The following is a 455,928-nucleotide window of genomic DNA, read 5'->3' as shown; positions in this document are numbered from 1 at the left end:
GCGAGCGCACCGGCGCCGGCATGATGGAATGCAAGAAGGCGCTTACCGAAGCCAACGGCGACATCAACGCTGCTGCTGAAGCCATGCGCAAGTCCGGCGCTGCCAAGGCCGACAAGAAGGCTGACCGCGTGGCCGCCGAAGGCCGTCTGGGCCTGGCCCAGGACGGCGGCAAGGCCGTGCTGGTCGAAGTCAACTCGGAAACCGACTTCGTCGCCAACGATGACAACTTCAAGTCCTTCGTCAACGCCGTCGCCGCCGCTGCCCTGGCATCGGGCGCCACCGACGTCGAAGCCGTGAAGGCTGCCAAGCTGGCCGACGGCCGCACCGTTGAAGAAGCCCGCGCCACCGCCGTGCAGACCCTGGGTGAGAACATCCAGATCCGTCGCATGGTGAAGGTGGATGGCAACAACACCATCGGCGCCTACGTCCACACCAACGGCAAGGTCGGCGTTCTGGTCGACCTGGTCGGCGGCGACGTCGAGCTGGCCCGTGGCCTGGCCATGCACGTGGCCGCGCTGAAGCCGCCGCACAACAAGGCTGCGGACGTCCCGGCCGAGTTCGTCGAGAAGGAAAAGGAAATCGAGCTGGCCAAGATGTCCGAGAAGGACAAGGCCAAGCCGGCCGACATCCTGGAAAAGATCATCAGCGGCAAGATCAACAAGATCGTCAGCGACGTGACCCTGTACGGCCAGACCTACGTGCTGGGCGACACCACCGTCGAGCAGGTGGTCAAGGCCGCTGGCGCCGACGTGGCAGGCTTCAAGCTGCTGATCGTCGGCGAAGGCATCGAGAAGGTGGTGGAAGACTACGCCGCCGAAGTTGCCAAGGCGATGCAGGTCTGATTCCAGCCTTCCGGCTATGAAGCGACCAGAAGGAGCCGCGGGAAACCGCGGCTCTTTTTTTATGCCGGTGAACCTGTGCGTGCCCACCGTTGGTGCGCACAGCCTCCGTTGGTGCGCACAACCGGCACCTTTGCGTTGCGCGCGAATCAAGCCGATACTCGGCGCAGGGAATCCACAGTCACATAGCAGGAACGAAAATCGCGGACTGTGATGCATTCCTAGGTATTCTTGTCCTAATGGAATTGAACGACCCGACATGCCTCCCGAGCTGACAGCTGCCCTGGCGCTCTGCCGCAACCTGCCTTCGCCACCCGGTATTGCCCTGCGCATCATCGAACTGGCCCAGGACCCGGAAGCGGACATCGCCACCGCCGCCGACATCATCGCCATCGACATGGCGCTGAGCGCTCGCATGCTGCGCATCGCCAATTCGCCGCTGTATGCCAGCCGCCGCCGCATCGAGAACCTCGGCCAGGCGCTGACCATGCTGGGCCTGAACGCCACGATCAGCCTCGCCCTGGGCTTCACCGTCACCCAGGGCCTGACCGGCGGCACCGGCGCCGACCATGACCTGCGCCAGCGCGCGTGGAAGCGCAGCATCCTCAGCGCCTTGGCCGCCAGCCAGCTGGGCCAGGCGCGCGGCCTGCGCCGGCTGGAGGAACTGATGCTGGCCGGCCTGTTGCAGGACCTGGGCGTGCTGTGCCTGGCCCAGGCCGAATCGGAGCGCTACCTGCCGCTGCTGCGCGAGGCACGCGACAACATCGACCTGGTCGCCCGCGAGCGCGACGAACTCGGCTGCAGCCATGCCGAGGTCGGCGCCTGGGTGGCCGAGCAATGGGGCCTGCCCCGCTACCTGGTCGAGAGCATCAGCCACAGCGAGGACGAGGACGCCGCCGAATCGCCGTTCCAGGCCTGCGTGCAGCTGTCCGGCGCGGTGGCCGACATCTGGCTGGATAGCGACGCCGATACCGCGCGTGAGCGCGCCCTGCAGCAGGTGCACGACCGCCTGGAACTGGACAGCGCGCGCTTCGACCAGGTCCTGGCCCGCATCAGCGAGGCCCTGCCCGATATCGCCAGCCTGTTCGATGCCGGCCTCAATTCACCGTCCCGGGTGCGCGAACTGATCGATCACGCGCAGGAGCTGGCCACGCTGCGCAACCTGCGCGAACTTCAGGATGCCGACCAGGCACGCCGCCGCGCCGACGAGTTCGAGGCGCGCGCCAAGCGCCTCGCCGACCAGGCACATCGTGACGCGCTGACCGGCGTGCTCAACCGCCGCCAGCTGGAAGCGGTGCTGGAGCAGGAATTCCTGCGCGCCGGCCGCCAGGGCTGGCCGTTGTCGGTGGCCTTCATCGACCTGGACGACTTCAAGAAGATCAACGACGCCCACGGCCACCTGACCGGCGACGAGGTGCTGCGCGCCTTCGCCGGCAAGCTGCAGGGCCAGCTGCGCAACAGCGACACCGTCGCCCGCTTCGGCGGCGAGGAATTCGTCGCGCTGCTGCCCAATACCAGCGAAAGCGTGGCCCTGGACGTGATCCGCCGGGTGCTGGCCAACATCGTCGCCACGCCGATGGCCGAGCTGGAGGGCGGGCCGCTGTTCGTCACCTTCTCCGCCGGCGTGGCCACCCAGGGTGGCTACGAGCGCTTCGCCGACGTGCAGGACCTGCTGCGCGCGGCCGACGATGTGCTGTACCGCTCCAAGAACCTGGGCCGCAACCGGGTGATCGCCCGCTCACCGGGCGCCCTCGGCCACGACGAGCTGTCGGCCACCGCCGGCGCCGAGCTGGGCTGAACGGGAAGCCCCGCTTGACCGGGGCGAATCACCGGATTCTGCGCCGCAGTGCACAAAACACTTTGGCACGACGCCGCATGCGCGTAGAATCGCCCGCGATTTCCACGCACCCGAGGTCCCCATGTCCAAGCTCGCCTATCGCCGCATCCTTCTGAAACTGTCCGGGGAGGCGCTGATGGGAGATGAGGACTACGGCATCGACCCGAAGATCATCAATCGCCTGGCCCGTGAGGTCATCGAAGCCCAGCAGGCCGGTGCCGAAGTGGCGCTGGTGATCGGCGGCGGCAACATCTTCCGCGGCGCCGGCCTGGCCGCTGGCGGCATGGACCGGGTCACCGGCGACCAGATGGGCATGCTGGCCACGGTCATCAACGCCCTGGCCATGCAGGACGCCCTCGAGAAGCTGGGCGCCAAGGCCCGCGTGATGAGCGCGATCAAGATCAACGACGTGTGCGAGGACTACATCCGCCGCCGCGCCATCCGCCACCTGGAAAAGGGCCGCCTGGTGATCTTTGCCGCCGGCGTCGGCAGCCCGTTCTTCACCACCGATTCCGGCGCCGCCCTGCGCGCGATCGAGATCGGCGCCGACCTGCTGCTGAAGGCCACCAAGGTCGATGGCGTGTACGACAAGGACCCGAACAAGCACAGCGATGCGGTCCGCTTCGACAGCCTGAGCTACGACGAAGTGATCCGCCGTGGCCTGGAAGTGATGGACACCGCGGCCTTCGCACTGGCCCGCGACAGCGACCTGCCGATGCGCGTGTTCGACATGGGCCAGCCGGGCGAGCTGCTGAAGATCCTCAACGGCGCGAACATCGGCACCCTGGTCCAGGGCCGCGACCCGGCCTGAGCCTGAGCGCAAAGCGATGACCGGGCCGATTCAGGCCCGGCAACGTCCCGTATTCGCCTATAATCGCCCGATTCCAGATACATCCAGGACCGGGCGATGCTCAACGACATCAAGAACAACGCGCAGACGCGCATGGCCAAGAGCATCGACGCTCTGAAGCACACCCTCACCTCCATCCGGACCGGGCGTGCCACGCCGGCCCTGCTGGACCGCGTGACGGTCAGTGCCTATGGCAACGCCAGCACCCCGCTGAACCAGGTTGCCTCGATCTCCAACGCCGACGCGCACTCGCTGCTGGTCACGCCGTTCGACAAGAGCATGATCAAGGAGATCGAAAAGGGTCTCTACAACGCCGAGTTCACTCCGAACACCCTGGGCACCGCGATCCGCATCAACATGCCGCCGCCGACCGAAGAACGCCGCAAGGAGCTGGCCAAGCAGGTGCAGAAGGAAGGTGAAGGCGCCAAGATCGCGATCCGCAACATCCGTCAGGACGCGAACAAGGAAATCGCCAAGCTGGTCAAGGACAAGGCGATCAGCGAAGACGAGAAGAAGCGCGGCGAAGACGACATCCAGAAGCTGACCGACGCCAACATCAAGGACGTCGACAAGGTCGTCGCCGACAAGGAAAAAGAACTGCTGTCGGTCTGAAGTCGATGCCTTCAGCCCCGCCTCCGTTGCCGGCCGCCCTGCCCCGCCACATTGCCATCATCATGGATGGCAATGGGCGCTGGGCACAGCAGCGCCGTCGCCCCCGCGTGATCGGCCACCGTGCCGGCGCCCGCGCGGTCAACCGCACCATCGAGCGCTGCCTTGAACTGGGCATTCCGGCGCTGACCCTGTTCGCCTTCTCCAGCGAGAACTGGGGCCGGCCGCAGGAGGAAGTGGATGCGTTGATGAAGCTGTTCCTCGGCGCGCTCGACCGCGAAGTGGACGAGCTGCACCGGCGTGGCGTGCGCGTACGCTTCATCGGCGAACGCGAGCGCTTCGGTGCCGGGCTGGTCAGCCGCATGCAGCTGGCCGAGCAGCGCACCGCCGACAACACCACCCTGACCCTGTCGATCGCCGCCAGCTATGGTGGCCGCCAGGACATCGCCCGCGCTGCGCGCGCCCTGGCCGTCGAAGTGGCGGCCGGTCGCCTGTTGCCCGAGCAGATCGACGAATCGCTGCTGGGCAGCCAGGTCGCCCTGGCCGACCTGCCGCCGCCGGACCTGTTCATCCGCACCGGCGGCGACACCCGCATCAGCAATTTCCTGCTGTGGCAGCTGGCCTACACCGAGCTGTGGTTCACCGAGGCCCTGTGGCCGGACTTCGATGCCGGGCAGCTGCAGCAGGCGCTGGACGCCTATGCCGGCCGCGAGCGTCGTTTCGGCCTGACCAGCGCCCAGATCGCCGCACTGGCCACCGAGACTTCCAGCCCATGACCAAGACCCGAGTCCTTGCCGCGCTGATCATGGCGCCGGTTGCCATTGCGGCGATCCTGCTGCTGCCCACGCAATGGCTGGCCGCCGCCGCCGCCGCGGTGCTGCTGATCGGCCTGTGGGAGTGGCTGAAGCTGGCCGGTATCGAAGACACCCTGGCGCGCACCGTGCTGCTGGTGCTGAACCTGCTGCTGATGGTGCTGCTGGTCTGGGCCGATGGCAGCACGCTGGTGCTGTTCCAGATAACCACCCTGGCCGGCGTTGCCTGGTGGCTGGCCGCGCTGGTCTGGCTGCGCTTCTTCAATTTCGGCGCACAGCCGTCGGCGCCCTCGCGCATCCTGAAGATGCTGGCCGGCACCCTGGCCATCGTGCCGGCCTGGGCCGCGCTGGTGCTGATCCATGCCGGTGGCGATCCGCCGGGCAAGCAGGGCCACCTGTGGCTGCTGGCTGCATTGGCGCTGGTGTGGGCGGCCGACTCGGGCGCCTATTTCGCCGGCCGCCATTTCGGCAAGCACAAGCTGGCCCCGCGGATCAGCCCCAACAAGACCTGGGAAGGCCTGTTCGGCGGCCTGCTGGCCGGTGTCGCCGTGGCCGTCGGCCTGGGCTGGCTGGCGGGCATCGATACCGCACACCTGCCGGGCCTGCTGATCACCTCGGTGGTGGCCGTGTTCGCCTCGGTGCTGGGTGACCTGTTCGAGAGCCTGATCAAGCGCCACGCCGGCGCCAAGGATTCGGGCCACCTGATCCCGGGCCATGGCGGCGTGCTCGACCGTGTCGACGGCGTCCTGGCCGCCGTACCGGTGTTCGCGCTGGGCAAGGAAATCTTCGGGTTCTGACCATGAATGCTGCTGCAGACCTGCGCCGGGTCGCCGTATTCGGCGCCACCGGCTCGATCGGTGCCTCCACGCTGGACGTGATCGCCCGCCACCCGCAGCGCTACCAGGCCACCGTGCTCGCCGCCGGCCGCCAGGTGCAGGCGCTGCTGGCGCTGTGCCGCCAGCACAAGCCGGCGCACGCGGTGATCGCCGACGAATCGCTGTTCGCCGAACTGCGCGACGGCCTGCGCGACGCCGGACTGGCCACCGAGGCCCATGCCGGCCAGGCCGCGCTGGACCAGCTGGCCGCCAGCGACGCCTGCGATACCGTGGTCGCGGCCATCGTCGGCGCTGCCGGCCTGTCCTCGACCCTCGCCGCGGCCGCCGCCGGCAAGCGCATCCTGCTGGCCAACAAGGAATCGCTGGTGCTGGCCGGCGAGCTGCTGACCCGCACCGCCGAACGTGCCGGCGCCGAAATCATCCCGATCGACAGCGAACACAGCGCGATCTTCCAGTGCCTGCGCTCGCGCGACGCCAGCGTCGACGGCGCCGGCGTGCGCCGGATCCTGCTGACCGCCTCCGGCGGCCCGTTCCGTGGCCGCAGCCGCGCCGAACTGGCCCAGGTCACCCCGGCGCAGGCCGTTGCCCACCCGAAGTGGTCGATGGGACCGAAGATCTCGGTCGATTCGGCGACGTTGATGAACAAGGGCCTGGAAGTCATCGAGGCCCACCACCTGTTCGGCGTGCCCGGTGAACGCATCGAGGTGCTGGTGCACCCGCAGAGCCTGGTCCATTCGCTGGTCGAGTTCGTCGACGGCTCGACCCTGGCGCAGATGGGCTTGCCGGACATGCGCACCACCCTCGCCGTCGGCCTGGGCTGGCCGCAGCGCATCGACTCGGGCGTGGCCGGGCTGGACCTGCTGGCCCAGGGCCGGCTGGATTTCGAGGCCCCGGACACCGACGCCTTCCCCTGCCTGGCCCTGGCCTGGCAGGCGATGCAGGACGGCGGCACCGCACCGGCGGTGCTGAACGCCGCCAACGAAGAGGCGGTTTCAGCGTTTCTTCAGGGCCGGATCGGTTTCCTGACGATCCCGGAGCTGGTTGCTAACGCTCTTTCAACACTGCCGACGCAAGCAGCCGATACACTGGAGGTCCTGTTGTCCGCCGACCAGCGGGCACGCCAGCTCACCCTGAACGCCATCGACGCCGCCTGAACGACCGCCTCGCCCAGCATGACGCCGCCGCCCCTGCCCGCCACTGTGAGCCTGCATGACTGACTTCATCGGATCGGTCTGGTGGATGATTGTCAGCCTCGGGCTGCTGGTCACGTTCCACGAGTTCGGGCATTACTGGGTCGGACGCCTGTGCGGGGTCAAGATCCTGCGCTTCTCGGTCGGCTTCGGCCGGCCGCTGTGGTCGCGCCGCGACAGGCACGGTACCGAATTCGCCATCGCCGCCATCCCGCTGGGTGGCTACGTGAAGTTCCTCGACGAACGCGAGGTCGAAGTCCACCCGCACGAGCGCGGCCAGGCCTTCAACCACAAGACCGTCTGGCAGCGCATCGCCATCGTCGCCGCCGGCCCGATCGCCAACCTGCTGCTGTGCATCCTGCTGTTGTGGGCGATGTTCGTGATCGGCAAGCAGGACTACTCGCCCACCATCGGCCGCGTCAGCGGCATCGCCGCCAGTGCCGGCCTGGCCAGCGGCGACCGCGTGCTGCGCGTGGACGAGCGCCAGGTGGTCACTCTCGGCGAGGCCAGCATGGCGCTGACCGCCGCCGCGATGGACCGCCGTGACGTGAAGCTGGAAGTGCTGGATGCGGCCGACCAGGTGCGCATGCGCACCCTGCCGCTGTCGCAGCTGCCGGCCGGTTTCGATGAACGGCGGGTGCCGATCCTGGCCGGCCTGTACTGGCAGTCGTGGCTGCAGCCGGCGCGGGTCGATTCGCTCACCGCAGACTCCGTGGTGGCCGGGCAACTGCAGCCAGGCGACCTGATCGTGGCCATCGATGGCCAGCGCATCGACAGCGTCGACCAGGTGATCGGCGAGATCCAGGCCCTGGGCCGCGCCGGCGGACCGGGGATGATCGAGGTCCTGCGTGGCGGCGAGCGCCTGGCGCTGGAAGTCACCCCGCGCCAGGGCAAGGACGGCAAGGGCAACCCGGTCTGGCAGATCGGCGTCGGCTTCCCCACCACCTACAGCCCCGCCTACGACACCCTGCTGCGCTACGGGCCGCTGGACGCGGTGACCGTCGCGGTGCGCGAAACCGGCCGCCTGGCGGCCGACTCGCTGGGCATGATGGGCCGCATCGTCACCGGCAAGGCCTCGCTGCAGAACGTTTCCGGGCCGGTCACCATCGCCCGCGTGGCCAATGTCTCGGCCAAGCGCGGCCTCGACTGGTTCCTGCAGTTCCTTGCCCTGCTGTCCCTCAGCCTGTGCATCATCAACCTGCTGCCGATCCCGATCTTGGACGGCGGCCACCTGCTGTATTACCTTATCGAGTTGGTCAAGGGCAGCCCGCTGAGCGAGCGTGCCATCGCCGCCGGCCAATACATCGGCCTGGCGTTGCTGGCCGGGCTGATGGGGTTGGCGTTCTACAACGACATCCTCGGCCTGGTCCCGCGATGAACTTTTCCACGTTGTTGCCGTCTACAGCGTCGGCATCCCGCACCAATGAAATCGACCTTCCTACCGGACGTGACATGACGCGACTCCCCAATCGCCGCCTGCTGGCCCTCGCCCTCGCCGCCGTCACCGGCGCTCCCGCCCTGGCCCAGGCAGCCGAGCCCTTCACTGTCAGCGACATCCGCGTCGATGGCCTGCAGCGCATCAGCTCGGGCACGGTGTTCACCTACCTGCCGGTGGAACGTGGCGAGACGGTCACCGACAACAAGGTCGGCGAGACGATCCGCGCCCTGTACAAGACCGGCTTCTTCGAAGACGTGCAGCTGGACCGCCAGGGCACGATCCTGGTGGTGACCGTCAAGGAACGCCCGGCGATCAACAAGCTGACCGTGACCGGCAACAAGGACATCAAGTCCGACCAGCTGCTCAAGGGCCTGTCCGACATCGGCCTGACCGAGGGCGGCACCTTCGATCGCCTGAGCCTGGACCGCGTGACCCAGGAACTGCGCCGCCAGTACAACGACCGCGGCAAGTACAACGTCGACATCACCCCGACGGTGAGCCCGCTGGACCGCAACCGCGTGGACATCGCCATCGCCATCAAGGAAGGCAAGGCGGCCAAGATCCGCCACGTCAACCTGGTCGGCACCGAGAAGTACGAGAGCAAGGACATCCTGGAGACCTGGGAGTCCAAGGAGCACAACTGGGCCTCGTGGTACCGCCGTGACGACCAGTACTCCAAGGAAAAGCTGTCCGGCGACCTGGAAAAGCTCAACTCCTGGTACCTGGACCGCGGCTACGTCGATTTCAGCATCGATTCCACCCAGGTCTCGATCAGCCCCGACAAGCGCGACATGTTCCTGACCGCGGGCGTGACCGAGGGTGCGCAGTACAAGATCTCCGAGATCAAGGTCAGCGGCGACACCATCCTCCCGCAGGAGGACGTCGAGCGCATGGTGATCCAGAAGTCCGGCGACACGTTCTCGCGCGCCCTGCTGGAATTCAGCTCGGACACCATCACCAATTCGCTGTCCAACATCGGCTACGCGTTCGCCAAGGTGAACCCGATTCCGACCACCAACCGCGCCGAGCAGACCGTCGCCATCAACATGCAGGTCGTGCCCGGCCCGCGCGTGTCGGTGCGCCGCATCCTGTTCCGCGGCAATACCCGTACCTCCGACGAAGTGATGCGTCGCGAGCTGCGCCAGTTCGAGAACAGCTGGTACTCGCAGGCCGCGATCGACCGCTCCAAGATCCGCCTGCAGCGCCTGGGCTACTTCGAATCGGTGGAAGTGGAGACCCCGGCCGTCAGCGGCAGCAACGACCAGGTCGACGTCGTCTACAACGTCAAGGAAACCACCTCGGGCAGCTTCGTGTTCGGCCTGGGCTATTCGCAGTCCTACGGCATGACCACCTCGGTGCAGCTGTCGCAGAACAACTTCCTCGGCGGCGGCAACCGCGTGTCGGTCGAAGCCTCGCGCAGCAGCTACCTGCAGCGCTACGGCTTCAGCTACACCAACCCGTACTTCACCGATGACGGCGTGTCGCTGGGCTACAACCTGTCCTGGCGCGAGTTGGACTACTCCGACTTCAACACCGCGCAGTACAACAGCACCAATGGTTCGGCGCAGGTGGTGTTCGGCGTGCCGCTGACCGAGACCGATACCGTCTCGCTGATGTTCGGCATCGACAGCAACCAGATCACCACCTACCAGGGCTCGACCCCGCAGTCGATCATCGACTACATCAACGCAGTCGGTAAGCGCACGTTCCACGCCTGGCGCACCGAGCTGGGCTGGGCACGCGACTCGCGCAACGACTACTTCATGCCGACCCGCGGTACCTACCAGCGCATCGGCCTGGAAACCACGCTGCCGGGTTCGACCATCGAGTACTACAAGCTGAACTACCAGATCAGCAAGTACTGGCCGATCATGCCGTCGCTGGTGATCAACACCCGTGCGGAAATCGGCTACGGCGATGCCTACGGCAACGACTACACCCGTACGCTGACCAATCCGGATGGCACCACCCGCACCGTTACCGCCAGCGGCCTGCCGTTCTTCGAGAACTTCTACGCCGGTGGTACCAACTCGGTGCGCGGCTTCGAGGACAACACCCTCGGCCCGCGCGAAGTCACCACCGGTTACCCGGAAGGCCAGCCGCTGGGTGGTTCGCTGAAGACCGTCGGTTCGGTCGAAGCCTACTTCCCGCGCCTGTTCGACAGCCCGTCGGCACGCGTGTCGGCCTTCGTCGACTTCGGCAACGTCTACAACGGCACCAAGAACTTCAAGGCCAACGAGCTGCGCGTGTCCACCGGTGTGGCCCTGCTGTGGCGCGCCCCGGTTGGCCCGATCTCGATCAGCTACGCCTTCCCGCTGAAGAAGGAAGACGATGACAAGATCGAACGCCTGCAGTTCACGTTCGGTGGGCAGTTCTGACGAACCGCCCTGCGGTTCATCAGAACTGCACGCGCATCCCTCCTATCCCCCGCGCCGCTGGCGCGCCCCCCTTAACAGAAGGGGGGCTCTCCACCAGACGGGGTGCGAAGCGCCGGGCATTGCCCGGCGTTTTCATTTGGTCCGTATGCCGGAAGCGCCCGCTCTGCTTTTGATCTTTTCTGTTTTTCCGTGGCTGGCACTCGCGCCACGCCGCCGGAGGTCGGACGGGGCGGGGCTGCGGGGGTGTGAGCCGCATGGATGCGGCGACCAAGGCTACATGGACGTACTTGCGCCGTCCCCCGCAGCCCCGCCCCGTCCGACCCAGCCCATGGGACTGGCTCTGCCGGCCGCGAGGGGCCCTGCCGTTGGCTGCATGACCGCCCCGCATGACCGCAATGGCGTCACACGTTAAACTCCCGCCGTGAATACTCCCACCTACACCGCCCAGCAACTCGCCGAGCAGTTCGGCCTGCAGGTCCATGGCGACCCCGCCACCGCCATCCATGGCGTGGCTACCCTCGCCCATGCCGGCCCTGGCCAGCTGACCTTCCTCGCCAACCCGCGTTACCGCGTCCAGCTGGCCGACAGCCACGCCTCGCTGGTGGTCCTGCGCGCCGACGACGTCGAGGCCGCCCCGGGCGCCGCGCTCGTGGCCAAGGACCCATACACCGCCTTCGCCAAGATCGCCGCGCTGTTCGACATCGCGCCGACCCGCCCGCCGGGCATCCACCCCAGTGCGGTGATCGATCCCGACGCCCAGGTGGCCGCCAGCGCCCATATCGGTCCGTTCGTCTCCATCGGCGCACGCAGCGTGGTCGGCGAGAACTGCATCATCGGCACCGGCAGCGTCATCGGCGAAGACTGCAGCCTGGACAATGGCTGCGAACTGATCGCCCGCGTGACCCTGGTTACCCGGGTCAAGCTCGGCAAGCGCGTGCGCGTGCACCCCGGTGCTGTGCTCGGCGCCGATGGCTTCGGCCTTGCGATGGACGCCGGCAAGTGGATCAAGGTGCCGCAGCTCGGCGGCGTCCGCATCGGCGACGATTGCGAGATCGGCGCCAATACCTGCGTCGACCGCGGCGCGCTGGAAGACACCGTGCTGGACGAGGACGTGCGCCTGGATAATCTGGTACAGATCGCGCACAACGTGCAGATCGGCGCGCACTCGGCCATTGCCGGCTGCACCGGTATCGCCGGCAGCGCCAAGATCGGCCGCTACTGCCTGCTCGGCGGCCACGTTGGCGTGGTCGGCCACCTCGAAATCTGCGACAAGGTCGTGATCACCGGCAAGTCGGTGGTCCGCAATTCCATCCATGAGCCGGGCGAGTATTCGTCCGGCACCCCGTTGACCGACAACCGCACGTGGCGCAAGAACGCCGCGCGCTTCAAGCAGCTGGACGCATTGGCTCGCCGTGTCCTGGCTGCTGGCAAGGAGAAAGAATGAACGATTCGCTGCAGCTTCCGATCGACGTCTGCCAGATCCAGGAACTGCTTCCGCACCGCTACCCGTTCCTGCTGGTGGACCGGGTGCTTGAACTCGACGTCGAGGCCAAGCGCATCCTGGCGCAGAAGAACGTCAGCATCAACGAGCCGTTCTTCCAGGGCCACTTCCCGGGCCGCCCGATCATGCCCGGCGTGCTGATCATCGAAGCGCTGGCGCAGGCCGGCGGCGTCATGACCCAGCTCACGCTCGGCCGCGATGCGCAGTCCAAGCTGTTCTACATGGTCAAGGTGGAAAACGCCCGCTTCAACAAGCAGGTTGTGCCCGGCGACGTGCTGATGCTGGATGTGCAGATGAAGCGCCTGATCCGCAACATGGGCTGGTACTACGGCGAAGCCAAGGTCAACGGCGAAGTCGTCGCGTCGGCCGAGGTCATGTGCGCCGGCGCCAAGGGCTGATCCACTGGAGGCAGCAATGACTGACAACGCACCGCGGATCCACCCCACCGCCGTCATCGATCCGGCCGCGCGCCTGGCCGACGATGTGCAGGTGGGCGCCTTCACCCTGATCGGCCCCGACGTTGAAATCGGCGCCGGCACGGTGGTGGGCCCCCATTGCAGCATCCACGGCCCGACCCGGATTGGCCGCGACAACCGCTTCGTCGGCCATGCCGCGATCGGTGGCGAGCCGCAGGACAAGAAGTTCGCCGGTGAGCGCACCGAACTGGTGATCGGCGACCGCAACGTGTTCCGCGAGTTCGTCACGCTCAACCGTGGCACCGGCGGCGGCGGCGGCATCACCACCATCGGCAACGACAACTGGATGCTGGCCTACACGCACGTGGCGCACGACTGCCATGTCGGCAACTTCTGCGTGTTCTCCAACAACACCACCCTGGCCGGCCACGTGACCGTGGGCGACTACGTGATCATCAGCGGCTTCGCCGGTGCCCACCAGTTCTGCCGCATCGGTGCGCATGCCTTCCTCGGCATGGGCGCGCTGACCAATGGCGATGTACCGCCGTTCACTATGGTCGGTACCGATTCGCTGGGCCGCCCGCGCGGCATCAACAGCGAAGGCCTGAAGCGCCGCGGCTTCGACGCCGACCGCATCTCGGCCATCAAGCGTGCCTACCGCACGCTGTACGTGGCAGGCCTGCCGCTGGCCGAAGCCAAGGTGCAGCTGACCGAACAGGCGCGTGACAGCGATGACGTGAAGGCCATGCTGGACTTCATCGAGCACGCCGAGAGGCCCTTGCTGCGATGAGCAGCACGACCGGCCAGGCGCCGGCCGGCGCCGCGGTGATTCCGCTGGCCTCGATGGCCGGCAGCGTGCCTGCACAGCGGGTGCTCAGCGAGCGCCCGTTGCGGATCGCACTGGTTGCCGGTGAAGCGTCCGGCGACCTGCTCGGTGCGGGCCTGGTGCGTGAGCTGAAGGCGCGCTTCCCGAATGCCGAGTTCGCCGGCATTGGCGGCGATGCCATGCGCAGCGCCGGCTGCCAGACCTGGCACGATGCCAGCGAGCTGGCGGTGATGGGCCTGACCGAAGTGCTGCGCCACCTGCCGCGGCTGCTGAAGCTGCGCTCGGCGTTCCGCCAGCGCGCCCTGGAATGGCAGCCGGACGTGTTCATCGGTATCGACGCACCCGACTTCAACCTGGGCATCGAGCGCTGGCTGAAGCAGCGCGGCGTGCGCACCGTGCATTACGTCAGTCCCTCGGTCTGGGCCTGGCGCGAGAAGCGCGCCGAGAAGATCGGCAGCAGCGCGGACCTGGTGCTGTGCCTGTTCCCGATGGAACCGCCGATCTATGCCAAGCACGGCATCGACGCGCGCTTCGTCGGCCACCCGATGGCCGATGACATTCCGCTGCAGGGTAACCGCGAGGAAGCACGCGCCGCGCTCGGCCTTCCGACCTCGGCCAAGGTGCTGGCGGTGTTGCCGGGCAGCCGCCTGGGCGAGATCTCGCGCCTGGGCGAACCCTTCTTCGAAGCCGCCTGGCAGGTTTCCGAACGCATTCCGGGCCTGCATGTGGTGGTGCCGGCCGCCAACCCGGCCTGCCGGCAGCTGATCGAAGAACAGCTGTCGCGCTCGGCGTTGCCGGTGGCCTATTCGCACGTGCTGGATGGCCAGGCGCGCAACGCGATGATCGCCGCCGACGTGGTGGTGCTGGCCTCCGGCACCGCGACCCTGGAAGCGATGCTGGTGAAGCGGCCGATGGTGGTCGGTTACCGCGTCAATGAACTGACCTACCGGCTGGTCAAGGCGCTGGGCCTGATCAAGGTCGACCGCTTCGCCCTGCCCAACATCCTGGCCGGCCAGGACCTGGCGCCGGAGCTGATGCAGCACGACTGCACGCCGGACAGGCTGACCGCGGCCATCCAGCAGTGGTTCGACCACCCGCAACGGGTGATCGACCTGCAGGACACGTACGTGCGCCTGCACGAGCGCCTGCGCCGCAACGCTTCGGCGCGTGCCGCCGATGCCGTCGGCGAGCTGCTGATGCGCGACCAGGCGCAGGCATGAGCCGCCGTCACGCCGCAGCGGCCAGCCTGGCCCTGTTCGACGGCGCGACGGTGGTCGAGCCGGAGCGCCTGGTCGCCGGTGTCGACGAGGCCGGGCGTGGCCCGCTGGCCGGGCCAGTGGCGGTGGCGGCGGTGGTATTCGATCCGTCACGGCCACGCATCAACGGCCTGGACGATTCCAAGCAGTTGACCGCGGCCCGCCGCGAGCAGCTGCATGACCGCATCGTCGAGCGCGCCCTGGCCTGGCATGTGGTGCTGGTGGACGTGGACACCATCGACCGCCTGAACATCTACCAGGCCACCCTGCAGGGCATGCGTGACGTTGTTGCAGCGGTCGCCCATGTGGCCGGCTTCGCCCGCATCGATGGCAACGTGGTGCCCAAGGGCCTGGTGCTGCCGGCGCAGGCGCTGGTCGGCGGCGATGGCATCGACCGCGCGATCATGGCCGCCTCGATCCTGGCCAAGGTCTCGCGCGACCGTTACATGCTGGACGTGCATACCCGCCACCCGCAGTACGGCTTCGAGCAGCACAAGGGCTATGGCACCCCGGCCCACCTGGCCGCCCTGCGCGAGCACGGCCCCTGCGCGGAGCACCGGCGCAGCTTCTCCCCGGTGCGTGAATGCCTGGAAGCGGCGCAGGCGGCCACCACCGCGATCGCCTGAACGGCTGCCGCAACCCCGCTTGGGAACAGTCCCCCTGAGTCAGGGGGACGCGCCCCTGGCGGGAGGGTGTGGAAGCGCGGTGAGACGGGGCCCGCGATTCGCCTGCGAACCACGGGCGGCGAGAGCGCGAATGCGATATCGCGTGCCGTCAAGAGCTTGTCGCCTCCCCCTGCCCTCGCTACCCTGACCGGGCACTCCAGCGCATTCCGACCCCGGCGACGATCTTCCGTCAGCACCCGGGGCCCGCGCGCTCCAACCTGGTCCGGCATGTCCAACTCCCGCTTCGTACATCTCCACGTCCACACCGAGTTCTCGCTGGCGGACTCGACCATCCGCGTGCCGGCCAAGCCCGACCAGGCGGACCCGAAGAAGGCCAAGCAGGCCAACCTGCTGTCGCGCTCGGTCGAACTCGGCCTGCCCGCGCTGGCGGTGACCGACCTCAACAACCTGTTCGCCCTGGTCAAGTTCTACAAGGCGGCCGAAGGCGTGGGCATCAAGCCGATCGCCGGCGCCGACGTGCTGATCGCCGAGGAAGGCCAGGACCCGTGGCGGATGACCCTGCTGTGCCGCGATCGCGAGGGCTACCTGAGCCTGTCGCGCCTGCTGACCCGCGCCTGGATGGAAGGCCATCGCCCGGAAGGTGGCGTGGCCGTGCACCCGGACTGGCTGAAGGCCGGCAACGCCAACCTGTTCGCGCTGGCCGGCCGGCAGAGCCTGGCCGGGCGCCTGGCGCTGGACGGCAAGCATGAACTGGCCGAGCAGCAGCTGGCCGACTGGCAGCGCGTGTTCGGCGATGGCCTGCACCTGGAGCTGACCCGCACCGGCCGCGAGGGCGAGGAAACCTTCAACCAGTTCGCGCTGATGGCCGCCGGCCAGCGCGGCCTGCCGGTGGTGGCCAGCAACGACGTGCGCTTCCTGTCGCCGTCGGACTTCAGCGCGCACGAGGCGCGCGTGTGCATTTCCACCGGCCGCGTGCTGGACGACCCCAAGCGCCCGCGCGAATACAGCGACCAGCAGTACCTGAAGTCGGCCGAGGAGATGTGCGCGCTGTTCGCCGACATCCCCGATGCGATCGACAACACGCTGGCGCTGGCCGAGCGCTGCAACATCGAGATGCGGCTGGGCACCTACTTCCTGCCCAACTACCCGGTGCCGGACGACGAGACCCTGGACACCTGGATCCAGAAGATGTCGCGCGACGGCCTGGAAGAGCGCCTGGAGAAGAATCCGCTGGCGCCGGGCAAGACCCGCGAAGAGTATTTCGAGCGCCTGGAATTCGAGCTCAACACCATCATCAAGATGGGTTTCCCGGGCTACTTCCTGATCGTGGCCGACTTCATCCAGTGGGGCAAGAACCAGGGCATTCCGATCGGCCCCGGCCGTGGTTCGGGTGCCGGTTCGCTGGTGGCGTGGGCGCTGAAGATCACCGATCTGGATCCGCTGCCTTACAACCTGCTGTTCGAGCGATTCCTCAATCCCGAACGCGTGTCGATGCCCGACTTCGACATCGACTTCTGCATGGACCGCCGCGACGAGGTGATCGACTACGTCGCACGCAAGTACGGGCGCGAGCGCGTCAGCCAGATCATTACCTACGGCACCATGGCCGCCAAGGCGGTGGTGCGCGACTCCGGCCGCGTGCTCGGTTTCCCGTACGGCCTGGTCGACGGCGTTTCCAAGCTGATCCCGAACATCCTCGGCATCCACCTGAAGGATGCGCTGGGCAAGGGCAAGGAAGGCCCGAGCTCTGAGATGGCGTCGGCCGAACTGATCCAGCGCTACGAGACCGAGGACGATGTCCGCGACCTGATCGATCTGGCGCTGCAGCTGGAAGACCTGACCCGCAACGCCGGCAAGCATGCCGGTGGCGTGGTGATCGGTCCCGAGCCGCTGAGCGAGTTCTGCCCGCTGTACGCCGAACACGACGAGAACGGCCTCGGCAAGAACCCGGTCACCCAGTTCGACAAGAACGACGTGGAAGAAGTGGGCCTGGTGAAGTTCGACTTCCTTGGCCTGCGCACGCTGACCATCATCGACTGGGCGGTGAAGGCGATCAACAAGCGCCATGAGCGCGCCGGCATCCCGCCGGTGGACATCGCCGCGATCCCGCTGGACGACACGCCCACCTACAAGGACATCTTCGCCAACGGCAATACCGGCGCGGTGTTCCAGTTCGAATCCTCGGGCATGCGCCGCCTGCTGAAGGATGCGCGCCCCGACCGTTTCGAAGACCTGATCGCGCTGGTGTCGCTGTATCGACCCGGCCCGATGGACCTGATTCCCTCCTTCAACGCGCGTAAGCACGGCCAGGAAGAAATCATCTATCCCGATCCGCGCACCGAAGCGATCCTGAAGGACACCTACGGCATCATGGTGTACCAGGAGCAGGTGATGCAGATGGCGCAGATCGTCGGCGGCTACTCGCTGGGCGGCGCCGACCTGCTGCGCCGCGCGATGGGCAAGAAGGTGCCGGCGGAAATGGCCAAGCACCGCGAGATCTTCCGCGAAGGCGCGGCCAAGGACGGCGTGGACGAGGCCAAGGCCGATGCGATCTTCGACCTGATGGAGAAGTTCGCCGGTTACGGCTTCAACAAGTCCCACGCCGCTGCCTATGCGCTGGTCAGCTACCAGACCGCCTGGCTGAAGCGCCACTACCCGGCCGAGTTCATGGCCGCCACGCTGTCTTCCGACCTCGACAACACCGACAAGGTGGTCGGCTTCCTCGACGAGGTGCGCAACCTCGGCCTGACCGTGCTGCCGCCGAAGGTGAACCAGTCCGCCTTCATGTTCGAGGCGGTGACGCCTGACACCATCCAGTACGGCCTGGGCGCGATCAAGGGCGTCGGCCAGGGTGCCTGCGAAGCGGTGGTCGACGAACGCCTGAAGGGCGGCGAGTACAAGGACCTGCTCGACTTCTGCACCCGCGTCGGTTCGGCCAAGCTCAACCGGCGCACGCTGGAAGCGATGATCAACTGCGGCGCACTGGATGAGCTCGGCCACAACCGCGCCTCGCTGATGCTGCAGCTGCCTGAGGTGATCAAGGCCACCGACCAGATGGCGCGCGAACGTGCGTCGGGCCAGAACTCGCTGTTCGGCGGCCCCGACCCGAGCGCGACCACGATCCAGCTGGACCTGCCCGAAGCCGAGGAATGGCCGCTGTTGCAGCGCCTCAATGGCGAGCGCGACACGCTGGGCTTCTACCTCAGCGGCCACCCGTTCGACCCCTGGCGCGACGACGTGCGCGACCTGGTCGGCAACGACCTGGGCGCGGTGGAGAAGATCTGGAGCGCCAACAGCGGTGGCGGTGGTGGCGGCGAAAAGCGCTGGCGCCCGGAAGTGCAGACCGTGCTGGCCGGCCAGGTGGTCGGCGTGCGCCGCAAGGGTGAGAGCCAGATCTTCATCCAGCTCGAGGACGGCCGTGGCCGCGTCGAGTGCAGCGCGTTCTCCGACGCGATGGCCGAATTCGGCCACCTGATGACCAAGGACCGCATCCTGGTGGTCAAGGGTGGCCTGCGCGAGGACGAATTCAACGGCGGCTTCGCGCTGCGCATCCGCCAGTGCTGGGACTTCGACGAAGTCTGCGCCAACTACGCCACGCGGCTGTCGCTGCGCCTGGACCTGCGCCAGCAGCGCCCGGTCTGGGAGCGCATCGACGCCCTGCTCGACCGCCATCGCCCCGGGCGAACGCCGCTGCGCCTGGACCTGCTGCTGAAGGGGCCGCACGGTGGCGTCGCCGGCATGCTCGATGTGTCCGGGCAGAGCGCGGTGCGCATCGATTCCAAGCTGATGGAGGCGCTGCGCGCCGACCCGGCCGTGCGCACGTTGAAGGTGCGCTACAGCCCGCCCTGGGCCAGCTGAGGCTGGCTCCCTGGTTTTCCTGTCCCCCCTGTTTCCCCGTTCCAAGTATCAAGGACGATTGCCGATGAAGACCCTGCTGTTCCCGTTCGCTGCCGCACTGGCCCTGGCCGCCTGCTCCCCGTCGAAGATCGAGTTCCAGATCGACAACCCGACCGACACGCCGCTGGCGTTGAGCATCGACGGCCAGGACCTGCCGGTGGCCGCGCAGGGTTCGCGCCCGGTCTCGCTGGCCATCGGCGAGCACCGCCTGCACACCGACAAGCTCGGCGACGTGCGCTTCATCGTCTACGTCGACGGTCGTGGCGGGCTGATCAACCCGACCCTCAGCGAGTACGTGATCGCCCGCGAGATCTATGTCACCGACGAAAGCAAGGTGAAGAACTTCGGCGTCGGCAATTCCGGTATCCAGCTGGGCGGCGTCGACTTCGAAGGCCCGTTCGAGAAGAGCCACGCACTGTTCATCGACAAGACCTGGACCTACGGCGTGCGCGAACCGTTCCCGAAGGAAAAGGTGGTCGCCCACGTTGATTCCAGCGGCGGCCAGATCGTGGCCAAGGTGTTCACCGCGCCGGATTTCATCGCCTACGTGGAAGAAGGCATGGGCGAGCCCGGCGCCTTCAAGCGCAAGCAGCCGGCCGGCTACGTGGCCCCGGTGTTCAGCCTGGAACCAGCCCCGGCCAGCCTGCCGGCGCTGGTGCCGGCCTTCGAGGCGCATGCCGCGCCGCTGCGCGAGGTCTATGCGCGCTGGCTGAAGGCCACCACCGCCGATGAACAGAAGGCCCTGCGCAAGCAGGACTTCGCCGCGCAGATGGCCTTCACCTCGGCCACCGCCAGCCTGGGCGGCAACCTGGGCCGGGAGGCCAACGAGGCCTACAACGACTTCGTCTCCCAGCGCAGCCAGCTGATGGGCCGCAGCGCCCTGGTGGTGCCCTGAGCTGACTGGCGCCCCCTGCGCGGCTGCGCTACCGTCGCCTTCCAGACGAAGGCGTACGGGTGGTTTGCACGCATTCGGCTAGAATTCCCCCCTTCTTTACACGACGGCTTCCGATGAATCCGAACTACCTCGACTTCGAGCAACCCATCGCCGACCTGGAAGCCAAGATCCAGGAACTGCGCAACGCCAGTGCCGGGCCGGCGGTCAATGTCGAGGCGGAAGTGCATGCGCTGCAGGACAAGCTGCGCGTGCGCACCGCGCAGATCTTCCGCAACCTGACCTCGTGGCAGGTGCTGCAGCTCGCCCGCCACCCGTCGCGTCCGTATACCGCCGACTACATCCGCATCATCTGCGATGAGTTCCAGGAACTGGCCGGTGACCGTGCCTTCGCCGACGACAAGGCCATCATGGGCGGCCTGGCGCGCATCAACGGCCGCGCGGTGATGGTGATCGGCCACCAGAAGGGCCGTGACACCAAGGAAAAGATCAAGCGCAACTTCGGCATGCCCAAGCCGGAGGGCTACCGCAAGGCGCTGCGCCTGATGAAGATGGCCGAACGCTTCGGCCTGCCGGTACTGACCCTGATCGACACCGCCGGCGCCTGGCCGGGCATCGACGCCGAATCGCGCGGCCAGTCCGAAGCGATCGCGCGCAACCTGATCGAGATGGCCGAACTGAAGGTGCCGATCATCTGCACCGTGATCGGTGAAGGCGGCTCCGGCGGCGCGCTGGCGCTGGGCGTGGGCGACCGCACCGTGATGCTGGAGTATTCGGTGTACTCGACCATCACCCCGGAAGGCTGCGCCTCGATCCTGTGGAAGGATGCCGGCAAGGCCAAGGATGCCGCCGAACAGCTGGGCCTGACCGCGCCGCGCCTGAAGAGCCTGGGCCTGGTCGACAAGGTCGTGCGCGAGCCAACCGGTGGCGCCCACCGCAACCCGACGCAGATGGCCAAGCGCCTGAAGGCCGTGCTGCTGAACGAACTGGACGCGCTGGAAAAGCTGTCCACCGGGCAGCTGCTGGAGCAGCGCTACACCCGCCTGCGCAGCTACGGCACGTACGAAGCGGCCTAAGCCCGGTAGTGCCGGCCGCTGGCCGGCAACACGCAGGTGATTGCAGAAACGAAAGAGCCGGGCAGATGCCCGGCTCTTTCGTTTGCGCCCTGGCGGCATCCACGCATGGCGTGGATCTACCGGGTACAGATGACCCCACTCAGAACGGCTTGGCCAGCACCAGCCACACGATCGGAATGAACGCCAGCAGCGGGATCTCGTTGATCCAGCGCAGCGCGCGCGACGACGGCAGCGCCCTGCCCTTGGCCACGCCCTTCAGCAGCCGCCCGATCCAGATGAAATACGCCAGCAACACCACGACCAGCCCCAGCTTGGCATGCAGCCAACCGGCACCGCCCGGGGCGACCATGGTCGGGAAGTCCGGAATGACCTTGTAGCCCAGCCACAGCACCAGCCCGAGCAGGAATGCCAGCCCGAACATCGAGTGGCCGAAGCGGTACAGGCGCAGGCCCATCAGCTGCAGGCGCTCGGTCACTGCCGGCTGGCCTGCGGTCTCGGCCAGGTTGACCAGGATGCGCGGCAGGTAGAACACCGTGGCCATCCACGCCACCACGAACACGATGTGGAAGGTCTTGACCCAGTAGTAGCTCTGCATGCGCTCGCTCCGGCGGCTGGCGTAGGTTGGCCGTCATTCTCGCATGCCATGGCAAGGGGGCCGCAGGCACGCACGCCGCGACACATCGACGCATGGCGCGCCGCAACACCGTACGATAGGCGCCGTTTTCCCCGATCGCGCACCGCCCCATGGACAAGACCTACGACGCCGCCTACTTCCAACGCTGGTACCGCCGTGCCGACATCGGCGGCAGCGCCCGCCTGGCGCGCAAGGTCGCGTTGGCCGTGGCCAGTGCCGAGTACTACCTGGAGCGACCGATCCGCAGCGTGCTGGATATCGGCTGCGGCGAAGGCGCCTGGCGTGCGCCGCTGCTGAAGCTGCGTCCGAAGGTCGAATACCTCGGCTTCGACAGCAGCGAGTACGCTGTGCGCCGCTACGGCAGGACCCGCAACCTGCACCTGGCCAGCTTCGGCGATTTCGCCTGGCTGCGGCCATGCGCCCCGGTCGACCTGCTGGTCTGCTCGGACGTGATGCACTACGTGCCCGACCGCGAGCTGCGTGCCGGCCTGGCCGGCGTGGCGGAGCTGACCGGCGGCGTGGCCTTCCTGGAGACCTTCGCCGCCGAGGACGCGTTCGAAGGCGACCACGACGGTTTCCAGGCCCGTCCGGCGCGCTGGTACCGGCGGACGCTGGCCCGGCACGGCCTGCAGCCGGTAGGGTCGCACTGCTGGCTCGGCCCCGCCCTGGCAGGCGATGCGGCCGCGCTGGAACGGATGTGAATCCGGATTCATTATTTTCAGCCGACTTAACCTGCGGGACACCCGGATGGGATATGCTGCGCGGCAACATATGACCATACATATTCGGTCGTCATGCTCTATCAACTGCACGAACTGACCCGCAACCTGCTCGCCCCCTGGGTGCACCAGGCCCAGGCCAACGCCAAATTCTTCGCAAACCAGGACCACTGGTGGTCGCAGATGCCCGGTGCTGATCGCCTGGCGGCGGTCAATGAACTCTTCCATCGCATCGGCAAGGATTACGAGAAGCCCGAGTGGGGCATCAACGAAATCGACGTCGATGGCGAGCGCGTGCCGATCGTCGTGCACGAGGAAGTGAGCAAGCCGTTCTGCAAGCTGCTGCGCTTCAAGCGCCACAGCAATGAAGCCGACCAACTGCACACCATGCTCAACCAGCCGTTCGTGCTGGTGGTGGCGCCGCTGTCCGGCCACCATGCCACGCTGCTGCGCGATACCGTGCGCACCCTGCTGCGCGACCACCGCGTGTACGTCACCGACTGGGTCGATGCGCGCATGGTGCCGGCCGGCGAAGGCGAGTTCGGCCTGGACGACTACATCGCCTACATCCAGGAGTTCATCCGCCACCTTGGCGTGGAGCGCCTGCACGTGGTCAGCGTGTGCCAGCCGACCGTGCCGGTACTGGCTGCGGTTTCGCTGATGGCCAGCCGTGGCGAAGCGACGCCGCGCACACTGGTGATGATGGGCGGCCCGATCGATGCACGCTGCAGCCCGACCGCAGTGAACAACCTGGCCACGCAGAACCCGCTGTCCTGGTTCGAGAACAACGTCATCCACACCGTGCCGGCCAGCTATCCCGGCGCCGGCCGCCGCGTGTACCCGGGCTTCCTGCAGCACGCCGGGTTCCTGTCGATGAACCCGAGCCGCCACTTCAGCTCGCACTGGGATTTCTACACCGACCTGGTCAAGGGCGACCTGGAAGACGCCGACGCGCACCGTCGTTTCTACGACGAGTACAACGCGGTGCTGGACATGCCGGCCAAGTATTACCTCGATACCATCCGCGTGGTGTTCCAGGACTTCCTGCTGCCGCGTGGCGAGTGGGTGGTCAACGGCGAGAAGGTCGATCCGTCGGCGATCCGCGATACCGCGCTGCTGAGCATCGAAGGCGAGCTGGACGACATCGCCGGCCTCGGCCAGACCGAAGCCGCGCAGGCGCTGTGCACCGGTATCGCGGCTGACCGCCGCGAGCATTTCATCGTCGAAGGTGCTGGCCATTACGGCATCTTCAGCGGCCGCCGCTGGCGCGAGGTGGTGTACCCGAAGGTGCGCGACTTCTTCGCCGCACATGCCGAAGCCCCGGCGGCGAAGGCCACGAAGAAGAAGAGCAACGTGACCCCGCTGCGGCGCAAGGCGGGGTAACACACCCACGGTGGGTACCGACCTTGGTCGGTACGCCCTGGTAGATGCCAACCTTGGTTGGCGCTCTACCATGAATCCCGGTATCTGATGGACCGTGCCAACCAAGGTTGGCACCTACCGAAGCGTGGATTCCCGCTTACAACCGCACCAGCAGGTTCTTGGCGATCAGCCCGTGCAGTTTGCCGATGCCGCGTGCCAGGTGCATCGTCAGCAGCAGCAGCAACGCGCCCACGGCGGCAACCACGATCGCTACCAGCGGCGAGGCCGCCATCGGCAGCACGTTCACGCCGTCGACGTAGACGCCCGGAATGTCGCCGCTGAAGATCGCCGCGACCGGCGCCCAGATCAGGCCCAGCGACAGTGACAGCAGCGTCACCGCGATGGTGAAGTAGACCACGCCCAGCGGCAGCATCAGCACGAAGTACAGCAGGGTCAGCCAGGTGCGGCCGTCGGTGAACATGTCCCCGATGCGCTGCAGCCACGTGCGGCTGCGGTCGGTGTAACGCGGGCGGCGCGGCATGCGCTCGCCCAGCAGCGCTTCCACCAGCCGCCCTTCCAGCAACGCCAGCCCGCGCACCGAGCCGAAGAACAGCACGGTCAGCGGGATGCCGATGATCAGGACCAGCAGGCCCAGCGACAATGACAGGCCGGTCACCACCCAGGTGAAGAAGAAGATGCCGGTGGCCAGCGACAGCAGCATGTAGAACAGCGCGCCGTAGGTGTGCGGATCGGTCACCACGCCGAAGAAGCGCGCCAGCAGCGAGCGCGGCACCGGCGCCGGCGGCGGTGCGGCCGGCTCGACACCACTGGCTTCGGCCGCCGCACGCAGCACCGGCGCGGTATCCGCACGCGGTGTACGCAGCGCGCGGTTCACGGTCACTTCGGTCTCGCGGTAGATCTCGGCCACTTCATCCGGTGCGCCATAGCTGCCGGCGACGTCGGCGATCACCTCGGCCTCGCTGCGGCCAGGCTGCGCGGCCAGCTCCGAACGCAGGTACTCCTCGGCGTCGTACAGCGCGTCCTGCACCATCGCCGGATCGGCGCCTTCCAGCGCCGCGCGCAGCTGCGCCAGGTACTGCGGAATGGTGGTCGGCAGGGCACGGCCTGCCAGGCTCGGATCGTTCATTGCGGTACCCCCTCCAACACGGAATCGACGGAATCGCGGGTGGCCTGCCAGGCCTGGCGCCACTGCGCCAGCACGTCGCGGCCACGTTCGTTGATGCGGTAGTAGCGCCGCGGCGGCCCGCTGCTGGACGGCTCCACATGGCTTTCCAGCAGGCCGGCGCCCTCCAGGTTGCGCAGTACCGGGTACAGCGCGCTCTGCTTGCCGCTCAGCACGCCCTCGCCCACCCGCTCCAGCTCCTTGGCAATGAGGTAGCCGTACAGCGGCTCGCCAGCCCGGGCCAGCACCGCCAGCAGGGCCAGCGACACCGTCCCGGCGCTGAGCTCCTTCTGGAACTTCTTCAGCTGGACATCGTCCTCGGACATAGCCGGCCCTCCACTACGTTGAAGTCCACAGTAGTGCGAAGTTCGGTATAGCGAATGTGTCGTTAGTCATCGTGCCGGTTGGCGAGACCAGGCTGCTCGCGCAGAATCGAAGCCTCGTTCATGTTCCGGGGTTCCCATGCCGCACCGTCGTCGCCTTGCCCTGACCGCCCTCGCCCTGTCCTGCCTGCTGCCCGCCATGGCCAGTGCGGCCACGCCCTACCGCAGCCCGCAGCAGATCCTCGACGCGTCGGCGGCCAGCGACTGGCGCACCCCGGACCCGGCCAACCTGCTGTACATGGACCTGCCGGCCGGGCGGGTGATCATCGAACTGGCACCGCAGTTCGCCCCGCGCCATGTCGCCAACATCCAGACCTTCGCCCACGAACACTTCTGGGACGGCACCAGCATCTACCGTTCGCAGGACAACTTCGTGGTGCAGTTCGGTGATGCCGACGCCGATGACGCGGCCAAGGCCAAGCCGTTCGGTAGTGCCGCGCGCAAGCTGCCGGCTGAATTCGAACGCGCCAGCGCCGGCCTGAAGGTCAGCGTGCTGCCGGATCGCGACGGCTGGGCCGCGCAGACCGGTTTCGTCGACGGCTTCCCGGTCGGCCAGGACCCGCAGGCCGGCAAGGCCTGGCTGGCGCATTGCTACGGCATGCTCGGCGCCGGCCGCAGCAACGAGGAAGACAGCAGCATCGGTGCCGAACTGTACGTGGTGACCGGGCAGTCGCCGCGCCAGCTGGACCGCAACATCACCCTGGTCGGCCGCGTGCTGAAAGGCATGGAACTGCTCAGTGCAACCCCGCGCGGCCCGGCGCCGATGGGCTTCTACACCGACCCGAAGCTGCGCACGCCGATCGTGTCGATCCGCCGTGCCAGCGACGTGCCGGCAGCCGAGCGCACGCCGATCCAGGTGCTGCGCACCGACTCCAAGACCTTCGCCGATACGGTGGAGGCACGCCGCAATCGCGTGGATGATTTCTACAAGCGCCCGGCGGGGCATATCGATCTCTGCAATGTTCCGGTGCCGGTGCGGTAACGCCGTCGCGGGTTCTGCGCGTGGCGCGTGCTGAAGGTGCTTCATCGTTCATGGGCGTTACTTTTCTTTGTACGCGCGCCGCGCTGCAGGAGCAGCGCGGAACGGCGCAGCCGGCCCGGAGGGTGGCGCACAGGGACGTGCGCCATCAAGAAAAGTAACCAAAAGAAACGTTCCGCCGGCCGCGAGCCGGTGCTACGCACCGGTGCCCTGCGCTCCTCGGCCCGTCGAGGGACGGCGCGGGAACTCGCTGCGCTCAGACACCCGCGCCTCTTCGCCCTCGCCGGACCTGCGGTGCTCGGCTCGCTCAAGGCGGACTGGAAGATCAAGATCAACCGCAAAAGCATCCACGCATGGCGTGGATCTACTGGGTGCAGCTGTGGTCTTCGATCCGGGTCCGCCTTGAGTGAGCCGAGCATCGCAGGGGAATCAGGGACGAAGAGGTGCCGATGTCCTGTAGAGCCGACTGTTAGTCGGCTGACTTCTGCGCACCGTCCCCTGATTCACCGAGAAGCGCAGGGGACCGACGTGCGAAGCACGGCGGCTCGCGACCTGGCGGCGCGTTTCTTTGGTTACTTTCTTTGCACGAGCAAAGAAAGTGACACCTCTCCGCAGGCGCGAAAAAGACCTGCCGGGCAGCGCCCGGCACTACCAGTGCTTCGGCACCCTCAGCCCTTCTGACTCACCGCCACGCTACCCAGAATCAACGCACCCGCAATCAACATCTGCAGCGTCACCGGCTCGCCCAGGAACAACCACGCGAAGGCCGCACCAAACAGCGGGATCAGGTACGTCACCGTGGATGCACGCGACGGTCCGATACGCCCGATCAGGCGGTAGAACATCAGGAACGCCAGGCCGGTACAGGCCACGCCCAGGGCAATCGCTGCGCCCCAGGCCTTGGCCGGAATCGCCACCTGCGGCCAGTGACTCACCGCCATCGGCAGCATCCACAGCGAAGCGCAGGACAGCGTTGCTGCCGCAGCCGCAGCCGACGGCAACCCGGTCATGTGCCGCTTCACCAGGTTCACGCCCAGGCCGTACAGCAGCGAGGCCGCCGCACCGGCCAGCACCGCGGTGCCGATGCTCAGGCCCGAGACCTTGGCCGTGGCCAATACCACTACACCGGCAAAGCCGACCAGCAGCGCGCCCGCACGGCGCATGCCGATCTTCTCGCCGAAGAACAGGAAGGCGATCAGCGCGGCGAACAGCACGGTCATCGCATTGCAGATCGCACCGATCGCGGCCGGTGCCTGTTCGGCGGCATAGGCGAACAGCACGAACGGCAGTGCCGAGTTGATCAGGCCGATCGGTGCCAGCCACAGCCAGCGCCGCGGCGGGAACTGTGCGCGGGCACGCCACAGGAACGGCAGCAGCACCAGCGCGCCCAGCACCAGTCGCACCTCGACCAGGGCGAACGGGCCGAACGACGGCACCGCTACCCGCATGAACAGGAACGAGCAGCCCCAGATGGCGCCCAGCAGGGTCAATTCCAGCGGTGTGCGCCAGTCGCGCTCGGCCGCCTGTGGGACCGCATTCATGCCCTGCCTCCGTCCATCGTCTGTTCCTCGCCAAGGCAGACAGGATCGGGCGCAGACGCCTGCCGCACAAGCGCGTAGTATCGCTGCCAGCCACAAATATGGTTTGAGGCTGGACATGCAGCTACGCCCTTCCCTGCTCCCCGCACTGGCCGTGTTCGCGGTTGCAGCGCGCCACCAGAACTTCGCCCAGGCCGCCCAGGAGCTGCACCTGACCGCCAGCGCGGTCAGCCATCACGTGCGCCGCCTGGAGGAGGTGCTGGAGACCCGGCTGTTCCTGCGCCATGCCCGCGGCGTGCGCCTGACCGCCGAGGGCCGGCAGCTGGCCGACGCCGCCAGCGCCGCCTTCACCGATGTCGCGGCGGTCGCCCACCATCTGCACCCGGATGAGGACAGCGTGCCGTTGCGGATCACCACGCTGCGCTCGCTGTCGTACTGCTGGCTGCTGCCGCGGTTGCCGCGTTTCACCCAGGCCCATCCACACATCCGCATCGAGCTGCATACCGGCAGCGGCCTGGACCGCTACGACGACAACGGTCCGGAGGTCGGCATCCGCTACGGCCTGGGCCAATGGCCGGGCCTGCGTGCGCAGCACCTGATGGATGACTACCTGTTCCCGGTGGCCTCACCGGCGCTGGCCGGGGTCGAAACGCTGGTCGATCCGGCGCGCATCGCTGACCTGCCGCTGCTGACCGACCTTTCGCCACAGGGCTGGCGTGACTGGTTCCGTCATGCCGGCGTGCGCCCGCCCTCGCCGCTGCCGCCGATGCATACCTTCGCCGACAGTACCGATGCGATGCGTGCCGCCGTATACGGCATGGGCGCGGTGCTGGCACGCACCCACATCGCACAGCCCTACCTGCAACGCTACGAGGTGGTGCGCCTGCCCGGCCCGGCGCTGAAAGCGCGCTACGCGTATCACGTGGTACATGCCGAAGGACAACCGCCGAGCCACGCCGCGCGCCTGTTCATCGACTGGTTGCTGGAGCAGGCGCAGGACGAACGCACGCCGATTCCCGCGTTGCCGGAAAGCCTGCTCGGGCGCCCGGCCACGCACGGCTGACTGCGCCCTCACCCGTTCTTTGCTTCACGCTGGCTAGGCTGCAGGCAACCCCACACCGTATTGACGCCATGGCCATGCTGCGACTGCGCATCACCGGAACCGAAGACGACGCCCGCGCGATCAGCGACCTGCTGCTCGGCCTGGATGGCATCGAACATGTCGAGGAAACCGACGACCTGATGCCGCACATGGATGACGACGATTCCAGTTCGGCCGGGCTGTCCGATGACATCGGCCCGGGCATCCACGAACTGGAAGTGGAAGTCGGCAATGAAAGCACCGCGCAGAAGGTGCGCGATGCGGTGCAGGAGCTGGCACTGGAGCTGGATGTGTTCGTCGAGTACGAGACCGACGAGGGTTGATGCCGGCGGGTTGCCGGCATCAACCTTCACCTCAGAGGCTGGGCGGCAGCCTGCGGCGGCGGCGACGCCACCACGCCCGCACACCCCAGGCCGCGATCAGGGCCAGCACCGCCACCGGCAGCAGCGCGGCCGCGGCGCGGATCAGGAACGCAATACTGGTGCTGAGGATGCTGCCCGATTCGCTCAGCGCCTCACCGATCTCGCTGCGGCTGCGCTGGCCCGAGGTGGTGTCGAAGTGGATCGTCACCAGCTGGGTATCGATGCGCCGGCGCTGCTGGGCGGCATCCTTGTTGGCCTGCTCGACGCCCGCTTCGATCTCCGACAGGCGCGTGGTGATCGCCATCAGGTCTTCGATCTTCAGGTCCTTGCGGTCCTGGTAGGACAGCAGCCGCGCATGTTCCTTCTCCAGCCGCGCCTTGGTCAGTGCCGTATCGGCCACGGCCTGCGCGAGATCTTCGGCGCGCGTGTTGCGCGACTGCAGTTTTCCACCTTCACCGGCCATCGCGATCAACGGCTCGGCACCCTTCGGTGCAATCCGCACCTTGACCTCGCCGCTGGGCTGCTCGCCGCTGCGCTGGTCAACCTGCAGCACCGCACAGTCGCCGAACTTCGCACTCTGGCAGGCCTGTGCGATCTGCTGGATGCGCGGTGCGATCTGCGCCGCCTCCAGCTGCACCTGCACGTCATGTTCGTAGGCGAGGAACGCGCCTTCCGGCGACGCGACAGCGGCATCGGCCGCAGTGGCACCGGCCTCTGCCGCGCGCTCGCCGTTCCTGGCACAGGCCGCCAATGCCAGCAGCAGTACCGGCATCGCTATCACGCGTGTCCACGCACGCACCGGCCTCACAGAGCGGCCCCGTTGTAGGAGGTCACCGAAAGACCGGCCAGGTCGACCTGCGGCACGCAGCGCACGTTCACCGCCACCATCGGCGTACCGGTGCGCGGGTCGACCGCTTCGCTGTACGGCGCGACGCCGCACTCGCGGCAGTGGTGATGATCGATGTGCGCCTTGTTGAAATGATAGGTGGCCACGTCCGCCGGATCGGTGGTCAGCTGGAACGCCTCACGCGGCGCGAACCACAGCAGGCTGCCGCGGCGGCGGCACATCGAGCAGTTGCAGTCGATGACGTCGCTGATCGGCGTCCCGGCCTGTACGGTGAATGCGATCCTGCCGCAATGGCAGCTTCCCTGGTATTCCATGTCCTGCGCTCCGCTGGAGAGTCCCTGTCTGCGCCCATGGTAATCCTATGGCACGGGGACAAAGCAGCCCCGGGGGCCTATGCTCGGGGTTTGACCCTGTACAGGAACGCCGATGCGCCCGCATCTTCTTGCCCTCGCCCTGGTCGCCGCCCTGGCCGGTTGCCAGCCGGCCGACGCCCCGACCAACGGTTCCACCCCGGCCGCCAGCCAGCAGGCCGGTGACGCGGCGGTCGATGCCGCCTTCGCCGACCTGTCCAAGCGCGCCCAGGACACCTGGATGCAGCTCTCGCCGGTCAGCGCCACCCAGATCGGTGACCACCGCTACGACAGCGAGCTGGACGACCTGAGTGCCGCCGGCCAGCAGAAGACCGTGGCCGCCTACAAGGCATTGCTGGGCGAGCTGGACAAGATCGAGGTGGCCAAGCTGGGCCGCGAGAACCAGGTGGACGCAGCGATCCTGCGCAACCAGCTGCAGTCGGAAATCTGGAACGCCGAAGTACTGCAGTCCGGCAAGTGGGACCCGCAGCTGTACAACGGCATCGCCGGCAGCGCGATCTACGGCCTGATGGCCCGCGAGTTCGCGCCGCTGCCGGAGCGCCTGAAGTCGGCCACCGCGCGCATGGAAAAGCTGCCGGCGATCTTCGCCCAGGCCCGCGAGAACCTGGATCCGGCCCGCGTGCCGAAGATCCATGCCGAGACGGTGGCCAAGCAGAACAAGGGCATCCTCAGCATCGTCGATACCTTCATCACCCCGCACATCGGTGAACTGCCGCAGGCCGACCAGCAGCGCCTGCAGGCCGCCATCGACGGCCTGAAGAAGGCCGTGGACGAACAGCAGACCTGGCTGGACAAGACCCTGGTGCCGAATGCCAAGGGCGACTTCCGCATCGGTGCGGAAAAGTACGACCAGAAGCTGAAGTTCGCGCTGAGCTCCTCGCTGTCGCGCCAGGAGATCGGTGAGCGTGCACGCGCCGAACTCAAGCGCGTACGCGAAGACATGTACGGCATCGCGCAGACCGTGCTGAAGGACAAGCCGGGTGCGCCGGAAATGCCGGCCCAGCCGACCGACGAGCAGCAGCAGAAGGCAATCGAGGCCGCACTGGAACTGGCCTACGCCGACAAACCGGCGCGCGACAAGGTGGTCGACGACGCCAAGGCCGCGCTGGAGCAGTCCACCGCGTTCGTGCGCGAGCACGACCTGGTGACCCTGCCCGATGCGCCGGTGGACATCATCCTGATGCCGGAATTCCAGCGTGGCGTGGCCGTGGCCTACTGCGATTCGCCGGGCCCGCTGGACAAGAACCTGAAGACCTTCTACGCCGTGTCGCCGATTCCGGACGACTGGAACGAGAAGCAGGTCGACTCGTTCCTGCGCGAATACAACTCGCGCATGATCCACCTGCTGAGCATCCACGAAGGCACCCCGGGCCACTACCTGGAAGGCTGGCATTCGGCCAAGTTCCCCTCCACCCTGCGTGCGGTGCTGCGTTCGGGCCTGTTCGCCGAAGGCTGGGCGGTCTACACCGAGCGCATGATGCAGGAGCAGGGTTACCTCAACAACGACCCGCTGTTCCACCTGGTGCAGCTGAAGTTCTACCTGCGCACGATCTCCAACGCGATCCTCGACCAGGGCGTGCACGTGGACAACTGGGATCGCGAGAAGGCGATGCACCTGATGACCCACGACGCGTTCCAGCAGGAAAGCGAAGCCGCCGGCAAGTGGGTGCGCGCGCAGCTGACGTCGGCGCAGCTGCCGACCTACTTCGTCGGTGCGCAGGAACACTTCGACACCCGCAAGGCGGTGCAGGAGAAGCTGGGCGACAAGTTCAACCTGAAGGCCTACCACGACCAGGTGCTGTCCTACGGCGCCCCGCCGGTGCGTTTCGCACGCCAGCTGATGCTGGACCAGCCGATCGAGTGATCGCGCAGGCGTGAGTTGAACGAGAGCGGCCCGGGCAAACCCGGGCCGTTCTGTTTGTGCAGGATCGCCACGCCATCCCCGCATCACATGCCGGCAACATGGCCAGGCGCATCGTTCGCCGGGTTCTCCCTTCCGCCGGTTTCCATGTCGCTCCCCTTGCTTCGCCTCGCCCTGCTGCCCGCGCTGCTGGCCAGTGCGGGTGCCTACGCCGCCTGCCCCTCGCCACCGGCCGGACACCCCGACATCCGCGCCCTGGGCTACTACACCGACAAGGCCGGCTCGGTGATCGACCCGGTACTGCACCAGCAGAACAAGGACGCCACTGCGCCTCTGGATCGCTATGCCGCCGACGTGGCGCGCATGAGCGACGACTACCTGCGCACCGGTGACCCGGCAGCGGCACAGTGCACGCTGGGCTGGCTGGGTGCATGGGCCGACGATGGCGCCATGCTCGGGCAGATGATCCGGGTCAACAACGATCAGTCGTTCTACATGCGGCAGTGGATGCTCGATGCGGTAGCGATGGCCTACCTGAAGGTGCATGACCAGGCTGATACCCGGCAGCGCGCGCGCATCGACCCCTGGCTGCAGAAGCTGGCACGGGCCAACCTGGCGTATTGGGACAACCCGAAACGGCGCCGCAACAACCACTACTACTGGGGCGGTCTGGGCGTGCTGGCCACCGGCCTGGCCACGAGTGACGAGGCCTTGTGGCAGGCAGGCCACTCCGCCTTCCAGAAGGGCATCGATGACATCCAGGACGATGGCAGCCTGCCGCTGGAGATGGCGCGCGGGCAACGTGCCCTGCACTACCACGATTACGCATTGGCGCCGCTGGTGATGATGGCTGAGCTGGCGCGGCTGCGCGGCCAGGACTGGTACGCCAGCAGGGATCACGCCATCGACCGCCTTGCCCGCCGCGTCATCGAAGGCAGCAAGGACCCTGCATGGTTCAACCAACACACCGGCGTTGCACAGCTGACCCTGCAGGCCAGCGGCTGGGTCGAGTTCTACCGGTTGCGATCACCGGATGGCGGCCTGTTCGACGCCGCGCATGCACGCGGCCCGTTCCACTCGCCACGGCTGGGCGGCGACCTTACGCTGATGGCCACGCATGGCATCGTGCGCGCGCCACTGCGTTAGCGGCGTACCTCAGCGCGCTGCCGGATGCAGCAGGCGTTGGAACTCGGCGACGGTGCAGCCCTGCGCCGCGCACCCCGGCACACGAAGCGCGACGCGGCCCGGCGGCTGCGCGTTGGTCAGCGGCAGCGCATCGCGCAGCTGCGCGGTGGTCGGGTAGACGTAGGCCAGGCGGATCCGTTCCTCGCCGCGGTGGCGGTCACGCCAGCGCTCGAACTGCAGCAGGCCGCCGATCGGCGTCTTCTCGTGCTGGCCCGGCAGGCTGTAGTCGCTGATTCCCAACGCCGCCAGCACCGAACCGATATTGGAATCGTGACCGACCAGCAGGCTCACTTTCGGCGATGCGGGATCTTCCAGCAACGCATCCACGCGTGCCAGCAACGGTCCGGCCACATCCCGCGCCACCTCCGGCGTTCCGAACAGGATGTCCTGGTAGCGGTTGCGGATCTGCGCCAACGCCTGCCATTGGCCTTCCGTGTTCAAGCGGCCCCAACCTTCGCGCGAAGTACTGCTTCCCTGGTAGTGCTCCATCAACAGCGCATCGACCAGCCCACTGGCCAGGGCCAGCGAACCGGACGCGCGTGGCTCCTTGCCCGGTTCCGCATTGAAGGTCGTGTCGGCCAGCATCAGATGGCAGTCGCTGCGCCCCTTGCACGCCGCCGACTGCGGATAGCGGCTGATCGCCTCCACCACGGACAGCGCCGGAGCCAGATCGGATGCGGCCAGCGCCTGCTGCATCGCCGACACCGCACGTGCGCGGAACGCCGCGTCATCGCGGTGGATCACCGGATTGAACAGCGGGTCCATCGTGCCCAGCGGCATGCGCTGCTCGACCGCAACATGACAGCCCGGGAAGGCACCGGCAACAAAGAACTGCGCGGTGGCCTGGGTGCGCTGCAGGCTGTTGGCATGGGCGTGGAAGTCACCCGGCTGCGGGCAATCCGACGGCGGCAGCAGCTGTGCCTGGCGCAGCCACTGGCCGATGTAGCGGCCCATGTAGACCTCCAGCACGCCGCCCTTGGTGGTCAGCTCGCCTGAGGCGACGTCCCAGCCTGGCCAGCGCTCTGGCGTGGCATTGGCCAGCGCGCCCGATGCCACCACCGGCGCGCGCAGGTTGTGGCGGCTGAGCAGGACCACCTGCTCGAGCTGGTCGCCTTGCATGGGGACCGGCGCCGCAGTTGCGGCCGTGGTCGCCAGGCTGAGTGCCAACAGCAGCGCAATCATTGATCGGCGGCCACGAAACCACCGGTCTGCCGCGCCCACAACCGCGCGTACAGGCCACCGGCCGTAATCAGCTCGGCGTGGGTGCCGGTCTCGACGATGCGGCCCTGGTCCATCACCACCAGCCGGTCCATGCGCGCGATGGTCGACAACCGGTGTGCGATCGCGATTACCGTCTTGCCGCCCATCAGCTCGTCCAGGCTGTCCTGGATCGCCGCTTCCACTTCCGAATCCAGCGCCGAGGTCGCCTCATCCAGCACCAGGATCGGTGCGTCCTTCAGCAGCACGCGGGCAATGGCGATGCGCTGGCGCTGGCCGCCGGACAGCTTCACGCCGCGCTCGCCGACATGCGCGTCGTAGCCACGACGCCCCTGCCCGTCCACCAGCGTATCGATGAAGGCTTCGGCACGTGCCTTGGCCACGGCTGCGCGCAACTGCTCATCGGTCGCGTCGGGACGGCCGTACAGCAGGTTGTCGCGGATCGAGCGATGCAGCAGCGAGGTGTCCTGGGTGACCACGCCGATCTGCTGGCGCAGGCTTTCCTGGGTGACGTACGCAATGTCCTGGCCGTCGATCAGGATGCGGCCGCTCTCCAGGTCGTACAGGCGCAGCAGCACGTTGACCAGGGTCGACTTGCCGGCACCGGAAGGACCCACCAGGCCGATCTTCTCGCCGGGCTTCACCACCAGGTCGAGGCCGGCGATCACGCCGCCCTTCTTGCCATAGTGGAAGTGGATGTCCTGGAAATGCACGCCACCACGGGTTACCTGCAATGGCACCGCATCCTCGCGGTCCTGCACGGTCAGCGGCTGGGCGATCGTGGTGATGCCGTCCTGCACCGTGCCGATGTCCTCGAAGATGCCGTTGATGGTCCACATGATCCAGCCGGACATGTTGTGGATGCGGATCACCAGGCCGGTGGCCAGGGTGATCGCGCCGACGGTGATGTGCCCGCCGTTCCACAGCCACAGCGCCAGCCCGCAGGTACCGGCGATCAGGAAGCCGTTGACGATGGCGATGGTCAGGTCCATGCCGGTGGTGACCCGGGTCTGCGCGCGGTGCTTGACCGCCAGTTCCTGGATCGATTCGGCGACGTAGGCCTGCTCGCGTCCGCCATGGGCGAACAGCTTCAGCGTGGGAATGTTGGTGTAGCCATCGACGATGCGGCCCATCGCCTTGGAACGTGCCTCGGACGCGATCCAGGCCCGTTCCTTCGCGCGCGGCACGAAGTAGACCATGATCACCGCATAGGCCAGCAGCCACAGGATCAGCGGCACCATCAGCCGCCAGTCGGCCTGCGCGAACAGGTACAGCGCGGTGCCGGTGTAGACCACGATGTACCAGAGCGAATCGACCATCTGCACGGCCGATTCGCGCAGCGAGGTGCCGGTCTGCATCACCCGGTTGGCGACGCTGCCAGCGAAGTCGTTCTGGAAGAAGCTCAGGCTCTGCCGCACCACGTAGTTGTGCATCAGCCAGCGCGAGCGGTTGCTCAGGCCGGGCACGATGGCCTGGTTGACCAGCAGGTTGTGCAGGCCGACCAGGATCGGCCGCGCGATGACCGTGATGAACAGCATCCAGCCCAGTTCATTGGCATGGCGCTTGAAGAAATCAGCCCCTGGCTGCTCGGCGACCATGTCGACGATGCGGCCCAGGTAATCGAACATCGCCACTTCCACCAGCGCCAGCAGCAGGCCAGCGATCAGGGTCGCCAGCAGCACCGGCCACACCGGGCGCAGGTAGTGCAGGTAGAACGGCAGCACCTTGCGCGGTGGCATGCGCCCATCCACGGGCGGGAACACCGGGATCAGGGATTCAAACCAACGGAACATCGCACTCCCTCGCCTCTTGCAAGCGGCGAAGTATCCCACGCCGGATGTGTACGCCAGCCGATGATCGCCACCGCTCCGGTCGTGCCGGCCGCTGGCCGGCACTCCCCTTATTCCTTGACCGGGATGAACAGCAGGTCCTGGAAATCGAAGCTGAAATCGGTCAGGTCGGAGATCGACTGCATGCGCACCTCGCTCACCTTGCCGTCCGGGTCCAGGCTGAAGTTCACGAACGCATCGGCGTTGAGCGAACGGTCATCCCAGCGCACGATGAAGGTGTCGTGCTGCCAGTGCTCCAGGCGGCCGCTCAGCTGCGCGGTCTTCATGAAGCGCAGGCGCAGGCCCCTGCCCTCGGCGCTGATCTGCATGTCGCCATACCAGCGGTCGCGGAACGTGCCGGTGTAGCCGGCCAGCGGCAGCGACGGCGTGCTGCCCTTGTCGCGCGCGCCCTGGTGCTTGGCCCAGGCCTCGTCGGCCTTGTCCTGGCCCTTGGCCACGGCCTTGGCATAGGCGTCCACCCAGTCGTGCTTCTCGCCGCCCAGATAGGCATCAAGCACGCTCAGGGTGATCGCGTTGAACGCCGCACCCACTTCCTGGTTGGTCAGCACCACCACGCCCAGCTTCTCGCCCGGCACCAGGGTCAGCCGCGAAACCATGCCCGGCCAGCCCCCGGTGTGCCAGACCAGTTTCTGCCCGCGGTAATCGCTCAGGCTCCAGCCTTCGCCGTAGCCGGCAAAGTTGGCCCGCGCCGGCGCCAGCTCCGGCACGCTCGGCGCCGGGATCGACTGCGGGGTGATCATCCGCCACATCTGCTGCTGGCTCTTCTCGCTGAACAGCGCAGTGCCATCGGCCAGCTTTCCTTCGGCCAGCTGCACCTGCATCCAGCGTGCCATGTCGTGCGCACTGGAATAGATGCCACCAGCGCCGGCATTGTTCGACCAGGTCAACGGCGCGACGGTGCGCAGGTCCTTGAAATCGTACTTGGCGTGGCCGACCGCCGCCTTGTCGCCCGGCTTCAGGTGGTCGGCGTTGTAGCGCGTGCCGGCCATGCCCACCTTGTCGAAGATGCGGGTCTGCAGGAACTGCTGGTAGCTCATGCCGGAGACGTGCTCGATCACCTGCTGGGCGACCGCGTACAGGATGTTGTCGTAGGCGTAGCTCTCGCGGAAGCCGCCTTTCAACGGCACTTTGCCCAGCCGCTGTACCACTTCGGCGTTGGTGTAGGAGGTGGTCGGCCAGAACAGCAGGTCACCGGCGCCCAGGCTCAGGCCGCTGCGATGCGACAGCAGGTCACGAATGGTCATCTGCCCGGTCACGAACGGATCGGACATGCGGAACGACGGCAGGTGGTCGATCACCTTGTCGTCCATCTTCAGCTTGCCGTCCTCGGCCAGCAGGTTCAGCGAGGTAGCGGTGAACGCCTTGGTATTGGAGGCGATCGCGAACAGCGTGTCGGCCTGCACCGGCTCCGGCTTGCCCTGCTCGCGCACGCCCCAGCCGCGCTCCAGCACCACCTGGCCGTCCTTGACCACGGCCACGGCGATGCCGGGCACGTCGAACTGCGCGCGCACGCGCTCGACGGTCGCATCCAGGTCCTGCAGCGGCGGCGGGGTCGCCGCGCTCGCCATGGTCGTGCACGCCAGCAGCACGGCACCTCCGATCCAGGGTTTCATCCAGCACGATCTCCGAACAGGGGTAGCGGCCGTGTGCAGGCCGTCACCGGGGTTTCGCGGGATGGTAACGGTCCGCGGCGCACCCTGCCCTGTGCCATAGGAGGGGTGTCATGGGCGAGAACGGCCAACCCAGCAGCGGCTCCACCATCATTCCGTGCCTGCGCTACCGCGACGCGCAGGCCGCCATCGACTGGCTGCAGCGCGCCTTCGGCTTCCATGCCCAGGCCGTCTACGCCGATGGCGATACGGTCTTCCATGCGCAGCTCACCTTCGGCCACGGCATGATCATGCTCGGTTCGGTCAACAAGGAAAGCGAGTGGAACCAGCATGCCGTGATGCCTGACGAGGTCGGCGGACGCCAGACCCAGAGCGCCTGCGTGATCGTCAGCGATGCCGATGCGCACTATGCCCGGGCCAAGGCTGCCGGCGCGCGCATCGTCATCGACATCGCCGACCAGGACTACGGCGGCCGTGGCTACGCCTGCGCCGACCCGGAGGGCTACCTGTGGTGGTTCGGCAGCTACGATCCGTGGCGCGCGGACCACGGCCAATGACCCCAGCTGCCGGCCAGGCGGCCATCCGCTGCGGCATCGGCGGCTGGGTGTTTCCCGAATGGCGCGGCGGTGTGTTCTATCCAGCAGGCCTGCCGCAGCGCGAGGAACTGGCCCATGCCAGCCGCGCCCTGCGCTGCATCGAGATCAACGGCACGTTCTACCGCACGCCCACTGCGGCCCAGTGCGCGCAATGGGCTGCACAGACACCCGGCGGTTTCCGCTTCTCGATGAAGGCGCCGCGCTACCTGGTGCAGCGCCGCGACCTGTCCAGCACCGTGGAGGCCGCCGCACCGTTCCTCGAGGCGGCATTGGCGCTCGGTAACCGGCTCGGCCCGTTGCTGTGGCAGTTCGATCCGCGCCATCCGGCCGACGCCGATGCATTGGACGCGCTGATGGCGCAGCTGCCGCAGCAGCTGCAGGGCGTACCGCTGCAACACGCGCTGGAGGTGCGCAACGCCGGGGCACATGGCCCGGCGCTGGTCGCTGCCGCGCGCCGACACGGCGTGGCGCTGGTGATCGAGGACAGCGACGAGGCGCCCCTGCACGGTGATGTCAGTGCCAGCTTCGTCTACGCGCGGATCAAGCGCAGCCAGGCCTGCTTGAACGAAGGCCTGCCAGCGCCGCTGCAGCAGCGCTGGGCCGAACGTGCCCTGCGCTGGTCACGCGGCGAGCCGGTGGATGACCTGCCCTGCCTGGCCGGGCCGGCTCCGGAAACCCCGCGCGAGGTCTACCTGCTGTGCATCGGCGCAGGCAAGGCGCGCAACCCGGCGGCGGCGATGGCCCTGCAGCGGCAGGTGGACGCCCCCAGCAATTCCTCACGCGGATAGCGCTGCGGTCATCGCCTTGCCTCACAATAGGCGGATGAGCACACCCGACACCCGCAAAGCGCTGTGGCAGATCCATTTCTGTGTCCTGCTGTGGGGCGTCACTGCCATCCTCGGCAAGCTGATCACCCTGCCCGCGCTGCCGCTGGTGTGGTGGCGCATGCTGCTGGTGACGGCGATGCTGGCCCTGCTGCCGCGGGTCTGGCGCGGACTGCGTACGCTGCCGCTGCGGCTGGTGGCCGGTTATGCCGGCATCGGCGCCCTGGTCGCCCTGCACTGGCTGACGTTCTACGGTGCGGTGAAGCTGGCCAATGCCTCGGTGGCCGCCACCTGCATCGCGCTGGCGCCGGTGTTCACCTCGATCATCGAACCCTGGGTGGCCAAGCGGCCATTCCAGCTGCGTGAACTCGCCTTCGGCCTGGCCGTTCTGCCGGGCGTGGCACTGGTGGTCGGTGGCGTGCCCGATGGCATGCGCCTGGGCGTGTTGATCGGCGCGATCTCGGCATTGCTGGTAGCGGTGTTCGGCTCACTCAACAAGCGCATGGTCAGCCACGCCGATCCGCTCACGGTCACCGCGCTGGAGCTGGGCGCGGGCACCCTCACCCTGACCCTGCTGGCGCCGCTGATGCCCTACCTGCTGCCTGCGCTGGCCAGCCCGCTGTGGGTAGTTCCGGACCTGCACGACGGCATCCTGCTGCTGGTGCTGGCCGGGTTCTGCACGCTGCTGCCGTTCGCCCTGGCCCTGGTCGCACTGCGCCACCTGAGCGCCTACACGGTGCAGCTGGTGACCAACCTGGAGCCGGTCTATGCGGTGCTGCTGGCGGTGGTGCTGCTGCGCGAGCAGCACGAAGTCACCCCGTGGTTCTACCTGGGCGTGGCGATCATCGTCGGCGCCGTATTCCTGCATCCGCTGCTGAACCGCCGCAAGCCGGTGCAGCACCCGGAGATCCTCGGTACGGCCGAGGCGCGCAACATCGCCGATTGAGCGCGTCCACGCCGGACGTGGGTGGCCGTATCAACGCTGCGGCCAGTGCCATGCCGGGGCATCCAGCAGGCCCTGCCCGCTCAGCAACGTGCGGCCCTGCTCCTTGTGCAGGTGCAGCGAATGGCACCCGGGCGCCTGCTCCAGTGCTGCGATCAGGCGGCTGGCGTGTGACACCACCCAGACCTGGCTGCGCGCACTGGCCGCGATGATCAGCCGTGCCAGCGCCGGCAACAGGTCCGGGTGCAGGCTGGTCTCCGGCTCGTTGAGCACCAGCAGCGGCGGCGGACGCGGCGTGTGCAGCGCTGCGGCAAGCAGCAGGAAGCGCAACGTGCCGTCGGACAGTTCGGCCATCGACAAGGGCCGCAGCAGCCCGGGCTGGTGGAAACGCAGCGCCAACCGGCCATCCAGTTCCTCGAAGCCGACCGAGGCGCCCGGGAACGCATCGTCGACGCTGCGTGCCAACGCAACCGGGTCACCGATCTCGAGGATGGTGACCCAGGCCGCGGCCAGATCACGGCCGTCGTGATGCAGCACCGGCGTGCGCGTGGCCATCGCCGGCTGCCGCGCCGGCGCATCGGCATCGCTGCAGAAATGATCGTAGAAGCGCCAACGGCGGATGTACTCGCGCAGGGCGATGGTTTCCGGCATGCGCTGCGGATCGCCGACCTGGGTGAACAGGCTGTCGAACAGCGACAACCGGTCATCCACAAGATCCCAGCCGCGCGCATGGCGTTGCCGCACCATCGCCCCACGGCGGTCGACCAGCAGGTTGGCGCTGCGCAGGAACGGGCCCGCCCAGATCGCTTCGGCCTTGATCTGCGGGTCCAATGCGAAGGCCGATCGACTGGGCGGCGGGTAGCCCAGATCGATGGCGTAGCCGAATTCGTCAGTGGTGAAGCCCAGCTTCAATCCCACCGATTCCTGGCGTGGGCCGCCCTGCAGGGGGATCTCGCCGGCAGCAACCCGACGGTCCATTTTTTCCGGGCCCGCCCACAGCGCCGAACCCAGCCCGCCTTCGCGGGCCAGCACCGCCGCGACGCCGCCCTGCGCGGTCTCCGCCAGGAGGCGCAGCGCGCGGTACAGGCTGGACTTGCCACTGCCGTTGTCACCGGTCACCACATTCAACTGCTGCAGCGGCAGTACCAGCCCGTGCAGCGAGCGATAGTGGGCGATGGCCAGGGTCTGCAGCATGGTTGGCATCCGGGGAAACAGAGAGGTCATGCTGCCCGGTTCTGATCGCAGGAACTGCGACGCAATGTGAATCGGAAACAGCATCCACGCATGGCGTGGATCTACCTGGGGGTGCTTCAGCCCGCCCGTTCCACCCGGTTGCGGCCATTGCCCTTGGCCCGGTACAGCGCCTTGTCGGCACGTGCCAGCGTGTCATCCACGCTTTCACCAGGCTGGTGCTGGGCCACACCAATACTGATCGTGACCGGGAATCCCAGCGGCAGGTCAGCCACCGCCAGGCGCAGGAACTCGCACTGCAGTTCGGCGGTGCGCAGGTCGGTAGCCGGCATCACCGCCACGAATTCCTCGCCACCATAGCGCGCGGCCATGCCGCGACCGGCGAAATGGGAACGCAGCAGCACGCCCAGTTCGGCCAGCACGCGGTCGCCGGTGGCGTGGCCCTGGAAATCGTTGATGTGCTTGAAATGGTCGATGTCCAGCAGTGCGACGCAGGCCACACCGGGCTGGTCTCCGTTCACCGCCACCGCCTCTTCCAGCGCTGCCGCCATCGCACGGCGGTTCGGCAGGCCGGTCAACGCATCGGTGCGGCTCTGCTCGGCCAGGTCGGCATTCTGCGCCAGCAGCACGTCCTGGTACTCCGACAGCAGGCGCTCGTAGTCATCACGCTCCAGCATGTGCTTCTGGATGTCGAGCGCGAAACGGCGCAGTTCCATCACCAGCATCACCTGCCGCGACAGCGCCGCCAGCGCTTCGGCCTTGTCGCTGGCCAGGTGCTGTGGCTGCGCATCGAATACGCACAGCGTGCCCAGCGGCAGGCCATCTGAACTGATCAGTGGCGCGCCCGCATAGAAGCGGATGTGCGGGTCGCCCACCACCACCGGGTTGTCGTGGAAGCGGATGTCCTGCAGCGCATCCTCGACCACCATGATCTGCTGCGGTTGCAGGATCGCGTGGCCGCACATCGATTCGCTGCGCAGGTTTTCCGCCGCATCGATGCCCTGGATCGACTTGAACCATTGCCGCTCGACATCGATCAGGGTCACCGCCGCCATCGAGGTGCCGCAGACCGCCTTGGCGATCACCACCAGGTCGTCGAAGGATTTCTCACGCTCCGAATCGAGGATCCGGTAGCGGTACAGCGCCTCAAGCCGAAGGGCTTCATTGGCAGGCTTGTCGGGCTTGATCATGCAGCGTCACGTTCCGGCAGGTCACCGCGAAGTCTAGCTGATGCCGGCGCGCAATCTGCACAACGGGTAGTGCCGGCCGCTGGCCGGCATCCCGGGTCCGTCGCACGCCCATTGCAGCCGGCCAGCGGCCGGCCCTTACCAGTCCAGCTGCTTCGGCAGCAGGCCCTGCAGCTCCTGCTCGGTCAGGTTGCGCCACTGGCCCGGCTTCAACGCACCGATCTTGATGTTGTCGATGCGCACGCGGCGCAGCTGGGTCACCCGATAGCCGAACTCGGCCGCCATCAGGCGGATCTGCCGGTTCAGGCCCTGCTGCAGGGTGATGCGGAAACCGAACTTGGCGATGCGCGAGGTCTTGCACGGCAGCGTCATCTGGTCGTGGATGCGGACGCCACGGGCCATGCCACGCAGGAACTCGTCGGTGACCGGCTTGTTCACCGCCACCAGGTACTCCTTCTGGTGGCCGTTCTCGGCACGCAGGATCTGGTTGACGATGTCGCCGTTGCTGGTCATCAGGATCAGGCCTTCGGACTCCTTGTCCAGGCGCCCGATCGGGAAGATGCGCTGTTCATGGCCGACGAAGTCGACGATGTTGCCCTTGACCGAGGTCTCGGTCGTGCAGGTGACGCCGACCGGCTTGTTCAGCGCGATGTAGACGTGGCGGCGGGCACCGGGCTTGCGGGCCACGCGCGCGCGCAGCGGCTGGCCGTCGACCAGCACCTGGTCTTCCTCGCCCACCACCGCGCCAGTGCCGGCCGGGTGGCCGTTGACGGTGACCCGGCGGGCGGCGATCAGGCGATCGGCCTCGCGGCGGGAGCAGAAGCCGGTGTCGGCGATATGTTTGTTGAGTCGGGTGGTCATCGCCCTATTATCCGGCATCGCCGCCCGCAGCGCTTCATGCCAGGCCGGGTGGATCGAGCTCTTCGCCGTCGAATACCCGGTTGCGGCCGGCACGCTTGGCCACGTACATGGCGTGGTCGGCCCGGCGCAACAGCGCAGCCAGGTCGTCCTCGCCCGGCCGCCACTGCGCCAGGCCGATGCTGGCGGTCACCTCCAGGCCGGGCACCTGCAGCACCCGGCCCGCTTCGGTGATGTGCTGGCGCAGGCGATCCAGGCGTGCCGACGCCGCCTCGCGCGGCATGCCCGGCATCAGCAGCAGGAATTCCTCGCCGCCCATCCGCACCACCTGGTCCTGGCTGCGCACCGCAGCACGCAATGCACGAGCCACCGCCACCAGCACCTGGTCGCCCACGGCGTGGCCATGGCGGTCATTGATGTCCTTGAACAGGTCGATGTCGAGGAAGCCGATCACCAGCGGGCCGCGCTCGCGATCGACCCGTTCCAGATGCCGGGCCAGCTGCTGCAGACCGGCACGGCGGTTGGGCAGCCCGGTCAGGCCATCGGTTTCGGCCAGCTGGCGCAGTTCATCGCGCTGCTGGCGCAGGCGTCCCAGCCGCTGGTTCAGCGCATAGGCGGCCATCATCAACAGCCAGGTCACCGAAAGCTGCAGTGCTTCCACGCGGTATTCCAGCAACCACGCAGCGCGGCAGGCATCGGCCAGGATCAGCACCAGCATCGGTGCCAGCGCTGCCAGCCCCGCCTGCGCCCAGCGGTCACCGCGCAGCCGTGCCCATACCCCGACCATCAAGGCCAGGCCACAACCCAGCAGGTAGGACACCTGCAGGCCCTGCGCCACCCAGGCCAGGCTGTTCCACTGCAGCCAGGGCACCCATGCGGCCAGCGCCAGCAGTCCCCACAGCGCCAGCAGCTGCACCGGGCGCGATCGCGGCAGCAGGCGGTCGCCGCCGTTCAGACGCCACAGCGCCGGCAGCACCAATGCCTGCGACGCCGCGGTCAACGACAGCAGCCACCAGGCGCCGCGCTCGCCCACCGGCAGCCACGGCTCCGGGTAGCCGCTGAGGCCACCGAGGATGGCCTGCCACAGCACCAGCACGGTGGTACCGGCGATGTAGACCAGGAAGCTGCGGTCGCGGGTGGTGAGGAAGGCCATCAGGGCCGACAACGCCAGCGCGATCGCCACGGCGATGCAGGCCGCGCGCACCAGCAGGCGGGCGGTATCGTTCTGCTGCACGGGACTGGGCGCCCCCAGCCGCAGGGTCGGTACCCAGCGCGCCTTCAGCGGCGTCTGCCATGACACCAGGAACGGTTCATGGCTGCCCGCCGCCGGCACCGCGACCAGGCCGATGCCTGCGCGGAACCGGGAATCACGGGTACGGGCATCGTGCATGTTGCCGCAGATTTCGCGATCACCGTGCTGCACGCGGACTTCGCCGGCAAACACATTGAACACGTCCAAGGCCTGCGGCTGGCCCGACCAGCCGCCCGCTGGCGCGGACACCTGCACCTGTTGCCGTGGCCCCGCCAGCATCTCCGGCGTGCAAGCGCGATGCGGGGTGGGTTCATCGGTGGCTGCACCGACCAGCAGGTAATCACGCCCGGCTTCGGCTACAGCAGCCGACAGCGGCCACGGCGTTGCCAACCACACCAGCAGCATGACCAGCACCACCCCTGTTCCGTACTGCCACTGCCTGCCGCCCACGCCACGCCCTGTTCCTGCTTACGCCCGCGCCCACTGCGCGTCGCCCCTGGCGGGCATTATCGCAGCCGCAGCGGCGGCGCACGTGTAGACCAAAGTCGCCGACGGGCGTTCAGCCTGCGGCGGGAGGCCCCTTCACCGCCACCAGGCGCACCGGCCTCAGGTCACTCAGGGTCATCCGCTCCAGCGGCTGCGGCCGCTCGACCGCATAGCCCTGCAGGCCCTGCACCCCGAGCCGGGTCAGCGCGGCGGCGACCTCGGCAGTCTCCACCCATTCGGCCACCACCTCCATCTGCAGCTCGCGCCCCAGTTCACTGATCGCGCGCACGGTGGCGTGGCTGACCGGATCGGTATCCATGTCACGCACGAAGGCCCCGTCGATCTTCAGGATGTCGGCCGGCAGCTGGCGCAGGTAGCCGAACGAGGACAGCCCGGAGCCGAAATCGTCCAACGCCATCCGGCAGCCACGCGCCTTCACCGCATCGATGAAGGCGCGTGCCTGGCTGAGGTTGCTGATCGCAGCGGTCTCGGTGATTTCGAAGCACAGCTTGGAGGCCACTGCGCGGTTGCGCTCCAGCAGGTCGCAGACGAAGGCGAGGAAACCCGGCTCGGCGATCGACTGCGCCGAGACGTTGACGTTGCACAGGCCCAGCTGCCGGACGTGTGCCGGGCACACCTGCAGATGCCGGAACAGCAGGCCGAGCACGTGCCGGTCCAGCGCCACGGCCATGCCATAGCGCTCCACCGCCGGCATGAACTGGCCCGGCAGGTGCAGGCTGCCATCGCTGCCACGCATGCGCACCAGCACCTCATAGTGCAGGTACGTGGGATCGCCGACGCGGGCGATGCGCTGCGCATACAGCACCATGCGGTTCTCGGCCATGGCCAGGCTGACGCCCTGCAGGCGTTCGGCCTCCAGGCGCCGTTCCTCCAGCGCCATGCGGTTCTCGTTGAAGCAGTGCACGCGGTTGCGGCCGGCCTGCTTGGCCGCATAGCACGCGCTGTCGGCGGCGCTCATCAGCCAGTTCACATCCGGTGCCTCGGCGCTGACCTCGACCACGCCGATGCTGCAGCTCAGCTGCGGGCTGCCCTCGCTGACCGGGAACGTCGCCTGACCCAGGTTGCGGATCACCCGCTGCAGCACGCGCTTGGCCTCGTCCTGCCCGGCATGGGCAAGGAACACCGCGAACTCGTCCGCGCCCAGCCGGCCCACCCAGTCGCCATCGCGCACCGCCGCCACCAGGTAGTCGGCGAAGCTGCGCAGCATCTGGTCGCCGGCGGCGTGGCCGAAGCTGTCGTTGACCAGCTTGAAATGGTCCAGGTTGATGTAGCACAGCGCGTGCGTGCCGCCCTCGCTGCGCACCTGCAGCAGCGCGCGCTCCAGCAGCCGCTCGATCTCGCGGCGGTTGATCAGGCCGGTCAGCGGATCATGGCTGGCGTGGTGCTCGATCTCGCGCGCCAGTGCATGGTTCTGGCTGACGTCTTCGATGATCGCGAACACCGACAGGCCACCGCCGGTGCTGCGCACGCCGGTGCCGCTCCAGCGGCCCCAGACCAGGCTGCCATCGCGACGGCGGAAGCGCAGTTCGCTCGGCCGCAGCTGGCGGTCCCAATCGATGCGCCCCACCCCATCGATGACCAGTTCGCCGTCCATCAGCAGGTCACCCAGTGACAGCTGCAGCAGCATGTCACGGCGGTGATCGAGGATATCGGCCATCGCCTGGTTGGCCTCGACCACCTTGCCTTCGGTATCGAGCTTGAGCATGCCGACGTTGGCCTGGTAGAACGCAGCGCGGAAACGGCTCTCGTGTTCGGTCAGGTCCTTGCCGACGCGACGCGCCAGCGCAACCGCCATCAGGCTGATCGCCAGCACCGACAGGCCCGCAACCATCAACGTTGCCAGCCTCACCAGCGTCGCCATCCGCAGCAGCGCCTGCGAGAACGCCTGGCTCTGCACCTGCATCCGCCGATCAAGGTCACCCAGATGCTGCAGGTAGCGGTCACGCGCGGCGATCGGCACCGGGCCACTGTCATGCCCCAGCTGCAACTCATCGATCAGGCGCTGCACCGCCATCAGGTCGCCATCGGTCTTCCGCCACAGCGCGGTTGCTTCGCGGAAGGCACCGATATCGCGTGCATAGCGGAACGAGAACACCAGGCGCGGGATATCGGCGCGCGCGTTGCCGCCCTGCAGGAAACCCTGCCTGGCCTTGGCTTCATCCGGCTCGGCCTGTTCCAGCGCCAACCGCGCCTGCAGATCGCCCAACGGCACCTGCAGGGCCTGGCGTGCGTCGTCCAGGTCCTGCGCATCCCCCCGCGCCAGATAGCGGCTGAGTGCGGCGGTCGCATCCTGCTGACCACGCGACCAGTAACCCTGGCCGGCGATCCAGGCGGTGGAGGCCGCCTGCAGTTCCTGGATCAAGGCGGACAGTGCGACCAATCCAATCGCCATGCCCGTCAACAACGCAAATCGCAGTCCCAGGCCGCGGGTCATCGGTACCCGTCGGCTCTGTTGGTCCGTGCCACTCCTACCCATCCCGGATCCCCCCGAATGTGCTGCGGTGACAACCTCCCTTGGAACCGGCTCAGCCTAGGGCCGGCAATGTGTTGACCATGCGAAAAGGGGACGGAGGGGATTAAGTCGTTTTCGGCATAAGCGCGTGGCCTGCCATATACGACTTAATCCCCTCCGTCCCCTTTTCCGGCCCTGGAACGGACAACGCCAGCCCGAAGGCTGGCGTTGTCATGGCTACGTTGCGGCTCAGTAGCTGCGCGGGCCGCGCGGCTTGAAGCCGTCACGACGCGGCGGGCGGCTGTCGCGGTCACCGCCGCGGTCGCCACCGTGGCCACCCGGACCGCCCGGGCCACCGCGACGCGGGCCACCCGGGCCGCCCGGACCACGCTTGTCGAAGCGCGGCTTGAACGGACGCGGGGCCGGGTTGGTGTCTTCACCCGGAGCCAGCGCACGCATCTGCAGCTGCTGGCCCGACACCCAGACCTTCTGCAGGTGCGACAGCACGTCCGGCGGCATCTGTGCCGGCAGGTCCAGCAGCGAGAAGTCATCGTGGATGTCGATGCGGCCGATGAAGCGGCTTTCCAGGCCGGCTTCGTTGGCGATGGCGCCGACGATGTTGGCCGGCTTCACGCCGTGCTGGTGGCCGACCGAAATGCGGTAGGTCTCCATGCCCTGCTCCGGCGCACCACGCGGCGGAACCTCGCGGCGCGGACGCTGCTCGAAACCACCTTCGGCGTCGTCGCGACGCGGACCACGCTCGAAGCGCGGACCACGCTCGTTGCGGTCGAAGCGATCGCCACGTTCCGGGCGGTCACCACGGTCGAAGCGTTCGCGCGGTGCACGCTCTTCACGCGGCGCACGCACCGGGGGCTGCAGCAGGAACGGGGTGTCACCCTGCAGCATCTTGGCCAGCGCGGCAGCCACTTCGATGGCCGGCACGTTCTGCTCGTTCTCGAAACGCTCCAGCAGCTGGCGGTAGAAGTCCAGGCCACCCGCGCCGAGGGTTTCGCTGATGCGCGAGGTGAACTTGTTGATGCGGGTGTCGTTGACCGCTTCCACGCTCGGCAGCTGCATCTCTTCGATCGGCTGGCGGGTGGCGCGCTCGATCTGGCGCAGCATGCCCTTCTCGCGCGGGGTGGCGAACAGGATCGCCTCGCCGCTGCGGCCGGCACGGCCGGTACGGCCGATGCGGTGCACGTAGCTTTCGGTGTCGTACGGGATGTCGTAGTTCAGCACGTGGCTGATGCGCTCCACGTCCAGGCCGCGGGCAGCCACGTCGGTGGCGACCAGGATGTCCAGCTTGCCTTCCTTCAGCATGGCGATGGTGCGCTCACGCTGGGCCTGCTGCATGTCACCGTTGATGGCGGCAGCGGCCAGGCCACGGGCCTGCAGCTTGCTGGCCAGTTCTTCGGTGCCGGCCTTGGTGCGCGCGAAGATGATCATCGCGTCGAACGGCTCGACTTCCAGGATGCGGGTCAGTGCGTCCAGCTTGTGCATGCCGCTCACCCACCAGTAGCGCTGGCGGATGTTGGCCGAGGTGGTGGTCTTGGCCGCGATGGTCACTTCCACCGGGTCCTGCAGGTAGGTCTGCGCGATGCGGCGGATCTGCGGCGGCATGGTGGCCGAGAACAGGGCCACCTGGCGCTGCTCCGGCAGCTTCTTCAGCACGGCTTCGACGTCGTCGATGAAGCCCATGCGCAGCATTTCATCGGCTTCGTCCAGCACCAGGGTCTTCAGCTCGGACAGGTCCAGGGTGCTGCGGTCCAGGTGGTCGATCACGCGGCCGGGGGTACCGACAACGATATGCACGCCACGACGCAGCGCCGACAGCTGCTGGCCGTACGGCTGGCCGCCGTACACCGGCAGCACGCGGAAACCCGGGATCTTCGACGAATAGGACTGGAACGCCTCGGCAACCTGGATGGCCAGTTCGCGGGTCGGCGCCAGGATCAGGGCCTGGGGCTTGATCTGCTGCAGGTCGATGTTGGACAGTACCGGCAGTGCAAAGGCAGCGGTCTTGCCGGTACCGGTCTGGGCCTGGCCCAGCACGTCGCGGCCTTCCAGCATCGCCGGGATGGTGGCGGCCTGGATCGGCGACGGGGTTTCGTAGCCGATGGCGGTGACCGCCTGCATCACGGGCTCGGACAGGCCGAGCTGCGCAAACTGCAGCGGCGCTTGGGAATCTTGGGACATGGGGAACTCCGAAGGCACTGCCGTCTTCCTGGCAGTGCGATAAAAAAGGGATGGTCCGCGCTTTGGGCGCCCTTCTTATCGCGTGCCCTGGCGCTGCTCGGTCGGAGGAGATTTCACTCGCTCAGAGCGGAATGATACCGCATTGATCCTGAACAACGCATACAGCTTTCCATGCGCGTGCCGTCCTGCCCCGTGCTGGCGCACAATACGCGCCCTCTTTCCGGCCCGGCCGCTGGCCTGCGCCCTCTTCCCAGGAACCCCGCCCCATGCAGATTCTCGAATTCGACCTCGACGGTGACTACGTCGAACTCAAGCAGCTGCTCAAGCTGGCCGACGTGGTCACCAGTGGCGGCGAGGCCAAGATGGTCATCAGCGAGGGCCAGGTACGGGTCGACGGCGAAGTCGAACTGCGCAAGGCCTGCAAGATCCGCGCAGGCCAGGTGGTCGAATTCGCCGACAGCCAGATCCGGGTGCTGGCTGCCGGCTGATCTGAAGCTGTTCAGGCCACGCGCTGGGTGAGGTGCGAGGCGATCAGCTGCCTGAACGGTGCCACGCCCTGCGCCAGGCGCAGGCCGGCCGCACGCAGCAGGCGTGCCGGGCGGCGGTCGTCGGTGTACAGGCTGGCGATCGCATTGGTGGCTTCGTACAACGGACGCGATGCCAGCCGATGACCGCGCTGGTAGCTGGCCAGCATGCCGGCGGCGGCAATGTCGGCGCCACGGCGCTGTTGCGCGACGATGGCCTGCGCCAGCCGCTGTGCGCTGGCCAGGCCCAGGTTGAAGCCATGCGCGGTGACCGGATGCATGCCCACCGCGGCATCACCGATCAGCGCCGAACGCTCGCCGACGAAGCGATGCGCGTACACCCCCACCAGCGGATACGCCTGCGGCGTGGCCACCGGCTGCATCCGGCCCAGGCGGTGTTCGAAGCAGGCACTGATGGCCTCACCGAACGCCACCTCGTCCATCGCCAGCAGCTCTTCGATCTGCCGCGGTGGCAGCGTGATCACCGCCGACGCCTGGCCCTCGTTGAGCGGCAGCAACGCCATGGTGCGGCCGTAGCCGAACCACTCCCACGCGGTGTGGTGATGGTCGCGCTCGACCTGCATGCGGCACACCAGCATCGACTTGCCGAAATCGCGCATCTGCGCACCGATGCCAAGCATGCGGCGAGTGGCGGAGAAGCGGCTGTCGGCGGCGACCAGCAAGCGCGCGTGCAGTTGGCTGCCGTCATCGAGTTTGACCACGTGGCCCTGCGCATCGGCCTGCACGCCCAGCACCTTGCGCCCGTCGAACAGTTCCAGGCCGTCCTGGCCCTGCACGGCATCCCAAGCAGCGCGGCGGATCAGATGATTGGGCACCAGCCAGCCCAGCGGCTGGCCATCGACCTGGCTGCTGGCGAAGGTCAGCGCGAATGGCGATCCGCCGTTCATCACCTTGGCATCGCGCAGTTCAGCTATTTCGGCGTGCGGCAGGCGCTGCCACAACCCCAGCTGTTCCATGCTCTGTCGTGAGGCATGGGTCAACGCGATCTCGCGCCCATCGAAGGCGGCCTCTGCCAGGGCCTGGCGCGGCTGCACTTCAACCAGCCCGACCTGCAGGCCGCTGCCGGCCAGCGCGCGCGCGAAGCACAGACCTGCCGGTCCGGCGCCGACCACCACCACGTCCATCCTGCGCATGCGCGCCTCCCGCCAATGATCCAGTCCGGGCAGCATAGCGCCACGCACCTGACCGGCCTTGATCTGGATCAGGCCCGGCTCACAGCAGTGCGAACACCAGCGCCAGGATCGACAGCAGCGACACCGCCCAGACCAGGCTGCGCACGTAGGGCACGCCTGTGGCATACAGCGGCAGATAGGCCACGCGCGCCCAGAAGTAGGCCTGCGCGGCCAGCGCCGTGGTGTCGTTGCCGCGCCCGGCCAGCACCACCGCGATCGCAGCCGCAGCGAAGAACGGGAAGGTTTCCAGGAAGTTGGCCTGCGCACGCTGCAGGCGACCGGCCAGCGGGCTGACCGGCTTTGCGTCGCCATCCCGTGCCGAGGCATTCCACTTCATCCCGCGCTCGCGGGTGACCACGGTGGAGGTGGCGAAGATGTAGACGAAGCCCAGCAGCACCGACCAGGCCAGCATCGTCAGTTCAGTTGCCATCGTTCATCTCCTCAGGGTGCCGACGCACGCAGGCTGTAACCGGCCAGGCGCCACACCTGGTCTTCGTCGAAACGGAACGACACCAGCTCACGTACCGGCTGCGCGCTGTTGGCGAAACGGGTCGGGAAGCTGACGTTGATGTACAGCCCCTCCGGCACTGCGGCACCGGCGCTGTACTTGACCCGGGTGATGGTCGGCTGGCCACGCCCGGCCAGCGCCCCCAGGCGCGTGCGTTCGGTGGTCAGCTGACTGACGAAGGCGGCCTTCGGTACTGCACGGCGCGCGACGGCGGAGGCGCCATCCCACAATTCGCCGGCGCGGTTGGCATCGACCAGCTGCGCTGCCTTCACCGCGGCGGCGCCCATTTCCGCGTCCTGTTTCTGCACCTGCGCCTGCTGTGCAGCGGTCAACGCAGGGGAACCGGCGGTAGCGGGCTTCGCGGCCGCTGGCGAGGCAGGGGCCGGGCGTGCCGGAGCCGGTGCAGGCGTGGCAGGCGCAGGCGTCTGCGCCAACACGGTCAGGGGCAGCAGGGACAGCAGCAGGAGCACGCGCTTCATGGACACCGCCGGTTCTCGGGAAAGAACCGCAGTCTACGCCAGCGCGGTGAGCCATTCGTCAGCGCGCGTGGGCGCTGCCTTCCACCACTGCGGCGTCGGCCTGCGCGGCCTGCGCGGCCGGCGTGCCGGTTGCGGCCGGGGCCTGTTCGGCCACCGGCGGCGGCTCGGACGGTGCCGGTGGCAGCGTCGCCACATCGATTTCAGACAGCGGGCTCTCTTCCGGGCATACCGCATCCGGGAAGCCGAAGCGCTGCTTCAGGGCCTGGCCACAGCTGTTGATCGATTCCATGTCGGCGCCTTCGCGCTTGCACTGCTGGTCGAAGGCGATCAGGAACGCGTCCTTGCGCTGCACGAAGTCATCGCCGCAGGCGCGCATCTGCTTGATCCGTTCCAGATCGTCCTGCACCGCGTTGGTGCCATCCAGTCCGTACTGGCGCAGCTCATCCGGCGTCAGCAGGCGCAGGCTGCGGTTGGGCACGGTCATCATCAGATCGGCCACGCCCACCGCCACGCCATTGCGCTGCAGATAATCCTTCACGTTGTCGTAGACCTCGTGCAGTTCGCGGTTGAGTTCCGCGCGCGAGGTGGCCTTGGAGCTGATGCGCATCATGCGGTGGATGCCGACCTTGCCCGACAGCAGGCGGTTGTCACCGGCGGCCAGTACGAACACGCAGGCGCTGTGGCAGATCGAGCCTTCGCGCACCCAGATGGTCCAGCCCGATTCACCGATGCTGTCACCGGCGACGATCGCCGACTCCACCTGGCCGCCGCTGGAATCCAGATCGAGGATGCGCTTGTGGATCTTCTGCTCGTCAGCAACCACCGCCAGCCGCCACATCATTTCGGCGAAGCCCGGATTGATCTTGCCGGCGTAACGCACGCGCATCAGGCCACGCTCGGCACACGGCGCCAGGGCCTGGGTGATCTGCTCGCGCTGCAGGCCTTCCAGTTCGACACCGTCGCCGGCATCACCGGCATATTCCGTGCTGCAGCTGACCCAGGCACGACCATTTTCCAACTGCGCCTGCGGCCACGGCCGATCCGCCTGGCTGCGCGGCGGTGCCGGCGGCGGTGGCGCGTCGGCGGCATTGATCGAGACCATGTTCTCGCCATCGCTGGCCGGTGCCCTCGCCGCCTTGTCGGCAGCGGTCACATTGCCCGGATTCTCCAGCTGACTGCAGCCCGCCAGGGCCAGGCACAACAGGGGCAACCAGCGGAATTTGGCGGACATCGGGCAACCGGGATTGATGGGAGCAAGAGCGACAGTCTACCCGTCCAGGCCGCGCATTCAGCGCGTGGCACTGAACCCCTTCTGACCCTTGGGAAAGCGTGTCGACCAAGGTCGACACCTACCAGAGCGGGATGCCCTTCCGGCAGACCGCGGGAAACTGTCGAAGGCGGGGTGGGTCCGGTTGCAGGGGCGTGAGCGCCATGGATGGCGCGACCGAGCTTACATGGACGTACTTGCAGCGTCCCCTGCAACCGGACCCACACCGCCTCCCGCCAGGAAACCAGCTTCTGCTTCTGCCGTTGCTGTTGCCGTTGCCGTTGCCGGCCAGCGGCCGACACTACCGCGGGTGCCGGGTGCAGCCCGGCCTGACCCCCTTCAGCATCCATGTCCGAATATGGCGAGTATTGCCACCCGCACCCGCCTAGACTGGCGCCATGGACACCGCCCTCGCCCTCGACACCGCCGCCTGCGACCGCGCCCGCCTGGCCCGCGACGCACGCTTCGACGGCGTGTTCTTCACCGCCGTGCGCAGCACCGGCATCTATTGCCGCCCGGTCTGCCCGGCACCGCCCCCGAAGCCGCGCAACATCACCTACTACCCGACCGCCGCTGCCGCTGCCGCCGCCGGCTATCGCCCGTGCCTGCGCTGCCGCCCGGAGCTGGCACCACAGGCCCAGCAGGCACTGGCCGGGCAGACCGTGCAGCGCGCCCTCGCCCTGATCCATGGCGGCTTCCTGCAGGAGCAGCCGGTGGCCGATCTTGCAACGAAGCTCGGCCTCAGCGCGCGCCAGCTGCAGCGCCTGTTCGTCGAACACCTGGGCGCGACGCCCGGGCAGATCCATGCCACCCATCGCCTGCTGCTGGCCAAGCAGCTGCTGACCGAAACCACGCTGGCGGTGACCGACGTCGCGCTGGCCGCCGGCTACAACAGCCTGCGCCGTTTCAATACCGCGTTCCTGCAGGGTTGCGGCATGGCGCCCACCGCACTGCGCCGCCAGCATCAACCGCTGGCCGCCGACGATGGCGGCCTGGTGCTGCGCCTGGGCTACCGTCCACCGCTGGACTTCCCGCGCATGCTGGCGTTCCTGCGCAAGCGCAGCCTGCCCGGCATCGAACTGATCGGCGAGGACAGCTACCAGCGCGTGCTGGGCACGCCGGAGCGCCCCACCCTGCTGCGCGTCACTGCAGACCCGAAGCGCCCGGAGCTGCGCCTGCAGCTGGGTGCGGTGGATCCGCGCCTGATCCCGGACATCGTGCGCCGCGTGCGCCGTGTCTTCGACCTTGATGCCGATCTGCAGCAGGTGCATGCCGCGCTCGGCGAGGAGCCGCTGCTGGCGCGTGGCATCACCGAGCGCCCCGGGCTGCGCGTGCCCGGCGGCTGGGATGGCTTCGAGGTCGGCGTGCGTGCGGTGCTCGGCCAGCAGGTCACGGTTGCCGCAGCCACCACCTTCGCGCGGCGGCTGGTCGATGCCTATGGCGCGCACCTGCCGGGCATGCCGTCCGACTTCGATCGCCAGTTCCCGGCACCCGAGGTATTGGCCGAGGCGCCACTGGAATCGATCGGCCTGCCGCGCAGCCGCGCCGCCACCGTGCGCGCATTGGCCACTGCCTGCGCCAATGGCCAGCTCGACTTCGGGCCCGGCCAGGCGCTGGAAGAATTTGTTGCCCGCTGCGTGGCACTGCCCGGCATCGGCCCATGGACCGCGCAGTACATCGCCCTGCGTGGCCTCGGCCAACCCGATGCCTTCCCGGCCGGCGATCTTGTACTGCAGCAGGTGCTCGGCCACGCGCAGGGCCAGCGCCTGAGCGAGCGCGCGACCGAAGCGCGCTCGCAGCCGTGGCGCCCGTGGCGCGCCTATGCCGTGCTGCACCTGTGGCACCTGTCCGGCACTTTCGTTGGAGAACCGACATGACCCTGTTGTTCGATCGTTTCGACAGTCCGATCGGCGTGTTGACCATCGCCGGCGACGAGCGTGGCCTTTCGCATGTGCTGTTCCCGGAGAACCGCCACCCCGCACGCGGGCGCGATGACTGGCACTACGCACCGGATGCATTGCCGGAAGCGCGCGAGCAGCTGCTGCAGTTCCTGCACGGCGAGCGCAACAGCTTTGACCTTGTGCTGGCGCCGCGTGGTACGCCGTTCCAGCTGCGCGTGTGGCAGGCGCTGGCGCTGATTCCGTTCGGCCAGACCTGGAGCTACCTGCAGCTGGCGCAGCATCTGGGACAACCCAGCGCGACCCGCGCGGTGGGCGCGGCCAATGGTCGAAATCCGTTGCCGATCATCCTGCCCTGCCACCGCGTGATCGGCAGCAACGGCGCGCTGACCGGCTTCGGTGGCGGCCTGGAAACCAAGGCCGCGCTGCTGCGACTGGAACAGCGCCAGGCCCCGCTGTTCGCCTGAGAGGGCTGGCCGGGCTGCGCCCGGCACCCGCAGAGGCAACGGCAAGGTCAAGAGCCAATACGGCTCCGATTTTCTACGCGTTGGGCGGGGCGGTATGGGTGGGCAGGACACGCCGTAAACCCCCCTCCGGGGTCCGGCCCAGCCGCTGGCGGCTGTGCGTTCGGGCGCTTGCGAAGCAGTGCTTCGCAAGCAAAGCGCCCTCACCCTTGGGGGCTTGGCCGCGGCATCCATGCCGCGGACACCCCCGCAACCGGACCCACCCCGCCTTCGACAGGTTCCTGCGATCTGCCGGGACGGCGTACTGCGCGGCCGCTGGTAGGTGTCGACCTTGGTCGACACGTTGGATCCACGCCATGCGTGGATGGAGACATCTGGAATCTGTCTGGTGGAAAGCCCCCTTGTTGTTCAAGGGGGCGCGCCGACGGCGCGGGGATAAGGAAAAATGCGCGGACACGGCGCGCGATAGCGCGGCGTGTCTTTGGTACGTCATTGCACCGGCTTATCATGAGCAGATGACTTCCGTACGCCTGACCTGTTCGCTGGCGCTGCTGCTGCCATTGGCTGCCTGCACCACTGCGCCCGCCCCTACCGCCTCCGTTCCCACATCCGTCGCTGCGGCTACGCCGCCGAAGCTGCTGCTGATCTCCATCGACGGCCTGCGCGCCGATGCGCTGGACCGCGGGCTGACCCCGAACCTGCAGCGGATGATCGACGGCGGCGTGCGCGCCCGCTGGATGACGCCGTCCTATCCTTCCCTGACCTTCCCCAACCACTACACGATCGTCACCGGCCTGCGTCCGGATCACCACGGCATCGTCAACAACAGCATGGACGACGCAGCCCTCGGCCGCTTCGAACTGGGCAACCGTGAAGCGGTGACCGACAGCCGCTGGTGGGGGGGTGAACCAATCTGGGTCGGCGCGGAAAATGCCGGCGTGCGCACCGCCACCACGTCGTGGCCGGGCAGTGAATCGGAAATCCGGGGTGTGCGCCCCAGCCAGTGGCGCGTCTACGACGGCAAGGAACCGCTGGAGCAGCGCGCGGGCATCGTGCTCGACTGGCTGGCACAGACCGATGCCGATGCTCCCCGCCTGACCACGCTGTACATGGAGCACGTGGACAAGGCCGGCCACAACTACGGCCCCGGGTCGAAGCAGTACGCCGACGCGATCGTACGCGCCGATCTGATCGTCGGCCAGGTGCTCGACGGCCTGCAGCAACGCGGCCTGGCCGCCACCACCAATGTGATCGTGGTATCCGACCACGGCATGGCATCGGTGCCGGAAAGCCAGGTGATTTCCACCGAATCGATGGTCGATCCGGCCATCGCACGCAATGTCAGCCAGGGCCAGTCGGTGGGCTTCGCGCCAGTGGCCGGTCGTGAGGCGGAGGCCGAACGGGCCCTGCTCGGCCGCCACGCGCACTACGAGTGCTGGAAGAAGGAGAACCTGCCGGCACGCTGGCACTACGGCACCCACCCGCGCATTCCGGCCATCATCTGCAACATGGATGAAGGCTGGGACGCGCTGCACCAGCAGAAGCTCGCCAAGCGCGTCCACCAGGACCGGGGCTCGCACGGTTACGACAATGCCCTGCCGTCGATGCGTGCGGTGTTCGTGGCCAGTGGCCCATCGTTCCGCCAGGGCCTGGTGATCGACGGCTTCGACAATGTCGACGTCTATCCGCTGCTGGCCCACCTGCTGCAGATTCCGGCCGCGCCGAACGACGGCAATGCGGAGACGCTGAAGAAGACGCTGCGCTGACGCTCCTGTAGAGCCGAGCCCATGCTCGGCTGCATTGCGCCAGCCGAGCATGGGCTCGGCTCTACAAGAACGTGCATAAAAAAACGCGGCGCCAGGCGCCGCGTTTTCCTTGGACCGGTCGGTCGGCCGGATCAGGCCTTGGCGACGGCCTTCTTCGCCACAGCCTTCTTCGCCGGAGCCTTGGCCACGGTCTTCTTGGCAACCGGGGCGGCGGCGCCTACGGCGACCTTGCTCGCGGTGTGCGAACGGGCGTTGCCGTAGCTGGCGTTGTAGCGCTTGCCCTTGGCGGTCTTGCGGTCACCCTTACCCATGTCTTCAACTCCTCAAGTGTGAAATCTGGTTACCCCGTACTGACACGGGTTCGGCGGGGCCGCCTTGCTGGGCGCCCCCGCGCACGATCGGAAATCCTATCACGGCGGGGCTAGTGCGCGCAGCTCGCGTCGTGCACGTGGCCGTGGTTGAGGCGCAGGTTGACCAGGTGGGCAACGCCCACCAGCAGGCCGCCGATGGTCATCACCACCGCATGTGGCACCGCGTTGTGGTGCAGCGGGTCGTACAGCACGCCGGCCCACAGCGCGACCAGGCCGGGGATCAGGAAGCCGAGCGCGCGCAGCGCACCGTGGCGGCGATAGCCCCAGACCAGGCTGAACAGCCCGAGCAGGGTCACGAACACCACCAGCGCCTGTTCCACGCCATCGCTCAGCCAGAACGACAGGCCCAGCGACGGCGCCGCCGCCAGCAGCACGGGGATCACCGCGCAATGCACTGCGCACAGCATCGAACCAGTGGCACCGAAACGGTCGAGCAGGTGGCGCAGGCGTGAGGACAGGGACATGACTTCCAGCAGGGTCGGCGAATCGTTATGGAATAATATAACATCCCTCTCCGACCCGCACGGTTTCCCTCCCCCTGTCCCATCGACGGGATTCGTGCGCCCCGCGATTGATACATTGTAACAAAGGACCTGCCCATGCCCGCCCACACTCCTCGGCTCAAGCCGCATTCCCTGGCCCTGGCCCTCGCTGCCCTGCTGCCGTCCGTCGCCTTTGCAGCCGGCCAGGACACCTCCCATCGTGACCGCCACCTGACCGAGCTGTCGTCGGTGCAGGTCACCGCGTCGCCGCTGCAGGGCGATGCCGAATCCCTGGCGCGCCCGGTGGACGTGCTGGCCGGTGAGCGCCTGGACGAGCAGAAGGCCGGCACCCTGGGCGATACCGTGGCCAAGCTGCCCGGCGTGCAGAGCACCTTCTTCGGCCCTGGCGTCGGCCGCCCGATCATCCGCGGCCAGGAAGGCCCGCGCGTGGCCGTGCTGTCCAACGGCATGGGCAACATGGATGCCTCCACGGTCAGCGCCGACCATGCCACCAGCATCGAGCCGTTCCTGGCCGACCAGATCGAAGTGCTGAAGGGTCCGGCCACGCTGCTGTTCGGCAGCGGCGCCATCGGTGGTGCGGTCAATGTGGTCGATGGCCGCATCGCGCGCGAACTGCCGGAGCGCCCGCTCAGCGGCCGCGCCGAGCTGCGTGGCAATTCGGTGAACAACGAACGCAGCGGCATGTTCCGCCTCGACGGTGTCAGCGGCAATGTCGTGCTGCACGTGGATGGCCTGGTGCGCAATGGCGACGACTACCGCATTCCCGGCTACGCGGTGATCGACAGCCTTGAAGACCACCATGACCACGATCACGACCATGATGCGGCCGAGGGCGAAGAGCCGCGCCGGGGCCGCCTCGACAACAGTTCGATCCGCACCCGCGCCGGTGGCGTCGGCGCAACCTGGCTGGGCGACGGCGGCTACTTCGGTGTGTCGGCCAGCACCTACCGCACCAACTACGGCATTCCCAATGGCGCGCACGTGCATGCCGATGGTGATGATCATGGCCATGACCACGGCCACGACCATGGCGATGAAGAGGAAGGCGGCGACGAGCATGATGTGCGCATCGACATGGTGCAGAACCGCTTCGAGACCAAGGCCGGCATCTACAACCCCGTCTCGTTCCTGAAGAACATCAACGCACGCGTGGCCTACACCGACTACGAGCACGTGGAGCTGGAGGCCGGCACGCCGTCCACCCGCTTCACCAACCGTGGCATCGAGGCGCGCCTGGAAGCCGTGCAGCAGCAGATCGGCGGCTGGGACGGTGCCTTCGGCCTGCAGTTCGGCAACAGTGATTTCGGCGCCAAGGGCGAAGAGGCGTTCGTGCCGGATACCGGCACGAAGAACATCGGCCTGTTCGTGCTGCAGGAGAAGCAGTTCGGCCCGTTCAAGCTGGAACTGGGCGGCCGCCACGACCAGGTCAAGCTGGACCCGACCGGTGACTACCGACGCCGCACCTTCGGCGCCACCAACCTCTCTGCCGCCGGCATCTGGAAGCTCAACGACGCCGTTGACCTGCGCATCGGCGTAGACAGCTCCGAGCGTGCACCGACCAACGAAGAGCTGTATGCCGCCGGCGCGCACATCGCCACCCGCTCTCTGGAAATCGGCGACGCCAACCTGAAGACCGAGCGCGGCCAGCGCATCGAGCTGGGCATCCATACCCACAGTGATCGCCTGGACTTCTCCGCGTCGGTCTACCAGACCAAATTCAAGGACTTCATCTACCTGGCCGACACCGGCGTCACCGAGGGCCTGCCGGTCCGAGCCTGGACCCAGCAGGACGCGGTGTTCCGCGGCGCCGAGGCCGAAGCACTGGTGCACCTGTTCGAAGGCGGCGCCGGTGACTGGGACCTGCGCCTGTTCGGCGACTACGTGAAGGCCAAGCTGGATGGCAGCGGCAGCCGCAACCTGGACATCGCCGTGCCGCACGGCGACCACAACCACAACTACTCGGTGGAACTGGCCAATACCGGCTACCTGCCGCGCATCGCTCCGGCCCGCGTCGGCGCCGACCTGCGCTGGTCGAAGGACGGCTGGCGCGCCTCGGTCGGTGCGGTGCGTTACAGCCGCCAGAAGGACGTCGCCCAGAACGAGGAACCGAGCAACGGCTACACCCTGGTCGATGCGCACCTGGCCTACCGCTGGGATCGCAACGCCAGCAACAGCTACGAGGTGTTCCTGGATGGCAGCAACCTGACCAACCGCGAAGTGCGCCCGCATACCTCGCTGCTGCGCGACTACTCGCCGCTGCCGGGTCGTGGCGTCGCTTTCGGCATCCGCGCGTTCTTCTGACTCTCCTCCATCCACGCATGGCGTGGATCTACTGCACCACGCCGGGGGTCGGATCCCATTCCGCAGGAATGGGCTCTGACCCCAGCCCGAGACCATGCATGTCGTGGATCTCCTTGCCACTCCTTCCACATGTACACAGCGGGGGCCTTCGGGCCCCCGTTTTCATTTCGCCCCCGCCATCACACATCCGTCACAAAGATGTGCGTACGACAACAACCGGACAATCCCGTCACTCAAAGTCTCGCCAAACGGACACTTTTGTCCGAAAATAATTCCATGACCGCTCAACGTGCCGATGCTGCTGCCCGCCGTGCCCTCATCCTCGACGCCGCCGATCATGTGTTCGGCCAACATGGCGTCACCGCCCCGCTGGACCTGGTGGTCGAACGCGCCCAGGTGGGCCGCGCCACCCTGTACCGCAACTTCCCCGACCGCACCGCGCTGATCCAGGCGCTGCTGCAGCGTACGGTCGACCGAATCCGGCGCCAGGTCGAACAGCTCGGCGACCGCGACGACGCCCTGTTCGAGGTGTTCGAGGGCATGGCCCAGCGCATCATCGATTCGCCGGCACTGGCCGATTACTGGCGCGCGGTCGACTCCGACGTCCCGTCCATGCGCACCGCGCGCGAGACCGTGCGCGACCTGCTGGAAGCGCCGATCGCCCGCGCCAAGGCCGCCGGCCTGTGCCGTGCCGACCTGGAGAAGACGGATATTTCACTGATCTCGGGCATGCTGGGCGCGGCCCTGCGCGGCAAGACCCGCGACGAGCGCGCCCACCTGGCCGGGCGCGCCCTGCAGCTGCTGCGCGGGGGTCTCCAGGGAGCAACCAGCGAGGCCCGCTGATGGTCCAGCCGTATCTGAAGCCGGTTCCGGATTGGGAGGAGCATGAGAAGCCGACCATGCCCGGTTCGGCATCGATGCCCTGGCATCCACCCTATCGACGCGTGGCTTACGCCCTGGTGTCGCTGCTGGTGGCGATCACCGGCGGCCTCGGCAATGCGCTGGTCACCGCCAACCTGCCGTTCCTGCAGGGCCAGCTGGCACTCACTCCGACCCAGGGCAGCTGGCTGGTGGCCGCCTATGCGATGGTGAATGTCACCGCCAACCTGCTGGCCTTCAAGTTCCGCCAGCAGTACGGCATCCGCCTGTTCGCCGAGATCGGCCTGGGCCTGTACGCGGCGCTGGCGGTGCTGCACCTGTTCGTCGGCAGCTTCGAGACCACGATGCTGACCCGTGCTGCCAGCGGCTTCGCTGGCGCGGCCTGTTCGACGCTGGGCACGCTGTACATGCTGCAGGCGCTGCCACGGCGGTTCACCGGCAACCTGCTGGTGATCGGTGTCGGCCTCTCGCAGCTGGCGGTGCCGATTGCCTGGATCGTATCGCCGGGCCTGGTCGATACCGGCCAGTGGCACCAGCTGTACTCGTTCGAAGCCGGCCTGGCCCTGTGCGCGTTCGCGGCGGTGGTGCTGCTGAAGCTGCCGCCGGGCATCCAGGTGAAGGCCTTCGAGCCATTGGACTTCCTCACCTTCGCCCTGCTTGCGCCGGCGGTCGCGCTGCTGGTGATCGTACTGGCGCAGGGCTATACGCGCTGGTGGCTCAATACACCGTGGCTGGGCTGGGCGCTGATCGCCTCCATCGCGCTGACCACCGTCGCACTGATCATCGAACACTACCGGCGCAATCCGCTGCTGCAGATCCGCTGGCTGTCGACACTGCCGGTGCTGCATTTCATCGTCGGCGCCTTCCTGATCCGCTTCCTCACCACCGAACAGTCCTACGGCGTGGTCAACCTGATGCGCACGCTGGGCATGGGGCCGGACCAGATGCGGCCGCTGTTCGTGGTGATCCTGGCCGGGGTGATCGTCGGCATCGCCGGCGCCTCGCTGACCTTCGGCCCGAAACGGCTGATCGCGCAGCTGTTGATGGCGATCCTGCTGCTGGGTGCCGCCGCGTTCTTCGACCAGCACCGCACCAGCCTGGACCGGCCTCACGACTTCTACGCCAGCCAGTTCCTGGCCTCGGTCGGTGCCGGCATGTTCATGGGCCCGCTGATCATGCTCGGCATCTCAGCCGCGTTGAAACAAGGTGTGGACCACATGATCACCTTCCTGGTGACGCTGTCGATCACGCAGACCCTGGGCGGCCTGGCCGGTTCGGCGGTGCTGGGCACCTTCCAGCTGCATCGCGAGCAGTTGTACTCCAGCGCGCTGACCAGCCAGCTCGACCCCGCCGACCCGGTGGTGGCGCAGCGCCTGCGCCTCCAGCAGCAGCTGTACAGCGCACAGATCACCGACCCGGTGCTGCGCAGCGCGCAGGGCAGCGCGCAGCTGGCGCAGACCGCGCGCCGCGAAGCCAACGTGCGCGGCTTCAATGATGTGTTCACGCTGAGCGGCTGGCTGGCGATCGGCTTCCTGTGCTGGTTGCTGCTGCTGACGCTGCGCACCGCCGTGCTCAAGCAGTGGCGCAAGCGCCACCCCGCCCTTTCCACCACGGCCACGCCGGCCGCGCCCCGTTGAGTCCCCCCATGCCTCCCGTCCCGCCCCGCCCCGACGACACCGACAACGTGACCCCACCACCGCCGACCGACGCGGCGCCCGCACCCACCCCGGCAGAACCCGCGGTCGCGCCGAAATACCTCAAGCCCAGCGCGCGCAGCGTGGTGGTGATGGTGGTGGTGGCCTTGCTGGGCATCGCGCTGATCCTGCGCGCCTGGCACCTGTGGCCGTTCACCAGCAGCGTGATGGTGACCGACAACGCCTATGTGCGCGGCCAGATCACGGTGATGGCGCCGCAGGTGAACGGCTACGTGACCGAGGTGCTGGTGAAGGACTTCCAGCATGTGAAGCAGGGCGAGCCGCTGCTGCGCATCGATGACCGTATCTATGCGCAGCGTGTCGCCCAGGCGCAGGCGACGCTGGACAGTGCGCACGCAGCATTGGCCAACTCGGACCAGTCGCAGGCGCAGAATCGTGCGCAGATCGCCTCCGCGCAGGCCACGCTGTCGGCCGGCCAGGCCGAACTGCAGCGCTCGCGCAACGAGACCAAGCGTTACGAGGAGCTGGCCGCGCAGCAGCTGGTGTCGGTCAATGACCGCGACAAGTTCCGCACCACCCAGGCCTCGGCGCAGGCCAGCGTGCAGCAGTCGCAGGCGCAGATCCGCATCGCCGAGGAAACGCTGGTGTCGACCCAGGTGGCGCGCAAGAGCCTGGAAGCCCAGGTGGAGAGCGCACAGGCACAGCTGGAACTGGCGCGCATCGACCTGGCCAACACGGTGATCCACGCGCCACGCGACGGCCAGATCAGCGAAGCCAGCGTGCGCGTGGGCCAGTACGTCGCCGCCGGTTCGCAGTTGCTGTTCCTGGTGCCTGACACGCTGTGGGTGGTGGCCAACTACAAGGAAGGCCAGACCTGGGGGATGGCCGTCGGCCAGCCGGCCACGTTCTCGGTGGACGCATTCCATGGCCAGGTGCTGCGCGGCCGCGTGCAGGAAATCGCACCCGCCACGGGATCGGAGTTCAGCGTGCTACGCCCGGACAATGCCAGCGGCAACTTCACCAAGGTGGTGCAACGGCTGCCGGTGCGGATATCGATCAATGAGGGCCAGACGCTGGCCGCGCAGCTGCGGCCCGGCATGTCGGTGATCGTGCGGGTGGATACCGCGAGCAAGCCGATGGACTAGCCTTGTCATGAAACGGGGTCAGATCCCTTTGCCAATGGCAAAGGGATCTGACCCCGCTCCTATGCCGGCCAGCGGCCGGCACTACCGTTGCGTTACCCGGCGCAGCGCGCGCAGAGGCCGTGCACTTCCAGGGTCTGCGCCTGCGGCTGGAAGCCCAGCTCCTTGGCGCGCTTTTCCAGCTGGGTGACGATCTCGCGGTCTTCCAGTTCCACCGCGCTGTGGCAGCTGTTGCAGATCAGGAACGGCACCGAGTGCGCGGCACTGCTGGGGTGATGGCAGGCCACGAAGGCATTCACCGACTCCAGCTTGTGCACGAAGCCATTGGCCATCAGGAAGTCCAGCGCGCGGTACACGGTGGGCGGGGCATCAGCGCCCACGCCCTTGCCGTTGCGCACCCATTCCAGCAGCTCGTAGGCCTTGACCGGCTTGCCGGCCTCGGCGATCAGCTTCAGCACATTGGCGCGGATGGGGGTCAGGCGCAGCCCGCGTTCGCGCGAGACACGCTCGACCACCGCCACGAAATCCGACGCGTCGTGGACGTGGTGGTGCGGGGCGGTACAGGCAGTGGCGGTCTTGGCGGGCATGCGTGTTCTCCGGTTCGGGCCTGGCAAGGATGCCTCAGGCCGTTGCTACCTTGGTGATGGCCACATCAATGCGTTTCAAGGCCTGCTCTCGGCCGGCCAGGTATACGGTATGGGAAATGTCAGGACTGACCTGGGTGCCGGTGATGGCCACGCGCAGCGGCTGGGCGACCTTGCCCATGCCGATCTCCAGCGCGGCGGCCGCATCGTGCAGGGCGACGCCCACCGATTCGGCGGTCCATTCCGGCAGCGCTGCCAGCAGTTCGCGGGCCTTGCCCAGCGCCACCTCGGCGCCGGCCTTGAAGTGCTTGGCCACCGCCGCTTCGTCGTACTCGGTCAGCGGCTGATACCAGACCACCGCCTTCTCGGCCATTTCCTTCAGGGTCTGCACGCGTTCACGCAGGGCGACCACCACGTCCTCCGGGGCGGGGCCGGCGGCCACGTCCAGGCCCAGCTTCTGCAGCTGGTAGACCAGGTGCGGCACGATGGCGGCCACGTCCTCGGTCTTCAGGAAGTGCTGGTTGACCCAGCCCAGCTTGGCCATGTCCAGGCGCGAGGCCTTGGAGTTGCAGTCCTTCACGTCGAACAGGTCGATCAGCTCCTGGCGGCTGAACAGCTCCTGGTCACCGTGCGACCAGCCCAGGCGGGCCAGGTAGCTCAGCAACGCGTCCGGCAGGTAGCCGGCGTCCTTGTACTGCATCACGTCGGCCGCGCCGGTGCGCTTGGACAGCTTGGCGCCCTGCTCGTCGAGGATCATCGGCATGTGGCCGAACTTCGGCACCGGCGCGCCGATGCCTTCGTACAGGTTGATCTGGCGCGGGGTGTTGTTGATGTGGTCGTCGCCGCGGATGACCTCGGTGATGCCCATGTCCCAGTCGTCCACCACCACCGCGAAGTTGTAGGTGGGGTAGCCGTCCGGGCGGAAGATGACCATGTCATCCAGCTCGCTGTTGGCGATCTCGATGCGGCCCTTGATCAGGTCGTCGAACACCACCGTACCTTCCAGCGGGTTCTTGAAGCGGATGACGCGGTTCGGGTCGTCCTTGTACGGCAGGCCCAGTTCGCGTGCAGCGCCGTTGTAACGCGGCTTTTCCTGCCTGGCCATGGCGGCCTCGCGCATCGCGTCCAGCTCTTCGCGGGTTTCGTAGGCGTAGTAGGCCTTGCCGTCGGCGATCAGCTGCTCGGCCACTTCCTGGTAACGGGCGACGCGGTCGGTCTGGTAGATCGGGCCTTCGTCGTAGTCCAGGCCCAGCCACTCCATCGCCTCCAGGATGGCGTCGATCGCGCCCTGGGTGCTGCGTTCACGGTCGGTGTCCTCGATGCGCAGCACGAACTCGCCGCCACGGTGGCGGGCCTCCAGCCAGCAGTACAGCGCAGTGCGGGCACCACCGATGTGCAGGTAGCCGGTGGGACTGGGGGCGAAGCGGGTGCGGCAGGTCATGGACGGCTCGAGGAACGGGAATCCCCCGATTTTACCAGCCCACCGCCCCCTGCGGAAAAAGGGGACGGAGGGGATTAAGTCGCGATTGCCCAGCCGCTGGGCCTGCAACCGGGAAACGGAGGGGAGATACGACTTAATCCCCTCCGTCCCCTTTTACGGTTCTACCTTGCGCGGGAAGGACTGCTCGCGCATCGCGGCGTTGTAGGCGAAGGAGGCGACGATGGCCGCGGCCTGCTTCAGGTCTTCCGGTTCGGCGTGGTCCCAGGTGTCCAGGTGGCTGTGGTGGACATTGGTGAAGTAGTCCAGCCGGTCCTGGATGAACTGGAAGCCCGGCAGGCCGATGCGGTCGAAGCTGATGTGGTCGGTGCTGCCGGTGTTGCGGGTGGCCACGGTGGTGGCGCCGACGTCATGGAACGGCGCCAGCCAGGCCTCGAAGATCGGCATCGCCGCCAGGTTTTCCTGCGCGTAGATGCCCCGGAAGCGGCCCGAGCCGTTGTCCATGTTGAAGTAGACCTGGAACTTGCCGTAGTCGCGGGTCTTCTGCAGCGCGCCGGTCGGTTCGCGCAGCGAGGCCGGCAGCGCCTTCTGCGCCGGGTCGGTGGGCTCCGGGAACCGGCCGAAATGCTTGGCCACATAGGCCTGCGAGCCGACCAGGCCCTGCTCCTCACCACTCCACAGCGCCACGCGGATGGTGCGCTTGGGCCTGGCGCCGGTGGCCTTGAGGATGCGCATGGCCTCCATCATCACCGCCACGCCGGCGGCGTTGTCGGCCGCGCCGGTGCCGCTGTGCCAGGAATCCAGGTGCGCACCGATCATCACCACTTCATCGGGCTTGCTGCTGCCGCGGATCTCGGCCAGCGTGTTGTAGCCCGGCTGGTCGGCTTCATCGGTGAAGCGCGCGGCCACATCCACGCGCAGGCGCACGCTCTGCTTGGCCTTCAGCGCGCGCACCAGCGGGTTGAAGTGCTCGCTGATCATCGCCAGCTCGGGAATGCCGACCGGCTCGCCGGCCTTGCGCGAACCGCCACCGGCAACGCGGATGATGCCGTTGTCCCAGCTGCTGATGCTGATCGACGCCAGCGCGCCCTCTTCGACGAAGAACGCATTGACCCTGGTCGCCAGCTGCTGGCGTTCCTGGTACTCCTTGACCCGCTTGGCGCGCTCGGCGGTGGCGTCCTGGCCCTTCGGCAGGGTGAACTCCTGCAGGCCTTCCAGCGAGGTCGCGTCATGCCGATGGGAATCCGGCTCGGTGCCGCGCTTGTACTCGCGCGCTTCGCCCAGCAGCAGGATCTTGCCGCGCAGCTTGCCGCGGTACTTCTCGATGTCCTCGGGCTTCTTGATCTCGACCTGCACCAGCTCGCCTTCAACCGGGCCCCGGGTGCCAGGCGTCCACGCCTTCGGCAGCGCGTGCAGCGGCTGGATGCGGTCACCCAGCATTTCCACGCTGGCCGAGGTGAACTCCCAGCCACGGCCGAAGTCATCGAAGGCTTCGTCGTGGACGTTGTCCAGCTTCCATTCGTTGAACTTGCCACGGGTCCACGCGTTGGCGCGGCCCATCGCCGGCGAGTTGGTCAGCCGTGGGCCGATGCGTTCGGTGAGATAGCTGAAGGTGTCCATCACCTGCGAACGATGGAAGGCCTCCTGGCGGATGCGGCTGACCATGTCCAGGTCCACCGTTTCGCGCTGCTGCGCCGCTGCATTGCCACCCATCGCCAGCGCTACGGCCAGCACGCCCCACTTCAACACATCACACCCCTGCCTTCCGGCCTGCTCGTCAACCCATCGAGTCTAGCCAGCAGGGGCGCGCCGATACCGTCCCATCGGTCATGGGCGGCGCGGAGGCGTGCGAACCAAGGTTCGCACCCACAGGAGAGTGGTTGGTTCGCACCCACAGGAGAGTGGTTGGTTCGCACCTGCCACGCCACCTCACCCACGCCATCCCAGCCACAACTGCGCCCGCTCCGGCAGCAGCAGCAACCAGTGCCTCCGGTCGATGCTGCTGCAGCCGTATACCGCCGCATGCGCGGGCCAGTCATCGGGCAGGCCACCGATGCCGATTTCGGTCAGTGCGTCCGCCCCGGCCTTCCATGGCCGGTAGCGCGGCACCTTCCCCGCCAGCGCACCGCGTCCCTGCCGCGCGCCCTGCAACCAGGCCAGGCCCTTGCCCTGCAATCCCTCGCAGGTCACCGCGGCCAGCTGGAAGCGGACCAGGCCGGGGGCGATCCGTGCCCCCGGCAGGGCCGCCAGCACGCCATGTGCCTGCAGCAGTGCATCCACTTCCAGCAGGGCCGGAATGCCCTGCCGTGCCCGTTGCCGCAATCCCTGGCGCCAGCTCATGGCGTGCTCCTTACTTCAGGTCCGCGCCAAGCGCGTACCAGTCGACCCGGCGGGTCACCCACATCGCCAGCGCCAGGATCACGAACAGCAGCAGCGAACCCATCAGCAGCGCGTTGTTCTCCGACACCAGCAGGCCATACAGCGCGCCGTACAGCACCGTCAGCAGCGCAGCGAAGCCGAGGCCGCGCTTCCAGTGGCCCAGCACGTTGGCCAGGTACACCGCCTGCAGGCCGATGCAGGCCACGGCCGAGACCAGGTAGGCCTTCCAGAACGCGATGTGCTCGGACAGGCTGATCAGCAGCAGGAAGAAGATCGCCAGCGCCAGGCCGACCATCAGGTACTGCAGCGGATGGATGCGCAGCGACTTGATCAGTTCGAACAGGATGAAGCCGACGAAGGTCAGCACCACGAACAGCACGCCGTACTTCGAGGCACGGTCGGCCTGGGTGTAGGTATCGACCGGATCGACCAGCGACACCGTCACCGCCTGCGAATCGATCGGCCCCTCGCTGCGCAGCTGGCGCTGTGCGTCGGAGGCCAGCGAGGACACCGCCCAGCGGGCATCGAAGCCCTGTGCATCGACGCGGCGCTCGTTGGGCAGGAAGGCGCCGCTGAACGACGGGTGCGGCCAGCTCGAACGCAGCGCGATGCGGGTGTCATCGCCCACTGGCACCACCGACAGCATGCGGCTGCCGTCCAGGCGCAGCTCCAGTTCGATGGTGCTGGCCGCCAGGGAGAGGCCCTGATCCGTGGCAAGACCGCTCACCGGCGCATGCAGGCCACGGCCGATTTCGCTGGCCGCACCAACGCCAGGCAGCAACCGCAGCTGCTTGCCGTCCACGCGCAGGTTCGGCGTGCCCACCAGACCGCGCACATCGGAAACCCCCAGCGCCACATAGGGCTGGCCATAGGTACGGCCGGCCTTCACCGGATAGTCGTCTTCGGCGAAGGTCGCCTTCAACTGGCCATTCCAGCTGTACACCGGCACCTTGAACAGGCCCACCTCGCGCTGGCTCGGCAGCATCTCGCCGCCCACCTCCAGCGACGCCGGCATCTGCAGCCAGTGGCCCTCGGTGACCTGCTCCTCGATCTTCTTGCTGCCCTGGGCGTCAACCACCTCGACCTGCTTGCGTTCCACCCACGGCACCACCCGCACCGGGCCCACCAGCTGCTGCGTGCCGGCACGGCTGTCGGCCACCCGGGCAAAGGCCTCGTCGCGGTACTGGCTGCGCTCGGTGATGACCCCGCGGATCATCATCAACGGCACCAGCAGCAACAGGATCAGCCCGCCGACAATGGCGAACCTCAGCAGCATCTTCAGGGATTTCATGGTCCATCCTCGTTGGAGAGGGCTGCAGGATGGACCGCTGCGGTGAGCAGGGTTTGTGGCGAATTTGAAGCGAGTGTGAAGTCAGCGGCGCGGACGCTGGCCCGGCAGTGCCAACGGCAGCCACAGGCTGGCCACGGTGCCGCCGCCGTCGCGCGCGTCGAGGCTGGCGCGACCATCATGCAGGCGCGCGACCTCCTGCACGAACGGCAGGCCCAGGCCGGAACTGCGCCGGCCGCTGCCGGGGCGGGCCAGCGAATAGAAGCGTTCAAACACCCGTTCGCGCGCGTAGTCGGGAATGCCAGCACCGCGATCCGCTACCTGCAGGCGCACGCCCTGCCCGTCCACCTCGGCCTGCAGCGCGATGTCCGCGCCGGGTGGTGAGAAGGCAATCGCGTTGTCGATCAGGTTGTGCAGCGCCTGCCGCAGCAGATAGGCATCCCCCTGCACGCGCAGGTCGGGCACGCTGCCGATGCAGACCTGCACGCCGGCCGCCTGCGCACGCACCTGCGCCGCCGCTGCCGCATCGGCCAGCAAGGTTGGCAGCGCGATCGGATCGCGGGTCTGCAGCCAGCCGTGCTGTTCCACTTCCGCCAGCGCCAGCAGCTTGTCGATGGTCTCGGTCAGCCGCTCCTGTTGATCAACGATGCTACGCGCGAAATGCACGCGGTCGGCCTCGGGCAGCGGCTCCTGCAGCAGCTCGGCGGCACCGCGGATCGCCGCCAGCGGGCTCTTCATTTCGTGCGTCAGTGACTGTACGTACTGTTCCACGTAAGCCTTGCCTTCCAGCTTGCGGCGCATGGTTTCCAGCGCCTGGCCGAGGTCACCGATCTCATCGCGGCGGCGCCGTGGCGGTGGCACCGGTTCGCCGGCGCTGACCGCGCGTGCATAGCGGCTGAGCTGGCCGAGGCCGGTGGTGAGCCACATCGTCACCAGCACGCCGACCAGCGCCGACAGCCCGATCAACCAGGCACCGCGCTCGATGATGGCGCGCTGGCTGGCGGCGATGAACGGATCGATGCTGCGGTTGGGCTGGGCCAGGCTGAGCACGCCGATCAGGGTGCGGCCGTCGGCCGGGTCGTACACCGGCGCCGCCACATGCATCACCGTATCGCCTTCTTCGCCTGGCACTTCCGGGCTGGAGCGGGCGCCGTACTCGCCACGCAGGGTGCGGTAGACATCGTTCCAGCGTGAATTGTCACGCCCGAGGTCGCGGCCCAGCGAGTCGTAGATGACGATGCCCTTGGCATCGGTGATGGTCACCCGGTAATCCAGCGAGCGCTTGGGAAAACGCCAGACCATCGCCTTCAGGTCGCGCTGCCGTGCCTTGGCCAGGTTGCGGGTGAAGCTGCCGCTGCGGATGGTGCCGTCCTTGACGTCGGCGGCGGCCATCTCGGCCAGCACGTTGGCCGCATCGACCAGGGTCGATTCCATCGCCTGGCGCACACCCGGCTTCACTTCGTTGACGAACACGCGCATCACGAAGAACGCGGCGATGCCGGTGATCAGGAAGAAGCCGAGGAACAGCTTCAGTACCAGGCGCATCGGCTAGACCTCCAGCGCGTAGCCAAGGCCACGGTGGGTACGGATCGGGTCGTCGCTGGCACCGGCCGCACGCAGCTTGGCGCGCAGCGTCTTTACATGGGTGTCGACGGTGCGGTCGGCGCTGTCGGCACTGCTGTCCCAGCCCCGGTCCATCAGCTGCGCGCGGCTGAGGATGGCCCCCGGGCGCTGCAGCAGCGCTTCCAGCAACGCGTATTCGTAGCGGGTCAGGTCCAGCGCATGGCCGCGGAAGCGGATGCGCCGGCCTTCGCGATCGATGGCGAACGCCCCGTGTTCCTGCCAGCCGGCGTCCGCGCGGGGCGCTGCGACGGCCGGTGCCGCACGACGCAGGCGCGCACGCACCCGCGCCACCAGCTCGCGCGGCGAGAACGGTTTGGTCATGTAATCGTCGGCGCCCAGTTCCAGGCCGAGCACGCGGTCCACTTCATCGTTGCGGGCGGTCAGGAAGATCACCGGCAGCTGCGCCGCCGGCCCGGGCTGCGCGCGCAGCCGCCGGCAGACCTCGAAACCGCCCAGGTCCGGCAGGCCCACGTCCAGCACCACCACGTCGATATCGCCGGCCTGCAGCCGTTGCAGGGCCTCGCCGCCCAGCAGGCAGTGGCTGGCGGCATAGCCTTCGCTGCGCAGCGCATAGAGCACGGTTTCGGCGATGGCGGCTTCGTCCTCGACCACCAGGACATGGGCAACGGGAGCTGTCATGGCGCGCAGCATAGCCGCTGCGGCCGCCGCCCCGTACACTGCCGCCCATGAACTATCGCCACGCCTTCCATGCCGGCAACCACGCCGATGTGCTCAAGCACATCGTGCAGCTGGCCCTGATCGACAGCTTCAAGCGCAAGGACAGCCCGTTCTTCGTGCTCGACACCCACGGCGGCGCTGGCCGCTACCTGCTGGCCAGCGAAGAGAGCCGCAAGACCCTGGAGGCCGAATCCGGGATCATGCGGCTGATGGCCCAGCCCAAGCTGCCGGAGGTGGTCGAGCGCTACCTGAAGGCCGTGCAGGCCGACAACCCGGTCGGCGCGCTGACCAACTACCCAGGCTCGCCGCTGCTGAGCGCGCAGGCGATGCGCGCGCAGGACCGCATGGCGGTCTGTGAGCTGCAGGAAGCCGAAACGGCCACGCTGAAGGCCCTGTTCGCCCATGACAGCCGCGTCGATGTGCGCCCGGGCGATGGCTACGCGCTGCTGCGTTCGCTGCTGCCGCCGAAGTTCAACGGCAGCAAGATCGGCCGTGGCCTGGTGCTGATCGACCCGCCCTACGAGGCCCAGGACGCCGAATACCAGGCCGTCCTGGCCGCGCTGGCCGAGACCCTGGCGCGCTGGCCGCAGGCTACCTGCGCGGTGTGGTTCCCGATCAAGCAGCGCCGCACCATCCTGCACTTCCTGCGCAAGGCCACCGCCCTGCCGGTCAAGTCGGCGATGACGATCGAGTTCCTGGTGCGCCCGGACGACTCACCGCTGCGCCTCAACGGCAGCGGCATGCTGCTGCTCAACCCGCCCTGGCAGTTCGACCGGGTGGTCGGCCCGGCCCTGCCGGCGCTGCGCCAGCACCTGGGCGAACCCGGGGCCAGCACCCGCCTGGATTGGCTCAAAGCCCCCGAATAACGGCCTTCACGAGGCTGTACCGCCGTGAGCCTTTCGTTCACGGAATGCAGCCCCGGTGATGCCACAATCGATGGACCACCAAGGAATCACCCGGTATGGCCACTCGCAACCGCATGCCGCCCTGGCATGAGATCTTCAAGGCTCCCAGCGGCCACGAGCTGCTGATCCGCCCCATCCGCCCGGAAGATGGCGCACCGCTGCAAGCGGCGTTCAGCCTGTTCGGGCCGGAAGAAATCCGTGATCGTTTCCTGCAGGCGGTGACCGAGCTGTCGCCGGAAACCACCCAGCGCCTGACCCACCCGAATCCCAAGACCGAGATCACCCTGGTCGCAGCCGAATCCCTGCCCGCTGGTGAAGCGGTGGTCGGCGCGGTCGCCCGGGCCTCGATCATCCCCGGCACCCGTGAAGCCGAGTACGCGATCCTGATCAGCCGCTTCCTCATTGGCCAGGGCCTGGGCCGGCAGCTGATGCGGAAGCTGGTGAAGTGGGGCCGCGGCAAGTACCTGGACCGCCTGTACGGCGACGTTGCCGCCGAGAACGAGCCGATGAAGCAGCTGGCCGCCTCGCTGGGTTTCAAGCCGGTGCCGCACCCGACCGGTGCCGAAGGCTTGGTGCGGATGGTGCTGGAGCTGGACAACTGACGGTAGCGCCGGGCATGCCCCGGCGACGCATTCCGGTAGTGCCGGCCGCTGGCCGGCATTGCGCTACCCCAACGGCGCATGAGGCTGCCGGCCGGCAGCCGGCACTACACACCGAGCCGGGCTGGGGCTTCTGCTAAAATCCGGGGTCCATGTCGCGTACCTCATACCCCGCCCCGCCGCTGCCGCGCGCCGGCCAGCTCCGCGCCTGGTGGCGCGCCCCCGCATCGCCGACCGCCCTGGCCTGGTACCTGGCCCAGGCCGCGCGTGCGCATGACGCGCCCCTGCTGGTGATCGCCCGTGACAACCACGGTGCCAACCAGCTCGAAGCCGACCTGCACACCCTGCTCGGCGGCGACCCGGCCCTGCCGGTGGTCGCCTTCCCGGACTGGGAAACCCTGCCCTACGACCGCTTCAGCCCGCATCCGGACATCATTTCGCAGCGACTGTCCGCCCTGCACCGCCTGCCCACGCTGAAGCGCGGCCTGGTGATCGTGCCGGTGCAGACCCTGCTGCAGCAGCTGGCCCCGCGCAGCTACGTGATCGGCGGCAGCTTCGACCTGAAGGTCGGCCAGCGCCTGGACCTGGAAGCCGAGAAGCGCCGCCTGGAAAGTGCCGGCTACCGCAACGTGCCGCAGGTGATGGACCCGGGTGACTTCGCTGTGCGCGGCGGCCTGCTCGACGTGTACCCGATGGGTGCCGACGAGCCGCTGCGGGTGGAGCTGCTGGACGAGGACATCGATTCGATCCGTGCCTTCGATCCGGAAAGCCAGCGTTCGCTGGACAAGGTCGAGGCGGTGCACATGCTGCCGGGCCGCGAAGTGCCGATGGATGAAGCCAGCATCGCCCGCGTGCTGGCCACGCTGCGCGAGCGTTTCGATGTCGATACCCGGCGCAGTTCGTTGTACCAGGACCTGAAGTCCGGACTGGCGCCGGCCGGCGTCGAGTACTACCTGCCGCTGTTCTTCGAACGCACCGCGACCCTGTTCGACTACCTGCCCGACGGCAGCCTGCCGGTGGTCTGCGCCGGTGCCGGCGAAGCCGCCGAGGCATTCTGGGCGCAGACCGGTGAGCGCTACGAACAACGCCGCCACGATGTGGAACGGCCGCTGCTGCCGCCGTCCGCGCTGTACCTGTCGCCGGAGCTGCTGCGCGAGCGCCTGAACGATGCCCCGCGCATCGAGGTGTGGTCGGCTGACCATGCGCGCATCGCCGACGCGCACGCGCTGGGCGACCAGCCGCTGCCGCCGCTGCCGGTGGCCGCGCGCGAGGCGCCCGCTGGCGACGCGCTGAAATCCTTCCTCGGCCATTATCCGGGCCGGGTGCTGATCGCCGCCGATTCGCCCGGCCGCCGCGAGGCGCTGCTGGAAGTGCTGCAGGCCGCCGAGTTGAAGCCGCCGGTGGCGGCCGATCTGCCCAGCTTCCTCGCCGACGACGTGCGCTTCGCGATCGCGGTGGCGCCGCTGGAGGATGGCTTCGCACTGGACGATCCGCGCATCGCGGTGCTGACCGAGCGCCAGCTGTTCCCCGAGCGCGCCGGCAGCACCCGCCGCACGCGCCGTGCCGGCCGCGAACCGGAAGCGATCATCCGTGACCTCGGCGAGCTGACCGAAGGCGCGCCGATCGTGCACGAAGACCATGGCGTCGGCCGCTATCGTGGCCTGATCGCAATGGACGTCGGCGGCATGCCCGGCGAGTTCCTCGAAATCGAATATGCCAAGGGTGACCGGCTGTATGTGCCGGTCGCCCAGCTGCACCTGATCAGCCGCTACTCCGGTGCGTCGGCGGAAACCGCGCCGCTGCATTCGCTGGGTGGCGAACAGTGGAGCAAGGCCAAGCGCAAGGCCGCCGAGAAGGTGCGCGACGTCGCCGCCGAGCTGCTGGAGATCCAGGCCCGCCGCCAGGCGCGTGCCGGCCTGGCACTGCAGGTGGACCGCGCGATGTACGAGCCGTTCGCCGCCGGTTTCCCGTTCGAGGAAACGCCGGACCAGCTGGCCGCGATCGACGCCACCCTGCGCGACCTGGCCAGCAGCCAGCCGATGGACCGCGTGGTCTGCGGCGACGTCGGCTTCGGCAAGACCGAGGTGGCAGTGCGTGCGGCATTCGCGGCCGCCAGTGCCGGCAAGCAGGTGGCCGTGCTGGTGCCGACCACGCTGCTGGCCGAACAGCATTACCGCAACTTCCGCGACCGTTTCGCCGATTACCCGCTGAAGGTCGAGGTGCTGTCGCGCTTCAAGACCACCAAGGAAATCAAGGCCGAGCTGGAAAAGGTCGCCGCCGGCACCATCGACGTCATCGTCGGTACCCATCGCCTGCTGCAGCCGGACGTGAAGTTCAAGGACCTGGGCATGGTCATCGTCGACGAGGAGCAGCGTTTCGGCGTGCGCCAGAAGGAAGCGCTGAAGGCGCTGCGCGCCAACGTGCACCTGCTGACCCTGACCGCCACGCCGATTCCGCGCACGCTGAACATGGCCATGGCCGGCCTGCGCGACCTGTCGATCATCGCCACGCCGCCGCCGAACCGGCTGGCGGTGCAGACCTTCATCACCCAGTGGGACAACGCGCTGCTGCGCGAAGCCTTCCAGCGCGAGCTGGCGCGTGGTGGCCAGCTGTACTTCCTGCACAACGACGTGGAAAGCATCGGCCGCATGCAGCGCGAGCTGTCCGAGCTGGTACCGGAGGCGCGGATCGGCATCGCCCACGGGCAGATGCCCGAGCGCGAGCTGGAAAAGGTGATGCTGGATTTCCAGAAGCAGCGCTTCAACGTGCTGCTGTCGACCACGATCATCGAGTCGGGCATCGACATCCCCAACGCCAACACCATCATCATCAACCGCGCCGACCGCTTCGGCCTGGCCCAGCTGCACCAGCTGCGTGGCCGCGTCGGTCGTTCGCACCACCGCGCCTACGCCTACCTGGTGGCGCCCGACCGCCGTTCGATCACCCCGGATGCGGAGAAGCGCCTGGAAGCGATCGCGTCGATGGACGAGCTCGGCGCCGGCTTCACCCTGGCCACGCACGATCTGGAGATCCGCGGTGCCGGTGAACTGCTCGGCGAGGACCAGAGCGGGCAGATGGCCGAGGTCGGCTTCAGCCTGTACACCGAGCTGCTGGAGCGCGCGGTGCGCAGCATCAAGCAGGGCAAGCTGCCCGACCTGGATGCCGGCGAGGAAGTGCGCGGTGCCGAGGTCGAACTGCATGTGCCGGCGCTGATTCCGGAAGACTACCTGCCGGACGTGCACACCCGCCTGACCCTGTACAAGCGCATATCCAGTGCGCGCGACAGCGATGCGCTGCGCGAACTGCAGGTGGAGATGATCGACCGCTTCGGCCTGCTGCCGGATGCGGCCAAGCACCTGTTCGCCATCGCCGAGCTGAAGCTGAAAGCCAATACGCTGGGCATCCGCAAGCTCGACCTGGGCGAGAACGGTGGCCGCATCGTGTTCGAATCCAAGCCGAACATCGACCCGATGGCGGTGATCCAGCTGATCCAGAAACAACCGAACCTGTACGCCATGGAAGGGCCTGACAAGCTGCGCATCAAGCACCCGCTGCCGTTGCCGGAAGACCGCTTCAACGCGGCCCGCGCCCTTCTGACCACCCTCGCCCCGGGTTGATCGCCCCCGAATACCCCGCACCGGCCCCCACCCGGTGCGGGCGGATGACCATGTTTCCTGACGCCGTACCCGCCCCCGACCTGCTGCACGCGCAGGCCTGCCTGATCGATGCCCTTTCGATGTCGCTGCAGATGCGCGACGCCTACACCCGCCACCACTGCGACCGCGTCGGCCTGTTCGCGCAGTGCCTGGCCGCGCACTGCGATCTCGATGACGAGGCCTGTGCGCAGATCGGCCTGGCCGCGCGCTTCCACGACATCGGCAAGATCGGCATTCCCGACGATGTGCTGCTGGCACCGCGCCGGCATACCGATGAGGAGCGCGCGATCATGCGCGAGCATCCGGTGCGCGGCGAACACATCTTCCTGGCGACCGGCCGCAGCGACGCCGCGCCCGTGGCGCGACTGATCCGCGCCCACCACGAAGCCTTCGATGGCAGCGGCTATCCCGATGGGCTGCGCGGCGAATCCATCCCGCTGGGCGCGCGCATCGTCACCATCGCCGATGCCTACGATGCGATGACCAGCGTGCGCCCGTACCGCGACGCGATGGAGCACGAAGCCGCATTGCGGATCATCGAAGCGCAGTCCGGCGGGCTGGTGGACCCCTACGTGCTGCAGCGCTTCCACCGCATGCTGGCGCGGGAGCCGGAGCTGGCCTGAGATCCACCGGGCACTGCCCGGCGCCACCAACCGCTCAAACAAAAGGCCCGGCAATTGCCGGGCCTTCTGCATCACGCATCACGCATGATCGATTACCAGATCACCACGCGCTTGTCGTCGGCACGCACCATCGCGTCGCCGGCCTTGCACTGGAATGCAGCGGCATAGGACGGCATGTTCGACGGCGCACCGTTGGCACGGAAGTTGGCCGGGGCGTGCGGGTCGGTGTTCAGGCGGACGCGCAGCTCACCATCGGTGAAGTTGCGGCGCCACACGGTGGCCCAGTTCATGAAGAAGCGCTGGTCCTGGCTGTGGCCGTCCACTTCGACGTTCGCCTTCGGGTCTTCCTTCAGCGCCATCTGCAGCGCGTCGTAGGCCACGGTCAGGCCACCCAGGTCGCCGATGTTCTCGCCCAGGGTCAGCTTGCCCTTCACGAACACGCCCGGCACCGATTCATAGCCGTCGAACTGCGCGACCAGCTGGTCGGTACGCTCGGTGAAGGCCTTGCGGTCGGCATCGGTCCACCAGTTGTCGAAGTTGCCGTTGGCGGCGAACTGGCTGCCCGAGTCATCGTAGCCGTGCATCATCTCGTGGCCGATGACCGCACCGATGCCGCCGTAGTTCAGCGCCGGATCGGCCTTGGCGTCGAAGAACGGTGCCTGCAGGATCGCCGCCGGGAACACGATCTCGTTCTTGGTGGCGTTGTAGTACGCGTTGACGGTCTGCGGGGTCATGCCCCACTCGGTCTTGTCCACCGGCTTGCCGATCTTGTCCAGCATGTAGCGGTAGTTGAACGCACGTGCCGCCTGCATGTTGCCCAGGTAGCTGTCGCCGTTGGTCTGCAGGCCCGCCCAGTCACGCCACTTGTCCGGGTAACCGATCTTCGGGGTGAAGCTGGCCCACTTCTCCAGCGCCTTCTTCTTGGTTTCTTCGCCCATCCACGGCAGCTGCTCCAGGCGCGCCTTCAGCGCCTGCGACAGGTTTTCCACCAGGTGCTGCATGGCCACCTTGGATTCGGCCGGGAACACGGCATCGACATACAGCTGGCCCAGGGCTTCGCCCATGCCACCGTTGACCGACTCCAGCACGCGCTTCCAGCGCGGCTGCATTTCCTTCTGGCCACGCAGGGTGGTGCCATAGAAATCGAAGTTGGCCTTCTCGAACTGGCTGCTCAGGTACGGCGAGGCGTCGTCGATGGTGTGGAAGCGCAGGTAGGCCTGCCAGGTGCTGGCCGGCACGTCGGCCAGCATCTTGTCCATTTCACCGAAGAAGCCCGGCTGGGCCAGCGAGAACTTCTGCGCGGCCGGCACCTTCAGGGTGTCGAACAGCGCGGTCCAGCTGAAGTTCGGGGTCAGCTTGTCGGCGTCGGCCGCGCTGAGCGGGTTGTAGCGCTTGGCCGGGTCACGCATTTCAATGCGCGACATCGAGGCCTTGGCCAGGCGGGTTTCAAAGGCCATCACAGCCTTGGCCTGCTCGGCCGCCTGCGCCGCGTCCACGCCGGACAGGGTCAGCACCTGTGCGATGTAGGCCACGTAGGCGTCGCGGATCTTGGCCTGCGCATCGTCGAAGTAATAGCCCTTCTCCGGCAGGCCGAGGCCGCCCTGGCCGACATAGGCGATGACGTTGGCCGAATCCTTGTAGTCGGCATTGGCGAACAGCGAGAACAGCACGCCCTTGCCCTCGGCCTGGCTGTCGCGCAGGTACTGGGTGATGGCAGCGGTATCGTTCAGCGCCGTGATCTTGTCCAGCTGCGGCTGCAGCGGCGCCAGGCCGGCGGCTTCGATCTTGGCTTCATCGTTGCCGGTCTTCCAGATGTCACCGATCTTGGCTTCCACCGAGCCGGCCTTGGCCTGACTGGCGGCGGCCTGCTGCACCAGCGTGTGCTGCACTTCCAGCGAGCGCTCGCGCAGGATCTCGAAGCTGCCCCAGGTGGTCTGGTCGCCCGGCACCGGGTTGGCCTTCAGCCACTTGCTGTTGACGAAGCCATTGAGGTCGGTACAGGCCGAAATGGCCGGATCCAGATCGGCGCTGTTGAGCGAGATCAGCGGCGTCTTGATCTGCGACAGGTCGAAGGCCGGCTTGGCGTCGGCGCTGGCCGCCGGCGCGGTTTCATTCTTGCCACAGGCCGCCAGCGAGGCAGCGATGGCGATGGTCAGGCCCAGCGGGACCAGGTTGCGGACGTTCATGAGGCTCTCCTGCGGGTAATTTCACAGGGTAGCCGGGGGAACGGGGCTGGGGACCGGCCAAAGGTCACATGGCACCGCTTCTGTAGAGTCGAGCCGTGCTCGACTGCTGTTGGCCTCTCGCCGCAGGGGTCATGAACCCGGAACGGAGAGCAGTCGAGCATGGCTCGACTCTACAAAAGCGAAGGCCGGCTTGCGCCGGCCTTTTGTTTTATTTCGCCTTGCCCTGGTTGGCTACGGCTTCAGCGGCCTTGCGCGCCGCTTCCGGGTCGCCCAGGTAGCGGAACGACTGCACCGTCAGGTCGTCGTTCAGTTCGAACAGCAGCGGGATGCCGGTCGGGATGTTCAGCTCGAGGATTTCCTCGCGCGACACGTTGTTGAGGTACTTGTACAGCGCGCGCAGCGAGTTGCCGTGAGCGGTGACCAGCACGGTCTTGCCGTCCTTCAGCTGCGGCGCGATGGCGTCGTGCCAGTACGGCAGCACGCGGTCCAGCGTGGTCGCCAGCGATTCGGTGCCCGGCAGCGCGTTGCGGTCCAGGCCGGCGTAACGGCGGTCATGGATCGGGTGGCCCGGATCTTCCAGGTCCATGGCCGGCGGCGGGATGTCGTACGAACGGCGCCACACCTTGACCTGGTCCTCGCCGTGCTTGGCAGCGGTCTCGGCCTTGTCCAGGCCCTGCAGGCCGCCGTAGTGGCGCTCGTTGAGGCGCCAGGACTTGTTCACCGGCAGCCAGTCCTGTTCCAGCTCGGCCAGTGCACCCTGCAGGGTGTGGATGGCGCGCTTGAGCACGGAAGTGTGGGCGACGTCGAACTGCAGGCCTTCCTCGCGCATCAGGCGACCCGCGGCGGCCGCTTCCCGGCGCCCCTGCTCGGTCAGGTCGACATCGACCCAGCCGGTGAAGCGGTTGTCCAGGTTCCACTGGCTCTGGCCATGGCGCAACAGTACGAGTTTACGGGTCACTGCAGGGTCTCCAACGCGAGGAAAGACAGGCCGCCATTGTAGCCCCGGGCGCCGCTCACCGGGCCGTGGCACCGCGCATGCGATGCTTTGACCAATGAATACGGTGATCGACCCCGGGCGCTGGGAAGGCAGCGTCGCCGCGGCACGCGCGCAGCAGCTGCAGCTGGCAGGCCGCGTGGAGCGCAAGGACCGGCTGCCACGCACGGTGCGCTGGCTGGCCGGGCTGGATGTCGGCTTTGAAGAGGGCGGCGCCATCACCCGCGCCGCGGCGGTGTTGTTGGATGCGGAGACGCTGCAGCCCGTGGCGCAGGAGATCGCGCGCATCCCCACGGTGATGCCCTATATCCCCGGCCTGCTCAGCTTCCGCGAGCTGCCGGCACTGCTGGCCGCGCTGGCGCTGCTGCCGCGCACGCCGGACCTGGTGTTCGTCGATGGCCATGGCATCAGCCACCCGCGCCGGCTGGGCGTGGCCGCTCACCTCGGCGTGGTTACCGACCTGCCGAGCATCGGTGTCGCCAAGTCGAAACTGGTGGGCCGGTTCGTCGAACCAGGCGCCGAGGCCGGTGCACATACGCCACTGCTGGATGGCGATGAGCAACTGGGTTGGGTGCTGCGCAGCAAGGTGCGCTGCAAGCCGCTGTTCGTGGCCGGCGGCCATCGGGTCAGTGCCGATACCGCGCTGGACTGGGTACAGCGCACCCTGCGCGGCTACCGGCTGCCGGAGCCGACGCGGCTGGCGGACCGGCTGGCCTCGCGGCGCGACGAATGACCGCACCGGGCACCGCCCGGCGCGGTCGTCATCCTCGATCAACGATGCACGTGGCCGCGATGGCCCTGCGCGTCCTCGCCGTGGTCATGCCCTTCATGGCCCTCGTGCTCGCCGCCCTTGGCCGGCGCCGGCTCACCACAGGCTTCGCCGCAGTGGTCCGCTTCGATCTGCAGTGTCACGTGCTCGATACCGAAGTCATCATGCAGGCGCCCGCCCAGCTCACGGCGCAGCGCATCGGCATCGGTGCCGTCGCGCATCACGATGTGCGCGGTCAGCGCCGGGGTGCTGGAGGCCAGCGCCCACACGTGCAGGTCATGCACGTCCAGCACGGCGGCATGGCTGGACAGGCTGTCGCGCACCTTGGCCACGTCCATGCCCTTGGGCACGCCTTCCAGCAGCACGTTGATCGCCTCACGCATCAGCACATAGGTGCGCGGCAGTACCCACAAACCAATCAGTACCGCCAGGATCGGGTCGATCGGCTTCCAGCCGGTCCACTTGATCAGCAACGCGCCGGCGATCACCGCCACCGAACCGAGCATGTCCGCCCACACTTCCAGGTAGGCGCCCTTTACGTTGAGGCTCTCGCCACTGCCGGCCTGCAGCAGGCGCATCGAGATCAGGTTGATGACCAGGCCCGCGGCGGCGATCACCAGCATGCCGGAGGAGGCAATCTCCTGCGGCTCGCGGAAACGACCAACCGCCTCCCACAGGATGTAGGCGGCAACCACGAACAGCATGGCGCCGTTGATCATCGCGCCCAGCGCTTCCAGGCGTGCGTAGCCGTAGGTGCGGCGCGCGTCCGGCGGGCGTCGGCTCAGCCGCACCGCGACCAGCGCGATCATCAGCGCCAGCGCATCGGTGGCCATGTGCGCGGCGTCTGACAGCAGCGCCAGGCTGTTGGTCCAGAACGCGCCCACCACCTCGACAACGAGGAAGGTGGAGGTCAGGCCGAGCGCCCACCACAGGGGTTTCTCGTGGCGGATCTCGGATGGCAGGTGATCGTGGTCGTGGCCCATGGCAACAGCTCCTTTGCGATGCGGTGCAGGCTACGCCGTGCTGGCGGGGGAGACTATTACGGTGTTTATAACATTGCAGGCCACGCGGTCCCTCACCGGGCATGGCCCGGCGCTACCGGAGCGTGGCCGGTAGCGCCAGGCCATGCCTGACGAACGCAGCGGACCGACGTCCGCGTGCGGTCAGAACCCGAAGCGCAGGCTGGCCCAGTAGGCGCGGCCCGGCTCGTTGTAGGTCGCCGCGCCGGCATCGCTGCTGTTGGCCTCGCGGAACAGGCGCTTGTCGGCCAGGTTGTTCACGCCGAAGCCGAAGCTGACCGTCTCGGTCACCTTGTAGCGCGCGCTCACGCCCCAGATGTTGTAGGCGCCGCGGTCCTGCAGTGCGATCGACGCATCGCAGCTGCCGGTGCAGCGCGGATCGTTGTTGATGTTGGTGGTGGCCGGCTTCTGCTTGCCGTAGAAGGTGCCGGTCAGCAGCACCGACAGCTTGTCGGTGGCCTGCCAGTCCAGCATCGTGTTGATCGTGTACTTCGGGATCACCGACAGCGGCTGGCCGGTGCTCTTGTTCTCGTTCTCCACCATGTACGTGAAGTTGTTGCTCCACTTCAGGCGGCTGCCCTGCTCGCCCAGCAGCGGAATCACCAGGTTGCCTTCAAGCCCCTGCACGATCGCCTTCGGCGCGTTCTCCCAGCGGAAGATGCGGCCGCGGCCATCGGCGGTCAGGCCGATCTGGTCGTAGCCGGCCTGGATCTTGTCCTTGTAGTCGTTGTGGAAGTAGGTCAGCGACGCCTGCCAGCCGCTCTGCGGCGCCCACTCGATGCCCAGTTCCTTGTTGATGCTGGTTTCGGCCTTCAGGTCCGCATTGCCGCGCATGTAGCAGCCGGCGCCCAGGCTCGGCAGCGCATTGGGGCAGCCATTGCCACGGGTGTAGTAGAGATAGTCCGGATTCGACTGGTACAGGTTCGGCGCCTTGAACGCGCGCGCGATGCCGCCCTTCACCACCCAGTCGCTGTTGATGCGGAACTGCGCATTGAGGCTGGGGCTGGTGTTGTTGCCGAACTGGCTGTGATGGTCGAAACGCAGGCCCGGGGTAACGATCCAGCGCTCACCCAGATAGATGTTGTCTTCCACGAATACAGCGGTGGTCTGTGCATCGGCCTTGCCGCGCGCACGGTCGGCCGACAGCCCCGGGAAGCCGCCGCCGCTGCTGCTGGACTGGCTCATCGAATACGGGTCGGTCAGGCGGCTGTCCAGGTATTCAAAGCCCAGCGTCCAGATGTTCTCGGCGCCACCGAGCGTGGTCGGGAAGCTCACTTCGCCATCCAGCTGGTAGTTGCGCAGGCGCGAGGTCGACCAGTCGGTGCCGTTGAAGCTGCCTTCCGGGCCACCGGCCAGGCCTTCATTGATGCGCGAGTTGTTCACCGCTTCCACTGCGGCCGTCACCCGCGATGTCACATCGCCCCAGCGTCCGCGATGGGTGATCGCGCCGGTATTGCGGTACATGCGGTTGGTTTCCGCCTTGCCCTCGGCCAGGGCGGCCAGGTCGATGCCGGTCGAGGTGCCGGTGGTGCTGACGGCGCGGTCACCGGCGTAGATGTTGCCCTGGCGGCTGGTGCCGGCTTCGAACTCCACCACCTGGTCGGCGGTGATGTCCCAGCGCAGCAACGCGTTGACGTCGCGGTTCTTGACGCCCTCGCGGCCAGCCGGCGGCACCGCGTTCGGGTTGGTCGCGTACTGGCGGTTGAGGTCCAGCGAGTCCGCGTCGGTCTTGTTGAGGTTGCCGTACAGGCGGAACGACAGGGTGTCGGTCATCGGCCCACTGAGCTGCAGGCCGACGCGCTCGCTGCCGCCTTCGGCGCTGTGTTCGGGCACCAGTCCGTACAGATCGACCGCGCCGGTCAGGTCGCCGGTCGGGCGCTTGGTGATGATGTTGACCACGCCGCCGGATGCACCGGAGCCATAGCGCGCCGCCGCCGGGCCGCGCAGCACCTCGATGCGTTCGATCATTTCCGCCGGCACCCAGTTGGTATCGCCGCGCGTATTGCGCTCACCGCTGCGGCCCATGCGCACGGCGTCACGCGCACCGATGCGCTTGCCATCGACCAGGATCAGCGTGTTCTCCGGGCCCATGCCGCGCAGGTCGATCTGGCGGTTGTTGCCGTACTGGCCCGAGGCGCTGTTGCCGGTGAGGTTGACGCCCGGCATGGTGCGCAGCAGTTCGGCGATGTCGTTGGCCGGTGGGCGCTTGGCAATGTCCTCGGCGGTGATGGTCGAAGTGCCCAACGCCTGGCGGGCGATCTGCGAGGCGGTGACATGCACCGTGTCGATATCGGTGGCGTCGGTTTCAGCCTGGGCGGTCAGGGCGCTACCCGCCAGCAGGGCGGCAACAGCGAGCGCCAGCGGGCGCGGCGAAAGGACAACGGCAGGAGACATGATCTGGACCTTCTGGCAGGGCAACGGGGCCTCTGGCAAAGGGCTTGAGGCAACGACGAGGGGGAGGCGGAACAGTCCTGCAGTCGCCTGCGGTCCGATCCGTGCGCGCATTCTCCCATCAATGCGAGTGATTCTCAAATGCGTTCACTCATTGCCGCAGCGACGCCGATGTGCTTTGCGCACCGTGCAACCCTGCACCGCGCGTAAACTGGCCGGCTAACCCGCCATCAACCGTATGCCGCCGCGGCCGATACCCGTGGTTTGCCGTACGCAGTCAGAGATCGACGTGGAACCACCCCAACTGGACGATGCCAGCCAGCCGCTGGCCGAGGCCTGGCAGCACTGCCTGCAACAGGCCGGCCCTGCCGCCACCGCGCTGCTGCACGCCGCCGCCGCCGATGCCCCGCCGACGCTGGCCCAACGCTTCTACGAAGTACTGCTGCAGGACGGGCGTGCACGCCGCTTCCTGTCCCACGAGCAGGTCAAGCAGCGCCTGCAACCGGCCATGCAGCGCTGGCTCGTGCAGCTGCTGACCACCGATGCCGACGGCGTTGCCGCCACCGTTGCCTCGCAGCGGGTGATCGGCGACGTGCATGCCCGGGTCGGCATTCCGGTCGACCTGGTGACCCGTGGCGCACGCGTGCTCAAGCACGAGCTGTTCGTGCGCCTGCGCGATGATGCGCCCGACTGCGCCACCGCGTTCGCCGCCATCGACTGCCTCAGCGCGATCATGGACATCGCCATGGAAGGCATGACCCTGGCCTACACCCACGCCCGCGAGCGCTCCACCCGTGCCGATGCTGCGTACCGGCTGTTCTCGCTGGTGCAGAACGTCGGCACCGAACGCGAGCGCCAGCGCGCGCTGCTGCTGGACTGGGAGAACGCCCTGCTCTACGCGTTGGCCGGTCATGTGCAGGCCAGCGACAGCGCCAGCCTGGCGACATCGGAGTTCGGCCTATGGTTCACCCACAAGGGCATTCCCAGCTTCGGCGAGAGCAGCGAGACCCAGCAGGTCGGCCAGCTGATGGCCCGCATCGACAGCAACCTGCAGCGGGCAAGCCACGATGCTCCAGCACAGCGACTGGCGGTGCTGCCGGCCATCCGCGAGGACCTGGCCGCCATCCGCACGCTGATGACGCTGCTGTTCGAGCGCATCGGTGAACTGGATGCCGGCAGCGATGCACTGACCAACCTGCTCAACCGCCGTTTCCTGCCAACCGTTCTGCGCCGGGAGATCGAACTGGCCACGCGCAACCGCACACCGTTCTCGCTGCTGCTGCTCGACCTGGATCACTTCAAGGCGATCAACGACGGCCACGGCCACGATGCCGGCGACCGCGCGTTGCAGCACGTCGCCGGCCTGCTCGGCCAGCTCACGCGCGGCAGCGACTACCTGTTCCGCTATGGCGGCGAGGAGTTCGTGGTGGTGCTGGTCGCCGCCAGCGAGTCGCAGGCCTCGGTGATCGCCGAGAGCCTGCGCCGGCAGATCGCACACTCGCCGGTGGCGCTGGCCAATGGCCAGGTACTGTCACTGACCGCCAGCATCGGCGTGGCCGGCCATGACGGCCACCCGGACTACGAGCGGCTGATGGCACGTGCCGACGCGGCGATGTACGAGGCCAAGCGCAGTGGCCGCAACCGCGTGGTGGTGGCCAGTGCGGACCTGCAGGAAGCTCCGGGACGGCGCGCACTGCAACGCTGATGGCGCGCCGCCTCTACCGACAGCCGGCACTACCGATACGGGCGCCAGCCGCTGCTTTCACCGCCACCACCCGCCATGTGGCCCACCACAGCAGTGCCAGCAACGCGATGCCTGCACCCAGCAGGCACACGGCAGGCCAGCCATGCCGGGCCTGCATCCAGGGCCCGGCAGCCGCACCGGCACCACTGCCCACCGCATAGAACAGCATGTAGAGCGCCACCAGGCGCCCATGCTGTTCTGCCGGTGCACGCAGCAGCAGCGCCTGGTTCGATACGTGCAGTGCCTGCCCACCGAGGTCGAGCACGATCACGCCCAGCAGCAGCAACGAAAGCGACTGCGGCAGGCCCAGCAGCGGCCACCACGCGGCCAGCATCAGCAGCAACGCGCCAAGACTGACCCGATCGGCGAAACCGCGGTCCATCCAGTGCCCGACCCGCGCCGCCATCAATGCGCCCACTACGCCGGCCAGGCCGAGCGCACCGATGGCCGCGGTAGACCACTGCAACGGAGGCGCCGACAAGGGCATCGGCGCCGCCGCCCAGAATACGTTGAGGCCCGCAAACAGCAGCAACGCCAGCGGCCCACGCTCGCGCAGCGTGCGGTCCCGGCGCAGCATGCCCAGCATCGAACCCAGCAGTGCGGACCAGCGCGGCGGTACCGCCGGTACCGGCACCGCCGGCAGGCGCCGCCACAGCAGCACGGCCAAGGCCGCCATCACCGCTGCCGACAACAGATAGACCGCCCGCCAGCCGATGGTGGCCGCGACCGCGCCCGATACCACGCGCGCCAGCAACAGGCCGATGAACACACCGCCCTGCACCACGCCCACCACGCGGCCGCGCTGCGCCGGCGGCGCCAGCGTGGCGGTATAGGCGATCAGCCCCTGGGTCAGCGCGGTACCCAGCAGGCCGGCCAGCAGCATGCCCGACAACAGCCACGCCGTAGTCCGGGCAGCCGCCAGCCACAGCAGGCCCAGCACCAGCGCCATCAACTGCAGCCGCAGCAGACGTCGCCGGTCACCGCGATCGGCCAACGGCAGCAGGCCAAGCAATGCCAGCACGCTGCCGGCCTGGGTTGCTGCCAGCACTGCGCCCGCCACGGCACGGTCCAGTGCGAAGGCCTGCGCCAGCCGATCCAGCAGCGGTTGCGCGTAATAGACGTTGGCAACGCTGGCGCCGGCCGCGACCGCGAGCAGGATCAGCAATGGGCGGGAAATGAATGGAGCACTCATGATGTAGTTGCAATTTGAAACTTGATGCAGGCTATCGCCATTGGTTTTAAACTGCAACCACATCCGGAGGCCCCAGCATGCACGCCAACAGTCCCTGCCCCGTCGCCCGCAGCGCCGACCTGCTCGGCGACCGCTGGGCGTTGCTGGTCATCCGCGATGCCTTCGATGGCATCACCCGCTTTGGCGACTTCCAGCGCAGCCTCGGCGCGGCGCGCAACATCCTCAGTGATCGCCTGCGCAGGCTGGTCGAGGCCGGCATCCTGCAACTGCAACCGGCCTCCGATGGCTCGGCCTACCAGGAATACGTGCTCACCCACGCCGGCCAGGAACTGTTCCCGCTGCTGGTCGCGCTGCGCCAGTGGGGAGAACGCCATCGCTTCGGCGCCGGTGAAGCCCATTCGCAGTTGATCGAATCCAGCACGCGGCGCCCGCTGCCCTACATGCAGCCGCACGGGCGCGACGGCCAGCCCCTGCCGGCCGCCGCGACCCGCGTGCGCAAGCTCAAGGACGACGGGCGCGGCGCCTGATCCGCCCATTCGCGCACACCACGATCCGGCCGCGCCGGTTAGCATCGGTTGTTTCCGCCGCCGGACGCCGCCGATGCCGCGCTATCGCCCTTCCCTGATGACCGCCCTGCTGCTGCCGCTGCTGGCCTGCAGCACCGGAGCCACGCAGGCCCGCGAGGTTGCCGCGCCCGCCGACCACGTGCCGGCCGATGGCCCCTATGTATTCCGCGAGGGCACGCAGCTGCAGGCCAAGTGGATCTGCGACGACAAGGTCGAGTCGCGCACGCTGGCCACGCAGCCCGCAGGCACCGACATCGCCCCACGCTGCGGCTACGGGCACACCGTGCATGTGGCCGCGCCGAATGCACCTTCGATCTCCGTACTGCCGGCCGCGCCACGCATCGTTGCGCTGTCCGACATCCATGGCCAGTACGGGCTGCTGGTGCGCCTGCTGCGCGCCCACCGGGTCATCGACGCGCAGGACCGCTGGGCACTGGGCAAGGACACCCTGGTCATCGCCGGCGATGTGTTCGACCGCGGCCCGCAGGTGACCGAGGCGTTCTGGCTGCTGTACGGCCTGCAGCAGCAGGCGGCCGCCGCCGGTGGCGCAGTGCACTTCGTGCTCGGCAACCACGAAACCATGGTGCTGTACGACGACCTGCGCTACGTCAACCCGAAATACCTGCGCAGCGCCCAGCTGCTCGGCCGCAGCTATCCGCAGCTGTACGGCACCGATTCGGTGATTGGGCAGTGGCTGCGCACCCGCCCGGTACTGCTGAAGATCGGCGACACCCTGTTCCTGCACGGCGGCATCTCGCCCGAAGCGGTGCAGCTGGCGCTTGACCCGGCGCGCACCAACGCGGCCTACCAGGCGTCACTGGGCCTGCCCAAGGCCGAAGTGAAGGCCGACCCGGCCACCGCACCGCTGTATGACGGCAAGACCAGCCCGATCTGGTACCGCGGCTATTTCGATGGCCGCCTCGACACGGCCGGTGTACAGACCGTGCTCGATCGCCTGCAGCTCAAGCGCATCGTGGTCGGCCACACCTCGATGCCGCACGTCAGCAGCTTCCATGGCGACCGCGTGATCGCCATCGACAGCAGCATCAAGAACGGCGAGAACGGCGAACTGCTGTTCATCGAGGATGGCAGGCTCAGCCGCGGCCTGCTGGACGGCTCACGGGTGCCGCTGGCGCTGGGTGAGCCCGGCCTGCAGGACTGAATGGCGGGACAGCGCGACGGCCCCGGGCGGTGACGTCGCGCTCCACCTTCACCCGGTTTGCGGCTACCCTCGGCAACCGAGAGGCCCGCCCCGTCCATCCGCTGGGCCCGATCGATACAGGAGCCCCCCGCGCATGCGCGTTCTGATTGCTGAAGACGACCCGGACATCGCCTCCGGCCTGTGCGCCTCGCTGCGCCGGCAGGGGCACGTGGTCGACCACGTCGACAACGGCGCGCACGCCGACGCGGCGCTGGGTTCGACCCAGTACGCGCTGCTGGTGCTGGACCTGGGCCTGCCGCAGCTGGATGGCCGCGATGTGCTGCAGCGCCTGCGCCAGCGCGGCGATGGCCTGGCGGTGCTGGTGGTGACCGCCCGCGACGGCCTGGCCGAACGCGTGCGCGTGCTCGACCTCGGTGCCGACGACTACCTGGTCAAGCCGTTCGCGCTGGACGAATTCGAAGCGCGCGTGCGCGCGCAGCTGCGCCGGGTCACCAGCAATGGCAACCCGGACCTGCGCATCGGCCGCCTGCGCCTGGACCTGGCCGGGCACCGCGTGTGGATCGACGATCAGTCGCTGGAACTGACCGCGCGCGAGTTCGGCCTGCTGTCGGCGCTGGCAGTCCGCGCCGAGCGCATCGTGTCGCGCGCGCAGCTGGTGGAGGCGCTGTGCGACTGGGGCCAGGACCTGACCGACAACGGCCTGGACATCGCCCTGCACCGCCTGCGCCGCAAGCTGCAACCCGGCGGCATGGGCATCCGCACCGTGCGCGGGCTGGGCTACATGCTGGAAGACGCGCAGGACGACAGCGCCCCGTGATCAGTGGCCCCCCCAGCCTGCGCCGGCGCCTGCTCGCCTTCCTGGCGTTGCCGATGCTGGGCCTGCTGACCTTCAATACGATCCTGGCCTACTACGTTGCGCTGGACTATTCCAACCGCATCCACGACCGCAACCTGATCGACGACACGCACTCGTTCGCGCAGATGCTGAGCACCATGCCGGTGACCAGCGACCTGTCTCCGCAGGCGCGCTTCCTGATCGAGTACGACCCCGACGGCCATCGCTATTTCAACGTCGACAGCAGCCGCAAGGGCACCCTCAGCGGCAATGCGGACTTCAGCCCGTATGCCCCTTCGCAGGACTGCACCGGCGTGCATCCGGCGCTGTACGACGGCAACCTCAATGGCCAGCAGGTGCGCATGGCCACCGTCTGCACGCAGGCGATGAACGACCCGCAGGACCAGCTGGCGGTGACCGTGGCCGAAAGCATGGCCGACCGCCGCCAGCGTGCACGCGAGATCCTGATGATCATCATCCCGCTGATGACCATGCTGGCGCTGGGCACCGCCGCGCTGGTCTGGTTCGGCGTGACCTACGGCCTGCGCATCCTGACCCCGCTGAGGACCCGCCTGGCGCAGCGCCGCGGCGAACTGGCGCCAATCTCCGATGCCGACGTGCCGGAGGAGATCCAGCCACTGATCAGCACCATCGACGATCTGTTTGCGCGACAGGCGGAAATGATCACGCTGCAGAACCGCTTCATCGCCGATGCTGCGCACCAGCTGCGCTCGCCGCTGGCCGGCATGGCCCTGCACGTGGACCAGGCGCTGGCGCATGGCGACCCGGACACGGTGCGCGAGGCGCTGCAGCACATCCGCCGGCTCAACCAGCGCACTGCGCGGGTCAGCACCCAGCTGCTGGCGCTGAGCCGGGCGCAGACCGTGCCCGATACCGTTGAAGCGCTGGACCTGTGCGAACTGGTGCCGCAATGGGTCGGCATGCGCGTGCCCGAGGCGATCCGCGATGGCATCGATCTGGGCTACCGCGGCAGCCCCCATCCGCTGCGCGTGATCGGCAACGGTGCCCAGCTGCAGGAAGCACTGGACAACCTGATCGACAACGCGCTGCGCTACGCCGGCCGCGATGCGACCGTCACGGTCGGCGTGCATGCGCTGGACGACAATGACGTCGAACTGTACGTGGAGGACAACGGGCCCGGCGTACCCGAGGACGTGATGCCGCGGCTGGGCGAGCGTTTCTTCCGCGCGCCCGGCACCACCGCCAGCGGCACCGGCCTGGGCCTGGCCATCGCCCACGAAGCGGTGGAGCACTTCGGCGGCCGCCTGACCTTCCTCAACCGTGCCGGTGGGGGCCTGAAGGTCGCCATCACGCTGCCCCTGCTGAAGGCCCCCTGACCCGGACCGGGGCGCTGAAAGGCTGGCGAAAATCGCGCTTGCGATCCTGACCATCCCCACTGCCGTCCCGGAGCCGCCAGGTGACCGAATCGCACGACTTCTTCCTCCCCGGTGGCCCGCAGGGCGTGCTGCTGGTCCACGGCCTGACCGGCACCCCGGCGGAAATGCGCATGCTGGGCAAGGGCCTGAACAACGCCGGTTTCACCGTGCACGGCGTGCAGCTGCCCGGCCATTGCGGCACCGTGGATGACCTGCTGGCGACCACCTGGGAACAGTGGTACCAGGGCGTGGAAGATGCGGCGGCGAGCCTGCGTGGCAAGGTCGACCAGCTGTTCGTCGGTGGTCTGTCGATGGGCGCGGTACTGTCGCTGGCGCTGGCTGCACGCCGCCCCGAGTGGGTGTCCGGCGTCGGCGTGTATGGCGCCACCTTCCGCTACGACGGCTGGAACATTCCCGCCGTGGCCCGCCTGTCGTTCCTGCTGCCGTGGTTCAAGCGCTTCAACATCGGCCGCGACCGCATGTTCATGGAAGAACCGCCCTACGGCCTGCGTGACGAGCGCCTGCGCGCGCAGGTCAGCGCCGCCATGCTGTCCGGCGACAGCGCCGCTGCCGGCCTGCCGGGCAACCCCTGGCACGCGCTGGCCGAGATGCGTGCCCTGAGCACCTGGACCCGTCGCCACCTGCATCAGGTCACCGCGCCATGCCTGGTGATGCACGCCCGCGAAGACGATGTGGCCAGCATGGGCAATGCCGAACTGGTGATGTCGCGGGTCAGCGGCCCGAAGGAACTGGTGGTGCTGGAAGACAGCTACCACATGATCACCATCGACCGCGAACGCCGCGACGTGATCCGCCGCAGCGCGCGCTTCTTCACCGAAATCGGTGAACGCAGCGGCGTCCTCAAGGCGGTGGCCTGAGATGGGGGCACTCGCCACGCTGCTGTGGCTGGCCAATGTCGTGCTCGATACCGGTGGCCAGCTCGCCTTCAAGGCCGCCGCCAGCGACCCGCAGGACGGCGAAGGACTGCAACGCTGGAAACACATGCTCAGCCGCCCCTGGCTGTGGATCGGCATCGCCTGCTACGTGCTTGAATTCGTGGCCTGGATCGCGTTCCTGTCACTGGTGCCGCTGTCCAAGGGCGTGCTGCTGGGCTCGATCAACATCGTTGCGCTGATGATCGCCGGCCGCTTCCTGTTCCGCGAGAAACTCACGCCGCTGCGGGTGACCGGCATGCTGCTGGTCACTGCGGGCGTGGCGGTGGTGGGGGCCGGCTCATGAGGCGCCTGTATGTGATCGGTTTTCCGCTGCTGATGGCCTTCGACACGCTGGCCCAGCTGTGCTTCAAGTACGCCGGTGACGCCGCGCTGCCGGTCGAAGCCAATACGGCCTGGCTGCTGCGCGTGCTGTCGCAACCGTGGGTATACGGCGCCATCCTCGGCTACGTCGGCGCGTTCTTCACCTGGATGAGCCTGCTGCGCCATGCCCCGATCGGCCCTGCCTTCGCGGCCTCGCACCTGGAAGTGATCAGTGTGCTGCTGCTGTCGGCGTGGCTGTTGAACGAACCGCTGACCCTGCACCACCTGGTGGGCGCGGTGCTGATCGTGGCCGGCATCGTCTGCCTCGGCCGCGCCGAAGCGGATGACCCGCACAGCCCCGCCGAAAGCACCTCGTGAGCGGGCTGCGATGAGCCTGTTCGCGCGCGAACTGCCTCCGACCGCCGGCCTGCCGATGCAGGCCAGCGACTTCCTTCCCGGTGGCGGCGACCTGCGTGACATCCTGGCCAAACAGCTCGGCACACCGCCGCTGCAGCTGACCTGTTCCGGCACCCACGCGCTGCTGATCGCGCTGCGCACCCTGCGCAAGCGCGCGCCCAAGCGCGATACCGTGATCCTCCCGGCCTACACCTGCCCGCTGGTGCCGATCGCGGTACACAGCCTCGGCCTGCGCGTGCAGCTGTGTGATACCCGCCGCGGCCACTTCGACTTTGATCCGGCACAGCTCTCGCGCCTGGCCGACGCACGCACGTTGGCGATCCTGCCCACGCACCTGGGCGGGCGCATCGCCGATGTTGAACTGGCCGCCGACATCGCACGTGGCGCCGGCGCCTGGGTCATCGAGGATGCCGCTCAGGCGCTGGGCGCCCGGGTCGGCAACAGCAGCGTCGGCCTGCGTGGCGATATCGGATTCTTCAGCCTGGCCGCCGGCAAGGGGCTGAGCCTGCACGAAGGCGGCCTGCTGGTCAGCCGCGATGACGAACTGCGTGCCGCCCTGGCCGAACATGCGGCCGAGCAGGTGCGTTTCAGCCTGCGCTGGGAGCTGCTTCGCAGCGTGCAGCTGCTGGGCCTTGCCGCCTGCTACCGCCCCTCGCTGCTGTCGCTGGTGTACGGCAATCCACTGCGCAGCGCACTGCAACGCGGCGATCTGGAAGAAGCGGTCGGTGACGTTTTCCCGCTGGACATCCCGCAGCACCGGGTCAGCCACTGGCGGCAGAACATCGGCGCCCATGCTGCACGGCGGCTGCCGGCGTTCCTGCAGGCCGGGCGCCTGCGCGCATTGCAGCTGCGCGTGCAGCTGGCACAGCTGCCGGCGGTGGAGGTAGTCGACGGCCTGGCCGGTACCGGCGGCACCTGGCCGATGCTGATGCTGCTGCTGCCCAGCCAGCGCGCGCGCGATGCCGCACTGGACGACCTGTGGCCGCGTGGCCTCGGTGCCAGCCGCATGTTCATCCATGCCCTGCCCGACTACACCTACCTGCGTGGCATCGTGCCGCAGGACGACATGCCGAACGCGCGCGACTTCGCCGCACGCATGCTGACCCTCGGCAACAGCGCCTGGCAGACCCGTGAAGAGACCACGCAGATCCTGCAGGCGCTGGCCGCTGCGCAGCCCTGAAACGGCGGTTTTCAGGGCATTACGCCCATTCAGGAAACTCGATTCCTGAACACTTTCCCCACCCCGCAGTGCAGCCTTTCAACAGGAAAGGAACGAGAAAGGCTACCTGCCTACATTGAGCCTGCCCCGGCACCGTGCCGGATGCCTTTCTCATCGACGGACCTGCCCATGCACTGGAGCATCCTGTGTGACTTCGACGGCACCATCAGCCTCGAAGATGTCATCGACTCGCTGCTGGAGAAGTACGGCCAGCCGGGCTGGCAGGAACTGGAAGACCAGTGGAAGTCGGGAAAGATCGGCTCGCGTGAATGCATGCAGGGCCAGGTGCGGCTGCTGAAGCTGGACCCGGCCACGCTCGACGCACACCTGGACCAGGTAAAGATCGATCCGGGCTTCGCCGCCTTCGTCACCCGCGCCGAGCAGCTGGGCCTGCCGCTGCGCATCGTCAGCGACGGCCTGGACTATGCGATCCACCGCATCCTCGCCAACCATGGCCTGCCGCCGCTGCCGGTGGTGGCCAACCACCTGCGCTGGTGCGAAGACCACTGGGAACTGGAGTCGCCCTACCAGGCCGAAGGGTGCCGTAGCGGTACCTGCAAGTGCACCTGCGCCGCGCAGGCGCGTGCCAACGAAGCACCGCGCGTGCTGATGATCGGCGACGGCAGTTCGGACTTCTGCGTGTCCGAGGATGCCGACTTCGTATTCGCCAAGCGCCGCCTGATCACCCATTGCACCAATGCCGGCATCGAGCATGCCGCCATCGATACCTTCCACGATGCAATCGCACTGTTGCCGCGCTTGCTCGATGGCAGCCTGCTGCAGCCACGTCGCCTCGACGCCAGCCCGCAGCCCGCCGCACTGCCCCTGCTGCTGGCCACCGCCTGAGTACTCCCTTCCAGGCACGCTCCCCCGTTACCCCTTTCGAACGTCCTTCACGGAACCGAACTGCATGAACATTTTTGACAAGAACGCCGATTCGGCTGCCTCCGACGCGCAGCTGCTGGCCGACGAAGCCCGCTACAGCTCCTTCGGCGACACCGTCCACTACGTCGACCCGCCGAAGATCTTCCAGCGCGGCGAAGGCAGCTACATGTTCGACGGTGCGGGCGTGCCCTACCTCGACCTGCAGATGTGGTACTCGGCCTGCAACTTCGGCTACAGCAACAAGCGCCTGAACGACGCGCTGAAGGACCAGATCGACACGCTGCCGCAGGTCGCCAGCCAGTACCTGCACCCGACCCGCGTGCAGCTGGCCAAGACCATTGCCGTGGACATGCACGAGAAGTTCGGCCTCGACGGCCGCGTGCACTTCAACGTCGGCGGCGCGCAGGCCATTGAAGACTCGCTGAAGATCGTGCGCAACGCGCGCGGCGGCAAGAGCCTGATGTTCGCCTTCGAAGGCGGCTACCACGGCCGTACCCTGGGTGCGTCGTCGATCACCTCCAGCTACCGCTACCGCCGCCGCTACGGCCACTTCGGCGAGCGCGCGATGTTCATCCCGTTCCCGTACCCCTTCCGTCGCCCGAAGGGCATGACCCCGGACGAGTACTCCGACCACTGCGTGTGGCAGTTCGAGCGCCTGTTCGAAAGCGAGTACAACGGCGTGTGGGATCCCAAGGTCGGCCAGGCCGAGTACGCCGCGTTCTACGTCGAGCCGATCCAGGGCACCGGCGGCTACGTCATCCCGCCGCGCAACTTCTTCACCGGCCTCAAGCGCGTGCTGGACAAGTACGGCATCCTGATGGTGGTCGATGAAATCCAGATGGGCTTCTGGCGCACCGGCAAGCTGTGGTCGATCGAGCACTTCGGCGTGACCCCGGACGTGCTGGTGTTCGGCAAGGCGCTGACCAACGGCCTGAACCCGCTTTCGGGCCTGTGGGCGCGCGAAGAACTGATCAACCCGACCGTGTTCCCGCCGGGTTCCACCCACTCCACCTTCAACTCCAACCCGCTGGGCACCCGCCTGGGCCTGGAAGTGCTGAAGCTGGGCAAGGAAATGGATTACGAGCGCACCGTGCCGGAAAAGGGCGCGTACTTCCTCGACGGCCTGCGTGGCCTGCAGAAGCGCCACCCGGAAATCGGCGACGTCGACGGCCTGGGCCTGGCCCTGCGTGCGGAAATCTGCCAGACCGACGGCTACACCCCGAACAAGGAACTGCTGGACCGCATGGTCGACATCGGCCTGGCCGGTGACCTGCTGCACGACGGCAAGCGCATGGGCCTCGTGCTCGACGTGGGTGGCTGGTACAAGAACGTGATCACCTTCGCGCCGTCGCTGGACATCAGCTACGAAGAAATCGACCTGGCGATCACCCTGCTCGACCAGGCGCTGACCAAGGCCAAGGGCTGAGGTCGATGCGCTGCCGGTTCCCGTGCCGATGGAGATGACATCACGCGCGTCCAGCACTGCGCTGGAACCGGCCGCGCTGCTGGAGGGCTTCCTGGCCCACCCGCCGCTCGGATTCGAGGCGGGCCGCCTTCCCAGCGGCCTGCCGACCTTCCGTGCGCCGCTGGACCTGACCACCACGATGGATGACGACCTGCGCGGCAAGCTGCTTGGCCTGCCGCTGTCGCGCCTGTGGCGGCCATGGATCACCTGGGAGACCCGCTTCGTCGGTGCCACCAGCACCGAATACACCCCGCTGCCCGCGCACGTCGCACCGGAGGCATTGGCCGAGGATGTGACGCGTCACGCGATCGGCGATACCCGGCTGCTGGTGGTCAAGGACCTGGCGATTGATTCGCCGCTGCTGGACGACGCCGCCAACGCACACAGCGGTGCCTTCCTGCAGGCGCTGCTGGCACGCGGCTTCGTAGAGCTGGAAGGCATGCCGCTGGCCTGGGTGGCCATCGATTTCGATTCGATCGATGGCTATCTCGGACGCCTGTCGTCCTCGCGCCGCAAGAACATCCGGCGCAAGCTGCGCTCGCGTGACGAGCTGCAGATCGAGTGCATCACCACCGGTGATCCGGCCCTGGCCGACCCGCAGCTGCAGGCCGAACTGTATGCGCTGTACCTGGGCGTGTACGCGCAGAGCGCGGTGCATTTCGACCAGCTCGACCTGCCCTATTTCCAGTACCTGCTGGCCGACAGCCTGGGCCAGGGACGCATGTTCCTGTACCGCCACCAGGGCCAGCTGATCGGCTGGAACCTGTGCTACGTGCATGCCGGCAAGCTGGTCGACAAGTACATCGGCCTGGCCTACCCGCAGTCGCGCGAGCACAACCTGTACGCGGTCAGCTGGATGCACAACCTCGAGTACGCGCTGCAGCACGGCCTGAGCCACTACGTGGCCGGCTGGACCGACTCGCGGATCAAGGCCGAGCTCGGCGCCCGCTTCACCTCCACCCGGCACGCGATCCACGCACGCTCCCCGCTGCTGCGCGCTGCCCTGCGCAGGCTGGCCCCGTACCTGCAGGGCGAACCTGATGGAGGCGGTTGAACGATGCCGTTGCGTTCCCCGTTGATCCTGGACCTGGATGGTGGCGTGCTGCCGCTGCCCCAGGCGCAGACCCTGGCCTTGCCGCAGTGGCACGATCCGCTGCGCTTCGCCTGCAGCAATGCCACCCTCGACCGTTTCGCCGCTGAAGTGCTGGCACCGCTGCCGGCCCAGCTCGGCACGGTGATGCTCGGCAGCGGTGATTTCCATCATCTCAGCCTGCCACTGCTGCGTCGCATGCGCGCGCAGGAGCCGTTCCAGCTGGTGGTGCTGGACAACCATCCGGACAACATGCGTTTCCCGTTGGGCATGCACTGCGGTTCATGGGTGAACGCGGCCAGCAAGCTGCCGCAGATCTCGCACATCCATGTGCTGGGCATCACCTCCAGTGACATCGGCCTCGGCCACGCCTGGGAGAACCACTGGCGCCCGCTGATCGGCGGTCGCCTGACCTACTGGTGCATGGACGTGGACGTGGGCTGGGGGCATCGCCTCGGCATGGGCCACGCCTTCCGCCGTTTCGAGCATCCCGAAGCGCTGGTGGCCGCGTTCGCTGCAGAGCAGGCGAAGTCGCCACAGCCAACCTACCTGTCGATCGACAAGGATGTGTTCGCCGAGGACGTCGCCCGCAGCAACTGGGACCAGGGCCGCTTCCAGCTGGAACACGCGCTGGTGGTGATCGAAGCGCTGCGCGCCGGCGGCCTGGTCGGCAGTGACATCACCGGCGAAGTGTCGCTGGCCAACTACCAGAGCCGCTTCAAGCGCTGGCTGTCCTCGCTGGATGGCCAGCCCGACATCAGCGCCGACGATCTGCCGGTGTGGCAGGCACGGCACCAGCAGGTGAACCGCGAACTGCTGGCCGCGATGGCCTCGGTGCCGACGGCCTGCTGACCGCTTCCGTTAATGCCGGCTGCTGGCCAGCGTGGCTTCGGTAGTGCCGGCCGCTGGCCGGCAATGCCAACCAAGGTTGGCAACGACCAGACCCAGGCAGCGTCGGTCGTGCCGGCCGCTGGCCGGCACCCTCATTGTTCCCGGGCTCACCAGGATGCCGGCCAGCGGCCGGCACTACACTGGACGCCTGCCCCAGGAGCCCTCGCCATGCCCCAGACCGTCATCCCGCAACTGCGCATGCGCCATGCCGATACCACCCTGCCGTTCTACGTGCAGGGGCTGGGCTTCGTGGTCGACTGGGAACACCGCTTCGAACCCGGCTTCCCGCTGTTCGCCCAGCTCACCCGCGACGGCCAGACGATCTTCCTCACCGAACACAGCGGCGACTGCGAAGTCGGCGGCGCGGTGTACTTCATCGTCGAGGACGTCGACGCCCTGCACCGCGCCTTCAGTGCCGCAGGCGTCCCCATCGAACAGCCGCCGCATGACACCGAATGGGGCAGCCGCGAGATGCTGCTGCGTGACCCCGACGGCAACCGCCTGCGCTTCGCCACCGACGCCAGCTGAACCGGGCGGCCTTGAGCTGGATATACGAAACATATACGCTTCGTATATCCACTCCTTCAGGACCGCCCATGGGCATCGTCAACATCGATGACACCCTGCACGACCAGCTGCGTCGTGCCTGCACCGTCTCCAGCCGCTCGATCAATGCCCAGGCCAACTTCTGGATCCGGGTCGGCATGCTGTGCGAGATGAACCCCACGCTGAGCTTCCAGGACATCGTTGCCAGCGAACTTCGGGCGGCCGGCGTGCAGCCGCCGCTGCTGGCACCGGGGCAGGTCTGAGCAGATGGCGATCATCAAGCGCCCTGACGAGATCGCGCTGATGGCCGAATCGGGCCGCCTGCTGGCGCAGGTGTTCGCCGCGCTCGACCGGCTGCCGCTGCAGGGCCGCAGCACCATGGAGATCAACGATTTCGTCGAACGCATGATCGTCGATGAACTGCAGGCGCGGCCGGCCAGCAAGGGCCAGTACGGCTTCCCGTATGTGCTCAACACCTCGATCGACAACGTGATCTGCCACGGCGTGCCCAGCACCACCGACGTGCTGCGCAACGGACAGATCGTCAACCTCGACATCACCCTGGAGAAGAACGGCTACATCACCGACTCCAGCACCACCTACCTGGTGGGCGAGGTCGACTACGCCGCGCGCAGGCTGGTGCAGACCACCTACCAGGCGATGTGGAAAGGCATCGCCGCGGTGCGCCCCGGCGCGCGCCTGGGCGACATCGGCCACGCCATCGCCCGTCATGCACGCAGCCACGGCTACAGCGTGGTGAAGGAATACTGCGGCCATGGCATCGGCCAGGAGATGCACGAGGATCCGCAGATCCTCCACTACGGCCATCCCAACACCGGCATGGTGCTGGAAGAAGGCATGGTGTTCACCATCGAGCCGATGCTCAACCAGGGCAAGCCGGCCATCCGCCAGCAGCCGGACGAATGGCCGGTGTACACCCGCGACGGCAAGCTGTCTGCCCAGTTCGAGCACACCGTGGCGGTTACCCGCAGCGGCGTGCGCGTATTGACCCTGCGCCCCGGCGAAACGCCATTGTGCGCGGTGGAAGCGGCCTAGAGCGGACGCAACAGCAGCAGCGTGGCCAGGCAGAACATGAAGATCGCGACGCCCGCATCCAGCACCCGCCAGGCGCCCGGCCTGCGGAACACCGGCTGCAACAGGCGCGCGCCATAGCCCAGCGTGCAGAACCAGGCCACGCTGGCGGCGCAGGCACCGGCGGCGAACGCCCAGCGCAGGTCACCGGGGTAGCGCGTGGACAGGCTGCCCAGCAACACCACGGTATCCAGATAGACGTGCGGGTTGAGCAGGGTGAAGGCCAGGCAGGTCAGCAGCACCTGCCGTCCGCTGCCGCCCTGCGCCTCGGCGGCGGCCAGCGCACTGCCACCGCGCCATGCGCGCAGCCCCGCCTGCAGGCCATACCAGAGCAGGAAGGCCGCGCCACCGAAGCGCAGCACCTGCAGCAGCAGCGGCCACTGCAGCACCAGCGCGCCCATGCCGCCGACGCCGGCGAGGATCAGCATGATGTCCGCGCCGGCACAGGCCAGCACCACCCTGCCCACATGGCGCTGCTGCAGGCCCTGGCGCAGCACGAACGCGTTCTGCGCACCGATGGCGATGATCAGGCCGGCGCCTGCGAACAGGCCGGCGGCGGTAGCGGCGATCCACATCAGGACAGGCCAGGCAGCGAGGGGACGCGCAGGGTGCGGCCGCCGCCACTGTTTAGACAAACTGATTTTTCTTTATCCTGTGCAGGAAAACTGAAGAGACACCGGCATGGATCTGGTACATCCGCAACTGGCCGCCTTTGCTGCGGTGCTGGAAGAAGGCAGCTTCGAGGCCGCGGCACGCCGCCTGTCGATCAGCCCGTCGGCCCTGTCGCAACGGATCAAGGCGCTGGAGGACAGGCTCGGCCAGGTACTGGTGGTACGTCAGGCACCGTGCCGCCCCACCGCCGCAGGCGAAGCGCTGCTGCGCCGGGTCCGGCCGATGCAGGCGCTGGAGGCCGAGGCATTGGCCGAGCTGCTGCCCGAGCGTGGCAGCGACGCTGCGCGCACGCCGATCCCGCTGGCGGTCAACGACGACTCGCTCGATACCTGGTTCGTGCCGGCCATCGCCGACCTGCACCAGCGCCATGGCTACCTGTTCGACCTGCGCATGGACGACCAGGACCATACCCTGCAGCTGCTGCGCGATGGCAGCGTGCTCGGCGCAGTCACTGCCGAAAGCCAGCCGGTGAAGGGTTGCAACGTGCACCCGCTCGGCGCGATGCGCTACCACGCCATCGCCTCGCCCGGCTTCGCCCGCCAGTACTTCAGCGATGGCATGCAGGCCGCGGCCCTGGCGCGCGCGCCGATGCTGGTGTTCAACCGCAAGGATGAACTGCAGTGGCGCTTCGTGCGGCGCCTGACCCGCGCGCGACTGCAGCCGCCGCTACACTACCTGCCCTCCTCCACCGGTTTCGTCGAAGCCGCCGCGTGCGGACTCGGCTGGGGCATGGCCCCGGAAACCCTGGTCGCGCCCGCCGTGCGCGCCGGCCGCGTGGTGGTACTGGAACCCCGCCGCTGGCTCGATGTGCCGCTGTACTGGCAGCATGCCGCCGTGCGCTCAAGCACGCTGCAGCACATCACGCAGGCGCTGCGCACTGCGGCCAGCGGCACCCTTCGTTGAGGACAAACCGATGATCGCAGACCCGGGCTTCACGCCGCGCGCACTACCGTTTGCGCACTTCTTCACCATTGGGACGGCATGGGCGTGATCGGCCGACGTACAAGGATGCACCGCGCGAAGGCCGCGCTGGCGTTGACGCTGGCAACCTGCCTGCCACTGGCTGCGCCGGCGCAGACCCTCACCGATGCACCGGCTTTGGACTGGGAACAGGCACGGCAGCGCCTGGAACAGGTCTCCGATGCGCTGGCCGCCGCCGACGCCGCCGTGCGCAACAAGCAGGACCTGCAGGAAGCGACGCGTCTGCTGCGCCTGCCGGAAATCACCGGCGAAGTGCGCCGCCTGCAGTTCCAGAAGACCCTCACCCTGCCGCTGGGTTCGCTGGCACCGGTGGCCGAGGCCTATGGCATCGACTCGCCGCTGTCGTTCACCGAACGCGACTGGCGTACCCGCCCGGTGGTGACCGCCGTGCTGCCGCTGTACACCGGCGGTGTGATTCCGGCCGCGCAACGTGCGGCCAGCGCCGCACACGAACAGGCCAGTGCCGAGCGCGAAGCACAGCGTCAATCGCTGACCGTGCAGCTGGCCCAGGCCTATTTCGGCCAGCGCCTGGCCGAGCAGGCGGTGGACGTACGCCGCGACGTACGCGATGGCCTGAACCGCCACCTGTCCGACGCAGAGAAGCTGGAACGCGAGGGCTTCGCCACCCGCGCGCAGCGCCTGCAGGCCACCGTGGCCCGCGACAAGGCCGAGCGCGAATACCAGAAGACGGTGAACGACCTGGCCACGCTGAAGGCCGCACTGGCCACGCTGCTGCGCAGTGGTGGCGAGGTGCAGCCGGTGTCGCCGCTGTTCGTGCAGCGCGTGCCGCTGGAACCGGTGACCAGCTTCGAGCGCACCGCACAGGCCCGCCAGCCGCAGATCGCACGCCTGCGGGCGATGGTGGCGCAGGCCGAACAGGGCGTGCGCGTGCAGCAGGCCAAGCTGAAGCCGCAGATCTTCGCCTTCGGCCAGTACGACTTCCGCCGCCGCGACGAGATGCTGACCGATCCGGACTGGGCGTTCGGCATCGGCCTGAAGTACACCTTCCTGTCGCCGAATTCGCGGCCGGCGCAGATCAGCGCCGCGCGTGCGCAGCAGGACCAGGCCGAAGCAGGCCTGCGCGAGGCCGAGAACCAGGTCGCACTGGGCGTGCGCAAGGCCTGGAACGAACTGGAAACCGCGCGCCAGCAATACGTGCTGCTCGACAGCAGCATCGCCCAGGCACAGGAAAACCTGCGCCTGCAGGAGCTGGCGTTCCGCGAAGGCCAGGCGACTTCGCTGGATGTGATCGACGCGCGGCTCGGCCTGGGCGGCGCCCGCGTCGAGCGCGCACAGGCCGCCTACCAATACGATATTGCGCTGGCACAGTTGCTGGAGGTCAGTGGACAGATGGACCGTTTCGAAGAGTTCCGGCGGCGTGCGGACGAGGTGATCGACCATGAGTGATGTGCTGCACGACGATGCGACGACGCCCCCGGGCAAGCGCCGGTTGGGACCGATCCTGATAGTGGTGCTGCTGGTCGTGGTGGTGCTCGGCCTGTGGCTGGCCTGGCGCAGCCCGGGCGACCAGATCCAGGGCATGGCCGATGCGGACACGATCAACGTGGCCGCCAAGATCACCGCGCGCGTGGCCGAGCTGAAGGTGCGCGAGGGTGACCGCGTGCAACCCGGGCAGGTGCTGTTCCTGCTCGACAGCCCCGAAGTGGCCGCCAAGGAACAGCAGGCGCACGGCGCATTGGCCGCCGCACAGGCGGTGGCCGACAAGGCCGACGAAGGCGCGCGCAGCGAGGACATCCGCGCTGCCGAAGCGAACTGGAAGCGGGCCGAAGCCGGCGCGACGCTGGCTGAAGCCACCTACCAGCGCGTGCAGAACCTGTTCAACGAAGGGGTGATGACCCGGCAGAAGCGCGATGAAGCACATGCCCAGGCCACCAGTTCGCGCGAACTGGCGCGTGCCGCCCGCGCGCAGTACGACATGGCCCTGGCCGGCGCACGCGAGCAGGACAAGCGTGCCGCGCAGGGCCAGGTGCAGCAGGCACAGGGCGCGGTGGCCGAGGTCAATGCCGCACGTGTCGAAGTGGAAGGGCGCGCGCCGGTCGCCGGCGAGATCAACAAGCGCATGGCCGACCCGGGTGAACTGGTGCCGGCCGGCTACCCGGTGTTCACCCTGGTCGACATCGACCGCATGTGGGTGGCGATGAACCTGCGCGAATCGCAGATGCAGGGCCTGAAGGTCGGCAGCAAGCTGCAGGGCAGCGTGCCGGCACTCGGCCTGGACGGCGAATTCGAGGTCTACTTCATCAACCCGGCCGGCGACTATGCAACCTGGCGTACCACCCGCCAGTCGTCCGGCTACGACGTCCGCAGCTTCGAGGTGCGGGTGCGCCCGGTACGCCGCATCGAGGGCTTCCGCCCCGGCATGAGCGTGCTGTTCGCATGGCCCCAGCACTGAGCCCTGGCCGCGGCAGCTTCGCCGCCAGCTGGCGGCGCGAACTGCGGTCGCTGCGCGGCAACCGCGCCGATCTGCTGCTGGTCACCCTGCTGCCGCTGCTGATGCTGGTGGTGATGGCGTGGATGTTCACACCGTCGGTGATGCGCGACATCCCGATCGCGGTGGTCGACCTCGACCACAGCAGTGACAGCCGCCTGCTGCTGCGCATGCTCGATGCCAGCCCCGGCGTGCGCATCGCCAGCCAGCCGGTGGACCTGGAAGACGCACGCTCGCAACTGCGCAGCCTGGACGTGTTCGCCATCGTGCTGGTGCCGCGCGATGTCACCCGGCAGGCGTTGCGTGGACGCCAGGGCACGGTGTTCGCCTACTACAACGCCACCTACATGACCACCGGCCAGTCCGCGGCGCGCGATATCGGCGACGCGGTCTCGGCCTGGAACGCACGCCTGCTGCGCGAGCGCATCGGACTGCAGGTCGGTCCGGGCAAGCTGCGTGCCGCGCCGATCGCGGTGCAGTCGGGCATCCTTTACAACCCGGCGCGCAGCTACGAATTGTTCCTGCTGCCACTGATCTTCCCGGCAGTGCTGTCGCTGGTACTGGCGCTTGCCGTGGCCGGCAGCCTCGGCCGCGAGATCCGCGACGGTACCCTGCCCGCCTGGCTCGGCCGCACGCCATGGTCGGCGATTGCCGGCAAGATCGCGCCGTACATCCTGCTGTTCTCGGTGTATGGCGCGCTCGGCATCGGCTACCTGGCCTGGCTGCGCGGCGATGGTGTGGCCGGCAGCGTGCTCCTGCTGCTGCTCGCACAGCCGCTGTTCTACCTTGCCACGGCCGCCTACGCGTTGTTCTTCGTCGGCGTCACCCGCGACATGGGCACCGCGCTGTCCGCGGTCGGCCTCAGCATCGGCACCGCACTGGCGTTCTCCAGCGCCACCTTCCCGGTGCTGGATGGCCCTCTGTTCACCCGCATCTGGCATCAGCTGCTGCCGCTCAGCGCCTACATCAAGCTGCAGACCCAGCAGCAGTTCATCGGTTCTCCGCTGCAGGTTTCGGTATGGCCGTTGGCCACGCTGCTGCTGATGGCGGTGGTGGCCGGTGGCATCGGTGGCCTGCGCCTGATCGCCTTTGCGCGCACCCCTGCCGCCGCACATCCCGCAGGGGCCGACGCATGAGCGCACTGTGGCGCAGCCTGCGGCAGACCCTGATGGCGGTGCTGTGCGACCGCTATGCGATCGTGGTGATGGTCGGCGCGGTGATCCTGTACTCGTTCTTCTACCCGGCCGCATACCGCCACCAGGTGGCCGGCAACCTGCCGGTGCTGGTGGTGGATGAAGACCACAGCGCGACCAGCCGCGAGCTGCTGCGCAAGCTCGATGCACTCCGTGTTGCGCGCGTGGTCGGGCAACCGGCAGACATCGACAGTGCCCGCCAGCAGCTGGAAGCCGGCCACGCCGAAGGCATCGTGCTGATCCCGGCCAACCTGGAACGCGACATCCTGCGCGGCCACCCAGCCAAGCTGGTGCTGCTCGGCAACGGCGCCTACCTGGGGCGTGCCAGCTGGGTGCTGGGCAGCGTGGCCGATGCACTGGGCGCGTTCGGGCGTGAGGCGGTAGTCGGCCAGGCCGCCTTCATGGGCGCACCGCAGGCGCCACCGGTCACCCTGGTGCAGCGCCCGCTGTACAACACGCAGGAAGGCTATGGCAGCGCCATCGTGCCCGGCGTGGCCGAGCTGATCGTGCACCAGACGCTGCTGATGGGCATCGGCGTCCTGCTCGGCGGCCGCCGCCTCGCGCTCGGCCGGCGCCTGCGCTTCGACCTGCCGACCCTGGTCGGCATGGCGATGGGCTTCGGCCTGATCGGCCTGTTCGGCCTGTTCTACTACGCCGGTTTCACCGCCTGGGTGCAGGACTATCCGCGCGGCGGCAACCCGCTGGGCCAGCTGCTGGGCGGCACCTTGTTCATCGCCGCCACCGTGGCCTTCGGCCTGTTCGTCGGCAGCTTCTTCCGCACCCGCGAACGCGCCTTCCAGTACATCATCGCCACCTCGATCCCGCTGTTCTTCCTGGCCAACCTGTCGTGGCCGGCGGTGATGACGCCACCACCGCTGGTCTGGCTGGCGCAGCTGTTGCCTACCACCTCGGGCATCAACCTGATGGTGCGCCTGAACCAGATGGACGCCAGCCTGGCCGAAGTCAGCCACGAACTGATCACCCTCACCGCCCTGCTGCTGCTCTACGGCAGCCTCGCCACCCGGCGCCTCCTCGCAAAAAAGGGGACGGAGGGGATTAAGTCGTAAGCGGCCGGTTGGGAGGATTGCGACTTAATCCCCTCCGTCCCCTTTTCCTGCAACGAAGAACGCCGGCACGTGGCCGGCGTTCGAGTACTGCGATGTGGAAGGGGAAAACCGGGGCTGCCGGCGATCGATCAGCGATAGACGCGTTCGCAGCGGCGCTCGACCACGCGGTCGCCGTTCTTCTGCTGGCTGTTGCCCTGGATCTGGCGACCGGCCGCACCACCGGCAACAGCACCTGCCACGGTAGCGAGCTTCTTGCCATTGCCGCCGCCCACCTGGTTGCCCAGCAGGCCGCCGATCACCGCGCCGGTGGCAGTACCGGCAATGCGGTTGGGATCGCGCGAGTTGCGCTGCACTTCCACGTTCTTGCAGACCACGCGGCTGCCATCGTTGAATCGGCGTCCTTCATCGCGCGGCCCGTAGGTCTGTGCACCGGCTACCGACGAAGCCGCCAGCAGGGTGCCCAGCACAAGCAGTCGGGTCGAGGTCTTCATGGCCATCTCCTGAGTTCCGGTATGGCGCAAGTGTCCTCCCTCGGTTGGCAACCGGAAGTGAAATGCGCGTGTCCGCCACCTCATCGGCCATCGCGCGTTCAGGAAGAAAATCCGCGCCCATCACGATCAGCCATCGTGATGGGCGCCGTCTCCCTGCCGGCGTGCTGCCTTGCTAGAACTCTTCCCAGCCACCGGCGTTGGCCGCCAGTGTCGGTTCGATGCGGGGTGAAAGCGCAGCGGGCCGGCGCACCGGGGTGACCGTCGCAGCCACCGCTGCCAACGCAGGGCGGACCACCGCCGCGGCCGTCGCCGCACCCGTACGGAACACCGAAACCGCCTCGGCCAGCAGGTTGGCCTGCTCTTCCATCGAGCGTGCCGCCGCACTGGCCTCTTCCACCAGCGCTGCATTCTGCTGCGTAGTCTCGTCCATCTGCACCACCGCCTGGTTCACCTGTTCGATGCCCGAACTCTGCTCCTGCGAGGCAGCAGAGATATCGGCCATGATGTCGGTGACGCGCTGCACCGACGCCACGATCTCGCCCATCGTGGTGCCGGCCTGGCGGACCAGCGCCGATCCATCGGCGACCTTGCCGACCGAATCCTCGATCAGGCCCTTGATCTCCTTGGCCGCACCGGCCGAGCGCTGTGCCAGCGTGCGCACCTCACTGGCCACCACCGCAAAGCCCCTGCCCTGCTCGCCGGCACGCGCGGCTTCCACCGCCGCGTTCAAGGCCAGGATGTTGGTCTGGAAGGCAATGCCGTCGATGACGCTGATGATCTCGGCGATCTTCTTCGACGAGGCTTCGATGGCCAACATCGTGGTGACCACCTGTCCGACCACCTCGCCGCCCTGCGAGGCGACACCGTGCGCGCCGATGGCAAGCTGGTTGGCCTGGCGGGCATGCTCGGCGTTCTGCTTCACGGTAGAGGTCAGCTCCTCCATCGACGCAGCCGTTTCTTCCAGGTTCGCCGCCTGCTGCTCGGTACGCCGCGACAGATCGGTGTTGCCCGAGGCAATCTCGCCTGCCGCCAGGTTGATGCTGGACGCGCTGGACTGGATGCGGCCGACAATCTGCTTGAGCTGATCGACGGTGGCATTGCAGTCATCACGCATGCGGGCGAACACGCCATGGAAGTCGCCCTGCATGCGCACGGTCAGGTCTCCGCGCGAGATCGCCTGCAGCAGGGTCGAGACCTGCACCAGGTTCTCGTCGGTGGTCTGCATCAGGCGATTGAGCCCGGCCACCATGTCGCGGAAATCATAGGCGAAGCGATCTTCATCGCCGCGCAGGCTGAAATCGCCCGCCGCCGCTGCCGTCGCCAGCCGGCGGATCTCGCCGTTGATCGCCGACAGACTGGTCTTGGTCTCGTCCATGGCCTGGGTGATCGCCGCCTTCTCGCCCGGCAGCGGATCCATGTCCACCGACAGGTCGCCACGGGCGTAGTGCTTCATCACCTCGATCAACCGGTTCTGCACCTGCACGTGCGAGCCGACCAGCGCATTGGTCTCATGCACCATGCGCCCGTAGTCGCCGGGGAAGGCACTCTCGTCCATGCGGTAGCTGAGGCTGCCCGCATCGTGCTGGCGCGCCAGCTCACCCTGCGCCGCCATCACCGACTGCAGCTGCGCCTGCATGCGCTGCATCGACCGGAGCAACTGGGTCACCTCATCATTGCCGGAGGCGTCGATGCTGCTGTCCAGCCGCCCGTTGGCGATGCCATCGGCCAGCTTCACCGCCCCTTCCAGCGGACGAGTCAGGCTGCGGGTGATGGCCCATGCGGCCAGTGAACCCAGTATCAGGCTCAGCACGCCGAACACGATCGACAACGTGCCGGTCCAGGATTCGGTTGACCGGTATTCCTCGCGGCTGCGCGCGGTCAGCGCTTCCTGATGCCGCAGCAATGTCGAGATGGCCTCGTTCCATGCGGTTGCCAGCCCATGCTCGGCGAGCAGCTCCTTGGCCGCGCCGTCGAAATCACCCGCCTTCATGCGCTCGTGCAGATGCTGGGTGGAGGCATCGGTTGCCTTGCGTGCCGCGTCGATCTTCGCAACCAGGGCATCGCCGGTGGCATCACGTGGAATCCTGATGTATTTGGCCCAGATACCGTCGTAGGTCCGCGACAGCTCCTGCGCCTTCTGATAATCCTTGTCGAAATCCTCGCCGCGCTTGATCACCATCAGCCGGCGGTGCATCAACACTGCGTTGTTGGTATCCAGCATGTCGTTCAACAGCCGCATCTTCACCATGTTGACGTCCACCACTTTCTCGAACTGGGCGGATTTCAGGTGATTCCCGTACAGCACCAGGCCGACGATGGCCACGATGAACAGCAGCAGCAATCCAAACCCGGCACCCAGCCGGGATCCCACTCGGAGGTTGCGTAAGGCGAGCATCTCAATTCCCTTGATCATGGCCGTACGATCGATGGCGGCGCAGGCAGGGGAAACTTTATGGGCCGATATTATTATATCGATCCAAAACTCTGGAACTGTGCAGACAGGTGTGAAATCAGACAACCCACGAATGCGTTATATCCATAAGGTATATCGCCACCGGTAGCCAGAATGGGATCAGGCCGGGGCCTGCCGCCCCGCTATCCGGCATTACGGTGCAGCAGGCCCCGGGAAGACCAGATCCTTCCCGAGCATTGCCGCATAGACGCTCTCGAACTGGAACGAGAGCACAAACCGGTACCCGCACGTCGCGGCGTAGCGCTTTGTGAAGCGGCAGATTTCCTTCCAGGCGCTTTCAAACCCGCTCGCGCGGAAATGAAACGAGCCGAGCAGGCCCACCTGCCACTCGACTTCAAGCCCTTCCGCTACGAGCGCCTCCGGCGTGTCGACGATGCCGAACCCGAAGCTGGTGTTGGACGCTGGAAGATACCCATGCAGACCGTCAGTACCGTCGGAGTACTCGGCCTGGATCGAATCCAGGGCATGCAGAATGGCATCCAGGTCGGCACCGGCTTCGACTTCCAGAAACAGCGAAATGTTCATTATCGAACCATCATTCTGAAGCCAACAGCTTCATGACTCGGCATGGCCGCATTCGTCTTCGGCTTCATTTCTGTCCTGAAGAATTCCTGATTCATACGGACTGCCCCTGCCCAGCTCACCCATGGGAGCTCGCAATAATCCGGCTACCGCTTCAGATCAGTGTAGGTAGCACCCATATCCTTTATGCCCTCCTCGCTGTTCCCCATGGACGCTCTCACCGCGTCCAACCAGTCCTCCCACGCACCTGGATCCGTAGGGCTTCGATCCTCCTTAAGACTCCAGCCAAGTGAACCCAGCAGCCCCCCGATCTCATCGCTGGGGCCGCGGGAATAGTCGATCTGGAGGAAGTAGAACATCGCCATGTAGGCTTCCTCGATCGTCAAGAGCTGTTCTTTCACCAATAATCTCCCTGCATGCCCCATTTCCAGAGCGACTCTCGCCGGATGTCAGCGATCACAATCCAATGAGGGTATGCCGGTTGAAGAACCGCATCTTCCCCTCGATCGTGAAGTCCGTGCGCCTGATTTCACCCAGCATCATCTCGCGCTGGGCGTCGTTCAACGTACACGGCTCCAGGACATTGGCCTCCAGCACTTGACCTGGTGGCGCCAAACGCAACTCGACAATGCAGGCATTGCCCTCGGTTGGAACGCCCGCTGGCCACGCCGTCATTGCGATTGCACGCATTTGCTCCTGGTACGCCACCCGCTCTGCTTCCTCTATCTGCGGGTCCGGCAGATCCGGCGGGTTCGCCGCCACGTACACAGCAGACTGCGTGGGCGTTGGCTCTGATAGCGAACGGACGATCAGATTGATCAGGGTGTTCTGTGAGGCCGTTACCGCCAAGGCGATCACCAGAGCTGTGTAGCTGACACCGCCAGCCTTCTGCAGTTCAAGGTGCCGCCGATGTGCCCCGCGATGCTCGGCATCAACCTTGCGGACAATCCTTCGACAGTGCGCCAGGTACAGCGGATTCGCCAGGATTCCAGCAAGCACGCGAAACACCACGAAAGAAAGCAAAGACAACCACGGCAGCCCCATCAGTACGAAGGCGGTCATCATCAACGGCGAAAGGATGAACCAGATCGCTCCCCACGCATGCATGCGCCGGAAGAAGAACCAGAGTGACGAGAACAGAAATGCCGGCCAGTTCCATCGCCTTGGCGCCCTTCCGCTTGCTTCGTACAGCCTCCAGTAGTGGAGATAGGTGGAGAACCTGTCTCCTACCACGATCGCCAGTGCGTCCTTTTCGCTCAGCCCATCGGAGGCTGTATCTGTGCGCTGTACTGCTTCACCGTCGGCGCTACCGAAGGTGGGTTCAATCCTTGCTCTCATTATCTTTTATCCAAACTCGCCACGAAATCACTCAAGACCGATTCCCACGTAGCATCCCGGCCATTGAGGTGCCGCTGCCTGCATTCAAGCGCGGCTCTTCACGAACTCAATGCAACGACCAGAAACACCCTCAAGCCACAACGCAGATTGCAGTCACGATCTGCTCCGGCTCATCCTCGAGCGGCACACCCCAACCGGAAATTTCGAGGACCCCGTAATCACCTCCGCTATAGAACCACTCCTCCGCTTCATCGAAATGCAACTCGGTGAACCCAAGAAAATCAGAAACAAGACTTCCCAAGCCAATTGAACCTACTGCAAGCCCACGATAGGACTTACGTGCAACGACATCCCAGGGCATTCCCAATGCATAAGCCTTGAGCGCCCGCACAACCCCGCCCCCGATCGTAATAGAGAGCGCAGCCATATCACCAGCGCGATCACCGCCTGGCAGGGAGAACAGGAACCCGCCATTTCCATGCTCGTCAGGACCATACCTTTCCAGACGAAGATCAGGCCCGCTCTCAAACCTGTACAGCCGAGAATCCGCGTCGATCAGATATGCAGCGATAGCCGCGTCCAGATCACCGAATGACGCATGCAGAGGTATGGCCGCCATGGATACACCTGGAACAATCGGCGCACCCCACTCAATGGCATTCACATCGATCCTCATTCACGTCCAACAAAACTCACCATTATCAAGAACCCATACAATTCCTGCAGGAGCTGCAACCAGGAACCAAAGGCACAGATCAGATTCCAACTCTTCCCTGGTCGACGGCCAAGCCCTCCGAAGAAGCTCGACCTGCTCTAGATTTGAACCATCTAAAAGCCGACCGTCAGACGCCAATTTTGCCTTTCCGGATTCCAAAATATCAAAAACAATGTCGAGAAAAATATCCCTCTGCGCAGCGAAATCGACAGAAGATCCCGCCAGAGCACCATTTAGCGCCTGCCACATTGACACCATGGAATACCCAAAAGAGTGCTCCACGACATAATTAGTGTACTCCTCGGTCACTTGAACTTCATCTCCACTGCACCGCCATTATTAATCGATGGATGAACAACATCCACCGTCCATTTTGCACCAGTTTTTCCCGCAGAGGATGAAAACGCCCGCAGGCGAACTATCAAGCCATTTGGCCTCTGAATTACATAAAGCTCACCCTTACCCTGAATTATGCGAGGCCTGGGCATTTCCTCCACACCAGCCAACTGCATTACATAACCTTTAACTGCATTCTCACTAACCCCATCAAAGACCGGCGCCCCCTGACTAATCACCGGATCAGCTTTATAAACCCTTCCTTCAATTGTCACATCAAAATCGCGAGGATGCATTGATCTCGAATTATACATAGAACCCAATCTCGACACTTCTCCATCGGATCGAACCTGCATGATGACGGGATCAATCTTTGACGCGACTGTACCGATCCCATCAATATGATCTGGAAGTAGATGCGATGGCAACGACCCATCCGGCTCAAACTTTACCCTGCGTGCTTCTCGAGCTCTCTCCAGCGCACCTGCCGCAGAAGCTTCCAACGCGTTGACCTTTGCCCCCTTTGCAAGGAAGGCTTCAGGCCCCACAAGAGAAGTCCCGATATCGAAAGTTAGACGCCCACCAATGTCGGCCGCTTGGTCTACGTCTCCAAAATTCCATGAGTTTCGCCCCCCCGTCAGATAATGCGCGAGGCCCGCCGTCTTTTCCATGTACTCATTGATGCCGCGACTGATCTCCTCATAACGCTTCTGTATGACGGCTTGCGAACCTGACCTCTTCACTTCTTGATAATCAGAATAGTTTGCAAGCAACAGTGAAATCTGATTGGCACTTAAAGCGCCAGCTACCAATTCCTTTCCACCGGCCCACAGACCTTGCACAAAAGCAGCACCCGCAACCGCTCTATTCGTCGACGACAGCCAGTCGGCTTCCGCGCCATATCCCGCGCCACGCAGAAGATCGACGGTGTTCGAACCACACTCACCGACCAGCGAACAATAGATCTTCCTCTGCAAATCTTCAGTTGAAGAGTGAATTGCCAATGCATCCAAGCTAACTCCACTGCCTGCCTTCTTGCTCGCAGCGACGAGCTTTTCGGAATTTTCCGCCATCCATGCGTCATACTCCCCCTTATATATAGGTGAGTTATGCGATTCCAATGCAATTTTCGCAAGTGAACGCTGCTCAGCACATGCGGCAGATCCTGGCACTTGGCACGCCATCAACAACTTGTAATCGCGCTCCGCAGAGAGCCGCTCGAAGTTTTCCTTGATATCGCAGTCTTTACCTGCATCAGAGCAGATAACAGTCGCCTGAAGGTACTCCATCCGCTCGTCGTGATTCAGATAGTTATTCTCAACGGAATTTTTCGCGATACCCATGCCCAATGTCGCGCCATAGATTCCTGGACCGGAAAGTCCTCCCGCCATTGCGCCGACCGCTTGTCCGAGCACCCTTACCTGCTCCGCCTGCTCGGGCGACAACTGCCCCCTATTCTGTTTGGCGTAGTAGTCGCCCAGGAACTTCGCCGCAAGCTCACCACCACCAGCCGCCAACGCCCCACTCCCCGCCTTGCCACCATTGGCCTCTGCCAACAGCGCGCCCAGCAGCGCGTGCGACAGCATCTGCATGGCCTCGCTAGGCGCAGCACTCTGCTTGTTCGGGTCAAACGTCTTGCCGATCAGTTCAGCCGCATACGGCGCCAGCGCGTTGGAACCCAGCTGACCCAGCCCCTGCCCTTCAACACCACCGACCAACGCGCTGGTCACTGCGCCGAGTGCGCGACCATAGACGCCATCAGGGGCCCACTTCTGCTGGGTCACCAGCGCTTCCGGGTAGGATGCATCGAACGCGACCAGACGGTTGAATCGCTCGTCCGGAGAAAGCGCATCGAATGCCCGTTTCTCTTCGGGACTCATCCCTTCCCGATACTTGTCCGTGATCTTCTTCGCATCCGCACTGCCAATATCCCAGGCAATCTGCTGGCTGGTGGCCATCACCGTCCCCGCCGCAGCCGCCATCGCCTGCTGGTCCGCCCGCAGCTTGCTCGCATCCGGCAGTGCATCCAGCGCACGATGCGCTCCACTGGCATCGGTGTTGATGCCCAGCTCAGCCGCCGACGTCTGTTTGCCACCGATGGCCACCTTGCCCTCGGTCAAGGTGGCCAGGGTGGAGCTGCTGTCGCTGCCCTTTTCCATCATCGGCAGGCCCGGACCACCTCGGGGTGCGGCAGTTCCCGGCTTGGGCGTCCAGCCATCCATCTCCCCGCCCGCACCACCACTGATGCTGCCGGAGCTGGCCGTGTAGTCCATGTGGTTCTGCAGGTCAGTGAACGTCAGCGAGTCCGCAGTCAGTTCACTGTTGCCCGCATCGGTGCTGGCAATCGCACCACCCACCAGGTTCACGTGGCCGGCGTCGACGTGGTACCCGCCATTACCGGCAAACAGGCCGCTCTGCTGGCCAACACCTTGATAGCTGCCGCTGGCCTTGCCTGCACTGGCGTAACCGTCGGCATTCCACGCGGTACCGAATGACACCTGCACGCGGCCACCCACCTGGCTGTTCTTCGACATGCTCTCGGCGATGTCCTGCAGCGATTCGATGGTCAGCGTCCCGCCGGTCTTGACGTCGATGCGATCAGCGGTCGCTGTGGCGCCACGCAGCGTGGTATCGCCCTCTGCCTTCATCGAGATGTTCTTGCCGGTCAGCGTGGTGTTCTGCCAGGTGCTGCTCTCGGCATTGGCCTTGCTGCTGCCAACACTCGCTTCGGCGTACACATACACGCCGGTCTGCGCGCCTACAGAGACGCCTACGCCCACCTCGGCGCCGGCATTGCTGCTCTTGCTGCGGTCGGCCACATGCGCCTTGCCAGCTTCCAGCAGGATATCTCCGGCCGAATCCAGGCTGAGGGTGTTGCCCGCGCTGAGGTTGCCCTGCACCACATGGATGTCGCCCTGGGTGCTGGTGAGGTTGACGTTGCCGCCGCCCTGGATGGTGGAACCACGCGACACCATGCTGCTGCCATCGGCACTGCTGTTGGCGGTCTTGAAGCCGATGCCTGCTTCAGCACGGAACAGTTCGCCACTACCGCCACGGCCGGACAGTGCCGAGATCGCACTGGCTGCCTGGTACGCGTTGGCGCCCGCCGCCATGCCCTGCATCTTCTGCAGGCGATCATCGGACTGACGCGCCGCGTCCACGTTGTTGATCAGGTCGATCAACGGCGACTTCACCCGCGCGAATACGCCGATCTTCAGGTCCTTGTCGCTCTGCGAGTAGTGACCACTTTCGTCGGCGGTCAGCAGCTCGATCTCGGCAGCGGTGATGTTCACGTCCTTGGCGGCCACTACATTGCTGGCCGTCTGCGTGTACTTGCCACCGGCGGTCAGGTTCACGCTGCCACCCAGACTGCCGATGCTGCTGGCCACCTGTGACACCTGCGCGCTGTCGTCCTGGTGCTGCTCGCGGTGCCAGCCGGAGAACTTCTCTGTATCCGATATCTGTACCGTGCCGATCGCCTTGCTGTCCGACGTATTGGCGTTACTGACCGTATCCTGCCCGCTGCGGACCAGCAGATCACCGGCCGCACGGATGCTGACGTCCTTCTCGGCGGCGATGTTGGCTGCGGTCAGGCTGATGTTGCCCTCGGTGGTGGCCATGCGCACGCCGCCGCCGACCGACAGCTGCGTGCCGGTGATGGTGTCACTGCTGCCGCTGCCCTGGCTCTGCGAGTTGTTGGTACCGAACGGCAGGCCGCTGGTGTTGTTGGCAAAGCCCCAGCCCTTGCCGCGGCTGCTGCTGTCGCTGCGCTCGGTGTTGTGGGCCACCTCGAACACGATGTCCTTGGTGGCCAGCAGCACGGCGTTGCCCTCTGCCGACATCTGCGTGCCCTGGCTGAGGATCGAGCCGCCGTTGGCAATCAACGTGAGATCGCCGCCTGCAGCCAACTGGCTGACGCGGGCATCACTGGTCGAATGGCTCTGTTCGCTGTTGGTGCGCTGGCTGCCGGCAGTCACCACGGTCGAAGTGGTGGCCGCGCGCAGGCCGGAGGCTGCGCCTTCAGCGGTGCGGGTGATCCGCCCCATTGCCGAGCCACTGTCGGCCATGCCGTCGGTGGTCGAATCGCGGGCGCTGCGGTAGGCCTTGGTCGGGTCGTAGGTCACGCCCACCGAGAAGCCGCTGGACTTGCTGGCCTGGCTGGATTGGCTGTCCGTGGTGTCCTGTCGCGCCAGCAGCGCAATGTCCTTGCCCACCAGTGTCAGGTTCTCGCCTGCAGCGACGTCCGAGGCCTCGATCGTCAGTGTGTTGCCAGCATTGATCAGCACATTGCCGTCGCGCGAGGCGATCGCCGATCCCACCTGGGTGGTGGACTGCTCGGCACGAGTGCTGCTGTTCTTCGCGCTGCTGTAGCCAACCGATGCCACGCCGTTGCCGAAGCCTCCGGTAACGCCGGATTTCTTTTTGCTCTCGCTGGACTCACTGCTGTGATGGTCCTCGGCGGCAGTGATCAGCACATTGTTGCCAGCACCCAGGATCACGTTGCCGGTGGCATCGACCACCGCACCTACCGCAGTCAGATCGCGGCCAGCCGTGATGTTGATGCGCTCGCCCTGGATCGCCGTGCCGATGGCATAGCTGTCGCTGGCGTCGACGCTGCGCGTGGTAGTGGTACTGGAGAGCGTCTTCTTTTTCTTGTCGTAGCTGTCGAGGCTGTAGTCGTGCGTCTCGTTGGCTGAGAGCAGGTTGACGTCGCGGCCCGCAGCCACGCTTACCGTGCCGTCATTGCTGTCGACCAAGGCGGCTGCCAGGTTCACGTCCCGGCCGGCGTTCAACAGCAGGTTGTCGCCCGCCTGCAACGTACTGCCGCGCACCGTTTCATCACTCTGGCTGACCTGCAGCGAACTGCGCTTGCCCGCATTGGCAAAATCGCGGCTCTCGCTGTCCACCAGCGCCTGGCTGTTGATGTCCCCACCGGCCTGCAATGCCAGGCCGGCCCCCGCCTTGATCTGCGCGGCGGCCAGGGTGATGTCCTTGCCAGCGGCCAGCACCACATCGCCAGCGCCCTGCACCGACGAGGCTGCGTGCGTCGTCCTGCTGCTGCGTTGGTGGTTGCGTTCATCGAAGGTGGCGTCGCGGCGTTCCTCCAGCGCAATCGCGCCAACATCCAGAGTGCCGCCTGCGGCCACCTGGGTCAGGCCGTCAGTGCCAGCGTTGCGGATCTGTGCGGCCTGCAGGCTGATGTCACCGCCGGCCACCACCGACAGCATGCCGTCGCCACTGGGGTTGGTTACATACAGGCCGGCGACCCGATCGATGCGGTTGGTTTCGTACTGGTAGGTGCCACCGCCCCGCTGTGTCTCCACCGTGGAGGCCACCGTGACATTGCCCGCCGCCTTGACCGACAGCGCATCGGTGGCCGTCACGGCGGCACCCACAACACGGATGTCCTTGTCCGACGACAGCCCGACGTACTGGCCGGAAATACTGCCGCCCAGATGCTCGATGTTGCCTGCATCGATGGTCACCAGCTTGCGGCCGGCGATGTTGCCGGTGTTGACCAGGCCATTGCCCAGATTGATATCGACATTGGCACCGGCCAGCAATGCACCGTTGCCGTCGAGGTCGCCCGGGCGCAGGCGCAGGTAGACCTGCGGCACCAGCGCGGTGGTGGTGCTGCCATCGGCCAGGGTGACGGTCTGCTCGACCAGCCAGACGATGTCACTGGTCAGCTGTGCCATCTGTGCTTCGGTCAGCGCCACGCCGGGGCGCAGGCCCCATTCGCTGGCCACCGTGGCACCGGCCTCCAGCAGCGCGCGGTACTGCGCCTCGTCGCTGGCGTAACCGTCGAGGAAGCGGCGACCGGTCAGCTGGCCGATCTGTTCGCGCACCAGTTTCTGCTCGTAGTAGCCATCGCCCAGGCGTTTGTGCACGGTATCGGGCGAGTAGCCCATCTGGCCCAGCAGGTGGTCCGAGCTCAGCCAGGTCTTGTGGTCGGTGAAGCGCGGATCGGTCTCGACCAGGTAGTGGCCACCGTTGGGATTGACGTTGAACAGGCTGGCGCTCGGCGCGCGCGTGTCCGGTGCACCCATCGCGATGCGGTCCGGTGATCCACCACTGGCCGCGACCACGCGCGGCCCAGAGGTGCCGCTGTTGCCGGCCACGCCGCCGACGTTGCCGCCGTGCTGGGTGCCGGCGGCATCGGCCGCCTGCGCCAGCGCGCGGTCGGCACCGGTGCCGGTGGACTGACCCGGCCCCTGCGCACCGCCATGGCCCGGCCCATCCGGCAGCGCCTTGGGCCCCTGCACGTTGAGGTTGGCCATGGCCGAACCGTTCTGCACGTTCGGCGCGTTTCGCCCCTGGTTGAGGTTGCTCAGGTCACCGACGTCGATGACCAGCGTGCCTCCACTGGTGATGCTGCCACCGATCCTGCCGATCTCCTCGGAGATCGTGTCATTGCTCCAGGTGACCCGTTCGTTGCTGTAGGTGTGGCCCACATTGTTGAATTCATGGGTGCGGAACAGCGTCTGCGCCAGGTTCTCCACCTTCGCCGTCGCGGTCAGTCCCACGATGCTCAGGTTGCCCCCTGCGGCGATGCTGCCGTAGTGGTTCTTCAGGCTGTCGGTGCCGATGCGCATCGCGCCGCCGGAACGGATCACCGCGTCGGCGCCTACCCCGGCGCCGAGCACATCTTCGGTCACTGTCCGGGTGGCGATGCGGTACTGCTCATTGCTGCTGACGTTGTTGCCACCCGAGCCGCGCGGATTGGTCAGCGTATGGTCCGGATCGTTGTAGTCCTTGTAGGTCCACAACTGCACGCAGTTGGTGGTGCAGGTTCCGTAGTTGCTGGAATAGGTCAGCTTGTCGTCGACATAGCGGAACGCTGGCGCATCGGGATGCAGGGTGCTCAGCTCGGCGAACGGGTCATCCGCGCCGACGCGCACCTGGTCCGGATTGACCTGGTTGTCCTGGCGGCCGACGTAGTACATCACCACCGTGCCATCCTGCACGTTCAGGCGCGCGCGCTCGCCCAGGCCGGCATACAGGCCACCGCGCCCGAAGAAGTAGGCACTGGTCTTCGAGCTCAGGCGCACCACCGCGCGATGCACGGTGAAGCCATCAGGTGTGATGTGCGGCGTGTCTTCGAGGATGTCGGCCGGGTCGAGGTAGTACACCTCGTGCGCGGAGTAGTGGCTGGTACTGCGGATGTCCTCGGTGCCGTTCTTGCCGTTGCGCCACCACGCCGGGCGATCCAGCCGCACCGGATCCATCACGGTCCTGGTCTGCGAAACGACCACGTTCTCGCGGATGTTGTTGACCACCTGCGCATCGATGGACAGGTTGCCGGTCACATCGATGACCGAGCTGATGTTGTCGATCCGCCCGGCAATGCCGCTGGCGATCCGGTCAGCGCCGAGCGTGCCGCCGATGGCAGCATCACCACCGCTGTAGATCAGGCCCTTGCCGGTGTTCTGCAGCTCGCGCACGCCCAGGTCCAGGCGCTCGCGTGCGGCCACGGTGCCGACGCGGGTGGCACCACCGGCCTCTTCGGCGCGGTTCTTCAGCACGCCGGTGGAGATCGCCACGCGATCACCGTAGATGCGCCCGGTGCCGAGATTGTCGATTTCGCCGGCCTCCAGGTGGGTCAGCGCGCCATCGATCAGGCCCCGGTTGGTCAGCTGGCCACGGGCATTGAGGTGGGTCGTGCCTTGGCTGGAGATCTCACCCGAAGCCGCATTGGTGATGTTCTGGGCGTTGAGGTCGAGGTTGCCACCGCGCACCACACCCTGGTTGTCGAGGTCGCCGGACAGGTTCAGCGACAGCGTGCCGTTGGCGATCCATTCGCCACGTTGGCGCATGCCCTGCTGCAGGGTAAGGCCGAGGTCACGCTGCGCATGCACCTGGCCGTCTTCGCTGAGCGCACGTGCCACCAGGGTCTGGCTGCCATCGGCGCGCAGCAGGCCACCGCTGTTGGCGACGTTGTCCGCCTGGCTGTCCAGGTTGCCGCCGGTGCTGATCACGCCGCCGGTGTTCTGCAGCTGGCCGTTGATCTGCAGCCGCGCACCGCCATCGGTGACGATCTGGCCCTGGCTGTTGTCCAGCCACTGGGCGCCGAACTGCAGCTGGCCCGCCTGCAGGCCACGCGTGCCGTCGCCGCCACGGGTGTTGCGGTTGTCCACGCTGGCGGCAGTGAGGGTCAACCGCTGTCCGGCCGCGATCGCGCCGGCGGCGTTGTCCAGGTGCCCGCCCAGGGTCAGGTCGAGGTTGCGCCCGGCCTGCACGCGACCACTGGCATTGGCCAGGCTCGCCGCCTGCAGGGACAGATCCGCGGAGCTGGCAAGTGTTCCACCGCCACTGTTGTCGACGCGGGCCAGCAGCAAGCGCGCATCGCCTTGTGCATTGACTGCGCCGCCACGGTTGTCCAGCACGCCACCATCCAGCTGCAGCTTCCCGGCCGCCAGCAATCCACCGCTGCCGGCGGTGGCGCGGTTGTCGATGTCCTGCCCGGCCGAGTTGATGGTCAGGTCGGCCGCCGCCTGCACGCGACCGCCCTGGTTGTCCATCGCGCCACTGCGAACGATCAGGTCGCCCTTCTGCGTGCCCAGCGTGCCGGCGCGGTTGTCCAGCCGCTGGCCGCGGGTATCGATGTCCAGCTGGCCGCCCAGCAGCGTGCCGCGCTGGTTGTCCAGGCCATTGGCCTGCAACTGCAGCCGTTCGCCGGCCTGCATCGCACCGTCGCTGTTGTCCACGCCTGCCGCCGTGGTCGCGCTCAGGTCCTTGCCAGCGACCAGGGTGCCGTGGCGGTTGTCGAGACTGCCGGCGTCCAGGGTCATCGTGCCGGCGCTGGACAGCAGCCCCTGCTCGCCATTGTCGAGACGACCGTCAACGCCCAGCACCAGCGCGCTGCCGCCCGCATGCACGGTGCCACCCTGGTTGCCGAGGCTGGCCGCGGTGACGGTGCCGGCACCACCGAGCAGGATGCGGCCCTTCTGGTTGTCCAGCGCCTGGCCGATCGCCAGCGTGGAGTGACCGGTGCCTGCGCCCTGCAGCGTACCCTGCGCATTGATCAGCTGCTGCGCGGTGATATCCAGCGCGCCATTGCTGGCGAGCGAACCACCGCGATTGTCCAGCACACCCTGTACGTGCAGGCGCAGCGCGTCTTCACCGGTTGCGGTGAGCGTGCCACCGGCAGTGGTCAGGGTGCCGGCAGTGATTTCGACACGGCGCGCCGAGGTGGTTGCCCCGGTCAGATCGAGATTGGCGCCATCCAGCGCGAAGCTGCCATTGCTGAGCACGCTGCCGCCCTTGCCCAGCAGGGTCTGCGCCGAGACCTGCAGCTGGCCGCTGCCGGCGTGCTGGAACCTGCCCGCACTGTTGTCGAGCGTCTGCGCCAGCAGGGTCAGGTCGCCATTGCTGGCCAGCGTGCCGCCGGCATTGCCAAGGGTCGTGACCTTGATGCGACTGGCGCCTTCACCGCTGGCGATGATGCGGCCACCGGCGTTGTCGAGCGTGGCGGCCTCAAGGTCGAAGCGATCGGCACCCAGCGTCGCGTCACGGTGATCCACGTCGTCGGCGCGCAGGGTCAGCGTGGCCGAGGAGACCAGCGTGCCCTTGCTGCCGTCCAGGCGGCCGGTGGTGATGTCCAGGCCCTGGTTGCCAGCCTGGCGGATGCTGCCGCCACTGTTGTCCAGCCGTGCGGAAGTGACCGCCAGGCGGTTGGCGTTGCTGGCGATCGTGCCTTCGTGATTGTCCAGCGCTCCGGCGATCTGCAGCGTGCTGTCAGCCGTACCGGCGCCGCTGAGCGTGCCCTTGCGGTTGATCAGTTCGCCGGCCTCTACCTCCAGCGCGCCATTGCCGGCAATCGTGCCGCCACTGTTGTCCACGCGCTGCGCCACGCGCAGCCGCAGCGCGCCGCTGCCGGTCGCGCTGAGGTTGCCGTCGGCGTTGTCCAGGCGCTGCGCGTCGATGGCGATGTGCTCGGCCTGGGTAATGCTGCCGGCCCCCAGCAGCAGATCGCCGCCCTCAAGCGCCAGCGTCGACTGGCTGAGGATGCGGCCGCCCGCGCCCTGCAGGCTGTCGGCGCGGATCTGCAACGTGCCACCGCCGGCGTGTTCGATCACACCGCTGCGGTTGTCCAGTCGTGCCGCCTGCAGCCGCAGATCACCGGTACCGGCCAGGCGGCCGCCGTTGCTGTTGTCCAGACGTTCGCGGGCCTGCACCTGCAGCGCGCCGCTGCCTGCCGCCAGCACCTTGCCGCCCTGGTTGACCAGGCTGCCAACCTGCAGCTGCACCTGGCCATTGCCGGAAATGCCGCCGCCGCTGTTGTCCAGGGTGTTGCGCACCGTCAGCGCCACGCCCTGCGTGCCGGCCGACTGCAGCGTGCCCTGCTGGTTGTCAACGCGACCGGCGTCGATGCGCAGCCCGCCGTTGCCGACGATCTGGCCGCCCTGGTTGTCGAGCGCATCGCGCACGTCCAGTGCCAACACCTGCGTTCCCTGCGCAACGATCTGTCCCTGGCGGTTGCGCAGCACATCGGCCTGGATCTGCACGCGCTGCGCCGACGTGGTACCGCCACTCACGTCCAGCTCGCCGCCGGACAGCACCAGCGCGCCGTTGCTGAGCAGGCGCCCTTCGCCGCCATGCAGAGTATCGGCCTGCACCCGCAGGCTGCCGGTGCCAGCCTGCTGCACCAGCCCCTTGCGGTTGTCCAGCGTGATCGCGGTGAGGTCCAGATCACCATTGCTGGCCAGCGTGCCGCCGGCACTGTTGTCCAGCACCGTGGCCTTCACCGAACTGGCACCGGTGCCGAGCGACAGCAGGCTGCCACCCCGGTTGTCCAGCGTCCCGGCCACGATGTCGAACCCGGCCGCACTGAGCGAGCCGTTGCGCAGATCGGCGTTGCCGGCCGTCCATTGCAGGCGGCCCAGGGTACTCAGCCGGCCACCGGCGCCGGCCCAGTCGCCCGTATCCAGCTGCAGGCCCCCCTCACCGGCATGTTCGATGCGGCCACCGGCATTGCCGACCTGGCCTGCGCGCAACGCCAGCTGCGTGGCATTGGTAGCCAGCAGGCCACCGTCGTTGTTGAACAGGCCATGCACCGTCCACGACGATGCCGCCTTGCCGGCGTGCCGCAGTTCACCGCCGCGGTTGTCGAGCGACTGCGCATCCAGCAGCAGGCCACCAGCCACGCTCAGCGCGCCCTTCTGGTTGGACAACAGGCCCACCTGCAGCGCGGCATCGCCATGCACCTGCAGCGTGCCGCCATCGTTGCGCAGCTCGCCCCCGGCCTGCAGCGCGCTCACTCCCAGGCGACCGCCGCGGTTGTCGAGACCGTTGCGTGCAGCCAGTGACACCGCGCCGCCGTTGCTGATGCTGCCGCCGTCGTTGTCCATCATGCCGGTGATGGCGATCAGGCCCTCGGCCAGCGGCAGCGCCGGCGACGTCGGCGTGCCGGTCGAGCCGCCATTGCCGCCGCCGCTTCCCGGTGTCCCCGGCGTGCCGGTTCCGGGCGTTCCGCCACCGCTGCCCGGCGACGCACCGCCGCCAGGGCTGCCCTCATTGCCACCTGACGCCACGGCATCCAGTGCGCCCAGCAGGCCGTTGCTGCGGTTGCTGGCCGTGTCGGCCTTGAGCACCAGGGCCTGCACGCCGGTCTGTTCAATCGCGCCGCCCTGGTTGCGCAACCCCTGCGCCTGCAGCTGCAGGCGCTGCGCATTGAGCGTGCCGTTGCTGTTGTCCAGCGTGCCGCCGGACGTGATGGCCACCTCACGCGAAGCCGCGATGGTGCCGGCATTGGCAAGGTCGCCACTGGCCTGCACGCGCACGTTCTGCCGCGACTGCAGCGCACCGGTGTTTTCCAGGCGGCCATCCACCGTCACCACCAGCTCGCCGGCCTGCGCACCGATGCTGCCGGCATTGCGCACGCCCACGCCATGCTCGTTGCCGACCAGCCAGATCTTGTTGGCGAACATGCCGCCCAGTGCGCCGACGTCCAGTGCGAACATCGGTGCCTCGCCGCTGGCCGCGCTCGCGCTGGCCTGGCTGTGGTCGGCACTGACCACGTTGCTGCCCAGCGTTGCCTGCAGCTGGTTGGCCCAGATGCCGGCATTGACCTTCAACGAACGGGTGATCAGGTCGGTGTAGTCGGCACGGCGGCTGTCCAGGCCATCGCCATCGATCTGGATCGCGCCGCCGGTGACACGGTAGCCCTCAAGTGCGCCTGCACCGCTGAACATCGGGGTGCCGGTGGTCAGGGTCACCCGGCTGGCATTGAGGAAGCCGCCACCGTTGACCTGGATGCCGGCCGGGTTGGCAATGATCACTTCGGCGCGCTGCCCGGCCACTTCCACATAGCCGTTGAGCCGGCTGGCCGGACCATTCACTTCATTGAGGATGACCCGTGCACTGCCAGTGGCCAGCCACGGGTTGCCCTGCACCCAGCCGCCCAGCTGCGTCTGCACCTGGCCGCGGGCGTTGTTGAGGATGACCCCTTCGCGGCCCACGTCGAACTGCGAATAGCGGTTGCGCGACACACCCGCCGCCGACGGCGTGGTGATGTTCACCATCGGCACGCCGTTGGGTGCGGTCACCACCGTCGGCCGTTCACGGCCTGGCGCGTTCGGATCGGAACTGATGCGCGCATCGGACTGCGCCAGCGCGGGGGCTGCCAGACTGACCCAGCCCAGTGAGCACATCAGCGCGAAGCCGAGCGGCGACAGTGCCGCGCTCTGCCGGCCCGGCACATGGCCGACCAGGCCACCGCCGCCCTTCACCAGCTCCGAAGCGACCTGCCAGACGCGCAGCGCGCGGTTGAAAACCAGACGATAGATAGTGTTCATGTCACGTGTCCTTGTGGCAGATCAGTAGCGCCAGGCCAGGCTGAAGCCGAACGTGGTGTAGTCGGTGGGGAAATGGGCGGGCTTGTGCAGCGCTGAGCCCACGAAGCCATCCCAGGAAAGCTGCTGCCAGCCGCCGCGCAGGCCCAGCGCCATGCCGGCCAGGTCGCGGCCGGACTGCCACTGCGCGGATGGGCCGCCGATACGGCCGTAGTCGGCGGCCGCGTAGAACTCCTGGCCACCGCCGATGCCCAGCGAAAGATCGTTGCGCAGCGACCAGCCACGTTCGCCGCTGAGCGAGCTTTCACCGTCGAAACCGCGCACGGTATAGCGGCCACCGATGGCGAACCGGTCCTGTGGCGAGAGCGGCGTTCGGTTCCACTGCGCCCGCCATGCGGCGGTGTAGCGCAGGCGCTGCCTGCCCAGCTGGAACGGCACGCTGAACTGCGCGTCGGCGGTGATCAGCTTCATCCGCGAGGTGCCTTCCAGCGGCAGCGTCGGGTCCCACTGCTGCGCCCTCTCTTCCGGCGAGCGCAGGGCGCGGAAGGCGCCCGTGCCACGCCGGTAGGCCACGCTGGCATCAAACGTGGCAGTGCCGATGAACTGCTTGTGGGTCAGGCCCAGTTCCCAGCCAGCGGTGCGGCGGCGCTGCACTTCAATCTCGGTATCGTCGATGTAGTTCTTCGACTCGCGCTGCCAGCCGCGTGCGTAGGCGCTGAACTTGATCTTGGCATTGCGCAGCAACAGCCGGTCCACCCGCGCTTCGGCGTTGCGGCTGCGGCCGCTGTAGTCATAGCGTTCAAAGGCGCCGACCACGCTCTGGCTGTAGTCGTAGGCGCTGGCGGTGGCACCGAGCAGCCAGTAGCCGTAGGGCACGTCGTAGTGCGCGGTCCAGCTGTCGGTGTCCCTGCCTCGGCCATTGAACACGCCACGGCCGGCACTGATGTAGAACAGCTCGTTCAGCCCCAGCGGATTATCCAGCGACAGCGTCGCGTTGGCCTGCAGCTTGCCGGTGCCGCGGCTGCCGGCATCGTCCAGGGTGACGCTGGCGCGTACCGGTGAACGCTGCGTCCAGTCGATCTGCAGGTCGCTCTGGCCCGGCGCCGCGCCCTCGCCGTCGGCCGGCGCGATCTTGATGTCGGCGCTGACGGTGGGCACGCGCTGCAGGTTCTCCAGCCCCTGCTCGATGTCACGCAGGTTGAGCAGGCCGCCGCTGCGGATCGGCAATGCATTGGCGATGGCCGGATGCCGGCCCTGCGGATCGGAGAACACGGCCTCGCGGAACCGGCCCGGCACCACCGACAAGGTCAGCGTGCCCTGGTTGAGGTCCTGCGGTGCCGACAGCACCCGCGTGGTGACATAGCCACGGGCGATGATCGCGTTCTGCACGCGTTTCATCACAACGTTGATGCCTTCGGTCCCCAGGCAACGGCCGGTGGCCGGATCATCCACCAGGTCGGCCGCGGCCAGTGCCCAGCCGAAGCGCTGGCTGTCGTCGCCTTCCAGCGCGATGCGGTCAATGCGCACGCAGGGCTGCTCCCGCGCCGGCAGGTGCTCGCCGTCCTTCGGCGCATCCCGCTCCAGGCGGACGTCGGGCCGTTGTTCCTGCTGCTCGCGCAGCACGCGTTCGCGTTCCTGTTGCCGCAGCAGTTCCTGCGCGGCTGGATCACCGGCCTGCTGGGCGGCAACACTGAAGGTCATGCCAAGCAACACCACCCACCCACCACCACGGCACACCTGTCGTGCCTGCTTCTTCCCTGACCGCACAGTCTTTTCCTGATGTTGACGCAGGCCGTCGGGCGCTCTGTCCGGAAAAGGACAAGGCATCGACGTGCCGGCTTGATTCGGGTCTGCCGTCGCACACGCGAGAGCACGCCGCCGCGCGAAGCGCAGAAAAGCGCAAAGGGTATCGGCCGCCACAGGAACTTCTATAGGGAAGATTGCAAATTCAGTCGGCTGCGGGGAACCACACCGCAAATGGTCCGGACGTATGCGCGCGCGCCATGTCGCGACCCCGGTCGTTCAGCACGCCGGCTTTCGCCTGCGGACGCTACAGTCGGAACATGACGACTTTCCTGCAGATCGAAGGCGCCACCATCGGCGACATCGCCGGCCTCTATGCCGAGATCAACCGCGTGTTCATGGCCGGCGAAGACTGGCAGCTGGCGCCCAGCCTGGATGCGCTGGATGACCTGCTGTACGGCGGGTACGGCGCCCTGGCCGGACGGTCCACCCGCACCATCATCTGGCGCGATGTCGAACTCAGCCGCGCAGCATTGGGCGTGGCTGCCACACGCAGCTGGCTGCGGGCCAAACTGGCCCACCCCGGCACATTCGACACCGCGGCCATCGAGCAGCAGCTGGCGGCACTGGAGTGCGGCAAGGGGCAGACCTACTTCGAGATCGTGATGGAGATCTTCGCAGCCCATCCGGACATCACACTGGTGCAGGCCTGAAGCAAGCGGCAGCCCAGGCCTGCGAATGCGGCAGCCCCTGCCCCCACCAGTTACCATGGGCATCCCTGTACCCGCTCCGCCGCGCTGCCCTCCGGCGCGAACGGATGCCCCGGATTCACGAGCCCCATGTCCAAAGAAAAGTCCGCCGAACACACCCCGCTGATGAAGCAGTTCTTCGCAGCCAAGTCCGACTACCCGGACCTGCTGCTGTTCTTCCGCATGGGCGACTTCTACGAGCTGTTCTACGACGATGCGCGCAAGGCCGCGCGCCTGCTCGACATCACCCTGACCCAGCGCGGCAGCTCCGGCGGCGCGCCGATCCCGATGGCCGGCGTGCCGGTGCACGCCTATGAAGGCTACCTGGCACGGCTGGTGGCGCTGGGCGAATCGGTGGCGATCTGCGAGCAGATCGGCGACCCGGCGCTGGCCAAGGGCCTGGTCGAACGCAAGGTGGTGCGCATCGTCACCCCCGGCACCGTCACCGACGAAGCGCTGCTGGACGAGCGCCGCGATACCCTGCTGATGGCCCTGTCGCGCACGAAGCAGGGCTACGGCCTGGCCTGGGCCGACCTGGCCGGTGGCCGCTTCCTCGTCAACGAAGTCGAGACCGACGACGCGCTGGAAGCCGAACTGGCCCGACTGGAGCCGGCCGAGCTGCTGGTGCCCGACGAGGAGAACTGGCCCGACTTCCTGCGCCAGCGCACCGGCGTGCGCCGCCGTGCGCCGTGGCTGTTCGACGCCGACAGCGGCCGCCGCCAGCTGCTGAACTTCTTCAAGCTGCATGACCTGAGCGGCTTCGGCATCGATGACAAGCCGCGTGCAACCGCTGCCGCGGGTGCCCTGCTCGGCTATGTCGAGGAAACCCAGAAGCAGCGCCTGCCGCACCTGACCTCGATCGCGATGGAAACCGCCGGCGAGGCGATCGCGATGAACGCCGCCACCCGCCGCCACCTGGAACTGGATACGCGCGTCGACGGCGACACCCGCAATACCCTGCTGGGCGTGCTCGACAGCACGGTGACGCCGATGGGCGGGCGCCTGCTGCGCCGCTGGCTGCACCGCCCGCTGCGCCTGCGCGAGGTGCTGGTACAACGCCACCATGCGGTGGAAACCCTGATCGACCGTGGCAGCGACGCCGACATCCGCGAGCAGTTCCGCCGCCTCGGTGACCTGGAACGCATTCTCACCCGTGTCGCGCTGCGTTCGGCGCGACCACGCGATTTCTCCACTCTGCGCGATGGCCTGGGCCTGCTCCCAGCCGTGCGCGAGGTGCTGGCGCCGCTGGATTCACCGCGCCTGCAGGCGCTGCATGCCGCGCTGGGCGAACATGACGAATGCGCACAGCTGCTGGCCAGCGCCATCGCCGAGATGCCGCCGCTGAAGCTGAGCGATGGCGGCGTGCTGGCCGACGGCTTCGATGAAGAGCTGGACGAACTGCGCCGCCTGTCCACCCATGCCGACCAGTTCCTGGTCGATCTGGAACTGCGCGAGCGCGAGAGCAGCGGCATTCCCACCCTGAAGGTGGGCTACAACCGCGTGCATGGTTACTACATCGAAATCAGCAAGGGCCAGTCCGACCGCGCGCCGGTGCACTACACCCGCCGCCAGACGCTGACCAATGCCGAGCGCTACATCACCGAAGAACTGAAGGCGTTCGAGGACAAGGTGCTGTCCGCGCGCGACCGTTCGCTGTCGCGCGAGAAGTACCTGTACGAGCAGCTGCTGGATACCCTTGGCGCGCAGCTGGAACCGCTGAAGCAGTGCGCCGCCGCACTGAGCGAACTGGATGTGCTGGCAGCCTTCGCCGAACGCGCGCAGGCGCTGGACTGGGCGCGCCCGGAGCTGCAGGCCGAGCCGTGCCTGAAGATCGAGCGTGGCCGCCATCCGGTGGTCGAGGCGGTGCGCGAGCAGCCGTTCGAACCGAACGATCTGGACCTGCATCCGGACCGGCGCATGCTGGTCATCACCGGCCCGAACATGGGCGGTAAATCGACCTACATGCGGCAGAACGCGCTGATCGTGCTGCTGGCCCACATCGGCAGCTTCGTGCCGGCCAGCCGTGCGCTGATCGGCCCGATCGACCGCATCCTGACCCGCATCGGCGCCGGTGACGACCTCGCCCGCGGGCAGTCGACCTTCATGGTCGAGATGGCCGAGACCAGCTACATCCTGCATCACGCCACCGCGCATTCGCTGGTGCTGATGGACGAGATCGGCCGCGGCACGTCCACCTACGATGGCCTGGCGCTGGCCGACGCGGTGGCCCGCCACCTGGCCTACCAGAACCGCTGCTACACGCTGTTCGCCACCCACTACTTCGAGCTGACCGCGCTGGCCGATGAGCAGCACGAGGGTGGCCGCAGCGGCATCGCCAACGTGCACCTGGATGCCGTCGAGCACGGTGAAGCGCTGGTGTTCATGCACGCAGTGAAGGACGGCCCGGCCAACCGCAGCTTCGGCCTGCAGGTGGCCGCACTGGCCGGCCTGCCGCGCGCCACCGTGGCGCAGGCGCGTCGTCGCCTGGCCGAGCTGGAACAGCGCGGTGGTGAGAGCCATGCCGCCGAACTGGCACCGCAGGCACTGGATGCGCCGCAGCAGTTCGGCCTGTTCAGTGCACCGGCCAGCAAGGCGCAGGAAGCACTGGCAGCAATCGACCCGGACGAACTGACGCCGAAGCAGGCGCTGGAAGCCCTGTACCGGTTGAAGGCGCTGCTGTAACCGCAGCGCGCGCCCAAGGCCTCCCGCCCCACCTTGCGGGAGGCCCATCGAAAGGCCCTGCAAATCCGATTCTGCGTTTCAATTGACAGAATCTATCAACCTGAACGAATCATTCGATTATTCATTTCATCCGGCCATAGCTAAAGTCGAGTGAAGATGTTTACCCACGTCTTCACCGCCACCAGGAGCCAGCCGATGAGCCAGTCCGACAACAACAACGCCAAGTGCCCGTATCACAGCGCACCGTCGCCCGAGGAAGGCGCCCAGCAGCAGCGCGAGCTGAGCACCACGCCGAAGCAGAAGCACGGCGATGATCCGGTCACGCCGATGACCACGGCCTTCGGCGCACCGGTGGTGGACAACCAGAACAGCAAGACCGCCGGCCCGCGTGGCCCGCTGCTGATGGAAGACGTGTGGCTGCTGGAAAAGCTGGCCAACCTCAACCGCGAGATCATTCCCGAGCGCCGCATGCACGCCAAGGGCTCGGGCGCGTTCGGTACCTTCACCGTCACCCACGACATCAGCAAGTACACCCGCGCCAAGCTGTTCGAGAAGGTCGGCAAGCAGACCGAGATGTTCGCCCGCTTCACCACGGTGGCCGGCGAGCGTGGCGCCGCCGACGCCGAGCGCGACATCCGCGGCTTCGCGCTGAAGTTCTACACCGAAGAAGGCAACTGGGACCTGGTCGGCAACAACACCCCGGTGTTCTTCCTGCGCGACCCGCGCAAGTTCGCCGACCTCAACAAGGCCGTGAAGCGCGACCCGCACACCAACCTGCGCAGCGCGCGCAACAACTGGGACTTCTGGACGCTGCTGCCCGAAGCCCTGCTGCAGGTGACCGTGGTGATGAGCGACCGCGGCATTCCGCGCAGCTTCCGCCACATGCACGGTTTCGGCTCGCACACCTACAGCTTCACCAACGCCGACAGCGAACGCTTCTGGGTGAAGTTCCACTTCGTCAGCCAGCAGGGCATCGAATCGCTGACCGACGCACAGGCGCAGATCCTGGTCGGCCATGACCGCGAAAGCCACGGCCGCGACCTGTTCGCCGCGATCGAAAAGGGCGACTTCCCGAAGTGGAAGCTGTTCATCCAGGTCATGCCGGAGCTGGACGCGGAAACCTACCGCGTGCATCCGTTCGACCTGACCAAGGTGTGGCCGAAGAGCGACTACCCGCTGATCGAAGTGGGCCAGTTCGAACTGAACCGCAACCCGGTCAACTGGTACCAGGACGTGGAGCAGTCGGCATTCGCGCCGAGCAACCTGGTGCCGGGCATCGGCCCGTCGCCGGACAAGATGCTGCAGGCGCGCCTGTTCGCCTATTCCGATGCGCAGCGCTACCGCCTGGGCGTGAACCACCACCAGATTCCGGTGAACGCAGCGCGCTGCCCGGTGCACAGCAACCACCGCGACGGTGCGATGCGCGTGGACGGCAACTACGGCGGCCTGCCGCACTACGAGCCGAACAGCTACGGCCAGTGGCAGGAACAACCGCAGTACCGCGAACCGCCGATGAAGATCCGGGGCGACGCCGACTTCTGGAACTTCCGTGAGGACGACGCCGACTACTTCAGCCAGCCCGGTGCGCTGTTCCGCAGCTACAACCAGGCACAGAAGGACCGCCTGTTCGCCAACACCGCCCGTGCCCTGGGCGATGCGCCGGACTTCATCAAGCAGCGCCACATCGACAACTGCAGCAAGGCCGATCCGGCCTACGGTGCCGGTGTGGCCGCGGCGCTGAAGGCGCTGGCCAGCCAGCCGTCGGATCCGTTCAAGCCGGCCCAGCCGGAAGCGGACTTCCCCACCGCCACCCCGGGCGCCGAAGACATCGAGCTCTGACCGCCCTCCCCCGTGAACGGCACGCCGCCTCCCCGTGAGGCGGCGTCGCCGTTTTAACGGTCCGCGTCGTACCTTCTGCACGCCCAACCCCAATCAAGGATTCCGCAGATGAGCCTGACCGACGAACTTCTCGCCAAATTGCAGGGCGCCCCGCTGCAGCAGGTGTCGCAGCAGCTCGGCATCAGCGATACCCAGGCTTCCGGCGCGATCAGTGCCGCGCTGCCGGTGCTGATGGGCGCGCTGGGCAACAACGCCTCGCAGCCGCAGGGCGCGCAGGCGCTGCTCGGCGCTTTGCAGAACAACCACAGTGGCCTGGACCTGGGCAGCGTGCTCGGCTCGGTGCTGGGTGGTGGTGGCGGCGGTGCCGCCAGCGACGGCGCCGGCATCCTCGGCCACATCTTCGGCGGCAGCCAGCAGAAGGTGGAAACCGGCCTGGCCCAGGCCACCCAGCTGGACAGCGGCCGCACCAGCCAGCTGCTGCAGATCCTCGCGCCGATCGTGATGGCCTTCCTGGCCCAGCGCCTCGGCGGCAGCCAGGCCGATGCCGGCTCGCTCAGCCAGGCGCTCGGCCAGGAAAAGCAGCAGGTGCAGCAGCAGGGCGGCATCGCCGGCGGCCTGCTCGGCAGCGTGCTGGACCAGGACGGCGACGGCCAGTTCGGCATGAGCGACCTGCTCAAGCTCGGTGGCAACCTGCTCGGCGGCAAGCGCTGAGGCTTGCGGGCGCCGGACCCGGTCCGGCGCCCTGTTGCCTACAGCGCGTCGATATCGCCCAGCGCGCGGATCAACCGCCGTGCGCGCTTGTCCGGCTTGTGCTCCGGCGGCTGGAACCCATCGCGTGCAGCGATGCGCAGCGCGCGCTGCTCGGCACGACGGGCCTTGGAGGCCTCGCTCTCGGCATACAGCTGCTGCGCCGTCGGCGCCGGCCCGCGCTGATCGCTCAGCCCCAGCACCTGGATCTCGAAATGCTCCTCGCCACGATCCACCTGCAGCTGCTCGCCGACGCGCACCGCGCGTGAGGATTTCGGGCGCTGCCCAGCCACGCTGACCTTGCCGGTCTCGATGGCCTGTTTGGCCAGGCTGCGGGTCTTGAAGAAGCGGGCCGCCCACAGCCAGATGTCCAGGCGGACACTGGGCGACAGCGGGGAAAGCTCGGGCATTGGTGCGTGCTACTCCGGTGGCTTGTTCAGGGGACGCGGGTTGTCGGGGTCAGTGCGGCAACCGCTGCCCCCGATCAGTGTGGGTACGCCGGCAGACAGATCCTGGCGCTGGCTGCCAACCAGGCATTCGGGCCGGTCGGTCGGCCGCACCTGGGTATCGCCCAGCCGGTCACCTGTCGAACATGCGGCCAGTACGGCGCCGATCAAGGCCAGCGCCAGGCTCCGCTTCACCTGCAGTCGTTGATGCATTGCCACATCCCGCAAACCGGCTTGGTGCTAGTGTGCGCCTCCCGGGATTCGATCACCACTCCATGGCCAAAGCGCCGCTTGACCTGACCTCCGGCCCGATCGGCCGCAATCTCCTGCTGTTTTCCCTGCCGATCCTGGCGGGCAACATCGCGCAATCGCTGAACGGTTCGGTGAATGCGGTCTGGGTCGGGCGCTTCCTCGGCGAGGCGGCACTGACCGCCACCGCGAACGCCAACAACATCATGTTCTTCCTGATCGGCTCGGTGTTCGGCTTCGGCATGGCCTCGACCATCCTGATCGGACAGGCCATCGGTGCGCGCGACATCGCGCAGGCGCGGCGCGTGGTCGGCACCAGCGCCACCTTCTTCATCGGCCTGTCGGTGATCATCGCCATCGCCGGCTGGTTCATGGCCCATCCGCTGCTGGCGGCGATGGGCACGCCGGCCGCGTCGCTGCCATTGGCCGAGGCCTACCTGCAGATCATCTTCCTGGCGATGCCGACGCTGTACGCGTTCGCCTTCCTTACCGCCGCACTGCGCGGTGCCGGTGACTCGCGCACGCCGTTCCGTTTCCTGATGGTGTCGGTGGCGCTGGACATCGTGCTGAACCCGGTCCTGATCTTCGGCATGGGGCCATTCCCCGCGCTGGGTATCGCCGGCTCGGCCTGGGCCACGCTGGTCGCGCAGACGCTGTCGCTGGCCGGCCTGCTGCTGTACATGCGGCACAAGCGCCACACCCTGTGGCTGGGCCGCGCCGACATGCGCCTGTTCAAGCTCGACATGACCATCCTCAAGGCACTGGTGGTCAAGGGTGTGCCGATGGGCCTGCAGATGGTGCTGATCTCGCTGTCGGTGATCCTGCTGATGACCATGGTCAACCAGTACGGCACCGACACCGGCGCCGGTTACGGTGCCGCCCTGCAGCTGTGGAACTACCTGCAGATGCCGGCGATGGCGATCGGTGCGGCGTGCTCGTCGATGGCCGCGCAGAACGTCGGTGCGCAGCGCTGGGACCGCGTGCGCGGCACCGCGCGCCAGGGCGTGCTGTTCAACTTCCTGCTGACCGGCGCGCTGATCCTGCCGCTGGTGGTGTTCGATCGCCAGCTGCTGGCGCTGTTCCTGCCACCGGCCAGCCAGGCGCTGGACATCGCCCGCCACCTCAACCACGTGGTGATCGGTTCGTTCCTGTTCTTCGGCGTCAGCTTCGTGATCTCCGGCGTGGTGCGCTCCACCGGCGCAGTGATTCCGCCACTGCTGATCCTGGCCGGCTCGCTGTGGGGCGTGCGCGTGCCGTTCGCCGAACTGCTGCAGCCGTACTGGGGCGCCGATGCGATCTGGTGGAGCTTCCCGGTCAGCTCGCTGGTGTCGATGCTGCTGTCACTGGCGTATTACCGCTGGGGTGGCTGGCGCAAGGCGAAGATGATGGGCAAGCCCTCGCACGCCGAAGAACTGGCCACGCCGTCGGAGATTCCCGCCTGCCCGCCCTCGCCGGTGGCCGACCCGGATGCCGCGCCGCTGCGGTAGTGCCGGCCGCTGGCCGGCAACCTCATGGGCCTGTGGTAGTGCCGGCCGCTGGCCGGCAACTTCACACCTCTCCGGAAGCATCGCAAAACAGCCGGCCAGCGGCCGGCTCTACCGCTTCTTCTTCGCAGCGTTGAACGTCGCCGCCGCGCGCAGCAGCGCCTTCAACGCCGCGGAATCGGGCATCGCGCCTTCATGGATGTCGATCGCACGCCGCGTGTTGCCCTCGAGGCTGGCGTTGAACAGGCCCTTCGGGTCCGCCAGCGCGGCACCGTTGGCGAAGGTCAGCTTCACCGCCTGCTTGTAGGTCTCGCCGGTGCACAGGATGCCGTTGTGCTCCCACACCGGTGTACCGCGCCACTTCCAGGCTTCCTGCACGTCGGGCAGCGCCTCATGGATCAACGCACGCACACGTGCCAGGGTTTCACCACGCCAATCCCCCAGCTCGGCGATGCGCGCGTCGATCAGTTCGGCCGCCGGTGTTCCGGCATCGGCAGGGTTCGGTGCATGTGTGGCCATCATCGGCTCTCGTTGGCAAGGGGATCGGAACGGTGCGCTTACATGCGCTCGCCGGGTAATGCCGCGGCTTGGCGCACCCAGTCGAGGAACTGTGCTTCATCCAGCACTCCATCCTGTGCAATGTGCAGGTAGCGCGTATCGGCGCTCCGGGAAGGCTCGGGCGGCGCCGGCGTCAGTGCAGCGCCACGGAAGAACGCCACCTTGATGTAGCGGGTGAAGCAATGGAAGCTGAGAAACCAGCCTGCGCCCGGCGCCACCGCATACATCGGCGAATTCCACTTCACGGCCTTGTGCACGCCAGGCACCGCCTGCACGATCAGCGCATCCAGCTGTACTCCGATCGGCCGCTTCCAGTCCGGCATCGCCGCGATATAGGCCTGCACCGGGGCATCGCCCTCGCCCTTGGCAATCTGCGGATTGCCGCCGGACAGCAGCGTGGGCGCGGCGGAAGGTGCGGTTCGCTTGGCAGGCATCGCACGGCACGTCCATCAGGATGAAACCGCAGCCTAGCGCGGCTCGCACCTGCCGGTCACGGCGCGGTGCGCCATCGGCTCAGTCCGCCTGCCGCGCCCGGAACTGCCGCCAGTCCGGCAGCTTGCGGTGGCGGCGCAGCGAGCGCATCAGCGCCGCCATCACCACACCGAACAGGGCACCGGCCAACAGTCCGGCCGCCAGCAGCAGGGCCAGCGGGCGCTCGCTGCCCTGCCACAGCATCAGCCACATCAGCGCGGTCCAGAACAGCCCGAACAGCAGGCCCTGTACCAGCGCATTGGTGCCGAAGCCGGCCAGGATCGGCGGTGGCAGCGCGATGCCCATGCGCCACAGCACACGATGCAGCAGCGGCGCCGACTGCACGCGCGCCAGCCCCTTGCCGTCCAGGAAGCGCAGCGCCGACTGGATGACAGCGGGATAGTGCCGGTTGATGTCGTTCATCACCCGATCGTGGCCGATGCGGTGCCGGAAACGCAAACGGCCACCCGAAGGTGGCCGTCGCGGCAACAACCGAAGTTGTTTATCAGGCCTTTTCGGCCAGACGGGCAGCCTTGGCGGCAGCAGCGGCAGCCAGGTCTTCCTTGATGCGGGCAGCCTTGCCTTCCAGGCCACGCAGGTAGTACAGCTTGCCGGCGCGGACCTTACCACGACGCTTCACTTCGACCGAGTCGATGATGGCGCTGTGGGTCTGGAAAACGCGCTCGACGCCGTAGCCGTGCGAGATCTTGCGGACGGTGAACGAGGAGTTCAGGCCGGCGTTCTTGGTGGCGATGACAACGCCTTCGTAGGCCTGCACGCGCTCGCGGCTGCCTTCCTTCACCTTCACGTTGACGACAACGGTGTCGCCCTGGCTGAACTTCGGCAGTTCACGGGTGATCTGGGCGGATTCGAATTCCGCGACGATGGACTTGTTCAGCTTGCTCATGGGTTACACCGATTCTTGTTCGGGTGGGCGTGTCGTATCGACAACGTAGGCTCATGCAGTCACCGGACTGTGCTGCACGTTTGTTTTGGGTACTGCGCGCGCCGGCCGGGGCCGACGGGAATTGGCCATGATAGCCGATATCGCCAGCCCTGCGCTAGGGGCTGGCCTTGTGTTTCTGGGCCTGACGGCCCTGCTCCAGCAGCTTGCGGTCGGCCTTGCCCAGCGCCTGTTCATCCAGCAGGTCCGGGCGCCGCTGGGCGGTACGGACCAGCGACTGCTGGCGGCGCCAGGCCGCGATGGCCGCGTGGTTGCCTGAGCGCAGCACATCCGGCACGTCACCCAGCGGGTGCTGGGCCGGCTGGCTGTAGTGCGGGCAGTCCAGCAGGCCGAGGTCGCCCTCGAAGCTGTCCTGCGCCGCCGATTCCGCGTCGTTCAGGGCACCGTCCTGCAGGCGGGCCACGGCGTCGATGATCACCGCCGCGCCCAGCTCGCCACCGGACAGTACGTAGTCGCCGAGGGAGATTTCCTCGTCGACATTGGCCTCCAGGAAACGCTCGTCGATGCCCTCGTAGCGGCCGCAGAGCAGGACCATGCGCGGCAGTGCCGCCAGTTCCCGCACCTTGGCCTGGGTCAACGGCGCACCCTGCGGGCTGAGATGGATCACCCGCGCCGGGGTCGGATCGGCATCACGGATCGCCTGCAGGCAGGCCTGCAGCGGCTCGATCAGCATCACCATGCCGGGGCCACCGCCGAACGGACGGTCGTCCACCCGGCGGTAGTTGCCTTCGGCGTAATCACGGGGGTTCCAGCCATGCAGGCTGAACAACCCCTTCTCCTGCGCGCGCCCGACCACGCCCAGTCCAGCGGACTGGGCGAGGAACTCGGGGAACAGGGTGATGACGTCGAAACGCATGCTCACACTCAGAACTCGGGATCCCAGTCGACCACGACCAGGTTGGCCTCGAAGTCGACCGACTTGACGAAGTCCGGCTGCACGAACGGAATCATCCGCTCGCGGTCACCACGGACCACCACCACGTCGTTGGCGCCGGTGCTGAACAGGTGCGAGACCTGGCCCAGGGCAACGCCCTCGGTGGTCTTCACATCCAGGCCTTCCAGGTCCACCCAGTAGTACTCGTCGGGCTTCGGCGGCGGCAACGCACTGCGGGCCACGTAGATCTCGGTGCCGTGCATCGCTTCAACGGTATCGCGGTCCTCGACGCCGGGGAAACGGGCGACCAGGTGCTTGCCGCTGTCGCGGCCGCGTACACCTTCAATCGTGGTTTCCACGCCGGACGGGCTGCGCACGATCCACGGCTGGTAACGGAAAATGGCGAAACGTGGCTCGGTCCAGGACTCGAGCTTGATCTCGCCGCGCACACCAAAAGCGCCGACAACCCTGCCCAGCAGGATGCGGCGCTCGATATCTTTCATCTGCTTCAACCAAGAGGGCCACGCCGAAGCGTGGCCCGTCAGGATCAGGCCGCAGCGGCCTGGGACTTGGTCGCTTCCTTGATCAGGTTGCGGACCTTGTCGGTCGGCTGGGCGCCGTTCTTGACCCAATGGTCAACGCGGGCCAGGTCCAGCTCGATGCGCTTCTCGGCGCCCTGGGCGACCGGGTTGTAGAAGCCAACGCGCTCGATGTTGCGGCCGTCGCGCGCGCTGCGCACGTCGGTGACGATGATGTGGTAGAACGGACGCTTCTTGGCGCCGCCGCGGGTCAGTCGAATCTTGACCATGGTGTTTTTCCTATTGCCCAGTCGCCAGGATGGCGAGGTAAGCGGGCGATTATAGCGGCAGAGCCCGGCCGAGCCAACCCCGGGCGCTCGCCCGGGGTCAGATCCCTTTTGCGGCGCAAAAGGGATCTGACCCCAGTCCCTGCCAAGCCACTCCCGCAAGCACCACCCTGCCCTGTTCAGCCAGCGCCTGCGAGCCCGGCAGGACATGCCCGTCAATGGCCTCCAGCGCCCACAGGCCGCTGGCGTTGCAGGCAAAAGCGGCCTTCACACTGTCCAGTTCAGCCAGTGCCAGCGGCCGCGTCTGCTGCGCGCCGGGCCAATGCTGCTTCAGCAGCGCCTCGGCGGTACCGCGCAGGGCCGGTGCCTGCGGCCAGAGCAGCCGCTCACCATCGTGAACGGCCAGGTTCCAGGTGCTGCCTTCACTCACCTCGCCATCGGCGGTCACGAACAGCACATCGTCGAATCCTTCCGCCATCGCCGCGCGACGCTCGGCAAACAGGCCGAAGGTGCCGACGTGCTTGATCTGCGGCAGCTCGCGCTGCCACACCACGCTGCGCACCCGCTTCGGTGCGACCAACACCACCGGCGCGGACGCCGCCACCAGCACGTCCACCGGCACGGCCGCCAGCGGATTACGGAAGTCGAAGCGACGCGAGAACACCGTCACCCGCAGCGAGGCATCGGCCAGCCCGGTCTGCTGCAGCGCCTGCGCCATCCAACCCCGCACCTGCGCCGTATCCAGTTCGCTGCCGAACAGTTCGCGCGTGGCCTGCGACAGCCGCGCCAGATGCAGAACCAGCCCCTGCACCGCACCACCCCGCACCTGCAGCGAGGTGAAGTGGCCATAGTTGACCAGTGCAGGCAGCAGATCCTCCACCTGCGCCAGCCGGCCGTTGCAGGTCAGCGTCATCGCAGCAGCGCCTGCGCCTGCTGCCACATGCCACGCAACACGTCAGCGGCCGGCTGTGCCGGTGCCATCCACGCCGACTGCCCGGCCCAGGCCTGCATCGCCGCCAGCCGGTTTTCCTGCACGGCCTGCTTGCGCATCGGTGCGGTCAGCCCGCGCTGCACCGGATACGGACGCGGCGCCGGTGCGCCTTCTGCAGCGGCAGCGCGCACATAGGGGGTCGCCAGGCCACGGCCGAGGCGGCCACTGAAGGCGCGGGTCGGCCAGGTATCTTCCGGTTCGCTGGCCGCCAATCCATCGGCCCACGCCGAAGCGATCGCCGCTTCGGGCGTGCGCAGGAAGGCGGTGCCGATCTGCACGGCGCTGGCACCCAAGGTGAGTGCGGCAGCGATGCCACGACCATCGGCGATGCCGCCGGCGGCGATCACCGGAATCCGCAGGTGATCGGCCAGGCGCGGCAACAGCGCGAACAGGCCGACCAGCTGGCGTTCGGCCATTGCCGGATCAAAGGAACCGCGATGACCACCGGCTTCCACGCCCTGCGCAACCACTGCGTCGGCACCGGCATCCTGTGCCGCGCGCGCTTCGGACAAGGTGGTCGCACAGGCGATCCAGGCAATGCCGGCGTCCTTCAACTGCTGCACGTGGCGCGGCAGCAGCACGCCCATGATGGTCGAGGCCACCGCCGGGCGCGCCGCCAGCAGCGCGGCGAACTGTTCTTCGAAGTCGGCGGGCGTGGCGTCGGCAGCGCTGGCCGGCACGTCCGGGCCCCACTGTGCGAGGAAGGCGCGGCTGGCGGCCTCGGCAGCAACATCACGGGTCGGCGCGGGGTCCGGCACCCACAGGTTCACCTGCGCCGGGCCGGTGGAGGTCGCACGGAAGTCGTCCATCCAGCGACCGATATCGGCCGATGACGACAGCACTGCGCCCATCGCCCCCATGCTGCCGGCATTGGCCAGCGCGGCGGACAACGGTACGGGGCAGGCGCCGGCCATCGGTGCCAGCAGGATCGGAACGGAAACGCCGAAGCGTCGGCAGAACGCCTCGACGCGGGAAGATACAGCGGAACTCTGCATGACGGCCCATCGTTTCGGACAGGCCCCCATGGTGCGCGCAGTGTGGGGGTGGCGTCGAGCTTGCTCGACTCTACCTCGACCCGGGCACCGGCAGAAAAGCAGTCGAGCATGGCTCGACTCTACAGAAAAAGCCGGTGTTCAACGCATCAACGGAACGGCATGCCGCGGCCGCCCATGGCGCCCATCATGCCCTTCATGCTGCGCAACATGCCCTTCATGCCGCCGCCGGCCATCTTGCTCATCATCTTTTCCATCTGCATGTACTGCTTCATCAGCTTGTTGACGTCGGCCGGAGTCACGCCCGAGCCCTTGGCGATGCGCGCGCGGCGCGAGCCATTGAGCAGGTTCGGGTTGCGCCGTTCCTTCTTGGTCATCGAGCCGATGATGGCGATCATGCGCGGCACTTCCTTGCCCTGGCTGACCTGCTGCTTCAGATGGTCGGGGATGTTGCCCAGGCCCGGCAGCTTGTCCATCAGGCCGCCGATGCCGCCCATGTTCTGCATCTGCTCCAGCTGGTCGCGCATGTCGTTCAGGTCGAACTTCTTGCCCTTGGCGACCTTCTCGGCCAGCTTGGCCGCCTTGTCCTTGTCGACCTGCTGCTCGACCTGCTCGACCAGCGACAGCACGTCGCCCATGTCGAGGATGCGGCTGGCGATGCGGTCCGGGTGGAACACGTCCAGGCCTTCCGGCTTTTCGCTGACGCCGACGAACTTGATCGGCTTGCCGGTGATGTAGCGCACGCTCAGCGCGGCACCGCCACGGGCGTCACCGTCGGTCTTGGTCAGCACCACGCCGGTCAGCGGCAGCGCATCACCGAAGGCCTTGGCGGTGTTGGCCGCGTCCTGGCCGGTCATGGCATCGACCACGAACAGGGTTTCGGCCGGGTTCACTGCAGCGTGCAGGGCCTTGATCTCGGCCATCATCGCTTCGTCGATGGCCAGGCGGCCGGCGGTATCGACCAGCAGCACATCGACGAACGACTTGCGCGCATCGTCGATGGCGGCGCGGACGATGGCTTCCGGCTTCTGGTCGGCGCTGGACGGGAAGAACAGCACGCCGACCTGCTCGGCCAGGGTCTTCAGCTGCTCGATCGCGGCCGGGCGGTAGACGTCGGCCGAGACCACCATCACCTTCTTCTTGCGCTTTTCCTTCAGGTGCTTGGCCAGCTTGCCCACCGTGGTGGTCTTGCCGGCGCCCTGCAGGCCCGCCATCAGGATGATGGCCGGGGCCGGAACATTGAGGTTCAGGTCGCTGGCTTCGGCGCCCATCACCGCGGTCAGCTCGTCGCGGACGACCTTGATCAGGGCCTGGCCCGGGGTCAGCGACTTCAGCACTTCCTGGCCGACCGCGCGCACCTTGATGCGCTCGATCAGGGCCTGCACCACCGGCAGCGCGACGTCGGCTTCGAGCAGCGCGATGCGCACTTCGCGGGTCGCCTCGCGGATGTTCTCCTCGGTCAGGCGGCCGCGGCCACGCAGGCGCTCGATGGTGCCGGAAAGGCGCTGGGTCAGGGACTCGAACATGCGGCGCAACCTGTCTGAAAGCGGGGGACAATAAGGCAGACAGTATAACGGGTCCGGCTGTCCGCCCGGACTGCGACCACCGGGCCGTCGCCAGCATCCCGGGGGTATGCGAAACTGCAACGATGACAATCGTTCTCATCGCCGTCCTGCTCTACCTGGCTGCCAGTGCCCTGCTGGTGCGCGCGCTCGGCCGCGATGAAACCACCGGCTCCCCCACCTGGCTGTGGCCCGCCCTGCCGGCGATGCTGCTGCATGGCGGCTACCACGTGATGGTGGCGATGCGCACCAACGGCGGGCCGGACATGCACTTCTTCGCCGCGCTGTCGCTGGTCGGCCTCGGCATGGCCTGGCTGACCTCGCTGGTCGGTGCGCGTGGGCGGATGTCGGCGCTGGGCGTGGTGGTGTTCCCGCTGGCCGCGGTCCTGCTGCTGGCCTACCACGGCTACGGCCACGAACCGAGCAAGGTGCTGGGCTGGCGCCTGGCCAGCCACGCGTGGCTGGCGCTGCTGGCCTACGCCACGCTGAGCATCGCCGCGCTGCTGGCGATCATGCTCTGGCTGCAGGAACGCGCCCTGCGCCGCCGCGAGTTCCGGCCGTGGCTGCGCGCGCTGCCGCCGCTGGCCGACCTGGAATCGCTGCTGTTCCGGGTGATCACCGTCGGCTTCGCGCTGCTGACCCTGACCCTGGTCACCGGCGTGCTGTTCGTCGACGACCTGCTGGCGCAGAAGCTGGTGCACAAGACCGTGCTGAGCGTGCTGTCGTGGATCGTGTTCGGCGTGCTGCTGATCGGCCGCCGGCGCTACGGCTGGCGCGGCATGAAGGCGGTGCACTGGACGCTGGCGGCGATGCTGTTGCTGCTGCTGGCGTTCTTCGGCAGCCAGTTCGTGATCGAACTGGTGTTCGGGCATACGCGATAAAGGCGTGCCGACCAACGGTCGGCCCCACCCCGGTACTGCCAACCAACGGTCGCTCCCAATCTGGTAGTGCCGGCCGCTGGCCGGCAACAGGACGACGCCATGCGTGGATGCCGCAGCCGGCACCCCACCATCAAGGGACAGGCTGGGCCAGGATCCGGCGCAGTGAGCGGCCATTGTTGGAGATCAGGTCGTCGGCCTGCCAGCAGCCCTTGCCCTGGCGGACCATCGGCACGCGCGACACGAACGCCTGCTTCTCCACTGCGTAGTGGATCTCGACCATGCCGGTATCAGCCGTGGCCCCCTTCCACTGATAGGTCACCGGGCCCTCGATGTCAGCGTCCTGCGCGTCCAGCCACGGATCCCAGTCGATGTTGCAGATGCCCTGTTCGCGCGCCTGGCAGGCGCGCTCGCCACGCAGGGCTTTGCCAAAGCCGTCGCTGACCAGCGCCTGCGGTGCGTCCAGCACAAAGCCGTTGTCACCCGACGTCGCCTCGAAGAATGCGCGGGCCACGGCGGCGGGTTCCTGGCAGGCCGGCACCGCCTGCACGTTGGCGGCCAGCAGCAGCCCGGTGATCACGAACATCCCTGTCTTTCGCATGTCTTTCTCCTTGAGGACGTGCCGGCCGCTGGCCGGCAACACAGGATATCCCGGCGCTGCCGGCCAGCGGCCGGCACTACCCGATACCGGGCTTACAACCCGTAACGCTCGATCACATCCAGATGCGGCTGACGATCCTGGTCGCAGGCTTCGGCCAGGCGCAGCCAACAGTGCGGATGCGGCCACTTCACGGTTTCCTGCTGCAGGAAGCGGTGCAGCGCCAGCGGTGCATGGTCCTGCGGCTGGGCGACCGTGAACAGCAGGCCCGGCAGCGTGCCCTCCTCCTCGTCCGGATCGGTCACGGTGTAGTCCGGGCGGCTGTGCGACCACACCTGCCAGCCCTGCGCCTCGGCCGCTGCGACGAAGGTGTTCCAGGCCTCTTCGCCCGGGTGCGCGCCGTCGATCAGCCAGCTGCGGGCGAAGCCGCCGCGCTCCAGCACATGCACCTGCGCATAGGTCGGGATGAAGTGCTCGCGCGCTTCTTCCTCCTCTGGCGCCGGGTGCACCAGCGCGGCATCGAACACCACCCAGTCGCCCACCTGCTGCGCGCGGTTGGCCGGTGCGTTCTCGACGATGCGTGCGGTGACCGGGCCGCTGCGACGGGCGTAGTACTCCATCGGCTCGCCGTTCTCTTCGCTGCGGATGATCACCCAGCCCCACGGCTCTTCGACCACACCGTCCTGGCTGGACAGCTCCATGCCGATCGCTGCGGCCGAGCGGCGCACCGCGTCCCAGTCACGCGCCGCGCTGGCTGCACTCATGTGGTCCCAATGCGCGGCGCTCGGCTCTTCCAGCAGCTCCACCAGCTGCGCATAGCAGGCCTGCGCCTCGCTGAAACGGCCGGTTTCCATGTACATCCGCGCCAGCGTGCCGCGCGCACCGTGCGAACCGGGCGATGCCGCCAGCAGCGCCTGCGCGGCCTGCTCCAGCGCCGGCCAGTCGGACACCCGGCGTGCGCGCTGCACGTCGCACCAGTGCGCGAACACCGGCACGCTGCCGCGATAGCGGTCGGCCAGCTGGCGCAGGCCATCATCGTCACCCTGCTCGGTCAGCCAGCGCATCAACGTATAAGCGGCCGGGCCATCATCCTGCGCGTGCGCGCGCACGAAGCGCCACAGCAATGCGCGCGCTTCGGTCTGTGCACCACAGGCGCCCAGCGCAGAGGCGGCCATCTCGGCCAAGGCCTCGTCATCGGGCAGCTGTGCCTGTGCCTGCAGCAGCCACTGCGCCTCACGCTCCGGATCGCGTGCCTGGTTCTGCTCGCCCTGCGCGTCCAGCCACGCCAGCAACTCGCCCGCCGGTGCCGGCAGCGGTGCCATCTCCGGCAAGGCATCGATGCGTGCCGCCAGGCCGGCCACCAGCGCAGCCGCACCCCGGTCCTGGCGCAGCTGCGCCAGATGGGTACGCGCCAGCTCCAGCTGGCGCAGCGCCACCCAGCGCGCTCCCCGCTGCAGCGCCAGCTCCAGGCTCAGCGCCGCGACTTCGATCAGCAGGCGATGCGAACCGACCCGGGCGAAGTGCTCGATGATCGTGTTGAAGCGCGTGCCCAGGTCCCACGTATTGCGTGCAGGGTCGCGCTGGCACAGCGCTGCGGCGGTGTTCGCCCACAGCCGCCAGTAGTTCGGGGTCAGCTCGCGCCACGGCACCAGCTGCTGCAGCGCCTCTTCGTCGCGGCCCAGCTGGGCCAGCGCCCACGCCTTGGACAGGCGGCGCGGCACCGTGCAGTTGGCCGGCTCGTACTCACCGGAAGCCGCCACTTCAGCCTCGCGCTTTTCGATCAGCACCAGTGCCTCTTCGGCCCGGCCGACGGCGAGCAGGATCTTGATCTGCATCTCCGGGAAGCTGTCGAACACTTCCTTGCCGCAGGCCTCGATCGCATCGGACTGCACCTGCAGGTAATCCAGCGCCTCCTGGCCACGGCCGTCGTCGAGCAGCGCATCGGCTTTCTCGCAGCTCAGGCACTGGAAGCAGGCCCAGCTGGGATCGATGCGGCCGAGGGTCTCGTCACACACCTCGATGCGCTCGGGCACCCAGCCTGGGCCATCGATGTTGCCGTAGCAGGCGGCCAGGTCCTGGGTCACGCAGATCGACTGCGGGCATTCCAGGGTGTCTTCGCGGTGTGCGCGCTCGAACAGCGAAACGGCTTCGCCAAGTGCGCTCTCGCCTTCAACTCTGTTGCCGACGCGGTTGCGCAGCGCCCAGTGGCCGACGTAGACGTCGACCCAGGGGTTGTCCAGCGCCTTGCCCAGCGCACGCGCTTCGGGCAGCAGTGCATCGACGCGGTCGATCTGCAGCTCGCTGACCTCGTCGGCAAGGCGGTTCAGCAGGTGCGCGTTCTGCGCCTGGCCGGCCTGGCGCAGGTCTCCCTGCAGTTTTTCGACCCAGTTCCAGATGTCCATGGGGTAAGTGCTCCTGTCTAGCGAAGGCTGGATGAGAGGGTGCGGTGCTCAGCGCAGCATCTGCTGCAGGGCACCGGCGATATCGGTAAAGGCGCCGTTGAGATCCGGGCCTGGCGTGGCGGTCGCTGCCCGGGCCAGGGGACGGCCCTGCGCAGCGACGATGATCTTCAGCGAGCGCAGCAGGCGTGCCGCCGCCTCGGCCTGCGGGTGGCCCTCGCGCTGGGCGCGCAGCAGCGCCTGCACCGCCGGGTTGTCGAGGTTGAGGTACAGCCGCGAGGGTGCGCGCGATTCGATGCGTGCGGTGAACTGCCGCGCCAGGCGCAGCGCCGCCATCGAAACGCGCTTGTCGTTCTCGTCGTCCTCCAGGCGCTGCTTCAGCTCGGCCTCGCGGTCGGGCACCACCACCACCGGCAATGCCTCCGGGCTGAAGCGCGCCGGCAGCAGCTGCTCGCCATCGCCCAGCTGCTCGCGCAGCCATGCCAGCTGCACCTCGTCGAGGCTGTCATCGCTGCGGAACAGCGCCCGGTTGCCCTGCTCGGTCCCCAGTTCAACCAGGCGCAGGCCCTTGGCCTGGGCCCAACGCCGCAGGAACGGCACCACCGCATAGCGATGGCCATGCGCGACCGGCACGCCCATCGCACGGAACAGCATTTCCTCGAAGCCGCCGCCGTTGTCGAGGATCACGTGCACGGCACCGCGTGCGGGCAGCGCACTGGCCGGCAGGTCACCCTGCGAAGTCGGCACGCGCACATGTTCCAGCAGCAGGTCGAACAGGCGGTCATCGCACAGCGCCGCGCCCAGCAGCGCCTCGTTGTGGCGGCTCAATACGCGTCGCCACGCTTCCGGCTGCTGCCGCGCAACGTCGGCCAGGCCGTCGATCAATGCCTCCAGCAAGGCATGCTGCACGGCGCGGTACTGGTCATCGCGCTGCAGGTCTTCGCGGCTGGCGGTGGGGGTCAGCCGCGAGGATTCGATCACCCCACCGATGAAACCGGCCCACGGCGGCAGCAGATCGCGGGCGTCGTCGTCCAGCAGCATGCCGCGCACGAACACCGACAGGTTGCGGTTGTCGCTGGTGCCGTAGGTAGCACCGTCCTGCACCCACAGCAGGCCGGTGGCATCACTGCTGCCATCGGCGCGCAACGGCACGGTGACGATCGGCTCGAAGTCGTGCTCGAAGCGCGCGGCGAACTGCAGCGCCTGGCGACGCGCCTGCACCGGATGCACGGCGACCTCCCCCTGGCCGCGCCACGGCGGCGGCTCGGAATTGAGCGCCTCGCCCGCAGCACCGATGAAGATCGGCTCGGACAACAGCGCGCAGTAACGGCCCAGCACCTCATGCAGGCGCGCCTCGTTGGCCAGCGGCAGGAAGTCCGGATGCAGCTCCAGCTCCACCTCGGTGCCGACCGCGCGTGCCGGCACTTCGCTGACGGTGTACTGCTCGGCGTTGCTGGACACGTACAGATGGCCCAGCTCCGGCGTCTGGTACGAGGTCGTGCGCACGCTGACCCGGCGCGCCAGCACGAAGGCCGACAGGAAGCCGAGGCCGAACATGCCGATCAGGCCATCATCGTCCTCGCCGCCCTGGCGCAGGCCACGGGTGTAGCCGACACCGACGGTGGCCAGGTAGTCGTGGATCTCCTGGCGGGTCAGGCCGGCACCGGTATCGATGATGCGCAGCACGCCGGCCCCGGCATCGACCTGCACCGAAATGCGCGAAGGCACCTCGACGCCGGGCTGCTCGATGCGGCGGCGGATGATCGAGTCGTGCGCGTTCTGCACCAGCTCACGCAGCGCCACCACCGGGGTGGAATACAGGTGCTTGCCCAGCACCGTCATCAGTCCATTGAGATCGACCCCGGCACGACGGATCTCGGCGTTGGGGGCAATGAGCGCGGTGTCCTGCATGTAATCGTTTACTCCTGGGCACGGAAAGACGCCAGAGGGCGTCTTCGTCGAGCGGGAAAAACTAGCATAGGGAAGCTGACCGTTGCCGTGTCTGACGTCTGTAGCGCCGAGCCCATGCTCGGCTGCTCTTCGTTCTTTGTAGAGTCGAGCCATGCTCGACTGCTGTTCGACCGCCAGTCGAGCATGGCTCGACGCTACAGGGCAAAGCCCCGCGCATCGGGGGGTCACGCCGCGTCGATGGCCTCGGACAGCCGCTCCACCGCGATCACTTCCATGCCTTTCACTGAGCCGCCCTTGGGCGCATTGGCCTTGGGCACGATCGCGCGCTTGAAGCCATGCGTAGCGGCCTCGCGCAGGCGGTCTTCGCCATTGGGCACCGGGCGGATCTCGCCGGACAGGCCTACCTCGCCGAAGGCGATGGTCTTCTCCGCCAGCGGCCGATCCTGCAGCGAGGACAGCACCGCCAGCAGCACCGGCAGGTCGGCGGCGGTCTCCTGCACGCGGATGCCGCCGACGACATTGACGAACACGTCCTGGTCGCCGACCAGCACGCCGCCGTGGCGATGCAACACCGCCAGCAGCATCGCCAGGCGGTTCTGCTCCAGGCCGACCGCGACACGACGTGGATTCGACAGCGGCGACGCATCGACCAGTGCCTGCACTTCCACCAGCAGCGGCCGGGTGCCCTCGCGGGTGACCATCACGCAGCTGCCCGGTTGATGGGTGCTGCCGCCGGACAGGAAGATCGCCGATGGGTTGGAGACCTCCTTCAGGCCCTTGTCGCCCATCGCGAACACGCCCAGTTCGTTGACCGCGCCGAAGCGGTTCTTGAACGCGCGCAGCAGGCGGAAGCGGCTGCCGCTCTCGCCCTCGAAGTACAGCACCGCGTCGACCATGTGCTCGAGCACGCGCGGGCCCGCGATGCCGCCCTCCTTGGTCACGTGGCCGACCAGGAACACGGCGGTACCGGTCTCCTTGGCGAACCGCACCAGCCGCGCCGCGCTCTCGCGCACCTGGCTGACCGAGCCCGGCGCAGCGGTCAGGCTCTCGGTCCACAGGGTCTGCACGGAGTCGGCCACGATCAGCCGCGGGCCGGCCTTGGATGCATGCTGCAGGATCGATTCGACCCCGGTCTCGGCCAGTGCATTGACCCCGTCCAGCGGCAGCTCCAGCCGGTGCGCGCGGCCGGCGACCTGCGCCAGCGACTCTTCGCCGGTGACGTACAGCACCGGCAGCTCGGCTGCCATCTTCGCCACCGCCTGCAGCAGCAGCGTCGACTTGCCGATGCCCGGATCGCCACCGACCAGCACCACTGCGCCCTCGACCAGGCCACCGCCCAGTACCCGGTCGAACTCGCCGATGCCGGTGGAGACCCGGCGATGCTCGGTCTGCTCCACGTCCTTCAGGGCGGTGATCTTCGGCGGGTCGATCTTGCCGGCCCAGCCGGCCCGGCGCGAGGCCGGCGCCTTGGCCGCCGCCGCGCTTTCCAGCACGATTTCCGACAGCGAGTTCCAGGCGTTGCACTCGGTGCATTGGCCCTGCCACTTGCTGAATTCGGCGCCGCATTCATTGCAGACGTAGGCGGTGCGGGCTTTTGCCATCGGATGATTTCCAGCAACGGGAACAGGCGTGGCAGGATAGCCGAGCCGGGTCGCAGGTGCTGCGACCGCTCAAGTCCTGCCCACCCGCGCCGATAGGGGTCGCGGGCGTGCGCCTTGCGGGCGCCCCTCCCTCCCCCACTGGATTCAACATGACTGGCAGTTACAGTCAGAGCCTGGTCATCATCTCCCTGCTGGTGGCCATTCTTGCTTCGTACACGGCGCTGGACATGGCCGGGCGCCTGGCCACGGCCGAGGGCCGCGTGGCCCGCTGGTGGCTGGCCGGGGGGGCGGCGGCCATGGGCCTGGGCATCTGGTCGATGCACTTCATCGGCATGCTCGCCTTCGACCTGCCGATCCCGGTCGGCTACGACCTCGGCATCACCCTGTACTCGCTGGCGGTCTCGATCGGCGCCTCGGCCTATGCGCTGTGGCTGGTGTCGCGGCCCAGCCTGCCCTGGCGCCGGCTGCTGGCCGGTGCCGTGCTGATGGGCCTGGGCATCGCCACCATGCATTACCTGGGCATGGCGGCGATGCGCATGCAGCCGGGCATCGACTACCACCCGGGCTGGTTTGCCGCCTCCATCGCGGTGGCCATCGGTGCCGCCGGTGCCGCCCTGTGGATCGCCTTCCGCCTGCGCGCCGAGCACCGCCACACCCTGCTCCTGCGCGCGCTCGCGTCGCTGGTGATGGGCCTGGCCATCGTCGGCATGCATTACACCGGCATGGCCGCCGCGCGCTTCCCCGAAGGCAGCATCTGTGGCGCCGTCGGCAGTGGTGGCATCGACACGCGCTGGCTGGCGGTACTGGTGATCGTCACCACCGTGGCCACGCTGGGCATCGCCCTGGTGGCCTCGCTGTTCGACCGGCAGATGCGCGTGCGCACCGGGCTGCTGGCCGATTCACTGGCGCACGCCAACAACAAGCTGATCCAGGCCGCACTGCACGACCCGTTGACCCAGCTGCCCAACCGCATGCTGCTGCAGGATCGCATCGAGCAGGCGATCGAGAAGGCGCGGCGCCGCAACCATGCGGTGGCGGTGATGTTCTGCGACCTGGATGGTTTCAAGGCGGTCAATGATGCCTATGGCCACCAGCTCGGCGACCGCCTGCTGGTGGCGGTGGCGCAGCGCATCGGCGGCCTGCTGCGGCCGCAGGATACGTTCGCCCGCCTCGGCGGCGACGAGTTCGTGATCGTGCTGGCCATTGATATTCCGGACGATGCAGTGGTGGTGGCCGAGCGCATCATCGCCGCTGCCGGCGAACCGTTCACGCTGGATGCGGCCGAACTGCAGGTCAGTGCCAGCCTGGGCATCGCCCTGTACCCGGACGATGCCAGCAACGAGCGCGAGCTGATGGCGCACGCCGATGCGGCGATGTACCACACCAAGGAAACCGGGCGGAACGGCTATACCTTCTTCACCCCCTCGATGCAGCTCAGCGCCAACCGCCAGCTGCGCCTGCTGCAGGACCTGCGCAAGGCCATCGCCCGCAACGAACTGATCCTGCACTACCAGCCCAAGTTCCCTGCCGCCGGCGCACCGGCCACCGGCGCCGAAGCGCTGCTGCGCTGGCAGCATCCGGAGCTGGGCCTGCTGGCGCCGGATGTGTTCATTCCCATCGCCGAGCGCAGCGGCCTGATCCTGCCGATCGGTGACTGGGTACTGGACCAAGCCTGCGCGCAGCTGCGGGCATGGCACCAGGCCGGGCATACGGAATGGTCGATGGCGGTGAACCTGTCGCCGTTGCAGTTCGCCTCGCCGGCGCTGCTGGACAGTGTGCGCGAGGTGCTGCAGCGGCACCGGATCGAACCCGCGCGGCTGACCCTGGAGATCACCGAGACCACGGCAATGAAGGACGTCGATGCCAGCCTGGCGATCCTCAACGACCTGACCGCGATGGGCGTGCACATCGCCATCGATGATTTTGGCACCGGCTATTCCAGCCTGCTGTACCTCAAGCGCATGCCGGCCACCGAGCTGAAGATCGACCGTGCGTTCGTGCACGACCTGGAGCGCAATGACGAGGACGCCGCCATCGTCTCGTCGATCATCGCGCTGGGCCGCACCCTGCAGCTGCAGGTGGTGGCCGAAGGCGTGGAGACCCAGGCGCAGCGCGAATACCTGAGCGAGCTGGGCTGCGATCAGTTGCAGGGTTATCACCTGGGGCGGCCGATGGACGCCGAAGAGTTCCTGCGCCGGGTGGGGTGAGGCCCCGGCCCCGGGGTCAGAGCCCTGGCCTGCGGCCAGGGATCCGACCCCATCCAGCCGCCAACAAAAAGGCCGCCCGAGGGCGGCCTTTCTGCGTGGCAACGTCGCGAGGACGTCAGTGCATCATGTGCACGTTCATGTTGTGCATGACCCACAGGGTGCCGATCACGATGATGCCGATCACCACAACGGTAAAGGCCGCAGCGTTGACGTTCCAGCGGCTTTCCGAAGAGCGGTCCAGGTGCAGGAAGAACACCAGGTGGACCAGCATCTGCAGCACCGCGGTGACCGCGATCACCACACCGTTGACGGTGCGCGAGAAGTCGCCCGACATCACCATCCAGAACGGGATGACGGTCAGCACCACCGCCAGCACGAAGCCGATCAGGTAGGACTTGACGCTGCCGTGGCTCTCGCCGCCGGCGGCGTGGTCGTGTGCATGGTTGTCATGTGCCATTACAGCGCTCCATTGAGGTAGACGACGGAGAACACGCCGATCCAGATCAGGTCCAGGAAGTGCCAGAACAGGCTCAGGCACGCCATGCGGGTCTTGTTGGTCGGGGTCAGGCCGTACTTCTTCAGCTGCACGAACATCACCAGCAGCCACAGCAGGCCGGCGCTGACGTGCAGGCCGTGGGTGCCGACCAGGGCGAAGAACGCCGACAGGAAGGCACTGCGGTCCGGACCGTAGCCCTGATGGATCAGGTGCTGGAATTCATAGACTTCCATGCACATGAAGCCGAAGCCCAGCAGCCAGGTGACCGCCAGCCACAGGAACATCTGGCCGACCTGCTTGCGGTGCATGGCGATCATGCCCAGGCCGAAGGTCAGCGACGAGGTCAGCAGCAGCGCGGTTTCCCACGCCACGAACGGCAGCTCGAACAGGTCCTTCGCGGTAGGACCACCATCGGTACCGCCGGACAGCACCACGTAGGTGGCGAACAGCGAGGCGAAGATGAGGCAGTCGCTCATCAGGTACACCCAGAAACCGAAGACGGTGTTGCCTCCGGTGTCGTGGTGCTCGTGGTCGTCATGGCCATGGGCCGCCGCGTGCGCGGCGTGCCCGTGGCTCAGGGTCGAGGTATTGGTGCTCATGCCTTCAGCTCCGACTTCACCAGGCCCTGGGCTTCCAGGTGCTTGCGGTGTTCGTTCTCGATGCGTTCCACCTCGGCGGCCGGGACCCAGTAGTCCACGTCCTGGTCGAAGGTGCGGTAGATGAACGTGGCGATCATGCCGACGAAGCCGACGATGGCCAGCCACCAGATGTGCCAGATCATCGCGAAGCCGAACACCAGGCTGAAGGCACCGATGACAACGCCCGTGCCAGTGTTGCGCGGCATGTGGATGTCGGTGTACTTGGCCGGCTTCGGCCAGGCTTCACCACGCTGCTTGCGCTCCCAGAAATCGTCCAGTTCGGTGACTTCCGGCAGGGTGCCGAAGTTGTAGAAGGCCGGCGGCGAAGAGGTTTCCCACTCCAGCGTACGCGCATCCCACGGGTCGCCGGTCAGGTCGACGGTCTTCTTGCGGTCGCGGATCGACACGGCCACCTGGATGATCTGGCACAGGATGCCGGCGCCGACGATGAAGGCACCTGCAGCTGCGATCAGCAGCAGCGGCTCATAGGCCGGGTTGACCGTGCTCTGCAGGCGACGGGTCATGCCCATGAAGCCCAGCACGTACATCGGCATGAAGGTCACGTAGAAGCCGATGAACCAGCACCAGAACGCGCACTTGCCCCAGAACTCATTGAGGCGGAAGCCGAACATCTTCGGCCACCAGTAGGTGATGCCGGCGAACATGCCGAACACCACGCCGCCGATGATGACGTTGTGGAAGTGGGCGATCAGGAACAGGCTGTTGTGCAGCACGAAGTCGATGGCCGGGATCGCCAGCATCACGCCGGTCATGCCGCCGATGACGAAGGTGACCATGAAGCCGATGGTCCACAGCACCGGGGTGGTGAAGTGCACGCGGCCGCGGAACATGGTGAACAGCCAGTTGAAGATCTTCACGCCGGTCGGGATCGAGATGATCATCGTCGTGATGCCGAAGAAGGCATTGACGTTGGCACCCGAGCCCATGGTGAAGAAGTGGTGCAGCCACACGATGAACGACAGCACGCCGATGCAGGCGGTGGCGTAGACCATGCCCTTGTAGCCGAACAGCGCCTTGCGCGAGAAGGTCGCGATGACTTCGGAGAACACACCGAATGCCGGCAGGACCAGGATGTACACCTCCGGGTGACCCCAGATCCAGATCAGGTTGATGTACAGCATGGCGTTGCCGCCACCGTCATTGGTGAAGAAGTGCGTACCCAGGTAACGGTCCAGGGTCAGCAGCACCAGGGTGATGGTCAGCACCGGGAAGGCAGCGACGATCAGCACGTTGGTCACCAGGGCGGTCCAGGTGAACACCGGCATCTGCATCAGCTTCATGCTGGGGGTACGCATCTTCAGGATGGTAATGAAGAAGTTGATACCGCTCAGCGTGGTACCCAGGCCTGCGACCTGTAGACCCCAGATGTAGTAGTCCATGCCGACGCTTGGACTGTATTCGATGCCCGACAGTGGCGGGAATGCCAGCCAGCCGGTGGCAGCGAACTCACCGATCCACAGCGACAGCATGATCAGCACCGCGCCGGACACGAACAGCCAGAAGCTGAGCGAGTTGACGAACGGGAACGCGACGTCGCGCGCACCGATCTGCAGCGGCACGGCCAGGTTCATCAGGCCGGTGATCAGCGGCATCGCCACGAAGAAGATCATGATCACGCCGTGGGCGGTGAAGATCTGGTCGTAGTGGTGCGGCGGCAGGTAACCCTCGGAGCCACCGACGGCGATGGCCTGCTGGGTACGCATCATGATGGCGTCGGAGAAACCGCGCAGCAGCATGACGAAGGCGACGATGAGGTACATCACGCCGATCTTCTTGTGATCCACCGAGGTGAACCACTCCTTCCACAGATAGCCCCACAGCTTGAACTTGGTGATCAGGGCCATGACGCCCAGGCCACCAAGAACCGCGCCGATCAACGTCGTCAGGACGATCGGATCGTGGGGGATCGACTCAATTGAGAGTTTACCCAACATGTTCATTCTCCCGAGCCCGCGTGGCCGGCGTGACCGGCGGCGGCGTGCTCGTCAGCAGTGTGTCCGGCGTGTTCGGCCGGAGCGGCAGCAGCGTCGGCGTGGCCTTCGTGGCCCTCGTGACCTGCATGGGCGTCGTGGCCTTCAGCAGCAGCACCGTCGGCCGGGGCCTTGTGCTCGTGCTTCATGCCGTAATGCTTGTTGTCACCCATGTGCTTGGCGATGACCCAGTCGAACAGGCCTTCTTCGGTCTTGCCGAAGTAGGTGACCGGGTACCACTCGGCGTTGCGTGCTTCACCCAGCGCCTTGAACGAGGCCTTGTCCAGGGTCTGCTCGCCGGCGCGGACCTGGTCCAGCCACTGGCGGTATTCGGCATCGGTGACCGAGTAGGCGGTGAAGTGCATCTTGGCGAAGCCCGCGCCGCTGTAGTGCGAGGACATGCCCGGGAATTCACCGGTCTCGTTGGCGATCAGGTGGAGCTTGGTCTCCATCGCAGCCATCGAGTAGATCATGCTGCCCAGGTGCGGGATGAAGAAGGCATTCATCACCGAATCGGACGTGATCTTGAAGTTCAGCGGCGTGTTGACCGGGAACTTGATTTCGTTGACGACCGCCACCTTCTCTTCCGGATAGATGAACAGCCACTTCCAGTCCAGCGAGATCGCCTCGATGGTGACCGGCTTGACGTCCGAATCCAGCGGACGATACGGGTCCAGTGCGTGCGACGAGCGCCAGGTCAGGACCGCCAGCACCAGCACGATCATGCAGGGAATGGACCACACCACCACCTCGATCGCCGTCGAGTGGGACCACTTCGGCTCGTAGCGGGCCTTGGTGTTGGAGGCGCGATACTTCCACGCGAAGGTCAGGGTCATGATGATGACCGGGATGACGACCAGCAGCATGAGCACGGTGGCCGTGATCAGCAGGGTCTTCTCATCCTGGCCGATCTGGCCCTTCGGACTGAGGATGGCCACCGCATCGCAACCGGTGAGCATCACCAGCAACGACAGCAGCAGGCCCGGGCGCAACCAGCGCCCAAGGGTTTTCAACGGAATCATCGGTCGATCCAATTGCGAGGGAATGCCGTTCCCCGTCCTGCCTGTTCCGGCCAAAGCCGGTCCCACCGGTCCGGAAGACAGGCAGGGAGGTGGGGTCGAGTCAGCCTTTCAATTTTAGGCCGTCACCCACCATTTAAGAAAGGCATTGACAATGATCGAGCGCAGGAAAGGCCCGATTCTGACTGCGACACGTTGTCGCACCGCGCAGGCGCGGCGGGCAGGACGCCCGGGGGCGGCATCCTAGCATCAGCTGCTGGCCGGCGGTCCGCCCTCGTTCGGCAAAGTCATCTGAACCTGTTCAGGCGTGCTGGCGGGTGCCTGGCATGGGATGCTCGGCGCAGGAGGAAGGCCCGTGGACAAGATCGACTTCAGGAAGCGCGATCGGGCGCTCTATCAACCGCCCGCCGGCAGGTTCGTACGGATCGATGTGCCGCCCCTGCCCTACGTGATGGTCGACGGCCACGGTGATCCGAATACCGCCCCCGCCTACCTGCAGGCCGTGCAGTGGCTGTACTCGGTGAGCTATGCACTGAAGTTCGCGCTGAAGGCCATGGGCCAGGACTACGTGGTGCCACCGCTGGAAGCACTGTGGAGCGCCGAGGATCCGGCCAGCTTCGTCGCGCGGCGGAAGGATGAGTGGGCCTGGACCGTAATGATCCGCACACCTGAGAGCATCGGCCCTGCGCAGTGGCAGGCCGCGATCGGCAAGGCGCGCACCAAGCTGGGAGAGGCTCCGCCCAGCCTTCGCCATGAAATCCTCGCCGAGGGCCCCAGCCTGCAGACCTTGCACGTGGGCGCCTACGACGACGAAGGCCCCACCCTGGCGCATCTGCATGACGAGCTGATGCCCGCACTGGGATACACCTTTGCCGGCCCCCATCATGAGATCTACCTGAGCGACCCGCGCAGGACCGACGCGACGCGGTTGAAAACCGTACTGCGGCAGCCGGTGCGGCCAATTGAGCCTGATGAGGACTCCTGCACATGACACAAGGAACGCCATGCGCCTGATCAACCGACTGCTGCATTGGACCACCCTGCCCGCCGGGCGCCGCCTGATGGCCGTGCTGGGTGCTGCGCTGGTGATCGTGCTGGCCTGCAATCCGGCGCTGTCGCCGTTGCTGCCGGTGGTGGACGCGCTCGGGCTGGACGTGCTGGTGCTGTTGCTGGGCGCGCAGATGGTGGCGGTACTGCCTTGGGTGCGCGAGCGGGCCGCGCGCGGGACCAGAGTGCTTGCACGCCTGCTGATCGGCGCATCGGCGGGAGCAGCAGGTGGCTATCTCCGGCAGCTCGCGTGGTCGCTGGCACGGGGTGCAGTGATCGTTGGACGTGAATGAAGCTGTGTTTGCATCGGTGACGTTGCCGACCGACCTCTCCCTTCGGGCAGAAACAGAAAGCCCCGGCAACGGCCAGGGCTTCCTGTTGATGTAACTGCTCGTCTTGCGTGGAGTGCGTCTAGAACGCGGTCGGACCGATTTGAATCACACCATCATGGGTCAATGCGAGACGGATCTTGGTTCTGCCACCCGCAGTGACCACGTGGGAAATTTCGCGCCTGTGCGCCGATTCATCCCCCCACGAACAGAGCCCTTTACCCGCGAAACTTGCGCTGACAATGCGATTCCCGGCAGGCACAGACAGCGAGACAGACTCGCCCCGCTGCAGATGGGCTGCCAGGGTGCCGTCGACATACAGTGCAAGTGGGCACGCCCCACCAACCGCGCCGACGTCGCGCGTGACGATTACCTGCCCGGAAGCACTGCCCCCCATCCCATTGAAGGCGAAAATCCGCTCGGCAGGCACCGGCTGCGCCTGTTCGGAGCTGATCTGACGGGTCGCACAGCCGGCGAGAACGACGCACGCCATCAGACTCACCACGATCTTCTTCATGACATCCCCTGTTGATTGAAACTGACTTGCCCAGTCCAGCCCAGCGCCGCAAGCAATCCACGACGGCAATGGTAATGACCCCGACCGAGCCGGTACATGCCTGCAGTTCCATCGGACGCTTCCGCCAGGGCCGGGCCGCGCCAGCACAACCCAAACAAAAAGCCCCGACCAAGGCCGGGGCTTTTCATTCCAACTGGTGCCGGAAACAGGAGTCGAACCTGCGACCTACGCATTACGAATGCGCCGCTCTACCAACTGAGCTATTCCGGCGGAGCCCGCGATTTTACGGGCTGGGCGCCCCGGCGGTCAATCCACCCGGCTCAGCCCGCCTCCACCCGGTTCGCACACACCCGCCCCTCGGCGAAATCCTGCAGGTTCCCCAGCGTGATCGCCGAGATCTCCTGCAGCGCCTCCACGGTGAAGAAGCCCTGGTGGCCGGTCACCAGCACGTTGGGGAAGGTCATCAGGCGCTGGAAGGCCTCGTCGTCGATGATCTCGCCCGAGAGGTCCTGGAAGAACAACGCGCTTTCCTGCTCGTAGACATCGATGGCCAGGTGGCCCAGCCGCCGTGATTTCAGCGCGCGGATCACCGCATGGGTATCCACCAGCGCGCCGCGCGAGGTGTTGACCAGCATCGCGCCGGTCTTCATCCGCGCCAGCGAGGCGTCGTTGATCAGGTGCTGGGTATCGGGCGTCAGCGGGCAATGCAGCGACACGATGTCGGCGCGCGCCAGCAGTTCGTCCAGTCCAACCATGTCGCCCACGCCGGCGAAGGCCGGCGACGGGTACGGGTCGTGCCCCAGCACGGTGCAGCCCATGCCGTTGAAGATGCGCGCGGTGGCCAGGCCGATCTTGCCGGTGCCGACGATGCCGACCGTGCGCCCGTGCAAGGTGCGTCCGAGCAGGCCATCGAGCATGAAGTTACCCTCGCGCACGCGGTTGTAGGCGCGATGGGTCTGCCGGTTGAGGGTCATCACCAGCGCCAGCGCGTGCTCGGCCACGGCTTCGGGGGAATAGGCCGGCACCCGCGCGACGAACAGGTCCAGCGCTTTCGCGGCTGCCAGGTCCACATTGTTGAAGCCGGCGCAGCGCAGCAGTACGGCGCGCACGCCCAGCGCATGCAGCGCGTGCAGTACCGGCGCATCGAGACGGTCGTTGACGAACACGCAGACGGCGGCGCAGTCCTGCGCAAGCACGGCGGTATGCACGTCCAGCGCGGCATCGAAGTACACGAACGCGAAGCCCTGCCCGGCCGCATCGCGCTGGTTGGCCTCGTCCAGGAAGCGACGATCGTAGGGGCGTGCACTGAAAACGGCGATCTGCATGGACGAGCCTGGCTGGAGTTCCCTGCCGACCATACCGCAGCACCTGCCCTGATGGGATGGCCCCGGCGATACGGATATCGCCGGGGCCGAGTACCACTTAGAACCGATAACCCAGGCCCAGCATCACGCCATTCTGGATCTGACCGTCGCGGCGCTCACCCACGTAGTCGGCCATGATCGACAGGCGCTCGCTGGCGCGACTGGTCACGCCCACGTTCCAGGCCAGCACCTGCTCGCCCACAGCCTGGCTGCTGGCACCAAACACCAGGTCCGGGGCCGCAGCGAAACCCGTGCTGTAGCGCGCCTGCGAATCGCCCAGCTCCTTCTGCCAGACCACACGGGCACGCGGGGTGATGCGCTCGCCGTTGTTGCCCTCGAAGGTCTTGAACAACTGCAGGCCGGCACCAACGCGGATGCTCTCCAGGCTGCCGCCACGCCCCACCAGCGCACCGGCGCCCTGCCCTTCGTTGAAGCGGGTCGCCGACGTCCGTGCGTAGTCCACCACCGGCAGCAGCGGCTGGATCACCAGCCCCTTGCCAGTGGTGAAGGAGAACGCATGTTCGACCCGCGCCGAGATCGCATCGTTGCTGTACCGGGCACGCAGCGGCTGCTGCAGGCCCTCGATGGCGGAGAGGTTGCGGCGGGTGTCATGGCGCAGATCGGTGTAGCGCACGGCCGCCGACAGGTAACCACGCGAATAGGTCGCATCCAGGTACCCGCCCACGTCCAGCGCGCGCACGTCACCACTGAAGCCGGAGCCGTCGCTGGCCTTGGTCGACATGTCGGCCGCGGCCACGCTGACACCCAGGGTGACGCGGTCATCGGCCAGGCGGGTGTCGGCACCGACCACGATGCCACCGATGTTGTGGCTCATGCCGGCCACGCCACCGTCGGCGTCGATGCGGCCATGGCTGGCGAAACCGCGCGCCCACAAGCCATGGCTGCGTCCCGTCGCACCGCCACCGCCAGTCCCCTCGCCGGCCGGTTCGACCAGATGCATGGCCAGCTGGTTGAACAGGCTGCCATGGCGCATGCCCGGCTGTGCCGAGACCGACTGCGCCGCCTGCGAAGCCAGTCCATCGGCATCGCCACCACTGCGCATCGCCGCCTGGTGCTGCTGCACCACGTTGCCGATGCTGCCCAGCAGTGCGTTGTCGGCCAGGCGCAGGCTGGCATGGGCATCACCGCGCAGGGCGCCGGCCTGCTGTGCGATCACATCGCGGTCGGTGAACTGCAGCGCGCCGAGCAGCGACTTCAGGCCGCTGTCCTGGCGGTCCGAAGCGGCTGCCAGCGCGCGCCCCAGCCCGTCGCCGGAGGTGCCGTTGGCAAACAGCCCCAGCTGGTCGAAGCCCGGGTTGGCGGTCAGCCACAGGCCGTCGGCCGTCTGGTTGACGTTGAAGCTGAGCAGCGAATTGTGGCGCGGGCGGAACACTTCACCGCCGGTGATGCTGGCGCTGTAGCCGGTATCCCCCAGCCGCACGACATCCTGGAAGCCGCCCTGGTAGATCGGCCCTTCCACCAGGTCGCGGCGGTAGGCACCGGCATAGAAGCCCTGGGCCACGTTCAACGCCAGGTGTGCACCCTGCGCGATCACCAGCGCACCCTCCTCGGCGCCGTCATCGTAGAAAGTGCCGACGCGCAGGCGGCCACTGCCGGTGCCACCGGCCTCGGTAACGTCGAACAGCAGCTGGCCGCCGGGCATGATGTTGACGTAGCCGTGGGTCACCAGATCACCGCCGCGCGGCATCAGTGTGCCGAACACGCGCAGGCGGTTGAAGCCGTCCTCGCGCCAGGAGGGGCCGCTGCCATCCAGCAGCGCATCGGTATCGATGCCCACCGATGCGATATCGCCGTGACCGACCACGACGCTGCCCGGCATCACCCGCAGCTCGGGGGTGCGCAGCGCACCGCCCTCCAGTGCGATGGTGCCGTTGTCGACCAGCATGAAATCGGCGCCGGTGGTTTCGGCGGTGCGCCAGGTGGCGCCATTGCTGACACGGATCACGCCGGCGGAGTTGGCCAGGGTCGAGACATCCAGATCGGCCAGCCGCAGCTGGCCGCGCAGTTCATCCTGCAGGTCGGGGTCGGCAAGCAGCTGCTGCAACGACTGCGCGCCGATGCCGTTCGCCCCGCGCGTGGAGAAGTTGTACAGGCTCACCGCGTAGTTGATGTAGGTGCTGGCCCAGTCGGTGTTCCAGCGCGCGAAATCGTCGTCGACGAAGGCCTGCAGCTGGCGCGCGGTGCGCAGGTAGCCCGGGTTGATGTCGCCGCTGACGTTGCTGGTGACGGCCAGGGTGTCGCCCGGATCGCGGTAGCCTGCAGTATTGATGATGTTGTTGCTGCGGATGTCCTGGCCCGGGAATGACTCCAGCTTGCTGCCGCTGCCATCCGGATCGAAGGTAACCGACGTACCCGTGGTGCGCGCCGGGTCGCGGAACACCAGCAGGCCGTTGGGCGCCACCACTTCGTACATGGCCTTGTGCAACAGGCCGGCATCCATGCCGCCGCCATAGTTGCCGGTGTAGATCTGGGTCATGCGCGGCGACGGTGCGTAGGTGATCCTGCCACCACTGCTGGCAGCATGGATCTGCACCGAATCGACCACCGGCAGGTCGCCGCCGAGATAACGGTTGACGCCGCCGGACTGCATGATCGAGCAGGACGAAATGCAGTGGCCGGACACGATGGTGTCCAGGCCCTGGGTGCGGATCATCGCCTGCAGCCACTCGCCGGCGATCAGCGCGCCACCGTTGGACGTGCGCAGCACGACTTCGCGGATCGGGCGGCCTTCGGCCTGCGCCTTGGCCAGCAGTGCCGGCAGCGCCACCACATCGGCAACGGTTACGCCGCCGCTGAGGAAGACGCGATCGTCCTGCACGTGATAATTCATTGCCATGACGTCATCAACCGCCGCCATGGCGGTGATGCCCAACAGCCCTGCCAGGGCCAGGCTCAACTTCGAATGCTTCATGTGTTCTCTCTCTCCACCCGCAACGCACGGGTCGAAAGTTCAACGTCCGGACGGTGTGCTCTCCCCCAGTGCACCGGCCGTCGAAACATGAACGCATTCACAATGGAATCATGGGTCACGCACACTCTTCCCCATCCGGTCATCGTCGCGTAAAACTCGAAGACGTACCCGCCACCGACGTCCGAGGCCAGCCCTGTCCGCCCCCTCTCCTCTGATCCATCGCGCGCCGGACCTGTCCGCGCCGGCGGACGCGTTCATTGCGTTCGTGCGGGAGGAACGCGCGCCGTTGTGTGCGTTCCTGCGCACGCGCGGTGTTGGGCCGGAGGATGCCGAGGACATCGCGCAGGACTGCATGGAGCGGCTGATCCGCTACCGCGCGCACAGTGCCGACGAGCTGCGGCTGCTGCTGTATCGTATCGCCCGCAACCGCCTGGCAGACCGCGGCCGTTCGTCGCAGTCGCGGCCGCATCTGTCCCTGGCCGAGCACGATGGCGGCAACGAGCCTTCCAGCACGTCGCCCGATCCATTGCGCCAGGCCGAGTCCGGGCAGATGCTGTCCCTGCTGCGGCAGGCCCTGTTCAAGCTGCCCGAGCGCGCGCGCGAGGTGTACCTGCTCAACCGGATCACCGGCATGAGCTATACGCAGATCGCGCGGCACTGTGGAATTACTGCCAAGACCGTGGAAAAACATATCGCCCGCGCCCTGCAGGGCCTGCGCCAGGAACTCGGATCGGATCCGCTGCACAACGACAGGGACAACGGATGAGTCACGCCAGGCCCAGGGAAGACACCCAGCTGTTCGAACGTGCCAGCACCTGGGTGGCGCGGCTGGAAGCTGCGGACTGTACGCCGGCCGAGCGCGAGACGTTCGAGGACTGGCTGGCCGAAGACCCGGCGCATGTCACCGCCTGGATCCAGGCCGAGACGCTGTTCCAGCAGGGTGAGGAACTGGCCGCCGACCCGTGGCTGCGCACTGCCGCGGCACGCGTGGCGCGGCCGGTGCGGCGCCGCTGGCTGCCGGCGCTGGGCGCTGCCGCAGGCGTCTGCCTGGCCATCGGGATCGGCTGGATGGTGGCGGTCGACGGCAACCCCGCGCCGCTGCGTTATGCCAACGATTCCTACCAGCCGCGGCAACAGACGCTGGCCGATGGCAGCGTAGCGACGCTGGATGCCGGCACCACCCTGCACGCCCGTTTCGGTTGGCGCCACCGCAACCTGGTACTGGAACGTGGACGCGTGCAGCTGCAGGTTGCGCCGTCGGGCAAGGCGCTGCAGCTGCGCGCCGGCGACAGCACCATCCGCGACATCGGCACCACCTTCCAGGTGGAACGCCTGCACGACGGCTTGGTCGAAGTCGCGCTGCTGGAAGGCGCGGTCGAGGTCAGCAATGGCGGAACCCAGCACACCCTGGCGCCCGGCCAGCAACTGCAGGTGCTGCCGTCGGGCCGCATCCAGCCCGGCCCGGCGCTGTCGTCCAATACCGCCGCTGAAGGCTGGCTGCAGGGACAGCTGGTGTTCGATGCCACGCCGCTGTCGATCGTGGTCGAACGCATGAACCGCTACGGCCGCACGCCGCTGGTAATCGCCGATCCGGAGATCGCCAACCTGGCGGTGAGTGGCACCTTCCGTGCCGGCGACGCGCAGGAACTGCTGTCGGCACTGGAACTGGGTTGGTCGGTGGCTGGCCAGACGCGACCGGATGGCGCGCTGGAACTGCGCCGCACGTACTGAGGAGGCCTGCGGTGATGGCAGTACCGGGCGCGCTGCAGGGGGGGCTGCTCCGCACCCTGTTCTGCCTCGCGCTGAGCATCCCCGCGCTGCCGTCTGCCGGTGCGGCCGAGCAGGCGGGCACCCTGGAGGTCGATGTTGGTTCGGGCCCGCTGGCACCGGCCCTGCAGCAATGGGCGCGACAGAGCGGCATTGCCCTGCTGTTCGATGCGCGTGAGCTGGATGGCCTGCGCACGGCCGGCACCCATGGCCACCGCGATGCGGCCGCGGCCCTGAAGGAACTGGTCGCCGGCATGCCGGTGAACATCCTGCGTACGCCTGCTGGCGGATTCGTCGTCCGCCGCACCCACCCCGCGCCGCCATCGCCGCCGTCGGTCACGGCACGCGCCACGCCCGCAGCACCTCCGCCACATAAGGCCGCCGACGCTCCTCCGCAGGTGGAACTGGCGCCGATCCATGTCACCGGCAGCCGGCTGCCACGCACCTCCGTGCAGACCACGCTGCCGGTCACCATCATCGACCGCGATGACATCCTGCGCAGCGGCTACGGCAGCCTGTTCGACCTGCTGCGGCACTTGCCGGGCATGAACGGCCACCCGGCGATGAGCACCTCGCGCAGCGGCGATTCGCAGTACCTGCCGGTGGGTGCGGCCACCACCACCAGCCTGGACGGCATGGGCCCGCGCGCGACCTTGTTCCTGGTCAATGGCCGGCGCCTGCCACGCTATCCCATGGTGTCGCTGGAACAGGGCGGGCTCACCGATCTTGGGGGCATCCCGCTCAGCTTCGTCGAACGCATCGAACTGGTGCGTGGCGGCGCCTCGGCCATCTATGGTGCCGACGCGATGTCCGGCGTGGTCAACATCATCCTGCGTGACCAGGCCGACGGCCCCGAAGCCATGCTGCAGACCGGCCTGAGCGGGCGCGGTGACGCCGGCCAGTATCGCGTGCAGGCGGCCACCGGTGGCGTGCGCGACGGAGGGGACCGCTGGTTCGCCGGCATCGACCTGCACCGCATCGACCATGTGGCCGGTGATCGCCGCCAATGGCATGCGGAAACCTCGCAGTACCTGATCGGCGCGTTCCGCGATGGACGCTACTGGCCGGCAAAACGCTGCGAAGGGCCCTTGAAACGGCGCGATGGTGCCTGCTGGTTCGACAGCGCACGACCGCGTTCGCTGCAACCGGCCTCGGACACCGCCTCGGCCTACCTGCGCTACCGGCATGAACGCGGTGAAGGTCGCTATGCCTACGCCGAGGCGCGGGCCAGCCACAACCGGCAGCGCTTCGACCTTGGCCCGACCGCCGTTGCCATCGGCCTGTATGGGTTCACCTTCAACAGCGTGCTGCGCGAAGCCGGCAACGTCCGTCCGCATGTACGTGCCACCGACGCCGACGTCACCTTCGGCATCGGCCGTGACCAGGGCCGGCGCAGCTGGGATGCCGGCATCAGTGCACAACGCAGCGATGTCACCCTGTCCACGTCGGGCACCGTGCGCGCCGAACCACTGCTGCGTGCGGCGGAGACGCTGGACTTCCTGCCCGGCTTCACGTCGCTGCCGGCAGGCGCGGCCGAGCAGTTGTTCCCGTCGATCCGCAACCGTGGCCGCACTGAACAATGGCAGGGCTGGTGGGGCATGCAGCGCGAGTTGATGCCGCTGGCCGGCGGCCACGCACAGCTGGCCGCCGGCATCGACCTGCGCCAGGAACGCTGGACCTCGCATCCCGACGCACTGCTGAGCCAGGGTGACCTGGCGCTGGGCCTGCCGCAGGAGCAGCGCCACCTGGCGCGCCGCAGTGGCGGCGCCTACGCCGAACTTGGCCTGCCCCTGGCGCACACGCTGCGCATGGACCTGGCAGCACGCTGGGACCGCGATGGCGACTACCAGGCCTTCTCACCCCGTGTGGGCCTGCGCTGGAGCCCTACGCCGCAGTGGTCATTCCTGCTTGCCAGCGGGCGCGGCTACCGTGCGCCCAGCCTGTTCGAGCAGCGGCGACCACCGGGCTACTTCGGCGCGATCGAACTGCCTGCCTCCAGCGCATTGCCCGACTGCGCGCAGAGCACCGGCAACGGACGCTGCAGCGTCACCGTGGACGTGGTGGAGAACGATGCGTTGAAGGCCGAGCGGTCACTCAGTCATTCCCTGGCCGCGACCTGGACGCCGACCGACACGTTCTCGCTGTCACTCACCCACAACATCGTCGAACTGCGCAACGAGATCCTGGCCCTGCAACCGACCGACGCGGTGTGGAACCGCGGCACCTGGGAGCTGGACGAGGACGGCCACCTGAGCAGCCTGCGCCTGTCCTTCGACAACATCGGCCGCACCACCTCGCGCAACTGGGTACTGCGCGGGGAGTACCACATCGACACCGGCAACACCGGCCAGTGGCTGTTCTCGCTCGATGCGCTGAAGCAGCAGGAACTGCGCCGCGAACGTGGCCATGATGCAACGGTGGACCTGCGCGGCCATGTCACGCCGACGATGGCTGCCGTGCTCAACGTGCAGTGGCAGAACAGCAACTGGGACATCGCCCTGCGCGGCAACCAGGTGGGGCGCACGCGTGCCTGGCTGCCCGGTGCGGACTGCCCGGAGGAGCAGCGCGGGCAGAACCATTGCATGAACCCCCGGCAGCTGCGCTGGAACCTGCATCTCGCGCGACGCCTGGGGCCGCGCGTGGTCGCCGCGCTGGACGTGCACAACGTACTCGACACGCAACCGGTGAACTATCTGGTCGGCAATGGCGGGCAGATGCCGGGGCTGGACGACCCACTCGGCCGCTACTTCCTGCTGACCCTGCAGATCCGCTGAGCGTAGTACCCTACGCGCCCTGTTCCATCGGTCCCCCACCACCCCATGAAGGCCTATCTCTGGTTCTGGGGCGCGTTCCTGCTGTTCTTCGCGTTGCCCTTCCCGTGCATTCTCTACTTCGGCACGTCGTGGCCGGTGCAGCTGGCCGACCGCAGCGCACCCTGGCTGGCACTGCTGTTGCTCGCCCTGTCGCTGGCCCTGTGGCTGGCGTTGCTGCTCGCCTTCCTGCACTACCTGCTGCTGGGCCCACCGCGCGCCCTGCATCGGGTGCGCTCGATCCTGGCCGACGGTGAGCTGCGTGATGCCCTGATCGAACAGGCCGGGCAGACCGGCGCGCATGTGCGTGGCTTCGCACAGTGGAAGCTGCTGCTGCGCTTCCAGAACCTGTCCGGCACACCGATCAGCGAACAGATGCTGGTGCTCGACAGCAAGCCACAACTGCAACGCTTCATTGCCGGCAAGCGCATCGAGGCACGCGTGAGCCGTGCGCCCGGCGAGTTCCCCAACGTGGTGCTGGAGGGCGCCGAGCCCGAACTGGATGTCGGCAGCCTCTGGCGTCGTGGCATCGGCGCGGCCATCGGCATCGTCGCGGTTGCCAGTGCCTACGTGTTCGCCTACCGCCTGCAGAGCGAAGGCCTGGGCTGGACCTTCCTGTCGTTCGGCCATCCGCTGCTAGTGTGTCCGCTGGTGTTGTGCGGCTATGCGCTGGGCCTGCGCCTGCTGGGTCGCCTGCTGCAGGCGGATGCCCGCGGTGACGCGCTGAAGTATCGCGGCATCGGCGTGGAGGCGAAGGTGCTGAAGCTGCGCCAGACCGGCACCTACCTCAACGAACAGCCACAAGTGGAGTTCCAGCTGGAATACACCGACCGCGAAGGCGGCGTACAGCAGGTGAGCGTGCGCCGCTTCATCCCGCTGATCGAGCTGGCCAACCTTCCCCGCGAGCAGGTCACGCTGCTGTACGACCCGGAAGATCGCGGCAACGTGCGCCTGGAGGGTATATGAAGCAGCCACCCTCGACCCGGCTGGTGTTCTCCGTGGTACTGCTGGTGCTGGCCGGCGTTGCCATCGCAGGGGGGGCGCTGCAGACGCTGGGCGAAACGCTGGGCCATTCGGTGCAGGCCGATCGGTTGCCGCCATTCGTTCCGTCGCAGGCGCCGCGCGAACAGCCTGCATCGCTTGCGCCCGGCGTTACCGTGCCTGCCGGACCGCAGCCTGCGCCGATTCCCGCGCGCAGCAATCGCCTGTTCGATGCCGACCATCTGCTGGCGGCTCGCCAGGCGCTCGAAGAACTGCCGGCACTGGCCGGGCATCGATTGACGGTGTTCCACAGCATCCACTTCTACGATGACGGCCGCATCAACCTGGACCTGGTCGATCCGCAGCACCCCTCGCGCGTGGACAGCTACCACTTCGAGCGCGGCCAGTGGCGCAAGGGCGCCCCGGTCGATCCGCAACGCTTCGCCCCCACCATCACCCTGCGCCGCAGCAGCACAGCGCTGGCCAACATCGATTTCGAGGCGGTGCCACGCGTCGCCCAGGCGCTGCAGGCACAGCGCAACGCGTTGATGGGCACACCGGGTGAAGTCGGCCACGTCTATGTGATCGTGCGCAAGGGTGGCACTCTGGTCTGGCTGCCGGACGAAGTCGCCGGTGACCGCCAGTCCGCACGCCTCTCGTTCGACGCACAGGGTGCCCTGCGCAGCACGAGCCACCGATAGTCAACACAAAAAGGGGACGGAGGGGATTAAGTCGTTTGTGCCTTGGTGCCGTCTGCGACTTAATCCCCTCCGTCCCCTTTTGCTATTTCACCGAGCGGGCGATGGCGTACTGCGCGCCGTAGTAGGTGGACAACACCAGCAGGCTGGCCAGCGGCAGGCCGCCAGCGAAGCGGTCCCAGGCCAGCAGTGAATCGCTGGCGACGAACAGCAGCGCACCGGCGGCAGCCCAGCGCGCGCTGCTGGCTTCCACGGCTGCGGGCTGAGGCCGGCGGTACTGGCGTGCCAGTGCCAGTACCGCCATCGAGGCCAGCACCACCACGTACGCCAGCACAGGAATACGCATCGTTGCGGGCAGGTGCGGCCACAGGCCAAGTACATTGAGTACTGCGAATGCGCCGAGCAGGACGCTGGCGGCGAGCAGGCCGCGCCCGGCACGCAGGCCATCGCGGAAGGCGACGATGTAGCAGAGGTGCGCCAGCAGGAACGCCACCAGCCCCGGTACGAACGCATCCATCGGCAGCATCAGCGCGATGTCACCCACGCACGACAGCAGCATGCCGGCCAGCACCGCGCGACGGTAGAACGGCTGCGCGGGATCACGCACCCGCCAGGCGATGGCGGCGATCAGCAGCGTGGTGGCCGGTTTGGCCAGCCAATGCAGCCAGCGCCCGTCGCCGTGCAGGAACGCGCCGATGATGGCCAGGATCGCCATCAGCAGGATCAGGCCATCGCGGACGCGCGTCTTCATCGTGCCTTCCACAGATCCGCAAGGCGATCAGGTTTGCCGGCGATGCGCTCCAGCACCGGATACTGCAGGCCACCGTGATAGTCGACGTTCATCGTTTCGATGCGGTCGAACTGCTTCACCAGCAGCACGATCGGCGCCTTGTCCTTCGCCGCCGTGGCTACTGCATCCTTCAAGCGCTGGCTGCTGTACTCGCGGCCGCTGACCGCGATCACCTTCATGCCCGGCGCCAGGCCGGCATTGAACGCCGGGCTGTCCCAGATCACGTCGCCAACCACGCCGCTGTCGAGCACGGTCGCGCCCAGCGAGTACGCCAGCAGCGCCGCCTTCGCGCGCTTTTCCTGCGCCTTGTAGGCGTCGTTCGGAGTATCGCGGTAGGCCAGCTTCCAGCCCGCCAGTTCCAGGCCTCCGGTCAACGAACCATGGCCGTCCAGGCGACCGCGCAGGAACGTCGCCCAGTCGTACGGCGCGATGCCGTTCAAGGTCGCGACCACGTCGTCGAAGGTGTAGGGATTGACGTCCCAGTCGCCGTTGCCGACCCCGAAGAAGGCGCGCGCGAAATCATCCAGGCTGCGCCGGTTGCTGCTCAGTTCGCGCAGCTTGCCCTCCACTTCCAGCCACAGCATCTGGCCGCCGGAGTAGTAGTCCTCGCTCATCTGGTAGTTGCGATAAGGCAGCGTGCGGCGCTGCGCGATGGTCGGGTCGTTGGTGGTGTCCTGCAGCGGCCGCCAGGCCAGGCCGGGGCGACCACGATCATAGGTCGCGGCCACGTTGGCCAGCATGTCGCGCGCCTGCGCGGTCGACCACAGGCCCGAACGCGCCGCCAGCACCTGTCCCCAGAACTGGGTCTGGCCTTCGTATACCCATAGCAGGCTGTCGCCCATCGGCGTGTTGAAGTTGGCGGTGGCGAGATCCGCGCCGCGACGGTACTTGCCGTTCCAGGAATGGGTGTACTCATGCGGCAGCAGATCGCGCATCCACGCATTGCTGTCCCACTCGGTGAAGTACCCCGGGTCGGCGCTGTTCTCGCTGGAACGATGATGCTCCAGGCCGATGCCGCCGAGGCGGTCGGTCAACGCCAGCAGGAATTCATAGTGGTTGTAGTGACGCGCACCGTAGAGCTTGTCGGCCTGCTGCACCAGCGCGCGGTGCATGGTGATCTGCGCCTCGCTCGGCTTCAGCGACTTGGCCTCGTCGGCGAACACATTGAGGTGTACCGGCACCTTCGCGCCCGGATCGAGATCGATGCGCTGGTAATGCTCGCCGGCAAACAACGGCGAATCGACCAGGTGGTCATACGAGATCGGCTTGAACACCACGGTATCGCCATCGCGGCGCGCGGTTTCAAGCGCAGTGGCGAACGACCAGCCCTTGGGCAGGGTCACGCTGGCCTGCGCCTGCAGGTTGCGTGCATCCACCCCGGCCGGGTACAGCGAGTTGGCGTTCCACTGCAGGTTGAGCATCTCCGGGGTCATCACCACCCGGCCCTGGCTGCCGCCCTGCGAGGACAGGAAGTCGAAGTGGGCGACGATCTCGCTCACGCCCTCGGGCACGTTCACCTTGAACGCATAGACGTTGTACTGGTCGCGCTGCCAGGCCAGCGGCTTGCCGTTGGCGGTCACGCGCAGGCCAGCCAATTTATCGATCGGACCGGTGGGCGAATGGTTGCCGGGAATCCACTGCGGGTACAGCAGGGTCAACGGGCCGGGTTTGGCCGGTACGGTGGCCGTCACCTTGAAGATGCGCCGGGCCAGATCGCGCGCGTCCACATCGATGCGCAGCAGGCCGGGAGCCGCCGCGTTCGCCGGTGGCGAGGTCTGCGCCAGTGCAGGCGTGGCCGCCAGCGCAAACAGCAATGACATCGCCAGGGCTCGGGTCTTCATCGGGCAGGTTCCAACAACGATAGAGGTACCGATGCTAGGCCTGTCGCGCGTGTGGCCCCATGGCCGAAGGTCATGGCCGAGAGAACTGTCTACGCACATCCATCAGGGAGCCTGCTTGCCAGACCGATCATCGGCCTGGCAAGCCACCCGGAAGGAAAGTCTAGTTTGATGCGCCTTCTTTGTAAGCCGCCTCAATGGCCCCCTTCAATCTCGTCGGATCTTCGATCCTCACACCGGTCAAGCATTTGGAGCCGGTCGCATCGAAAAACACCGTCGATGCGGAGCCGCCCTGGAAGTGTGCATAACCAAACACCGGCGCGGGAGAATCGGCCAACGGCGCCCATACGATCTTTCCGAGGAGCAGTCTGGCCTTGGCAACATCCCGCTCGATGCATCCGCCCGACGCCTTCACGACGATCGTTACCTGGCCGGATCGCTGTTCAAGTTGGGTCACAAGCTCGATACCACCGAAACTGCGGGCGGTGCCGGAAGCCGAAGCGGAGTCCGCGCGGAAGCCATTCTTAATACCCACTGCATCGGCGGCGGCCTGCGGCCCAGCATTTCGCGCCACCTCCAGCCTCTCGATGTAGTCCAGTGCTGCCAGTTGGGACTCTCTTGAGACGGCACTCCACATTTGAGAAGGAGGTGTCGCCGCAATCGCTGCGAGGGGAATGACCGCGGACAAGATGAGTAGTGCTTTCAGGGGCACTCTCACGAAATCACCAAGGATAGTTGGCATCGTAGTAGTCCTCATGCTGCTTGGTATAGGTTTTCCCCGATGCGACATGGTTGTTGTCACAGAATGCCTTGCCAATATCCACAAGCGAAGCACCACTTGACCACATGCCCCATAGCGTAGCGGAATTCTCGGAAATCAGCGGAATCTCAACGGTTCCTTCTGAAAATCCTCGAATCTGATCACTCACGACCGCGTTATTGACAACGGCCTTGGCCTCCCACACACAATTCCTTTCAACGTACTGGGCCTTGGTGATCGGAGCATCAATATTGGGAACACCGGCCACATGATGACCAATCTCATGACTGAGATAGCCTACCGTCTTGTAGAGCCCGGGCAGATCAAAGCTATCACAGGAGTACGGCGGGACCAGTATTTTCGCAGTAAGCGGGTCATAGCTGGGGGGGAGGCCATACGCCCTGACGCCCGCATGAGCCTGGATCTGCGAGGTAAGTGTTGTGGATGCAGCTGAGATGAAGTCTACGCACTGGCCCAAGCCAGTTACAGGATAGGTTTGCGCCTTCGCGTAGGCGGGATAGAGAAGTGAGAAGATCAAAATCAGGTATTTCCATACCATTTTCTAGCCCCGTTCCTCGGATCACAGCGATCCGACTCAAATCCTGGCGCTAATGATCCTTTCGCTCTATAGGAAAACTCCTAGAGACTCCGTTATCCACTCCCGATCACACCTGAAACGAGAAAGCCTTGGAACTTTCCGGCGCAAGAGGGCAACGGCTACGGACTTGAGACCAGGCGCCACATGCTTGCAGAACGACCGCTCTCGGGTGAGACAACCGATGCGGCCACGCATCACAGTGGGGTACATTCACATCACCATGCTCGTCCTGTTCAGCCAACAGTGAGCGGCGCAAGGATACGTGTCTTCATCAGGAAGGCTCCAGCGACGGCACCGCTGCCAGGCTTGGAGCGCGTGCGCCCCCGCGGCCGAAGGTCATGAGTGGAGAGCCGATCCACGCATGGCGTGGATCTACTTGGTGAGATGCGCTCGCGCTGCAGGAATACACCAGACCGGGGGCAGTAAATCCACGCCATGCGTGGATGAGGCCTTCCCCGGTCAGTCGACCAGGCGCAGGCGCAGTTCCTTCGGCAGCGCGAACACCATCGATTCCGGTTCGCCGTCCAGCTCGCCCACGCCGGTGGCGCCCAGCTCGGCCAGGCGTGCCAGCACGCCATCGACCAGCACCTGCGGTGCCGAGGCGCCGGCGGTGACGCCGATGTGCTGCTTGCCCACCACCCATGCCGGGTCGATCTCGTGCGCGCCGTCGATCAGGTACGACTCAACGCCCTCACGACGGGCCAGCTCGCTCAAGCGGTTGGAGTTGGAGCTGTTCGGCGAGCCGACCACCAGCACCAGGTCGCAGCGCTTGGCCAGGTCGCGCACGGCGTCCTGGCGGTTCTGCGTGGCGTAGCAGATGTCGTCGTTCTTCGGGCCCTGCATCGCCGGGAAACGCTCGCGCAGTGCATCGATGATGCCGCGCGTGTCGTCCACCGACAGCGTGGTCTGGGTGGTGTAGGCGAAGTTTTCCGGCTGGTTGATCACCAGCGTGGCGACCTGCTCCACATCTTCGACCAGGTAGATCTGGCCGGTACCGGCTTCGCGGTTCCACTGGCCCATGGTGCCTTCCACTTCCGGGTGACCGGCATGGCCGATCAGCACCACGTCACGGCCGGCACGGCAGTGGCGGGCGACTTCGAAGTGGACCTTGGTCACCAGCGGACAGGTGGCGTCGAACACCTTCAGGCCACGGCGCTCGGCTTCCTGGCGCACCGCCTGGGACACGCCATGCGCGCTGAAGATCACCGTGTTGTTGTCCGGTACCTCGTCGAGTTCCTCGACGAAGATCGCGCCGCGCTGCTTCAGGTCGTCGACCACGAAGCGGTTGTGCACCACTTCATGGCGGACGTAGATGGGCGCGCCCAGCGTTTCGATCGCGCGCTTGACGATCTCGATCGCACGATCGACACCGGCACAGAAACCACGCGGGTTGGCGAGCAGCACATCCATCAGTTCAATCTCCCGGCAGCGGCCGGCTTACGGTTTCGGGTTGGCATTATCCGCCTTTTTGGCGGAATTGCCGTCGAACAGGCCAAACAGGGCGATGCCGATGGCACCCACCACGATGGCCGAGTCGGCGATGTTGAACGAGGGCCAGGTGTAGCTGCCCACGTACCACTGGATGAAATCGACCACGTGGCCGTGCACCTGGCGGTCGATCACGTTGCCGATGGCACCGCCGATGATCAGCGCATACGGCACCGCGGCCTTCCAGTTGCCGCGGGCGGTGCCGCGCAGCCACCAGGCCATCAGGCCGCTGATGGCGATCGCCAGTGCGGTGAAGAAGTACTTCTGCCAGCCACCGGCGTCGCTCAGGAAACTGAACGCCGCACCGGTGTTGTAGGTGCGGTACCAGTTCCAGAAGCCGTCGATGACCACTACCGGCTGGAACTCCGGCAGGCTCGACAGCACCCAGGCCTTGGACCACTGGTCCAGGCCGATGATGGCGGCCGACAGCAGCAGCCAGACCAGGGCGTTCGGATGCGGACGTGCGGCGCTCATCAGAACCAGCTCCGCAGTTCGCCGGCGCCGGTGACGTTGCTCACGCAGCGGCCGCACAGTTCCGGATGGTCGGCGTTGCTGCCGACATCGGCGCGGTGGTGCCAGCAGCGCACGCACTTGGCCTTGGTGGTCGGCTGGGCGCTGACGAACACCTCGTCGGTGGTCGCCGGGCGCACCTGCACGTCGCCGCTGATGAACAGGAAACGCAGTTCATCGGCCAGCGGCTGCCAGCGCGCGGCCTGCTCTTCGCTGGCGGCGATGGTGATTTCCGCTTCCAGCGCGGCACCGATGGCGCCGTTGGCACGCATCGGCTCGAGCACCTTGGCGACCTGCTCGCGAACGGCCAGCAGCTGGTCGAAGTCAGCGGCGTTGAGCTGGGCATCGGCCGGCAGCGGCGCAAGGCCGTCATACCAGGTGGTGAACAGCACGTGGCCGGCATGCTCGCCCGGCAGGTAGCCCCACAGCTCGTCGGCGGTGAAGGTCAGGATCGGCGCGACCCAGCGGGTGAACGCTTCGGCGATGTGGTACATCGCGCTCTGTGCCGAACGGCGACCATGCGAATCGGTCGGCATCGTGTACAGGCGATCCTTGGTCACGTCCAGGTACAGCGAGCCCAGGTCCACGCTGCAGAAGTTCAGCAGCAGCTGCACGATCTCGGCCATGTTGTAGCCGTCGTAGGCCGCCTTGATCTTCTCCTGCAGCTCCCACGCGCGATGCACGATCCAGCGGTCCAGCGCGACCATCTGCTCGAGCGGCTGCAGGTGCTGGGCCGGATCGAAACCGTCCAGGTTGCCGAGCAGGAAGCGTGCGGTGTTGCGCAGGCGACGGTAGGCGTCGGCATTGCGCTTGAGGATCTCCTGCGACAGCGACATCTCGTTGCTGTAGTCGGCCGAGGCGATCCACAGGCGCAGGATGTCCGCGCCCAGCTTGTTCATGATGTCCTGCGGCTCGATGCCGTTGCCCAGCGACTTGGACATCTTGCGGCCGTGCTCGTCCACGGTGAAGCCGTGGGTCAGGCACTGCTTGTATGGCGCGCGCTTGTCGATCGCCACGCCGGTCAGCAGCGAGGACTGGAACCAGCCGCGGTGCTGGTCCGAACCTTCCAGGTACAGGTCGGCCGGCTTGCCGAAGCCACGCGCGGCGAGCACGCCTTCATGGGTCACGCCCGAATCGAACCAGACGTCGAGGATGTCGGTGACCTTCTCGTAGTCGGCCGCTTCGGCGCCCAGCAGTTCGGCGGCATCCAGCGAGTACCACACGTCGATGCCCTCGGCTTCGACGCGGTCGGCCACCTGCTGCATCAGCTCCACCGAGCGCGGATGGATCTCGCCGGTCTGGCGGTGGGTGAACAGTGCGATCGGCACGCCCCAGGTGCGCTGGCGCGAGATGGTCCAGTCCGGGCGACCGTCGACCATGCTCTGGATGCGCGCCTTGCCCCAGGTCGGGAACCAGCCGACGGTGTCGATGGCGGCCAGCGCATCGTTGCGCAGGTTGGCCTTGTCCATCGAGATGAACCACTGCGGGGTGGCGCGGAACACCACCGGCGTCTTGTGGCGCCAGCAGTGCGGGTAGCTGTGGCGGATCGGGTGGAAGGCCAGCAGCGAACCGTTGTCGCGCAGCACGCCGACGATGGCGTCCTGCGCCTTCCACAGGTGCTGGCCGGCCAGCACCACGTCACCGGCCGGCGGGGTCGATTCCAGGTACACGCCACGGCCGTCGATCGGAGTCACCTGACCGGCGTTGTACCTGTCCAGCAGGCCGTACTTCTGGCTGACCACGAAGTCTTCCTGGCCGTGGCCGGGGGCGGTGTGCACCGCACCGGTACCGTCCTCGTCGGACACATGGTCGCCGTTGAGCACCAGGATCTCGCGCTCCGGGTAGAACGGATGCGCCAGCAGCTGGTTTTCCAGCGCCGCGCCAGTGGTTTCACCGTGCAGCACCACCTCGTCCACGCCATAGCGCTGCAGCGCGCGCTCGGCCAGGGCCGCGGCCAGCACCAGCCAACGGCGCTTGCCGTTGTGGGCCGGGCCTTCGGCCAGCACGTAGTTGATCTCCGCACCCAGCGACACCGCCAGCGAGGCCGGCAGCGTCCACGGGGTGGTGGTCCAGATCGGCACGGCCACTTCAACGTCGGCCGGCACGCTCACGCCGAACGCCTGGCCGATGGCCTGCGCATCGCGCGCAGCGTAGGCCACATCGATCGCCGGCGATTCCTTTTCCTGGTACTCGATCTCGGCCTCGGCCAGCGCCGAGCCACAGTCGAAGCACCAGTACACCGGCTTGGCGCCACGCACCAGATGGCCGTTGGCCACGACCTTGGCCAGCGCGCGGATCTCGTTGGCTTCGAAGTCGAAGCTCAGGGTCTTGTACGGGTTGTCCCAGTCACCGGTCACGCCCAGGCGCTTGAAGTCCACGCGCTGGATGTTGATCTGCTCTTCGGCGAACTCGCGGCACTTCTGGCGGAACTCGACGGCGTCGAGCTTCACGCCCACCTTGCCCCACTTCTTTTCCACCGCGATCTCGATCGGCAGGCCATGGCAATCCCAGCCCGGCACGTAGGGCGCATCGAAGCCGGCCAGGTAGCGCGACTTGACGATGATGTCCTTCAGGATCTTGTTGACCGCATGGCCCAGGTGGATGCGGCCGTTGGCGTACGGCGGGCCGTCATGCAGCACGAACAGCGGGCGGCCGGCGGCGTTGTCGCGCAGCTGCTGGTAGAGCCCCTGCTCTTCCCACCGCGCCAGAATGCCCGGCTCGCGCTTGGGCAGATCGCCGCGCATCGGGAATTCGGTGGCTGGCAGGTTCAGGGTGGTCTTGTAGTCCTGGCTCACGCAGTGGCTCGCAATCTATGTTCGGAAAGGATGGCGCGCGCCTGTTCGGCGTCGCGGTGCATCTGGTCGGTCAGCGCCGCCAGATCATTGAATTTCTCTTCGTCGCGCAGCTTGGCGACGAACTCCACGTCGATGTGGCGCCCGTACAGGTCGCCCTGGAAATCGAACAGGTGGGCTTCCAGCAGCGGCTCCACGCCCTCCACGGTCGGCCGGGTGCCGAAACTGGACACCGAAGGCCACGGCTGGTCGAACACGCCGTGCACCCAGGTTGCATAGATGCCCGACAGCGCCGGGGTCTTCGGGAAGCGCAGGTTGGCGGTGGGGAAGCCCAGCGTACGGCCGAGCTGGCGCCCGCGCACCACCCGCCCGCTGATCGCGTAGGGACGGCCGAGCAGGTCGCCGGCACGGGTGAAATCACCGTCCTGCAACAGCTGGCGGATACGGGTGCTGGAAATGCGCTCGCCATGCAGGTCGACCGCTTCGATCTCGCCCGCGGTGAAGCCGAGTTCGGCGCCCATCTTCTGCAGCAGGGCCAGATCGCCGCGGCGGCGGTTGCCGAAGCAGAACTCCGGCCCGATCCACACTTCGCGGGCGCCCAGCCGGTGCACCAGCAACTGGCGCACGAAGGTCTCGGCCGGCATCGCCGCCATCGCCGCGTCGAAACGCAGCAGGCCGATCGCATCGACGCCCAGCTCGCGCAGGATCTCGACCTTGCTGCGCGCCAGGGTCAGCCGCGGCGGCGGCGTGCCCTGGGCAAAGAATTCACGCGGCAGCGGCTCGAATGCCACGGCCACTGCGGCCACGCCCAAGGCGCGCGCGCGGGCAACCGCGTGGCGGACCAGCGCACGATGGCCCAGGTGGAGGCCGTCGAATGCACCGATACAGACCACGCTTCCGTTGGGGAACAGCTCCCCGCCCTCGACGCTTCTGAACAGCCTGCTCATCAACTCTCGTTCCGGCCCGACCGGGGCCGCCGCTTCAATGGTGTAACCCTGAAGTATAGCCGCCACGGGCCGCGATCAATGCCCGCGCAGGTCGCGCGGGCGGAAGCCCATCGCCAGCATGGCCACCGCATAGGTCGCGCCACCGCCGCCGACCAGCAGCGCCAGGGCACCGATCCGCTCCCACACGCTCATCGCCGAGAAGCCCGGCAGCCAGTGCAGCAGGGCCAGCAGCACGCCAACCATGGCCGCGCAGGCCAGCAGCAGGCGCACCAGATAGCCGCCCCAGCCCGGCCGGCGCTGGTAGACATCGGTCTTGCCCAGCCAGTACCAGAGCAGGCCCAGGTTCAGGTAACTGGACAGCGCACTGGCGATGCCCAGTGCCAGGTGCAGGCCCGGCTGCTTGCCGATGGCCGCCATCACGCCCTGAGCCTTCAGCTCCTCCGGCACCATCACCTGGTACAGCACCGCCAGCAGGATGAAGTTGAACACCATGTTCGCCACCAGCGCGGCCACACCGGCGCGCACCGGGGTCTTGGTGTCCTGGCGGGCGTAGAACGCCGGCAGTACCACCTTCAGCAGGGCGAACGCCGGCAGGCCGAAGCTCAGGCCGTACACCGACAGCGCGGTCATGCGGGTATCGAAAGCACTGAACTGGCCATGCTGGAAGATGGTCGCGATCAGCGGTTCGGCCAGCAGCAGCAGGCCCAGCATGGCCGGCACCGAGATCAGCAGGGTCATGCGCAGGCCCCAGTCCAGCGAACGCGAGAAGCCCTCGCGGTCGGTGCTGACGTGATGACGCGCCAGCGCCGGCAGGATCACCGTGCCCAGCGCCACGCCGAACACGCCCAGCGGCAGCTCCAGGAAGCGATCGGCCAGCGACAGCCACGACTGCGAGCCGTCGGTCAGCTTGGCCGCGATCACCGTATCCAGCAGCAGGTTGATCTGCGCCACCGACGAACCGAACAGGGTCGGCACCATCAGCGTCATCACCTTGCGCACGCCCGGATGGCTCCAGCCCCAGCGCGGCAGGGTCAGCAGGTTGATGCCCTTCAGCGACGGCAGCTGGAACAGCAGCTGCAGGAGGCCGGCGGCGAGTACCGCCCAGCCCAGCGCCAGGATCTGCTTTTCCGGGGTGCCGCCCAGCCGCGGCGCCAGCCACAGCGCACCAGCGATCATGCACAGGTTGAGGATGACCGGGGTCAGCGCCGGCATCGCGAAGCGCTGGAAGCTGTTCAGCGCGCCGCCGGCCAGTGCGGTCAGCGAGACGAACAGCAGGAACGGGAAGGTCAGGCGGAACAGGTCGACCAGCAGGCCCTGCTTGACCGGATCGGTATCAACACCGCTTGAGAAGACCGAGGCCAGCTGCGGCGCGAAGATCAGCGCCAGCGCGGTGACCAGCATCAGCACCCCACCCAGGGTGCCGGCGGTGCGGGCCATCAGTTCGCGCAGTTCGGCGTGGCTGCGGGTTTCCTTCACTTCCGTGAACACCGGCACGAAAGCGGTGGCAAAAGACCCTTCGGCGAACAACCGGCGCAGGAAATTGGGTACCCTGAAGGCGACCCAGAAAGCATCAGTGATGGCGTTGGTGCCGAACGTGGTGGTCACCACGAAGTCCCGGACAAGTCCGAGAACGCGCGAGACCATGGTCATGCTGCTGAACGACAGCAGGCCCCGCAACAACTTGGGTGAACTCACTCAGCGTCCCTCTTGACAATCGACTTGACGTGCATTTCTTACGCCATCATACTAGCTAGCTTGCTGTTCCCATAACACCGATTTTTTCAGGAAACCACCACCGTGGCCAATATCAAGTCCGCCAAGAAGCGCGCCAAGCAGACCGTCGTGCGCAACGCGCGCAACGTGGCTCAGCGCTCGATGCTGCGCACCGCTGTCAAGAAAGTGATCAAGGCGCTGGACGCCAACGATGCCGCCGGCGCCGAAGCCGCCTTCGCCGTTGCCCAGCCGATCCTGGATCGCTTCAGCGCGCGTGGCCTGATCCACAAGAACAAGGCTGCTCGCCACAAGAGCCGCCTGAACGACCGCATCAAGGCCCTCAAGGCCGCCTGATCCGGCGTTGCCGCCCTGCCCTTCGGGGTTGGGCTGCAGACAAAAGCCCGGCCCCGGCCGGGTTTTTTGTTGCCTGCGATCCTGGCGATCCACAGGGACCGCGCGATGCGGTAGTGCCGGCCGCTGGCCGGCAACTCCAGCGAACTGCCGGCCAGCGGCCGGCACTACCGGGCAATGAAAAACCCGGCCAAGGCCGGGTTTTTCGCCTGGAACCACAACGACTTTACTGCGCGTTGCGGGCTTCCAGCTCATCTTCCTTCTGGCGATCGAAGAAGGCCATGATCCGGCTCATGATCGGGAAGGTACCTTCGCGACCCAGCGCGGAGACCAGGAACCACGGCTCCTTCCAGCCCAGCTCGGCGACGATCTGCTCGGCTGCGGCCTGCGCCTCGTCCTCGAACATCAGGTCGGCCTTGTTCAGCACCAGCCAGCGCGGCTTGTTCAGCAGCTCCGGATCGTGCTTTTCCAGCTCGCGCTCGATCGCACGCACCTGCTCGACCGGCGAAATGCCTTCCACGCCACCTTCCATCGGCGAGATGTCCACCAGGTGCAGCAGCAGGCGGGTGCGCTGCAGGTGGCGCAGGAACTGCGCACCAAGGCCGGCGCCGTCCGCCGCGCCTTCGATCAGGCCCGGAATGTCGGCGATCACGAAGCTGCGGTAGTTCTCCACCTTCACCACACCCAGGTTCGGGTACAGCGTGGTGAACGGGTAATCGGCCACCTTCGGCGTTGCCGCCGAAACGGCACGGATCAGGGTGCTCTTGCCGGCATTGGGGAAGCCCAGCAGGCCGACATCGGCCAGCAGCTTCAGCTCCAGCTTCAGCGTGCGCTCTTCGCCCGGCTCGCCCGGCAGCGCCTGGCGCGGCGAGCGGTTGGTCGAGCTCTTGAAGTGCATGTTGCCCAGGCCGCCACGGCCCCCCTTGGCCACCAGCAGACGGTCGTTGTGCTGGGTCAGGTCGCCGATGACTTCATCGGTGGCGACGTTGATGACCACGGTGCCGACCGGCACGGTGATGGTCAGGTCTTCACCGCCCTTGCCATAGGCCTGGCGGCCCATGCCGTTCTCGCCGCGCTGCGCCTTGAAGATGCGGTCATGGCGGAAGTCGACCAGGGTGTTCAGGTTTTCGTCGGCGCGGATGTACACGCTGCCGCCCGCACCGCCGTCGCCGCCGTCCGGGCCGCCGAGCGGAATGAACTTCTCGCGACGGAAGCCAATGCAGCCGTTGCCGCCGTTGCCGGCGAACACTTCGATTTCTGCTTCGTCTACCAGTTTCATTGTTTCGATGCCTGCGATGGGCGTGGCCTGCCGGCCGCCGCCTTGAATGTTATGCCTGCCGATGGCCGGCAGCCCGGCCTGGCCGGTCTTGCGTCCACTCTAACGAAAAGCCCCGCCGAAGCGGGGCTCTTCATGCAGCACTCCCATGCCGGGGCACGGGTGCCGGCGATGCCTGGATCAGGCGTCGGCCGAGACGATGCTGACGGTGCGACGCTTCTTGGCGCCCTTGACCGAGAACTCCACCTTGCCGTCCACGAGGGCGAACAGGGTGTGGTCACGGCCCAGGCCAACGCCCGAACCCGGGTGGAACTGGGTGCCGCGCTGACGCACGATGATGTTGCCGGCTTCGATGGCCTGGCCGCCGAAGATCTTGACGCCCAGGTACTTCGGGTTGGAGTCGCGACCGTTGCGCGAGGAGCCTACGCCCTTTTTATGTGCCATGACTGCTTCTCCTGATGCTTAGCCGGCGATGCCGGTGATCTCGATTTCGGTGTAGTACTGACGGTGACCCTGACGCTTCATGTGGTGCTTGCGGCGACGGAACTTGATGATCCGGACCTTGTCAGCACGACCCTGGGACAGGACCTTGGCGGTGACGGCAGCGCCCTTCAGCGCATCGCCCAGCTTCACGCCGTCGCTGTCACCCAGCATCAGGATGTTGTCAAACTTGATCTCGCTGCCGACTTCGACTTCGAGCTTTTCAATGCGGAGCTTTTCGCCCTGCGCCACGCGGTATTGCTTACCGCCGGTGACCAGTACTGCGTACATGACCAGGCCTTCCTCTGTAGTTATTGTGGTCTGAGCTGCCGCCATCGAGGGCGGACAGGAGCGGGATTGTACGCAGATCAACCGGCGCGGGTCAAGTCAACCCCTGAACGCTGCGGGAGACGGCACCGGAACGGGATCAGATCCCTTTCCACCCCGTGAAAAGGGATCTGACCCCTGCCTGACGGCCCGTCTCACAAGGTGAGACACCGGGCTGGCATTGTCGCCCATTGCCCCCATCTGGTCACCTCGGTAGGCTGACCGATTGCCGTTCCCTGCTGGCCCGGCACCCAGCCAACGCCCCCACAACCGGATCCCCCATGGCGATGGATTTCATCCGCATCCGCGGCGCGCGGACGCACAACCTGAAGAACCTCGACCTCGACCTGCCCCGCGACAAGCTGATCGTGATCACCGGCCTGTCCGGCTCGGGCAAGTCCTCGCTGGCGTTCGACACCATCTATGCAGAAGGCCAGCGCCGCTATGTCGAGTCGCTGTCGGCCTATGCGCGCCAGTTCCTGAGCGTGATGGAAAAGCCGGACCTGGACCACATCGAGGGCCTGTCCCCGGCGATCTCGATCGAGCAGAAGTCGACCTCGCACAACCCGCGTTCGACCGTCGGCACGATCACCGAGATCTACGACTACCTGCGCCTGCTGTACGCCCGCGTCGGCACCCCGCGCTGCCCGGACCACGGCTATCCGCTGGAAGCGCAGACGGTCAGCCAGATGGTCGACCAGGTGCTGACCCTGGACCCGGAACAGCGCTACATGCTGCTGGCCCCGGTCATCCGCGACCGCAAGGGCGAGCATGCCCAGGTGTTCGACCAGCTGCGCGCGCAGGGTTTCGTGCGCGTGCGCGTGGATGGCGAGCTGCATGAAATCGATGCGGTGCCGCCGCTGGCACTGCGCCAGAAGCACACCATCGAAGCGGTGATCGACCGATTCCGCCCGCGCGAAGACATCAAGCAGCGCCTGGCCGAGAGTTTCGAGACCGCGCTGAAACTCGGCGACGGCATGGCCTCGGTGCAGAGCCTGGACAAGGCCGAGACCGCGCCGACCCTGTTCTCCTCCAAGTACTCCTGCCCGGTCTGCGATTACTCGCTGCCGGAGCTGGAACCGCGCCTGTTCTCGTTCAACGCGCCGATGGGCGCCTGCCCCGGCTGCGATGGCCTGGGCATGGCCGAATTCTTCGATCCGTCGCGCGTGGTGGTGCACCCCGAGCTGTCGCTGGCCGCCGGTGCGGTGCGCGGCTGGGATCGCCGCAATGCCTACTACTTCCAGCTGATCGCATCGCTGGCCAAGCACTACAAGTTCGATGTCGACGCGACGTGGAACTCGCTGCCGCAGAACGTGCAGCAGGCCGTGCTGTACGGCAGTGGCGATGAAGCGATCACCTTCACCTACTTCACCGAAGCCGGTGGCCGCACCCAGCGCAAGCACCGCTTCGAAGGCATCATTCCCAACCTCGAGCGCCGCTACAAGGAAACCGAATCGCCGGCGGTGCGCGAAGAGCTGTCCAAGTACATCAGCGAACAGCCGTGCCCGGAATGCCATGGCGCGCGCCTGAACAAGGCGGCACGCAACGTGTTCGTGGCTGACCGCCCGCTGCCGGACCTGGTGGTGCTGCCGATCGACGAAGCGCTGAAGTTCTTCAGCGAACTGAGCCTGCCGGGCTGGCGTGGCGAGATCGCCTCGAAGATCGTCAAGGAGATCGGCGAACGCCTCGGCTTCCTGGTCGATGTGGGCCTGGATTACCTGACCCTGGAGCGCAAGGCAGACACCCTGTCCGGTGGCGAGGCACAGCGCATCCGCCTGGCCAGCCAGATCGGCGCCGGCCTGGTCGGCGTGATGTACGTGCTCGACGAGCCGTCGATCGGCCTGCACCAGCGCGACAACGAGCGCCTGCTCGGCACCCTCACCCGCCTGCGCGACCTCGGCAACACGGTGATCGTGGTCGAGCATGACGAGGACGCGATCCGCCTGGCCGACTACGTGCTGGACATCGGCCCGGGCGCGGGCGTGCATGGCGGCGAGATCGTCGGCCAGGGCACCCTGCAGGACATCCTGGAGGCACCGCGTTCGCTGACCGGCCAGTACCTGTCGGGCAAGCGTGCGATCGAGATCCCCGCGCGCCGGCACAAGCCGAACCCGAAGATGACCCTGCACCTGCGCGGGGCCAGCGGCAACAACCTCAAGGGCGTGGACCTGGCGATTCCGTCGGGCCTGCTGACCTGCGTGACCGGCGTGTCCGGCTCCGGCAAGTCGACCCTGATCAACGACACCCTGTTCTCGCTGGCCGCCAACGAGATCAACGGTTCCTCGCACCCGATCGCCCCGTACAAGGAGATCGATGGCCTGGACCTGTTCGACAAGGTGGTGGACATCGACCAGTCGCCGATCGGCCGCACCCCGCGGTCGAACCCGGCCACCTACACCGGCCTGTTCACTCCCCTGCGCGAACTGTTCGCGCAGGTGCCCGAAGCGCGTGCACGCGGCTACTCGCCGGGCCGTTTCAGCTTCAACGTGCGCGGTGGCCGCTGCGAAGCCTGCCAGGGCGACGGCCTGATCAAGGTCGAGATGCACTTCCTGCCGGACGTGTACGTGCCGTGCGATGTCTGCCATGGCAAGCGCTACAACCGCGAAACGCTGGAGATCCTGTACAAGGGCTTCAACATCAACGACGTGCTGGAAATGACCGTCGAGGATGCACTGAAGCTGTTCGAGCCGGTGCCGTCGATCGCACGCAAGCTGGAAACGCTGGTCGACGTCGGCCTGAGCTACATCAAGCTGGGCCAGAGCGCGACCACGCTGTCCGGTGGTGAAGCACAGCGCGTGAAGCTGTCCAAGGAACTGTCGCGCCGCGATACCGGCCGTACCCTGTACATCCTCGACGAGCCGACCACCGGCCTGCACTTCCACGACATCGAAGCGCTGCTGGGCGTGCTGCACAAGCTGCGCGACGAAGGCAACACGGTGGTGGTGATCGAGCACAACCTGGACGTGATCAAGACCGCCGACTGGATCGTCGACCTGGGTCCGGAAGGCGGCCACCGCGGTGGCACCATCCTGGTCACCGGCACGCCGGAAGACGTGGCGGCCTGCCCGCAGTCGTACACCGGCCAGTTCCTGGCCCGCATGCTGCCGTCCACCAGCGCCCGCCCCGAGCAGCCGGCCGCCGTGGCCAACAAGCCCGATGCGCGCCCGCCGCGCAAGGTGAAGCCTGAAAAGCCGGCCAAGGTGGCGAAGAAGGCCGTGGCCGCCAAGAGCACCGGCAAGGCCAGCAAGAGCACGTCGAAGAAGAAGGACGCCTGATGAGCAGCGAACACAAGATCCTGGCCCGCATCCCGATCAGCGTGCGCTGGCGTGACATGGACAGCATGGGCCACGTCAACAACGCCAAGTACATTTCCTACCTGGAAGAAGCGCGCGTGCGCTGGATGCTGGGCGTGGACGGCGTGTCGATGACCGACCGCATCGCACCGGTGGTGGCCGCGACCAACGTCAACTACCGGCTGCCGATCGTGTGGCCCAACGACATCCTGGTCGAACTGTTCGTCGAGCGCCTGGGCAACAGCAGCGTGACCATCGGCCACCGCATCGTCGACCAGCAGGACGAGTCGAAGCTGTACTCGGACGGCAACGTGGTGGTGGTGTGGATGGATACGCAGACCGGCAAGAGCGCGCCGCTGCCGGAGGCGATCCGCAGCGCGTCGACCTGACGCGCCTGTGGTAGTGCCGGCCGCTGGCCGGCAACCTCCAGATGTATCGCGGATGCCGGCCAGCGGCCGGCACTACCGATCCAATTCAAAGGACTGACATGATCCACCAGACTGAACTGAGCGACCTGCTGCCCGGCATGGTCCCCTTCCCCACCGACGTCTTCCCCGCCGACCAGGCCTGGCTCGGCCAGCACCTGCTGCCGCTGCTGAAGATCGACCTGGGTGTGCTGCGCCCGGAACTGGCCGGCCAGGTGGCGACGATGCTGTGCCCGATCGAGCCCTACGACGGCTGCATCGGCGAGAGCACCGAAGAACACCACAACGATTTCACCGGCACCAACTGGATCGCCTTCGAACTGACCGCCGGCAACGAGATGCGCTTCCTCGGCAACGAGGGCTATTTCATCGGCGACGCGGTGCAGGACAAGGACGCGCAGGAGCACATCGCGCAGATGCGCGAGAGCTACGCCAAGGCACGCGACTACCACGCCACGCATGGCCGCCTCGCCTGCTACTCGCGCTACGGCAAGGGTGAAGCCAGCGAGCGCGATTACCTGGATACGCTGGGCGGACAGATTTCCTGCGGCAACTGGATCGAGACGGCTGACATCCCGAACGCCTTCACCCTGGAATTCACCGACGCCGCCAACGACCGGCATGCACCGGACGATGCGGAGCTGGCAATCATCCGCCGCGATGGCAACGCGTTCTTCGCGGTGGCCGAAGTGGCCGGCTACAACTGGTGCGCCACCGGCGCCGATGCGATCGTGATGCTGTACGAGCCGGAAAGCCGCACGGTGCTGTTCTCGTACGACTGGACGTAAGCCCCCGTGGTCGTGCCGGCCGCTGGCCGGCATACCCGGTGTCGCCGGCCAGCGGCCGGCACTACCATCCCGCTACGGCGCAGCCTTGCGCACGGTCAGCGTCGCACTCACTTCGCCACCGCCTTCCAGCTGCAGCCGCAGTGGCAGCGCCTGCCCGTCCTTCAATGCGCTCTTGCCCTGCATCAGCATCAGGTGCAGGCCGCCGGGTTTGAGCTCGGCACGCGCGCCCGGTGCCAGCGGCAGGCGCTCGATCGCGCGCATCCGGCTGACCCCGTCAGTGATGGTGGTCTCGTGCAGCGACACATCATCGAAGCTGCTGCTGGCCGCGCCGGTGATCGCCACTGCCTTGCTGCAGCCGTTGTGGATCACGCCGTAGCCGGCGGTCATCGGCATCGCCGGATTCGGTGGCAGCCGCGCCCAGCCCTGCTCCACCGTGACGCAGGCCGGTTCCGCCGCCGAGGCCGATGCTGCGGCCGCACACAGAACCCACAGTACGCCAACGAATGGTTTGGTTATCATCGCCCAGGTTCCTTCTTCGCAACGAGACCGCAGCATGACGACGCTCATCGAGGTGATCAACCATGGCCCCATCCGCGAACTGCGCCTGGCGCGGCCGCCGGTCAACGCACTGGACACCGAACTGTGCCGGCAGTTGATCCATGCCATCGAGCTGGCCATGGCCGAAGACGCGCACGGCATCGTGCTGTCGGGCAGCGAGCGCATCTTCACCGGCGGCATGGACGTGCCGCACCTGCTCTCGCATGGCGATGACAAGCACAAGCTGCTGGACACCTGGAACGCCTTCTTTGGCGCCGTGCGCACGCTGGCCGAGAGCCGCATCCCGGTGGTCGCGGCGATCACCGGCCACGCCCCGGCCGGCGGCTGCGTGCTGGCGCTGTGCTGCGATTACCGGGTGATGGCGCGCAGCGCCGATCCGTCGCGGCCGTATGCCATCGGCCTGAACGAGGTGCAGGTGGGCCTGATCGCGCCGGAGGGCATCCAGCGCCTGCTGCGCCGTGCGGTGGGCGTGCACCGCGCCGGCGTCCTGCTGACCACCGGTTCGCTGGTACCGGCCGAACAGGCGGTGCAGATCGGCCTGGTGGATGAGCTGGCCGATGGCGATCTGGTGGTGGCGCGTGCCGTGGCCTGGCTGCAGAACCTGCTGAAGCAGCCACGGCAGCCGATGCTGCTGACCCGCGCGATTGCCCGTGCGGACCTGCACGTGGCGCTGCAGCCGGACCTGATCCAGCTCGACCGTTTCGTCGAGGCCTGGTTCGCCCCGGATGCGCAGAACGCCCTGCAGGCGCTGGTGGCCCGCCTCGGCAAGTAACCGGTAGTGCCGGCCGCTGGCCGGCATCCGCAGGCGCCCCAGGAGGATCATGAGGTTGCCGGCCAGCGGCCGGCACTACCGATGATGGGCCGGGCTGCACCGGTATAATCAGGCCCACTTTCACTGCAGTGGCCGCCCCCTTGAACGACACGCCCGAACCCGTCGTCTCCGAGCTGATCGACCTGCTCACGCTGGAGCGGCTGGAGGACAACCTGTTCCGCGGGCAGAGCCGCGACATCGGCACCAAGTACGTGTTCGGCGGGCAGGTGCTGGGCCAGGCGCTGGCTGCGGCACAGGCCACGGTCGACAACGGCCGCCACGTGCACTCGCTGCACGCCTACTTCCTGCGCGCCGGCAACATCGACCACCCGATCGTCTACGACGTGGACCGCACCCGTGACGGCGGCAGCTTCTCGGTGCGCCGGGTCACCGCGATCCAGCACGGCAAGGTGATCTTCTTCTGCGCGGCCTCGTTCCAGCAGGCCGAGACCGGCGCCGAGCACCAGCACAAGATGCCCGAAGTGCCGCAGCCGGAAGACATCGAACCGAACCGGCCGCTGCCGGCCGAAGTCCTGGAACGCCTGCCGATCAAGGTGCAGCGCTGGCTGTCGCGCGGCGGCCCGTTCGAATTCCGCCACGTCTACCCGCGTGATGAACTCAACCCGCCCAAGCGCCCGCCGTACCACCAGGTGTGGCTGCGCCTGAGCGAGCCGGTCGGCGATGCCCCGGAGCTGCACCAGGCGCTGCTGGCCTATGCCTCCGACTTCCACCTGCTGGGCACTGCCACGTTCCCGCACGGCATCAGCTACTACCACCCGCACGTGCAGATGGCCTCGCTCGACCACGCCATCTGGTTCCACCGCCCGTTCCGCGCCGACGACTGGCTGCTGTACTCGCTGGACAGCCCCAGCGCGCAGGATTCGCGCGGCCTGGCCCGCGGCCAGTTCTTCACCCGCAACGGCGTGCTGGTGGCCAGCACCGCGCAGGAAGGCCTGATCCGCGTGGTTCCCGACCAGGCAGCGGCCGCCGCCGTACCGGCGAAGGATTGATCCCATGCGCCAGATCTTCAGCAGCCAGCGCGTGGAAACCGTCGAAGGCGTGGCCGCGCTCCTGCGCGGGCATGGCATCGACGTCAAGGTGACCAATGGGCGCTCGTACAAGACCCGCCGCCGCGGCCAGTTCAGCTATACCGACCTCGGCAATGCCAATGCTTACCCGGCGGTGTGGATCGTGCGCGCCGACGACCAGCCGCGCGCGCGCGAAATCCTGCGTGAGGCGCGCCTGCTCGACACCACCCGCCGCGACCATCCGACCGCCGAATTCGCCTTCCGCGACGCACCGGAACAGGGCAGCGGTGGTCGCAGCTGGGCCTGGCGCATCCGCATCGCCCTGCTGGTGGTGATCGCCGGCGTGGCACTGGTGATCGGCCTGCGCCATCGCGGCGCCCCGGCGCCGGTCACACCGGCCCCTGCCCCGCAGGCCCAGCCGCAGCAGACGCAACCGGCTCCGCAGGCGGCACCGGAAGAGGAAGAAGTCCGGGTCCGCATCCAGCCCTCGAAATGACGCCCGGGTAGTGCCGGCCGCTGGCCGGCAGCCGCAAAAAGGGGACGGAGGGGATTAAGTCGTTTGTGCCACAAACGACTTAATCCCCTCCGTCCCCTTTTTTCTGGTCACACTTCGCGCGCGGCTCCGTCATGGGACACAATCCCAGCAGGAGAGCCGCCGCCATGACGACGTTCGCCGCATCGATCGACCAGACCCTGGAACGCGAACTGCCCGCCGCCGCCAGCGGTTGCCAGCATGCCTACGGCCGCATCGTGCTGGCCTGCCAGAACACGGTCACCGCCATCGCCCTGGCCATCACCCGCGACCGCCAGGCCAGCGAGGACATCGCCCAGGAGGCCTTCATGAAGGGCTGGCAGCAGCTGCACCAGCTGCGCAGCTCGACCAGCTTCCTGCCCTGGCTGCGGCAGATCACCCGCAACCTGGCCCGCGACTGGCTGCGTGCACAACGTGGCCGGCCGCTGACCGGCGAAGCGGCCGAGGTGGCGATGGGCATGGCGGCCGACCCGGCCCCGGGCGCGGCCGACCGCCTGCAACGGGTGGAAGAAGAGATCGCCGCCGAGGACATCATTTCCGCGTTGCCGGCCGACAGCCGCGAAGTCCTGCTGCTGTACTACCGCGAAGGCCAGCGTTCGCAGCAGGTGGCCGACCTGCTGGGGCTCAGTGACGCAGCCGTGCGCAAGCGCCTGTCGCGTGCCCGCGCCCTGGTGCGCGACGGCCTGCTGCAGCGCTTCGGCGAGTTCGCGCGCAGCAGCGCCCCGAGCGCGGCATTCGCCACTGCCGTGGTGTCGATGGTGCTGGTGGCCGCGCCCGGCACGGCCAGTGCTGCGGTGCTGCTCGGCACCGGTGTCGGCATCGGCGGCAGCAAGCTTGGCCTCGGCGGTGCCAGCGTTGCGGGCGGCACTGCGATGGGCTCGCTGACTGCCACGCTGGGCCAGCTGCACGTGCTGCCGGCCGAAAGCTGGGGGGCGGTGATCGGCGGCGTGGTCGGTGGTGCGATCGGCAGCTATCTGGGCGGGCGCTTCCTGATGTCGTACACCGAAACGGCGTCCGAGCGCGCCGATGTGCGCCGGTTCCTCTATCTCAACATCATCACCGGCATGTTCTGGTGCCTGGCGATCCTGCTGGCTGTGATGCTGCAGGCGCCGGTCTGGGCGCAGCTGGCGGTGCTGGCGGTCGGGCTGGTCGTGGTCAACTACCAGTGCCTGGTGCCGCTGCAGCGGGTAATGGCGCCGATGATCGCGCGTGATTCGGCGCGGCGCGGCCGCAGCGGGACCAACTGGAAATACGAGTCCATGTATGGCCGCACCGGCATCATCGCCATGAACCTGATGGTCATCGCGCTGGTGGTGTACTCACTGATGCGCAGCGGCCGCCTGTAACGGACAACGCCGGCAGTGCGCCGGCGTTGTCGTCATTCACTGCGTTGAACCTCAGCGCTGCGGCTTCGGCGCGGCGCCATCGCGCGGACCGCCGTGGCGCGGGCCACCGTGCATCGGGCCCTTGGCCGCATCGAACTCGGCCTTGCTCAGCTGGCCATCCTTGTTGGTGTCGGCGGCAGCGAACCAGGCGTCACGGCGCTGCTTCATGCGCAGCTCGCGGTCGGCCTTGTCCAGGTAGCCGTCCTTGTTGAGATCGAGCTGGTCGAAGCGCGCGGCCAGGCGCGGGTCGGCCTTGGCTTCCTCGCGGCTGATGCGGCCATCCTTGTTGACGTCGAGCTTGGCCCAGCGCTCACCACCGTGGCCACGGCGGCCATGCTGCCAGCGCGGCAGCTCATCGCGCGAGAGCTTGCCGTCCTTGTTCTTGTCCAGCTCGTCGAACTTCGCGGCCAGGCGCGGGTTGGCAGCGGCCTCGCTGCGGTCGATCACGCCGTCGCCGTTGGTGTCCAGCTTGGCCGGGCGCTGCGCCGGCGTGGTCGGGGTGTCGGCCGCCAGCGCGATACCGGAAGCGGAGGTGCCGAGCAGCAGGGCCAGCAGCAGGGGGGTACGGATCATGAGGTCACTCCTGGGGATGGGAACAGCGTCGGGGTGATCACTTCACCCTCGGGGAACAACAACGCCCGGGCGCGACATCGGTTGACGCCGCCGCCAGTTCCATTCATCCGGCGGACAGTCGCCGCCACTGCGACAGGCTGGGGCTATGCTGTGCCCATGGCGATACACGGCGACAGAGACGACGAACTGCGACTTTTCCAGACCGGCGAGCACCCCTGCGGGTACTGGTCGGACCGGGTGGCGCGCGACCTGGTGCTGGACCCGCACGATCGCCGCCTTGGCGGCCTGTACCCGCTGGCGCTGAGCTGGGGCTTCCGCCGCAGCGGCGACCTGGTCTACCGGCCGCATTGCGCGCACTGCCAGGCCTGCGTGGCGGTGCGCATCCCGGTGGCGCGCTTCGCCCCGGATCGCAGCCAACGCCGTTGTGCCGCCCGCAATGACGACCTGGAGGTGCGGATCACCGCCGCCACCGCCCGCGACGACCTGTTCGCGCTGTACCACCGCTACCTCACCCACCGCCACGCCAATGGCGGCATGGACGACCACGGCCCGCACGAGTTCGAGCAGTTCCTGATCGGCAGCTGGTCGCATACCCGTTTCATGGAGATGCGCCTGCCCGGCCGCGACGGCCAGCCCAGCCAGCTGCTGGGGGTGGCGGTGACCGACGTGACCGAGCACGGCCTGTCGGCGGTCTACACCTTCTTCGACCCGGACCACGCCGCGCGCGGGCTGGGCACCTTCGCGATCCTGCAGCAGATCGAGTGGGCCCGCCGCGAGGGCCTGCCGCACGTCTATCTGGGCTATTGGATCCGCGGCCACCAGAAGATGGACTACAAGCGCCGCTTCCATCCGCTGGAGGCCTACGATGGCCGCCGCTGGCACGATTTCGACAAGGATCTGGACGGGCGCTGACGAACCGCTGACACCGGGCCGGGTGCACAATACGGCCCATGAACGCCAAACCCCTGATCCTCGCCCTGGCCCTGCTCTGCGGCGCCACCGCCCCCGCCTTCGCCACGTCCTCCGCGATGACCGAAAAGCCGTCCGGCGCACTGCGCCTGGCCACCTACAACACCTCGCTGTACTCCGATGACGCCGGTGGCCTGATCAAGGAACTGGAAGGCGACAGCGAGCATGCACGCAAGATCGCCGCGGTGCTGCAGCAGGTGCGCCCGGACCTGGTGCTGCTGAACGAATTCGACTTCGACGATGCGCATCGCGCCGCCGACCTGTTCCAGAAGCGCTACCTGGAAGTGGCCCAGCCCGGTGGCGGCAAGCCGCTGCACTTCGCCTACCGCTACCTGGCCCCGGTCAACACCGGCGTGCCCAGCGGCCTGGATCTGGACAACAACGGCGTGGTCGGCGGCGAAGGCCGCAGCCGCGGCAACGATGCGTGGGGCTACGGCCTGCACCCAGGCCAGTACGGCATGCTGGTGCTGTCGCGCTACCCGATCGATGAAGCCAAGGTGCGCAGCTTCCAGCTGCTGAAGTGGAGCGCGATGCCGGGTGCGATCCGTCCGGTCGATCCGCGCACCGGCAAGAGCTTCTACAACGACCACGTGTGGTCGCAGCTGCGGCTGTCGTCGAAGTCGCATTGGGACGTGCCGGTGAAGACCCCGGCCGGCGTGGTGCACGCGCTGGTCTCGCACCCGACCCCGCCGGTGTTCGACGGCCCGGAAAAGCGCAACGCCGCACGCAACCACGACGAACTGCGCCTGTGGCAGGAGTACCTGTCCAAGGGTGACAAGCCGTGGCTGTGCGACGACAAGGGCCAGTGCGGCGGCCTGGCGCAGGACGCGCGCTTCGTGATCCTGGGCGACCTCAACAACGACCCGGTCGACGGCGATGGCCGCCATGAGGCGATCGTCGAACTGATCGAGAACGCCCGCGTGCTGCGCTACCCCACCCCGCGCAGCGTCGGTGGCGAGCAGACCAGCCTGGCCTATGCGGCCAAGGGCATCGAGCGCAAGGGTGCACCGTTCCACGCCACCGGTGATTTCGGCCCGAAGTCCGGCACCATGCGCCTGGACTACGTGCTGCCCTCGACCGGTTTCGAGTACGTCGGCAGCGGCATCTTCTGGCCGGCCAATGAAAGCCCGGAAGCGAAGATCGCCGACGGCAGCGACCACCACCTGGTGTGGGTGGACGTGAAGCCGTAACGCCACACAAAAAGGGGACGGAGGGGATTAAGTCGTTTGTGCCACAAACGACTTAATCCCCTCCGTCCCCTTTTTATGTTGTACCGACCAACGGTCGGTACCCACCGGAATGCGGTAGGCGACGACCGTTGGTCGTCGCTGCTTTTTCAGGGGCGCAGTTCGACGCCGATCGCTTCGGCGGCATCACGCGCGATGGCGCGCGCTTCGTCGATGGTTTCCGCGCGCGCCAGGGTCACGCCCACGCGGCGATGGCCGTGCACGCTCGGCTTGCCGAACAGGCGCACGGCGGTGTCCGGCACCTGCAGGGCGGCGGCGACGTTGTTGAAATACGGCACGCCCTCGCCATGCGCCAGCAGCGCGCACGAGGCCGACGGGCCGCTCTGGCGGATCACCGGGATCGGCAGGCCGAGGATGGCGCGCGCGTGCAGCGCGAACTCGCTCAATTCCTGCGAAACAAGCGTCACCAGGCCGGTGTCGTGCGGGCGCGGCGACACTTCGCTGAACCACACCTCGTCGCCCTTCACGAACAGCTCGACGCCGAACAGGCCCCAGCCACCGAGGTCATCGGTGATCGCACGCGAGATCTCTTCGGCACGCGCCAGCGCCTTGCTCGACATCGGCTGCGGCTGCCAGCTTTCGCGGTAATCGCCGTCCTTCTGCAGATGGCCGATCGGCGCACAGAACGAGGTGCCACCGGCATGGCGCACGGTCAGCAGGGTGATCTCGTAGTCGAAGTCGATGAAGCCTTCGACGATGCAGCGACCGGCACCGGCGCGGCCACCGGTCTGCGCGTAGTCCCATGCCGGGGCGATGTCCGCCTCGCTGCGCAGGGTGCTCTGGCCCTTGCCCGAGGACGACATCACCGGCTTGACCACGCACGGCAGGCCGATGGCGGCCACGGCGGCGCGGTACTCGGCTTCGGTATCGACGAAGCGGTACGGCGAGGTCGGCAGGCCCAGGGTCTCGGCGGCCAGGCGGCGGATGCCTTCGCGGTCCATGGTCAGGCGGGCGGCACGCGCGGTCGGGATCACCCGCAGGCCCTGCTCCTGCTCCAGCTGGACCAGGGTTTCAGTGTGGATGGCCTCGATCTCCGGCACCACCAGGTGCGGCTGCTCCTGGGCGATCAGGGCACGCAGGGCCATCGCATCGAGCATGTCGATCACGTGCGAGCGGTGCGCAACCTGCATGGCCGGGGCGTCGGCATAGCGGTCGGCGGCGATCACTTCCACGCCCAGCCGCTGCAGCTCGATGGCCACCTCCTTGCCGAGTTCGCCCGAGCCCAGCAGCAGCACGCGGGTGGCGGAGGGGGACAACGGAGTTCCAAGCTTGGCCATGGCGGTTCCAGCAGCGATGTGAAGGCGGGTGGGCATTCTAGCTGGCCGGGCACCCCGGCCATGGCATCCGACGAACGGTAGTCGACAGGTGATATCACTTTGATATCTTCCCTTCGAACCCTCAAGGACGTACCGCCATGAAAGAGAAGTCGCTGTCTTCCCTCAACGGCCTCGGCACGCTGGCCGGCGCCCTGCTCGTCGCCCTCGCCGGCGCCGCCCTGTTCGTAATGGGCGTGGCAGCCAAGGCCAGCACCGGCTCGCCCAACCTGCTGCTGATGCTGCTGGGCGCCCTGCTGGTGGCGCTGGGCGTGTTCATCCTGGCCGGCCTGTACACCATCCAGCCCAACCAGGCGGCGGTGCTGAGCCTGTTCGGCAAGTACGTGGGTACCGTGAAGGACAACGGCCTGCGCTGGAACAACCCCTTCTTTGCCAAGCGCCGGGTCAGCCAGCGCGTGCGCAACTTCGAGAGCGGCAAGCTGAAGGTCAACGAGCTGGACGGCAGCCCGATCGAGATCGCCGCGGTGATCGTCTGGCAGGTGGTCGATGCCTCCGAGGCGGTCTACAACGTGGACGACTACGAGAGCTTCGTGCACATCCAGTCCGAATCGGCGCTGCGTGCGATGGCCACCAGCTACCCCTACGACCAGCACGAGGATGGCCAACTGGCCCTGCGCAGCCACGCCAGCGAGATCTCCCAGCACCTGAAGAACGAACTGGCCGAGCGCCTGGCCGATGCCGGCGTGCAGGTGATCGACGCGCGCATCAGCCACCTCGCCTACGCCGCCGAAATCGCCCAGGCGATGCTGCAGCGTCAGCAGGCCAACGCGGTGATCGCCGCACGCACGCGCATCGTGGCCGGTGCGGTCGGCATGGTCGAGATGGCCCTGGCCGAACTGCAGAAGAACGGCGTGGTGCAGCTGGACGAGGAACGCAAGGCGCACATGGTCAGCAACCTGTTGACCGTGCTGTGCTCGGACCGCGGCACCCAGCCGATCGTCAACGCCGGTTCGCTGTACTGAACCACCCTCGCAACGGGGCGCCCCACCGCCCCGCCAGGAGCTTGCATGAGTGAGAAGAAAGCCTACCCGCTGCGCATCAACGCCGACGTCCTGGCCGCCGCGCAGCGCTGGGCTGACGACGAGTTGCGCAGCCTCAATGCGCAGATCGAATACGTGCTGCGCGACGCCCTGCGCAGGGCAGGACGCCTGCCGAAACCCACCCCACCGCCGGAGGACAAGGAATGAGCAAGCGCTGGAGCTACCAGACCATCGAGGTCAAGACGTCCATGATGGGCCTGCTCAAGGCCGAGGACATCCAGAGCGAACTGACCCGCCAGGGCCAACTGGGCTGGGAGCTGGTCAACATCATCATCCCGGCGCCGATGCGCCCGGCGATGCTGGTGTTCAAGAAGGAGGCCTGAGCCATGGGCGCCAGCGACCCGAAACAGTACGAGGTAGCCGAGAGTTCGCCATTGCGCGTGCTGTGGATCGTGCTGCCGCTGCTCGCCGCCTTCGTGGCCTGCCTGTATGCGCAGTTGTACAAGGCACCGGCGACGGCGCCCTGGATCGAAGTAACGCTGTCGCCGCCCTGGTTCCGGATGGGCGGCAGCGCCGCCTGGAGCCTGCTGGTGATTGCAGCGCTCGGCATCGGGCTGGGCGCGGCCTTCTTCCGCCGCCGGGTGGAACTGGCCGGCGGCGTGCTGGACGTGCGCTCGACGATGTACCGCCGGCGCGTGCCGGTCGCACAACTGCGGCTGGACCAGGCCGAGGTGGTCGATCTCAGCCGCGACCGCCGCTATGGCATCCGCTTCAAGACCAACGGCTATTCGATGCCGGGTTTCTACTCCGGCCACTTCCGCCTGCAGGGCGGCGGCAAGGGTTTCGCGCTGGTCACCGACCGTGCACGTGTTCTCGCGCTTCCGGTAAGCGATGGCAGCACGCTGCTGCTCAGCCTGGACCGGCCGCAGGTGCTGCTGGACGCACTGCGCAAGGTGGCCGCGCCGGCGCTGCGGCAGTAAGCTGCGCCGATGCAACGACGCCCGCCCCTGCTGATCAATACCGAGGCCATCGAACTGTGGCCTGCCGACCTGCTGCGCGCGCGCAGCAACCTGGACGCGCGCCTGCTGTCACAGGCGCGTTGGGTGCTGCGGCGCAAGCGCGATGGACGCTACCTGGCGGCCGTACTACCGCACGGCGTGCATTCGATGGTGCCGCGCCTGCCGCGCGAGCCCGGGGTCGAGGACGCACTGGCACTGCTCGACGCCACGGCGGCGCGCCCATTCGGTGCTGCGCTGGAAGAACACTGGCTTCCGCTGGCCGGGCTGCAGCAGCGCCTGCAGCAGCTTGGCCTGGATGTGCAGCGTTATGCCGACGACAGCGGCCTGCCGCTGGAACCGGAACCGTGCCTGCTGCACTTCGCCGGCCGCGACCGCTTCGCCCGCCCGCTCTGGCTGCGCCGCGGCGCCGCGCAGGGCTGGCGACGGATGCGCCTGCACGCCGCGCGGGATGGCATCGCACTGGATGCAATCTCCGGCTTCCGCAGCCATGCCTACCAGCTGGGCATCTTCGAACGGAAACGGGCGCGCGGGCTGAGCGTGGCCGAGATCCTGAAGGTCAATGCCGCGCCAGGTTTCAGTGAACACCACAGCGGCCATGCGCTGGACATCGGCACACCGGGCGATGCCCCGGCCGAAGAATCGTTCGAAGCCACCGACGCCTTCGCGTGGCTGCAGACCCATGCCAGCACGCACGGCTTCCAGCTGAGCTACCCGCGCGACAACCCGCACGGCATCGTCTACGAACCGTGGCACTGGTGCTGGAGACCGGCCAACGGCTGAGCCCCTCGTGACGGCTGCACGGCGAAATTCATGGAGCTGTCCGGGCGGGTAGGCTGGGCAGGGGACGCCGTGAATCCGTCCCTGGAGGCTTAGCCGCGCCATCCATGGCGCGGATACCCCTGCCCAGCCCACCCGCCCGGCCTCTGACAGTTTCCGCGTGCGTCCGCCACCGAATAGAACAAGAGAGCAAAGACAAAAGCGGGTCGCTTCGCTCGAAGCCTCTACAACGGATCAGCGTGCAGCTGTTGGGTCCGCCTTCAAGCGAGCCGAGCACCGCAGGCCCGGCGAGGGCGAAGAGGTGCTTGCGATTCTGTAGAGCCGAGCCATGCTCGGCTGCTCTCCGCACCGTCCCTCGACGGACCGAGGAGCACAGGGTACCGGTGCGCAGCATCGGCTCGCGGCCGGCGGCGCGTTTCTTTTGGTTACTTTTCTTTTCGCGCGAAAAGAAAAGTAACGCCCCTGAACGCTGCAGATCGCATCAGCATGGATTGAAGCGACAATGTCGACTCAGTTATCGCCTCAGCGCATTGATCGCCAGCAACACCCAGCCGGCCATCATGCTGGTGCCACCGATCGGCGCCATCCGCGTCGGCCACTGCCACAGCGCCCCGCCCACCAGGCTGCCGGAAAACAGCAGCACGCCCAGCAGCAGCACGTACAGCGCCAGGTGCGCGATCGCCCCGTGCGCGCGCGGACCAAGCGCCACCAGTACCGCACCATGCGCGAACGCATACAGCGCCGCCATGTTCAGATGCTGCTGCGCCAGCGGATCGGCCACGCCATGCGATGCATAGGCAGACAGGCCGATCGAGGCAGCGGCCAGCAGCGCACCCAGGCAGGCCAACAGGGACGGCTTACGCGCACGACGTTCGAGATTGAACATGAGGGCTCCTTGCGCAGCGCCCCTTGCCGGGCGCCAGATCAAAAAAAACGCGCCGCAATGAGCGGCGCGTTTTCGTGTCCAACACTACATGGGTCAGCCGAGGCTTACTTGACGGCCCAGTAGATGTCGTAGGTCGCTTCCGGGGTGAACGACTTGTCGATGCCGTCCTTCCAGGTTTCGTACGGGCGGTCGATGACTTCGTTGCCCGAGGTCACGGCCCAGGCGCGCAGGCCGTTGCGGGCCACGTCCAGACCCGCCATGTGGCCGGTGTAGGCCGCATGCGCCGAACGGTGCGGAGCAACGTGCACGTACTTGACCGGAGCGCCGCCGTCGATCTTGACGGTCAGCTCGTCGGCAGCAGCACCTTCAGCACCCTTCTTCTTCACCGGCTGGGCGATGTCGAAGGCGTACTTCTCCTGGCCGAAGTCGGTGGTGATGATGCGGAACGGACCGGCGGCTTCAAGGCCATTGGCCTCCATCACGCGCTTGATCCACTCCTGGTTGTCCTTGATGGACTTGGTGATGGTGTCCTGGCCGCGGTCCACGTTGCCGGCGTTGACGACCAGCAGGTTCTCGGCCGGCACTTCAACGATGGCCAGATCGGTCAGCGGGGCTTCCGGCGTGCGGTAGTCGACGTTCGGGACGCTGGCGAGCATGTTGGCCATGCGCGACAGGCCCATCTTGATGTCGTCGCCGATCTGGCGGCTGACATACAGGCCTGCGTAACGGCCGAACAGGTCGAAGCCGTACTTCACCGAGTAGTCCTGGGTGATCTTGACGTTGCGACCGCCCTTGCCGGTCGGCTCCAGGCTGAAGGTGGTGACCTTGTCGTGACCCTTGGTGGCGTCTTCGATGGCGATCACAACACGCTTGTTCTCTTCGGCTTCGGTGATCTTCCAGGAGCCGGTGCCCAGGTCCTTGGAGGTGAAGTCGAGGGTGGCACCGGTACCGGAGGCCGGGCCGGACAGCTTCAGTTCAACGGCGGGATCGCGCAGTACCAGCGGGTTCCAGTCCTTGAAGCGGCGCAGGCTGCTGACCGTGTCGTACACGATCGTCATCTTGCGGTTGGTCTCGATGCTTTCGGTGATGTGACGCTCGCCCGGCAGACATACGCCAATGATGACGAACAGGCCAGCCACGATCCCCAAGGCGATCAGGAACTCGATAATACGGGTCATTCAGAGAGTCTCCGGGGCCGATCCCACGGCCGGGTTGATTGAAGCGAAGCGCCAATCCTAGCAGGCTTCGCGGGCATTGTTTATCGGGATTGGCGCACCGGTTTCCCTGCCGGCTGCGTATTTGTATGGACAAAGAATTCGAAGGGTAACGCATACCGCTACCCGGCAAGTAGGGGGCAACCTTGGCGGAAACCCCCGACCACCATCCAAGTCGTTGTACTTGAACGATTTTCCTCAGACCAGCTGGAGTTCGAACGCCTTCAGTACGGCGCGCGTACGGTCGCGCACGCCCAGCTTGGAAAGGATGTTGGACACATGGTTCTTGATGGTGCCTTCGGCCACGCCCAGCGAATTGGCGATCTCCTTGTTGGAGAAGCCACTGGCCATCAGCCGCAGGATCTCGGTCTCGCGGTCGGTCAGCGGGTCCGGGCGGTCCAGGCTGACGAACTCGTTGCGCATGTGCTCCAGGCCGGACAGCAGGCGCTGGGTCACCGCCGGCTGCACCAGCGAACCGCCGTCGGCCACGGTGCGGATGGCACCGACCAGCTGCGCCAGGGTGACATCCTTGAGCAGGTAGCCCTTGGCACCGGCCTTGAGCCCGGCCAGCACCAGCTGGTCATCGTCGAAAGTGGTGAGGATGATGGTCGGCGGCAGCTGTTCCTGGCGCGACAGCACCTGCAGTGCCTCCAGACCGGACATCACCGGCATGCGCATGTCCATCAGCACCACGTCGGGGCGCACCTGCGGTATCAGCTCGACCGCCTGCCGGCCGTCGCCGGCCTCGGCCACCACCTCGATGCCGTCGTCGAGCGCCAGCAGGGAGCGGATTCCCTGCCGCACCAGGGTTTGGTCGTCGACCAGGCAGACGCGAATCATCAACGCACTCCTTCAGGAACCTTGGTAAGGGCCGCCACCAGCACCGTTGCCGGCACCGTCGCCCGCAGCCGGAAGCCTTCACCGGGACGGGTTTCGATCTGCAGCTGGCCACCACATTGTTGCAGGCGCTCGCGCATGCCGCGCAAGCCATTACCCACATTGACCATATCCGCGCCGACGCCGTCGTCGCGGGCCTCCACCACCACCCGGTCGGGGGCTTCACGGTACACCTTGATCCACAGGTGGCGGGCGCCGGCGTGGCGCACCGCGTTGGTGATGATCTCCTGGGTACAGCGCAGCAGCACGTGGGCCCGCTGCGGGTCCTCCACGTTCAGCGGATCCTCGATCTCCAGCTGGATGTCCAGCGAGGGCACGTTCTCGGTCAGCGGGCGCAGCGCCGCGGCCAGATCGATGGCACCGGTCTCGCGCAGCTGGCTGACCACCTCGCGTACGTTGCCCAGCAGCAGCTTGGCCAACGCGTGCGAGCGCTTCACGTGATCCAGCGCCTGGCCCTCGGCCAGGTGGCCAGCGACCTCCAGGTTCAGGGTCAGCGCGGTCAGCTGGTGGCCCAGCAGGTCATGCAGCTCGCGCGAAATGCGGGTGCGTTCGTTGACCCGCGCGCTCTCGGCCAGCAGGGCACGGGTGGCCCGCAGTTCCGAATTGAGCCGGCGCTGCTCGTCGCGGGCCTCGGTCTGCTGCCGCGCGACCAGGCTGGTCACGAAGATGAACATGGAAAAGCCGCCGTACAGCAGCGACTGCATCACCGCTTCGAACAGCGGGAAGCGCAGCAGCATGTAGTAGACCGGCGCCACCGCCAGCTGGCTGACCAGCAGCCACAGCACCCCCAGCCGTACCGACAGCATCCACGGGATGACCCCGGCCGCCACCATCATCAGGATGCTGCCCAGGCCCGAGCCGCTGAGGAAGCTGACCCCCAGCGCCGACACCGTCAGCAACAGCAGCAGGCCGCGGTCCAGCCAGCTGGTGTGGCTGTCGCTGCGCAGGATGCGGGTCAACCAGTAGTAGGCCGTGCCGAAGGACAGATAGGCGACGAACAGCAGGATGGCCCAGCCGCCCATGTCACCGCGACTGTGCAGGTTCTCGAACTGCGAGTACGCCAGGGGCAGGCCGACCATGACCCAGGTGAACAGGCCGGCCAGGCGGAGGACGCGGGTATGGCTGAGGACTCCCAACATGCCAGCACTCTACGGGCCGCGCCTGCGCACCGCACCCCACGGAAGTCATGCCTGCCCGGTCGCCTGTTCATGCCGCAGCCCACCCCGGGCATGCAATAATCGTGCGCAGGGTCCCTTGATGGACCAACCGCGTTACCCCACGGAGTCACAATGTCGATTGTCATCCGCGACGTGCGCGAGCACGAGCTCGATTCCGTCCTGGCTTTGAACAACAACGCTGGCCTGGCCATCCTTCCCCTGGATGCGGCCCGCCTGCGCCTGTTCTATGAAACCGCTGAGTATTTCCGCGTCGCCGAGCGCGACGGCAACCTGGCCGGCTTCCTGATCGGCTTCGGCAGCGACAGCCAGCACGACAGCAGCAATTTCGCCTGGTTCAAGCAGCAGCTGGACACCCCGTTCTTCTATATCGACCGCATCGTGGTCGCCAGCCGCCGTCGTGGCGGTGGCGTCGGCCGTGCGTTCTATGCAGACGCGCAGAGCTTCGCCGAGCTGCGCTACCCGCAGATGACCTGCGAAGTCTTCCTCGACCATGGCGCCGATGCCGCCCTGCTCTTCCACGGCAGCTTCGGCTTCCGCGAACTGGGCCAGAACACCATGCCGCAGGTCGATGTGCGCGCCAGCATGCTGGCCAAGGAACTGTGCAGCTACCCGTGGGTCCAGGAGACCTACGGCGACAAGCTGCCGGATGTGGCATGGACACGCGCCCGGCAGCTGCCGGCGCAGGCACAGCGGCCGACGGGGACCTGAGCGTGGCGGTGAATTTCGATTACGAACAGGCCGGTGAACTGAAGATCGGCCAGGTGGGCATCGCCAACCTGCGCATCCGTACCCTTGATGTCGAGCGCCTCGTGCAGGAAATGCGCGAGCGCGTGACCCGCGCACCGAAGCTGTTCGGCCGCGCCGCGGTGATCCTCGACTTCGGCGGCCTGAGCCAGGTGCCGGATGTGGCCACCGCACAGGCGCTGGTCGACGGCCTGCGCAGCGCCGGCGTACTGCCGGTGGCACTGGCCTACGGCACCAGCGCGATCGACCTGCTCTCGCAGCAGCTTGGCCTGCCGCTGCTGGCCAAGTTCCGCGCGCAGTACGAACGTGCCGAGGCCGAGCCGGCCCCGCCGCCGCCCGCACCGGAGCCGCGCCGCGCGGCCCGTGCCGAACCGAAGCCGGCCCCGGCAACGCCGGTGGCCAAGGTGGCCGACGCCGCCGCACCGCAGCCGGGCCGCATGCAGCTGGGCAACGTGCGTTCGGGCCAGCAGCTGTACGCGGAAAACTGCGACCTGACCGTGATGGCCACCGTCGGCGCCGGCGCCGAAGTCATCGCCGATGGCAGCATCCATATCTACGGCACCCTGCGCGGCCGCGCGCTGGCGGGGGCCCAGGGCAACACCGCGGCACGCATCTTCTGCCGTGATTTCCATGCGGAACTGGTGGCCATTGCCGGCCACTACAAGGTACTGGACGATGTTCCGGACAACCTGCGCGGCAAGGCCGTCCAGGTGTGGCTGGAACAGGACCAGATCAAGATCGCTGCGCTGGACTGACGCAGCACCAAACTCATGCAGAACCAGGAGAAGTCCTTTGGCTGAAATCATCGTAGTCACCTCCGGCAAGGGCGGCGTCGGCAAGACCACTTCCAGCGCGAGCCTGGCCTGCGGCCTGGCGCGGCGCGGCAAGAAGGTGGCGGTGATCGACTTCGACGTCGGCCTGCGCAACCTCGACCTGATCATGGGCTGCGAACGCCGCGTGGTGTACGACTTCGTCAACGTCGTGCACGGCGAAGCGACCCTCAAGCAGGCCCTGATCAAGGACAAGCGTTTCGACAACCTGTACGTGCTGGCTGCCTCGCAGACCCGCGACAAGGACGCGCTGACCCAGGAAGGCGTGGGCAAGGTCCTGAAGGACCTGGCCGCCGACGGCTTCGACTACATCATCTGCGACTCCCCGGCCGGCATCGAGAAGGGCGCCTTCCTGGCGATGTACTTCGCCGACCGCGCGGTGGTGGTGGTGAACCCGGAAGTGTCGTCGGTGCGCGACTCCGACCGCATCATCGGCCTGCTCGACTCGAAGACCCACAAGGCCGAGTCCGGCCAGGACGTGCCGGCCTTCCTGCTGCTGACCCGCTACACCCCGCTGCGCGTGGAAAGTGGCGAGATGCTGAGCATCGCCGACGTCGAGGAAGTGCTCGGCCTGAAGGCGATCGGCGTGATTCCGGAATCGGGCGACGTGCTCAACGCCTCCAACAAGGGCGAGCCGGTCATCCTGGATGTCGAATCCGCTGCCGGCCAGGCCTATGAAGACGCCGTCGCGCGCATCCTCGGCGAAGAACGCCCGATGCGCTTCACCAACGTCGAGAAGAAGGGCTTCTTCAGCAAGCTGTTCGGAGGGTAAGCATGGGCCTGTTTGATTTCCTCAAAGCGAAGAAGACCACCGCCGAAACCGCCAAGAACCGCCTGCAGATCATCATCGCGCAGGAACGCAGCCACCGCGGTGGCCCGGACTACCTGCCGCTGCTGCAGCGCGAGCTGCTGGAAGTGATCAAGAAGTACGTGAACATCGACGTCGATGCGGTGAAGGTCGACCTGGTGAAGGATGGCCAGCACGACGTGCTGGACATCTCCGTGGCGCTGCCTGAAGGCCCGGACAAACCCTGATCCCCTGCCCCGCCCGTGCCTGCATGGGCGGGGCTGCCTGACCCGCATGACCGATACGACAACCGCCGTGGACATCACCTGCGTGGGCGACATCGCCTTTGCCGATGCGCAGTGCCTGCTCGCCGCGCACGGCCTTCGGCTGCACCACGTGGCGGCCGGCGAACCGATTCCCGGCAGCTACTGGGGCGAGCCCGAGGCGGGCATCATCGCCAGCAACGTGTACGTGCGCGATGACACACCGGTGCACTCGATGCTGCACGAAGCCTGCCACCTGATCGTGCTGCCGCCGGAGCGGCGTGCGCAGGTGCATACCGATGCCACCGACTCGGTGGCCGAGGAAGACGCGACCTGCTACCTGCAGATCGTGCTGGCCGGGCAGCTGCCCGGTGTCGGCAGCCAGCGGCTGATGGCCGACATGGATGCCTGGGGATATACGTATCGACTGGGGTCTACGAAGGCGTGGTTCGAGCAGGACGCCGAAGACGCGAAGGCGTGGCTGGTCGAGCGCGGGTTGCCGGTAGCGTAAAGCCGCAGGCGCGGTTGGCCACGGGCGCGTGGCGACGCGCCGGACCTTGCGGCGCCCCTCTTTTCACTCGGCGCGGTTCGAGCAGGACGCCGAAGACGCGAAGGCGTGGCTGGTCGAGCGCGGGTTGCCGGTGGCGTAACGCATCGGTAGTGCCGGCCGCTGGCCGGCAACCTCCTGAACCTGGGAAGCATCGCCTGGTTGCCGGCCAGCGGCCGGCACTACCCATCAGCCCTGCCCGGCCAGTGCGCGCAGGGTGATGCCGACGATGTAGGCCAGGTAGGTGCCGGTCGCATAGCCCATCGTGCCCAGCAGCACGCCCACCGGCGCCAGCGCCGGATGGAACGCGGCCGCCACCACCGGCGCCGAGGCCGGTCCACCGATGTTCGACTGCGAACCGATGGCGAAGTAGAAGAACGGCACCTTCAGCAGCTTGCCCAGGCACCACAGCAGCACGATGTGCACGGCAATCCAGATCAGGCCGAGCAGGAACAGCCACGGGCGGTCCAGCAGCGCCAGCAGATCCATCTGCATGCCGATGCAGGCGATCAGGAAGTACAGCAGCAGCGAGCCCAGCCGCGACGCGCCCGCACCTTCCAGATTACGTGCGCGGGTGAAGCTCAGGCTCAGGCCCAGCGTGGTCGACAGCACCACCACCCACACGAACGGCGCGTCCAGGCTGAACTGCGGAGCCCAGCTGACGTTCGCCTTGAACCAGGCCGCCAGCGGTGCGCCGATCGCGTGCGACAGGCCGACGCCACCGAAGGCCACGGCGACGATCAGCATCAGGTCGGTGAGGCTGGGAATGCGCTCATGTTCGGCCTGGAAGCGCGCGATGCGCTCCTTCAGTTCATCGATGGCCGACGTGTCAGCACCGCTGCGCGTATCGATCTTCGCTGCGCGCCCGGCCAGGAAGATCAGTGCGGCCATCCACACGTAACCGACACCGACATCGACCACCGCGAACTGGCCGAAGGTGGTCGCGTTGACGTCGAACACTTCGCGCATCGCCAGCATGTTGGCGCCGCCACCGATCCAGCTGCCGGCCAGCGCGGCCATGCCGGCCCAGGTATCACCGGCCACGGTGTCGGGATGGATCGCGCGCATCACCAGGAACGCCACCACCGCGCCGAGCATGATGCTGGCGGACGCACCCAGGTACATCAGCACCAGCTTCGGGCCGAGCCGCAGGATGCCCTTGATGTCCACCGCCAGGGTCAGCAGGATCAGCGCCGCCGGCAACAGGATGTCGCGTGCGATCGGGTTGTAGAGCCTGGTGTTCTGGCCGTCGATCAGGCCGACGGTGTTGTAGATGCCGGGAATCAGGTAGCACAGCAGCAGTGCCGGCACGAAGGTATAGAAGCGCTTCCACAGCCCCTGCTCGCGCGAGGCGGTCCAGAACACGGCGCCAAGGGTGGCGGCGATCAAACCGAAGACGACGATGTCGTTCTGGATCAGGGCGGTTGAGGGCATGCAGGCGCTCTGGGTAGAGCCGGCCGCTGGCCGGCTGCTGTTGGCTGGAGGTGTGCCGACCAACGGTCGGCACCCACCGGCGGGAACATCGGCACCCACCGGTAAAGCAGATGGTGAAACAAAAGCGCCGCCCCGAAGGGCGGCGCTGCAGTCATCAGTTGCCGATGTGCTGCTTCAGCCAGGCGTTGACGGTGTCATGCCACAGGATGCTGTTGTTCGGCTTCAGCACCCAGTGGTTTTCATCCGGGAAGTACAGGAACTTCGATTCGATGCCCTGGCGCTGGGCGGCGGTGAACGCGGCCAGGCCCTGCTCGACCGGAATGCGGAAATCCTGCTGGCCGTGGATCACCAGGATCGGTTTCTTCCAGTCCGCCACGTGGTTGACCGGGTTGAACTTCTCGTAGTTCGCGGCCTTCTGGTACGGGGTACCGCCCTGCTCCCACTCGGTGAACCACAGCTCTTCGGTGGCGTAGCCCATCATGCGCTGGTCGAACACGCCGTCATGGTTGACCAGGCACTTGAACGGGCTGTTCCAGTTGCCGGCAATCCAGTTGACCATGAAGCCGCCGTAGCTGGCACCCAGCGCACAGGCCTTGTCACCGTTGAGGAAGGAATACTTCTTCAGCGCCGCGTCCCAGCCCTTCTGCAGGTCTTCCAGCGGACGGTCGCCCCAGTGCTGGCTGATCGCATCGGTGAAGGCCTGGCCATAGCCGGTGGAACCGTGGAAGTCGATCATCACCACGGCGTAGCCCTGGCCTGCATAGGTCTGCGGGTTCCAGCGGTAGCTCCAGCCATTGCCGAAGCTGCCCTGCGGGCCGCCGTGGATCAGGAACGCGACCGGGTACGACTTGCCTTCCTGGTAGTTGTGCGGCTTGACCACATAGCCGTGCACGGTGTCGTTGTTCCAGCCCTTGAACTCGAACTGTTCGTAGTCGCCGAAGCTGACATCCTTGAGCACCTCGCCGGCAGCCGGGGTCAGCGCGCGCAGTTCGCCGATGGCTTCGCCCGCGGCCGGCAGCAGGCCGACCAGCACCTGGTCGTTGCTCTTCAGGCTGTTGCGGGTGATCGCCACGCTGTTGCCGGCCACGTCGACCGAGGTCACGCTGCCGTCGCCGATCAGCTTGGTGGCCTTGCCGCTGGCCACGTCGATCTGGAACAGCGGATGCTCGCCGAGGTCATCAGCGGTGGTGTAGATGCTGGCGCCATCCGCGGACAGGGTGATGCCGCCGGCCGAACGATCCCACTGCGGGGCGATCTCGCGGGTCTTGCCGCTGGCCAGGTCCATCGCCATCAGGCCGAAGCGGTCTGCCTCGAAGCCCGGGCGCTTCATCGCACGGTAGAACAGGGTCTTGCCGTCGGCGCTGAACACCGGGCCGGCATCCCAGGCCGGGTTGGCAGCGGTCAGGTTGACCGGCGCCTGCTTGCCGGCGGCGTCGAAGCGGTAGAGGTCGAAGTTGGTCGACCACGGCTCCTGCTTGCCGGCAACGCGGATGCTGGCCACCACGCTGGCGCCATCCGGCGACCACGCGAAATCATCATTGCCGCCGAACGGCTTGGACGGCGCATCACCATCGATAGTCGCGCTCAGCGCCGAGGCACCCTTGACCGCGCCGGCCTTGGCCGCCGGCAGCGGCGCCACGAACAGGGTGTTGCGGCGGCCGTCGTTCCAGGTATCCCAGTGGCGCACGAACAGCGAATCGAAGACCTTGCCGCTGGCCTTGGCGCCGGCCACGTCCTTGAGCTTCTTCTCGGTGCAGGCCAGGTCCGAGGCGCAGGCCTGGAACACGCCGGCGCTGAACAGCACGCGGTCGTCCTGCGGCGACACGTGGTAGCTGTCCACGTCCACCGGGAAATCGGTCAGCTGGCGCGGGGTGCCGCCGCTGATCGGCTGCGCGTACAGCTGCTGGCTGCCGTTCTTGGCACTGAGGAAATACACGGTCTGGCCATCGGCCGACAGCGACGCGGAATTGACGCTCCAGCCAGCCGGGGTGATCTGCTTCGGCGGGGCCGCGTCACGCGTGCGCAGGTTGCGCGCGAACAGCGCGGTGGAGGCCTTCAGGTTGGCGTCCACGCTGCGCTTGGCGAACACCACGGTGCCACCATCGGCGGTCAGTACCGGCGCGGAGACGCGGTCCATGGCCACCATGTCGCGGACTTCCAGGCCACGGGCAGCGGCGACGCTGGGCAGGGCGGCCAGCAGGCTCAGTGGCAGCAGGGCATGACGCAGTTTCATCGGGGTCTCCGCAGGACGGCAAAAAACCGATGGTAGGCCCGGGTGGCCGGGACTGCCAAGGCCATCGGTCATGGCCGGGGACGGGTCGATGCCTTCGCCAGAAAAGGCAAACCGCGCCGTAGCGCGGTTTGCGGTAGTGCTGGCCGCTGGCCGGCAATCTGTCTGGTTGCCGGCCAGCGGCCGGCACTACCGGGTCAGAGCCCTTCCCTGCGGGAAGGGATCCGACCCCGTGCATCACGCCACGGCGCGCTTGCCGGTGCGGTAGATCAGCCAGCCGACCAGGAACAGCACGGCCAGGCCGATCCACTGTGCGCCCGGCAGGTGGAACGGCACGGCCAGCACGTCGGCGCGGCTGCTGACCACGATCGGAATCGCGATGGCGATGCCCATCAGTGCCTCGCCGGTGATCAGGCCGGCAGCAAACAGCACGCCCGGCTTGTGCACGCGGTCGCGGCCTTCTTCGTCGTCGGCACGCACCTTGTGGAAGCGCTCGACCAGGTAGGCGATCAGGCCGCCGAGGAAGATCGGCACCATCAGTTCCAGCGGCAGGTAGATGCCGATGGCGGCGGCCAGCACCGGCACGCGGAATCGGGCGTTGCGCGACTTCAGCCAGCTGTCGAAGGCGATGATGGCGGCGCCGACCACGGCACCGATGCCGATGAAGGTCCACGGCAGTTCGCCACCGAACAGGCCCTTGGCCACCGAGGCCATCAGGTTGGCCTGCGGTGCAGCCAGCGCGTTCGGGTGCAGCTCGGACTTCACGCCAATGCCGTAGGCGGTGGCCAGCAGGTTCAGCACCGGCGCCATGATCAGCGCGCAGGAGAACGCACCGATGCCCAGCATCAGCTGCTGCTTCCACGGGGTGGCACCGACGATGTAGCCGGCCTTGAGGTCCTGCAGGTTGTCACCGCCGACCGCTGCGGCGCAGCACACCACCGCACCGATCATGATCGCGGCCACCGCACCCAGCGGCGCACCGCCGGCACCGACCGGCTTGAGGCCGTCGGCACCCAGCAGCACGACCAGCACGGCCGAGGCGAACAGGATCGTGGAGATGGTGATGCCCGAGACCGGGTTGTTGGACGAACCGATCAGGCCGGCCAGGTAGGCCGAAACCGAAACGAACAGGAAGCCGGCGACGATCATGATGAGGGTCATCGGGATCGACACGTGCCACTGGCCCACGATGGCCTGGTACAGGGCCAGCAGCGGCAGCACGAACACCACCAGGGCGACCAGCATCCACTTCATCGGCAGGTCGCGCTCGGTGTGCGCCAGTACCGGGCCGCCGCTCTTGCGGGCGGCGGCAAAGCCACTCTTGACGCCGTTGAGCAGCGACTTGCGCAGCGAGATCAGGGTCCAGATGCCACCGATCAGCATGGCGCCGACACCCAGGTAGCGCATCTTCGCGCCCCAGATGGCGAACGCGGCTTCGGTGGAGGAAGCTGCGGCAACCGACGCGGCCAAAGCCGGGTCGGTGTTCATGAAGAACGCCTGGTAGATCGGAATGGCGATGTGCCAGGTCAGGATCGAGCCGGACACCACCACGATGCCGACGTTGAGGCCGACGATGTAGCCCACGCCGAGCAGCGCCGGCGACAGGTTGGTGCCGATGAAGGCGGTGACCTTGGAGCTGCCGACGTAGGCCGAGGTGGCCCAGGCATCGGGAATCAGGCGCATGCCGCTTTCCGCGGCCAGCTTCACGAAGGCGCCGATCACCGCCGACAGGCCGAGGATCTTCAGGCCCGGGCCAGGATTCTCACCTGCCTTGAGCACTTCGGCCGCAGCCTTGCCTTCCGGGAACGGAAGCGGGTCTTCGACGATCATCGAACGGCGCAGCGGCACCGAGAACAGCACGCCCAGCAGGCCGCCGAGACCGGCGATGCCCAGCACCCACCAGTACTTGAAGTCCGGCCAGTAGCCCATGATCACCAGCGCGGGGATGGTGAAGATCACACCGGCGGCGATCGATGAACCGGCCGAGGCGCCGGTCTGCACGATGTTGTTCTCGAGGATGGAGCCACCGCCTAGCAGGCGCAGCACGCCCATGGAAATCACCGCGGCGGGAATGGCGGTGGCGATGGTCAGGCCTGCGAACAGGCCGAGGTAGGCGTTTGCGGCCGACAGCACCACCGCCAGCACGATGGCCAGGGCCACTGCGCGGAAGGTGAGCTGCTTGGGCGCAGCGTCGTGGTTCATGGAAGCCCCTGCTGGCAAAAAATCCCTGCCACGCTAGCTGTCGGGGCAGATCAAGTCCAGCGTGCCAAAGGATGGGGGCACGTGCTGCAGTGCGATGGCGCCGCACGTGCGACCGCAGCAGGCTGATACGGCAAAGCCGGGTTGGGTATCGCGCAAATGATATGTTATATCCTTCTATCGACCCGTCGCAGTTGCAGTGCATGCCCCCTTCCCCCTCCCCCCGCCTGGCCTCCATCGACCAGCTGCGCGGCACCGTCATGCTGCTGATGCTGCTGGACCACGTGCGTGAGACCTTCTTCCTGCAGTACCAGGTGAGCGATCCGATGGATGCGTCCACGGTCTCTCCGGCGCTGTTCGCTTGCCGCCTGCTGGCGCATCTCTGCGCCCCGGTGTTCGTGCTGCTCACGGGCCTGTCGGCGTGGCTGTACGGCCAGCGCCAGGCAGACCCGCGCCGGGCCACCGCCGCCTTCCTGCTCAAGCGCGGCTTGTTCCTGGTGGTGCTGGAACTGACCCTGGTGAACTTCGCCTGGACCTTCCAGTTCCCGCCGGACACGATCTATCTGCAGGTGATCTGGGCTATCGGTCTCAGCATGATCGCGCTGGCCGGCCTGCTGTGGCTGCCGCGCCCGACCTTGCTGGTACTGGCAGTTGCGCTGGTGGCCGGCCACAACCTGCTCGATACCGTGCGGGTCGAGGGCAATGGCGCGCTGGCGGTACTGTGGAAGGTGCTGCACCAGCGCGACTGGATCGAAGCCGGGGCACTGCGATTGCGCACCTCCTACCCGGTGCTGCCGTGGATCGGGGTGATCGCACTGGGTTATCTGATGGGGCCGTGGTTCGCCCGCGAGCGCGCGCCGGAGCAGCGGCAGCGCTGGCTGTTGTGGGGAGGCGCCGGCGCGCTGGCCCTGTTCGCGCTGCTGCGGTTCGCCAACCAGTATGGGGATGCTCCCTGGACGTACCAGACCACTACGCTGCGCACGTGGTTGAGCATCTTCAACGTCACCAAGTATCCGCCGTCATTGCAGTTCCTGCTGTTGACCCTGGGCGTGGGACTGTTGCTGCTGCGCCTGTACGAGTGGCCGCCAGTGGCGCGTGCGCTGCGGCCGTTGGCCGACATTGGTGCAGCACCGATGTTCTTCTACCTGCTGCATCTGTATGTGCTGAAGGGGCTGTATCTGGGCGCGCTGGCGGTCTGGGGGCCGACCCACGGCGAGCTGTATGCGCTGGATTCGGTCAGCGGCCTGCTGCTGGTGGCCTGTGCACTGGCGGTGATGATGTACCCGCCGACGCGGGCGTTCGCGCGGTTCAAGGCGCGACGGCGTGACCTGGCGTGGTTGCGGTACCTGTAACCGACAACACCGGGACGGCCATCCACGCATGGCGTGGATCTACTACAAGTGCCTCTGGCATAGATCAGCGTTGCGTGGCATCCCGCAAAGCCTGTTCGCCGGTCATGGCCCGGCGCTCCCGGGCTGCCCGCCCCGGGCCAGGGGCCTATAATCGCGCCCTTTCCGCTGTCCCCGCCGTCGATGACCGTTGCCGCTACCGCTTCCGACGACTTCCTGGGCCACCCCAAGGGCGTCTATGTCTGCTTCTTCACCGAAATGTGGGAGCGCTTCTCCTTCTACGGCATGAAGGCGCTGCTGCTGCTGTACCTGACCAAGTACCACCTGTTCGGCGACAAGGCCGGGCTGGACCTGCTCGGCGCCTACGGCGGGCTGGTGTACTGCATCCCGGTGTTCGGCGGCATGCTGGCCGACCGCTGGCTGGGCATGCGCCGGGCGGTGCTGTTCGGCGGCATCCTGCTGGTGCTCGGGCACCTTGGCATGGCCTTCGAAGGTCACGCGGCGTACCGGGTGAACGGCGAAGTGGTGCGCGACACCTCGGCGCTGGCGGTGACCTACCTGTCGCTGGCCCTGATCATCATGGGTGTGGGCTTCCTGAAACCGAACATCTCCACCATCGTCGGCAAGCTGTACGCCAAGGACGATCCACGCCGTGATTCGGGCTTCTCGCTGTTCTACGCCGGCATCAATCTGGGCGCGCTGTTCTCGTCGCTGGTGTGTGGCTTCCTCGGCGAGGCGTATGGCTGGAAATACGGTTTCGGCGCGGCCGGCATCGGCATGCTGGCCGGCCTGGCAGTGTTCCTGTGGGGCCAGAAGTACCTGCAGGGCCACGCCGAGCCGCCGCAACCGGCGGCGCTGAAGCAGAAGGTGCTGGGCCTGCCGCGCGAATGGCTCATCTATCTGTGCGCGGTGCTCGGCGTGCTGCCGGTGGCGTGGCTGATGTGGGCTGCCGGCAATGGTGCGTTCGCGCTGGGCGGTGAAATCAGCCTGGCGCTGATGCTGATGCTGGTGGTGCTGGGCGGCGTGCTGGTCTGGTTCGCCTGGTTCACCGGCAGCAAGTGCACGCCGGTGCAGCGCCAGCAGATGATCGCGCTGATGGTGCTGATCTTCATGGCGCTGGTGTTCTTCACGATGTACGAGCAGTCGTATGGCTCGTGGGTGACCTTCACCGACCGCCTGCTGACCAAGGACATCGTGCCTGCGCTGGTGATCACCGGCGGTACGCCGCTGCCGTGGTCGATCATCTCGCTGCTGCTGGCACCGCTGGGCTTCGTGGTCAGCGCGCGCCTGTCCGAACGGCGCCCGGGTTCGGCCGCACCGCGCACGTTCTTCGCCGCCATCGTCGTGCTGATGCTGGTGCTGCTGGTGCGCGACTGCCTGGTGATTCCGCAGACTGCCGGCTCGCTGACCTACCTCGGCGGCCTGTTCCTGGTGCTGCTGGCGCCGGCCTTCGCCGCGCTCTGGACCTGGATGGACCGCCGCGGCTGGGAGCCGGGCAAGCCGGTGAAGTCGGCCTGGGGCCTGGTGATCGGTGCGCTGTCGTTCGTGCCGCTGGCGCTGGCGGCGCAGCAGGTCGGCGCCACCGGTGAGATGGCCAGCGTGTGGTGGCTGGTGCTGGCCTACTTCCTGCTGGCCAGCGGCGAGATGTGCCTGTCGCCGGTCGGCCTGTCGGCAGTGACCCAGCTGGCCGTGCCGCGGGTGATGAGCCTGATGATGGGCACCTGGTTCCTGGCCACCGCGTTCTCGGAAACGCTGGCCGCGCTGTTCGGCAAGCTGGCCGCGATCGAGGTGCCGGAAGGTGAATCGCTGGACATGGTGGCCGCGGCCGGCGCCTATGCGCACCTGTTCTGGCTGCTGATGTGGATCGGCCTGGGCTGCGCGCTGGCTGCGTTCATCGCCGCGCCGCTGCTGAAGCGGATGATGCACGGGGTCAAGTAAACCCCGCGCGTGCGGAAAACCAGGGCGGCGGAAGGATCATCCGCCGCCCTGTCAGTTCAGGGCGCCTTGTCCTTGCCGGCCGCAGGTGCGGCCGTGGCGGTCTTGCCCCCCAGGCTGCGCGCCAGGAACGCCAGCAGCTTGTCGTAGTACTCGCTGCGATGGGCCTCGGTGTAGAAACCGTGGCCTTCGGTCTTGTAGTACAGGCTCTCCACCGGCGTGCCGGCACGCTTGAGCGCCGCTTCCATGCGCTCGGTGTGCTGGATCGGCGCGCGCTTGTCTTCGCCACCGGCCGCGAGGAACACCGGCACCTTGATCCGCTCGGCCAGGTTCACCGGCGACACCGCGCCCAGCTTGGCCGGATCCCCCAGCCATTCGCGCAGGTAGGTCACGCCTGAACCGCGGTCCTGGATGTCGCCACGGGTGTACATCATCGGCAGGTCGTAGACGCCGACATAACCGGCCGCGCACTGGTACAACCCGGGCTCGCGGGCGGCCCCCATCATCGCCGAGTAGGCTCCGTAGCTAGCGCCATAGATGCAGATGCGACGGCCGTCGGCGATGCCTTCGCTGATCGCCCAGCGGGTGGCATCGGTGACGTCGTCCTGCATCGCCGCGCCCCACTGCTGCGCACCGGCCTGGGTGTGGGCCCGGCCGTAGTTGCCCGAACCGCGGAAGTTGACCTGCAGTACGGCATAACCGGCGGCGGCCAGCATCTGCGTTTCGCGGTCGTACTGGCCGGAATCGAAGATGTCGAACGGGCCACCATGCGGCATTACCACCATCGGCAGGTTACGCCCGTCGCTGCCGGCCGGCAGGGTCAGGAAGCCATGCAGCGGCAGCCCGTCGCGGGCCTTCAGTGCAATCGGCTTCACGCTGGCGCTGCGGTCCACGTCGATCCAGTCGCTGCGGCTGATCAGGTGGTCAGCCTTGCGCGCCACCGTGTCGTACACGTAGAAATCGCCGGGATTGGTGCCTGACCAGGTTTCCACCAGCACGACACGGCCATCGCGGGTGCTGGAGGTGATGTAGACCGCTCCGCCAAAGGCGGCCTCCAGACTGCGATACAGGCGAGCCTCCGGCGACTTCTCGTCGAAGAAACGGGTACGCGGCTTATCGCCCAGATACAGCGCGCCCACCGGCACATGGGTGCCAGGCCGATGGATGATGCGGTACGGATTGACCACCTCGTCACGCAGCAGGGTGGCGCGTTCGCCGGTCTGCGGATTCCAGCTGACGATCGCATCCGGCCCCTGGGTCTGCTCGACATTGAGATAGGCCAGGTTGTCATCGGCCGAGAAGCCGAGGGCGGTTTCGATGCGCTTGCTGACCGCCTCGTCGTTGATCAGCTTCCAGCTGTCACCGCTGCGGTCGCGGAAGTACAGCTTGTTGACGTTGTCGCTGCCCGAGCCGTGCACGAAGCGGACCTCGCCCGCGTCGTCGGTGGTGAACTCGCCGCGTCGTACCGGTGAGGACGCCACCCGCGAGCGACGGCCACTGGTCACATCCATGCGATCGACGCGGGTGAACGGATCCTCGGCCAGCGGCCACACAGTGACCAGCACGTTGCGCTCGTCGCCTGGCAGGTCGTCGGCCAGGAAGGCAGCGACCGCCTCGACCTTCTTCGGCTGGATGCGGGTTCCCGGGCCGTTGCTCTCCACGCGGTAGCCCACCAGCAGTTCGCCGCGATTGCCGTTGGCATCGATGGCATAGAGTTCGCCGGTGGGATTGGGCTGGTCGAGCGAGCCCCACTTCTGGGCCAGGCCGATCAACAGGCGCTCGTTGCTGACCCAGTCGAACTCCTGCGCGTGGTTGCGGCTGGGTGGCCGGAAGCTGCCGACCATCTGCTTGTCCTTCAACCGCAGCACGGCGATCGCGGTGGTGTCCTCCATCGGCACCGTTGCCGCCACGTACTCGCCCCCCGGCGAAATCTTGATATCGGTGAAGGTCTCGCGACGCAGGTACTGCGTCAGGTCCACCGCCCCCACGCTGCCTGCGGCAACGCCCCCGATGACGGCCAGTGCGGCCGCCAGAATCGTCTTGTGCATCCTTCCCCTGCTCCTGTGGACACCTTGTCCTGGTGGCCGATTCTAGGCAGGGCCGTACGTTTCCCGCCAGAGCCGGAAAAGACGACGGCACCGTTGCCGGTGCCGTCGTTGCCACTACCTTGGAGAGAGAGTCAGGACGTGGGTTCGGGGGGCGTGCGCCGGGTCAGTGGACCCCGCGCACCGCCAACATGAGGGCCAGGATGCTGAGGATCACGGCGATGGTGCCGTCGAGCACGCGCCAGGTGCTGGGCTTGGTGAACAGCGGCGCCAGCAGGCGCGCGCCGAGGCCCTGCGCGGTCAGCCACAGGCAGCTGGCAGTGACCACGCCAGCGGCGAAGGCCATGCGGGCGTTGCCGAAGTTCTCGGCGATGGAGCCGATCACCATCATGTCCAGCCAGAAGTGCGGATTGATCAGCGAGAAGCCGACCGCGGCCATCAGCACCGCGCGGCGGCTGCCGTCGTCGCTGTCAGCCTCGCCCATGCCACCGCCACCGGCGATCGCACGGCGTGCCGACTTCATCGCATACCAGGCCAGGAACGCGACACCGGTCCACAGCACGGCGGTGGTCAGCCACGGCAGCGCCGAGGTGAGCGTGCGCAGGCCGGCCACGCTGGCAAAGATGAAGATGGCATCGATGGCCGCGCAGGTGGCGACCACCGGCACGATGTGCTTGCGCAGGATGCCCTGGCGCAGAATGAAGGCGCTCTGGGCCCCGACCACGGCGAACAGGCCGATGCCGGTGGCTGCACCAGAGAACCAGGCACCGAGGCCGGTGCTGGCGGAGATGACCGAGAACATGGGATTCACTGCCTTGTATTGCTGGGGGGGACGGTGCCTCGCGAAGGCGGACAGCACCGGAACGAGCGCCATTGTCGCGCCGCAACATGAAAAAGACGAGCTAAACTTCCTAAACCAACATTAGCGGAACTTAATTCGATGCGTATCGACCATGCCCAGCTGCGCGCCCTGGCCGCAGTGATCCGCGAAGGCAGCTTCGACCGCGCCGCACACTCGCTGAATGTCACGCCCTCGGCCATCTCGCAGCGGGTCAAGGCGCTGGAGGACCGGATCGGGCGCCTGCTGGTCAAGCGCGGCACCCCGGCCACCGCCACCGCCGAGGGCCAGCTGCTGGTGCAGCTGGCCGAGCAGACCGCCCTGCTCGAACACGATGCGCTGCACCGGATGGGCCTGGCCGACGAAGACCTGCCCCAGGCCAGCATCCCGGTGGCGGTGAACCACGACAGCCTGGAAACCTGGTTCCCGCAGGCCGCCGCGCAGTTCGCGCAGGGCACAGGCACCACGCTGGACCTGCGCGTGGAAGACCAGGACCACACCGTCGAACTGCTGCGCCAGGGCACGGTGCTGGGTGCGGTGACCACGCTGGACGAGCCGGTGCAGGGCTGCCAGATCCACGCGCTGGGCAGCATCCGTTACGCGGCGACCTGTACCCCCGAGTTCCGCGAGCGCCACTTCGCCAAGGGCGTGACCGCACAGGCGCTGGCGCAGGCACCGGTGCTGGTGTTCAACCGCAAGGACGAAATGCAGTCGCGCTTCGCCCGGCGCATGGCCGGCGACGACCTGCCGAGCACCGCACCGACCTGGTGGATTCCCTCCACCCGCGCCTTCGTGCAGGCCAACCTGGGCGGCATGGGCTGGACCATGAATCCCCTGCCGCTGGTCAAGCGGCACCTGGACGCGGGCCGCCTGGTCTACGTACGCCAGCGCGCGTGGGAAGACGTGCCGCTGTACTGGCAGCACTGGAAGGGCGACGTGCAGACCATGGCCCTGCTGACCCGCGCGGTGCTGGATGCTTCCTCGGCACTGATCCGGCGCAAGCGCTGACCCATGGCGCAAAAAGGGGACGGAGGGGATTAAGTCGTATTTGCCTTGGATGTCGTATTGGCCTTAAACGGCTTAATCCCCTCCGTCCCCTTTTTCGGGGCTCCATCGGATCTCCATCGAGCCTACACACCGGGTCCATGCGCGATGCGGATACTGGCGGGCCGACCATTACAAGGATGTCCGGCATGCCCGTGTACCTGCGCGACGCCCGCCCCGACGATGCCGCCGCCTGCATCGACCTGCGCGGGCGCACCCGCGAGAATGCCTTCAATGCGGCGCAGCTGGCGGAACTGGGCATCACCGTGGACAGCTGGGCGGCCGGCATCGCCCACGGCGATTCGATCGGCCGCATCGCCTGGGAGGGCGAGCGCATGGTCGGCTACTGCTTCGCCGACCACGACAGCGGCGAGGTGCTGGTGCTGGCCCTACTGCCGGAGTACGAGGGCCGCGGCATCGGCCGCCAGCTGCTGCAGGAAGTGGTCAGCCTGACCCGCGATGCCGGCCACCGGCGCCTGTTCCTGGCCTGCTCGGCCGACCCGCGTTCGCGCTCGCATGGCTTCTACCGCCGCCTGGGCTGGCGTCCGACAGGCGAGATCGATGAGGCCGGTGACGAGATCCTCGAGCTGGTCTGAGCCGGGCGTGGTCCCGGCGCTTCGCGTGACGGTGCCGCGAAACGTCGGATGCTGCGTTGCATCAAAAACGGACCGGATCCGGTTAGAATCGCGGATGGATGCTGCAAGGCGTTGTTTCTTCACGCCCTTTCCCTGCCCCATGCGCATCCTGAACTCCTCCCCTCCGCCAACGATCCCGCCCCCATGAAGAAATTTGGCAAGGCCCTGCTCGCCCTGCTCGTGCTGCTGTTGCTGGCCGCCGCGCTGTTCCTGTACTGGCCGCTGACCCAGCGTTCGGTGCCCGCCGCCAGCAACGACAAGCCCGTCGATGTTGTGCTGGTCGGCGCCGGCATCATGAGCATCACCCTGGCCACCTACCTGCAGGAACTGCAGCCGGACTGGAACATCCAGGTCTACGAACGCCTCGACGGCGTCGCCGGCGAAAGCTCCGACGGCTGGAACAACGCCGGCACCGGCCATTCGGCGTTCGCCGAACTGAACTACACCCCGGAACTGCCCGACGGCAGCATCGAAACCAAGCGCGCGGTCGGCATCGCCGAATCGTTCGAGGTTTCGCGCCAGTTCTGGTCGCACCAGGTGAAGGAAGGCCGGCTGAGCCAGCCCAGCGACTTCATCAACCCGACCCCGCACATGAGCTTCGTCTGGGGCGATGACAACATCGCCTACCTGCACAAGCGCCAGCAGGCCCTGGTGAAGAACCCGCTGTTCTACGGCATGCAGTACTCCGAGGATCCGGCACAGATCAAGCAGTGGGCGCCGCTGCTGATGGAAGGCCGTGACCCGAAGCAGAAGGTCGCCGCGACCTGGATGCCGCTCGGTACCGACGTCAACTTCGGTGTGATCACCCGCCAGCTGACCACCGGCCTGCAGCGCAGCCCGAACTTCAGCCTGCACCTCAACCATGAGGTGAGCGCGCTGCGGCAGAACGCCGACAAGAGCTGGAACGTGACGGTGAAGGACCTGAAGGCCGGCACCGAGACCACCACCCACACCCGCTTCGTGTTCATCGGTGCCGGTGGCGCCGCGCTGAAACTGCTGCAGATGTCGGGCATCCCGGAATCGAAGGACTACGCCGGCTTCCCGGTCGGTGGCCAGTTCCTCGCCTTCCAGGGCCAGGACGTGACCTCGCGCCATGGCGTGAAGGCCTACGGCATGGCCGAGACCGGCTCGCCGCCGATGTCGGTGCCGCACCTGGATGCGCGCAAGCTGGACGGCAAGCCGGTGGTCCTGTTCGGGCCGTTCGCGCTGTACAGCACCAAGTTCCTCAAGCACGGCTCGTGGTGGGACCTGTACTCCTCGGTCACCCACAACAACGTCGGCCCGATGCTGGAAGTGGGCAAGGACAACCTGGACCTGGTGCAGTACCTGATGGGCCAGGCACGCTTGAACGATGCCGACCGCCAAGCCGAACTGGTCAAGTACTTCCCCAATGCCAAGCCGGGCGACTGGAAGCTGGTCACCGCCGGCCAGCGCGTGCAGATCATCAAGCGTGATCCGCTGAAGGGCCCGGTGCTGCAGTTCGGTACCGAGATCGTGACCGACAAGGACCACACCATCGCCGCCCTGCTCGGCGCGTCGCCGGGTGCGTCGACCTCGCCGCCGATCATGCTGGACCTGATGGCCAAGGCCTTCCCGGACCAGATGAAGGCCGGCTGGGAAACCCGCCTGCGCGAGATCGTGCCGTCGTACGGGCGCAAGCTCAACGACAGCGCCGCGCTGGTGAACGAGATCCGCACGCTGACCAGCCAGACCCTGCACCTGCCGTACCTGGAGGTGCCGGTGGACGCCAATACGGCGGCTCCTGCCCCGGCGGTAGTGCCTGCAGCAGTTCCGGCGCCGACCAAGGAAAAGCGCAATGCCAACGAGGAACTGCAGGCGCTGTAAGCCCGCGCGTTCCTTTCGATGCAGACGGACGGCCACCTTCGGGTGGCCGTTTGTTTTTTTGCGAGGTGGGTCGGATCCCTACCCGCACTGGAAGGCTCTGACCTGCGCCTGGGCGCCGATGATGGGGTCAGAGCCCATTGCCTGCGGCAACGGGATCCGACCCCGGCCCGCCACTGCTCTGCGCCGGGAAGCCCCTGCACAATGACGCGAATTGTAATGTTGTTAAGAATTATTTACATTTGCATCCTGCGCAGTGACCGCGCCTCTCCCCAGATGGACCTGACCGTGCCCGAAGCCGCCGCCCCGGGTGCTGGACGACTGTTGCCGCCCTCCCCGCCTCCACGTTTCGAGCCCACCATGTCCCTGACCTTCCGTACCCGCCTGCCCCGCCGCGCGCTGCTGCCGGCCGCCCTGCTTTCGTCGCTGGCCCTGCTGGCCACGCCCAGCGCGTTCGCTGCCGCCGATGGCGCGGCCGACGCCAAGACCCTGGACCGGGTGAGCGTGCGTGCCGAGCAGTCGGCACCGCCGGCCAGTACCACGCGCCTGCCGATCACCCTGCAGGAAACCCCGCAGTCGGCCACCGCGATCAGCCTGCAGCGCCTGCAGGACGAATCACTGTTCAGCATCAACGATGTGATGCGCAACGTCACCGGCGTCAGCGTGTCCTTCTATGACACGCAGCGCCCGCTGTACTACGCGCGTGGCTTTGCCATCACCGACTTCCAGGTCGATGGCATTCCCACCTACAGCGGCTCCACCAACCAGGAGTACGACACCGCCTTCTACGACCGCATCGAAGTGATCCGCGGTGCCAACGGCCTGCTCAGCGGCGCCGGCGTGCCGTCGGCCACGGTCAACCTGCTGCGCAAGCGCCCGGGCAAGGAATTCGACGCGTCGTTCGCGGTCAGCGCCGGCAGCTGGGACTACCGCCGCATGGAGGCCGATGTAACCGCGCCACTGACCGATGACGGCCGCTTCCGCAGCCGCGTGGTCGCCGCCTACACCGACCGCGGGCTGTACTACGACCGCTACAAGGAAAACAAGATGGCCGGCATGGCGGTGCTGGAAGGCGATGTCACCGACAGCACCACGGTCACCGTCGGTTACCAGACCCAGGACAACAACCCGACCGGTTCGACCTGGGGCACCGTGGCGTTCTTCGACAACCAGGGCAACTTCGCCCATCTGGCGCGCTCGACCAACCTGTCGCCGAAGTGGAGCTACTGGAAGCGCGAGAGCAGCACCGCGTTCGCCAACCTGGAACAGCGTTTCGGCGACAACTGGCTGCTGAAGATCAACACCGCCTACACCCGCGGCAACGTGCAGAACGTGCGCCTGTACGGCACCGGCAACCCGGACCCGGTGACCGGCTCGGGCATCTACCTGCGTGCCGCTGCCGGTGATTCGAAGGACACCCGCCGCAATGTCGATGCCTACCTGACCGGCAGCTTCCCGCTGTTCGGCCGCGACCACGACCTCACCGTCGGCGCGCAGTGGTCGGACCTGGAAGGCACCACCAACACCCTGGCACTGAACTTCCCGGGCGACTGGGCAACCTGCGGGCGTGAGCGCTGCTACTACATCCCCAACGTGTTCAACTGGAACGGCGACATCTCCGAGGTGACCTACACCCGTACCGGTGCACGCCGCGTGGCCAAGACCACGCAGAGCGGCGTCTACCTGGCCACCCGCCTGCGCCTGGCCGATCCGCTGTCGCTGATTGCCGGTGCACGCCTGAGCCGCTGGGAAACGCTCAGCCGCTCGTACAACGCCGCCGGCGTCTACACCGGCACCAGCGGTGCCTACAAGGTGAGCGATGAAGTCACCCCGTACGTGGGCCTGGTCTACGAGATCACGCCGAACGTGTCGGCCTATGCCAGCTACACCGAGATCTTCAATCCGCAGAACTACAAGGACCGCAACGAGAACCTGCTGGCGCCGGTACAGGGCTCGAACCTGGAAGCGGGCGTCAAGACGCAGTGGTTCAATGGCCGCCTGACGGCCAATGCGGCGGTGTTCGAAGCCAAGCAGGACAACTACGCGGTGCGCGACATGAGCGTGCCGGAAGGCACGCTGAGTGATGGCAGCTCGGCCTACATCGGCATCAACGGCACCAAGGCGCGCGGCTGGGAGATGGACGTCAACGGCGAGATCCTGCCGGGCTGGACGGTCAATGCCGGCTACACCCACGTCAAGGTGACCCGCGCCGCCACCGACCTGCTGTACGCCAATCCGCCCGAGGACCTGCTGCAGCTCAACACCCAGCTGCAGCTGCGCGGCGCACTCAAGCGCCTGAGCATCGGCGGTGGCGTGCAGTGGCAGAGCAAGGTGCAGGGCTACAACATCGCCTACCCGCTGGGAGGCACGGTGACGGTGAACCAGCCGGCCTACTCACTGGTGCAGTTCAACGCCAACTACCGCATCAGCGACAACTGGACCGCGACCCTGAGCGTGCGCAACGCGCTGGACAAGACCTACTGGGCCAACCTGGACTACAACAACTTCGGCGAGCCGCGCTTCGTGTCGGCCAGCCTGCGCTGGAAGTTCTGAGCGACCCGCGACCCGGTGGGTGCCTGGTGGGTGCCGACCGTTGGTCGGCACGCCCTCCGCCACGACCCACGGTCGTGGCCTATCTGAATGGGCCCGCCTCCGCGCGGGCCCTTTCATTTGCTGCAGCGCGGGTTGCACGGCCATCATAATTATGCCGTAATTATTTCAACGCCAATCGGAAGCCGGTCGATGAACCCGAGCTGGGATACGTTGGAACGCAGCCGCCAGGCCCGCCTGCAGCGGGCCGCGCCATGGGCCCGGGGCCGCGAGGTGGCTGCCAGCGACGTCGGCGAACTGCTGCATGCGCTGCTGGAACCCGGCGACAAGGTCTGCCTGGAGGGCAACAACCAGAAGCAGGCCGATTTCCTCGCCCAGGCCCTGGCCGCCCTCGACCCGGCGCGGGTGCATGACCTGCACATGGTGCAGTCGGTACTGTCGCTGCCCTCGCACCTGGACGTGTTCGAGCGCGGCATCGCCTCGAAACTGGACTTCTCGTTCTCCGGCCCGCAATCGGTGCGTCTGGCCAACCTGGTGGCCGAGGGCCGCATCCAGATCGGTGCCATCCACACCTACCTGGAGCTGTTCGGCCGCTACTTCATCGACCTGACCCCGCGCGTGGCCCTGGTCGCAGCACAGGCCGCAGATCGGCACGGCAACCTGTACACCGGGCCGAATACCGAAGACACCCCGGTGATCGTCGAGGCCACGGCGTTTGGTGGCGGCATCGTCATCGCCCAGGTCAACGAGATCGTCGACACCCTCCCCCGCGTCGATATTCCTGCGGACTGGATCAACTTCGTGGTGCAGGCGCCGAAGCCGAACCACATCGAACCGCTGTTCACCCGCGACCCGGCGCAGATCTCCGAGATCCAGGTGCTGATGGCGATGATGGCGATCAAGGGCATCTACGCCGAGTACGGCGTGAACCGCCTCAATCATGGCATCGGCTTCGACACGGCCGCCATCGAACTGCTGCTGCCAACCTACGCCGAATCGCTCGGGCTGAAGGGAAAGATCTGCCAGCACTGGGCGCTCAATCCACACCCGGCACTGATTCCGGCGATCGAATCGGGCTTCGTCAAGTCGGTGCATTCGTTCGGTTCCGAACTGGGCATGGAGAAGTACATCGCCGCGCGCAGCGATGTGTTCTTCACCGGTGCCGATGGCTCGATGCGCTCCAACCGCGCGTTCTCGCAGACCGCCGGCCTGTATGCATGTGACATGTTCATCGGCTCCACCCTGCAGATCGACCTGCAGGGCAACAGTTCCACTGCCACCCGCGACCGCATCGCCGGCTTCGGCGGCGCACCGAACATGGGCTCGGATGCACGCGGCCGCCGCCACGCCAGCGACGCCTGGATCAAGGCCGGCCAGCAGGCCGCGCGCCCCGGTGAGATACCGCGTGGCCGCAAGCTGGTGGTGCAGATGGTGGAAACCTTCCGCGAGCACATGGCACCGGCCTTCGTCGAACGCCTGGACGCCTGGGAACTGGCCGAACGCGCGGACATGCCGCTGCCGCCGGTGATGATCTACGGCGATGACGTCAGCCATGTGCTGACCGAGGAAGGCATCGCCAACCTGCTGCTGTGCCGTAGCCCGGAAGAACGCGAACAGGCGATCCGCGGCGTGTCCGGCTATACCGCCGTGGGCCTGGGACGCGACCGCGCGATGGTGGAGAACCTGCGCGACCGCGGCGTCATCCGCCGCCCGGATGACCTGGGCATATCCGTGCGCGATGCCAGCCGTGACCTGCTGGCGGCACGTTCGGTGAAGGATCTGGTGCGCTGGTCCGGCGGCCTGTACGACCCGCCCAAGCGCTTCCGCAACTGGTAAGGGGCTGAGCATGGAAACCCTCGACTATCGATTCGAAGGACGGACCCCGGTGCAGTTCCCGCGCGATGCGGTACTGGTCGGCGTACTGGCCTCGGGCAACCTGGAAATCCTGCTGGAACCGGCGGCATTGGATGGCGCGATGACGGTGCGCATCATCACCGCCGCGCAGGGCTTTGGCCGCGTCTGGGAAGCGGTGATCGGCGATTTCGCACAGCGCCATCCGCTGCGCGATGTACGCATCTCGATCAACGATGCCGGCGCCACGCCGGCGGTGGTCAGCCTGCGCCTGGACCAGGCGGTGGAAACGCTGCTCGCTGGAGATGCACGATGAACCGGACGCCGCGCCACAGCTACTACGAAGCCGACGCCCGCGAGCGTATCGCCGGCCTGGTCGACGCCGGTTCGTTCCGCGAGTTCCTCGGCCCGGCGCAACGCATGATGAGTCCGCACCTGGCCCAGCTCGACCTTCCTGCGGCATTCGACGACGGCATCGTCGTCGGTGAAGCCACGCTGCGCGGCAAGCGCGTGCTGCTGGCCGCGCAGCAGGGTGAATTCATGGGCGGTGGCGTGGGCGAAGTGCACGGTGCGAAGTTGACCGGCCTGCTGCGCCGTGCAGCGGCGACCCGGCCCGACGGCGTGTTGCTGCTGCTCGATACCGGCGGCGTACGCCTGCACGAGGCCAATGCGGGGCTGATCGCCATTTCCGAGATCATGCGCGCCACCCTGGATGCGCGGGCTGCGGGCGTCCCCGTGCTGGCGCTGATCGGCAGCGGCAACGGCGCATTCGGTGGCATGGGCATCGTGGCCCGCTGCTGCAGCACGGTGATCATGTCCGAGGAAGGCCGGCTGTCGCTGTCCGGGCCGGAGGTGATCGAAACCGTACGCGGCGTGGAAGAGTTCGATTCCCGCGATCGCGCGCTGGTCTGGCGGGTAACGGGAGGCAAGCACCGCTATCTGATCGACCAGGCACAGGTGCTCGTGCCCGATGCCATCGAGGCCTTTGCGCAGGCGGCATTCGATGCGCTGCAACCGGACACCGCCAGCACCGATGCCGAGGCTGCATTGAATGCCCTGCAGGCTCGCCATGCCGCACTGAAGGCGCGCGTGCAGGCGTGGGGCGGGTGCCGCGATGGTCTTGAGATCTGGTCGCTGCAGGGCATCACCGAACCCGAGCGCCTGCCGCTGCTGGACACCGGCGATTTCCTCGCCGCCACTGCCGATCGGAGCCTGCCATGAGCCTTCCGCTGCACGCGCTGCTCGATGCCCTGTTCCCGCGTGGCCACGCCGTTGCCGTGGAGGACTCGGTACTGACCGGAACCGCCACCACCGACGACGGCGAGGTGACCGTGATCGGCACTGCCGACAAGCTCGAGGTGGGCGTGGACCACGCACTGGCACTGGCCGAAACCGTGCTGTCCAGCACCGCCGCGCATCCACAGCGTCCGATCGTGATGCTGGTCGACACCGCCGGCCAACGCCTGGCACGCCGTGACGAACTGCTCGGCATCAACGGTTACTTCGCGCACCTGGCGCAGACGCTGGATCTGGCACGCCGGCGCGGTGCGCGGCTGGTGACGCTGGTCTATGGCGAGTCGGTCAGCGGCGGCTTCCTCTCGTTCGGCTTGATGGCCGACCACATCCACGCCCTGCCCGATGCCCAGGTGCGGGTGATGGACCTGCGCGCGATGGCCCGGGTGACCAAGCAGCCGCTGGAGAAACTGCAGGCGCTGAGCCAGACCTCGCCGGTGTTCGCACCCGGCGTGGAGAACTACGTGGCGATGGGCGCGGTGGATTCGATCTGGAACGGCGACCTGGCCGCATCCCTGCTGCAGGCGCTGCGTACGCCCGCCGATGGCGATCGCCGCGCCGTGCGCGGCGCCGAACGTGGCGGTCGCATGCTGGCCGCACGCGTGGCTGCAACCGTGAGCCAGGGCGATGCCTGAGCGGCTGCCCCGCCATACGCTGGTCTGGCTGTCAGCGCACGCCGGCTGGCAGGCGGACATCTCTGCGCATGAGCCGCGCCTGGCCGACTGGTTTGCGCAGGGTCTGCCGGCCATCGTCGCCCGGCGCGCCGCCGACGATGCCGATCCCCGCCTGCGCCTCGGCGTACCGCTGCCCCCCGCCGAGGGCAAACTGCGCCTGGCCCTGCGCGTGCCGGCACACGATGTGATGCGCACCGCGCCGCCACCGACACTTCAGACGGTGCTGGAAGGCGACCTTGTGCAGGACTGGCAGCGCCCCCTGCAGGCACTGCAGGACATCGCAGAGGCACGCGTATTCGGAGCGTTTGCCTGGCAGTACCTCACTGGACTGCACTATGTGCACGCGCGCTCGGACATCGATCTGCTGTGGCGGATCGACACCACCGCGCAGGCCGATGTCCTGGCTGCAAAGCTGCAGGCATGGGAAGCCGGATACGGTCGCCGGGTCGATGGCGAGCTGTGCCTGGCCGACGGCGCCGCCGTGAACTGGCGGGAGTACGCGGGACGCAGCCGCGAGGTACTGGTCAAGCGCCCGGAAGGCGCCGCACTGGAACTGCGCGAGTCCGTGTTCGCCCCCGCCGGGGTGAGCGCATGAACGCCGTCGCGCAACCGATTGTCCGGCCGGCAGCGGCCGTGGACTGCGCGCGCCTGGGGCGCCTCGCCGTTGCCAGCCTGCATGCGGAGCTGGCCCTGGCACCCAAACCGGGACTGGTCACGCCGTTCGACCGCGGCAGCCATCACGACATGGATGCGGGCACGTTCCTGCGCAGCCTGTTCGCGCTGCGCCACTATTTCACCGCCGTGGCCCACCTCGGTGCAGCCGGGGCGGACTTCGATGCGCTGCGCCGGTGTGGCATCGCCGCCGAAGCGGCGATGCTGCGCGCGACCGCCGGCATCAACACCCATCGTGGCGCGGTCTTCAGCCTCGGCCTGCTGGTGGCGGCCGCCGCGGACTGCCGCTCCCGCCTGGGCCATGCCGCCACCGGTGAGCAGGTCTGCCTGGAGGTACGTCGTTGGGCTGCGGATTTCGCGCACGCGCCGCTGGATGCAGGCAGCCCCGGCCAACGTGCGCGCGCCCTGCACAAGGTGCCAGGCGTGCGCGAACAGGCCGCCGCCGGTTACCCGCTGTTGCGCCAGGTGGCGCTGCCCAGCCTGCGCCACGCGCTGGCCAGTGGCCTGCCACGCGAAGCCGCGATGTGCCACACGCTGATGCAGCTGGTCGCACACACCGACGACCTCAACCTGCTGCATCGCGGCGGTGCGGAAGGCCTGCGCTGGGCACAGCAGCAGGCCCACCGCTTCCTGGCCGAAGGTGGTGCCTTCGCACACGATTGGCAGCCACGCCTGCAGCACATCGCCGATGCCTTCGTTGCGCGTCACCTGAGCCCCGGCGGCAGCGCCGACCTGCTTGCCTGCAGCCTGTTCCTGTTGCAACAGGAGGGCGCATGAGCCTTGGCCTGCTCTGCCCCGGACAAGGCGCGCAACATGCGGCGATGTTCGATCGCGTGCGCGACCTTGCCAGCGCGCGGCCGCTGCTCGATGCCACGGGCGAACTACTGGGCCGCGATGTATTCGCCGCCGCGGCGGCCGGCGACCGTTTCGACAATGTGCAGGCGCAGCCCTTGCTGTGCGCGGCCAGCCTGGCGCATTGGCAGGGCCTGCGCGACGTCTTGCCAACACCGGCGCTGATCGCGGGCTACAGCATCGGCGAGCTCGCCGCACATGCCATCGCCGGCAGCTTCGATGCCACCACCTGCCTGGCCCTGTCCGCGCAGCGCGCGCGCCTGATGGATGCCGCAACCCCGGAAGATGCCGGGCTCCAGGCAGTCCTGGGACTGGACCGCACTGCCGCGCAGCGCTTGTGCGATGCGCATGGTGCCTTCATCGCGATCGCCAATGGCCACGACCACTTCATCGTAGGCGGCGCACGGCCGTCGCTGCACGCGTTGGCGCTAGACGCGCAGGCATGCGGCGCGGAAACCCGTCCCTTGCCGGTCCATGTGCCCGCGCACACGCCGCTGCTGGCCAGCGCAGTGGCACCGTTTGCCGCCGCACTGGACGCTGCGCAGGTGCAGGCGCCGCGGCTGCCCCTGCTGGCCGGCGTCGATGCCCGCCCAGTGCGGGATCGCGCTGCAGTGGTGCACACGCTGTCGGCGCAGCTGGCACAGACCATCGAATGGGCGCAGGTGATGCGCCAGGCCTTCGAGCGTGGCGCGCGGGTGTTCCTGCAGCTGGGCCCGGGCAACGCCTTGGCGCGCATGGTCGCGCCGGCCTATCCGTGCTGCGAAGTGCGCGCGGTGGAAGAGTTCCAGAGCCTTGAAGGCGCCGCGACCTGGGTCCGCAGTGCGCTGGATCGGCTGCAGTAACGGGTTCGAGCAGTACGTATCACGCAACACGCCGTACGTCGCCTTACCCCGGGATGGCGGGTCTCCATCCGCGCTGTACGTGAGTCACGTGTCTGGGAGGGCGCATGAGTCCACAAATCGCAACGATCATCGGTCTGGTGATCATGTTCATCGTCGCCACCGCCATGCCGATCAACATGGGAGCCGTCGCCTTCGCGCTGGCCTTCATCATCGGCGGGCTGTGGGTCGACATGGGGGGCAAGGAGGTCCTGGCCGGCTTTCCCGGCGATCTGTTCCTGACCCTGGTCGGCATCACCTATCTGTTCGCCATCGCGCAGAAGAACGGTACCATCGACCTGCTGGTGCACTGGGCGGTGAAAGCGGTGCGCGGCCATATCGTGGCCATTCCGTGGGTGATGTTCGTGATCACCGCGGTCCTCACCGCGTTCGGTGCGCTGGGCCCGGCGGCGGTTGCGATCATCGGCCCGGTCGCCCTGCGCTTTGCCAAGCAGTACAACATCAACCCGCTGATGATGGGACTGCTGGTCATCCATGGCGCGCAGGCGGGTGGCTTCTCGCCGATCAGCGTGTACGGCAGCATCACCAACGGCGTGGTGCAGAAGGCCGGGCTGGAAGTCACCGAGATGGCGGTGTTCCTGACCAGCCTGGGCTTCAACTTCATGATGGCGACGATCTGCTTCTTCGCCTTTGGTGGCATCGCCTTGCTGCGTCGCGGCTCGATCACCGCAGCAGGAACGCTCGGCACTGCCGAACTGGCGATGGCCGGTGGCCCGCAGGCGTCGTCGCGGCAATTCGCGATCGAAGGCCATGGCGCGCTGGTCGCAGCAGGCGGCGGCACGCTCAGCAATGATCCGGCGGCCCTGGATGCGGTGAGCCTGACCCGCGAGCGGTTGTTCACCCTGATCGGCCTGCTGGGCCTGGGCGTGGCGGCGTTGATCTACAACCTCAACGTTGGCCTGGTCTCGATCACCGTGGCGGTAGCACTGGCGTTGTTGTCCCCGCAGAGCCAGAAGGGTGCGGTCGATGGCATCAGCTGGTCCACCGTGCTGCTGATCTGCGGCGTGGTGACCTACATCGGCGTGCTGGAACATGCCGGCGCGGTGGACTTCATCGGCAACGGTGTCTCCGACATCGGCATCCCGCTGCTCGGAGCGCTGCTGGTCTGCTACGTCGGCGGCATCGTTTCCGCATTCGCCTCATCGGCAGCGGTGCTGGGCGCGACGATTCCACTGGCGGTGCCGTTCCTGATGCAGGGCCACCTCAGCGCCGCCGGCGTGATCTGCGCGCTGGCGGTGTCATCCACCATCGTCGATGTCAGCCCGTTCTCGACCAATGGCGCACTGGTGGTGGCCTCGGCAGCGAAGGAAGAGCGCGAGACCCTGTTCCGCCGCTTCCTGGTCTACAGCGGCCTGGTGGTGGCGCTCGGACCGCTGCTGGCCTGGCTGGTGTTCGTGGTGCCAGGCTGGATGTAACCACCCGACGGTAGTGCCGGCCGCTGGCCGGCAATCTCATGACGCCATCCAGCGATCATGGGTTGCCGGCCAGCGGGCGGCACTACCTGGCGGTACACTTCCACCATGGCCATTGCCCCTGCCCCGCGGTCACCGAAGAAGCGCGCGCCCCTGTATGAAGAGGTGGCCGAACACGTGCGCGAGCGCATCTACGATTACCGGCTGCCGCCGGGTGAGTGGATCGACGAGCCCGCGCTGTGCGAAGAACTGGGCATCAGCCGCACACCGCTGCGCGAGGCGCTGAAGCTGCTGGCCGCCGAAGGCCTGGTGCAGATCGATGCCGGTCGTGGCAGCCGGGTCACCCGGTTGACGCTGGAAGACCTCAACCAGCTGTTCCCGGTGATGGCGATGCTGGAAGGCCGTTGCGCGCATGAGGCGGTGAAGCACATCGACGACGCTGGCGTGCAGCAGCTGGAAGACCTGCATGCAGCGATGGAAGCGGCGGCGGCCGAAGGCAACATCGCCGAGTACTACCGCAACAACTACCTGATCCACGAAACCGTGCAGCACTACGCGGGCAACCCGTGGCTGATCCGCATCACCCACGACCTGCACCGCATCCTGAAGATGCATCGTGGCCGCCAGCTGTTGACGCCGGGCCGCACCGCGCAGTCGCTGGCCGAACACCGCGAGCTGATGGAGTGCTTCCGCCGCCGCGACGCGCAGGCTGCCGAACGCACCATGGAGCGCCATCTGCTGAGCCAGGGCCAGGCGCTGGCCGCCTATGTGGCGGCAGGCGGCCTGCTGAACGTGCCGGCGCCGTTGCCGACCGAAGGCGGCGGCTGAGCTGTTGAGGTTGCCGGCCAGCGGCCGGCACTACCAGGGCGCGACCTCGGCTGGGTAGTGCCGGCCGCTGGCCGGCATCCAGAAGCGTCTCATCAATCGCCGCAACTGCCGCCGTCACCGCCACCACCATCACTGCTGCAGTCGGCGCTGCTGTGGCTGTGATGGCTGTGGTTGTCACCGGAATAGCCACCTGAGCTGTCGTAGCTTGCGCCGCCCTCCCCCCGGCTGCCCGAGCCATCGGCCGTGGCCACCGCCATGCACAGGATCGCGCCGACCAGCGGCAGCAGCCAGACCAGCAGCAGCTGCACCACCCGGCCCCCGGCCGACAGGCCGTCGCGCTGCGCGATCAGCACGGTGGCCACCACGTTCAGGCCCAGCACCAGCAGGACCAGCACTACCGCGAGGATCAGCATAGGGAGGCTCCGTGCCTGGACGGGGGCATTATGGCCCGCCGCCCCGGCAATGGCCCTGCCTGTCATGAAGATGGGACAATGTAGGGCGCGCCGGCCTGCCCCGTGGCCGCCGGCGCCCCCCGCACCACACGGAAGAAGAAGAACAACAACATGCTGAAAGTCATTTTTGATACCGACCCGGGCGTCGACGACGCCCTGGCGCTGCTGTACCTGCACAAGCACGCCCAGATCGACCTGATCGGCGTCACCACCACCTTCGGCAATGCCTCGGTGGAGTCGACCACGCACAACGCGCTGTACCTGAAGCAGGCCTGGGGCTTTGCCGCCCCGGTCGCGCGCGGCGCCGAAGGCCCGCTGCAGCCGGAAGCCACCCCGGAAGCCTGGCCGGTGCACATCCACGGCCACAACGGGCTGGGCAACCACCCGGTGCCGGCCAGCCTGGACGTGGCTGCCGATGTGCGCCCGGCCCATCAGCTGATCATCGACCTGGTCCGCGCCCATCCGGGCGAAGTGACCCTGGTCGCGGTCGGCCGCATGACCAACCTGGCCCTGGCCCTGCAGCAGGCCCCGGACATCGCCGGCCTGGTGCGCGGCGTGGTGATCATGGGTGGCGCCTTCCACGTCAACGGCAACATCACCCCGGCCGCCGAGGCCAACATCTGGGGCGATGCAGAAGCGGCCGACGTGGTGTTCACCGCCAGCTGGCCGGTCACCGCGATCGGCCTGGACGTGACCACCCGCGTGGAAATGGACCGTGACGGCCTGGACACGCTGGCTGCGATCGGCGGTGCCGATGCCGAGCTGGTGCGTGCGCTGTCGCAGGACTACGTCGACTTCTACCTGCAGGCCGGCCACAAGGGCATGGTCGTGCATGACTGCTGCGCGTGCATCGCGCTGACCCGCCCGGAACTGTTCCAGTTCGAGCGCGCCAGCGTGCGCGTGGCCACCGACGGCGTCGCCCGCGGCATGACCATTCCCAAGCCGGAAGGCCTGGCATTCGGCCCCAGCGTGTGGGACGGCCACGTGGTGCAGTCGATTGCCATCGGCGTGGACGCGGCCGCGGTACTGGCCGACATCGAGCAGACCCTGAAGGTCTGACCGTCTAGCGCTTGGCCCTGCCCGGGACCGTCTCGGGCAGGGTCCACAGCACCGGCAGCACCAGCACCGCCACCAGCGCGATCATCGCGCCGGGCGCCGCTGCCCAGCCGCTGCGCTCCACCCACCATTGCGCCAGCCATGGCGTTGCCCCGCCGAAGAAGGCGGTGGCCATGGTCACCCCCAGTGCCAGCCCGCTGACCCGGCCCTCGCCCGGGAATTGTTCGGCCGTGGCCGGCGCAGCAACGGCACTTACCCCACCGGCCACGCAGGCCAGCAGTACCGCGGCCAGCGCGATGCCCAGCGGCGGCGCCTGTGCCATCCAGGCGAACAGGGACAGCGGCAACAGCGCTGCCAGCACCGTCAGGCCCAGCAGCATCGGCCGCCGCCCGACGCGGTCGGACAAGGCACCACACAGCGGCGTGATCGCGATGACCGCCACCGCCGCAATCGTCGACAGCCACAGTGCGTCACCCTCGTCATGACCCTGCGCATGCAGGAATGCCGGTACATAGGTGATGCCAACGTAATAAGTGATCGAACCCAGCGCCGAGATCGCGAAGGTGCGTGCCACCGCCAGCGGATGGTTGCGCAGTACATGGCGAAGCGGCGTAGCCGGAATGCTGCCCTCGCGTCGCTGCCGCTCGAACTCCGGCGACTCGTGCATGCCCGAGCGCGCGACCAGGATCACCAGTGCCAGTGCCGCACCGACGAAGAACGGAACACGCCAGCCCCAACTGTCCAGCTGCGCGGTGGGCAGCAGAGCAACCGTAAGCGCCGAGATCGCCACCGCCAGCAGCGCCCCCACTTCACTGGCCGCCGATGCCAGCGAGGTCACCAGGCCGCGTCGCCGCACCGGCGCGCTTTCCAGCAGGTACGCCACCACCCCGGTGTACTCGCCGCCCACCGAAAATGCCATCACGCAGCGCAGTACCAGCAGCAGCACGCCCGCCGTGGTACCTGCGGTGGCCGCAGTCGGCAGCAGCGCAGTGGCCAGCATCGCCGCCGCCATCAAGGCCATCGACGCCAGCAGCATCCAGCGCCGGCCCAAGCGGTCGCCCAGGTGGCCGAAGCACAGCGCGCCCAGCGGGCGCATCAGGTAGGACACCGCGAAGCCGGCCAGGGTGACCAGCATCGCCTCTTTGCCGCCGCCGAAGAACACCCGCGACAACACCGTGGCGAAGTACAGGTACAGGGTGAAGTCGTACCATTCCACCACCGTGGACAGGCCCGCCACCCACATCGAGCGCTGCCGCGCTGCGGTCATTGCGTATTCGCCTTCAACAGCCTCGATCCCGGTTGCGCAGGTTCGAAGCAGGATGTCATGGCCGGGGTGAAATACCGGTCATCGGCTGTCCGTCGCCTGCATGTACTGGGTTTCATGGCCGGTGAAACGCTCGCCGTCAAAGCCGAAGCAGAAGTGCCCCTCCTCGAACACGCGGTAGACCAGCAACGCGCCATCCAGGCAGAACTGCGGCTGGTCCACGCCCGTTTCCAGTGTCCCGTAGCCGGTAGCATCTCCGCCTTTCCCTGCCGGCCCGGTGAAGGCATCGAACGGCAGTGGCGTCGCCCTGCCCGTGCGGGTATCGACCAGCACCAGTGTGCGCTGGAAGTACTCGGGTCGATCATCGACCTGCACCAGCAGATAGTGCTGGTTGAAATTGGGTCTCTGATGCAGGAGGGCATCTTCGATGGCTGCGCGGTGCTGCGCATCGCAGAAGTCGACCGGGCTGTAGCGGTAGCTGCAACCGTCGTGGTCGTAGGGCAGGTTCATGCCCGAGTAGCTGGGGCCTGCCTGGCTGCCCACGTCGTCTCCCGGTTCCGGCGTGCTGCACAGCAGCCACGAACGCTGCGCATCCTCCGGATCGGCCAGCAGCTTCGGCTCACGGCCCGCTTCGTAAGCCGCGCCCCCCGGGAAGTCCTGCCCCAGGTGCTGGCGGGCGATTGAACGCGCCTTCTCCAACGGCAAAGCAATCCTGGCCCCACGGAACGAGACGAACGTCATCGTCGGCAGGATCACCTCCTCCACCGGCAGCCCCTTCCACAGCCCCTGCACGCAGAACGTGGCGATCTCGTTCTCCTCGTCCTCCTTGCAGGGCTTTGGCGCGTTCGCAGCCAACCAGGGGTGGGCCGGATGCCCGGTCTGCTGATCGATGTACCAGCCATCCAGCGCGCAGGTCGGCAAGGCATCCAGCAGCGGGGAAAGATCGGTGGCGGCCGTTGGCGCGACAACCGGCGTGTCTGCAGTGGGTGCCTCGGCCGGAAGCTCAGGCGTGCGCTGGCAGGCCGCCAGCAGCAGCGCGGCGATCAGCAGTGCAGCGTGGCGTGGGCGCCGGATTGAATGATGCGTTCCCTGCATTGCGTGGTGCTCCCTGGTTTCAACACTCGCTGCAGATGATCGCCGATCCCGGTGCCATGCAGGAACGTCGCAAATCCCACATCGGGGTCAGAGCCCTTTGCTCCCGCAAAGGGATCCGACCCCGCCAATTACCCCGGCAGCTGCAGCTCCGCCCGCAAGCCGCCGCCCTCGCGGTTGTGCAGCCGCAGTGAGCCGCCCAGCGACTGCGCCAGCTGCACCGCGATGGCCAGGCCCAGGCCGGTGCCGCCGGTATCGCGGTTGCGCGAGCTTTCCAGCCGATGGAACGGCGCCAGCACCGCCTGCAGCTGGCCCTCGGGAATGCCGGGGCCGCGGTCGGAAATTCCGATCCACACCCTTCCGGCCTCATCGCGGCCCGCCTCGATCTCTGCGGCACCAGCGTAGCGCAACGCGTTGTCGACCAGATTGCCGACCACCCGTCGCAGCGGCTGCGGCCAGGTCTGCACGATCAGTCCAGCGGGCGCACCGCCACTGACCGGCTTGCCCATGTCCTCGTAGTCGCCGACCACGCTGGCCAGGAACGCGCCCAGGTCCATCGCCACTGGCGCGCCACTGGCGACGTGGCTGCTGCGCGCATAGGCCACGCCTTCACGCACCAGTTGCCCAAGGTGGTCGAGGTCGGCCAGCAGTCGCTGCTGGGTGCTGTCTTCAGGCAGGGTCTCCACCCGAAGCTTCATGCGCGTGATGGGGGTCTGCAGGTCGTGCGAGATCGCGGCCAGGATCTGCAGGCGCTCACTGACATGGCCACGAATGCGTGCCTGCAGTGCATTGAGTGCGGCCGCCGCGCCGCCTACTTCCGCAGGGCCATCTTCAGGCAGTGCCGGCCCGTCCTTGCCCGGCTGCAGCTGTTCCACCGCATGCGACAGCTGCTGCAGCGGGCGCATGGCCAGGCGCACCGCCAACCACGCGCACACCAGCAGCAGCGCCAGCTGCACCAGCAGCACGGCGGGCAGCCAACGTGCCAGCGGCAGGCCCGACGGAGTGACTTCAATGGTCAACGGTGTGCCGTCATGCAGGTGCAGTTCCACCTCGAACCGCTCCGGCAGGCGAGCCACCTGGCGCGCCTGCAACGGATAGCGATGCTGCAGGCTGTCGTCGATGATCGCCGTGACCTGGCGTGCACGATCGGTCTGCAGTCCCGGCCCAGCCGCAGCCGGGCGCAGCAGGTAACGGTAGGTGCGCCGCTCCAGCCGCGGCACCCAGGCATCGCGCTGGTCCGCGGGCAGGTGCTCCAGCAACGCGACACTCACGGCCACGTCTTCATCGAGGTTGCGCAGCATCATGCTGCGGGTGGACTGGTAGCGTTCGAAGAACAGCAGACCGAAAGACAGTGCGTGGGCCAGCGCCAATCCACCCAGCAGCACCAGCAGCAGGCGCGCCGACAGCGTGCGCGGCCAGCGTGGACGGCGTGCGGTGGTGTTCATTCGTCCGGCCCCAGCAACTGCACCGGCACGCTGAACACATAGCCTTCGCTGCGCACGGTCTTGATGTAGGTCGGCTCGCGTGCGTCGTCACCCAGGCGCTGCCGCACGCGGCTGACCAGCAGATCGATCGAGCGGTCGAACAGTTCGGCATCGCGGCCCTGGGTGAGGCTGAGCAGCTGGTCACGGCTGAGCACCCGATTGGCGTGATCGAGGAACACGCGCAACAGGCGGAACTCGGCACCACTGAGCGGATACGCGGTGTCCTGTGCATCCAGCAGATGGCGTGCGGTGGTATCCAGCCGCCAGGCACCGAAGGCCAGTTGGCGACCGGCTTCGCTCACCTGCAGGTTCGGCGGCAGCATCCGGGTGCGACGGATCACCGCGTTGATGCGTGCCAGCAGTTCGCGCGAGGAAAAGGGCTTGGTCACGTAGTCGTCGGCGCCCATTTCCAGGCCGATGATGCGGTCGGTTTCGTCGTCGCGTGCGGTCAGCAGCACCACCGGCACCGCACGATGCTTGCCGGCACGCAGGTTGCGGCACAGGCTCAGGCCGTCTTCGCCCGGCATCATCACGTCCAGCACCACCAGGTCCACCGCGTGGGTATCCATCAGTGCGCGCATGGCCCGACCACCGTCGGCCTGGCTCGCGCGCAGGCCGTTGCGTTGCAGGTAGTCGGCCAGCATCTGGCGGATCTCACTGTCATCGTCGACGACAAGGATGTGCGGTACAGGGTTCATTGCGTTCTCGATGAAGGCAGGGGGACAGCGCCGCGCGGCGCGGCCATGGTAGCGCGGCTCAGGGGGTGGCCAGCAGGCGCTGGATCTCGCTTTCGGTACGTGCGTAGTCGCCCTCGCCGTAATGGCGGTAGACCACCCGCCCCTGCCGGTCGAGCAGGTACAGCGCGGGCCAGAAACGGTTGCCCCAGGCGTTCCAGATCCGGTACTGGTTGTCCTGCACCACCGGCCAGGTGATATCCAACCGTGCGATGGCCCTGCGCACGTTGCCGGGCAGCCCTTCATAGGCGAACTCCGGCGTATGCACGCCGATCACCTTCAGGCCCTGCGACGCGTACCGTGCGTGCCACTGGTGGACATACGGCGCCACGTTGAGGCAGTTGCTGCAGGTGTAGGTCCAGAACTCGACCAGCACCACCTGCCCCCGCAACTGCTTCAGTGTGAGCGGTGGGCTGTTGTGCCATGGCCCACCACCGTCGAACCCCGCCACCGGTGCTGCGTCGAGCGGCTGCGCGCCAGCATCCGCGCCGGGCCATGCCAGCAACAGCGCAGCTCCACCCAGCAGGCCCAGCAACAGCGGCAGTGCATACCCTCGCAGGGTGGCCATCGCTCAGCCCCCCTGCTCGGCCAGCGGCAGTTCGGCGGGCTTCACGCCTGCCGCTTCCAGGATGCTGTCGGCCACCTGCGCAGGATGCGAAAGCAGCGACACATGGCTGCTGCCGATCGATTGCAGCTGCGCGCCAATGCGCTTTGCGGTGGCGGCCTGCAGCTGCGGCGACAGCATGCGATCGTCACGGCTGAGCACGTACCAGCTCGGCTTGCTGCGCCACGCCGCAACGTTCACCACCTCGCCCAGCGCGCTGGCCTTCAGCGGGACCTGGGTGCTGTACAGCAGTGCGGCCGATTTTTTCATCACGTCCGGCGCGAAGTCCTGGGCGATGGCATCAGCCGGCAACGTCAGGTAGCCATCCCTTTCCTGCAGTCGGGCCAGGCCCGGACCGACCGGGAAACCTTCGCCCTGTTGCGCCGAAGACTGCCCTGCATCCGGTGCGAAGGCCGCCACGTACACCAGCGCCTGCACCTTCGGGTCATTACCCGCTTCGGTGATGACCGTGCCACCCCAGCTGTGGCCGACCAGCACCACCTTGCCGGGCGCGGCGGCAATCGCGCGACGGGTGGCGGCGACATCGTCGGCCAACGAGGTGAGCGGATTCTGTACGGCCACCGCCGGCAGCTTCCAGTCATGCAGGGTACTGATGACCTTGCTCCAGCTGGAGCCATCGGCGAACGCGCCGTGCACCAGGATGACGGTGGGCGGTGCAGCGGTATCGGCCTGGCTGGCGAAGGCGGGGGCCGCGGCGCCGGCAAGGGCGAGAGCAGCGGCAAGCAACGAGGTACGGATCATGGGTGGCACTCCGGTGTTGGGAGTGGCCATTTCCGCCTGCCGGTGTATCACCGCTGTTTCTCCGCGGCCCAGAGTTGTACCGGACTGTAGGGCGCAGGCGGGTTTCTACAGTGGGATACATTCGGCCGCCGGGCCCGGCCGGGCGCTACCGGGTGGATATCGCTGCCCGCACGCGGGCGCGCAACGCCCCGATGTGCCTCGACACATCGTCTTTGTATCTGACTGTACGAAACCCCGGCCTCGGCCACAGTCGCTGACAAAACCCCGGGCAACGGCACACGTTGCCGATACCTGCGCCGCCTGAAATGGCCTCCATCGACCACTGGCCCGCAGGACACCACCATGATCAGCACCGCCTCTTCCGTGTATACCCCCCGCCTGGACGCCGTCGGCCGCTGGCTCTCGCCATTGGCGCTGCGCACCCTGCTGGCCTGGGAGTTCTTTGAATCCGGCCGCGAGAAGCTGGGCGGCCAGAACTGGTTCGCCGACCTGGAAGGTCGCTTCCCGTTCCCGTTCTCCGCCCTGCCCGCATCACTGAACTGGCAGCTGGCCACCTGGCTGGAACTGGTGGGTGCAGTGATGCTGCTGCTCGGCCTGGCCACGCGCTCGGTGGCTTATGTGTTCTGGGTGCTGACCGTGGTCGCCATCGCCGCCGTGCACTGGCCCGACCAATGGAACGGCCTGGGCGAACTCTGGCAGGGCTATGCGATCACCGACCAGGGCTACGGCAACTTCAAGCTGCCGCTGCTGTTCCTGGCCATGCTGCTGCCACTGATCCTCAACGGCGGTGGCGCACTCAGCGTGGACCGTCTGCTGGCCGGCTCGCAGCACGCCCCCGTTGGCAATGACGGCTTGGGTTGGGGCGTCAGCCTGATCGCCCTGCTGCTGCCGGTTGCCTCGCTGCTGCCCGGCATCGGCTTCGGTGGCGCCCTGCTCGGTGGCGTGCTGCTGCTGGGCTATCTGCTGCGTCGCCGCCGCGCCGCCTGAGCCGCTTCGCCCCTTCACCGCGCTTCTTCCCTTCGTTTCCGTCGCCTTCAAGCGGCGTCCATCCCGCACGCCCCGCGTGCTTTCCCAAGGAGTCACCACCATGTCCGTCTCGACCAAGACCACCCCCTCCTCCCGCCTGCCGCGCATCGGTGCCATCGGCATCGCCCTGGCCGGTGGCCTGCTGCTGGCCGGCCAGGCCGCCGCGATCCAACCGCTGGCGATCAGCGCGGTGGCCATGAGCGCCGCCGCCGAAGGCAAGTGCGGTGAAGGCAAGTGCGGGGCCAACAAGGCCACCACCGGCAAGCCCGCTGGCAAGGCCAAGGTGGCCGAGGGCCAGTGTGGCGAAGGCAAGTGCGGCGACGCCTCGTTTGCCCGCACCGACCGTGACCACGACGGCAAGGTCTCGCGCGCCGAGTTCAACGCTGTGGCCGCCAAGCGTGCCGCCGAGTTCGACCGCATCGACACCGACCACGATGGTTACATCAGCGAGCAGGAAGCGCACGACTACCTGCGCAGCGTCTACACCGCCAACGGCAAGCCGATGCCGAAGGGCCTGTTCTCCCGCGTTGCCGATTGATCGACGTTCAACCGGCGCCGCCTCCAGGGCGGCGCCCTCTCCCTGGAGCATCCGCCATGTCCCTGCCTCTGCCCTCCAATGCCGCCGGTCTTGGCCTGCGCCGTGGCCTGATCGACGAACTGCTGGCAATGCCGACCGGTGCCATCGACTTCCTCGAAGTCTCCCCCGACAACTGGATCGGCGTCGGCGGTGCACACGGCGCAGCGCTGCGCCAACTCAGCGAGCGCCACCCCTTGACCTGCCACGGCCTGTCGCTGTCGCTGGGCGGTCCCGATCCGCTGGACCGCATCCTGCTGGCACAGACCCGAGCCTTCCTCGACCTGCACCAGGTGCAGCTGTACAGCGAACACCTGAGCTACTGCGCCGCCGGTGGCCACGTCTACGACCTGCTGCCGCTGCCGTTCACCGCCGAGGCCGTGCATCACGTCGCCAGCCGCATCGCCCAGGTGCAGGACATGCTGGGCCGACGCATCGCCGTGGAGAACATTTCCTACTACGCCGTTGCCGGTGCCGAAATAAGCGAGATCGACTTCATCAATGCCGTGCTCGCCGAAGCGGACTGCGACCTGCTGCTGGACGTCAACAACGTCTTCGTCAATGCCTGCAACAACGGCTACGACGCCTTCGAATTCCTGGCCCGCGTGCCGGCCCAGCGGGTCGCCTCGCTGCATGTGGCGGGCCACTTCGATGAAGACGATGGCTTCAAGATCGACACCCACGGTGCGCCGGTGAAAGGCGTGGTCTGGGCGCTGTTGCGCGAGGCCTATGCGCGGGTGGGCGTGCGTCCGACCCTGCTCGAACGCGACTTCAACTTCCCGCCACTGTCCGAGTTGCTGGCCGAGGTCGCGCAGATCCGCCAGGCACAGGTCGAGGCACGTTGGCCCGAGGTGGCCCATGGCTGAGTCGCTGGCCACCCTGCAACGGCGTTGGGCCGACCATGTGCGCGACCCATCAATGGCCGCGCCCGATGGCGTCGAGGCGCGCCGGCTGGCGGTGTACCGCCGCCTGTGCATCGACAGCCTGGACACCCTGCTGGCTGGCACCCTGCCAGGCCTGCAACACCAGTTGGGCACGCCGCGCTGGCGCGACACCGTGGAGCACTACTACGCCCGCCACGCCTGCCAGACCCCATTGTTCCCACGGATCGCCGGCGAGTTCGCGACCTGGCTGGCGGTGCAGGACGCGCTGGTACTGCCGGGCTGGGCAGCAGAACTGGCGCACTACGAGAGCACGCTGCAGTCGCTGCACATTGAAGCGCGCGCCGCCGGGCGTTCGCTGCACCGCGTTCCGGTGGACAGTGATGTGCTGGCGGTCTCGCCGCTGGTGCGGGTGCTTGGCTACCAGTGGCCGGTACATGTGGACGAGGTGCTGGAGCCGATGCTGGATGCAGCTCCCACGCTGCTGGTGATACAGCGCCTCGCCGATTTCAGCCTGCAGACCGAGGAACTGTCACCGCTGGCCTACGCGCTGCTTTCGGTCTTCGGTGACGACGGCGCGCCTGTGGATGAGGCACTGCAGGCGCTGTCCGAAACACATGACGTGGCAACGGACGCATTGCGTGCGGCCTGCATTCCCGTGCTGCGCGAACTCTGCACGGCAGGCGTTCTGGTTGCGTCGACCGATCCCCGGGAATGCCGGCCAGCGGCCGGCACGACCCCCTCTCCATTCTTCGAGGCCTGACCATGACTGTATCCAACACGTCCTTCCTGCACGGCTGGCGCCTGTTCGTAGCCATCGGCGTGGTCCTGATCGCGTTCGCACTGACCGCCTTCGCCCTGTATCCCGATGCAGCCGAAGGCAGCCGCGCGGCGATCCGGCTCACCGCCCGCACATCGTTCCTGCTGTTCCTGGCAGCGTTCACGGCATCGTCGTTCGCCAGCCTTCTGCCCAGCCCGTTCACCCGGTTCCTGCTGCGCGAACGGCGCATCATCGGCCTGTCCTTCGCGTTCTCGCACCTGCTGCACGCAGTTGCCATCACCAGTTTCGGCATCCTCAACCCGGCGTTCTGGCCAGCACGATCCGCGCTGGCCAACCTCCCGGGCACGGTGGGCTACATCGCCATCCTGGCGCTGGCCATCACCTCGCACCGGGGGCTCGCCCGGCGCATGGGACCCACGGCCTGGCGTCGCCTGCACATGACCGGCATGTGGATCATCGCGGCGGTGTTTACTTACTCGTACTTCAAGCGCGTGCCGGGCAACTTCTGGTATGCGGTGCCGTCGGCGCTGCTGTTCACCGCCTTCGTGGTGCGCTGGATCGCCAAGCGGGCACAAGCGCTGCGCCGAAGTGCGCATGCGCGGCCGCCGCTGCGGGCGGCCTGACGGGCCGGGGTCAGCTCCCTTTGCCAAAGGCGAAGGGTTCTGACCCCATCATGCCGTCCCCATCAGCCGTCACGTGTGGCGCGATAGACGGCGTAGGCGTCGAGGATCTTCTGCAGCCGCGCGTGTTGCTTCGTCCCCATGGGGACCCGTTGCACGCGCTTCAGCAACGTCTTCCACATATATCCGGACCGGAAGAAATACGGCCGTACTTCAAGGAAGGTCAGCGCGACATCCAGCGCATTCGGGTCATGCTCGGCCAGCCGTTTCAACGCGTTGGCATAGCCTCCCGGAAACGCCAGCCGCTCGTAGTGCTGGTGGAACTCGGCACAGGCCGCAGCGTGCCGTTCCCGCTCCTCCGGCCCACGCCAGCGCGCACTGGCACTCTCGTGGATGGCCTGCTGCAGCCGGTTGATCTCGTCAGCATTGGCACGGATCAGGCGCTCCATCGGGGCGCGGGGATGGGCCATGGTTCCTTCCATGTGGTTTGTCGGGGGCCAGATCCCTTTCCCCCAGGGGAAAGGGATCTGACCCCGCCTAAGGTCACGGCGCGCGGCGCAATGTTACCAAGGTGATCTCCGACGGCACGCCGATGCGCGCCGGGAAACCGGCCCAGAGGCCCGCACCGTTGCCCACGTACAGCGTCATCCCATCCACGTCGTAGCGCCCGGACACAAAACCGCCATTGGCTCGCTTCACCAGCTGGTCCATGCCGATGATCTGCCCGCCGTGGGTATGCCCGGACAGCTGCAGCTTCACCCCACGCGCCGCCGCGTCCCGTGCATTGCGCGGGCGATGATCGAGCAGGATCACCGGCGCGGACGGATCGGTACCGGCCAGTGCAGCATCCAGATCCGGCAGCGGCAGGCCGTAGCGTGCGGCCACCGGATCGGTGACACCGGCGATGGTCAGCGCCGCATCGCCGCGCCGCACCTGCATGTGGCTGTTCTCCAGCACCTGCATGTGCAGCGCGCGGAACGCCTGCATCCACGCCTGGTACTGCGCGTAGTACTCGTGGTTGCCGGTGATGGCGACGACGCCGTCCGGCGCCCGCAGGTCCGCGAGTGGACGCGCGTCGTCACGGCGGGCCTCGACACTGCCGTCGATCAGGTCGCCGGTGATCACGATCAGGTCCGGCGTCAGTGCGTTGCTCTCATCCACCACCTTGCGCACCCAGTCGCCGGTGAGCAGGCGGCTGGCATGGATGTCGGTCAGCTGCAGCACGCGATAGCCGTCGAACGCGGCCGGCAATCCGGCGATGCGCACCTCGATCTGCCGGGGTTTGGGCACCGCCATGCCCTGGCTGACACCATAACCACTGACCAGCAGTGCCAGCACGCCGGCCACCGGTCGCAGACGCCGCGTGCGCATTGCGGCTACCGCGCGAGGCCAGCGCAACAGGCGCGACAGCAGCAGGCCGGCGTCCAGCACCACCATCACCAGCGCCAGCAGCAACACCGCGGTGGAGCCGGTGGCCAGCGTGGCGATGGCCAGCTTGGGGATCTCGGGCGACGCCGTCGTACCCCAGAAGGTGGCGACGATGCGCAGCTGCACGGCAACGGCCACCAGCAGCAGCGACAGCACGACCTTCAATGCGGCGGGCATGCGCAGCGGCCAGAACAGGCGCCAGGCCACATACAGGCCCATCAACAAACCGATCGTACTCAGCACTGCAACCATCCTGGAAAGAAAACGGGCCGGCCATGGTGACGGTTGCCGGCCGTGTTGTGTAGAGCCGGGCATGTGCCCGGTTGTTCAAGAAGCAGTCGAGCATGGCTCGACTCTACAGATGGCCCAAGCGCTCCACCCGCAGGCGGGCGATGCGGCGCTTCTCCATCGCCAGTACGGTGATGCGCACGCCGGCCACGTCCACCGCATCGCCGATGTCCGGCAGCCGGCCCAGCTGCTCCAGCACCAGGCCGGAGATGGTCATGTAGTCGGCACTGCGCGGCAGCGACACGCCCGCCAATCGCTGCAGGTCGTCCAGGGTCAGCGCACCGTCGGCCTCCCACTGCTCCTCACCCTGCGCGACCACGCCATAGCGCTCGTCCTGGGTATCGACCAGGTCGCCGGCAATCGCCGCCAGCAGGTCGTTGGCGGTCACCAGGCCTTCCACGCTGCCGTACTCGTCCACGGCCACCGCCAGCGGCACCGGGTGCTGGCGGATCAGTTCCAGCGCCTGCAATGCACTGGCACTGGACAGGACGTACTGCGGCTCACGCAGGTTGCCTTCCAGCTGCAGCGGCTTGCCCTGCAGCAGGTCGGCCAGCACGTCCCGGCTCTGCACCACGCCGCGCAGGCTGTCCAGGTCACCATCGCCGACCAGCAGGCGGGTATGCGGCGATGCCACCAGGCGCGCCACCACATCCTCCTGCCCGCGCGCCAGGTCGATCCACTGCACGTCGGCACGCACGGTCATCACGCTCGACACCGGCCGATCGGCCAGGCCCAGCACGCTGCGGATCATCTCGTGTTCGGCCGGCTGCAGGCGCTCGTCGGCGTCCACCTGCTCGTCCACGCCTTCGTCGTCGTGGCCGTTGGCCGGGCGCGCGCCCAGCATGCGCAGCACGGCATCGGCGGTGCGCTGGCGGAACGGCTGGCGGCGTTCGTTGCGTTCGCGGTTGAAGCGGACCCACTGGTTGAACGCCTCGACCAGGATCGAGAAAGCGATCGCCGCGTACAGGTAGCCCTTCGGGATCTTGTAGCCCAGGCCTTCGGCCACCAGGCTGAAACCGATCATCAGCAGGAAGCCCAGGCACAGCACCACCACCGTGGGATGCTTGTTGACGAAGCGGGTCAGCGGCTTGCTGGCCACCAGCATCAGCGCCATCGCGATGGTCACCGCGGCGTACATCACGCCCAGGTTGTCGACCATGCCGACCGCGGTGATCACCGAGTCAAGCGAGAACACCGCGTCGAGCACCACGATCTGTGCCACCACCATCGCGAAGCTGGCATAGACCTTCTTGCCATCCTCGTGATGCTCGCGGCCTTCCAGCCGTTCGTGCAGCTCCATGGTGCCCTTGAACAGCAGGAACAGGCCGCCGCCCAGCAGGATCAGGTCACGCCCGGAGAAGCTGTGGCCGAACAGGGTGACCAGCGGCTCGGTCAGTTTCATGATCCAGGCCAGCGCCGCCAGCAGCACCAGCCGCATCAGCAGCGCCAGCGCCAGGCCGATCACCCGCGCGCGGTCGCGCTGGTGCGGCGGCAGCTTGTCGGCAAGGATCGCGATGAACACCAGGTTGTCGATGCCGAGAACGATCTCCAGCACGACCAGGGTTGCAAGGCCCATCCATATCGAGGGGTCAGCCAACCATTCCATTTCAGGTCCGTTTCGTCAGTAGGTAAGGGAAAAGAGCAATCATTCAGTCGGCGTCCTGCGGCTGCGCCGGGTCATGCCCGAGCAGGTCGCCGGGCGTGCACTGCAGCTCGCGGCAGATCGCATCCAGCGTGGAAAAGCGGATGGCGCGCGCCTTGCCGGTCTTCAGGATCGACAGGTTCGCCAGGGTGATGTCGATGCGCCCGGCCAGCTCGGACAGGGTCATGCCCCGTTCCTGCAGCATGCGGTCGAGGGTGATGACGATCGCCATCAGCGCGTGCCCATCAGATCAGACCATCCAGGTCATCGCGCATCGCTGCGCCCACGGCGAACACGCGTGCCAGCACGAACAGCATCAGCACTGCCACCAGCCCGGTGATCGACATGCCGCCACCCACCTCCATCCAGGTGAAGTCCGGGCCCATCCAGGCCGCGTAGGCACCGATCAGGATCGACAGCAGCTCCATCGCCAGCATCAGCCACGCCATGCGCTGCAGGCGTTGTGCATTGGCGTGGGTGAACGGCCGCTCGCGCGCCGCCGACTTCAGCAGCCGCAGCAGATGGCGCAGGAACAGCAGGCACAGCACCAGCAGCGCGACGATCGCGCCCAGGCCCAGGCAGAAGTGCAGGAACAGGTCGTTGCCGTGCGCGGCGGCGGCATCGGCGTCGTGGACGCTGTCGAGCAGCCAGCGGCGGTCGTGGGCGACCAGTGGCACGGCCAGCAGTGCGGCCAGGATGCCCAGCCAGCACATCGCCCGGACGGCCTGTACGGCGGCCTGGGCCAGGGTGAACAAGCCTCGCGCGGGTCTGGCGCGGGCGGGACGAGCGGTCAAGCGGCCTCCGGCATTGGGGTGGCCTCGCCGCCCCGGGGTGGATTTATCGATAAACGATATACCACATCCTGCGTGAAAGGCTGAATCGCAGGCATGGGCCACCGGCTGGGCGCCGGGCCCAGCAGGCACTACCGGGTGGGCGCCGCGGGTTCCAGCATCGCTTCACCGGGCGTCACCGAAGCCATCGCCTGTACGCCGGCCTCGGCCGCCTGCCGCGTGACCAGCCGGAAGCGGACCTGCAGCTTGGCCTGGCCGGGCGTGGCCCAGCCGTACTGGATCGCCACCTGGTCGGCCGACAACGGACCACGGCCCGGCAGCGAACGCGCCTGCAACGGCTTCGGCGCCGCCTGCACCAGCCGTGCGAAGCCCTTCTGCACCACCGCCGCATCGGCCTTCTCCGCATACACCGTGCAGGTTCCATCGTCGGCCCAGCTGACCGCATAGCGGCCGCTGGCCAACGGCACCATCCAGGCCACGCCTGCCTGCCCCTGCAGCAAGGTTGCCGCCTCGGCCGGCTGCAGCGGTGCCAGCCCGTTGGATTCCATCAACGACTGCAGGCGCGCCGGCGCACCGATGTGCTGCATGCAGGCGGTATCGAACAGCTCGCTGAAGGGATCCTGCGCCGGGGCCTTGGCCTTGGGAGTACGCGCGGGTTGCGCCACCGCCAGGGTGGGCAGCAGGGCCAAAGCCAGCCAGAACGCAGGACGCATCGGGATTCCACGCTACCGAAAACAGCAGGGAGGATGGCAAAGCCCGGGCGTGCCGCGCAACGGGTCATGGCTTGACAGCCGCCACCGGCAGGAGGAGTATAAATTAACGAATTAGTTAATTAGCTCGCCATGGACCGTATCTTCGAAGCCCTCGCCTCCACCGCCCGCCGGCAGATCCTGGCCTATCTCAGCGCCGGCGAGCTCAGCGCGGGAGAGCTGGCCGAGCGCTTCGATTTCAGCAAGCCGGCGCTGTCCAGCCACCTGCGCATCCTTGAGGAAGCCGGCCTGATCGAGCGCGAGAAGCGCGGCCAGTTCGTGTACTTCCGGCAGGTGCCCGACCGCCTGGCCAACACGCTGTTCTCGTGGGCGGCCGAAGTCTGTCCGGTCGGTGGCCCGCTGAAGCGCGAAGCACGCGCCCGCCGCAAGTCCCCCGCCCGCTGAACCACCCTGCCAAGGAGCATGACGATGCCTGGTTCGACCCGCGACCGCCGTTCGTTTCCAGGGGTGCAGCTTCCGGCGCTGGAGGGCGGCAGCCCGACCGAAGTCACCTTGATCGCGCAGCTCGGCATCGGTGCCGGTGATGCGCTGGTGACCGACGCCAGCCAGCGCCAGCGCCACCACCCGGCCTTCATCGATGCACTGGACGAGCCTTCCGCGCGCCTTGGTGGCATGCACCTGCAGCAGGGCGACGCCTCCTCGCTGTACAGCTTCACCGTCGGCGCTGGCGGCCATCCCTTCCACCGGCATGCCGGGCCGCGCATGTTCACCGCCATCGCCGGCAGCGCCGGCGCCGAACTGCGTTTTGCCGCCGCGTCAGACGCGCAGCTGGCGCGCGATCCCGCTGCCTTCGCGCGCACGCTGCGGCGCATCCGCATTCCACCGGACTGCCTGTTCACCGTGCGCTTCGGCGGCGGCACCTGGCACCAGTTCGCATCGAACCATCGCGCACATCCGGCGCTGTTCGCGTTGTCCTGCCACAGCAATGAGCTGGCCGGGGCGATGGATGAGCAGGCCCGTGCACAGGTTCAACGCAATGCCGCCGATATCCCCAGCCTGACCGAGGTATTGCCGGAAGCGCACTGGCCTTCGGCCGCAAGCCTCGCCGCCTCACCCCTGCTGCAGTTGTCGCTGCAGGCAGCACCTCCCAGCCTGTGCGCCCACCTGTGCGCGCATACCCGCGCTCTGTTGGGCCCGCTGCGGAGGATTTCATTGCGGCGCTTGCGTGGCTTCGTCGAACGCGCCACGCCGGCCTATCCCGTCCACTCGCAGGCCGCCGCCAGCGATGGGCTGCTCCCCGCTGCACTGCCACACAGCCACTACCAGGACCAGACCACCTTGCGCCTGGACAGCACGCAGGTCACCCATCACGCCGCGTCGGCGCTGCTGGCCGATGTGCTGGAAGGCTTCCTGCGCAATCCACCTGCCGGCGTGGGCCACCTGATGGCGCTGCGCAACCACCTGGTGGCGCCGTTGCGGTTGCGTACGTCGCCACTCGGCTGCCCGGTGTCGTCGCTGCTGTCGACCGACCGCAGCCGCCTGTTCGCCGGCCGCTACCCGGTGCTGGACGCGCACATCGATGACGGGGACACCTGCGCCGAAGTGCTGCTCGGCGCCGATGATCGCCACCTGCGCTTCCGCAGCAGCGTGCGCGTGCAACGCTGTGCCGATGGCCACATCGAGATCAGCCTCGGCACACGCGTGCAGACCCGCAATGCGTTCGGCCGCCTGTACATGGCGCTGATCGATGCCGCGCACCGGCACTACGTCGCGCCGGCACTGCTGCGCCGCGCGGTCGAACATGCGCTGGCGCCGGAACTGGCCGATCTCGATGACTGGGCGGAATACTCCGCGTACAGATGATGCCGGCCCGTGGCCGGCACCACCTGCCAGGTCAGCTCACAGGTGCTGCTTGAAGAAGGGAACGACCGCTGACAGGGCCTCGCGCACCGGCTCCGGCTTGTCATACAGGTCGTAGTGCGACCAGCCCTGGACCACCTTCAACTGCTTGTGCTTCGACGCCGCACGGCCATGGATCTCCAGGCCATCGCGGTAGGCGCCAAAGCCACCCGGCTTGTCACCGATCACCACCAGCAACGGTTGGGTCAGCAGGACTTCGGCCAGGTGGAAGGCATCCCAGCCCACCGCTGCACCGCGATGCGAGAACAACGCACTGACCACGCCGTTGGGCTGCGGCTCGCGCGTGCGGTAATAGTCCGTGGCCTCCAGCACGTCGATATCGGTGATGCCGGCGGCGCGCCCCTGTTCCACCGAAGGCGGCAGGAACAGGTCCACACGGGCCTCGCCGCCGCGCATCTCGGCGGTGCGCTGGGCAGCAATGGCCTCCAGCGTGCCGATCGGATCGAAACCGCCAAAGCCCTCACGACTGAGCCGGCCGAAGTTGACACCGGTGATGCTGGTGACCGCCTTGATGCGTCGCTCGGTCATGGTGGCGTTGATCGCGTAGCCACCACCGCCACAGATGCCCAGTACGCCGATGCGTTCGGCGTCCACGTACGGCAGGGTGACCAGATGGTCGACCACGCGGCGTACATCCTCCACGCGCTGGGTCGGGTCTTCGACCCGCCGCGGCTCGCCGCCGCTGGCGCCCTGGAAGCTGGCGTCATAGGCGATCACCACGTAGCCCTCGCGAGCCAGGGCCTCACCGTAGATGTTGCCGGCAGTCTGCTCCTTGCAGCTGCCGATCGGATGCATGCTGATGATCGCGGGATAGACCCGGTTGCGGTCGAAGTCCGGCGGGAAATGCAGGTCGGCGGCGATCGGCCAGGCCATGTCCGGATTCTGGATGTTGATGGTTTCCATGCTGCGGCTCCTCGGTAGTGGCGGGAGGCGACGGGTGTCGCCGTTGCAAGCACGATAGACCCGGGATTGGGAGCCAAAAAGCGGCCAATCACAACCAAAGTAGTAAGCTGCAGTTACCAAATAGCGACAGCCTGTGCCGCGATTTTCTCCTGCCCTACTGCCCTACTGCCGACCGAGCCCCATGAGCGCCCCCAGCCCGATCAACCCGGCCCTGCTGCCCCAGCTGGCCTGGTTTGCCCACATCGCCCACCACCGCAGCTTCACCAAAGCGGCCGTTGAGATGGGGGTCTCGCGCCCGGCGTTGTCGCAGAGCCTGAAGACCCTGGAGAAACAGCTGGGGGTACGCCTGCTGCACCGGACCACCCGTGACATGTCGCTCACCGAGGAAGGCCAGCGCCTGTTCGACGCACTGCGGCCATCGCTGAGCACCATCGAAACCGCAGTACGCGACCTGCGCGCCAGCCATGACGCACCGTCCGGCCTGCTGCGCATCAACACCGCGCGCCTGACTGCCAAGACGCTGATCGAACCGCATCTACCGGAGTTCTTCGCGCGCTACCCCGAGCTGCGCATCGAGCTGGTGATGGACGACGGCCTGTCCAGCATCGTTGCCGACGGCTGTGACGCCGGCATCCGCCTTGGCGAGCGGTTGGCCGAAGGCATGATCGCCGTGCCGGTCACGCCGATGCTGGAAATGGTGGTGGTCGCCTCGCCGGCCTACCTGGCCCGCCATGGCACGCCCACCACGCCCGCCGAACTGGCCGCACACGAGTGCCTGGGCTACCGGCAGACCGGCAGCGGCGGGGTCTATGCCTGGGAATTCAGCACGCCGGGCCAGCCCGGTCATGACTTTGAAGTGGAACCGCGCGGACGCTATGTCACCAACGACGATGAGGGCATGATCCGCGCCGCGCTGCAGGGATTGGGCGTGATGCAGCATATCGATCTGTCATTGCAGCCGATGCTGGCCGATGGGCGCCTGGTCCGCCTGATGCCGGCGTGGTCGGCACCGTTCCCCGGCTTCTACCTGTACGTGCCTTCGCGCGAGCAGATGCCACCGCGCGTGCGCGCCCTGATGGAATTCCTGATCGAGAAGCGCGAAGGCGTCGCCAAGGCGCTCGGCCGCACGGTACAGGCCCCGGCCACAGGCAGCTAGGCGTCAGCGCGGGTAGCGATACACCAGATCATCGGCATCACTGCGCACGGCGTGATCGTCCAGCACGCCGCCCAGCCGCTGTGCAACGGCCTGCGACGCCTGGTTGTCCGGTGCCATGTAGCTGACCAGGGTCGGCAGCTGCGCCACCACGAAGGCCCAGTCGCGCAGCGCGCCGGCCGCTTCGGTAGCGAAGCCCTTCCCTTCATGGCCGTCATACAGCAGCCAGCCCAGTTCCTTTTCCGGGAACAGCGGGCCGTGGTTGATCCCGACCTGGCCGATGCAGGCACCGGTATCGGCACGCTCGATCATCAATGCACCATGACCGAACAGATGCCAGCTGGCTAGGTCGTGGCAGAACTGGCCCCACGCCGCCACCTCAGCGAACGGCCCTCCCATGCCGCGCGCGCGCGGCGACGCCAGGAACGCGGCATAGACGTTGAAGTCGTCCAGCTGCTGCGGGCGCAGCCGCAGGCGCGCGGTACGCAGGGTGGGAATCTCGAGCATGCCGGGCAGCGACTCAGTACACGGCCAGGTGACCGCAGCCACGACGCTGCGGCTGCCCTTCCATCGTCACGTGCACGCTGGCCATGGTGTCCACACCTTCGGCATTGCGGCACGACTCGCGCTTGATCTCGACGATGGCCGGCTGCCTGCCAAGCTCGCCGTTGAGCACGATCAGCGAGCTGGGTGCGTCGGCCGGTTGGCCGGGATAGCGCAGCGTGCCCTTGTGGGTACGACCTTCGGCACTGAGGCTGGCATCGTGGTTGCCCTGTCCAGTGGACGTGATCTCGATGCGCCACCCAGCGCCGCCACCGGAGAAGGCAGGCACCGGGCTCACGCCGGCAGCGATGGAGGGATGACGCGATTCATCGGCAACGGTCTTCGCTGCAGGAGTCGCACAGCCGGCCAGCAGGCCAGTGAGCAGCACGGCGACGGCAATGGGTCGCATGGTCATGATGGGCTCCAGCAGCGGGCGGGCGTCCAGTCTAGGGGCCCCCGCGTGCGCCGGTGATGAACGTCGCGCGTCAACGCGCGATGCGGCCACCGCCGGCCACGCGCACGCGATCGCGGCCCTGCGCCTTGGCCTGGTACATGGCCGCATCCGCAGCGCGCAGCAACGTGCGCCAGCCCAGCGCATCGGTGCCGCCCTCGGCCACACCGAAGCTGGCGGTGACCCGCAGCACCTTGCCGCCGACCAGTGCGATGTCCAGCCGCTGCAGCGCCACCCGCAGCGACTCGGCCAGCTGGCGGCCACCGGCCAGATCACCGTCGGCCAGCAACACGAGAAACTCCTCGCCACCATAGCGGGCAATGCTGTCGCTGCGGCGCAGGTGGCGCTGCAGCAGCTGCGCCACCTGCACCAGCACCTCGTCGCCGGCATCATGCCCGTGGCCATCGTTGATCGCCTTGAAGCGGTCCACGTCCAGCAGGATCACCACCGCGCTGTTGCCACCGTCGGCATGACGTTGCTGCACCATCTCGTCCAGCGCGCGCCGGTTCAACAGCCCGGTCAGCTCATCGGTGCCGGCCAGCTGGCGCAGCTCGCTGGTCAACGCCGAGCGCTCGCGCGACTTCTCGCGCAACACTTCGATGGCATCGAACAGGCGCTGCATCTCGGCCAGCGGATGGGTCACATGCTGCTCCGGGCCCGGCGCTTCCGAGGCGATCTGGATGACCTGCTTCTGCGCCTGCAGCAGCGGCCGCAGGATCTGAAGATGCGCGATGCGCAGCGCCACGCCCAGCACCACCAGCGTGCCCAGCACCGTCGCCACCAGCACCACCAGGCGCGTCGCTTCGCGGTTGCGGGTGCGCTCGAAACGGGCGATGGACACGCTCAGGTAGCCGTCGCGCAGCGCTTCCAGCGACTGCAGGGTCGGCACGTAGCGCGTGGTGAACTCGGCGGCGGTCCACGGCGGCGCCACGCCGCGCCGGCCATCTTCGATCAACTGTTCGATCATCGGCAGCGATTCGCCGAAGAACTGCCGGCGTGCCATGTCCCAATGCCAGGACAGCGCCGGATCGCTGCGGAACACCGCTTCATGGCTGCCCGCCAGCCGCCACAGCTCCAGCAGGCGGCCTTCGGTCTGCAATGCCGCCCGCACCTGTTCGTCGCGCCATGCCCCCGGTACCGCCACCGGCGCCATCACGTTCGACGCCAGGCGGCCGCCATGCTCGCGCAGGTCGATCAGCACCTGGCCCTGCATCGCCGGAATCGCTGCTTCGCGGTCGGCGCTGACCAGCACGTTGATCTGCGCCGAGGTCAGCACGTGCAGGCGATCGACCACGGCGAACATGCTGCTGATCGCACGCTCCACGTCCTCCACCCGGCGCGCGCCATGCGGCTGCGCCGCCACCCGGTCCACCGCGGCCCGCGCCGATTGCAGGCGACGTTGCGCATCGGCCAGCAGCCCATGTTCGTCGACCACGCCCGGGTCGGCGTTGAACACCGTGTCCAGGCGTTGCAGGGCGGTATCGACCCGCTGGCGCGCGACCGCCAGCTGCGCCGCCAGCCGGGCCTGTTCGGCCGCATCGGCGGTGTTGGACCCGAGCAGGCTGTTGGCGGGGCCGCGCTCGGCCGACACCAGGTTGGCCAGGTCGAAGGTCTGCCGCAGCTGGCGCAGGCTGACCAGGTTGTCCTCGGCGGCAGTGAAGCGCAGCGTGCCCTGCACCAGCGCGATGGCCATCAACGGCAGCGTACAGACCACGAACAGCCCGGCCAGGATCCAGACCCAGGTCCGCAATCCGATGGGCGACGCCTTGCGGGCCATGCACATTTCCCCTGTAGTGCAGAACACTGTAGCGGCCGCCTGCACAGGCGCCAAGCCGCTACCGGACCAACCGTTGCCGTGGGTATACCGCGCCAGCCGCGAACGCTCGAACGCACCGACAAGGCCGCGCAGACCGTACAAACGGGGCAAATGCGTCATGCCCTGCCGCGTCAGATCCAGCGCTGGTCGACCAGTTCGCGCTTCACGTAGGCATAGAACACCGGCGCGGCGACCAGGCCCGGCAGGCCGAAGGCTGCCTCCATCACCAGCATGGCCAGCAGCAGCTCCCAGGCACGCGCCTGGATCTCGCCACCGACGATGCGCGCGTTGAGGAAGTACTCCAGCTTGTGGATCACGATCAGGTACAGCAGTGCCGCCACCGCCACGTAGAACGAGACCGACAGCGCAACGATGGTGATGATCGTGTTGGAGATGATGTTGCCCACCACCGGCAGCAGGCCGGCAAGGAAGGTGATCAGCACCAGGGTCTTGGACAGCGGCAGGTGCACGCCGAACAGCGGCAGCACGCCCAGCAGGAAGATGGCGGTGAACACTGTGTTGAGCAGCGAGATCTTCACCTGCGCGAACACCACCTGGCGGAACGCGGTGGCCAGGCGGCTGGTGCGCCCGATCAGCTCCTGCGCCAGCGGCCCCATCTTCGGCAGCGGCAGTTCGTCATACAGCGCGATCATCGCGCCCAGCACCATACCGATCAGTACGCGCACACCGACCTGCACCACCGAGGTACCGGCCACGCCCAGCTGCCGCTGATGTTCGGCGGCCCAGTCGTTCAGCGCCGTGCGCAGCGCCGGCATGTCTTCGGGAATATAGGGTTGCAGCAGCGCCGGCACCTGGTGGCGCGAGGTGTTGAGGATCTCCATCAGGCGCGCCAGCAGTGCATCCGGGCCGCCGGTCTCGTTGCGGAAGAACGAGGCCACGCCGATGCCGGCCAGTACCAGCCCGCTGATGATGATCGCCGACAGCACGATCACCGCGATCGCCCGCGCCCGTCCCGGCGGCAGCTTGCCCTCCACGGTGGCGGCCAGCACGTGCGTCAGCTGGAACACCAGCAGGCCGGACAGCAGGGTCACCACCAGGCCCAGCTTCAGCGCCAGCCACATGCCCAGCAACATCATCAGCCACGCCGCGATCCTTGGGATGGGGGGCTTGGGCTGGGCAACAAGGGCGTCTTGCATGGGAGCGCGTCCGGGCGGGGTGGCCCATGGTAGAGGATTGACCTGCCGATTCGGCGTGCAGGCTGAACGGGCGTTACGCTCTCATGCCGTGGCGGCCCTGCCGCCGCCCCATCGACTCACTCGCCGTAGCTGGCCGTGTTCTTGCCCTGCCGCTTGGCGTGGTACAGCGCGCGGTCGGCCAGTGCCAGCCAGTCCTCGACACTGCCCCCCCGCGGCGTGGCGGCAATGCCGATGCTGACGCTGAACTCCACGCCCGGGGTGATCTGGCGAGCGGCCTCGAGCAGATGCAGGCGCACCCGCTCGGCCACGTGCATCGCATCGACGGGTGCGCAGTCGTGCAGCAGTACCACGAACTCATCGCCCCCCAGCCGCGCCGGGGTATCACCGGGCCGCGCAAACGTACGCAATGTTGCAGCGATATGCCGTAGTACCTCGTCGCCCGCGCGATGGCCAAGCGAATCATTGATGCGCTTGAAATCATCCACATCGAGCATCAGCAGGCAGGCCAGTCCGCCCTGTCCCTGCGCCCGGTCCAGCACCTGCTGCGCACGCAGGATCAGGAAGCCACGATTGGCCAGTTCCACCAGCGGATCCATCCGGCTCAGCCGCTGCAGCTGCCGGTTCTGCGATTTGACCCGGCGCGCCAGCTGCCAGCTGAGGATGCTCAACCCGATGCCGTAGACGAACAGGAACGGCACGCTGAGCATGATCGTGCGCTGCGAGGAAACGGGTTGGTAAGGGAAGCCGAGCGCCCACCAGGTGATGGCGAAACCCAGCACCAGCGCCAGCGTGGCCCGCATCGCCAGGCGTACGCCACCGGCGGCGATCTTGTCGGCGACCAGCAGCGCGGCGAACAATGCGCTGGGGACCGCGCTCAGCGCCATGAAAGCGATCCAGCCGCCGCCGAAGAAGGAATCGGCGACCATGCAGCGGAACTGCACCTGTGCAGGCTGGCGGGCGCGCTGAGTCAGTACCAGCGCAAGCGCCGGCCACACCAGTGCATTGAGCAACAGCAACGCCCAGGCCCACAGGCCGTCCTGGCGTTCAAGAATGATCGAGGCGATGGGAATCGCGCCCAGGCCATTGCCGACGAAGCGCATCCAGCCGATGCGACGTGCCGCGCCGATGCCTTCGACCGCGACTTCCGTCGAGTCAGTCAAGAATGGCATTGCCGACCCCCTTGCGCGATCGCACGTTCCACCCCGGCCCTTGCCGGGCTGCCCATGCCGAGTCTGACAGCTCGGCGTCAATGCGGGATCAAGGACTCACGGCGACGGCGCTGCCCTCACCCACGCCGGGGCGCAGCCGTCGAACCCCGCAGCATGAAGCTGAACTCCAGCGTCTGCTGCAGCGGCACGTCGACGTGTTCGATGATGGCGAGCAGCAGGTTGACCGCACGCTCGCCAATCTCCCGCATGGGCTGCCGGATGGTCGTCAATGGCGGCGTGAGGTAGCGGGAAGACGCCAGGTCATCAAAGCCGACGATGGACAGTTCATCCGGCACGCGGATGCCCCGGTCCCGGCAGGCGGCCAGGGCACCCAGCGCCATCTGGTCACTGAAGCAGAACACCGCGGTCGGTGCCGGCGTGCCATCCAGCAGCGCCATGGCAGCCGCATGGCCGGATTCCACGGAAAAATCCCCCGGCACGATGCTCAGCTGGCGCAGGCGGCCACGCGCCTTGCCGGCTGCCCGCACCCCTTCCAGCCGTTGCTGGTGCAGGGGGTTGTCAGGCGGCCCGCCGACCACGGCGATCCGTTCATGTCCCAGCCCGTACAGATGCTCCATCACCGCGCGTGCGGCGGCCGCGTTGTCGATGTGGACACTGGGAATGCCCAGTGCAGGGTCGAACTCGCACCCGTTGACCACCGGTGCCGCGGCGCCGCGCTGCTCGACGATCTCGCGCGCCGTGGGTGGCAGGCGATGGCCGAGCACGATCATGCCGTCGGCCTCGTTGCGCCGGAGCATCTGCGCGTAGCGCTCCTCGCGGTCGGGTTGATGCTGGGTATCGCCCAGCAGGACCGCATAGCCGACCGCCTGCGCGGCCTCCTCCGCGCCCTGCAGGATCTGCGCGAAGAACGGATTGGCGATGTCCGGGACGGTCACCAGGATCTTGCCGCTGCGTTGGGTCTTGAGCGTGCGGGCCACCGTGTTGGGTACATAGCCGAGGGCGGCGGCGGCCTGCTCGATGCGTGCGCGGGTGGCGGGCAGGACTTTGTCCGGCCGCGAAAGCGCACGCGACACCGTGCCCGCGGAGACGCCGACGTGCTTTGCGATGTCGTAGATGGTGGCCATGGCGTTAGTTCTCCTGTCCGCTGTGCAGTGCACAACAGGTCTTGCGTGAGCCCCTGCTAGGATAATGCAATCGATTGCATCGAGGGCGAATCACGTTGAAGACGCTCAAGGGTCCAGCGCTGTTCCTGGCGCAGTTCATCGGCGACACAGCTCCTTTTGATCGGCTGGACACGCTGGCCGGATGGGCCGCGGGTCTGGGCTATTCTGGCGTACAAGTCCCCACCAGCGCGCCCCACCTGTTCGATCTGGCCGAGGCGGCGCGCAGCCAGGCGTACTGCGACGACATTGCCGGCATGCTGGCCGGGCACGGCCTGCAGATCTCCGAACTGTCGACCCACCTGCAGGGGCAGCTGGTTGCCGTCCATCCCGCCTACGACAGCCTGTTCGACGGATTCGCGCCGCCGGACAAACGCGGTGATCCGGCCGCCCGCCAGGCCTGGGCGGTGGAGCAGCTGCGGTTGGCCGCCAAAGCCAGCCAGCGCCTGGGGCTGACCGCGCATGCCACGTTTTCCGGCGCATTGGCCTGGCCCTATTTCTATCCCTGGCCGCAGCGCCCACCGGGACTGGTGGAGGAAGCCTTCGCCGAACTCGGCCGCCGCTGGCGCCCGATCCTGGATGCGTTCGACGCCTGCGGCGTGGACCTGTGCTTCGAGATCCACCCCGGCGAGGACCTGCACGATGGCGCGACCTTCGAGCGCTTCCTCGATGTGGTGGACCATCACCCCCGCGCCAAGATCCTGTACGACCCCAGCCACCTGCTGCTGCAGCAGATGGACTACCTGGGTTTCATCGACCGCTACCACGCGCGTATCGGCATCTTCCACGTCAAGGACGCGGAGTATCGCTCCAGCGCGAGCAGCGGCGTGTATGGCGGCTACCAGGACTGGATCGATCGTCCGGGCCGGTTCCGTTCGCTCGGTGATGGCCAGATCGACTTCAAGGCGATCTTCTCGAAGTTCGCGCAGTACGACTTCCCCGGCTGGGCGGTGCTGGAATGGGAGTGCTGCCTGAAGCACCCTGAGGACGGTGCGCGCGAAGGTGCTGCCTTCATCCGCGACCACCTCATCCGCGTGACCGAGCGCGCCTTCGATGACTTCGCCGACAGCGGCACGGACGCCGCATCACTGCACCGCATGCTGGGAATCTGAGCCACGACCGCCCCGGGAGGGCAAGCCATGACGCACGCCATGTCGCGCCTGGGCGCGATGATGTTTCTGCAGTTCTTCATCTGGGGGGCATGGTTCGTGACCCTCGGAACCTACCTGGTGCAGGGCCCGCTGCAGGCCAGCGCCAGCCAGGTAGCGACGGCCTTCCTCAGCCAATCCATCGGCGCCATCGTGGCGCCGTTCCTGGTCGGCCTGATCGCCGATCGCTACTTCGCGGCGCAGCGCATCCTGGCGGTGCTGCACCTGGCTGGCGCGGTATTGATGTGGCTGGCGTCCACCGCCACCAGCTTCAGCGTGTTCTCGGCCTGCGTGATGGGCTACATGCTGCTGTTCATGCCGACGCTGGCGCTGGCCAACAGCGTGGCGATGCGGCACATGCAGTCGCCCGAGAAGCAGTTCCCGCTGGTCCGGGTGGCGGGCAGCATCGGCTGGATCGTCGCAGGCGTGCTGATCGGCTGGCTGGGCTGGGAGCAGGCGCATCGCCTTGAACTGACCTTCCGCATGGCCGCGCTGGCATCGCTGGTACTGGGCCTGTATGCGTTCACGCTGCCGCACACGCCGCCACTGGCACAGCAGCGCGATGCCGGGCTGGGGCAGATCCTCGGGCTGGATTCGTTGCGGCTGCTGAAGTCGCGCGCCTACCTGGTGTTCTTCCTGGCGTCCATCGCCATCTGCATCCCGCTGTCGTTCTACTACAACTTCACCAATCCGTATCTCAACGACCTGGGCGTGCGCGGCGCCGCAGGCCTGCAGTCGCTGGGCCAGGTCTCCGAAGTGCTGCTGATGCTGGCCATGCCGTTCCTGTTCGTGCGGCTGGGGGTGAAGACCATGCTGGCGGTCGGCATGGCGGCCTGGGTGGTGCGCTACGTCCTGTTCGCCTTCGGCGATGCGGGCGGCGGCTTCTCGCTGCTGGTGATCGGCATCGTGCTGCACGGCATCTGCTACGACTTCTTCTTCGTCACCGGCCAGATCTACACCGATGCCCATGCCGGCCCCGCCGTGCGCAGCAGCGCGCAGGGCTTCATCACCCTGGCCACGTACGGCGTGGGCATGCTGATCGGCACCTTCCTGTCCGGCGCGGTGGTGGAGCACTTCACCACGGCCGCCGGACGCGACTGGCAGCAGATCTGGCTGTTCCCGGCCGCTGTCGCGCTGGTCGTGCTGATCGCCTTCCTGCTGCTGTTCCGCGACCGGCCCGCCGTGGCCGCCGCATCTTCCACACCCTGAGGATTCGAGCCGATGCCAACGCTTGGAATCGCCATCGTCGGCACCGGCATGATCGGCGCCGTGCACCGCCGCGCGGCCCTGCTCGCCGGTGCCGAGGTACGCGGCGTCGCCGCTTCGTCAGCGCATCGCGCGCGTGAGATGGCGCTGCTGTGGAATGTTCCGCGCGCCTACCGGGACATCGAAGAGGTGATCGCCGATCCGCAGGTGCAGGTGGTGCACGTGTGCACGCCCAACCATCTGCACCGCGCGATGGCGCAGGCGGCGCTGGAAGCCGGCAAGCACGTGATCTGCGAGAAACCGCTGGCGACCACGCTGGACGATGCGCAGGCGCTGGCGGCGTTGGCCGCCTCGACCGGCCTGGTTGCCACGGTCCCCTTCGTCTACCGCTACCACCCGGTGGTCCGCGAGGCGCGCGCACGCATCGCCCAGGGCGATCTCGGGCCGCTGCACCTGATCCATGGCAGCTACCTGCAGGACTGGCTGCTGGACCCGGCCAGCAACAACTGGCGCGTGGATCCGGCACTGGGTGGCGCATCGCGCGTGTTCGCCGACATCGGCTCGCACTGGTGCGACCTGGTGGAATGGGTCAGCGGCGAGCGCTTCACCGAGGTCAGTGCAGCCTTCTCTACCGTGATCGCTGAGCGCAGCGCCGTCAGCGGGCAGAGCTTCAGCACGCCGGCGGCAGGCGGCGCAACGCAGGCGGTAACGAGCGAGGACGTGGCGGCGGCGATGTTCAGGACCGGCGCCGGCACATTGGCGTCGTTGACGGTCAGCCAGGTCTCGGCCGGACGCCACAATCGCCTCTGGTTCGAGATCGATGGCGCCAACGCCAGCGTGGCCTTCAACCAGGAGGATGCCGAGCGCCTGTGGATCGGCCTGCCCGACCAGCGCGAGGAGATCTTCGTGCGCGGGGCGGGCGCCGGCAGTGCCGAACAACGCCGGCTGTCGGTGTTACCGGCCGGCCACGCGCAGGGCTACGCCCAGTGCTTCGAAGCATTCGTCGCCGACACCTATCGCGCCATCGAGGGCGAGCGGCCGCAGGGCCTGCCCACCTTCGAGGACGGCGTGCGCTCGGCGCAGATCGTCGATCGTGTCATTGCATCGGCCAGGTCGCGTGCCTGGACTGCCATCGGTTGAAACCCGGGAGGATCTGTTGATGAAAGCCCTTGTCCATGGAACTGCAAGCCTCGTCCTGCTGCTCGCTGCCCTGCCCGCCTTCGCCGTCGAAGCCGCCAGCACGCAGAAGCCGATCGCGGTGCAGATGTACAGCCTGCGCGATGCCGGCTCGCTCGAGCAGCAGTTGAAGATCGTCCACGACGCAGGCGTCCATGCGGTGGAGACGGTCGGCACGCAGAACACCAGCGCGGCCGAACTCAAGCAACTGCTGGACCGGTATTCGATCAAGGCGATTTCATCGCATGTGCCGCTGTCCGAGCTGCGCAGCAACCTGGAGGACGTGGTGACCTTCAACCGGTCGATCGGCAACACGACGCTGGTGGTGCCATACCTGGACAAGAAGGATCGCCCGAGCGATGCCGCCGGCTGGACCGCCCTGGGCCAGGAACTGGGCCGGATCGCGAAACAGGTGCGCGGCAAGGGCATGCGCCTGGCCTACCACAACCACGACTTCGAGCTGGCCGACGTCGATGGCAGGACCGGACTGGAGCTGCTGTTCGCCGCCGCCGGTCCAGACCTGCAGACCGAGCTGGACCTGGCCTGGGTCGCGCGTGCAGGCCTGGACCCGGCGGTGATGCTGGCAAAGTTCCGCGGCCATGTATTCGCGGTGCACGCAAAGGACAATGCGCCCAAGGGCCAGGCCGAAGACGAAGGCGGATTCGCAGCGCTGGGACAGGGCGTGCTGGACTGGAACGCGATCCTGCCTGCTGCGGCAGCCGCCGGCGTGCATTGGTACATCATCGAGCACGATCAGCCACGCGACCCGGCCAAGGTCATCCAGACCGGCGCGGATTATCTGCGTGAACACCTGACCACCAACGTGCCAGCCCGTGCGCGGCGCTGACGCATCAAGGAGCCCCACATGAAAATGATCCTGGCAATGGCGGTGGCCCTGGGTGGCATGAGCGTTGCGACAGCCGCCTGGTGCAAGGACGACCCGGCTGCGGGTGCGAAGCTCTACACCGCGAACTGCGTGGCCTGCCATGGCGCCGATCGTGCAGGCATGCCGGGCGCGTTCCCGGCGCTCACCGATATCGGCAAGCGCATGGCACCCGCGCAGATCAAGGAAAAGATCAGCAAGGGCGGCGGATTGATGCCGCCCTTCTCCCAGCTGTCACAGCAGGAGATCGATGACATCGCCAGCTACCTGGCGAAGTAAGCGGCCGGCGACCACGCCGGCCATGTGCCACTACAGCTCGCGCACCCAGATGTTGCGGTAGCTGACCCTGGAGTCATGTTCCTGCAGATGGAGCGGCGCGCACCCATGCGGCGAGTACGACGGTGCGCCGATGTACTCGGTCTTGCCCGCCAGCACCGTGTCGTCCTGCACCAGCACGCCGTTGTGCAGCACCGTGATGCGCGCGGGCGACACAAGCCCACCGCCCGCTGCGAAGCGCGGCGCCTTCCAGAGGATGTCGTAGGCCTGCCACTGGCCCGGTGCGCGTGAGGCGTTCACCAACGGCATGGCCTGCTTGTAGATCGAGCCCGCCTGGCCATTGGCATAGGTCGGGTTGTTGTAGCTGTCGAGCACCTGCAGCTCGTACAGCTCTTGCAGGAAGATGCCGCTGTTGCCCCGGTTCTGGTCGTCGAAGCCCTTTGTGTCGTTGGGTGTGCGCCACTCGACATGCAGCTGGACGTCGCAGAAGCGTTGCCGGGTGCGAATGCCCTTGCTGCCGGGCACGACGGTCATCGCGCCATCGGCAACCTTCCAGGGCACGCGACCGCCCTGCTCCGACTCCCACGCGGAGACATCCTTGCCATCGAACAGCACGATTGCATCGGACGGGGCCTTGCCTTGCGGCGTAGCCACGGTCGCGGGCACCGGCGTCCACACCTCGGTCTTCTTCGGATCGCGCGCGGTGTCGGCACTGTCCTGCGCGGATGCAGGTGCGGCAACCAGCATGGTCGCCGCGATCAGCAGCGGCTTGATCATCGTGTTGCGCTCCATCAGCTGGTCCCCCACGCCGGCGTGCCGGCAACATAGGCGAGGTCGCCGTCGTAACGCCCCGGCACGGCGACGTACTGCAGCACCCCGGTCGCGCCGACCTTCGAGGTGAAGAAGCCGAAGATGGCCAGCTGCTTGAGCATCGTGAAGTAGTGCGGCATCGCCTCGCCCTCTTCAGGCGTACCGGTCTCGGTCACATCGGCATGGCGTGCCTTGGCTTCTGCATCGAGCGTGCGCAGCAATTCGGTGCGCGCCTGCGGTGAGAGCGCCACAAAGCGACCGCCGGCGCGCTTGTCGATATCGACCAGCCCTGCGCGGAACGTCGACTGCTGCCGGGCGGTGTAGCAGTCGCTGACGAAGGTCGCCATGAACAGACCAGCGCCCGCGTCTTTTGCCCCTGGTGTCCGGGTCCGCGGCAGGATGGTCTCGGCGATCTCGTCCAGCGTGCCGACATCGGCGTCGGAGAACAGGGCCTTCACCGGTGCGGCAGCGGCCTTTCCCTGTGCGAGCGCAGGCAGGCCGACCATGGCCGCGCCGGTAGCAGCGACGATCATCTTCAGCAGTTCGCGGCGATCCATCAGAGGTTCCCCGCTTTCAGTTCGCGTACCGCGTGGTCGGCCGCGCGCGCGGTCAGCGCCATGTAGGTCAGCGAAGGATTCACGCAGGCGCTGGAGGTCATGCAGGCACCGTCGGTCACATAGACATTGGGGGCATCCCAGACCTGGTTGTGCTGGTTCAGCACCGAGCTCTTCCGATCACGTCCCATGCGCGCGGTCCCCATTTCGTGGATGCCCTTGCCCGGGGCGTAATCGTTGTCGTGCATCTTCACGTCCTTGACGCCGGCCGCCTCCAGCATCTCGGCGGCATCGGCGGCCATGTCCTTGCGCATCGCCAGTTCGTTGGCGCGCATGGCAACGTCCATCGCCAGCACCGGCAGCCCCCACTTGTCCTTGCGGTCGCGGTCCAGGCGGATCGTGTTGTCATGGTGCGGCAGCATTTCACCGAACCCGGTCATGCCGATGCGCCAGTCACCAGGCACGGTCAGCGCCTCCTTCAGATCGGCACCGATGTTCAGCTCGGCGATCTCGCGCGACCAGCCGGTGCGGCTGGCACCGCCCTGGTAGCCGAACCCGCGCAGGTAGCCGCGCCTGTCGGCCGCGACGTTGCGGAAGCGCGGAATGTAGAAGCCGCAGGGACGACGGCCGAAGTAGTACTTGTCTTCGTAGCCCTCGACCCGGCCGGAGGCGCCCGCTCCGAAATGATGGTCCATCACGTTGTGCCCGAGCTCGCCCGACGATGAGCCCAGCCCGCCCTCCCACACCTCGGTGGCCGAGTTCATCAGCAGCCAGGTCGAGTTGAACGACGATGCGTTGAGGAAGATGACCTTGGCGGTGTACTGGTAGGTCTGCCCGGTCTCCGCGTCGATGACCTCCACCCCGCGCGCACGCTTGCGGTCCTTGTCGTAGAGCACTTCCTTGACGATCGAGAACGGCCGCAAGGTCAGGTTGCCGGTCTTCATCGCCGCTGGCAGCGTCGCCGCCTGGGTCGAGAAGTAGGCACCAAAGGGACAGCCCAGGATGCACTTGTTGCGGTACTGGCAGTTGACGCGGCCCTGCTCGGGCATCGGCTTGGTGATGTTGGCGGTGCGCGAGTGGATCATGTGCCGCGTTCCGCCAAAGGCCTTCTTTATCCGCGCCGCCACATCCTTCTCGACGATGTTCAACGGGATCGGCGGCAGGAACTCACCATCCGGCAACACGTCCAGCCCTTCGCGCGTGCCGGCGATGCCGGCGAACTTTTCCACATGGTCGTACCACGGCGCGATGTCGGCGTAGCGGATCGGCCAGTCGGTGGCGATGCCGTCCTTGAGGTTCGCCTCGAAGTCCAGGTCGGAGAAGCGATAGCTCTGCCGTCCCCACAGCAGCGAGCGGCCGCCCACCTGGTAGCCACGGAACCAGTCGAAACGTTTGGTCTCGATGTAGGGCGAGTCCTGTTCGTTGGCCCACATCCCTTCCAGGTTTTCGGCCAGGCCGTAGTCGCGCATCAGCACCGGGAAGTCGGCCTTCATCGCCTGCGTTGGCCGGTTGCGGTGCGGGAAGTCCCACGCTTCCTTCATCGCATTGACGTAGTCCTTGACGTGCTCGATGTTGCGTCCGCGTTCCAGCATCAGGACCTTCAGGCCCTTTTCGGTCAGCTCCTTCGCTGCCCAACCGCCACTGATTCCCGAGCCAACAACAATGGCGTCGTAGTGATTATCTGCCATGGGTTTCTCACCTGGGTGGATATCGTTTCAGACGTCGCAGAGGCGGATCGCCTCGCGCAATGAGGCAACGGGATCGGGCGCTGCAGGCGTGAACTCCTGCGCCAGATACCCCTTGAAACCGGTGTCGCGGATAGCGCGACAGATGGCCGGATAGTGGAGCTCCTGCTGGTCTCCGATCTCGTTCCGGCCCGGCACGCCTGCGGTGTGGTAATGCTTGAAGCAGGCGTGGTGTTTTCCAATGGTGGCGATGATGTCGCCCTCCATGATCTGCATGTGGTAGATGTCGTAGAGCAGGCCGAAATTGTCCGAGCCGAGCCGCTGGCACAGCTCTACGCCCCAGGCCGAGTGGTCGCACAGGTAGTCGCGATGGTCGACCTTGGAGTTCAGCAGCTCCATCACCAGTACGACACCGCGCTTTTCGGCATGCCCGAGAATGCGCTTGAGGCCCGCCTCGGCATTGGCCATGCCGTCATGGGGATCCATGCCGTTGCGGTTGCCGGAGAAGCAGATCAGGTTGCGGTAGCCGGCATCAGCCACCAGGTCGATGTGCCGCATGTAGCGTTCCACCAGCTGGTCGTGGAATTCGCGGCCGGCAAAGCCCTTGGTCAGGCCCAGCTCTGCGCCGTTGCACATCGAGCTGTACACGCCATTGGCCTTCAGCGTCGGCCAGTCTTCCGGGCCGACCAGATCGATGGCGGCAAAACCGATGCCCTTCACCGTCGCGCAGAGCTGGGCGACCGACAGCTGCGGGAAGGTCCAGCGGGCGACGGAATGCTTCAGGTTGCCCTTGAGCGGCGCATCGGCGGCGAATGCGGGGAGCACGCCTGCCGCCCCCAGGCCAATGCCGCCAGCAACCGCAAGGCGCAACGCATCGCGCCGCGTGAGCCCCATCGCCGGGGCCGGTCTGATCGAATGGATGGACATCCACCTGCCGGCCTCCCAACCGGTATCAAACGCAACGATTCACAGCAATGCAATCGATTGCACCATAGGGGAGGAAATTGCCTGTTTGCAAGTCGCGGTGCACGAAAACTGATGCTGCGAAGCACAATGCCAACGACATCGCGCAGAAAGAAAAGCCCCGCATCGGCGGGGCTTTCTTTTCTAACCAGATCAGTCGCCTGAGATGAAATCCACTGGCTCTTTTCTCAAGCGAGCGAGCACAATCAGTAGAACTTCGACGCCCCGAGCCTATGCATTGGCCCTACTCTCATCAGGGGCATTGAATGATCACCGGGCGATCGTAGCCTCATGAACCATATCAACCAGCTCCTGGACGTCTTCGTTCTGAATCCGGGTGCACCCCGCCGCCAGGGTCCAGCCCTGCCTCGGAGCCGGCGCATTGCAGAACTGTATAGCTCGCGACGGCGAGCGACAGTAGTCAACCAAGCCAAGGCTTCGCGAAACGCGTACGTATCAGCTTTTTCCGACGACAGCCTCAGACACCGTCACAGTCACCACCTGCATTGGCCAGTAGGACAACTTCACGCAGGGAACCCTGGATGTCCGCCACTGAGCTGCAAATGTTCTCGGGCGCCACGTCGAACTTTGCAGGGCCGGCCCGACGTTTGAAAGCAGAAAGTTCGGACATGCATTGCCCTGCCAGCTTCTTGGCATCCAGCTTCGACGCGGCCTGAACCACTGAATTGCCCTGCGCAGCGAGGTAGCACTTGTAGTCCTCTGAAAGCGCTCCATCCATACGGAATCGCGACAGTTCAACCAAGTGCCGAGGAGCGGCAGCACTCCTGCTGCCCCCTATCAAGGCGAGACCAAGCTCAGCACCGTCTGCTCCTGCACAAGCATATGGCGTCTGAGAGCACAGTGACTTGCTCTCGGAACTTTTGTGCACCACCAGCGAGGCTAGAATAGAGTGTTCGGCCATCTCAATGTCCGCCGCAAGTCTCTCTGCAAGCGGTCGCGCGGACACGGAAAAACCGAGCAGAACACCAAGGACGAGGCACGAAATTGGCACAGTGGTATTCATCGACTCACCAGGAACGTGGGGGAAGACGTGTGAACTGATTCATCACCTGCAGAGTACTCCCTGGCTCATCGTCGATTGGCTCGTTGAGCCTTTTCAGATCCGCAGCGGTGCCAGTCACGCCCCCCTCGGAACAGAAGTGCGGCCCAAGGGACGGACCAAAGGCGTTTGCACAGCTGTGTGACCTTATCAGGAATCTGCCAAATGTATTGGTTCCTGGAGCGGGCTCCAAGGCTCGGCCATTGGGCTTGCTTTGGTGAAGAACGGCGCAATTGGGCATAGGCCCGCAGAGACCGTGTCCGTAGGATCTGCGACAGCCCCGCGCCAGCTCGCTAGGCCTATACCCGTCCTTCGCACGCCGTCATCAAGACCCGCCGAGAACATGCACAGATCGATAGTCGAAACGGGCCGATACTGATGATTGCTTCCGCGGCCAGCGATGGACTCGAGCAGACGTCTTCCCGTGTCGTTCTCCGTTCTCAAATCTGATTCGCTCAGGTGTGTCGCCAGTCATCTATCAACATCTCGCTGTAGGAGAAGGATGGATCACGGCGGGATTCTGCCAGAAACTGATGTTGCTAACGAAAAAGGCCCCCATCCATAAAGATGAGGGCCTCTATCAACACCAAAACCGTCGAGTAGGAATCAGAAAGGTAGTAAGTTAGCCTGAAACTTGTACATAAACGCATTACCCCTAAAAAACGAGCACATTTCACGCAAAAGTATGGGGGACTGAGCAAAAATTCAGTGTGCATAAATAGCGGAGCTAGAACCTACCCCATCCGGCCTCCATGAAAGGCTATCGCCTCGGGAAATAGACCAAAGAAGCAGCAGGAAGACCTCAATCATTTGAGCCGCGGACGTGTGCTCTCTTGGGGCTGGCCTTAGACCGCCATGGAGCAGCTTCGCAGTGATCGCGAAAGGCCTCGGGCGAGTCGGTCGGCAGGACGGCCATCGCTTAACCCAAGGCCAAGCATCGGTAGCTGCAACTTGCGCACCGCGGAGAAGCCCGCGCCAGTCGTCGGGCCTCGCGCGACTGCCGCGATCCCTCGCTACTGCCTGTCCTTAATCTGATTGCCGCGTACGCTCCGTAGCATCTTCAAGACCTGATCAGAGACCTCGGCCGGAGAGAACCCCAAGGCAGCGGCGATGAGGCAGAACTCCAGCACGTCCAGGCGCCGCGCTCCAGACTCAACGGAAGAGATTCTCTGCTGAGGCCACCCCAGGTGAGAGGCCAGCCTGGTTTGACTGATACCCAGCGACTCACGTCGCTCGCGGAGAAGGCCGACCAACCGAAGGTATGCACTTTGGTAGATCGTCTTGGTAGCCATCGGGTCCGCCTGAAGGAGCGGAACGAAATCTATGGTCGAGTCGGTCGTTACATGAAAATTGTGTGGACGACCTGCTGGTGACTTGCTAGCATCAGAGCCGGTTGAACTGCCGGGGATCGAGTGATCTATGGGCGTGACCAACAGACCCTTATTGCCCCGTGGCCAGAGCTCGATGCGCTGCTAGCATCGCTTGGGCCCTTCTACGCATGCGCGTGGTGCGCGCTCGAGCGTTCCACTTCGATCTCCGCACCTATAGCCGCTGACACAGCAATTCCGCAGCACTTGCTGCTGTTCCTTAAGACGGCGGGCCTTCTTGCAGAGACGGGCGCGCCAAACGGCCCTACAAGGCGATCTCTTTACGACCCCATCAGCTGGAGCTATCGGGCAGGAATTCAGCTGCCAAACGATCTGAGCGCTTCGCTGACCCAGGCACTGAGGGCTTGGTATCCCTCGCTTGGAGCACAGGACCGACAGTGGCTATGGCGTCAGCTCTCTGACCGCGAAGCTGCGGCCTATCTCGTATCACTGCTGCGCAAGCACCGAATCGGCATTCAGTATGCCGAGGACATCCTACGCCTGCAGGAAGAAGACTGGACTGCGCTGAGCTTGGGGCGAAAGAGATACGTACTTTGGTCATCAATTCGAGGTACTGCCAGTGAGTTCCTGCGCAATGGAGGCAATGAATCCGCAGCAGTGACCGTGCTTCGCCGCGAGGTACGAAGCCGGACAAACTGGCTCTATCTCAAAGAAGTTTCAGGCACGCTGGCCAAGACTGACTACTGCTTTCTGCCTGACCCTGCGTGGCGCCGTCCCCTGATGGTCGATGTCGCATTGGAGAGCCTATTGCCTATTGGCGACGATTACTGGCTTGCGCCTCCGATCCTCGTTGAACGACCACCGAGGCGCGTTCCTCACGACGACGCCCCAAAAACGTAGATGACCTCCTATTGCATGCCCCCCAATATCCTTGCCCTCGATCTGGAGGGGACGCTGATCTCGAATGCGGTCAGCCAAATTCCTCGACCAGGCCTTCGGAATTTCCTAGACCATGCCAAGGCCACCTTTGGCGAGATCGTGCTCTTCACTACGGTGCCCCGGCATAGCGCGCTGAGGATTGCGTTACTTTTGGCTGAAGAAGGGCACGCGCCTCGTTGGTTCGCAGAAATCCGTTATGTCGAATGGACAGGCTCTACCAAGGATCTTCGGTTCGTGTCTCGGAGACTGGGCGAGACGCTGCTGTTGGACGACCATGGACCCTACATCCATCCCAACCAACGCGAGTTCTGGGTTGAAGCTCCACTATTCGCATCGCCGTACCCTGATGATGACTGCGGTTTGCAGATCTCCCAGAGACGTATTGAGGAGAGGGTTTCAATGCTTTCCAGGTCACCCACATGAGGCCATCAGAACCAACGCCAAAGCCACAGATGATAGACCCGCTAGGCCTCTGGATGAGGGGCCGCCACATTCACTCGGAAGAGACAACGTGACCAGGACCAGTCTTTCTCACCCTCTTCAGATAGCCACTCTACCGGTTGGCCAGCTCGGCGGAGCCATCGGTGTGACGTTTGCCCCCGGCAAGCGTCAAGAAGTTGCAATGACCGGATCTTGGTACCGAGACCTGGACCTGGACCTGGAAGCCATAAGATCGTGGGGGGCCAGTCATCTCATCAGTTTGATTGAGCCTTGGGAATTTGAGGAGCTTCAGATAACTGCCCTGCCCGAGCGTGCAGTGTCCCATGGCCTACGATGGTACGGACTCCCCATTGTGGATGGCGCCGCGCCCGATAGCACTTTCCTCAAGGAATGGAAGGAATTGGAAACACCAATCTGTAACGCGCTGCTCGAAGGCCGGCGAGCTGTCGTCCATTGCAAGGGAGGGCTAGGCAGAGCGGGCAGTGTCGCCTGCATGCTTCTCCTCGGCACCAAGACATCCCTAAGCAGCACGGATGCAATTAAGCGCGTGAGAGACGTTCGCCCTGGAGCCATTGAGACATTGGAGCAAGAGAATTTCCTGCGCACTTGGACAGCCACAACTCCTGCGCCGAACCAGCGCGAAGGTGAATCCTAAGGCGCACATCCTGTTCGGGTAAGTCTGGCCGATCCAGTCACGCCACAATCACTCAACCCTACAGACTACAGAGAGCCACCCGCGACATCTGGCAGCCACCATCTTCAGACGTGCACTCAGCCCGCTAGTCGACCCTCAGCGCTGCAATCTGCGTTGGCTCGCATGGGACGTTATGCATTCGGGGAGGCGGAAGCCTAGTGAGTGCTCTGCCGTGATTGGCAATTCGGTCAAAGTCACTCGCTGATAGCTTCAGCAAATTAGTTGGAAAGGCTGCAACAAAGCTTGCCTCGCTTCGCTCGACGTCATTGTCGCCTGCGGGATCACCGATGTAGATCATCCCCCCTCTTGTCGCGTCACTGCTCAGGTAGTGATGGAAGGTTCGCACTCTCAACGCATGAGACTGATCGGACATGATGTCGGCAACACGTTTGATGCGGAACGGATTTAGCGAGTACTTGCTGAAGCCCATGTCCAGCGGCCTGCCTGCATCAGAGACTAGAATGAAGTGACCGTTCGCGGTCTTGGCGACCCCTCGTCCGGCGTCAAAGAATGGCTCAAGGCCGAGGTTGTCATAGACACCACCATCGTAGAGGTGGAGCGCTCTCGAGTCTGGCCGCACATCCACGGCGTCCTCCTTGGGAGCATCCCATCTCGCGCGTCGCCGCCACTTGAATCGGTCTACCCTCAGACGTAGGGGCCCAAACCCCCCAGGGAACGCGGCTGAAACTGCCATCGCGCTGGCCAGCGGGAAGTTCTTGGAAGGGGCGTACCCGGTGAGGTAGTCTCCAAGGTCAGCGCGCTTGAATCTGAAGCGCCGTCCGTTCTCTGCGTTTGTGCCGTTGATCGACCAGTCCGGCGACTTCGGCAGGTCGGAGAGCCTTTGGCTTATGCCCCAGCGTCTGCGGAGTGCTGAAGCAAGTAAGTTGGATCGACTTAGCAGAAACCTGAGATTCGTTGGCCTGCATAGTTCGCGAAGTGCATCCCACTGGAGGCTGCGACAGGTCAACTCACCACGGATGGCCGGGTAGACCTCGTTCAGGAATCTTTCCGAGCTCGGCCACTGCATCGCGGATCTGTGGAGGACCAGCCCGGTAATCAGACTGCCTCCTGACACGCTCGATATCCGCAGCACATCCTCCAGGCGCTTCGACTCGGCCAGTGCCTTCATGACCCCCAGATGGAAGACCATGGCTCGAATGCCGCCGCCGGAGAGCACCAGATCGATTGGACGGGACGTCACGGGCGCACCTCGGCTTGAACAACACCTATCTCAGCGCTGCCTACGATCACCTGAACCACCGGCAGCCCCTCTTCGCTCATACCCACTGCCAACTGAGCGACCTGGATCAGGTCATCTCGACTTGGAGTGGCAGGATACCCGTCTGGGTGGCTATGCCACTCGCCTACGTACCCAACAATACCCGCGGTCCTCTTACGAGCCTCGGCGACAAGGTCTAGAAGCCCCTCGGTTCCACGCTCAAAGGATGCCGGCGTACCCCTGCTGTCTTTTGGCGCTGGCAAGGCGTCTACGATTACCAACAAGTTCTGGGTGAAGTCGTGATAGCCGAGGAGGATGCCTCCAGTTTCATTAGGCAGCGACTGATGGCGAAGCTCACGAAGATGGTCATGAAGCCCCTCGTCCATGTAGACGTCCAGGCCGTCCACTGTCTTATGTACGCGCCGTTCGAATAGCGCCAAGGAGATAGCATCAGTACGGCCATCAGTTTCTCGCTGCCAGATCACTGCCGCTGCTGCATCTGACCTAATGTGTGTAGGAATGCTCTCGGCGAACTGGCACGCATGGATCATAACGCTCGAGTACGGAAGGACCATTGACAGATCGCGACACGATGCGCCGCTCCAGAAGAGGCCACGGTGACCGTCAAGGTGCTTTCTGCCCCATTCAGAGCGAATAATTGCACGGTAGTACTGCGCCTCGATCGTGCGCAGGCACCTGGTCTTAGCGGTGTCCTCCAGCAACATGACGCCCGACCTGCCATTGGGGGTCACAAAGACACTTGCGTGCCTTGCCCTACCTTCGTTGGCAGAACTCGCTCTGGGGTAACCGAGGTCCGCAGTTGCGTCCACCACCAATTCGGAAGCATCCAGAGCTCGCCCCACCTCAGGATTGATGCTCGACATGACATCGGCCTCTATACCAGTTAACGCGACGGCACCACGAGTTATGGCCTCAACAAGCCTCGATACCGCCAGCACCTTGGGTTGCCCAATCTGAAAATTGAGCGCCGAGTGGCGAGCCAGATTGTGGGGGCGGATGTGGTCCTTATCGATCACCGTCCACGTACCCCACCCAGATCTGATCCAAAGCTCGATCAGGGCACTTCCGAGAGAGCCGGCGCCCACCACCGTGCCTTTCGGCCCAGAATCGGAATGACCGGACTGTGAGCGCGCCCGTTCTGCGCTGTTCTCCCACAGAACAGTGACAGGGTCGAGGCCGATGGTCTCCCAGCCGGCCGCCTTTTCACCGTCAAGCAGGCCCGCTGAGGTGTAGAAGCGCCCGTCCAGGTCAAAGAGTGCACCCAATTGCACCCCGACCTTCAGGGCACCACCATGAAGGAAGAAGGCACGATAGCTAACGCCCTCGACACGGCCCGTGGACGCCCTCCTTAACGGAATAGAGAGCAGCACAAGCAGACTTGCCGGCTCCTCTTTCAGAGACAAACCCTGCTCGGGAAAACCCTGCTGCATTGCTAGACGCAGAGGCCCCAAGAGGTTCGCCCCCCTCCGAGTCATGAGGTCATTCAGTTCGCCAAGCGAGTGCGGATCCCATTCAATCTCGCCGCTTTCAACAGGCTCAAGATCAATCTTGACCAATCTCGCCAGCACACCTTGATCAGCGTCCAGGTGGTTAGCGATGCGCATGGTGGTGCCATTGTCCGCGCGCCGAACTCCGCTGACATGGAGAGGTTTTCCTTCAGAAGTGAGATCGGCGATATCCCACGGAATGACCAGTTCGTGCTTGGACTCGAAGAAGAGGGTGTCTAGGGGCTGATCTGCAAGGTGCAGCTCCCCCTTAGCGTTCTTCTCCAACCACCACAGGATTCGTGCCAGGAACGAAGGAGCGGTCCATGTCCGCGCCACCACGCTCATAGGCTCGTAGTACAGGCACAGCTGGGCGGGCCCAAGTGCTGAGACGCTGTTCTGATGCGCCAGTCTTGGGAAGTCCTTTCGCATCACCCAGACCGCCGTTCCGATGGTGCCGTCCCGCGGAACCACGATGAGCATCCTCTCCCTGAAGCGGAGCCCATACTTGTTGTGCCTCGGGACACCATGGCACTCAACATCAACCATGAGGTATACGACGTTTGTTTCCTCATCCTTTCGACCCCGCATCACATCGATGAGCACAAAGTCGCGGTTCGAGTTGATGGCGGCGATCATCGCGTGTGTACGCGATGAGGCCTGCGAGCGATCTTCAAGCTGAATCAAGTCGAGTTGGAAGTAGTCCGAACTCATGCGCCCGCCCGGGAAGGGCTGGAGGCAACGATGGCGGCCGAGCCGAGTGAGGCTGCGGCCTTTTCCCAGGTGACCCCTGCAGCAGCGACGTTAAAGACAATTGGCTGAGGCTTGTAGCCGTTCGGCTCCTCCATCGTGACCAGGAAGGATCGGCCGTCGACGTTCTTCAGATACTTCTCGTATGTCTTCCTAGCCTGAATGTGGGGCGGCTGAACCCGTTCGTAAGCTTCATTGGTGTCCGGGACAGGCAAACTGCAGCTGACGATGTATGAGTCAGGCTTGCCCATCTTCAGCAGCTCAGCGACCTTCTCACAGGGCGTTGTCTCTTCGTCACCTTTTTCGTCGCTAAGCGCGCGGTAACTGCAGTGGTGCGGGATGTTGAACAGGTCCCAGGCAAGCCGGTCGTCGTTCTTGTGGTACTTGGTGATGTCCACGATCTTCTCCAGATCGCAGTACTCGGCATCGCCCACTTCAAGGTAATCGTACGTGAGCCCGTCGGCCTGCAACCTGACGTTGAAAACCAACGCCGCAGAATTGCGAATGAAGTCTCCGTCGTCGCAGTGCTCAATGAACGGCGAATGGCAGAAGAACTCGACGTTGTCCTGCGCCAAGGTGAAACCAGGAACCAGCGTACCAGCATCAACGAACAGGTGGTCCCGCGCAGACAAGGCCTCTCCACGATCCTTCAGCTTCGGCTCAAGCCAATCAGCGAGGGCCTGCGGCTTGGAGAACACGAGAATTCCCTTGCCTTCGAGAAGACGATGTCGCGCTTCTTGCCTGAGAAGAACGAACTCTTCGGACTGCTGATCTTGAGTAGCCTCCTCTAGCAACATCGCGGCGGGCACCCAGAGTTCGTCGATCTTGATTCGCCCTTCGCCGTGGTATCGCTTGGCGTGCTCCAGCCAGAAGAAATCGGTGCTTCCCTGGATGTGGTCGTTATCAGCGTGGGTGAATGCGACGACATCAAAGCTGTCCCTGTCGGCCTTCTCAAGGTCCTTCTTCAGAGTCGCTTTCAGGTCGATCTCAGGGGTCGACTCTTCTTCGGAGCATTCCTTGTGCCGGAAATCGAAGAGAACGCGTTTGCCGTTGTCCAGAATGATCTGGGTCGTGTCCCCGTTGCCCACCGGGTAAAAAATCACTTGGTGCTTTGTAGCCATAGCGAAGTCCCCCTCGAAGTTGATCCATCAAGCTCAGATTGCTACTGATCCGTCGCGCCAGGCGAGACGGATAGCAGCCGGCCACTACCGTTCAGCCTTTATGAGACTTTGTGATGACCGTCACTCTTTTCAAGGGGGCGGAAGTAGGTCGACAGCGCAGCCGCCAAAAGGAAAAATTCCTTTCAGTTCAATTTGTTATGATTCATACATCCTGACGCGGTCGCAGCAGCTCTTCGCTGAGCCCTCAAGTAGTCTCGAAAGTGCCAATCAGATAGAGCTTCCCCGCGAGGCCGTTCACGTATCCAGGGTCCGGGACGTGCCATTTTGCATCGCAGCGCTGAATGCTGATTTTTTCAGTCTCACCATCCGGCCGCCAAGGGCTATCAAATCCGATCACTGGAGCTAGGGTCACCTCCACGCAGTCGAACGAGCGCCAGTTGGCGCAGGTGCTCGGTGGCCAAAGTCACGCAGAGCATCTGCAACCCAAGACCGCCCATGCAAGGCGATCAACGTTAGCGTGGTGTCTCAGGGGGCGGTTGCCGCCCTTCCACCAAGCATCACAGACACCTTGGCCCTCGCAGTGCTCACGGACTGAAGCCACGCCTCAACTCGCCCACTGCACATCAGCGCAAGCGCGGCTTCGCCGCCAAACAGCGCAGCTTGGTTGGGGCGTCGGATCCACCCATCGGCCCGCTGCTGGTCGCAGAACACGGAATGTAGCGCCGCATAAATGCCGATCACATAGCTACCCCGTTCGAGCGTGTTAGGTCACCGATCTCCAACCATGCCAGTCACGAGCTGCGGGGGCTGGCACTTGTGCTGCTACTGGTGGTCGAAGAGAGGTGCAACCACGACTGCTTGATCCACTGGCGCTGCAGGAGGCCAAATGCGTCTCGCGATTTCCGCTATCGATTCGACTCGTAGCAGATGGCTGGGTAGGTATACCCTCGGGTTTGCGCCCAGCTCCGTCTGCAGGAGTGCATGCAATCGACCAAGGACGAGCTTTCCTCGTCGATATGCGGCCGGGTCGGCGTCGTAGTCTGCGGCTGCGCGAACGCCAATTGCTCCGTGATTCGGGCCGCCACCACCTTTTTGGCGCGCCCTGAAGGCCTCTTGCGTTCGCTGATTGATGATCGATTCAACTGACTTGTCGCGCGTTTCAGCAGTTGCCTGAGCAATCAATTCAACGATTCGCTCTACTGAAATTCCTGGATTTAGCGCGTGCAGATGTTCGGCGTTTAAGAAGTATCCCTCTACATCGCTCGCGTCCGTGAGCAAAGGCTGGATGTTCGCATCCCGAAGTCGTCGCTCAAATTTCCCGGACGCATCTTGCGACATGTAATCACGATCACGATGTACGGCTAGCGATACATGCGGCGCCTTATCTCTCAAGAAGCTCCCGAGAACAAGTGCGGCATCAGCCTTCGAACAGCCCGTGTAGGAGGCAACTTCAGTATCTTCTTCGACAAAGCCGTTACTCCACAAAATCGCACGCAAAGCATCTTGGTCACTATCTTCGGTAGCGACCACGCACTTGGTATGCCCATCGGCAAAATAATCTACCGAATCCAATGCACCCAGATCCAAAAGCACAGCCGTAGTATTGAGATCTTGGCTGTCTACCTTTTGCCCATTGCTGACCCAGGTCACCTTGCCTCGGCTTTGAAATGAGTCAAGCACATGACGAGAGTGAGTGCTGAGCAACACCTGAAAGCCCCGATCGGTCGCCATCTTGAAAACCAAGTCGCACAGTGCGCGCTGATTGTCGGGATGGAGATGTGAGTCTGGCTCGTCGAGGATAAGAATCTGCGGCTTAAAAAGCGAGATGTATGCCAGTATTTGGGACGCTTGTAAGACGGAGGTTCCGGCAGCATCAATCGGAAGGCGAGGGGCCCCGGGAAATTGGATATAGACTTCAATCGATTCATCAGTTTCTTCGTCGAAATCAATTTCAATATTGATGTCGGCGAAGATCGAGCGCATATCCCCAATGAAAGCAACCCACGCATTCTCATCTCGATGCAGCAATCGAAGCACATTGCGGAGGGTTAAGTTGGCATCACCACGCGCGACGATCCGACGAACGAGCCCGGGAGAAAGAAGCCGTTCATCTTTAGGGATGCCCGCGAGTCCGGGGGCATAAACAGTGAAAGGTTCGGCGAGACTCATGAGCTTCTCGCCGATAGCGCGACCGACGATTGAGACGGCGATGTTACGGTTCCGACCTCTGCGAAGACCCACGGTGCATCGAGCACCCGTATCATCTTCAAACTCAATCTCGATCTGACTAGGTCGCGGCTCCAGAAGTTCGCCTCCCGTTGCCAGCGACAATACATCCGAGACAGGCGAATAGAGGAGCTGAGCCGGGTTGATCGAAAGCTCAAATGCGTCTTGGCGCCATGCCAGTCCCTCACCGATTAATCGGGCGCTCTGAGCAATTGAGACTGCGAAATGTATGGCTTGCAGAATGCTGCTTTTCCCTGCGTTATTTGCGCCAATCAGCAAGGTCACATCGCCCAGCTCCAACTCTAGATGTTCGAGACGCTTGAAACGACGAATGGTGACGGTTTTAAGCTTAGGCATTCCATTCCCCCCGTAGAAGCACGCTCAAAGCTTACCCTTTCGCTATCCCCCTGAGCCAGTACGGCGACCCCTCCCCCTCCCGGCTTGGGCCTTTTCATACCTTCGCAACCCTTCTGCCTGCATAGCCCGGGGGCCTCCCTACCCCGGATAAATCTTCCTAATCCCTGCCCATGTCCGCTTTCGGCCAGAAGCGGACATCCGTCAAACCAGAAAAGTGGCGAGCCCCGACTACTTGCCGGTCATCTTCAACGCAGCCTCCGGCAGCCGAGCGCCACTGACCCGGATCTGTGCAACGTCCTCGCTGATGCGTGCCAAGTCGGCCTCGTCCAACATCAGATCCGTCGCGCCGAGATTCTCATCCAACCGGTGAAGCTTGGTCGTGCCCGGGATCGGTGAAATGTGCGAGCCCTGTGCCAGCAGCCACGCAAGGGCTACCTGTGCAGGCGTGCCCCCCTTCCCTGCGGCCACTGCCTTCACCACCTCCACCAAGGCCATGTTGGCCCGGCGTGATTCGGCGGAGAAGCGCGGCACCGCATTGCGGAAATCCGTTGCATCGAACTGCGTGTGCTCGTCGATCTTTCCGGTCAGGAACCCAGCGCCCAGCGGGCTGAAAGGAACGAAGCCGATGCCGAGTTCAGCAAGCAGCGGAAGCAGCGCCTGCTCCGGCTCGCGCCAGAACAGTGAGTACTCGCTCTGCACAGCCGTCAGCGGCTGCACTGCATGCGCCCTGCGGATTGTCTGCGTACCCGCTTCGGACAGGCCGAAATGCGCGACCTTGCCCTCTGCAATGAGCGCCTTCACGGTATCGGCAACCTCTTCGATGGGCACCGCCGGGTCAACACGGTGCTGGTACAGCAGGTCGATGCGTTCGCTACGCAGACGTTTCAGGCTGGCCTCGACGGCTGCGCGGATGTGCGCGGGCTGGCTGTTGGTGCCGGCACCGCGGGTACCGGTCATCGGGTCGATGTCGAAGCCGAACTTGGTGGCGATCACCACCTGGTCACGCACCGGCGCCAGAGCCTCGCCCACCAGCTCCTCGTTGGCAAAGGGGCCATAGGCTTCGGCGGTATCGAAGTGGGTGATGCCGCGCTCCACCGCTGTGCGGATCAGCGCGATCATCTCCTGCTTGTCGGCGGCCGGGCCATATGCCGAACTCATGCCCATGCAGCCCAGGCCGAGGGCGGAAACTTCAAGGCCCTGTCCAAGGGTACGGAGCTTCATCGTCGAATCCTCATTGGGCAGTGTGCGGAGTGGCCAACCAGGCGTTGACGCTCTCCATGGTTTTGCGCTCCTGGTCGGCCTGCATCACGAATGCCTCCAGGATGCGTGCGTTGGGCGCATGGCGGGCGAGCACGCGCAGACTGCTGCCCGCGCCGTAGCCGCCATGGGTGATGAACGGCACGATGGTCTTGCCACTCATGTCGTGCTGCGACAACAGCGATCGAATGATCGGCGGCGCGGTCTCGCCCCAGATTGGAAACCCCAGGTACACCGTGTCATAGCGATCAATGCCGGCAATACGCGTGTGCAGCGCAGGTTCCACATTGTCGTCACGCTCCTGCTGTGCCTTGGCCACCGTTTCCAGGTAGTCCGCCGGGTAGTCCACGGCAGGCTGTATCCCGAAAATGACACCGGCGACGACCCGGGTGTTGCCCGAGCGTGAGAAGCAGGCAACCAAGGTGCGTGCGTTTGATCGGCCTGCGGTCGTGCCCTCCTCCGGCGCTGTGGCGGAACATCCCAGCGGGAGCGCGGCCAGGGCGGTGATGACGGCCCGGCGACCAGAATTGGGGGTTGGAATCGTCATGGCGCCAATCTACGCCCCCAAAACACATTCTTGCAGAGGCATAATCGGATATCGCTTATATCCGGTGCGCATCAATGAGCGTCGAGAATTACGATCAGCTTGCCATGTTCGCCCTGGTGGCCCGCGAGCGCAGCTTTACCCGAGCCGCTGCCCAGCTGGGCATGTCCCAGCCCGCCCTGAGTCGATCGATGCGTCAACTGGAAGAACGCATCGGTGTGCGCCTGCTTGCCCGGACCACCCGCAGCGTTTCGCCGACCGAGGCCGGAGAACAGTTGCTGCGGGTGATTGCACCGCGTTTCGAGGAAATCGACAGTGAGCTTGCTCAGCTCAACGCGTACCGCGACAAACCGGCCGGCCGCCTTCGCATCACCGCAGGTGAACACGCTGCGCTGACCGTGATGCAGCCGGTGCTGGGCAAGCTGCTGCCGGCCAACCCCGATCTGAACATCGAAGTGATCGTCGACTACGGGTTGACCGATATCGTGGCCGAGGGCTTCGATGCCGGCATCCGCATGGGCGAGCAGGTGGCCAAGGACATGATCGCCGTGCGCGTTGGGCCGGACCTGCGCATGGCCGTGGTCGGATCGCCGACCTACTTCCAGCGTCATCCAAAGCCGAGATCACCGCACGACCTCACCCGGCATAACTGCATCACCATCCGCCTGCCAACCCATGGTGGGATTTTCGCGTGGGAGTTCGAGAAGAAAGGCCAGGAGCTGAAAGTGCGGGTGGAAGGCCAGCTGGTGTTCAACAACATCGCCCTGCGGCTGGGCGCTGCGCTGGAAGGCCTGGGGCTGGCGTACATGCCCGAGGATCTGGTGCGGCCCCATGTGCAGGCAGGCACCCTGGTCCATGTGCTGCAGGACTGGTGCCCCTCCTTCCCCGGCTACCACCTGTATTACCCCAGCCGCAGGCAGTCATCGCCTGCGTTCACCGTGTTGCGTGATGCGTTGCGTTATCGGGATTAAACAGCGTCATAGTCATGGCGGAAGAGCCGGGGCCTGTTCCAATGCCTGCACTGCACGGGCAGATGCGGCCGCATAGCCGCTATGTGCCAGCAGCTGGGCCAGGTGCTGCAACTGTGCGCGGCTGAGCCCCACGCGCTGGCTGGCCGCCATGTGTGAGCGCAACTGCGCCTCCACGCCAGGCATGACCGCCAGCGCGCCAACTGTTGCAAGTTCACGGCTCTGCCAGTCCAGGTTGTCGCGCTCGAAGATGTCGCCGAACAGATGTGTCTGCAGGAACTGGTTGATGATGGGCGCGAAGTCCATGACCGGGCCCGCCACCGGGGCACCGGAGATCCGCGTCTGGTTTGCGGTACCTACGGCGCGCAGTGCATCGCCTACCGGAGCCTTCCCGCTGGGCGGCTTCCCGGCTGCGGTGGCGATACCCTGCTCCTCGCGCTTGCGCACCACGTTCATCAGTTCGCCCAGGGCGTTGAGACTCTTTGGGAACCCCGCGTAGGCATACAGCTGCACGAGTACTTCCTTTGCCTCGCTCACGGTCAGGCCGGCATCCAGCCCCCGGCCCAACGCAGCGCTGAGCTGGGACATGTCACTGCTGGCCGCAGCGGCCGCAATCAGCGGGATCGCCTGTTGCCTGGGTGAAAGCGGACCGGCAACGGGCGCCTCGAAGCCTGCTGACGCTTCGCGGTACTGGTCTTCACTCACCTGCTCCAGCCAGGCCACCGATTTCCCATCTGCCACACCGGTTACCGCGAGATGGGTCATCGCGCTGTGCGGCGCAGCGCCGTGCCAATGCTTGACCCCGGCCGGGCACACCACAACATCCCCGGCATGTATCTGCTGCACCGGCTTGCCCCATTCCTGGGTCAGCCCAACGCCGGAGGTAACCACCAATCGCTGCCCTGCGGGGTGGGTGTGCCAGGCCGAACGCGCGCCCGGCTCGAAGCTGACGTATGCGGATGAGACCTGCACGTCCTTGTCCGCTGGGAACAGCGGATCCACGCGTACTTTGCCAACGAAGGTCTCTGCTGGACCGGCAACGGACGATTGTGTTCCCGACCGGGTGATCTGCTGCGTTAGCATTTCGCCGGCGCCGGCGAACGGTGCCGCCACGCTCAATGCAGCGCCCAACAGCGTAGTCTGCGCGGTCGATTTACGAGGCGCGGTCATGGCGCAAGCGTCCGGCCGTAGAACGTGGTCAGCGAGGCGACAGCAGCATCCACGTACTTCGGCACCCAGTAGGTCTCGATGTGCGTGGCCCCCTCCAGCAGCACCAGCTGCTTGTCGGTGGTACCGGTTGCCTTGGCGAAGGCATCCTGGGTCATGTACAGGCTGTCGGCCTTGCTGCCGGCAATCATCAGCAGCGGTTGGTCGATCAGTTCGATCTGGCTGGTGGCGTCCCAGCGCATCAGGTCCAGCAGGCTGCTGGTCGTGTAGCGGAAGGTGGAATTGGGATGGGCATGCGTCTTCCAGTAGTACTCATAGCCCTGCCGATACAGATCGAAGGGGAGCTTGGCGATCTGCTCGTCGCTGAGATTTGCATCGCCGGAGTAGAGCACTTCGCCGCCGGCGGCCTGCTGTGCGCGCGCCTGCGAAGCCTGCTGCAGGCGCTGCTGGACGGTGTCCAGCTGCGAGTCGGCATAACCATTGCGGCGCACTCGGCCAGAGTTGAACATGCTGATCGTGGCGACGGCCTTGAAGCGCTTGTCGGTCTGCGCGGCCGCCAGCGAGTAGCCGCCGCCACCACAGATGCCGAGCAAGCCCAGGCGCGAGGTGTCGACCCATGGGAATCGACTGATGAAGTCCGCCATGCCGTGGATGTCCTCGATGCGGTGGGCAGGCATGTCCACGCTACGCGGCTGGCCGCCGCTTGCCCCCTGATAGGCCGCATCGGCGGTAATGGCGATGTAGCCCTGCTCGGCCAGGCGCTGCGCGTACAGGCCGGCCACCTGTTCTTTGACCCCGCCATTGGGGTGGGCAACCACGATGGTCGGGTACTTCCGCGAAGCATCAAAATTGGCGGGGGTGTAGAAGTTTGCCGCGATCTCGATTCCATTCAGCGGATAGGACACCGAGTGGATGTTGACCTCACTGGGCACGTTGCGCGTGATCGCACCTTCGTAGGCCAGCTGGAAGGGGTTGAGCGCGTAGTCGGCAGCGAACGCGTTGCCTGCTGCCAAGCCAAGAGACATCGCCAACAGCGTGGCGCGCACGATGTGCTTCATTCAAGTGCTCCGGGTTTGTACGTTCCCCCTGCCGGCGCGTGTTGCGGGCCGACCTTGGCGGGGTTCAGGAGTAAACCTAACGCCCATGCACTCATTGAAACAGGGCATGAGCCGGATATCACTCATGCATGCATGATATGAATGATGCACGAGACGGTCCGGATCAACGATCCAGATGCTTCTTCTGCAGGAACTCACTCACCAGATCGGCGATCTGGACGTTGTTGAGGTCCGAGAACAGGAAGTGGCTGTTGCCAAGGATTCCCATCTCCGGAAGATGGATCAGGGTGACATCACCGCCCTGCCGATTGACGGCATCACGCCAGGCACGGGCCATTTCCAACCGAGCCCGCCAACTGTCCTGTGCCGGCAGGTCAACGGGCCTGTCAGGGATGTTGTCGCCATACAGCACCAGAATCGGGATCCGGGTCAGCGCCTTGAATTCCGCGGGCGAAACCAGCGCGGGAGCGACGGTATCGAACGCGCTGGAAATCGGTGCCGGCGCATCGTCCTTTGCGAACACGAAGCTGCTGCCAGGCTCGAACGCGACGATTGCGCGGACGTTGGGGCTTTTTATGGCCGTCATCCAGCCAGGACCGCCCGCCTGCGAATGGGTGAACAGAATCGCAGGCCCTGTCTTCTGCAGCACGGCGGCGCCCCCGTCCGACACTACGCCGAGGTCGAAGGGGCCGGTGTTGGGCGTGACCGAGCGGAAGAACTGGTCAAGCGCGGCCTCCCCTTTCGGGAACTGGCTGCCAGCGAAGTAGTTCGGCCAGAGGCCGATCCGGAACTGGTTGAACCACATCTGATCGTCTGCCACGGGCTTCAGCGTCGCCTCGACCATGCTTCGGCCGGCTTTGCCGCGCCGTGGCTGATCGATCAGGTAGGTAGCGAAACGACGCCGCAGGAACAGGTCCTGGAAGCCCTCACGCCCATCGGCGGTCGTCTCCCAGCTCTTGGAAGACTGGCCCGCACCGTGCCACATCACGATGGGCAACGGGCGAGCGTTCACCGGCTTTTGGTAGAAGGCATAGACGTGATCGCCGTGATAGCTCTGGCCATCCGGATTGGAGGGCTTCAACGGATCGAACGTGCCAGTTTCTTGCTTTGCCGTGCCACCCGCGAGGAAGCTTCCTTGCGAATCGATCTGTAGTGGCTCGTTGGCCATGGCCGTCGTGGTGTAGAGGGAAACCGCAATCCAGAGCAGTGTGGAGGGGAGGCCAGGCACCAGAGTGCGAAGGCGCGTGCGAGTCTGCATGGGTCACTCCGCGACAGATTGTCAGGGGAATCTACCCTCGGGGTCATCCTGGAAGAAGCGCGGAAGTGCATATGACCAATGCGTGGAAGTTATAAATGTCCACCTAGCGTGTGCCGGCGACCAGCGAACGGGGCACTTCGTGCTTCCAAGGCGTGTGCATATCTACTTTCGCTTGGAGGAGGGCGCATGCCCCACCTCTGAGAAATCTTCCTTATCCACGACTGACCTTGAATCTACTGCGACTCCGCAGAGATGAGAGACAAAGAGCGGACGAATTCTGACACTAGCCGGATTGCTGCAAATGACCTAGATCTCTCCAAGATCCTTGAGCAGGGGCTGCCCCTTACTGGCGGCAGCCTGAGCGGCGCCAGCGCTTCCTTGACCCGCCCTAGCTTCCTCGCTCCAGCCTCAGCCAAGCGGCTGAGCCTGTGGCACCTGCTCAGGTGTTGGCGGCAGGCCGGGCAACGGTTCGAGCGGCTCCAGCGGTGTCGCGTCCACCAGCCCCGCCATGGTCGCGCGCAGGCGCAACTTCGGGTAGAGCGTCGCTCACGCACCAGCGTCCGGCATAGCGCTTGTCCTGGGCGATGCTGGCCGCCCAAACGTCTTTGGTCTGCAACATCTTCCGGGGGGACAAGCACAAGCGCGCCCCATCTTCCTTGGCCGCTGAGACATTCCCCTTCTGCCGTTCCACCAAGGCACCCAGATCTCCCCCATCTGAACTCAGCCAGAGAGGATAGGTACGCTGCGGGAGCCTTCGTAGCCGTGCGATGGAAGCATGGCCGGAAGGATACGGCCGGCGGTCTCACGCCCTGCGACGGCGGCCGACGCTTCAGCTCAATGTGATAAAGGGTTCACTTTGAGTGGCGCACACTGCAACCTCGTGGCTCTTCTTCGGCGCAGAATCCTTTGCTCCCGTGTCCAGCCCTCAAATGGCACGGCTATGCACCCTCCCAACGCCTTCAGGATCCATACGATCCTTCCTCTGCTTGCGCTCAATGGGGCGATCATCCGCTTGGAACAGGTGCGGACAACATGTAAAAACTGCGGACTGAGATCCTCAATGGCCGAGGACGCAGGCTTTCAAACCGATCCCAAGGGCACCACGCTTACATGCCCGGCTTGTGGAGCCACAGGGTTGATGGACGAAATGGAGATCTGGCACCACTGGCTTGAACAGTGCCGCCGCGAGCGATTGCTGGCGCTCTTCGATCCAAAGCCGGATGATCCACTCGACATTGAGGGCCCAAAATGAACGATGGCATCTCCGGTACGCCATTCGATGCAGGCGCAGCGCTGCTTATGCAACCTCGGCGAATGATTCGGCCAGTGCCACCAGCATCTCCATCGCGGTGGCTGGGCCATCTTGTTTGCCTCCCCGCTGCAGGAAGGAAGTCCAGTCCGCCCGCACCAACTGCACCAGCTCCGGCGGCGACAGGGGGATGCAACGCATCGGCCAGTACGGAAGCCTGCGCTGCCCCACCCTCCCTCTAGCTAGTTCGATCAACTCGCCATGGCTTGACGCGCCCGCCGCTCTGGAGAACGAGACGTCCAAGCCATCCGGCGGCCCCTCCATGTACGCCAGAAATCGCCTGCCGTCGTACAGCGTGACGCCGCTGACGCCCGCGTTTCTGTTGAATCGAGCCGCGTCCGCCATGATCGCAGCCAAATGTTCCGCAGCCAGGTGTGGTGAGGCCTCACTGACGAAAACAACAGCCCTGTTGGGCATGGCACTCTCCGGCTCCTCGGGGAGACCGAGCGTAGATCCGACATCGTAAGCACCGCGTAGAGGCCGCCAAATCGACGTCAAAGTTCGCCCCCGCCGCTACACACCCCGGGTACAGCCGGCCAGGCCACCCTCAGGCCATGTGCGTCCGATTCGCCCAACACTCTCCGAGCCAGATCAGATTGCCCCTAGGTCCTTGACCACGGCCTGCCCGTTCTGCAGGAACCCAGCCAGCAGCCGACCGCCCGCCACCTGCCGGCCCATCTGCCCATTAAGGTAGCTGGCCTGGAGGCGCGCATGGGCCATTAAGTCGGTCTGGGACATGCTCGGCGTCACCGCCTGGAGCGGTTCGCCGGGCGATGCCAGCTGCCCGCCGATTGGCTGGACTCGGGTCGGGCACTGACTGTCGCTCTTGGCATACGCCGTGGCCATCATTCGCCCGTTCTTCGGCGACCAGCCGCCCAGCACCAACTCTGTCCCGAGCTGCTCTAGCGGCAGGCCTGCCTCGGCCGCTGCCTTCTGGTAGTTCGGCCATAGTTGGTCCACCACCAACCCCAGCTCGGCGGAAAGCTGTTCCATCGTGAAGTCCGCGCGGAAGCTGGCTTGCAGCGTTAGCTCGTAGATGCGGAGGAAGAACTGCGTGGAGCCGCGAGTGGCCAGCGCCAGATTGTGCTGAGGGATCAGAAGCAGCTTCGCCCCCGCGGAATGCGCTCCTGTTCGGGCGTCCTCTGCCAAGGTATCCACGGCGACGACAAGGTGGTCACGAGTGAGCAGAACGTTGAGGATGCTCATAGCGGGCTCGTCTAGATGTCCGCAAACTATCCCCTGCCCGCCCCCCGCCTGTCGAGACTGCCATGTCGACCGAAATCACGGAAATCCTCGATCGCCTCCACGCCTGCGAGGCAGGACTTGAGATGCACCGCGGCTACCTAAAGGCGATGGAGTATGCGTTGCGAATCTGCGTACTGACCCACCCTGCACCCAACGACCTCTCCGACGCATGGCATCAGCTTCTGCCAAACATTGTGGCAAAACACCGGGGCGACAGCAGCGATCTCTTCGCCGCAGCATTCGAACAATCGTTGACGGTTCTGACCGAGCAAATTGGTGCGCCAGATAGCTCTTCATAGGCTACGACCACTTTCTCGGAGATGGTAGCTTGGCGCCGCTTGCCGCTTAGTCAGCGCTCTTCAACCGCCTGGATAGGCACACGCAGGCGTTCGAGGACGGCAGCGAATCCACAAAAAGGGATCTGATGATGGTCCCTCAGCCTTGGAAGCGCCCCCCTCAGCCGTCGGCTGGATGTCTCCCAGCCAAGCTCCCCATCGTGAATGCATACCCGGCTTCTTCCAGAAGTGCTCTCATGCGCAGCTCCACACGACGGGGGGAGCGCAGTCCATTTGGTGCATAGAGAGCATATACGTAGCCAGCGCCGTCAATGATCTCGCGGCGGACTGCGCACTCGGTTGATTCAGTAGCTTCGCACCAGACAGACATTAGCCTGGCCGGGCTGATCGACTGCCCATTGCGAAGTCGGAAGAAGAGCCAGCGCACACCTGGCGGTTGAGCTGAATCTACTCTAGCCATTGCGAGCCCCGGATTCGTCTGGATAGATCACTGAGAACTTCAGGATCCAGGCGAGGGCGCTCATCTTTCGAGGAACGTGGCAGATCTATACGCTCACTGCCGTTCACTAGAGCGGGAAGATCTGACTGCAGATCAATCCACCACTCGGAAGGAAGCCGGAGCCCAGTACCCGTTCGATCGTAGATGCATATCGGGAAATTCATAGCGTTGCTCCTAGATGTACCGAGCATACGCTTGCGCAATGTCAGGCCTGAATGCGACTGCTACAAGGCTGACGCATCAACTCTCTTTGCACATATGAACACGTGTGCTTCGTCCCGCTGAACTTTCAGGAACGACTCAAGCCAGCAAAGAGCAGCGCCCCGATTCGCAATCAGCGTTCCCAACTTTTCCGTCAGGCACCGCGCACACTCCATTCCTCCAGGGCTTTCCCCTTGGCAGGTCCGGCACTGAGCCATCGTCGTAGTGGTAACCGGGCGCGATTGATACATGATCTTGGTCATCAAGTTCACAGCTTGAGCGTGGGATGACATTTCAGCGATCCTGTTGATACGGAAGGAGCCGCGCTTGGCGCGGCCACCCCTTATGCATCAACGACGATCGTCGCGATCGACACTGACCTTTTGGGCCTGACCAGGGCCTGGCTGCCCAGGCTCAGTGCCGTTCGGCTGCTGCTGTTGCTGCCCTTGCTTTCCGGCCGAATCCTCACCGCCGAGATCCTTCCCGTCTGTTTGGCCCTGCTGACCCGGATGCTTCTTATCGGCATCTGAGTTGCGACTGTCGCTCTGGTTCTGGGAAGTGTTGTTCATGTCTTACTCCGATGCAGCCATCTGCTGCCACCCCACAATGGCCCCCAGCCTGTTACGCAGCCGTGCCCAATTGGCACCAGTATGAACAAGCGCCATGAACAGGTCGCCGATTCTAAGGGTGTACAGTGCAGCTCTAAGAGGAGAAGAACATGGAACGCAAGAGGAACAAGGATTTCGTTGACGTCGAAAGTGAACTCACGCATTGGGGATTGGCATTCAACTCTGGTGCGCTACCCGCCATTAGCTTCCGCCATGAAGTTGACCCGGTCATCCGGCTCGCATGTGACATCTACATCAGAGACCCGCACGGAACACGCGCAGAATGGCTGGACGACCTCGAGGGCAGACTTGCGGCCCGATCCAGCTTGCGTGGTCACCCTGGTGCAGCGGAGATCGCAGGCCAATGCTGGTCGCGTCTCTCTTGCTCCTAGGAGTTTTCTTCCCGCGAGGCTGCGTCGTTCCCTTCTCGCATGAGCTGATCATTCAGCACGTGAACGATGGACATGACCGCATCGGCGAGCGCTCTTGAGTCGCTGATTGACCCGTAAAAATAGATCCTGGAGCCTTCAACCCGGACATCTGCCAAGGAGAGCTGAGACGCCAGCGCCTCGCACTTCCTTATGAAAAGTTCTGTCCAGCGGGCACCCGGCGCAAGATCCAATAGCGCAACGATAGCCTCATCAGTCGAAGAATCTACGCGCTCATGTAGATGTGGGACATCGAAACCGACGATTCTTGGGAGCATGGGGGTGCTCAATAGGGGATCCTCTAGCTTATGGGTGATTTGAGTATATCCACGATACGCCTACCCACAGTCCAGCCAAGCCTATGTCCATTACGTGTATCCAACTCGTCGAGCTACGCAGCCGGTCACCCAAGCAGCATCACAGGGCGCGATGACGGGCATCTTTGCCCAGCAGTCGATGCTGGCCCGGGAGCAGTGATTGGAGATAAGTATCGCCGCTGTGGCGCGCGGCGAAGGGGGGCGTGTGCCTCCAGTATTCGACTCCATGGTAAGACGGTACTACCCTCGATAAACATCCCTAATCCTAAAGTTGGATAGCAGTTCCCCTACCCTACCCGCTGGGCCAAGGTCCGCTCTCGGCCAATAGCGGACATACCTGCGCAAGCCAGCCGCACTTGGCAGACCCTGCCGGCGCACGCCCTTATGCTGGGCACCTCGCGGAACCAGGCCCGCTCGAGCGGCAAGCTCGGACCGTCGTTGCTACCGGTGCTCAGCTCACCCGCTGAAGTGCCTGAAAGCCCTGCCGTCCCTTATGAAACTCCCAGCGAAGCGCTTACTCACCCCGAGATTACATTGCGCTAGATGCAGAATACAGTCTAGCGGCCGAGCCGCCACATCCCTCTAACGATTAGAACCAGAAGCGTTCTTTTTGCTCCCAAAGATGCTGGCCACTCTCCGGTCCGGTGGCGCAACAGGCCTATAGAGTTCCTCCGGATCAATACCGATCCGCTTGGCATTCGCCTCAATCAACGCGAGCCGCGCAAGAAGAGAGTGAACCTGCTTTTCCAGCTTATCCACTTCCAAGGTTGCTGCGTCGACACGTTCTTCAAGAGATCTCCGCCTAGTGTCTCGGCTACGCTTTGCGTCCCGTGCAGCTCTCTTGTCGGCAGCAGCGATTACAGCATCAAGTCCATACTTCTTTAGCACCCGGCGATCATGGCCAATCGACTTCGCAACTGCCAGCGTCGATAGAGGCATTTCGCCATAGGGAAGCACCACTGCATCCGCGACATACTTGGCAACCTTCTCGGTCACTTGAGCTTCTATCGATGGCCTAGCCATGTTAATCCAAAGGCCTATATTTCGAGGAATCGTGCTCGAACGGGGCAACGATGGCAGAATCAACTTTTGGCGGTGTCGCTAGAATGATACGCAACCCCTCATCGGTCGCTTTAAGTTCATCTACCCACTCAGCGACAAGCAACCCGGCCCCTGCTTTCTGAGCAGCCTCAGCATCCTGGAGCGCTCTTTCGTTCCGTCGCTGAAGCTCAACCAATCGCTGCCGCTGCAAAGCATCGCTCGTGTCGAACAAGTATGAACCACACCGCTTTACGCAGTTCATAGCACTGGGGCACGGGGAAGCATTGAAATCGTGAACACAGAAGCCCAAATGGGTCACATGAACAGCTTGGACCACCGTCTCAAGAAAGATATCGCGTTCGTCGGTCGCAAGAGAAAAGTACATCGTAGCAATGTCCCCCTTAAGTCGACCGGCCCGTACTTGCTCTCTGAGCCTACGGAGGCGCTCTTCCGAAGTCAGGTGCTTGTACGCCAGGAGATCCCCCTCATGCGCCCTGCGCTGCCACCGCACAAGATACGTGTCGGCGATCCCTGCTCCTGATGCCTTGGAGGTGACATAGTGACGGATCTGATGCGAATTTAAGTTGATTGCACGACCATCCTTCTCTAATAGACCCAACCTCTCAAAGATTGATTTCAACCCGTTCCCATGACCTCCAAGGAAAGTGCCAACTTGCTGTTGACGGATCAATGAGACCATCAGCGGATTAATTGCCTTCTCGGCATGCCCCGCATTCTTGAAGCAGATGAACAGCGCCTCATCCAAGGGAAGCCATGTCCCGTCAGCACGCCTTGTCACGCCACGAATGGATTCTTGAAAGTTCTTCTCACGAAGCGTCTGCAAATAGCACTGAAGCGATGACCGGTTGAACACGGTGACCTTGGCAACCGGATCCTTCCTCGTCTCGACATGTTTGGATAGGTACATCGCGCCCTGCCCTCCAAGCAAATCGCCGATCTCGCGAGCAGTTAACCAATCCTTCTCCATCGCCCAGTTCGGCAGAGGGAACTGATGCGGAGACGCAACCAATTCCTTCGCGCGGACCCTCGCATCGCGAGTTAGCTCCAATGCTCGGCGTACCGCTTCCTGCGCCAGAGCTGCTTGTCCGCCGCTTAAAGGGATCTTCTCCTCAATCGTCCCATGCCCCTTCGCTTTGAAGTAGAAGAGGAAGTCTCTCCCTCCCTCTTTTCGGACGGGATCCGTTGTGAGCTGAAGCGGTTCAATGACGCGCAGACCTGTGGCGAACATCAGTGCCGGAATACAGGACACCAGTTGCTCAAATGGACTAAGCGCATATTTCCCAGCAAAAATTTCTGCCAATGCCGTGATCGCTTCTTCGCTGGGAAGCAATGACAACCTCGCCTCCTGCCCAGCTAGCGTCATTCGATCAGCGCTCTCCTGCCGAGGAGTGCGGAAATCAGGCGATACGCCCGCGATCACGCCCGCCTCGGCGAGTCCTGTCAGCATTACTTGCAGGTCCACGCACCGACGATAGACGCTGCTTGGCTTCATGCCAGACTCGAGCATCATGTCTTCTGCTCGCTCTGCATCCTCCTTCCCTAAGCTCTCCCATTTGAACAGCTCACCATGGCCGCCAAGACGTACCTCAAGTGCCTCCCATAGCCAGCGCGCTGCGGTCGACCTGTTGTACAGCGTCCCAGGCTCCTTCCCGCAAATGGCCAAGTAAGCCTTGACCACCTCCGCGAATCGATCCGGCAGATTATTTCTGCATTGTCTATTTGCAATGCCCGCGAACAACAGCGAGACACTGCCGTCCCCCGAACCGGACTTCTTCAAATGTCGAATGTTCCATGAGGGAGCGGCGAAGTCCTGCCCGGGAAACCTGACCGCAAATGCGGCCCTCCCTCGTTCGAGGTAGGCACGCTCCACTGGAGACAATAGCGTCGCAACTGCCCTAACACGCTTCATGATCCACGCTCCTCAGCAATCTGCCGTTCCAAGTCGCGAATGGCTTGGATGGTCAACACCAACTCCCCCCCGATCCTGTCATCAGCGCGATCATCGAACCTGCTGCGCGCCATTGCCTCAAGCGCATCACCCACCGCCTTGTGATCCACCTCCCGAAACGCCGCAAACTTTGGGCATCGATAGCAGGTGATCGGGGGAGCCAACTTACAGATCCCGGACCGTTGTACATCGTGGCCGCAGGCGCCAAGCCCCATTTGCAGAATGGGCGCTTCAGGAAGCTGAGGAAACACACCAGGAACCACTCTTCGCTCTAGCCCCTCATATGGCGAAACATCCGCGGCGCCAGCAAGCTTTCCTTGAAATCGATTCAGGTGATTTCCGAATGCCTTTTCCAGGCGTTCCTCGATCTGGTCCATGACGGTTCCAGCTGCATCGAAGTACACCTCTACGTTCTGCAGATCTACGTGAAACAGCAGATGCGCAATATCGAAGCGCGAGGCACCATCTCTTGCAGCCTCAGTTGCCAGCGTGTAGCGGAATCTGGAAGGATTTGCCTTTAGGAGATCACCGGTTCGAGGCGAGACGATACCCACCTCATCGACCCAGCCTTGCAGCAGGTAGCCCAGGTCCTTACTCGACGTATCCGGGTCCAACCACCAACAAAGCGGCGTTGTTTCGTCGTACAGCGACGGCTTGAGCTTGTCCAGCCTTTCGCCAAGCAAGGTACTGATGGGGCGATCCTCCTCGACCCGGTGTTCCCCCTGCTCTTTAGCGCGAGGGATTGACAGCACATAGCGCACCAATGCTCTTGTTTCACCCAACTCAACGACGTTGGCTTCAAACCGACGCAACCCTGACCACCGCGTTCGCAGCACTTGGATCGGGCGCAGGCCCAGCTCCTGAAACAGCTGGGCAATGATCACCCCCTTCGGATCGCCAGCCCCCCGCTTCAGTGCTTGGTCCAGAATCTCCACTTCTTCGGGCGTGAAGCTACCCTCCTCAGGATTGGAGCCAAGCACCTTGCGACCCTTCATATTTCCGGGCGCCTTCATGCCCTTCAACTGCAGTGCGAGTAGAGGATCGAAGTCCGTCAGCCTGGCGACGTGTGCTCCCCACGCGTAGATCGCGCGAAGATGGGCGAAGTCATTCCCACCGACTCCTTGTGGTGATTCCAGTCCGTACGAGAGAAGCGTTTGAAAATCTGCGATCCTCAGCGTTGACCAATCAACCTGGCGATCTCGAGATCTCTGGCTCCAGTATCTAACAGCTCTTGAAACCGCAAAGGCTATGTTCGCTAGGCTCCAAGCCAAGTAGGTTCTCGCCTTCCTAGCGACAAATCGTTTCACTATTTCGATGAAGCGAGTAGACGCAACTCCCATCAGCGGCCTGAAATCAATTGAAACGTATCCCCCACCATCGCTGTTGGCACGCAACCACCAGATATCACCTTGCGTACTCAGCTCCTGCCGATCCTTGGTCAACACTGTTTCTGGCAGCTCGGGCAAGTCGCTCAACTGCTCTGCGAGAAAGCGGTCAGGTGTTGGAGTCATTCCCCAACTCCATATCGAACCGTGCATTGCGCTTTCGGAGGTAGGCATTGCCGCGCTTCTTAAGCGCATTCTTAATGTAAGTGAAGGGCGTGTTCGATGTGGGCGCCCAGCCCCCCATCTCGCGCAGCATTCCGAGCACTACTTCCGATGAATCCGGACTGCCCAGATACTGCTCCAGCAGATCGTCCGCAACCTCTTCGGCCCAGGTGTGTCGCAGCACGTGCCAGCTCATTCGACGCGAAAGGCGTCCATTGACGGTCTTCCAGATGGCATCCAAGCTCGAACCGGAAATCGGTGTACCTTCCTCAGTCACGAGCAGATAGGGCGTTCGCGCTCCACGCCGACCACCGTCACGGAGAAGAGTGTGGTTGTACTGGCGAATAGCCAGCGCCAGTACATTGGAGATGGGAAGCTCGCGTTCAACGGTTTTCACTTTCGGACGGTTAGCGCTGGTGCGTGTATCCAACACATCCTGAGGTCGCCGAACCACTGCGATGCACGGCCCTTCCACGTTGCGCACATCATCCGTACGCAATTTCCCAACTTCACCACGCCGAAGGCCTGAGTTCCGCGCAAGGAGAGCCCCGATCCAGTTTCTCAACCGGGTTTTCGGATGCCAAGGGTTATGATCGGGGAAGCGTAGCGGCGTCTCGTAGCGCCCATCCTTGCGCCTGATTGGACCGATCAGCTCCCACAGAGCAACATCATCGCCGGCAGCAAGAGGCTCGATTCGCTTTCCACGAGACCTGAAGGCACGCAAGTCCGAGAATGTCAGCCGAAGCTGCTCGTCGTAGAGTGTCAGTTCCGACGGGGGCACATAGCCTTTCCCCCCTCGATCCATTGGTTTTGCAAGCCAACGCAAGAAGCGTTCAATGTTGGGCACGCATTGACCGATCGTGGCCAGTGCCCGGACGCCGGGGGTATCCCCTTGCCCTACTCTCAAGTACTCGATCAGCCGATCAAGATCATTTGCCGTCAATCGATGGCCGTCAGCGAACAGGTCGTCCAGCGATGCATTCAACCGGTCCTCGCAGAACGTGTAGAGCAAGGCCACTGCACGCAGGCCATCCGCTAACGTCTTTTCACTGACCGCATTTCGTCGCGAGCGCATCACCCATCGCAAGGCCAAGCGCGGAGGTAATCCAGTGCGCTCATCCACCAGCGTGGGCACAAGCTCCTGCTCTTGCGGGCTCGCTGCCGGCAAGGTCACATTGACCACTCGGAAACGTGGTGCTGTCGCGCCAGTCAACCGCACAGCCGGTCCTTTTATGAACAGCTTGGTCTAGATAGAAATCTACCAGCAAACTCTGGCAAAAAAAAATGGCAGGAAACCGAAGTTCCCTGCCACCTTAGTAAATGTACAACGGGCACTACATAGTGACCTAGAACGGAATATCGTCGTCAGCGAAGTCGTCCATCGGCGGCGCCTGCTGCGGCTGCGGACGCTGGTTGCCACCCTGGTTGCCGTAACCGCCGCCCTGGTTGCCGCCCTGGTTGCCATAGCCACCGCCCTGGCCGCCACGCTGGCCACCGCCGCCGCCGTACTCCTGACGCGGCGCCTGCTGGCGCTGCGGACGATCGCCGCCGTAGTTGCCACCACCGCCGCCACCGCCGCCGCCTTCACCGCGGCCGCCCAGCATCTGCATTTCATCGGCGATGATGTCGGTGGAGTACTTCTCCACGCCGTCCTGGCCGGTGTACTTGTCGTAGCGCAGGCTGCCTTCGACGTAGACCGAGCTGCCCTTGCGCAGGTACTCGCCGGCGATCTCGCCGAGCTTGCCGAAGAACACCACGCGGTGCCATTCGGTGCGCTCCTGCTGGTTGCCATCCTTGTCCTTGCGGACGCTGGTGGTGGCCAGGCTGATGCGGGTGATCGCCATGCCGCCCTGGGTGTACTTCACGTCCGGGTCGTTGCCGAGATTGCCGACCAGGATGACTTTGTTGATGCCGCGCGCCATAGGTACCTTCGTCCGTTGTCCAGGGGCAGACCGCCAGTGATAGCACAGCCCCGGCCGGGGGTGCAGTACGCTGGGCCGCCCCTGTTGAAATTTGGGGGAGTGCGAGAACGACGCATCTTAGCATTGCCGCCGCCATCCGCCCGGCCGGAAGACCCCGGCGGCACCGGAGGTTTGGGCTGATTTCCTTGTCCGGCAATGACTTACCCTCGCCTCGGCGGACATCGGGAAGGGCATCCGCGTCAGCCCATGGCATCATGCCCGGGCACCTTCCACCCTGCCCCCTTCCGCGTGCCCATGACCATCAAAGGCAAAGCCACCTCCCTGGACATCGCCCACCTGGCCGGGGTCTCCCAGCCGACCGTGTCGCGCGCCCTGCGTGGCAGCCCGATGGTCAACGCCGAGACCCGCGAGCGCATCCTGCGCATCGCCCGCGAGCTGAACTACAAGGTCGACAAGAACGCCTCCAGCCTGCGCCTGCGCAATGCCGGCACGCTGGCCCTGCTGTTCTTCGAGGACCCGACCAACGACGACTCGCTGATCAACCCGTTCTTCCATTCAATGCTGGGCTCGATCACCCGCGCCTGCGCCCTGCACGGTCAGGACCTGCTGGTCTCGTTCCAGCAGTTGTCCACCGACTGGCAGGCCGATTACGAGGACAGCAACAAGGCCGACGGCATCATCCTGCTCGGCTACGGTGATTACCACGAATCGCGCGACCGCCTGCAGCGGCTGGTCGAACAGGGCACGCATTTCGTGCGCTGGGGCGCCGCCCTCCCCGGCCAGCCTGGTGTCTCGATCGGCAGCGACAACTTCCAGGGCGGGCACGACATCACCACCCACCTGCTGCAGCAGGGCTGCCGCCGCATCGCCTTCCTCGGCCATGCGTCCAGCCACTACCCCGAATTCCAGGAACGCTACCGCGGCCATGTCGCGGCCCTGCAGGAACACGGCCTGGCTGCGGAGCCGGCGCTGCAGCACGACGCAATCACCACTGAAGCCTCCGGCCAGGAGGCCTGCCAGGCGCTGCTGGCGCGCGGCGAACCGATCGACGCGATCTGCGCGGCCAGCGACCTGATTGCCATCGGCGCGATGCGCGCCCTGCGCGAGGCCGGCCGACGAGTGCCGCAGGACGTGGCAGTAACCGGCTTCGACGACATCCCGCTGGCGGCTTCGGTGTCCCCGGCGCTGACCACTGTGCAGCAGGACACCAAGCAGGCCGGCCAGCTGCTGGTGGAGCGCCTGCTGGCACTGATCGGCCGGCAGCCGGTGGACAGCCAGAGCATCCCGGTGAAGCTGGTGGTGCGGGAATCGTCGCAGTGCGGGTAGGCACCCGCAGGGCCGGTGCGCCGGCCAACGCACGACGGCCGGATTCTCCCCCCATGACCAACGGCGGATGCGCACGGACGCCGATGCGCGGATAACGCGCAGACATCGCCCAGGGAAAGGTGTACGTCGCATGCTGAAGATCGATTCGCTGTCCAAGACGTACGCCAACGGCGTGCATGCCCTCAACAACGTGACCCTGGACATCCCGCGCGGCATGTTCGGCCTGCTCGGCCCGAACGGCGCCGGCAAGTCCTCGCTGATGCGCACGCTGTCGACCCTGCAGGAAGCCGACAGCGGCACGGCGACGCTCAGCATTCCGGGTGAGGCGTCGATCGACGTGCTGCGCGACAAGGATGCGGTGCGCCGCCGGCTGGGCTACCTGCCGCAGGACTTCGGCGTGTACCCGAAAGTCAGCGCGCTGGACCTGCTGGAGCATTTCGCGGTGCTCAAGGGCCTGACCCAGCGTGCGCAGCGCCGCGAGGTGGTCGATGGGCTGCTGCAGCAGGTGAACCTGTGGGACGCGCGCAAGCGCAAGCTCGGCACCTACTCCGGCGGCATGCGCCAGCGCTTCGGCATTGCCCAGGCACTGCTGGGTGATCCGCGGCTGGTGATCGTCGATGAACCCACCGCCGGCCTCGACCCGGAGGAACGCAACCGCTTCCTCAACCTGCTGGCGGCGATCGGCGAGAACGTGGCGGTGATCCTGTCCACCCACATCGTCGAGGACGTGACCGACCTGTGCCCGACGATGGCGATCATGAACAAGGGCCAGGTACTGCTGACCGGCCGTCCTGCCGAGGCCATCGACGCCCTGCAGCACCAGGTCTGGCGGAAGCAGGTCGATCCTTCGGAACTGGCCGACCATGAAGCACGCTACGTCGTGCTGTCCACCCGCCTGGTCGGTGGCCGCCCGGTGATCCACGTACACAGCGCCAATGATCCCGGCGACGGCTTCGTGGCCGTGGCACCCGACCTCGAGGACGTGTACTTCCAGCGCCTGCGCCTGCAGGCCCGTGCCCGCGCGGCAGCCTGAGCGGAGCACACCATGATCCTCAACTTCTTCCGATTCGAGCTGCGCGAGCAGCTGCGTTCTCCGCTGCTGTGGCTGCTGGCCGGGCTGTTCGCCCTGCTCGCCTTCGCCGCCGCCTCCAGCGACGCCGTACAGATCGGTGGCGGCAGTGGCAACGTGCACGGCAACGCGCCCACCGTGATCGCGCAGATGCTGGGCATCTTCACCCTGCTCGGCATGCTCGTCACTGCGCTGTTCGTCAGCAATGCGCTGCTGCGTGACTTCGAACTCGGCACTGCCGAACTGATCTTCGCCAGCCCGGTGAAGCGCCGCGACTACCTGGCCGGGCGCATCGCCGCTGCCCTGGCAGCCGGCCTGCTGGTCTACGTTGTGATTGCGTTCGGCCTGTGGCTGGCACCGTTCATGCCGTGGGTCGCCCCCGAACGCATGGGGCCGATCAGCTGGCGGGGCTATGCCTGGACGTTCGCGGTCATCATCATTCCCAACCTGTTGTTCACCACGGCATTGCTGTCACTGCTGGCTGCGCTGACCCGTTCGATCCTGTGGGTCTACATCGGCCTGGTGGCCTACCTCGTACTGTATGGCGTCAGTGCAGCCCTGCTGCGCGACATCGACAACACGTGGATCGCCGTGCTGAGCGAGCCGCTGGGCATGCGCGCACTGAGCCGCACCATCCGCTACTGGTCCACCGCCGAGCGCAACAGTGGAATTCCCGCACTGACCGGCTATCTGCTGGCCAACCGCGTCCTCTGGCTGGGCGTGGCCGCAGCGCTGTTCGCCGCCACCTTCGCGCTGTTCCGTACCGAGCGCAGCGGCAGCGGCCGCCGTCGCTGGGGCCGCAGGCAGTCGCAGCCGGTTGCCGACGCCAGCGCCGCCCGCCCGACCCGCGCACCGCTGCCGCGCATGGTACCGGCGTTCACCGCCACCACCGCGTGGCAGCAGTTCCTGCGCCAGGTGCGCTTCGATACGCGCGGCGTCCTGCGCAGCGTGCCGTTCATCGTGCTGCTGGTACTGGGCTTGACCAACTTCCTGCCCAGCGCACTGTTCCGGCAGACGCTGTACGGCACCCCGATCTGGCCGGTCACCTCGCAGATGATCATGGGACTGCAGGGCGCCTTCAGCTGGCTGCTGGTGATCATCGTGCTGTTCTTCGCCGGCGAGCTGGTCTGGAAGGAACGCAGCGCGCGCATCAACGAAGTGACCGACGCGATGCCGGTGCCGAACTGGGTACCGCTGCTGGCCAAGTTCACCGCGCTGCTGGCGGTGATCATCTGCTTCCAGGCGGCCGGTGCGCTGGCGGCGATGGGCGTGCAGCTGGCCAAGGGTTACACGCATCTTGAGCCGCTGCCGTACCTGCGCAGCCTGGCGCTGGATTCGGTGGTCTACATCCTGATGGGTGGCCTGGCGCTGGTGCTGCAGGTGCTCACCAACAACAAGTTCGTCGGCTACGCGCTGCTGATCGTGGTGATGATCGGCCAGGGCGTGCTCGGCCTGCTCGACTACACGCAGCACCTGTACAACTTCGGCAGCTGGCCCAACGCGCCCTATTCGGACATGAACGGCTACGGCCACTTCCTGCCGGGGCAGCTGGCGTTCCAGGGCTACTGGGCGCTGTTCCTGCTGGCGCTGATGTGCCTGGCCTCCGCATTCTGGGTGCGCGGTGTCAGCCAGGGGCTGCGCCAGCGCCTGGCCCTGGCCGGCCGTCGCCTGCGCGGCCCCACCGGTGCCTTGGCCGGGTTGGCCACCCTGGTCTTCATCGGCGTGGGTGGCTGGCTGTACTGGAGCACCAACATCCGCAACGAGTTCATCGCGCCCGACCGGCAGCTGGACCTGCAGGCCCGCTACGAACGCGAACTGTCGAAGTACCGCGCCCTGCCGCAGCCGCGCGTCGTGGCGGTGGACAACCGCGTGGACCTGTTCCCGGAATCGCAGTCGATGGTGATCGACGCGAACTGGACGGTGCGCAACACGCATGCCGTGCCGATCCAGGACGTGCATGTCTCGATGGGCGACGACAAGCAGCTGGTCGCGGTTGACCTGGGTGGGCAGACCCTGTCGATGCATGACGCCGATCTTGGCTACCGCATCTACCGCCTGGCCATGCCACTGCAGCCGGGAGAAAGCCGCAACGTGCACTTCCGGGTGGTGCAGAAGCCCAATGGCATCACCGCGGGGCTGGCGCCGAGCAACATCGTCGACAACGGCACCTTCTTCAACAGCCGCGTGCTGCCCTCGTTCGGTTACAACGAGGGGGCCGAGATCAGCGACCGCAACGAGCGCCGCAAGCGCGGCCTCGGCGAACCCCGACGCATGCCCAAGCTGGAAGACGAAGCCGCGCGCGCCAACACCTACATCTCCAACGACGCAGACTGGCTCGACTTCCGCACCACGGTCTGCACCGCACCGGACCAGGTAGCGCTGGCGCCGGGCTATCTGCAGCGGGAGACCACGGTGAATGGCCGACGCTGCTTCAGCTATGCCATGGACCGGCCGATGCTGAACTTCTACGCCTATCTTTCGGCACGCTGGGAGGTGCGCAGGGCGACGTACAAGGACATTCCGATCGAGGTCTACTTCGATCCGGCGCACGGCTACAACGTGGACCGGATGATCGAAGCGGTGCAGAAATCGCTGGCCTATTACGAAGCGAACTTCACCCCGTACCAGCACCGCCAGGTACGCATCATCGAGTTTCCGGGCTATGCCCGCTTCGCGCAGTCGTTCGCCAACACCATTCCCTATTCCGAGGCCATCGGCTTCATCGCCGACCTGCGTGACCCGGACAAGGTGGACTACGTGTTCTACGTGACCGCGCACGAGATCGCGCACCAGTGGTGGGCGCACCAGGTGATCGGCGCCAACGTACAGGGCGCGACCATGCTGTCCGAGTCGCTGTCACAGTACTCGGCACTGATGGTCATGGAGCAGGAGTACGGTCGCCAGCACATGCGCCAGTTCCTCAAGCGCGAGCTGGACGGCTACCTGTCCGGGCGCGGCGGCGAGGCCATCGAAGAACAGCCACTGGAGCGCGTGGAGAACCAGCAGTACATCCACTACCAGAAGGGTTCGCTGGTGTTCTACCGGCTGCGCGAGGAAATCGGCGAGCAGGCGCTGAACCGTGCTCTGAAGCGCTTCCTGCAGGACAAGGGCTACCAGCAGCCGCCGTACACCACCTCACGCGAGCTGCTGGGCTACATCCGTGCCGAGACCCCGGCTGACCGCCAGCAGCTGGTCACCGACCTGTTCGAGAAGATCAGCTTCTACGACAACCGGGTGATGGCCGCCAGCGCCCGCAAGCGCGATGACGGCCGCTACGACGTGACCCTGGACCTGCACGCGGCCAAGCAGTACGCCGATGGCAAGGGCAAGGAGAGCGACGCGAAGATGGATGACTGGGTCGAGGTCGGCGTGTTCGCCAACGGGCCGTCGGGCAAGGAGCGCGACCAGAAGGTGCTGTACCTGCAGCGCCATCACATCACCAGCGCCACGCCGAAGATCACGGTGACCGTGGACGAAAAGCCGGATGAAGCAGGCTTCGACCCATACAACAAGCTGATCGACCGGGTGAGCGATGACAACCGGCGCAAGGTGACGATGTGAGGCAACGGGGCGCCGGCTGATGCGCCGGCGCTCCTTGCAACACGTGCGGGCTTGGCTCGGCCTTGCTGTAGTGCCGAGCCATGCTCGGCACATTGTCCACGACAGCCGCGAAGGTTCAGCGCACCGGGGACTTGGGCCCCAGCAACGCCAACAGCACATAGACCACGATCGAGGCGACGGTACCGAGCGCGGCCGGCAATCCGTAGGCCCACGCGGAACGGCCCTGCTGGCGTGCCCACTGCGCCAGATGCCAGGCCGCGCCCAGGTTGATCAGCCAGGCAATGACGAACACCGGCCACAGCACCATGCCTATCGCGCGCAGCACGGGCATGGACACCAGCGCGACGACGATGGCCGCGATCAGGAAGATCAGCGCGGAGCGGGAATGACGCGAGGATGCCGGTGCGTTCATGCGGCTAACCTGCGCACCATCACCAGCACACGATAGTGGCGGTTGTCGATTTCCTGCAGGGGATTCCAGCCGAGCCGTGCATACAGTCCACCATCCAGGGCCTCGGTCTGCAGGTACAGATCGGACACACCCATCCGCACCGCCTGCGCCGCGGCCTGCTCGACCAGGCCGCCAGCCAGCCCACGCCCGCGATGACTATCGGCCACGAACACGCTGCCGAGCCAGTGCTCGTACTGCGGGAAGGCCTGCATCTCCCGGCGCTTGAGCTGCACCGCACCGACCACCTGACCGTCATCGAAGGCGGCAATCAGGTGCGGAAAGCCTTCGGCATCCTGTGGCGGGTTCAGCCGCTGAAGTTCCTGTTCCAGCGACAGGCCAGCGTCGCGGCCCCATTCGGCGTGGTACCACCGGGCCAACTGCTGTCGTTCCGGTGCATCGGCGGGTAGTACCCTGAATTCCATGGCAATGCCTCGATGGGGAAGCGTTCTGTAGAGTCGAGCCATGCTCGACTGATCTGGCACTGCGCGAAAGGCAGTCGAGCATGGCTCGACTCTACAAACAGCGCGGTGGCCGCTCAGCGCTGGGCGAAGTCCTTCAGGATCTCGCCGATGCCACTGGGCGAGATCTCGAAGCCCAGCGTGGTGCCCGGGTTGATCACCACGCCATAGCCACCCGGCACGCGGCGCAGTACGTCCAGCATCAGCCAGCGGATCTGGTGTTCGGCCTGCTGGCTGTAGATGCCCACCCGCGACGGGTCGGTGAACACGGCCACGTGCAGGGTGCCCTGCTTGTCGAACAGCAGCGGGTCGAAGCCACTGCCATCGGGAGTCACCAGGCTGCCGGTCAGCAGCACCACTTCGGAGGCGACGAAGGCCTCCATGAAGGCGCGGATCGGCACGGCCCCATCCATCGCCGCCTTCAGCAGGGTTTCGATCGGGGTCTGCGGGGCGAGGTCGGTCATGGCGGTACGGCAGGGCGTGAGGGGTGCCTATTGTGCCGGATGCGGCCGAACCCGGTAGTGCCGGCCGCTGGCCGGCATCTGCAGGTGTCGTGGATTCAAGGGGTGCCGGCCAGCGGCCGGCACTACCGTCCCAACCGCTGGTCCCGCGCCTTCTGGTCGGCCATCGCCTTGTCCAGCTCGGCCTGCAGCGCCGGCTGCTGCACGGCGGCATCCAGCACGTAGACCTTCACTCCGTGCGCGGGCACTTCAGCCTTCAGCGAGCCGTCCACCCGCAACGAACCGCCCTCCAGCGCGTCGCGCCAGTGGCCGCTCTGGACGTAACGCGCCACGGTGAAGGTCCTCGCCTGGTCGCCCTTGTTCAGCAGCACCAGCGCGGTCTGCGCTACGTCATCCTGCTGCAGCACGCGGAAGAACACCGCTTCGTCACCCTGCAGGCGCTCGTTCACCTGCAGGCCGCGCTGCAGCGCCGGGGTGGCTGCGCGCATCCTGGCGATGCGCTGCAGCGGCGCGAAGATCGGGCTCTGCGGCGCAGCATCCACGCGCGGCTGGCCGAAGTAGGCACGATTGCCGGCATGCTCGGCGCGACCACGCATGAAGCCGGTTTCCGAGCCGTAATAGACCACCGGAATACCACGCGCGGTGAACAACCAGTTGTGCGCATCGATGAAGCCATTGTCGCTGGCCTGCAGGCGCGGCATGTCGTGGTTGTCGTAGAAGCTCATCAGCTCGTACGGATTGGCGTACGGGCCACCGCTCAGGTGCAGCGGCTCGGCCAGGGTTTCAAAGCCCTTGCCGGCGGTGCCGAAGGTCTGCTCCAGCGCGCCGCGCAACGGGAAATCGAGCACGCTGACGTTGGCGTTGGCCGGCCAGGTGTGCTCGGCAATGCGTGCGGCATCGTAATCGAACGCTTCGCCGAACATGAACATGCCCGGGTGCTCGGCGCGGATGCGCTTCACGAAGGCATGCCACCACGGGTGCGGCAGCCAGCCGATGGTGTCGATGCGCAAGGCATCCACGCCCTGCGCGGTCCACTGCAGGTAGGCACCCACCAGGTAGTCCATCACCGCCGGATTGTCCTGGTTGAAGTCGGACAGTTCGGCGAGGTTGCCGTCGAAGATCGAACCGTCCTTGCTGTCGACCGGGCCGATGTTGTTGTAGAACGCGTGCAACGGGTTGTGCTTCGGATCCAGCTTCTGCGGTGGCAGGTTCTGGTGGTCAGCGATCAGCGTTCCGTCCTTGTCGAAGATCTGGCCGAACTGCGGCTGCCGCGTCGGCATGGTCCAGGCGGGCGAACCGTGGTTGCCAACGATGTCCAGCACCACCTTCAGGCCAGCACCGTGCAGGCCCTTGGTCAGCCCGGCGAAGTCCAGGTCCTTGCTGGGCAGGTGCTCGTCGAGTTTGTAGAAGTTGATGCCCCAGTAGCCGTGGTAGCCGGTCTTGCCGCGATCGGTCAGCGTGCTGGTGCAGCTGATCGGCTTGCTGCCGGTGAACGCCTCGTCCGGGTTGTCGACGATGGGGGTAATCCACACCGCACCGAAGCCGAGGTTGCGGATGTACTGCGCATTGTCGAGCACACCGCGGAAGTCACCACCGAGATAGCCGATGTTGCCGTCCACCTTGTCCGGGCACGGCACCGGAATATCGAAGGTGCGATGCGTGCCGCCCTGGTCGCGATGGTCGTTGGACGGATCGCCGTTGACGAAGCGGTCAGTGACCACGAAGTACACCGCATCGCTGGCGAATGGCTCGGTGGTGCCCACATAGTCCGGGCGCGGCGCGGCCGCCGCATGGCCGGCCAGCAGTACCAGGGAAACAGCAACAGACAGCGCACCACGCATCACACCACCTCCGGACGGGACGGAACCCACAGCACGCACAGGCCGGCGATGAACAGGCTGCAGCCGCCCAGCACCAGTACATGCATCGGCTGGCCACCCAGCAATGTACGCAGGGCGAAGCCGAGCGCACTGGCGGCGACCAGCTGCGGGATCACGATGAAGAAATTGAAGATGCCCATGTACACGCCCATCTTCGACGCCGGCACGCTGTCGGACAGCAGTGCATAGGGCAGCGAGAGAATGGATGCCCAGGCGAAACCGACGCCGACCATCGACAGCAGCAGCCAGTGCGGGTCGCGGATGAACATCAGTGAGACCAGCCCGGCACCGCCCAGCCACAGGTTGACCAGGTGGCTCCAGCGCAGACCGATCGCACGCACCATCAGTGGAATCAGCACCGCCGCCAACGCGGCGAAACCGTTGTAGGCGCCGAACAGCACGCCCACCCAGTTGGCACCCTCGTTGTAGGCTGCCGACTCCGGTTCGGTCGAACCGAAGTGGGCGCCGGCCACGGCGGCGGTGGTGTAGATCCACATCGCAAACAGCGCGAACCACGAGAAGAACTGCACCCACGCCAGGCGACGCATGGTGACCGGCATCGCGCGCAGGTCGCCGACGATGGCGGCCAGCATGTGCGTGGCCGGCAGCGTGCGCGCGAGCGCCAGCAGCAGGCCATAGCCGGCACACAGGCCGGCCAGCACGTACAGCATCCTGTCGCCCTGCCGCCACGCAATCAGCAGCGCCAGCAGCACGCCCAGCCCCAGCCATACGGCCACCTGGATCCAGGGTGCCGGACCGCTGATCGGCGCTGCTGCATGATGTGCCGATGGCTCGGCATCATCGAACCCGGCCAGCTCTGCCGGTGAGTACTCGCGGGTGCTGACCACCGTCCAGGTGATCGCCGCCAGCAGCACCACCGCGCCGAAGTAGAACGCATAGCGCACGGTGTCCGGCACCTCACCGGCGGCGGCCGTATTGGCGACCCCGAAGTGGGCCAGGATGAACGGCAGGAAGCTGGCGACGATGGCGCCCACGCCGATGAAGAAGCTCTGCATCGCGTAGCCGGCTGGGCGCTGGCGCGGCGCCAGCTGATCGCCGACGAAGGCGCGGAACGGTTCCATCGACACGTTGATCGAGGCATCCAGCACCCACAACGTGCCGGCGGCGATCCACAGCGTCGGCGAGTTCGGCATCACCAGCAGCGCCAGCGTGGTCAGCACCGCACCGATCATGAAGAACGGACGGCGGCGCCCCCAGCGCGTCCAGGTGCGGTCGGACAGGTAGCCGATCACCGGTTGCACCAGCAGGCCTGTCAGCGGCGCCGCGATCCACAGCCCGGGCACCGCATCGATGTCCGCGCCCAGCGTCTCGAAGATGCGGCTGGCATTGGCGTTCTGCAGGGCGAAGCCGAACTGGATGCCGAGGAAGCCGAAACACATGTTCCAGATCTGCCAGAACGACAGCTGCGGCTTGGCGGGACGGTTCATCGTGCGCCCTCTGCCGCGGCCACCGGCGCCACCATCAGTGCCTGCACCTGGGCCTGGTTGAGCACGCCGTCGCGCCCGCCCTTGCCCCCGGTGTAGTGCGCGAAGTGTTGCAGCGCGCTCATGTTGAAGCCTTCCTCAAGCGCGACCAAACACCGGCCCTTGGCCACGGTGAACGTCGCCGAGGTCGAGTCCTGCACGGCCACGCTGTGCGGCAGCGTGACCGTCCGCCGCTGCTGGGGAATGCCCGGGCACTGCAGCACCAGCTGCTTCACCGCGGCGGTGACGCCCGTGTTGATCGGCCCGTTCGGATTGCGGTACTGCAGGCGCAGGCGCACCTGCCCGGCCCTGGCCGAGCTGAACTGCCAGCGCTGCGCCCCCTTCAGCACCTGCTGCGGACCGACGCAGACCGTCGGGCTGTGCAGCGATTCCAATGCGCCGTCGCGCCGGGTCAGGCTGAGGCAATGCTGCAGGCCGTCGTCGCTGATGCGTGCCTCGCCATTGCTGGCGGTGAGCGCGCGACCGTCCTGCCACAGCACCTGGCCGACAGCGACCGCGACGTTCCAGCCCCTGCCCTTGCGTCGCGCCTGCGGTGCGGCCGGCGTGGCCGGTGCGCGCGCATTGGCGTCGGCCGTCATCACCTCGCTGCGTGGCGCCGCGGCGGCGGGGACCAGCTGCACGGTGGTGGTGGCACCGCGCGTCTTCACCTTGCCCGCCACAAGCAATCCATCACCCAGCTGCTTCGGGCGCTCCAGCACGTAGCGTCTGCCCGCAGCGTCCAGACGGATGCTGCGCTGGCTGCCGAACAGCTCCGGTACCAGCACCGCCGGCAACTTGGGCTGCACGCGGCCATCGTCCTGCACGCCGAACACGCCCTCGACCACCATCGACAGATAGCCGGCCACCGACCACAGCTGGCGTTCGGAGTTGACCACCGGGCCGCTCAGCGCGCCCTCGTCAACATGCACGGCCTGGCTGACCAGTTCGTAGTTTTCCATGTTGGAACCGGCCAGCGCGGCGCCCTGCATCAGCGAACGGATCTCGGCGGCGATGCGCGGCGCATCGTCCAGCTGGCGCGCGGCACGCAGCGAGTAGGCGCTGACGAACGGCCAGATCGCGCGGTTGTGGTAGATCGGCTGCTGCGCCTCCTGCGGCCAGACCACCGGGCTGCCGGCCGGCCCCATCGGGTAGGCCGCCAGCGCACGCCTTGCGCGCTCGGGTGGCAGCACGTCGGCCAGGATGCCCAGCGACAGGCCAAGCAGATCGACCTTTGCGTACGGCACCGGGTGCGCGGCTTCGCCGATGTAGCTCATGTACTGGCCGATATCCTCGCGCCAGAAACGTGCATCGATCTGCTGCGCCAATGCATCGGCCCAGGCCTTGTAGTCGGCCGCACGGGCGTCGCCATGCTGGCCGGCCAGGCGCTCGGCCAGGCGCAGTGCCTGGTAGTGCAGCACGTTGGTGGACAGTGCGTAGGAGTCACCGATGAAGCGCACGTCCTCGCGGGTCCAGTCCGGATAGGTCTGCTCGCGCCAGTCCAGGAACGAGGTCTCGCCACGGTACAGACCCATCTGCGCGTCGAACACCATCGCGCGGTCCTGCGCCAAAGTACCCTGCAGCGCCTGCCAGACCTGGTCGGCAAACGCGCGATCCTCCAGCAGGTGGCGTGCGGCGAGGAACCACACCACGCGGTCGCTGCTGATCGGCCAGCTGCCGCCGGAACCGGTGTCCTGCGCGACGAACAGGCCGGGCGTATGGCCATCGCGGGCCGCCGACAGCTTGAACTGCAGCGACTGCCGGGTGCGCTGCGGATCCAGCCGCGCCAGCGCCAGGTCGGCGGCGAAGCTGACATCGCGGGTCCACACGTAGGGCCAGCGCGCGCCGGTCTGGAAGCACTCGCACGGCACCGGCCGGCCTTCGTCGAACGCAGGATCGCGGATCGCATCCACGCGGTCCTGCTCCATCTCCTGCTGGGCCAGCGCGAACAGCGCATCGAACATCACGCTGCCGGTCTGGCTGCGCATCGGTGCGGCTGCGATCTGCACTGCGCCCTTCGGCGCATGCAGCACGAAGCTGCCCTTGGCAGCGGCTTCGGCGCGCGCATGACGGCCGTCGAATTGCAGGTCGGCCGCCTGCGCGGTCGATCCCAGCGCTGCCCCCAGGGCAGCGGTCAGGCAAATGATCTTCAGCATCGAAGCGGCGGACCGGCTTGCGCCCGTCGGCCTCCCTCCCTCTCTGCACGCGTTGTAGGTCCGCACCGTCGTTGCCGGCGGGCGGGCGCGGCCCCTCCCTCAAGGTGCCTTGGCCCCATGGTAGACGCGGGGCTGTCGGCTGCGTCCAGCTGCATACGTATTCATGGCGTTGCGCGGTAGCGCACCTGTCGCACTGGCTTATGGTCCGGGTCTGCCAACGGCGCCTTGGGAGGGGAAATGCCGATGTCACCCACTGCTGTACGCGCGGTGTTCGCGCATGTGCTCGGACTGGCCCTGCTGGGCCTGGCCACGCTGGCACAGGCCGCGCCACAGGTGGCCAGCGTCGAATCACCGGGCAAGGTGCTCACGGTCCGCCTGGTGCTGGACGGCGGCACTGCCCGCTACCGCGTCGAACGCTTCGGCGAAACCGTGGTGGAGGATTCGAAGCTCGGCTTCGCCCTGCGCGACGGCCGCCTGGACCGCGATTTCGCCCTGCTTGGGCAGCAGCGGCGCAGCGTCGATGACCGCTGGGAACAGCCGTGGGGCGAGCGCCGGCTCACCCGCAACCACTACAACGAGCTGACCGTGCAGCTGGCCGAGACCACCGGCAGCAAGCGGCGGCTGGATGTGGTGTTCCGCGTCTACGACGATGGCCTCGGCTTCCGCTATGTGTTCCCCGAACAGCCGAACCTGCACGAGGCGATCATCGATGACGAACTGACCGAGTTCGCCATCGCGCAGGATTCCACCGCCTGGTGGATTCCCGCCGGCGAGCCGATCCACTACGAATACCTGTACCAGCGCACGCCACTGCGCGAGGTGCCGCTGGTGCATACGCCGATGACCCTGCGCAGCCGCGATGGCCTGCATGTGGCGATCCACGAGGCGGCGCTGGTGGACTATGCCGGCATGTGGCTGCGGCGAACCGAGGGCCAGCGCCTGCGCGCGCAGCTGTCGCCCTCCGCCGAAGGCTGGAAGGTGCGCCGTGCCCTGCCCTTTGCCACGCCGTGGCGCACGCTGCAGATTGCCGACCGTGCCGGTGGCCTGGTCGAATCGGACCTGATCCTCAACCTCAACGAGCCCAATGCGCTGGGCGATGTGAGCTGGGTGAAGCCGGCCAAGTACCTGGGCGTGTGGTGGTCGATGCACCTGGACAATGAGAGCTGGGCGACCGGACCGAAGCACGCGGCCACCACTGCCAAGACGAAGAAGGTGATCGACTTCGCCGCCGCACACGGCTTCCGTGGCGTACTGGTGGAAGGCTGGAACCCGGGCTGGGATGGCAACTGGGTCGGCAACGGCTACGACTTCGACTTCACCCGCGCCACGCCGGACTTCGATATCGAAGCGCTGTCAGCGTATGGCCTGAAGAAAGGCGTGCATCTGATCGGCCACCACGAAACCGGCTGTGCCATCGAGCACTACGAGAACCAGCTGGGTGCCGCACTGGACCTGTATGCGCGGCTGGGCGTGGACCAGTTCAAGACCGGCTACGTCTGCGACGACGGCCAGGTCGACCGCCGCAATCCGGCCGGTGGCCCGCTGTGGCGCGAGTGGCATGACGGCCAGTTCATGGCCCGCCACCACCTGAAGGTGGTGCAGGAGGCCGCGCGCCGGCACCTGTCGGTCAACCCGCATGAGCCGATCAAGGACACCGGCCTGCGCCGCACCTACCCCAACTGGATCTCGCGCGAAGGCGCACGCGGCATGGAGTACAACGCGTGGGGCCAGCCGCCCAACCCACCGGAGCACGAGGTCAACCTGGTGTTCACCCGCATGCTGGCCGGGCCGATGGATTACACCCCCGGCATCCTCAGCCTGAAGGGCCGCCACGGCCAGGCCATTCCCAGCACGCTGGCACGGCAGCTGGCGCTGTATGTGGTGCTGTACAGCCCGATCCAGATGGCCGCCGACCTGCCCGAGCACTACCTGCAGCATCGCGAGGCGTTCCGCTTCATCGAAGACGTCGCGGTGGACTGGGAGCAAAGCCGCGTGCTCGATGGCGAAGTGGGTGACTACGTGACGATCGTGCGCCGCGACCGAAGCAGCCGTGACTGGTTCCTCGGCAGCATCACCGACGAGCACGGCCGTGTGCTGCCGGTATCGCTGGGCTTCCTGGAGCCGGGCGTGCGCTACCGCGCCGACATCTACCGCGATGGCGAGGGCGCAGATTTCCGCAGCAATCCGTTCGCGTTCATGCGCGAAACCCGCGAGGTGACCAGCGCCGATGCACTGACGCTGGTGCTGGCGCCGGGCGGTGGGCAGGCCGTCCGCTTCACGCCGCTTTGAATGCCCCGGTAGTGCCGGCCGCTGGCCGGCAACCCGGTGATCGTGATTGCCGGCCAGCGGCCGGCATTACCGCAGACAGGACCTGAAAGCGATTACAACCCTGCAAGCACCATTGAATACGTATGCAGGGTGATTCCCGCGAAGAACACGCTGCCTACCATAGCGGCGACGACAGCGGCCACCGCGTCGCACGTCCTCGGCCCTGCCGGGACGCTCACGAATCGATCTGCAACATTGCCTGGGAGGGGAAAATGTTGAACCACAAGCGCAGCGCGCTGAGCATCGCGCTGGCCGTTGTCCTGGCGCCGACGCTGGCGTCGGCACAGTCCACGCAGAACACCACCACGCCGGCCGGCACCGCCGCCACCAACCTGGATACGGTGCAGGTCACCGGCATCCGCCGCGGCATCGAGAGCGCGATCGCGGTCAAGCAGGACGCCACCTCGGTGGTCGAGGCGATCTCCGCCGAAGACATCGGCAAGCTGCCCGACGTCAGCATCGCCGAATCGATCTCGCGCCTGCCCGGCCTGGCCGCCCAGCGCGTGGCCGGCCGTGCGCAGGTGATCAGCGTGCGCGGCCTGTCGCCGGACTTTGCCACCACCCTGCTCAATGGCCGCGAAGTGGTCAGCACCGGTGACAACCGCGGCGTCGAGTTCGACCAGTACCCGTCCGAGCTGGTCAACGGCGTGACCGTGTACAAGACCCCGGATGCCGCACTGGTGGGCCAGGGCCTGTCGGGCACCATCGACATGCAGACCGCACGCCCACTCAGCTTCGGCGAACGCGTGATCGCGGTCAGCGGTCGCTACCAGAAGAGCTCGCTCGGCCGCGCCGCCAATGTCGATCCGTACGGCAACCGCTTCAGCGCCAGCTATATCGACCAGTTCCTGGACAAGACCCTGGGCATCGCCATCGGCTACGCGCACAGCGACATGCCGATCCAGGAGAACCAGGTCGGCCTGTACGAGCCGTGGACCACCGAGCACACCGACAAGGGCAACCGCCCGGGCGTTGCAGCCGGCACCTACTTCTCCGATGGCATCAAGGCGCTGCGCCGCACTGGCAACAACAAGCGCGACGGCGTGATGGCCACGATCCAGTTCCGGCCGAACAACAGCTGGACCAGCACCTTCGATGCGTTCCACACCGAAGCCGAGCAGATCGATACCGCCAACCAGTTCGAGCTGAACCTCAGCAACTACAACGGCAATTACACGCCCGGCCTGCTGGTCAGCAACCCGCAGGTCAACGCCAATGGTTCGTTCACCGGTGGCACCGCCAGCGGTGTCTACCCGCTGGTGCGCGGCATGTACAACAAGCGCAAGGACAAGATCGACGCGTTCGGCTGGAACAACGAGTTCAACTTCAGTGGCGTCAAGCTGGTCGCCGACCTGAATTATTCCAAGGCCACCCGCGATGAGCTGAACCTGGAAAACAACCTGCAGCTGACCCCGATGCCGCAGCTGGATACGGTCGGCGTGTCGATCCGCCAGGATGGATTCTCGCAGATCAGCCCGGGCCTGAATTATTCCAACCCGGACGCGCTGTTCCTGACCAACACCATCTACGGTTCCGGCTACGGCAAGGTGCCGAAGGTGGAAGACCGGCTGAAGGGTGGCAAGCTGGCCGCCACCATCGCCCTGCCCGATGCGATTGCCTCGTGGGCGCCGGACATCGACATCGGCGTGAACTACGCCGACCGCCGCAAGGTGAAGACCCAGTCCGAAGGCAACATCCTGCTCGGCGCACAGGGCGACGCCAACATCGCCTCGGACCTGCAGTACCGCCCGGTCAACCTCGGCTTCGCCGGCCTGGGCACCATCCCGGCCTGGAACGTGCCGGCTGCGGTCGGTCGCTACATGACCTTCAACCCGGTCGACAACCTGGACTACCTGATCCCCAAGTCGTGGACGGTCGAAGAGAAGATCACCACCGCCTGGGCGCGCCTGAACATCAACACCGACATCGGTGAAGTGGGCGTGCGTGGCAACATCGGCGTGCAGATGCAGCACACCGACCAGAGCTCGGATTCGCGGTACTGGGACAGCTCGCAGTCGGCCGGCAACAACGTGCAGCCGTATTCGAACGGCCGCACCTACAACGACTGGCTGCCGAGCTTGAACCTGGCCTTCATGTTCCCGCACCAGCAGACGCTGCGCTTCGCCGCCGCCAAGCAGGTCGCGCGCCCGCGCGTGGACCAGATGCGCGCCGGCCTGGAGTTCGGCGTGGACACCGGTACCGGCCGGCCGGGCGGCAGTGGCGGCAATCCACTGCTGGACCCGTGGCGTGCCACCGCGCTGGACCTGTCCTATGAGAAGTACTTCGGCGAGAAGGCCTACGTGGCCGCCGCGATCTTCTACAAGGACCTGAAGAGCTACGTCTACACCCAGTCGGTGGACAACTACGACTTCACCTCGCTGCTGGGCAGTTACGTACCGCCGCCGGGCATGACCGCTCCGGTGCTGACCACCGGCACCTTCTCCGCCCCGCAGAACGGCAAGGGCGGCACGTTGAAGGGCCTGGAACTGACCGCATCGTTCCCGCTGGAGATGCTGACCGACAGCCTGCGTGGCTTCGGCGTGCAGGCCAGCGCGACCTTCAACAAGAGCGACATCACCATCCTGGATCCGGAGAGCGCCTCCAGCGTGGGCAGTGACCCGATCAGCCTGCCGGGCCTGTCCAAGCGCGTGTACAACTTCACCGCCTATTACGAGCGCAGCGGCTTTGAGGCACGCGTCAGCCAGCGCCGCCGTTCGGACTTCATCGGTGAGATCGGCAACTTCAACGGCAACCGCAGCCTGCGCTACGTGGTGGGCGAGAACGTGACCGATGCGCAGGTCAGCTATACCTTCAGCGACAGCAGCGCTTTGCGTGGCCTGACCCTGCTGCTGCAGGGCAGCAACCTGACCAACGAGCCGTACCGCACCTACGCCGGCAGCAAGGACCGCCCGCTGGAGTACATCGAGTGGGGCCGCACCTATATGCTGGGCGTGAACTACAAGTTCTGACCATGACCGGGTAGTGCCGGCCGCTGGCCGGCAACAACTCATCGGAAACCCGCTGCGCAGGCAGCGGGTTTTCTTTTGCGCGAATGCCCATCCACGCATGGCGTGGATCTACCCAGCGCCGCCCCAACCCGTAGATCCACGCCATGCGTGGATGCCTTTCGCCGGAAGCCCACCCACAAAAAAGGGACGGGGCGCTTCGGCCCCGTCCCCGCAAGTACCGCCACCGGAGAAAACGGTCAGCTGCGTCGGGCGCAATACACCGCACGCGGCGGCAGCTGGAGTTCATTGCCCTGCACCGTGCCCGCTTCCGGGCCCGGCACCGCCACCTGCTGCCAGTTGCCCGGCGGCAGCGGATGGCTCACCGCCTCGGCCGACAGGTTGAAGGCCAGCAGGAGGGTTTCATCTGCAAGCATACGCTCGAACAGCAGCACTGGCTCGGCACTTTCGATGAATCGGATGCTGCCATGCAGGAGCACCGGCTGGGTATGCCGCCAGGCCAGGTACGCCCGGAACGCGGCCAGGACCGAGCCTGGGTCGCGTTCCTGCACGGCTACCGCCGCGGCGCGGTGCTCGGCCGGGATCGGCAGCCACGGCTGGCCGGTGGTGAAGCCGGCCAGCGGCGCATCGGTCCACGGCAACGGGGTACGGCAGCCGTCACGGCCCTTGAAGTTCGGCCAGAAGGTGATGCCATACGGGTCCTGCAGGGCCTCGAACGGTACCTCCGCCTCGGCCAGGCCCAGCTCTTCACCCTGGTACAGGCAGACCGAGCCGCGCAGCGAGCACAGCATCGCCACCAGCATCCGCGCCAGGCGCGGGTCGGCCGGGTGGCCGCCCCAGCGGCTGACCGCCCGCTCCACGTCGTGATTCGAAACTGCCCAGCACGGCCAGCCTTCGGTCATCGCCGCTTCCAGGCGCGAGACCGTATCGCGGATGTAGGCCGCGCTGTAGTCGTCCACCAGCAGCTCGAAGCTGTAGCCCATGTGCAGGCGGCCATCGCGGGTGTACTCGGCCGTGGTGGCCAGCGAGTCCTCCGAAGAGATCTCGCCCAGGCTGACCGCCCCCGGGTACTCGTCCAGCAGCACGCGCAGGCGCTCCAGGAACGGCAGGTTCTCCGGCTGGGTGTTGTTGTAGTAGTGGTACTGGTAGGCGTACGGGTTGTCCGGGCTGAAGCCGCGCCCCACCCGCTTGTCGGCGGGCTTGGCCGGGTTGTCACGCAGCTGTGCGTCGTGGAAGCAGAAGTTGATCGCATCCAGGCGGAAACCATCCACGCCGCGGTCCAGCCAGAAGCGCACGTTGTCCAGGGTCGCCTGCTGCACGTCCGGGTGATGGAAGTTCAGGTCCGGCTGGTCGACCAGGAAGTTGTGCAGGTAGTACTGCTCGCGGCGCGGCTCCCACTGCCAGGCGCAGCCGCCGAACAGCGACAGCCAGTTGTTGGGCGGGGTGCCGTCCTCGCGCGGGTCGGCCCAGACGTACCAGTCCGCCTTCGGGTTGCTGCGGTCCTGGCGGCTCTCGCGGAACCAGGCGTGCTCGATCGAGGTATGGCTCAGCACCTGGTCGATCATCACCTTCAGGCCCAGGCCGTGGGCCTTGGCCAGCAGGCGATCGAAGTCGTCCAGGCTGCCGAACAGCGGGTCGACATCGCGGTAGTCGGCGATGTCATAGCCGAAGTCGGCCATCGGCGACTTGAAGAACGGCGAAATCCAGATCGCATCCACGCCCAGCGCGGCGATGTGGTCCAGCCGCTCGATGATGCCCGGCAGGTCACCCACCCCGTCGCCGTTGGCGTCGAGGTAGCTGCGCGGGTAGATCTGGTAGATGACGGCTCCGCGCCACCATGGATAGTGCGACATCGACAGCCCCCCTCCGGGCATGCGGGACCCGCCGGCAGCGGGCCGAAATCCTGATCCGGCAAGCTTAGCGGCGGCCTCGCGGGCATGGCGCAACCTGCATACGTATTCACGCAGGCGGCCGCGCCGGCCAGGCTGGAAATGCCGCTCGGGCCGGTTTGCGCCCGAATTCACGGCCAGCGCCTATAATCGGCGGTGAGCCTGAAAGCCTGATCGCATGACCATCACCGAAGACACCCGTCCCGCCCTGGGCCTGCCCCAGATCCAGTCGCTTGCCGCGGCCGACATGGCCGCCGTCGACGCCCTGATCCGGCGCCGGCTGTCCTCGGACGTCGTGCTGATCAACCAGATCGCCGACCACATCATTTCCGCCGGTGGCAAGCGCCTGCGCCCGATGCTGGTGATGCTGGCCGGCCATGCGGTCGGCCAGGCCGGCCCGGACCACCACCAGCTGGCGGCGATCATCGAGTTCATCCACACCTCCACCCTGCTGCACGACGACGTGGTGGACGAATCCAGCCTGCGCCGCGGCCGCAGCACCGCCAACGCGCTGTGGGGCAACGCGCCCAGCGTGCTGGTCGGCGACTTCCTGTACTCGCGCAGCTTCCAGCTGATGGTCGAGCTGGAACGCATGTCGGTGATGCAGATCCTGGCCGATGCCACCAACCGCATCGCCGAGGGTGAAGTGCTGCAGCTGCTGCACGTGCACAACCCGGATACCGACGAAGCCGCCTACCTGCGCGTGATCGAGCGCAAGACCGCGGTGCTGTTCGCCGCCGGCACCCGCCTGGGCGCGCTGGCCAGCGGCGTGGATGAAGCCACCCAGCAGGCCCTGTTCGACTACGGCATGCACCTGGGCTACGCGTTCCAGATCGCCGACGACGTGCTGGACTACTCGGCCAACGCCGACGAGCTGGGCAAGAACCTGGGCGATGACCTCGCCGAAGGCAAGGCGACCCTGCCGCTGATCCACGCGATGGCGCACTCCGACGACGCCACCCGTGAGCGCCTGCGCAGCATCGTTCAGGACGGCGATGCCTCGGCGATGCCGGAAGTGCTGGCCGCGATCCGCGCCACCGGCGGCCTGGAGTACAGCCGCGCGCGCGCCGAGGAATATGCCGAAGCCGCCGAGCGCGCGTTGGACGGTCTGGCCGACAACGACGCGGTTGCCGCCCTGCGTGGCCTGGCCCGCTACGCGGTGCAGCGTTCGCATTGATGGATGCGTGCCGACCAACGGTCGGCACCTACCATCTTCCGTAGGTGCCGACCGTTGGTCGGCCCGGAAACATCGGTGGGTGCCGACCGTTGGTCGGCACGGAAACATCGGTGGGTGCCGACCGTTGGTCGGCACGGAAGCATCGGTGGGTGCCGACCGTTGGTCGGCACGGAAACATCGGTGGGTGCCGACCGTTGGTCGGCACGGAAGCATCGGTGGGTGCCGACCGTTGGTCGGCACGGAAGCATCGGTGGGTGCCGACCGTTGGTCGGCACTACATGAAACGCTCCTCGAAGAACTCATCCAGCGCCTTCCACGCGCGCTTGGCCGCCCGTTCGTTGTACTGGCAGCCCGGCGGGCTGTTGGCATCGCGCTCGGCGAAGCAGTGCACCGCGCCGCTGTAGTTGGTGAATTCCCAGTCGACCTTGGCGGCGTTCATTTCCTTCTGGAAACCGGCGATGTCCTCGGCGGTCACGCTCTTGTCGTCGGCGCCGTTGAGCACCAGCACCGACGGGTGAGTGCCACCGGCCTGCGCCGGCAGCGGCGAACCCAGCCCACCGTGCAGGCTGACCACGCCGGCCAGCGGCGCACCGGCACGGGCCAGTTCCAGCACCGTGGTGCCACCGAAGCAGAACCCCACCGCACCGATCCGACTGGCATCGAGCGGCGCCTTGCCGGCCTGCGCCTTGAGCACATTCACCGCTTCCAGCGCGCGGGCACGCAGCAGCGGCCGATCGTTGCGCAGCTTGCTCGCCACCGGCCCGGCCTCGGCATCGGTCTTCGGCCGCACACCCTTGCCGTACACATCGGCCACCAGCACCACGTAGTCATCGCCGGCCAGCTGCTTGGCCTTCTCCACCGCCGATTCGTTCACACCCTTCCAGTTCGGCACCATCACCAGGCCCGGGCGCTTGTCATGCCGGCCGTCGTCATAGACCAGCACGCCACTGAAGGTCGTGCCCTGGTGCTTCCACTCCACCGGCTGGGTCTTCATCGCCGCCCAGGCCGGCATCGCCGCCAGCCCCAGCATCACCGCCACACCGCATCGCCAACGATTCATGCGCCTGCTCCGCAAGAAAAAGGGGACGGAGGGGATTAAGCCGTATTCGCCCCTCCCGCGTCGCATTCTGCATTGGCGACGTGACGCAGGTGTGGTTGGATACGACTTAATCCCCTCCGTCCCCTTTTTGCCGCATGAACCTTGTTGATCGCTTTCTGTCTGGCCTGATCCCTCGCCTGCCTGCCGATGATGCCCCTCAATGGGCCCATGTGCAGGGCGCCAGCGCCGAAGACCTGCAGCGCCTGCGCACGCAGTGGCCGCAGGTGCCGGACAGCCTGATCGCGCTGCTGTCGCGCGTGGATGGCACCCACTTCCGTGAGTACCCCGGCGGTGAGGTCTGCGTGCTGGTGCTGGGCTCGGATGTGGGCGATTACCCGTACTACCTGCGCTCGGTCGCACAGATCTTCGAAGACCAGCAGCAGTGGGACGACAGCATCCGTTCCATCTACGAAGAGTGGCTGGATGACGAACCGGAGATCCTGGGTGAGGGCATCGATGCCGACCTGCCGATGAACCGCCGACTGTGTTTCTCGCACTGCATGAACAACGGCGGCACGTCGATGCTGTACCTGGATTTCGACCCCGCGCCGGGCGGCACGGTCGGCCAGGTGGTGCGCTACCTGCACGATCCGGACAGCTATGCGGTGATCGCACCCAGCTTCGACGCGTACCTGCAACAGATGATTGATCGCGATTACGCGTTCATCGACCAGGACGAGGATTGAAACCCAGCCAAGCATGGGCTCGGCTCTACAGTAGATCCACGCCATGCGTGGATGGCGCTCTCACCCGCGTTCGATCCAGTGCAACGTGCCGGGCGCGAACGCCAACAGATCCGCCGCGGCGAGCTGATCCCGCGACCAATGATGTTCCGGCGGCTTCGGCTGCCGGGCCCCCACCGAGCCGTCGTAAACACGCACCAGAAGTCCGATGCGCGCCGCACCCACACCCAGCAGGGCATCAATGCGCTGCAGCCATTGGCCGGCGTCGGCCAGAGCTCTATCGCGGCACACCTGCTGATCCTGTTCATGCCGCGCCAACTGCTCGGACAGCGCGCGAGCGATTCTGGCCTCACTCCAGCCCTTCTTCCGCCAACGTTCGGCATCGCCCTTCCATTCCGGCTGCACACTCGTCGAGGCCAGCGCGGTGCCGCAATCGCAGTGCGCGGCACTCAGCCACGGCTGCCAGCCGGGCCCGACGGCCGCCAGCACGCTGGGCGAATCCTGGACGAACAGGCGCCGGCCGCTGCGCTGCATGATCGCGGCGGCTTCGACGTGCGGAAACGACGTGGGCAGGAACAGGGTGATGAAGGTGCACATGCGGGTATCCGGGTCCATCCGGGGATGCGCCGATGGTAACGCGCCCCTTCAGTAGAGCCACGCCATGCGTGGAAGCGGTGCCCCGGGTTGCCGGCCAGCGGCCGGCACTACCGTAGATCGAGGCCGCCCTCTTACCCGATGCCCAACCCCGGAATCGCGCTGATGCTGTCCGGATCAAACCCGGCCAGTTCCGCGAAATGACGACCACGCGCTACGTAATCGCGGTAGGCCCCAAAGCTCGGCGCGCCCGGCGACAGCAATACCACCCCGCCCTGCGCACCCAACGCAGAACGCGCCAAGGCCATCGCCTCCGGCAGATCACCGGCGGCGTGCAGGCCGAAGCGGCCGGCATCAGCCAGCGGCTGCAGCATCGCGTGGATGCGCGGGCCGTTGCTGCCCATGGTCACGATCTCCACCGGCGGCACATCGTGCGCCATGTGCTGCATGAAATCGGTCCAGTCCAAGCCACGGTCGTGCCCGCCCACCAGCAACGCGATGCGCTGTCCGGTGAAGCACTCCAGCGCCGCCAGGCTGGCATGCGGCGTGGTGCTGATCGAATCGTTGACGTAAGTCAGGCCATCGGCCACGCCGATGCGCTGCAGGCGGTTCGGCAGGGGTCGGAAATCCTGCACCGCCGGTGCCAGCGCCACCGCGTCCAGCCCCAGCGCTTCCAGCGCGGCCAGCACCGCGCACAGGTTGCCACGGTTGTGGCGGCCCGGCAGCGGCGTGTTGCGGGTATCGAACACCGCCTGCTCGCCGCGATGCACGATGTCACCGCGCATGTGCCAGCCCTGCGGCTGGTTGAACCACACCACCTCGCTGTCAGGCAGCGACAACGCAGCCAGATGCGGATCGGCGGCGTTGAGTACAGCGATGCGCGGTGCGGCTTCAGTCACCAGCCGCAGCTTGTCCTCGATATAGCGCTGTTCGCTGCCGTGCCAGTCCAGGTGTTCCGGGAACAGGTTCAGCACCACCGCCACCTGCGGGCGGGCGCCACTGCGTGCCACCTCACCGGTCTGGTAGCTGGACAGTTCCACCGCCCAGTACTCGGGCGCGGGCTGCGGGTCCAGCACTTCCAGCAGCGGCAGGCCGATGTTGCCGACCAGGCCGGTGCGGTGGCCGGCCGCACGCAGCAGGTGCGCGACCAGCGCGGTGGTGGTGCTCTTGCCCTTGGTGCCGGTCACGCACACGGTGTCGTGCACGATGCCATCGGCACCCGCATGCTCGGCAAACCACAGCGCAGTGCCACCGATGAAGGTGGTGCCCTGCCCCGCCGCCGCCAGCGCGACCGGCTGGTAGGGGCTGATGCCGGGCGACTTGATCACCACATCGAAGGCAGCCAGCGCCTCGGCAGAAGGCTCGCCACGCACGTCCAGCACGCCCTGTGTTTCCGCACGCGCGGCCTCCACTTCGGCCGCCGGGCAGAACAGGCTCAGCGGCAACGTGGGCAGGCGCTCGCGCAGCACCGCAAACGCGGCGCGGCCCTCACGGCCCCAGCCCCACAGCGCGACGCGCTTTCCTTCAAGCTTCGAAATCTTCACGCACCCGTTCCCACAGCGCAGCCGGAACGCGGTGCTCGCCCTGCAGCTGCAGCAGCGGTGCCAGTTCCAGTTCGGCGGCATCCAGCTGCGGCTGGATCTCATTGCAGAAGCGCTTCACCAGCACGTCTTCCTTCCACTCCGGGCGCTGCGCCAGGGTCGCCATTGCCGCGCGCGATTCGCGGCCTTCGCCCACGCACTCGAACGGCTTGTGGTCCTGGAACTCCAGCAGTGCGTCGAAGCCACCGGCCTGCTCGGCATCGTCCAGCAGGTTGCGGCCGAAGATACGCACCAGGCGCGTCTTGGGCATGAACGGGGCCAGCGCCAGGAACACGAAATGGCACTTCGGGCAGACGCCGCACCAGCGGTTCACCGGGCGCTCGCCGAGGATGTGGAAGTTGCGGTTGCAGCTGGAGAAATGCGCGTCGTAGAAGTCGGTCTTGGCGAACTGGCGAGCCACCGCCAGCTCCGACATCGGGCGCAGCAGCGAGTAGTACTGCAGGTCCGCAGCGACGTGCTTCTGCACGTGGCTGCCGAACGCCTGCTCGAACGCCCAGCCCTTGGACCACTGGTGGTTCACTTCGCCGGTGCCTGGAATCTGGCTGCCGTAGCTGGCCGAACGTTCGTTGGAGAACACCACCTGGTCCACGCCCTGCAGCAGCGCGGCCAGCACCATGATTGCCGAGTTCACCGCGGTGACCGGGATATGCCCGTTCCAGGCGCCCTGGCGGTTGAGCTCGAACAGTTCCGGCGCCAGCGCGCGGCCCAGGTTCAAGGTGGGCAGGCCGGTACGCTCGGCACAGGCGCGGATCAGCTGCGAGCCACCAATCCAGGTCACGGTCTCGTCCACGCCGGCACGGCGCAGCGCTTCGATGCTGACCAGCGAATCCTTGCCGCCACCGATCGCCACCAGCGCGTGCGGCTGCAAGCCCAGCACCGGCGCCTGCACTGCCTCGCCCTGCACCGGCAGGCGGAAGCGCCCGCGCAGGTTCAGGCCGTTGCGGTAGGCGAACTCTCCCAGACCGTTGAGGTAGACCGTCTCCACCAGCGCAGCGGTATCGGCATCGATGGCGTAGCTGTCGATGCTGACCGTCTCCGGCACGCCCGCCTTGTAGTAGCTGACACCGGCGATCAGGTGCAGCAGCTGCAGCGCGCGCTGCACGGCGGCGGTACGCGCTTCGTCCAGCACGAACGGGGCGCCCGGCACGGTGATGGTTTCCACCATCTCCGGGCCGTCATCAAAGGCGTAAACCAGCCTGGCCACGCCGGTATCCGCGGCGAATTCGCAGCGGACGAAGCGGAAGCGGGAAACCTGGTGTTTGTCGAAAGCAGTCATGGTGTATCCGGTCAGGCACGGGCCCGCGCGATGGCGCGGGGCGTGTCGGTGGGCGGGTGCAGAACGCGCGCGGTGGTCATTCGATCACGTCTTCGCGCGGCAGCATCCGCTGGTTGTAGGTATTGGCCATCGAATAGCCGTAGGCGCCGGCGTCGGCGATCAGCATCACATCGTCCGGCGCGGTCGACACCGGCAGCTTGCGGCGCTTGCCGAACACATCGCTGGATTCGCAGATCGGGCCGACCACATCGAACGCGGCTTCGGCATAGCCGCCCTGGCGGCTGAGGTTCTCGATGTCGTGCCAGGCGTCGTACAGGGCCGGGCGCATCAGCGCGTTCATGCCAGCATCCAGGCCGACGCGGCGCACGCCGTCCTTCTCCACCACCTGGGTGACATGGGTCAGCAGCACGCCGGACTCGGCCACCAGGTAGCGGCCCGGCTCGATCGCCAGGCGGAACGCCGGATGCAGCGCCTTGACCTCGGCCAGGCCCTCGGCCCAGGCATCCAGGTCGAACGGCTCGTCTTCGTCGCTGTACGGAATCGGCAGGCCACCGCCGATATCGATGGTGTGCACGCTGCCGATGCGGCGGGCGAAGCCGGCCAGCTCATCGCACATCAGGCGCCAGTGCTGCGCGGTTTCCACGCCGCTGCCCAGGTGCGCATGCAGGCCGACCACGCGGCTGCCCAGATCGGTGGCCGCGCGCACGAACTCATCGACGCGGGCGATCGGCAGGCCGAACTTGGAGTCCTTGCCGCCGGTACGGACCTTGGCATGGTGGCCTTCGCCACGGCCCAGATCGACGCGCAGCCACAGCTCGCGGTTGCGGAACAGGTCCGGCCAGCGCTGCAGCGCTTCGACGTTGTCGACGGTGACGGTCACGCCCAGCGCGAACGCGGCTTCGTACTCGCTGCGCGGGCAGAAGCTGGGGGTGAACAGCACGCGCTTGGGCGACAGTTCCGGCAGGTGCTGGAACACATGCTTCAGCTCGCCGTGCGAGACGCACTCCAGGCCGAAGCCCTCGGCTTCCAGCAGCTGCAGGATGGCCGGGTGGCTGTTGGCCTTGATCGCGTAGTAACGCTGATCGATCGGCTTGATCGCGGCCAGCGCGCGGGCACGGGCGCGCACGGTCGGCAGGTGGTAGACATAACGCGGCGTACCGGCGTCGGCCAGCTGCAGCAGGTGCGCCCGCTGGCCCCGCCACCACGGCGTGCCACGCGGACGCACGGTGCCGGCGATCTCGCGCCAGCGCGGGCCGAACACTTCGGTCTCTTCCACCGGCATCGCACCGCTGTCGATCAGCTCGGCGTGCAGGATCGGCAGCAGGCCATCGGCATCGGCTTCGTCGATGACGAAGGTCAGGTTCAGGTCGTTGGACGACTGCGAGATCATGTGCACGCGCTCGCGACCGAAGGTGGCCCACACGTCCGACAGCTTGTGCAGCAGCGAACGCATGCCACGGCCAACCAGGGTGATCGCCGCGCACGGCACGATCACCTTCACCTTGCAGATCTGCGACAGGTCGGCCGACAGCGCGGCCAGCACATCGGTGTTGACCAGGTTCTCGGACGGATCCAGCGACACGGTGACGTTGGTTTCGGCCGAACCGATCAGGTCGACCGACAGGCCATGCTTCTTGAACAGGTTGAACACATCGGCCAGGAAGCCGACCTGCTGCCACATGCCGATGCCTTCCATCGACACCAGCACGATGCCGTTGCGGCGGCTGATCGCCTTCACGCCCGGCACCGGCGCAGCACTGCCGTCGATGCTGGTGCCCGGCAGTTCCGGGCGCTCGGTATCGAGGATGGCCATCGGCACGCCGGCATCGCGGCACGGCTTGATCGAGCGCGGGTGCAGCACCTTGGCGCCGGTGGTGGCGATTTCCTGCGCCTCGTAATAGTCCAGGCGGGTCAGCAGGCGCGCGTCCGGCACGTCCTTCGGGTTGGCACTGAACATGCCCGGCACATCGGTCCAGATCTCCACGCGGCTGGCGCCGAGCAGCGCGCCGAAGTACGCCGCCGAGGTATCCGAGCCACCACGGCCGAGGATGGCGGTACCGCCATCGGCATGCCGCGAGATGAAACCCTGGGTGATCAGCAGGCGGGTCGGCTGCGCGCGGAAGCGCTGCATCCACTCCGCATCGGCACGCCACTGGCAGTTCACCGACAGGCGCTGCGACCAGTCGCTCTGGTTCGGCTGCGGCGGCATCGCGTCCAGCCACTGGCGGGCATCCATCCAGCCCATGTCCAGGCCCGAAGCGTGCAGATAGGCCGCGCCCAGCGTGGACGACAACAGCTCGCCCTGGCCCAGCACTTCGGCCTGCCACTGCAGCGGACGGGTGGCCGCACGCGGGTCGTCGAGCAGGCCCTGCAGCGCCGCCAGGCGCTCGGCCAGTACTTCGCGGCCCAGGCCCAGTTCGGCCAGGAAGCCTTCATGGCGTTCGACCAGCGCGGCCACGCGATCACGGCTGTCCGGCGCGCCATCGGCGATCGCGGTCAGTTCGTTGGTGACCCCGGACAGCGCCGACACCACCACCAGCACACGCGAGCCGGTCTCTTCCGCGCGTTTTTTCGCCAGCTTCCCGATCGTGTCCCAGCGGTGACGACGCGACACCGAAGTGCCGCCGAACTTCAGTACGATCCAACGATCGACAAGGGGGGAAGCTGACATGGATTGGCTATGTAGAATGTGGGGAAGCCGCCCCTGGGGGCGGAACCTTTGATTCTAAGCGCAATATCCCCGTAGATGGCCGTCCTCCGTTACCTGCAGCTCGATGTCTTCGCCCCCCGCCCCGGCACCGGCAATCCGCTGGGCGCCCTCCTGGATGCCGACGACCTCTCCGGCGAGCAGATGCAGGCCCTGGCCGCCTGGCTGAACCTGTCCGAGACGGTGTTCTTCCTGCGCCCCAGCGCGCCCGGCGCCGATTACCACATCCGCATCTTCACCCCGACCCGCGAGCTGGCCTTCGCCGGCCACCCCAGTGTCGGCGCGGCCTGGGCGGCGGTGAGCTGCGGCCTGGCCCAGCCGCGCGACGGCGCCCTGCTGCAGCAATGCGCGGCGGGAGTGCTGCCGGTGCGGGTGAGCGGCCCGGCCGAGGCGCTGCAGATCCAGCTGGCCAGCCCAGCGGCGCGGCAACTGGACACAGCCGCGGACGGAGCACCCGAAACACTGCTGGCCCTCGCCGCCAACGGCCACGTGCCCGAACTCTGGGACAACGGCGCACGCTGGTGGCTGCTGCCGCTGCGCGACGCCGCCGCCGTGCGCAACCTGGCGCCGGACATGGCCGCGCTGGCTGACTGGAGCCTCACCACCGATGCCACCGGCGTGGCCGTATTCGCCGACGAGGCCGGCAGCGACCACACCCGTGTGGTGCGCGCCTTCTGCCCCGCTGATGCGGCCAGCGTGCCGGAAGATCCGGTCACCGGCAGCGCCAATGCCCTGATCGGTGCCTGGCTGCGGCAGCGCAATGCCCTGCCCGGCCGCGAGGGCCACTACGTGGCCAGCCAGGGCCGCGAAGTCGGCCGCGATGGCCGCGTGCAGGTCGAGGTCGATGCGCAGGGCACGGTCTGGATCGGCGGCCAGGTGCAGCCGGTCATCGACGGCCACATCCGCTGGTAGCGCACGGAAAAAAGGGGACGGAGGGAATTAAGTCGCTTGTGCCCCATGTGCCATAAGCGACTTAATTCCCTCCGTCCCCTTTTTTGTGCCCCGCGCTACGCTATGCCGCCTGTTTACTGGAGTCCTGCCTGATGTCCACCCGCCGCTTCCTGCAGCTGGATGTGTTCTCCCCGCGCGCCGGCGCGGGTAATCCGCTGGCCGTGGTGCTTGATGCCGAAGGCCTGGACGATGCCAGCATGCAGGCCATTGCGCGCTGGACGCGCCTGCCCGAGACCACCTTCGTGTTCCCGCCGCAGGTCGCAGGCGCCAGCTACCGGCTGCGCATGTTCAGCCCGCAGAAGGAGGTTCCATTTGCAGGCCATCCCAGCGTCGGCACCGCACATGCGGTGCTGCAGGCCGGTCTGGCCGCGCCGGTCGATGGCGTGCTGGTGCAGGATGGCATTGCAGGTGCGCTGCCGCTGCGCGTCAGCGGTGAGGGCGCACAGCGGCGCATCGCCATCCGCACCCCGCGCGCGCAGCTGGCCGAGACCGTCGAGGCCACCGATCCGCGCCTGCAGGCGGCACTGAAGGATTGGCCGCTGGGCTCGCTGCCGCCGGCACGCATGCAGGGCGGGCGCAGCTGGTGGGTGGTGCAGGTGGCCGATGAAGCGGCACTGCGCGCCCTTCGTCCGGACTGGGACGCGGTGGCCGCACTGGCCGAGTCCACCGACAGCATGGGCGTGTTTGCCTACGCCTTCAGCGATGGCAGCGAGGGCTTCGATCTGGCGGTGCGCGCCTTTGTCGGCAATGGCCGCCGCTTCGAGGACGCGGCCTCGGGTGCCGCCAATGCGGTGCTGGCCGCATGGCTGGACCTGCGCGACGCCCTGCCCCGAGGCCGTGCACCGTTCGAAGTCAGCCAGGGCCGCGAAGTTGGCCACGACGCGCGCCTGTCCCTGCGGGTCGATGAAGACGGCGAGGTCTGGTCGGGCGGCCAGGTGCAGACGGTGATCAGCGGCACCATCGATTGGTGATCCGCAAGCTGTAGCGCCGAGCCCACGCTCGGCTGCTTTACGGTCAGATCATTGCAGTTGCGTGAGCCGAGCGTGGGCTCGGCTCTACAGGTAGCGGCCGCTCAGCCCAGTTCGGCTTCCAGGCTGATCGGCACCGCGCTCAGCGCCTTGGACACCGGGCAGTTCTGCTTGGCGTCATCGGCAATGGCACGGAACTGTGCGGCGTCGATGCCCGGCACCACGGCCTTCACCTTCAGCCGGATCTGCGACAGCTGCGGGCCGCCCTCCAGGGACAGATCGACCTTGGCCTCGGTGTCCAGCGAGGTCGGGGTGAAGCCCGCCTCGCCAAGCTTGGCCGACAGCGCCATGGTGAAGCAGCCGGCGTGCGCGGCAGCGATCAGCTCCTCCGGATTGGTGCCCTTCTCGTCGCCGAAGCGGCTGTTGAAGCCGTAGCGGGTCTTGTCCAGCAGCCCACTCTGCGGCGTGCTCAACTGTCCCTTGCCCGACTTCAGATCGCCTTCCCAGTGCGCGGTGGCGTGTCGCGAGATTCCCATGTGCTGCTCCTGCGTGGCGGTGATGAACGGTCACCCTCGCACGGGACGCGTTAGCCCTGCGTCGCTCCGCCGCATGCCGCACGTCCGCCGGAAACCGGACAGGTGGCCACTTCTTCGCCAGACCGGCGCGCATTTTTCCCTTGTTTTCAGTGGTTTCGCGCATTCCACCGATGGGCCGGCGCCGGCCATCGCGTGCGCTGCCACACCCCCTTTCCCCACTACCGGCCATGTACTGAATCGGCCTGGATATGAAAAAACATGCACTTTCCGCGCTTCGGGCTATTGGCGGCGCCCGAGAGTTGCCCTACATTGCGCTTGCCGACGGGGTTCGGCGCCGACCAAACAACCAACCGTTCACGGAACAGGAAACCATGGCAAAGACCGCTAAGAAGGCTGCCCCGAAGAAGGCAGTGAAGAAAGTCGCGACGAAGGCAGCCGCCAAGCCGGCCGCTCCGAAGCCGATCAAGGAAGTGCTGACCAAGTCCGGCCTGGTTGCACACATCGCTGAAGCCTCCGGCGTCATCGCCAAGGACGTCCGCGCTGTGCTGGCCTCGCTGGAAAGCGCCGTCGCCTCCTCGGTGCACAAGAAGGGCGCTGGCTCGTTCACCCTGCCGGGCCTGCTGAAGATCACCACCGTCAATGTGCCGGCCAAGCCGAAGCGCAAGGGCATCAACCCGTTCACCAAGGAAGAGCAGTGGTTCGCTGCCAAGCCGGCCACCACCAAGCTGAAGGTGCGTCCGCTGAAGAAGCTGAAGGACGCCGCGCTGTAAGCGCGCGCCCCAACGCGGATTCCGACGGGACGGCTCTGGCCGTCCCGTTTTTTTTGTCCGGCCCCCCCCCCCCGCAACACAGCGTTGCCGCGGCCCCGGAAATCCCCGTACAGGCCCGCCGCCATTGGCTGCCAGCGCTCCGCAAAGGGCGCGGAACGTACCGGGTGGAACACTGCGTGCAGCGCCGGCCGTCGCCGCCGGCCGTGGCCTTGCCTATGGTGGGCACATCCTCCACAGCTACGGCGAGCACACCCTCATGGCCAGCCCCTCCACCCGCTACCGGATCTCGGTGACCCCGATCGAAAAGGACGGGCTGCAGTGCACCGGGCGCTGCACCATCGAACTGGAACACCGCGCCAGCCGCGACCTGATGCGCCTGCTGGAGGCAGCCCCGCGTACCGCCGGCATCAGTGGCGACGAGCGCGCGACCCTGGTGATCGCCGCCCAGCTGCTGCGCGACATCGTGCAGCGCCACGCCGAGACAGACGGCCACGCACTGGCCGCCATCGCCGGCCAGGTCCTGCCGGCGCTGGACGCGCTGGAGCAGCTGCCCTCCTCCCGCTGATCCCTGCGCAACCGATACACTGCCGCCCTCCAGGTTGCCTCGGGGAGGAGGCAGGCATGCGCAGGATCCTGTTCCTGATCGCACCACTGATGCTGCTGGGCTGTTCGCGCCCGGCGGCACAGACGACGGATGGCATCGCGGCAGCGTCCGCCCCCGTCGCCGCCACCGCAGCAGCGGACACCGGCACCGGCCCCGATCCCGCAGCGCTGCAGGCCAGCGATGTGCCGCTGCTGTCCGCCGTCGCCGACGGTGCCGAGCCGCCCTCGACGATGCTCAACCGCTACGTGGCGGCACTGCTCAACCGCGACCGCGCCGCCAGCGACGCCGCCTGGGCGATCCCGCCCGGCGACCCGCGGCATGCGGACGACGCCGCGCTGCGGCAGCTGCAGGACCTGCGCACCCTGCGCCTGCACAGCGATACCCCGATCGCCCGCGACGAGCGGCAGCCACCGCAGCTGCTTGAGGTACCGGTGCAGATCCGCGCGGTCACCGCCAACGGCACGTTCCGCTTCGGCGGCTGGTACCGCGTGCAGCCCAGCAGCGATGGCAGCGCCTGGCAGATCCAGTCGGCACAACTGCGTCCAACGCTGGACTGAACCGTTGCAGCGGCATGCACGCGCGATTCAGCCTGCGCGGCTACTCTTTGATCCATCCATTTGCTTCCCACCGGTCACCGCCATGCGCCTGCGTTCCCTGATGACCCGCCTCGCGGCCTCCACCGTACTGATCGCTGCTGCGATCGGTGCACAGGCGGCGCCCTCCATCTCCGGCCGCGAACTGTCGGTGGGGGCCAGCGACGTGCAGCAGTACCTCGATGGCAGCTTCCCGCGCACCCAGGACGCCCTCGGCGGCCTGATCGCCCTGACCATGAGCCATCCGCAGCTGAGCCTTCCGGCTGGCGAACGCTTGAACCTGGGCATGGACGTCGCACTGGCCACCGCCGGCGGCAACCCGGCCAGACTGGGTACGGTGAAGCTCAGCAGCGGCCTGCGCTACGACGCGCAGACCCAGGGCTTCCACCTGCAGCAGCCGAGCGTGGATGACTTCACCCCGGCCAACCAGGGCGGTCGCCTCGATTCGCGCACCCGCGGCCTGCTCAATGCCTGGCTGAGCGACTACGCCCAGCGCGAACCGATCTACAAGCTGGACCCGGCCGTGGCCAGCCTGCTCGGCGCCCTGCAGGTGCAGTCGGCACAGGTGAAGAACGGCAAGCTGGTGGTCACCTTCAACCAGAACCTGGGCAACCTGGTGCCGGCAGGCGTGCTGGGCAAATAAGGTGGTGCCGGCCGCTGGCCGGCACGCTTTTCACATGTGTGCCGGCCAGCGGCCGGCACTACCCGCTGCGGATCAGCGCTTGGGCTGCAGCATCGTGCCTGTGCACTTGGGCGAGCCGCAACGGCACTCCCAGATCTTCTTCAGCTTGGCCGTGTGGCGCTCGGCCAGGGTGATGCCGTAGTTGTAGGTCAGCTCCTCGCCGGCCTTGATATCGCGCAGTGCCTCGATGAACACCTTGTCGCCCCGGCTGTCGCCGTCCTCGTCTTCCTCGATCACCGCCTCGCAGTTCGGGTCGCAGCTGTGGTTGATCCAGCGCGCGTCGTTGCCCTTGTAGTTGGCATCGATCACCCAGTCATCGTTGAGGGTGAACAGGAAGGTATGGCCGCTTTCGACGTCGCCGCTGTCATCGGCATCGACATCGCCGTGGCTGCGCAGCAGGCCCTTGTACTGGATCACGCGCTCGCCCTGCTTGATCGGGGCCACGGCGAACACGCCGTTGCCATGGATGGCGGACTTGCGGGCTTGGATCTTCTTCGGCATCGGCACGGGCTGTTTGCAGCGGATGGAACGGGGATTCTCGCCCATTCCGGGTGATTGCGAAAATCACCCCGTTGGCGCAGCATTGCGCCTAGGCAACGGCCCCGGTGTGTCCTCCCGGCCCGGCCCCAGCGCCGGCTGAATGCCCGGGTTGGATGGCGGCGAATAAAAGCGTACAATTTCAGTCCGCTTTAAGAACCACTCGCATCCCCATGTTGCGCGTCACCAAACTCACCGATTACGCCACCGTCGTGCTGACCGTGCTCGCCGCCCGTCCGGGCGAAGTGCTCAGTGCCACCGAGCTGGCCGAATTCACCGGTCTGGAGCCGCCCACCGTCAGCAAGGTGCTCAAGCCACTGGCCCAGGCCGGCCTGGTCGAAGGCCTGCGCGGCGTCCGTGGCGGCTACCGGCTGACCCGCCCGGCCATCGAGATCTCGCTGTTCGAAGTGGTCGAAGCGATGGAAGGGCCACTGGCCCTGACCGAATGCAGCCACGACCACCACCAGTGCGGCATGGCGCCCAAGTGCGGCGCGCGCAGCAGCTGGCGGCTGATCAACGACGTGGTCTCCGAGGCCCTGCGCGATGTCACCCTCGCCCAGATCCTGCCCCCTCTCCCCCTTGCCGATGACGAACAGCGCCGCACCATCGCTGTCGACGTCGTCTCCTGATCCGTAGGCAGCCCCCCATGGCCACCGAAACCATCGAAAACGTCGCCCACGACGACACCCCCAACCGCGAGATCCACGAGCAGCTCGGCCGCAAGTATTCGGCCGGCTTCATCACCGAGATCGAATCGGACTCCCTGCCGCCGGGCCTGGACGAGGACACCATCCGTGCCCTGTCGGCCAAGAAGGAAGAGCCGGAGTGGATGACGCAGTGGCGCCTGGATGCCTACCGCCACTTCCTGACCATGCCGATGCCCGACTGGGCCAAGCTGGAGATCGCCCCGATCGACCTGCAGGCGCTCAGCTACTACTCCGCGCCGAAGGGCCCGAAGTACGCCTCGCTGGATGACGTGCCGAAGGAACTGCTCGACACCTACGACAAGCTGGGCGTGCCGCTGCACGAGCGCGCCAAGCTGGCCGGCGTGGCGGTGGATGCGGTGTTCGACTCGGTGTCCGTGGGCACCACCTTCCGCAAGGAACTGGCCGAGAAGGGCGTGATCTTCTGCTCGATGTCCGAGGCCATCAAGGAACACCCGGAGCTGGTCCGCCAGTACCTGGGCACTGTGGTGCCGGTGGGCGACAACTACTTCGCCGCGCTCAACTCGGCGGTGTTCTCCGATGGCAGCTTCGTGTTCATTCCCAGGGGCGTGCGCTGCCCGATGGAACTGAGCACCTATTTCCGCATCAACGCCGGCCACACCGGCCAGTTCGAGCGCACCCTGATCGTGTGCGAGGACAAGGCCTACGTCTCCTACCTGGAAGGCTGCACCGCGCCGATGCGCGATGAGAACCAGCTGCACGCCGCGGTGGTCGAGCTGGTCGCGCTGGAAGATGCGGAGATCAAGTACTCCACGGTGCAGAACTGGTATCCGGGCGACGAGAACGGCGTCGGCGGCATCTACAACTTCGTCACCAAGCGTGCCGAATGCCGTGGCGCGCGCAGCAAGGTCACCTGGACCCAGGTCGAGACCGGCTCGGCGATCACCTGGAAGTACCCCTCCTGCGTGCTGCTGGGCGACGACTCGGTGGGTGAATTCCACTCCGTCGCGCTGACCCATCACCGCCAGCAGGCCGACACCGGCACCAAGATGATCCACGTCGGCAAGCGCACCAAGAGCAAGATCGTCAGCAAGGGCATCAGCGCCGGTCGCGGCCAGAACACCTACCGCGGCCTGGTCAAGGTCGACCGCAACGCCGACGGCGCGCGCAACTACACCCAGTGCGATTCGCTGCTGATCGGCAAGCAGTGCGGCGCGCACACCTTCCCCTACATCGAGGTGAAGAACCCGGGCGCCACCGTCGAGCACGAGGCGACCACCTCCAAGATCTCCGATGACCAGCTGTTCTACTGCCGCGCCCGTGGCATCAGCCAGGAAGACGCGGTGTCGCTGATCGTCGATGGCTTCTGCAAGCAGGTGTTCCGCGAACTGCCGATGGAGTTCGCGGTGGAGGCCAAGAAGCTGCTGGAAGTCTCGCTGGAAGGTTCGGTGGGCTGACCGCCCGCCCCTGCCCCTCGCAAACGCATTCTCTTTACCGGCGGGCCCTGGTCCGCCCCACGGAAACCCCCACCATGCTGAAGATCGAAAACCTCCACGCCCGCATCGGCGACAAGGAAATCCTCAAGGGCCTGTCGCTGGATGTGAAGCCCGGCCAGGTGCACGCCATCATGGGCCCGAACGGCGCCGGCAAGTCCACCCTGGGCAATGTCCTGGCCGGCCGCGACGGCTACGAAGTGACCGAAGGCAGCGTGCAGTTCGACGGCGTCGACCTGCTGGAGCAGGACCCGGAAGCGCGTGCCGCCGCCGGCCTGTTCCTGGCGTTCCAGTACCCGGTGGAGATCCCGGGCGTGAACAACACCTACTTCCTGCGTGCCGCGCTGAACGCCCAGCGCAAGGCGCGCGGTGAGGAAGAACTCGATTCCATGCAGTTCCTCAAGCTGGTGCGCCAGAAGCTGGCCGTGCTGCACCTGAAGGACGAACTGCTGCACCGTGGCGTCAACGAAGGCTTCTCCGGTGGCGAGAAGAAGCGCAACGAGATCTTCCAGCTGGCCGTGCTGGAACCGAAGCTGGCGATCCTGGACGAGACCGACTCGGGCCTGGACATCGACGCGCTGAAGAGCGTGGCCGACGGCGTCAACGCACTGCGCGGCGCCGACCGCTCGTTCCTGGTCATCACCCACTACCAGCGCCTGCTGGACTACATCAAGCCGGACGTGGTGCACGTGCTGGCCGATGGCCGCATCGTCAAGAGCGGCGGCCCGGAACTGGCGCTGGAGCTGGAAGCACACGGCTACGATTTCCTGAAGGACCGGGTCGTGCCCGAGGCGGCGGTCTGATGAGCGCCCTGCTTGATTCGATGGCCCAGGCCTTCTGCGGCAGCGATGCGCGCCGCGAAGTGCTGGATGCGGCCCTGCGCGACGGCCTGCCGGCCGCCCGCAACGAAGCCTGGAAGTACACCTCGCTGCGCCAGCTGGAACGCCGTTCGTTCGCCGCGGCACCGTTGCAGGGCCCGGCGCTGGACGCCGCGCTGCTGGAAGACATCCCGGCCCCGCGCCTGGTGTTCGTCAACGGCCGCCTGGATGCCGCGCTGAGCGACGTGCAGGCGCTGCCGGCCGGCGTGCAGCTGCAGCCGTTGTCGGCCGCACTGGCCGTCGGTGAAGACGCCGTGCGTTTCCTCGGCCGCCGCTACGAGCGCAGTGAAGAGGTCTTCGCCCGCCTCAACGCCGCACTGGCCGACGAAGGCGTGGTGCTGCGCGTGGACGAAGGCGTGCAGGTCGAAGCACCACTGCAGCTGGTGTTCGCCAGTGTGGCTGGCGAGACCGACCTGGCCTGGCACCACCGCCACCTGATCGAACTGCGTGCCGGCGCCAGCCTCGGCGTGGTCGAGCACCGCTTCAGCGTGGGTGACTCCGCCCACCTGGACAACACCGTGCTGCATGCCCACGTCGCTCGTGATGCCGTGCTCAAGCACGCCCGCGTGCAGGCCGGCAGCGCGCGCCAGACCAGCTTCCTGCGCACCGACGCGGTGCTGGCCCGCGACGCGCAGTACCACCGCGTCGACCTGGAACTGGGTGCCGCGCTCAGCCGCCATGAACTGAACGTGCGCCTGGAAGGCGACAACGCCCAGCTGACCGCCAACGGCGTGCTGCTCGGCAATGGCCGCCGCCACGTCGAAACCCGCCTGGGCATCGACCATATCGCACGCGATACGAGTTGCGAACTGCTGTGGCGCGGCGTCGCCGCCAACCGCAGCCGCGTGGTGTTCCATGGTGGCATCCAGATCCGCGAAGGCGCCGACGGCACCGACGCGAACCTGTCCAACAAGAACCTGCTGCTGTCGGCCGATGCCGAGATCGACACCCAGCCGACGCTGGTGATCGACGCCGATGAAGTGAAGGCCGCGCACGGTGCGACCGTCGGCCAGCTCGATGCCAACGCGCTGTTCTACCTGCGCTCGCGCGGCCTGCCGCAGGCCCAGGCGCAGGCACTGCTGAGCGCCGCGTTCTGCCACGAGCCGCTGAAGATCCTGCCGGACGCGCTGCGTGCGCAGCTGGCACGCCGCCTGGACAAGGCGCTGGCCGAGGCGGGTGTGGCATGAACCTGTCCACGCCGCGCCCGATCGAAGAACGCACCGGCGCCCCCGACTGGGACCGCGTCCGCCTCGACTTCCCGCTGCTGATGCGTGAAGTGCATGGCAAGCCGCTGGTCTATTTCGACAACGCCAACACCGGCCAGAAGCCGGTGCAGGTGATCGGCGCGGTGGACGAGTTCTACCGCCGCTACAACGCCAACGTCAGCCGCGCGGTGCATGCACTGGGCAGCGAAGCCACCGATGCCTACGAAGGTGCGCGCAACAAGCTGGCGCGCTTCCTCAACGTGCGCCCCAGCGACCTGGTGCTGTGCAGCGGCACCACCTTCGCCATCAATCTGGTGGCCTACTCGTGGGCGCTGCCGCGGCTGAAGGCCGGTGACGTGATCCTGATCACGCGCATGGAGCACCACGCCAACATCGTGCCGTGGCAGCTGGTCGCGCAGCGTACCGGCGCCACCATCCGCGTGGCCGAGATCACCCCCGATGGTGCGCTGGACCTGGATGCGCTGCGCGCGGCGATGACCCCCGAGGTCAAGCTGCTGGCGGTCACCCATGTCTCCAACGTGCTGGGCACGGTCAATCCGGTGCGCGAGATCTGCCGCGAGGCGCGCAAGCGCGGCATCATCACCGTGGTCGATGGCTCCCAGGCCGTCCCCCACCGCAAGGTCGACGTCGCCGCGATCGGCTGCGACTTCTACGCCATCACCGGCCACAAGATGTGCGGCCCGACCGGTACCGGCGCACTGTGGGCCCGTCGCGAGCACCTGGACGCGATGCCGCCGTTCCTCGGCGGCGGCGAAATGATCAAGGAAGTCAGCTTCGACGGCACCGTGTTCAACGATGCCCCGCACAAGTTCGAAGCCGGCACCCCGAACATCGCCGGTTTCATCGGTCTGGGCGTGGCTGCCGACTATCTGCAGCAGCTTGGCCAGGAGAACGTGGAAGCGCGCGAAGCCGAACTGCTGGCGCACTTCACCGAAGAGCTGCGCCGCGTCGACGGCCTGCGCATCATCGGCGAAGCACCGGAGAAGGCCGCCGTGGTCTCGTTCCTGATCGATGGCGCGCATGCCCATGACCTGGCGACCCTGCTCGACCTGGAAGGCGTGGCCGTGCGTTCGGGCCAGCACTGCGCGCACCCACTGCTGCAGTACTTCGGCGTCGCGGCCACCTGCCGTGCCTCGCTGGCGTTCTACAACACGCACGCCGAGATCGAGCGGTTCATGACCGCGCTGACCAAGGTACGCAAGCTGCTGGGGTGAGATTCCCAGGCCAGCACAGAGAACCAGGAGCGCCGCGGGAGACCGCGGCGTTTCCGTGTCTAGCGACCCATCTACCAGCCCCGACACGCCCCTCCTCGCACGGCGCCCCACTTCGAGACTTCAATCACAGTATGCGCTGCAAGCAGAGCGCACGATTCGCCCTTGGGCGAGCCTTGAAGAGACCCTCATCCGCAACAGCTCCATCTGCTGTCCTGCAATCTTTGTCTCACTTCCATCTCTGCCAACAAGCCTTGCCCCGCTTTCGCAGTTGCTGCGTCGTACGCAAGACCGTTCTGGCCATTCCCACTCGATTGGAGACAAAGCGAACATGAAGATGATCCGCTCTGCCAGCCTGTCCGCGGTATTCGTGCTGCTGGCGCTCATGCTGCCCGCAAGTTCATTTGCCCAGGATGGCGAGCCTGATGAGCAGGCCGATCTCCGCGCGAAAGCCGCAGATACACCGAAGGGAAAGGAATTGAAGAAGGCACTTGATGAGTGCGAAGCGAAAGTTCAGGCAGCGAAGAATTCACCTGACAGCTGCGAAGAAGAACTATTTGATTACGTGCACTACATTGACAGCGAGATCTCGAAAGAGCTGTTCAAGAAAGTGAAGTAGGGACCCTGCACCTTCTACAGCGAGAACGCCGCGGTCAACTGCGGCGTTTCTCATTGGTAGTGCAGCTAACCTATCGGGCTCCTTCCTGCGCCCCCGAGCTGCTGCCCCATTTGCGCCCGCCCCCGCCCCACCTAGAATGGGGCCATGACCACCCTGACCTTCCGCGCCGCCACGCCGGCCGACATCCCCGCCCTGATCGCCCTCGTCACCTCGGCCTACCGTGGCGACGCCAGCCGCGTCGGCTGGACCACCGAAGCCGACCTGCTGGATGGCGCCCGCATCGACGCCGAAGGCATCCAGGCCGACCTCGACCGCCCCCGCTCCACCATCCTGCTGGCCGAGCGCGAGGGCCAGCTGGTGGCCTGCGCCCACGTTGCCGATGTCGAGGGCAAGGGCTACTTCGGCATGTTCTCGGTCGACCCGGCCCAGCAGGGCGGCGGCGTCGGCAAGCAGATGATGGACGCCGCCGAAGCGCACGCCGCACGCGAATGGAAGGTGCCGGTGATGCAGATGACGGTGATCGACGTGCGCGACGAACTGATCGCCTTCTACGAGCGCCGTGGCTACCAGCGCACCGGCATCAAGAAGCCGTTCCCGTATGGCGACGAACGCTTCGGCATCCCCAAGCGCGACGACCTGCGCTTCGAGATCCTGGAGAAATCGCTGGCCGGAGCCGCCGCGTGAGCGATACCTGGACCTTTGTCTGTGCCGGCAATGAGCTGCTGCCGGGTGAAATGAAGAGCGTGTTCGACGAAGTGACCGGCACGCCGATCGTGGTGTTCAACCTCGACGGCGAGCTGTATGCGCTGGAAGACCAGTGCACGCATGAGGAGTTCGAGCTGTCCTCGGGCGAGTTCAACACCGCCGAAGGCAGCGTGGAGTGCGTGCTGCACGGCGCGCGCTTCGACGTGCGCGATGGCCGCGCCCTGTGCGCACCGGCCTATACCCCGGTGCCCAAGTTCCCGGTGAAGCGCGAGCACGACGCCGTCTGGACCCGCGACGACCGGGATTGAGATCCAGGGCGACCAGCCTTGGGGTGGGTCGACCGATCGGCCCAGAAGCACCTTCCAGGCGCACCCAGGGCCCTCCGACATCGAGCGCCCGCCGCGCAGATGCGAATCATTATCGTTGGTGTTATGCTGAGTAACATCTTCGTCACGAATCCGCCTGCGCCATGGCTTCGCCCGCGCCCACCGCCACGCTGTGCCAGCTCGCCCGCCAAGGGTGGCCGCTGCTCGTGGCTGCGCTGCTGACGCTGCTGCTGGGATGGTCGGCATTGCAGGAAGGCCGGAGCACGTCGACAGGTGATGCGCCCGCCGCCTACGCCCGGGATGCAGCGCCGTCTTCGCCCCCCTACGCGTTGCCTTACGACCACGCGATACAGCGCGCGGAATCCGAGCCAGAAGGGAGCCGGGGTGACAAACCGCCGGCACTGCGGCAGCTGTGCCTGCAGCGCCCGGAGCATGACCCCGCATACGCTCCTACGCCGGCGATGCCTGATCCGCCGGTGCCCGCGACTGATCGTCGCCAGCCTCCCTCGCACGCACCGCCTGCGCAGCTGGTCTGACGCTTTTCTGCGCGCTGCGCAGCCATTGAACTGCATTCCTCTTTCCCGTCCTGTTGCCGCACTGCCTGCGCCGGCGGCTACTTCCTGTTCCTTCTCTGCAGACGCCCATGAACCCGATCAAGAGCCGCAAGCACGCTTCGCCGCTTCGTACCCTGCCGCTGGCCACCGCCAGTCTTGCCGCCGGCCTCGGCCTGGCCACCCTGCCCACGCTGGCCCACGCCGAAGCCGCCGACAATGCGCGCACCCTGGACAAGATCGACGTGCACGCCATCCGTGGCTACAAGGCCGACAAGGTGACCTCGCCGAAGTTCACCCAGCGCCTGCAGGACACGCCGCAGACCATCCAGGTGATTACCAGCGACCTGTTCAACCAGCAGGGCGCCACCACGCTGACCGAAGCGCTGCGCAACAGCCCGGGCGTGGGCACCTTCTATGCCGGCGAGAACGGCAACACCACCACCGGCGACGCGCTGTTCATGCGCGGCTTCGACACCTCCAACAGCCTGTATGTGGACGGCGTGCGCGATCTGGGCTCAATCTCGCGCGATGTGTTCAACATCGAACAGGTGGAAGTGACGAAGGGGCCGGCCGGCACCGACAATGGCCGCTCGGCGCCGACCGGCGCGATCAACCTTGTCAGCAAGCAGGCCAACCTGCAGGACGCGACGTCTGCCAGCATTTCGCTGGGCAGCGACCAGCAGCGCCGCGCCACTGCCGACTGGAACCAGTCGCTGGGCGCCACCAGCGCGCTGCGCATCAACGGCATGTGGCAGGACAGCGATCAGCCCGGCCGCGACCACGTGCAGAACAAGCGCTGGGGCATCGCACCGTCGCTGGCGTTCGGTCTGGGTACCGCCACCCGCTACTACCTCAACCTGCTGTACGTGAAGCAGGACAACGTGCCCGATGGTGGCGTGCCCACCCTGGGCCTGCCGGGCTGGACGCCGCAGCCGACGCTGGAAGCGCTGGCCGGGCATCCGGTCGATCCGGAAAATTTCTACGGCACCCGCGCTGACCACGATGACGTGACCGCGAAGATGGCCACGTTCCGCTTCGAGCACGACTTCAACGACAGCGTGCGCCTGACCAACACCGCGCGCTGGGGCCGCACCGAGCAGGACTATCTGCTCACCGCCTTCATGGGTACGGGCGTGCGCGGCGCGGGGGGCCGCCCGACCGGCAACATCACCTATGCCAACCCGGCTGACCTTTCCAGCTACGCCATCGCGCGCAGCCTGCCGACCTTCAAGGACCAGCGCAACACCATCCTCACCGACCAATTGAACCTGCGTGCTGACTTCCGCACCGGCAGCGTCGGCCATGCGCTGAGCACCGGCCTGGAATTCACCCGCGAAGAATTGGACAGCTACGGCCAGGCCGCCGTCGCCGGTACCAGCTGGCCCGCTGCGAACCTGTACAACCCGGACTGGAACGTCAGTGGCCTGAACTGGGCGCACAACGGCGCCGATGCACACGGCAAGACCACCACCTCCTCGGTCTACCTGTTCGATACGCTGTCCTTCGGCGAAAGCTTCCTGTTGACCGCGGGCGTGCGTGCGGACCACTACAAGACCGAGTACGCCAGCGCGTCGGTGTGTGGTGGCCGCGGCGGACCGGCGTGTGGCAGCAATCCTACCGGCACGGTGCTGCGCAACCCGACGCTGGACGCGTCCGATACGCTGCTGAACTGGAAGCTGGGTGCCCTCTACAAGGTCGGCGATACCGTCAGCGTCTACGCCAACTACGCCATCTCGCAACAACCCCCGGGTGGCGCCAACTTCCAGCTGAGCAGCTCGGTCAGCAGTGCCGACAACCCCAAGCTGGATCCGCAGAAGGCCAAAACCTTCGAAGTGGGCAGCAAGTGGGCATTCCTGGATGACGCCCTGGCAGTGAACATTGCGTTGTTCCAGACCGATGTGGACAACGAGATCAACACCACCGTGCTCGACGATGCCGGCAACCCAACCCAGACCGGCAGCAAGCGGGTCAAGGGCGTGGAGCTCTCCGCAGTCGGCCGGCTGACCGACAACTGGTCGGTCAGCGCCGGCTACAGCCACCTGGATACCGAAGTAAAAGAAGGTGCAAAGGTGGCCGCCGATGGCACCACCAACCTGACCTATACCCCGGACGACACGTTCACCGGCTGGACCAGCTACACCCTGCCCTACGGCATCACCGTGGGCGGCGGCGTGCGCTATGCCGCCGGCATGCACCGCGGCACCGACGGCGCGGTCGGCACCCCGTCGTTCACCAAGTCCTATGTGGTGTATGACGCGGTCGTGTCCTGGGCAATCAATGAAACCATCTCGCTGCGCTTGAACGGCTACAACCTGTTCGACAAGCAGTACGTGGCCAGCATCAACAAGAGCGGCTACCGTTACACCCCAGGTGCCCCGCGCACCTTCCTGCTCAGCGCGGACATCCGCTTCTGATGCAGCGCGCGGGGGAGCCCACTCCCCCCGCGTCCCCCAAAGGAACCGCCATGCTGCTGCACATTCCCGACGTGCTTTCACCCCAGGACGTGGCGCAGGCGCGTAGGCAACTCGACGCTGCAGACTGGACCGACGGTCGCGAGACCGTCGGTTCACAGGGCGCGATGGTCAAGCACAATCTGCAGCTACCCGATGCATCTCCCCTGAAGGCGAAGCTGGGCAGGGACGTACTGGCCGCGCTGAGCCGCAGCCCTATGTTCTTTGCTGCCGCACTGCCCCTGAAGATCCTGCCACCGCGCTTCAACCGCTACAGCGGTGGCGGCACTTATGGCTTCCATGTCGATGGCGCGGTGATGAACCTGGCCAATGGCGAGCAGCTGCGTTCGGACATCTCCTGCACACTGTTCCTGTCCGAACCGGACGAGTACGAAGGCGGCGAGCTGGTCATCAGCGATACCTACGGCGAGCACGAGGTAAAGCTGCCGGCCGGCGACCTGATCGTGTATCCGTCCAGCAGCCTGCACCAGGTGCGGCCGGTCACCCGCGGCGCGCGCGTGGCTTCGTTCTTCTGGGTGCAGAGCATGATCCGCGACGACGTGCAGCGGCGCCTGCTGTGGGAAATGGATGGCTCGATCGAGCGCCTGCGGCAGACCGGCGGCGACGCCGAGGCGGTGCTGCAGCTGACCGGCGTGTACCACAACCTGCTGCGGCGCTGGAGCGAAGTCTGAGCCCCGTCGGGGCGGCCTGCGACATTTTGGCAATCATTCTCATTTGCAACGGCTAACAGCTCTCATTACAATCTCGCCCCGTTGATGCCGGCCGCTGCCGGCAGACCCTTGGGGACCCCCGCTTGCTGCGCCCGCTTCGCCCTCGTCCACTCATCCATCGCAAGATGGGCACCGCCATGCGCGGCCAGCGTCCCGCGCTGGCCAGCCTGCTGGCGTGGGTGGCGATGCTGGCCTTGCTGCTGGGCACCCTGCCGCTGCTGCCACAGGCCCACGCCGGAATGGCCGTGCAGATGCCGCTGGAAGAGCGCGGTGGCGAAGCGCCGCTGCAGGAAGAGGCGCCAGCCAAGCTGCGCCGCTGCGCGTCCGCTCCGGTGAAGTCGGCCGAGAAGGCACGTCCGCCACTGCTGCTGGCCAGCCAATGGCTGCGCACTGAACTCGAACTCGTACCCGCCACGCCGGCCATGCCCGGCGTGCGCCCGGACTGGCCGCTGGCCGCTCCGGACACGCCCTGGGCCGATGCGCCCGGGCGTCGCCAGCAACGCGGCCAGGCGCCGCCGCCCGCCTGATCCACGGCCCGACGTGACCGCCTGCGCGGTCGCGCCCGCACGCCGCTGCCTGCTTCATCCCTGCCGCCCCTGACCGGGCCTTCCGTGCCTGCCGCGCCCTTCGCGCACGGCGTCGCACCACCCTGCATCCTTCGAGGTAACTGCCATGGCCCAGCGCCATCGTGTCCGTTCGTCCCTGTCCCGCTCCCTGCTGACCAGCGCCGTGCTGGCAGCCTTCGCCAGCCCCGCCCTCGCCCACGGTGACGCCGCAGGCGCGCCGCAGACGCTGGACAAGGTGGTGGTCACCGCCTCCGGCTTCGAACAGAAAGTGATCGATGCTCCGGCCAGCATCAGCGTGGTCAGCCGCGAGGAACTGAGCAAGCGCCCGTACACCAGCCTGGTCGACGCGCTGCGCGACGTCGAAGGCATCGATGTCGGCCTGGAAGCGACCGACAAGAACGGCCGCGCCACCGTCTCGATGCGCGGCCTGCCGTCCGAGTACACCCTGGTGCTGATCGACGGCCGCCGCCAGAGCAATGTCGGCCAGATCTATCCGAACAACTTCGGCGGCGGCCAGTTCGCCTACCTGCCGCCGCTGGATGCGATCGAGCGCATCGAAGTGGTGCGCGGGCCGATGTCCACGCTGTACGGCTCGGACGCGATGGGCGGCGTCATCAACATCATCACCCGCCGCAACCAGGACAGCTGGCACGGCGCGCTGACCCAGGGCTTCACCGTGCAGCAGGATGACCAGTTCGGCGATGCACGCACCACCGACCTGTACCTCAGCGGTCCGTTGCTGAAGGATCGCCTCAGCCTGGCGGTACGCGGCAGCTACTACGACGCCAAGGCCTCCAATCCCGAATGGGATGCGCTGCCGCTGCCGGATGGCACCCTGTGGGAGCGCAGCATCGGCTTCGGCGGCGGTGGCAAGTCGGTCGCCAACACCAACTGGAACAGCGGCGTACGCCTGGACTTCCGCATCAACGACGACCACGAACTGTGGCTGGACTACGACGTGTCGCGGCAGAAGTTCGACAACAGCGAAGGCCAGACCGGCACCCTCGACAGCCTGGCCAGCCTGTGGCGCGTCGGCAACGCCGTCATTCCCAACCCGAACGGCAGCGGCACGCTCACCCGCCGCGTGGTGCAGCCGCGCGTGGGTTACACCGCCTACCAGCGCTACGAGCGCGACCAGCTGTCGCTGACCCATCAGGGCCGCTACAGCTTCGGCACCTGGCAGACCTCGCTGACCCACGGCAAGAGCAGCAACCTCGGCCGCTCGCTGCCGCTGACCCTGGACGAGCGCGCCAACCTGCAGACGCTGTGGAATGACGTCTGCCGCCGCACCGGTGCCGCCAACAACTGCGCGGCCGGCCGAGGCAATGCACTGACCGCCCTCAACCCGAGCGAGATGGCTCGCCTGCAGGCATTCCTGCCGCGTCCGCTGCGCACCATGGAGCTGGAAGGCTACGTGCTCGACACCATGCTCGACCTGGACTTCGACGCACACAAGCTGACCGTGGGTGGCCAGTACAACAACACCGACATGGTCGACGGCGTGTTCGGCATGGACGGCGCCGGCTACCGCAGCAACGTCAAGCAGAAGCACCGCATGTGGGCGCTGTTCGCCGAGGACAACTGGGCGCTGACCGACACCCTCACCGCCACATTCGGCCTGCGCTACGACGACCACAACGTGTTCGGCAGCCATGTCAGCCCGCGCGGCTACCTGGTGTGGAACGCCAGCGACGCATGGACCTTCAAGGGTGGTGTCAGCACCGGCTACAAGACCCCGCGTCCGGACCAGCTGTTCCCGGGCATCACCGGCTTCGGTGGCCAGGGCGTGCTGCCGCTGGTGGGCTCGCCCAACCTGAAGCCGGAAACCAGCACCAACTACGAGCTGGCCGCCTACTACGAGGGCCAGCGCTGGGGCTTCAACGTCACCGGTTTCTTCAACAAGTTCGAGGACAAGATCGCCAGCGGCGGCACCTTCCCGAACTGCGAAGTGGCCCGCGCCGGCAGCGGCTACTGCGTGGACATCGGCCCGGGCTGGGCGGCACTGGGCTACAGCACCTTCACCCAGAGCGTGAACATCGACAAGGCCGAGACCCGCGGTGCCGAACTGGCCGCGCATGTCGACCTGCTCGACAGCCTGCAGCTGCGCGGCAACTACACCTGGACCAAGAGCGAGCAGACCAGCGGCGCGCAGAAGGGCCTGCCGATCAGCGGCACCATGCCGGCCAGGCACATGGCCAACGCCAGCCTCAACTGGCAGGTCAACGAAGCGATCAGCCTGTCGCTGATCGGCGAAGGCCGCTACGACCGCTATCGCGACACGCTGCTGGACGCCAACGGCGCCAGCCACACCCGCTATTACGAGGACTACACCATCTTCCATCTCGGCGGCAGCTGGAAGGCCACGCCATGGCTGACGGTGAACGCGCGGGTCAACAACCTGTTCGACAAGGACTTCGTCTCGCAGTCGTGCCTGCTGATCAGCCAGAGCGAGTTCAACTGCGTGGACGACTATGCGACCAAGGACCAGCGCCGCAGCTACTGGATTTCGCTCAACGCGAAGTTCTGATCGCCGCGCACCGCCCTGCTTCGGTAGGTGCCAACCTAGGTTGGCACCGCCCTGCCCTGGTGGGTGCCAACCTTGGTCGGCACCGCTTCATCCACGCATGGCGTGGATCTACCGACCGGCGGTAACGGTAGTGCCGGCCGCTGGCCGGCAACCGCCAATACCCCATCCGAGCGGTAGTGCCGGCCGCTGGCCGGCAACCGCCAATACCCCGTCTGGGATACAGAACGATACGCAATTGCGAGCTATTCTCATCAATGATGTAATGGGCAGTCCCCGTCCGCCTCGAACCGTGCCGTGAGCCGTCCTGCCTCCTCCACCGTGCAGCAGCAACAGAACCGTGGCTTCTGGCTGCGGACGCTGCACCAGTGGCACTGGATCAGCTCGGCGGTGTGCCTGATCGGCATGCTGCTGTTCGCGGTGACCGGTCTGACCCTCAACCATGCCGCGAAGATCGAAGCCAAGCCCCAGGTGCAGAACCAGCAGCTGGAACTGCCTGCCGAACTTCTCGGCCAGCTCGGCACGCGCGAAGACGGCAACGCACCGATCCCGCGCCCGGCCCGGCAATGGCTGGACACGCAGCTGGGCATCGCCATCGGTGGACGCCCGGCCGAGTGGTCGGCCGAAGAGATCTACCTGTCGCTGCCGCGCCCCGGCGGCGACGCCTGGCTGAGCATCGATCGCGAGACCGGCGCGGTGGAGTACGAATCGACCTCGCGCGGCGTGGTGTCCTACCTCAACGACCTGCACAAGGGCCGCAATGCCGGCCCGGCGTGGGGCTGGTTCCTGGACCTGTTCGCCGTGGCCTGCCTGGTGTTCTGCATCACCGGCCTGTTCCTGCTGCACCTGCATGCACGGCAGCGGCGCATGACCTGGCCGCTGGTCGGCCTCGGCCTGATGATTCCGCTGCTGATCGCCCTGCTGTTGATCCACTGACGTCCCCCCATGAATTCCATCCGTTTCCCCGGAGCCGCCCCATGCGCGTCACCCTGACCATCGCCCTCAGCGGCCTGCTGGCCACCTCGCCGGCCTATGCCACCACCCTCGACATCAACGTCGAAGTGCCCAAGCTCAACGTGGCCGAGTACCACCGCCCGTACGTGGCGGTGTGGCTGGAAGGCGCCGACCAGAAGGTCGCCGCCAACCTGTCGGTCTGGTATCAGCAGACCAGCAACAGCGAAGGCCATGGCACCAAGTGGCTGCCGGACCTGCGCCAGTGGTGGCGCAAGAGCGGCCGCACCCTGCAGGTGCCGGTGGACGGCGTGACCGGCCCGACCCGCCCGGCCGGCAAGCACGCACTGTCCTTCAACGACAAGCAGCCGGCACTGAAGCAGCTGGCCCCGGGCAACTACACCCTGGTGGTGGAAGCGGTGCGCGAAGTCGGCGGCCGCGAACTGCTGAAGATCCCCTTCACCTGGCCGGCCACCGCCGCACAGAACGGCAAGGCGCAGGGCGCCACCGAACTGGGCCAGGTCACCCTCGCCGTCAAACCCTGAAAAGGGGACGGAGGGGATTAAGTCGTAATCCCCTCGCCCTTGTCGCACCACCCCGCATCCACTGGAGTCTTCCGCATGAAGCGCACGCTCGTCCTCGCCGCCGCCCTGGCCGCTGCCCTTCCCTTCTCCGCCCTGGCCCACAAGGCCTGGCTGCTGCCCTCGCAGACCGTCATCGCCGGCAACGCGCCGTGGATCACCGTCGACGGTGCGGTCTCCAACGACCTGTTCTACTTCAACCACGTGCCGCTGCGTCTGGAATCGCTGGTGATCACCGCCCCGGATGGCAGCACCGTGCAGCCGCAGAACGCGTCCACCGGCAAGTACCGCAGCGTGTTCGACCTGGAACTGAAGCAGCCGGGCACCTACCGCATCGCCTCGGTCAATGACGGCCTGTTCGCCACCTACGAGCAGAACGGCGAGCGCAAGCGCTGGCGCGGCAGTGTCGCCACCTTCGGCGAACTGCCGAAGGACGCGAAGAATCTGGAAGTGAGCCAGTCGATCGGCCGCGTGGAGACCTTCGTCACCAACGGTGCGCCGAACGACACCGCGCTGAAGCCGACCAACCGTGGCATCGAGCTGGTCGCCGTCGGCCACCCGAATGACCTGTTCGCCGGCGAGGAAACCACCTTCCGCGTGCTGGTCGATGGCAAGCCGACCGCCGGCCTGGAGTTCGAGATCGTGCGTGGCGCCACCCGCTACCGCAACGCGCAGGACGAACTGAAGCTGACCAGCGACGCCAAGGGCGAGATCAAGGTGACCTGGCCGGAAGCCGGCATGTACTGGCTGGAGACCAGCACCGAGGACAACAAGACGTCGGTGAAGCAGGCCGCCAAGCGCCGCCTGAGCTACGTCGCCACGCTGGAAGTGCTGCCGCAGTAATGTGGACCGCGATGCCGGGCATTCCCCGGCATCGCCACCGCAACGCATCACCATGACCGATTCCCTGCTCGACATCGCCCGCCTCGGTGGCACCACCATGGGCACCACCTGGAGCGTGTCGCTGGTCGCGTCGCGCCAGCGCGACCTGCACCCGCTGCACGCCGGCATCCAGGCGCGGCTGGATGAGGTGGTCGCGCAGATGAGCACCTGGGAGCGCGGTTCGGATCTGAGCCGCTACAACCGCGCCGACGCCGGCCAGTGGTGCACGCTACCGGCCGAGACGCGCCAGGTGCTGGCCTGCGCACAGGCCATCGCCGCCGCGAGTGAGGGCGCCTTCGACCCCACCCTTGGCCCGTTGGTTGCACTGTGGGGTTTCGGTGCACACGCAGGCGATCGCCACCTGCCCGATGCCAACACCCTGCAGGCCACCCGCGACCGATGCGGTTGGCAGCGCCTGCAGTGGCAGGACGATGTGCTACTGCAGCCGGGCGGGCTGGAACTGGATCTCTCTGCGATCGCCAAGGGCTTCGGCGTCGATCACGTCGCCGCCTGGCTGCGCGCGCAAGGCATCGTTGCGGCGCTGATCGAAGTCGGCGGCGAGCTGGCCGGCTATGGCCGCAAGCCCGACGGCCAGCCATGGCGCGTGCTGGTGGAATCGGCGCCGGAAGAAGACGCGCACACCGAGACCCCGCCACGCGTACTCGCGCTGGACGGGCTTGCGGTGGCCACTTCGGGGGATCGCTGGCACCAGTACCAGGCCGATGGCCAAGCCTACAGCCACAGCCTCGACCCGCGTACCGGCATGCCGGTGCGCCAGGTTGCAGCGGCGGTGACCGTGGTCGCCGACGACGCGATGCATGCCGATGCCTGGGCCACCGCGCTGACCGTGCTCGGCCGCGAGCGCGGCATGGCACTGGCCGAACGCGAAGGGCTGGCCGCACGCTACCTGCAACGCGCAGCAGAAGGCCCGCGCGAATTCCTCAGCAGCGCCTTCCAGCGTCTGCTCGACGAGCAGGATGCATGAGCGCACGCCCGTCGCGCGCGTGGCTCGGCAACGCTGTGGTCCTGCTTCTGCTGGCGCTGGTCGGGTGGGCGCTGCTGCGCCTGCACCTGGGCGAAGCCTGGTGGCAAGGTGCGCCCCCGATACGGCAATCGCAGGCCGCGCTGATCGCCACGGCGCTGTACGCACTGGCCTGCACTGCGTTGTGGTGGCGTGGACGCCCGCGCGACGACGCCCCATCGGGCGATACCGCGCCGATCCTGCTGGTCTGGGCCAGCCAGACCGGTTTCGCCCGCGAACTGGCCGAACGCAGTGCCGAGGCCCTGCGTGGTGCCGGCGTGCCGGTGCGTGTGCGCGGCCTGCATGAGGTGGATGGCGCGTTGCTGGCCGACAGCCAGCGCGCGCTGTTCATTGCCAGCACCACCGGTGAGGGTGATCCGCCCGACCACGCCCTGCCGTTCCTGCGCGGGGTGATGGCCACGCCGCCCCCACTGCAGCATCTGCAGTACGGCGTGCTCGCGCTGGGCGACCGCAGCTATGGCCACTTCTGCGGATTCGGCCATCAGCTCGACCAATGGCTGCGCCAGCACGGCGCGCATCCGTTGTTCGATGCGATCGAAGTCGACAACGCCGATCCGGCGGCGTTGCGTCATTGGCAGCAGTTGCTGGGACAGCTCGGTGGTGGCGCCAGTGAACTACCCGACTGGAGTCCCGCCGAGTATCAGCCGTGGACGCTGCTGCAGCGCCAGCATCTGAACCCCGGCAGCCCTGGCGGCCCGGTGTACTGGTTGCGCCTGCAGCCACCCGTTGGTGTTGATGTGCAATGGCAGGCCGGCGACATCGCCGAGATTGGTCCGCAGCATGCATCGCACACCGTGCGTGCCTGGCTGGACGCACAACGCTTCGATGCGGACACCGTGCTGAATGACGGGCAGACGTTGCTGTCACGCGTCGCGCGCTCGCACCTGCCCTCATTGGTTCCCCCGGGTGATCTTCCAGCGCTGCTGGCGACCCTGCAACCGCTGCCGCATCGCGAGTACTCGATCGCCTCGGTGATGGCCGACGGCGCCGTGGAGCTGCTGCTGCGCCGCCAGCTGCGCGCCGATGGCACACCCGGCATCGGCAGCGGCTGGCTGTGCGACTACGCAGCCATCGGAGAAGCGGTGCAGCTGCGACTGCGCCGCAACGACAATTTCCACGGCGTGGCCGCCGACGTGCCGCTGCTGCTGATCGGCAATGGCACCGGCATCGCCGGCCTGCGCGCGCATCTGCACGAACGTATCCGCAGTGGCGCACGCCGGACGTGGCTGCTGTTCGGTGAGCGCACCGCCGCGTACGACTTCCACTTCGGTGAAGAACTGCAGGCAATGCTGGCCGACGGCGCGCTGGCGCGGCTGGATGCAGTGTTCAGCCGCGACGGCGGTACGCATCGCTATGTGCAGGACCGGCTGCTGGCCGAAGCGACAACGCTGCGGCAGTGGGTCGATGAAGGCGCGACGATCCTGGTCTGCGGCAGCCTGCAGGGCATGGCCCCGGCCGTGGATGCGGTGATCGAGCAGGTGCTGGGTACCGCAGGCAAGGAAGCGCTGCTGCTGGCCGGTCGTTACCGGCGCGATGTGTATTGAGGCCGCCGCATCCTGGTAGGTGCGAACCGCGTTCTGGTGGATGCGAACGGCTTTCTGGTGGGTGCGAACCCTGGTTCGCACCATGACGCGGTGTCGGTAGCCCCATCCACGCATGGCGTGGATGGTGCCCACCGGCGCCAACACATCATGCCCCCGCCGCGCTGACCCGTATCGCCAACAACTCGCCGCCACCGCTGAGCGCATGCCGTTGCCTCTCGCCCGCCGCCAACCACGCGGCGTCTCCCGCCTGCAGCGGCGGCAGGCCGCTGTCGGCGCCGAACTCCGCCTGTCCGGCCAGCAGATGCAGCGCCCACGCAACGCCCGGTTCGCAGAAGAAGAACATCGCGCCCACCAGTGGCCGGTGCAGCAGTTCGGCCTGCAGCAGGTCGCGCCTCCACATCAGGTTGAAGTCGTGGGTGGTGCCATCGACCAGTTCGCCGTGCAGCGCTTCCTCGCCAGCGAAGCGCACCCGTCCGTGCGGCGGCAGCACCTCGGCCACCCGGCCATCCTCGAAATGCAGGCGCACGCCATTGCCCTGCAACAGCACCAGTTCGCGTTCCACGCCGGGGAAGGCGGAAAACGCAGCGTCCTGCTCGATCTCGGCCACGGACAGGCGCAGCGCCCAGTCATCGCCTTGCGCGGGCAGGCGCAGGATCTCGCGGGTCCAGCCAAGTCCATTCCGCCAGCGTTCGCGGCGATAGTCCAGGTGGGAGATCACCTGGCTCGGAGTGTGCAGCAGGGAGTCGATGTTCATCGGCGCATTGCATCACGCCGCGCGCCGTCGTGCATCACCGCGTGGCGAGCGTGCCCTGGCCACCACACTCGCCACCCAGCAGCTGCGAGTGCTTCAGCCAGTCCTGATCGGGGTAGTAGGCAAACACCATCGTGCCACCGCGCAAGGCGTCGATCAGCGGCTTGGCCACCGACAGCCGCACCGCCGGGCAGCCCAGGCTGCGGCCGAGCCGCCCCTGCAGCTGTGCGGTGGCCGGGTTCACGTAGGGTGCGCCGTGGATGACGATCGCGCGTTCGCGCGCGCGGTCGTTGAAGCCCGGCTCCAGGCCGGCCAGGCGCAGCGAATATCCATTGCCGCCCATGTAGGTCTCCTGCGCAGTGAACGCGCCGAGACTGGACATGAAACTGCCATCGCGGTTGGAGAAGTGTTCGGTGCGGTTCTCGCCGCTGTTGCGGCCATGCGCCACCCATTCCTCGAACAGCAGGCGCTGGTGCGCCAGGTCGAACACCCACAGGCGCGGCTCGGTGGACGGCCGCGAATAGTCGATCACGCTGAGGCGATCACCGTTGATGCCCAGCTCCGGCCGCTGCAGCGCACAGCGCATGGCATGTGCCGCCAGCTGCAACACGTGGCGGTCGGCCTTGGGCGCACTGCGCGACAGCAAGGCAGCCAAATCATCGGCACTGGTGGCGAGGGCGGGCGTCTGTGCCAGCGCCGGGGCGCTGGCGGAGGTCGCCAGCAGGCCGAACGCGGCCAGCCGGCACAGGCGGGATGCAGTCATGGGCACAACGAGGGGACTCAGTTGCCCTTGAGGGTGGACCCTGGCGGCTCGGATTCCAAGACCGGCTGCATTCCGGATTCAGCCGGGCTTGGGCGGACCGCCGGCAGCGAGGTCACCAGCAGGGTCGTGCCCGGCACCAGCACCTGGTACAGCTGGCGGGCGAAATCGGCCGGCAGCGCCATCGGCAACGAGGGCGTGGCCAGCAGGTCCGGGGTGGCCTGGGCACGGTCCTGGCCCAGCAGCGGATAGGCCGTCCACTGGTGCAGGCGCTGGTTCACGTCCAGCGGGCTGGGCGTATCGCTGTAGCCCTGCCCCATCACGAACAACGTGGTGCCCTGGAAGGCCGGCAGGGCGTCGGCCTTCAGCGGCGACTCGCCGATCATCACGCCATCGCGCAGCACATACAGGCGCTGGTCATGCAGGCTGACCAGGATGCCGACCTGCCCGGCCGGGGCTGCGCTGTCGTCCCACCAGGCCTGCGCCGGCGCCCCGCCCTCGGTCTCCGGCAGGGCCTGGCCACGTGCGTTGACCGGTGCCAGCACCGACGGATAGGCCAGGGTCATCGGCGAACTCTTGGCGTCGGCGACGACCACGGTATCGCCGCGCTGCGTTTCGCTGAACAGCTTCTGCGCGAACGCCTGCGGCAGGCGCACGCAGCCGTGCGAGGCCGGGTGTCCGGGCAGGCTGCCGCCATGCAGGGCGATGCCGTCCCAGGTCAGCCGCTGCATGTAGGGCATCGGCGCGCTGTTGTAGAGGTTGGACTTGTGGTCCTTGTCCTTCTGCAGGATGGTGAACACACCGGTCGGCGTCTCGTGCCCGGCCTTGCCCGAGCTGATCGTGGTCAGGCCGATGGCAATGCCGTTGCGGTAGACGTAGGCGCGCTGCTCATCGAGGCTGACCACCAGCACGATCGGTCCGGTCGGCGAGATTTCCGGATGCCACAGGTACTCGCCCGGCTTCAGGTCGGTCGGCCCGCGTACCTCGGCGGTGCTGGCAGCAGTGGCCGTTGGCTTGGCAGCCGCAGCCGGTGCAGCGGCGTGGGCCAGCAGCGGCAGGGCCAGCGGCAGGGCCAGCGCCAGGGCGAGCATCAGGGTCGTGGGGCGGTGCGGAAGCATCCAGCGGTGTCCTTTCCATGCGGAGCGGCCACCGTACACCATCGGCCCGTGGTGACCGCGGCAAAACCAGGCGCCGGAAATGAAACTGCCCGGCGACACAGCCATGTGTCGTACCGGGCAATCGTTACGTCCTTGTCGGCCTGCTGCCGCCCCCTCGCATCCTGCGCTGTGGGGGTAGCGTTGCATCCTGCACGCGGCCGCGTCTGTCCTGTTTGTATCTCAGCCCCTTCCACAGGTCTGTGATGCCACCATCCTGGTGATTGGTGCCGCGTCCTGCGGCGGTCGGTGGTCACGGCCTTCCTGTCCGTGTCCGGTGAACCAGCCTCCTGCCGGTTCCGACGATTCCTGCTGTCAGCGCCTGGGTACGGTCCGCACCGGTACCGATCCGGGTACCGGATCCGCCGGCAACAACCTGTTGCCTACGGTGATCCGCTGTCGATTCCGTTCGACGATCGCTTTCCCTATCCCCCTCACCTGCGTCAGGTCCTCGACGCGATGAAACGGGCCGTGTCTGCGCCGGTGCTCGACGATCGCCTCGGCCTTGGCGGCTCCGACCATCGTCAATCCCTGCTGCAGCGCCTGGGCATCGGCGCGGTTGATGTCGATCGGTTCGGCGGCATGCGCCCCAGCGATCCCCACTACCAGCACCAGTGCCCTCAACACGACAAACCAAGGCACGACGTGTATCTCCCTGTGATTCTAGCCGTCCCGACCGGCAATCCCGTCGGTAGGAACAGTGTCCGTCACCACATGTGCACAGCCTATCGGTTTCCCGGATTTCCGTAAGCCAGCCAAATACCCGACGTGATGTAGGAAAAACCCTACCCTCAGCACAGGCGTAGAATGCGCGGATCAGCCCATGCAACCGGAGTTTCAGATGGACAGCGCCAAGCTCGGCCAATTCGTCAATGACAAGTGGGACAGCGAAATCGTCCCGCAGTTGGTCGACTACATCCGCATTCCCAACAAGTCGCCGATGTTCGACGCCAATTGGGTGCAGAACGGCTACATGGAACAGGCGGTCACCCTGATGGAGAACTGGGCCAAGGCCCAGCAGCTGCCCGGCCTGAAGGTTGAAGTGGTGCGCCTGGAAGGCCGTACCCCGCTGATCTTCCTGGAAATTCCGGCCACCGGCGCCGAAACCGGCGACGACACCATCCTGCTCTACGGCCACCTCGACAAGCAGCCGGAAATGACCGGCTGGGACGACGACCTCGGCCCGTGGACCCCGGTCCTGCGCGGCGACAAGCTGTATGGCCGCGGCGGTGCGGACGACGGCTACGCCATCTTCGGCTCGCTGGCCGCGGTGCTGGCGCTGCAGGCCCAGGGCCTGCCGCACGCCCGCTGCGTGGTGCTGATCGAAGCCTGTGAAGAGTCCGGCAGCTATGACCTGCCGGCCTACGTCGACCACCTGGCCGACCGCATCGGCAAGCCGTCGCTGGTGGTCTGCCTGGACTCGGGCTGCGCCAACTACGACCAGCTGTGGTGCACCACCTCGCTGCGCGGCCTGACCGGCGGCAACTTCACCGTGAAGGTGCTCAACGAAGGCGTGCACTCCGGTGATGCCTCCGGCGTGGTTCCGTCCAGCTTCCGCCTGCTGCGCCAGCTGCTGTCGCGCATCGAGGACCAGGACACCGGCCGCATCCTGATCGACGGCATGAACGTGGAGATCCCGGCCGAGCGCCAGGCGCAGGCCAAGCGTGCCGCCGAAGTGGTCGATACCGAGATCTTCGAGAAGTTCCCGATGGTCGACGGCCTGCGTCCGATGAACGAAGACCTGACCGAGCTGGTGCTCAACCGCACCTGGCGCCCGGCGCTGTCGGTCACCGGCGTGGGTGGCATGCCGGCGCTGGAATCGGCCGGCAACGTGCTGCGCCCGCAGACCTCGGTGAAGCTGTCGCTGCGCCTGCCGCCGACCGCCGATGGCAAGACCTGTGGCGAGCTGCTGAAGGAAGCGCTGCTGCGCGATCCGCCGAACGGCGCCCACGTCACCCTGGACCTGGAAAAGGCCTCCACCGGCTGGAATGCCCCGGCCATGGCGCCGTGGCTGACCCAGGCCATCGACGATGCCAGCCAGGCCTTCTTCGGCAAGCCGGCGATGTACATGGGCGAAGGTGGCTCGATCCCGTTCATGGGCATGCTGGGTGAGAAGTTCCCGGGTGCGCAGTTCATGATCACCGGCGTGCTCGGCCCGCACTCCAATGCGCATGGCCCGAACGAGTTCCTGCACATCCCGATGGGCAAGAAGGTCACCGCCTGCGTGTCCAAGGTAATCAGCGAGCACTACGCCGCCAGCCTGCGCGGCGAGACCAGCGGTTCGCCGGTGGCTGCCGACAGCGGCACCCGCCACGGCGACCACGGCTGCTGCTGATCCGGCACCCGTGACGGACGCAGCCTGGCCTTGCTAGGCTGCGTCCACACTCAAGCGGAATCCGCGCGCATGAATGGTCTGTTCGGCAGCAGCAGCTGGCTGTACATCCTGCTGGTTGGCTTCTTCGTCGGCCTGCTTGGGCGTTTCTTCATGCCCGGCAACAACCGCATGGGCTGCCTGCTGACCATCGTGCTGGGCATTCTCGGTGCCCTGCTGGCCGGCTGGTTCGGCCAGTACATGGGCTGGTACGCCCCTGGCGAACCGGCCGGTTTCCTCGGTGCGGTGGTAGGCGCGGTGGCCGTTCTTGCCGTCCTGCGCCTGTTCAGCGGCCGCCGCTGACGCCGCTCCCCCTTCCCTTCCTGTTGCCGACGTTGGCGCGCCCGGCGCGCCCGGATATGCCTGCATGACCGAACCCGCCTCTGATCCCCAGCGCAGCGCGCAGCGCCTGCAGTGGGCCCGTACCCAGCTCGACGATGCCGACGCGGTGGTCGAACGCGCCTCGGTCGATGCCGGCATGCGCAGCTATTGGCGTACCACCAGCACGCGTGGCAGCCACATCGTGATGGACGCTCCGCCGGGACTGGAAGATCCGCGGCCGTGGCTGCGCATGCGCGGCCTGCTGCACGACCACGGTCTGCGCGTGCCCACGCTGCTCGCCCAGGACCTGGAGGCCGGCTTCCTGCTGCTGGAAGATCTCGGCGGCCCGACCCTGGCGAAGATCCTCGACGAGCGCAACGCCGATGAATGGTTCGGTCGCTCGATCGAACAACTGCTGCGCCTGCAGGCTATCCCGGTGCCGGCCGACTTCGGCCAGTTCGGCGAAGCGCTGCTGCAGCGTGATGCCGGCCTGTTCGACGAATGGTTCCTGCAGCGCCACCTGAACCTGGAGCTGGACTGTGGCGAGATTGAAGGCCTGCAGCTGGTGCACCGCCGGCTGATGGACAACGCGCTGGGCCAGGCCCAGCTGATGACCCACCGCGACTACATGCCGCGCAACCTGATGCCGGTCGACGACGGCCCCGCCGTGCTGGACTTCCAGGACCTGGTGCGTGGCCCGATCGCCTACGACGCGGTGAGCCTGTTCAAGGACGCCTTCCTGAGCTGGCCGCAGCAGCGCGTGGACGAGTGGCTGGCGCAGTACCACGAGCGCGCACGCAGCGCCGGCCTGCCGGTGCCCGACCGCGCCACCTTCCTCCGCGATGCCGACTGGATGGGCATCCAGCGCCACGTGAAGATCCTCGGCCTGTTCTGCCGCCTGCGCTACCGCGACAACAAAGGCCACTACCTGGACGACGCACCGCGCTTCATCACCTACCTGGATGAGGTGCTGCCGCGCTACCGCGAACTGGCGCCGTTGCAGCAGCTGCTGGACGACCGCATCAAGCCGGCGCTGGCCGAACTGTCCGCACCGATGCGCGTGGCCCGATGAAGGCGCTGGTCTTTGCCGCTGGCCTCGGCGAGCGCATGCGCCCGCTGACCCTGCACACGCCCAAGCCACTGCTGGAAGTGGCCGGCAAGCCACTGATCGTCTGGCACCTGGAACGCCTCGCGGCGCTCGGCGTGCGCGAGGTGGTCGTCAACACCGCGTGGCTGGCCGAACAGTTTCCGGCGACGCTGGGCGACGGCAGCCAATGGGGCCTGCATCTGCATTTCCTGTACGAAGGGCAGACCCCGCTGGAAACCGGCGGTGGCATCCTCAACGCACTGCCGGTGCTGGGCGACGCCCCGTTCCTGGTGGTGAACGGCGATATCTGGACCGATTTCGATTTCGCCTCGCTGCCGCGCGAGCCGCAGGGCCAGGCACACCTGGTGCTGGTCGACAATCCCGCGCAGCACCCTGACGGTGACTACCGCCTGGATGCACAGGGCCTGCTGCACCACGACCGCACGGGGCCGTGCCTGACCTACGCGGGCATCGGCGTGTACCGTCCTTCGATCGTGGCCGATTGGCGCACGGTGATCGGTGATGCGCCAGGCAGCGAGCGGCTGCCGCCGAAGTTCTCGGTGGTGCCGCTGCAGAAGCACTTCATGGCGCAGGGGTTGATGACGGGGCAGCACCATCGCGGGCGCTGGACTGACGTCGGGACGGTGGATCGCCTGCGCGCGCTGGATGCGGAGTTGGCAGCGAACGGCTGAGCCCCTCGTGGCTGGTCGCGTAGAGTGGATCGCGTGCTTGGCCGGACGGGTGGGCCATGCAGGGGACGCTGCAAGTACGTCCCTGTAAGCTCGATGGCGCCATCCATGGCGCCAACGCCCCTGCATGGCCCACCCGCCCGGCCTCTGACAGTTTCCGTGGGTGTCCAGCCACGGAAGAAAGAAAGAAAAGCAAAAGCGGGTCGCTTCGCTGCGCTTGCTCTGGTGACGACCAACGGTCGTCACCTACCACAAGCAAGACACATGTCGACCAGGGTCGACACCCACCAACAGCCACGGGAACCTGTCGAAGGCGGGGTGGCTCAGGTTGCGGGGGCGTGAGCGCCATGGATGGCGCGACCGAGGCTACATGGACGTACTTGCGCCGTCCCCCGCAACCTGAGCCACCCCGCCATCCCACGGATAGCCCGCTTTTGACGTTGACGTTGACGTTGCCCTGGCTTCGGCGGGTGCAGGGCGCAGCCCTGCAAACAAACCCCACCCTCAGTAGCGGGGCCGGCCTTCTTCCAGCACCTGGCGCAGGAACGGCACGGTGATCCGCCGCTTCGCCGCCAGCGATTCGCGGTCCAGCCAGTCCAGCAGGGTGATCAATCCACCCAGTTCGCGACCGGTGTGCGACAGCAGCCACTCGATGGCCGCCTCGTCGATGGCGAGGCCGCGTCGCAGTGCACGCTCACGCAGCACCGCGGCCCGCCCTTCCTCATCCAGCGGCTGCAGCAGCACGCGCACGCACTGGCCCAGCCGCGAGCGCAGGTCTGGCAGCACCAGTCCCAGTTCGCCCGGCGCCTTCTGTGCGGTGTACAGCACGGTCACGCCCGCAGCGCGCGCACGGTTGTGGAAATCGAACAGCGCGATCTCGTCCTCGCGGTTGCCGGCAACCTCGTCCAGGCCGTCCAGCGCCACCAGTTCGCGCGCTTCCAGCCCATCGAGCGCTGCACGTACACGGCCGGCGGCGCTGGCCAGCGGCACGTAGGTCGGCAGCCGCCCGGCCTGCTCGGCGCTGGAGCACATCGCCAGCGCCTGATGGGTCTTGCCCGTGCCCGCCGCACCTTCCAGGTAGACCCAATCATGGCTGGCGCCGACCGCGATCGCGCGCAGCTGCGCCAGCGCGCCATCCGGCGCGCCGATGAAGGTCTCCAGGCGCTGGTCCCGCGGGTAATGCAGGGCCAGCGGCAGTTGCGGCACACCCATCACTTCAGGTCGGGGCCCTTGTCGTCCGGAACGATGATATGGGGGGCGTCGACCACGCCATCAAGCACGATCGCCGGCTTCTCGCCCACGTACAGCTCGCTCTGGCGATAACGCTGGTGGGCATAGCGCAGCAGCACGTTGGTCACCGCCGCCACCGGAAGCGCCAGCAGCATGCCGAGGAAGCCGAACAGCTGGCCGCCGGCCATCACCGCGAAGATCACCGCCACCGGGTGCAGGCCGATCTTGTCGCCGACGATGCGCGGGGTCAGCACGTAGCTTTCCAGCAGCTGGCCCACGGTGAACACCACGCCGACCAGGATCAGCAGCTTCAGGTCGAAGCCCTGTGCCTGCACCAGCGCGGCCACGATGGCCATCAGGATGCCGGTGGTCGCCCCCAGGTACGGGATGAAGCTGATCAGGCCGGCAATCAGGCCGATCAGCAGGCCCAGCTTGAGGCCGACCAGCGACAGGCCGCCGGCATAGATCACGCCCAGCGCCAGCATCACCAGGAACTGGCCGCGGATGAACGCCCCCAGCACTTCGTTGGACTCGCGTGCCAGCGCACTGATGGTGCCGATCTGGTTGCGCGGGATCACCGAAGCCACCCGCTCGACCAGCTTGTCCCAGTCGCGCAGGAAGTAGAACGCCAGGATCGGCAGCAGCAGGATGTTGACCACCCAGGTCACCATCGCAAAGCCCGAGCGCGAGACGTAGCCCATGAACGTGGTGGCGAAGCCGCCGGCCTGCTGCCAATGGCTGCGCACCCATTCGATCAGGCGGTCCGGATCCATCCACTGCATCACTTCCAGGCCGGTCTTCTGCTCGAACCAGGGAATGCCCTTTTCCATCAGCCACGCCTGCGCCTGCGGCGCGACCGCGATCAGCGTGGTGATCTGGCGCTCGATCATCGGCACCAGCACCAGCAGCAATGCCACGAGCACCAGCACCATCGCTGCGAACACCAGCACCACGCCGGTCATCCGCGAACGGCCGGTGGCCTCGATGCGGTCCACCAGCGGGTCACCCAGCCAGGCCAGCGCCAGTGCCAGCACGAACGGGGTCAGGATCGGCGCCAGCAGCCACACCACCCAGCCGATCAGGCCGGCGAACAGGATGTACTTCAGCCGGCGCAGGAACTGCGCGATTTCAGCTTCCGGGGTCAGGGTCATCGCAGGCGGTACTCGTTGCTGACCGGGGCGGCCACCGGGGTACCGGTGGTGTCGTCGATGGGCGTGGGCAGGGCCGGCAGCGGCGCGCTTGGCACCAGCACGCCGTTGTCGCCGAGCATGCGGTTGAAGCCGGCCAGGCCGGTGGTCATCTCCACGCTCAGCTCCAGCTGGCCGGCCGAGGCGTGCAGCGGGGTGACATTGCGCACCACCGGCACCTCGCGCAGGCCAGCGGCCAGGCGCAGGTAGTCATCGGCGCTGTTGATGCCGGTCACCACCAGGCGGTAGGTGCCGGCCTGGCCGACGGCCACGCCGGCCTTGGCGTAGCGCTTGACCAGCGCATCGGCGGCGCCGTCGGCACCGGCGGCCATCGCGCGCATGGCGTTGGCGTCCTTGCTGGTCCACTTGTTCAGTTCGCGGCCGTTGTCGACGAACACCCAGTCCGCCTGCCAGCCACCATTGGCGCGGTACAGCTTGCCGATCAGCTGCATCGGCGGCGAGTAGCGCGAGGAAGCACGGGCCACGGCGGCACTGTCCTGGCGCCAGATGGCACCGGCCAGGGCCTGTTCTGCAGCACCGCCGCTGGGCAGGCCCAGCTTGTAACCCCGCTCGATGGCGCGGTTCAGCAGCGGGCGGGCGGCATTGGCCTGCTGGACGCTGACCAGGCGCGGACCACTGCCGTCGTCGACGGCCAGCCACAGCACCGGCTTCGGTCGCGGCTGCGGCCACAGCGGCAGGCCCAGCGCCGAGACCAGCGAATCGACGTCATCCTCGCGGAAGCGGGCCACCAGCAGGGTCCGGAAGCTCGGTGCGCCACTGGCGCCCACGCTCTGGTCCTGCTTGTAGTCGTAGCTGGCCACGTAGTCCTTGGCATTGCGCAGCGCCTGCACCACGCCGGGGCGTGACATCACGTTGCGGTCGCCGGACAGCTTGCCCAGCACCACGCTCAGGGCACGGGCCAGGGCACCGTTGCGATCGGCTTCGGCCTGGCTGTTGACGGGCACTTCGGCCTCGTAGGCACCGGAGGCGGTGGCGACATCTCCCTCGGTGCGCAGGCCGCTCTGGGCCATCGTGGCCACCGGCAGGCTCAGTGCAAGGAGCAGGGTCAGAATCAGGCTGCGGCGCATCAGGACATCCATTGGCTCGACGAATCCGGGGGAATTGTTGCCCGAATACGGCCTTTGCGCCAATGCGGCCTGTTAAAATCGCTCGTTCAACCCCTGCCAGCGCCGACGCCCGTGACCAACACCCCGTCTTCCGCCCCCTCCCCCCTCACCTACCGTGACGCGGGTGTCGACATCGACGCCGGCAACGAGTTGGTCGAGCGGATCAAGCCCCTGGTCAAGCGCAGCTTCCGCCCGGAAGTGATGGGCGGCCTGGGCGGCTTCGGCGCCCTGTTCGACCTGTCCAACAAGTACCGCGAGCCGGTGCTGGTGTCGGGCACCGACGGCGTGGGCACCAAGCTGAAGCTGGCCCACCAGCTGAACCGCCACGATACGATCGGCATCGACCTGGTCGCGATGTGCGTGAACGACGTGCTGGTGCAGGGTGCCGAGCCGCTGTTCTTCCTGGACTATTTCGCCACCGGCAAGCTGGACATCGACACCGCCGCAGCGGTCGTGGGCGGCATCGCCAACGGCTGCACCGAGGCCGGCTGCGCGCTGATCGGCGGCGAAACCGCTGAAATGCCCGACATGTATGCCCCGGGCGAGTACGACCTGGCCGGCTTCACGGTCGCTGCGGTCGAGAAGAGCGAGCTGAAGGACGGCGCCAGCGTGGCCGCCGGCGACGTGCTGATCGGCATCGCCTCGTCCGGCCCGCATTCCAATGGCTACTCGCTGGTGCGCCGCATCTACGACCGTGCCGGCCGACCGGCCGACCTGGAGCTGGAAGGCGGCGTGAAGCTGGTCGACGCGCTGATGGCGCCGACCCGCCTGTACGTGAAGCCGATCCTGTCGCTGCTGAAGTCGCACGGCGAAGCCATCCACGGCATGGCCCACATCACCGGTGGCGGCCTGACCGAGAACATCATCCGCGTGGTGCCCGACGGCCTCGGCCTGGACATCCAGGCCTCGTCCTGGACCCTGCCGCCGGTGTTCCAGTGGCTGCAGAAGGAAGGCGCCGTGGCCGACAGCGAGATGTGGCGCACCTTCAACTGCGGCATCGGCTTCGTGCTGATCGTGGCAGCCGACCAGGTCGCCGCCGTGTCCGAGGCGGTCAAGGCACAGGGCCTGGAACACTGGACCATCGGCCAGGTGGTCACTGCTGAAGGCGCCGAACGCGTCCACATCGGCTGAACCCGGCCCCGAGGAGCCCGCATGGACGCAACGCCCCCCCTGCCCCCCGCCCCCGTGCCGCCGCCAACTGCGGCGGTACCGGCGTTCAGCAGCCAGGATGCTGACCATCTGCGCATGCTGTCGATTGCGCACTACGTGGTCGGTGGCCTGATCGCGCTGTTCTCGCTGATCTTCACCGTCCACATCGTGCTGGGCATCACCGCCCTCACCGGCAATCTGCCGATGAATTCCGGCGGCCAGCCCTCGTCGCCGGCCGAACAGCGCCTGTTCGGCTGGGTGTTCACCCTCATCGGCTGCGTCATCGTGTTCGGTGGCGTGACCCTCGGCGCGTTCGTCGCCTATGCCGGCCGTTGCCTGGCCCGCCGCCGCCGTTACCTGCTGTGCCTGATCATGGCCGGCCTGGCCTGCCTGTTCACGCCGATCGGTACCGTGCTGGGCGTGTTCAGCCTGATCACGCTGCTGCGCCCGCAGGTCAAGGCCGCGTTCGACACCGCTGGCACCGGGGCATGACGAGCCCGGGCGCGCCTCCGCCACTGCCGCAGCAGACCCTGGCGCACCTGCAGCTGGCCAGCCACCTGCAGACGCTGAAGGTGCTGTTCTACGCGCTGGCGGGTTTCCACTGGGTGGCCGCGCTGGCCTTCCTCGGCTTCATCGGCCTGGTTGCCAGCTCGCGCGGGCTGGACGATGGCGCGGTACTTGCCACCGTGTACGGCGCCGTTTCACTGCTGGCTGCCGTGCTGGGCTTCGCGCAGCTGCACACCGCGCGCCTGCTGTCGCGTCGCACCGGGCTGGCCTGGTGCCGGCGCGCGGCCTGGCTGGCGGTGCTGGCCGGCCCGCTGGGCATGGCCCTGACCGCCTACGCCTGGGTGTTCCTGTCCAAGCCTGACATGGCCGCACTGTTCGACCGCGGCGACCATCTCAGCGTCTGAGCTTGCCGGCAGACGCCCCGTCCTTTCCTGATCGACTCCCCATGTCCGCGCCTGCCCTCCCCACGACCGCTTCGCCCACCGCCTTCCGTTTCTCGGGCCCCAAGAAGCTGGCCTTCGCTGCCGTGCTGGCGGTATTCGCAATCAGCTGGATACACCCGCTGTGGCCCACCGAGCAGGCGCTGCACAGCACCCTGACCGTGATCGGCCTGGCTGCCCTGCTGTGGGTCGACCGCCGGGGCGGCTGGCTGGGCAACGGCGCCTTCATCGCGATCTGCGGCTTCATCGCGCTGCACTGCGTGGCCGCCCGCTGGCTGTACTCCAACGTGCCCTACGACGCATGGGCGCAGGCGCTGACCGGCTGGTCGCCGAATGCGGCGTTCGGCTGGCAGCGCAATCATTTCGACCGCCTCATCCACTTCCTGTTCGGCGTCTGTTTCACGCCGGCACTGCTGCAGCTGGCGCGCCATGCGTGGCCGGCGCTGCGCCGCGGCCAGGCCTTCAGCCTGGCGGTGATGACGGTGATGTGCGCCAGCCTGGTGTACGAGTGGTTCGAATGGGCCATCGCGCTCGCCCTGTCGCCGGATGCCGCCGAGGCCTACAACGGGCAGCAGGGCGACATGTGGGACGCGCACGCCGATATGCTGATGGCCACCGTGGGCAGCCTGCTGACCTGGCCGCTGATCCGCCGGAGTACCCAGCAATGACCGCGCCCACCCGCATTGCCGTGCTTGCCTCCGGCCGCGGCAGCAACCTGCAGGCCATCCTCGACGCCATCGCCGCGGGCCGCCTGCCCGCCGAGGTCGCCGGCGTGTTTTCCGACCGCCCGGCCGCCGCCGCGCTGCAACGGGTCGGCGCCAACCTGCGTTGGGCGCATGCACCGAAGGAATTCGACGACCGCGCGGCCTACGAGCAGGCGCTGGGTGACGCACTGGCCGCGGTCGCACCGGACTGGATCATCTGCGCCGGTTACATGCGCATCCTCGGCGCCGCCTTCGTGCAGCGCTTCGATGGCCGCCTGGTCAACATCCACCCGTCGCTGCTGCCATTGCACAAGGGGCTGGACACGCATGCGCGGGCACTGGACGCCGGCGATGCCGAGCACGGTGCCAGCGTGCACCTGGTCGTGCCCGAGCTGGACGCCGGCGCCGTGCTGGCGCAGGTGCGGGTGCCGGTGCTGCCGGGTGATGACGCCGACAGCCTGGCTGCACGCGTGCTGGCGGTGGAGCATCCCCTGCTGATCGCCACCCTGCAGCTGTTGTGCACGGGCCGCCTGGCTGAACGGGAGGGCCAGCCGCAACTGGACGGTCACCCCCTGTTTAGCCCGCTGGCCCTAGATTCCGCCGGGAACCTGAACCGGTAATACCCATGCACACGCCCCGCTGACTGCGGGGCTGGCATCCTGCCCCCTCCTGCGGTCCCTGTCCTCCATGAAGACCACGACCCTGCTGTCCACTTCCCTGCTGCTGTCGCTGGCCGTGCTCCCCGGCGTGGGCTGGGGCCAGGCGCAAGCGCCTGCGGCCCCTGCGCAGCCGGCACCCGTTGTACAGCCGCCGGCGGAACCGGCCGTGCCGATGCCTCCGGCGCTGGCCTGGGAGCCGCCGCCGCTGCAGCCGTTCACCGCCACCTACCAGGCCTTCTACAAAAGCAAGGAGGCCGGCGATGCCAGCATGCAGGTCACCCACACCGGCGGCAGCCAGTGGCGGGTGGATATGCAGGTGGTCGGCCGCCGCGGCTTTGCCAGCGTGCTGGGCCTGAACATCGAACAGAGCACCGTGTTCGAAGAGCGCAACGGCGTCTATGCACCGCTGAGCCAGAGCACGGTGCGCAAGGGCCTGTTCCTCGGCAAGAAGGCGGTCGGCACCTACAACTGGCAGGCCGGCACCGCGCAGTGGACCGGCGACGTCAAGAAGGACCGTGCACAGCCGATTCCGCTGCAGCCGGGCGACCAGAGCGCCCTGCTGATCAACCTGGCGATCATGCGGGATGCCCGTCCGGGTGCCACCATGCACTACCGCTACGTGGACATGGGCAAGGTCCGCCAGCATGACTACCAGGCCGCGCCGCAGACCGAGAACGTCGAGGTCGGCGACCTGTCCTACAACGCGCTGCGGGTCTACCGGACCAACGGCGGCAACAACGAAACCATCCTCTGGATCGCCAACGGTGTCCCCACCCCGGTGCGCATCCTGCAACGCGAAGACGGCGAAGACCGCGTCGATCTGCGCCTGATCGAATACCAAGGAGTCTGAGCATGAGCACCCTGACCCGCCCCCTCACCTGGATCGCTGCAGCCGCGCTGTCGGTGGCCAGCCTGCCGGCCATGGCCCTGCAGCCGTTCAAGGCCGATTACCTGGCCAGCTACATGGGCATGCAGGCCAATGGCAGCATGACGCTGAGCAGCGAGGGAGCCAACAAGTGGCGCTACACGCTGCAGGTGAAGAACCAGCTGGCCGACCTGAGCCAGAGCACCGTGTTCGAAGAGGTGCGCGGCCAGCTGCGCCCGCTCAGCAGCCAGGACCGTTCGGCGCTGCTGGTGAAGAAGCGCAACGTGCAGGCCAACTACAACTGGACCAGCAACCAGGCCACCTGGACCGGCGACATCAAGCCGGACCGCGCCGGCCCGATCGCACTGAAGTCCGGCGACATGGATGCACTGCTGATCAACCTGGCGATCGCCCGCGACCTGGCCGCCGGCAAGCCGCTGACCTATCGCATGGTCGACGAAGGCCGCATCAAGAACATGACCTACCGCGTGATCGGCAAGGAATCGATCACCGTGGGCGGCAAGAGCTACGAAGCCACCAAGGTCTCGCGTGCCGACGGCAACAAGGAGCTGATCGCCTGGATCGTGCCGGAATTCCCGGTGCCGGCGCGCATGCTGCAGCGGGAGAACGACCGCGATGCACTGGACCTGACCATCAAGGCGATGAACTGACGCGCGAACCGGTAGTGCCGGCCGCTGGCCGGCATTCTCGCGATGCTCCACGAGGTTCATGGGGTTGCCGGCCAGCGGCCGGCACTACCGAAAAGAAAACGCCCGCTTCCGCGGGCGTTTTCTTATTTCTTCGCTTCGACCGGCTTCTGTTCCTCGGCCGCCTTGAACTCGGTGCGGCAGTCCACGCGGATCTGCTCGCCGGTGCTGCGCCAGACGAAGGTGCGGCAATGGCGGTTGCCATCCTGGCTGTCATTCACTGCAACCGCATAGAACGACTCGATGATCTCGTCACGCGAGACCGTGCCATCGCCGTTCCAGTCCATGTCCTTCTGCTCGATGCCCTGGGTGATGGCGATGTTGGCGTACCAGGCATAGCCCAGCCACGCCAGCACGATCAGCACCAGCGCCAGCAGCGCCTTGCGACGCGGGCTGAACTTGCCGCGCAGGATCATGGCACGCGCCGGATGGTGGCGCCGAGCGAAGACAGCTTCTCTTCGATGTTCTCGTAGCCACGATCAAGGTGGTAGATGCGGTCGATGGTGGTCTCGCCGCTGGCCATCAGGCCGGCCAGGATCAGCGAGGCCGAGGCACGCAGGTCGGTGGCCATTACCGGCGCACCGCTCAGGTGTTCGCTGCCACGCACGATGGCGGTGTGGCCTTCGACCTGGATGTCCGCGCCCAGGCGCAGCAGTTCGTTGACGTGCATGAAACGGTTCTCGAAGATCGTTTCGTTGATCACGCCCACACCGTCGGCCACGCAGTTGAGCGCCATGAACTGCGCCTGCATGTCGGTCGGGAACGCCGGGTACGGCGCGGTGGTCAGGTTGACCGCCTTCGGCCGCTTGCCCTGCATGTCCAGGGTGATGGTGTCGTCGGTGGTCTCGATCTTCGCACCGGCTTCGACCAGCTTGGACAGCACCGCGTCCATGGTGTTCGGCCGCGCACGGTTGACCGTGACCTTGCCGCCGGTCATCGCCGCGGCCACCAGGAAGGTACCGGTCTCGATGCGGTCGGGCAGCACTTCATGGCGGCCGCCGGACAGGCGCTCGACGCCTTCGATGACCAGGCGGGCAGTGCCCAGGCCTTCGATCTTCGCGCCCAGCGCGATCAGGCAATGCGCCAGATCGGTCACTTCCGGTTCCATCGCACAGTTGTCGAGGATGGTGGTGCCTTCAGCCAGCACCGCGCCCATCAGCACGTTCTCGGTGCCGGTGACGCTGACCATGTCGAAGGTGAAATGGCCGCCCTTCAGGCGCTTGGCGCTGGCCTTGATGAAGCCGTTCTCGACCACGATCTCGGCACCCAGCGCCTGCAGGCCCTTGATGTGCTGGTCGACCGGACGCGAACCGATCGCGCAGCCGCCGGGCAGCGACACTTCCGCCGCGCCGAAGCGGGCCAGCAGCGGGCCCAGCACCAGGATCGAGGCGCGCATGGTCTTGACCAGCTCGTACGGCGCCACGTGCTGGTTGACCGAACGCGGGTCGACCACGATCGCGCTGCCGCGCGACAGCGTGCCCTGGTCGATGGTGACCTTGGCGCCCAGCTCGCCCAGCAGCTTCACCGTGGTGACCACGTCGTGCAGGTGCGGCACGTTGGTGATCTCCACCGGCGCATCGGCCAGCAGGGTCGCGCAGAGAATGGGGAGGACGGCGTTCTTGGCGCCGGAGATGCTCACTTCACCGTGCAGCGCAGCGCCGCCGGTCACAACGATCTTGGCCATGTATTCGGGATCTTCTGCGGTTCAGCCGGCTTCGGCCGGGGTCACGGTTTTCAGCGCCAGCGCGTGGATCGCGCCGCCCATCAGGTCGCCCAGGGTGGCATAGACCATCCGGTGGCGGGCCAGCGGCATCTTGCCGGCAAAGGCCTCGCAGACCACGGTCGCTTCGAAATGCACGCCATCGTCGCCCTGCACGTCGGCGCGGGCGCCGGGCAGGCCGGTTTCGATCAGGTTGCGGATGGTGTCGGCGTCCAACGGGCTTTCCTAATAAAATGTGCCTCCATTCTACTTCCGCTGCGTGGCGTCCGCATGGCCGAATCCCTGTTGCCCCCCCGTTCCGTCGACCCTGCCAGCTTGGTCGCCAGTGGCCGCCGCGTCTTCGAGATCGAGCAGCAGGCCCTGGATGCCGTGGCCGACCGCCTTGGCGAGGCCTTCCAGCAGGCCTGCCAGGCGATCCTGGCCAGCCGCGGCCGGGTGGTCGCCACCGGCATGGGCAAGTCCGGGCATATCGCCCGCAAGATCGCCGCTACGCTGGCCTCGACCGGCACTCCGGCGTTCTACGTGCATCCGGGCGAAGCCGGCCATGGTGACCTGGGCATGATCACCGAGGACGACGTGGTGCTGGCCCTGTCCTATTCGGGCGAGTCGGACGAAGTACTGATGCTGCTGCCGGTGCTCAAGCGCCAGGGCAACGTGCTGATTTCCATGACCGGCCGCCCGCAGTCCAGCCTGGCCACCGCCGCCGACATCCACCTGGACGTCAGCGTTCCGGCCGAGGCCTGCCCGCTGGCGCTGGCGCCGACCTCCAGCACCACCGCCTCGCTGGCGATGGGTGATGCGCTGGCCGTGGCCCTGCTCGACGCACGCGGCTTCACCGCCGACGACTTCGCCCGTTCACACCCGGCCGGCAGCCTCGGCCGTCGCCTGCTGCTGCACATCACCGACGTCATGCATACCGGCGAGGACCTGCCCAGCGTGGGTGCCGACGCCAGCCTCAGCGAAGCGCTGATGGAGATGAGCCGCAAACGGCTGGGCATGACCGCCGTGGTGGATGCCGGCGGCGTGCTGATCGGCCTGTTCACCGACGGCGACCTGCGCCGCGCGCTGGACAGTGCACTGGACGTGCGCACCGCGAAGATCGCCGATGTGATGACCCGCAACCCACGCACCATCGGCGCCGACCAGCTGGCGGTGGAGGCTGCCCGGCTGATGGAAACCCACAAGATCACCGGCCTGATCGTGGTCGACGGCCAGGGCCGCGCGGTCGGTGCCCTGAACATTCATGACCTGTTGCGGGCCCGGGTGGTTTAACCGACAGTCCGTAGACCCCATTCAGTCTGTACCGCCCCACCCCGAACCCATCGAGCCTGCCACCCTGATGCCCTGGTCCCCCCTGCCCGCCTTCCCCGCCCACCTGCATGCCGCCGCGGCCCGCGTCCGCCTGGCCTGCTTCGACGTGGACGGCACCCTCACCGACGGTCGGCTGTACTACGACAAGGACGGCAACGAGAGCAAGGCGTACTTCGTGCAGGATGGCCTGGGCCTGAAACTGCTGCAGCAGCACGGCATCCACCCCGTGCTGATCACCGCGCGCAACAGCCAGTCCGCGCTCAGGCGCGGCGCCGACCTCGGCATCGACACCCAGATCGCCGTGGGCGACAAGCTGGCCAGCGTGCAGGCGCTGTGTGCGCAGCACGGCATCGGCCTGGAGCAGGTGGCCTTCATGGGCGACGACCTGCCGGACCTGGCGCCGCTGGGTGCGGTCGGCCTGGCGGTGGCGCCGGCCAACGCCCACCCGTGGATCGCCGAGCGCGTGCACTGGCAGACCCGCGCCGATGGCGGACGTGGCGCTGCCCGTGAGCTGTGCGACATCCTGCTGGCCGCCCAGGGCCACGTGGACGCGGTCCTGGCGAGGTTCGGCGCATGAACCTGCCGACCCTGAACTGGCGCACCCTGCTCGGCATCGGCCTGCTGCTGGCGGCCCTGCTCAGCAGCTGGGCGGCCCTGCGCAACCGCGACAAGGGTCCGGCCAGCGGCGGCCAGGAAGTCGGCGTGGACTACATCCTGCACGACTTCCAGATCGTCGCCCTGGATGAGCACGGCAAGGAATCGACCACCCTGCGCGCACCGTTGCTGGAGCGCCAGCGTGGCGACCAGACCATCAACATCGCCACGCCGCTGTTCGAGATGCCGGACAAGGATGGCAAGCACTGGACCCTGCGTGCCGAGACCGGCTGGCTCAGCGCCAAGGGCGACGAGATGAAGCTGCGCGGCAATGTCGCCGGCGACAGCCCGGCCGACCCGGGCGTGGTGCCGACCACCTTCCGCACCGACCACCTGGACGTGTTCCCGAAGGAGAACCGTGCCCGCACCGATGCGCTGGTCACCATGACCCGCCCCGGCATGGAACAGTCCGGCGTTGGCTTCGAGGTGGATTCGAAGAACAACACGTATCATTTCCTCAGCCAGTCCAAGGGCCGTTACACGCCCCGTCGCTGATTCCGCCGCCCTCCTGCGACGTCCCCGGACAGGCGCAAGGCAGGCAGCCCACCCACCCGCCCCCGGTTTCCCGGGCGGCCCCACCGGTAGAACGGACCCCGATGAAGATTCCCTTTGCAGCCGTACTCGCGCTCGGCCTGCTTGTTCCCAGCGCTGCCTTTGCCAAGTCCACCGACCGCAACGAGAACATGAACATCGACTCCGGTGCCCAGTCGGGCGTGCTCACCGGCGATGGCAAGACCGTGCTGTCGCAGGGCGTGACCGTCACCCAGGGCTCGCTGGACATCCGCTCGTCCGAAGCCGAGATCTACCTGAAGGACGGCGAGGCCGTGCGTGCGGTGTTCACCGGCAAGCAGGCCACGATGAAGCAGCAGCTCGACGATGGCACCTGGATGGACGCGGTGGCTGATCGCATCGACTACGACATCAAGACCGAGATCATCACCCTGACCGGCAACTACAAGGTCACCAGCGCGCGCGGCACCAATGCCGGCCAGCGCATGGTCTACAACACCCGCAGCGGCGAGATGAACTCCGGTGGCGATGGCAGCCGCGTGCGCACCGTCATTCCGCCGAAGAACAAGAACCCGGCGGCACAGCCGGCTGCCACGCCCAAGGCGGCGGCACCGGCCAGCACGCCGGCCAAGCCGGCCGGGAGCAAGAAGTAATGCTCGTCGCCAAGGGCCTGCGCAAGCGCTACAAGCAGCGCGAAGTCGTCAAGGACTTCGGGCTGACCCTCGACGCCGGCGAAGTGGTCGGCCTGCTCGGCCCCAACGGCGCCGGCAAGACCACCTGCTTCTACATGATCGTCGGCCTGGTCGCCGCCGATGCCGGCAGCATCGTGCTCGACGGCAAGGACATCACCAGCGATCCGATGTACACCCGTGCCAAGCAGGGCGTGGGCTACCTGCCGCAGGAACCGTCGGTGTTCCGCAAGCTGACCGTGGCCGACAACCTCCGCCTGGTACTGGAGCTGCGCGAAGACCTGGATTCGGCCGGCCGCGAACGCGAATTGAACAGCCTGCTCGACGAACTGCAGCTGGGCCATGTTGCCGACCAGCTCGGCGCCAGCCTGTCCGGTGGCGAACGTCGTCGCTGCGAGATCGCCCGCGCACTGGCCGCACAGCCGCGCCTGATCCTGCTCGACGAACCGTTTGCCGGTGTCGACCCGATCTCGGTGGGTGAAATCCAGCGCATCGTCACCCATCTCAAGCAGCGTGGCATCGGCGTGTTGATCACCGACCACAACGTGCGCGAGACCTTGGGAATCTGCGACCGCGCGTATATCCTCGCCGAGGGCACCGTGCTGGCCCAGGGCTCGCCGGAGGCGATCCTGGACAACGCCGACGTACGTCGCGTCTACCTTGGGGATTCCTTCAAGCTGTGACCGCAGGCGCCGGGTCCCTTTCCTTCCGTTCGGCACAGGCATGAAGACTCGGCTGCAGACATCGTTGGGACAGCAGCTGGTGCTCACGCCCCAGCTGCAGCAGGCAATCAAGCTGCTGCAGATGTCCACGACCGAGCTGGAGCTTGAAATCGCCCAGGCCGTGGAGAGCAATCCGCTGCTGGACTGGGCCGACAGCAACGACAGCAGTGCCGCCAATGAAGGCAGCGACAGCACGGATGCCGACGCGCCCGCCGAACGCACCGACAACGGTGACGACTGGGCACCGGCCGAACTCGACTGGAGCGCCGCCGGCAGTGGCGGCAGCTTCGACGATGACGATGACAGCGGCAGTGCCGCCGAGCGCGTGGCCGAAACCGAAACGCTGGCCGACCACCTGCTGTGGCAGCTGCACCTGTCGCATCTTTCCACGCATGACCGCAGCATCGGCGCTGCACTGATCGATGCCTTGGACGACGACGGCTACCTGCGCGAACCGCTGGCCACCATCGCCGAAACCCTGCTGCCGGCGGTCCATGCCGATGAGGATGAAATCCTCGCGGTGCTGCATCGCATCCAGCGTTTCGACCCGGTCGGCGTTGCCGCGCGCACGCTCGGCGAATGCCTGCAGCTGCAGCTGGACGTGCTGCCTGGCGACACGCCGGGGCTGGCGCTGGCGCGACAGATTGCCGCAGGCCCGCTGGAACGGCTGCCGCGCAGCGGCGTCGCCGGACTGGCCCATGAACTGAAACAGCCCCTGGACGAGGTCGAGACGGCGGTAGCGCTGCTGCGCTCGCTGGACCCGCGTCCGGGTACGCAGATCGCGCCGCTTTCGCAGGACACCTACGTGGTGCCCGACGTGGTGGTGTGGCGGCAGAACGGCATCTGGCGCGCGGCACTGGCCGGCCATGCCGGGCCGAAGGTGGTGATCCACCGCGGCTACGAACAGTTGATCCGCCGCTGTGGCGAGGCCGACGCCGGCTACCTGCGCGCCCAGCTGCAGGAGGCGCGCTGGCTGCTGAAGGGCCTGCAGCAGCGCGGCGAAACCCTGCTGCGGGTGGTGCGCAGCCTGATCCTGCAACAAGCCGGCTTCCTCGAATTCGGCGAGCAGGCGCTGCGCCCGCTGACCCTGCGCGAGATCGCCGCCGAGCTGGGCCTGCACGAATCCACGGTGTCGCGCGCGATCGCCCGCAAGCACGTGCGTACGCCGCGCGGCACCCTGCCGCTGCGCGCCTTCTTCGCCTCGGGCATCGATACCGAAGGCGGTGGCGAGGCGTCCAGCACGGCCATCCAGGCGATGATCCGGCGCCTGATCGACGATGAGAACCCGCGCAAGCCGCTTTCTGACGCCAAGCTGGCTGACCTGCTCAAATCGTCGGGAATTCCAGTGGCGCGACGCACCGTGGCGAAGTATCGTGAAGCCATGAACATCTCCGCCTCGCACGAAAGGGTCAGAATCGCTTGACGCGCCGCCGCGCCCGGCGGAGAGGTTCATTGGCACATCCGAACACAGGAGAAACCCGATGCGCATCGAAACGTTTGGCAAAGACGTCGAAGTCACCCCGGCCCTGCAGTCCTATGTAGAGGAGAAGCTGGCCCGGATCGGAAAACACTTCGACCAGCACTGCGAAGCGCGGGTGACCCTCAAGCTGCAGAAGACCGAACACCACGTCGACGCCAGCCTCAACATTCCCGGCCAGACCCTGCACGCCGAGGCCAATGCCCAGACCATGTATGCCGCGATCGACCTGCTTGCGGACAAGCTTGACCGCCTGGTGATCAAGCACAAGGAGAAAAAACAGCAGCACGCACCGCTGCCGGTGGGCGACAATGGTGGCTGATCGCCACCGTTCCCCGCAGACATGCCCCTGACTGACCTCCTGGCGGCCGTGCAGACCCAGCTCTGCACGGCCACCGACCGTGACAGCGTCCTGCAGGCCGCCGCCGGGTTGCTGGCCTGCCGCCAGGCCAACGCCGAACAGATCTATCTGAACCTGTGCCAGCGCGAAGCTCTGGGCAGCACCGCGATCGGCCACGGCATCGCCATCCCCCACGGCCGCGCGCCGACCCTGGACCGCCCCCGTGGCGCCCTGCTGCGGCTGGCGACCCCGGTCGACTTCGGCGGCGATGACCCGGTGGACCTGGTGTTCGCGATGGCCGTCCCCGCCCATTACACCCACCAGCACCTGATGCTGCTGTCCGAGCTGGCCGAGCTGTTTTCCGCACCGGACATCCGCCAGGCCCTGCGCGAAGCCGGCGATGCCCGGGCCCTGCGCGAAGCGCTGGACATGACCCCACCTGCGAGTGCCGCATGAATACCAGCATCACCGCCCGTGAACTGTTCGAACAGCAGCGCGAGCGGCTGGGGCTGCGCTGGGCTGCCGGCAAATCCGGTGAGAAACGCGAGCTGGAGGCCGGCAACACGGTCTCGCGGCGTCCCTCGCTGGCCGGCTACCTCAACGCCATCTATCCCAACAAGGTGCAGATCCTGGGCACCGAGGAACTGTCCTGGCTGGATGCACTGGAACCGCGCCAGCGTTGGGAGACCATCGAAAAGATCATGCAGTCGCATCCGCTGGCGCTGGTGCTGACCCGCAACCAGGCGTGCCCGGAAGACCTGCGCGCGGCCGCCGATGAATCCGGTACACCGCTGTGGCTGTCGCCCAAGCGCGGCCACGAACTGCTCAACCACCTGTCCTACCACCTGGCCCGCACGCTGGCGCCGCGGGTGATCCTGCACGGCGTGTTCATGGAGATCTATTCCATCGGCGTGCTGATCACCGGCGAGGCCGGATCGGGCAAGAGCGAGCTGGCGCTGGAACTGCTCAGCCGCGGCCATCGGCTGGTGGCCGACGATGCGCCCGAATTCACCCAGATCGCGCCTGATGTACTCGATGGCACCTGTCCGGAGCTGCTGCAGGACCTGCTGGAAGTGCGCGGCCTGGGCGTGCTGAACGTGCGCGAGATGTTCGGCGACACGGCTGTAAAGAAGAACAAGTACCTTCGGCTGATCGTCCACCTGACCAAGCCGATGACCGAACCCACCCCGCATGGCTACGAGCGCCTGACCGGCGACTCGGGCACCCGCCATGTGCTGGACCTGGACGTTCCGCTGATCACCCTGCCGGTGATGCCCGGCCGCAACCTGGCCGTGCTGACCGAGGCCGCGACCCGCCTGCACATCCTGCGCACCAAGGGGATCGACCCGGCGGCGATGTTCATCGCCCGCCACAGCAATCTGCTGGAACGGCGAACACCCTGATTCCCCTGCCCCTCGAAGAGCCTGTCCATGAGCACCGCAACCCCCACCGCCCCGACCCTGATCATCGTCAGCGGCCTGTCCGGCTCGGGTAAATCCGTCGCCCTCAAGACCTTCGAGGACCAGGACTACTACTGCTCGGACAACCTGCCGATCCACCTGTTGCCGGACTTCGTGCGCAGCCTGCTGGCCAACCACGACGGCAGCGCACCGCGCCGGCTGGCGGTGGGCATCGACGTGCGCGGCCAGGCCGACCTGAGCCAGCTGGGCGACTGGCGGCAGCTGGCCGCCGATGCCGGCGTGGAAGTGAAGGTGCTGTTCTTCGAGGCCAGCGATGAAACGGTGCTCAAGCGCTACGCCGACACCCGTCGTCGCCATCCACTGAGCCAGCTGGGCCTGTCGCTGCCCGAAGCAATCGCCCGCGAGCGCGAGCTGACCGCGCCGCTGCGGCGCGAGGCCGATGCGGTGATCGATACCAGCAACCTCAACGTGCATCAGCTGCGGCGGCGGATCATCACCGAGTTCACGCTGGACCATGCCACCGGCCTGTCGCTGCTGTTCGAATCGTTCGCCTACAAGCGCGGCGTGCCGGCCGAGGCGGACTTCGTGTTCGACGCCCGCGTGCTGCCCAATCCGCACTGGGACCCGGACCTGCGCGCGCTCAGCGGCCGCGAGCCCGGCGTGCGCGACTACCTGGAAGCGCAGCCGGACGTGCAGCGCTACCTGACCCAGCTGATGGATTTCCTCGATACCTGGCTGCCGAAACTGGGCGATGGCACCCGCAGCTATGTGACCGTGGCGTTCGGCTGCACCGGCGGCAAGCACCGTTCGGTGTTCCTGGCCGAGCGCATGGCCCGGCATGCCCGCGAGATGGGCTGGGAAGACGTGGCGACGTACCACCGCGAACAGGATTGAGGGGCTCGGCCGGGCTGCGCGCGGCACCCGCTGGTAGTGCCGGCCGCTGGCCGGTAACAGCAACAGCAAAAGCCGGCATTCCGTGGGTAGGCGGGGTGGACCAACAAGCGGGGGACGCTGCAAGTACGTCCCTGTAAGCTCGGTCGCCGCATCCATGCGGCTCACGCCCCCGCTTGCTGACCCACCCCGCCTTCGACAGATTCCCGCGATTTGTCGGGACGGCATTCTGTGTTGCTGTTGGTAGGTGTCGACCTTGGTCGACACGGTAGATCCACGCCATGCGTGGATGAATCCCGGTCAGGCATCGAAAAACGCATGGGGTCGGATCCCTTTTCCAGGGGAAAAGGGCCCTGACCCCGGTAACGCTGAATACGGGACACAGTGCCCCTCATCTGCTGCTATCGCCGATTCACCTTGACCTGTTAACGTGCAGTAATGACCTGTGGCATTCTCCTCGTAACACATCCCGGGGTCGGGACCGCCCTGCTTGACGTGGCGACCCGGCTCCTGCGGCAATTGCCGCTGAAAACCGAAGCTTTCGAAGTACCGTTCGACGCAGACCTGGACGCCCTGCTCCCGCTCGCCTCGGCCGCCCTGCGGCGGGTCGACAGCGGTGAAGGCGTGCTGATCCTGACCGACCTGTACGGCGCCAGCCCCGCCAACCTTGCCGGGCAGCTGGCCCGGCTGGGGACCCCGGTTCGCCGGGTGTCGGCGCTGAGCCTGCCGATGTTGCTGCGGGTGATGAATTATCCGGAACAGGGACTGGATCAACTGCCCGCCACAGCCGCGGCGGGTACCCGTAATGGAGCGATAGTCGACGATGCTTGAACGAGAACTCACCGTCAGCAACCGCCTGGGCCTGCATGCCCGGGCCACCGCCAAGCTGGTGCAGACCCTGGCGCCGTTCCGCTGCAACGTGACCATGGCCGCCAAGGGCCGTGAGATCAACGCCAAGAGCATCATGGGCGTGATGCTGCTGGCCGCCGGCCAGGGCACCCCGGTCACCGTACGCATCAACGGCGAAGATGAAGCCGCCGCGATGGACGCGGTGGTCAGCCTGTTCGAACGCCGCTTCGACGAGGACAGCTGAGCGTGCCACGCGCACGCGCCGGCCAGGTCCCTTCCGGCCAGCGGCCGGTACAACTGCTGGCCGGGCACGGTGCTGCCCGCGGCACGGCAATGGGCCGGGCCCGCGTACGCTTGCCGCATGCACTAGAGGTGGCTGAGCAACGCGTGGCCGCCAACCAGGTCGAGGCCGAGCTGGCCCGCCTGCACCGTGCGGTGGATGCCGCGCGTACGGAAATGCACGAACTGCGGCAGCGCCTGCAGGGTGCACTGAACCAGGAAGTCGGCGAGTTCCTCGACCTGCACGCGCTGCTGCTGGATGACCCCGAGCTGCTGTTCGGGCTGGACGAACTGATCCGCAGCGGCCCGTACAGCGCCGGCTATGCGCTGCGCCTGCAGCGCGACCGCCTGGCCAGGGTCTTCGATGGCATGGACGATGCCTACCTGAAGAGCCGCATGGACGACCTCGACCATGTGATCGGCCGCATCCACGCCTTCCTCCAACCCGAACGCCCTCCGGTGATGAAGGGCCTGGCCGGCGAGATCCTGGTCTGCGACAACATCGCCCCGTCCGAACTGGCGCAGCTGCAGGCGCAGGGCGTGGTCGGCATCGTCACTGCCGCCGGCAGCGCGCTGTCGCACAGCGCCATCCTGGCCCGCAGCCTGCACCTGCCCCTGATCGTCAACGTGCCGCAGCTGCTCAGCCGCATCGCCGACGGCGACGTGCTGATCATCGACGGTGCCGACGGCAGCATCACCGCCAACCCGCTGGCCGACAACCTGCGTGACTACCGCGCGCGCCTGAAGGAACACGCGCGCGAGCAGCGCGAGCTTGGCCGCCTGCGCAGCAAGCCCAGCCGTACCCGCGACCAGGTCGATATCGCCCTGCTGGCCAATGCCGAATCGCTGGAGGACGTCACCCAGGCGCATGCGCTGGGTGCGCAGGGGCTGGGCCTGTACCGCACCGAATTCCTGTTCCTGCAGCGCAACGAACTGCCGGACGAAGAAGAACAGTTCCAGACCTACCGTGATGCCGCACTGGGCATGAGCGGTCGGCCGGTGACCATCCGCACGCTTGACCTGGGTGCGGACAAGGCCGATCGCACCGGCCTGACCCTGAGCAACGAAGAGAACCCGGCACTGGGCCTGCGCGGCGTGCGCCTGTCGCTGGCACGGCCCAAGGTGGCCGACACCCAGCTGCGCGCGATCCTGCGCGCCTCGGCCTACGGCAAGCTGCGCGTGCTGGTGCCGATGGTCAGCACCCGCGAGGAACTGCTGGCGGTGCGCCGGCGCATGCTCAAGCTGAGCGAACAGCTGCGCAGCGAAGGCCACATGGTGTCCGAGCACGTGCCGCTGGGCGCGATGATCGAAGTCCCGGCGGCTGCACTGGCGCTGGAGAGTTTCATCGATCTGGTCGATTTCCTGTCGATCGGCACCAATGACCTGGTGCAGTACCTGCTGGCTGCCGACCGCAACAACGAGGCGCTGGGTGAGTTGTACTCACCGTTGCACCCGGCGGTGCTGCGGCTGTTGCAGATGGTGATCGAGACCGGCGCACGCCACCGCATCCCGGTGGCGGTCTGCGGCGAGATGGCCGGTGATGCGCGGATGGCCCCGCTGCTGCTGGCGCTGGGCCTGAGCGAGTTCAGCCTGCATCCCGGCACGTTGCTGGAGGTGCGCCGTGCAATCCGCGAAGCCGATCTGGGTGCGCTGCGCGCCCGTGCCCCGAAGCTGCTGGCCGCGCGCGACCGCCGCGCCATCGAACGCTGGCTGGCGCTGGTGGCGGATACGCCCTGACCACCAGGTAGTGCCGGGACATGGGGTCAGATCCCTTTTCCATCGGAAAAGGGATCTGACCCCAGCCTCCCGTCGGGGTATGCGTTGAAACATCCCCTTGCGATAATGACGCGCTGAACACCCCTGTTGCCGCATCCTTGCCGGGATCGCGGCTTTTCTTATCCCGCGGGAGCTGCGATGGCTGAAGCTGTACGCCACGACAAGACTGCGCGCCAACTGCGGATGTTGTCCGATGCACTGGACAGCGGCCGGCTGGGCCCGGTACGTCGGCTGGTCAACACCCTGGCCCCGGCCGAGATCGGCAACCTGCTTGAATCGCTGCCGCCGGGCAAGCGCGAGGTGGTGTGGGGCCTGGTCGACCCGGAAGATGACGGCGAGGTGCTGGTCCACGTCGGCGAAGACGTGCGCGAGAGCCTGCTCGCGGACATGGACCCGGACGAGATCATCGCCGCGGTCGAAGACCTGGACATCGACGACCTGGCCGACCTGGTCGAAGACCTGCCGGATACGGTCATCGACGAGGTCCTCAAGTCGATGGACCGCGAGAACCGCGAGCGCCTGGAGCAGGTGCTGTCCTATCCCGAGGACAGCGCCGGCCGCCTGATGAACCCGGACGTGGTGACCGTGCGCGCCGACGTCAACGTCGACGTGGTGCTGCGTTACCTGCGCCTGCGCGGCGAACTGCCGGACCACACCGACCACCTGTTCGTGGTCAGCCGGCGCCACCAGTACCTCGGCCGGGTGTCGCTGGCGGCACTGGTGACCCACGAGGACACCACCCCGATCAACCGCCTGATCGACGACGAGCAGCCGGCCATCGACGTCGGCGAGAGCGACCAGGAGGTCGCCCGCCAGTTCTCCGACCATGACTGGATCTCCGCGCCAGTGGTGGACGACAACAACATCCTGATCGGCCGCATCACCATCGATGACGTGGTCGACATCATCCGTGGCCAGGCCGAGCACCAGGCGCTGGGCGCCGCCGGTCTGGACGAGGACGAGGATCTGTTCAGCCCGGTCTGGCGCGCCATGCGCCGGCGCCTTATGTGGCTGTCGGTGAACCTGTGCACCGCCTTCCTGGCCTCCAGCGTGGTCGGCCACTTCGAAGGCACCATCGACAAGCTGGTGGCGCTGGCCGTGCTGATGCCGATCGTGGCAGGCCTGGGCGGCAACGCCGGTACCCAGGTGCTGGCGCTGATGGTGCGCGGCCTGGCACTGGGCCAGGTGGGCGCGTCCAACGCCCGCACGCTGCTGTGGAAGGAGGTGCGGGTCGCCTTGTTGAACGGCGTGATGCTGGGTTCCGTGCTGGGGCTGATCGTGCTGGCCTGGTTCCACTCGCCCGGGCTGTCGGCGGTGATCGCCATCGCGCTGACCTGCAACCTGCTGTTCGCCGCACTGGCCGGCGTACTGGTGCCACTGACCCTGAAACGCTTCGGCTTCGACCCGGCGCTGGCCAGCGGCATCTTCCTGACCGCCGTGACCGACTCGATGGGCTTCTTCACCTTCCTCGGCCTGGCCACGCTGGTGCTGCTGCACTGAACCCTGCAGGGTCGGATCCCCGCCACGCGGGGCGCTGACCCGATCCCAACTGGAACACCCATGGCAACAACGATCGAAAACTACTTCCAGCCCGGCTGGCGCGACCAGCAGCACACCTGCCCGGCCTGCGAATGGAAGGGCAGCTCGCGCGCCATGGAGATGGAGCTGGACGAGGACGCCACCGAGTACGACTGCCCGGTCTGCGAGAACCCGCTGCTGGTGGTGCTGCACCCGGACATCGCGCAGGTGCAGGCCGCCGCCGCCGACGGCAATGCCGAGGCGCAGGAGCAGCTGGACATCATCGCCAGCTTCCCGCGACCGGAGTGACGCGGCGCATGATGCCGCGTTGACCTGCGGCGGACTAGGATGCAGCTGACCTCGCTGCCCCGGAAAACGCCATGCTCCGTTCGATTCCGCGCTGGCTGCCCTTGCTGGCGGTCCTGATGATGACCGGCTGTGCCTCGATGCCGGACAGCGCGCGCGGCCGCTTCGAGGGCCGCGCCGTGAAGGTGGACGGCGAGACCGCCTATTACCAGGTCTTCATTCCGGCGGGGGTGCGAACGGGACAGCCGGCAGGCACCGGCAACGGCAGCGGCGTCCCGGTGGTCCTGTTCCTGCATGGCTCGGGCGAACGCGGCGGCGACGGCATCAAGCAGACGTACTCGGGGCTGGGGCCCTACCTGCGCGAGCATCCCGACTTCCCGGCGCTGGTGGTGTTCCCGCAGGCACCGCGCCATTCGGAATGGAGCGGCCGCAACAACCGCATGGCCGTAGCCGCATTGGACGCGACCATTGCCGAGTTCGGCGCCGACCCGGCGCGGCAGTACCTGACCGGCATGTCGATGGGCGGCTACGGCAGCTGGAACATTGCGCTGGATGACCCGCACCGCTTTGCCGCGATCGTGCCGGTATGCGGTGCCGTGTTCGCGCCGCGCGCCAAGCGGCCGACCCTGTTCGTCGAGCAGGTGGCCCAGGAATCCGATCCGTATGCCGTGATCGCCAGGCGACTGCAGCACACGCCGATCTGGATCTTCCACGGTGCCCTGGACGACGTGGTGCCGCCGGATGACGACCGCAGGCTGCACAGCGCATTCCAGGGCACCCACGCACGCGACGTGCGCTACACCGAGTACCCGGAAGGCAACCACAACGCCTGGGACGCCACCTACGCCGACCCGGCGATGTGGGCGTGGCTGTTCGCGCAGAAGCGCTGAGCCGCAGCTCCTGCCGGGAAACATCTGTTGGTGGGTGCCGACCGTTGGTCGGCATGGGAGTTGGTGGTGGGTGCCGACCGTTGGTCGGCACTATCTCTCCGATCCAGGCTGTTCCTCTGCATTGAACCGCCCATCAATCTCCCATCGGCACCACGCATGCGGGTACTCCCCAAGACAGCTCGCCAAGTTCGCCCTGATCGGGTTGGCGACGATGTACATCGCGTGCCGGAACAGCGATTCATCGGAACGAATGGCGTGATCGTGATAGCTCGATTGCCAGAATCGCCCAGATCTACCCAGCATGCGGTTGGCCCGCAATGCACTGCTCGATTTGAAGCGTTGCATGACGTAGTCCAGCGAGAACGCGCGGAGCTCCACAAGCCAATGGACATGATCCGGCATGACCACATAGGCAAGCGAGTGCGTCAGACCGTCAGCATCAAGACCACGGATCACCTCCATCACCACCTGCGCCGCGGTGGCGTCGTCGAAGTAGTGTCGACGGCCCTGGGTGACGGTGGTCAGGATGTAGGATTGCCCGATCCGGGAATGGCGGCCAAGGCGTAGGCGTGCGCGATTCATCGGCACAAGCGTGTGCTTGCCAGCAGTCACCTTCTATCGGGCAACCACTCCGATGCAGGTAGGCCTGTAGCCAATCAATGGCTACGCTCGCCACTTCACTGGACTGATGGCTCTGTGCCGACCAACGGTCGGCACCTACCCAGGCAGTTCAAGGCGAATTCCCATTGTGCCGACCAACGGTCGGCACCTACCCAGGCAGTTCAAGGCGAATTCCCATTGTGCCGACCAACGGTCGGCACCTACCCAGGCAGTTCAAGGTGAATTCCCATTGTGCCGACCAACGGTCGGCACCCACCCATGCCGTCAAGATTGCGATCAGCCCAACAGGGTTTCCAGCACGGCCATGCGCACGGCGACGCCGTTGGCGACCTGGCGCAGCACCCACGACTGCGGGCCGTCGGCCACCTCGTCGGTGACTTCCACGCCGCGATTGATCGGGCCCGGGTGCAACACCGCGGCATCCTTGCCGGCGCGCGCCAGGCGTTCGTTGGTCAGGCCGTACTGGGCGTGGTACTGCTCCAGCGACGGTACCAGGCCTTCTTCCATGCGCTCGCGCTGCAGGCGCAGCATCATCAGCGCGTCGACGCCTTCCAGCATCGCGTCGAAATCATCGCCGACCACGCAGCCCTTCAGGGTCTCGTCGTCCGGCAGCAGCGACTGCGGGCCGCACACGCGGATCTCGCCCACGCCCAGCGTGCGCAGCGCATGCAGGTCGGTGCGGGCCACGCGCGAATGCTTCACGTCGCCGACGATCACCACTTTCAGCTTCGAGAAATCCGGGCCCTTGGCCTGGCGCAGGGTCAGCATGTCCAGCAGGCCCTGGGTCGGGTGCGAGCTGCGGCCGTCGCCGGCATTGATCAGCGCGGTGCCCTCGCCCGCCGCTTCGGCCAGCGCGGCCACCGCGCCATCATCGGGGTGGCGCACCACGAAGCCGCGCACGCCCATCGCTTCCAGGTTGCGCAGCGTGTCGCAGGCGGTTTCGCCCTTGCGCGTGGACGAGGTCGAGGCATCGAAGTTCAGCACATCGGCGCCCAGGCGCTGCGCGGCCAGCTGAAACGAGCTGCGGGTGCGCGTGGACGGCTCGAAGAACAGTGTGCATACCGCCGAACCGGCCAGCACATGGCGCTTGTTGCCGACGCGGCCGACCGCAGCGTCGCGGATCTGCCCCGCCCGGTCGAGCAGCTGCAGCAGGGTTTCGCGCGGCAGGCCCTCGAGGGTCAGCAGGTGGCGCAGGCGTCCGGAGGCATCGATTTGCTGGGCGGTCATGGCGGTGTCGGGCAGTCAGGGAATGGGGGTGGCGTCGTCCGGCGACGACAGCCAGCGGTCGATGATCACCGCCGCGGCCACGGCATCGAGGGCGGCCGCATCGCGGCGGCGCTTGCGCCCTTCGGCGCGCTCGACAGCGAAGCGGCGTGCGGCCTCGACCGAGCTGGAACGCTCGTCGATCATCACCACCGGCAGCTTGAAGCGTTCCCGCAGCTGGCGGGCAAAGCCCTGCGCACGCTTGCGGTTGGGCTGGTCCTGGCCGTCCAGGGTCAGCGGGTCGCCGACCACCAGGCCGTCAGGCTTCCATTCCTTGAGCAGGCGTTCGATCGCGGTCCAGTCCGGGCCATTGCCGTGCACATCGACCACCGCCACCGCGCGCGCATGCGCAGCGAAGGCACTGCCGATGGCCACGCCGATCCGCCGTGAGCCGACGTCGAACCCCAGTACGGTGCCGTCACGGCGGATCGCCGGGGCAGCAGGAACCGGTGCGGGCGCGGCCGGCTCAGACATGGCCGCTGTAGTCGGTCAGCCGGAACAGGTCCACGCCGATGCGCGAGGCCGCACCCTGCCAGCGCTGCTCCAGCGGCAGCTGGAACACCAGTTCGGCATCGGCCGGCACGGTCAGCCAGCTGTTCTCGGACAGTTCGCTTTCCAGCTGCCCTGCACCCCAACCGGCACAACCGAGGGTGACCACGGCATTGGCCGGGCCTTCGCCGCGCGCCATCGCTTCAAGGATGTCGCGCGAGGTAGTCAGGTACAGGCCTTCGCCCACGGTCAGGCTGGAATCCCACGCCCGCGCGTCGTCATGGATGACGAAGCCGCGTTCGGGATGCACCGGGCCCCCGTTGAGCACCATGCGGGCCTGCAGGTCACCGTCGCCGGTGGCGATGTCCATCTGTGCGAGCACTTCACCCAGCGTGTATTCGGACGGCTGGTTGACCAGCACGCCCATCGCCCCGTTCTCGTCGTGCTGGCAGATCAGCGCGACGCTGCGGGCAAAGGTCGCGTCGAGCAGCGACGGCAGCGCGACGAGCAGGTGATCGGCAAGGGAGGTCGGCGTTACAGGCATGCCGCCATTCTAGCGGTTGGGCGCCCCGGGCGCCTCCACCCGACGGTCACGGCGCGCATAATGGCCAGCCCGTACCGCAGGAATTCAACGTGTCCGGCTACTGCCTCATCGCCCCGGGCCATCCGGTGCACGACTACTACCACGCCAACGAATACGGCTTCCCGCAGCGTGACGAGCGCGAACTGTTCGAGCGGCTGGTGCTGGAAATCAACCAGGCCGGGCTGAGCTGGGAGACGATCCTGAAGAAGCGCGAGGGTTTCCGCACGGCCTATGACGGTTTCGATGTCGACCGCGTGGCGGCCTACGCCGAGCAGGACATCGAGCGCCTGCTGTCGGACGCGGGCATCATCCGCAACCGGCTGAAGGTGCTGGCGGCGATCCACAATGCGCAGGTGATCCAGCAGCTGCGGGCCAGCCATGGCAGTTTCGCGGCGTGGCTGGATGCGCATCACCCGCGCAGCAAGGCCGACTGGGTGAAGCTGTTCAAGAAGACGTTCCGCTTCACCGGCGGCGAGATCACCGGCGAATTCCTGATGAGCCTGGGTTACCTGCCGGGTGCGCACGCCGCGGACTGCCCGGTGCATGCGCGGCTGTTGACGCTGTCGCCGCCGTGGTTGAAGGCTTCCCGGTAGTGCCGGCCGCTGGCCGGCAGCCTCGGGAGGCCACAGGTGTTGCCGGCCAGCGGCCGGCACTACCGTCGAATCGTCACACGCCCATGTAGCGGCCAGGGCGGTGGTTGAACATCAGCACCAGGCTGAGCACCACCGCGCCGATGGCCGAGTACAGCACCTTCGACGGCGACAGCACGAAGAACGCGGCCACCATCAGGCAGGCGTCGTAGGACATCTGCACCTTGCCGGCGCTCCAGCCGCGGGTGCGCTGCAGGTACACCGCCAGGATGCCGATGCCGCCAAGGCTGGCGCGGTGGCGGATGAAGAACAGGATGCCCAGGCCGGACAGCGCACCGCCCACGATCGCCGAATACAACGGGTTGATGTGCGAGAAGTCGATCCAGCGCGGCAGCAGGTCGGTCAGCACGCCACAGGCGGTGACCGCGGCGAAGGTCTTCAGGGTGAATTCCCAGCCCATGCGCCGCAGCGCCACCCAGTAGAACGGCAGGTTGACCAGCACGAACACCAGGCCGAAGTTCCAGCCCATCGCGTAGTGCAGCAGGAACGCCATGCCGGCCATGCCACCGATCATCAGCCCGCCCTTGGCGAAGATGGCCAGGCCCAGCGAGGCCACCATCGTGGCCAGCACCATGCCCTGCACGTCCTCGGCGATCGAGTGACGCAGCGCTTTTTCGTCGGCGGTGGTGCCGGCACTGTCGGGCGGCGGGGTCAGCGGACCGGCGGTGACCAGGTGGCCGTCAGCGTCGTCGCACGGCGCGGGGCCATGGGAAGGAAGGGACATGCGGGTGGGGGAACAGCGGGTGGGGAGCGGTATTAGACACGATCCGCATGACAGTTGCAGATGAAATCGTTCAGCCACCCTCGCCCATTCAGGTTATCCCAGGCCCGCAACAGGCAACACGGCCAGCATGTCCTCGCCATCGTCATCCATGCCGGTCTCGACGAACCCGAAGCTGCCATAGAAGGCGCCGGCGACCGGATTGCGCGGGTTGTAGCAGATCTCGACCTCAGCCACGCCGGGCGTTGCCCGGATCTGCGCCAGCGCCAGTTCCAGCGCGCGGCGCCCGATGCCACGCCCCTGCCAGCGCTGATCGACCATGAAGCGCCAGATCGACGTCCGCTGCGGCGTCTCCGGCACCCACATGAAGAACCCGACCAGCTCGCCATCGGCCTGGATGGCACGGGTCTGGTAGCCGGGATGGAATGCTGCCTGCACCAGCGACCAGGTATTGCCGGCGACGAAGTCCTGCTGCGCCTCACTGACCTCGAGGTCGCACACGGCTTCGTAGTTGTCGACGGTGATCGCGTCCAGCGTGACCTGCATGGGGGCGTCCTGCCTCGGGATGGACGCCCAGTCTGCCCGAGCCTGGATGCCGTGTGGCGAGGCCCCACACGGCCGTTCAGCGCAGCGTTGCCTGCTCAGCCCTTGCCGGCCAGGTGATGCGCCACCAGCGCGTTGGCATGGCCGTGGCCCAGCCCATGTTCGCTTTTCAGGAAGCTGACCAGCTCCATGTGTTTCAGGCCCTTCCTGCCCGCCAGCAACCCGAACCAGTGCGCTACGGGCTGCCCGTAGGTCTTCTCGATGGAGGGGAAGTACGAGGCTGGGCCCTTGGGCTTTTCAGTGCTCATGCGGAAGCTCCTTGCGTTGGATGTACCGTTACGACGAACCGGCGAGCCGGAAATCGACAGCTCCGCTCAATCCGGGAGCCGTATCATCCCTGCATGCCCCGTGAAAACCTCAACGACCTGCAGGCCTTCGTCCACGTCGCCCGCGAGGGCAGCTTCACCAGGGCCGCCGCCCAGCTCGGCGTGTCCCAGTCAGCGCTCAGCCATGCCATGCGCGGCCTGGAACAGCGCTTGGGTGTGCGCCTGCTGACCCGTACCACCCGCAGCGTGTCCACCACCGAAGCTGGCGCCCGCCTGCTCGAGACCCTCGCTCCACGCCTGGCCGAGATCGAGGACGAACTGGCCGCGCTGGCCGAGTACCGCGAGCGCCCCGCCGGCACCATCCGCATCAACGCCACCGGCCATGCCGCCGAGTACCTTGCCTGGCCGCGGCTGGCGCCGCTGCTGCAGCGCTATCCGGACCTGAAGGTGGAACTGACCACCGACTACGGCCTGGCCGACATCGTCGCCGAACGCTACGACATCGGCATCCGCCTCGGCGAGCGGCTGGCCCGCGACATGGTCGCGGTGCCGATCAGCCCGCCGCTGCGCATGCGCGTGGTCGGCGCGCCCAGCTACTTCCGCCAGCACGTGGTGCCGCAGCATCCGGACGATCTGGCCGCGCACAACTGCGTGACCCTGCGCCTGCCCACGCATGGTGGACTGATGCCGTGGGATTTCGGCCAGGACGGCGACGAACTGAGCGTGCGCGTGACGGGCCAGTGGACCTTCAACACCATGGGCATGACCCGCGCCGCGGCGCTGGCCGGCAGCGGATTGGCCTGGCTGCCGGAAGACCAGGTGCAGCCGATGCTGGACGATGGTCGCCTGCAGTCGGTGCTGGACGACTGGTGCCCGCACTTTGATGGCTACTACGCGTATTACCCATCGCGCCGCCACGTCACCGTGGCGATGCGTACGGTGCTTGATGCGCTGCGCGGGCCGATGGGGTGAGGGTCAAGGAGTGCGGACCAACGGTCCGCACCCACCGCATCCACCTGGTGATCAGCCCTTGGCCTGCGCCGCACGCTGCGCGTTGTAGCGCTCGCCGACGATCGACACTTCGTCCAGTGCCTGCGCGATACGCTGCAGGTCCTCCGGTGCCAACTGCAGGTCGACCGCGCCCAGGTTTTCTTCCAGGCGATGGACCTTGGTCGTGCCCGGGATCGGCACGATCCACGGCGCCTGCGCCAGCAGCCAGGCCAGCGCCACCTGTGCCGGCGTGGCGCCACGTGCGGCAGCAATCGTGCCGATGCGATCAACCAGTGCCTGGTTGGCACGACGTGCTTCCACCTGGAAACGCGGCACGCTGTTGCGGAAGTCGTTGGCGTCGAAGGTAGTGTCGGCGTTGATCGCGCCGGTCAGGAAGCCGCGGCCCAGCGGGCTGAACGGCACGAAGCCGATGCCCAGTTCCTGCAGGGTCGGCAGCAGCTCGCGCTCCGGCTCGCGCCACCACAGCGAGTACTCGCTCTGCACGGCGGCCACCGGCTGCACCGCATGCGCACGGCGCACGGTGGCGGCGCTGGCCTCGGACAGGCCGAAGTGGCCGACCTTGCCTTCGGCGATCAGGTCGCGCACGGTGCCGGCCACGTCTTCGATCGGCACGTTCGGGTCCACGCGGTGCTGGTAGAACAGGTCGATATGGTCGGTGCGCAGTCGCTTGAGGCTGGCTTCGGCCACCGCACGGATGTTCTCCGGGCGGCTATCCAGGCCGGTATCGACGCGCGCATCCTTGAAGCCGAACTTGGTGGCGATCACCAGCTTGTCGCGATACGGCGCCAACGCTTCGCCAAGCAGGTCTTCGTTGGTGTACGGGCCATACACCTCGGCGGTGTCGAAGAAGGTCACGCCACGCTCGATGGCGGCCTGCAGCAGGGCGATGCCCTGGCTGCGCTCCACCGGCTGGCCGTAGGCGTGGGTCAGGCCCATGCAGCCCAGGCCCAGGGCGGAAACCTTCAGGCCGCTGCGGCCGAGTTCACGTGTCTGCATCGTCGTGCTCCAGAGGGGGAGCGCTGACGATACGCCTGCACTGGCGGTGGATTGAACCGGCTGGATGGCAGTCGGTCATGACTGGAATTCATCAATCGGCGGCGCGCCGGTCATTCCATGCCCTGCAGGGTGTCAGTGCACCCCGCCAGTTCCGCCATCATCCTCCCAGTGTTGCGGAACGCCGGATCCCGCGGCACCCATCGCGCGAACCAACGCTGCTCGCCGTCCACCACGGACTCGAACATCCACGTTGAGCCATCAAGCCCAGCGCTCGAGTCTTCGCCCTGCAACAGCGAAAATGCGGCGGCGATGGCCTTCCATTCCTGCGCACTCAGCGCGCGCGGTGGCGCGCACGTGCCGCCCTTGATGACGGTGGATGGAGGCCCGGGCGACGATCCGGGAATCTCGAAATCGCGTGCACTGCGCCCGACGATCCACGCCTGGCCGGCTGCGTTGCGCTGCGCGCGTATGACCACGCCCGGGAAGAACGCAGGATCCCAGATGAAGCGATACGCTTGGACCGGTACGCTGCCACAGCGGAACGACGGTTCTGGCAAGTCACCCAGATCCCGCAACCGGGCAACGTAGGTCGCCCTCGCAAACCCGGTGAAATCGATGAAGGGAGGCCGGTCGTCGCTAGGCTCCACCGCAGGCAGCGGCAGCAGATACCAGGCCTGTGCCTGCGGATCACCGCAGCCTTCCATCGCCACAGGAGCCGCGTGCTCGGGCGGGCGGGCACAACCGCCCTGCAGCAGCACGGCGATGGCCAGTATCACGCTCGCAGTCGCACGCATGCAGGCCTCCCTGGCAGGTTCACGCCGGCGTGCATCCGGCGCTGCGGTCATCCCGGAGCAGAGGGCGCCTGCAGGCGCCCGTCCAGTCACCGGATCTCGGAAATCTCCACGCCATCCAGCCCCTGCGACAGGGTGCGGGCATCGCCGCCCTGGCTGAGCTTGATGCGCAGGCGTACTTCGTTCTGCGAATCGGCGTAGCGCAGCGCGTCCTCGTAGCTGATCTCGCCGGCCTGGTACAGCTCGAACAGGCTCTGGTCGAAGGTCTTCATGCCCAGCTGGGCCGAGTCCTTCATCACTTCCTTCAGCTTGTGGATCTCGCCGTCGCGGATGTAGTCCTGCACCAGCGGCGTGCCCAGCAGGATCTCCATCGCCACCTTGCGCGAGCGGCCATCCGGCGACGGCACCAGCTGCTGCGCGACCACGCCCTTGAGGTTCAGCGACAGGTCCATCAGCAACTGGTTGCGGCGGTCTTCCGGGAAGAAGTTGACGATGCGGTCCATCGCCTGGTTGGCGTTGTTGGCATGCAGGGTGCACAGCACCAGGTGGCCGGTTTCGGCGAACGCGATGGCGTGGTCCATGCCTTCGCGGGTACGCACCTCGCCGATCATGATCACGTCCGGCGCCTGGCGCAGGGTGTTCTTCAGGGCCGCTTCCCAGCTGTCGGTATCGATGCCGACCTCGCGCTGGGTGATGATGCAGCCCTCGTGCTTGTGCACGAATTCGATCGGGTCTTCGATGGTGATGATGTGGCCGGTCGAATTCTGGTTGCGGTAACCGATCATCGCCGCCAGCGAGGTCGATTTACCGGTACCGGTGGCACCGACGAACAGGATGATGCCGCGCTTGGTCATCGCCAGCGTCTTGATGATCGGCGGCAGGCTCAGTTCTTCCACGGTCGGAATGCGCGTCTCGATGCGACGCAGCACCATGCCAACCTGGTTGCGCTGGTAGAAGCAGCTGACGCGGAAGCGGCCGACACCGGACAGGCCGATGGCGAAGTTGCATTCGTGGGTCTTCTCGAATTCCTCGCGCTGCGCCGGGGTCATCACGTTCAGGACCAGGTCGCGGCTCTGCTGCGGCGTGAGCGGGGTCTGCGTGATCGGCGAGATCTTGCCGTTGACCTTCATCGCCGGCGGCATGCCGGCCGTGATGAACAGGTCCGAGGCGCGCTGGTGCGCCATCAGCTTGAGGAACGAAGTGAAATCGATGGTGGTCGCGGTGGTGTTCACGGCGGGCTCCCAATGGGGCATGTACCAGGAAACGGTCGGTGGAGGAAACGGCGCGGGTACGGCGGCGCACTGGCGCACGCCGCCCCGTTGTTGCCCCGCCTTACTCGAACAGGCGCTTGTCCTTGGCGTACTCGCGGGCCTGGTTGCGGGTGATCAGGCTGCGCTTGACCAGGTCCTGCAGGTGCTGGTCCAGGGTCATCATTCCGTACTGCTGGCCGGTCTGGATGGCCGAGTACATCTGCGCGACCTTGTCCTCGCGGATCAGGTTGCGGATGGCCGGGGTGCCGACCATGATTTCCCACGCAGCGGTACGACCGCCGCCGACCTTCTTCAGCAGAGCCTGCGAGATCACCGCACGCAGCGACTCGGACAGCATCGAACGCACCATCGGCTTTTCGCCGGCCGGGAACACGTCGATGATACGGTCGATGGTCTTGGCCGCCGAACTGGTGTGCAGAGTGCCGAACACCAGGTGGCCGGTTTCCGCGGCGGTCAGTGCCAGGCGGATGGTTTCCAGGTCACGGAGTTCGCCGACCAGGATGATGTCCGGGTCCTCACGCAGCGCCGAGCGCAGCGCTTCGTTGAAGCCATGCGTGTCGCGGTGCACTTCGCGCTGGTTGATCAGGCACTTCTGCGAGGTGTGCACGAATTCGATCGGATCCTCGACGGTGAGGATGTGGCCGTATTCGTTCTTGTTGATGTAGTCGATCATCGCCGCCAGCGTGGTCGACTTGCCCGAGCCGGTCGGGCCGGTCACCAGGATCAGGCCCTGCGGCTGCTGGATCACCTCGCGGAACAACGGCGGGCAGGCCAGGTCCTCGAGGGTGAGCACCTCGGAGGGAATGGTACGGAACACCGCACCGGCGCCGCGGTTCTGGTTGAACGCGTTCACACGGAAGCGCGCCAGCGACGGGATCTCGAAAGAGAAGTCCACTTCGAGGAATTCCTCGTAATCGCGGCGCTGCTTGTCGGACATGATGTCGTACACCAGCGCGTGGACCTGCTTGTGGTCCAGGGCTGGGATGTTGATCCGGCGAACATCGCCGTCCACGCGGATCATCGGCGGCAGGCCTGCAGACAGGTGCAGGTCGGACGCTTTGTTCTTTACGGAAAACGCCAGCAGTTCGGCGATATCCATGAGCGGCTACTCCCCAATAACGGCTTCGACTGGAAGGATCTTTCCCCGGGCGGCAGTATAGCCTCCTGATTCAACGGAACGCGTTACGTGGCCACTCCCCTGCCCCAGATCCTGAGCAACCTGCATGCTGCCGCCGAGGCGGCCGGCCGGCCCGATCCGCGCCTGCTGGCCGTTTCCAAGACCCAACCGGCCGAGGCCGTGGCCGCGCTGGCCGCACAGGGCCAGCATGCCTTCGGCGAGAACTATGTGCAGGAAGCGCTGGCCAAGATGCAGGCGCTGCAGCACCTGGCGCTGGAGTGGCACCTGATCGGCCACCTGCAGTCGAACAAGGCCGATGCCGTGGCCACCCATTTCGACTGGGTGCAGAGCGTGGACCGGCCCAAGCTGGTGACGGCGCTGGCGCGCCATCGCCCGGCCACGCGCGGCCCGCTGAACGTGCTGATCCAGGTCAACATCGACGATGAGTCCAGCAAGCACGGCTGTGCGCCGGAGGCCGTGGACGCATTGGCCGCCGCGATCGCCGCCGAGCCCCAGCTGCGCCTGCGCGGCCTGATGGCGATTCCGGCGCCGTGGCCGGAGGCCGAGCGTCGTCGGGATGCATTCGTGCGCATGCGCGCCCTTTTCCAATCACTGGCCGCCCAGTACGCGCAGGTCGACACGCTGTCGATGGGCATGAGCAGCGACTACGCCGAAGCCATCGCCGAGGGCGCCACCCTGGTGCGCATCGGCACCGCCCTGTTCGGCGCGCGCCCGCGCCCGGCCTGATTTTCCAAGGAGACTTCCATGGCAGCTGATTCCATCACCTTCATCGGCGGCGGCAACATGGCACGCAGCCTGATCGCCGGCCTGATCCGCCAGGGCGTGCCCGCCGCGCACATCCATGTGGCCGAACCGGTTGCAGCACTGCGCGAGTCGCTGGCCACCGATTTCGGCGTACAGGTACACGACAACGCCGCCAATGCCGCCGCACAGGGCCGCACCTGGCTGCTGGCGGTGAAGCCGCAGGTGCTGCGCGAGGTCTGCCAGTCGCTGCAGGCACTGGCCCAGGCGAACCGGCCGCTGGTGGTGTCCATTGCCGCCGGCATCACCAGCGCGCAGCTGGAACGCTGGCTGGGCGGCAACCTGCCGGTGGTGCGTGCAATGCCCAACACGCCGGCCCTGCTCGGCGCCGGCGTGACCGGCCTGTATGCCACGCCGTCGGTGGATGCACAGCAGCACGCGCAGGCCGAACAGGTATTGGCCAGTGCCGGCCGTACCGTGTGGATCGAGCGCGAGGCGCTGATGGATTCGGTCACTGCCGTGTCCGGCAGCGGGCCGGCCTACGTGTTCCTGCTGGCCGAAGCGATGGAAGCGGCGGGCATTGCCCAGGGCCTGCCGGCCGAGGCCGCGCGCACGCTGGTGGTGCAGACCCTGCTGGGCGCCTCGCGCATGCTGGATGAAGCCGGTGAAAGCCCCGCCGAGCTGCGCCGCCGCGTGACCTCGCCGAACGGCACCACCCAGGCCGCGATCGAGCGCTTCCAGGCCGGTGGTTTCGAAGCGCTGGTGGACACCGCGCTGCGCGCCGCGCAGGTGCGTGGGCAGGAACTGTCTGCGGCGAATGATTGATCCCGATGTGTGCCGACCAACGGTCGGCACCTACCATCATCCACGCATGGCGTGGATCTACTGATGCCTGTCTCTTCAGTAGATCCACGCCATGCGTGGATGCTCATTGCCCCAATGTGGCCATGACGAAATCGACGAAGCACTGCAACCGCGGGCGCGGCCGTCGATCCGGCAGGTAGATCAGGTGCATCGGCCGCGGTTCGGGCAGGTAGTCGCGCAGCAGTGGCTTCAACCGTCCGGCCGCGATCTCGCCGGCCAGCAGGGCGGTCGGCTGCAGCACCAGCCCCGCCCCGGCCACGGCGGCCTCACGCAGTGCAACACCGTCGTTGCAGGTCAGCCGCGCCTCCCAGTCCACCTGTTCGCCGTTGGCCAGCTGCCAGCCATGGCCACCACGCCAGGCGAGATGGCTCAGGCAGTCATGTCCTTCCAGATCCGCCGGCGTGCGCGGCGTGCCGCGCCGGCGCAGGTATGAAGGCGCCGCGCACAGGCTCATTGCGTAGGGCGGCAACGGCCGCGCCACCACCTCCTGCGATGGCAGCGGTCCGACCCGGATCGCCACGTCGAAGCCGTCCTCGATCAGATCCACGCGGCGGTTGCTCAGGTCCAGTTCGATGTTCAACTGCGGCTGCGCGCGCAGCAGGCCGGCCAGCTGCGGCGCCAGCACGCAGCTGCCCCAGGTGGTCGGCGCACTGACCCGCAGCAGGCCACGCGGCTGTACCTGCAGACCGGCCACGTCGGCCTCGGCATGCTGCACCTGCTCCAGCACCTGCCGGCACCCGGCCAGGTAGGCGCTGCCGGCTTCGGTCAGGCGCTGGCGGCGGGTATTCCGTTGCAGCAGCGCCGTCCCCAGGTGCGCCTCCAGCTGCTGGATGTACTTGCCCACCATCACCGCCGAGACCTGCAGCTGTTCGGCGGCGCCGGCGAAGCTGCCACGCTCGGCGACCGCCACGAAGGCCTGCATGCATCGGAGGGTATCCATTACTAATCCTGGGTTAGGAATCTGCGAAGCATACGCCGCTTACCTAACCCTGCTGTGAGGGCGCAGACTGCGCCCATTCCCCCTCCCGCAAGGAACCGCCATGAAGATCCTCCTCGTGGGTGCCAGCGGCACCCTCGGCCAGGCAGTCGCCCGCCAGCTCGGCCAGCAGCATCAGATCCTCGCCGCCGGCCGCCACAGCGGTGAGCTGCGCGTCGACCTGACCGACGACGCCAGCGTTGCCGAGCTGTTCGCGCGTACCGGCCCGGTCGATGCGGTGATATCCACCGCTGGCAAGCTGTACTTCGGCCCGCTGCAGGAGATGACGCCCGAGCACTTCAACATCGGCCTGCAGGACAAGCTGCTGGGCCAGGTGCGGCTGGCGCTGGTCGCCCAGCACCACCTCAACGCCGGCGGTTCGATCACCCTGACCAGCGGCATCGTCAGCGCACAGCCGATCCGCGATGGCGTCAACGCCACCTCGGTGAATGCCGCACTGGAAGGCTTCGTGCGTGCCGCCGCACTCGAGCTGCTGCCGCGCGGCCTGCGCATCAACGTGGTCAGCCCGAACGTACTGATCGAATCGATGGCCGCCTACGGCCCCTACTTCCCGGGCTTCGAGGCGGTGAGCGCGCAGCGCGCGGCGCTGGCCTTCCAGCGCGCAGTGGAAGGCATCCAGAGCGGCGAGACGATCACGGTCTGGTAAGAAAAAGGGGACGGAGGGGATTAAGTCGTTTGTGCACTTGCGACTTAATCCCCTCCGTCCCCTTTTTCATTCCCAGCGCATCGGGCCGTCGCCGCGTTCGCCGAGGACGTCGCCCGGGTTGGCCAGGCGACAATGCTGCAGCGACAGGCAGCCACAGCCGATGCAGCCGGTCAGTTCATCGCGCAGCAGCTGCAGCATGTGGATGCGCTCTTCCAGCTCGGTGCGCCAGCGCGCGGACAGCTTGGCCCAGTCGGCCTTGGTCGGCGCGCGGCCTTCAGGCAGGCTCTCGAAGGCACGGCCGACCGCTTCCAGCGGCATGCCCACCCGCTGCGCCACGCGGATCACCGCCAGCCGGCGCAGCACATCCCGGCTGTAACGGCGTTGGTTGCCCGAAGTGCGCAGGCTGCTGATCAGCCCCTTGCGCTCGTAGAAATGCAGTGCGGAAATGGCCACGCCACTGCGCTGGGAGACCTCGCCAACGCTGAGTTCCTGGGATGCCATTGCTTGACCTCAACTACAGTTGAGGTGTCATGCTGCTATCTTCGCCGCCCGTTGACAAGCGCGGCCTGCACCTGACCCGTATGACCCCGACCCTCTCTCCCGCCGACGCCCACCTGCCGGCTGACACCTCGATCCTGTCCGCGCGCTACCGCGCCACCACCATCGGCATGGTTGCGCTGGTCGCGCTGCATGCCTTCGAGGCATTGGCCGTCGCGGCCGCGATGCCCACCGTGGCCGAAGCGCTCGATGGCCTGCGCCTGTACGCGCTGGCCTTTGGCGGCACCCTGGCCACCAGCGTCATCGGCATGACCCTGGCCGGGCGCTGGGCCGATCGCCACGGCCCCGCGCGCCCGCTCTGGTACGGCCTGGCCTGCTTCGTGCTGGGCCTGTTGCTGGCCGGCTTTGCGACGCGCATGGGCATGCTGGTGGCCGGGCGCCTGATGCAGGGCCTGGGCGCGGGCGCGATTTCGGTCTCGCTGTACGTGATGGTCGGCCGCAGCTACCCCGAGCACCTGCGACCGAAGGTGTTCGCGGCGTTCTCTGCGGGTTGGGTGGTGCCCTCGATGGTCGGCCCGGCGTTGAGTGGCCTGATCGTGCAGCATCTGGGCTGGCGCTGGGTATTCCTGGCAGTGCCACTGCTGGCGATACCCGCCGCACTGCTGCTGCGCCCGGCATTGGCGCGCATGCAGTCTCCCGTTGCGCCCGGCAACGATGGTGAACGCGGCAACGTGGTGCGCTGGGCCAGTGGCGCCTCACTGGCCGCACTGCTGCTCTACGTCGGCGGCCAGCAACAGGGCATGGCTGCCCTGCTCTGCATCGGCGTGGCGATGCTTGCGCTGCTGTTCTGCGTGCACCGGCTGTTGCCGGCCGGAACGCTGATCCTGCGCCGCGGCCTGCCCAGCGTGATCGCGCTACGCGGCATCGCCGCCGCAGCCTTCTTCGCCTGCGAGGCCTATCTGCCCCTGCTGCTGCAGCGCGAACGCGGGCTTTTGCCCAGCTGGGCCGGCGCGGTGCTCAGCCTCGGTGCGCTGGGCTGGTTCGCCGGCTCCTGGCTGCAGGGTCACCAGCAGCGCGGCTGGTCACGCCAGCAGCTGCTGCGCGTTGGCACGGTGATGATGACGGTCGGCATCGCCGCCACGCTGGCGGTGCTGTTCAAGCAGATGCCGCTGCCGGTCGCGCTGGTCGGCTGGGCCGTGACCGGTTTCGGCATGGGCATGATCTACGCCAGCCTGTCGGTGCTGACCCTGTCGCTGTCGGCGCCGCATGAGCAGGGTGCCAATACCTCGGCGCTGCAGCTGAGCGAGGCGCTGTCGGTGACCACCGCGCTGGCGGTCTCCGGCGCGCTGTTCGCCCTGTTCGTGGAAAGCGCGCCGCACACCGGCTACCTGCTGTGCCTGGCGATCACTTTCGGCCTGGCGGTGCTGGCCGCGGTGATCGCGCGGCGGGTGTAGGCGGCAGCGCTCGGTAGTGCCGGCCGCTGGCCGGCAACCTCCACGCACGCAGGAATGCTGTGATGATGCCGGCCAGCGGCCGGCACTACCTGGTAGCGGCGCCCATGTCATCGATATCCCGATGCAGGATGCGCCGCACTTCCAGCACGGCCTGCGGGGTTTCCTGCACGCTGTGGCCGGAGATGATCACTTTCTCCGACAGCGCACCCGGCAGGTGCGCGCTCCAGTACGGCACCAGCCCGTCATCAGACTTCTCCACCGGCAGCTCCGGCTTGCGCTGGGCGATGATCGAGTGGTACTTCAGGCCCGCTTCGATCGGCAACTGCGCGGCGGCCTTCACGAACGGATCGCTGGCCTTGAGGTTGTCGATGCTGTTGGGGATCTTCGGCTTGGCGGTGCCATCGACCTGCTGTTCGGCCTGCGCCAGCGCCATGAACACATCCTCGAACTTGCCGAGGATGGTCAGCGGCAGGCGCACCAGGCGACCGATCAGGCGCCCGACCTTGTTGCCGGCGATATCCGTGCCCTGGTGCGGCGCGGCGATGAAGATCGCGCGCTCCACGTTCGGCTGCGCCTTGAAATGCAGCAGTGGCCCCAGCTTGGTCTGCACCCGCTTCAGGCGCTCGCCCTTCAGATCGTAGTTGGCCAGCAGGTCATCCCACAGCACATCACCGGAATCGCTCACCAGCAGGCGCGCGAGCACGCCGCCCATGCTGTGGCCGATGTAGACCATGTCCTTCGATGCGCGCGTGGTGCCATTGGGATCGAAGTGCTTCAGCGTATCGTTGAACGCGTTGGCGATCTCGTAGCGGTTCAGCGCGATCGGTGCGTTGGTCGGGTAGTAGACCTGCCACACCTGGAACTGCTGGCGCAGCTCGGGATCGCCCATGATCTCGTTGGCCAGGTTCACCCAGGCTTCCGGGCTGCTGGCCAGGCCGTGCAGCATGAAGATGATGCGGCGGTTCGGGTCCCACGGCTGCATCAGGTAGATGTGCGGTTCGCCGATGCCCTCGCTCATGCCGAACAGGGTGCGCAGTGACTGCCGGGCGAAGCCGCTCTGCGCCAGCCACAGGCCGTAGGCGGCGGTGAAATTGCCGGCCAGCGGTACCTGTTCGCCGTGCAGGGTGATGCGTTCGGTGGCTTCCGGCGAATAGGCATCGAGCTCGACCCGGCGCGTGCGCATCACATCGTCCAGGCTGCTGCCCTCGAACCGCAGCAACGCAGTGACGTTGATCGAGGACATCTCGCTGAACTCGGGCACCGAATCGTCATGGCGATGGCGGCGGCCACGACGCGCGTCGTCCTCATCCTCCGGCGGCGTATCGGCCTTCGGGCCATCCGGCGCGATCACCGGCGCGACCAGCTTCGGCGGGTCCATCACCATCACCAGCTCGGCGCCGAAACCATCGCGGCGATAGGTGCTGCGCAGGCCGACGAAGCTGACCGTGCCGGCCGGTACCAGCTGCGCAGGAATGCTCTTCAGGTTCAACTGCTGGTAGTTGGAGGCCAGCGACCAGCTGCCGACCGTGAGCGGTTTCGTATAGTCCTCGCCCGCCAGCGCAGCGGCGCGTGCGCGCACGAACAACACCACTGCCGCCTTCTCTGCCGCGTAGTTGTAGTAGTCGCGCACCTGCGTCTGCCGGTCCTCGAAGGCACGGTCGGACGGCGAACGCCCGCTGTAGAACAGGTAGGCATAGGCATAGCGCGCGGCTTCCAGCCAGGCGTCCAGCGCCGCATCGCTCATCGGCGGATCGCCGGCGGCGGTCTTCTTCGGCGTCAGCGCCAGCGCGGCCTTCACCCACAGTTCGGACAGCGCCGACAGCCGCTGCTCGACATTGAGGTCATCGGTCATCAGCAGCGTGCTGCGGCAGACCAGGAAGTCCTTCTCGCATTGCGACTCGTCCAGGCCCGCCGCGCTGAGCGTCTCGCGCGCGGCCGGGCTGAGCTTGCCGGTGTTGAGCACGTCGGCACGCTTGTTCACCAGCGAATCGCTGGATTTGACCTGTTTGACGGTCACCATCGCGCAGCCGCTGCTGCCCAGCAGCAGGAAGGCGGCGAACAACACCGGCAGCGCGCGCTGCCAGCGGATCAGGAAGAGTCGGGTCATTACTGCGGGTCCTGCTCGGTGCCGGGCACGCCCTGGCGGATCACGGTGGAGAAGTGGTCGCCGCTGCCCAGGTCCAGCGCACGCTGGGTGATGCGGCCCTTGTCATGCAGTTCGGCGTACGGCACACCCGGCGTGAGCGCACCCACCTCCTGCGCGTACTCGGCCAGATACCCGGACAGCAGCAGGCGATAGTCCAGCGGCAGGCGCGGCGCGATGTGCCGGGCCAGGTCGAAGACGATGGTGGTGCAGTTGCTGGTGAGCGTGTTGTAGAAGCCCGGCTTCGCATCCAGTTCGCGCGCCTGCGCGATGTACGCGGCAAACAGCTCCTTCAGCTGCGCACGGTCCATGCCGTGCAGGCGGTACAGGTAGACATCCTCGCCGCGCGCGTTGGTGCGGGTGCGGATGATGTCGGTCTCCTCCGAGGCCACCAGAGTCATCTCGAACTTGCGGAAGAAGCCGCCCAGCGCCGAGAACGATTCACCACGTTCCTTGCGGATCTCCAGCGAGAACACCACGTGGCGGCCATCCTCGAAACCGAACGAGATGAGGGTGTGGGCGATCGCGGGGCCCATCCAGTACGACAGCACCAGGTCGGCCGAGCGCAGCTGGTCCAGGTCGTATTCGCGGCGCACCCAGCGCGCGTCGTAGTCGGTTTCGCTGCGCCAGGTGAAATCACGCACGTTGTCGAACACCACGTGGCGCCCGTCGAAGGACACCACATGCAGGCGCTGGGCCACGTCATCGGCCCACACGCGGTCCTGGCGTGGGGTCAGCAGCAGCCACCACAGGCCAGCCAGCGCCAACGAGGCGCCGAACGCCATGCCCAGGCGACGATGGCCACGGCCACGCGCGACCCGCCACGACGCCCACAGCGCAAGCAGCAGCCACAGCACCGCAATGCCGTTCGCCAGCCAGCCCGGCCCCGGCATCTGATAGGCCAGCAGCCCGGTCACCCACAACGCTGCCAGCGCCATGGCACTTCCTGTCATCCAACGTCCTGCGGCTCTCACTGGCATCCTGTCGCGGTCCCGAAGCCGCATAGTTAGCCACAAGCGGGTTCACCGTGGCATCTACGGCCCGTTCAGGCACGCCGGTGCACCGTCTGCGGCGGCCCCGCGGCCAGATGGATCACAAGGAGCAACGATGGGCATCACTTCCGTGGCCGGCGTTCCGGTCCAACCCCAGCACCGCGCCACCTGCCATTGCGGCACGGTCGAACTGCTGCTGGACCTGCCGGACGGCATCGTCGACCCGCGCCGTTGCGACTGCTCGATGTGCCGGCGCCGGGGTGCCATTGCAGCCAGCGTTACCCGCGCGGGCCTGCAGGTGGTGCGCGGGCAGAACCACCTGCAGCTGTACCAGTTCAACACCCATGTGGCCGAGCACTACTTCTGCGGCGTGTGCGGCATCTACACCCATCATCGGCGCCGCTCCAACCCGGAACAGTACGGTTACAACGTGGCCTGCCTGGAAGGCATCGACCCGTTCGCGCTGGGTGTGATCCCGGTCAACGACGGGGTCAACCACCCCGCCGACCGCACCGGCTAGTGGCGCGCGCGCCGCGGCGGCGTGGCGACCTTCTGCCAGGGCGCCATGCCACTGCGCCCGGCCCGCGCCGGGCGTTTCAACCAGGGGCGGCGTGGCGGCGCCTGCGGCGCGTCCGCGACCGGGGGAGGAAGTGGTCTACGGCCGGGCCAGAGATGGTCGAGCAACCACATGGCGGGTCTCCGTGGGGGACGGGGACGACCAAGGCTAGGCGCGGGCCGGCATAGGGAGCGTGATGCGAAGGCGACCGCCGGATGACACGCTATTGATAATCATTTGCATCAATCCAAGGCAATCCCGATAATCCGCGGCGATCTTCCATGGACCGACCGCCATGCCTGCCCGCCACACCCTGCTCTCCCTTGCCCTGGCGCTGCCCGGTGCCCTCACCGCACCACTGGCTGTGGCTGCGGAAACACCGGACGCCCGGACCCTGGACCGCGTCAGCGTCGTTGCCGACCGCGCCAGTACCGCGACCAAGACCGATACCGCGCTGACCGCGACGCCACAGGCGATCAGCGTGGTCACCCAACAGCTGTTCACCGATCGCGGCGCGCACAACCTGCAGGAAGTGCTGCGCTACAGCGCGGGCGTCACCGCCGATGCCTGGGGCCTGGATACGCGCAACGACGCTACTTCGGTACGCGGCCTGGACCCGGTGCAGTACGTGGATGGCCTGCGCCGCAGCTACGGCTTCAGCCCCCTCGCCCGCCCGGAAATCTATGGCCTGGAGCGGGTGGAAGTACTGCGCGGCCCCTCCTCGGTGCTGTACGGCGCCGGCGCCACCGGCGGCATCATCAATGCCATCAGCAAGCGCCCCACCTTCGGTGCGGCACGCGGTGAGATCGGCGTGCAGCTGGGCAGCTTCGATCGCAGGCAACTGCAGGGGGACGTCGGCGGTGCATTGAACGCGGACGGCTCCGTGGCCGGTCGCCTGGTCGGCTTGGTACGCGCCTCCAACATGCAGACCGACACGCTCAAGGATGACCGCGTCTACCTGGCACCGTCGATCAGCTGGCGTGGCGAACGCAGCACCTTGACCCTGCTGGCCAGCTATCAGCATGACAAGACCGGCTCCAGCCAGCAGTTCCTGCCGCTGGCCGCGACCCTGCTGGCGCCACCCGGCCGCCGCCTGGATCCCTCCACCTTCATCGGCGACCCGGGCTTCGACCGCATCGACTCCCGCGTCTACAGCCTGACCGCACTGTTCGACCACAGCTTCAACGACGTGCTCAGCCTGCGCTCGGCCGTGCGCTACATCGATGGCAAAACGACGCTGCAGCAGATGTACGTGGACAGCTACAGCAACCCGGCCGATCCGTTCATCGACGCCGCACGTCGCGTGGTCAACCGTACCGCCTATGGCACCCGCCCGGATGTGCAGATCCTCAGCGCGGACAATGCGCTGCAGTTCGACTTCGCCACCGGCGCCTTCCAGCACCTGTTGTTGGCCGGCGTCGACTACAGCAAGTACCAGGAACAGCTGCAGCGCCTGGATGCCACTGGCACACCGATCGACATCTACGCCCCGGTATCGATGGCACCGACGGTGCGTGGCTGGGACCGCCAACCCGACCAGACCTCCACCCAGCTGGGGCTGTACGTGCAGGATCAGATCCGCTGGGCCGACCGCGTGTCGCTGGTACTGGGCGCGCGCCGCGACCATGCACGCTCGAAGACGGAGGGCCAGCCCAGCCAGACCGACAACGCCACCACCTATCGCGCCGGCCTGATCGGCGAACTGGGCGCCGGGGTGTCGCCCTACCTGAGTTACAGCGAATCGTTCCTGCCGGTCACTGGCCAGGACCTGTTCGGCCAGGCCTTCAAGCCGATGCGTGGCCGCCAGAGCGAGGCAGGCATCAAGTGGCAACCCGCGCGCAACCTGCTGCTGACGATGGCGGCGTACCGCATCACCGAAACCAACCGGCAGACCAACGACCCGGACAACGTACTGAACGTAGTGCAGACCGGGCAGATCCGCTCCAAGGGCATCGAGCTGGAAGGCCAGTTCCAGTTCGCCAACGACCTCACCGTCACCGCCGCCGTTGCGCGCAACGAGGCCGAGGTCAGCCGCAGCAACTTCGCGCTGGAAGTGGGCCAGCGCCTCAACGACACCCCGCAGGACCTGGCCTCGGCATGGATTTCGAAGGGCTTCCAGCTGGATGATGCCGCACGCCTGCGCCTGGGCCTGGGCGTGCGCCACGTCGGCAATACCGTGTCGCTGGGCAACGGTGGGCGCATCATCACCCCCAGCTACACGCTGGCGGACGCCTTGGTGGAAGTACAGGTGACTGACTGGACGATGGCGTTGAACATCGCCAACCTCACCGACAAGCGCTACTACGCACCTTGCCGTACCTTCGGCGACTGCTTCGCCGGCTACCCGCGCGTAGTGACCGGCACCATCAGCTACCGGTTCTGATCACAGCCAACGCTGGCCGCCGCAGCAGCAGGTGCAGCAGCACAGCGCATGCGGCGGTCAGCAGCGCCAGGACACGCAGCAGTATCGCCAGCGCCTCGGCACTGGCCTGCTGCAGCTGTGCGCCGCTCATCGCCGGAAGCAGTGCCTGCGCCTGTGCATGCGCACCCGTCGCCAGATAAGCACCGGCACGCGCCAGCGATGCCGGCGATGCTCCCTGCAGCTGGTGGCCGATCAGCAGCGCAAGCACGGCCGTGACTGCGGCCAATGCGATGCCCTCACCGGCCACCCGCACCGTTCCGAAGATGCCGGCAGCCATGCCCGCGCGCTGCACCGGCACCACGCTCACCGACAGCCCATCCATCAAGCCCCAAGGCAACGCCGTGCCCGCACCGATCAGCATCAGCAACGGCACCCACTGCGAGGGCGACGGATGCGATGCGTGGCGCGACAACAGGTACAGGCCAGAGGCACAGACCAGCAGGCCCAGCGCGCACAGCCGCGCACTTCCAACGCGCTCGGCCCAGCGTGCGGCCAGCATCGGCAGCACCAGCATCGGCGCGGACAGGGCCAGCATCTGCAGCCCCACCAGCGTCGCGCTCTGGCCGTGCACGCCCAGCAGCTGCAGGGGCAGCACCACCAGCAGCACCACGTAGCCGAAGCAGGTTGCGACCGGCAGCAGCTGGACACCCAGGAACGCCGGTTGCGAGAACAGCGAGAGGTCCAGCAACGGTGAGCGCTGCAGCCGTTCGGTGCAGACGAACACCGCGCCCAGCAGCAGCGTCGCCAGCAGCGCCAGCTGCACGCGCACGGCATGCAGGCCGAATTCCCCCAGCCACAGCAGGGCCAGGGTCAACGCCGCCAGCATCAGGCTGAAGCCCAGCATGCCGCCGACATCCAGCCGCCCGCGCTCGCCCTGGCTTTCGGGCAACACACGTGCGCCCAGCGCGAAGGCCGCCAACGTCAGTACACCGCCCGCCGCGAACACGCTGCGCCATCCCAGTACCTGCAGCAGCAGTCCGGCGAGCAGCGGCCCCAGCGCCAACCCCGCACCGAACGTGGTGCCCAGCAGGGCGAACACACGGGCACGCACCGGCCCCTGCCACGCATGCGCCAGCGCCGCCGTACCGGATGCCAATGCCGCTGCAGCGGCAACACCCTGCAACCCGCGCGCCAGATCCAGCCACAACAGCGTCGGCGCAAGGCAGACAACGGCCGTGGCGATGGTGAAACCCGCTGTGCCCAGCAGGAACAACCGCCGTCGGCCATAGCGGTCGGCCAGGCCACCGGCAGCGAGCAGCAGGCTGCCGAAGGTGAGCATGAAGGCGTTGGTCACCCACGCCAGCGCGGTCGGCGACGCCGCCACGGAATGGGCCAGCGCGGGCACCACGACCGCCCCGGCCGAGAAGGACAACGGCAGCGCCAGCGCGGCCAGGCAGACCGCGAGCAGCGTCCAGCGCTGATGTGTGCGGGAAAGTACGGGGAGCATCGAAACCGGGGCCATGCGGGCCTCCATCCATCAGGGGCATTGATGATGGACAGGCCGCTATCCCAGAAAAACAGGCTCCATGGACGTTGATTGCGGCCGACTGTTCCGCAATCATGCCTCTCATGGACTCCATCTCTGCCCTGCTCGCCTTCGTCCGCACCGCGGAGGCGGGCAGCATCGTCGGTGCCGCCCGCGTACTCGGCCTGTCCGCGTCGGCCGTCGGCAAGCGCATCGCCCGCCTTGAACAGGAACTCGGCACGCGCCTGTTCCAGCGCACCACCCGCCGCGTGCACCTCACCGATGAAGGCGAACTGCTGCTGCAGCGCTGCCGGCGTGCGTTGGATGAGCTTTCCGAAGCGCAGGCAGACCTGGCACAGCGCCAGCACGCCCCCAGCGGGCTGCTGCGCATCGGCCTGCCCACCATCGGCTACCGCTTCCTGCTGCCGGTGCTGCCCGGCTTCCAGCAACGCTACCCGCAGGTGCAGCTGGAACTGGACTTCAACGACCGCATCGTCGATGTGGTCAGCGAAGGCCTGGATGCGGTGATACGCAGCGGTGAACTGGCCGATTCCAGTCTGACCGCACGGCGGCTTGGCGGATTTCGTTTCATCCTCTGTGCAGCGCCGGGCTATCTGCAGGCGCACGGCACGCCCGGTGATGTGAGCGACCTGCGCATGCATACCGCGCTGCGCTTCCGTTACCCCACCACTGGAAAGCTGCATCCGTGGCAGCTGCCGGGCATCGAAGGCGATGCCGGGGCGCGTCTTCCCACGGCGATGACCTGCAACAACATGGAAGCCGTGCTGGCCGCTGCGATCGGTTGCATGGGCCTGGCCTGGATGCCTGACTTCCTCGCCGCTGACGCGCTGGACGATGGCCGCCTGCAACGGGTGCTGCCTGCGCTGCCCACGCACCAGGGGCAGTTCTCGCTGCTGTGGCCCGGTGGGCGCCATCCCAGTGCACGCCTGCGGGTGTTCATCGACTATGCCGTTGCCAACCTGTTCCGCGGCGACGAGGCGTAGCGGGTCCACAGAATCAGTTGATGCCCGCCGCCTGCAGAAAATTGCGCAGCACCGGCGACGGTGGTTCCGGCCGCATGCAGAACGGCAGGTCGAAACGCGCTGCTTCGCTCTCCAGCACGCGATAGACGATCTCCTGCGGGCGGAAGCTGGCCATGCTGGCAGGAACGATCGCCACGCCCGCCTCCACCGCCACCAGCGACAACACCGCATGCATGCCCTGCGCTTCCTGCACCACGCGCGGGGTGAAGCCCGCAGCGGTGCACAGGCCCAGCACCTGCGCGTGGAAGCCGATGCCCTCGCCTGCCGGCCATGAAACGAACGGTTCGTCAGCCAGCATCGCCACACTGACCTCCGGCGCGTCGGCCAGCGCATGTGCACGCGGCAGCGCAATCGCCAGGCGGTCGTGATCGAAGGCGTGCAGCACCAGCTCGGCGGCGGGAATCGGTGGAATCAACACGCCGACATCAATGCGCTGCTCACGCAGCCACAGCTGCTGCTGGCGCGACGTGGCTTCCTGCAGGTGCAGCTGCACCTGCGGGTATTGCTGGCGGAAGCGGCGGATCAGGCCTGGCAGGCGGCCATACAGCGCACTGCCGACATAGCCTATGCGCAGGCTGCCGGACTGTCCGGCAGCAGCTTCGCGCGTGCGCTGCAACGCCTGCTCGGCCTGCTGCAGCGTTGCCCGCGCCTCCACCAGCAGCGTCTGCCCGGCCACGGTCAGGCCCAGGGTGCGGTTGCCACGCACGATCAGTTCACTTCCGAGCGCGTCTTCCAACCGTCGTATCGCCGCCGTCAGCGGCGGCTGTGACATGTGCAGGCGGGCGGCGGCGCGGTGGAAATGCAGCTCTTCGGCCACGGCCACGAACTGGCGAAGCAGGCGCAGGTCGATCATCACGGTGCAGGCAGTGGGAACCCGCCTAGGGTACGCCCTCAGCTGCGTACGTCCACGCTCGCGCGGGCGATGGCCGGCCACTGCAGCGCGACCGATTCGATGCTGTCAGCAGTCACCGCGCGCAGATCCCGCGGATACGCCACATGCTCGGCTTCCTGCAGGCGCAGTGCATGGAACTGCCCGTTGCTGGCACGCAGCGCCCACCCGCCTTCCTGGCAACGCGTGGATGCCAGATAGGCCACCCCTTGCGCAACAGCTTCCGGATGCAGTTCGTCGGGCTCGCCGTCGATGCCCCACATGCGCGTCTTTGCCACCGGCGAAACCGCGTTGACCACGATGCCATGCTCGGCGCCTTCCAGCGCCAGCACATTGACCAGGCCCAGCGCGGCCAGCTTGCCCATCGCATAGGCGGACAGCCCGCGCTGCGCGTATTGGGGATACAGCGCGCGATCGGACGTGGTGATGACGATGCGGCCACCGCCCGCTGCGCGCATGGCCGGCCACGCCGCCTGCGCCAGCCACAGCGGCGTCTTCGCCGCCAGGCACAGCATCCGCTCCAGCGCGTCGTCCTCGATCACTTCCAGCGCCTGGTACTCGACCCAGCCCGCGTTGTGGATCAGGAAGTCGATGCGGCCGTGCGCCTGCAGCAGCTCCTGCACCAGCGCATGGCAACCGTCGCGATGGTCGATTAGGTTGCTCGCCGCTTGCACCGAAAGCCCCTGCGCCTGCAGCACTTCGACGCTGCGCAGGATGCGCTGCGGGTCAACGCCCCGGCCATCGGTACCGGCACCGACGTCATGCATCAGCACCTGCGCGCCGTGCTCGGCCAGCAGGCGGCTGTAGGCCAGGCCCAGTCCACCGGCGGCCCCCGTCACCAGGCCCACCTGGCCCTCAAAGGAAATACGAGAAATTGGCTGCATCGGCACAGCTTCGGCCAAGCGCACCGCGCCCGGCCAATACCGTTGACCACATCGCACGATACGCCCGCGCTATCACTGAAAAAGGGGACGGAGGGGATTAAGTCGTTTCAGGCACAGCAGGATCGATTACGACTTAATCCCCTCCGTCCCCTTTTTCGCTCAGCGGCTGAAGCGGCGGGCGCCTGCCACGCAGATCACGGCGACCACGGTCACCAGCACCATGCTGAGGCTGACCGATTCGTGCAGCAGCAGCGCGGCCAGGGCCAGGCCGAAGAACGGCTGCAGCAACTGCAACTGGCCAACAGCGGCGATGCCGCCCTGCGCCAGCCCGCGGTACCAGAACAGGAAGCCGATCAGCATGCTGAACACCGCCACATAGCCCAGCGCCCACCACGCCGAAGCACCGACTGCCGCGAACGAGGCCGGGCGCATCAGCACCGTCAGCGGCAGCATCACCGGCAACGCCAGCAGCAGCGCCCAGCTGATCACCTGCCAGCCGCCGAGATGGCGGGCGAGCCGACCGCCTTCGGCATAACCCAGCCCGCACACCACGATCGCCGCCAGCATCAGCAGGTCGGCCTGCAGCGAGGATTCGATACCGTTGCGCACCGCATAGCCGACCACACAGGCACTGCCCAGCAACGAGAACAGCCAGAATGCCGGGCGCGGCCGCTCGCCACCGCGCAGCACGCCGAACACCGCTGTACTCAACGGCAGCAGGCCGAGGAACACGATGGTGTGCGCCGATGACGCATGGCGCAGCGCAAGCGCGGTCAGCAGCGGAAAGCCGACCACGACGCCGAGGCTGACCACCACCAGGCCTGGCAGGTCACTGCGGCGCGGCCACGGCTGGCGCAGCATCAACAACAGACCCAGGCCGAGCACAGCGGCGATGGTGGCGCGTGCGGCGGTGACGAACCCGGCATCCAGTTCAAGCACCGCCAGGCGGGTAGCCGGCAACGAGCCCGCGAAAATCACTACACCGATGAAGCCATTGATCCAACCACTCGCCGACCGTTCCACGCCTGTAATCCTGAAGTGCCGGGCGATGCCTGGCGGAGCCTGTATGGAAGCATCCAGCGCGGAACCGCCCCAGCTACAATCCAGTACAGTCGCAAAGAACTGTACTGCCCACACTTCCACTACAGTGCTGCCATGCCACGTCCGCTTACCCGCATCGAATCGGTCATCCAGGCCGTCCGCCACCGCATCACCGCACGCGTGGATGGTCCCGGCTCCCGCCTGCCTTCGGTGCGCGCGCAGGCCGCAGCGATGGGGGTGTCGGTCTCCACCGTGGTCGAAGCCTACGAGCGCCTCGCGGCTGAAGGCCTGATCACGGCGCGCGCAGGATCCGGCTTCTACGTCAGTGGGCCCGCCGCACCGCTGGCACTGGCCGAGATGGAGCCTCGGCTGGACCGCGCCGTGGACCCGTTGTGGGTATCGCGGCAGTCGCTGGAAACTCCGCCGGGCCACCTCAAGCCAGGGTGCGGCTGGATGCCCAGCGACTGGCTGTATCACGATGGCGTGCGCCGCGGCCTGCGCCGGTTGGCGCGTGCCGATGCCATGCATCTGGCCGACTACGCCGGCCCGCTCGGCCTGCCCGCGTTGCGCCAGCTGCTGCAACGGCGAAGCGCCACGCTGGGCATCGATGCACCGATGGAGCAGATCCTGCTGACCGAATCCGGGACGCACGCGGTTGACCTGATCTGCCGTTTCCTGCTCAAGCCCGGTGACTGCGTGCTGGTCGATGACCCCAGCTACTTCAACTACCACGCGCTGCTGAAGGCGCACCAGGTACAGGCCGTGGGTGTGCCGTACACGCCCACCGGCCCGGACCTTGAAGCGTTCGAACGCGCATTGCAGGAGCATTCGCCGCGGCTGTACATCACCAACTCCGGCCTGCACAACCCGACCGGCGCGGTGCTTTCGGCCAGTACCGCGCACCGCCTGCTGGGCCTGGCCGAACGCAGCGAGTTGATCATCGTCGAGGACGACATCTTCGCCGACTTCGAACTGCAGCCGGCGCCGCGGCTGGCCGCGCTCGACGGGCTGTCACGTGTGATCCACGTCGGCAGTTTCTCCAAGACGCTGTCGGCGGCCTCGCGCTGCGGCTACATCGCTGCACGCCATGACTGGATCGAAGCGCTGACCGACCTGAAGCTGGCGACCAGCTTCGGCGGTGGCCATCTGGCCGCACAGCTGATGCACATCGCGCTGACCGACAGTGGCTATCGCCGCCACATGCAATCGGTGCGTTCGCGCCTGGCCGACGCGCGCCGGCACACGCTGCGGAAACTGCAGGCGCTGGGCATCACGCCATGGCTGCAGCCGGAGGCTGGCCTGTTTCTGTGGTGCCAGCTGCCGGATGGCCGTGACGCCGCCGCGCTGGCCCGGCAGTGCCTGCGCGAAGGCATCGTGCTGGCGCCGGGCAACGCGTTCAGCCAGTCGCAGCGCGCGGCCGACTATGTACGTTTCAATGTTTCGCAGTGCCAGGACGCGAGGATCTGGCAGGTGCTGGCGCGGGAGTTGCGCTGAGCGGGATGCAAGCCGGTCAGCGCAGGCGGGAGTGTCCCGCGGCAAAGGCACTTGCATGCCACGGTACAGTGGTATGTCCCCCGCCGCAGGAATCCGCGCATGTCCACGTTCTCCGATCCGCAGGCGGTGGCCCGCTATGCCGAAGCGCCGCTGCGCCAGGTACCCGGTTTCCTCGCGTTGCAGCAGATGAGCCGCCTGCTGCTGGCCGAACGCGTTCCCGCACAGGGCCGCGTGCTGGTACTCGGTGCCGGGGGTGGGCTGGAGCTGAAAGCCTTCGCCGAGGCGCAGCCGGGTTGGCAGTTGCTGGGTGTGGATCCGGCCGCGCCGATGCTGGCCCTGGCCGAGCAGACACTGGGCCCGTTGAACGCACGCGTTGAGCTGCTGGAAGGCTACATCGACGATGCCCCGGACGTACGCTTCGATGGTGCCAGCTGCCTGCTGACCCTGCACTTCCTCGACGCCACGCAACGCCTGCATACGCTGCGCGAACTGCACAAGCGACTGCGCCAGGGCGCCCCTCTGATCGTCGCCCACCACAGCGTGCCGCAGGATCCGGCCGGCAAGCTGCGCTGGTTGCAGCGCTACGCGGCATTCGCCGAAGCCTCGGGCGTTGCCCACGCCGATGCACAGCGCGCGATCGAGGCCATTGCCGAGCGGCTGCCGCTGCTGGCCCCCGAACAGGAAGTGGCGCTGCTGCAGGAGGCCGGCTTCGACGGCGTGGAGCTGTTCTATGCAGGCTTCAGCTTCAAGGGCTGGGTGGCGTACGCCGGGTGATGCCTACGGCACCACGGTGATGCCGATGCGCTGCATCAACAGCGCCACCTGCTGCACGTCCAGCGTAGCGCCACGCAGGTTGGTGCTGCGCAGGTCCAGCTCGCCCAGCTCGGAGTTGGTCAGATCGCAGTCGGTGAAGTTGGCACTGTTCCAGTCAATGCCCTCGAACTGGCCGCCGGCCAGGTTCGAGCCTGCGAAGCTGGCGCCACTCACATTCGCGCCATCCCAGCGGTTCTCCCACAGTTCGCACTTCTCCAGCGTGACCCGCGAGAAGTTCGCGTAGCGCAGGTTCGACTTCTTGATGAAGGCACTGCAGAACCAGCTGCGCGTGGTGATCTGGTTCATGAAGCTGGCGTTGCTGAAGTCCGCACCCTGCGCACGGCACTCGCTGATCTCCAGGCCCAGCGCCTTGATGAAGTTGAAGTGGCACATGCTGATGTCGCAGCTGCGGAAACTGGCTTCCTTCAGCGTGGCGCCGTTGAAGCGGCAGCCGGTGCGGCTGTCGGCATCGTAGAAACTGCAGTTGATGAACTCGGTGCCGGTCAGGTCCGCGCCGGAGAAATCGCACTCGTGGAACTGCTGGTCGACCACTTTCTGGCCGGTGTACTGGTCCGCGCCGATGCGCAGCTTGCGGTGAACGATGGGGGACATCAGGAATTCCATGCCAAGTGCCCTGCCATGATGCCGGGCCGCGAGGGCGATCCACAGACGCTGGCGCGGTCGGGTTCACCGGCAGTCCAGCCGTTCTGTCTCCACTCCCGCCAAATGCACGTTGTTGCACGTTAATGCACGAACGTGCAGACTTGCGTCATGAGCTCCGATCCCAGCCCCCTCCCCGCCCAGCGCACCCAGCAGATCCTCGAGGAACTGCACCAGCAGGGCCGCGTGGTCGCCGCCGAGCTGGCGCGCCGCTATGCCGTCTCCGAAGATTCGATCCGCCGTGACCTGCGCGAACTGGCCGCGCAAGGGCTATGCCAGCGCGTCTACGGCGGCGCCGTGCTGCCGCCGCCCAAGGAACGCCCACTACGCGAACGACTGACCCGCGACCGCGGCGACAAGGCCGAGCTGGCCGCCCGCGTCTGCGCGCTGCTGCAACCCGGCCAGGTGGTACTGCTCGACGCCGGGTCGACCAACCTGGCGATCGCCCAGCAGTTGCCGGCCGCTCTCGGGCTGACGGTGATCACCAATGCCCCGCAGATCGCCACCGCCGCCAGCATGCTTGAAGGTACCTCGGTGCAGCTGATCGGCGGCCGCCTGGCCAGCGGTGGCGGCGCGGTCGGTGCCGAGGCATTGGCCCAGGTACAGCGCCTGCGCGCCGACGTGTACCTGCCTGGCCCATGCGCGGTGGACGGTGACACCGGCGTGTGGGCGATGGATGCGGAAGAAGCCACGCTGAAGCGCGCGATGGTGGCCTGCAGCAGCCGTGTCATCGTCGCTGCCACCACCGAAAAGCTCGGTGCGCGCGGCAACTGGCAGATCGCCAGCCTGGACGAGATTGACGACCTGGTGCTGACCACCACCGCACCGCCCGCACTGGCGGCTCGCTTCCGCGCCGCCGGTATCGCGGTGCACCCCACGCCTCCCTGACCGTACCGCTCATGTCCCTTGCCAACCGCGCGCGTGCCGAACAGCACGCGACCCGCGCTGCGTTCTTCATTCCCGGCTTCGCCACCGCGCTGTGGGCCACGCTGGTGCCGTTCGCCAAGGCGCGTACCGGCATCAACGACGCCACGCTGGGGCTGGTGCTGCTCTGCCTCGGTGCCGGTTCGCTGCTGGCGATGCCCTTGTCCGGCGTGCTGGCCGCGCGCCTGGGTTGCCGCCGGGTGATGGTGGCCAGCAGCCTGCTGATCTGCCTGACCGTGCCCGGCCTGGCGCTGGCTGGTTCAGCCTGGACACTGGGCCTGGTGCTGTTCGTGTTCGGCGCCGCCGTGGGCGCGATGGACTGCACGATGAACGTGCAGGCCGTCATCGTCGAGCGCGAAGCACGGCGCGTGATGATGTCCGGCTTCCATGCCTTCTTCAGCATCGGTGGTTTCCTCGGCGCGGCCATCATGACCGTGCTGCTGTCCGCACAGCTGCCCCCCTTGGCATCGGTGATGATCGGCGTTGGCGCCATGCTGCTGGTGATGCTGCTGTCGGCTGCGTACTGGCACAGCGAACGCATGCCGCACGACACACCGATGCTGGCCCTGCCGCACGGCATCGTGCTGTTCATCGGCGTGCTGGCGTTCGTCGCCTTCCTCGGTGAAGGCGCGATGCTGGACTGGAGCGCGGTCTTCCTCAGCGATGTGCGTCGCGTCGATGCCAGCCTCGCCGGCATCGGCTATGTGACCTTCACCCTGACCATGACCGTGGCGCGCCTGTTCGGCGACGCACTGGTGGCGCGCGTAGGCCGTGAGCGCGCGATCGTGTTCGGCGCACTGCTCGCCGCCGCGGGCGTACTGGTACTGACCCTGGTCACGCCATGGCAGGCGTCACTGCTCGGCTATGTGCTGGTTGGCCTCGGCTGCGCCAACATCGCACCGGCGCTGTTCTCGCTGGCCGGCCACCAGACGCGCATGCCGGGTGCGCTGGCAATCACCGCCGTTTCCACGCTGGGCTTTGCGGGCATCCTTGCCGGACCGGCGCTGATCGGTTTCGCTGCCAACCACTTCGGCCTGATCGCTGCGTTCATCGGGGTCGCGATGGCCTTGCTGCTGGTGGCGGTGTCCACGCGCTGGCTGCGGGTGTAGCCCGCGGCATCAACGCCGCCTGCGCCGCAGCTTCATCCGCAATCGCCGATAGCCGATCACCGTCGCCGTGGCACACAACGCGGTTCCAGCAGCGCTCAGCAGCAGCAACACCGCCAGCCGGGCACCCTCCTGGCGCAGCATCGCGGGCAGATCCCAGCTGTGCAGGAAGTAGAACAGCCAGCGTCCCACCCGTTCCCGATGCCCCATCGTCAGCAACGGATCGCCGGTAGCCAGATCGAGATAGACGCGCGTCGCCTCGGCATCGCCGAAGTCCACCACCGCCACCGGGAAGCGGCGTACCGCTGCACCATTCATGGCCTCGGGCGCACGCGGATAGAAGTAGGCGTCTGCTGCACGCTGCACCACGAAACCCTGCATCGGCGCACCGGACAGCGCACGCACCTTCTGCTGCAGCCACGTCGCCGGCAGCAGGCGCGCCACCTGCAGATGCCCATCGCTGCCGGACACGATGCGGGTCTCGCCTTTCCCATCCAACAGCACCGCGAACAGCTCGCCCCCGATGCGGCGCCACTGGATCTCGACCGGTTGGAAGCGCTCAGCCTCGGCCACTGCCATGAGCTTCGCCGGCTCACCCAGCGCGCCATCCACCGCCACCACGCCGCCACGATAGCGCCCGCTGTCGATCGCCTCGCGCGTGCTGCTGAAGACCCCCAGTGGATTCATCGACATCAGCCCGCTGAAGATCCAGGTGAACACGAAGGCCGCAGCCACCAGCCCGATCAGATGGTGCCAGCGCATCCACGGTTCGACGTACGGTGTCTTCGCACCGGAGCGGTAGCGCCCACGGAAACGCCAGCGCCACACGCCCACCACGATGCCGCTGACCGCCGCCAACGTGCACAGCGCGGACAACACGATCACCACCCACGTCCACACCGGATCCACCGACTGCATGCGCAGGAAGTACAGCCAGTGCAGCCAGGCGCCCACATAGTTCCAGCGCTGCTGCACATGCGGTGCGTCCAGCACCACTTCACCGGTACGCGAGGACACATACAGGTCGCCCGGCTGTGTACCGCCCACCTCGACGCGATACAGCGGCCGATGCACATCCAGCGCGCGCGCATGCGTCCAGCGGTCCTCGTCCACGCGCGTCGCACCCACGAACGCCTGGCCGCCGGCGAACTGTGCAGCGGATGCTTCGGCGCGCTGTGCCGACACCGGCAGCAGCGCCTGGCCGGTGTACGCCGACCAGGCGCCTACGTTGCTGCCATTGCGCACCACATACGCAGGCTCGCCACGCAGCGTGGTCAGCGCCACGCTTTCCGGCTCGGCCTGCACGGCGGCAGGCAGTACCGACAGCCCCCGCAGATCGCGGGCCTCAGCCAGCACCGGCAATGCCGCCAGCCGCTCGCCCGGCGTCAGCTTCGGGTAGCCGATGAACAACATCACCATGCCGCTGACGAACCACAGCAGCATCAGCAGGCATCCGCCGATACCGAGCCAGCGGTGCACCAGGTAGGTCCAGCGCTTGGCGGTGGATCGCAGCGACATGGTGCGCGTCCTCAGAAGCGATGGTCGACGGTGAACTCAACGCGACGGTCCGCACCCAGCAGCCACTGCGTGCTGGTGTAGTACGCGGTGGCGTAGTACGCCTTGTCGAATACGTTGAACAGCCGCGCGGACAATCGCGTGCGCGGTGCTGCCTGCCACGTCAGCGCCAGGTCGGTGGTGCTGTAACCGGGCAACTCCAGCGTGTTGGCATTGTCGGCGTAGCGCTTGCCAACATAGCGAACGCCACCCGCCGCGCTCCAGTCCGGCGCGAACTGCCAGCTCAGCCACACACTGGCCAGGCGCTCGGCCACGTTCGGCGGCACGTTGCCATCGCGCGACACCAGCATCGGCGGCGAACCCGTGGTTTCCAGGAAGTCCTCGAACTCGGCCTTCAGCACCGTCGCGTTGGCATCCAGCGTCCAGTGCGGCGCGACGTTCCAATTCAAGGACGCTTCAATACCGCGCGAGGTCTGCGCGCCCACCTGCACGCGGCGGTCCGGCACCAGTGGGTCGCGGCTGAGCAATCCGGTCTTGCGGATGCGATACGCCGCCAGCGTCCACTCGCCGCCATCGAAGGCCTGCTTCAGGCCCACTTCGATCTGCCGCCCCTTGGCCAGGTCGAAGGCGCCGTTGGCCGGGCTGATCATCAACAGGCCACTGACCGGGTCCGCCGCCTGCGAGTACTGCGCATACAGGCTCAGCGTCGGCTGCAGCGCGAATACCGTGCCTGCACGCCAGCCGGTGCTGCTGTAGGTCTTCGAGAACGCATTCTGGCCGCTGATCAGATCGGTGCGATCAATGCGCGCGCGGTCGTGGCGCAGCCCACCCAGCACCGACCAGCGCTCGCTCAGCGCCAGCCGGTCCTCCACGAACAACGCGTACTGTTCGGCGCGGTTGCGGTAGCGCGGCAGATTCGGCGCGTCGCTGGCGAACTGCCCCGGCACCGGATCGAACGGATCGACCGGGCCCGAGCTGCCGGCATAGGTGTTGTTGGTGTGCTTGAAGTGCGCGCGGTTGGCGTCCAGGCCCACCGCGAAGCTGTTCTGCAGGCCACCTGCGGTCCCCTGCACGCGCAGCGTCGAGGTCAGTCCGGTCTGGTCCTGGTTGTGGGTGATCTCGGTATTGCCCGAGCGATCGATCAAGCCGGTGGCGCGGTTGTAGACATAGGCCTCGGCATTGCGCCAATCGCGCTGGCTGTCGATCTGGTAGAGGCGCGTGCGCCATTCGACGTTCGCGGTCGGCGTCCACAGCGCATCGAGCTGGGTCCAGCGGTCGCGGTAGCGGATCTCGCTGTCATCCACGTTGTAGTTGCGGTGGCGCAGCGCCTCCAGCTGGCGGCCCTCGACCAGCGGCGTACCGAAGTAGCGCATCGGCTGCTGGTAGCCCTGCGCATGGGTGAGGGTCAGCTGCAGGTCCGCGCGCGGCTGCCACAGCAATGCACCGGAGAACGTCGCGTCGCTGTTGCGCCCGCGGTCGACCCAGCCACCGCTGTAGTTGCCACTCACATCCAGCCGGTAGGCCAGCTCGGACGTCAGCGCGCCACCACTGCCGAAGCCCAGCCGCGCGGTGTCCTCGCTGCCCACGGTTACGCTGATCTCGTTCTCGATGGCACCGCGCGAGGGCTTCTTCGGCACGATGTTGATCACGCCGCCGATCGCACCGTCGCCATGGATGACCGAGGCCGGCCCGCGCAGCACTTCGATGCGCTCGATCGACCAGGTATCGAACGGGAACGTGATGCCCACGCCGCCGTACTGGCGCAGCCCGTCGTACAGGCGCATCACCGAAGCGCCATCGGTGAAGCCGCGGCTGGACAGCGCACTCAGGCCATTGCCCGGGTGCGGCATCGCACTGATCGCACCCGCCCGGCTGATCGCATCGTTGAGGTTGCTGTCGCCGCGCTGCTCCAGTTGTTCGCGCGAAATCACCGTCAGGCTGGCCGGTGTCTGCAGCACGCTCAGGCCCAGCGCGGAACCGGCGCTGGCGGTGGATGACAGCTCGCCGCTGCGGGTATCGACCACGCGCACAGTATCCAGCGTGGTCGGTGGTGCCGCATCGGCGGCAAGTGCGGGTGCGGTGTGCAGGAGCAACGCGCACAGGACAGGCAGCGTCGCCCGGCGCAGGCGCGCGGAGGTGGGGTTCGTTTTCATTTGTTCACGGCATGCAAGACCACCCCGCAATGGCAGGGCAGCAATCAGAAAGGGACAAACACGCGCGTGCGGGCACCGGCCGTGGCCGGCAACCTCATGGAAAGATGTTCAATGCAACGCGCGTGCGGCTCAGGCGGCCATCGTGGCTGGCGGCCCACGCGCTCCCAATGTGCCGCTGATCCGCTGCGGCAACGCCCGCACCGCACCGCGCAGCGCGCGGCACACCGGCGCCATCGGTGCCAACAGCAACACTGCCGCCACCAGCAGGGTGATCAACCGCGCAGCGATCAGGCAGTAATCGCAGTCCACGCCCATCTCATGGTCGGCATGTGGGTCTGCGGGCGGCTTCTTTGCGGCGTCGCCGTGCGGCATCGCCATCGCGTGATGGTCGTGGTGCCCGTCCATCGCGTGCTGCGCATGCTCCGCGTGCATTGCGTGGTCCATGGCTGCCACCGGCGCAGCGGCAGCCACGTGACCGTGCGCCAGCCAGCGGCTCACCAGCGGGGCGAGCAGCACCAGCAGCATGGCAAGCCATGCCAGGGCCTGGAACCGGCGGTGGAGAGCAGAACGGCGCACCCGGCCATTCTACGGGGCCACGGTCAACCTTGGACCCCGTTCAGGGTTTGACCCCTGCGACACGGTGACGCAGGCCCTGCCTGCTGCGCCAACCTGTGGGCTGTGATGTGAACGCGCCGCATGGCGCTCCCGGGCTCCCCGTGCTTGCGGGCCCGGCATCGCGAACGTTAGGGTTCAGGGGCCACGGCAAGGAGCCAGAGGAACCTGCATGACCATCCCCATCAAGCCCCGCCTGCGCATCGGCCTGCTTGGTCTGTGCGCGCTACTGCTTGCCGCCTGTGCCGACAAGGGCCCTCCCCCGCCGCCAGAGCCGCTGGAACTCTCACAGCCCATCGCCGTGGACGCGCCCGGCCAGCAGGTGCAGTTCGAGTTCGAAACCACGGCGCGCAATTTTGCCAGCTACCGCACTTATGCGGTGGAACTGGAACTGCAGCGGCGAAGTCCAACCACAACGGGCACGCCCGATATAGCAAGTATCAACATCCCATTCGAAGTATCCCTGCAGCGTCGGGAAGGCACTACCTGGCAGGAGATTGCGACACAGGACAGCTATCAGGCACGCGCGCGCAACGGTGTTGAGCCGCTCCCCTCGTGGCACCACTCTGAGAGCTGGCGCTATGCCTCGCTCGCATCAGGCAGCGACGGCAGCTACCTCCTGAACGTGACAGCGCTGCCGCTGGAGCTCGGCAGCAGATACCGGCTGCAGATTCAAACGGTCCATGCCATATCAGGACTGCAAGACTATTCGGCAACGCTAGTCGTGCACGCCTCGCGTCCTGCAGGGAAGTGACACCATTCATTCGAAGGAACGACGGAGTTTCCATGAACAAGCCCCGCTACAGCCTGGACATTGTCATTGCCGCACCCGGCACCCCACTGCTCGATCCCGATTCGGGAAAGCAGCAGCTGACGCCCGATGGCATTCCTGATACTTCCGGGCCTGGCCACATGTTCTATGTTCTGCACGCTCCAGGTAAAGCGGCGCAGAGTTTCGGCTTCGCACCCGTCGAGCATGGCAGCATGAATGGTCCCGGGCGCATCGTCAGAGACGACGTGAAAGTCTATAAGGACCCCGCCCATGTCCGTACCATCGAAATCACCGAAGCCCAGTACAACAAGCTCAAGGCGTTCGGCGATGATCCAGTGGCGCACGGCTTCAGCAAGCACTATGCCGACGTGCGTCACAACTGCGTGGACTTCACCTGGGGCGCATTGAATCATGCGGGTATCCAGCGCAAGCAGAGCCTGGACGTGAACAGCATCGGCGGCCCTGTTGGGCAATTGCTGCCCGATGTCCGCATTCCGCTGGGCGTCCAGTCACAGGGCAAGGACGGCTATCGTCCGCTGCGCAACATCCATGGCGTGGACAGCATTGAGCCCCCTTTCCCCAACAGCGAACTCAACCGCACCATCACTCATCCCCTGCCCGAGCGCAGCTTGAAGCAGCGTCTGCTCAGCGAAACCGATGGCATTGATGGCCCCTTGGGCGAGCGTCTGGCTGCGGACGCGCGCGCACCGGGGCACAGCCTTCATGCCTTGGACCAGAAGGTGCGCACCGCACTCGCCCAGGCCAGCGAACAGCAGGGACTGCCCCCCGGACAGGAGCATGAACGCCTGGCCGGCCATCTGACCCACGCGGCGGTGCAGGCCGGCTTCAGCGAAAAGGACACGCTGCACGTGGCATTCAGTTCAAACAGCACCGCCGAGGTACCCGGCTACGTATTCCTGCATCGCAACGGCGACACCGCCTCGCCGGACCCGGCCGCCAATCGCCAGCGTCTGTCCCTGCTCGATACGCAGCTGGGCGACGCCGATACGCTGTATCAGCAGGCCAACGTGCAGCAGCAATCCCGCGACGCAAGCCGGCTGGTGCAGGACGAGCAACAGGCACAACAGCAGGCATCGCCGCGCATGGCCTGACCAAACCGCGTCAGGCGCAGACACCGTTCCCGCATCAACTCACGTACTGCGCCTGACCGTTCCCGAAGGACCAGTTCTCCTTCTTCACTTCCACCAGATTGATGAACACGTCTTCGCGGCGGATACCCACCGCCGCATGCAGGCCATCGGCAATGCCCAGGTACAACGCTTTTTTCTGCTCCAACGTGCGCCCTTCGTTCCAGGTGATCTGGATGCAGATGAAATCGTCGGTGCGATCCACGCCCAGGTAGCCGGGATCGTAGATCAGCGTGTCCGGCGCGTGTTCCTGAAAGATCTGGAAGCGGTCGTTTTCCGGCACGCCCACCGCGCGCATGGCCTGGTAGATGGTTTCGCCGACGCGTTGCAGGTAGTCGGCGGATTTACCTTTGCGAAGATCGATACGGGCGAGCGGCATGGTGGCACTCCAGAGTGGATGGGCACGGCAACGGGCTGAGACTACGCCTGCCCGGGGCGGCGGGACAGCGCAGGGATGGAACCCTCTGGCTCCATGCGTGGCATGGTCCCGTCTCCGCCGCGCGGGGTGACGCGATTGCCGTGGCGGCGCCGCTCTGGAGTCATCTCGTGCACGGTCGGCAGGGGCGGCGATGTGCGCCATCAGTGATGGGCCGCACTACTCGCGGGTGTCGGACGGCACACAACGGGAAATGTCTGGCCTGCCTAGGGACAGTTGAGAATTTTCCTTACAGACCGATGTGATTGCCCGGCTTGATGATCGCCGCGCCGAGGCAAGACGTCTTGGCCGGGATTGGCGTCTCGAATAAACGAACAAGCTCACAGGATGTTGCGATAGCGATCGCAGCAAAGAGAATGCACCGATTGCCTTCAATGGCGGGCGGTGCGTGGGGATCGCAAGATCCGCCGGGCTTTTTCTCCCTGTGAGCTTTTCTGCCTTGGTACGCCAACCCGCACCGTCCGCCACCTTCACTCCGGAAGGTGGCCCCACGCCAGTGAGGGTTACACCATGACCAACAGAAGCATCTCCCACCCGCGCCTGCACGCCCTGATCGGCGACGTCATGCATGAGGTTCCCGCAGCCATCGCACGCGAACTCGAATGCGCGTTGCAGGAACAAGGACTGCCCTCGCAGTCGTCCACGTTCCTGTCCTGCCTCAACGCCATCCGCCACGCTGATGGCGAAGACGGACAGCCCTGCCGTGGTATCGCACTTGGCGCCAGTCTCCACGCGTCCCTCAGCCGTTCACTGTCCGCGCTGGGCGTGGTGCTGGACCTGCTGCACGCTGCCGAACGTGTACGCGTGGGCGGTGGCTCGGACCAGCAGTTGGGCGACTTCCACACCGACGGCCTGATCGTGGCGGCGCGGCAACTGGTGCGCGAGGCCAGCCACTGCCTAGCAGGCGGCGCAGCCTCACTGGCTTGACTACAATCGCGCAGGGAATGCAGGAGACCGCCATGGACGCCGAACACCTGGAGTACTTCAAAGCCGCGCTGGAAGGCCGCGCGCAGGTGGGCTGGAATATCTGGTTCGCCGCCAACCAGCAACTGCTGGCGCAGCAGATCAGCCGCCCTGCACTGCTGCGCTTGAAGTTCAGCAAACTGGATGAAGCCGAGCGCCTGCTCGCCGAGGCCGGCATCGTGCCCCGCAGCACAGCGGGCAAGCGCTACGAAATGTACTGCGCGCAGTTCTCGGCGGACGTGGTGGACGCGAACGGTCGCCCGCTGCCGGCCACCTGGCGCGCGGCGCACGGCGGTGCCATCGGCTTGCTTGCCGATGGCGAGCACGAAGCCGGCCAGGCCAAGCTGCTTTCGGAGTTCCGCCGCGTCCGCAAGCGCGGGCTGCAGCAGGCGCACGAATGGTTGGGCGATCTGTGCTTTGAAGGCGAAATGGAACTGAGCGGTGGCAACGCCGATGTGGGCCGCAACCTGCTGGCGGTGGTGGTGCAGGCGGGAAGCGGCTACGACCTGCTGGAGGGCACGGCGATGATCGCGCGCGAGCTGCTGGACAGCCCTGGCTGAAGGCCGAAAAACCCCAGGCAACAAAAAAGCCCCCATTAAGCTGTCCAACCTCAACCTCAACCGCACCCGCTTGGAGAACCTGTTCCACCGCATTTTCCAGGAAGCCCGGTTGGATCTGACGATCGAGGACCGGTTCGGCAACCCGGTGAAGCCGCGCGAGTGGTTCCTGGCGCCGCTCCACGTCATCGACGAAGCGGTAAAACGCATCCAGGACGGGACGATCACCGATTACGTTTACGACCCATCGCAGGCGGCTTTGGTGCATCGCTGACCGTCGGGCTCAGGATCGATCCCTGAGCTCGTCGTTCACCGCGTTGCCGATGGTCAGTATCAAGCCCTCTTGCCGCTGGTATTCGTCGATCAGCGTGGGACGAACCCACTTGATGGGATAGGTCACCCCGTCGTAGGTGAAGGGGTTGAATCGCAGGCCGTGTTCGACCGCGTCCGACTCGAAGATCACCGAGTAGGACACCTCGACGATGGAACGGTGTTTGGAGTGGTTGCTCAGAGCCGCCAGGTAGGTGAAGCCCGGATCGTCCAGTAAGGCGCTCAACCCATCCTTGATGGGCCCCGCGACGAGCTTCTTGCTCACCTTGGACCAGGTGATGTCGCGCTCCTTCTCAATGCGGGTGGCCGGGTCCAAGTTGGTGCCGAGAACGTAGTAGGCGAAATGGACCATGTTATCGACGACCGCGTGCATGTTCTGGACGCAGGCAACCGTGTGCGCATACGCCTGAAATCGCGCGGTGCTGAACTGCCGATCGTCGGTGTCGAACGCCCCCAGGAGCGCGGCAGTCAACTCGAAAGCTTCGTGGCCCTGGAGGACACCCTCCATTCGGCCTTTAGCTTCGTTGAAGTGGTAGCGGCTGAACTCGCGCCGGTCGCCGATGGTTCGCAAGCACTGCTTGACTGTGCGCAGCTGCTCTTCGCCGAACAGCCGCTCCACGTGTCCCCGAAGCTCTTTCAAGTCCCATTTCATCAGCGCACCTCAAGGCGAGCGTGCAAACAACCGATCGACTTCCGCGCGCTCCTCATCCGAGTAGGGCTTGCCCAGGTATTTGCCCGAGTAGTCCATCGCGCCGGTCAAGAAGTAGTGCGCGACTTGGCTGCACGCGTTAATGGACGTGTCCAGGTAGATGCAAAATGCAAAGCCGGCTTGCGGGGCAAGCATACCCATTTCCTCCAGCACGGCGCGCAGCGCCGTGAGGTCTGAGAACGGGCCGATGTGCGCGTCCATGCCTTTGGGGCGCAGCATGGCGAACCCGTCTAGCGTGGGGTGCCCAGCCAGCGTGGAGAACTTGATGTAGATAGCCTCGCGCCGGCTCTTGCCCAAACCCGCGGCGTCGTCGAGGATCTTGCGCACGGCCGCGGGACCGAAATCCCGCTTGAGCGTACGTCGGTCCGCCTTGCGCCACTTTTCGATGAGCGCGCGGTCCACATGGAAGGCATTGACCAAATTGGTGGTCTCCACGATGTCGCGCAGGATGAGCGTGGCCGCTTGGTAATAGCCCGATGCCATGAGCTTCCACGCGGTGGCAAAGCCGTTGAACGTGCGGATACCAAGGTGGCTGATGGTGCGTTCGTCGTCGTCGGCCTGGTAGTGCTGGCGCAGCATGTCCATCACGTCCATGGCGCGCTCGGTGATGCCCAGGTGGTCGGCCAAGTCTGGGTTGGTTTCGACCAGGCGCACGGCGCGCTGGCACAACTCCTCTTCGCCCTGGTGCAGCAACAGCATGTTGGCCGGGACTCGGGCCACGGTCAGCCACCGATGACCGTCACACCGGCCAGCGCGTCGCGGTCGTCCTCGCGGCGCCACATCAGCGACAGTATCCCTTCAAAGCGTTCCAGCTCGACAGCGCCGGTGCCGGCGCGGCGATACGTGGCCGGGTCGTCGAGCACGTCCAGCACCCCAGCCCCTCCCGTGCCGTCCTCGCCCACCGCGACGTGGGTTTCGTAGATGCACGTGCCGGTCCACGAGCGCCAGCAGCGCATTGCGTGGCCGTCGAGCCAAACGGTCCAGCGATCGTCCAAGTCGCGCGGCCACAGACCTTCTCGCAGCCGCGCCAGCTCGTCGGCCGAAAACATGTGGCCGCAGCGGATGAGCCAACGGGCCCGGGTCAAGGCGGGCAACTTGGCTTTCCAGGTGGTGGCGCGGTCAATTTTCATGACTTCATTTAGTAGGTGGTCGGACTGGGCGGCAAGATCGCATTCGAGAGGCGGCGTCAGTCTGGCGGATATGGCCTGAGCACCCGACGGTCCAGCAGATCCAGCAGCAGTCCGGCGACTTCCCGGGCGGCCACCGTCCATTCCTCGTCGTCGCCCTGGTAGGGCTCCTGCAATGGGTCTTGCTTGCCGCCGTGGAAGAGGTTGTTGCGCACACGCCGCATGGCGATCACCAGCGCTTCGGCGTCGTTGCGTGGCAAGGGGCTGTCCTCGTAGTTCGCGCTCCAGGTGCCGTCGGCAGCCACTTGCACGAACTGCACCTGCGGCCGGTTGCGCGCTCCACCCAGCAGCTTGGCCCACGTTGACCCGGACAGCTGGTCGAGGAAGTCCGCCGGCTCCAGCGCGGCCACCGCGCGATCAACGGCCGGCCAATCCGCCTTCGCTTTTGCCCGCTGATTTCCTAGTGGATTGCCATCAGCCGCCAGAAAACCCGGCGTGCGTTTCAGGGTGAACTCCAGCATCCCGAAGGCACGGAGCAGAGCAAAGGCGCTGGCATCGGAAACGGGCATAGCCGCATCATAGCCGAGGGCTGCACCTCGGTGGCCTAGCTGGCTGGTCATGCCTGCCTTGGGGCCGGCGCGCGCCTCGCACTCTGACTCAGTCCTTGAGACGGGACCGGGGCAACCTAGGTCGCGGTAAGCTAGCCGCTGGGGACAGCCACAACCAACAGGGGACCACTTGGACGCGAACACCCGTCAGCTCAAGGCCATCTTCGATCCCAGCGTGAACTTCCAGGTGCCGCTTTTTCAGCGGCCCTACGTGTGGGCGGAGGGCGAGAACTGGAAGCCGTTGTGGGAAGACATTCTGGCGCTGCTCGATAGGCATCTGCGCACCGGGGCTGCCCGCGCCCACTTTCTGGGCGCAATCGTGTTGGAGCAACTGCCCAACCCGGCCGGGTCCGTGGAAGCGCGCCAGGTCATCGACGGGCAGCAGCGTTTCACCACGCTGCAACTGTTCTTGATGGCGGGGCGCAACTTGGCAGCTGAGCACGGCGCCGAGCGTTACGTGGGGCGCTTCACGGGCTTGGTGGAGAACGACGACGACCTGGTGGAAGACCCCAGCGAGAAGTTCAAGCTGTGGCCGACCAACAGCGACCGGGCGGCGTTCAAGACCATCCACGCGAGTTTGAACCTGCAAGACCTGGAGAAGGCAATGAAGGGCAAGCCCGAGCTCGCCCGCAGCAACCTCGTCGGCGCTTACCGCTATTTTCACGCCCGGTTGTCCGACTGGTTGAACGGGAAGCTGGACGACGTCGACGACACGCCCGAGCTGGTCAGCAAGACGGTCGCCGATCGCCTGGAAACGCTGTGGCAGGTGGTGAATCGCGGCCTGCAGCTGGTGGTGATCAATCTCGACAAGGAAGACGAGGCCCAGGTCATCTTCGAAACCTTGAATGCCCGCGGCACCGAGCTGTTGCCGGCCGACCTCATCAAGAACTACCTGTTCCGCAAGGCGCTGAACCAAAAGGCGGACGTGGAAGCGCTCAACGATCAGCATTGGACGCGCTTTGAAGGTGGGTTCTGGCGGGAAGAGGTTAAGCAAGGCCGCATCACTCGCCACCGCATCGATCTCTTCATCAACCACTACCTAGCCCTGATGACCCGGGATGAGGTGAAGACCTCACACCTGTTCAACGCCTTCAAGGCCTTTGTGGAGTACGCCGAGCCGATGCCGGGGTCGCTCATCCCGGTGCCGGCGGACGCGGATGGTCACATTCGCCAGCTCTCCCGCTACGCCGATGTGTTCGAAGCCTTCCACCGTCCCGACGACCACTTGGCCTTGGCCCGGTTCCTGCGCAACCTGGAAGCGGTAGACACCACCACCGTTTACCCCTTCTTGCTGCACGCCTATGCGGAGCTCATGCCCGACGACCAGACCGAGTTCGACAAGGTGCTGGCGGTGCTTGAATCCTTCCTCATGCGTCGGCTCATCACCAATTACACGAGCAAGAACTACAACCGCCTGTTCGTGGATCTCATCAAGGCGGTGGAGAAGGGAGGCAGCCTGACGGCCAAGGCCGTGGCCGAACACTTGGGCAAAGGCGCGGGAGAGAGCACCAAGTTCCCCATCGACTCGGAGCTTTTGACCGCAGTGTTCGAGTGGCCGCTCTACGGCCGCATCGCCCAGTACAAGGTCCGCGCGGTCCTGGAAGCGCTTGACGCCGCGGCGCAGTCCACCAAGAGCCCCGTGCTGGCCATCCCAACCAACATGACCATCGAACACGTGTTGCCGCAGACGTGGCAAACGCACTGGCCATTGCCGGCCGAGGCGAAGGCGGACCCGGTGGTCGAGCAAAAGGCCATCGCCCGGCGCGAGGTGATGCTCAACACCTTGGGCAACCTAACGCTCATCACGGGGGCGTTCAATTCGTCACTGCAGAACGCGGCATGGTCGGCCAAGCGGCCCGAGCTGTTGAAGTATTCGAAGATCAACCTGACGCAGTATTTCCACGGCCCCGAAGCGGACGACTGGCACGAGGACGCCATTCGCAAGCGCACCGAGCACTTGTTTGGGTTGTTGCTCAAGGTGTGGCCGGACGCCAGCAAAGTCGCCGCATAGGAGAGGAACAGTGCGGACCCCGTATGTGCCCCATGTTTTTGGCGAAGAGGTAGAGCGCAAGCTTCGCAGCCGAATGGGATGGCTGTCCGCTGCGGTGGCGAGTTCCATACCGTGGCCGAAGAAGGACGTGTGGATCCGGTACGCCGAAGACGATTTCATCCTGCGCGGCACCGAGAACGGACAGCAACCCACCGCGCCAGCCGTCACTGTGCCTGGGACCTCACAGCAGATTGAAGAGGGACTGGCCAAGGTCTATCGCCTGACCTCCGTTCTGGGGTGGTTCTTGAACGGATACGTGGATGTGGTCGAAACCATCCAGGGCAGCCACCCCATGGGGTTTGGCACGCAAATGCGGCAGGCCTATTCCGAAGTGGGCCAGTTCGGAGATAGAGGTTTTGATTGCAATCATATGCCGATCATCGAGTCGGAGAACGTGCGCATTGCTTTGGCGTTCTGGCGGGAAGGGCAACGCCTGACACGGGTCCACGACAGTTACGCATTCCTGAGCTACTTCAAGGTGATTGAATCGCAATACCAACAGGGCGCCGACCGCGCCGATTGGTTTGCTCGCCACGTGGATCTCATGACGGGCGAGGCTGGAGCCCGAGTGGCCCAACTGCGTGCGGATGGAGTGGATGTGGGGCGGCACCTGTATGACAGCGGTCGGAACGCCGTGGCGCATGCATCCTTCGGTGGCGCCATCGTCGATCCGGACATTCCGGCCGATCGCCGGCGGATTGCGGCCGACCTGGTCCTAATGCGAGAACTTGCCAGGCACTACATCGCCAGCGAGTTGAAGGTGCCGACAGCGTGGGAGCTTTATCGAACCCGCAATCGCATTGAGCCCTGGGAGCCGCTGATTGACGAAGGGGCGCTCGCTGCGTTGAAGGCAGGCGGAACCCCCGAAGGGGAGTTTGGTTTGGATGGGTTGGCTGTGGCGCTCAACTTATGGCCGGATAGCCCCATGCCAGGTCTTAGCCGGCTCATCATGAAGGTGGACGCGGTGCATGAAGGGGCCGCCAGAGTGCTCTTGTTCAACGACCGCATGACGATGGTGTTTGCGTTCGTGATTGACTTCGTGAAAGGGCAAATCCACACGCAGCTGGACAATAGCGGATTGCTGCAGAACGACGAGCACAGGCCAATCGAGGAAGACGTTCGCGAGTTCTACACGGTGTTCCACCGCGTGATCGGAAATGCTGTGGTGGAACTTCGCATTGAAGGACGTGAGCCCGTGGACTGCGAGGTGGTCATCCCTGTGAACATCCTCCCCAGAAATCCTGAGGAAGCGGTGGCGGAAGCCGTCGAGGCGTTCCGTCGGGCGAACGCACAAGAGCCGGAATGATCACGGCGAGCGGTTGCGAAGACTGGAGAAGGCGGGCTTAGCTGCACTTTCCGTTCCATTGCGGCCCCATGCATGGCCTGCAGGCGATGGCTGGCACGCCATACCCCTTTTGCTGTTATGAGGCTGTTACAGAACAAAAAAGCCACCTCTTTCGAGATGGCTTTTTTTTTGATCATAAGCCCTTGTATACCAGGGTACTTTAGATGGTGGGCGGTACAGGGATCGAACCTGTGACCCTTGCCGTGTGAAGGCAATGCTCTACCGCTGAGCTAACCGCCCGGTGTGTTGCTGAGCCGCTCATTATAGGGGCTTTTCAGAGGCCGTCAACAGTTTTTCACATTCGTGTTCACGGGTGTTTTCGAGGGCGGCAGTCGAGCATGGCTCGACTCTACACAGGGGCGGGGTCACGGGCGTTTCGGGGCATGCAGCCCGGCGCTAACGGCCTCACATCGTATGGGTCGGCTTGTCCGAGCCGGTAAGTCCGGCCAGCAGGGTCTCGATCTTGTGGCGCACGCCCTCGCCTTCGGCGCCGTCGGCCAGCTGCACGCCGATGCCGGCGGTGCGGTTGCCCTGCGCGCCGGCCGGGGTCACCCAGATCACCTTGCCGGCTACCGGCAGGCGCTCGCTGGAATCGGGCAGGGTCAGCAGCAGGAACACCTCGTCGCCCAGGAAGTAGCGCTTGGGCGTGGGCACGAAGATGCCGCCATTCTTCACGAACGGCATGTACGCGCTGTACAGCGCGGCTTTGTCCTTCACAGCCAGGGACAGGATGCCCTGGCGGGCGTTGCTGGCACTCATCGATTTCCCCTTGCGGCAGGCCGCTCGTTCACCTTGTTCCAGGCCAGCAGCAACTCGACCACCGCAAGGTCTGCACGCACCGTGGTGCGCAGCAGGTCGCGGGTGCGGTTGGCCGCATCGAACCAGGCTGCAAGCTTGTGCAATCGCTCCGGCGTGGTCAAGGCATCGGTGCTGGCCTGGGCCAGCGCCAGGTCGGCAGCGAAGCGCAGGCGCAGCGCCGCGTTGTCATCGGCGCACCACTTCTGCGCCAGCTCCACCGCGCCGGTCTTGCCGGCGACCAGCTGTTCCAGCTCGCGGCCCACTTCGCGGCGCAGGCTCAGGCCATCTTCGCGCAGCCAGTTGTCGGCCTGGCCGGGATGGCCACGCGCCGCGTCCAGCGCTTCGCGCGCCGATGCTTCGCTGTGGCCCTGCTGCTGCAGCCAGGCCAGCGCTTCGTGCTGCGGCGGCAGCTTGAATTCCAGGCGCTGGCAACGGCTGCGGATGGTCTGCGGCAGGCGCGCCGGGTCGCTGCTGATCAGCCACAGGTAGCGGCCCGGCTGCGGCTCTTCCAGCGTCTTCAGCAGTGCATTGGCCGCCGAGCGGTTGATCGCATCGGCCGGGTCGACGATCACCACCTGCGCCACGCCGTATTGCGGGGTCAGCGCCAGTTTGTTGGTGATCTCGCGCACCTGCTCGATGACGATCTCGGTGCGCAGCTTGTCGCCGCTCTTGTTCGGAATGAAGCTGACCAGCTGCAGGTCCGGATGGGTGCCGGCGGCGATCAGCTGGCGCGTGCGCGTGGCATGCGCGGCATCGCCTCGTGCCAGCACGTGGTCGGCCAGGGCCAGCGCCACCTCGCGCTTGCCCAGCCCGGCCGGGCCGCAGATCAGCAGGCCATGGCCGAGCCGATCGGCATCCAGCGCCGCCACGGTCTGGTCGAATGCGCGCTGCTGCCACGGCGAGAACGTGCTCATGCGCCCTCCCCGTCCTGCAGCCAGCGCTCGACCTGCGCGACCACATCGGCCGCCACACGCTCCTGCACCTGGCCGGCGTCGATCAGCGCAAAGCGCTGCGGGTCCTGCTGCGCGCGGCTGCGGAACACTTCGCGCACGCGCTGGAAGAAATCATCCTGTTCGCTTTCGATGCGGTCCGGCCACAGGTCGCGGCCATTGGCGCGTGCGCGGCCGACGGCCACATCCACATCCAGCAGCAGGGTCAGGCCCGGCAGCAGGCCGACCGCGCGGCGCTCCAGGTCGGCAATCCACTGCGGATCGAGGCCACGGCCACCGCCCTGGTAGGCATAGCTGGAATCGGTGAAGCGATCGCTCAACACATAGGCACCGCGCTGCAGTGCCGGCTGGATCACCTGGCGCACATGCTGCGCGCGTGCGGCGAACACCAGCAGCAGTTCGGCTTCGGCGCTGAGCGGTTCGGCAGCGATCTCGGCATCGGGCTTCAGCACCAGGCCGCGGATGCGCTCGGCCAGCGGCGTACCGCCCGGCTCGCGGGTCAGCACCACCTCATGGCCATGGCTGCGCAGGCAGTCACGGATGGCATTGATGGCGGTGGTCTTGCCTGCGCCCTCGCCGCCTTCCAGGCTGACGAAACGCGGGTGGCGAAGCAGCGCGGGACTCATTGCGCCGGGGTCTCCTTGGTACGTTGCTGGCGCAGCTGCTGCAGGTAGCGGGCCACTGCGGCGTTGTGCTGGTCCAGGCTGGGCGAGAACACGTGCGCGCCACTGCCATCGCCGACGGCGACGAAGTACAGCGCGTCGCCCGACAGCGGCTGCGCGGCCGCCATCAGTGCATCGCGGCTGGGCATGGCGATCGGGGTCGGGGTCAGGCCGGCACGGGTATAGGTGTTGTAGGGCGTGTCGGTGGTCAGGTCGCGGCGACGGATGTTGCCGTCATACGCAGCACCGATGCCGTAGATCACGGTCGGGTCGGTCTGCAGGCGCATCCCGATCTTCAGGCGACGCATGAATACACCAGCAATCTGCGGGCGCTCGCTGGCCAGCGCGGTTTCCTTCTCGATGATCGACGCCATCGTCAGCAGTTCGTACGGCGTGTTGATCGGCAGGTCCGGCGCGCGGCTTTCCCAGGCTTCATCCAGCGCCTTTTCCATCGCGGCGTGGGCACGCTTGAGCACGTCCAGATCGCTGTCGCCGCGCTGGTAGACGTAGGTCTCCGGCAGGAAGCGGCCTTCCGGATGCTGGCCACCGAAACCGAGGCGTTGCATCAGCGCGGCGTCATCAAGATTGTCGGTGGTGTGCAGCAGCGGCTCGGCGCGCTTGAGCGCGGCACGCAGCTGGCGGATGTTCCAGCCCTCGATGATCGTGACGCGGTGCTGCAGCACCTTGCCGGCGCGCATGCGCAGCAGCAGCTCGCGCGGAGTCAGGTCGGCGCTGAGCGCGTACTCGCCCACCTTCAGTTTGCCGGCGGCATCGAGCTGGCGCGCCAGCAGCTGCCACTGCGCGTCCTGGCCTTCATCCACACCGGCATCGCGCAGCTTGCGCAGCACGCTGTTCATGCCATCGCCACTGGCGATGACCATGCTCTCGGCGGACGGGGTGATGGGGGCGTCGGCGAACCGGGTCTGCTGGTAGAAGAACCACGCGCCCGCGCCGGCCACGACGGCGGCCAGCACCACCACCAGCGTTACCACGAACAGACACCCGCGCTTGGCTCCCGCCATGGACTACCTCTGAACTCGATTCCGTCGTGCAGGATACCGTGCCGGTGGATTGGGGTCATGACCGGGGTGGCGCCTGCGTGCCGACCAACGGTCGGCACCCACCACAACAATGGCCCCCACTGGTACCGGTAGTGCCGGCCGCTGGCCGGCAATCGCGCGGATCATGGGGGAATGGGGTTGCCGGCCAGCGGCCGGCACTACCCCTGCTGGCCCAGCGCGCGCAGCAGGCCGCGGGCCTTGGCGCGGGTCTCGTCCAGTTCCTTGTCCGGGTCCGAATCAACCACGATGCCGGCGCCGGTGCGGAAGCTCACCTCGTGGCCATCCACTTCGGCGGTGCGGATCAGGATGTTCAGGTCCAGGTCGCCATCGCGGTTCAGCCAGCCGAACGCGCCGGTGTAGGCACCACGCGGCACCTGCTCCAGCTCGCTGATGATCTGCATGCAGCGCACCTTGGGGCAGCCGGTGATGGTGCCACCCGGGAAGGTGGCGGCGATCACCTCGCCGGGTGTGACCTCCGGGCGCAGGTGGCCGCTGACGTTGCTGACGATGTGGTGCACATGGGCGTAGCTCTCCACCGTCATCAGCTCATCGACCACCACGGTGCCGGGCAGGCAGATGCGGCCCAGGTCGTTGCGTTCCAGGTCGATCAGCATCACGTGCTCGGCACGTTCCTTCGGGTGGCCGACCAGCTCCTGGATGCGCGCGGCATCATCGTCGCCCTCGAAGCGCGGACGCGTGCCGGCAATCGGACGGGTCTGCGCGTGGCCGGCATGCACCGACACCAGCCGTTCCGGCGAGGAACTGACCACATGGCGGCCGTGCGCGCTGAACAGGCCGGCGAACGGGGCCGGGTTGGCACGGCGCAGCTGTGCGTACAGCGCCTGCGGGCTGACCGGCGCGGCGAACTGCGCGCTCCAGCGCCGCGACAGGTTCACCTGGAACACATCGCCGGCACGCAGGTACTCGATCACCCGGCGTACGCCGTCGGTGAAGCGCTGCGGCGCATCCTCGCCCACCGACTGCGGCGGCTGCCAGCCCTGCCCGGCTTCGGGCAGCGCGGCCGAGGCCAGTGCCACCAGCGCATCCAGCAATGCCTGCTCGCCGGCTTCGGCGATGACGAAGCTGGCCTCGTTGTGGTGGTCGTGCAGCACCGCGGCCGGGCAGCGCAGCGCCAGCGCAGTCGGGCGGCCGTCCTCGCGCGCACGCGCCGGCAGCACTGGCTCGATCTGGCTGGCCACTTCGTAATCCAGCATCAACGCCCAGCCGCCGCGGAACGGCAGGCTGTGGCTGCCGTCGTGCGGCAGGCGTTCGCGCTGCCAGGCGCGGTCCAGCACCTGCAGGAAGCTGCCGGCGTGTACTGCGTCGTGCTGGTCGCGCACCTGTCCATCGGCATCCAGCCGCAGGCTATCGCCCTGCGCGGCCAGCAGCAGGCTCCAGCGGCCCTGGGCGGTGCCCGAAGCGGTGGATTCCATCAGCAGCGGGAAGCGCGACGGGTCGTGCTGCTGCAGGGCCAGCAGATCGATCGGGTGCGGCAGCGGGTGGATCAGCGGTGCGTGGGTCATGGCAGCCAGTTCGGGGATTCAGATGCACGGAAGCCGCCTTGCGGCGGCCTCCTCGTGCGTAACGCACGTTCAGTCGAGCATGGCTCGACTCTACACAACGGCGGAGTCGAGCATGGCTCGCCGCTACAACTCGGTCAGACGCGCTTGAAGATCAGCGTGCCGTTGGTGCCGCCGAAGCCGAAACCATTCGACATCACCACGTCGACCTTGGCCTGGCGCGCCTCGTTGGGCACGTAGTCCAGGTCGCAGCCTTCGCCCGGCTGCTGCAGGTTGATGGTCGGCGGGATGACGTTGTCCTGCAGCGCCATCACCGAGAAGATCGCTTCCACGCCGCCGGCAGCGCCCAGCAGGTGGCCGGTCATCGACTTGGTGGAGCTGACCATCATCTTGTAGGCGTGGTCGCCGAAGGCGGTCTTCATCGCCATGGTTTCGCCCAGGTCGCCCAGCGGCGTGGAGGTGCCGTGCGCGTTGAGGTAGCCCACCTGTTCCGGGGTCACGCCAGCGTCCTTCATGGCCATGACCATGCAGCGGGCGGCGCCTTCGCCGTTCTCGCTCGGTGCGGTCATGTGGTATGCGTCGGAGCTGGCGCCGAAGCCGGCCAGTTCACAGTAGATCTTCGCGCCACGCGCCTTGGCGTGCTCGTACTCTTCCAGGATCAGGATGCCGGCGCCGTCGCCCAGCACGAAGCCGTCACGGTCCTTGTCCCACGGGCGCGAGGCCTGTTCCGGGGCGTCGTTGCGGGTGCTCATGGCCTTCATCGCGCAGAAGCCGCCCAGTGCGGTCGGCGACGAGCCACGTTCGGCACCACCGACCACCATCACGTCGGCATCGCCGTACTGGATCATGCGCATCGCGGTACCGATCGAATGGTTCGAGGTCGCGCATGCCGACACCGCCGAGAACGACGGGCCCTTCAGGCCGGTGATGATGCTCAGCTGGCCCGGCAGCATGTTGATGATGGTCTTCGGCACGTAGAAGGGCGAGATCTTCTTGCCCTCGTGGAACTCGATGGTCTGCTCTTCGATGCCGAGCAGGCCGCCGATGCCGGCGCCGACGATGGCGCCGATGCGCTCGGCATTGGCGTCGGTGATGTCCAGGCCCGAGTCATGCAGGGCCATGAACGAGGCACCGAGGCCGTAATGGATGAACGGGTCCATCTTCTTGGCATCCTTGCCGCTGACCCGGAACTTGCCGAACAGTTCATTGTCGGCGGTGATGTCGAATCCCTTGACCTCACCTGCAATCTTGGTGGTGAACCGATCCAGGTAGGCATCCGCAACGTTGGTCAGCGGACCGATGCCCGAACGACCCTGGGTGATGCCTTCCCAGCTGCTGGCCAGATCATTGCCCAACGGCGAGACGATACCCAGGCCGGTTACGACGACGCGACGCTTCATTGCTGATTCTCCTGACCCGGCTGATTTCAACGGGCAACTCGGTTTGCTTCGGTGTGATGCTCAAACACACGGGGCCGCAACTGCGGCCCCATGGGGTGCGGTGCGCGGCGAGCATGGGCCCGCGCGCGCACTGCCGTCTGACATCAGGCCTTGACGTGGGCCTTGATGTAGTCGATGGCGGCCTGCACGGTGCTGATCTTCTCGGCTTCTTCGTCCGGGATCTCGCACTCGAATTCTTCTTCCAGGGCCATCACCAGCTCAACGGTGTCCAGCGAGTCAGCGCCCAGGTCATCGACGAACGATGCGCTGTTGGTGACTTCTTCTTCCTTGACGCCAAGCTGTTCGACGACGATTTTCTTGACGCGTTCTTCGATGGTGCTCATGGGATCTCGCTCCAGATGGAGTTGTGGTTCAAAAGTGGTCGCCATCAAAGGCGATGGCCGTGGGATAGTGTAGTGGAAACCGGCGCGGCCTTGCATTGCAGCAAAAACCTTCGCAGATCAACCACTTGCGGCGCAATCCCTGCGCCCCTTGCTTACGGCATGTACATGCCGCCGTTCACATGGAGGGTTTCGCCGGTGATGTAACCGGCAGCCGGGCCGGCCAGGAAGGCCACCGCATGGGCGATGTCTTCCGGCGAACCCAGGCGTTCGAGGGCGATGTCGTTGATCAGCGCGGTACGCGCTTCTTCCGGCAACGCCTTGGTCATGTCGGTGTCGATGAAGCCGGGTGCGACAACATTGACGGTGACACCGCGCGAACCGATTTCCTTGGCCAGCGACTTGCTGAAGCCGATGATGCCGGCCTTGGCCGCGGCGTAGTTGGCCTGGCCGGCATTGCCGGTCACGCCCACCACCGATGCGATGTTGATGATGCGGCCCTTGCGCGCCTTCATCATGCCGCGCATCACCGCCTTGCTGGTGCGGAACACGCTGGTCAGGTTGGTGTCGATGATCGACGCCCAGTCCTCGTCCTTCATGCGCATCAGCAGGTTGTCGCGGGTGATGCCGGCGTTGTTGACCAGGATCGAGATCGGGCCGAATTCCTTGGCGATGTCCGCCAGCACGGCATCCAGCGCGGCGGCGTCGGTGACGTTCAGCGCGCGGCCGTGACCGCCGTGGGCGGCCAGGCGCTCACCGATCGCGGCAGCGCCGGATTCGGTGGTGGCGGTACCAATGACGGTGGCGCCCTGGGCGGCCAGCAGATCGGCGATGGCGGCACCAATGCCACGGCTGGCGCCGGTGACCAGTGCGATTTCACCCTGCAGGGGCTTGCTCATGATGTTTTCCTCAGGCTGGGACGGCCGCCGTACGCGTGCCGCTTGCAGCGGCCACCGGTACGGTCGGCAGGAACAGGGAAATCAGGCCGACCATGCCTCGCGGGCGGCTTCGAAGTCGCCGGGCGTGGCCAGCGAACGGCCGTCGATGGCCTTGTCGATGCGCTTGACCAGGCCGGTCAGCACCTTGCCCGGGCCGCACTCGGCGATCTGGGTGATGCCACGGGCGGCCAGCGCCTGCACGCAACCGGTCCACTGCACCGGCTGGTACAGCTGCTGGACCAGCGCGGTACGGATCGCGTCGATGCCGCTGTGGATCTGGGCGTCGACGTTCTGCACCACCGGCAGCTGCGGCGCCTGCCAGGACAGGCCAGCCATCACTTCGGCCAGGCGGTTGGCAGCTTCGCGCATGAGCGGTGTGTGCGAGGGCACGCTCACGGCCAGCTTCACGGCCTTGCGCACGCCCTTTTCGGCCAGCAGCGCCAGCGCACGGTCAACCGCGTCGGCGTCGCCACCGATCACGATCTGGCCCGGCGAATTGAAGTTGGCCGGCACCACCACCTGGCTGCCTGCGGCTTCGGCGCAGACGTCCAGCACCAGCTGGTCTTCGGCGCCGAGCACGGCGGCCATGGCGCCGACACCGGCCGGTGCGGCTTCCTGCATCAGCTGGCCGCGCAGGCGCACCAGGTGCGCACCGTCATGCAGGCTCAGTGCGCCCGCGGCGACCAGGGCGGTGTATTCGCCCAGGCTGTGGCCGGCCAGCACCGACGGGCGCGGACCGCCCACGGCGTTCCAGGCGCGCCACACGCCGATGCTTGCGGCCAGCAGGGCCGGCTGGGTGTATTCGGTACGGTTGAGCATTTCCTCCGGGCCGCCCTGGGACAGCGCCCACAGGTCGACGCCGGCACCATCGGATGCCTCGGTGAAGGCTTCACGCACCTGCGGGTGCAGTTCGGCCAGCTCGGCCACCATGCCCACAGACTGCGAGCCCTGGCCGGGGAAGACAAAAGCGAGGGTGGATACGGTCACGCGGTCATCCGCTTGTTGCAATCGAAGCGGGCCATGATAAGGGGGAACATGCCGTGTCGTCTGTACGTGCGCGTATGCACGCGTATGGTGGGCGGCCGGGCAAGCGCAACGGGGTCAGATCCCTTTTCCGCAGGAAAAGGGATCTGACCCCTATCAGCCATCAGCAGAACAGCTGCAGGACGTCCAGATCGCCGTCGGCGAGGAAATCCACGCACAGGCCCACCAGCATCAGCACGCCGGTGGTGCTGGCGCCATGGGTGATGAAGATCGAATGGGCCAGCGCGCGCGCCGAGCGACCCAGCTTCATGCAGACCCGGGCCAGGCTGCGCAGGCGGCCACTGACCGCATGCACGTGCTCGCGCACCGGCGCCTGGGCATCGCCCATCGCCTCGGCCATCATCGCCTGCAGGTGCTCGGGGCGGTCGGCGTAGTACTTGGCCACGCCGTAACCGAACATCAGCCAGTCGCGGGCCTGCGCTTCGGACAGATCCATCACTTCCAGCGGATCTTCCTCGAAGTCGATGAAGCCGACCTTCTCGCCATCCCAGGTGAGGTTGCGCGGCAACGGCTGGCCGAAATAGGCACCACGGGCATGCGCCTCGGCAATGGCCTGCATCGCCGCCATCACCAGCTGATCGCGACCGGCCTCATCGGCGCTACGCAGGCAGGTATTGAACGAGCTGCCGTTGTCGCCGATCACCAGCGCGGCATGACCGGTGCCCAGCACGTCAGGCACGTTCACACCCTGCGCCTGCAGTTCCGCGAGGCGGCGGGCTTCGGTTTCGCGTGCGGCGTCGCCACCGCGGTGCGGCGGCGGGCGCAGGGCATCGAGATGGAAACGGCGGGCAACAAAATTGAGCAGGCCCAGGGCCATTGCTCGGCTTCCCTTGCCGTACTGCTTCAGCCAGGCACGTTGCCCTTCGATGACGATGGGCTCAACCATGACAGGTCCTCCTTAAACGCGTTACGGCCCCAGAGGGGCCGCAACGACAAAGCTTCACATTGTCGTAACTTGCACTATCAATAGCGCAACAGGGCCGAACCCCAGGTGAAGCCGCCGCCAAAGGCTTCCAGCAGCAGCAGCTGGCCGCGCTCGACCTTGCCCGAACGCACGGCGGCGTCCAGCGCCAGCGGCACCGAGCCGGACGAGGTATTGCCGTGCTTGTCGACGGTCACCACGACCTGGTCCATCGACATGTCCAGGCGCTTGGCGGTGGCTTCGATGATGCGCAGGTTGGCCTGGTGCGGGATCAGCCAATCCAGGTCGGACTTGTCCAGGCCGTTGGCGGCCAGGGTCTCGTCCACGACCGAGTCCAGCGCCTTGACGGCGTACTTGAACACGTCGTTGCCCTTCATGTTGATGGTGCCGCCACCGTTGGCGCCGTCCTTGAAGCCGGTCGAAACGCCGACCGGGTTCCACAGCAGCTCCTTCTTGCTGCCATCGGCATGCAGATGGGTGCTGAGGATGCCGGTGTCTTCGTCGGCCTTGAGCACGACAGCGCCGGCGCCATCGCCGAACAGCACGCAGGTGGTGCGATCGTTCCAGTCGACCATGCGGGTCAGCGTTTCGGTGCCGATCACCAGCACGTGCCTGCAGTCGCCGGAACGGATGAACTTGTCGGCCACGCCCAGCGCGAACACGAAGCCCGAACAGGCCGCGTTGACGTCGAAGGCGGGGCACCCGGCCACACCGAGCTTGGCCTGGATCAGGCACGCGGTGGACGGGAAAATGAGATCAGGCGTGGTCGTGCCGACCACGATCATGTCGAGCTGCGAGGCATCGATGCCTGCGGCTTCAAGCGCGCGCAGGGCGGCGTTGTAGCCAAGGTCGCTGGTGGTTTCGCCTTCGGCCGCGATGTGCCGTTCACGAATTCCGGTGCGCGACTGGATCCACTCATCCGAGGTTTCGACCATTTTTTCCAGGTCGGCGTTGGTCAGGACTTTTTCCGGCAAATAGCTACCGGTGCCCGCGATCCTCGAATAGATCCGCTTGCTCATCATGTTTCCTGTTGCGCGGGCCGCCGATCACCGGCACGCCCGGGAAAGAAGGCAAAGGCCGCTGCCCGGAGGCAGCGGCCTTCCCGGCACATCAATCTTCTTCGACGGCCGAGGTCTTGGTCTGGATGACCTTCTTGCCGCGGTAGAAACCGTCGGCAGTGATGTGGTGACGCAGGTGCACTTCGCCGGTGGTCGGGTCGGTCGACAGCTGCTTGGCGCTCAGGGCGTCGTGGGCACGACGCATGCCGCGGCGGGACGGGGTGACACGGGATTTCTGCACAGCCATGGGATTGCTCCAAACTCGGTTCGATTTGCTTCGTCGTATCGTCGCGCAGGACGCCAGCGCCCAGCACACTTTCGCTTTCGCCGCAGCCGCCGACGACAATCCGGCTGCTATTGTTTCTTCAGTGCTGCCAACGCCGCAAACGGGTTGGCCTTCTTCGTTTCTTCTTCGCTCGGTGCCCAGTCCTTGTCGACTGCCTCACCGTCGGGCGACAGCGGCACAACAGGCACTGCCAGCACCAACTCGTCCTCGACCAGGTCCAACGGACGCAGCTGGCCGTCTTCCGGCACCAGCAACGCCTCGTATTCCTCCGGCAGGGACGATTCCTCGTCCTCGTCGCGGATCAGGCCAAGCCTCTGGGTCACCTTCACCGGCAACAGGAATCGCTGCATGCTGCGCTGACAGGTCAGCGGCAACGCGGTGTCGATGGTCAGTTCCACATAGGATACCCGCAAGACGTCGTCGCGACCGAATTCAAGCGAGTAGACACACTCGCCGTCGGTATCTGCGACCAACCCCTGCAGGCGGGTCAATTCAGCCAGGGAGACCTGACCGTCGAAGCGCCTTCGCGCTACAACCATCCGCCAGGCATCCAGCGTTTCGGGCACGTTCGCGGACATAAGCCGCTGAATACTAAGGATCGCGCCGCCCGCTGTCAAATGCCCGCCATACAGGACTTGCCGCTGCCGCCGTGGAGGGGCCAGACTGCCGCGCCCTGCCCCGGTATTGTCACATGTCACTGGTCCTGGCCTCCACCTCCCGCTACCGCCGTGAACTGCTGGAACGGCTGGGCCTGCCCTTCGACTGCGCACGCCCGGACGTGGATGAGACTCCCCTGAATGGGGAAGCTCCGCTGGCCCTGGCCACGCGCCTGGCCGCCGCCAAGGCCGCCGAGGTGGCCGACCGCTACCCCGGCGCCTGGGTGATCGGCTCGGATCAGGTGGCCGACCTGAATGGCCAGCCGCTGGGCAAGCCGGGCACGGTCGAGGCGGCCTGTGCGCAGCTGGCGGCGATGTCCGGGCAGACGGTGCGCTTCCACACGGCGATCAGTCTCAGGCGGGATGGAGAATCCCTCGCCGCCCTGGATCTGACCGAAGTGCGCTTCCGCGTGCTGGACCCGCAGGAGATCACGCGCTACGTCGCCGCCGAGCAGCCACTGGACTGCGCCGGCAGCTTCAAGTGCGAGGGCCTGGGCATCAGCCTGTTCGAGGCGATCGACAACCGCGACCCGACCGCGCTGGTGGGCCTGCCACTGATTGCGCTGTGCCGACTACTGCGCCAGGCCGGGTTCGCAGTGCCCTGAACTGTAGCGTCGAGCCATGCTCGACTGCGCTTTTTGTAGCGTCGAGCCATGCTCGACTGCGCTTTTTGTAGCGTCGAGCCATGCTCGACTGCGCTTTTTGTAGCGTCGAGCCATGCTCGACTGCGCTTTTTGTAGCGTCGAGCCATGCTCGACTGCGCTTTTTGTAGCGTCGAGCCATGCTCGACTCTACGAAAGCAGAAGCCTCAACGAACTTCGAACGGCTGCTCCTGCCATTCCTCCACACTGCCGTCGCGCCCGTGCAGGCGCAGGCCAAGCCAATGCCGCCCCGGCGCCAGCGTGGTGGTATCCAGCGATGCGTCGAAGCCCACCGCCGGATGCTGCGGATCGGTGCTGTCCGGCCAGGTGTGGCGGATGTCGAACATGCGCCCGTAGCGCGCATCACCGATCGAACGACCATCGACCAGCACTTCGATGCGCGCCAACCCGACGCCATCCTTGAATGCCCAGCCCTTGATGGCGAGCGTTCCGGAGACCTTCTCACCATTGGACGGCGCATCCAGCCAGGCCATCGCCGGCGTCACGCAGGGCCCTTGCGCGCGCTGCACCGGCAGCCGGAACAGCAGGAAGCGCTGGAAACCATGATCGCTGCTGACCACGCGCGGCGCCGGCAACGACCCCACCTGCTCGCAGATGGCGTGATAGCGCGCCAGCAGATCGCGGTAGCGCTGGTCGCTGGGTGACAGCACCAGCAGCATCGGCGTACTGCGCGGGCCTTCGTGCAGCAGGTCCCACTGCGCCAGCTGTGCGGTCCGCCCATGCTTGTCGTTGAGCGGATGTGGCAACACCTCGATATCACCGTTGCCGAGCTGGAAGCCCAGTTCGGCACCGACCTTGAAGTTGCCCGCCAGCACACGCGTGCCCGGCGGCATCTGCCGCAGTTCGTCACGCACCGCCACGGCCAGCGGCTGCCAGCCGGCAAAGTTGCGCGGGTAGTACTTGCTGCCAGCCATCTGCTCGCGCAGCGCCGGCGTGGACGCCATCAGGTAGTAGCCGAAAGCCAGCACAGTGCCGGCAGCCGCCAGCCACCAGCCGGTACGACGCAGCCAGCGCGGCCAGCCGTTGAGGACCACCGGCACCGCCACCAGCAGCGCCAGGTAACCCGGCAACGGCCAGTGGAAACTGATCCGCTCGACATCGGTGAAGAAGCCCAGCAGGAAGATGCCCAGCGTCGACACCCCGCCCACCAGGCCGAAATAGCGCCACTGCACCCGCGCACCACCACCGCTGCGGGTACCGGCCAGGGCGACCTTCCACATCGCGATGCACAGGATCGGCGTCACCAGCATCGGCTGGATCACCAGGAACCACAGTCCGTCCCATTCGAACGTCCACGGGTGGCGCTCGACCACCTGGAACTTCAGGCCGGCATCATGGTTGTCCGCATTCCAGGCCAGCAACGGCAGCCAGGCCAGTACACCCACCGCCAGCGCCACCCACACGCGCGGGTCGGCCAGCATGCGGCGGCCCTGCGGCAGCGCCAGCAGCGCAATGAAGCCGACACCGATGACACCGATGAAACGGTAGTGGCTGAGCGCACCGATCAGCAGGCCCAGCGCCAGCTTCATCGCCGACGACGCATCCACGTTGTGCAGCAGGCGCGCACCTGCATGCAGGCAGATCACTGCGGCCAGTGCCATCGGCACATCCGGCACGGCCAGCAGGCCCAGCGTGGCTGACAGCGGCATCAGCAGGGTCAGGCTGCCCGCCTGCCACCCTGCGACGTTGCCAAACCAGCGCGTGGCGATGCGCGCCACCAGCAACGGCAGCAGCGCACCGATGGCCAGGAACGGCAGGCGCAATGCCAGCACATGATGGCCACCGATCTCCACGCCCAGGCGTGCAAGCCACGCCGTCAGCCCCGGCAGGTCGGAATAGGCAGCGGCCAGGTGCTGGCCTTCCTGCCAATAGAACGCCTCATCGACGAACAGCGGCAGGCGCGCAGCCACCACCAGCTTGGCCGCTGTGATCAGCGTCCATAACCAGAGAAATATTGTCCGCGCGCGCTGTTCGCCTTGCATTGCTCTATGGATAATCGAATGGATTCCAGACCTGAGACGATCATGCCAGCCTCGTCCCCCAATCCCAGCATGCTAACCGATCAACTGCGCCAGGCCCTGCGGGAGGCACAGGATCAGGTGAACGCACTGGTGCTGGGCAAGGTGCCGGAAGTCAGGCTGGCCTTTGTCGCCCTGCTTTCCGGCGGCCACCTGCTCATCGAGGATCTGCCCGGCCTGGGCAAGACCACGCTGGCGCATGCACTGGCCAGCAGCCTCGGCCTCAGCTTCCAGCGCGTGCAGTTCACCTCCGACCTGTTGCCGGCCGATGTGCTCGGCGTGTCGGTGTACGAAGCCGGCAGCCGCCAGTTCCAGTTCCACCCCGGCCCGGTGTTCACCCATGTGCTGCTGGCCGATGAGATCAACCGCGCGCCACCGCGCACGCAGAGCGCGTTGCTGGAAGCGATGGCAGAACAGCAGGTCACCCTGGATGGACAGACGCATCCGCTGCCCGACCCGTTCTTCGTGATCGCCACGCAGAACCCGGTCGACTTGTCCGGCACCTTCCCGTTGCCGGATTCGCAGCTGGATCGTTTCCTGCTGCGGCTGGCGATGGGCTACCCGAGCGCGCAGGCCGAGCGCGAGCTGCTGCGTGGCAGTGATCGTCGCGACCTGATCGCGCGCGCGGTGCCGAAGCTGGACGACACCCAGGTGCGAGCGCTGCGTGAAGCGGTTGGCCAGGTGCATGCCAGCGACGCGCTGATCGACTACGTGCAGGCACTGTTGACCCGCAGCCGCCAGCATGCCGGCGTACGCGTGGGCCTGTCACCGCGCGCCGGGCTGGCCCTGCTGCGCGCGGCCAAGGCGCATGCGCTGCTGCTCGGCCGTGGGCATGTGGTGCCCGAAGACGTGCAGACCCTGTTCGTGGCGGTGGCCGGCCATCGACTGGTGGCGGAGGCCGAATCCAGCTCCGGGCCTGCACTGGCGCGGGCGATCCTGCAGACCGTCGCGGTGGACTGAAGGTGGCCACGCGCTGGGCACGCATGCAGCTGCTGGCACGCCCACGCAGGCCCGAAGCCTTGCCGCAGCGGCTGGACCGCCATCGCATCTATGTACTGCCGACCCGCTTCGGCCTGTTCGTCGCCACCCTGCTGTCGGCGATGCTGCTGGGCGCATTGAACTACAACAACAACCCGGCCCTGCTGCTGGCCCTGTTGCTGGCCGCGGCGGCGATCGCCAGCGCCATCGCCGCGCACCTGCAGCTGTCCGGCATACAGATCGATGCAATCTCCGCCGAACCGGTTCCAGCGGGGCATCCCCTGCGCCTGCGCGTGGACCTGTCGCTGCGCGACCCGCGCGCGCGCCATGGGCTGCACCTGCAACTGGGTGCAAGCGAGGCCTGGGTCGCACTGCCTGCACACGGTCGCGGCGAAGTGGAGCTGGATGTCCCCAGCGAGCGCCGCGGCTGGCTGGAACTGCCGCGCATCCGCCTGTCGAGCACGCAGCCGCTGGGGCTGGTGCGGGCATGGTCGTGGGTGTGGCCGGAACAGCCGCTGCTGGTCTATCCACTGGCCGAGGCACTGGCACCGCCGCTTCCGGAAAGTGGCAGCGATCCACTGCACACCCGCGCCCACGCCAGTGGCGATGAGCTGCACCAGCTGCGTCCCTATCGTGCCGGCGACGCCCCGCGCAGCATTGCCTGGAAACACTCGGCACGCCGCGACAGCCTGCTGGTACGCGAGTACGAGAAGCCGATCGGCATCGAAGTGGTGCTGGACTGGCGCGCGCTGGCACCGCTGGGCCATGAAGCGCGCATCGCGCGGCTGGCACGCTGGGTCGACATGGCCGAGCGCGAAGGCCGACGCTACACACTGCTGCTTCCGGCCCATCCACCGTTCGGGCCCGGCCAGGGCGCCAGCCACCACCACCTGTGCCTGCGCGCACTGGCGCTGATGCCCCATGATTGAGCCTGCCGTCCTGCTCGATCGCAACGCCCGCAGCTGGACCCTGGCCAGCGCAGCGCTGGCGCTGCTGCCACTCCTGCTGCAGCTGCCGCCGGTGCTGGCCATCGTGATCGCGATCGCCGCCGTGCTGACCGCTGCACTTTCCTGGCGGCGCGTGCTGCCGATGCCGGTGCGCCTGCTGCTGGTGCTGGCCATGCTCGCCACCATCGTCTGGCAGATGGGCATGGTGCGGCCGGGCCGTGATACCGGCTGTGCGCTGCTGGCGGCGATGCTGGCAATCAAATCCAGCGAACTGCGCAACCTGCGCGATGCGCGCAGCCTGCTGGGCTTCGCGCTGTTCTCACCCTTCGCAGCCTTCCTGCTCGACCAGGGCCCGCTGACCACGGGACTGGCGGCACTGGCCGCGGTTGCCGCACTGCTGGCCCTGCAACGCCTGGCCCAGGACGAGGGCCGCAGCCCACGCCTGCCACTGCGCGGTCAACTGCGCGGCATCGGCCGCCTGCTTGGCATCGGCCTGCCACTGGCACTGGCCTGCTTCTGGCTGTTCCCGCGCTTGTCCACGCCGCTGTGGGGCGTACCCGAACGAGCGGTGGGTACACCGGGCCTGGCTGACAGCATGGCGCCGGACCAATGGCTGGACCTGATGGCCGACGACACCCCGGCGCTGCGCGTGCAGTTCTTCGGCGCGGTGCCCGAGCCCGCGCAGCGCTATTGGCGCGGCCCGGTGCTGACCTCCTTCGATGGCCACCGCTGGAGCCGCGATCGCGCGACGGCCCGGCGCCCTGCCCCCGTGGTCGAAGCCGCCGCACAGGGATGGGACTACCAGATCGACTACGAACCCACCGACCGTCGCCTGCTGGTGGCCCTGGACCTGCCCAGCCGCGCACCGGAAGGCAGCAGTTTCGATGCGGACATGAGCCTGCGCAGCGACCGCACGCTGTCCGCGCTCAGCCGCTGGCGGTTGCATTCGGCGCCTCCGCAACGGTTCGACACCGATCTGTCCCCCTACCTGCGCCGCGCCGCGTTGCAGCTTCCGCCCGGCTTCAATCCGCGCACCGCCCAGCTGGCACAGCAATGGCGCCAGGAGGCCGGCAACGATGACGAGGCCATCGTCCGCCGTGCGCTGCAATGGATCACCCGCGACTTCTCCTACACGCTGGACACCCCGGTGGCCGGGCGCGATCCGGTCGACGATTTCCTGTTCAACTACAAGGCCGGCTTCTGCCAGCACTTCAGCTCGGCCTTCGTGGTGCTGATGCGCAACGCCGGCATTCCGGCCCGGGTGGTGACCGGCTTCGCGGGCGGCACCCGCAACCGCATCGGCGACTACTGGGTGGTGCGGCGCATGGATGCCCACGCCTGGGCCGAAGTCTGGCTGCCGCAGCGCGGCTGGGTCCGGGTCGACCCGACTGCGGCCGTGGCGCCGGAACGCATCCTGGACACGCTGGACGATCGCCTGCAGGCCGGCACGGACACCCCGCTGCAACAGCGCTGGCTGCAGCTGGGGCAGATGGGTGACTGGCTGCGCCGCGGCTGGAACGACCTGGTGCTGTCCTTCGACGCACGCCGCCAGCAACAGCTGCTCAAGCCGTTCGGGCTGGATGATCTCGGGCCGGCGCAGCTGGTGGCCGGCTTCGTGGTCGCGGCGCTGCTGGCACTGGCGTGGATGGCCTGGCTGCTGGCCCGCGGCGAGCGCGAGCGCGACCCGCTGCTGCGCGCCTGGCACCGGTTGGGGCGGCGCTATGCACGCCTTGGCCTGGCCCGCGAACCCAACGAGACGGCATGCGACTGGTCACGGCGGGTACACGCCCAGCGCCCCGATCCGGCCCTGCTCGCACTCAGCCAGCGTTTCGCCGACGCGCGTTACGCTGGAACTTGCACCGACCTCGCTTCATTATTGCGGGACCTGCGCAGGCATCGCCCGACTTCCGGAGCCTCCCCATGAACACCAAGTTCCTCCTCACCGCTGTGGCCACGCTGGCCCTGTCGGCCTGCGCCACGGCCCCCAAGCCGCTGCAGGGACAGTTCAGCCTGGTTTCCCCGCGCGACTCGGTCGCCACCCAGCAGGTCGGCACGCCGGTCCGTTGGGGCGGTCGCATCATCGAAACCAAGCCCGGCCAGGGCGAGACCTGCTTCCAGATGATCTCGCGCCCGCTCAACGCCAGCGGCCGCCCGAACACCACCTCGTCCGACGCCAGCGACGGCCGCTTCATTGCCTGCCGCGCCGGTTTCTACGACCCGGCCGTGTTTGAAGCCGGCCGCGACGTGACCTTCATCGGCAAGATCGACGGCTACCAGAACACCCGCATCGGCGAGTACGACTACCGCCTGCCGAAGCTGTCGGCCGATGTGATCTACCTGTGGCCGGAACAGCGCCAGGTCGATGTGGTGCCCTATCCCTATGGCCCGTGGGGCCCGGGCCCGTATGGCCCGTACTGGGGTGGTTACGGGCGTTGGGGCTGGTGGTGATCGCCACCCGCCATGCGTGATCGGAAAAGGCCGCCTTCGGGCGGCCTTTCTTCATCCACGCATCGCGTGGATCCACGGCGGGCAAGGGTGGATGCCGGGCGCTCAGCGCCCCGGCGTACCGAAATGCCCCAGCGGCGCACCCGCCAGCAGGTGCATGTGGATGTGGAACACGGTCTGCCCGGCATCCTCGCGGCAGTTCATCACGATGCGGTAGCCATCCTGCGCGAAACCTTCGCGGCGCGCGTACTCGGCGGCGGCCAGGGCCAGCTTGCCGATCAGGTGCGCCTGCGACGGCTGCAGGTCGTCCAGGGTCGGGATGATCTCGTTCTTCGGAATGAACAGCACGTGCACCGGCGCCTGCGGTGCGATGTCCTTGAAGCCCAGCACCTCGTCGTCCTCGTAGACGATGGTGGCCGGGATCTCGCGACGGATGATCTTGCTGAAGAGGGTTTCGTTGCTCATGGTCGGCCTCGGCGGGATGTCTTCCGCATTGTAGGCCGGACACGCCGGGCGTTGCCCGGACAGGGCTCAGTCGCGGAATTCGCTGCGCGTGCCGAACGCGTGTGACAGCGTGCCGCGATCAACGTATTCGAGTTCGCCACCGAGCGGCAGGCCCTGCGCCAGCCGGCTGGGCTGCACCTTGCGCGCGCGCGCCAGCTGCGCCAGGTAGTGCGCGGTGGCTTCGCCTTCGACGGTGGCACTGGTGGCGATGATCAGCTCCTGCACCTCGCCCTCGGCCAGCCGCTGCTCCAGCTGCTCCAGGCCCAGCTCGCGCGGGCCGATGCCATCGAGCGGCGACAGCCGGCCCTGCAGCACGAAGTAGACACCGCGGAAGCCGGTGGCGTTCTCGATGGCCAGGCGGTCGGCCGGCGATTCGACCACGCACAGCTGGCTGCGCTCGCGGCTGCTGTTGGCGCAGGTCGGGCACAGCTCGGTTTCGCTGAAGTCGCGGCATTGCGCACAGTGGCCGATGCGTTCCACCGCCAGCGCCAGGGTTTCGGCCAGTCGCTGGCCACCTTCGCGCTCGCGCTCGAGCAGGTGGTAGGCCATGCGCTGTGCGGTCTTCTGGCCGACGCCAGGCAGCACCCGCAGTGCATCGATCAATTGTTCAAGCAGGGGTGCGGACACGGCGGCATGCTTTCTTGGCGTCGAGCAGGCTCGACAGCTACGTGTAGAGCCGAGCCATGCTCGACTGTGGGTTGCAGCGGGCGCCTGCGGAGGCAGGCGCCCCGCCAGGAATCAGAACGGCAGCTTCATGCCCGGCGGCAGCTGCATGCCGGCGGTGGCCGAACCCATCTTCGACTTCGACTCGGCATCGATCTTGTTCGACGCATCGTTGAAGGCGGCGGCGATCAGGTCTTCCAGCATCTCCGGGTCACTGGCCAGCGACGGGTCGATGCGCACCTTGCGGCATTCCTTGGCGCCGGTCAGGGTCACGCTGACCATGCCGCCACCAGCACTGCCGGTCACTTCGATCTTGGCGATTTCTTCCTGGGCCTTCTGCAGGTTTTCCTGCATCTTCTGGGCCTGCTGCATCAGTTGGGCGATATTGCCGCGCATAGTGTCTTACTCGTCAAAAGAACGGATGGAATCGGAAACAACCCGTGCGCCGTGCTGTTGGATCAGCACCTGCACTTCCGGGTCGTCCATGAAAACAGCCTCTGCCACCTGCTGCCGCTCGCCACGCTGGCGGTCGGCCCGCTGGTGCAGGGTCTCGGCCGGAACGTGCTCGGTTTCCACGGTCTCGACCACGATCTTCGGCGCCTGGCCGAGGGCCTTCTGCAGCATCTCGCCCAGGGCAGCCAGCGCGCGCTCCGAGCGCAGGTATTCAAATCCGGGCGAAAGGCCCAGTTTCAAGGTCCCGTGCTGGCAGCTGATGAATGCAGCGTTGGCGGCCAGCTGCCGCGAGGGGCCGCTCAGGCCGCTGTTGGCGACCAGATCCAGCCAGTCTTCGGCAGTGGCCAGCTCGCTGATACTTTCCTGCGGCGCGGCATCAGGCGCCAGGGCCGGTTCGGCATGTTCGGCCGGTGCAATGGCAATGCCTTCGGCGCGGAACGGGCGCTCCGACGGCACAGGCTGGCTGGGAGCCGCGACGGGAGCCGGCGGTTCGTGCCAGGGCGCAGCCATGGCGGCGTCCGGGCCGGACATCTCGGCCGCCAACGCCTCGTCACGCGCCTCGGCTTCGTCAGTGGCCCACGGCGGCAGATCGTCGCTTGCCTCTGCAGTGACAGCAGGCGCCTCGGCCTCGGCCTTCACCGGCGGCGGCGACACGGGCTCTTCCACCGGAACCGGCTCGGGCTCAGGCATCGGATCCGGCTCCGGTTGCGTGGCCGGCTCGGGTTCGGGTTCAGGTTCGCGCGGCGCAGCCTGCACCGGCGCGGCCACCTGCGCCGCCACCGCCGGGCTGGCCGAAGCAGCAGCAGCGGCCGGCGTCGCCTCGTGGGTACCGGTACCGGCGCCACCACCGCCAGCGTTGCCGCCCGGCGTGCCGCCCACCGCACCGTCGACGGCCTTAGGCACCGGCGGTACCGCTGCGGCCGGGCGGAACGCCAGCATGCGCAGCACGGCCATTTCAAAGCCGGCACGCGGGCTCGGTGCCAGCGGCAGGTCGCGGCGGCCATTCAAGGCCATCTGGTACCAGAGCTGCACCACTTCCGGGCGCAGGCGTTCGGCGAATGCCGCGACATCCAGGCCTTCCGCGGCGGCGGCGCCCGGCACCAGCTGCTGCACCTGGATGCGGTGCAGCCCTTCGGCCAGCGCTTCCAGCACGCCACTCCAGTCCGGCGAGAATTCGGCCAGCGCGGCCACTACCTGCAGCAGGCGCGGGCCATCGCCCTCGGCCAGCGCATCCAGCATCGCCGCCACCTGGGTGCGGTCCACGGTGCCCAGCATGGTGCGCACCACGTCCTCGCGCAGCGCGCCGCCGGCATAGGCGATCGCCTGGTCCAGCAGTGACAGGCCGTCACGCAGGCTGCCATCGGCGGCCTTGGCCAGCTGCACGATGGCGCTGCCGTCGGCCTCGATCTCTTCCGCCGTCAGGATGCGGGTCATCTGGCCCTGGATCTGGTCTTCATCCAGGCGCTTGAGGTTGAACTGCAGGCAGCGGCTGAGCACGGTGACCGGCAGCTTCTGCGGATCGGTGGTGGCCAGCAGGAACTTCACATGCTCCGGCGGTTCTTCCAGCGTCTTCAGCAGCGCGTTGAACGCCGCCTTGGACAGCATGTGCACTTCGTCGATCAGGTAGACCTTGTACTTGCCGCGCGAGGGCATGTACTGCGCGTTCTCGATCACCTCGCGCACGTCATCCACGCCGGTGTTGGACGCGGCGTCGATTTCCAGCAGGTCGATGTAGCGGCCAGCGTCGATATCCAGGCAGGCCGCGCACTGGCCGCACGGGTCGGCGCTGGTGCCCTGCTCGCAGTTCAGCGACTTGGCGAAGATGCGCGCGATGGTGGTCTTGCCCACGCCGCGGGTGCCGGTGAACAGGAACGCGTGGTGGACCCGGCCGCTGTCCAGCGCGTTACTGAGCGCACGGACCACGTGTTCCTGGCCCACCAGCTCGGCAAAACGCTTCGGACGCCACTTGCGGGCAAGGACGAGATAGGACATCAGGCCACCGTTTTCCATCGGATGTTCCATTGTGCCATGCCTGTCCAGCCCCCCTCGCCCCCGGCACGCCCTTCGCAGGTTCCTGGCCGGGGTGCTTGTGAAGTGCCGCGCAGCCCGCTAGAATCTGCGCCCCTGCTGAGGCGTTTGCCGATGGCAGGGATCCGGAGAGGTGTCCGAGTGGTTGAAGGAGCACGCCTGGAAAGTGTGTAAGCGTCTAAACCGCGCTTCGGGGGTTCGAATCCCCCTCTCTCCGCCAGATAAATGAAGAAGCCGCCCTCTGGGCGGCTTTTTTATTTGGCTGGCGGAGAGCATCGGGCGAGAGAAGCCCTGCCGGGGTTCGACGGTTCTGCAGGAGCAGAACCGGACCGCCGCAGGCGGGTCCCGGTGCGCGACGCGCACCGGGATCGGGTGCATGGATGCACCCGACAATCCCCCTCTCTCCGCCAGATAACTGAAAAAGGCTGCCTTCGGGCAGCCTTTTTCAGTTATCTGGCTGGGGACGCGAAGTGCGCTGCACGCGCTTCGCCCCAAACGTTGCTGCGCAACGTTCGGGCCCCTCCCCTTGCCGGCCTCTCCCCGCCCCTGTCGGGGCAGCCCCTCAACAGAGGGGCTTGTTGCTCCAGATCCATCAGTGGATCTCCGCCATACGGGGATGCCTGACCGGTTGTACCTCGCAGAAGCCGCTGGCTGGGGACGCGAAGTGCGCTGCACGCGCTTCGCCCCAAACGTTGCTGCGCAACGTTCGGGCCCCTCCCCTTGCCGGCCTCTCCCCGCCCCTGTCGGGGCAGCCCCTCAACAGAGGGGCTTGTTGCTCCAGATCCATCAGTGGATCTCCGCCATACGGGGATGTCTGACCGGTTGTACCTCGCATCAGTAGATCCACGCCATGCGTGGATGCCGGGCCGGCCACCCCGCTTCCACGTTCGACGGCCGTCCAACGACAGGATCTGCCCCACGTCGCGGCACCCCGCCCCTCCTGTCCACGCCCTGACCACTGGCCGTGCCATCGCGATGCAACGACACGCTGGCACTCACTGCCTGTTGCTATGCTCGGGCCACAGGGGATTGATGCCCGCTAACGGGCCGGATGAGGAACATCAACATGCGGTATTTCATGACGAAGCTAGTGATCACCTCCGCCTTGCTGATCGGCAGCGGCACCGCAGTCGCACAAGGCGGCGGCGCGGCGCAGTTCGGCGCATTGGGCGGCACGCATGCAGGCAACGCCCTGGCGTGCGGCGCAACCCCGGAACAGGCGGCCAAGCTGCGTGCAAGCCACAAGGCACAGGCAAAAACCGTGTTCGGTTCCGAAGCAGGCTTCGACCAGGCCTATGACACGGCCGAAGCGCAGACGCAGAAGAAGATCACCGATGCCTGGAAGAAGGGCCAGTACAAGCCCACCAGCGAAGTCTGCAACGAACTGATGAAGCAGGTGCGTTCATGATGCAGAAGCACGGATCGACGATGTCCGCAATGCGTGCGAGCCTGTTGGCCGCCAGCCTGGTGCTGGCACTGGGTGCCTGCAAGCGCGCTGGTGAAGCGCCCGCAGAGGGTGGCGCCTCCTCGGCTACACCTTCCGGCGCCGCAGCCGAACCATCACCGCAGGCTGCCTCGGCCGCGGATGGAAGCCAGAAGGCCGCAGCCTTCAATGTTGCCGAGCTGCCCGTATCGCAGGCAACGATCGGCAGCTTCCCCTATCTCGGGCTGCCGCAGGGCTACGCCAGCCAGGACGTGGTGGACAGCGAGTTTGATCGCGTACCGTTCTGGACCGGTGATCGCGTGGAATGGATTGAAGGCAAGGTTCATTCTTCGGTACTGCAGAGCAGCAGCGATCACCCTTACTCGCAACTTGAGCTCAGCCGCAATGTGCAGAGCCTGGTCGAGGCCCTGGGTGGCAAGCGTATTTTCTCCGGCACCATTCCTGCCGATGCATCGCGTGACATCGGCAACAGCAAGGCGGCGACCACCTATGTCGGCGGCATCGGTGATATCTACAACGAACCCGCAGAAACCTATGTCATCCATCGCGAAGATCGCGATATCTGGATTCACCTGGGCTCGGGTGGAAATACCGGCGGCCTGCTCGTCGCAGAGACAAAGCCGGTGCAGATCACGGCCAAGGTCATTGAAGCCGACAGCCTGAAGCAGGCACTGGACAGCAGTGGGAAGGTGTCCATCCAGGTGAACTTCGCAACCGATGCCGCCGAGATCCTGCCCGATTCGGAACCGCAGATCGCGCAGGTCACCCATCTGCTGAAGGCAGACCCGCAGCTTCGTCTTTCCGTGGAAGGACACACCGACAACAGCGGCAGCCAATCGCACAACCAGACGCTCTCGCAGGCGCGTGCGGAGTCGGTACGCACGCGTCTTGTCGGCAGTGGAATCGCAGCCGATCGCCTGAGCGCGAAAGGCTATGGGCAGAGCCAGCCGGTCGCCGACAACTCAACCGAGGAAGGGCGTCGCGCCAATCGTCGCGTGGAACTGGTCAAGCGCTGATATCACGACGACGTTCCTGCGCTGAAGCGATACGAAAAAAGCACATGCCCTGCATGTGCTTTTTTCTTTTCCGCGCCGCACGGCCATCCGTCTCATCACGGATCCGGCGAAGTAAATGCATTCGAATCCATCGTTCGATTTGAATACGAACGAGGCTCTCCACGCAGCACCTGGCGCGCCAGAATTCCGACACACCCAGCCACCGGCGTGACATAAATGTGTCAGCTGAATGTTAATTTCCTTGACGAAAATGGGCGCATCTAGCTCAAAATTGATGCGTTTATGTGCAGACAATTGTTAATTTGTAGCACGCATCACATTTTCAAATATTTCATTGCATATCGGAAAAACCTGACTTGTATCGTCAATTTTCTGTCGATAGGCTTGGCCCCGTTCTCGAACGAGCGACAAATTTTCGACGAACCAGGGTGTGAGCTTCCTGTCTTTACCTCGCCCTGCCATTAATCAGGATCCCCCAGCGGACACGCCGAATATCCCGCACACCCGGGAGGATTCCTGCCATCAAGGAGGAAATACATGGAACGCAGCCGTCGTCACATCCGTTTTTCCCGTAAGCAGGCCGGTCAGGGCATGACCGAGTACATCATCATCACCGCGCTGATCGCCATTGCCGCGATCGGAGCCGTCACCTTCTTCGGAGGCACGGTTCGCAGCCAGGTGGCAGGCATGTCGAAAGAACTTTCCGGCCAGAGCGCGACGCAGTCGATCAACCGCGCCAAGAACCAGGCCAACAGCGCCCAGCAGGAAGCTGACAAGACCAAGGGCATGGACGCGTACAAGAACAAGTAATACCCCAGCCCTGGCGGCATGAAGCCGCCAGGGCCCTCCCAGCATAATCTCCCTGCGCGCACCGCACGCGGCGCGCGACGGGCAGCCATGGCCTCCGGCCCAGGAATTCGTTATGCGCAGCGCATTGGCTTTGGCACGAAGCCGTGCGGCCCGGGGCGTTTCCAGCCACCGAACGGTCGCCGGCCAAGCAATGGTTCTCGGGCTGGCACTCATTCTGGTTCTGTGCATCGGGATTGTCCTGCTGTTCAACACGGGGCAGGTGGTGAACAAGAAGGTGGAGCTGGTCAACGCGGCGGACGCAGCCGCCTACAGCGTTGCGATCCAGCAGGCACGCGCACTGAACTACGCGGCCTACATGAACCGTGCCCGGGTTGCCAACGAAGTGGCCGTGGCACAGACGATCAGCCTCTATTCGTGGCTGAACCAGATGCACACCACGTCGATCGTCATCCGCACCACGC

419 protein-coding genes, 3 tRNA genes and 2 pseudogenes (2 of these 424 running past the window's edge) are annotated in these 455,928 nt (G+C 66.7%); 217 read left to right on the top strand and 207 right to left on the bottom strand.

The features are described 5' to 3' along the window. The 17 genes from tsf to AB1281_RS04915 all read left to right on the top strand — a co-directional run. Nucleotides 1-842 carry the 3' portion of a translation elongation factor Ts gene (gene tsf / locus AB1281_RS04995; RefSeq protein WP_049446244.1) on the top strand. 34 nt of this gene lie to the left of the window's left edge, so the window shows 842 of its 876 coding nt (coding positions 35-876); the start codon falls outside the window, past its left edge; its stop codon occupies nt 840-842. 256 nt (nt 843-1,098) lie between these two features. Next, entirely contained in the window at nt 1,099-2,637 is a 1,539-nt protein-coding gene (locus AB1281_RS04990; protein WP_075674927.1) for a GGDEF domain-containing protein, read from the top strand. Between the two features lie 121 nt (nt 2,638-2,758). Beyond that, complete coding sequence (gene pyrH, locus AB1281_RS04985; protein WP_005415854.1) at nt 2,759-3,487, top strand: UMP kinase; 729 nt, start codon at nt 2,759-2,761, stop codon at nt 3,485-3,487. Between the two features lie 96 nt (nt 3,488-3,583). Further along, nucleotides 3,584-4,138: a ribosome recycling factor gene (gene frr, locus AB1281_RS04980; protein WP_014036506.1), complete on the top strand. Its 555-nt coding sequence runs from the start codon at nt 3,584-3,586 to the stop codon at nt 4,136-4,138. Between the two features lie 5 nt (nt 4,139-4,143). Further along, entirely contained in the window at nt 4,144-4,911 is a 768-nt protein-coding gene (gene uppS / locus AB1281_RS04975) for a polyprenyl diphosphate synthase (protein ID WP_032956844.1), read from the top strand. Beyond that, the gene (locus AB1281_RS04970; RefSeq protein ID WP_014036504.1) at nt 4,908-5,744 is read left to right on the top strand and encodes a phosphatidate cytidylyltransferase; all 837 of its coding nucleotides are present in this window, start codon (nt 4,908-4,910) and stop codon (nt 5,742-5,744) included. Before uppS ends, AB1281_RS04970 begins: the two co-directional genes overlap by 4 nt. A 2-nt stretch (nt 5,745-5,746) precedes the next feature. After that, a complete protein-coding gene (locus tag AB1281_RS04965; protein ID WP_430345214.1) occupies nt 5,747-6,937 on the top strand; it encodes a 1-deoxy-D-xylulose-5-phosphate reductoisomerase in 1,191 nt (396 codons plus the stop codon). 55 nt (nt 6,938-6,992) lie between these two features. Further along, nucleotides 6,993-8,351, top strand: a complete 1,359-nt coding sequence (gene rseP, locus AB1281_RS04960; RefSeq protein ID WP_014036502.1) for an RIP metalloprotease RseP — start codon at nt 6,993-6,995, stop codon at nt 8,349-8,351. 74 nt (nt 8,352-8,425) lie between these two features. Then, on the top strand, nt 8,426-10,789 hold the full coding sequence (bamA, locus tag AB1281_RS04955; RefSeq protein ID WP_430345213.1) for an outer membrane protein assembly factor BamA: 2,364 nt from the start codon (nt 8,426-8,428) through the stop codon (nt 10,787-10,789). A 421-nt stretch (nt 10,790-11,210) separates the two neighbouring features. Then, nucleotides 11,211-12,233 carry a UDP-3-O-(3-hydroxymyristoyl)glucosamine N-acyltransferase gene (gene lpxD, locus AB1281_RS04950; RefSeq protein WP_430345212.1) on the top strand — a complete coding sequence of 341 codons (1,023 nt, stop codon included), beginning with the start codon at nt 11,211-11,213 and terminating at the stop codon, nt 12,231-12,233. Then, complete coding sequence (gene fabZ, locus AB1281_RS04945) at nt 12,230-12,688, top strand: 3-hydroxyacyl-ACP dehydratase FabZ (protein ID WP_005415845.1); 459 nt, start codon at nt 12,230-12,232, stop codon at nt 12,686-12,688. The genes lpxD and fabZ overlap by 4 nt, the downstream gene beginning before the upstream one ends. Before the next feature lie 16 nt (nt 12,689-12,704). After that, nucleotides 12,705-13,496, top strand: coding sequence for an acyl-ACP--UDP-N-acetylglucosamine O-acyltransferase (lpxA, locus tag AB1281_RS04940; protein WP_014036498.1), 792 nt, complete (start codon nt 12,705-12,707; stop codon nt 13,494-13,496). A 53-nt stretch (nt 13,497-13,549) separates the two neighbouring features. Further along, nucleotides 13,550-14,752: a lipid-A-disaccharide synthase gene (gene lpxB / locus AB1281_RS04935; protein WP_430346973.1), complete on the top strand. Its 1,203-nt coding sequence runs from the start codon at nt 13,550-13,552 to the stop codon at nt 14,750-14,752. After that, a complete protein-coding gene (locus AB1281_RS04930) occupies nt 14,749-15,414 on the top strand; it encodes a ribonuclease HII (protein ID WP_430345211.1) in 666 nt (221 codons plus the stop codon). Before lpxB ends, AB1281_RS04930 begins: the two co-directional genes overlap by 4 nt. A 267-nt stretch (nt 15,415-15,681) precedes the next feature. Then, nucleotides 15,682-19,272, top strand: a complete 3,591-nt coding sequence (gene dnaE / locus AB1281_RS04925; RefSeq protein ID WP_014036495.1) for a DNA polymerase III subunit alpha — start codon at nt 15,682-15,684, stop codon at nt 19,270-19,272. Between the two features lie 64 nt (nt 19,273-19,336). Continuing rightward, nucleotides 19,337-20,206: a hypothetical protein gene (locus tag AB1281_RS04920; RefSeq protein WP_430345210.1), complete on the top strand. Its 870-nt coding sequence runs from the start codon at nt 19,337-19,339 to the stop codon at nt 20,204-20,206. A 113-nt stretch (nt 20,207-20,319) separates the two neighbouring features. Next, the gene (locus AB1281_RS04915; protein WP_075674935.1) at nt 20,320-21,279 is read left to right on the top strand and encodes an acetyl-CoA carboxylase carboxyltransferase subunit alpha; all 960 of its coding nucleotides are present in this window, start codon (nt 20,320-20,322) and stop codon (nt 21,277-21,279) included. A 139-nt stretch (nt 21,280-21,418) separates the two neighbouring features. Here AB1281_RS04915 and AB1281_RS04910 read toward each other — a convergent pair whose 3' ends face one another. After that, nucleotides 21,419-21,874, bottom strand: coding sequence for a CopD family protein (locus tag AB1281_RS04910; protein WP_014036492.1), 456 nt, complete (start codon nt 21,872-21,874; stop codon nt 21,419-21,421). Between the two features lie 149 nt (nt 21,875-22,023). On the opposite strand from AB1281_RS04910, the gene AB1281_RS04905 reads away from it, so the two are divergent. Further along, nucleotides 22,024-22,614, top strand: a complete 591-nt coding sequence (locus tag AB1281_RS04905; protein WP_005415837.1) for a class I SAM-dependent DNA methyltransferase — start codon at nt 22,024-22,026, stop codon at nt 22,612-22,614. 93 nt (nt 22,615-22,707) lie between these two features. Then, nucleotides 22,708-24,015: a polyhydroxyalkanoate depolymerase gene (locus AB1281_RS04900; RefSeq protein WP_430345209.1), complete on the top strand. Its 1,308-nt coding sequence runs from the start codon at nt 22,708-22,710 to the stop codon at nt 24,013-24,015. Nucleotides 24,016-24,151: 136 nt separating this feature from the next. On the opposite strand, the gene AB1281_RS04895 is transcribed toward AB1281_RS04900, so the two are convergent. After that, nucleotides 24,152-25,141: a sensor domain-containing protein gene (locus AB1281_RS04895; RefSeq protein WP_430345208.1), complete on the bottom strand. Its 990-nt coding sequence runs from the start codon at nt 25,139-25,141 to the stop codon at nt 24,152-24,154. After that, nucleotides 25,138-25,503, bottom strand: coding sequence for a PadR family transcriptional regulator (locus AB1281_RS04890; protein ID WP_014036489.1), 366 nt, complete (start codon nt 25,501-25,503; stop codon nt 25,138-25,140). The genes AB1281_RS04895 and AB1281_RS04890 overlap by 4 nt, the downstream gene beginning before the upstream one ends. A 136-nt stretch (nt 25,504-25,639) precedes the next feature. On the opposite strand from AB1281_RS04890, the gene AB1281_RS04885 reads away from it, so the two are divergent. Then, on the top strand, nt 25,640-26,542 hold the full coding sequence (locus tag AB1281_RS04885) for a peptidylprolyl isomerase (protein ID WP_430345207.1): 903 nt from the start codon (nt 25,640-25,642) through the stop codon (nt 26,540-26,542). Between the two features lie 665 nt (nt 26,543-27,207). On the opposite strand, the gene AB1281_RS04880 is transcribed toward AB1281_RS04885, so the two are convergent. Then, nucleotides 27,208-28,080, bottom strand: coding sequence for a DMT family transporter (locus AB1281_RS04880; protein WP_075674941.1), 873 nt, complete (start codon nt 28,078-28,080; stop codon nt 27,208-27,210). 115 nt (nt 28,081-28,195) lie between these two features. On the opposite strand from AB1281_RS04880, the gene AB1281_RS04875 reads away from it, so the two are divergent. Together AB1281_RS04875 and AB1281_RS04870 are read left to right on the top strand one after the other, a co-directional pair. Beyond that, nucleotides 28,196-29,140: a LysR substrate-binding domain-containing protein gene (locus AB1281_RS04875; RefSeq protein WP_430345206.1), complete on the top strand. Its 945-nt coding sequence runs from the start codon at nt 28,196-28,198 to the stop codon at nt 29,138-29,140. Nucleotides 29,141-29,208: 68 nt separating this feature from the next. Beyond that, complete coding sequence (locus AB1281_RS04870) at nt 29,209-29,502, top strand: hypothetical protein (RefSeq protein ID WP_005415831.1); 294 nt, start codon at nt 29,209-29,211, stop codon at nt 29,500-29,502. Between the two features lie 31 nt (nt 29,503-29,533). On the opposite strand, the gene AB1281_RS04865 is transcribed toward AB1281_RS04870, so the two are convergent. Both AB1281_RS04865 and AB1281_RS04860 read right to left on the bottom strand, forming a co-directional pair. Next, nucleotides 29,534-30,313, bottom strand: a complete 780-nt coding sequence (locus AB1281_RS04865) for a DUF4349 domain-containing protein (RefSeq protein WP_430345205.1) — start codon at nt 30,311-30,313, stop codon at nt 29,534-29,536. Nucleotides 30,314-30,345: 32 nt separating this feature from the next. Next, nucleotides 30,346-30,702 (bottom strand): GFA family protein, encoded by a 357-nt coding sequence (locus AB1281_RS04860; RefSeq protein ID WP_430345204.1) that lies wholly within the window; start codon nt 30,700-30,702, stop codon nt 30,346-30,348. 112 nt (nt 30,703-30,814) lie between these two features. On the opposite strand from AB1281_RS04860, the gene AB1281_RS04855 reads away from it, so the two are divergent. Together AB1281_RS04855 and AB1281_RS04850 are read left to right on the top strand one after the other, a co-directional pair. Beyond that, complete coding sequence (locus AB1281_RS04855) at nt 30,815-32,623, top strand: DUF885 domain-containing protein (protein ID WP_430345203.1); 1,809 nt, start codon at nt 30,815-30,817, stop codon at nt 32,621-32,623. 144 nt (nt 32,624-32,767) lie between these two features. After that, nucleotides 32,768-33,766 carry a polysaccharide lyase gene (locus tag AB1281_RS04850; protein ID WP_430345202.1) on the top strand — a complete coding sequence of 333 codons (999 nt, stop codon included), beginning with the start codon at nt 32,768-32,770 and terminating at the stop codon, nt 33,764-33,766. Nucleotides 33,767-33,775: 9 nt separating this feature from the next. On the opposite strand, the gene agp is transcribed toward AB1281_RS04850, so the two are convergent. From agp to AB1281_RS04835, 3 genes are all read right to left on the bottom strand, one after another. Further along, a complete protein-coding gene (agp, locus tag AB1281_RS04845; RefSeq protein WP_430345201.1) occupies nt 33,776-34,987 on the bottom strand; it encodes a bifunctional glucose-1-phosphatase/inositol phosphatase in 1,212 nt (403 codons plus the stop codon). Further along, a complete protein-coding gene (gene smrA, locus AB1281_RS04840) occupies nt 34,984-36,816 on the bottom strand; it encodes a multidrug efflux ABC transporter SmrA (RefSeq protein ID WP_430345200.1) in 1,833 nt (610 codons plus the stop codon). The genes agp and smrA overlap by 4 nt, the downstream gene beginning before the upstream one ends. A 107-nt stretch (nt 36,817-36,923) precedes the next feature. Continuing rightward, nucleotides 36,924-38,486 (bottom strand): serine hydrolase, encoded by a 1,563-nt coding sequence (locus tag AB1281_RS04835; RefSeq protein ID WP_430345199.1) that lies wholly within the window; start codon nt 38,484-38,486, stop codon nt 36,924-36,926. A 110-nt stretch (nt 38,487-38,596) separates the two neighbouring features. Between AB1281_RS04835 and AB1281_RS04830 the strand changes: the two genes are divergently transcribed. From AB1281_RS04830 to AB1281_RS04820, 3 genes are read left to right on the top strand one after another with little or no spacing between them, the layout of a single operon-like run. Further along, nucleotides 38,597-39,040 carry a VOC family protein gene (locus AB1281_RS04830; protein WP_119007051.1) on the top strand — a complete coding sequence of 148 codons (444 nt, stop codon included), beginning with the start codon at nt 38,597-38,599 and terminating at the stop codon, nt 39,038-39,040. Then, entirely contained in the window at nt 39,037-39,867 is an 831-nt protein-coding gene (locus tag AB1281_RS04825) for a DUF72 domain-containing protein (protein ID WP_430345198.1), read from the top strand. Before AB1281_RS04830 ends, AB1281_RS04825 begins: the two co-directional genes overlap by 4 nt. Before the next feature lie 34 nt (nt 39,868-39,901). After that, nucleotides 39,902-40,849, top strand: coding sequence for a DMT family transporter (locus AB1281_RS04820; protein WP_014036476.1), 948 nt, complete (start codon nt 39,902-39,904; stop codon nt 40,847-40,849). Between the two features lie 30 nt (nt 40,850-40,879). On the opposite strand, the gene AB1281_RS04815 is transcribed toward AB1281_RS04820, so the two are convergent. The 6 genes from AB1281_RS04815 to AB1281_RS04790 all read right to left on the bottom strand — a co-directional run bounded on the left by AB1281_RS04815 (nt 40,880) and on the right by AB1281_RS04790 (nt 50,489). Beyond that, complete coding sequence (locus AB1281_RS04815) at nt 40,880-42,040, bottom strand: AAA family ATPase (RefSeq protein WP_430345197.1); 1,161 nt, start codon at nt 42,038-42,040, stop codon at nt 40,880-40,882. Between the two features lie 116 nt (nt 42,041-42,156). Next, nucleotides 42,157-43,227, bottom strand: coding sequence for a GGDEF domain-containing protein (locus tag AB1281_RS04810; RefSeq protein ID WP_430345196.1), 1,071 nt, complete (start codon nt 43,225-43,227; stop codon nt 42,157-42,159). 135 nt (nt 43,228-43,362) lie between these two features. Then, complete coding sequence (locus AB1281_RS04805; RefSeq protein WP_005408708.1) at nt 43,363-44,085, bottom strand: pseudouridine synthase; 723 nt, start codon at nt 44,083-44,085, stop codon at nt 43,363-43,365. Between the two features lie 34 nt (nt 44,086-44,119). Continuing rightward, a complete protein-coding gene (locus AB1281_RS04800) occupies nt 44,120-45,784 on the bottom strand; it encodes a GGDEF domain-containing protein (protein WP_197586803.1) in 1,665 nt (554 codons plus the stop codon). A gap of 109 nt (nt 45,785-45,893) precedes the next feature. Continuing rightward, nucleotides 45,894-48,317: a putative bifunctional diguanylate cyclase/phosphodiesterase gene (locus AB1281_RS04795; RefSeq protein WP_430345195.1), complete on the bottom strand. Its 2,424-nt coding sequence runs from the start codon at nt 48,315-48,317 to the stop codon at nt 45,894-45,896. Between the two features lie 225 nt (nt 48,318-48,542). Then, a complete protein-coding gene (locus AB1281_RS04790; RefSeq protein WP_075674956.1) occupies nt 48,543-50,489 on the bottom strand; it encodes a DEAD/DEAH box helicase in 1,947 nt (648 codons plus the stop codon). Between the two features lie 266 nt (nt 50,490-50,755). On the opposite strand from AB1281_RS04790, the gene AB1281_RS04785 reads away from it, so the two are divergent. After that, a complete protein-coding gene (locus AB1281_RS04785; RefSeq protein ID WP_430345194.1) occupies nt 50,756-50,977 on the top strand; it encodes an RNA-binding S4 domain-containing protein in 222 nt (73 codons plus the stop codon). Nucleotides 50,978-50,988: 11 nt separating this feature from the next. Here AB1281_RS04785 and ubiM read toward each other — a convergent pair whose 3' ends face one another. The 4 genes from ubiM to AB1281_RS04765 form a co-directional block, all read right to left on the bottom strand. Beyond that, nucleotides 50,989-52,167: a 5-demethoxyubiquinol-8 5-hydroxylase UbiM gene (gene ubiM, locus AB1281_RS04780; protein WP_430345193.1), complete on the bottom strand. Its 1,179-nt coding sequence runs from the start codon at nt 52,165-52,167 to the stop codon at nt 50,989-50,991. A gap of 79 nt (nt 52,168-52,246) precedes the next feature. Then, nucleotides 52,247-52,636 carry an MAPEG family protein gene (locus AB1281_RS04775; protein WP_430345192.1) on the bottom strand — a complete coding sequence of 130 codons (390 nt, stop codon included), beginning with the start codon at nt 52,634-52,636 and terminating at the stop codon, nt 52,247-52,249. Between the two features lie 11 nt (nt 52,637-52,647). Next, nucleotides 52,648-53,193 carry a DUF4019 domain-containing protein gene (locus AB1281_RS04770; protein WP_075674960.1) on the bottom strand — a complete coding sequence of 182 codons (546 nt, stop codon included), beginning with the start codon at nt 53,191-53,193 and terminating at the stop codon, nt 52,648-52,650. 58 nt (nt 53,194-53,251) lie between these two features. Further along, nucleotides 53,252-54,424, bottom strand: coding sequence for a hypothetical protein (locus tag AB1281_RS04765; RefSeq protein ID WP_430345191.1), 1,173 nt, complete (start codon nt 54,422-54,424; stop codon nt 53,252-53,254). Nucleotides 54,425-54,858: 434 nt separating this feature from the next. Here AB1281_RS04765 and AB1281_RS04760 point away from each other — a divergent pair, with 434 nt between their 5' ends. From AB1281_RS04760 to AB1281_RS04750, 3 genes are all read left to right on the top strand, one after another. Then, a complete protein-coding gene (locus AB1281_RS04760; protein ID WP_430345190.1) occupies nt 54,859-56,337 on the top strand; it encodes an AlkA N-terminal domain-containing protein in 1,479 nt (492 codons plus the stop codon). After that, nucleotides 56,334-56,825: a methylated-DNA--[protein]-cysteine S-methyltransferase gene (locus AB1281_RS04755; RefSeq protein ID WP_005408696.1), complete on the top strand. Its 492-nt coding sequence runs from the start codon at nt 56,334-56,336 to the stop codon at nt 56,823-56,825. The genes AB1281_RS04760 and AB1281_RS04755 overlap by 4 nt, the downstream gene beginning before the upstream one ends. Nucleotides 56,826-57,337: 512 nt before the next feature. Beyond that, nucleotides 57,338-58,588 carry an ectonucleotide pyrophosphatase/phosphodiesterase gene (locus tag AB1281_RS04750; protein WP_430345189.1) on the top strand — a complete coding sequence of 417 codons (1,251 nt, stop codon included), beginning with the start codon at nt 57,338-57,340 and terminating at the stop codon, nt 58,586-58,588. Nucleotides 58,589-58,719: 131 nt separating this feature from the next. On the opposite strand, the gene AB1281_RS04745 is transcribed toward AB1281_RS04750, so the two are convergent. Together AB1281_RS04745 and AB1281_RS04740 are read right to left on the bottom strand one after the other, a co-directional pair. After that, nucleotides 58,720-58,899, bottom strand: a complete 180-nt coding sequence (locus AB1281_RS04745) for a 30S ribosomal protein THX (RefSeq protein ID WP_004150462.1) — start codon at nt 58,897-58,899, stop codon at nt 58,720-58,722. A 110-nt stretch (nt 58,900-59,009) separates the two neighbouring features. After that, complete coding sequence (locus AB1281_RS04740) at nt 59,010-59,423, bottom strand: MerC domain-containing protein (protein WP_008264835.1); 414 nt, start codon at nt 59,421-59,423, stop codon at nt 59,010-59,012. A gap of 135 nt (nt 59,424-59,558) precedes the next feature. Between AB1281_RS04740 and AB1281_RS04735 the strand changes: the two genes are divergently transcribed. The 4 genes from AB1281_RS04735 to AB1281_RS04720 all read left to right on the top strand — a co-directional run bounded on the left by AB1281_RS04735 (nt 59,559) and on the right by AB1281_RS04720 (nt 65,442). After that, complete coding sequence (locus AB1281_RS04735; RefSeq protein WP_075674965.1) at nt 59,559-61,763, top strand: TonB-dependent receptor; 2,205 nt, start codon at nt 59,559-59,561, stop codon at nt 61,761-61,763. 276 nt (nt 61,764-62,039) lie between these two features. After that, a complete protein-coding gene (locus AB1281_RS04730; RefSeq protein ID WP_430345188.1) occupies nt 62,040-62,606 on the top strand; it encodes a TetR/AcrR family transcriptional regulator in 567 nt (188 codons plus the stop codon). Then, nucleotides 62,606-64,279 carry an MFS transporter gene (locus AB1281_RS04725; RefSeq protein WP_164119433.1) on the top strand — a complete coding sequence of 558 codons (1,674 nt, stop codon included), beginning with the start codon at nt 62,606-62,608 and terminating at the stop codon, nt 64,277-64,279. Before AB1281_RS04730 ends, AB1281_RS04725 begins: the two co-directional genes overlap by 1 nt. 8 nt (nt 64,280-64,287) lie before the next feature. Beyond that, nucleotides 64,288-65,442, top strand: coding sequence for an HlyD family secretion protein (locus tag AB1281_RS04720; RefSeq protein WP_430345187.1), 1,155 nt, complete (start codon nt 64,288-64,290; stop codon nt 65,440-65,442). A gap of 92 nt (nt 65,443-65,534) precedes the next feature. On the opposite strand, the gene AB1281_RS04715 is transcribed toward AB1281_RS04720, so the two are convergent. The 7 genes from AB1281_RS04715 to creB all read right to left on the bottom strand — a co-directional run bounded on the left by AB1281_RS04715 (nt 65,535) and on the right by creB (nt 73,402). Continuing rightward, nucleotides 65,535-66,026 carry a Fur family transcriptional regulator gene (locus tag AB1281_RS04715; RefSeq protein WP_004150412.1) on the bottom strand — a complete coding sequence of 164 codons (492 nt, stop codon included), beginning with the start codon at nt 66,024-66,026 and terminating at the stop codon, nt 65,535-65,537. A gap of 34 nt (nt 66,027-66,060) precedes the next feature. Next, complete coding sequence (gene gltX / locus AB1281_RS04710; protein WP_262084530.1) at nt 66,061-67,464, bottom strand: glutamate--tRNA ligase; 1,404 nt, start codon at nt 67,462-67,464, stop codon at nt 66,061-66,063. A 153-nt stretch (nt 67,465-67,617) separates the two neighbouring features. Then, nucleotides 67,618-69,210, bottom strand: a complete 1,593-nt coding sequence (locus AB1281_RS04705) for a M20/M25/M40 family metallo-hydrolase (RefSeq protein WP_430345186.1) — start codon at nt 69,208-69,210, stop codon at nt 67,618-67,620. A gap of 180 nt (nt 69,211-69,390) precedes the next feature. Continuing rightward, nucleotides 69,391-69,801 (bottom strand): hypothetical protein, encoded by a 411-nt coding sequence (locus AB1281_RS04700; protein WP_430345185.1) that lies wholly within the window; start codon nt 69,799-69,801, stop codon nt 69,391-69,393. Nucleotides 69,802-69,811: 10 nt separating this feature from the next. Then, nucleotides 69,812-71,131 carry a cell envelope integrity protein CreD gene (gene creD, locus AB1281_RS04695; protein ID WP_430345184.1) on the bottom strand — a complete coding sequence of 440 codons (1,320 nt, stop codon included), beginning with the start codon at nt 71,129-71,131 and terminating at the stop codon, nt 69,812-69,814. Nucleotides 71,132-71,212: 81 nt separating this feature from the next. Continuing rightward, nucleotides 71,213-72,673, bottom strand: a complete 1,461-nt coding sequence (gene creC, locus AB1281_RS04690) for a two-component system sensor histidine kinase CreC (protein WP_075674971.1) — start codon at nt 72,671-72,673, stop codon at nt 71,213-71,215. 3 nt (nt 72,674-72,676) lie between these two features. Continuing rightward, nucleotides 72,677-73,402 carry a two-component system response regulator CreB gene (gene creB / locus AB1281_RS04685; protein ID WP_135967690.1) on the bottom strand — a complete coding sequence of 242 codons (726 nt, stop codon included), beginning with the start codon at nt 73,400-73,402 and terminating at the stop codon, nt 72,677-72,679. 35 nt (nt 73,403-73,437) lie between these two features. Here creB and AB1281_RS04680 point away from each other — a divergent pair, with 35 nt between their 5' ends. The 4 genes from AB1281_RS04680 to AB1281_RS04665 all read left to right on the top strand — a co-directional run bounded on the left by AB1281_RS04680 (nt 73,438) and on the right by AB1281_RS04665 (nt 79,212). Beyond that, complete coding sequence (locus AB1281_RS04680) at nt 73,438-74,295, top strand: 23S rRNA (adenine(2030)-N(6))-methyltransferase RlmJ (RefSeq protein WP_049446337.1); 858 nt, start codon at nt 73,438-73,440, stop codon at nt 74,293-74,295. 95 nt (nt 74,296-74,390) lie between these two features. After that, nucleotides 74,391-74,936 carry a GNAT family N-acetyltransferase gene (locus tag AB1281_RS04675; RefSeq protein WP_004150340.1) on the top strand — a complete coding sequence of 182 codons (546 nt, stop codon included), beginning with the start codon at nt 74,391-74,393 and terminating at the stop codon, nt 74,934-74,936. A 149-nt stretch (nt 74,937-75,085) separates the two neighbouring features. Then, nucleotides 75,086-78,550 carry a transcription-repair coupling factor gene (gene mfd / locus AB1281_RS04670; RefSeq protein WP_430345183.1) on the top strand — a complete coding sequence of 1,155 codons (3,465 nt, stop codon included), beginning with the start codon at nt 75,086-75,088 and terminating at the stop codon, nt 78,548-78,550. Nucleotides 78,551-78,594: 44 nt separating this feature from the next. Next, the gene (locus tag AB1281_RS04665) at nt 78,595-79,212 is read left to right on the top strand and encodes an HD-GYP domain-containing protein (protein ID WP_430345182.1); all 618 of its coding nucleotides are present in this window, start codon (nt 78,595-78,597) and stop codon (nt 79,210-79,212) included. 92 nt (nt 79,213-79,304) lie between these two features. On the opposite strand, the gene AB1281_RS04660 is transcribed toward AB1281_RS04665, so the two are convergent. Beyond that, nucleotides 79,305-81,398 carry a M13 family metallopeptidase gene (locus AB1281_RS04660; protein ID WP_014036450.1) on the bottom strand — a complete coding sequence of 698 codons (2,094 nt, stop codon included), beginning with the start codon at nt 81,396-81,398 and terminating at the stop codon, nt 79,305-79,307. Nucleotides 81,399-81,606: 208 nt separating this feature from the next. After that, the gene (gene gpmA / locus AB1281_RS04655) at nt 81,607-82,356 is read right to left on the bottom strand and encodes a 2,3-diphosphoglycerate-dependent phosphoglycerate mutase (protein WP_019337589.1); all 750 of its coding nucleotides are present in this window, start codon (nt 82,354-82,356) and stop codon (nt 81,607-81,609) included. 94 nt (nt 82,357-82,450) lie between these two features. Between gpmA and nfi the strand changes: the two genes are divergently transcribed. Next, on the top strand, nt 82,451-83,125 hold the full coding sequence (gene nfi / locus AB1281_RS04650) for a deoxyribonuclease V (RefSeq protein WP_430345181.1): 675 nt from the start codon (nt 82,451-82,453) through the stop codon (nt 83,123-83,125). A gap of 38 nt (nt 83,126-83,163) precedes the next feature. Here nfi and AB1281_RS04645 read toward each other — a convergent pair whose 3' ends face one another. Together AB1281_RS04645 and AB1281_RS04640 are read right to left on the bottom strand one after the other, a co-directional pair. Then, a complete protein-coding gene (locus AB1281_RS04645; RefSeq protein ID WP_430345180.1) occupies nt 83,164-84,144 on the bottom strand; it encodes a cation diffusion facilitator family transporter in 981 nt (326 codons plus the stop codon). 180 nt (nt 84,145-84,324) lie between these two features. Further along, nucleotides 84,325-86,574: a TonB-dependent siderophore receptor gene (locus AB1281_RS04640; RefSeq protein ID WP_430345179.1), complete on the bottom strand. Its 2,250-nt coding sequence runs from the start codon at nt 86,572-86,574 to the stop codon at nt 84,325-84,327. A 286-nt stretch (nt 86,575-86,860) separates the two neighbouring features. Here AB1281_RS04640 and AB1281_RS04635 point away from each other — a divergent pair, with 286 nt between their 5' ends. Next, on the top strand, nt 86,861-88,276 hold the full coding sequence (locus tag AB1281_RS04635) for a diguanylate cyclase (protein WP_430345178.1): 1,416 nt from the start codon (nt 86,861-86,863) through the stop codon (nt 88,274-88,276). 13 nt (nt 88,277-88,289) lie between these two features. Here AB1281_RS04635 and AB1281_RS04630 read toward each other — a convergent pair whose 3' ends face one another. Further along, on the bottom strand, nt 88,290-89,507 hold the full coding sequence (locus tag AB1281_RS04630) for an MFS transporter (protein WP_430344920.1): 1,218 nt from the start codon (nt 89,505-89,507) through the stop codon (nt 88,290-88,292). A gap of 77 nt (nt 89,508-89,584) precedes the next feature. On the opposite strand from AB1281_RS04630, the gene AB1281_RS04625 reads away from it, so the two are divergent. From AB1281_RS04625 to map, 15 genes are all read left to right on the top strand, one after another. After that, nucleotides 89,585-90,034, top strand: a complete 450-nt coding sequence (locus AB1281_RS04625) for a winged helix-turn-helix transcriptional regulator (RefSeq protein WP_075674978.1) — start codon at nt 89,585-89,587, stop codon at nt 90,032-90,034. 73 nt (nt 90,035-90,107) lie between these two features. Next, complete coding sequence (locus tag AB1281_RS04620; protein WP_430344921.1) at nt 90,108-91,235, top strand: metallophosphoesterase; 1,128 nt, start codon at nt 90,108-90,110, stop codon at nt 91,233-91,235. A gap of 133 nt (nt 91,236-91,368) precedes the next feature. Beyond that, nucleotides 91,369-92,052 carry a response regulator gene (locus AB1281_RS04615; protein WP_008265770.1) on the top strand — a complete coding sequence of 228 codons (684 nt, stop codon included), beginning with the start codon at nt 91,369-91,371 and terminating at the stop codon, nt 92,050-92,052. Beyond that, nucleotides 92,049-93,428, top strand: coding sequence for a sensor histidine kinase (locus AB1281_RS04610; RefSeq protein ID WP_049446359.1), 1,380 nt, complete (start codon nt 92,049-92,051; stop codon nt 93,426-93,428). Before AB1281_RS04615 ends, AB1281_RS04610 begins: the two co-directional genes overlap by 4 nt. Before the next feature lie 80 nt (nt 93,429-93,508). Next, a complete protein-coding gene (locus tag AB1281_RS04605) occupies nt 93,509-94,345 on the top strand; it encodes an alpha/beta hydrolase (protein ID WP_430345177.1) in 837 nt (278 codons plus the stop codon). Between the two features lies 1 nt (nt 94,346). Continuing rightward, nucleotides 94,347-94,706 (top strand): EamA family transporter, encoded by a 360-nt coding sequence (locus tag AB1281_RS04600; RefSeq protein WP_006425769.1) that lies wholly within the window; start codon nt 94,347-94,349, stop codon nt 94,704-94,706. Then, a complete protein-coding gene (locus AB1281_RS04595; protein WP_075674983.1) occupies nt 94,703-95,101 on the top strand; it encodes a DMT family transporter in 399 nt (132 codons plus the stop codon). Before AB1281_RS04600 ends, AB1281_RS04595 begins: the two co-directional genes overlap by 4 nt. Nucleotides 95,102-95,111: 10 nt before the next feature. Beyond that, nucleotides 95,112-96,320 (top strand): DegT/DnrJ/EryC1/StrS family aminotransferase, encoded by a 1,209-nt coding sequence (locus tag AB1281_RS04590; RefSeq protein WP_075674984.1) that lies wholly within the window; start codon nt 95,112-95,114, stop codon nt 96,318-96,320. A gap of 168 nt (nt 96,321-96,488) precedes the next feature. Then, a complete protein-coding gene (locus AB1281_RS04585) occupies nt 96,489-97,205 on the top strand; it encodes an MtnX-like HAD-IB family phosphatase (RefSeq protein WP_430345176.1) in 717 nt (238 codons plus the stop codon). A 64-nt stretch (nt 97,206-97,269) separates the two neighbouring features. Then, complete coding sequence (locus tag AB1281_RS04580; RefSeq protein ID WP_014036434.1) at nt 97,270-98,670, top strand: aspartate aminotransferase family protein; 1,401 nt, start codon at nt 97,270-97,272, stop codon at nt 98,668-98,670. A gap of 28 nt (nt 98,671-98,698) precedes the next feature. After that, nucleotides 98,699-99,763 (top strand): GNAT family N-acetyltransferase, encoded by a 1,065-nt coding sequence (locus AB1281_RS04575; protein WP_430345175.1) that lies wholly within the window; start codon nt 98,699-98,701, stop codon nt 99,761-99,763. Between the two features lie 3 nt (nt 99,764-99,766). After that, entirely contained in the window at nt 99,767-100,651 is an 885-nt protein-coding gene (locus tag AB1281_RS04570) for a hypothetical protein (RefSeq protein ID WP_430345174.1), read from the top strand. Nucleotides 100,652-100,858: 207 nt separating this feature from the next. Then, entirely contained in the window at nt 100,859-101,218 is a 360-nt protein-coding gene (locus tag AB1281_RS04565) for a bleomycin resistance protein (protein ID WP_071228487.1), read from the top strand. A 68-nt stretch (nt 101,219-101,286) separates the two neighbouring features. Continuing rightward, complete coding sequence (locus tag AB1281_RS04560; RefSeq protein WP_005415768.1) at nt 101,287-101,499, top strand: ParD-like family protein; 213 nt, start codon at nt 101,287-101,289, stop codon at nt 101,497-101,499. A 10-nt stretch (nt 101,500-101,509) separates the two neighbouring features. After that, nucleotides 101,510-102,292: a type I methionyl aminopeptidase gene (gene map, locus AB1281_RS04555; protein WP_430346972.1), complete on the top strand. Its 783-nt coding sequence runs from the start codon at nt 101,510-101,512 to the stop codon at nt 102,290-102,292. On the opposite strand, the gene AB1281_RS04550 is transcribed toward map, so the two are convergent. Beyond that, nucleotides 102,289-102,903, bottom strand: coding sequence for a LysE/ArgO family amino acid transporter (locus AB1281_RS04550; RefSeq protein ID WP_049446381.1), 615 nt, complete (start codon nt 102,901-102,903; stop codon nt 102,289-102,291). The two genes, map and AB1281_RS04550, sit on opposite strands and share 4 nt — an antisense overlap. A gap of 106 nt (nt 102,904-103,009) precedes the next feature. On the opposite strand from AB1281_RS04550, the gene AB1281_RS04545 reads away from it, so the two are divergent. The 5 genes from AB1281_RS04545 (at nt 103,010) to AB1281_RS04525 (ending at nt 108,690) form a co-directional block, all read left to right on the top strand. After that, nucleotides 103,010-103,903 carry a LysR family transcriptional regulator ArgP gene (locus AB1281_RS04545; RefSeq protein WP_071228490.1) on the top strand — a complete coding sequence of 298 codons (894 nt, stop codon included), beginning with the start codon at nt 103,010-103,012 and terminating at the stop codon, nt 103,901-103,903. Nucleotides 103,904-103,981: 78 nt separating this feature from the next. Continuing rightward, nucleotides 103,982-105,388, top strand: a complete 1,407-nt coding sequence (locus AB1281_RS04540) for a TolC family protein (protein ID WP_101765148.1) — start codon at nt 103,982-103,984, stop codon at nt 105,386-105,388. Further along, the gene (locus tag AB1281_RS04535) at nt 105,381-106,394 is read left to right on the top strand and encodes an HlyD family secretion protein (RefSeq protein WP_049446385.1); all 1,014 of its coding nucleotides are present in this window, start codon (nt 105,381-105,383) and stop codon (nt 106,392-106,394) included. Before AB1281_RS04540 ends, AB1281_RS04535 begins: the two co-directional genes overlap by 8 nt. Next, the gene (locus AB1281_RS04530; RefSeq protein ID WP_430345173.1) at nt 106,379-107,566 is read left to right on the top strand and encodes an ABC transporter permease; all 1,188 of its coding nucleotides are present in this window, start codon (nt 106,379-106,381) and stop codon (nt 107,564-107,566) included. The genes AB1281_RS04535 and AB1281_RS04530 overlap by 16 nt, the downstream gene beginning before the upstream one ends. Next, a complete protein-coding gene (locus AB1281_RS04525; protein WP_430345172.1) occupies nt 107,563-108,690 on the top strand; it encodes an ABC transporter permease in 1,128 nt (375 codons plus the stop codon). The genes AB1281_RS04530 and AB1281_RS04525 overlap by 4 nt, the downstream gene beginning before the upstream one ends. A 128-nt stretch (nt 108,691-108,818) precedes the next feature. Here AB1281_RS04525 and AB1281_RS04520 read toward each other — a convergent pair whose 3' ends face one another. The 9 genes from AB1281_RS04520 to AB1281_RS04480 form a co-directional block, all read right to left on the bottom strand. Next, nucleotides 108,819-109,187 carry a glycine zipper 2TM domain-containing protein gene (locus AB1281_RS04520; RefSeq protein ID WP_014646414.1) on the bottom strand — a complete coding sequence of 123 codons (369 nt, stop codon included), beginning with the start codon at nt 109,185-109,187 and terminating at the stop codon, nt 108,819-108,821. Nucleotides 109,188-109,353: 166 nt separating this feature from the next. Next, nucleotides 109,354-111,576 (bottom strand): methyl-accepting chemotaxis protein, encoded by a 2,223-nt coding sequence (locus AB1281_RS04515; RefSeq protein ID WP_430345171.1) that lies wholly within the window; start codon nt 111,574-111,576, stop codon nt 109,354-109,356. Nucleotides 111,577-111,786: 210 nt separating this feature from the next. Next, nucleotides 111,787-112,179, bottom strand: coding sequence for a hypothetical protein (locus AB1281_RS04510; RefSeq protein WP_430345170.1), 393 nt, complete (start codon nt 112,177-112,179; stop codon nt 111,787-111,789). A gap of 143 nt (nt 112,180-112,322) precedes the next feature. Then, complete coding sequence (locus tag AB1281_RS04505; protein ID WP_430345169.1) at nt 112,323-112,577, bottom strand: hypothetical protein; 255 nt, start codon at nt 112,575-112,577, stop codon at nt 112,323-112,325. A 55-nt stretch (nt 112,578-112,632) separates the two neighbouring features. Next, on the bottom strand, nt 112,633-113,514 hold the full coding sequence (locus AB1281_RS04500) for a DUF2628 domain-containing protein (protein WP_430345168.1): 882 nt from the start codon (nt 113,512-113,514) through the stop codon (nt 112,633-112,635). Nucleotides 113,515-113,644: 130 nt separating this feature from the next. Next, entirely contained in the window at nt 113,645-114,178 is a 534-nt protein-coding gene (locus AB1281_RS04495; protein ID WP_430345167.1) for a hypothetical protein, read from the bottom strand. Between the two features lie 12 nt (nt 114,179-114,190). Then, nucleotides 114,191-114,538 carry a DUF596 domain-containing protein gene (locus tag AB1281_RS04490; RefSeq protein WP_430345166.1) on the bottom strand — a complete coding sequence of 116 codons (348 nt, stop codon included), beginning with the start codon at nt 114,536-114,538 and terminating at the stop codon, nt 114,191-114,193. Beyond that, complete coding sequence (locus AB1281_RS04485; protein WP_430345165.1) at nt 114,535-127,362, bottom strand: hemagglutinin repeat-containing protein; 12,828 nt, start codon at nt 127,360-127,362, stop codon at nt 114,535-114,537. Before AB1281_RS04485 ends, AB1281_RS04490 begins: the two co-directional genes overlap by 4 nt. A 21-nt stretch (nt 127,363-127,383) precedes the next feature. Beyond that, a complete protein-coding gene (locus AB1281_RS04480; protein ID WP_430345164.1) occupies nt 127,384-129,060 on the bottom strand; it encodes a ShlB/FhaC/HecB family hemolysin secretion/activation protein in 1,677 nt (558 codons plus the stop codon). Between the two features lie 362 nt (nt 129,061-129,422). On the opposite strand from AB1281_RS04480, the gene AB1281_RS04475 reads away from it, so the two are divergent. The 4 genes from AB1281_RS04475 to AB1281_RS04460 all read left to right on the top strand — a co-directional run bounded on the left by AB1281_RS04475 (nt 129,423) and on the right by AB1281_RS04460 (nt 135,083). After that, nucleotides 129,423-129,815 carry a ribonuclease inhibitor gene (locus AB1281_RS04475; protein WP_430345163.1) on the top strand — a complete coding sequence of 131 codons (393 nt, stop codon included), beginning with the start codon at nt 129,423-129,425 and terminating at the stop codon, nt 129,813-129,815. Between the two features lie 126 nt (nt 129,816-129,941). Then, nucleotides 129,942-132,533, top strand: coding sequence for a DNA mismatch repair protein MutS (gene mutS / locus AB1281_RS04470; protein ID WP_430345162.1), 2,592 nt, complete (start codon nt 129,942-129,944; stop codon nt 132,531-132,533). A 195-nt stretch (nt 132,534-132,728) separates the two neighbouring features. Continuing rightward, a complete protein-coding gene (locus tag AB1281_RS04465; protein WP_101765144.1) occupies nt 132,729-134,372 on the top strand; it encodes a catalase in 1,644 nt (547 codons plus the stop codon). Between the two features lie 108 nt (nt 134,373-134,480). After that, entirely contained in the window at nt 134,481-135,083 is a 603-nt protein-coding gene (locus AB1281_RS04460; protein ID WP_430345161.1) for a DUF937 domain-containing protein, read from the top strand. Between the two features lie 38 nt (nt 135,084-135,121). On the opposite strand, the gene AB1281_RS04455 is transcribed toward AB1281_RS04460, so the two are convergent. Together AB1281_RS04455 and AB1281_RS04450 are read right to left on the bottom strand one after the other, a co-directional pair. Beyond that, nucleotides 135,122-135,529, bottom strand: coding sequence for an RNA-binding S4 domain-containing protein (locus AB1281_RS04455; protein ID WP_004149153.1), 408 nt, complete (start codon nt 135,527-135,529; stop codon nt 135,122-135,124). A gap of 9 nt (nt 135,530-135,538) precedes the next feature. Then, nucleotides 135,539-135,778 carry a hypothetical protein gene (locus AB1281_RS04450; RefSeq protein ID WP_368851148.1) on the bottom strand — a complete coding sequence of 80 codons (240 nt, stop codon included), beginning with the start codon at nt 135,776-135,778 and terminating at the stop codon, nt 135,539-135,541. 62 nt (nt 135,779-135,840) lie between these two features. Between AB1281_RS04450 and AB1281_RS04445 the strand changes: the two genes are divergently transcribed. Next, nucleotides 135,841-137,301, top strand: coding sequence for an MATE family efflux transporter (locus AB1281_RS04445; RefSeq protein ID WP_075675011.1), 1,461 nt, complete (start codon nt 135,841-135,843; stop codon nt 137,299-137,301). 108 nt (nt 137,302-137,409) lie between these two features. Here AB1281_RS04445 and AB1281_RS04440 read toward each other — a convergent pair whose 3' ends face one another. From AB1281_RS04440 to ffh, 10 genes are all read right to left on the bottom strand, one after another. Next, nucleotides 137,410-137,817: a DUF1801 domain-containing protein gene (locus AB1281_RS04440; protein ID WP_430344828.1), complete on the bottom strand. Its 408-nt coding sequence runs from the start codon at nt 137,815-137,817 to the stop codon at nt 137,410-137,412. A gap of 38 nt (nt 137,818-137,855) precedes the next feature. Next, a complete protein-coding gene (locus AB1281_RS04435) occupies nt 137,856-138,290 on the bottom strand; it encodes a DUF1801 domain-containing protein (protein WP_197586839.1) in 435 nt (144 codons plus the stop codon). A gap of 79 nt (nt 138,291-138,369) precedes the next feature. Further along, nucleotides 138,370-138,750 carry a DUF6404 family protein gene (locus AB1281_RS04430; RefSeq protein ID WP_075675013.1) on the bottom strand — a complete coding sequence of 127 codons (381 nt, stop codon included), beginning with the start codon at nt 138,748-138,750 and terminating at the stop codon, nt 138,370-138,372. An 82-nt stretch (nt 138,751-138,832) separates the two neighbouring features. Then, the gene (gene rplS / locus AB1281_RS04425; protein WP_005408597.1) at nt 138,833-139,234 is read right to left on the bottom strand and encodes a 50S ribosomal protein L19; all 402 of its coding nucleotides are present in this window, start codon (nt 139,232-139,234) and stop codon (nt 138,833-138,835) included. A gap of 154 nt (nt 139,235-139,388) precedes the next feature. Then, a complete protein-coding gene (gene trmD, locus AB1281_RS04420; RefSeq protein ID WP_106467430.1) occupies nt 139,389-140,147 on the bottom strand; it encodes a tRNA (guanosine(37)-N1)-methyltransferase TrmD in 759 nt (252 codons plus the stop codon). 8 nt (nt 140,148-140,155) lie between these two features. Beyond that, the gene (gene rimM, locus AB1281_RS04415; RefSeq protein WP_430344827.1) at nt 140,156-140,668 is read right to left on the bottom strand and encodes a ribosome maturation factor RimM; all 513 of its coding nucleotides are present in this window, start codon (nt 140,666-140,668) and stop codon (nt 140,156-140,158) included. 44 nt (nt 140,669-140,712) lie between these two features. Then, nucleotides 140,713-140,973: a 30S ribosomal protein S16 gene (gene rpsP / locus AB1281_RS04410; RefSeq protein WP_005415733.1), complete on the bottom strand. Its 261-nt coding sequence runs from the start codon at nt 140,971-140,973 to the stop codon at nt 140,713-140,715. Nucleotides 140,974-141,070: 97 nt separating this feature from the next. Beyond that, nucleotides 141,071-141,883 (bottom strand): aminotransferase class IV family protein, encoded by an 813-nt coding sequence (locus tag AB1281_RS04405; protein ID WP_430345160.1) that lies wholly within the window; start codon nt 141,881-141,883, stop codon nt 141,071-141,073. Then, the gene (locus AB1281_RS04400) at nt 141,880-142,956 is read right to left on the bottom strand and encodes an NAD(P)H-dependent flavin oxidoreductase (protein WP_430344826.1); all 1,077 of its coding nucleotides are present in this window, start codon (nt 142,954-142,956) and stop codon (nt 141,880-141,882) included. The genes AB1281_RS04405 and AB1281_RS04400 overlap by 4 nt, the downstream gene beginning before the upstream one ends. A gap of 146 nt (nt 142,957-143,102) precedes the next feature. Continuing rightward, a complete protein-coding gene (gene ffh / locus AB1281_RS04395) occupies nt 143,103-144,479 on the bottom strand; it encodes a signal recognition particle protein (protein WP_014036403.1) in 1,377 nt (458 codons plus the stop codon). Between the two features lie 122 nt (nt 144,480-144,601). Here ffh and AB1281_RS04390 point away from each other — a divergent pair, with 122 nt between their 5' ends. After that, the gene (locus AB1281_RS04390; RefSeq protein WP_075675019.1) at nt 144,602-145,396 is read left to right on the top strand and encodes a cytochrome C assembly family protein; all 795 of its coding nucleotides are present in this window, start codon (nt 144,602-144,604) and stop codon (nt 145,394-145,396) included. Between the two features lie 130 nt (nt 145,397-145,526). Here the strand turns inward: AB1281_RS04390 and AB1281_RS04385 are convergent, their stop codons facing one another. The 4 genes from AB1281_RS04385 to radA form a co-directional block, all read right to left on the bottom strand. Beyond that, entirely contained in the window at nt 145,527-145,994 is a 468-nt protein-coding gene (locus tag AB1281_RS04385; RefSeq protein WP_430345159.1) for a hypothetical protein, read from the bottom strand. A 92-nt stretch (nt 145,995-146,086) separates the two neighbouring features. Beyond that, a complete protein-coding gene (locus AB1281_RS04380; RefSeq protein WP_430345158.1) occupies nt 146,087-148,393 on the bottom strand; it encodes a tetratricopeptide repeat protein in 2,307 nt (768 codons plus the stop codon). Between the two features lie 48 nt (nt 148,394-148,441). Then, the gene (locus AB1281_RS04375; RefSeq protein ID WP_430345157.1) at nt 148,442-150,301 is read right to left on the bottom strand and encodes an ATP-binding protein; all 1,860 of its coding nucleotides are present in this window, start codon (nt 150,299-150,301) and stop codon (nt 148,442-148,444) included. Between the two features lie 224 nt (nt 150,302-150,525). Continuing rightward, complete coding sequence (gene radA / locus AB1281_RS04370) at nt 150,526-151,902, bottom strand: DNA repair protein RadA (protein ID WP_014646395.1); 1,377 nt, start codon at nt 151,900-151,902, stop codon at nt 150,526-150,528. Nucleotides 151,903-152,051: 149 nt separating this feature from the next. Here radA and AB1281_RS04365 point away from each other — a divergent pair, with 149 nt between their 5' ends. Beyond that, entirely contained in the window at nt 152,052-154,109 is a 2,058-nt protein-coding gene (locus tag AB1281_RS04365; protein WP_430345156.1) for a putative bifunctional diguanylate cyclase/phosphodiesterase, read from the top strand. Between the two features lie 115 nt (nt 154,110-154,224). On the opposite strand, the gene cyoD is transcribed toward AB1281_RS04365, so the two are convergent. Genes cyoD through cyoA form a run of 4 tightly spaced genes read right to left on the bottom strand, consistent with a single transcriptional unit; the run spans nt 154,225 to nt 158,256 of the window. Beyond that, nucleotides 154,225-154,566 carry a cytochrome o ubiquinol oxidase subunit IV gene (gene cyoD / locus AB1281_RS04360; RefSeq protein WP_014036396.1) on the bottom strand — a complete coding sequence of 114 codons (342 nt, stop codon included), beginning with the start codon at nt 154,564-154,566 and terminating at the stop codon, nt 154,225-154,227. Next, entirely contained in the window at nt 154,566-155,204 is a 639-nt protein-coding gene (cyoC, locus tag AB1281_RS04355) for a cytochrome o ubiquinol oxidase subunit III (protein WP_049446432.1), read from the bottom strand. Before cyoC ends, cyoD begins: the two co-directional genes overlap by 1 nt. Beyond that, complete coding sequence (cyoB, locus tag AB1281_RS04350) at nt 155,201-157,198, bottom strand: cytochrome o ubiquinol oxidase subunit I (RefSeq protein ID WP_135966123.1); 1,998 nt, start codon at nt 157,196-157,198, stop codon at nt 155,201-155,203. The genes cyoC and cyoB overlap by 4 nt, the downstream gene beginning before the upstream one ends. Nucleotides 157,199-157,200: 2 nt before the next feature. Further along, nucleotides 157,201-158,256 carry a ubiquinol oxidase subunit II gene (cyoA, locus tag AB1281_RS04345; protein WP_164116831.1) on the bottom strand — a complete coding sequence of 352 codons (1,056 nt, stop codon included), beginning with the start codon at nt 158,254-158,256 and terminating at the stop codon, nt 157,201-157,203. Nucleotides 158,257-158,608: 352 nt separating this feature from the next. Between cyoA and AB1281_RS04340 the strand changes: the two genes are divergently transcribed. Both AB1281_RS04340 and AB1281_RS04335 read left to right on the top strand, forming a co-directional pair. After that, nucleotides 158,609-159,244, top strand: a complete 636-nt coding sequence (locus AB1281_RS04340) for a GyrI-like domain-containing protein (protein WP_430345155.1) — start codon at nt 158,609-158,611, stop codon at nt 159,242-159,244. Nucleotides 159,245-159,257: 13 nt separating this feature from the next. Next, on the top strand, nt 159,258-159,593 hold the full coding sequence (locus AB1281_RS04335) for a hypothetical protein (RefSeq protein WP_430345154.1): 336 nt from the start codon (nt 159,258-159,260) through the stop codon (nt 159,591-159,593). Between the two features lie 118 nt (nt 159,594-159,711). On the opposite strand, the gene AB1281_RS04330 is transcribed toward AB1281_RS04335, so the two are convergent. The 4 genes from AB1281_RS04330 to AB1281_RS04315 form a co-directional block, all read right to left on the bottom strand. After that, nucleotides 159,712-160,146, bottom strand: a complete 435-nt coding sequence (locus tag AB1281_RS04330) for a hypothetical protein (RefSeq protein WP_430345153.1) — start codon at nt 160,144-160,146, stop codon at nt 159,712-159,714. A gap of 194 nt (nt 160,147-160,340) precedes the next feature. Next, a tRNA-Thr gene (locus AB1281_RS04325) sits at nt 160,341-160,416 on the bottom strand. A gap of 50 nt (nt 160,417-160,466) precedes the next feature. Next, nucleotides 160,467-161,471, bottom strand: coding sequence for a 2-hydroxyacid dehydrogenase (locus AB1281_RS04320; protein ID WP_430345152.1), 1,005 nt, complete (start codon nt 161,469-161,471; stop codon nt 160,467-160,469). Between the two features lie 97 nt (nt 161,472-161,568). Further along, nucleotides 161,569-164,442, bottom strand: a complete 2,874-nt coding sequence (locus tag AB1281_RS04315; RefSeq protein WP_430345151.1) for an autotransporter domain-containing protein — start codon at nt 164,440-164,442, stop codon at nt 161,569-161,571. Between the two features lie 232 nt (nt 164,443-164,674). Here AB1281_RS04315 and AB1281_RS04310 point away from each other — a divergent pair, with 232 nt between their 5' ends. The 5 genes from AB1281_RS04310 to AB1281_RS04290 are packed head-to-tail and all read left to right on the top strand — an operon-like array spanning nt 164,675 to nt 170,701. After that, complete coding sequence (locus AB1281_RS04310) at nt 164,675-165,208, top strand: RNA polymerase sigma factor (protein WP_014036388.1); 534 nt, start codon at nt 164,675-164,677, stop codon at nt 165,206-165,208. Beyond that, nucleotides 165,205-166,173 (top strand): FecR family protein, encoded by a 969-nt coding sequence (locus tag AB1281_RS04305; protein WP_075675033.1) that lies wholly within the window; start codon nt 165,205-165,207, stop codon nt 166,171-166,173. The genes AB1281_RS04310 and AB1281_RS04305 overlap by 4 nt, the downstream gene beginning before the upstream one ends. Nucleotides 166,174-166,187: 14 nt before the next feature. Continuing rightward, entirely contained in the window at nt 166,188-168,983 is a 2,796-nt protein-coding gene (locus AB1281_RS04300; RefSeq protein WP_430345150.1) for a TonB-dependent receptor plug domain-containing protein, read from the top strand. A gap of 45 nt (nt 168,984-169,028) precedes the next feature. After that, nucleotides 169,029-169,985, top strand: coding sequence for a hypothetical protein (locus AB1281_RS04295; protein ID WP_430345149.1), 957 nt, complete (start codon nt 169,029-169,031; stop codon nt 169,983-169,985). Further along, a complete protein-coding gene (locus tag AB1281_RS04290) occupies nt 169,982-170,701 on the top strand; it encodes a hypothetical protein (RefSeq protein ID WP_430345148.1) in 720 nt (239 codons plus the stop codon). Before AB1281_RS04295 ends, AB1281_RS04290 begins: the two co-directional genes overlap by 4 nt. Before the next feature lie 82 nt (nt 170,702-170,783). Here the strand turns inward: AB1281_RS04290 and AB1281_RS04285 are convergent, their stop codons facing one another. The 9 genes from AB1281_RS04285 to murJ all read right to left on the bottom strand — a co-directional run bounded on the left by AB1281_RS04285 (nt 170,784) and on the right by murJ (nt 182,101). Then, on the bottom strand, nt 170,784-171,449 hold the full coding sequence (locus tag AB1281_RS04285; protein WP_430345147.1) for a lysoplasmalogenase: 666 nt from the start codon (nt 171,447-171,449) through the stop codon (nt 170,784-170,786). Beyond that, nucleotides 171,446-173,329 carry a M61 family metallopeptidase gene (locus AB1281_RS04280; protein ID WP_430345146.1) on the bottom strand — a complete coding sequence of 628 codons (1,884 nt, stop codon included), beginning with the start codon at nt 173,327-173,329 and terminating at the stop codon, nt 171,446-171,448. The genes AB1281_RS04285 and AB1281_RS04280 overlap by 4 nt, the downstream gene beginning before the upstream one ends. Nucleotides 173,330-173,489: 160 nt before the next feature. Further along, the gene (locus tag AB1281_RS04275; RefSeq protein ID WP_430345145.1) at nt 173,490-174,014 is read right to left on the bottom strand and encodes a hypothetical protein; all 525 of its coding nucleotides are present in this window, start codon (nt 174,012-174,014) and stop codon (nt 173,490-173,492) included. Nucleotides 174,015-174,048: 34 nt separating this feature from the next. Next, a complete protein-coding gene (locus AB1281_RS04270) occupies nt 174,049-174,645 on the bottom strand; it encodes a hypothetical protein (RefSeq protein WP_430345144.1) in 597 nt (198 codons plus the stop codon). Between the two features lie 498 nt (nt 174,646-175,143). Beyond that, the gene (gene ispH, locus AB1281_RS04265) at nt 175,144-176,094 is read right to left on the bottom strand and encodes a 4-hydroxy-3-methylbut-2-enyl diphosphate reductase (RefSeq protein ID WP_430344939.1); all 951 of its coding nucleotides are present in this window, start codon (nt 176,092-176,094) and stop codon (nt 175,144-175,146) included. 27 nt (nt 176,095-176,121) lie between these two features. Then, nucleotides 176,122-176,646: a signal peptidase II gene (gene lspA, locus AB1281_RS04260; RefSeq protein WP_430344940.1), complete on the bottom strand. Its 525-nt coding sequence runs from the start codon at nt 176,644-176,646 to the stop codon at nt 176,122-176,124. Further along, nucleotides 176,646-179,477: an isoleucine--tRNA ligase gene (gene ileS, locus AB1281_RS04255; RefSeq protein ID WP_430345143.1), complete on the bottom strand. Its 2,832-nt coding sequence runs from the start codon at nt 179,475-179,477 to the stop codon at nt 176,646-176,648. The genes lspA and ileS overlap by 1 nt, the downstream gene beginning before the upstream one ends. Then, on the bottom strand, nt 179,474-180,421 hold the full coding sequence (locus AB1281_RS04250; protein ID WP_430344941.1) for a bifunctional riboflavin kinase/FAD synthetase: 948 nt from the start codon (nt 180,419-180,421) through the stop codon (nt 179,474-179,476). The genes ileS and AB1281_RS04250 overlap by 4 nt, the downstream gene beginning before the upstream one ends. Nucleotides 180,422-180,496: 75 nt before the next feature. After that, nucleotides 180,497-182,101, bottom strand: coding sequence for a murein biosynthesis integral membrane protein MurJ (gene murJ, locus AB1281_RS04245; RefSeq protein WP_430344942.1), 1,605 nt, complete (start codon nt 182,099-182,101; stop codon nt 180,497-180,499). A 117-nt stretch (nt 182,102-182,218) separates the two neighbouring features. Here murJ and rpsT point away from each other — a divergent pair, with 117 nt between their 5' ends. Further along, a complete protein-coding gene (rpsT, locus tag AB1281_RS04240) occupies nt 182,219-182,488 on the top strand; it encodes a 30S ribosomal protein S20 (RefSeq protein WP_005408560.1) in 270 nt (89 codons plus the stop codon). Between the two features lie 223 nt (nt 182,489-182,711). On the opposite strand, the gene cgtA is transcribed toward rpsT, so the two are convergent. From cgtA to rplU, 3 genes are all read right to left on the bottom strand, one after another. Beyond that, nucleotides 182,712-183,764 carry an Obg family GTPase CgtA gene (gene cgtA / locus AB1281_RS04235; protein WP_014036376.1) on the bottom strand — a complete coding sequence of 351 codons (1,053 nt, stop codon included), beginning with the start codon at nt 183,762-183,764 and terminating at the stop codon, nt 182,712-182,714. A gap of 177 nt (nt 183,765-183,941) precedes the next feature. Then, on the bottom strand, nt 183,942-184,205 hold the full coding sequence (rpmA, locus tag AB1281_RS04230; RefSeq protein WP_005415704.1) for a 50S ribosomal protein L27: 264 nt from the start codon (nt 184,203-184,205) through the stop codon (nt 183,942-183,944). Between the two features lie 18 nt (nt 184,206-184,223). Continuing rightward, nucleotides 184,224-184,532 (bottom strand): 50S ribosomal protein L21, encoded by a 309-nt coding sequence (gene rplU / locus AB1281_RS04225; protein WP_005408557.1) that lies wholly within the window; start codon nt 184,530-184,532, stop codon nt 184,224-184,226. 317 nt (nt 184,533-184,849) lie between these two features. Here rplU and uvrA point away from each other — a divergent pair, with 317 nt between their 5' ends. The 3 genes from uvrA (at nt 184,850) to AB1281_RS04210 (ending at nt 189,074) form a co-directional block, all read left to right on the top strand. Next, a complete protein-coding gene (gene uvrA / locus AB1281_RS04220) occupies nt 184,850-187,843 on the top strand; it encodes an excinuclease ABC subunit UvrA (RefSeq protein ID WP_135966108.1) in 2,994 nt (997 codons plus the stop codon). Beyond that, on the top strand, nt 187,843-188,250 hold the full coding sequence (locus AB1281_RS04215) for an acyl-CoA thioesterase (RefSeq protein WP_006424673.1): 408 nt from the start codon (nt 187,843-187,845) through the stop codon (nt 188,248-188,250). Before uvrA ends, AB1281_RS04215 begins: the two co-directional genes overlap by 1 nt. A gap of 98 nt (nt 188,251-188,348) precedes the next feature. Then, nucleotides 188,349-189,074 carry an enolase gene (locus AB1281_RS04210; RefSeq protein WP_430345142.1) on the top strand — a complete coding sequence of 242 codons (726 nt, stop codon included), beginning with the start codon at nt 188,349-188,351 and terminating at the stop codon, nt 189,072-189,074. Between the two features lie 72 nt (nt 189,075-189,146). On the opposite strand, the gene AB1281_RS04205 is transcribed toward AB1281_RS04210, so the two are convergent. Beyond that, nucleotides 189,147-189,593, bottom strand: a complete 447-nt coding sequence (locus AB1281_RS04205) for a copper chaperone PCu(A)C (protein WP_430345141.1) — start codon at nt 189,591-189,593, stop codon at nt 189,147-189,149. A 34-nt stretch (nt 189,594-189,627) separates the two neighbouring features. Between AB1281_RS04205 and AB1281_RS04200 the strand changes: the two genes are divergently transcribed. The 4 genes from AB1281_RS04200 (at nt 189,628) to AB1281_RS04185 (ending at nt 193,349) form a co-directional block, all read left to right on the top strand. Next, nucleotides 189,628-190,404: an enoyl-CoA hydratase/isomerase family protein gene (locus tag AB1281_RS04200; RefSeq protein WP_075675051.1), complete on the top strand. Its 777-nt coding sequence runs from the start codon at nt 189,628-189,630 to the stop codon at nt 190,402-190,404. A 128-nt stretch (nt 190,405-190,532) separates the two neighbouring features. Beyond that, nucleotides 190,533-191,453, top strand: coding sequence for an acyl-CoA thioesterase II (gene tesB, locus AB1281_RS04195; protein WP_004148214.1), 921 nt, complete (start codon nt 190,533-190,535; stop codon nt 191,451-191,453). A 4-nt stretch (nt 191,454-191,457) separates the two neighbouring features. Continuing rightward, nucleotides 191,458-191,967 carry a pathogenicity-like protein gene (locus tag AB1281_RS04190; protein WP_430345140.1) on the top strand — a complete coding sequence of 170 codons (510 nt, stop codon included), beginning with the start codon at nt 191,458-191,460 and terminating at the stop codon, nt 191,965-191,967. A 164-nt stretch (nt 191,968-192,131) separates the two neighbouring features. After that, a complete protein-coding gene (locus AB1281_RS04185) occupies nt 192,132-193,349 on the top strand; it encodes an RNA polymerase sigma factor (RefSeq protein ID WP_430345139.1) in 1,218 nt (405 codons plus the stop codon). Between the two features lie 51 nt (nt 193,350-193,400). On the opposite strand, the gene AB1281_RS04180 is transcribed toward AB1281_RS04185, so the two are convergent. After that, nucleotides 193,401-193,961 (bottom strand): EF-hand domain-containing protein, encoded by a 561-nt coding sequence (locus tag AB1281_RS04180; protein ID WP_014036369.1) that lies wholly within the window; start codon nt 193,959-193,961, stop codon nt 193,401-193,403. Nucleotides 193,962-194,117: 156 nt separating this feature from the next. On the opposite strand from AB1281_RS04180, the gene AB1281_RS04175 reads away from it, so the two are divergent. Together AB1281_RS04175 and AB1281_RS04170 are read left to right on the top strand one after the other, a co-directional pair. Further along, complete coding sequence (locus tag AB1281_RS04175; protein ID WP_430345138.1) at nt 194,118-194,873, top strand: arginyltransferase; 756 nt, start codon at nt 194,118-194,120, stop codon at nt 194,871-194,873. 38 nt (nt 194,874-194,911) lie between these two features. Then, a complete protein-coding gene (locus tag AB1281_RS04170; RefSeq protein ID WP_430345137.1) occupies nt 194,912-196,120 on the top strand; it encodes an endonuclease/exonuclease/phosphatase family protein in 1,209 nt (402 codons plus the stop codon). Between the two features lie 146 nt (nt 196,121-196,266). On the opposite strand, the gene purT is transcribed toward AB1281_RS04170, so the two are convergent. Then, nucleotides 196,267-197,454 (bottom strand): formate-dependent phosphoribosylglycinamide formyltransferase, encoded by a 1,188-nt coding sequence (gene purT / locus AB1281_RS04165; protein WP_180847399.1) that lies wholly within the window; start codon nt 197,452-197,454, stop codon nt 196,267-196,269. 137 nt (nt 197,455-197,591) lie between these two features. Between purT and AB1281_RS04160 the strand changes: the two genes are divergently transcribed. Genes AB1281_RS04160 through AB1281_RS04140 form a run of 5 tightly spaced genes read left to right on the top strand, consistent with a single transcriptional unit; the run spans nt 197,592 to nt 200,290 of the window. Further along, complete coding sequence (locus AB1281_RS04160) at nt 197,592-198,473, top strand: SPFH domain-containing protein (protein WP_075675054.1); 882 nt, start codon at nt 197,592-197,594, stop codon at nt 198,471-198,473. A 45-nt stretch (nt 198,474-198,518) separates the two neighbouring features. After that, nucleotides 198,519-198,698 (top strand): hypothetical protein, encoded by a 180-nt coding sequence (locus AB1281_RS04155; protein ID WP_014036364.1) that lies wholly within the window; start codon nt 198,519-198,521, stop codon nt 198,696-198,698. Then, a complete protein-coding gene (locus AB1281_RS04150) occupies nt 198,695-198,874 on the top strand; it encodes a DUF4177 domain-containing protein (RefSeq protein ID WP_075675055.1) in 180 nt (59 codons plus the stop codon). Before AB1281_RS04155 ends, AB1281_RS04150 begins: the two co-directional genes overlap by 4 nt. Before the next feature lie 3 nt (nt 198,875-198,877). After that, on the top strand, nt 198,878-199,471 hold the full coding sequence (locus tag AB1281_RS04145; protein WP_430345136.1) for a PH domain-containing protein: 594 nt from the start codon (nt 198,878-198,880) through the stop codon (nt 199,469-199,471). A 9-nt stretch (nt 199,472-199,480) separates the two neighbouring features. Further along, nucleotides 199,481-200,290 (top strand): M15 family metallopeptidase, encoded by an 810-nt coding sequence (locus AB1281_RS04140; RefSeq protein WP_430345135.1) that lies wholly within the window; start codon nt 199,481-199,483, stop codon nt 200,288-200,290. 511 nt (nt 200,291-200,801) lie between these two features. Here AB1281_RS04140 and AB1281_RS04135 read toward each other — a convergent pair. From AB1281_RS04135 to AB1281_RS04120, 4 genes are all read right to left on the bottom strand, one after another. Beyond that, nucleotides 200,802-201,173 carry a DUF423 domain-containing protein gene (locus AB1281_RS04135; RefSeq protein WP_049443743.1) on the bottom strand — a complete coding sequence of 124 codons (372 nt, stop codon included), beginning with the start codon at nt 201,171-201,173 and terminating at the stop codon, nt 200,802-200,804. A 104-nt stretch (nt 201,174-201,277) separates the two neighbouring features. Beyond that, complete coding sequence (locus AB1281_RS04130) at nt 201,278-202,351, bottom strand: SRPBCC family protein (protein ID WP_014036359.1); 1,074 nt, start codon at nt 202,349-202,351, stop codon at nt 201,278-201,280. A gap of 234 nt (nt 202,352-202,585) precedes the next feature. Further along, complete coding sequence (locus AB1281_RS04125) at nt 202,586-203,227, bottom strand: response regulator (RefSeq protein WP_006424175.1); 642 nt, start codon at nt 203,225-203,227, stop codon at nt 202,586-202,588. Further along, the gene (locus AB1281_RS04120) at nt 203,227-204,423 is read right to left on the bottom strand and encodes a sensor histidine kinase (protein ID WP_075675059.1); all 1,197 of its coding nucleotides are present in this window, start codon (nt 204,421-204,423) and stop codon (nt 203,227-203,229) included. Before AB1281_RS04120 ends, AB1281_RS04125 begins: the two co-directional genes overlap by 1 nt. Nucleotides 204,424-204,573: 150 nt before the next feature. Between AB1281_RS04120 and AB1281_RS04115 the strand changes: the two genes are divergently transcribed. The 5 genes from AB1281_RS04115 to AB1281_RS04095 are packed head-to-tail and all read left to right on the top strand — an operon-like array spanning nt 204,574 to nt 207,597. Beyond that, the gene (locus AB1281_RS04115) at nt 204,574-205,170 is read left to right on the top strand and encodes a GNAT family N-acetyltransferase (RefSeq protein ID WP_014036357.1); all 597 of its coding nucleotides are present in this window, start codon (nt 204,574-204,576) and stop codon (nt 205,168-205,170) included. Continuing rightward, nucleotides 205,116-205,961: a septum site-determining protein MinC gene (minC, locus tag AB1281_RS04110; protein WP_014036356.1), complete on the top strand. Its 846-nt coding sequence runs from the start codon at nt 205,116-205,118 to the stop codon at nt 205,959-205,961. Before AB1281_RS04115 ends, minC begins: the two co-directional genes overlap by 55 nt. Before the next feature lie 37 nt (nt 205,962-205,998). Then, entirely contained in the window at nt 205,999-206,808 is an 810-nt protein-coding gene (minD, locus tag AB1281_RS04105; RefSeq protein ID WP_005415682.1) for a septum site-determining protein MinD, read from the top strand. A 2-nt stretch (nt 206,809-206,810) separates the two neighbouring features. Then, nucleotides 206,811-207,071 carry a cell division topological specificity factor MinE gene (minE, locus tag AB1281_RS04100; RefSeq protein WP_005408532.1) on the top strand — a complete coding sequence of 87 codons (261 nt, stop codon included), beginning with the start codon at nt 206,811-206,813 and terminating at the stop codon, nt 207,069-207,071. A 46-nt stretch (nt 207,072-207,117) separates the two neighbouring features. Beyond that, nucleotides 207,118-207,597 (top strand): hypothetical protein, encoded by a 480-nt coding sequence (locus AB1281_RS04095; RefSeq protein ID WP_014036355.1) that lies wholly within the window; start codon nt 207,118-207,120, stop codon nt 207,595-207,597. A 225-nt stretch (nt 207,598-207,822) separates the two neighbouring features. Here AB1281_RS04095 and AB1281_RS04090 read toward each other — a convergent pair whose 3' ends face one another. From AB1281_RS04090 to AB1281_RS04080, 3 genes are all read right to left on the bottom strand, one after another. Beyond that, nucleotides 207,823-209,067, bottom strand: coding sequence for a DUF819 domain-containing protein (locus AB1281_RS04090; protein WP_430345134.1), 1,245 nt, complete (start codon nt 209,065-209,067; stop codon nt 207,823-207,825). 154 nt (nt 209,068-209,221) lie between these two features. Beyond that, nucleotides 209,222-211,300, bottom strand: coding sequence for a prolyl oligopeptidase family serine peptidase (locus AB1281_RS04085; protein ID WP_430345133.1), 2,079 nt, complete (start codon nt 211,298-211,300; stop codon nt 209,222-209,224). A gap of 234 nt (nt 211,301-211,534) precedes the next feature. Then, the gene (locus AB1281_RS04080) at nt 211,535-213,499 is read right to left on the bottom strand and encodes an OPT family oligopeptide transporter (RefSeq protein WP_153856399.1); all 1,965 of its coding nucleotides are present in this window, start codon (nt 213,497-213,499) and stop codon (nt 211,535-211,537) included. Between the two features lie 200 nt (nt 213,500-213,699). On the opposite strand from AB1281_RS04080, the gene AB1281_RS04075 reads away from it, so the two are divergent. Together AB1281_RS04075 and AB1281_RS04070 are read left to right on the top strand one after the other, a co-directional pair. Continuing rightward, nucleotides 213,700-214,848, top strand: a complete 1,149-nt coding sequence (locus AB1281_RS04075) for a DUF1624 domain-containing protein (protein WP_430345132.1) — start codon at nt 213,700-213,702, stop codon at nt 214,846-214,848. A gap of 180 nt (nt 214,849-215,028) precedes the next feature. Further along, complete coding sequence (locus AB1281_RS04070) at nt 215,029-216,783, top strand: peptide MFS transporter (protein ID WP_430345131.1); 1,755 nt, start codon at nt 215,029-215,031, stop codon at nt 216,781-216,783. Nucleotides 216,784-216,839: 56 nt separating this feature from the next. Here the strand turns inward: AB1281_RS04070 and AB1281_RS04065 are convergent, their stop codons facing one another. Then, nucleotides 216,840-218,828, bottom strand: coding sequence for an alpha/beta hydrolase family protein (locus AB1281_RS04065; RefSeq protein ID WP_430345130.1), 1,989 nt, complete (start codon nt 218,826-218,828; stop codon nt 216,840-216,842). 163 nt (nt 218,829-218,991) lie between these two features. After that, complete coding sequence (locus tag AB1281_RS04060) at nt 218,992-219,627, bottom strand: LysE/ArgO family amino acid transporter (RefSeq protein ID WP_005415673.1); 636 nt, start codon at nt 219,625-219,627, stop codon at nt 218,992-218,994. Nucleotides 219,628-219,765: 138 nt separating this feature from the next. On the opposite strand from AB1281_RS04060, the gene AB1281_RS04055 reads away from it, so the two are divergent. The 13 genes from AB1281_RS04055 to AB1281_RS03995 all read left to right on the top strand — a co-directional run bounded on the left by AB1281_RS04055 (nt 219,766) and on the right by AB1281_RS03995 (nt 234,215). Further along, the gene (locus AB1281_RS04055; RefSeq protein WP_014036348.1) at nt 219,766-220,671 is read left to right on the top strand and encodes a LysR family transcriptional regulator ArgP; all 906 of its coding nucleotides are present in this window, start codon (nt 219,766-219,768) and stop codon (nt 220,669-220,671) included. Between the two features lie 185 nt (nt 220,672-220,856). Beyond that, a complete protein-coding gene (locus AB1281_RS04050; RefSeq protein ID WP_075675066.1) occupies nt 220,857-221,303 on the top strand; it encodes a GNAT family N-acetyltransferase in 447 nt (148 codons plus the stop codon). A gap of 183 nt (nt 221,304-221,486) precedes the next feature. Continuing rightward, nucleotides 221,487-223,187, top strand: coding sequence for a malate dehydrogenase (quinone) (gene mqo / locus AB1281_RS04045; protein WP_430345129.1), 1,701 nt, complete (start codon nt 221,487-221,489; stop codon nt 223,185-223,187). A 357-nt stretch (nt 223,188-223,544) separates the two neighbouring features. Beyond that, a complete protein-coding gene (locus AB1281_RS04040) occupies nt 223,545-225,737 on the top strand; it encodes a TonB-dependent siderophore receptor (protein ID WP_430345128.1) in 2,193 nt (730 codons plus the stop codon). A gap of 189 nt (nt 225,738-225,926) precedes the next feature. Further along, a complete protein-coding gene (gene mdcA / locus AB1281_RS04035) occupies nt 225,927-227,570 on the top strand; it encodes a malonate decarboxylase subunit alpha (RefSeq protein WP_430345127.1) in 1,644 nt (547 codons plus the stop codon). 10 nt (nt 227,571-227,580) lie between these two features. Next, nucleotides 227,581-227,901 (top strand): malonate decarboxylase acyl carrier protein, encoded by a 321-nt coding sequence (gene mdcC / locus AB1281_RS04030; protein WP_100471609.1) that lies wholly within the window; start codon nt 227,581-227,583, stop codon nt 227,899-227,901. Beyond that, a complete protein-coding gene (locus tag AB1281_RS04025; protein ID WP_430345126.1) occupies nt 227,898-228,806 on the top strand; it encodes a biotin-independent malonate decarboxylase subunit beta in 909 nt (302 codons plus the stop codon). Before mdcC ends, AB1281_RS04025 begins: the two co-directional genes overlap by 4 nt. After that, nucleotides 228,803-229,513 carry a biotin-independent malonate decarboxylase subunit gamma gene (gene mdcE / locus AB1281_RS04020; protein WP_075675071.1) on the top strand — a complete coding sequence of 237 codons (711 nt, stop codon included), beginning with the start codon at nt 228,803-228,805 and terminating at the stop codon, nt 229,511-229,513. The genes AB1281_RS04025 and mdcE overlap by 4 nt, the downstream gene beginning before the upstream one ends. Then, nucleotides 229,506-230,147, top strand: coding sequence for a malonate decarboxylase holo-[acyl-carrier-protein] synthase (gene mdcG, locus AB1281_RS04015; RefSeq protein ID WP_430345125.1), 642 nt, complete (start codon nt 229,506-229,508; stop codon nt 230,145-230,147). Before mdcE ends, mdcG begins: the two co-directional genes overlap by 8 nt. Next, on the top strand, nt 230,144-231,001 hold the full coding sequence (gene mdcB, locus AB1281_RS04010; protein WP_430345124.1) for a triphosphoribosyl-dephospho-CoA synthase MdcB: 858 nt from the start codon (nt 230,144-230,146) through the stop codon (nt 230,999-231,001). The genes mdcG and mdcB overlap by 4 nt, the downstream gene beginning before the upstream one ends. Continuing rightward, a complete protein-coding gene (gene mdcH / locus AB1281_RS04005) occupies nt 230,998-231,918 on the top strand; it encodes a malonate decarboxylase subunit epsilon (RefSeq protein WP_430345123.1) in 921 nt (306 codons plus the stop codon). Before mdcB ends, mdcH begins: the two co-directional genes overlap by 4 nt. Before the next feature lie 104 nt (nt 231,919-232,022). After that, nucleotides 232,023-233,390 (top strand): SLC13 family permease, encoded by a 1,368-nt coding sequence (locus AB1281_RS04000; protein ID WP_135966079.1) that lies wholly within the window; start codon nt 232,023-232,025, stop codon nt 233,388-233,390. A 105-nt stretch (nt 233,391-233,495) separates the two neighbouring features. Continuing rightward, complete coding sequence (locus AB1281_RS03995) at nt 233,496-234,215, top strand: GntR family transcriptional regulator (RefSeq protein ID WP_012510388.1); 720 nt, start codon at nt 233,496-233,498, stop codon at nt 234,213-234,215. Between the two features lie 92 nt (nt 234,216-234,307). On the opposite strand, the gene AB1281_RS03990 is transcribed toward AB1281_RS03995, so the two are convergent. Next, a complete protein-coding gene (locus AB1281_RS03990) occupies nt 234,308-234,628 on the bottom strand; it encodes a hypothetical protein (RefSeq protein WP_430345122.1) in 321 nt (106 codons plus the stop codon). A gap of 150 nt (nt 234,629-234,778) precedes the next feature. Between AB1281_RS03990 and AB1281_RS03985 the strand changes: the two genes are divergently transcribed. Then, complete coding sequence (locus AB1281_RS03985; protein WP_430345121.1) at nt 234,779-235,726, top strand: nucleoside hydrolase; 948 nt, start codon at nt 234,779-234,781, stop codon at nt 235,724-235,726. Between the two features lie 4 nt (nt 235,727-235,730). On the opposite strand, the gene AB1281_RS03980 is transcribed toward AB1281_RS03985, so the two are convergent. The 6 genes from AB1281_RS03980 to AB1281_RS03955 all read right to left on the bottom strand — a co-directional run bounded on the left by AB1281_RS03980 (nt 235,731) and on the right by AB1281_RS03955 (nt 241,663). Next, nucleotides 235,731-236,990, bottom strand: a complete 1,260-nt coding sequence (locus tag AB1281_RS03980; RefSeq protein WP_430345120.1) for an MFS transporter — start codon at nt 236,988-236,990, stop codon at nt 235,731-235,733. Nucleotides 236,991-237,068: 78 nt separating this feature from the next. After that, on the bottom strand, nt 237,069-238,082 hold the full coding sequence (locus AB1281_RS03975; protein ID WP_430345119.1) for a hypothetical protein: 1,014 nt from the start codon (nt 238,080-238,082) through the stop codon (nt 237,069-237,071). Between the two features lie 128 nt (nt 238,083-238,210). Next, nucleotides 238,211-239,524: a sensor histidine kinase gene (locus tag AB1281_RS03970; protein WP_430345118.1), complete on the bottom strand. Its 1,314-nt coding sequence runs from the start codon at nt 239,522-239,524 to the stop codon at nt 238,211-238,213. Further along, entirely contained in the window at nt 239,521-240,261 is a 741-nt protein-coding gene (locus AB1281_RS03965) for a response regulator (RefSeq protein WP_430345117.1), read from the bottom strand. Before AB1281_RS03965 ends, AB1281_RS03970 begins: the two co-directional genes overlap by 4 nt. Nucleotides 240,262-240,319: 58 nt before the next feature. Further along, nucleotides 240,320-240,865, bottom strand: coding sequence for a redoxin family protein (locus tag AB1281_RS03960; protein WP_430345116.1), 546 nt, complete (start codon nt 240,863-240,865; stop codon nt 240,320-240,322). 3 nt (nt 240,866-240,868) lie between these two features. Continuing rightward, nucleotides 240,869-241,663 carry an alpha/beta fold hydrolase gene (locus AB1281_RS03955; protein WP_430345115.1) on the bottom strand — a complete coding sequence of 265 codons (795 nt, stop codon included), beginning with the start codon at nt 241,661-241,663 and terminating at the stop codon, nt 240,869-240,871. Nucleotides 241,664-242,005: 342 nt separating this feature from the next. On the opposite strand from AB1281_RS03955, the gene AB1281_RS03950 reads away from it, so the two are divergent. From AB1281_RS03950 to AB1281_RS03930, 5 genes are all read left to right on the top strand, one after another. Further along, a complete protein-coding gene (locus AB1281_RS03950; RefSeq protein WP_430344873.1) occupies nt 242,006-242,650 on the top strand; it encodes an HvfX family Cu-binding RiPP maturation protein in 645 nt (214 codons plus the stop codon). Between the two features lie 100 nt (nt 242,651-242,750). Next, a complete protein-coding gene (locus AB1281_RS03945; RefSeq protein WP_430345114.1) occupies nt 242,751-243,227 on the top strand; it encodes an HvfA family oxazolone/thioamide-modified RiPP metallophore in 477 nt (158 codons plus the stop codon). Nucleotides 243,228-243,283: 56 nt separating this feature from the next. Further along, a complete protein-coding gene (locus tag AB1281_RS03940; protein WP_430345113.1) occupies nt 243,284-244,129 on the top strand; it encodes an HvfB family MNIO-type RiPP peptide maturase in 846 nt (281 codons plus the stop codon). Next, nucleotides 244,122-244,907, top strand: a complete 786-nt coding sequence (locus AB1281_RS03935; RefSeq protein WP_430344876.1) for an HvfC family RiPP maturation protein — start codon at nt 244,122-244,124, stop codon at nt 244,905-244,907. The genes AB1281_RS03940 and AB1281_RS03935 overlap by 8 nt, the downstream gene beginning before the upstream one ends. A 2-nt stretch (nt 244,908-244,909) precedes the next feature. Continuing rightward, entirely contained in the window at nt 244,910-245,548 is a 639-nt protein-coding gene (locus AB1281_RS03930; protein WP_430345112.1) for a ferric reductase-like transmembrane domain-containing protein, read from the top strand. A gap of 62 nt (nt 245,549-245,610) precedes the next feature. Here the strand turns inward: AB1281_RS03930 and AB1281_RS03925 are convergent, their stop codons facing one another. The 6 genes from AB1281_RS03925 to AB1281_RS03900 all read right to left on the bottom strand — a co-directional run bounded on the left by AB1281_RS03925 (nt 245,611) and on the right by AB1281_RS03900 (nt 250,407). After that, entirely contained in the window at nt 245,611-246,015 is a 405-nt protein-coding gene (locus AB1281_RS03925; protein ID WP_430344878.1) for a hypothetical protein, read from the bottom strand. A 73-nt stretch (nt 246,016-246,088) separates the two neighbouring features. Beyond that, nucleotides 246,089-247,225, bottom strand: a complete 1,137-nt coding sequence (locus tag AB1281_RS03920) for a metallophosphoesterase (RefSeq protein WP_430344879.1) — start codon at nt 247,223-247,225, stop codon at nt 246,089-246,091. A gap of 103 nt (nt 247,226-247,328) precedes the next feature. Continuing rightward, nucleotides 247,329-248,867 (bottom strand): TerC family protein, encoded by a 1,539-nt coding sequence (locus AB1281_RS03915; RefSeq protein WP_430344880.1) that lies wholly within the window; start codon nt 248,865-248,867, stop codon nt 247,329-247,331. A gap of 43 nt (nt 248,868-248,910) precedes the next feature. Next, the gene (locus AB1281_RS03910) at nt 248,911-249,135 is read right to left on the bottom strand and encodes a helix-turn-helix domain-containing protein (protein WP_014036330.1); all 225 of its coding nucleotides are present in this window, start codon (nt 249,133-249,135) and stop codon (nt 248,911-248,913) included. Between the two features lie 13 nt (nt 249,136-249,148). Continuing rightward, nucleotides 249,149-249,616, bottom strand: coding sequence for a DUF2975 domain-containing protein (locus AB1281_RS03905; protein ID WP_014036329.1), 468 nt, complete (start codon nt 249,614-249,616; stop codon nt 249,149-249,151). A gap of 209 nt (nt 249,617-249,825) precedes the next feature. Next, nucleotides 249,826-250,407 (bottom strand): NMCC_0638 family (lipo)protein, encoded by a 582-nt coding sequence (locus tag AB1281_RS03900; protein ID WP_430344881.1) that lies wholly within the window; start codon nt 250,405-250,407, stop codon nt 249,826-249,828. A 129-nt stretch (nt 250,408-250,536) separates the two neighbouring features. Here AB1281_RS03900 and AB1281_RS03895 point away from each other — a divergent pair, with 129 nt between their 5' ends. Both AB1281_RS03895 and AB1281_RS03890 read left to right on the top strand, forming a co-directional pair. Beyond that, nucleotides 250,537-250,848, top strand: coding sequence for a metalloregulator ArsR/SmtB family transcription factor (locus tag AB1281_RS03895; protein WP_004147836.1), 312 nt, complete (start codon nt 250,537-250,539; stop codon nt 250,846-250,848). A gap of 24 nt (nt 250,849-250,872) precedes the next feature. Next, on the top strand, nt 250,873-252,267 hold the full coding sequence (locus AB1281_RS03890) for a DUF2867 domain-containing protein (protein WP_430344882.1): 1,395 nt from the start codon (nt 250,873-250,875) through the stop codon (nt 252,265-252,267). A 36-nt stretch (nt 252,268-252,303) separates the two neighbouring features. On the opposite strand, the gene AB1281_RS03885 is transcribed toward AB1281_RS03890, so the two are convergent. Then, entirely contained in the window at nt 252,304-253,227 is a 924-nt protein-coding gene (locus tag AB1281_RS03885) for an alpha/beta hydrolase (protein WP_430345111.1), read from the bottom strand. 181 nt (nt 253,228-253,408) lie between these two features. Between AB1281_RS03885 and AB1281_RS03880 the strand changes: the two genes are divergently transcribed. Beyond that, on the top strand, nt 253,409-254,383 hold the full coding sequence (locus AB1281_RS03880) for a LysR family transcriptional regulator (protein WP_049443813.1): 975 nt from the start codon (nt 253,409-253,411) through the stop codon (nt 254,381-254,383). Between the two features lie 3 nt (nt 254,384-254,386). On the opposite strand, the gene AB1281_RS03875 is transcribed toward AB1281_RS03880, so the two are convergent. The 6 genes from AB1281_RS03875 to AB1281_RS03850 form a co-directional block, all read right to left on the bottom strand. Next, nucleotides 254,387-254,887: a GNAT family N-acetyltransferase gene (locus tag AB1281_RS03875; RefSeq protein WP_430345110.1), complete on the bottom strand. Its 501-nt coding sequence runs from the start codon at nt 254,885-254,887 to the stop codon at nt 254,387-254,389. A 13-nt stretch (nt 254,888-254,900) separates the two neighbouring features. Further along, the gene (locus tag AB1281_RS03870; RefSeq protein WP_430345109.1) at nt 254,901-255,338 is read right to left on the bottom strand and encodes a hypothetical protein; all 438 of its coding nucleotides are present in this window, start codon (nt 255,336-255,338) and stop codon (nt 254,901-254,903) included. 70 nt (nt 255,339-255,408) lie between these two features. Beyond that, nucleotides 255,409-257,151 (bottom strand): diguanylate cyclase, encoded by a 1,743-nt coding sequence (locus AB1281_RS03865; RefSeq protein WP_430345108.1) that lies wholly within the window; start codon nt 257,149-257,151, stop codon nt 255,409-255,411. Between the two features lie 170 nt (nt 257,152-257,321). Next, a complete protein-coding gene (locus AB1281_RS03860; RefSeq protein WP_014036321.1) occupies nt 257,322-258,347 on the bottom strand; it encodes an AI-2E family transporter in 1,026 nt (341 codons plus the stop codon). Nucleotides 258,348-258,463: 116 nt separating this feature from the next. Beyond that, a complete protein-coding gene (locus tag AB1281_RS03855) occupies nt 258,464-259,516 on the bottom strand; it encodes a diguanylate cyclase (protein WP_430345107.1) in 1,053 nt (350 codons plus the stop codon). A 116-nt stretch (nt 259,517-259,632) separates the two neighbouring features. Continuing rightward, nucleotides 259,633-260,640, bottom strand: coding sequence for a LacI family DNA-binding transcriptional regulator (locus tag AB1281_RS03850; RefSeq protein WP_430345106.1), 1,008 nt, complete (start codon nt 260,638-260,640; stop codon nt 259,633-259,635). A 95-nt stretch (nt 260,641-260,735) separates the two neighbouring features. On the opposite strand from AB1281_RS03850, the gene AB1281_RS03845 reads away from it, so the two are divergent. Genes AB1281_RS03845 through AB1281_RS03825 form a run of 5 tightly spaced genes read left to right on the top strand, consistent with a single transcriptional unit; the run spans nt 260,736 to nt 265,368 of the window. After that, entirely contained in the window at nt 260,736-261,788 is a 1,053-nt protein-coding gene (locus tag AB1281_RS03845; RefSeq protein WP_430345105.1) for a sugar phosphate isomerase/epimerase family protein, read from the top strand. Between the two features lie 27 nt (nt 261,789-261,815). After that, a complete protein-coding gene (locus tag AB1281_RS03840) occupies nt 261,816-263,033 on the top strand; it encodes a nucleoside permease (RefSeq protein WP_101765082.1) in 1,218 nt (405 codons plus the stop codon). Nucleotides 263,034-263,045: 12 nt separating this feature from the next. Further along, on the top strand, nt 263,046-264,170 hold the full coding sequence (locus tag AB1281_RS03835) for a Gfo/Idh/MocA family protein (protein ID WP_430345104.1): 1,125 nt from the start codon (nt 263,046-263,048) through the stop codon (nt 264,168-264,170). Between the two features lie 19 nt (nt 264,171-264,189). After that, nucleotides 264,190-265,053, top strand: coding sequence for a sugar phosphate isomerase/epimerase family protein (locus AB1281_RS03830; protein WP_430345103.1), 864 nt, complete (start codon nt 264,190-264,192; stop codon nt 265,051-265,053). 18 nt (nt 265,054-265,071) lie between these two features. Then, on the top strand, nt 265,072-265,368 hold the full coding sequence (locus AB1281_RS03825; RefSeq protein ID WP_049398853.1) for a c-type cytochrome: 297 nt from the start codon (nt 265,072-265,074) through the stop codon (nt 265,366-265,368). A gap of 30 nt (nt 265,369-265,398) precedes the next feature. Here AB1281_RS03825 and AB1281_RS03820 read toward each other — a convergent pair whose 3' ends face one another. The 6 genes from AB1281_RS03820 to AB1281_RS03795 all read right to left on the bottom strand — a co-directional run bounded on the left by AB1281_RS03820 (nt 265,399) and on the right by AB1281_RS03795 (nt 271,729). Then, a complete protein-coding gene (locus tag AB1281_RS03820) occupies nt 265,399-266,142 on the bottom strand; it encodes a 3-keto-disaccharide hydrolase (protein ID WP_430345102.1) in 744 nt (247 codons plus the stop codon). Nucleotides 266,143-266,156: 14 nt separating this feature from the next. Then, nucleotides 266,157-266,732 (bottom strand): gluconate 2-dehydrogenase subunit 3 family protein, encoded by a 576-nt coding sequence (locus tag AB1281_RS03815; protein WP_430345101.1) that lies wholly within the window; start codon nt 266,730-266,732, stop codon nt 266,157-266,159. Then, nucleotides 266,732-268,417 carry a GMC oxidoreductase gene (locus AB1281_RS03810; RefSeq protein WP_430345100.1) on the bottom strand — a complete coding sequence of 562 codons (1,686 nt, stop codon included), beginning with the start codon at nt 268,415-268,417 and terminating at the stop codon, nt 266,732-266,734. Before AB1281_RS03810 ends, AB1281_RS03815 begins: the two co-directional genes overlap by 1 nt. Nucleotides 268,418-268,444: 27 nt before the next feature. Beyond that, nucleotides 268,445-269,341, bottom strand: coding sequence for a hydroxypyruvate isomerase family protein (locus tag AB1281_RS03805; RefSeq protein ID WP_430345099.1), 897 nt, complete (start codon nt 269,339-269,341; stop codon nt 268,445-268,447). Nucleotides 269,342-269,855: 514 nt separating this feature from the next. Then, nucleotides 269,856-270,401 carry an Imm57 family immunity protein gene (locus AB1281_RS03800; RefSeq protein WP_152682126.1) on the bottom strand — a complete coding sequence of 182 codons (546 nt, stop codon included), beginning with the start codon at nt 270,399-270,401 and terminating at the stop codon, nt 269,856-269,858. A gap of 1,049 nt (nt 270,402-271,450) precedes the next feature. Then, nucleotides 271,451-271,729, bottom strand: coding sequence for a helix-turn-helix domain-containing protein (locus AB1281_RS03795; protein ID WP_197653824.1), 279 nt, complete (start codon nt 271,727-271,729; stop codon nt 271,451-271,453). A gap of 282 nt (nt 271,730-272,011) precedes the next feature. Here AB1281_RS03795 and AB1281_RS03790 point away from each other — a divergent pair, with 282 nt between their 5' ends. The 3 genes from AB1281_RS03790 to AB1281_RS03780 are packed head-to-tail and all read left to right on the top strand — an operon-like array spanning nt 272,012 to nt 273,800. Continuing rightward, a complete protein-coding gene (locus AB1281_RS03790) occupies nt 272,012-272,665 on the top strand; it encodes a hypothetical protein (protein ID WP_430345098.1) in 654 nt (217 codons plus the stop codon). Between the two features lie 15 nt (nt 272,666-272,680). After that, complete coding sequence (locus tag AB1281_RS03785) at nt 272,681-273,127, top strand: NIF family HAD-type phosphatase (RefSeq protein ID WP_430345097.1); 447 nt, start codon at nt 272,681-272,683, stop codon at nt 273,125-273,127. Then, nucleotides 273,051-273,800 carry a cyclin-dependent kinase inhibitor 3 family protein gene (locus tag AB1281_RS03780; protein WP_430345096.1) on the top strand — a complete coding sequence of 250 codons (750 nt, stop codon included), beginning with the start codon at nt 273,051-273,053 and terminating at the stop codon, nt 273,798-273,800. Before AB1281_RS03785 ends, AB1281_RS03780 begins: the two co-directional genes overlap by 77 nt. Nucleotides 273,801-273,924: 124 nt before the next feature. Here AB1281_RS03780 and AB1281_RS03775 read toward each other — a convergent pair whose 3' ends face one another. The 6 genes from AB1281_RS03775 to AB1281_RS03750 form a co-directional block, all read right to left on the bottom strand. After that, nucleotides 273,925-275,016: a patatin-like phospholipase family protein gene (locus tag AB1281_RS03775; protein ID WP_430346971.1), complete on the bottom strand. Its 1,092-nt coding sequence runs from the start codon at nt 275,014-275,016 to the stop codon at nt 273,925-273,927. A 20-nt stretch (nt 275,017-275,036) separates the two neighbouring features. Continuing rightward, a complete protein-coding gene (locus AB1281_RS03770; protein WP_430345095.1) occupies nt 275,037-277,277 on the bottom strand; it encodes a Mov34/MPN/PAD-1 family protein in 2,241 nt (746 codons plus the stop codon). Then, entirely contained in the window at nt 277,274-278,434 is a 1,161-nt protein-coding gene (locus AB1281_RS03765; RefSeq protein WP_430345094.1) for a hypothetical protein, read from the bottom strand. Before AB1281_RS03765 ends, AB1281_RS03770 begins: the two co-directional genes overlap by 4 nt. A gap of 822 nt (nt 278,435-279,256) precedes the next feature. Further along, nucleotides 279,257-281,017, bottom strand: a complete 1,761-nt coding sequence (locus AB1281_RS03760) for an AAA family ATPase (protein WP_430345093.1) — start codon at nt 281,015-281,017, stop codon at nt 279,257-279,259. A gap of 228 nt (nt 281,018-281,245) precedes the next feature. Beyond that, nucleotides 281,246-282,238, bottom strand: a complete 993-nt coding sequence (locus AB1281_RS03755; protein ID WP_313508375.1) for an aldo/keto reductase — start codon at nt 282,236-282,238, stop codon at nt 281,246-281,248. A gap of 10 nt (nt 282,239-282,248) precedes the next feature. Beyond that, nucleotides 282,249-282,821 carry a flavodoxin gene (locus AB1281_RS03750; RefSeq protein ID WP_430345092.1) on the bottom strand — a complete coding sequence of 191 codons (573 nt, stop codon included), beginning with the start codon at nt 282,819-282,821 and terminating at the stop codon, nt 282,249-282,251. Nucleotides 282,822-282,895: 74 nt separating this feature from the next. Here AB1281_RS03750 and AB1281_RS03745 point away from each other — a divergent pair, with 74 nt between their 5' ends. Further along, complete coding sequence (locus tag AB1281_RS03745) at nt 282,896-283,789, top strand: LysR family transcriptional regulator (RefSeq protein WP_135968499.1); 894 nt, start codon at nt 282,896-282,898, stop codon at nt 283,787-283,789. Nucleotides 283,790-283,801: 12 nt separating this feature from the next. On the opposite strand, the gene AB1281_RS03740 is transcribed toward AB1281_RS03745, so the two are convergent. The 4 genes and pseudogenes from AB1281_RS03740 to AB1281_RS03725 all read right to left on the bottom strand — a co-directional run bounded on the left by AB1281_RS03740 (nt 283,802) and on the right by AB1281_RS03725 (nt 287,269). Next, on the bottom strand, nt 283,802-284,491 hold the full coding sequence (locus tag AB1281_RS03740; protein ID WP_430346970.1) for a carboxymuconolactone decarboxylase family protein: 690 nt from the start codon (nt 284,489-284,491) through the stop codon (nt 283,802-283,804). Continuing rightward, nucleotides 284,468-284,956: pseudogene (locus tag AB1281_RS03735) on the bottom strand ((R)-mandelonitrile lyase); the annotation flags it as partial. The gene AB1281_RS03740 and the pseudogene AB1281_RS03735, both read right to left, overlap by 24 nt. Then, on the bottom strand, nt 284,953-286,011 hold the full coding sequence (locus tag AB1281_RS03730; protein ID WP_430345091.1) for an alpha/beta hydrolase: 1,059 nt from the start codon (nt 286,009-286,011) through the stop codon (nt 284,953-284,955). The gene AB1281_RS03730 and the pseudogene AB1281_RS03735, both read right to left, overlap by 4 nt. Before the next feature lie 163 nt (nt 286,012-286,174). After that, on the bottom strand, nt 286,175-287,269 hold the full coding sequence (locus AB1281_RS03725; protein WP_430345090.1) for an alpha/beta hydrolase: 1,095 nt from the start codon (nt 287,267-287,269) through the stop codon (nt 286,175-286,177). 1,060 nt (nt 287,270-288,329) lie between these two features. Here AB1281_RS03725 and AB1281_RS03720 point away from each other — a divergent pair. Next, nucleotides 288,330-288,521, top strand: coding sequence for a hypothetical protein (locus AB1281_RS03720; RefSeq protein ID WP_226053577.1), 192 nt, complete (start codon nt 288,330-288,332; stop codon nt 288,519-288,521). A 45-nt stretch (nt 288,522-288,566) separates the two neighbouring features. Here AB1281_RS03720 and AB1281_RS03715 read toward each other — a convergent pair whose 3' ends face one another. Beyond that, nucleotides 288,567-288,995 (bottom strand): BLUF domain-containing protein, encoded by a 429-nt coding sequence (locus AB1281_RS03715; protein WP_135968495.1) that lies wholly within the window; start codon nt 288,993-288,995, stop codon nt 288,567-288,569. A 174-nt stretch (nt 288,996-289,169) separates the two neighbouring features. Next, on the bottom strand, nt 289,170-289,784 hold the full coding sequence (locus tag AB1281_RS03710; protein ID WP_313508386.1) for a hypothetical protein: 615 nt from the start codon (nt 289,782-289,784) through the stop codon (nt 289,170-289,172). A 62-nt stretch (nt 289,785-289,846) separates the two neighbouring features. Here AB1281_RS03710 and AB1281_RS03705 point away from each other — a divergent pair, with 62 nt between their 5' ends. Next, nucleotides 289,847-290,122, top strand: a complete 276-nt coding sequence (locus AB1281_RS03705; protein WP_313508388.1) for a hypothetical protein — start codon at nt 289,847-289,849, stop codon at nt 290,120-290,122. A gap of 157 nt (nt 290,123-290,279) precedes the next feature. On the opposite strand, the gene AB1281_RS03700 is transcribed toward AB1281_RS03705, so the two are convergent. From AB1281_RS03700 to AB1281_RS03670, 7 genes are all read right to left on the bottom strand, one after another. Continuing rightward, on the bottom strand, nt 290,280-290,579 hold the full coding sequence (locus AB1281_RS03700; RefSeq protein ID WP_293793958.1) for a hypothetical protein: 300 nt from the start codon (nt 290,577-290,579) through the stop codon (nt 290,280-290,282). 590 nt (nt 290,580-291,169) lie between these two features. After that, entirely contained in the window at nt 291,170-291,388 is a 219-nt protein-coding gene (locus AB1281_RS03695; protein ID WP_430345089.1) for a hypothetical protein, read from the bottom strand. A gap of 1,366 nt (nt 291,389-292,754) precedes the next feature. Continuing rightward, nucleotides 292,755-293,168, bottom strand: coding sequence for a hypothetical protein (locus tag AB1281_RS03690; protein WP_430345088.1), 414 nt, complete (start codon nt 293,166-293,168; stop codon nt 292,755-292,757). 28 nt (nt 293,169-293,196) lie between these two features. Next, a complete protein-coding gene (locus tag AB1281_RS03685) occupies nt 293,197-295,143 on the bottom strand; it encodes a hypothetical protein (RefSeq protein ID WP_430345087.1) in 1,947 nt (648 codons plus the stop codon). After that, nucleotides 295,140-296,693, bottom strand: coding sequence for a hypothetical protein (locus AB1281_RS03680; RefSeq protein WP_430345086.1), 1,554 nt, complete (start codon nt 296,691-296,693; stop codon nt 295,140-295,142). Before AB1281_RS03680 ends, AB1281_RS03685 begins: the two co-directional genes overlap by 4 nt. Beyond that, nucleotides 296,677-297,912, bottom strand: coding sequence for a tyrosine-type recombinase/integrase (locus tag AB1281_RS03675; RefSeq protein WP_430345085.1), 1,236 nt, complete (start codon nt 297,910-297,912; stop codon nt 296,677-296,679). The genes AB1281_RS03680 and AB1281_RS03675 overlap by 17 nt, the downstream gene beginning before the upstream one ends. A 163-nt stretch (nt 297,913-298,075) precedes the next feature. Beyond that, nucleotides 298,076-298,651, bottom strand: a complete 576-nt coding sequence (locus AB1281_RS03670) for a single-stranded DNA-binding protein (RefSeq protein ID WP_049443850.1) — start codon at nt 298,649-298,651, stop codon at nt 298,076-298,078. 294 nt (nt 298,652-298,945) lie between these two features. Between AB1281_RS03670 and AB1281_RS03665 the strand changes: the two genes are divergently transcribed. The 3 genes from AB1281_RS03665 (at nt 298,946) to AB1281_RS03655 (ending at nt 304,607) form a co-directional block, all read left to right on the top strand. Continuing rightward, nucleotides 298,946-299,977: a LacI family DNA-binding transcriptional regulator gene (locus AB1281_RS03665; protein WP_430345084.1), complete on the top strand. Its 1,032-nt coding sequence runs from the start codon at nt 298,946-298,948 to the stop codon at nt 299,975-299,977. Nucleotides 299,978-300,107: 130 nt separating this feature from the next. Further along, nucleotides 300,108-301,010 carry an ABC transporter ATP-binding protein gene (locus AB1281_RS03660; protein ID WP_049443853.1) on the top strand — a complete coding sequence of 301 codons (903 nt, stop codon included), beginning with the start codon at nt 300,108-300,110 and terminating at the stop codon, nt 301,008-301,010. Nucleotides 301,011-301,022: 12 nt separating this feature from the next. Beyond that, entirely contained in the window at nt 301,023-304,607 is a 3,585-nt protein-coding gene (locus tag AB1281_RS03655) for an ABC transporter permease/M1 family aminopeptidase (RefSeq protein ID WP_430345083.1), read from the top strand. Between the two features lie 115 nt (nt 304,608-304,722). On the opposite strand, the gene AB1281_RS03650 is transcribed toward AB1281_RS03655, so the two are convergent. The 6 genes from AB1281_RS03650 to AB1281_RS03625 all read right to left on the bottom strand — a co-directional run bounded on the left by AB1281_RS03650 (nt 304,723) and on the right by AB1281_RS03625 (nt 311,494). Further along, a complete protein-coding gene (locus tag AB1281_RS03650) occupies nt 304,723-305,019 on the bottom strand; it encodes a hypothetical protein (RefSeq protein WP_430345082.1) in 297 nt (98 codons plus the stop codon). Next, nucleotides 305,016-305,480 (bottom strand): GNAT family N-acetyltransferase, encoded by a 465-nt coding sequence (locus AB1281_RS03645; RefSeq protein ID WP_430345081.1) that lies wholly within the window; start codon nt 305,478-305,480, stop codon nt 305,016-305,018. Before AB1281_RS03645 ends, AB1281_RS03650 begins: the two co-directional genes overlap by 4 nt. Nucleotides 305,481-305,593: 113 nt before the next feature. Next, on the bottom strand, nt 305,594-305,980 hold the full coding sequence (locus tag AB1281_RS03640; protein ID WP_430345080.1) for an SseB family protein: 387 nt from the start codon (nt 305,978-305,980) through the stop codon (nt 305,594-305,596). Nucleotides 305,981-306,102: 122 nt separating this feature from the next. Next, entirely contained in the window at nt 306,103-307,818 is a 1,716-nt protein-coding gene (locus AB1281_RS03635; RefSeq protein ID WP_430345079.1) for an alpha-amylase family glycosyl hydrolase, read from the bottom strand. Beyond that, the gene (locus AB1281_RS03630; RefSeq protein WP_430345078.1) at nt 307,818-309,305 is read right to left on the bottom strand and encodes an MFS transporter; all 1,488 of its coding nucleotides are present in this window, start codon (nt 309,303-309,305) and stop codon (nt 307,818-307,820) included. Before AB1281_RS03630 ends, AB1281_RS03635 begins: the two co-directional genes overlap by 1 nt. Then, on the bottom strand, nt 309,302-311,494 hold the full coding sequence (locus AB1281_RS03625) for a Six-hairpin glycosidase-like protein (RefSeq protein ID WP_430345077.1): 2,193 nt from the start codon (nt 311,492-311,494) through the stop codon (nt 309,302-309,304). The genes AB1281_RS03630 and AB1281_RS03625 overlap by 4 nt, the downstream gene beginning before the upstream one ends. A gap of 237 nt (nt 311,495-311,731) precedes the next feature. On the opposite strand from AB1281_RS03625, the gene AB1281_RS03620 reads away from it, so the two are divergent. Then, nucleotides 311,732-313,783, top strand: a complete 2,052-nt coding sequence (locus AB1281_RS03620) for a glycoside hydrolase family 97 protein (RefSeq protein ID WP_430345076.1) — start codon at nt 311,732-311,734, stop codon at nt 313,781-313,783. A gap of 251 nt (nt 313,784-314,034) precedes the next feature. After that, on the top strand, nt 314,035-316,791 hold the full coding sequence (locus tag AB1281_RS03615; protein ID WP_430345075.1) for a TonB-dependent receptor: 2,757 nt from the start codon (nt 314,035-314,037) through the stop codon (nt 316,789-316,791). Between the two features lie 236 nt (nt 316,792-317,027). Here AB1281_RS03615 and AB1281_RS03610 read toward each other — a convergent pair whose 3' ends face one another. Next, on the bottom strand, nt 317,028-318,641 hold the full coding sequence (locus AB1281_RS03610) for an alpha-glucosidase family protein (RefSeq protein WP_430345074.1): 1,614 nt from the start codon (nt 318,639-318,641) through the stop codon (nt 317,028-317,030). A gap of 214 nt (nt 318,642-318,855) precedes the next feature. Here AB1281_RS03610 and AB1281_RS03605 point away from each other — a divergent pair, with 214 nt between their 5' ends. Continuing rightward, the gene (locus tag AB1281_RS03605; protein WP_430345073.1) at nt 318,856-319,854 is read left to right on the top strand and encodes a polyprenyl synthetase family protein; all 999 of its coding nucleotides are present in this window, start codon (nt 318,856-318,858) and stop codon (nt 319,852-319,854) included. A gap of 274 nt (nt 319,855-320,128) precedes the next feature. Here AB1281_RS03605 and AB1281_RS03600 read toward each other — a convergent pair whose 3' ends face one another. Continuing rightward, entirely contained in the window at nt 320,129-320,914 is a 786-nt protein-coding gene (locus AB1281_RS03600) for a dienelactone hydrolase family protein (RefSeq protein ID WP_430345072.1), read from the bottom strand. Between the two features lie 134 nt (nt 320,915-321,048). Between AB1281_RS03600 and AB1281_RS03595 the strand changes: the two genes are divergently transcribed. Then, the gene (locus tag AB1281_RS03595; RefSeq protein WP_430345071.1) at nt 321,049-321,639 is read left to right on the top strand and encodes an SMI1/KNR4 family protein; all 591 of its coding nucleotides are present in this window, start codon (nt 321,049-321,051) and stop codon (nt 321,637-321,639) included. A 60-nt stretch (nt 321,640-321,699) separates the two neighbouring features. Here AB1281_RS03595 and AB1281_RS03590 read toward each other — a convergent pair whose 3' ends face one another. The 4 genes from AB1281_RS03590 to AB1281_RS03575 form a co-directional block, all read right to left on the bottom strand. Further along, nucleotides 321,700-322,233 (bottom strand): hypothetical protein, encoded by a 534-nt coding sequence (locus AB1281_RS03590; RefSeq protein ID WP_430345070.1) that lies wholly within the window; start codon nt 322,231-322,233, stop codon nt 321,700-321,702. A gap of 131 nt (nt 322,234-322,364) precedes the next feature. Then, nucleotides 322,365-323,774: a UDP-N-acetylmuramoyl-L-alanine--D-glutamate ligase gene (gene murD / locus AB1281_RS03585; protein WP_430345069.1), complete on the bottom strand. Its 1,410-nt coding sequence runs from the start codon at nt 323,772-323,774 to the stop codon at nt 322,365-322,367. Further along, nucleotides 323,755-325,107 carry a UDP-N-acetyl-alpha-D-muramoyl-L-alanyl-L-glutamate epimerase gene (murL, locus tag AB1281_RS03580; RefSeq protein ID WP_430345068.1) on the bottom strand — a complete coding sequence of 451 codons (1,353 nt, stop codon included), beginning with the start codon at nt 325,105-325,107 and terminating at the stop codon, nt 323,755-323,757. Before murL ends, murD begins: the two co-directional genes overlap by 20 nt. A 76-nt stretch (nt 325,108-325,183) precedes the next feature. Further along, on the bottom strand, nt 325,184-327,778 hold the full coding sequence (locus tag AB1281_RS03575) for a bifunctional aspartate kinase/diaminopimelate decarboxylase (protein WP_430345067.1): 2,595 nt from the start codon (nt 327,776-327,778) through the stop codon (nt 325,184-325,186). A 75-nt stretch (nt 327,779-327,853) separates the two neighbouring features. Between AB1281_RS03575 and AB1281_RS03570 the strand changes: the two genes are divergently transcribed. Together AB1281_RS03570 and AB1281_RS03565 are read left to right on the top strand one after the other, a co-directional pair. Further along, nucleotides 327,854-328,726 carry a PhzF family phenazine biosynthesis protein gene (locus AB1281_RS03570; RefSeq protein ID WP_430345066.1) on the top strand — a complete coding sequence of 291 codons (873 nt, stop codon included), beginning with the start codon at nt 327,854-327,856 and terminating at the stop codon, nt 328,724-328,726. Between the two features lie 131 nt (nt 328,727-328,857). Beyond that, complete coding sequence (locus AB1281_RS03565) at nt 328,858-329,736, top strand: PhzF family phenazine biosynthesis protein (protein ID WP_430345065.1); 879 nt, start codon at nt 328,858-328,860, stop codon at nt 329,734-329,736. 101 nt (nt 329,737-329,837) lie between these two features. Here AB1281_RS03565 and AB1281_RS03560 read toward each other — a convergent pair whose 3' ends face one another. Continuing rightward, complete coding sequence (locus tag AB1281_RS03560) at nt 329,838-330,269, bottom strand: OsmC family protein (protein ID WP_014646276.1); 432 nt, start codon at nt 330,267-330,269, stop codon at nt 329,838-329,840. Between the two features lie 371 nt (nt 330,270-330,640). Between AB1281_RS03560 and AB1281_RS03555 the strand changes: the two genes are divergently transcribed. The 4 genes from AB1281_RS03555 to AB1281_RS03540 all read left to right on the top strand — a co-directional run bounded on the left by AB1281_RS03555 (nt 330,641) and on the right by AB1281_RS03540 (nt 332,879). Then, nucleotides 330,641-331,039, top strand: coding sequence for an HU family DNA-binding protein (locus tag AB1281_RS03555; RefSeq protein WP_010483539.1), 399 nt, complete (start codon nt 330,641-330,643; stop codon nt 331,037-331,039). Between the two features lie 256 nt (nt 331,040-331,295). After that, a complete protein-coding gene (locus tag AB1281_RS03550) occupies nt 331,296-331,604 on the top strand; it encodes a DUF3861 family protein (RefSeq protein WP_075675131.1) in 309 nt (102 codons plus the stop codon). A gap of 56 nt (nt 331,605-331,660) precedes the next feature. Further along, nucleotides 331,661-332,200, top strand: a complete 540-nt coding sequence (locus tag AB1281_RS03545; RefSeq protein WP_430345064.1) for a hypothetical protein — start codon at nt 331,661-331,663, stop codon at nt 332,198-332,200. Between the two features lie 82 nt (nt 332,201-332,282). Further along, nucleotides 332,283-332,879, top strand: coding sequence for a DUF1439 domain-containing protein (locus AB1281_RS03540; RefSeq protein ID WP_430345063.1), 597 nt, complete (start codon nt 332,283-332,285; stop codon nt 332,877-332,879). A 72-nt stretch (nt 332,880-332,951) separates the two neighbouring features. Here the strand turns inward: AB1281_RS03540 and AB1281_RS03535 are convergent, their stop codons facing one another. Continuing rightward, entirely contained in the window at nt 332,952-333,419 is a 468-nt protein-coding gene (locus AB1281_RS03535; protein ID WP_012479369.1) for an SET domain-containing protein, read from the bottom strand. A gap of 209 nt (nt 333,420-333,628) precedes the next feature. On the opposite strand from AB1281_RS03535, the gene AB1281_RS03530 reads away from it, so the two are divergent. The 17 genes from AB1281_RS03530 (at nt 333,629) to AB1281_RS03450 (ending at nt 352,403) form a co-directional block, all read left to right on the top strand. After that, complete coding sequence (locus AB1281_RS03530) at nt 333,629-334,084, top strand: SUF system Fe-S cluster assembly regulator (protein WP_005408436.1); 456 nt, start codon at nt 333,629-333,631, stop codon at nt 334,082-334,084. Nucleotides 334,085-334,101: 17 nt separating this feature from the next. Next, nucleotides 334,102-335,577, top strand: coding sequence for a Fe-S cluster assembly protein SufB (gene sufB, locus AB1281_RS03525; protein WP_032129234.1), 1,476 nt, complete (start codon nt 334,102-334,104; stop codon nt 335,575-335,577). Nucleotides 335,578-335,651: 74 nt separating this feature from the next. Further along, nucleotides 335,652-336,416 carry a Fe-S cluster assembly ATPase SufC gene (gene sufC, locus AB1281_RS03520; protein ID WP_032957818.1) on the top strand — a complete coding sequence of 255 codons (765 nt, stop codon included), beginning with the start codon at nt 335,652-335,654 and terminating at the stop codon, nt 336,414-336,416. After that, nucleotides 336,416-337,678, top strand: coding sequence for a Fe-S cluster assembly protein SufD (gene sufD / locus AB1281_RS03515; protein WP_430345062.1), 1,263 nt, complete (start codon nt 336,416-336,418; stop codon nt 337,676-337,678). The genes sufC and sufD overlap by 1 nt, the downstream gene beginning before the upstream one ends. Then, the gene (locus AB1281_RS03510; RefSeq protein WP_005408431.1) at nt 337,675-338,931 is read left to right on the top strand and encodes a cysteine desulfurase; all 1,257 of its coding nucleotides are present in this window, start codon (nt 337,675-337,677) and stop codon (nt 338,929-338,931) included. The genes sufD and AB1281_RS03510 overlap by 4 nt, the downstream gene beginning before the upstream one ends. A 328-nt stretch (nt 338,932-339,259) precedes the next feature. Then, nucleotides 339,260-339,547 (top strand): cytochrome b-c1 complex subunit 6 family protein, encoded by a 288-nt coding sequence (locus AB1281_RS03505; RefSeq protein ID WP_430345061.1) that lies wholly within the window; start codon nt 339,260-339,262, stop codon nt 339,545-339,547. 144 nt (nt 339,548-339,691) lie between these two features. Further along, nucleotides 339,692-340,231: a GNAT family N-acetyltransferase gene (locus AB1281_RS03500; protein ID WP_430345060.1), complete on the top strand. Its 540-nt coding sequence runs from the start codon at nt 339,692-339,694 to the stop codon at nt 340,229-340,231. Next, entirely contained in the window at nt 340,228-340,560 is a 333-nt protein-coding gene (locus AB1281_RS03495; protein ID WP_061479221.1) for a non-heme iron oxygenase ferredoxin subunit, read from the top strand. The genes AB1281_RS03500 and AB1281_RS03495 overlap by 4 nt, the downstream gene beginning before the upstream one ends. Nucleotides 340,561-341,221: 661 nt before the next feature. Beyond that, nucleotides 341,222-343,546 (top strand): catecholate siderophore receptor Fiu, encoded by a 2,325-nt coding sequence (locus AB1281_RS03490; RefSeq protein WP_430345059.1) that lies wholly within the window; start codon nt 341,222-341,224, stop codon nt 343,544-343,546. Nucleotides 343,547-343,596: 50 nt separating this feature from the next. Then, on the top strand, nt 343,597-344,274 hold the full coding sequence (locus AB1281_RS03485; protein ID WP_430345058.1) for a Fe2+-dependent dioxygenase: 678 nt from the start codon (nt 343,597-343,599) through the stop codon (nt 344,272-344,274). A gap of 164 nt (nt 344,275-344,438) precedes the next feature. Continuing rightward, nucleotides 344,439-344,840, top strand: a complete 402-nt coding sequence (locus AB1281_RS03480; protein ID WP_430345057.1) for a hypothetical protein — start codon at nt 344,439-344,441, stop codon at nt 344,838-344,840. A 145-nt stretch (nt 344,841-344,985) separates the two neighbouring features. Beyond that, nucleotides 344,986-347,406 (top strand): TonB-dependent receptor domain-containing protein, encoded by a 2,421-nt coding sequence (locus tag AB1281_RS03475; RefSeq protein ID WP_430345056.1) that lies wholly within the window; start codon nt 344,986-344,988, stop codon nt 347,404-347,406. Between the two features lie 294 nt (nt 347,407-347,700). Beyond that, on the top strand, nt 347,701-348,339 hold the full coding sequence (locus tag AB1281_RS03470) for a PepSY-associated TM helix domain-containing protein (protein ID WP_101765062.1): 639 nt from the start codon (nt 347,701-347,703) through the stop codon (nt 348,337-348,339). A 41-nt stretch (nt 348,340-348,380) separates the two neighbouring features. Further along, on the top strand, nt 348,381-348,899 hold the full coding sequence (locus tag AB1281_RS03465; protein ID WP_004147429.1) for a DUF2271 domain-containing protein: 519 nt from the start codon (nt 348,381-348,383) through the stop codon (nt 348,897-348,899). A gap of 75 nt (nt 348,900-348,974) precedes the next feature. Further along, the gene (locus AB1281_RS03460) at nt 348,975-349,778 is read left to right on the top strand and encodes a DUF4198 domain-containing protein (protein ID WP_430345055.1); all 804 of its coding nucleotides are present in this window, start codon (nt 348,975-348,977) and stop codon (nt 349,776-349,778) included. Nucleotides 349,779-349,830: 52 nt separating this feature from the next. Further along, nucleotides 349,831-350,802, top strand: a complete 972-nt coding sequence (locus AB1281_RS03455) for an FAD:protein FMN transferase (RefSeq protein WP_430345054.1) — start codon at nt 349,831-349,833, stop codon at nt 350,800-350,802. Further along, nucleotides 350,799-352,403, top strand: a complete 1,605-nt coding sequence (locus AB1281_RS03450) for a sulfite reductase subunit alpha (RefSeq protein WP_430345053.1) — start codon at nt 350,799-350,801, stop codon at nt 352,401-352,403. Before AB1281_RS03455 ends, AB1281_RS03450 begins: the two co-directional genes overlap by 4 nt. Nucleotides 352,404-352,548: 145 nt before the next feature. Here AB1281_RS03450 and AB1281_RS03445 read toward each other — a convergent pair whose 3' ends face one another. From AB1281_RS03445 to AB1281_RS03430, 4 genes are all read right to left on the bottom strand, one after another. Beyond that, the gene (locus AB1281_RS03445) at nt 352,549-353,157 is read right to left on the bottom strand and encodes a HutD/Ves family protein (protein ID WP_430345052.1); all 609 of its coding nucleotides are present in this window, start codon (nt 353,155-353,157) and stop codon (nt 352,549-352,551) included. 34 nt (nt 353,158-353,191) lie between these two features. After that, the gene (locus tag AB1281_RS03440; protein WP_004147404.1) at nt 353,192-353,917 is read right to left on the bottom strand and encodes a murein L,D-transpeptidase catalytic domain family protein; all 726 of its coding nucleotides are present in this window, start codon (nt 353,915-353,917) and stop codon (nt 353,192-353,194) included. A 17-nt stretch (nt 353,918-353,934) separates the two neighbouring features. Next, nucleotides 353,935-355,032 (bottom strand): L,D-transpeptidase, encoded by a 1,098-nt coding sequence (locus tag AB1281_RS03435; protein ID WP_430345051.1) that lies wholly within the window; start codon nt 355,030-355,032, stop codon nt 353,935-353,937. Between the two features lie 351 nt (nt 355,033-355,383). Then, nucleotides 355,384-355,710, bottom strand: coding sequence for a ComEA family DNA-binding protein (locus AB1281_RS03430; RefSeq protein ID WP_075676596.1), 327 nt, complete (start codon nt 355,708-355,710; stop codon nt 355,384-355,386). A gap of 199 nt (nt 355,711-355,909) precedes the next feature. On the opposite strand from AB1281_RS03430, the gene AB1281_RS03425 reads away from it, so the two are divergent. The 4 genes from AB1281_RS03425 (at nt 355,910) to murU (ending at nt 359,539) form a co-directional block, all read left to right on the top strand. Beyond that, nucleotides 355,910-357,403: a M20 family metallopeptidase gene (locus AB1281_RS03425; RefSeq protein ID WP_101765060.1), complete on the top strand. Its 1,494-nt coding sequence runs from the start codon at nt 355,910-355,912 to the stop codon at nt 357,401-357,403. A gap of 69 nt (nt 357,404-357,472) precedes the next feature. Then, a complete protein-coding gene (locus tag AB1281_RS03420; protein ID WP_005415577.1) occupies nt 357,473-357,742 on the top strand; it encodes a GlsB/YeaQ/YmgE family stress response membrane protein in 270 nt (89 codons plus the stop codon). Between the two features lie 64 nt (nt 357,743-357,806). Further along, on the top strand, nt 357,807-358,832 hold the full coding sequence (locus AB1281_RS03415; protein WP_430345050.1) for an aminoglycoside phosphotransferase family protein: 1,026 nt from the start codon (nt 357,807-357,809) through the stop codon (nt 358,830-358,832). Beyond that, nucleotides 358,829-359,539, top strand: coding sequence for an N-acetylmuramate alpha-1-phosphate uridylyltransferase MurU (gene murU / locus AB1281_RS03410; RefSeq protein WP_075675148.1), 711 nt, complete (start codon nt 358,829-358,831; stop codon nt 359,537-359,539). The genes AB1281_RS03415 and murU overlap by 4 nt, the downstream gene beginning before the upstream one ends. 501 nt (nt 359,540-360,040) lie before the next feature. Here the strand turns inward: murU and hda are convergent. From hda to AB1281_RS03395, 3 genes are read right to left on the bottom strand one after another with little or no spacing between them, the layout of a single operon-like run. Continuing rightward, nucleotides 360,041-360,748, bottom strand: coding sequence for a DnaA regulatory inactivator Hda (hda, locus tag AB1281_RS03405; RefSeq protein ID WP_014646247.1), 708 nt, complete (start codon nt 360,746-360,748; stop codon nt 360,041-360,043). Next, entirely contained in the window at nt 360,748-361,917 is a 1,170-nt protein-coding gene (locus AB1281_RS03400; RefSeq protein WP_430345049.1) for an AI-2E family transporter, read from the bottom strand. The genes hda and AB1281_RS03400 overlap by 1 nt, the downstream gene beginning before the upstream one ends. Next, nucleotides 361,914-363,053 (bottom strand): DUF2066 domain-containing protein, encoded by a 1,140-nt coding sequence (locus AB1281_RS03395; protein WP_430345048.1) that lies wholly within the window; start codon nt 363,051-363,053, stop codon nt 361,914-361,916. Before AB1281_RS03395 ends, AB1281_RS03400 begins: the two co-directional genes overlap by 4 nt. Nucleotides 363,054-363,152: 99 nt before the next feature. On the opposite strand from AB1281_RS03395, the gene purM reads away from it, so the two are divergent. The 7 genes from purM (at nt 363,153) to AB1281_RS03360 (ending at nt 368,075) form a co-directional block, all read left to right on the top strand. After that, nucleotides 363,153-364,211, top strand: coding sequence for a phosphoribosylformylglycinamidine cyclo-ligase (gene purM, locus AB1281_RS03390; RefSeq protein ID WP_430345047.1), 1,059 nt, complete (start codon nt 363,153-363,155; stop codon nt 364,209-364,211). Between the two features lie 21 nt (nt 364,212-364,232). After that, a complete protein-coding gene (locus AB1281_RS03385) occupies nt 364,233-364,721 on the top strand; it encodes a hypothetical protein (RefSeq protein ID WP_430345046.1) in 489 nt (162 codons plus the stop codon). Beyond that, nucleotides 364,718-365,140 (top strand): hypothetical protein, encoded by a 423-nt coding sequence (locus tag AB1281_RS03380; RefSeq protein WP_430345045.1) that lies wholly within the window; start codon nt 364,718-364,720, stop codon nt 365,138-365,140. Before AB1281_RS03385 ends, AB1281_RS03380 begins: the two co-directional genes overlap by 4 nt. A 41-nt stretch (nt 365,141-365,181) precedes the next feature. Next, complete coding sequence (locus tag AB1281_RS03375; RefSeq protein ID WP_430345044.1) at nt 365,182-365,844, top strand: DUF2238 domain-containing protein; 663 nt, start codon at nt 365,182-365,184, stop codon at nt 365,842-365,844. Beyond that, nucleotides 365,841-366,500: a phosphoribosylglycinamide formyltransferase gene (gene purN, locus AB1281_RS03370; RefSeq protein ID WP_430345043.1), complete on the top strand. Its 660-nt coding sequence runs from the start codon at nt 365,841-365,843 to the stop codon at nt 366,498-366,500. The genes AB1281_RS03375 and purN overlap by 4 nt, the downstream gene beginning before the upstream one ends. A 67-nt stretch (nt 366,501-366,567) precedes the next feature. After that, complete coding sequence (locus AB1281_RS03365; protein ID WP_014036250.1) at nt 366,568-367,389, top strand: DUF3108 domain-containing protein; 822 nt, start codon at nt 366,568-366,570, stop codon at nt 367,387-367,389. Between the two features lie 2 nt (nt 367,390-367,391). After that, complete coding sequence (locus tag AB1281_RS03360; RefSeq protein ID WP_014036249.1) at nt 367,392-368,075, top strand: DUF3108 domain-containing protein; 684 nt, start codon at nt 367,392-367,394, stop codon at nt 368,073-368,075. Between the two features lie 122 nt (nt 368,076-368,197). On the opposite strand, the gene AB1281_RS03355 is transcribed toward AB1281_RS03360, so the two are convergent. From AB1281_RS03355 to AB1281_RS03345, 3 genes are read right to left on the bottom strand one after another with little or no spacing between them, the layout of a single operon-like run. Next, complete coding sequence (locus AB1281_RS03355; RefSeq protein ID WP_430345042.1) at nt 368,198-368,527, bottom strand: EF-hand domain-containing protein; 330 nt, start codon at nt 368,525-368,527, stop codon at nt 368,198-368,200. Beyond that, nucleotides 368,524-369,795 (bottom strand): UDP-N-acetylglucosamine 1-carboxyvinyltransferase, encoded by a 1,272-nt coding sequence (gene murA / locus AB1281_RS03350; protein WP_019659444.1) that lies wholly within the window; start codon nt 369,793-369,795, stop codon nt 368,524-368,526. Before murA ends, AB1281_RS03355 begins: the two co-directional genes overlap by 4 nt. Nucleotides 369,796-369,816: 21 nt before the next feature. Further along, complete coding sequence (locus tag AB1281_RS03345) at nt 369,817-370,047, bottom strand: BolA family protein (protein WP_005408396.1); 231 nt, start codon at nt 370,045-370,047, stop codon at nt 369,817-369,819. 54 nt (nt 370,048-370,101) lie between these two features. Between AB1281_RS03345 and AB1281_RS03340 the strand changes: the two genes are divergently transcribed. The 16 genes from AB1281_RS03340 (at nt 370,102) to AB1281_RS03265 (ending at nt 383,464) form a co-directional block, all read left to right on the top strand. Next, nucleotides 370,102-371,103: a KpsF/GutQ family sugar-phosphate isomerase gene (locus AB1281_RS03340; protein WP_430345041.1), complete on the top strand. Its 1,002-nt coding sequence runs from the start codon at nt 370,102-370,104 to the stop codon at nt 371,101-371,103. A 67-nt stretch (nt 371,104-371,170) separates the two neighbouring features. Then, entirely contained in the window at nt 371,171-371,719 is a 549-nt protein-coding gene (locus AB1281_RS03335; RefSeq protein ID WP_014036245.1) for a KdsC family phosphatase, read from the top strand. After that, nucleotides 371,716-372,291, top strand: coding sequence for an LPS export ABC transporter periplasmic protein LptC (lptC, locus tag AB1281_RS03330; protein ID WP_014036244.1), 576 nt, complete (start codon nt 371,716-371,718; stop codon nt 372,289-372,291). The genes AB1281_RS03335 and lptC overlap by 4 nt, the downstream gene beginning before the upstream one ends. Nucleotides 372,292-372,392: 101 nt before the next feature. Then, the gene (gene lptA, locus AB1281_RS03325; RefSeq protein ID WP_075675157.1) at nt 372,393-372,959 is read left to right on the top strand and encodes a lipopolysaccharide transport periplasmic protein LptA; all 567 of its coding nucleotides are present in this window, start codon (nt 372,393-372,395) and stop codon (nt 372,957-372,959) included. After that, entirely contained in the window at nt 372,959-373,678 is a 720-nt protein-coding gene (lptB, locus tag AB1281_RS03320; protein WP_005415558.1) for an LPS export ABC transporter ATP-binding protein, read from the top strand. Before lptA ends, lptB begins: the two co-directional genes overlap by 1 nt. Nucleotides 373,679-373,718: 40 nt before the next feature. Beyond that, nucleotides 373,719-375,140: an RNA polymerase factor sigma-54 gene (locus tag AB1281_RS03315; protein WP_075675158.1), complete on the top strand. Its 1,422-nt coding sequence runs from the start codon at nt 373,719-373,721 to the stop codon at nt 375,138-375,140. A gap of 58 nt (nt 375,141-375,198) precedes the next feature. Next, nucleotides 375,199-375,516 (top strand): ribosome hibernation-promoting factor, HPF/YfiA family, encoded by a 318-nt coding sequence (hpf, locus tag AB1281_RS03310; RefSeq protein ID WP_004147311.1) that lies wholly within the window; start codon nt 375,199-375,201, stop codon nt 375,514-375,516. Nucleotides 375,517-375,537: 21 nt separating this feature from the next. After that, a complete protein-coding gene (locus tag AB1281_RS03305) occupies nt 375,538-375,990 on the top strand; it encodes a PTS sugar transporter subunit IIA (protein ID WP_430345040.1) in 453 nt (150 codons plus the stop codon). Next, nucleotides 375,987-376,937 carry an HPr(Ser) kinase/phosphatase gene (gene hprK / locus AB1281_RS03300; RefSeq protein WP_005408388.1) on the top strand — a complete coding sequence of 317 codons (951 nt, stop codon included), beginning with the start codon at nt 375,987-375,989 and terminating at the stop codon, nt 376,935-376,937. The genes AB1281_RS03305 and hprK overlap by 4 nt, the downstream gene beginning before the upstream one ends. 27 nt (nt 376,938-376,964) lie before the next feature. After that, nucleotides 376,965-377,849 carry an RNase adapter RapZ gene (gene rapZ, locus AB1281_RS03295; protein ID WP_164119336.1) on the top strand — a complete coding sequence of 295 codons (885 nt, stop codon included), beginning with the start codon at nt 376,965-376,967 and terminating at the stop codon, nt 377,847-377,849. 435 nt (nt 377,850-378,284) lie between these two features. Further along, on the top strand, nt 378,285-378,677 hold the full coding sequence (locus tag AB1281_RS03290) for a PTS sugar transporter subunit IIA (protein ID WP_014036239.1): 393 nt from the start codon (nt 378,285-378,287) through the stop codon (nt 378,675-378,677). Continuing rightward, nucleotides 378,670-378,939 (top strand): HPr family phosphocarrier protein, encoded by a 270-nt coding sequence (locus tag AB1281_RS03285; protein ID WP_430345039.1) that lies wholly within the window; start codon nt 378,670-378,672, stop codon nt 378,937-378,939. The genes AB1281_RS03290 and AB1281_RS03285 overlap by 8 nt, the downstream gene beginning before the upstream one ends. Before the next feature lie 2 nt (nt 378,940-378,941). Further along, complete coding sequence (gene ptsP, locus AB1281_RS03280; protein WP_430345038.1) at nt 378,942-380,711, top strand: phosphoenolpyruvate--protein phosphotransferase; 1,770 nt, start codon at nt 378,942-378,944, stop codon at nt 380,709-380,711. A gap of 177 nt (nt 380,712-380,888) precedes the next feature. Then, nucleotides 380,889-382,250: a magnesium transporter gene (mgtE, locus tag AB1281_RS03275; protein WP_008266103.1), complete on the top strand. Its 1,362-nt coding sequence runs from the start codon at nt 380,889-380,891 to the stop codon at nt 382,248-382,250. 60 nt (nt 382,251-382,310) lie between these two features. Beyond that, nucleotides 382,311-382,577 (top strand): hypothetical protein, encoded by a 267-nt coding sequence (locus AB1281_RS03270; RefSeq protein WP_014036236.1) that lies wholly within the window; start codon nt 382,311-382,313, stop codon nt 382,575-382,577. Nucleotides 382,578-382,648: 71 nt separating this feature from the next. Continuing rightward, nucleotides 382,649-383,464, top strand: a complete 816-nt coding sequence (locus tag AB1281_RS03265) for a prolyl oligopeptidase family serine peptidase (protein WP_430345037.1) — start codon at nt 382,649-382,651, stop codon at nt 383,462-383,464. Nucleotides 383,465-383,554: 90 nt separating this feature from the next. Here the strand turns inward: AB1281_RS03265 and AB1281_RS03260 are convergent, their stop codons facing one another. From AB1281_RS03260 to AB1281_RS03245, 4 genes are all read right to left on the bottom strand, one after another. Continuing rightward, complete coding sequence (locus AB1281_RS03260) at nt 383,555-384,046, bottom strand: REP-associated tyrosine transposase (RefSeq protein ID WP_430346969.1); 492 nt, start codon at nt 384,044-384,046, stop codon at nt 383,555-383,557. A gap of 315 nt (nt 384,047-384,361) precedes the next feature. Beyond that, complete coding sequence (locus AB1281_RS03255; protein ID WP_014036233.1) at nt 384,362-385,312, bottom strand: aspartate carbamoyltransferase catalytic subunit; 951 nt, start codon at nt 385,310-385,312, stop codon at nt 384,362-384,364. Between the two features lie 15 nt (nt 385,313-385,327). Then, nucleotides 385,328-385,822: a Holliday junction resolvase RuvX gene (gene ruvX, locus AB1281_RS03250; RefSeq protein ID WP_005415547.1), complete on the bottom strand. Its 495-nt coding sequence runs from the start codon at nt 385,820-385,822 to the stop codon at nt 385,328-385,330. After that, on the bottom strand, nt 385,815-386,381 hold the full coding sequence (locus AB1281_RS03245; protein ID WP_075675163.1) for a YqgE/AlgH family protein: 567 nt from the start codon (nt 386,379-386,381) through the stop codon (nt 385,815-385,817). Before AB1281_RS03245 ends, ruvX begins: the two co-directional genes overlap by 8 nt. Nucleotides 386,382-386,470: 89 nt before the next feature. Between AB1281_RS03245 and AB1281_RS03240 the strand changes: the two genes are divergently transcribed. Then, nucleotides 386,471-387,013 (top strand): DNA-3-methyladenine glycosylase I, encoded by a 543-nt coding sequence (locus AB1281_RS03240; protein WP_430345036.1) that lies wholly within the window; start codon nt 386,471-386,473, stop codon nt 387,011-387,013. A gap of 73 nt (nt 387,014-387,086) precedes the next feature. Here the strand turns inward: AB1281_RS03240 and AB1281_RS03235 are convergent, their stop codons facing one another. From AB1281_RS03235 to AB1281_RS03225, 3 genes are all read right to left on the bottom strand, one after another. Next, nucleotides 387,087-387,794, bottom strand: coding sequence for a YitT family protein (locus AB1281_RS03235; protein WP_014036228.1), 708 nt, complete (start codon nt 387,792-387,794; stop codon nt 387,087-387,089). Between the two features lie 93 nt (nt 387,795-387,887). After that, a complete protein-coding gene (locus AB1281_RS03230; protein WP_430344820.1) occupies nt 387,888-388,337 on the bottom strand; it encodes a GNAT family N-acetyltransferase in 450 nt (149 codons plus the stop codon). A 95-nt stretch (nt 388,338-388,432) separates the two neighbouring features. Next, nucleotides 388,433-388,642 carry a DUF4287 domain-containing protein gene (locus AB1281_RS03225; RefSeq protein ID WP_008264652.1) on the bottom strand — a complete coding sequence of 70 codons (210 nt, stop codon included), beginning with the start codon at nt 388,640-388,642 and terminating at the stop codon, nt 388,433-388,435. Between the two features lie 93 nt (nt 388,643-388,735). On the opposite strand from AB1281_RS03225, the gene AB1281_RS03220 reads away from it, so the two are divergent. After that, on the top strand, nt 388,736-389,632 hold the full coding sequence (locus AB1281_RS03220) for a LysR family transcriptional regulator (protein ID WP_430345035.1): 897 nt from the start codon (nt 388,736-388,738) through the stop codon (nt 389,630-389,632). A gap of 51 nt (nt 389,633-389,683) precedes the next feature. Here AB1281_RS03220 and AB1281_RS03215 read toward each other — a convergent pair whose 3' ends face one another. From AB1281_RS03215 to AB1281_RS03200, 4 genes are all read right to left on the bottom strand, one after another. Beyond that, the gene (locus AB1281_RS03215; protein ID WP_430345034.1) at nt 389,684-390,667 is read right to left on the bottom strand and encodes an aldo/keto reductase; all 984 of its coding nucleotides are present in this window, start codon (nt 390,665-390,667) and stop codon (nt 389,684-389,686) included. Between the two features lie 110 nt (nt 390,668-390,777). Next, entirely contained in the window at nt 390,778-391,461 is a 684-nt protein-coding gene (locus AB1281_RS03210; RefSeq protein WP_430344819.1) for a hypothetical protein, read from the bottom strand. An 86-nt stretch (nt 391,462-391,547) separates the two neighbouring features. Further along, on the bottom strand, nt 391,548-392,711 hold the full coding sequence (locus AB1281_RS03205; protein ID WP_285302785.1) for a PilT/PilU family type 4a pilus ATPase: 1,164 nt from the start codon (nt 392,709-392,711) through the stop codon (nt 391,548-391,550). A gap of 79 nt (nt 392,712-392,790) precedes the next feature. Further along, nucleotides 392,791-393,828, bottom strand: a complete 1,038-nt coding sequence (locus tag AB1281_RS03200) for a type IV pilus twitching motility protein PilT (protein WP_004147099.1) — start codon at nt 393,826-393,828, stop codon at nt 392,791-392,793. A gap of 87 nt (nt 393,829-393,915) precedes the next feature. Between AB1281_RS03200 and AB1281_RS03195 the strand changes: the two genes are divergently transcribed. Both AB1281_RS03195 and proC read left to right on the top strand, forming a co-directional pair. Further along, nucleotides 393,916-394,593 carry a YggS family pyridoxal phosphate-dependent enzyme gene (locus AB1281_RS03195; RefSeq protein WP_430344818.1) on the top strand — a complete coding sequence of 226 codons (678 nt, stop codon included), beginning with the start codon at nt 393,916-393,918 and terminating at the stop codon, nt 394,591-394,593. Nucleotides 394,594-394,611: 18 nt separating this feature from the next. After that, a complete protein-coding gene (gene proC / locus AB1281_RS03190; RefSeq protein ID WP_430344817.1) occupies nt 394,612-395,433 on the top strand; it encodes a pyrroline-5-carboxylate reductase in 822 nt (273 codons plus the stop codon). A 103-nt stretch (nt 395,434-395,536) separates the two neighbouring features. Here proC and AB1281_RS03185 read toward each other — a convergent pair whose 3' ends face one another. Beyond that, nucleotides 395,537-396,412: a LysR family transcriptional regulator gene (locus tag AB1281_RS03185; RefSeq protein WP_430345033.1), complete on the bottom strand. Its 876-nt coding sequence runs from the start codon at nt 396,410-396,412 to the stop codon at nt 395,537-395,539. A gap of 100 nt (nt 396,413-396,512) precedes the next feature. Between AB1281_RS03185 and AB1281_RS03180 the strand changes: the two genes are divergently transcribed. Beyond that, complete coding sequence (locus AB1281_RS03180; protein ID WP_430344816.1) at nt 396,513-397,115, top strand: short chain dehydrogenase; 603 nt, start codon at nt 396,513-396,515, stop codon at nt 397,113-397,115. A 66-nt stretch (nt 397,116-397,181) separates the two neighbouring features. On the opposite strand, the gene soxR is transcribed toward AB1281_RS03180, so the two are convergent. Then, entirely contained in the window at nt 397,182-397,616 is a 435-nt protein-coding gene (gene soxR, locus AB1281_RS03175) for a redox-sensitive transcriptional activator SoxR (protein WP_014036217.1), read from the bottom strand. 29 nt (nt 397,617-397,645) lie between these two features. Between soxR and AB1281_RS03170 the strand changes: the two genes are divergently transcribed. Continuing rightward, a complete protein-coding gene (locus AB1281_RS03170; protein ID WP_430344815.1) occupies nt 397,646-399,067 on the top strand; it encodes an MFS transporter in 1,422 nt (473 codons plus the stop codon). A gap of 85 nt (nt 399,068-399,152) precedes the next feature. On the opposite strand, the gene AB1281_RS03165 is transcribed toward AB1281_RS03170, so the two are convergent. Beyond that, entirely contained in the window at nt 399,153-401,174 is a 2,022-nt protein-coding gene (locus AB1281_RS03165; protein ID WP_430344814.1) for an esterase/lipase family protein, read from the bottom strand. Beyond that, nucleotides 401,174-402,148 carry a DUF4105 domain-containing protein gene (locus AB1281_RS03160; protein ID WP_430344822.1) on the bottom strand — a complete coding sequence of 325 codons (975 nt, stop codon included), beginning with the start codon at nt 402,146-402,148 and terminating at the stop codon, nt 401,174-401,176. The genes AB1281_RS03165 and AB1281_RS03160 overlap by 1 nt, the downstream gene beginning before the upstream one ends. A 169-nt stretch (nt 402,149-402,317) precedes the next feature. On the opposite strand from AB1281_RS03160, the gene AB1281_RS03155 reads away from it, so the two are divergent. Both AB1281_RS03155 and AB1281_RS03150 read left to right on the top strand, forming a co-directional pair. Continuing rightward, on the top strand, nt 402,318-402,722 hold the full coding sequence (locus AB1281_RS03155; protein ID WP_049443405.1) for a GFA family protein: 405 nt from the start codon (nt 402,318-402,320) through the stop codon (nt 402,720-402,722). A gap of 331 nt (nt 402,723-403,053) precedes the next feature. Beyond that, on the top strand, nt 403,054-405,141 hold the full coding sequence (locus AB1281_RS03150; RefSeq protein WP_430345032.1) for a TonB-dependent siderophore receptor: 2,088 nt from the start codon (nt 403,054-403,056) through the stop codon (nt 405,139-405,141). On the opposite strand, the gene AB1281_RS03145 is transcribed toward AB1281_RS03150, so the two are convergent. After that, nucleotides 405,125-406,642, bottom strand: a complete 1,518-nt coding sequence (locus AB1281_RS03145) for an MFS transporter (RefSeq protein ID WP_430345031.1) — start codon at nt 406,640-406,642, stop codon at nt 405,125-405,127. The genes AB1281_RS03150 and AB1281_RS03145 overlap by 17 nt on opposite strands. Nucleotides 406,643-406,749: 107 nt before the next feature. Here AB1281_RS03145 and AB1281_RS03140 point away from each other — a divergent pair, with 107 nt between their 5' ends. After that, nucleotides 406,750-407,649 carry a LysR substrate-binding domain-containing protein gene (locus AB1281_RS03140; protein ID WP_430345030.1) on the top strand — a complete coding sequence of 300 codons (900 nt, stop codon included), beginning with the start codon at nt 406,750-406,752 and terminating at the stop codon, nt 407,647-407,649. Between the two features lie 13 nt (nt 407,650-407,662). Here the strand turns inward: AB1281_RS03140 and AB1281_RS03135 are convergent, their stop codons facing one another. From AB1281_RS03135 to AB1281_RS03125, 3 genes are all read right to left on the bottom strand, one after another. Further along, nucleotides 407,663-408,541: a LysR substrate-binding domain-containing protein gene (locus tag AB1281_RS03135; RefSeq protein ID WP_430345029.1), complete on the bottom strand. Its 879-nt coding sequence runs from the start codon at nt 408,539-408,541 to the stop codon at nt 407,663-407,665. Between the two features lie 38 nt (nt 408,542-408,579). Further along, complete coding sequence (locus AB1281_RS03130; RefSeq protein ID WP_430345028.1) at nt 408,580-409,461, bottom strand: SDR family NAD(P)-dependent oxidoreductase; 882 nt, start codon at nt 409,459-409,461, stop codon at nt 408,580-408,582. A 159-nt stretch (nt 409,462-409,620) separates the two neighbouring features. Next, nucleotides 409,621-410,484, bottom strand: coding sequence for a DMT family transporter (locus tag AB1281_RS03125; RefSeq protein WP_430345027.1), 864 nt, complete (start codon nt 410,482-410,484; stop codon nt 409,621-409,623). A 132-nt stretch (nt 410,485-410,616) separates the two neighbouring features. Here AB1281_RS03125 and AB1281_RS03120 point away from each other — a divergent pair, with 132 nt between their 5' ends. Both AB1281_RS03120 and AB1281_RS03115 read left to right on the top strand, forming a co-directional pair. Continuing rightward, nucleotides 410,617-411,996, top strand: coding sequence for a PLP-dependent aminotransferase family protein (locus tag AB1281_RS03120; protein ID WP_430345026.1), 1,380 nt, complete (start codon nt 410,617-410,619; stop codon nt 411,994-411,996). 99 nt (nt 411,997-412,095) lie between these two features. Further along, nucleotides 412,096-412,770, top strand: coding sequence for a class I SAM-dependent methyltransferase (locus AB1281_RS03115; RefSeq protein ID WP_430345025.1), 675 nt, complete (start codon nt 412,096-412,098; stop codon nt 412,768-412,770). Between the two features lie 3 nt (nt 412,771-412,773). On the opposite strand, the gene smqnr is transcribed toward AB1281_RS03115, so the two are convergent. Beyond that, the gene (smqnr, locus tag AB1281_RS03110; protein ID WP_430345024.1) at nt 412,774-413,421 is read right to left on the bottom strand and encodes a SmQnr family pentapeptide repeat protein; all 648 of its coding nucleotides are present in this window, start codon (nt 413,419-413,421) and stop codon (nt 412,774-412,776) included. Nucleotides 413,422-413,580: 159 nt separating this feature from the next. On the opposite strand from smqnr, the gene AB1281_RS03105 reads away from it, so the two are divergent. Continuing rightward, the gene (locus AB1281_RS03105) at nt 413,581-414,357 is read left to right on the top strand and encodes a DeoR/GlpR family DNA-binding transcription regulator (RefSeq protein WP_430345023.1); all 777 of its coding nucleotides are present in this window, start codon (nt 413,581-413,583) and stop codon (nt 414,355-414,357) included. A gap of 11 nt (nt 414,358-414,368) precedes the next feature. Continuing rightward, nucleotides 414,369-415,502 (top strand): MFS transporter, encoded by a 1,134-nt coding sequence (locus AB1281_RS03100; protein ID WP_430345022.1) that lies wholly within the window; start codon nt 414,369-414,371, stop codon nt 415,500-415,502. Between the two features lie 9 nt (nt 415,503-415,511). Here AB1281_RS03100 and AB1281_RS03095 read toward each other — a convergent pair whose 3' ends face one another. The 3 genes from AB1281_RS03095 to AB1281_RS03085 form a co-directional block, all read right to left on the bottom strand. Further along, the gene (locus AB1281_RS03095; protein ID WP_430345021.1) at nt 415,512-417,017 is read right to left on the bottom strand and encodes a PepSY domain-containing protein; all 1,506 of its coding nucleotides are present in this window, start codon (nt 417,015-417,017) and stop codon (nt 415,512-415,514) included. 11 nt (nt 417,018-417,028) lie between these two features. Next, nucleotides 417,029-419,167 carry a TonB-dependent receptor gene (locus AB1281_RS03090; protein ID WP_430345020.1) on the bottom strand — a complete coding sequence of 713 codons (2,139 nt, stop codon included), beginning with the start codon at nt 419,165-419,167 and terminating at the stop codon, nt 417,029-417,031. A gap of 129 nt (nt 419,168-419,296) precedes the next feature. Next, nucleotides 419,297-419,692: a DUF2946 family protein gene (locus AB1281_RS03085; protein ID WP_430345019.1), complete on the bottom strand. Its 396-nt coding sequence runs from the start codon at nt 419,690-419,692 to the stop codon at nt 419,297-419,299. Between the two features lie 259 nt (nt 419,693-419,951). Between AB1281_RS03085 and AB1281_RS03080 the strand changes: the two genes are divergently transcribed. Both AB1281_RS03080 and AB1281_RS03075 read left to right on the top strand, forming a co-directional pair. Next, nucleotides 419,952-420,533, top strand: coding sequence for a hypothetical protein (locus AB1281_RS03080; RefSeq protein ID WP_430345018.1), 582 nt, complete (start codon nt 419,952-419,954; stop codon nt 420,531-420,533). 32 nt (nt 420,534-420,565) lie between these two features. Continuing rightward, nucleotides 420,566-421,663, top strand: a complete 1,098-nt coding sequence (locus AB1281_RS03075; protein ID WP_430345017.1) for an XVIPCD domain-containing protein — start codon at nt 420,566-420,568, stop codon at nt 421,661-421,663. 34 nt (nt 421,664-421,697) lie between these two features. Here AB1281_RS03075 and AB1281_RS03070 read toward each other — a convergent pair whose 3' ends face one another. Beyond that, on the bottom strand, nt 421,698-422,078 hold the full coding sequence (locus AB1281_RS03070; RefSeq protein ID WP_032127756.1) for a tautomerase family protein: 381 nt from the start codon (nt 422,076-422,078) through the stop codon (nt 421,698-421,700). A gap of 567 nt (nt 422,079-422,645) precedes the next feature. On the opposite strand from AB1281_RS03070, the gene AB1281_RS03065 reads away from it, so the two are divergent. The 3 genes and pseudogenes from AB1281_RS03065 to AB1281_RS03055 all read left to right on the top strand — a co-directional run. After that, nucleotides 422,646-423,062: a hypothetical protein gene (locus tag AB1281_RS03065; protein WP_430345016.1), complete on the top strand. Its 417-nt coding sequence runs from the start codon at nt 422,646-422,648 to the stop codon at nt 423,060-423,062. 32 nt (nt 423,063-423,094) lie between these two features. Then, nucleotides 423,095-423,658 carry a hypothetical protein gene (locus tag AB1281_RS03060; RefSeq protein WP_430345015.1) on the top strand — a complete coding sequence of 188 codons (564 nt, stop codon included), beginning with the start codon at nt 423,095-423,097 and terminating at the stop codon, nt 423,656-423,658. A 28-nt stretch (nt 423,659-423,686) separates the two neighbouring features. Beyond that, nucleotides 423,687-423,929, top strand: a pseudogene (locus tag AB1281_RS03055) (GIY-YIG nuclease family protein); the annotation flags it as partial. A 9-nt stretch (nt 423,930-423,938) separates the two neighbouring features. On the opposite strand, the gene AB1281_RS03050 reads toward AB1281_RS03055, so the two are convergent. From AB1281_RS03050 to AB1281_RS03035, 4 genes are read right to left on the bottom strand one after another with little or no spacing between them, the layout of a single operon-like run. Further along, nucleotides 423,939-424,637: a hypothetical protein gene (locus AB1281_RS03050; protein WP_430345014.1), complete on the bottom strand. Its 699-nt coding sequence runs from the start codon at nt 424,635-424,637 to the stop codon at nt 423,939-423,941. Between the two features lie 9 nt (nt 424,638-424,646). Continuing rightward, nucleotides 424,647-425,393, bottom strand: a complete 747-nt coding sequence (locus AB1281_RS03045; RefSeq protein WP_087921713.1) for a hypothetical protein — start codon at nt 425,391-425,393, stop codon at nt 424,647-424,649. A gap of 23 nt (nt 425,394-425,416) precedes the next feature. After that, nucleotides 425,417-425,824, bottom strand: coding sequence for a hypothetical protein (locus AB1281_RS03040; RefSeq protein WP_430345013.1), 408 nt, complete (start codon nt 425,822-425,824; stop codon nt 425,417-425,419). 56 nt (nt 425,825-425,880) lie between these two features. Further along, the gene (locus AB1281_RS03035) at nt 425,881-426,390 is read right to left on the bottom strand and encodes a hypothetical protein (protein ID WP_198361061.1); all 510 of its coding nucleotides are present in this window, start codon (nt 426,388-426,390) and stop codon (nt 425,881-425,883) included. Between the two features lie 169 nt (nt 426,391-426,559). Between AB1281_RS03035 and AB1281_RS03030 the strand changes: the two genes are divergently transcribed. Together AB1281_RS03030 and mauJ are read left to right on the top strand one after the other, a co-directional pair. Continuing rightward, nucleotides 426,560-428,440, top strand: a complete 1,881-nt coding sequence (locus AB1281_RS03030) for a DUF262 domain-containing protein (RefSeq protein WP_430345012.1) — start codon at nt 426,560-426,562, stop codon at nt 428,438-428,440. Nucleotides 428,441-428,450: 10 nt separating this feature from the next. Continuing rightward, nucleotides 428,451-429,785, top strand: a complete 1,335-nt coding sequence (gene mauJ / locus AB1281_RS03025; protein ID WP_430345011.1) for a methylamine utilization protein MauJ — start codon at nt 428,451-428,453, stop codon at nt 429,783-429,785. Nucleotides 429,786-429,989: 204 nt separating this feature from the next. Here the strand turns inward: mauJ and AB1281_RS03020 are convergent. From AB1281_RS03020 to AB1281_RS02955, 14 genes are all read right to left on the bottom strand, one after another. Further along, a tRNA-Val gene (locus tag AB1281_RS03020) sits at nt 429,990-430,064 on the bottom strand. Nucleotides 430,065-430,229: 165 nt separating this feature from the next. Continuing rightward, nucleotides 430,230-430,583, bottom strand: coding sequence for a PilZ domain-containing protein (locus tag AB1281_RS03015; RefSeq protein ID WP_005412452.1), 354 nt, complete (start codon nt 430,581-430,583; stop codon nt 430,230-430,232). Then, the gene (locus AB1281_RS03010; protein ID WP_430345010.1) at nt 430,580-431,536 is read right to left on the bottom strand and encodes a DNA polymerase III subunit delta'; all 957 of its coding nucleotides are present in this window, start codon (nt 431,534-431,536) and stop codon (nt 430,580-430,582) included. Before AB1281_RS03010 ends, AB1281_RS03015 begins: the two co-directional genes overlap by 4 nt. Next, nucleotides 431,533-432,198, bottom strand: a complete 666-nt coding sequence (gene tmk, locus AB1281_RS03005; RefSeq protein ID WP_262226279.1) for a dTMP kinase — start codon at nt 432,196-432,198, stop codon at nt 431,533-431,535. The genes AB1281_RS03010 and tmk overlap by 4 nt, the downstream gene beginning before the upstream one ends. After that, nucleotides 432,195-433,256, bottom strand: a complete 1,062-nt coding sequence (gene mltG / locus AB1281_RS03000) for an endolytic transglycosylase MltG (RefSeq protein ID WP_014036193.1) — start codon at nt 433,254-433,256, stop codon at nt 432,195-432,197. The genes tmk and mltG overlap by 4 nt, the downstream gene beginning before the upstream one ends. A 197-nt stretch (nt 433,257-433,453) precedes the next feature. Further along, on the bottom strand, nt 433,454-434,818 hold the full coding sequence (locus tag AB1281_RS02995; RefSeq protein WP_430345009.1) for an aminodeoxychorismate synthase component I: 1,365 nt from the start codon (nt 434,816-434,818) through the stop codon (nt 433,454-433,456). A gap of 134 nt (nt 434,819-434,952) precedes the next feature. Further along, nucleotides 434,953-436,215: a beta-ketoacyl-ACP synthase II gene (gene fabF / locus AB1281_RS02990; RefSeq protein WP_014036191.1), complete on the bottom strand. Its 1,263-nt coding sequence runs from the start codon at nt 436,213-436,215 to the stop codon at nt 434,953-434,955. 143 nt (nt 436,216-436,358) lie between these two features. Next, the gene (acpP, locus tag AB1281_RS02985; RefSeq protein WP_005415509.1) at nt 436,359-436,598 is read right to left on the bottom strand and encodes an acyl carrier protein; all 240 of its coding nucleotides are present in this window, start codon (nt 436,596-436,598) and stop codon (nt 436,359-436,361) included. Between the two features lie 152 nt (nt 436,599-436,750). Next, nucleotides 436,751-437,494 (bottom strand): 3-oxoacyl-ACP reductase FabG, encoded by a 744-nt coding sequence (gene fabG / locus AB1281_RS02980; protein WP_049421577.1) that lies wholly within the window; start codon nt 437,492-437,494, stop codon nt 436,751-436,753. Nucleotides 437,495-437,575: 81 nt separating this feature from the next. After that, the gene (gene fabD, locus AB1281_RS02975; protein ID WP_014036190.1) at nt 437,576-438,520 is read right to left on the bottom strand and encodes an ACP S-malonyltransferase; all 945 of its coding nucleotides are present in this window, start codon (nt 438,518-438,520) and stop codon (nt 437,576-437,578) included. Nucleotides 438,521-438,680: 160 nt separating this feature from the next. Continuing rightward, nucleotides 438,681-439,463 carry a serine/threonine protein phosphatase gene (locus AB1281_RS02970; protein WP_430345008.1) on the bottom strand — a complete coding sequence of 261 codons (783 nt, stop codon included), beginning with the start codon at nt 439,461-439,463 and terminating at the stop codon, nt 438,681-438,683. A 77-nt stretch (nt 439,464-439,540) separates the two neighbouring features. Beyond that, nucleotides 439,541-440,518 (bottom strand): beta-ketoacyl-ACP synthase III, encoded by a 978-nt coding sequence (locus tag AB1281_RS02965; RefSeq protein ID WP_032127766.1) that lies wholly within the window; start codon nt 440,516-440,518, stop codon nt 439,541-439,543. A gap of 91 nt (nt 440,519-440,609) precedes the next feature. Continuing rightward, on the bottom strand, nt 440,610-440,804 hold the full coding sequence (gene rpmF / locus AB1281_RS02960; protein WP_004154640.1) for a 50S ribosomal protein L32: 195 nt from the start codon (nt 440,802-440,804) through the stop codon (nt 440,610-440,612). 107 nt (nt 440,805-440,911) lie between these two features. Next, nucleotides 440,912-441,421 carry a YceD family protein gene (locus AB1281_RS02955; protein ID WP_049404889.1) on the bottom strand — a complete coding sequence of 170 codons (510 nt, stop codon included), beginning with the start codon at nt 441,419-441,421 and terminating at the stop codon, nt 440,912-440,914. A 113-nt stretch (nt 441,422-441,534) separates the two neighbouring features. Here AB1281_RS02955 and AB1281_RS02950 point away from each other — a divergent pair, with 113 nt between their 5' ends. Continuing rightward, nucleotides 441,535-442,104 (top strand): Maf family protein, encoded by a 570-nt coding sequence (locus AB1281_RS02950; RefSeq protein WP_430345007.1) that lies wholly within the window; start codon nt 441,535-441,537, stop codon nt 442,102-442,104. 203 nt (nt 442,105-442,307) lie between these two features. Here AB1281_RS02950 and AB1281_RS02945 read toward each other — a convergent pair whose 3' ends face one another. Then, nucleotides 442,308-444,143 (bottom strand): glycosyltransferase family 39 protein, encoded by a 1,836-nt coding sequence (locus AB1281_RS02945; RefSeq protein WP_430345006.1) that lies wholly within the window; start codon nt 444,141-444,143, stop codon nt 442,308-442,310. Nucleotides 444,144-444,185: 42 nt separating this feature from the next. On the opposite strand from AB1281_RS02945, the gene AB1281_RS02940 reads away from it, so the two are divergent. The 4 genes from AB1281_RS02940 to AB1281_RS02925 are packed head-to-tail and all read left to right on the top strand — an operon-like array spanning nt 444,186 to nt 448,552. After that, entirely contained in the window at nt 444,186-445,139 is a 954-nt protein-coding gene (locus AB1281_RS02940) for an AAA family ATPase (protein ID WP_014036185.1), read from the top strand. A gap of 23 nt (nt 445,140-445,162) precedes the next feature. After that, a complete protein-coding gene (locus AB1281_RS02935; RefSeq protein ID WP_168356064.1) occupies nt 445,163-446,086 on the top strand; it encodes a DUF58 domain-containing protein in 924 nt (307 codons plus the stop codon). Continuing rightward, nucleotides 446,079-448,028, top strand: a complete 1,950-nt coding sequence (locus AB1281_RS02930) for a transglutaminase TgpA family protein (RefSeq protein WP_430345005.1) — start codon at nt 446,079-446,081, stop codon at nt 448,026-448,028. Before AB1281_RS02935 ends, AB1281_RS02930 begins: the two co-directional genes overlap by 8 nt. Continuing rightward, nucleotides 448,025-448,552 carry a Slp family lipoprotein gene (locus AB1281_RS02925; protein ID WP_014036182.1) on the top strand — a complete coding sequence of 176 codons (528 nt, stop codon included), beginning with the start codon at nt 448,025-448,027 and terminating at the stop codon, nt 448,550-448,552. The genes AB1281_RS02930 and AB1281_RS02925 overlap by 4 nt, the downstream gene beginning before the upstream one ends. Nucleotides 448,553-448,654: 102 nt before the next feature. Here AB1281_RS02925 and AB1281_RS02920 read toward each other — a convergent pair whose 3' ends face one another. The 4 genes from AB1281_RS02920 to dnaX form a co-directional block, all read right to left on the bottom strand. Then, nucleotides 448,655-449,014 carry a histidine triad nucleotide-binding protein gene (locus AB1281_RS02920; RefSeq protein ID WP_014646179.1) on the bottom strand — a complete coding sequence of 120 codons (360 nt, stop codon included), beginning with the start codon at nt 449,012-449,014 and terminating at the stop codon, nt 448,655-448,657. 66 nt (nt 449,015-449,080) lie between these two features. Continuing rightward, nucleotides 449,081-449,680, bottom strand: a complete 600-nt coding sequence (gene recR, locus AB1281_RS02915; RefSeq protein ID WP_154262515.1) for a recombination mediator RecR — start codon at nt 449,678-449,680, stop codon at nt 449,081-449,083. A 111-nt stretch (nt 449,681-449,791) separates the two neighbouring features. Then, nucleotides 449,792-450,112: a YbaB/EbfC family nucleoid-associated protein gene (locus tag AB1281_RS02910; protein ID WP_004154630.1), complete on the bottom strand. Its 321-nt coding sequence runs from the start codon at nt 450,110-450,112 to the stop codon at nt 449,792-449,794. 6 nt (nt 450,113-450,118) lie between these two features. Further along, a complete protein-coding gene (gene dnaX, locus AB1281_RS02905; protein WP_430345004.1) occupies nt 450,119-452,179 on the bottom strand; it encodes a DNA polymerase III subunit gamma/tau in 2,061 nt (686 codons plus the stop codon). 145 nt (nt 452,180-452,324) lie between these two features. On the opposite strand from dnaX, the gene AB1281_RS02900 reads away from it, so the two are divergent. The 5 genes from AB1281_RS02900 to AB1281_RS02880 all read left to right on the top strand — a co-directional run. After that, a tRNA-Ser gene (locus AB1281_RS02900) sits at nt 452,325-452,417 on the top strand. 858 nt (nt 452,418-453,275) lie between these two features. Next, a complete protein-coding gene (locus AB1281_RS02895; protein WP_164114918.1) occupies nt 453,276-453,605 on the top strand; it encodes a hypothetical protein in 330 nt (109 codons plus the stop codon). 20 nt (nt 453,606-453,625) lie between these two features. Then, on the top strand, nt 453,626-454,657 hold the full coding sequence (locus AB1281_RS02890) for an OmpA family protein (RefSeq protein WP_430345003.1): 1,032 nt from the start codon (nt 453,626-453,628) through the stop codon (nt 454,655-454,657). 537 nt (nt 454,658-455,194) lie between these two features. Beyond that, nucleotides 455,195-455,467 carry a hypothetical protein gene (locus AB1281_RS02885; RefSeq protein ID WP_014036176.1) on the top strand — a complete coding sequence of 91 codons (273 nt, stop codon included), beginning with the start codon at nt 455,195-455,197 and terminating at the stop codon, nt 455,465-455,467. A gap of 112 nt (nt 455,468-455,579) precedes the next feature. Further along, nucleotides 455,580-455,928, top strand: partial view of a pilus assembly protein TadG-related protein gene (locus AB1281_RS02880; protein WP_430345002.1) — the beginning only. Its footprint extends 1,181 nt past the window's final position; the window shows 349 of its 1,530 coding nt (coding positions 1-349); it begins with the start codon at nt 455,580-455,582; its stop codon lies beyond the right edge, outside the window.

It is taken from the genome of Stenotrophomonas sp. NRRL B-14846, from assembly GCF_050473585.1.
Classification (GTDB): domain Bacteria; phylum Pseudomonadota; class Gammaproteobacteria; order Xanthomonadales; family Xanthomonadaceae; genus Stenotrophomonas.
This window is presented reverse-complemented; position numbering and strand designations above follow the sequence as displayed.

Coding starts and splice junctions, on each gene's coding strand:
- AB1281_RS04725 (WP_164119433.1), top strand. CDS start 62,606: ATGGTCCAGCCGTATCTGAAGCCGGTTCCGGATTGGGAGGAGCATGAG.
- AB1281_RS04515 (WP_430345171.1), bottom strand. CDS start 111,576: ATGCTCGCCTTACGCAACCTCCGAGTGGGATCCCGGCTGGGTGCCGGG.
- ispH (WP_430344939.1), bottom strand. CDS start 176,094: ATGGATGTGCTGCTCGCCAACCCGCGTGGTTTCTGTGCCGGTGTCGAT.
- purT (WP_180847399.1), bottom strand. CDS start 197,454: ATGGCCAAGCTTGGAACTCCGTTGTCCCCCTCCGCCACCCGCGTGCTG.
- AB1281_RS03915 (WP_430344880.1), bottom strand. CDS start 248,867: ATGGAATGGTTGGCTGACCCCTCGATATGGATGGGCCTTGCAACCCTG.
- AB1281_RS04280 (WP_430345146.1), bottom strand. CDS start 173,329: ATGAAGACCCGAGCCCTGGCGATGTCATTGCTGTTTGCGCTGGCGGCC.
- AB1281_RS03785 (WP_430345097.1), top strand. CDS start 272,681: ATGCCCCCCAATATCCTTGCCCTCGATCTGGAGGGGACGCTGATCTCG.
- AB1281_RS02935 (WP_168356064.1), top strand. CDS start 445,163: ATGCAGCTGCTGGCACGCCCACGCAGGCCCGAAGCCTTGCCGCAGCGG.
- AB1281_RS03010 (WP_430345010.1), bottom strand. CDS start 431,536: ATGAGCACGTTCTCGCCGTGGCAGCAGCGCGCATTCGACCAGACCGTG.
- AB1281_RS04760 (WP_430345190.1), top strand. CDS start 54,859: ATGGACACCGCCCTCGCCCTCGACACCGCCGCCTGCGACCGCGCCCGC.
- AB1281_RS03305 (WP_430345040.1), top strand. CDS start 375,538: ATGCCCCTGACTGACCTCCTGGCGGCCGTGCAGACCCAGCTCTGCACG.
- mdcE (WP_075675071.1), top strand. CDS start 228,803: ATGAGCCTTCCGCTGCACGCGCTGCTCGATGCCCTGTTCCCGCGTGGC.
- mdcH (WP_430345123.1), top strand. CDS start 230,998: ATGAGCCTTGGCCTGCTCTGCCCCGGACAAGGCGCGCAACATGCGGCG.
- rplU (WP_005408557.1), bottom strand. CDS start 184,532: ATGTACGCAGTACTGGTCACCGGCGGTAAGCAATACCGCGTGGCGCAG.
- AB1281_RS03820 (WP_430345102.1), bottom strand. CDS start 266,142: ATGATCAAGCCGCTGCTGATCGCGGCGACCATGCTGGTTGCCGCACCT.
- AB1281_RS04320 (WP_430345152.1), bottom strand. CDS start 161,471: ATGCAGATCGCCGTTTTCAGTGCACGCCCCTACGATCGTCGCTTCCTG.
- mgtE (WP_008266103.1), top strand. CDS start 380,889: ATGGCTGAAGCTGTACGCCACGACAAGACTGCGCGCCAACTGCGGATG.
- AB1281_RS04485 (WP_430345165.1), bottom strand. CDS start 127,362: ATGAACACTATCTATCGTCTGGTTTTCAACCGCGCGCTGCGCGTCTGG.
- AB1281_RS03070 (WP_032127756.1), bottom strand. CDS start 422,078: ATGCCGCTCGCCCGTATCGATCTTCGCAAAGGTAAATCCGCCGACTAC.
- AB1281_RS04520 (WP_014646414.1), bottom strand. CDS start 109,187: ATGGCCATGAAGACCTCGACCCGACTGCTTGTGCTGGGCACCCTGCTG.
- AB1281_RS03140 (WP_430345030.1), top strand. CDS start 406,750: ATGGACTCCATCTCTGCCCTGCTCGCCTTCGTCCGCACCGCGGAGGCG.
- AB1281_RS04755 (WP_005408696.1), top strand. CDS start 56,334: ATGACCCTGTTGTTCGATCGTTTCGACAGTCCGATCGGCGTGTTGACC.
- AB1281_RS03565 (WP_430345065.1), top strand. CDS start 328,858: ATGTCCACCCGCCGCTTCCTGCAGCTGGATGTGTTCTCCCCGCGCGCC.
- AB1281_RS04915 (WP_075674935.1), top strand. CDS start 20,320: ATGAATCCGAACTACCTCGACTTCGAGCAACCCATCGCCGACCTGGAA.
- AB1281_RS04895 (WP_430345208.1), bottom strand. CDS start 25,141: ATGAACGATCCGAGCCTGGCAGGCCGTGCCCTGCCGACCACCATTCCG.
- mdcG (WP_430345125.1), top strand. CDS start 229,506: ATGCCTGAGCGGCTGCCCCGCCATACGCTGGTCTGGCTGTCAGCGCAC.
- AB1281_RS04200 (WP_075675051.1), top strand. CDS start 189,628: ATGACGACGCTCATCGAGGTGATCAACCATGGCCCCATCCGCGAACTG.
- AB1281_RS03400 (WP_430345049.1), bottom strand. CDS start 361,917: ATGACCCTGACCCCGGAAGCTGAAATCGCGCAGTTCCTGCGCCGGCTG.
- AB1281_RS04620 (WP_430344921.1), top strand. CDS start 90,108: ATGCCGCGCTATCGCCCTTCCCTGATGACCGCCCTGCTGCTGCCGCTG.
- AB1281_RS04715 (WP_004150412.1), bottom strand. CDS start 66,026: ATGCCCGCCAAGACCGCCACTGCCTGTACCGCCCCGCACCACCACGTC.
- AB1281_RS03570 (WP_430345066.1), top strand. CDS start 327,854: ATGGCCGTCCTCCGTTACCTGCAGCTCGATGTCTTCGCCCCCCGCCCC.
- sufD (WP_430345062.1), top strand. CDS start 336,416: ATGAGCGCCCTGCTTGATTCGATGGCCCAGGCCTTCTGCGGCAGCGAT.
- AB1281_RS03235 (WP_014036228.1), bottom strand. CDS start 387,794: ATGTCCCTTCCTTCCCATGGCCCCGCGCCGTGCGACGACGCTGACGGC.
- AB1281_RS04000 (WP_135966079.1), top strand. CDS start 232,023: ATGAGTCCACAAATCGCAACGATCATCGGTCTGGTGATCATGTTCATC.
- AB1281_RS03890 (WP_430344882.1), top strand. CDS start 250,873: ATGCCTGGTTCGACCCGCGACCGCCGTTCGTTTCCAGGGGTGCAGCTT.
- AB1281_RS04435 (WP_197586839.1), bottom strand. CDS start 138,290: ATGCCTGCCAAGCGAACCGCACCTTCCGCCGCGCCCACGCTGCTGTCC.
- AB1281_RS03810 (WP_430345100.1), bottom strand. CDS start 268,417: ATGGCAGATAATCACTACGACGCCATTGTTGTTGGCTCGGGAATCAGT.
- cyoA (WP_164116831.1), bottom strand. CDS start 158,256: ATGATTCCGTTGAAAACCCTTGGGCGCTGGTTGCGCCCGGGCCTGCTG.
- AB1281_RS03645 (WP_430345081.1), bottom strand. CDS start 305,480: ATGGAATTCAGGGTACTACCCGCCGATGCACCGGAACGACAGCAGTTG.
- AB1281_RS04180 (WP_014036369.1), bottom strand. CDS start 193,961: ATGATCCGTACCCCCCTGCTGCTGGCCCTGCTGCTCGGCACCTCCGCT.
- AB1281_RS04290 (WP_430345148.1), top strand. CDS start 169,982: ATGAAGCAGCCACCCTCGACCCGGCTGGTGTTCTCCGTGGTACTGCTG.
- proC (WP_430344817.1), top strand. CDS start 394,612: ATGGCAGCTGATTCCATCACCTTCATCGGCGGCGGCAACATGGCACGC.
- AB1281_RS03765 (WP_430345094.1), bottom strand. CDS start 278,434: ATGGCTACAAAGCACCAAGTGATTTTTTACCCGGTGGGCAACGGGGAC.
- AB1281_RS03755 (WP_313508375.1), bottom strand. CDS start 282,238: ATGAAGCTCCGTACCCTTGGACAGGGCCTTGAAGTTTCCGCCCTCGGC.
- rplS (WP_005408597.1), bottom strand. CDS start 139,234: ATGAGCAAGCTGAACAAGTCCATCGTCGCGGAATTCGAATCCGCCCAG.
- AB1281_RS03920 (WP_430344879.1), bottom strand. CDS start 247,225: ATGGTTGCAGTGCTGAGTACGATCGGTTTGTTGATGGGCCTGTATGTG.
- rpmA (WP_005415704.1), bottom strand. CDS start 184,205: ATGGCACATAAAAAGGGCGTAGGCTCCTCGCGCAACGGTCGCGACTCC.
- AB1281_RS04875 (WP_430345206.1), top strand. CDS start 28,196: ATGCAGCTACGCCCTTCCCTGCTCCCCGCACTGGCCGTGTTCGCGGTT.
- AB1281_RS03850 (WP_430345106.1), bottom strand. CDS start 260,640: ATGGCCACCATCTACGACATCGCAAAGCACGTCGGCGTCTCCGCGGGC.
- AB1281_RS02940 (WP_014036185.1), top strand. CDS start 444,186: ATGCCAGCCTCGTCCCCCAATCCCAGCATGCTAACCGATCAACTGCGC.
- AB1281_RS04730 (WP_430345188.1), top strand. CDS start 62,040: ATGACCGCTCAACGTGCCGATGCTGCTGCCCGCCGTGCCCTCATCCTC.
- mfd (WP_430345183.1), top strand. CDS start 75,086: ATGTCGCGTACCTCATACCCCGCCCCGCCGCTGCCGCGCGCCGGCCAG.
- AB1281_RS04745 (WP_004150462.1), bottom strand. CDS start 58,899: ATGGGTAAGGGTGACCGCAAGACCGCCAAGGGCAAGCGCTACAACGCC.
- AB1281_RS04375 (WP_430345157.1), bottom strand. CDS start 150,301: ATGCAGGACACCGCGCTCATTGCCCCCAACGCCGAGATCCGTCGTGCC.
- AB1281_RS04595 (WP_075674983.1), top strand. CDS start 94,703: ATGAGGCGCCTGTATGTGATCGGTTTTCCGCTGCTGATGGCCTTCGAC.
- AB1281_RS04465 (WP_101765144.1), top strand. CDS start 132,729: ATGAGCCAGTCCGACAACAACAACGCCAAGTGCCCGTATCACAGCGCA.
- AB1281_RS03355 (WP_430345042.1), bottom strand. CDS start 368,527: ATGATCCTGCGCGGCAAGTTCAGCCCGCGTCGCAAGGCGCTGCTGGCG.
- AB1281_RS03885 (WP_430345111.1), bottom strand. CDS start 253,227: ATGGAAACCATCAACATCCAGAATCCGGACATGGCCTGGCCGATCGCC.
- minC (WP_014036356.1), top strand. CDS start 205,116: ATGGACACGCGCCCGGCAGCTGCCGGCGCAGGCACAGCGGCCGACGGG.
- mdcC (WP_100471609.1), top strand. CDS start 227,581: ATGGAAACCCTCGACTATCGATTCGAAGGACGGACCCCGGTGCAGTTC.
- sufB (WP_032129234.1), top strand. CDS start 334,102: ATGGCCACCGAAACCATCGAAAACGTCGCCCACGACGACACCCCCAAC.
- AB1281_RS03640 (WP_430345080.1), bottom strand. CDS start 305,980: ATGACCGACCTCGCCCCGCAGACCCCGATCGAAACCCTGCTGAAGGCG.
- AB1281_RS03815 (WP_430345101.1), bottom strand. CDS start 266,732: ATGGATCGCCGCGAACTGCTGAAGATGATCGTCGCTGCTACCGGCGCG.
- AB1281_RS03270 (WP_014036236.1), top strand. CDS start 382,311: ATGGCAACAACGATCGAAAACTACTTCCAGCCCGGCTGGCGCGACCAG.
- AB1281_RS04830 (WP_119007051.1), top strand. CDS start 38,597: ATGGGCGAGAACGGCCAACCCAGCAGCGGCTCCACCATCATTCCGTGC.
- AB1281_RS03710 (WP_313508386.1), bottom strand. CDS start 289,784: ATGAGCATCCTCAACGTTCTGCTCACTCGTGACCACCTTGTCGTCGCC.
- AB1281_RS03730 (WP_430345091.1), bottom strand. CDS start 286,011: ATGAAGCACATCGTGCGCGCCACGCTGTTGGCGATGTCTCTTGGCTTG.
- lpxA (WP_014036498.1), top strand. CDS start 12,705: ATGACTGACAACGCACCGCGGATCCACCCCACCGCCGTCATCGATCCG.
- AB1281_RS04510 (WP_430345170.1), bottom strand. CDS start 112,179: ATGAACATTTCGCTGTTTCTGGAAGTCGAAGCCGGTGCCGACCTGGAT.
- AB1281_RS04145 (WP_430345136.1), top strand. CDS start 198,878: ATGGGCGCCAGCGACCCGAAACAGTACGAGGTAGCCGAGAGTTCGCCA.
- AB1281_RS04075 (WP_430345132.1), top strand. CDS start 213,700: ATGCCCCCTTCCCCCTCCCCCCGCCTGGCCTCCATCGACCAGCTGCGC.
- hprK (WP_005408388.1), top strand. CDS start 375,987: ATGAATACCAGCATCACCGCCCGTGAACTGTTCGAACAGCAGCGCGAG.
- mutS (WP_430345162.1), top strand. CDS start 129,942: ATGTCCAAAGAAAAGTCCGCCGAACACACCCCGCTGATGAAGCAGTTC.
- AB1281_RS03015 (WP_005412452.1), bottom strand. CDS start 430,583: ATGAGTGCCAGCAACGCCCGCCAGGGCATCCTGTCCCTGGCTGTGAAG.
- murU (WP_075675148.1), top strand. CDS start 358,829: ATGAAGGCGCTGGTCTTTGCCGCTGGCCTCGGCGAGCGCATGCGCCCG.
- AB1281_RS04440 (WP_430344828.1), bottom strand. CDS start 137,817: ATGGCCACACATGCACCGAACCCTGCCGATGCCGGAACACCGGCGGCC.
- bamA (WP_430345213.1), top strand. CDS start 8,426: ATGACGCGACTCCCCAATCGCCGCCTGCTGGCCCTCGCCCTCGCCGCC.
- AB1281_RS03415 (WP_430345050.1), top strand. CDS start 357,807: ATGACCGAACCCGCCTCTGATCCCCAGCGCAGCGCGCAGCGCCTGCAG.
- AB1281_RS02995 (WP_430345009.1), bottom strand. CDS start 434,818: ATGACCCACGCACCGCTGATCCACCCGCTGCCGCACCCGATCGATCTG.
- AB1281_RS03940 (WP_430345113.1), top strand. CDS start 243,284: ATGTCCCTGCCTCTGCCCTCCAATGCCGCCGGTCTTGGCCTGCGCCGT.
- AB1281_RS04855 (WP_430345203.1), top strand. CDS start 30,815: ATGCGCCCGCATCTTCTTGCCCTCGCCCTGGTCGCCGCCCTGGCCGGT.
- AB1281_RS03625 (WP_430345077.1), bottom strand. CDS start 311,494: ATGCTGAAGATCATTTGCCTGACCGCTGCCCTGGGGGCAGCGCTGGGA.
- AB1281_RS03155 (WP_049443405.1), top strand. CDS start 402,318: ATGGGCATCACTTCCGTGGCCGGCGTTCCGGTCCAACCCCAGCACCGC.
- rpmF (WP_004154640.1), bottom strand. CDS start 440,804: ATGGCTGTGCAGAAATCCCGTGTCACCCCGTCCCGCCGCGGCATGCGT.
- AB1281_RS03695 (WP_430345089.1), bottom strand. CDS start 291,388: ATGAACAACACTTCCCAGAACCAGAGCGACAGTCGCAACTCAGATGCC.
- AB1281_RS04790 (WP_075674956.1), bottom strand. CDS start 50,489: ATGTCCCAAGATTCCCAAGCGCCGCTGCAGTTTGCGCAGCTCGGCCTG.
- AB1281_RS04615 (WP_008265770.1), top strand. CDS start 91,369: ATGCGCGTTCTGATTGCTGAAGACGACCCGGACATCGCCTCCGGCCTG.
- AB1281_RS03455 (WP_430345054.1), top strand. CDS start 349,831: ATGACCGATTCCCTGCTCGACATCGCCCGCCTCGGTGGCACCACCATG.
- AB1281_RS04405 (WP_430345160.1), bottom strand. CDS start 141,883: ATGACGCTGACCTGCAACGGCCGGCTGGCGCAGGTGGAGGATCTGCTG.
- dnaE (WP_014036495.1), top strand. CDS start 15,682: ATGTCCAACTCCCGCTTCGTACATCTCCACGTCCACACCGAGTTCTCG.
- AB1281_RS03865 (WP_430345108.1), bottom strand. CDS start 257,151: ATGGCCCGCAAGGCGTCGCCCATCGGATTGCGGACCTGGGTCTGGATC.
- cyoD (WP_014036396.1), bottom strand. CDS start 154,566: ATGGCACATGACAACCATGCACACGACCACGCCGCCGGCGGCGAGAGC.
- AB1281_RS03670 (WP_049443850.1), bottom strand. CDS start 298,651: ATGGCGCGCGGCATCAACAAAGTCATCCTGGTCGGCAATCTCGGCAAC.
- AB1281_RS03590 (WP_430345070.1), bottom strand. CDS start 322,233: ATGTGCACCTTCATCACCCTGTTCCTGCCCACGTCGTTTCCGCACGTC.
- AB1281_RS04785 (WP_430345194.1), top strand. CDS start 50,756: ATGCAGATTCTCGAATTCGACCTCGACGGTGACTACGTCGAACTCAAG.
- AB1281_RS03745 (WP_135968499.1), top strand. CDS start 282,896: ATGAGCGTCGAGAATTACGATCAGCTTGCCATGTTCGCCCTGGTGGCC.
- AB1281_RS03145 (WP_430345031.1), bottom strand. CDS start 406,642: ATGGCCCCGGTTTCGATGCTCCCCGTACTTTCCCGCACACATCAGCGC.
- AB1281_RS04880 (WP_075674941.1), bottom strand. CDS start 28,080: ATGAATGCGGTCCCACAGGCGGCCGAGCGCGACTGGCGCACACCGCTG.
- AB1281_RS04530 (WP_430345173.1), top strand. CDS start 106,379: ATGGCCCCAGCACTGAGCCCTGGCCGCGGCAGCTTCGCCGCCAGCTGG.
- AB1281_RS04365 (WP_430345156.1), top strand. CDS start 152,052: ATGACTGGCAGTTACAGTCAGAGCCTGGTCATCATCTCCCTGCTGGTG.
- AB1281_RS03770 (WP_430345095.1), bottom strand. CDS start 277,277: ATGAGTTCGGACTACTTCCAACTCGACTTGATTCAGCTTGAAGATCGC.
- AB1281_RS02920 (WP_014646179.1), bottom strand. CDS start 449,014: ATGAGCAACGAAACCCTCTTCAGCAAGATCATCCGTCGCGAGATCCCG.
- AB1281_RS03970 (WP_430345118.1), bottom strand. CDS start 239,524: ATGAACACCACCGCACGCCGTCCACGCTGGCCGCGCACGCTGTCGGCG.
- AB1281_RS03225 (WP_008264652.1), bottom strand. CDS start 388,642: ATGAGCACTGAAAAGCCCAAGGGCCCAGCCTCGTACTTCCCCTCCATC.
- AB1281_RS03440 (WP_004147404.1), bottom strand. CDS start 353,917: ATGACTGCATCCCGCCTGTGCCGGCTGGCCGCGTTCGGCCTGCTGGCG.
- AB1281_RS03900 (WP_430344881.1), bottom strand. CDS start 250,407: ATGCGTCCTGCGTTCTGGCTGGCTTTGGCCCTGCTGCCCACCCTGGCG.
- AB1281_RS04160 (WP_075675054.1), top strand. CDS start 197,592: ATGAAAGAGAAGTCGCTGTCTTCCCTCAACGGCCTCGGCACGCTGGCC.
- AB1281_RS04090 (WP_430345134.1), bottom strand. CDS start 209,067: ATGCCCTCAACCGCCCTGATCCAGAACGACATCGTCGTCTTCGGTTTG.
- dnaX (WP_430345004.1), bottom strand. CDS start 452,179: ATGGAAAACGGTGGCCTGATGTCCTATCTCGTCCTTGCCCGCAAGTGG.
- AB1281_RS04380 (WP_430345158.1), bottom strand. CDS start 148,393: ATGGACATCTGGAACTGGGTCGAAAAACTGCAGGGAGACCTGCGCCAG.
- AB1281_RS03040 (WP_430345013.1), bottom strand. CDS start 425,824: ATGAAAATTGACCGCGCCACCACCTGGAAAGCCAAGTTGCCCGCCTTG.
- AB1281_RS04525 (WP_430345172.1), top strand. CDS start 107,563: ATGAGCGCACTGTGGCGCAGCCTGCGGCAGACCCTGATGGCGGTGCTG.
- AB1281_RS03875 (WP_430345110.1), bottom strand. CDS start 254,887: ATGCTCGAGATTCCCACCCTGCGTACCGCGCGCCTGCGGCTGCGCCCG.
- AB1281_RS03090 (WP_430345020.1), bottom strand. CDS start 419,167: ATGAAAACGAACCCCACCTCCGCGCGCCTGCGCCGGGCGACGCTGCCT.
- AB1281_RS04805 (WP_005408708.1), bottom strand. CDS start 44,085: ATGACCACCCGACTCAACAAACATATCGCCGACACCGGCTTCTGCTCC.
- AB1281_RS04040 (WP_430345128.1), top strand. CDS start 223,545: ATGTCCCTGACCTTCCGTACCCGCCTGCCCCGCCGCGCGCTGCTGCCG.
- AB1281_RS02895 (WP_164114918.1), top strand. CDS start 453,276: ATGACGAAGCTAGTGATCACCTCCGCCTTGCTGATCGGCAGCGGCACC.
- lspA (WP_430344940.1), bottom strand. CDS start 176,646: ATGAGCGCCGCACGTCCGCATCCGAACGCCCTGGTCTGGCTGCTGCTG.
- sufC (WP_032957818.1), top strand. CDS start 335,652: ATGCTGAAGATCGAAAACCTCCACGCCCGCATCGGCGACAAGGAAATC.
- cyoB (WP_135966123.1), bottom strand. CDS start 157,198: ATGTTGGGTAAACTCTCAATTGAGTCGATCCCCCACGATCCGATCGTC.
- AB1281_RS03975 (WP_430345119.1), bottom strand. CDS start 238,082: ATGCAGGGAACGCATCATTCAATCCGGCGCCCACGCCACGCTGCACTG.
- AB1281_RS03750 (WP_430345092.1), bottom strand. CDS start 282,821: ATGACGATTCCAACCCCCAATTCTGGTCGCCGGGCCGTCATCACCGCC.
- AB1281_RS04390 (WP_075675019.1), top strand. CDS start 144,602: ATGACAATCGTTCTCATCGCCGTCCTGCTCTACCTGGCTGCCAGTGCC.
- AB1281_RS04190 (WP_430345140.1), top strand. CDS start 191,458: ATGCGCCAGATCTTCAGCAGCCAGCGCGTGGAAACCGTCGAAGGCGTG.
- AB1281_RS04535 (WP_049446385.1), top strand. CDS start 105,381: ATGAGTGATGTGCTGCACGACGATGCGACGACGCCCCCGGGCAAGCGC.
- AB1281_RS04905 (WP_005415837.1), top strand. CDS start 22,024: ATGGACAAGACCTACGACGCCGCCTACTTCCAACGCTGGTACCGCCGT.
- ffh (WP_014036403.1), bottom strand. CDS start 144,479: ATGTTCGAGTCCCTGACCCAGCGCCTTTCCGGCACCATCGAGCGCCTG.
- AB1281_RS04870 (WP_005415831.1), top strand. CDS start 29,209: ATGGCCATGCTGCGACTGCGCATCACCGGAACCGAAGACGACGCCCGC.
- AB1281_RS03835 (WP_430345104.1), top strand. CDS start 263,046: ATGCCAACGCTTGGAATCGCCATCGTCGGCACCGGCATGATCGGCGCC.
- purN (WP_430345043.1), top strand. CDS start 365,841: ATGACCGCGCCCACCCGCATTGCCGTGCTTGCCTCCGGCCGCGGCAGC.
- AB1281_RS04330 (WP_430345153.1), bottom strand. CDS start 160,146: ATGAAGAAGATCGTGGTGAGTCTGATGGCGTGCGTCGTTCTCGCCGGC.
- AB1281_RS03965 (WP_430345117.1), bottom strand. CDS start 240,261: ATGAACCCTGTACCGCACATCCTTGTCGTCGACGATGACAGTGAGATC.
- AB1281_RS04400 (WP_430344826.1), bottom strand. CDS start 142,956: ATGCAGAGTTCCGCTGTATCTTCCCGCGTCGAGGCGTTCTGCCGACGC.
- AB1281_RS04455 (WP_004149153.1), bottom strand. CDS start 135,529: ATGCCCGAGCTTTCCCCGCTGTCGCCCAGTGTCCGCCTGGACATCTGG.
- AB1281_RS03550 (WP_075675131.1), top strand. CDS start 331,296: ATGGCCAGCCCCTCCACCCGCTACCGGATCTCGGTGACCCCGATCGAA.
- AB1281_RS03220 (WP_430345035.1), top strand. CDS start 388,736: ATGCCCCGTGAAAACCTCAACGACCTGCAGGCCTTCGTCCACGTCGCC.
- uvrA (WP_135966108.1), top strand. CDS start 184,850: ATGGCGATGGATTTCATCCGCATCCGCGGCGCGCGGACGCACAACCTG.
- AB1281_RS03080 (WP_430345018.1), top strand. CDS start 419,952: ATGACCATCCCCATCAAGCCCCGCCTGCGCATCGGCCTGCTTGGTCTG.
- AB1281_RS02955 (WP_049404889.1), bottom strand. CDS start 441,421: ATGTCCGCGAACGTGCCCGAAACGCTGGATGCCTGGCGGATGGTTGTA.
- AB1281_RS03130 (WP_430345028.1), bottom strand. CDS start 409,461: ATGCAGCCAATTTCTCGTATTTCCTTTGAGGGCCAGGTGGGCCTGGTG.
- mdcA (WP_430345127.1), top strand. CDS start 225,927: ATGAACCCGAGCTGGGATACGTTGGAACGCAGCCGCCAGGCCCGCCTG.
- AB1281_RS03560 (WP_014646276.1), bottom strand. CDS start 330,269: ATGGGAATCTCGCGACACGCCACCGCGCACTGGGAAGGCGATCTGAAG.
- AB1281_RS03930 (WP_430345112.1), top strand. CDS start 244,910: ATGACTGTATCCAACACGTCCTTCCTGCACGGCTGGCGCCTGTTCGTA.
- mdcB (WP_430345124.1), top strand. CDS start 230,144: ATGAACGCCGTCGCGCAACCGATTGTCCGGCCGGCAGCGGCCGTGGAC.
- AB1281_RS03315 (WP_075675158.1), top strand. CDS start 373,719: ATGAAGACTCGGCTGCAGACATCGTTGGGACAGCAGCTGGTGCTCACG.
- AB1281_RS03535 (WP_012479369.1), bottom strand. CDS start 333,419: ATGCCGAAGAAGATCCAAGCCCGCAAGTCCGCCATCCATGGCAACGGC.
- AB1281_RS04215 (WP_006424673.1), top strand. CDS start 187,843: ATGAGCAGCGAACACAAGATCCTGGCCCGCATCCCGATCAGCGTGCGC.
- AB1281_RS03265 (WP_430345037.1), top strand. CDS start 382,649: ATGCTCCGTTCGATTCCGCGCTGGCTGCCCTTGCTGGCGGTCCTGATG.
- AB1281_RS04565 (WP_071228487.1), top strand. CDS start 100,859: ATGCCCCAGACCGTCATCCCGCAACTGCGCATGCGCCATGCCGATACC.
- AB1281_RS04630 (WP_430344920.1), bottom strand. CDS start 89,507: ATGAGTGCTCCATTCATTTCCCGCCCATTGCTGATCCTGCTCGCGGTC.
- AB1281_RS04720 (WP_430345187.1), top strand. CDS start 64,288: ATGCCTCCCGTCCCGCCCCGCCCCGACGACACCGACAACGTGACCCCA.
- AB1281_RS03960 (WP_430345116.1), bottom strand. CDS start 240,865: ATGGCCACCCTGCGAGGGTATGCACTGCCGCTGTTGCTGGGCCTGCTG.
- AB1281_RS03725 (WP_430345090.1), bottom strand. CDS start 287,269: ATGCAGACTCGCACGCGCCTTCGCACTCTGGTGCCTGGCCTCCCCTCC.
- AB1281_RS04475 (WP_430345163.1), top strand. CDS start 129,423: ATGACGACTTTCCTGCAGATCGAAGGCGCCACCATCGGCGACATCGCC.
- AB1281_RS03800 (WP_152682126.1), bottom strand. CDS start 270,401: ATGAATACCACTGTGCCAATTTCGTGCCTCGTCCTTGGTGTTCTGCTC.
- AB1281_RS04115 (WP_014036357.1), top strand. CDS start 204,574: ATGTCGATTGTCATCCGCGACGTGCGCGAGCACGAGCTCGATTCCGTC.
- hpf (WP_004147311.1), top strand. CDS start 375,199: ATGCGCATCGAAACGTTTGGCAAAGACGTCGAAGTCACCCCGGCCCTG.
- murA (WP_019659444.1), bottom strand. CDS start 369,795: ATGGCCAAGATCGTTGTGACCGGCGGCGCTGCGCTGCACGGTGAAGTG.
- AB1281_RS04820 (WP_014036476.1), top strand. CDS start 39,902: ATGAGCACACCCGACACCCGCAAAGCGCTGTGGCAGATCCATTTCTGT.
- AB1281_RS04500 (WP_430345168.1), bottom strand. CDS start 113,514: ATGAGAGCAAGGATTGAACCCACCTTCGGTAGCGCCGACGGTGAAGCA.
- fabF (WP_014036191.1), bottom strand. CDS start 436,215: ATGAAGCGTCGCGTCGTCGTAACCGGCCTGGGTATCGTCTCGCCGTTG.
- AB1281_RS03805 (WP_430345099.1), bottom strand. CDS start 269,341: ATGTCCATCCATTCGATCAGACCGGCCCCGGCGATGGGGCTCACGCGG.
- AB1281_RS04965 (WP_430345214.1), top strand. CDS start 5,747: ATGAATGCTGCTGCAGACCTGCGCCGGGTCGCCGTATTCGGCGCCACC.
- AB1281_RS03200 (WP_004147099.1), bottom strand. CDS start 393,828: ATGGATATCGCCGAACTGCTGGCGTTTTCCGTAAAGAACAAAGCGTCC.
- AB1281_RS03575 (WP_430345067.1), bottom strand. CDS start 327,778: ATGTCAGCTTCCCCCCTTGTCGATCGTTGGATCGTACTGAAGTTCGGC.
- AB1281_RS03680 (WP_430345086.1), bottom strand. CDS start 296,693: ATGACTCCAACACCTGACCGCTTTCTCGCAGAGCAGTTGAGCGACTTG.
- AB1281_RS04795 (WP_430345195.1), bottom strand. CDS start 48,317: ATGGGTAGGAGTGGCACGGACCAACAGAGCCGACGGGTACCGATGACC.
- AB1281_RS03620 (WP_430345076.1), top strand. CDS start 311,732: ATGCCGATGTCACCCACTGCTGTACGCGCGGTGTTCGCGCATGTGCTC.
- AB1281_RS03980 (WP_430345120.1), bottom strand. CDS start 236,990: ATGACCGCAGCGCGGCAGCGCTCGATGTGGGTGGCGGGCCTGTCCACG.
- AB1281_RS03160 (WP_430344822.1), bottom strand. CDS start 402,148: ATGGCGCTGGCAGCGTTGTGGGTGACCGGGCTGCTGGCCTATCAGATG.
- mqo (WP_430345129.1), top strand. CDS start 221,487: ATGAAGAAATTTGGCAAGGCCCTGCTCGCCCTGCTCGTGCTGCTGTTG.
- AB1281_RS04055 (WP_014036348.1), top strand. CDS start 219,766: ATGCGTATCGACCATGCCCAGCTGCGCGCCCTGGCCGCAGTGATCCGC.
- AB1281_RS03600 (WP_430345072.1), bottom strand. CDS start 320,914: ATGAATCGTTGGCGATGCGGTGTGGCGGTGATGCTGGGGCTGGCGGCG.
- AB1281_RS03830 (WP_430345103.1), top strand. CDS start 264,190: ATGAAAGCCCTTGTCCATGGAACTGCAAGCCTCGTCCTGCTGCTCGCT.
- AB1281_RS04990 (WP_075674927.1), top strand. CDS start 1,099: ATGCCTCCCGAGCTGACAGCTGCCCTGGCGCTCTGCCGCAACCTGCCT.
- AB1281_RS03660 (WP_049443853.1), top strand. CDS start 300,108: ATGCTGAAGATCGATTCGCTGTCCAAGACGTACGCCAACGGCGTGCAT.
- AB1281_RS03375 (WP_430345044.1), top strand. CDS start 365,182: ATGTCCGCGCCTGCCCTCCCCACGACCGCTTCGCCCACCGCCTTCCGT.
- AB1281_RS03760 (WP_430345093.1), bottom strand. CDS start 281,017: ATGCCTAAGCTTAAAACCGTCACCATTCGTCGTTTCAAGCGTCTCGAA.
- smrA (WP_430345200.1), bottom strand. CDS start 36,816: ATGTTCCGTTGGTTTGAATCCCTGATCCCGGTGTTCCCGCCCGTGGAT.
- AB1281_RS04170 (WP_430345137.1), top strand. CDS start 194,912: ATGAACGCCAAACCCCTGATCCTCGCCCTGGCCCTGCTCTGCGGCGCC.
- AB1281_RS02890 (WP_430345003.1), top strand. CDS start 453,626: ATGTCCGCAATGCGTGCGAGCCTGTTGGCCGCCAGCCTGGTGCTGGCA.
- AB1281_RS04570 (WP_430345174.1), top strand. CDS start 99,767: ATGCCGTTGCGTTCCCCGTTGATCCTGGACCTGGATGGTGGCGTGCTG.
- AB1281_RS03420 (WP_005415577.1), top strand. CDS start 357,473: ATGAATGGTCTGTTCGGCAGCAGCAGCTGGCTGTACATCCTGCTGGTT.
- AB1281_RS03650 (WP_430345082.1), bottom strand. CDS start 305,019: ATGAACGCACCGGCATCCTCGCGTCATTCCCGCTCCGCGCTGATCTTC.
- AB1281_RS02910 (WP_004154630.1), bottom strand. CDS start 450,112: ATGCGCGGCAATATCGCCCAACTGATGCAGCAGGCCCAGAAGATGCAG.
- AB1281_RS04575 (WP_430345175.1), top strand. CDS start 98,699: ATGGAGATGACATCACGCGCGTCCAGCACTGCGCTGGAACCGGCCGCG.
- AB1281_RS04095 (WP_014036355.1), top strand. CDS start 207,118: ATGACCGATACGACAACCGCCGTGGACATCACCTGCGTGGGCGACATC.
- AB1281_RS04590 (WP_075674984.1), top strand. CDS start 95,112: ATGAGCCTGTTCGCGCGCGAACTGCCTCCGACCGCCGGCCTGCCGATG.
- AB1281_RS02945 (WP_430345006.1), bottom strand. CDS start 444,143: ATGCAAGGCGAACAGCGCGCGCGGACAATATTTCTCTGGTTATGGACG.
- AB1281_RS04810 (WP_430345196.1), bottom strand. CDS start 43,227: ATGATCAAGCCCGACAAGCCTGCCAATGAAGCCCTTCGGCTTGAGGCG.
- AB1281_RS04600 (WP_006425769.1), top strand. CDS start 94,347: ATGGGGGCACTCGCCACGCTGCTGTGGCTGGCCAATGTCGTGCTCGAT.
- AB1281_RS04660 (WP_014036450.1), bottom strand. CDS start 81,398: ATGAACGTCCGCAACCTGGTCCCGCTGGGCCTGACCATCGCCATCGCT.
- AB1281_RS04185 (WP_430345139.1), top strand. CDS start 192,132: ATGACGACGTTCGCCGCATCGATCGACCAGACCCTGGAACGCGAACTG.
- lptB (WP_005415558.1), top strand. CDS start 372,959: ATGCTCGTCGCCAAGGGCCTGCGCAAGCGCTACAAGCAGCGCGAAGTC.
- AB1281_RS03700 (WP_293793958.1), bottom strand. CDS start 290,579: ATGGCTAGAGTAGATTCAGCTCAACCGCCAGGTGTGCGCTGGCTCTTC.
- creD (WP_430345184.1), bottom strand. CDS start 71,131: ATGAAATCCCTGAAGATGCTGCTGAGGTTCGCCATTGTCGGCGGGCTG.
- AB1281_RS03095 (WP_430345021.1), bottom strand. CDS start 417,017: ATGTCGCTGCGATCCACCGCCAAGCGCTGGACCTACCTGGTGCACCGC.
- AB1281_RS04480 (WP_430345164.1), bottom strand. CDS start 129,060: ATGACCTTCAGTGTTGCCGCCCAGCAGGCCGGTGATCCAGCCGCGCAG.
- AB1281_RS03555 (WP_010483539.1), top strand. CDS start 330,641: ATGGCAAAGACCGCTAAGAAGGCTGCCCCGAAGAAGGCAGTGAAGAAA.
- AB1281_RS04860 (WP_430345204.1), bottom strand. CDS start 30,702: ATGGAATACCAGGGAAGCTGCCATTGCGGCAGGATCGCATTCACCGTA.
- AB1281_RS04080 (WP_153856399.1), bottom strand. CDS start 213,499: ATGAACCACGACGCTGCGCCCAAGCAGCTCACCTTCCGCGCAGTGGCC.
- fabG (WP_049421577.1), bottom strand. CDS start 437,494: ATGAGCAAGCCCCTGCAGGGTGAAATCGCACTGGTCACCGGCGCCAGC.
- smqnr (WP_430345024.1), bottom strand. CDS start 413,421: ATGTCCCCCATCGTTCACCGCAAGCTGCGCATCGGCGCGGACCAGTAC.
- AB1281_RS04120 (WP_075675059.1), bottom strand. CDS start 204,423: ATGTTGGGAGTCCTCAGCCATACCCGCGTCCTCCGCCTGGCCGGCCTG.
- AB1281_RS04430 (WP_075675013.1), bottom strand. CDS start 138,750: ATGAACGACATCAACCGGCACTATCCCGCTGTCATCCAGTCGGCGCTG.
- radA (WP_014646395.1), bottom strand. CDS start 151,902: ATGGCAAAAGCCCGCACCGCCTACGTCTGCAATGAATGCGGCGCCGAA.
- AB1281_RS03460 (WP_430345055.1), top strand. CDS start 348,975: ATGAAGCGCACGCTCGTCCTCGCCGCCGCCCTGGCCGCTGCCCTTCCC.
- AB1281_RS03290 (WP_014036239.1), top strand. CDS start 378,285: ATGACCTGTGGCATTCTCCTCGTAACACATCCCGGGGTCGGGACCGCC.
- AB1281_RS03120 (WP_430345026.1), top strand. CDS start 410,617: ATGCCACGTCCGCTTACCCGCATCGAATCGGTCATCCAGGCCGTCCGC.
- AB1281_RS03715 (WP_135968495.1), bottom strand. CDS start 288,995: ATGCCCAACAGGGCTGTTGTTTTCGTCAGTGAGGCCTCACCACACCTG.
- AB1281_RS04625 (WP_075674978.1), top strand. CDS start 89,585: ATGCACGCCAACAGTCCCTGCCCCGTCGCCCGCAGCGCCGACCTGCTC.
- ruvX (WP_005415547.1), bottom strand. CDS start 385,822: ATGTCTGAGCCGGCCGCGCCCGCACCGGTTCCTGCTGCCCCGGCGATC.
- AB1281_RS02885 (WP_014036176.1), top strand. CDS start 455,195: ATGGAACGCAGCCGTCGTCACATCCGTTTTTCCCGTAAGCAGGCCGGT.
- AB1281_RS04270 (WP_430345144.1), bottom strand. CDS start 174,645: ATGGTATGGAAATACCTGATTTTGATCTTCTCACTTCTCTATCCCGCC.
- AB1281_RS03540 (WP_430345063.1), top strand. CDS start 332,283: ATGCGCCTGCGTTCCCTGATGACCCGCCTCGCGGCCTCCACCGTACTG.
- AB1281_RS03780 (WP_430345096.1), top strand. CDS start 273,051: ATGATGACTGCGGTTTGCAGATCTCCCAGAGACGTATTGAGGAGAGGG.
- AB1281_RS04775 (WP_430345192.1), bottom strand. CDS start 52,636: ATGGCAACTGAACTGACGATGCTGGCCTGGTCGGTGCTGCTGGGCTTC.
- trmD (WP_106467430.1), bottom strand. CDS start 140,147: ATGCGTTTCGACGTCATCACCCTGTTCCCCGAGTTCCTCGCCCAGTCC.
- tmk (WP_262226279.1), bottom strand. CDS start 432,198: ATGAGTCCCGCGCTGCTTCGCCACCCGCGTTTCGTCAGCCTGGAAGGC.
- AB1281_RS04580 (WP_014036434.1), top strand. CDS start 97,270: ATGAACATTTTTGACAAGAACGCCGATTCGGCTGCCTCCGACGCGCAG.
- AB1281_RS04150 (WP_075675055.1), top strand. CDS start 198,695: ATGAGCAAGCGCTGGAGCTACCAGACCATCGAGGTCAAGACGTCCATG.
- AB1281_RS03085 (WP_430345019.1), bottom strand. CDS start 419,692: ATGCTGCTGGTGCTGCTCGCCCCGCTGGTGAGCCGCTGGCTGGCGCAC.
- AB1281_RS04060 (WP_005415673.1), bottom strand. CDS start 219,627: ATGTTCTCGGTCATCTCCGCCAGCACCGGCCTCGGTGCCTGGTTCTCT.
- AB1281_RS03720 (WP_226053577.1), top strand. CDS start 288,330: ATGGCCGAGGACGCAGGCTTTCAAACCGATCCCAAGGGCACCACGCTT.
- AB1281_RS03050 (WP_430345014.1), bottom strand. CDS start 424,637: ATGAAATGGGACTTGAAAGAGCTTCGGGGACACGTGGAGCGGCTGTTC.
- AB1281_RS03595 (WP_430345071.1), top strand. CDS start 321,049: ATGAACCTTGTTGATCGCTTTCTGTCTGGCCTGATCCCTCGCCTGCCT.
- AB1281_RS03955 (WP_430345115.1), bottom strand. CDS start 241,663: ATGATCCGTACCTCGTTGCTTGCCGCTGCTCTCGCCCTTGCCGGCGCC.
- AB1281_RS04140 (WP_430345135.1), top strand. CDS start 199,481: ATGCAACGACGCCCGCCCCTGCTGATCAATACCGAGGCCATCGAACTG.
- AB1281_RS03635 (WP_430345079.1), bottom strand. CDS start 307,818: ATGCGTGGTGCGCTGTCTGTTGCTGTTTCCCTGGTACTGCTGGCCGGC.
- AB1281_RS04065 (WP_430345130.1), bottom strand. CDS start 218,828: ATGCACAAGACGATTCTGGCGGCCGCACTGGCCGTCATCGGGGGCGTT.
- frr (WP_014036506.1), top strand. CDS start 3,584: ATGCTCAACGACATCAAGAACAACGCGCAGACGCGCATGGCCAAGAGC.
- hda (WP_014646247.1), bottom strand. CDS start 360,748: ATGGGTGTGCCGCAACTGCCGCTGGCCCTGCATTACCCGCGGGACCAG.
- AB1281_RS04335 (WP_430345154.1), top strand. CDS start 159,258: ATGCGCCTGATCAACCGACTGCTGCATTGGACCACCCTGCCCGCCGGG.
- AB1281_RS03035 (WP_198361061.1), bottom strand. CDS start 426,390: ATGCCCGTTTCCGATGCCAGCGCCTTTGCTCTGCTCCGTGCCTTCGGG.
- AB1281_RS03705 (WP_313508388.1), top strand. CDS start 289,847: ATGTCGACCGAAATCACGGAAATCCTCGATCGCCTCCACGCCTGCGAG.
- AB1281_RS03115 (WP_430345025.1), top strand. CDS start 412,096: ATGTCCACGTTCTCCGATCCGCAGGCGGTGGCCCGCTATGCCGAAGCG.
- murL (WP_430345068.1), bottom strand. CDS start 325,107: ATGACTGCTTTCGACAAACACCAGGTTTCCCGCTTCCGCTTCGTCCGC.
- lptA (WP_075675157.1), top strand. CDS start 372,393: ATGAAGATTCCCTTTGCAGCCGTACTCGCGCTCGGCCTGCTTGTTCCC.
- rapZ (WP_164119336.1), top strand. CDS start 376,965: ATGAGCACCGCAACCCCCACCGCCCCGACCCTGATCATCGTCAGCGGC.
- AB1281_RS03285 (WP_430345039.1), top strand. CDS start 378,670: ATGCTTGAACGAGAACTCACCGTCAGCAACCGCCTGGGCCTGCATGCC.
- rpsP (WP_005415733.1), bottom strand. CDS start 140,973: ATGGTCAAGATTCGACTGACCCGCGGCGGCGCCAAGAAGCGTCCGTTC.
- AB1281_RS03530 (WP_005408436.1), top strand. CDS start 333,629: ATGTTGCGCGTCACCAAACTCACCGATTACGCCACCGTCGTGCTGACC.
- AB1281_RS03855 (WP_430345107.1), bottom strand. CDS start 259,516: ATGCCATTCTTGACTGACTCGACGGAAGTCGCGGTCGAAGGCATCGGC.
- AB1281_RS04300 (WP_430345150.1), top strand. CDS start 166,188: ATGGCAGTACCGGGCGCGCTGCAGGGGGGGCTGCTCCGCACCCTGTTC.
- pyrH (WP_005415854.1), top strand. CDS start 2,759: ATGTCCAAGCTCGCCTATCGCCGCATCCTTCTGAAACTGTCCGGGGAG.
- AB1281_RS04540 (WP_101765148.1), top strand. CDS start 103,982: ATGGGCGTGATCGGCCGACGTACAAGGATGCACCGCGCGAAGGCCGCG.
- AB1281_RS03045 (WP_087921713.1), bottom strand. CDS start 425,393: ATGCTGTTGCTGCACCAGGGCGAAGAGGAGTTGTGCCAGCGCGCCGTG.
- AB1281_RS04135 (WP_049443743.1), bottom strand. CDS start 201,173: ATGTTCAATCTCGAACGTCGTGCGCGTAAGCCGTCCCTGTTGGCCTGC.
- lpxB (WP_430346973.1), top strand. CDS start 13,550: ATGGCCGGCAGCGTGCCTGCACAGCGGGTGCTCAGCGAGCGCCCGTTG.
- AB1281_RS03655 (WP_430345083.1), top strand. CDS start 301,023: ATGATCCTCAACTTCTTCCGATTCGAGCTGCGCGAGCAGCTGCGTTCT.
- AB1281_RS03630 (WP_430345078.1), bottom strand. CDS start 309,305: ATGAACCGTCCCGCCAAGCCGCAGCTGTCGTTCTGGCAGATCTGGAAC.
- AB1281_RS04445 (WP_075675011.1), top strand. CDS start 135,841: ATGGCCAAAGCGCCGCTTGACCTGACCTCCGGCCCGATCGGCCGCAAT.
- agp (WP_430345201.1), bottom strand. CDS start 34,987: ATGATTGCGCTGCTGTTGGCACTCAGCCTGGCGACCACGGCCGCAACT.
- AB1281_RS04155 (WP_014036364.1), top strand. CDS start 198,519: ATGAGTGAGAAGAAAGCCTACCCGCTGCGCATCAACGCCGACGTCCTG.
- AB1281_RS04545 (WP_071228490.1), top strand. CDS start 103,010: ATGGATCTGGTACATCCGCAACTGGCCGCCTTTGCTGCGGTGCTGGAA.
- AB1281_RS03340 (WP_430345041.1), top strand. CDS start 370,102: ATGGCCGAATCCCTGTTGCCCCCCCGTTCCGTCGACCCTGCCAGCTTG.
- AB1281_RS03365 (WP_014036250.1), top strand. CDS start 366,568: ATGAAGACCACGACCCTGCTGTCCACTTCCCTGCTGCTGTCGCTGGCC.
- AB1281_RS03150 (WP_430345032.1), top strand. CDS start 403,054: ATGCCTGCCCGCCACACCCTGCTCTCCCTTGCCCTGGCGCTGCCCGGT.
- AB1281_RS02930 (WP_430345005.1), top strand. CDS start 446,079: ATGATTGAGCCTGCCGTCCTGCTCGATCGCAACGCCCGCAGCTGGACC.
- AB1281_RS03230 (WP_430344820.1), bottom strand. CDS start 388,337: ATGCAGGTCACGCTGGACGCGATCACCGTCGACAACTACGAAGCCGTG.
- creC (WP_075674971.1), bottom strand. CDS start 72,673: ATGCGCCTGGTACTGAAGCTGTTCCTCGGCTTCTTCCTGATCACCGGC.
- AB1281_RS03335 (WP_014036245.1), top strand. CDS start 371,171: ATGCCCTGGTCCCCCCTGCCCGCCTTCCCCGCCCACCTGCATGCCGCC.
- AB1281_RS03950 (WP_430344873.1), top strand. CDS start 242,006: ATGATCAGCACCGCCTCTTCCGTGTATACCCCCCGCCTGGACGCCGTC.
- AB1281_RS03165 (WP_430344814.1), bottom strand. CDS start 401,174: ATGACCCGACTCTTCCTGATCCGCTGGCAGCGCGCGCTGCCGGTGTTG.
- AB1281_RS04750 (WP_430345189.1), top strand. CDS start 57,338: ATGACTTCCGTACGCCTGACCTGTTCGCTGGCGCTGCTGCTGCCATTG.
- AB1281_RS04640 (WP_430345179.1), bottom strand. CDS start 86,574: ATGTCTCCTGCCGTTGTCCTTTCGCCGCGCCCGCTGGCGCTCGCTGTT.
- AB1281_RS04210 (WP_430345142.1), top strand. CDS start 188,349: ATGATCCACCAGACTGAACTGAGCGACCTGCTGCCCGGCATGGTCCCC.
- AB1281_RS03185 (WP_430345033.1), bottom strand. CDS start 396,412: ATGGATACCCTCCGATGCATGCAGGCCTTCGTGGCGGTCGCCGAGCGT.
- AB1281_RS04885 (WP_430345207.1), top strand. CDS start 25,640: ATGCCGCACCGTCGTCGCCTTGCCCTGACCGCCCTCGCCCTGTCCTGC.
- AB1281_RS03210 (WP_430344819.1), bottom strand. CDS start 391,461: ATGCGTGCGACTGCGAGCGTGATACTGGCCATCGCCGTGCTGCTGCAG.
- AB1281_RS04900 (WP_430345209.1), top strand. CDS start 22,708: ATGCTCTATCAACTGCACGAACTGACCCGCAACCTGCTCGCCCCCTGG.
- AB1281_RS03615 (WP_430345075.1), top strand. CDS start 314,035: ATGTTGAACCACAAGCGCAGCGCGCTGAGCATCGCGCTGGCCGTTGTC.
- AB1281_RS02965 (WP_032127766.1), bottom strand. CDS start 440,518: ATGAGCAAGCGGATCTATTCGAGGATCGCGGGCACCGGTAGCTATTTG.
- AB1281_RS03910 (WP_014036330.1), bottom strand. CDS start 249,135: ATGGCGATCGTCATCACCCTCGACCGCATGCTGCAGGAACGGGGCATG.
- AB1281_RS03065 (WP_430345016.1), top strand. CDS start 422,646: ATGACCAACAGAAGCATCTCCCACCCGCGCCTGCACGCCCTGATCGGC.
- AB1281_RS02970 (WP_430345008.1), bottom strand. CDS start 439,463: ATGGTTGAGCCCATCGTCATCGAAGGGCAACGTGCCTGGCTGAAGCAG.
- AB1281_RS04850 (WP_430345202.1), top strand. CDS start 32,768: ATGTCGCTCCCCTTGCTTCGCCTCGCCCTGCTGCCCGCGCTGCTGGCC.
- rimM (WP_430344827.1), bottom strand. CDS start 140,668: ATGAAAGATATCGAGCGCCGCATCCTGCTGGGCAGGGTTGTCGGCGCT.
- AB1281_RS03445 (WP_430345052.1), bottom strand. CDS start 353,157: ATGAACATCGACTCCCTGCTGCACACTCCGAGCCAGGTGATCTCCCAC.
- AB1281_RS04560 (WP_005415768.1), top strand. CDS start 101,287: ATGGGCATCGTCAACATCGATGACACCCTGCACGACCAGCTGCGTCGT.
- AB1281_RS04295 (WP_430345149.1), top strand. CDS start 169,029: ATGAAGGCCTATCTCTGGTTCTGGGGCGCGTTCCTGCTGTTCTTCGCG.
- AB1281_RS04910 (WP_014036492.1), bottom strand. CDS start 21,874: ATGCAGAGCTACTACTGGGTCAAGACCTTCCACATCGTGTTCGTGGTG.
- AB1281_RS03500 (WP_430345060.1), top strand. CDS start 339,692: ATGACCACCCTGACCTTCCGCGCCGCCACGCCGGCCGACATCCCCGCC.
- uppS (WP_032956844.1), top strand. CDS start 4,144: ATGCCTTCAGCCCCGCCTCCGTTGCCGGCCGCCCTGCCCCGCCACATT.
- AB1281_RS04550 (WP_049446381.1), bottom strand. CDS start 102,903: ATGTGGATCGCCGCTACCGCCGCCGGCCTGTTCGCAGGCGCCGGCCTG.
- AB1281_RS03475 (WP_430345056.1), top strand. CDS start 344,986: ATGGCCCAGCGCCATCGTGTCCGTTCGTCCCTGTCCCGCTCCCTGCTG.
- AB1281_RS02925 (WP_014036182.1), top strand. CDS start 448,025: ATGAACACCAAGTTCCTCCTCACCGCTGTGGCCACGCTGGCCCTGTCG.
- ubiM (WP_430345193.1), bottom strand. CDS start 52,167: ATGCGCAGGATGGACGTGGTGGTGGTCGGCGCCGGACCGGCAGGTCTG.
- AB1281_RS03180 (WP_430344816.1), top strand. CDS start 396,513: ATGAAGATCCTCCTCGTGGGTGCCAGCGGCACCCTCGGCCAGGCAGTC.
- mltG (WP_014036193.1), bottom strand. CDS start 433,256: ATGGCGGGAGCCAAGCGCGGGTGTCTGTTCGTGGTAACGCTGGTGGTG.
- AB1281_RS03385 (WP_430345046.1), top strand. CDS start 364,233: ATGGACGCAACGCCCCCCCTGCCCCCCGCCCCCGTGCCGCCGCCAACT.
- AB1281_RS03610 (WP_430345074.1), bottom strand. CDS start 318,641: ATGTCGCACTATCCATGGTGGCGCGGAGCCGTCATCTACCAGATCTAC.
- AB1281_RS03100 (WP_430345022.1), top strand. CDS start 414,369: ATGTCCCTTGCCAACCGCGCGCGTGCCGAACAGCACGCGACCCGCGCT.
- AB1281_RS04450 (WP_368851148.1), bottom strand. CDS start 135,778: ATGCATCAACGACTGCAGGTGAAGCGGAGCCTGGCGCTGGCCTTGATC.
- fabZ (WP_005415845.1), top strand. CDS start 12,230: ATGAACGATTCGCTGCAGCTTCCGATCGACGTCTGCCAGATCCAGGAA.
- AB1281_RS03485 (WP_430345058.1), top strand. CDS start 343,597: ATGCTGCTGCACATTCCCGACGTGCTTTCACCCCAGGACGTGGCGCAG.
- AB1281_RS03905 (WP_014036329.1), bottom strand. CDS start 249,616: ATGTGCTGGCTGGGCATCCTGGCCGCACTGCTGGCCGTGCCACTGGTC.
- AB1281_RS03205 (WP_285302785.1), bottom strand. CDS start 392,711: ATGCCCCATTGGGAGCCCGCCGTGAACACCACCGCGACCACCATCGAT.
- AB1281_RS04815 (WP_430345197.1), bottom strand. CDS start 42,040: ATGCTGCAGACCCTGGCCATCGCCCACTATCGCTCGCTGCACGGGCTG.
- AB1281_RS03870 (WP_430345109.1), bottom strand. CDS start 255,338: ATGACCATGCGACCCATTGCCGTCGCCGTGCTGCTCACTGGCCTGCTG.
- AB1281_RS04890 (WP_014036489.1), bottom strand. CDS start 25,503: ATGTCCGAGGACGATGTCCAGCTGAAGAAGTTCCAGAAGGAGCTCAGC.
- AB1281_RS04050 (WP_075675066.1), top strand. CDS start 220,857: ATGCCCGTGTACCTGCGCGACGCCCGCCCCGACGATGCCGCCGCCTGC.
- AB1281_RS04735 (WP_075674965.1), top strand. CDS start 59,559: ATGCCCGCCCACACTCCTCGGCTCAAGCCGCATTCCCTGGCCCTGGCC.
- AB1281_RS03945 (WP_430345114.1), top strand. CDS start 242,751: ATGTCCGTCTCGACCAAGACCACCCCCTCCTCCCGCCTGCCGCGCATC.
- AB1281_RS03925 (WP_430344878.1), bottom strand. CDS start 246,015: ATGGCCCATCCCCGCGCCCCGATGGAGCGCCTGATCCGTGCCAATGCT.
- creB (WP_135967690.1), bottom strand. CDS start 73,402: ATGCTGCGCGCCATGACAGCTCCCGTTGCCCATGTCCTGGTGGTCGAG.
- AB1281_RS04835 (WP_430345199.1), bottom strand. CDS start 38,486: ATGAAACCCTGGATCGGAGGTGCCGTGCTGCTGGCGTGCACGACCATG.
- AB1281_RS04770 (WP_075674960.1), bottom strand. CDS start 53,193: ATGAAGCGCGTGCTCCTGCTGCTGTCCCTGCTGCCCCTGACCGTGTTG.
- AB1281_RS03995 (WP_012510388.1), top strand. CDS start 233,496: ATGGCCATTGCCCCTGCCCCGCGGTCACCGAAGAAGCGCGCGCCCCTG.
- minE (WP_005408532.1), top strand. CDS start 206,811: ATGGGCCTGTTTGATTTCCTCAAAGCGAAGAAGACCACCGCCGAAACC.
- AB1281_RS04070 (WP_430345131.1), top strand. CDS start 215,029: ATGACCGTTGCCGCTACCGCTTCCGACGACTTCCTGGGCCACCCCAAG.
- AB1281_RS04125 (WP_006424175.1), bottom strand. CDS start 203,227: ATGATTCGCGTCTGCCTGGTCGACGACCAAACCCTGGTGCGGCAGGGA.
- AB1281_RS04085 (WP_430345133.1), bottom strand. CDS start 211,300: ATGAAACTGCGTCATGCCCTGCTGCCACTGAGCCTGCTGGCCGCCCTG.
- gltX (WP_262084530.1), bottom strand. CDS start 67,464: ATGACCTGCCGCACCCGCTTCGCCCCCAGTCCCACCGGCTACCTGCAC.
- AB1281_RS03795 (WP_197653824.1), bottom strand. CDS start 271,729: ATGGCTACCAAGACGATCTACCAAAGTGCATACCTTCGGTTGGTCGGC.
- AB1281_RS03060 (WP_430345015.1), top strand. CDS start 423,095: ATGGACGCCGAACACCTGGAGTACTTCAAAGCCGCGCTGGAAGGCCGC.
- AB1281_RS03480 (WP_430345057.1), top strand. CDS start 344,439: ATGGGCACCGCCATGCGCGGCCAGCGTCCCGCGCTGGCCAGCCTGCTG.
- AB1281_RS03510 (WP_005408431.1), top strand. CDS start 337,675: ATGAACCTGTCCACGCCGCGCCCGATCGAAGAACGCACCGGCGCCCCC.
- AB1281_RS04665 (WP_430345182.1), top strand. CDS start 78,595: ATGACCATGTTTCCTGACGCCGTACCCGCCCCCGACCTGCTGCACGCG.
- AB1281_RS03605 (WP_430345073.1), top strand. CDS start 318,856: ATGACCATCACCGAAGACACCCGTCCCGCCCTGGGCCTGCCCCAGATC.
- AB1281_RS03545 (WP_430345064.1), top strand. CDS start 331,661: ATGCGCAGGATCCTGTTCCTGATCGCACCACTGATGCTGCTGGGCTGT.
- AB1281_RS04315 (WP_430345151.1), bottom strand. CDS start 164,442: ATGAAGCATTCGAAGTTGAGCCTGGCCCTGGCAGGGCTGTTGGGCATC.
- lptC (WP_014036244.1), top strand. CDS start 371,716: ATGAACCTGCCGACCCTGAACTGGCGCACCCTGCTCGGCATCGGCCTG.
- AB1281_RS04460 (WP_430345161.1), top strand. CDS start 134,481: ATGAGCCTGACCGACGAACTTCTCGCCAAATTGCAGGGCGCCCCGCTG.
- cgtA (WP_014036376.1), bottom strand. CDS start 183,764: ATGAAACTGGTAGACGAAGCAGAAATCGAAGTGTTCGCCGGCAACGGC.
- AB1281_RS03880 (WP_049443813.1), top strand. CDS start 253,409: ATGAGCGCCCCCAGCCCGATCAACCCGGCCCTGCTGCCCCAGCTGGCC.
- AB1281_RS04765 (WP_430345191.1), bottom strand. CDS start 54,424: ATGTCCGCCAAATTCCGCTGGTTGCCCCTGTTGTGCCTGGCCCTGGCG.
- AB1281_RS03360 (WP_014036249.1), top strand. CDS start 367,392: ATGAGCACCCTGACCCGCCCCCTCACCTGGATCGCTGCAGCCGCGCTG.
- AB1281_RS03105 (WP_430345023.1), top strand. CDS start 413,581: ATGAGCTCCGATCCCAGCCCCCTCCCCGCCCAGCGCACCCAGCAGATC.
- AB1281_RS03435 (WP_430345051.1), bottom strand. CDS start 355,032: ATGCTTCCGCACCGCCCCACGACCCTGATGCTCGCCCTGGCGCTGGCC.
- AB1281_RS03860 (WP_014036321.1), bottom strand. CDS start 258,347: ATGCAAGACGCCCTTGTTGCCCAGCCCAAGCCCCCCATCCCAAGGATC.
- AB1281_RS02950 (WP_430345007.1), top strand. CDS start 441,535: ATGTCACTGGTCCTGGCCTCCACCTCCCGCTACCGCCGTGAACTGCTG.
- AB1281_RS04385 (WP_430345159.1), bottom strand. CDS start 145,994: ATGCGAAAGACAGGGATGTTCGTGATCACCGGGCTGCTGCTGGCCGCC.
- AB1281_RS04680 (WP_049446337.1), top strand. CDS start 73,438: ATGAACTATCGCCACGCCTTCCATGCCGGCAACCACGCCGATGTGCTC.
- AB1281_RS03990 (WP_430345122.1), bottom strand. CDS start 234,628: ATGCTGATCCTCGCGGTAGTGCTGGTCCTGCTGGTGCTGGGCCTGAAC.
- AB1281_RS03450 (WP_430345053.1), top strand. CDS start 350,799: ATGAGCGCACGCCCGTCGCGCGCGTGGCTCGGCAACGCTGTGGTCCTG.
- AB1281_RS04130 (WP_014036359.1), bottom strand. CDS start 202,351: ATGACCCGTATTATCGAGTTCCTGATCGCCTTGGGGATCGTGGCTGGC.
- acpP (WP_005415509.1), bottom strand. CDS start 436,598: ATGAGCACCATCGAAGAACGCGTCAAGAAAATCGTCGTCGAACAGCTT.
- AB1281_RS04920 (WP_430345210.1), top strand. CDS start 19,337: ATGAAGACCCTGCTGTTCCCGTTCGCTGCCGCACTGGCCCTGGCCGCC.
- AB1281_RS03215 (WP_430345034.1), bottom strand. CDS start 390,667: ATGCAGACACGTGAACTCGGCCGCAGCGGCCTGAAGGTTTCCGCCCTG.
- AB1281_RS04970 (WP_014036504.1), top strand. CDS start 4,908: ATGACCAAGACCCGAGTCCTTGCCGCGCTGATCATGGCGCCGGTTGCC.
- AB1281_RS04175 (WP_430345138.1), top strand. CDS start 194,118: ATGGCGATACACGGCGACAGAGACGACGAACTGCGACTTTTCCAGACC.
- AB1281_RS03395 (WP_430345048.1), bottom strand. CDS start 363,053: ATGGATGTCCTGATGCGCCGCAGCCTGATTCTGACCCTGCTCCTTGCA.
- AB1281_RS03840 (WP_101765082.1), top strand. CDS start 261,816: ATGACGCACGCCATGTCGCGCCTGGGCGCGATGATGTTTCTGCAGTTC.
- AB1281_RS04205 (WP_430345141.1), bottom strand. CDS start 189,593: ATGATAACCAAACCATTCGTTGGCGTACTGTGGGTTCTGTGTGCGGCC.
- AB1281_RS04675 (WP_004150340.1), top strand. CDS start 74,391: ATGGCCACTCGCAACCGCATGCCGCCCTGGCATGAGATCTTCAAGGCT.
- AB1281_RS03665 (WP_430345084.1), top strand. CDS start 298,946: ATGACCATCAAAGGCAAAGCCACCTCCCTGGACATCGCCCACCTGGCC.
- AB1281_RS04645 (WP_430345180.1), bottom strand. CDS start 84,144: ATGGGCCACGACCACGATCACCTGCCATCCGAGATCCGCCACGAGAAA.
- AB1281_RS03895 (WP_004147836.1), top strand. CDS start 250,537: ATGGACCGTATCTTCGAAGCCCTCGCCTCCACCGCCCGCCGGCAGATC.
- AB1281_RS04930 (WP_430345211.1), top strand. CDS start 14,749: ATGAGCCGCCGTCACGCCGCAGCGGCCAGCCTGGCCCTGTTCGACGGC.
- AB1281_RS03935 (WP_430344876.1), top strand. CDS start 244,122: ATGGCTGAGTCGCTGGCCACCCTGCAACGGCGTTGGGCCGACCATGTG.
- soxR (WP_014036217.1), bottom strand. CDS start 397,616: ATGGCATCCCAGGAACTCAGCGTTGGCGAGGTCTCCCAGCGCAGTGGC.
- AB1281_RS04740 (WP_008264835.1), bottom strand. CDS start 59,423: ATGTCCCTGTCCTCACGCCTGCGCCACCTGCTCGACCGTTTCGGTGCC.
- AB1281_RS04305 (WP_075675033.1), top strand. CDS start 165,205: ATGAGTCACGCCAGGCCCAGGGAAGACACCCAGCTGTTCGAACGTGCC.
- AB1281_RS04025 (WP_430345126.1), top strand. CDS start 227,898: ATGAACCGGACGCCGCGCCACAGCTACTACGAAGCCGACGCCCGCGAG.
- AB1281_RS03255 (WP_014036233.1), bottom strand. CDS start 385,312: ATGACCGCCCAGCAAATCGATGCCTCCGGACGCCTGCGCCACCTGCTG.
- AB1281_RS03135 (WP_430345029.1), bottom strand. CDS start 408,541: ATGATCGACCTGCGCCTGCTTCGCCAGTTCGTGGCCGTGGCCGAAGAG.
- AB1281_RS03170 (WP_430344815.1), top strand. CDS start 397,646: ATGCTGCTATCTTCGCCGCCCGTTGACAAGCGCGGCCTGCACCTGACC.
- AB1281_RS03490 (WP_430345059.1), top strand. CDS start 341,222: ATGAACCCGATCAAGAGCCGCAAGCACGCTTCGCCGCTTCGTACCCTG.
- nfi (WP_430345181.1), top strand. CDS start 82,451: ATGAATACGGTGATCGACCCCGGGCGCTGGGAAGGCAGCGTCGCCGCG.
- AB1281_RS04825 (WP_430345198.1), top strand. CDS start 39,037: ATGACCCCAGCTGCCGGCCAGGCGGCCATCCGCTGCGGCATCGGCGGC.
- AB1281_RS03685 (WP_430345087.1), bottom strand. CDS start 295,143: ATGAAGCGTGTTAGGGCAGTTGCGACGCTATTGTCTCCAGTGGAGCGT.
- rseP (WP_014036502.1), top strand. CDS start 6,993: ATGACTGACTTCATCGGATCGGTCTGGTGGATGATTGTCAGCCTCGGG.
- AB1281_RS04865 (WP_430345205.1), bottom strand. CDS start 30,313: ATGCCGGTACTGCTGCTGGCATTGGCGGCCTGTGCCAGGAACGGCGAG.
- AB1281_RS03425 (WP_101765060.1), top strand. CDS start 355,910: ATGGACAGCGCCAAGCTCGGCCAATTCGTCAATGACAAGTGGGACAGC.
- AB1281_RS04285 (WP_430345147.1), bottom strand. CDS start 171,449: ATGAAGACGCGCGTCCGCGATGGCCTGATCCTGCTGATGGCGATCCTG.
- AB1281_RS03380 (WP_430345045.1), top strand. CDS start 364,718: ATGACGAGCCCGGGCGCGCCTCCGCCACTGCCGCAGCAGACCCTGGCG.
- AB1281_RS03825 (WP_049398853.1), top strand. CDS start 265,072: ATGAAAATGATCCTGGCAATGGCGGTGGCCCTGGGTGGCATGAGCGTT.
- AB1281_RS03505 (WP_430345061.1), top strand. CDS start 339,260: ATGAAGATGATCCGCTCTGCCAGCCTGTCCGCGGTATTCGTGCTGCTG.
- AB1281_RS03465 (WP_004147429.1), top strand. CDS start 348,381: ATGCGCGTCACCCTGACCATCGCCCTCAGCGGCCTGCTGGCCACCTCG.
- AB1281_RS04585 (WP_430345176.1), top strand. CDS start 96,489: ATGCACTGGAGCATCCTGTGTGACTTCGACGGCACCATCAGCCTCGAA.
- AB1281_RS03075 (WP_430345017.1), top strand. CDS start 420,566: ATGAACAAGCCCCGCTACAGCCTGGACATTGTCATTGCCGCACCCGGC.
- AB1281_RS03985 (WP_430345121.1), top strand. CDS start 234,779: ATGCTGAAAGTCATTTTTGATACCGACCCGGGCGTCGACGACGCCCTG.
- AB1281_RS03245 (WP_075675163.1), bottom strand. CDS start 386,381: ATGCCTGTAACGCCGACCTCCCTTGCCGATCACCTGCTCGTCGCGCTG.
- cyoC (WP_049446432.1), bottom strand. CDS start 155,204: ATGAGCACCAATACCTCGACCCTGAGCCACGGGCACGCCGCGCACGCG.
- AB1281_RS04700 (WP_430345185.1), bottom strand. CDS start 69,801: ATGAGCTGGCGCCAGGGATTGCGGCAACGGGCACGGCAGGGCATTCCG.
- AB1281_RS03260 (WP_430346969.1), bottom strand. CDS start 384,046: ATGAATCGCGCACGCCTACGCCTTGGCCGCCATTCCCGGATCGGGCAA.
- AB1281_RS04250 (WP_430344941.1), bottom strand. CDS start 180,421: ATGAGCAGGCTGTTCAGAAGCGTCGAGGGCGGGGAGCTGTTCCCCAAC.